This is a genomic window from Sphingobacterium bambusae (assembly GCF_033955345.1).
GTDB lineage: Bacteria > Bacteroidota > Bacteroidia > Sphingobacteriales > Sphingobacteriaceae > Sphingobacterium > Sphingobacterium bambusae.
In genome coordinates, this window is sequence record NZ_CP138332.1 from 1,844,443 (window position 1) to 2,305,815 (window position 461,373).

Below are 461,373 nucleotides of genomic sequence, written 5' to 3' on the forward strand. Positions count from 1 at the left end.
GTCCGTATGGATACGAATAAATGTATTTTGTGCATAGTCCATAATACCCGTAGCGATAGCAAAAGGTTCCATGGGAATGCTCAATCGATAGATAGCTATAGAAGTAATGATCATTTGGCCTTAAAAGTTAGATATGATGAATAAAGCTATAAAATTTATTTTAGTTTCTACAGGAATTCCCAATTTCCGTAACCTCCGTACGAAAAAACAGCAAACATACTACACGAAATACGCTTGACACCTAATTTTTTTTAACCAAGTACAACTATTTCAATCGGCCAAAACCATCAAATCCCAAATAAAAACAATAAATTAGCTCTGATCATTAACTTACAACATCTATGAAATATTACTTGCTTGCGCTGGTCATCAGCCAGTTTGCCTGGCTCACACCGAAGGCCCAAGAGAAGCCTACGCCATTAACTTGGCAGGATATCCCCGACTGGCGATACAACCGCACGAACGATGCTACGCCGAGCCCTGATAGTAAATGGCTGGCTTATATCTCCGGGCCTACGCAGGGCGACCTGACCTTAAACCTAAAAAGCACAACCAATAGCCAAATATATCAATATCCTATTGGCGGACAGAACAGTCCGATCGTATTTAATGAACACAGCAGCTACCTCGCTTTTTATAAATCGGCAGATTACAAAACGATAAAAGGTAACCAGAAAGCGAAAAAGCCAAGTCGCAGAAAACTGCAGCTGATTGCATTGAAGGACACGGCGTCCACCATCTTCGAAAACGTACAAAAGTTTGATTTTGCCAATGAGCATGGCGGCTGGATTGCCTTGCGTTTTGAATCGATCGTGCCCACAGCAAAGAATGACACGACGGGAAGAGGAAGCGACCTTTTACTTTACAACCTAGAAAATAAACAGAAATTCAATATTGGGAGTGTACACGATTATGCCTTTAATAAAAGCGGCACCTTACTCGCCTATAGCGTGGATGCTGCCGGCCAAAACGGGAATGGTGTATTCCTCCTCAACTTAGCAAGCGGATTGACGACACTGCTACAAAACGACGCTGCAACCTTCTCCAAGATCAATTGGAACAAAGAAGGGACTGCATTCTCCTTATTGAAATCTAAAAAAGATAAAGCTTACAAGACAGCAGTATACAGCTTGATTGGCGTAAAAAACGTGCTTGCGAAGACGCCCGAAGTCTACAGCTACACCGGTCTACAGGAACAGCAGATCACCGCCGGATATGGCATCAGCGAGAATAGTATACCTTATTGGAGCAAGGATCTTAGCCGTATCTTCTTTGGCATTGCCAAAATCGAAAAGACGAAGGTGGAGCCAGAAAAGACACAGGACGCGAAGGTGGATAGCCTTGCGCAAAAGGTGAAGACAGCAAGCTTGGCCGACAGCGCGCAGCGCATCACCGATTCTACAACGGTTAAGTTGGCTGCTAAAGCTCCACAAAAGCCTGCAACGAATAAAAAGGACTTAGAGAAGCCCGACATGACGATTTGGAACTGGCAAGATAAACGTCTGCAGTCATCGCAGCGCACGCAATTGGAGCGGGACAAGAGATTTAACATCATGAGCGTTTGGGAGGTAAACTCGAACAAATTCGTATCCCTTGCCGATAGCAACCTCCGCTCCATCAGCTTAGCTCCAAACCAAAAAATTGGTTATGGCCTGGATTTCTCTCCTTACGAATTTACTTCCAACTTGGATGGACAGCGCTTTGCTGATGTTTACATTGTCGATATCGCCTCTGGCGAACGTAAGCCTGCCATCGAGAAACTATACCTCAACGCCAGCTTCAGCAGTAGCTTTTCTCCCAATTCAACCCATTTGTTGTATTACAATGACGGCGATTATTATGTGTTGGATGTGAAGACATTAACAAAGACCAATATTACCAAAAACATCCCGACATCGTTTATCAGCGTTACTGACGACCACAATGTTTCCAAACCAGCGACAGGCACCTACGGCTGGACGCATGATGGCCGCTTTGTGCTATTGAAAGACAACTACGATCTCTGGAAGGTATCTTTTGATGGAAAATCACATAAACAATTAACCGATAATTGGAAAAGTAAAAAACTGCTGGCCACATCGTACAACAACATTTACCCCGACGATGAAGATATCGACCTGTCGAAAGACCAATATTTTGGCATAATCGATGATAACAACAAGCAAACAGGTATTGCTTTGCTACCGGCAAAAAGCGATAAGATGCAGATCCTGACCTTAGAGGACGCCTACATTAGTCCGTTAAACAAGGTAAAACATGCATCATCTTTCTTTTATAGCCGCCAAACGCCTACCGTTTCGCCCGAGCTTTACATGTCTACCGACAAGATGTTAACATCGCCGGTCAAGCTCGTTGCAGACAGTGCCAAACAGCTACTTTCTGCGGGCAGTAAACTGATTTCTTATATCAGCGATCATGGCGACACTTTACAAGCGGTTCTATATTTACCGGCTAACTATGTCGAGGGACAAACCTACCCGACCATCACGTACATCTACGAGCGCCTGACGAACGGCAAGAACAGCTATTCGCTCCCAGCCTACCCCGGTGGCGGCTTTAACCGCGCCATGTACACCAGCAATGGTTACGCCGTGCTGATGCCCGACATCAAGTACAAGCTAAACGATCCCGGTATGTCTACAGTGGCTTGTGTGGTGCCGGCTGTAAAGGCTGCAGTGGCAACAGGTATTGTCGACGAAAAGAATGTCGCCATTCATGGCCACTCTTGGGGCGGTTACCAAACGTCGTTCCTGATCACCCAAACGAATATCTTTAAGGCTGCGGTTGCTGGTGCGCCATTAACCAATATGATTTCCATGTATTCCCTGATCTACTGGAACTCGGGCTCGTCAAACCAAAGTATATTTGAGTCGAGCCAAGGACGCCTAACAACGGGATACTGGGACAACTGGGATGCCTATGCGCGCAACTCGCCTATTTTCCATATCAAAAACGTGCAAACACCGTTGATCATTATGCACAACGATAAGGATGGCGCGGTAGACTACACACAAGGAATTGAGTATTTCAATGGTCTGCGCCGTCTCAACAAACCGGTAGTCATGTTGACCTACAACGGCGAAAACCACGGCCTAGCCAAAGAAGTAAACCAAAAGGATTATGCTGTGCGCATGATGGAGTACTTTGACCATTACCTCAAAGGTAAAGAGGCGCCGGAATGGTGGTCAAAAGGTATTGACTTTATGGCACTTCCGAAACATTTGGAAGATCGCGCTTTTGAATAATCGAGAACATCAAACAATCAATAAGAACACAAAAAGGATTCATTGAGGATCCTTTTTGTGTTATATACGTGGCATTATCAGGCTTTTAACATGTCTAAACTACCAAACCTTAGCTCAATAAAAATTATTCGTTTATCACAGCTTGTTACAGAACGATGTTTCCTTGCTTAGAAAGATTTCAAACAAGAATACAATATCAACAAAAAAAAGCCTGTTATTTAGAAATAAACCAACAACGATCTATTTTTTTTATAAAATCAGTAACAAAATAACTTTTTTATTCATATATTAGCAACCTAATATTTTGAGGAGAAAATGATAAACGAAAGATTACCAGAACAAGGGCTGTATAACCCCGACTTTGAGCACGATGCCTGTGGAGTAGGTTTTGTAGCGCACATCAAAGGTCAAAAGTCGCACCAGCAGGTCAAAGATGCATTAACCATGTTAGAAAACATGGAGCATAGAGGTGCTTGTGGCTGTGATCCTGAGAGTGGTGATGGTGCTGGTATAATGATCCAGTTGCCGCATGAGTTTTTATGGGAGGAGTGTATTAATATCGGTATCCAACTGGAGGAGCCAGGATATTACGGCACAGGGATGGTATTTTTACCGAAGGAAGAAGAGCTCAACAGCATCTGTCGCGAGGCGATCATTGAAGCTACTGCGAGCCGAGGCATGAAGTTCTTAGGCTTTCGCGATGTTCCTGTAAGCCGCGAAGGCATTGGACCTACCGCCTTGAGTGCCGAGCCAGAAATCGTTCAGTTTTTTGTTTCCCGTCCTGATGGCGTCTCCACCACCGAGGACTTTGAACGCAAACTTTTCGTCCTAAGACGTTTTATCATTCAACTTGTTAAACAACATCAAGAGTATCCGTTGCCATTATATATTGCATCGCTTTCTTGTAAAACCATTATATACAAAGGTCAATTGACAACCTACCAAGTAGGTACCTACTATGATGACTTGAAAGATCCTCGTGTGGTATCCGCATTTGGCTTAGTACACTCGAGGTTCTCTACAAATACGTTTCCTTCTTGGTCATTGGCACAACCATTCCGCAATATTGCACATAATGGTGAGATTAACACCCTTACCGGTAATCTAAACTGGTTTTATGCAGGTGCTCGTGCGCTTTCTTCGCCTTACTTCAGCGAGGAAGAAATGCAGATCCTTTTACCTGTAGTGGACCGCGGACAATCTGACTCCGCATGTTTAGATAACGTTGTCGAGCTACTGTTGCATAGTGGTAGAAGTCTTCCACATGTAATGTTGATGCTTGTGCCTGAAGCATGGGATGGCAACACACAAATGGATCCGTTAAAAAGAGCTTTTTATGAATACCATGCAACTTTAATGGAGCCATGGGACGGTCCTGCTGCACTATGTTTCACGGATGGAAAAACTATTGGAGCTACTTTGGACCGCAACGGATTGCGTCCATTGCGTTTTGCAATCACCTCCGACGACCGTGTTATCGTAGCATCTGAAGCCGGTGCTTTACCTATCCCGGAAAGCCTTATCATCAAAAAAGGACGCCAGCAGCCGGGCAAGATTTTCGTGGTGGATATGGAGAAAGGCGAGATCCGTTCGGACGAAGAAGTGAAAGGCGAATTGATTCGTCAGCAACCCTACAGCGAGTGGTTAGACAACTACAAAATCCGCATGGATGAGTTGGAGGAGCCACGTGTGACCTATACCTACCTCAAAAAAGAATCGGTATTCAAATACCAACAGGCCTTCGGTTATTCGCGTGAAGACTTAGAAACAATATTAACCCCAATGGCCTTGACCGGCTACGAGCCGATTGGTTCTATGGGGACGGATGTGCCGTTGGCCATCCTATCCGATCAACCGCAGCACCTTTCCAGCTACTTTAAGCAGTTTTTCGCACAGGTAACCAACCCGCCAATCGACCCCATCCGGGAGCGTTTAGTGATGAGTTTGGCGACCTTCATTGGTAACGCGGGAAACATTCTAATCGAGGATAAAAAATTCTGTCACTGCGTAACGTTGGAGCATCCGATTTTGACATCGAGCGAATTGGAGAAACTACGTTCCATTGATACAGGTATTTTCCAAGCAAAAACACTACAGCTTTATTTCCAAGCCGATGGCAAAGCCGGGTCTTTAGAAGCAGGTTTAGAAAGACTATGTCGTTATGCGGATGATGCGGTACGTGACGGCTTCGAGGTAATCATCCTCTCCGATCGCGCTATCGACTCGCAACATGCGGCAATCCCATCCATTCTTGCGGTATCCGCCGTACATCATCACCTTATAAAAACAGGCAACCGCGGAGCGGTAGGCCTTGTGGTCGAAGCTGGCGATGTATGGGAAGTACATCACTTTGCTTGTCTTTTAGCTTTCGGTGCTACAGCCATCAATCCGTATATGGCCTTAGCTTCTATCCGTACGATGAAGGAGCTTGGACAGATCGAAACAGATTTGGTTTGGGACGATTTAAAGAAAAACTATGTGAAAGCCATCTGTGCGGGTCTATTGAAAATCTTCTCCAAGATGGGTATTTCGACCTTGCAATCTTACCACGGAGCACAGATCTTCGAAGTATTGGGTATCGACAAATCTGTCGTAGACGATTACTTCTGTGGTTCGGTATCCCGCATAGGCGGATTAAAGCTCGACGATATCGCAAAAGAATCCCTTTCCAAACACTGGAGAGCTTTTGGCGAGTCGCGCGTCGAGAAAAAACTGTTACCAGAAGGTGGTTTGTACCAATGGAAGCGCCGTGGCGAGGGACACCTTTGGAGCCCAGAAACCGTGCATCTTTTACAGAAGGCATGCCGTACAACCGACTACAACTCCTATAAACAATATGCATCCATTATCAACAACCAAAAAGAGCGTATGTTTACGTTACGTGGTTTATTGGATTTTGCAAAACATAGAACTCCGGTATCCATCGATGAGGTAGAACCGATCGAAAACATTATGAAGCGCTTCGCCACAGGTGCAATGTCTATGGGCTCCATCTCTACAGAAGCACACAGCACCCTAGCAATCGCGATGAACCGAATCGGCGCGAAGAGCAATACAGGTGAAGGAGGAGAAGATCCGGCGCGTTTCGAGCGCTTGGCAAACGGTGATTCGATGCGTTCAGCGATAAAACAGGTTGCATCGGCACGTTTTGGCGTAACTTCGCACTACCTTACCGAAGCCGACGAGATTCAGATCAAAATGGCGCAAGGTGCAAAACCGGGTGAAGGCGGGCAACTTCCAGGTCACAAGGTAAATGATTTTATCGCACGTTTGCGCCACGCAACACCGGGCGTGGGCTTAATATCGCCACCACCGCACCACGACATCTATTCTATCGAAGATTTAGCGCAGCTTATCTTCGACTTGAAGAATGCAAATCGTGCCGCGCGTATCAACGTAAAATTAGTTTCCAAAGCAGGTGTAGGTACTATCGCAGCCGGTGTTGCCAAAGCACATGCCGATGTGATCTTAATTGCTGGTTACGACGGCGGCACCGGAGCATCACCTATCAGTTCCATCAAGCATGCAGGTTTACCGTGGGAATTAGGCTTGGCCGAAGCTCACCAAACACTGGTACAAAACAAACTGCGTAGCCGTGTTGTGCTGCAGGCAGACGGACAGATGAAAACCGGCCGCGATATTGTCATTGCTACTTTATTGGGTGCAGAAGAATGGGGTGTGGCTACCGCAGCGTTGGTTGCCGGCGGATGTATCATGATGCGTAAATGCCACCTAAACACGTGCCCTGTAGGTGTTGCTACACAAGATCCAGAATTGCAAAAATTATTCTCGGGTAAACCGGAAGATATCGTGAACCTTTTCCGTTTCTTGGCAGAAGAGATCCGCGAAATTATGGCACAACTGGGCTTCCGCACCATCAACGAAATGGTGGGACGTGCGCAGTTCCTTAAAAAACGCGAAAATATTGACCATTGGAAAGCTTCAAAAATCGACTTCTCCAAAGTGCTTTATGTGGCGCGTAACGAACCATCTGAAAGCTTGTATAATACCCAAGAGCAAGATCACGGCATGAGCATGATCCTCGATTGGGGCTTATTGAAACAAGCCAAGTCGGCACTTGACACGAAGACGCCTGCCTTTGGTACGTTTAAGGTAAAAAATACAGACCGTACGATCGGCACCATGCTATCCAACGAGATATCCAAAATATACGGTGCTGATGGTTTACCGGACAACACGATTAACTTCAAATTTGAAGGGTCTGCGGGACAGTCCTTTGGTGCCTTCGGCGCAAAAGGTCTTTCTTTCGAACTGGAAGGCGAAGCTAATGACTACGTAGGAAAAGGACTTTCTGGTGCACAATTGGCGATCTACCCTACGAGCGACAGTCCATTGACAGCACACGACAACATCATTATTGGTAACGTGGCTTTGTATGGAGCTACTTCGGGTCATCTCTTCATCAACGGTATGGCTGGTGAACGCTTCGCCGTTCGAAATTCCGGAGCTACAGCTGTAGTAGAAGGTATAGGCGACCACGGTTGCGAGTACATGACAGGAGGAAGAGCCTTGATTTTAGGCCCTACAGGCCGAAACTTCGCGGCAGGGATGAGCGGCGGTATTGCTTGGATATACGATATTTCTGGCACTTTCCGCGACAACTGTAACCAAGAGATGGTCGATCTTGACCCACTGGATACGGAAGATGAAACTGCGATCATCGCGCTATTGAAACGTCATATCAACCTGACGAACAGTGAGCGCGCCAACTTCATCTTGCAAGATTGGGCAAATGAAAAGAGTAGATTTATCAAAGTATTCCCTAGAGAGTACAAAAATGTATTACGTAAAAAATTAGTGGAAGCTTAATATAGCGGAGGAAACAGAAATGGGCAAACCAACAGGATTTTTAGAATATGAAAGAACGCTTCCTCAGAAAGACACTGTAGAAAGCAGAAAACAAAATTATCAGGAATTTGTACACAGCTATTCCGATGATCAGTTAAATAATCAAGCCGCGCGCTGTATGAATTGCGGCATCCCTTTTTGCCACTCGGGATGCCCACTGGGGAATGTGATTCCCGAATTCAACGATGCGGTTTATGACGGGCGCTGGGAAGAGGCCTACAATATATTAGTATCGACAAACAACTTCCCGGAGTTTACCGGAAGGATATGTCCTGCGCCATGCGAAGCCGCCTGTGTGTTGGGTATCAACAAATCGCCCGTAGCCATCGAAGAAATTGAAAAGCACATCATTGAGATTGCTTTTAAGAACAACTTCGTAAAGCCAAACAAAAACTTCATCAAGACCGGTAAAAGTGTGGCCGTAATTGGCGGAGGTCCCGCAGGGCTAGCAGCAGCAGCACAATTGAACAAGGCAGGCCATGATGTCGTTCTCTATGAACGTGATGATAAAGTGGGCGGTTTGTTACGTTATGGTATTCCAGATTTCAAACTGGATAAGTCTATCATCGATCGTCGCGTAGCGGTCATGGAACAATCGGGTGTCGTATTTCGCACCAATGCAGAAGTCGGCGTAAATGTGCCTGCGAGTGAGTTACTGGCTTACGATGCTGTTGTGCTTGCTGGAGGTTCCACTATTCCGCGTAACCTTCCTATCCCAGGACGTGAATTAAAAGGTGTGCACTATGCCATGGAGTTCCTGAAACAACAAAACAAACGTGTGGGCAACTCGCCTATTGAGGTAGAGGAAATACATGCTGCAGGAAAAAATGTATTGGTAATTGGTGGTGGTGATACGGGATCCGACTGTGTCGGAACTTCCAACCGTCACGGTGCAAATAGCGTTACACAGTTTGAATTGATGCCACAGCCGCCTAAAGATCGAACCGTAGCGATGCCTTGGCCAACATACCCTATGCTACTGAAAACAACGACCTCTCATGAAGAAGGTTGTCAACGCCACTGGAGCGTGAGTACAAAAGCATTCTTGGGTGACGAAAAAGGTCACGTTCGTGCTGCCTTAGTCGTTGATTTGGAATGGGAAACGGACGCCTTTGGACGACCTACGAAATTCAAAGAGGTAGAGGGCTCTGAGCGCGAATTACCTTGTGAATTGGTTACATTGGCCATGGGCTTTTTGCACCCGCAACATGAAGGACTGTTGCAGCAACTGGGCGTTAAATTGAACGAACGAGGAAATGTAGATGCTTCCGAAACGGACTACAAGGCATCTGCGGATAAAGTTTTTGTCGCTGGCGATATGCGTCGTGGACAATCCCTAGTGGTTTGGGCGATCTCAGAAGGTCGTGAATGTGCGCGTAAAGTAGACGAGTTCCTGATGGGATACTCAGAACTGGAGCGCAAAGATAAAGCTGTCTCATACGCTTAATTTCATATACTTTAGTAAAAAGTGAGAAACCGGACTAGGTCCGGTTTTTTTTGTTTTTCACAGATTTACTTTCGCGATCGCGTTTTTTAAATTTTTAGTTTTTAATTTTTAATTTCAACTGATGCTTACCTGCTTCCAACTTAACGGCCGCAGTCTCCAGCACATTGCTTGGTGGATAGAATGTGGCCGAAGCATTAGCAGGGATAACGACATCATATACAATCGTTTTCTTACTTTTCTTCCAGCTGGATTTAATCTCTCCATAAGGCGAGGTATGCGTCACCGACGAATGTTCCAATCCTGCTGGGAAGATCGGTCGTAGCTGCACGTGTTTAAAGCCTGGCGCGGTTTCGTCTGGAACAATTCCACCGATAGATTTGAAAAACCAACCGCCAATTTCGCCAAACATCATGTGGTTGTCCGAAATATCGCGTGCTGCCTGTAGATCCCAATTTTCCAACAAGGTAGTCGCTCCATTTACAACCCACCAACCCCAAGAAGGATAAGTGTCTTGAACAGCGACTTTGTAGGCGGTTTCTCCATAGCCATTGTCCTTTAACGCATTGAGCAACGCTTTCGCCCCTAAGACTCCCACATCTAAATGAAAATTAGTAGCTTCCACACGCTTGTTTAGATTTTCGGCTACCTTTGCACGCATAGCATCGGGCACGACGCCCCAATATAAAGGGACGCTTAACTCGGTTTGTGAACCATCGGCATAGACGCCCGTTTCCTGATTAAGGAATTTTGCATTGATAGCGTCTTTGATCTTACCGCTTAACGACTCATACTTTTGTGCATCTTCGGTATAACCAAAAAGTTTCGCCGCCGCAGCCAATATACGGGCGTCGGTATAAAAATAAACCGACGAAGTAAGCTCCAAATTCGAATTTGTTTTTACAGGAACCCAATCGCCACGCCCAAAACTGGTCAACCCTGTTGGGCTGATACGATCGACGTAATCCACGTAACGTTTGATATTTTCATAACACTCCCGTAGCAGGTGACTATCCCCATAAAACATATAAGCCTGCCATGGAATAATAGCGATTGTACTTGTCCAATCTAGTCCATTCGCTGTACCATAGCCCCAACCACCGGTAGGGATAATATCAGGCAGCACACCGTTAGGCTGTTGTTCATCCCGATGGTCGGCCAACCATTTTTCGTAAACCGTGATACCATCAAAATTATAGAAAGCAGTCTCGATCGCCAAGTGCCCATCTCCGGTCCATCCGTTCTTCTCGCGCTGTGGACAATCGGTCGGATAGCCCATCAAATTTGATAGATAAGCGTTATTGGTTACGCGCCACAAATCATTGACCAGCTTGGAGGAAGTCTCTACTGTACCAACAGGAGCAACATCACTGTGCGTAAAATAGCTCGTGATATTTCGCTCATCCAGCGCTAAAGGAACCGAGCTGCTCACTTCGACATAACGGAAGCCCTTGTAATTAAACTTTGGCATAAAGACATCTTCTTTCTTACCGCTCAGGATCAAAATATCCGTTTGGAAAGGATCTTTCTCTTTGTCTCCACGATAGTACACATCAATGTTAGACATGTCTATACGTCCATCGGGCAACAAGCGTTCTCCATGTTTGATCTTGACCACTGTTCCCTCAGGTCCATTCACTTTAAACTCGCTTATCCCCGACATATTTTGTCCCATATCAAAAACATAGGTTTGGGGATCAATCCTTTTTGTAGAAATTGGCTTGTAAGCTCGCACACGCCTAATAGGAACAGTCTGTTGAGCAACGATGTTTGCTGAAGGAGCTGCACGATAACGTATTCCCTGCCATTTAGAATCATCGAAATTAGGTTTATCCCATCCCTCCTGTTCTAAACGAGCGTCATAGTGTTCTCCCGTGTAGATACTATTAGCGATAATCGGTCCGGATGATGTCTTCCAATCGCGTTCAGAGACAATAACTTCTTCGGTCCCGTCCGTATAATGCACGTGTAACTCTAAACAAAATGCCGGCCTTGCACGCCAAGGAGCGCGGTGAAAATCCCAAACGCCAATCGATTGATGGTTGTACCAACCATTACCCAAAACCACCCCCATGGCATTGCCGCCAGCTTGCAAGTGGCTAGTCACGTCGTGTACAACATATAAAGTCCGTCGATCAAAACGGGTATACATTGGATCCAAATGATGATCTCCAACTTTCTGTCCATTCAGAGATAATTCAAACAAGCCTGCCGCCGCCACGTACGCGCGTGCATACTTAACGGTCTTCTTAACTTGAAATTCTTTTCGGAAATAAGGTGCAGCTTTATGCTGTATGTCGTGCCCATCGCTAATCCAAGTACCTTTCCAACGGCCAGATCCCATCAATCCGGTTTCAAACGAGGCAACCGCAGAGGTGCTGGCCTTTCCGTCTTTATCCCATACAACAACTTGCCAAAAGTAACGCGTAGCGGGCGACAAGGATTTTCCACCATAGGTAACCAACGCATCCGGCTTAGACTGCTTCCCGGAATCCCATACGGTATTACCCCTTTTTTCCAGCAAGGCCAAGGAGTCGGTATGCACTAAAATCTGGTAGGCACTTTGTATAGCGCCTTGTCGATCATCTTGCATCATCCACATCAGACGAGGTTCTGCATTATCAATGCCAATGGGGTTTACGAGGTGTTCACATTTGAGTTGGATAGGTTTGCTCTGCGCCAATGCGCTAGAGTTCCACAGCAGTCCTGCCAAGCACGCAAGACTCCACATTACGTTGTTTTTCATCTTCGGGGTTTATGTTAGTTCACTTTGTTCCGTACAGACTCCATAAAACGACATATAGAAAAGGGCAACCCTCTTACTAATCCGTTTTAGCTACACATCACTAATGTAAGCAATCCACTGCTGATCGATCGAAAAAAAAAGAAATTATTAGGAATACAGTCGAAAAAAATTGGGCAGGTTAACGCAATTTACGATTGATTAAACGGCGCTCCTTATTTTCGATGTAGGTTTTAATGTAAGGATACACGAAAACTGCGCCCAATACAATCAGCGCGCCCACATAAAATCCCGCGCTCATGGTTTCTTTATGTCCAAAGATCAACACCGCTAAGATAATACCGTAAACCGGCTCCATGTTGGTTGTCAAGGCTACGGTAAAGGCGCTAAGCTCCTTCATCACCGCAACGCCTAAAACGTAGGCTATGGCCGTACACAGCACACCCAACAACAGCAGGTATGCCCAATCAGATCCCTGTAACCACATTTTCTCACTGAAATCCCCAGTGAACAGCATAATCAACGAGATCCATAAAAATGCACCCAGCATCTCATAAAAGGTAATGATAGTAGGACTTGTGTGCTTTACCATCCGTGCATTTAATATGGAGAATATACTAGCACAAATCGCACATGATAGTCCACATACGATTCCCCAAACATATTGAAATTCGAACGTAAAGATGAGGTATATACCAAACACGATAACCAGTCCGATTGCTACGTCAGCTTTGGATATCCTTTTCTTGTTGATGATGGGTTCGAGTATGGATGTAAACAAAGTGACGGACGATAAGGTCACCAAGGTTACCGAAACCGTGGAAATTTTTATGGCATGGAAAAAAAGCACCCAATGTAGGCCGACTACACCACCCACTGCAAGAAATTGCAGCAAACGCTCCTTTGTAACCTGTACCGATTTACCCACCAAGATAAAGTAGATAAATAAGGAAAGCGCAGCAATAAGCACCCTATACCACACCAAATGTAGCGCCGACACAGAGATGAGCCCACCTAGGATACCCGTAAATCCCCAAATCAATACGGTAAAATGTAAGATAAGGACGTTCTTGTTAATCGGAAATTGTTTCATGTTACTTGGGAGCCTTGTACTTCAACCAAAAGGCCAAGGTGAGGAATATGATATTTGGAATTAGAATTGCAATCAGCGGAGGCAACCCTCCCTTCAACGAAAACATGGTGGAGAACTGTACCAGCACTAGGAAGGTAAAACTTAGGGCTATACCTATCCCCAAGCTTAAGCCAATACCGCCGCGTACCTTTTTTGAAGAGAGCGACACGCCCATCAGCGTTAAGATAAATGCTGAAAAAGGACCAATATAGCGTTTATATTTCTCGAGCAATAAATCCGTCATCATTCCTGTTCCGCGCGTCTCTTCCTTGCTAATACGGTCATTCAGTTCATCGGTATCCATCGCCGTGAACACATTATCGTAAACTTCAAAATCCCGAGGCAACATATCCAGCGTAGTGTCACGACTCGTTCCTTTATCCATTTTCTCGCGTAATCCATCTATGGTACGCACCGTATAATCTTCGATCTTCCACTTCGTCGCAACAGAGTCCCAAGTGATACGCTCTGCTATCAACTTCTCGGTCAATTGGTCGCCATTAAATTTCTCCAAAGAAAACTTATAGCCTATGTTACGCCGTGTATCAAAGTTATCGATATAAACGTAGGTATTTGAGTCGATCTGCATATGCGTAGACATCGTCGATCCACTCACTTTCTGCGGCTTGACATATACATTTTCGAAATTGACTTTGATTTTATTGGTATATGGGATGATCCAGATATTGGACACCAAAGTAAAGGTAAAAATCAGCCCTGCTGAAATCATATAGGGCCGCAGGAAACGGTTGAAACTCATCCCGCCGCTTAAGATGGGTACCACTTCCGTCTGATCGGCCATTTTTGACGTAAAGAATATCACGGCAATAAAGTTGATGAGCGGCGTCAGCATATTTAGGAAGAAGGGAATACTGCCCAAGGCGTAATACTCCAAGAAAACCTTCGACATGGGCGCCTTGTTCTTCAAAAAATCATCTAACTTTTCCGAAACGTCAAAGACCACGATCACCACAATAAAAATACCCACCGTAAACACAAAGGTGCTTAGGTATTTTTTGATAATGTAGCGATCTATAATGTTCATTTTTAAAGTAAAAATTAAAAAGTAAAGAATGTTAAGGCGCTGCTATCTTTAGCTGATGCGCACATGTGGTGTTTGCCGCTAGCTCGAACCAGCATGAGTACGCAAGACCAACTACAAGCGTTGTCCCAACACTTTGACCATCTTTTCCTTCCAGTCATAAAACGATCCATCAATAATCTTCTCGCGTGCTTGATTGACCAACCAAAGGTAAAAATGCAAGTTGTGCAACGAGGCAATCTGTGCTCCCAAGATCTCTTGCGAACGAATCAAATGTCGGAGATAGGCCTTCGTATGGACCTGATCTACCAGAAGATCACTTTCCGCTTCAATAGGCGAAAAATCATCTTTCCATTTTTCATTCTTAATATTGATGATCCCCTGCTGGGTAAACAACATACCATTGCGCGCATTTCGTGTAGGCATAACACAATCAAACATGTCAATGCCCAGCGCTATATTCTCCAGAAGATTGATTGGTGTACCAACCCCCATAAGATAACGCGGTTTATCCTTCGGCAAAATATTTGTCACCACCTCGGTCATCGCGTACATTTCCTCCGCAGGCTCGCCCACAGACAGTCCACCTATCGCATTACCATCCCGATTGAAGGAAGCGATCACTTCGGCGGATTTTTCACGAAGATCTTTATATACGGAGCCTTGTACAATAGGAAACAATGTCTGCTCATAGCCATATAGCGGCGCTGTACTATCAAAACGATCGACACAACGTTTTAACCAACGATGCGTCATATCCAAAGACTTTCTAGCGTAGCTGTATTCGCAAGGATAGGGCGTACATTCGTCGAAAGCCATAATAATATCGGCTCCAATCACCCGCTGCGTATCCATCACATTCTCTGGGGTAAACAGGTGTTTTGATCCGTCAATGTGTGAACGAAAGGTTACACCTTCTTCACGAATCTTCCGTACCTCCGTCAACGAATACACCTGATAGCCTCCCGAATCGGTAAGAATGGGACCCTTCCAGTTGTTGAATTTATGCAAGCCACCTACTTTATGCAAAACATCGAGCCCCGGGCGAAGATACAAATGATAGGTATTGCCCAAGATAATCTGCGCCTGAATATCCTGCACCAATTCATGCTGATGAACGGCCTTTACCGTCCCGGCTGTGCCGACTGGCATAAAAATCGGTGTCTGAATATTCCCGTGTGCCGTCTCTAACAAACCTGCGCGTGCCCGAGATCCCTTATCTTCTGCCTGAAGCGTAAATTTCATATGCTTTTTTCCCTCTTACCCTGTGATAAAATCTCTGCAAAAATAGGATAAAAATTGGCAGGAAACGAGTGCCGTACAAAATCTTAATAAAACTTAACTATTTCTCCGTTGTATCTTATAAGAAGACCTTATCTTTGCTGTTCTGTATGCTACAATTCGAATACCTCATACCCTTCTTGCTTTATATTCCATTCGGAATATTAGCACTCTTGTTGATTATTCAGCTCTATTATATCTATGCTGTTTATGGAAAACTAGCGGCCTATAAAGTCGATTCGTTTCAGGAGAGTGCAAGTAAGCCGGCCTTGAGCGTGATTATCTGCGCGCACAATGAGCAAGAAAACCTAAAGGCTTTTCTGCCGCAGGTTCTGACCCAAGATTATGCCGATTTTGAAGTGGTGGTCGTGGACGATTGTTCCGATGATGACACCCCTTGGATCTTGAAAGACTTCGCTAAAAGCTATCCGGGCAAGATCAAAATCGTCGAGATAAAGGACTACATTCGTTTAAAAAACACGAAGAAGTTTGCGGTTACCATGGGTATTAAAGCTGCCAAGCATGAACACTTGGTATTTACCGATGCCGATTGTCAGCCGCAGAGTAAAAACTGGCTGGCGGAAGTAGCCGGCGCATTTACACCGGGGAAAGAAATTATTCTAGGTTATTCGCCCTATTTCAAGGAGGCCGGTTTTCTAAACAAACTGATTCGTTTTGAGACGGCACATACGGCAATGAGCTATCTATCCTATGCCCTTCGCGGCAATGCATACATGGGCGTAGGACGCAACCTAGCCTACACGAGGAGTCTATTCTTTAAAGGCAAGGGTTTTAACAAACATATGCATATCAAATCCGGAGACGATGACCTCTTCGTGAATCACAACGCTACAGCTGGCAATGTGCAGATTGTCCTGCATCCTGACGCGCAGGTTGCATCGGTACCGAAATCAAGCTGGAAAAGTTATTACAAGCAAAAGGCAAGACATTCGGGTGCATCAGTTTTGTATAAACCTGAACATAAACGTATGCTGGCAGTGCAGCTCGTTTCGGCTATGTTATTTTATCTAGTTTTAGGCCTGTGTATTGCGTTATATCCATCCCTTTGGTTTATTCCGCTTGCGGCCTACCTGATACGTTTATTCAGCCAGCTATTGATTTTTAACAACATTTATAACAAACTAGAGGTGCGCGGACTGCTTTGGTGGCTCCCATTCCTTGACGTATTTTATTATTTTTACATCTGTATTAACGGAGCTTTCAACCGCAACGCCAAACAGGGATCTTGGAAATAGTCCATTTACCCTAGTCAAACGGTGTACAAAGCATAAGAACGTTACCATAAACAATTACCTATGAACCCAACTGTCGACATCATCTATAGCTATTTCCCAAAACTATCTGAACAACAGAAAGCACAGTTTGCACAACTCGCAGAGGTCTATCCTTTTTGGAACGATCAGATAAACGTCGTGTCCCGAAAAGATATAGAAAGCCTGTACCTGCATCATGTGCTACACTCGCTAGGGATTGCTAAGTTCGTAACCGAATTTACGCCGGGCACGCGCATACTAGATGTGGGAACGGGAGGAGGCTTTCCCGGTATTCCGCTTGCTATTCTTTTTCCTGAAGTTCAGTTTCATTTGGTCGATTCCATAGGTAAAAAGATAAAGGTTGTACGCGAGGTTGCTGCGGCTTTGGGTCTTACAAATGTTGAGGCAGACCACATCCGAGCCGAACAACTGGACTATAAATATGACTTCGTTGTTTCTCGTGCGGTGACTCGATTGGCCGACTTCACCCCTTGGATACGCAACAAATTCGAGCGCAAAGATAAAAATGGTATTCCGAATGGTATTCTTTACCTAAAAGGAGGCGACCTGAAAGAAGAGATAAAAGAGGCCAAGTTAAAGGCCGAGCTGCACCCATTATCCAGCTACTTTAAAGAGGATTTTTTTGACACGAAATATGTCGTATACGTCCCGATGTAATCCAGAACGGTATCTTTATTCCTCCTTTAAAGAGGAATGCGGCGTTGTATGCGTCGGATATGAAAGGTCAAATCGCTCATGTATGATAGCAGCTGAATCCCGATAGTTTTTCAATTGCTCTAGCACATAAGCCACACGCTCGTAGTAGGAACATTGCGCTAAAAAATCTAGTGTAGGTTTACTGTAAAGATTGAATTTTGCAAGGGAATCCCCCTGCAATGTGGTATATTCAGCAATCAAAGGATCCCAAATTTCGTTAACGAGATCCTCCTCATATTCACGCTCAAATTGACGTTGCAATCGTCGAGAACCTTTTCCTCTGCGACTAAAATGGTTGTATACTTTTTGGATATTGACCCCTATACCGAGGCCGAACATGATCATGTTGTTATCATCCCCCAAAGAGTATATTTCTTTATGGTAGGCCTTCTTAGCTTCAAAATTGGCCAAAGCATCGCTCCTTTTATTAACTACAACTTCCTCAATCGCCAAGGTATCGCGGGTTATGCTGTCGTTATTTATAGTATCACGCAACAGAGGTTCTGCGTGTAAGATAAGCGGCCGTTGCGAAACGCTATAAGCGATTGACAAGCAAACTGTTGTCAGCACTATATTTATTTGGTTACGCGGCATAGCATAAATATAAAAAAGGAATCCGACAGCGGGTTAAGTTTAACTGATTTTAACTCGCTATACGGTAGCTAGCCAGCTCACGCTGATTTAGGTAATATCTTCTTTATCGGTGCCCCCTAGAAAAGTATTTATTTCCTCTCCGAGAAGATTGACCTCTTCATCCATCCCAAACATAGGGAGCTCTGTTTCTGGATTCAATTTGAGCCAAGTCGTCTCCGTATCCTTCATAATTTTCACATATTCCTGTCCATCTTTGAAGATGAGATAGGTACCGTCTTCTTCAGGAAATACTGCGTAGACGACTTCGCCGATCTCGATATCAAATGGTTCTTGTGCTCCTTCTAGTTTCATATATTAATTTTTAACCAAAGGTAGGACTTTTAAACAAAATTCTTATTTTTAGGATTCCAATTATGAACAAGCTGCAACAAATAGCACTCACCAAGATCAAAGGTGTTGGTCCGAAAACTGCCCGTAACTTACTGGCGTACTGCGGATCGGTGGATGCTATTTTCAACTCAAAAAAAAGAGAGCTGCTGCAGATCCCATCTATTGGACAAGCAACGGTAGAGGCCATCCTATCTAAAAATCACCTTTTGGAAGCCGAGAAAGAGCTTGGTTTTGTTGAAAAGCATGGCATAGACATGCTTTGGATCGAAGACGATAATTACCCCAAACGCTTATTGCATTGCGAAGATGCTCCTATGTTGTTGTATTACAAAGGTGCGGCCAATCTAAACCCGAAGCGTTGCGTAAGCATCGTGGGAACGAGAAACGCCACATCCTATGGCAAGCAATTGTGCGAGGATCTGGTAAGCGGCTTTCAAGACCAAGGCATACAGGTAGTAAGCGGTTTGGCCTACGGCATCGATGTGCACGCTCATCGGCAATCCCTAAAGCAGCATGTTTCCACCGTTGCGGTTCTCGGCCACGGCTTAGATATGATCTACCCCGCAGCACATCGAGAAATAGCATCCCGTATGTTGGAACAAGGGGGACTACTCACGGAGTTTCCGTCGGGAACCACGCCAGAGCGAAACAACTTCCCTTCACGCAACCGCATCATCGCAGGTCTAGCCGATGTTACTATCGTGGTGGAAGCCGCCCGAAAAGGTGGTGCATTGATTACGGCAGAAATAGCCAATAGTTACCATCGCGATGTGTGTGCTTTCCCCGGAAGAATAGATCAAGAGTACTCGGCCGGATGCAACTACCTGATCAAAACCAATCGGGCACATCTTATCCGAAATACGCAGGATCTATTTTACCTTATGGGATGGGAAGATAGTCGGAAGAAGGAGCGCACGATACAATTGCAGCTCATCCCTGCAGCCATGTCCGCAGATCAGGAAATGATATATCGCCTGATTCAAGAAAGACAACCTTATTACATAGACGACTTGGCACAGCAACTCGCCTGGCCAACGAGTAAGCTTGCAATGGTTCTGCTGGAAATGGAAATGAACAACCGGATCATTGCGCTGCCCGGCAAAATGTATAAACTTTTATAACCTCAATCTATAAACCTAAACACCCCATGCAAAACAAAAACAAAACGTTGTGGAAAGTTATCGGAGCATCCTCCTTAGGGACTTTGATCGAGTGGTACGATTTCTTCATTTTTGGAAGTCTTTCCATTGTGCTATCGACTAAATTCTTTCCAGCGGACAATCCCACAGCGGCATTTCTGTCGACGCTAGCTACATTCGCCGCAGGCTTTGTAGTACGTCCATTTGGTGCCCTTTTCTTTGGACGACTGGGCGACCTTATAGGCCGGAAATATACCTTCATGGTCACGCTGATGTTGATGGGTGGCGCTACGTTTCTCATTGGCTGCACGCCGAGCTATGAAAGTATAGGTTTCTTTGCGCCACTCATCGTATTGTTGCTTCGTCTCCTGCAAGGGCTCGCATTGGGCGGCGAATACGGTGGTGCTGCCACCTATGTCGCCGAGCATAGTCCAGAAGGACAGCGTGGCTATTGGACGTCTTGGATACAGACTACCGCTACCTTCGGCCTCTTTATTTCGCTCGTCGTTATTCTACTGACGCGCTTGCTATTGACCGAAGAACAATTTGACACCTGGGGATGGCGTGTACCTTTCGTCCTATCGATTTTTATGGTATATGTTTCCTACCTCATCCGCAAGAACATGGATGAATCTCCCGAATTTAAAAAAGCCAAATCAGAAGGAAAAACAGCCAAAAATCCGCTTAAGGAAAGTTTTGGCAATGTCTATAATCTAAAATTTGTTCTTCTCGCACTATTTGGCGCCGCCATGGGACAGGGCGTGGTATGGTATACGGGTCAGTTTTATTCGATGAGCTTCATGAAAACAGTAATGTTTGTAGACACCGACCAGGCCGACCTGATATTAGGCATCGCACTCTTACTCGGCACGCCCTTCTTCGTGGTTTTTGGAAAACTCAGCGATCAGCTTGGACGCAAGTGGGTGATGTTGGCCGGTATGTTACTTGCTGTGTGCACTTATCGTCCTATTTATGAGGCTATGTATCAATTGACGAACACCCAGACCAAAATAGAGCGGGAAGATCTCCGCAGCATCGACACTCATCCCGCTCAGCAACAAGAGGAGCATAAGCGCATTACCACGACGACTAAAACCTATACCGATGGCACACAAGTCACGCAAGTGGTAACGACTTTGCTTTCAGATGTCGGCAATCCCATTCTTAAAAATGGTATGCCGCAAGAGAGCAGTAAGACAACAGTACATCTACAGGGAAAAAACTATGCTTTATTGGTTGCATTGATCTTTATTCAGATCATCTATATTACACTAGTGTATGGGCCGATAGCTGCATTTCTGGTCGAGATATTCCCCGTTAAGATCAGATATACATCCATGTCTCTACCCTACCACATTGGAAATGGAATTTTCGGGGGTCTATTACCTGCAGTATCGACCTATCTTGCAAGTAACGCACATGCTCGAGGACAATCCGACTTCTATCTTTCCGGACTTTGGTATCCTATTGGCGTCGCTTCGGTATGCTTTGTAATAGGCGCCATCTATATATCTAAAACAATGACTGCTAACAAAATGGAATCTTAATCATGGAAAACCTCAAAAGAATATTAGGTGCGGTATGGATCGTGCTCGCCATCCTTACCGCCTACTTCTGTATCGTTCAATTTGGACTTCCGAAGTTACAAACCGGCCAGCAGGAAGACCTCGTGTTTGGCATCATCATTTTGTTTATCCTTACACCCATCATCAGTATAGGCTTAGCCATTTTCGGCTTTTTCGCGCTAAAAGGAGAATACCTCAAGGAGAAGATGTGATTTTTCCACACTGAATATCAACAGCCTAGCGGCTTATCGAGAAAAAATTTTCGATAAGTCCTTTTTTTTCCTACTTTTGTGGCGGGCAAGTCTCTTACGACCAGCTCCCAATGACTCCCCCAGGTTGGGAACAAAGCAAGGGTATTTGGTTGAGCGGTGCGATAGGAGTAGCTTGCCCTTTTTTATTTCTTTACATCCTGTAAGAGAAATTTCAAAAGGATATTTTCAACTGTTATTGCTCCACATTTTTTTCCGGCTCTCTTTGTGCAACTGAAAGGAAGAATACTTTTTCCTTGCTGTATTTCCCATCCGTAACTATAGGTTGCCGCTGCATTTAGCAAACACAAAACATTCGATTTTGGGAGCATACCGGAAACAGATTGAACCTCATTGGAAAGATTTTATTCGAACAACTATATTCGTCCGTATGTTTGTAATACACTCTTTGGATTTTTTGGGGTGCAAAGCTACAAGATTGCGGCTAGTAAAACTAGGATAATCGAGCCAAAATGCTACAAACCTCAAAAAAAATGCTTGGCTCATTTTTCCTACTTTTTAGCTTAAATCATGCATTTAAATAGGTTTAAAGGCCGATAAATGGCAATCTTGTTCGTTTGAAAAAAGTCTAGCACTTTTAACAGAAATGCTAGATGTTTTTATCGAAGTGCTAGATGTTTCGACAAAAGTGCTAGATGTTTTGACAAAAGTGCTAGCATGTCCAAAAGAAGTGCTAGACTTTCTGGAAGACATGCTAGGTGTTACGACCTACATGCTAGCATTTAGCAAAAAAAAGCTAGCACTTGCGAAGAAACAGCTAGACTTTAGAAAAGAAGTTCTAGGTGTTTTGCTCGAAGTCCTAGCATGTTTAACAGAATAGATAGCTCTTACAGTTTATTTGTTAGGTGTTCGCGCGCAATCTTAGGCAGCTCAAGAGAGAAAGCTACCATCTTTAACCTACAAGATTACTAAAAACCTGTTTACACACTTTAAGGGATACCGCCTTTACTGTTGGTAAAGGATCCCTTATTGCTGGTCAAGAACCCTTTGTCGCCCCCAAGAATTCTGCTTGATCCCTTTTTTTAGGATATTTTTCGTTTATTTGTAGTCCGAATTATCGAGAACTTATGAGTTGGTTTAAAAGAAACAAGGCAGGGATCAGTACTGCAACCGAAAATAAAAAGGAAGCTCCTGACGGCATGTGGAACAAATGTCCGAACTGTAAGAAGCCCCTATTGAACAGCGAACAGATTGAAAACAAGTACGTTTGCCAATATTGCGACTATCATATCCGAATCGGATCAGCGGCATATTTTTCCATTTTATTCGATGACAATCGTTTCACAGAGCTTTTCGAAAACCTCAGCTCTGGTGATCCACTTACCTTTGCCGATACAAAACCCTATCCCGTTCGTTTGGCCGATAGCCAAGCCAAAACCGGTCTAAAAGATGCTATCCGTTGCGGACACGGCAAGATGGAAGGCAAAGATGTGGTCATTGCCTGTATGGATTTCAACTTTATTGGTGGCTCCATGGGTTCCGTAGTAGGCGAGAAGATTGCGCGCTCTATTGATTACTGTTTGGAACATAAAATTCCATTTATGCTGATCTCCAAATCGGGTGGTGCACGCATGATGGAAGCGGCATTTTCATTAATGCAAATGGCCAAAACGTCTGCTAAACTAGCGCTGCTAGCTAAAGCGAAAATCCCTTATGTATGTCTTTTAACAGATCCTACAACGGGTGGTGTAACCGCCTCTTATGCGATGCTTGGAGACATTAATATTGCCGAGCCCGGGGCGCTTATCGGCTTCGCGGGTCCTCGTGTTATCAAAGAAACAATTAAAAAGGACCTTCCAAAAGGCTTTCAAACATCCGAATTCGTTTTGGAGCATGGCTTCCTCGACTTTATCGTCGACAGAAGGAACCTAAAAGCAAAGGTGGCCGCTTATCTACGTTTGGTATACGCCTAAGCGTAGCAAGTAACAATAAAATACAAAGGCTTCTTTCAAAAAGAGGCCTTTTGTATTTAAACGCCTCCCCGCAAACGTAAGAATGCCCATCGTTTTCGCTTCTGCAGATAATCTATATCTGCCTGATGCCGGTAGGCTTCACGTTCAAAGATGATGTGCAGATAAGCTTGTTGAATGTTTCTGTGGCGAAGGTATAAAACCAAAAATTCCAAAAAATACCAAATATAAAAAGGAAGAACGCCCAGTTCGAGCGCCTGCCGGATATGTATATTTTCGTGCTGCAGCAAAGTTTTATCTGCGGCACGGTCTGTGGAAATCACAAAAATAAAGGGAAAGACGGTTACCGCAACGGCACGGCCTGCGGAAAAAAAGTTAGTCCAAAATTTGCTAATTATGACTATGCCGTTCATCATTTTAAATTTAGAAATTTTTCTGTAACACATTCGATCATTGAAAAATTTTGAATATCAAACAGAGCTCGTATATTTGTTTAAGTAGAAAGTAAATTATGCCGTACAAAGAACGCGAAATAAACAAGTTATATTACACCATGGGAGAAGTGACCGCCATGTTCGGTGTAAATGCCTCTCAAATTCGGTTTTACGAACGTGAATTTGATATTCTGCAGCCCAAAAAAAATAAAAAAGGCAATCGTCTTTTCACACAAGAAGATATCTCCAACCTCAAGATCATCTACAGCTTGGTAAAGGATAAAGGTTATACATTGCAAGGTGCACGCGACTACCTGCGTTCCAACAAAAACGAAGTCAAGGAAAACCAACGTGTTGTCGACTCGCTGGAACGCTTAAAGAAATTTCTACTGGAGGTACGCGACAGTCTTTAGACTATCGACCTCCTAATTCTATTACTTCTAGGTTTTCTATCCTATCTTCTTGAATCTGAAACCGCATTAGTGTCCGCACCTTATGCCAGCCCTGTTTGCCGGCCGCGCCAGGATTTAAATGCAATAAATTCAATTTCGGATCGTACTGCACTTTTAGAATATGTGAATGTCCGCAGATAAACAATTTCGGCGGATCTAACATGATATCGGCTTTCACCTGCGGTGCATATCGTCCCGGATAACCGCCAATATGTGTCATCCATACATCAACCTGTTCGCAGGTAAAACGCTCGTGCTCTGGACAGGTCAAACGAATGTCCTTCCCGTCGATATTTCCCCACACCCCTTTGAATGGCTTAAAAGCTGCCAACGTATCCACAATCTCTATGGCTCCAAAATCGCCGGCATGCCATATCTCATCACAGGATTCGAAATACCGGAAAACGGCGTCATCTAAATAACCATGTGTATCGGATAGTAGTCCAATTTTTTTCATACTTAGAATGCTAAAAAATAAGGTTTCAACAGGTTCTTATATTCTTCCGTATGCTCAGCTCGTCGTTCGTAGATGATCAGCGTATCGTACCCCACCTCGCCAGTTCGCTTTCCAATTGCCAATAGGCTTCGGATCGGATCAGCATCGGGATAAGAGGAGATATTAATTATCCGTTGCAAGTAAAGGTTCCTCTTGGGCAACATCAATGCTACGACCTCTTCTGCCAGTCCTATAGGAAGAATACAATGAAATTCACCATGAACCGATAAATGAAGAGCCACGAAGTCCAACAACGCTTCAAAAAAAAGAAAATCGGCATGTTTCGCCAATTTCTTGCGAGGATCAGGATTATGCAGCGATTTTGTGTAAAATGGCGGATTTGAAACGATCAAATCATAGCTCACCTCGGGGTGGAAATCGCGAAAATCACTATTGATTGAGCGCAGTCGATCAGCAAAAATCGACTGGCGAAAGTTATAGGTAGCCTGTATGTAGGCTTCCTCGTCGATTTCCACAGCATCGACAAGAGCCTCGGGATGACGTTGGGCAAGCATCAGCGTAATAACCCCAGTGCCGCTGCCCACATCGAGGATCCGAGCAGCACCTTCTTGATAAGCCATGGCTCCTATGATGACGCCATCTGTGTTGATTTTCATCGCGCAATTTCCCTGATCAACCTCGAATTGCTTGAACCTAAAAATGGAACCCATATGCAAAGGTAAACTTATATTTTAGGCCTCCTAGCTATCTTCTCTTTTATAAGCGAATTAATTTTGCTATTATTGGTACAAGAATCACGTCATGGCTAAAATTTTAACTTTCCTCTTTTTACCCCTTTTCCTTTTCCCATCTATTTATGTGCAGGCAAATACAAAAAAAGCATCCTTACAGGATTGTGAAAAGATAGTTGCTGTAGCCTTGGACAAGCTGGTTCCTGCGCTGCAAAAAAATGATTACCAAAACTTGGAAAGTATATTGGGCACGATTCAAAGTGCTTGTGGTGAAAACGAATTTACACAGCGTATGCGTATTATACAGGCACTGATTGAGCGCAAAACTAGTGGAGCACTCATAGCCGACTACCTCTCCAAAAATTACCACGAAGTGCTGACGATGCGCTGGGATTATGCTGTTGAGAAAGAATACCGACGTATTTATGAAGAAAACAAAGCCGAATTTAACTACGTACCGCTCAACCATCCGATCGATTCCCTAATTAAGCTGAAGGCAAACGCCTTATTAAATTCCCCATCCTTTAACCTTACAGAACAAGAAGAAGATATCGCCCTGCTCTTTGCCGATCACTTGGACGAGTTTTATCAATCTTTTGAAAATGTGCAGCCAGCACCGCAACCTACCGCAACAGAAAAAGCCCGCTCCCAGCAGGATGCTAAACATCGATCTGGGGTGATCGTTTCCGCAGGGGCTGAATTTCCTATTACGGGCTCAGACCCTTTATTTAAAACCAATACCACCGTTGGCTTGCTCTATTCCTCAGGATTGTCTTCTCCTGTCTTTTTTGAAGGTGGTATAAAAATCAGAATTAATTCGAACGATAGGTCTTTTGACTACTTGCTATACGACGAGGCTGAACATGTCAATTCCAGTGCAAGTTTCAGTATAGGAGGTAATGTTGGCGTTAAATTGTTTGACAACGACAAATTTATTATCGCGCCTAAAGTAGGCTTGTATTACGACATTACAAATACCGGTTTAAGCGAAGTAAATTATTTTGACGACGAATATGGAGAGAGTACAAGCAGTGTTCAATACCACAATGTGCACACCATGCGAACCACCTTGGCGCTAAACCTAATGCGTCATATTATCGGTAAGAAATATATCGGTATCGAAGCAGCTTATCACTATATTCCTTACAATTGGGACAACAACCTGCTCACAAGCATCCAACCCAACTACGCTAGTTTGCAGCTATTTTTCCGCTTTTAGGAAACCGCAAAATTACACGCTGCTGCGTTGGTTGCGTACTATTTTTGTTCTGCTCCTCCCGTTAACTGTGAGGCTTTAGTTCTTCAATAGGCGCTGTATCTCGTCAAGTTTCATCAAGGCTTCTACTGGCGTGAGGGTATTCACATCCAAGTTGTTGAGCATATCGCGAATTTTTTCCAAAACAGGATCATCAATAGCGAACATCTGTAACTGGTAAGCCTGCTTTTGGATCTTACGCATACTATCTTTTATCTGTTCTCCACCGGTACGTTCCTGCTCCAGTCGTTTCAGGATTTCCCCTGCTCGACCGATCAATTTGGCCGGCATACCCGCCAATTTAGCCACATGTATACCGAAGCTATGCTCGGAACCACCTGGCACCAATTTGCGTAAAAAGATGACCTTATTGTTCAGTTCCTTCACCGTGACATTAAAATTTTTGATACGCGACATAGAGTTCGTCAATTCATTTAACTCGTGATAATGCGTAGCAAAAAGTGTTTTCGCCCTCGCGGTAGGATGATTATGTAAAAATTCGGCAATAGCCCACGCAATAGAGATACCATCATAGGTACTCGTGCCGCGACCAATTTCATCCAGTAGGATTAACGAACGATCGGAAAGATTATTCATGATGCTGGCAGTCTCGTTCATCTCCACCATAAAGGTCGACTCGCCCGAAGACAAGTTGTCGGAGGCTCCCACCCGCGTAAAAATTTTGTCGACTAAACCTATGGTCGCTTCTTTTGCCGGGACAAAGCAGCCTATCTGTGCCATGAGCACGATCAAGCCTGTCTGCCGCAACAAGGCCGACTTACCGGCCATGTTTGGACCGGTAATAATAATAATCTGCTGGCTCTCTGGATCCAGAAAAGTGTCGTTAGTGATATAATCCTCCCCGAGCGGCAAATTCTTTTCAATAACAGGATGGCGACCACCTTTGATGTCTAGCAATTTGTCCTCCGTGACCACAGGTTTGACATAAAAGTTTTTCTCGGCAATCCAAGCGAAGTTCAGCAGTACATCTAGCTTGGCAATAAGTTGCGCATTAAGCTGTATGGGCTTGATGTAGTTCGTGATATCCAAAAGCAGCTCGGCATATATCCGGCTTTCTATGGCTTGAATTTTCTCTTCGGCGCCTAGAATCTGCTCTTCATATTCCTTGAGCTCTTCGGTGATATATCGTTCCGCATTGACTAAGGTTTGTTTTCGTATCCATTCCGTGGGAACTTTATCCTTGTGTGTATTTGTTACCTCGAGGTAGTAGCCGAAGACATTGTTGAATGCAATCTTCAACGAGGGAATGCCAGTGGCTTCCGATTCTCGTCGCTGTATTTCCAACAGATAGTCTTTTCCGCCAAAGGCTACCTTGCGTAATTTATCCAAATCTGCATCGACACCATCCGCAATGACATTTCCCTTCAGGATCGACACCGGTGGTTCTGCCTGAAGCATGCCTTCCATCTTATCTCGGATAATCTGGCAAATATTCAGTTGTTCAGAGATAACACGCAAACTTTCCGAAGACGGGATATTAGTCAAGGTTTTCAGTTTTTCTACAGCATATAATGATCGCTTCAACTGTGTTATTTCACGTGGATTCGCTTTCTGCAAGCCTATTTTAGAAATAAGGCGTTCCAGATCGCCCACTTGTTTTATCTCTTTGATAAGTTCATCACGCAGATCACGATGTTCATAAAAATAGGAAACAACATCTAAGCGTTCGTTGATAGACTTCAAATCTTTGAGGGGCATCACCATCCACCTCTTCAACAAGCGAGCACCCATGGGGGAAGCCGTTTGATCCAAGACGTCGGAAAGGGTGGTCGCATTTTCGTTTGCCGAGCCGATCAATTCTAAATTACGGATGGTAAAGCGATCCAACCACATAAACCGGTCTTCCTCAATTCGAGCGATATGCGAGACATGCTGTAGATTACGATGCTCGGTTTCATTGAGGTAGTGCAAGGCTACTCCGGCAGCAAGCATCCCTAGTGGCATGCGCTCGATACCGAAACCTTTCATCGACCTCACTTCGAAATGCTTCAACAATGTTTCCGATGCGTAATCACCGGTATATGGCCATTCGTCCAGCGTATAAGTGTAATACTGGCTTCCAAATTGTTCTAAAAATGCTTTGTATTGTTTTTTTGCTAAGATGATCTCCGTAGGTTTAAAGCCCTGTAAAAGCTTATCTATATAACTTGCGCTGCCCTGTGCAACCAGAAATTCGCCCGTAGAGATGTCCAGAAAAGAAATGCCGTATTGACCTTTTTCTTCACAGATAGAGGCTAGATAGTTGTTGGACTTTTGTTGGACAATATTATCGTTGTACGATACGCCTGGCGTAACAAGTTCCGTTACCCCACGTTTGACGATTGTTTTTGTTTGCTTAGGATCTTCCAACTGATCACATATGGCAACCCTTTGGCCCGCGCGAACGAGTTTGGGCAAATAGGTCTCTAGAGAATGGTGCGGAAAACCGGCCAATGCGGTCTCGGATTCTGATCCATTGCCTCTTTTCGTTAATACTATACCCAAAATACCAGCAGCTTTAATCGCATCTTCTCCAAATGTCTCGTAAAAATCCCCCACTCTAAACAACAGCAAAGCGCCAGGGTACTTGGCCTTGATGGTATTATATTGCTGCATTAAAGGGGTTTGTTTTTTCTCTTTCGCCACTGGTAATTTATTTTTAGTGAGCCGTAAAAATAAGGTAAATGGCCCGATTTGACAAGACTTTTATAGATGGCAGCATGCTTTTGCGGCATCTCTCCTAAATGGTAGTTTCATCCCTTTATTTGATATCTCCAATAGGAATAACAGATGAATGTGCATCTCCTGAGCGGTCCACTAGGAGAATTTCAAAAAATCGCCTAGCTTTGCAGCACAATCCGTGGTCATGGCAATTAAGCGCTCTACAACAAAGAAAAAAAATACAAGAAAAAAAAGCAGTAAGGCATCCTGGAAGCAGAAGATCGGTATTTGGGCAGCCCGCATCGTCCTGTTGTTTTTTGGCTTCACGATCTTTTGGGTCTTGTTATTGACGATCATGAATCCGCCAGTCACATTCTTACAACTACAGCGTGGTTTTGAGCGGAAGGGTGCTGGCAAAGAATGGAAAATTGAAAAAGACTGGTTGAGTTACGATGAGCTATCTGATAATCTAAAACGAGCGGCTATTGCTGGTGAAGATGCGCATTTTTTGACACACAATGGTTTTGACACGAAGGCCATTCGCGAAGCTTTCGAAAAAAACCAAGCAGGCAAGAAATTGCGAGGCGGTAGCACCATCAGCCAGCAGGTCGCTAAAAATGTATTTTTATGGCCGGATCGCTCCTGGCTTCGAAAAGGTCTAGAAACCTATTTCACGGTATTGATCGAAGTATTTTGGAGCAAAAAGCGCATATTAGAAGTTTACCTAAACGTGATTGAGATGGGACAAGGTGTGTATGGCGCAGAGGCGGCGGCACAATATTATTTCCACAAATCGGCAAAAAGCCTCAGCAAAAAAGAAGCAGCCCTGATTATCGCTATTTTACCAAGTCCACAAAAATGGGATGCACGACGCCCTTCGGCCTACGTAAACCGTCGCGCAAACAGCATCGTGCGCTATATGAATTACTATAATATTCCAGAATAGTTAAAAGTCTTCTTTTGTAAAAAAGAAGACTTTTAAATCTGCGATTATCTTAGCAGGATATCAAACTCTGCCATATGCGTGTAATTGAAGTTTCCGTGCGAATTTATTGATTCAACACGAATGTATCGAGTAGATAGCGTACTGCCCAAGTTAACATAATTAGCCCCGGCATAACGCGGCAAACTGTAGGTTCCAGCCGTCAACCAATTTACACCGTCCGTGCTCGTCTGTAATCGAAATTGACTCAAAGCGCCGTTCAAACTACTACGATTGTAAACGACCAACGTATTAAACTGTTGAATCGTTTGGGCATCGATGACAAAATGATGCGGATGAAGCGTTTCTCTAGGGGACCAAGGCGTATGCCAGTTAGTACTGAGATTACCATCTAAAATATTGGTCACAGGTGACCCTGACTGATCACCTGAACTGGTTACCGTCCAAGATTGACGATTGGATAGTTCTGTACGAAAAACGGATTCCAAATTAGGCAATTGGTTATCGAACGAAAGCATGAAATGCTCCGTTTTACGAAGACCATTCGGAGCAATGAAATGTATCCGAAGTTGATAAATACCAGAACGATTTTGAAAATCACTTAAAGGGCATTCAATATATAAGCTATCATTGTTAATCGAATTTGCACCGAAAGTTATGGCATCATAATCGAGATTATTTCCATAGGGCTCCCGATCAAAATAAGCCGCTACATAATTAATGGCCTGCTGACTCTCAAAATTTCCAGATAGGACAATCTTGCCATCTACAACCGAACTGCGTAAGTTTTTCAAAGAAAAATTAAAATTTTGATGCCAGTCAGCGCGGTTGGTCCAGCTAAAGGTTTGTGAATTACTAAAAATTGCGGAACTCGTTTTTGTAATATATGTAGGATTTCTACCATAAGTTGAGTTTCCTGAGCCCATCAGTGCAGTTCCATGCGCCGCCGTTGCGGAAACGGTTCCGTAATTATGTGGGCCATTCAGCCCGTGTCCCAACTCATGAACCAGTCCGCCGATCCACTTTGTCGCCAAGTTACCGTATGTCCCCGACGTTCCTAAATATTTCGCGTCCATATGCGCATAATCTAACGCATAGCAATATCTTCCCGTTCCATAAAATGGCACACCTCCCGGATTCAGTGGATCGCCACTACGAGAAGGCAGAATAATCAAATAATGATCACTTTTTTTCTGCGTCGGATTTGCAGCGAAGTAGGCATCAACTTCCGTTTTAACTGCTCCCGAACCACCGCTATAGGGGTAAGTAGCTGCGCCGGATTCCCCCCTCACCGTAACGATATTGATCAAACTGTCGTTAACCAAATCCAAACCAAATGATCGACGGCCAAAACCTTCTCGCTCTAGGTTCTCCGCGAAAAATGACTGTGCATCGAGCAAGATACGACTTATTCGCTTTCTATAGTTCGCTACGCTATCATTATCGGTTGGAATAAAATAGACAACATTTAATTTGTAGGGGTTTTCCGCCCATTCGTTTGTTATTCCAGCAATCTCGTTTTCTGGAGATACATCTGTAAGGGTAAGTAATTGTTTTTGGCAACTCGCAACGAGCAGCAAGAGGCTAGTCCCAAGAAATAGGCTCAATGATAATTTTTTCATATATCTGTTAAATTTATAATAACTCGAACATATCAGAAAAAATTACATCCCTAGGGGCTAAATCTTAAATAATTAGGGGCAAAATTTTAAAACTTGTCATCATTTATAGATAGCGACCTCTACTTGTCCATCGGCAGTGATTTTACCACGGTACATCCCAGCAGTGTTAAAGGGCATAGCCACTTGTCCGTCTTTATTCAATACAATCATGCCACCATCGCCTCCTAGCGCCTCGATCTTGTCGACAACAGCTTGTGCTGCCTGCATTAGTGGAAGCTTTGTATATGCAACAATCGCAGCTACATCATAAGCGGCAACCGATCGGATAAAATACTCACCCCAACCGGTACAGGAGATGGCTACCTGATCGTTAGCGTAATTGCCGGCACCAATGATGGGCGAGTCACCAACTCGGCCATATTTCTTATTGGTCATTCCTCCTGTTGATGTACCGGCTGCCAAAGCGCCTTGTTGATCCAAGGCTACGCAGCCCACCGTACCGAACTTCTCATCTACATATTTCTTGTTGTTGCTCTGTTTATCATCATGATCCAAGGCTGTAGATTCTTTGTCTCTTTCTAAGATTTTCTGTAGTGCTTCCCAGCGGGGCTTTGTCCAAAAATATGAAGGATCAACCAATACTATTCCTTTCGATGAAGCGAACTCTTCGGCTCCTTTTCCCACCATCATTACATGCTCCGACTGCTCCATTACGGCTTTTGCCGCGGTGATGGGGTTTCTAATGCTGTGCACGCCTGCTACGGATCCAGCTTGCAGGGTTTTACCATTCATAATCGATGCATCCATTTCGTTTTCACCATGGTGGTTAAAAACCGCTCCTTTGCCGGCGTTAAACAAAGGAGAATCTTCCATAATTTGGATGGCCGCGCTTACCGCCTCCACGCTCGTCCCTCCTGTTTGCAGTACGCGATAGCCTTCTTTTAGGGATTTTGTCAATTCGGCAACATAAGCGCGCTCCAAAGAATCGTTCATATTCTTTTTCAAAATCGTGCCCGCTCCGCCATGTATGGCTAAGACATAACGTTTCGAATTAGATTGCTGGGCGAAGCTAAATAGCGATAGGCTCATCAACAACATACAGATGCGTAAAGTAAGGCTCATGTTCATCATGGGAAATTTTGTTCAGTGCGCCTCAAGGTACAGATTTATCGGGGAACAAAAAAGCCGGGCTGCGATAGCCCGGCTCCTAGTGTTTGTTGTTTAGATTTTTATACCTATTACTTACGTTCTACGTTGAGTACAGCTTGATCATTGCCCGCGGAGAGGTCAACCGTTAACACATAAGTAGCGCCATCAACCAACTGTCTGCCCGTTACAATACCCAAGTTACCGGGGTCTCGACCGTTAGATCCGTTTCCGACTAGAATAAGGTCGCTGCTCGTTGATAGCCCGTCGTTTTTAAACTCCCCGCCCCAACCCTTCTGATGGAAAAACTTGAAGTTGATGCTGTTTGTCGCGATCTGTTGGCCGGCAACCAAGGTTATACGATACTTCTTGCCACCTATAGGTGCCAAACATAAAGCCTTCTCGGTGGTCCACCCCACTTGGTTACCCAAGTTGGGTTTCCCCACACCTTCTCCAATAATCCATATGGCACCGGTACCGTCGGCGTTTAGTGTAGCTAAATTATCTCCCGTCATCGCTTCCACAATAAAGTAGTGACGATCAAAATCTGCGGTGACACGGTATTTACCTGGAGCCGCATTAAAACGGATCTGTCCATTTTCACGGATTATGAAATCCGTATCTAGCCACCAGTCGTCCAATGCCGGAAAATCGGTAAATATCATCTCCTGATTCGCGGTAAGTGTGAGATCCGCTGTATAGTGGTTATCATCAAGCATACGCATTTCTACGCCATTCAGCATATAACTTTGAAAAGGATCTGCTTGGTAAGTCAACGTGTTGAACGAAATACTGTACTCGCCCGGTGACAGGTAAGAAAACGGAATCTGCTGGGTGCTACCTTGCGTAACCGCTTCATTCTCCCATCCGAAATTCAAGACATTCCCATTCGCCCCAAATGCAGGCGCCTGAATGTAGCCCCTCACTTTTTGTGGCAGCTCTTTGGTGATGCTATACTGGTTGTTACCTACACGATCTAAGCGAATAGTTTCCGAATCTGCAATCAAATTCAGGTAAGGGAAATCAGGTCTCGACAGGGCGAGTTCTTTCATTTCTTCCACCTTAACCATACCCACATTTTCGAGTACAAAGCGCAGTTCTGCGGTTCCATTTGGGATATCTTTGTAGAAAGGAACAAAAATTTTCGCATTATAATTGCCGTAGCTTTTAGTCCGGATAATTTTTTCGGAAACTTTGTCGCCGCTGAAATACAGCTGAACTTTCAGTGTAGATAGCTCCGTCCCATCGTCCGCTACGGCCACGCGAAAGCTTAGGCTATCGCCGAAATATGCATTATCTGCAACCTCGTCCACCGTTAGGCTCGGGCTGCCTCCGCCCAATGGATAGCGGTATTCTTCTTTACAAGCCCAAACGGATGTCATGCCTAGGAACAGCATGATATAGTGTATTAACTTTTTCATTATTTCCAGGTATAAGAGACGACAGATTGTGCAGGAATATCATAACTAAAGTATTTACTACCGTCCGTAAATGTTATCCGCGTATTTTTCGTTTGCTCATTGGCCAACACCACAGCATAGCTATTATCAGGATTCTTGAATGCGGATAGTACTACGCCCTGCTCCGTAAAACCTTCGGTACCGATACGTACCGCCCCCGGCTTCACCACAGAAGAAAGGTGGCCGATAACAAAGTAATGGGAGTTTTTCGTGATGGTTTTATAGTCCGACATGTTGATATCCACGGCACCAAAACAGGTTTGACATCCACCTTCGCGATTGGGGCCACGCTCTGAATCTAGCATCAGGTTCCATACGATCACTGCACGGCTCCAATTATTTACCGTTCCTAAAGCCACCTCTTTCATATCCTCCAACAGGCGTCTGCCTAGATTTTGACCGGTATTCCACGTTCCGATAGAGGTTTCCGTAAAAATCAACTCTTTCTCGGGTGCTTTTCCGTGAATATCCAATAATTCCGCCTTATCGCCTCCGTAATTGTGGTATGCGGCACCCGCAAAGTAAGAGGCAGCTTTTGCATCTTCGTAAATCTTCACCGGATAATCGTCTTGGCTACTCATATTGTCATAGTTGTAGTTGTGGTCGAACGCATAAATCTTGGTACGCAGCCCCGCTTGTTGTAACTTTGGTCCCAGCGCATCACGCACGAAATCACGCTGTTCATTCCAGTACATGAACATTGAAGCTGAATTCCCCGCATTGAGCGGTTCATTCTGTGGTGTAACAGCATGAATAGCAATTCCCGCCGCTTGCATCGCTTGAATCCATTTTACAAAGTATGTCGCATAATCCTGATAAAATTTGGGATTTAGGTGCCCGCCTGTCCAGGAATCGTAGGGTGCTAGATTGGTTAAGTCGGCCACTTTCATCCATTTGGGTGCTGTCCATGGCGATCCCAATATTTTAATATTCGGATTTATCGCCAAGATTTCCTTCAAAATAGGAATCACGTATTTTGTTTCTTCCTCCTGTAATGCAAAATTAGCGATGCCTTCTTGATCATTGAGCGTGTATTCGCTCAGCGAGAAGTCGGAGCAACCAATAGCAATCCGGATATAGCTTTGCCCCATTCCATCGGTAACGCTAAATGTTTCTTGGAGAAACTTTGTACGATCCGCCTGTGTCATCTTTAACAAATTGTAGGCCGTCGATCCAGTGATTGCCGAACCAAAACCGTCCATTGTCTGGTAGCGCTGTTGTTCATTCAAACGAATAGTCCGCGGAGACATATTTGCCCCACTACCAAAGTCAACAAAGGACTTTTTAAACTGCTGCGTACGTGCGGCGGTAGTGGTGTAGATCGTCACATCACCTGTTTGTTTGCCCGGTGGCGGCTCCGGCACAGCCTCTGATTGGCCGCTAGAACCGCAGGCCATCACCATTAAACTGAATAAACTACTGAAGAGTATCGTTTTCTTTAAATTTTCCATTTGAATAAATTGGTTGTTAAGTGGACTAGTAGCCCAAGTTTTGCTTTAAGTTCGGATTTTGATCGAGGATGCTTTGTGGTATAGGCATACGGTACGAAAAGTTGGTAAACGGATACACCTGCGTACGGCGTCCACTATCTTTCGCATATACAGCATTCATGACAGGTTCTACCCTATCCAATCGCACCAGATCAAACCAGCGGTGCCCTTCAAAGGCCAGTTCTAGGCGTCGCTCTTTAAGAAGCGCGTCCAACAAGGCCGTGCGGTTGCCGCGGGTGGCGGATGACAATCTCGCTAATTTGGCTCTGACGCGTACCTGATCGATGATATCCGCTGCGGCATTAAGATCGCCGCCTTCCCGCTGTATCAAGGCTTCAGCTTTCAATAGCAAAATATCCGCGTAACGGTATTTGATGATGCTATTTACCGCTGAGCGAATTTTATACATAAACGGGTAGTTGCTTGCCGGGTAATAGTTGCTCCAACTTGTTTGGTAGTACACCACCGACTGCGCAAACCGCACTTCATCCCCTTCCTGTTGAAAGGTATTAATCAAGTCACGGGATGGTGTAACCCATTTAGCCCAGGTAAAATTAGAATTGTAGTTGGTGAGGTCGCGTCCAAACATCCAAGTAACCCAATTGCCATTTCCTGCAAAAAACTGACCTTCCAAGATAGATTCTTGTGTGTTTCGTTTTTTTGCATCCGTATTGTTATCGTTCATACCGAAGAGGTTGCTAAAATCTTCTTCCAATGCAAAGCCATCAGCGGCAAGTTCATCGGCATATTGGATAACCTTTCCGTAGTCACGCAACGGTTTCTCCGCATACACCTTTGCCAACACCGCGCGTGCCACCGATTTACTAAAGATAGTCTTGTTGGCCGTATTGTTGGACGGAGCATCGGGAATGGCTTCTAGTAAGTCTTTTTGTATCTGTTCATACACCTCCTTTTCGCTACTTTGCATCGGGAAGTAAGAGGGATAGACCTCCTCGATATTCTCCGAGGTAATATCTCTAGCTACCGTGGTGACCAAAGGCACATCGCCCCAAAGCCGAACCATATCGAAATACACCAATGCACGAAATATTTTCGCTTCCGCTTTGTATTGGCGACGTTCATTGGTTGTCAAGCTGTTGTCATTTACAGAATCGACATATTGCACCATTTTGTTGGCCAGTGCTACATCTTCCATATAGCGGCTCCAGTCGCGTGCAAGCACCGAATTTGATCCCTCAATCGAGTTGTTCTCGAATGGCAACACCTCAGCCCCCGTTGTGCCAGCATAGGCATTATCGGCATGCGCATCCCCAACCAGCAACAGGTCAAGATACCAATGCTCTTGTCTATTCCGTATCTGGTCGTACATGGCTTGACGATGACTGAGCACGGATGCTTTATCTTTAAAAGCTACATATTCACCGGCCTCATTGATCCCTTCCGTCACATCAGAGAATGAATCCAAGGGATCGCGTACAAGTGAACAACTCTGTAGGCAAGAAACAATTCCTACCCATACTATGCAATAATTAAAATATCTTTTCATGTTCATCAGATTACGGTTAAAACTCCAGATTTAATCCTACCACAAAAGAGCGATTCTGCGGGTATGTGCCCCAATCGATGCCCTGCACACTACCACTATTACCCCATTGGTTAACTTCAGGATCAAAACCTGTATATTTCGTAAAGGTCAACAAGTTGCTGGCCGATATAAAAGGCTGCAAACGGCGAATACCCACATTGGACAACCGTGCCGTCTTCACATCGTAAGACAAGGAAATATTCTTTACCCGCAGGAAGCTACCGTCTTCCACAAAGTAGCTAGAGTTTTTCAGGTCAAAACCTGCTTTCGGGATACTCGTCTGCTGCCCCGGTACACGCCAACGATCGAGCACGCGTATCGATTGATTTTTACCATCATACATTCCTTCAGTTTCCATCCGTGAAGCATTGTAGATATCATTACCATAAGATCCTTGCAAGAAAACACTGAGATTAAAACCCTTGTAGGACAAGTTATTCGTGAGGCCGAATATAAAGTCAGGATTAGGGTCGCCGATATAGGTCCTGTCTGACGAGGAAACGCGTCCATCGCCATTTACATCGCGGTAGCGGAGTTCGCCCGTCTCGGGATCCACGCCATCACTGATGTACCCAAAGAATCCACCTAGCGATCGGCCGGGCTCATTTCGAACGACATTATCGTCTACAAAATCAGATGTACGTGCGGTGCTGTAGATTCTTTGCAGTTCCAAATTCGTCAGTCGATTCCGATTGAAGGAAATATTAAAGTCCGTAGACCACAGAAATTCGCGCACTAGATTTTTACTACTCACATTCAGCTCGAGTCCTTTGTTAGTCATTACCCCTTCATTACGCATGATAGAACCCGATATGTTTGCTCCTGCTGGCACGGTTGCTGTCATGAGCATATCCGTCGTTTTTTTATGGTAATAGTCCAAGTTGACGGTCAGTCGGCTGGCAAATGCCGTAAAATCAACACCAATATTGCTTTGCGTTGTGGTTTCCCAACGTAGATCTCGTGTACGCAGATTTCCATTAATGGAGGTCACAGGCAATGCGTTTTCCTGCCCTGTTACAAACCAAGCAACCCGTGTAACATTGTACATCTGCAGGTAAGCATAGTCTGATAACCCGGATTGGTTTCCTGTTTGTCCCCACCCACCACGGATCTTCAGATCATTTATCCATGATACGTCCGACAAGAAGTCCTCCGAAGAAAGGCGCCACGCGGCAGAAACCGAGGGAAAAACACCCCAACGATAATCTGGGTGGAGCTTTGAAGAGCCATCACCACGCAAATTAGCGGTCACTAAATACTTTCCATCGAAATTGTATGATGCACGCCCAAATAAAGACATAATCGCCCAATCGGATGCACCGCTACCGGTACCTGTCCACGAAATCTTATTGGCTACATTTAACGTCTCAATCAGGTCATTCCTAAAATGCGAACCATTGATCCAGCTGTTGGTATAATCGGACGCCGTCCACGATGTTCCCCCCATAAGGTCGATACCGTGTCGCCCCCACTGCTTTTTATAGTTTAGCACATTGTCGAAGGTCAACACCGTATTCATATTACGGTTATCAGAAGCTTCGCCATATTGCGTCCTCCCCCAAGTTGTAGAAAGTGGATCCAAGAATGTAGTTGCCAAACCGTTCCGACGATCGAGCGCTAGCATGCTCTTAAATGTCAAATCAGGCGTAAAGGTTAGCATTGCGCTTCCTGAAGCGATCAAGCGATTTTCGCGTCCTTTGTTATTCTTCGTCCTTGCTATATTCTCCAATGGGCTGCTGATATTGACGCCGTAGAAGTCCGTATAATACTGTCCCGGAAAATCAGGATCCCAAATGGCGCCATAGGTCGGTGTGTTTATCGCGGACAGGACTACCCCACCACGATTCGCTCCATTTCCCGTATTGATGCCATTGCGGATATCATCGGTATACGCAATATTAGCGGTTACCTTCAGCCATTTGCGCACGTCGTTCTCGACGTTTGCGCGGAAGTTGTAGCGACGGTAAAACGAAGAATTAATAACCCCGGATTCATCGAGGTAGCCCCCCGACAGGAAATAGCGTAGTTTCTCTGTTCCGTCAGAGATAGAAAGCTGGTAATTCTGCATCAATCCTTTTGTGAAGGTTTCATCAAACCACTTTGTACGGTCAGGTAGTCCTTCTGGAAGACTTACCAAACCTATTTCATCTTGCAGCTCTTTGTATTGTGCTGCGTTGAGCGATTCCAATGTATTGGCGACACTGTTTTGTGTTAGTTGTCCATTGAGTGAGATTTTCGCATCGCCTGATTTACCCTGTTTTGTGGTAATCAAAACGACACCATTGGCTGCACGTGAGCCATAGATCGCCGCCGAAGAGGCGTCTTTCAATACCTGAATATCGGCCATGTCATTTGGCGACAGAAAATTGATATTATCCACAGGCACGCCGTCAACCACATAAAGCGGGTTGTTGCTGGCGTTGAATGAGGTTGTTCCGCGGATGCGGATGGAGGTTTCGCCGCCCGGCGCACCATTGGGCTGTATCACGGAAACACCGGCAGCCCTTCCTTGCAAAGCTTGTCCGGCAGACACAATGGGACGTTGGTTAAGATCTTCCAGCGACACACTGGAGATCGCGGTGGTCACATCCTTGCGTTTCACCGATCCATATCCAATCACGACAACATCCTCTAGGGCAGAGCTATTGGATTGCATCATGATGGCTATGCTTTCGCTTTGCACCGTTGCCGTAGCTGTTTCGTAGCCAATATAGGATATTGACAGTTCCGCTCCACGGGCCACATTTGCCAGTGTAAAATGACCATCCACATCGGTGGAGGTTACGTTGCTCGTTCCCTTCCAGGAAACTGTTGCCCCGACGATAGGCGCATTGGTTTGTCCATCTTTCACCGTCCCTCGTAAGGAAACGATTGTTTGTGCCCGCAAGGAAAAGACTTGCAGCAGCAAAAAAACGAAGAGAAAAATAGGACGCGTCATTCTTGTAGAAAATGCCATAGGTCTTATAATTTGATCTTTTTGTGGATTATAATTGTTCACCCCGAAGGGCTATGACAAAGTTAGTACGGTAGACGGGAAAAAGATTACCTAGAAAGCGTCGTCGACAGGAAAAGTAAACGGTATAACAAATTAAAAAACTGAAAATAAGCAAATTACATAATAAAGAGGAAAGACAAAAAGTAACCAGAATGATCGGTTAAAACGATCGAATATCGCCAATATCCCGGATTTTATCTTCAAATTCGTCTTTAGATCCAGCCACCTTACTGCGAACCTTCACCCGATAATTGTATACTGTGCGGAGGGAATACCGCAGAAAAGAAGCAATCTTGGTGGAATCGGTAATACCCAAACGGATCAAGGCAAAGATGCGTAGCTCGGTATTCAGCAGTTCACCTTCCTTCAGGCTGATGCGCTCATCGCTACGGAGCAATTGGTTAAAATCATCAATGAAGGAAGGGTACAAATTCAGAAAGATCACATCAAAATTACGGTACAGCTCATCGAGCTCATTCTTCACCACATCCTGCGACTTCAATATCTTATTGATGTCGTCGTATTGCTTTTGAGCGAAGCGTTTCAACAGCAGCTTACGCTGTTCGTCGATTTTATCGATGTAAGAAGAACAAATGTCAAAAAATTGGGCGATGTACTCCTCTTTAATATGGTTTGATTCCGAAAGGCTATTGTTAATGTGTAGCAGCTGATCGTTCAGCTTTTTAAGCTCTGCGTTTGCTTGATGCAGATCCGCTCGTGCTCGACGTAGTTTCTTGATTTGGGTATATAGAAAAAAGAGCGCGACGACCAAGAAAAGGGATAGCAAACTGATAACGATCAAATTTTGACGCAGTGCGCGCTTTTGCGCCAGTTCCTTTTCTTGGAAGGCGGTATTGATAATACCATAGAAAGAGGAGTTCTCGAGCGAGCGATAGCGTATGTTACAGAAGGCCGCATCGTTTATGGCTGCCTGAATAAATTGATAAGCTTTATCGATATCGCCCCTGTTATTATAACATTGTGCTAAGCTCTGTAGGGAGGCATTATCTTTAACTACGTGTTTAATATCTGATATGGCCGATAGTGAGAAATAGTACATCGCTTTATCCATATCATCTTTATTCTTGTACATCAAGCCCAGCAGATAGGCAATCAATCCCCGTTCGGGATACCGATCGTCCGTGCTGATGAGCAGCTGCTGCAAAATCTGCTCTGCTTCCGCTTCTCTATTGCGATACACATACTTAGTTGCCAAGGCTACGCGCTGCTGCAGGGACGTGTCGGGCAACAGCATCAACATAGAATCGCGGTAACGTTCGCTCAATTTAAAATATTGCTCATTATTGCTACTTTGTCCATAGTGGCTACTAAATGCGGTGTATGCTTCGAAGTAGGCAGGCAATAGCGCTGCCGGCAAGTTCGGTCGATCGACGGCTCGTAGCAATTTTTCGGCTTCGATAAACTTTCCCGTAGAAGAATAAAGACTAGCTAAGTAAAATGAAGCTTGACGAACAGCCATGGCATCGCCCCGCTGCTCCCCTAGCTGTTTGTAAAGCTGCGTATAGGTTATCGCGGAATCGACCTGATACTTACGGTAGGCAAGGATCAAATCTTTGACCAACTCTTGTTTGTCCGACAAAGAGCTTTCTTGCATCAACCGCGTTTTCAGTACGTTTATGCGTTCTAATTTTTGCTTTTCAAACTTATCCTTCGCAAGAAAGACCTGCGCAAGGGTTTGCGCGGTACTGTCTGTCCCTGTCATGGAGAAACATGGCAAGGCCAAAAAAACAACATAAATTAGGCTCCAATAAAAACGCATAGGTGTTGACTACTTAACTATTCTTTCTCTTCGTCGTCCCACCAATCTGTCTTGAGGTCGTCGATCTCGCGTCGATCTTTCTTGGTTGGTCTTCCGGTGCCACGATCTCGTTTAAGAACAGGCGCTTGGAAGACGGATTTGAAAGCATAAGTTTCCTCGACTGGTGTTTGGTCCTGATAAAACTGTACCGCGGTCTTCGCATCAACACGGCGCTCCAACAATCCAGTTACCAACACCACTTTACGCTCTGGTCCTTTTTGTATCGTATAGACGTCACCAATTTTGACGACAGCAGAAGCCTTTACATTCTGCCCATTAAGCTTGATGCGTCCTGCTTTGCAGGCCTCGGTGGCCAAACTTCTCGTTTTAAAGATTCGTATGGCCCATAAGTATTTGTCTATTCTCAGTTTCTCTTTCTCGGTTACAGCTCCCATAGCTACAAAATTACAGCAAATTAAAGTAATTTTAGAACGGTGAGTATTCTGATTCGCCAAAAATTTTTAATCTTTGTACTGAGGAAGATCGTCTGTTGTGTACAGGTAAACCGGGCTCTTCACTTTCAACGGTGGTCTTTCCATTGTTGAATTTTAACTTTTTAATTTTTACTTTTTAATTTGCAAAATGGAATTGGAATTACAGAAACTGCAGAAGCTTGTTGAAGACGCTTGGGAAGACAGAAAACTATTAGAATATAAAGAATACTTCGAAGCCATCAGTGTGGTTATCCAAAAATTGGACGAGGGCGAGCTTCGTGTTGCCGAGCCTATCGGTACACGCTGGCATGTAAACGACTGGATCAAGAAAGCCGTTATCCTGTACTTCCCTATCCGGGAAATGAAAGAAATTGACAATGGTCCGTTTGTGTATTTCGATAAAATGAAATTGAAAACGAACTACAAAGAATTGGGCGTTCGTGTTGTTCCTGGAGCAAGTGCACGCTACGGCGCATACCTTTCCAAAGGCGTAATCATGATGCCTTCTTACGTGAATATCGGTGCATATGTGGATGAAGGCACGATGGTAGATACTTGGGCAACTGTAGGTTCTTGTGCACAGATCGGGAAACATGTACACTTAAGTGGTGGTGTTGGTATCGGCGGTGTTCTTGAACCTGTGCAGGCTGCACCGGTGATCATCGAAGACAATGTCTTTGTCGGTTCTCGTGCCATTGTCGTGGAAGGTATCCGCGTAGAGACCGAAGCCGTTTTGGGCGCAAATGTGGTATTGACAGCATCGACAAAGATTATAGATGTTTCCGGGCCTGAGCCTGTAGAATACAAAGGCTATGTCCCTGCACGCTCGGTTGTTATTCCGGGATCATACACTAAGAAATTTGCAGCAGGAGAATACCAAGTTCCTTGTGCGCTAATCATCGGTCAACGTAAAGAATCGACGGACAAAAAAACGTCGCTGAACGATGCTTTACGCGACCACAACGTCGCTGTCTAATGCAACGCGCATTCGTCGATAGAGAAGATGTGAATAAAGCCCTCGATACGTTGAAAAACGGAGGGCTAATTCTTTATCCTACGGATACGATTTGGGGTATTGGTTGCGATGCTACCAATAAAGAAGCCGTTGAAAAGGTTTTCGCCTTAAAAGGCCGCGACAAAAGCAAAAGCTTGATCGTGCTGTTACACAACGACAATCAACTGGCTAGCTACGTTCAGGATATTCCGGAGGTAGCCTACGAACTGATTGAATATACAGAAAAGCCCCTAACGATCGTTTATTCGAAAGCAAAGAACTTAGCGGAGAACGCGCTTGCGGAAGATGGAAGCATAGGCATCCGTATTGTACGTCACCCTTTTTGCGAACAATTGTTACAGCGTTTTCGCAAGCCTATTATTTCAACGAGTGCGAATATTAGCGGTGCAAGTTCTCCAACATGTTTTGACGATATTTCGGAAGAGATTTTAAGCGGCGTAGATTACGTAGTAACATATGGTCAGCGAGAAAAAGGAGATGGAAAGTCGTCGACCGTGATGAAAATCGATCCGAGTGGAAAATTTGAGTTTTTACGTAAATAGATAAAACCATGAAAAAAATCATCGGTATGCTCATCTGCACATTTGTGGCATTGAACATGAGCTTTGCGCAACAGCAGATTACACCTGCTAAGAAAGGCGTGCAATACGGCAAAAAGATTGACGCTCAAAACGCCATTTCTGTTGCCGATCTGGAGAAAAAATTGCAGGCTAACGACAACTTCAACGGAAAAATAACGGGCGAAGTAGTAGAGGTTTGCAAAAAGAAAGGTTGTTTTTTAACGCTCAAACGCGCTGACGGCGAGTCCGTGATGGTTCGTTTTACAGATTATGGATATTTTGTTCCTGCCGACATTGTAGGCAAGAAAATAGCCGTTGAAGGTCGGGCAAAAATGAAAGAAACATCGGTAGAATGGTTACAGCACTACGCAGAGGACAAAGGCGCTTCAAAAGAAGAAATTGCTAAAATCACTAAACCGAAAACGGATATTAGCATCGTTGCGGATGGTGTTGTGGTTCTTTAATTCAGCGACCCCATAAAAATGTACAGAAAGGTTACTTCGTTAAAAAGTAACCTTTTTTTATGATCGAGAAGCGAGTTTGGGCGCAATACGCTTGCGCAACGTTAATTAACTTTCTCTCTCTTTTGTTTATCTTCGCCTTACATGATGCACTTACAGACCAAAGCGACACAATCGCTGAATATAGGCGGACAGCTCGTCAGCTTCGACCGTCCGCTGATTATGGGTATTTTGAATGTGACCCCCGATTCCTTTTTTGATGGAGGCCAGCATAATGACATTGCGCAGGCCATAGCCAAAGCAGAACAGCTTTTGGACGATGGTGTGGACATCTTGGATATCGGCGCCTATTCGTCGCGTCCTGGTGCGGCGTTAATTAGTTCGCAGGAAGAGATGGATAGAGCGTTACCGATTATCCGCTTATTACATCAACGGCACCCAAACGTCAAACTTTCTATTGATACGTTCCGTGCCGATGTGGCGGAGGAAGCGGTGAAAGCGGGCGCACATATCATCAATGATGTCTCTGGCGGTACCATAGATGAACGGATGTTCAGCACTGTAGCAGCTCTGCAGGTACCATACATTCTGATGCATATGCGCGGCTTACCCGAAAACATGCAGCAAATGACCGAATACGATGATATCGTGGTTGATGTAGCAACTTTTCTAGGCGAGAAGCTGAGCGAGCTACGAGCGCTGGGGGTGAAAGATATCATCCTAGACCCGGGCTTTGGCTTTGCCAAGACCATCGCACAGAACCACGAATTACTACATCGCGTTGATGAGCTACATTATTTCGGTCTACCCCTCTTGGGGGGCATCTCGCGAAAATCCATGATTTACAAAAAACTGCATATCAGCGCGCAGGAATCGTTGCCTGGAACCATAGCGCTCAACACCTTGCTGTTAAACAAAGGCGTGCAAATACTACGTGTACATGATGTGAAAGCAACCAAACAGGTCGTGGATTTATTATACTAAAAAAGGAAGCTTCGCTTCCTTTTTTAGTATTTATCAAGTATCTATCTTACCGAACTACCTGGTTTGATTGCAGATGTCGGATTAACGAAATCAAGTCTGCCATCGGCATCCTCGGCCATCAGTATCATCCCTTGGGAAGTAATACCTTTTATTTCTCTAGGTTCTAGATTGACCAAGATAGACACTTGTTTCCCTACAATATCTTCGGGTGCAAAGTACTCCGCAATACCAGATACCACTGTGCGTTGATCAATACCGGTATCAATTTTTAGCTTCAAGAGCTTCTTGGTCTTCGCGACTTTCTCCGCTTCGATAATCGTTCCTATACGGATATCCATTTTCAGAAAATCGTCGTACGTGATATTCGCTTTCGTTGGTTCCGCTTTCACGGCGGTTGCAGCATTCTGCGCTTTCGCATCAGCTAACTTCTGCAATTGGAATTCCACCTGTTCATCCGTTATTTTTTCGAAAAGGAGAACCGCTTCGGCCAAGGTATGCCCCTCAGGAACGATCGTTGTCGCACCTGCCTGATCCCAATCTTGTTCGGCAATATTCAACATAGCAAATAGCTTCGCTGCCGTGCGCGGTAAGAAAGGTTGTGCAAGCACCGCCAAATTGGCTACGATCTGTGTCGCTACGTAAAGTACTGTTTTTACGCGCTCCTGATCCTCTTTATACACTTTCCATGGCTCTTCATCGGCCAAATACTTGTTGCCCAAGCGCGCCGCATTCATAAAGTGGCTCAGCGCTTCACGGAAACGGTATTGTCCGATAGATTGCTCAATATCTTTCGGGAAGTTGGCCAACTCGGAAAGAACAGCTTGATCTTGTTCCGTCAACGCAGATCCTAGCGAAACTGTTCCGGCGAAATATTTATGCGAAAGCACCATAACGCGATTGACGAAATTGCCCAAGATAGCAACAAGCTCGTTGTTGACACGGGATTGGAAATCTTTCCAAGTGAATTCACTGTCTGATGTTTCCGGAAGAATAGAGCTTAACACATAGCGCAACTCATCCTGTTTCGACGGAAACTCTGCTAAATAATCATGCAGCCATACCGCATGGTTTCTCGATGTAGAAAGCTTATCGCCTTCCAAGTTCAAAAATTCGTTGGCAGGTACATTTTCCGGAAGGATATAATCACCATGTGCATGCAAGATCGCAGGGAAGATAATGCAGTGAAAAACGATGTTGTCTTTACCTATGAAATGGATCAAGGTAGATTCATCCGCTGGATCAGCTTGCTTTTTCCAGTAGGTCTCCCAATCTTTTCCATTATCCAAAGCCCATTGTTTTGTCGCCGAAATATAGCCTATCGGCGCATCCAACCATACATACAACTTCTTTCCTTTTGCTTCTTCTAATGGCACATCTACTCCCCAATCTAGGTCACGCGTCATGGAACGTGGCTGTAAACCCGATTTTAACCACGATTGGCACTGCCCAAATACGTTAGATTTCAATTCTTGACGCTTTCCTTCAATAAGCCATTCTTCCAACCAAGGTTGGTATTTGTCCAAGGGGAGATACCAATGCTTCGTCTCTTTCAAAATTGGTGTTTTGCCACTAAGAGTAGACTTGGGATTGATAAGGTCTGTAGGATTCAAGGAAGTGCCACATTTTTCACACTGGTCGCCGTAAGCGCCTTCATTATGGCAGTGTGGACAGGTACCTACGATATAACGATCAGCCAGAAACTGGCTAAACTCTTCATCATAATACTGCTCGGAAAACTTTTCTATAAATTCACCTTTTTCATAAAGGTTCAAGAAGAACTCTTGCGAAAGTTCATGGTGTACCTGCTCCGAAGTACGGTGATAGATATCAAAATCAATCCCAAACTCTTCAAAGCTTTCCTTAATCTGCTTATTGTATTTGTCGATAATTTCACGAGGCGTAACACCTTCTCTTTTTGCTTTGATAGTAATCGCGGCTCCGTGTTCGTCAGAACCACATACAAATACGACCTCTTTCTTATTTAAACGAAGGAAACGCACAAATATATCGGCGGGAATGTATGCACCGGCAAGGTGTCCAATATGTAAAGGCCCGTTTGCGTAAGGGAGAGCCGAAGTAATAGTAAACCGATTTTTGGATAAAATACTCAAGGTATAACGATTTTTAAATAACAATAACGACTAAAAAAGTAAACAAAAGACTTGTTTCTTTGACAAAGATAACTCAATTTGCGCTTAAAATAAGCGTATAGCATGAAAATACCTGAATTTCTCCAACCTGGCGATAAAGTCGCCATCGTGTGTCCGGCAAGCTACATCAAAAGCTCCATCGATGTAGCCGTAAAAGCTTTGCAGGATTGGGGATTGCAGGTAGATATTGGCGAAACGGTCACTACTCAGTACCATCAATTCGCTGGCAGCGACGAGCTACGCGCCGAGGATCTGCAACGCGCGTTGGACGACGACAACATCAAAGCCATCTTTGCCGCTCGGGGTGGCTACGGTACCGTGCGTATTATCGACCGCTTAGACTTCAGCAACTTCGAAAAAAAGCCAAAATGGATTATCGGTTTTAGCGATATTACCGTACTGCATAGCCATTTACAGCATAAGCTAGGCATCGCTAGTATCCATGGACAAATGCCAAAGTCTTTTGACAACAGTACCGCAGAAGCCTTAGCATCTCTAAGAAGAGCTATCTTTGGGGAATCCTTAGACTATCGTTATCAGCAATCCGAATTTCCTAATCGTTCTGGTGAAGGTTATGGACAACTGATTGGTGGAAATCTTGCAATTCTACACAGTATTCTCGCTTCAGTTTCCGACGGCACCTATGACAATAAGATATTGTTTATCGAAGATGTGGGCGAGTCGTACTACAATATTGATCGCATGCTATGGACCTTGAAGCGCGCAGGAAAGCTCGCTCGGCTACAGGGGTTGATTGTGGGGGGCTTTAGTAGCTTGAAAGACAGTGACCCTTCCTTCGGACAGCGCTTTGAGGAGATTATCCTAGACAAGGTAAAGGAATATAAATTTCCTGTATGTTTCGGCTATCCGGCAGGACATATCGAAGACAACCAAAGTTTAATTTTAGGAAAAACCATACAACTAAGCGTCAAAAACGAAGAAACTTCGTTAATATATCAAACTTTAAATCCATTATTCTAATTATCACTTTTTCGATAATCACAACGATTGTTAAAATCTAGCTTAACAAAAACATATCAAAGATTGAATAAATAAAAAAATTTCAACAATTAACCATTTTAAGCCAAATGTTTACCAAAAATATCCTTTAGGTTTAAAGAACGAATATTCTACGTAACTTAGCCTTATAAAACAAATTATGATATGGTTATGGAAATGGAATATCCAAACCCGCTTGACAAGAATAAGCCGATGACGAGTTTATCCAAAAAGGTCTATTTTCAACATACTCCTGAGGCTTTAGTCCAACAAGCACTAGATCTTGAGCAAGGGACACTAAATGATGCCGGCGCATTGTGTATCACAACGGGAAAATTTACAGGAAGATCGCCCAAAGACCGCTTTATCGTCAAAGACGAATCAACGGTAACTACTGTCGATTGGGGTGATGTGAATATTGCAATAGCTCCCGAAGTTTTTGACAGACTTTTGCAAAAGATGACTGCATTTGTAGAAGAGAAGGAACTGTGGGTTCGCGCTTGCTATGCGGGAGCAGATCCGCAATATCGCATTAATGTGACCGTGATTAATACCACGCCCTGGGCAAATTTATTTTGTCATCACCTATTTATTTCCCCGACCGAACAGGAATTGATAAATTATCAACAGGAATGGCTTATTTTTCAGATTCCAGAGTTTTTGGCGGATCCATTAGTAGATGGTACAAGACAAGAGAATTTTTCCATCATCAACTTTAGTGAGAAGATCATATTGATCGGTGGAACGGCATACACGGGCGAAATGAAAAAAGGCATTTTCTCGGTACTGAACTTTCTACTACCCCAACAAGATGTCTTACCGATGCATTGTTCCGCGAACGAGGGAAGCAACGGCGATGTAGCACTTTTCTTTGGACTTAGCGGAACGGGAAAGACCACACTATCGGCCGATCCTGAAAGAAAACTGATCGGTGACGACGAGCACGGTTGGTCACAGGAAACAATCTTTAACTTTGAAGGCGGTTGCTATGCAAAATGTATAGACCTCAGCGCTGACAAAGAACCTCAAATTTATGCTGCAATACGCTCAGGAAGCTTGCTAGAAAACACGCGTTTTTTTACAGGAACAAACAGAGTCGACTATAGTGATAGTACGATTACGGAAAACACCCGCGCGGCATATCCGATCATGTATATCAATGAAGCAAAGATGCCTGCTATTGGAAAAACACCTACTAATATTTTCTTTTTAACGTGCGATGCTTTTGGTGTGTTACCGCCGATTTCGAAATTGACAACTGCTCAAGCAATGTACCATTTTCTATCGGGCTACACGGCTAAAGTGGCAGGCACAGAAATAGGAATTAAGGAACCACAAACGACCTTCTCCGCCTGTTTCGGTCGCGTTTTTCTCCCCGCTAATCCCACAGCATATGCTACATTACTGGGTAAAAAGCTTGAAGAAAATCCTAATGTAAACGTTTGGCTGGTTAACACTGGATGGACGGGTGGCTCATACGGCGAGGGCAAACGAATTAGTTTAAGATATACACGGGCCTTGGTGAGCGCAGCAATACAAGAGCAACTTCGAGACGTGCCCTTCGTGCCACACCCATCCTTTTTGGTATTAGTCCCACAGTCTTGTCCGAATGTACCCGCATCCATACTTAACCCGCGCGACACCTGGTCAGACAAAGAAGCATACGACCGGCAATCGGATAAGTTAACAGGTCTATTTATGCAAAATTTTGAGGCTTTTCGGGAGCAGGCCAGTGAAGAAATAAGGCAGGCTTCCCCGAAATTTCTTCGGAAGATTAAATAAAACAGTAAAGGCTGTCCTTGCGGACAGCCTTTACTTTATAACTACAAAAACACCCGAGCGTGCCAACTATCTTTCAGCGGAACTTCCCACTTCTCATCCAGCTCGTTTACCAGCGTAAGCATATTGTTGAACACAATAGTGTCCGCATGAACAAGCCCATCTTTTACAAGGCTAGAAAAGGTATCTCGCCCTACTATATTAATGTTACCACTATTGGGATCGCGAAAAGCAATCTGCATACGATCAAACAAAGATATACCCAACTCCTGCTCAATTTTCTTCAAGAGATGGACAGATTTATCAATAGAGCAACCCGTCACCATCGCTTTTTCTTCGTCCACCATCAGCATTAAGAACAGGCCATATCGGATGCTGAAACTGCCGGCCAATTGATTGCCATGGGCGGTCCACTGTTCCACAAACTCCGATAGCACATCCTCTATGCGAGCAATCTCCTCGTCCTGCAGAAAACGATTGCTTTGGTAAATCCAGACTCTCTTCATAGCGTGTAAGATTAATGAACGTAATACGGCGAAATCATCAAATAAACAATAACTCCCGTAACTGCCACATACATCCACATCGGATAGGTGATGCGCGCTAATTTCTTATGCCGTTCATAAGCCCCTGCAATGCCTCTTACAAAGGTAAACAGTACAAAGGGAATAATAATGATGGACAAAAGGATATGCGTGATCAGGATAAAGAAGTAAAGGTATCGCAAAAAACCTTCGCCACCGTAGGGAGTCGAGTCAGAAGTCATGTGGTAGGCTACGTACATAACAAGGAATGCCAAAGAGCAAGCCATGCATACCTTCACCAAGTTCTCATGTAGTTTAACCTTACCTTTCTTAATTGCAGTGACCGCTGCAAATAGTAACACGGCTGTTAAGCCATTTATCGTCGCGTAAATTGGCGGTAAAAACGACAACGGTTGTACGTCGTAGCCCAACTTCTTTAAATTTACGCCAAATAAGACCGCTACTGCCAATGGTATAACTATGGACAGTGTGACGATCCATTTCTTATATTTTTTTTCTTCCTCCGTTATCATAAAACTATTTCTGCGCTATTTTAGCTGGCCTATTACGAATTTCCTCTACGACAAGCAACTTTACTTCGTCCTCCAACCTATCGACCTCTCCCTTTTGGCTTACGTCGTAAAATCCGCGTATCCTACGTTTTGAATCCAGCAAGACAAACTGATTGCTGATCAAAAAGCGTGTGGAATCAGCAGGATCCACCATGGCATCAATCAACAGTTGATCCTTGGCGTAAGAAAAAATATCGGATGAGGGGCCGAAGACGACTTTCCAATGCCCACGCTGCAAGCCCTTATAAGGCTTCACAAACGCCGCTAGGCTTTCTTGATTTTCCGATGGATCTACCGAGATAGAATAGAAATTAATAAGCGGATTTTCTTGAAATCGATCAGATAGTCCCTGCACGTTATCCATCATTAATTTGGAAAACGAACCGTCTTTTGAATAGCATAAATGCACGATATTTATCGTGGTATCCGATGCTGGGAAAGCGACTGTCTGTCCATCAAAATTGGTGAAGCTAAGTGCCGGTAGCGTATGGAAGATTGTATCTGGGTATTCCCTTCCCCAATTGCGTTTCATTTCGCCACTTAACTTCTTCTCGCCAAAAACGGGGAGAGAGACGTAATGATTGGATCCCAATCTATTAACGGCTATATATAAAAATCCTGGCACTAGTAGTATTAATGCCAGGAGAATTATTTTTGATTTACTTCCTTGAGTACGATTACTCATTGAGTTCTCTCAATTTATTAGTTGTTAGGAAACAAAGGGTGCGATTGCAAGTGGTGCAATAAATAATCGCCCTCGATCAATAACAAAACGATAAAATAAACAATAAATATAAATCCTATTGCACTACAAATAATAAAACCTGATTTCTCAAACTTCAAGTGCATGAAATAAGCGACGATATAATATGCTTTGACTAGTGTTAAAACAATGTAGACCGTATTCAACAGCATTCCTTTTTCGATAACGCCCCAGTGATGTACAAAGCCCAAGGCAATCAAAAATTCAAGTGCCGTTAGCGCTAAAAGGATAAAGAATACTTTCCAAATTCCTTTTTTATCCATGCCGCCATGGTCGTGGTGGTCGTGTGCTGCTATATTTTCGTGATGATGTGACATGTTCTATAAATAAATTATAATGCTGAAACCAATTAGATTAAGTAGAAGAAGGTGAATACGAATACCCAAACCAAATCCACAAAGTGCCAGTATAAACCAACTTTCTCCACCATCAAATACGTACCGCGATTTTCAAACGTATTGTTCAATGTCATACACAAAATAATGATATTCAAAAGAATACCTACAGACACGTGAAATCCGTGGAAACCAGTGATCGTAAAGAACAAGTTAGAGAACTGTAAGGCTGCAGTGTACGATATATCTTTGGAGAAATAAGGAGCTAAAGCCTGCGCTACAGCGTCACCTTCCAAGCCGGTAGCGGGGTTTCTTCCGAACCAAAAACCTTCATGGTGCAAATGTGTCCATTCGATCGCTTGACAACCTACGAAACAAAGACCGCCTAAAATAGTCCAAAGCATCCATTTAATAACTTCTTGCTTTTGGTTTCTATGGCCGGCATCCACTGCCAACACCATCGTTACCGATGACATAATAAGGATGAATGTCATGATACCTACGAAAACCAAGGGTTGACCATGCTCTACTATACCGGGTACAGATTGAAAAATCTTATCCGCATCAATCCAAGTGGGTTGCGCAAATTTTTGAGCGCCATAATAGAGTAAGAAGGCAGAGAATGTAAAAGCATCCGACACCAAGAAAAACCACATCATGATCTTTCCATACTCTAAGTTCCAAGGCGACTTACCACCGCTCCAAGGGCCGTCTTTTACCTTATCTAATTGCGATACAGTTGTTGTACTCATTTTTTACTATTATTGATTCAAAAGTAAGAAAACATAAATATAAATCCATAAAAGATCGAGAAAATGCCAAAATATAATGGCCAAATTCATGCGGAATTGGTTGTTAGGAAAAGGGATCGGTTTCAACGCTCCCAAAAAACAACGAACCAATACGATCAAGCCCGCAATAATATGTGCTAAGTGCATTCCCGTAAAAACATAAACAAAGGATTGCGAAGCATTATTATTTACAAAGTAAATGCCGCGTTCGGCAAACACAGACCAAGCGTGTAACTGAATGGCGAAAAACACCAATCCCAACGCAATGGTCAGCAATAAAAATAGACGCTGCTTAGCGAACTGCGAGGCTTTCACCGCACGATAAGCTAAATGCAAGGTCAAGCTACTCACAAGCAGCACAATGGTGCTATATGTGAATGCAACAGGCAATATCGTTTTTATACCCTTATCCACCCCACTTGCAGTGTAGACAACAAATCCACTCGATAAGGCTGCAAACATCATGAACATACCGATCATACCGAGCCAAAGGTTAAACTTCTTGGCCTTTCTGGATTGCAGTAATTCTTCCGTTTTATATTCTGTAGTATCCATTATTGAAAAGGAATAAAATCAAACAATAAGACTAATTGCGTCAAAGGCAAATAGAAAAACGATGTAAACATCACCTTCTTTGCCGTCGCATCCGTTCTTTGCATGGCATGTTGATAACCATAATAGGCAAACAACAAACCACCCAGCAGCGATACGGTTGTAAATATCCAACCGCTAAAACCGTAGTATAGTGGTAAGAAACCAACTGGGATCATCAGCACAGCAGAGATGAAGATCATCCAAGCTGTAGTGCCGTCTTTTTGCTTCGTCGGTAAAAGTCTAAAGCCTGCGTTTCTGTAGTCTTCATCCGCAACCCAAGCAATAGCCCAAAAATGTGGAAACTGCCAAAAGAACTGAATTAAAAACAATACCCAAGGCGTAATGACAATGGCTGCTTCACTAACCGCGGCATATTCAAATCCAAAGCCGGCGGACTTAAACGCAGCGTAATACCCGATTAACGGTGGTAAAGCACCGGGGAAAGCCCCAACAAAGACCGCTATTGGCGATTTTTGCTTCAAGGGCGTATATACAAAAGCGTAAAGAATGATCGAGAAGACAGACAGTAGCCCAGCTAAGAAATTCAAACGGACGAGCAGCAACGTGCCAAATATGCCCATAAAAACGCTCAACACCAATGCTTGTCCCGTCGTCATCCTACCTGTCGGTAAAGGACGATCAGCCGTGCGCTTCATCAATTTATCCAAATCACGTTCAATGATCTCATTAAAGCCATTTGCCGACCCGGTTACAAAAAAACCACCAATGGTCAGGATCAGCCAATTCAGCCAAATAATATCTCCCTGTTGCTTTGCGCCAATCAGAAACGAGATAGAGGCCGAAAAAACGACCGTTAAGGTCAGTCTAAGCTTTATTAATTTATTGAAATCAGAAATGAACTCCTTCATGAATACGTTATGCTAATACGTTGTTAAACCGCTGATACGGCGCCACAAATGTCCGCAACTTTGAACAAACTATCGTTTTAATTTTGTCATTAATAGCATCAAATAATACTGTGCTCCAAAAAACAAACTAGCGACCACCAAATGGGTTGTTTGCGCAAATGCAGGAACATCAAAACGTGCTAGTACAATTCCAGACATCATTTGAACGCCCACTAAAATGAGCACTATCCAAGCGTACTTACTTTGCAATGTCAATGAACTAAACTTATTCTTAACTAGAAAAAACAACAAAATTGTTAATCCCAGCGACGTGTAAGCCAACACACGGTGTATAAAATAAGGCTGCCCTAATTGAGCTACCCAATCTGTGCGCGCCAATCCACGGTCGTTCAAGTGATCTATCGTTTCTCGAACTTCTGTACCGAAAACGACTTGTACCACCGTCAACGCGAGGGTCAACATAGCGATCGCCTTTAAAGCACCAACTGCTTGACCACTCAAGATTGTTTTGTTTCTAAAGGTAGTTGCCTGATAAAACGTATATATACTAATCGCCACAATAAGTAATGCCAGCAGCATATGAACCGTAATAATCCAAGGCATAAGGTTCGTAGAAACAACAATCGATCCTAACCAAGCCTGCACAACAACTACAAAAACATTTAGAACGCTCCACCCTACAATAGATGGTTTTGTTTTTAAATAGGTAAAGGAGAAGATCGCTGCAAACAGCAAACAGAAACCGGCAGCTACGCCTACCAAGCGATTAACGTACTCGGTCCACGTTTTGGCAGCATTGAACGATTCATGCTTCAAGATAGATTCGTCGTGACGAATCTTGTCGGCCATCTGCGGATATCCGAAAAATTCGACGATTTTCGCAAATCGCTGATTTTTCTTGGCGCGTCCATCAATATATTGCTGTTCGTATCCTTCAGGAAGCTGTGTTACGTCGGTTGGCGGTACAATGCGGTTAAAGCATTTTGGCCAATCCGGGCAGCCCATCCCCGATCCTGTACTTCTCACAATTCCGCCTGCGGCAATCACTAAGAACAAAACAATGATCGTAATCCTGTTTGTTCTAATAAATCGTCTTTCTGCACGCGGATACATGGAATCCTCTTTCTACTACTTTACCTTATGTAAAAGAAGAGGTAGGTAAAACCTACCCTTCTATTATTTCTCTATTATTAGCCTTGTTCCACTCGTTTTGAATACGAACAGCCTCTTCGTTACCTTCAAAGTCGTGAGGTAAGTTCGAGCTCATCGTTTCCGAGAAAGGAACGTCCTGCGGAATAAAATCGGTATCGTGACCAGGCTTACTATAATCGTAAGGCCAACGGTATACGGTAGGAATTTCTCCAGGCCAGTTACCATGAATATGATCTACCGGAGTAGTCCACTCTAAGGTATTCGCATTCCAAGGGTTTTGTGTAGCTTTCTTACCTCTCCAAATCGAGCTAAAGAAGTTCCACAAGAATGCAACTTGTGCTAAACCTGCGATGATAGCAGCCCAAGTGATCAACATATTAACAGATACCCATTTCTCCATAAAAGGGAAAGCGGTAAATGCATAGTAACGACGAGGAACACCATCGATACCCATGAAGTGCATTGGGAAGAATACCAAGTATGCGCCGATGAAGGTTAACCAGAAATGGAAGTAGCCTAATTTGGTGTCCATCATACGACCGAACATTTTAGGATACCAATGGTAAACACCACAAAGCATACCAAAGATTGATGCAGACCCCATTACCAAGTGGAAGTGGGCAACAACAAAATACGTATCGTGCAAGTTGATATCCAAAGCAGCGTTACCAAGGTAAAGACCTGTTAAACCACCGGAAACGAAGAACGAAACCATACCGATTGCGAACATCATAGCTGGTGTGAAACGGATATTACCTCTCCATAGCGTAGCAATATAGTTGAATGCTTTTACCGCAGAAGGAACCGCGATAATCAACGTAGTAATCATAAATACACCGCCCAAGAATGGGTTCATACCCGTCACAAACATGTGGTGACCCCAAACGATAAATGAAAGAACTGTAATACCTACTAATGAGTACACCATGGCGTGGTAACCAAAGATTGGTTTACGCGAGTTTGTAGAGATAACTTCAGAAGTAAGACCTAGAGCAGGCATCACAACGATATATACCTCTGGGTGACCTAAGAACCAGAACAAGTGTTGAAACAAGATTGGAGAACCACCTTCATTAGGTAAAATCTGTCCTTGAACAACAAGATCTGATAGGTAGAAAGATGTACCAACTGTACGGTCGAAAAACAACAATACAACGGCAGATACAAGGACTGGGAACGATAGTAAACCTACAATCGCTGTCAAAAAGAAAGCCCAAATTGTCAAAGGCATCTTCCAAAGATCCATACCTTTCGTACGCATGTTCAACACGGTACTCACGTAGTTAACACCACCCAATACCTGCGATGCGATGAACAAAGTCATACTCACCAACCAAAGTGTCATACCTAAGCCTGAACCTGGGATCGAGGTTGGAACAGCGGATAGTGGCGGATAGATCGTCCATCCTGCTGCTGCGGGTCCACTTTCTACAAAGAAAGAAGCCACCATAATCACACAGGCTACGAAGAAGAACCAGTAAGATAACATGTTCATCAGCGGCGATGCCATATCTCGGGCACCAAGCTGGTAAGGGATCAATAGATTACTGAACGTTCCGGAAAGACCAGCGGTTAACACAAAGAAAACCATCATGGTACCGTGGATGGTCACCAATGATAAGAAAAACTCAGGCTTCATTCGTCCGCCCTCAGCCCATTTGCCCAAGAAAACTTCCAAGATTGGAAAATCTTTCTCCGGCCAAGCTAACTGGATACGGAATAAAATTGAAAGCAACATAGCGAAAACCGCCATCACGATACCAGTGATCAAAAACTGCTTCGCGATCATCTTATGATCCTGACTAAATATGTATTTAGTTAAGAAGGTTTCATGATGATGATCATGTGCATCATGATGAGCTGCGCCGTGCGATATAACTGTACTTGACATATTCTTTTAATAATTTCTTATTTCAATTAGTTTAATGAAGCCGTAGCAAGTTCGTTCGATACTTTCGCATCTACTGCTGTGAACTCTTTCTGCAAATCTTCAGTAAAATATTTGTTTTGCGTACTTAACCACTCTTTATACTCCTCTTCCGTTACCACAACCACTTTCTTCTGCATGTTAAAGTGACCAGATCCACAGATCTTGTTACATAACATCACGTAATCATACTTCGGATCGTTCATACGCTCACGCATCTCTTCTGTCGTTACGGTTGGCGTAAACTGGAAATAGTTAGTCATACCAGGTACCGCATTGATCTGCACACGGAAATCAGGGATGTAGAACGAGTGAATAATATCTTTAGAGATGATATGAAAACGAACAGACTTATTCACCGGAAGTACGATATCAGAAGCTTGGATATCATCCCACGCGCTTTTATCATTAAAATCGATACCGTATGAGTTTGTTGGCGTTGTCATTTTGTAGTTCCGTTTACCGATCACGCCATCAGCGCCAGGGTAACGTACCTGCCATTGGAACTGCTCACCTAAAACTTCCACCTGTAAAGCAGATTTCTGTAAATCTTCAGGAACATTGGTGATTGATCTCCATGTAAAGAAACCAAACAACACCAATACCGTCAACACAATAGCAGGAACAATTGTCCAGATCTTCTCGATAGTATCGTTGTGCGGATAGTAGTACGCTTTTGTTTTTGCCTGCATCCGGTAGATATACGGGAAGGTCAACAACAATAAGTGAACGAGAACCAACACGACCGTAATGATCACGGTGGTGACGATAAACATGGTATCAATTTTTTGTCCATGCTCGGTCACAGCATCGCGCCATGCCCAGCTTCCCCAAACCGCATAACCATAGTATACCATGGCCAAAAATGCAACCAAGAAAACGATGAACAAAACGGATTGAAGCGTATTATTTGCGAACGGATTGTATTTTCCGTTCATCTTACGCGTCAATTCGTAGATTGATAACACCTTACCGACAACAGCAACTACAGTACATACGAATAAAAACAACAGTATGTAGTAAGTCATGTTTTTGTAAACCTGTGGATCAATCTGTTTCTCAGGCTCTGGTGTTGTTGTAGCAGCGGCAGTTGTTGAGCTCGCTGTAGAACTTGCAGAAACCGAATCCGTAGCTGCAGGCGCAGCAGCAGCCGTGTCAGCAGCAGCCGATGTATCAGCCGTCACGGAAACGGAAGTATCTTGCGCTGTTGAATCTTGCTGAAGGGCAAAACTAGGTGTAGAGCATAACAACCCTACGGCTAGTAAGCATCCGAACACGGCCTTGAATCTGTTATTAATTTTGAATTTCATTTCTTATTAAGACGTTTAAACGTTTTATGCTATGACTAGAAACTATATTTGATGATGTAAACTCTCATCCATAAAAGGATGGTTCTTCGGCGCCAACGGATGTTTGCTGAATTTGCTCATCACCAAGAATGTAAATAACCCAACGAAGCCAATAGCTATTCCGATTTCAAGAGGACCAAATCCGCGGTGAGATTCTACCGTACCAGGCATGATCATGATGTAGTAATCCAACCAGTGGCCACATAAAAGTAGGATAGCTACAAACAACATCATACCTTGTTTACGTTTCGCGTCGCGGTCTACCAATAGCAATAAAGGCGCTACAAAGTTAATGATAATGCTTAACCAAAACCATGGTTTGTATTCTGGTTCCCATCTTTTGTAGAAATACACCGTTTCTTCTGGGATATTTGAATACCAGATCAACATGAACTGAGCGAACCATACGTACGTCCAGAAGATTGAAAATCCGAACATCAACTTACCTAAGTCGTGCAAGTGGTTTTCGTTAACCCATGATAAATAACCAGCTCTTTTCACCAAAATAGTGATCACAACGATGGTCGCAATACCACTTACCCACATTGCGGCAAAATTGTACCAGCCGAACATGGTGGAAAACCAGTGTGCTTCAAGCGACATGATGGTGTCAAAAGACCAAATTGGTGTTGTGAATCCGAAGATAACCAAGAAGATCGCTGAAAGTTTAAAGCTCTTTTTGTATGAATTCAAGCCGCCTTCTAAATCTTCTTTATAAGACAACTTGGTTAATATAAAAGCAAAGATACTATAAGATCCCATGAACAAGATCTGACGAATCAGAAAGCCAGGGACGTTCAGGAATGCAGATTTTCCAGCAACAAGCTTATCATAAGCAGGGCTTTCAGGATCAGTAAGTCCTTCTGCGTTCCAGTGATGGTAAAGATTATGTGATGTTAATCCGAAGCCAACGATAACCAATAAGATGATTGCGGCTATTGGTAACACACCTGCCATTGCTTGTGGAATACGGAGTAAACCCGCAGACCAACCAGACTGCGTAACCATCTGAAGCGCGACAAAGAAGGCACCAGCGGCACATACACAAGTGAAATAATAACCCATCAATAATAGGTTTGCGTATGTACGTTCAACCATAACATGGTCACTTGACATGAGGCCGAAAACAATGGCTATAACACCTACAGCAATCGCAACTATACTGGTTATCTTAGCGACACCAGCAAATTGAAATTTTTCGCTGAAATTATAATCGTGATGATGATTGTGAGTTCCCATTTATTATATTGATGTTAGATTATTTTTTTTGTAATTCGTGTACATACATGACCACCTGCCAACGTTCTTCTGGCGACAATTGGGAGGCATGAGACCCCATCGAGTTATGACCGTAGTAGATCGTGTGATAGATTTTACCATCTGTCAAATCACTCATCAATCCACCCCGAGAGGACGACGCAGCATCAGACTTTTGGTATGATGGTGGCGGCGGGAAAGTCTCCAAACCACGCGTACCACGTGAGTCGGTCACCGAACGCTCTTTCGTTATTGGTCCATCTCCCTTTCCTTCTTTACCATGACATACAGCACAGTAAGTGTGGAATAATGCATCACCTTTCGCAAGGTTCTCTTTTGTTATGGTCAACGGACTCGTCAGTTCGCGGCCAGCACGCTCGTACTCCTCTAGCGAGTTTGCAAACTCAAAGCGTTCGAACCCGATTGGGTTGGTGCCTGCCGGTGGTGTTTGAGCCGTAATTCCGTTTTTAAAATTTTCGTTTGGCTGATCCGGATTGAATGCAATCGGATCATACATATTTCTGGAGAATTCCCATCCCGTACTACGTGTCTTTCCGTCGCCGCAGCTGGAAATTACTGCAGCCAAAGCAAATGCAGCACATACAGATCCAAGAAAACTCTTCTTATTCATAGCTAACATATTTTCTTTCATTGTATTTAACCTCAACCGCGCCAGCATCTTTCAATAATGATTCAACCAAAGCGTGATCTGTATTTTCACGAGCATCAACCGCAATAATAAAACGATCATCCGACGCTCTCAAGTCCATCACACGAGGTGCACGACCTGGGAACAAGTGGTTGCGAAAGAAGAATGTAGCCACCATACCTAGGGCACATAATAAAATCGTTACCTCGAATGTTACCGGAACAAAGTTAGGCAATGGCAAGGAAGGCTTACCACCCACGTTCATTGGCCAATCATGCGCCATAGTGAAGTACAACAAGCTAAAACCCAAGCAGGTACCTAAAGCGCCGAAACAAAACGCTGCAATAGGTAAACGAGACGGTTTTACACCCAATTTAGCTTCTATTCCGTGAATAGGCATTGGCGTGAAACAATCATATATGCTGATATTCTTTGCTTGCAATTTCTCAATCCCGTGCATCATATCATCAGGATCAGCAAAACTACCTAATATATATTTTGTATTGCTCATTGCTATTATTTTTGTTTTAATGCGTTAATATCCTCTTGTGTAACGGTGTCGTACTTATCCAACGAGTTAGCAAAATGCTCAACCTGCTCGGCAGGGAATGCACCTTCTTGCGCCAACTTAGTTTTTTGTTGCAACGAAGCCGATTTCAATAATAACTTCACCTCTGCGATTGCAATACCTGGTAAGAAACGTAAGAACAACAAGAACAATGTGAAGAATAAACCAATCGAACCGACGAAGATACCAACGTCTGTCCAAGTTGGGTAGAACATTGCCCAAGATGAAGGCAAGTAATCGCGGTGTAATGAGGTCACGATAATTACGAAACGCTCAAACCACATCCCGATGTTCACGACGATTGATAGAATCCAAGAGATTGGAATACTAGTACGGATTTTCTTGAACCAGAAGAGCTGTGGAGAGATCACGTTACAGGTCATCATTGCCCAGTAAGCCCAAGCATAAGGACCAGCAACACGGTTTGCAAATGCATACATCTCATATTCAGAACCAGAATACCAAGCCACGAAAAGCTCTGTCAAGTATGCAATACCTACAATAGATCCTGTTGTCATGATGATCTTATTCATCGACTCGATGTGGAACATCGTGATGTAGTCCTCAAAATTCATCACTTTACGAAGGATTAACAACAGCGTCTGTACCATGGCGAAACCCGAGAAGATCGCACCCGCAACGAAGTATGGCGGGAAGATCGTGGTGTGCCAACCCGGAATTACCGAGGTTGCAAAGTCCATAGATACGATTGTGTGTACTGAAAGTACGAGTGGCGTAGAGATACCTGCAAGAATCAAAGAAACGATTTCAAAACGTTGCCATGTCTTTACAGAACCATTCCATCCAAACGATAGCACACCATATACCTTTTGTTTCAATCCCGTTGCACGGTCACGAACAGATGCGATATCCGGTAGAAGACCACAGTACCAAAACACCAAGGATACAGTAAAGTAAGTCGAGATCGCGAAGGCATCCCATACAAGGGGTGAGTTAAAGTTTACCCAAAGGGAACCAAATTGATTCGGAAGTGGAAAAATCCAGTAGGCCAACCAAGGACGTCCCATGTGGGCAACAACATACGTTGCGGCACAGATAACGGCGAAGATCGTCATCGCCTCTGCGGAACGGTTGATGGAGTTACGCCAGTTCTGGCGGAAAAGTAATAATACGGCTGAAATCAACGTTCCGGCGTGACCGATACCTACCCACCAAACGAAGTCGGTGATATCCCAAGCCCATCCTACTGTTTTATTCAGACCCCAAGCGCCGATACCCGTCCAAAAGGTGTATCCAACACTCACAACCCACAACATGGCGCCTAGAACAGCGACAGTGAAGCCTATCCACCATGCTTTGTTGGGTTTATTCTCAACCGGTAACAAGATGTCATCAGTCACTTTAGCATAAGTGATGTTCTTGCCGGTTATTAATGGTTCTCTTAATATTGATTCGTTATGCGATGACATAATTGCTTTATTTCAGATTACAATAAAATTACGCTTCAAATGAATTTCTAACTTTCGTCATGTAGCCAATGTTCGGTTGAACGTTGATCTCTTCCAAGACGTAGTAGATACGTTCGCTACGTAATGCTTTAGAAACTTCCGAGTTAGGATCGTTCGCATCACCGAAGATCATAGCATTTGCGCTACATACTCCAGAACATGCCAACTTGATATCACCATCTTTCAATGGACGACCTTCAATCTTCGCTTGAAGCTTACCTGCTTGAATACGTTGGATACACATAGAACATTTTTCCATTACCCCACGTGAACGTGTTGTTACATCAGGGTTCAATACCAATTGTGTAAACTCGTTGTTCAAGTAGTTGTCAAAACGTGAATCATTCCAGTAGTTGAACCAGTTGAAACGACGCACTTTATATGGACAGTTGTTTGCACAGTAACGCGTACCGAAACAACGGTTGTAGGCCATGTGGTTTAATCCTTCGGAAGAGTGAACCGTAGCCAATACCGGACATACCGTTTCACATGGAGCATGCTCACAGTGTTGACACATCATCGGCTGGTGAACAACTTTCACATTTTGGAAATCATTCAAGTTCGCGATATCATCTTCTTTCGTATAGTCTACACCATCTTCTTCAATCGTGTAATAGCGGTCAATACGCATCCAGTGCATCTCACGACGACGACGAACCTCATCACGACCTACTACCGGTATATTATTTTCGATATTACAAGCAACAATACAAGCACCACAACCAGTACAAGCGTTCAAATCGATAGCCATTACCCATTTGTGACCTGGCGACTCGAACTTGTTCCATAAATCGTATGATTTATGTGAATCTGCAAAGCGGCCAGACTCTGACGCTGGGTTTTTAAGGTATTTAGCAAATGTAGTCTCGCGGATGATATTTCTTCCTTCGATGGTATGGTGTGTTTGCGTTTGTGCCAGTTCGTAAGTACGCGATACTTTCGACAACTTCACTTTAGCCGTCGTTTGTGTTACGCCATTTTTAACCGTTGCAAACGGATAAGCATTGATACCAACGTTATTACCTGCTTTACCTACTTTCGTACGTCCATAACCAACGGCTACAGAAGCCGTTCCTAAGGCTTGTCCCGGTTGTGCCAAAACAGGAAGCTCTACCGAGTAGTTGTTTCCTTCCACCGTTACTACGCTGTTTTCACCCAAGCCTAAAGCTTCAATATCTTTTGGATTCAACGCAACATAGTTGTCCCAAGTAACTTTAGAAACCGGATCAGGCAATTCCTGTAAGAAGGCGTTATTTGCAAAACGACCGTCACGGATAGCTGCAGACTCATATAAAGCCAACTCAAAACCTTCGCCAGCTAAGGATTTAGCATATCCTTGGATATTTGCTGCTGCACCCTGCACGTTACCAGTAAACGCGTAAGCTTTTGCTGCCAATTTACCTTTGTATTCGAAACCTGTTTGTAACACATCTTTCCATTTCTTTGCGCTACCTGCTAAAATCTGTGTTTCCCACACATTTTTCACGAAGTCAAAGATGTTTACGATGTTTCCAGACCATATCAATAAGCTTTGTTCCGCTTGGCGGGTATTGAATACCGGATTGATCGTTGGTTGAACGATGGTGTAATAACCTTCTCTAGAAGACTCATCACCCCAAGATTCCAAGTAGTTGCTGGTTGGCGCAATAGCATTCAATTCAGAGGCCGTTTCATCTGCACGATCAGCAAAAGATAACGTGAAGTCGATTTTTGCCAAGGCATCTTTCACCACTTTCGTATCTGCATAATCATACAAAGGATTTGCGTTAAGGAACAACACCGCTCCTACCTTACCTGCTGCCGCATCTGCCAAGAACGTAGCAAATGCATCTTCCGAACCTTGATATTTTTTAGAGAAATTATCTAGATCGATAACGGTACCATAAGCGCCGATAGCCACGTTGATGGCGTTCGCTAGGATTTGAATATCGACGTTGTTAGCGCCCGCAACTACTACAGCTTGGCCTTTGTTTTTCAACAACTCCTGCGCAGCTAACTTAATGGCTGTTGCGGCACGTTGGTTACCTGCTAATGCTCCAGGTAATGACGACCCTGTAATTTCGTTGTATAAAGAAACCAATACAGCACCTTCTTCAGATGGCTTAACAGCAATACGAACGTCAGCGTTCGTACCGGTCATGCTCATACCCGCTTCAAACTGGATATGGCGAGACATCTTGCCACCTTCTAAGGATTTGTAGTTTCTGTTTTTGATGTAATCTTGTGTATGTTCTTCGCCATCTAACCAAGTACCTAAGAAATCGGCACCTATAGACAGGACAACCAACGCCTTCTCAAAATCGTAAGCAGGGATTACTGCTCTACCGAAGCTTTGCTCGTTGGCTTTGCGAATACCACTATATGATATTGCATCAACCTGAACCAAATTGGTTGTTGGGAAAGATTCTTTAAATTTAGCAATAGCTTGTAACGTAGATGGGCTGTTTACCGTTCTCGAAACAAGGGTGATTTGCTTGCCCGAGTTAGATGCTTTTACTAAGGCTTGTTTAACGGTTGTATCTAATTTGCTCCACTCTACATCTTTACCAGCAATCTGCGGATTCTGCAATTTATTAGTCATGTCATACAGATCCAAGACAGAAGAAACTGTCGCTGACTCTGTACCTTGCACTAAACCAACTGCATTAGGGTTTGCTTCTACCAAGATAGGACGTCCTTCACGTGTTCTGATCAAGACACTCTGCCCATTGAATGATGAAGCATAGTAATTAGGAATACCTGGGGTTATTTCTTCTGGTTTGATAACATAAGGCACTGCTTTATGAACCGGTGTACGGTTACATGCTGCCAATGTCACAGCTCCCAAACCGAATCCCAAAGCTTTCAAGAAGTCACGACGAGGTGTCTTTGTGCTCAATCCAGCTTCGTTCAATACATCTTCTACAGGAATAGGCTCGGCAAACTCACCTTTGCTTTTCTCTACGAAAGCAGGTGTTTGTTGCAATTCTTCCAAACCTTTCCAATATTTTTTGTTGCTATCCATTTAAGCTTTATATTAAAGATTGCGTATTTTCTTATTTAATTATTAATAGTGACACTTACCACACTCTAGTCCACCGATCATTGCGGCAGTCATCTTCTCCCCTTTCTTCAATTTTTCGTGCGCTTCGATCAATTGATCATAGTAAGCGTTATCTGTATTGACCTCAGTTGTTTTGTGACAGTCGATACACCACTTCATTGTTAAAGGAGAGTATTGGTAAATCTCTTCCATTGTTTCTACTGGACCGTGACAAGTTTGACATTCAACACCAGCAACAACAACGTGCTGTGAGTGATTGAAGTAAGCAAAGTCAGGCAAATTGTGAATTCTAACCCACTGGATAGGCTTCGGATTGTTCCCATACTCCCGTGTATCTGGATTGTAATCCAATGCTCTGTAGATCTTCGCAATCTCTGGAGAAAGTTCTCCGTCGTAATGATCAGATGCCGTTACGGTGTTGTGACAGTTCATACAAACGTTTGCCGAAGGTATAGAAGCATTTTTCGATTTGAAAGCACCACCGTGACAATATTGACACTCGATCTGGTTAACACCGGCGTGAATCTGGTGAGAGAACTTGATCGGTTGCACGGGCTCGTACCCTTGGTGAACACCTACATTCCATAATGTGTTCCAACCAGCAACAGCTAAGAAAGCAACCAGCATCAATACTGTAAAGCCAACTAGCTTCTTGTTTTTCACGAATGCCTGCGCAAACTTCGCAAAACGATTCTCCTCTACAGATTCGTTCCGAGCTTGTGCCGCCTCGATAGCCGCTTGGTTATTCGCGATAACTTTCTCTAGTGTGCGGATAACACGGTTTAAAACAATAATGATCACCACAGCCAACACCACGATAGCGATCAAACCAACAATCATGAAGGTGTTCGCGTCGTCTGTTTTAGCTGCACCAGCCTCAGCAGTTCCACCCGCAGGGGCTTCAGCAGCTTTAGCTTCCTCGTCTTTTACGTAGGCAATAATGTTTTTGATTTGGTCGTCGGATAAATCGGTGAAGGCAGTCATCACCAATTTATTGTTCTCTTCAAAAAGTTGAACAGCTGTAGGATCGCCAGCAGCCACCAAAGCTTGTGAATTCTTAATCCACTTCACCAACCATTCTTCATCATGTCGCTCGGTCATTCCAGCCAAAGCAGGTCCAACCACTTTCTTGGTCACACTGTGACAGGTTGTACATTTAGACTTGAAAAGCGTCTGACCCTCTTTAACGTCCTGCGCATGCGACATTGTAACGGCAAATAACAACATCAAACTAACTGACATCGTCTTCGCAAGTTTTCCCAATACGGATGAGATATTTCTCATATTTAGCACTTTATACTATTTATTTATGATATAAAACTTTTAAAATACGTCGTCTAAATGGTCTAAACCCTCCAAACAATGCACAAAAGTATAACTATTTAAGCAATCACTGACAATTTAATGACGCAAATTATCAATTTAAAACCATTCTAAATAACTCGCTAAATGGCACCGTAGACCGTGTTTTTGGGGTATAACTTATCGAAAATCGGGATGAAAAAAGAAGCCTTAGGGAGCAAAAATTCTTGACACACAGAAAACAAAGATTTTAACAATTTTCACGAACTTAGCCTTCATGCATACATACCCTTTTTACCTCGTCTTTTTTGCCTTCATTTGTCTGTCTTGCGGACAAACGGTAGGCTCACAATCCATGGAAGAAAAAAATACTATCTTTAAAACTATGAGTGATACGACCAAATACAACAAATTGACTGCTGAAGAGGAATATGTCATCGTCCACAAGGGCACAGAACGTCCGTTTACCGGTGAACTATTAGATAATAAAGCAGAAGGCACCTATTTGTGCAAGCGCTGTGATGCGCCGCTATACCTTTCGAAAGACAAGTTTGAATCGCATTGCGGATGGCCGAGTTTCGACGATGAAATTTCCGGCGCGGTTAAACATGAGACGGATGCCGATGGACGACGTGTGGAAATTCTTTGTGCTAAATGTGGGGCTCACCTCGGACATGTCTTTAAAGGCGAGCGGTTTACAGAGAAAAATACGCGACATTGTGTAAACTCGCTCTCCATGAAGTTCGTACCTACAAAGAAGTAGAGGACTCCCGAATGATCAGTTGGCAAGGAATTGTCAACTGTCTTACCTCTTTGAGCTTCCCTTCAATCTCTGCGATCAGTGTTTGAATAAGCTCGCGCGTCAATTGTTCGATATCCTGAGACACGACGCTGATCGATGGATCGTGCAGTTTGAAAAGCGTATGCTCATCAAAAGCCACCATTTTAGGCAACGTCGCTTTATGTTCCTTAAGCGCCTTTAAGCCGTTTACTGCCAAATAGTTTGTAGCAAAAAGCACGGCATCAAGCTTGTTATCCACCACAAAATCAATAATTTGCTCGTGCGATTCCTCTTCGGTGGTCTCCAAATTTAGCTTTTTGATAAAAGACTGCATCCGAAACTCGTCCATCGCTTCCATATAGCCATCTAATCGGTCGCGCATCTGTGTCTGATTGGAATAGAGCGATATGAGACCAATTCTTTTGTTGTTAGATTCGAGCAGGTGCTTTGTGGCCTCGTAGGAACCACGACGATTGTCCGACACCACATAGTTTGTTTCCACAGAAGGCACGAAACGGTCAAATAAAACCAATGGTATATTACTCTGTTTGATATGCGAAATGGTATCTTCCAATCCCTCCGAAGGGGTAATGATAAAACCATCAACCTGCCGATCCATAAACAATTGGATCAGCTCTTTTGCCTTATGCTCGTCATTATCCATACTACAGTAGATAATATGGTAACCGGTCTCGTAGGCGCGTCTTTCAATATGTTTAGCAACATTAGAGAAAAACGGATTAGCTATATCTTCCACTAAAAGCCCCAATATCTTCGTCTGTCCCGTACGTAAGCTTTTAGCTAGTTGATTGGGTTTGTAGCCTACTTTATTGACATAGTCCAGTACACGCTTTGTCAGCGCATCACTGATTCGCTTTTCTTTTGCCTTGTCATTCAATATAAAGGAAACAGTGGTAACGGAAATACCCAAAGCTTTTGCAATATCGCTAATCAGCACTCTTTTTTTCATAGATCGGTTTATGTATTTATAATTCGATTACCAATCTACTAAATATATTTAGCAAAATAGTGGATAGCGCTAAAAAAAATATTTTGCTAAAAGGTTTTATTAAGGTTGACACTTTTTTTTCGTATTATTATCCCCTTTAAACAACCGACAGAATGGCTACAGAGTCGGCATTCCGACATAAAAGGAATGAAAAGCCAAGCCATTTTACAGGTTTAGTGGATAATCGATCATGATAAAAAAACAATACATACCCTTTGGGCTGCTTGCTCTTGCCCTTGCTGCAAGCGCCACGTCAGCAACGGCTCAAAAGTTGAACAAACACGTCAATTTACTGATTGGAACGGGTGGGCATGGCCACACCTATCCAGGTGCAACCGTTCCTTTTTCTATGGTGCAATTAAGTCCGGACAATGGCAAAGGTGGCTGGGATTGGGTTAGCGGCTATCATATTTCTTCCGATAGTATTGCGGCATTTAGCCATATGCATTTAAGCGGCACCGGTATTGGCGACTGGCTCGATATCGCGGTTATGCCGATGCTCGCACCGGTAACATCGCCCAAACCAGATACGCGCGTGAAGTTTTCTCGCCAAGATGAAACGGCTCAGCCTGGGTACTACAATGTAAAACTCGAAAACGGCATTCAAGCAGAGCTAACGAGTACCGAGCGCGTCGGTTTTCATAAATACAGCTTCCCTGCAGGCACCGCGCAGCCAACCATACGACTAGATCTCGACCATACCTACAACTGGGATAAACCGCTCGAGACAGAAATACGGATCATCAACGACAGCACCTTAGTTGGGAAGCGATATTCACAAGGCTGGGCAAACCGCCAGCGTGTCTATTTTGCCTTACGCACAGCAAAACCGATTAAAGAAATCTTGTTTAACGGCGCAAAAACAACAAATTCGCAGCGAAGCACAGCGATTAGCAATGATGGAAAACAGGGCACTATGAAAGCCGTAAATGCCCAACTTGTCTTCGCGAAAAGCAATAACATTGAAGTCAAAGTTGCACTTTCCATGAGCAGCGAACAGAAAGCCTTGGCTGCACTTGCTGAAATCCCTAACTGGAACTTCGAAGGCGTCAGACAACAGGCCGATATGAAATGGGAAAATGAACTCGGAAAAATTAAGGTAGAAAGTAAGGACGAACGCCTAAAAACAATTTTCTATTCTGCACTATATCATACCGCCGTAGCGCCAACCTTATATTCCGATGTCGATGGTGCCTATAAAAATGCCAAAGGCGAGCAACATAGCATGGCCAATGGTGGGCAGCGCTATACCTTTTTCTCCATGTGGGATACTTTTCGTGCGTTAAAGCCGCTATTCACCATCACACAACCCCAGCGGTATACAGACATCCTTAATAGTCTACTGGCTTTCCATGATGAAAATGGGTTACTTCCCGTTTGGGATCTCAGCACTTTCGAAACCAACACGATGACGGGATACCATTCTGTTCCAGTACTGGCCGATGCTGTCTTGAAAGATTGGCCGGGCGTGGATGCCGAACGTGCCTATCAGGCTATGCGCAACAGCGCATTCCAAGAAATTCGCGAGGTTCCCGCGTACATCGAGTATGGCTATGTACCACAGGATGTCAACGGTGGCAGCGTCACCAAGACATTAGAATATGCATTTGACGACTATTGTATTGCACTCGTAGCAAAAAAACTAGGCAAAGAAGACGACTACCAACTATTCAGCAAACGCGCGAAGAGCTATATCAATCATTTTGACCCACAAACTGGCTTTATGCGCGCCAAATACAAGAATGGAAAATTTGTCGAGCCTTTCGATCCGTTTTACTCGGAGCACGACTTTGACAAAAGCCAATACATCGAAGGTAATGCTTGGCAACATTCTTTCTTTGTGCCACACGATGTGCGGGGCTTGGCAAAGTTATTCCCTAAGAAAAACGGCTTAAGCTTGATGCTGGATACGCTTTTCAAGGCACCTTCCCATATGACGGGCGAGAACCAATCGCCCGATGCCAGCGGCTTTATCGGGCAATATGCACATGGCAACGAGCCTAGTCACCACATTGCTTACATGTATGCCTATATCGGTGAAGCCTGGAAAACACAAGAAAAGATCCGCCATATCGTTGACTCCATGTACCACGACCGTCCTGATGGTTATGCCGGCAACGAAGATGCAGGTCAAATGAGCGCTTGGGCCGTCTGGTCTATGATGGGGCTATATCCGGCTTCGCCGGTTGGCGGCGAATATGTTTTCGGAAGCCCGAGCTTGGACAAGGCTAGTATCAGCATGCCCAACGGGAAAACGTTTACCATCGTAGCCCACAACAATAGCGCAAAGAATGTATACATCAAGTCGGCAAAACTAAACGGGAAAGCCTACAATAAAGTATACATCAACCATCAGGACATGTTGCTTGGTGGAAAACTCGTGTTTGAGATGTCGGATAAACCGAACAAAAAATTCGGCAAAAAGCGATCGAGCTGGCCGACATCCATGGAAAACTAACAATTATCCCGACAAAAAGGCAGACGCTATATTAGGTACAATTATTGAAGTATAACGAGCGAAGGAGAACTATAAATGACTGATTTTAGTAAATTGAACATTCAGGACTTGCCCGATAATGAAGGCAATAACCAAACTGATTTTTACGACAACTTTCGCGTAAAGTTAAATACTGTTGAACAATTCCCAAGCTTGTACACGTTCAAGTTTATCGTTAAAGCAGACGCAGAGAAGCTCGACGAAGTAAAAAGCATCTTCACACACCCAAGCACGAAGTTTGCGGAAAAAGAATCGTCCGGCGGAAAATACAAGTCCATTACGGTGGAAACTTTTGTTAATACTGCCGAAGATGTGATTGATTATTATAAAAACGTCTCGAAAATAGAGTCGGTGATTATGTTGTAGATAAAACAAGAAGCGCTATCAATATGACAGCGCTTTTTTTATGGGATAAAAAAAGCTGCACCATAAGGATGCAGCTTATAAATTATGATTTGCTAAACTTATGCTTTCGATGCGTCGTTTGCTTGTTTGTCTTGTTTTGGTTTATCTTCACGTGGAGGGCGAGGCAACAACACTTTACGAGAAAGTTTCATTTTACCTTGCTTATCGATATCCAATAATTTCACGCTAACCATATCGCCTTCTTTGAAAACGCCGTCCATCGTTTCTAAACGCGACCAGTCGATTTCGGAAATATGCAATAGACCATCTTTACCAGGCATAATCTCTACAAAAGCACCAAATGGCATGATCGATTTGACTTTACCTTCATAGATCTCGCCAATTTCTGGTTTCGCAACAATCGCCCGGATGCGAGAAACAGCAGCGTCAATAGATGCTTTGTTATCAGCAAACACCTGAACAATACCTTTTCCATCAACTTCCTCGATAGAGATAGTCGAACCGGTTTCACGCTGCATTTCTTGAATAATTTTACCACCTGGCCCGATAATCGCACCGATAAATTCTTTATCGATTGTTAACGAGATAATGCGTGGAGCATGTGGTTTGTAATCTTCACGAGGTGCATCAATTGTTTTCTTCATCTCGTTCAAGATGTGTAAACGTGCTTCTTTCGCTTGATCCAATGCTTGGGTTAATACTTCCCATTTCAAGCCATTGATCTTTAAGTCCATTTGACAAGCAACGATACCTTTTTCGGTACCGGTAACCTTAAAGTCCATATCACCCAAGTGATCCTCATCACCCAAAATATCCGATAAAATGGAGTATTTACCACTTTTCTCATCCGTGATCAAGCCCATTGCGATACCAGAAACAGGCGCTTTCAATTTCACACCAGCATCCAATAAAGCCAAGGTACCTGCACAAACGGTAGCCATAGATGAAGAACCGTTAGATTCTAAGATATCAGAAACAACACGGATCGTATACGGATTATCGGTTCCTTCAGGAAGTACCTGCTTCAAAGAACGCATAGCCAAGTTACCGTGACCAACTTCACGACGGCCAGGACCACGATTAGGTCTTACCTCACCTGTAGAGAACGCCGGGAAATTGTAATGTAGAATAAACTTATTGTAACCATGGATAAAAGCACCATCGATCATTTGCTCATCGTCTTTCGCACCTAAGGTTACCGAAGTCAACGATTGTGTTTCACCACGCGTAAATACGGCCGAGCCATGTGCCGCAGGCAAATAATCTACTTCAGACCAAATCGGACGTACCGTACGCACATCACGACCATCCAAACGAATACCTTCATCCAATACCAAGTTGCGAACAGCATCATACTGCACATCATGGTAATATTTTTTCGCCAAGAAAGTCGTTTCCTCATCGATCTCCTCACCTAATGTTTCGAAGAAAGCTTTTCCGATTTCCGAAAACTTCTCGGTACGCTCATGTTTTGTTGAACCTGATTTTGCAATCGCATATACCTGATCGTAAGTAGCAGCAAATACAGCGTCACGTAGCTCTAGGTTAGCTGGCTCATGATTGAATTCACGCTTCGCGTTAGAACCTACTAAATTAGCAAGCTCCACCTGTGCAGCTACTTGCTTTTTGATGGCATCATGTGCAAAAGCAATAGCTTCCACCATCTCGGCTTCTGAAATTTCTTTCGATTCACCTTCCACCATCACGATATCCTGTGCAGAACCCGCAACGATGTATTCCAAACTCGCTTGTTCCAATTGGGACAATGTTGGGTTGATGACCAACTGACCATCGACTTTAGCAACACGCACTTCGGAGATCGGCCCGTTGAAAGGGATATCCGAAACAGCCAATGCAGCCGATGCAGCCAAACCGGCTAAGGCATCAGGCATAATATCTTTATCGGCAGAGATCAAGGAAATCATCACTTGCGTATCTGCGTGATAGGTTTCTGGGAATAGCGGACGTAATGCTCTATCGACCAAACGGGAAATTAACACCTCATAATCCGACAAACGTGCTTCTCTACGCAAGAAACCACCTGGGATACGACCCGTTGAAGCATACTTCTCTTGGTAATCAACAGATAGTGGCAAGAAATCAACACCAGGTTTCGCTTCGCGCGCAGAAACCACTGTAGCCAACAACATCGTGTTGCCTTGCTTCAATACCACGGATCCGTCAGCTTGCTTTGCCAACTTACCTGTAGATAACTCGATCGGGGCTAATCCGTTGCCCAAGTCGATCGATACTTTTTTTTCGTTATAACTCATTTGTAATTCATTTCGACATCGGTTACATCTTTTTACCTATGTCATCTTATTTATAGACCTTTAAAAATCACACAAAGTTAAGTAAAATTTATACGTTATGCCGCAGCTTATAAAAAAACAATGCCGCCCCCTAAATAGCGGTGTGCATCGGCAACGTTAAAAGCCCTTAACATGCTTGAGCAGCATCTTCTACTCCGACCGGCACTGCAGAAAGTCAAACACCCAAACAACAAAAAAACCATCTACTTGTGGTAGATGGTTTTCTTTTTACTTCTAAAAGCTTATTTGATGATATCACGTAAACCTAATGCTTTGATAATAGCACGGTAACGGTTGATATCTTTTTTGTACAGATAAGCTAATAATGAACGACGCTTACCTACCAACATTTGTAGGGAACGTTGCGTGTTAAAATCTTTTCTGTTTTTTTTCAAATGCTCTGTTAAGTGAGCGATTCTTTTAGTGAATAAAGCTACTTGTCCTTCTGCAGAACCAGTGTTTGCTGCTGCACCTGCAAATTCTGCGAAGATATCAGCTTTGTACTCTTTACTTAAATACATCTCTTGAATAATATTAAAGCGTTAAAAATTTAATGAATTGCCTGCAAAGGTAGGGATTAAAAAGTCAAAATTAAAAATTAAAAAATAAAAATCTTGGCAAATCCCGAAAAGATCGCGAAACCAACCGCTACTATGTGATCCATATCTTAGGTACAAGCTTAAAGCCTCTAGCCCGCAATACGCATTACGCAATGCGCACTATTCCTCAATCACAACATGCTTGATGTTCTTGCGATCGTGTGTATACACAATATGTATCAGCCCTTTCGAATCCTGCATGATGGTAGGATAGCTAAACTCGCCCTTTTCCTGATCCTCTAGCTGCAGCACATCGGTCCAGTGCATACCGTCGGTCGATTTGGCCAAACGTAGTTTCGCACGTCCCTCCCACCAGTCCTTGCCGGGCAAGGCGGGGTTGTATACAATGTAGAAATGATTGCCTACGCGGATAGCATCCGTCCCGGAATTGGGATTGATTAAATCGGTTTTCTCTAGTGGAGACCAGCTTTTACCGCCATCGCTAGACCAAGCCGTTGCCACCACACCTTCCTTGCTACGGCAAAGTACCTGCAAGCGGCCATCGGCATGCTGCACAATACTAGGTTGAATCACATTCATCTTGGAATCGTGTGCTATGGGAAAAGCTTTCCAGGTCCGTTGTTGATCTTCGCTACGTTCCACGTGCGCCACCCATCGATCTTCATTGATTTCCACACTGGAGGGAGAAAGCACGCTGCCATCAGCCAACGCAATGGGCTTATTCTTGATAGGCCCTAAAATGCCCGATGGCAACTTCTTCGCTGCAGACCACGTTCTTCCGTCATCGCTAGATGTTTTCACCATACCCCACCACTCGCGCGGATTCGGTCCCACTTTATAATACAAATACAGGGTACGCTCATTCGGTGCACGAAAGAGCACCGGATTCCAGCAGGGCTGCTGTTCGGCATCGGTCAGGTTTCCATCGCCCCACACTTGCGGATCCGTCCACTTACCATTTTCATAACGCGCCCCCCAAATCCGCACATCGGCACTGCCTTCGTGCGATCCGGCAAACCAACTGGCCAGCAGCTGACCGTCTGCCGTCTCTTCGATCGTCGACGCATGGCATTGTGCAAAGAATTTGCCCGTCTCAAAAAGGAACTCCGTCCGCTTCACTACGATCTTGGATTCTTGCGCACGTAACACCTGAAGGTTATATGCACAAGCTAACAATAATACAATAAATCTCATCGAAACATCCCTTATTTACTATCCAACTGAATGACCGTTGCATAGTTCAACGTTGCCTGTGGTTTCTGCAGCGTTACCTGATTACCTTTTTGGCTCCATTTTACTTTCCCTTTAGCACCTAAAACACGTACCTGCTTTGCCGAAAATCCTTCAGGCACGGTAAACACGTAGGTCGATGGCGCGACATATTCTTCTTCTTTCGAAAGATGAAAAACATTCACCTGCTTGCCATCCTTACTTTTTGTGTAATAATAATCGCCTTCGTGGTAGGGCGCAACAGCACGTGTAGCAAACACGGCTGCTCCATTTGTATCCATCCAAGCGGAAAGCTCTTTCAATCGATCGTAGGCAGCCTGATCGAAATCGCCGTTAGGCCCGGGAGCAATGTTCAACAAATAGTTACCGCCACGCGAGATGATCTGCACCAAGGTCTCCACCAACTTCTTAGTCGGCTTGTATCGGTCGTTAGGTACATACGAAAATGAATCGCCCATCGTGATGCAGCTCTCCCAAGGAATGTCCAGCGGGTGTTCAGGAATCGCCTGCTCTGGCGTAACATAGTTTTCCCAGTTTCCGGGCACGGTTCGATCTACCACGATAATTCCCGGTTGGTTTTTACGAGCCATGCTGCCTATGCGATCCATATCGATATCCTGTTCTACCTTGATAGTTCGTTGCCATTCTACCGTAGGATCGATGGTTTTGAACGGACGAACCCATCCGCCATCCAGCCAAAGGATATCCACTTTGCCATAATTGGAGGTCAACTCATTGATCTGGTTAAAGGTAAACTGCTTATATTTCTCCCAACGTTCTGGGTATTTCTCCGGATCGTAGTTCACATTCCTATCTTTCGGCGGAAAATAAGGCCACCAGTAGTACTCGGTATGCCAATCAGGCTTCGAGAAATAAGCTCCTATCTTAAAACCTTCCTCCCGGAAACTCTTAAAAATCTCTTTGGTAACATCCGCCTTTGGATTACCTGAAAAAGGGGATTTCGACGAGGTAATCTTGTAGTCGGATTCCTTGGTATCGAACATCGCAAAGCCATCATGATGCTTCGTTGTAAATACCACATACTTCATACCCGCCGCTTTAGCTGCATCAGCCCACTTCTCGGGATTAAAATCTGTTGGATTAAACGTCTTTTGCAGATTTTCATAGTTTTGCACATACGCATTATAGGTCGCGCCATGCTCCGGCTTACGTTGCGTCCAGCCTTCGTCTTCCGGGCAAAGGCTCCAGCTTTCGACTATCCCCCATTGACTGTAGGTTCCCCAGTGCATAAAGAGCCCAAACTTCATATCTTGCCATTGTTCCAAGTTCTCGATTACCTTGGGATCTGTAGGCTTTTGGTAACCCGATGAGACATTATGGGCCTGTGAAAAAGCCGCACCAGCCGTAAAAGACAAGGCTACAGCTAAAACGTTTTTATAAATCGATCGCATGCGTATTGATTAAAATAGCTAATAATAAAAATGAATAGCCAATATACGGTTTATCGCCAAGAACAGCAAGTTGGAGGCATAGCAAAACCTCCACCTATATTTCGTTTTCGACATATTATTTTTAACAAATCATTGAAATAAAAAACAATTTTTATAAAATTGTGTTTCGTAATTAACAACTAACGGAAATGAGATAATTATGAAGAAACTATTTCAATTGACCAAATTAACAGCTGCAACATGCTTTTTTATTATACTCTATGGGTGCAATAAGCAGGACGTCCCATTGCAAACTGATGCACTATTCGAGCCATTCTCGCAGCAAGAATTATATTATTGGCACGAGGATGATAGAATTCTTATCTCCCAAGACCCAAGTCTGGTGCTTATTGAAATCGACGGGGCGACTTTGGAACAAGCACAGGATTACCTTCCCCTCAGTCAAACCAAAGGCATCCGCATAGGAGATAACAACAAGCTCCAATTGATTACGTCGACTGAAAATGCACTCAGCGTTTTTACTCGTCATACAACGAATAGCGGAAGACTCGCCTTCTACCCTGCAATAAAGACTGCTGGCAACGAAAGTACGGCTTTCATCACCAATAGAATTTCCGTGAAATTTCCAGATAACAGCGCTTCGACCGCCATAGATGCGATAGCACAAAAATATAATCTAACTTTTGTAAAAGAGACATTATATGCTGCACATATCTTCGAATCGAGCAACGCGAAGCAGGCCTTAAAAGCAGCAAATGCTATTTATGAAAACGAAGATGTTCTTTGGAGCGGTCCTGATTTCATTATGTTATTTAACAACAACTCTGTTCAACAAAATCCGCCCAAATAGAACTTTTAGCATGCAGTTAGCCATGAAAATAAACATACAGAACCTAACTCTACAGGAGTATAGATAACTTCAGAAGTTACACAATACTCCCAAGCAGATCACTCCTAATTTATTTTAAAAAAAGCTAATTAAACTACAACCTCACATCAAACCATTAATTAAAAAAATAAACATGAGAACACTAACCAAATTAATCAGGCTACTTAGCGCAGGAGCATTGATATCAATCTATTTATCAGGATGTAATAAAGAACTGCAAAATGCAACCAACGAGAACCATTTAAAAACTAACCTACCCCTCGAATTACTTTCTCAAGAAGAATCGTATTACTGGCATGGAAAAGACAAAATCTATTTTAAGCCTGATCACAAATTGGTATTAATTGAAATTGAGGGAGACCCATCTGAACTAGCAGACGAGTATCTTCCTCTTGATCAAACAATAGCGACAAGAATAGAAGGCAAAGATCGGCTACAAATTATCACCTCTAGTGAAAATGCAATCAAGTTATCAAGTCTCCAAACTAAAAACAACAAAAAATCTTCTTCCTATACGGCTATAAAAACCACACAAGGAGAAAGCACTGCTTTTATAACTAATAGAATTTCCATAAAGTTTCCAAAAAACAGCAGTATTATCGCAGTAAGTGATCTAGCAAGAAAATATGGTTTAATTCTAATAAAACAAACAATATATGGAGCATATATCTTCGAAATTCCGGATCCAGACAACACACTTCAAACAGCCAACACAATCCATGAGAATGAAAATGTTGTTTGGAGTAATCCCGATTTTATAACAATAATTAGAAAAAACACAGACACTTTGTATCCGCTACAATATTATTTAAATAACACGGGGCAAGGAGGAGGTACTTTTAATATTGACATCAATGCGCCTGAAGCATGGGCGATAACTACAGGTTGTAACAATGTCAGGGTTGCTGTAATTGACGATGGAATAGATCCACATGATGAATTTACCGGTCGTTTGTTGTCCGGATTTACCGCAGGCTCGAATAATACTTTGGGCATACCTCTCAGCCATTCATCGAAAGGACATGGGGTTAACTGTGCCGGTATTATCGGCGCTGCCCACAACAATGGAGAAGGGATTAAAGGGATAGCACCAAACTCACTACTCATTCCAATAAACATCTTTCCTTATGCACCAATAACAGGAAATTCAGCGGGCGCAGCTACATCATCCGATATTGCGACAGCTATACACTGGGCTTGGCATCCAAGCTTTGGAAACGCCGATGTTTTAAGTAATTCTTGGGGCGGGGGGAATCCTTCAACTGATATTACTTCAGAAATTAATAACGCAAGAACTTCTGGCCGTAGCGGTAAAGGTTCCGTCGTGGTATTTGCATCAGGAAACGGGGGAGCGTCTTCGGTAAGTTATCCAAGTAATGTAGCCGGCGTGATCGCTGTAGGTGCAATTGATAAGCAAGGCAATATTTGGAACTACAGCAATCGCGGCAGTCAACTAAGCTTAGTTGCACCAAGTGGCGCACTTAACAATACTGGAGATGTTGTGACCACAGATCGAATGGGGACTTGGGGATATAGTAGCGGAAACTTTTCGCATGTTTTCGGAGGAACTTCCGCAGCTTGTCCACAGGTGGCTGGCGTTGCTGCACTTATACTTTCTGTCAATCCTAATCTTACAGAAGCCCAAGTTAAGAATGTCTTACAAAACACCGCTACCGATATGGGAAGTTCGGGATTTGACAATACGTTTGGCTATGGAAGAGTAAATGCTCAAAACGCACTGCGATCAGTAAGCCCCACCATCACAGGTGTTGATCAATTCTGTAGCAGTGCCAACTATACGCTAACGAACCTTCCTTCTGGCGCAAGCGTTTCTTGGTCAGCAACGGGAGGTGCTACAGTATCATCCAGTGGCAATTCTTGCACCCTTAGTCGTGCGGGAACTACTAATATGCTTATAACGCTAACCGCAAACATTACAAGTGCTTGCGGAGCCTCGTTAAAGATCACAAAAAACATCGAATCTGGTGTTTTAAATGCACAGAATATTTCAATTTACACCTCCAGTACGAGTACAACAATGAGCCCATCAATCCCCATACACGTAGTGGCTGGATATTCAGGAATGGACAGATGCAATATCCTAGAAGTTCAATGGGAAGTTAGCCTGAATCATAACTTATCCAATGGAAATGTAGCATGTGACCCAGACAATGGTAGCAGCAAAAACATTTTCTTTCAATCTCGTGGAACCGCCACTATAAAAGCTAGACTGAGAAATAATTGTGGCTGGAGTGCATGGAGCTTACCAAGCTTTATAACTGTAAACTAATACTAGTTAAAAACGAGATAAAAAAAGAGACAATTTTACTAAAAGTTGTCTCTTTTATGTTTCACGCCCTACAACGGGCGATGTTCCAATACCCAAATCTTATTATACCAAGCTACATCAGCCGTACATGGGCGATCTTCATCAGCCGTAAGCTTCCTGATCTTGACAACAATTTGCTCCCCAGCTTTATACTCCACATCAAGATTAAGCAGACCAACGGGATCGATTTGCACCTCCTCAACGTTTAAGAATGGCTTAAGCCGAGTCTTATCGCTCGAACGGAATCTATATAAATAATTAGAGCACTTTACGTAATCACCCGTGGCTACGACAAGAAATTCATCATCTGCTAGACCTAGGCTATCTGCTTTTTCACAAGCCGATATAAAAAACATAATAAACAAGAAAAATAAAATTGCTAGTCTATACATAACACTGGTTTACAACATAAAACGCGGTAATAACCAAGCTCGCTACAAAGGCGAAATAAAAAAATAACTAAAGAAATAAAAGAGATTTGCATCTGGTTTAAACGCGCACAAAAAAGCCTGTATCGCAGGTGCGATACAGGCTTAGTAATTCTTAATTAGATACTTAATTCACGTCCCAAAATATTTTTGTATCGCGGGTATCTTTATCCTTAACAGCTTGATAATTTTGGTTATTGTAAGTTATTTCGCTGGATGGATACGTCAATCTAACCGGTGGATTTGCAGAACTAGCTAAATTAGCAGTCTGGAAAGTCAGCTGAGGATACCCAGTTCTTCTGTACTCAGCCCAGCCCTGCTGCGCTTGTAGGAAGCCAAAATGCAACCACTTTTGTGTATAGATCAGCGACAATTTATCTGTTGCACTACCTACATAACTCACCGTAGAGCTATTTACAAAATTGTTGATAATGGCATCAGTAGGCTTAACCTCCGTCTTAATACCAGTAGTATTTAAGTTATTTAAATAGTAATAGAAAGTTACCGATTGCTTCAACGCGGTCTCGTAAGCGGTCTGTGCAGACGCTGTATTTCCCCATCGCTGAAAAGCTTCTGCTTTCAAAAAGTTGACCTCAGAAGCGGAGATCACTATCCCAGGCAATGAAGGATTATCGAAGAACGTTGCTGAGTCCAGGATAGAGAATTTAGAAAATTCCGTTTCAAACTGATTCGTTGTGTACTCGATCGGCATGGCCTTGTACTCTGTATTCGGGATAAAAACACTATTAACCGTTTGCCCGAATTTATCATAAAATACGGGGATACGAGGATCATTAGCGGGCAACATCACATCGTTCAACATATGATCTGTTGCATAGTAATTAGCTCCCTCTAACAAAGCATCTCTGAGTGATCCGGTGTATGTGGTTAACGGGCGCAACAAGATGTCCGATGTCAAAGGAGAATAATTCGCTTGGTTATCTCCATCCACCAATGGATAAGTTGCAGGATTGTTTAGCAGTTCCATTATCGCTGCAGATGCAGTGGATTCGCTGTAATTGGAGATGCGCATCAGTAATCTCAGGCGCAGGGAATTAGCGTAACGTTGCCATTTCGCCATATTTCCACTATTTAATATATCCGCTTTTGAAAAACCAGCATTTTGCGCAGCGGTACCAAAGAATGATGATGCTTCAGCCAATCCACTAATAAAGGAATTATATAATTCAATCTGATCGTCGAATTTCCCCAACTGTATATTACTAGAACTAGGAAGACTCCCTGCCTCAGAAAACGGAATATCGCCGAAATTATCAACAAGCTTGGATGCTTCATCGTAGAGCACAACACGAGCAGCCTGCATAAAAACTTCGTTCGAAGATTTTTCTGTCTCATCCATGCCATTGTAAGCGACTTCCATCGCGCGGTAAATACCCAAGACACCTGGAGCATAAAAATCTCTCCAATAATCGTTAAGGTAGCCATCACTTTGCTGGTACATCGTGTTTGAAGGACCAAAGGATGCCGACTGCGTATATACAGCCGAATGCAATAGGATAAAGGTACGATAGTGCCAATATGACGGTCTTACGCGATCGTTATTTAGTAAATCGGCGAAGAAACCAGGTAAACTCTGTTGCGTCGATGCATCAGGATTCTGAAAAGCATCCTCTAGCTGGTTTTTGCAGGAACTGACAGTTAACGTTAACATCAGCACCAATGCATATATAATTTGCTTTCTCATTTTTTCTAATTATTAAAATTTGTCTAGAAGCTTGCGTTAATAGAAAATCCGAAACTTCGTGTTGCTGCAGAAGAACCGACATCAATTCCTTGACTGTACCATTGATTTCCGACAGGAGATTCAGGATCAAGATTTTCAAGCGTACGATAGAAGTAGAAAAGGTTACGACCGACCAAAGAGAATCTCAAGTTATTCAGCTTCAATCTTTCGCTCACGGTGTTAGGTAGACGATAGCTCACCGCTAGCTCACGCATCTTAATAAAGCTGTTATCAAACACAGATCCTTTTTCGTTCCAAGAGTCATAGCCCCAGTTAAAAGTGTTCAAATAGTAATCTGCAGCAGAGATGTTCACATCGTTTTTCTCACCCGTATTCACGTTGACGCCATCCAATGTGATCCCCCCTTCTCGATAGTCCAAAGTATTTTCGAATAAGCCTGCTCCTGTTTGATACTTAGTAGGCTGAGATACCATCTGCCCGCCGAAACGATAATCTATCGTGAAATCTAACGAATAATTTTTATAATTGAACGTATTCGTTAATCCACCTATCGCCTTAGGCAGGATATTACCGACTTTCTCGTACCTTGTCTTGTCTATGATGTAAAGACCATCATCCGAAATAAGTAGATTGCCATTTTCATCGGTAGCGCGTGGGTAAACATAGATGTCGCCCAATTTATCACCATTTTTAGCCACCACCCTTAGCGAACTCTGATCCGAGTCGTAGAAAACTAATTCTGACAATCCGGCAGGAAGTTCTTCAACGTAGGAAACGTTCTTAGAATAATTTAATCTTGTTGTCCAGCTGAAATTTTCCGTAGCTATCGGCGTTCCGCTCAATGAAATCTCCAAACCTCTGTTAGCCAACTTTCCTACGTTCACGATCTGTGCTGTTGCGCCAGCCGAATAAGCCGTGTTCAGGTTCAAAATTTGATTCTTAATTACGTTATCATAATAGCTGACATCAAGACCTAAGCGACTATTAAAGAATTTCAACTCTGCACCAATCTCGAATTCATACTTACGCTCTGGCAACAAGTTTAGATTTCCGTAATTAGATCCGTATGTTAAAGAAGGAACAGATCCATTAATGGTCTGTAAAGATGTTTGGTTATAAGCAACATTTGCTTGATAAATGCCAGCGTCGTTACCCACAATACCATAAGAAGCGCGTAATTTACCAAAATTAAATTTGTCGGAATTTATCTTGAAAGCTTCGCTAAAAACAAAACCTCCACTGACAGATCCATAGTTATAAACGTTATTTGGCGCAGGAAGCGTTGAAGCATACTCTCTTCTTAAGGTCCCTTCCAAAAATAAATAATTTCTGAAATCGAGATTCAACAAACCAAAGTAAGCATACTTCAACATCTCTTTACGGGCATTAGACGCAGAAAAAATTCCGTAGCTATTGTTCAAGCTAAACCAATTTTCCGTAACAAGTCCATTTGTCGTACCTGATGATTGATCATTGAATTTCTCTTTTCTCGACTGAAAACCGCCACTCACAGAGAAATTAAGATCCTCCGAAATGGAGTTAGAATAGGTTAACAATAGATCTCCGTATAGAATATTATAGATGCCTTTTGCCGTCGTAAATCCACCCGTACTGCTCGAAGAAGAGTTATATGCCGTGGGATATTCGTTGTAGCGCATATCTTCTGATTGCGCAGCCGTTACATCGTTACCAATTCTTCCCCGGAATTTTAGATTTTTGACCACATCCCAGTTCAACGTTGCACTGGTTAACAAACGGTCTTCACGCTCATCGTAGCTATTTTTATATTGATTCCAAAAAAGATCTAAAAGATTAGATCCACGCATATTGTATACAAAAGCTTCCGGACGAGCTGTAGATAATGTAGAATACTTGTACCCCTGAGAATTTTGGTATGCCGATTTCAACAAAGACATATCTTCACTGCGGTTGATAAATCCAGCGTAGCTTCCCAAAACCTGTCCCAATAAATATGTTCTGTTATGCGTATTGGTATTGATATAAGTCGCTACGATATCTGTGCTAATCTTGTCAGATAGTTTAACCGAAGAATTTAAGTTTAACGTGTTTTTGTTTTGCTTCGAACCAGGACTCGTGCTTTTATAATCCATACGAGTTGCACTCAAGCGATAGTTTATCTTATCTGTTTGATTAGAGATCCCTACATTGATATTCGAGTTGTACCCATTGTCAAAAATGTTCTTATAGTTATCCGGTTGTGCCTCGTATCTACGCGTAGAACCGTCCCACCACCTTACTTCTTCACCAGTGAATTTAGGCCCGAATGAACCATATGCACTGAAGTATGGTCTACGACCAGATGGAGAGTTTGGATCGGTTATCCATCCCTCCGCAGTTGCTCCAGCAGAAAGATTCGTTGCTTCGTCGTAACCAGGACCATAGATATTTTGAAATTTCGGAAGAAAAGCCGCTCGTTCTATAGATCCGTTATAACTGAAATCAACGCCTAAACCTCTATCTTTTGAACCTTTTTTTGTAGTGATGACGATAACACCGCTCGCAGCATCAGATCCATAAAGTGCACTCGCAGCCGATCCTTTCAAAATACTCATACTTTCAATATCTGCAGGATTCACATCGAGAAATCCATTACCACGGACACGTTGATCGTCCCAATAATTGTTATTATTTCTCCCGGTAGCGCCACCTTGCTGCTCATTACGGATGATTACACCATCAACAACCAACAGTGGTTGCCTATTGTAGTTGATAGAATTGATACCACGAATTTGGATATTCACGGCACTGGAAGCTCCACCTGGAGCCGCCATAACCGCAACCCCTGGCGCTTTACCATATAGCGCTGTAGCAACGTTTGTAGTACCCGCTTGCGTCAACTCTTTTGGCGTAATGTTGCTAACGGCATAACCTAATGCTTTCGCCTCACGTTTGATCCCTAACGCCGTGACGACGACTTCGTCTAGCGCACCTGCATCCTCCTTAAGGTTAACATTTAATCGATTTCCGCTCACAGTTAACTCCTGTGTTAAATAACCGACCATGGTAAAACGCAGTTTTGCACCTGCGCTAACTTGGATGGAGTAGTTTCCATCAACATCTGTTTGTGTGCCATTCGTTGAGCCCGGTACGGCTACCGTCACTCCTGGAAGAGCACCATTGGCGTCCGTTACTTTTCCGGTAACGGTCTGTTGCGCAAATAACGTCGTGATGCTAAAAAGCATCAACAGCGTTAAGCTGCACCATTGTTTGTAAACTCTGTTCATAGTTGTTGTATATTATTGTGTATTAGTTTCGGATGTACATGTATGGTTTGCTGCATCGCGATGCAGGCACTTGCAATAATCTGTGTATGGGGTAGTTTAGAAACCGAAATATCGGTCAATCGAGATAGACGAGGAATACAGTATTCTTGAATCGAGGAAAATAATGCAGGAAGAAGTCCATCGCCAAAGCCCACAGCTTTGCCGCTCACGATAATACGCTCGGGATTCATAATATGGATCAGCGTGGAAAGCCCCTTTCCTAACATGTGCATAATATGTTTAACAGCAACCAGAGCGACCTGATCACCTTGCCCGAAAGCGGAGATAACATCTTCCAAGACCAGCTCTCCCTTTGCTGCGACAAGAGCCTGCAGGCAAGACGCCTGCCCTTCGACAAGTGCATGGTTGATAGTCTCGAGCATGCTAACCAAAGAAGCCTCCACTTCTAGACAGCCCTTTTTGCCACAGGAACATAGCTTTTGGCTATTGGCAAGCGGAATATGACTAAACTCTCCGGCATAACCACTATGTCCTCTGTACAAATTGTTTCCAATGATCATTCCTAGCCCAACCCCCCAATTAAAGTTAATAACCAAAAGATCCGCGCATCCTTGCCCGTTGCCAAACTTATGCTCAGCAATAGCGATGGCACTGGAATCATTGGCTACCGATGTCGGATACCCTAACGAACGTTGCACATTTTCTTTGATCTTATGAAAGGGTGAGCTAGAGGGGAACGATTGGTTGATACCTTTTTCACTGTCGACAAAACCTGGCATGGTTACACCAACAATGCAATATTGTTTTTTTTCTTCCGGTAAATGCGACAGTTGTTCTTTCGTTTTCGCTATTATGCGAGCAAATGCTTCTTTATCGTGATAGATATCGGTATTGATCTTTTTTGTAGGGACTAGTTCGATATTTTTAGCATCCAATATGGCAATGGATGTATAAAACTGATCTATGGCTATAGCGACAATACTCGGCAAATGATTTTCACAGAGCGAATACCGCATAGCCCGTCGTCCTCCTGTAGAGGCGGCAAAACCGTCTTCAACCAACAATTGTTTAGCCAAGAGCTTATTCAATTCGCTGGTTACCTTCGGAATGCTTTTTCCTGTATATGCGCTTAATTCGGCGACCGATAAGCCGTCGGAATAATACAATTGCCTGATTAGTTCGTTTGTCAAATTCATTGCAGCTTAACAGCCTATCCATTTAGGTAGTCATCATAACTGGCCGTGAAAATAAAAAAAGATATTAAAAGAGCAAAGCTTTTTAAAAAAATTAATAAGTTAATGTTAATTTTTAAATTACATAAACAGCAACTACCTGTGTTAAAAGGCTATATCGACTATTAAATTTGAGACCAAGCTCAAGACTATGTAACAAAAAAGGGGGCTTACGCCCCCCTGAAAAACAAAACCTTCTAAATACTAATTAACATCCCACCAAACCTTTGTCGCCATCCACTGTAATGCATCTTTACCACCTGTTGCAGAAACGGTATTCGCTGCGTTATACTGAAACTCGTTATCGGCATAATTCAAACGGAAGTAATTTCCAAAAAGACCAACATATAAATTGTCTGAAACCGTAGAACGTGGCGTTCTATCCGTTTGCCGTTGTAGAGCCCAAGCTTCATAGGGTTGACGAAAATTATCGATCCAACGTTGCGCGTAAATCAAACGAAGTGCTGCATCAGTAGATAGCGCTGTTGTAAACGCGACCTTTGGATTGGCCGTTATCCACAATAACTCGGTGGCTGTCGGCAAAGCAGTAGGCTTATTGACAACCCATACCGGACTAGTGCGGGCCATGGTCGTCCAGAAATTAACCGAAGAACGCACACCACTTTCGTAATTTGCTTTCGCATCGACTAGGCTCGCTGCTCTTCCCAATCCTTTCACAGCCGCTTCGGCTTTTAAAAAGTAAACTTCAGCCGCAGTGATTAGCAAATCTGGGATATTTTTATCCCGTCCGAAATAAAAATTGAAATTTGAAATACCGTTACCAGTCCCCTTCATTGTCCAATCGGCATCTCGAATAGTGTAGTTATAAGGATCGCCTCCCTCTGTCACACTGACGTTCTGTTCCTTCGCCACCCACTGATCGTTGTAATTGGTTTCAAAGAAAATTTTTGCGCGTTGGTCAAAAATACCCGATCCATTTGTTGCATTGGAATTGCTCATCAAGTTCCAAGCAGTCGTTCCCATCCGTAGATAGCAATTGGCGCTGAAAGACCATTCTCTTGATTCTCCGGTATAGCTTTGCGCAGCGGGGCTAACGCCTACGTGTTCCATATCTTCCAAAAGTGGCAAGGCTAACGCTTCCTGCACATGTGTTGTGGCCAAAGCAGGCTCTATATCCTGCATACGCATCGCATAACGCAGGCGCAATGAATTTCCGAATTTCCGCCACATGGCAATATTATTCCCCAACAAAGTCTCGGAAGTACCTAAACTAACTTGTGTAGAAGCAGTTGACAACCCATTAACAGCTTCCTTCAGGTCATTCAATAATGCGATATAGATATCTTTTTGAGAATCGAACTTAACGGAATAATAGGCACTACCCTCGTTAGCGCGAGCAGCCTCCGAATAAGGCATATCACCAAAGATATCGGTCATTTTAAAAGTCTTGTAGGCTTTGATGATGGCCAACATACTTTTTACATTCGTAAGGGTCTCCGGATTAGGCGACTCATTTATTGTTTTTTCCAAAAATTTGATCGTAAACAGCGCCTCATAATAATCTTTCCACAAATCATTACTAGCGGCCTCCATACGATATCCAGAAGAACCAACGATAGTTCCTAATTGGGTTATTGGATAAATAAATGAATTGGCAATAGATTGTTCATTCCAAGTTAGCTCCAAACTGGAAAGCACCCCATTAAACAAGCTATTCACGTCGGCAGTTTGAGCTTCTTTCCAAGGCTTATTGACTTCCTCAAAATCTTTTGTGCACGAAGTCCCTGCAAGAAAAACAGTGCCAAAACACAGGGAGAAATATAGTATATTCTTTATTTTAAAACGTTTCATAATCTCTAAAATTAAAATGAAGTGCTTAAACTGAATCCGAACGAGCGTACGCCTGGTAAAGCACCAAACTCGATACCTTGTGCGTTTCCGATACCGTTGACGGCTTCAGGATTTAATTTATCAGGCAAGCTAGTATAAATGTAGAACAAGTCACGTCCAATCAAGGATGCATTTAGATTCTGTAAAAATTTGGTTTTCTGAACGAAGGCTTTTGGCAATTGATACGAAAGTCTTACTTCCCGAAGTTTGATCCACGAATTATCCATCACTGCAACGCTACGTGGCATATTAATATTTGACCAAGCAGCATAGGTTCCAGCATATTTCCACATATAATGTACGACATCCGTATTCGTAGTTCCATCGGCAAAAACACCGTCCATGATCACCCCATGATTGGCTGTTGTTCCATCAGGATAGGTATATGCCAATCCGCCACCGTTTCTTTCCAACAAAGTCTCTGGAGCCTGCCCATTTCCCATTGCAGTGGAATAGCTTCCACTCCAAATATCGCCGCCCCATTTGAAATCCATCAATCCATAAAGCGAGAAATTTTTATACCGCAACGTTGTTCCCAAACCACCGGTCATCTTCGGATTCGCATTTCCTATTGCCACCTGCTCAGATGTAGTCGCATAACGCGTGCCTGCCGGATTACCATTGCCATCAAGAACACGCTCAACTACACGTTTTCCATCACGGTACACAAAATCGTGTCCATAGATCGTACCATAGTTGTCGCCTACCTTTACCTTCATGGTTACGCCGTTTGCACCGAACATTTGATCCAAATAGTATTCATCAATACCGTCTGCTAAACTCACTAACCTATTTACGTTGTGTGCGCCATTCAGCGTAAGATCCCAAGAAAAATCTGGGGTCTGAACAACTGTTCCACGCAAGGTAAATTCAAACCCACGATTCAGCAACTCTCCCGTATTCGTACGAACCGTAGAGACACCGGAGGACGGAGCTACGTTCAAATCCAAAATCTGCGAAGTAGAGTTCACCTGATAGAAGGTGAAGTTCAACCCCAATCGGTTTTGTAAAAAACCTAAATCTGCTCCTAAATCGTAGGAATTAGAGCGCTGAGGTTTCAAAAGATCCAATGGCAACAAATTCGAGGTCAATGTTCTCGTTGCTGATCCACCAAAAAGAGCCGAATTATAGATATAGGTAGTTTGATAAGGTTTTGCTGGGCTCGCACTTCCAGCAAAGGCCAGACGCAATTTTCCATATTCAAACCAACTTGGTTTGCTGACCCACTTATTAGAGAACACATAACTTAAAGATGCAGCAGGGTAAGGATAGCTGTTCGTGCCGGACGGCAAAGTTGACGACCAGTCATTTCGCCCGGTCAATTCCAAGAACAAAATGTCATCGTAAGAGATGTTCGCTATAGCAAACAATGAATTTATTTTCTGTTCTGCTCTATCCTCTTCAGGCTGAAAATCTGCTGCGTTACCTTGTCTATTGATATTTTTTAAGAAGAATAGATATGGTACATTAAATGGACCATCATTCCATCCTTGAACCGCTCTATAATTTGTTTTCCATGCACTTCCACCTACGGAAAAGCTTCCGCTGAACTTTGAGTTCCATAGATTGTCTTTATGTGCAGTAGCCAAAAATTCCAAATTGCGATCGGTAGTCTTGTACATCTCGTGCCCATATTTTCCGTCTACGCCCAAGGCGTCGATAGGATAATTTTTCTTTTCCAACTCGTCAGATGAGAAGTTACCGGAGACACGCCCCATCACATTCAACCAATCGGTTAACTCTGCGTTTAATTTGATCGTACCCAAAAGCTGATCCCGATTCAATTGGGAATTGTTCATATAGGTATTCCAGTAGATATCCTTCCCGTAGCCACCGTAAGGATAACTTAAAGGGTAGGTATTGGTATTAAACAGGTTTTTACTTCCATCAGCATTCCGGTAGACATCTTGCTCAATATTTTGATAATCTCGCGACATACCATAGGTCATAAACTTGCCCCAAGCATTGTTATTATTACCCACGTCGGGTGAATTAAGACGATCGAAATTAATATAGCTAGCCGTCACGTCAGCGGTGACTTTCTTAGAAATCTTTACACTACTTCCAAAATTAAAGGTATTGTTACTAAAATTACTATTGGGCACAATGGCGGTATTATTCTGCCTTGTGTAGGATACACGGATGCTTCCCAACTCGTTGGCACCACTGAAGGCTACGTTATGAGTTTGTGTATTACCTGTACGATAAAACGACTGCAGGTTGTCCGGTTGAGGCGAGTATTTACGCGTGGTACCATCCCACCAAATAACGTCCTGCCCTTCCATTTTTGCTCCCCAAGAGGCACCTGTACCGTACCAACTGAAGTAATCCCACGTATTTTTACCACCTGGAACAGCACCTTGGCTATACCAACGTTGGTCAGACAGAACAGAACCTTGCCAAGGGTCGGCAATAGGATACCGCAAATTTCCAGAACCGTCCGTTGGTAATGTCGGCACGGCGGAGTACAAGGCTATCGCACCACCATAACCATACTCGTTCTGCATTTCCTGAAAGCGAAAAGGATCATTAGATCGGTAAGAAAAACTATAATCAATACCTAACCCATCTTTGACCTTACCTTTTTTTGTGGTAATCAAAATTACCCCATTACCACCGCGCGCCCCATATAATGCAGCCGCACTTGGTCCTTTTAAGACATTGACTTCTTCAATATCGTCTGGATTAATAAAATTCAATACCGAACCCCAGTCTTGGTAAGAGCCATCCACCTTGTTGATATCGTTCCCTCTACTGCCGATAGGATTATTGTCAACCGGCATTCCATCCACAACATACAGCGGCTGATTACTACCTGAAATCGATGTATTTCCCCGAATAACCACGCGCTGCGAACCACCTTCAACACCGTTCGGCACACTAATATTCAAACCAGATACTTTCCCCATCAGACCAGTAGCTAATGTAGGAGGCTGGGCTTGCGTAATATCTGCACCACCAACCTTCTGAACCGAATATCCGATCGACTTTGCCTCCCGTTTAATACCTAAGGCCGTCACGACAACTTCATCCAGCGAACCTTCCATTACCTTCAATAGCACATCCAACCTTGCACCTTGAACCGTAAACTCCTGAGCGATATAGCCCACTGTCGTGAAACGTAGTTTCTCGCCTTGGGAAGCCTGAATGCTGTACGCACCTTGCGCATCCGTCTGCGTGCTTCTAGTTGTACCTGGAACAACGACAGTAACACCTGCGAGCGCTCCGTTTGCATCTGTTACTCTCCCCGTAACAGATTGTTGTGCAAATAACGTGCTGATGCTGATCAACATCAACAGCGATAAAATGCAACCTTTTTTGTAAAGTTTGCTCATTTTCGATTAGTTTATTTGTGTAGTAATAATTTGGTCATTACGCGTCATCGCGACGGGTAGGTTTTGCTAATTTTCCTGATTAGTTGTTTGTATATAATTTTGTTGATGAATTATCGGTTATGCTACTAAATGGCTGTTTACAGCAGTGCGTACAGCAACTATTAAGTCAAATCATTTAAAAACTCGGTTAATAAGTATTGTAATCTCAACTTTTTTAAATTCAATATCTGTAGAGTAATCCAACAAACATTGCCATCCTTTTTACGCTGTCCTATCAGACAGTTGATTTTTAATCTTCTTCTTCCATTCCAATTGTTGTACCGCTATACAGGCAGACGCAAGAATCTGCACATCGGCCATGTTGGAAATTTCCAACTTTGTTTGACGGGCTAAGCGTGGAATACAATATTCTTGCACTGCCGACAGAATCTGCGGGACCAAAGCTTCTCCAAAAGCAGCCCCTCGGCCACTAACGATAATCTTTTGTGGGTTCAAGATATGGATCAACGTAGCAATACCCTTGCCGAGCATATGCGCAATCTTCTTGATCGCGCGTATTGTCAGCTGATCGCCTTTCTCATATGCAATGAGTAGATGCTCGAATTGAATCCCCTTCTCTTGGGAAAAAATATCTTCCAAATAAGAGCGTTCGCCATTGGCCAAGGCCTCCTGAATATCGTCAATTGCACAATGGAGAGATGCCTCCACCTCTAAACAGCCTTTCTTCCCGCAAGAGCATAATCTGCTTTCATCAGCGAGCGGAATATGACTAAACTCGCCTGCGAAACCACTATGACCACGAAACAAACCACCTTGAATGATCATGCCCAACCCTACTCCCCAGTTCAGATTAATCACTAGCGCATCTTCAACAGATTTGGCTGCTCCAAAATACTGCTCTGCAATCGCAATCGCCGAAGAGTCATTTTCGATGTAGGCGGGAAGATGGTAGCGTTTACGGATGTTATCGCGAAGTGCATAGAGCGGCGAAACAGGGCTATAAGAGTTATTCACCCCCGTCTGTGCATCGACAAACCCAGGCAACGTAATACCGATAGCGAGCACCGAGCGTTCGGAAAGACTCGCCAAGACATCATCAATCATGCTCAATAAAATAGCATAGACTTCCTCCTCGCGTTTCAATTCGATAGCACTTTTGTAGATCGTCGTGACTGGCTTATTTTCGATATCAAAAGCGCCTATGCTAACGGAATACTGATCGACCGCAACGGCTAGCAGACAACCATGCATAGCTGTACGCAATGCGAAATTCATCGCTCGCCGTCCGCCAGTAGAAGCGCGCAAGCCTACTTCTGTAATAAGCCCATCATCCATCAGCTCGTTCATCGAGCGAGTGATAAGAGGAATACTCTTCCCAATCCCATCGCTGACCTCCGCAATAGACTGTGTACCGTTAAAGTACAGATGCTTTAATATTGTTGATTTTAGGTTATCCACAATGCCCCGTGATTAGTTAGTTAAAGCAAATATATATTTGGGAAGAATATCTTCCAAATACTTTTTAAAAAAATTAAAAAGATGTAGCATATATATTACAATTAAACAAACCTATTTATTAAAAATATTATTGTCTTAAATAATCATCTTCACGTGTTATCGCGCATCAACGTTAGAAAAACATCGTCTACTTCAAAAATTTACTGTGTTATCTGTGAAATATTTAAAAAAAAAAAAGAGTTCAAAGTAGGTAAAAAAAATGTATCACTAAACATCTAAACAAATTGTACCTTTATGCTACACCTAAAATCAAACTGTCCATGGAGACTTTACAGGCCAAACAACGCTACTATTCATTGGATGTATTTCGCGGTGCCACCGTGGCACTCATGATACTGGTCAACAACCCTGGAAGCTGGGCGCATACCTTTGCACCGTTAAAGCATGCGCCTTGGCATGGCTGCACACCGACCGATTTGGTCTTTCCATTTTTTCTTTTTGCCGTTGGTAATGCCATGTCCTTTGTCATTCCGCGTTTACAGGCGGCCGGTGCATCCGTTTTCTGGAAAAAAGTTATTCGACGAACGGTATTGATCTTCGCCATCGGATTTTTCCTAAATTATTGGCCTTTTGTGCAATGGACAGGCGATAACCTAACTTGGCGCGAGTGGGTCAATACGGCCGATCCTGATAAAGGAATACGTATTATGGGCGTTCTGCAACGCATAGCCCTAGCCTACGGCTTTGCTTCCGTCCTAGCCTACTACCTTAAACCCAAAAATCTGATCTACATTTCCGCGGTTATTCTTCTTGGTTATTGGAGCCTAACGGTTTTTCTTGGCGGCGATGATCCCTATTCATTGGCAGGGTGGTTTGGTACCGACATCGATAAACAGCTTATCGGGCCGGCACATATGTACAAAGGTGAAGGTGTAGCCTTCGACCCCGAAGGGCTCGCTAGTACCATTCCAGCGATTGTGCAGGTCATCTTTGGCTATTTGACGGGTGTTTTCATTGCTCGACAAGGATCGGTGGACTGGCTATGGACAAAAGTACCATCCTCACAAGAGCCACATTTTAAGTTGCTCAGCGGTCTCTTTGTAACCGGATTTATCAGTTTGCTGCTCGCTTGGGCTTGGTCCTTAGGATTTCCCATCAACAAAAAGATATGGACCAGTTCTTATGTACTTTACACCATCGGGTTGGCCATGCTGACGATCGGAAGCATGATCTGGTTTATAGAGGTACAAGCTGTAAAAAATAAACTCACCAAATTCTTTGATGTTTTCGGCAAAAATCCACTTTTCATCTTCGTGCTCAGTGGGCTGCTCCCTCGATTCCTAAGCCTTTTCCGTATTCAAGACGGTACTTCCGAGGATGGATCCATCGTATACACGAGTGCGCTGAACTGGTATTATCAGCACATATGCGCAAAAATACCGGGCATTCCGGAGTGGGGCTCGCTAGCCTACGCATTAAGCTTCTTACTACTGATGTGGATTATTGGTTATGCATTAGATAAAAAGAAGATTTATATTAAAGTTTGATAATACCATCACGGCTAGGACAAAATCAGTCCTTTGAACATAGTAGCCCTAAGCCAAATAAAAAACCCTGTGCATGTTTTAACATACACAGGGCTTTCATCTTGAAAAATATCTTTTCTAAAAAGCGTAGTCCTTAGCCAATACAAACTCTCCAGTTAGCTTGGCATCATCCGAAGAACCGCCAAGCAACAACGTGAATTTACCTTTTTCGGTTTTCCATTGTTTGTCCAGCCCCCATAACTTGAGGTCTTCTTTAGTAAGCACAAAAGATAATTCTTTCGTTTCACCTTGCTTAATCGCCTGCCGTGTAAATTTCTTCAGTTGTTTCACCGGCGTCACGACGCTGCTCACCTCATCGATCGCATACAGCTGCACCACCTCTTCACCATCGCGGTTTCCCGTGTTCTTCACATCCACACGCACTGTGCAGGCAAAATCATCGACCTGCTCTGCAAGCGCTACCCGAAGGTTGCTATAGGTAAAGCTGGTGTAACTTAAGCCATAACCAAAAGCGTAGAGCGGCTTTGCATCAGACTCCACGTAATCGTGGTGTTTTGGCTTTGTATGGTTATAGTGCACAGGAAGCTGACCTACATAACGAGCAATGGAGATAGGCAATCTTCCCGCAGGGTTATAGTCGCCAAATAGCACATCAGCAATCGCCAAACCACCTTCCTGACCGGGATACCAAGCGTTCACGATAGCAGGCACATGTGCCGCTGCCCAGTTGAGGTTCAATGGTCGCCCCATAATAGTAACTAAAACCAACGGTTTACCGGTAGCCTGCAAAGCCTGTAATAATTTCAATTGGTCGCCCAAAAGATCCAAACTTGCGCGGTCAAATCCTTCGCCGCTTTCCATATCGCTAAGCGTACTAGCTCCACTATCCACGTTGGCTGCTCCGGTAGCTTGATAAGATGTCTTAAAATCTCGAGCACTGGATCCCCCTAAAACGAGTACGGTCACATCCGCTTCGGAGGCCGCCCGAACGGCAACTGCGATATCAGAAGCAGTGGTATCCCGAATCGCACAGCCTTTCACGTAATCCACTTGGGTATTTTTAGACACAGCAGCACGAATTCCGGCAAGCACCGTTTTCACTTTTTCTTCCGGCTGCGGCGCAGTGTAATCGCCCAATTGATTGTACATATTATCAGCATTCGGCCCAATTACGGCAATCCGCTTCAGCGATTTGCTCAACGGCAACAGCTGGTTGTCGTTCTTCAATAATACGACCGCCTCGCGAGCCACCTTGCGAGCAAGGTCCAGGTGCTCCTTCGTCCCTACCTTCTTATCGACAGCCTTTTCATCCACATACGGCCGATCAAAAAGACCTAAGGCAAATTTTTGATAAAGCACGCGTGCCACCGCGCGATCCAACGTCTGTTGATCTACACGACCCGTTTTCACCGCCTCCAACAGGTTCTGGTTGTAGCCAGATCCGCTTAGATCCACATCAAGGCCTGCGTTTAGGCTTTGTTGCGCCGCATCCACCGCATCGGTTGCGGTGCCATGTCCTCCATTAAGACCCGAAATACTCAACAAATCGGAAACCACAAAACCTTGAAATCCCCACTGTTTACGCAGGATATCATTCAACAGCCAAGGATTAGCCGAACAAGGAACGCCATCAATAGAATTGTAAGCTGTCATCACCGATGCTGCTCCAGCTTTCACCGCCTGTTCAAAAGGAGGCAGAAAGTACTGCAACAGCGCACGCTCGCCAACGCTCACACTACCACCATTGTGTCCTCCTTCGGGAACAGCATAGGCCACGAAATGCTTCAAGGTGGAAATAATCTTGTCTGCCTCCCCAATCTTTGTTCCCTGAAAACCGGTAACCATAGCCTTTCCCATTTGTCCTATCAGATAGGGATCCTCTCCATAAGTCTCCTCCGTTCGTGACCAACGCGGGTCGCGTGCTAGATCCAGCACAGGCCCATAACCGTTCTTACCGCCTACGGCGGATGTTTCACGTGCAATAGCACTGGCCATCGATTGGATCAAGGTCGGATTCCAAGTACTGGCCTGCCCAATAGCCGTTGGAAAAACCGTTGCTCCGATAGCCATGTGTCCATGTGGTGCTTCTTCGGATAGCAGCAATGGAATTCCTAAACGCGTACTATCCAGCATAAAACGTTGAATAGCATTGGTCGCTTGCGCCGCTTCCTTGGAACTCAATCCATTGGTCAAGGTCTTCTGGGTCCAAGGATCCGCGCGCAGTGTGGCCCACAGCAAACCGATATGCTGCTGCTTGACAACATCCTTCAGTTTTTGGCTGGCCCGAACGGTTTTCCCTGATTTCTCGTACATCTCCCAACCCAATAACTTGGAGAGCTGCCCCACTTTTTCTTCCACCGTCATACGGCCGAGCAAATCATCAACCCGATCTGTAATCGGTAGCTTACTATTCTTGTAGGGCAGCACCTGTGCCTGCCCTGTCAAGAATAAACCGGTCATCCCCCATATCAATAAGTACTTTATCTTCATGCTTTTCATATTCTTTTCATACAGATAACGAGCGTATACAGCTGCCATCTGCTGCTCTATGTTTATATTCTCGCCTCAGCTACTGTATCGATGTTGGCCTAGCCTCTTTTGCCACACCAAAAGTAGATGAAGGTGATGTGCCCATCTCAAACTCCAATGATCCACCTTGCATCAAATCAGCATAGCTGATGTAAGATTTCTCGTAAGGCTGCCCATTTAACTTCACAGACTGTATATACTTAGCTTCTTTGCTGTTGTTGTGCGCAATGATCGTCAATGATTTTCCGGCATCCAAAGCCAGCGTAACCTTATCAAAAAGCGGGCTACCAAAGATAAATGGCCCACCGGCTGGCGACACTTGGTAAAAACCTATAGCCGATAGCACATACCATGCAGACATTTGCCCAACATCTTCGTTACCCGATAACCCATCAACCTTGTCGGTATATAAGGTGGCCAATGTTTGACGCACCCGATCCGCTGCTTTCCAAGGTTGTCCAGCAAAAGGATACATGTAGATCACATGATGGCTAGGTTCATTACCATGCGCATACTGTCCAATCAAACCACTGATATCAGGAGATGCTTCCTCGCCCAAATCGCCCTCTACCACAAAAAGAGAATCCAATTTATTGATAAACCGCTCTTCGCTACCGAAAAGGCCTATAAAACCATTCACATCATGCGGCACCAACCAGGTATATTGCCAAGCATTTCCTTCGGTATAGTCATTAGCCAAGTGCGCGGAATGAAAGGGATCAAATTTGCCTGGTCTAAAGTTACCCTGCGAATCCTTCCCACGCAAAAATTGAATATCTTTATCGAAATAATGTTTGTAAGCTTGACTTCTTTCACTAAAGTAACGGTAGTCCTCTTCTGCACCACGCAACTTGGCTACCTGCGCTAGGCTCCAATCGGCAATGGCAAATTCCAATCCTTTAGCTACCGACTCTACCTTTTCCTTATCATAGGGCACAAAACCGTATTTCTTGTACGAGTCCAGTCCACGGTCATCTTTCATCGCCGAGGCCTTCATTGCTTCGTAAGCCAAATCTTTGTCAAAACCTTCTACACCTTTTAAATAAGCATCCGCAACCACAATAATCCCCGGATTACCGACCATACAATCGGTCTCGTTACCAACCAAGTGCCACACCGGCAATTTGCCTTGTTCTTGATAAATGCGTAACATCGTATTCACCATATCTGGCAAACGGTCGCGATGAATAATACTCATCAATGGGTGTGCTGCGCGATACGTATCCCACAATGAAAATGTCGTATAATTGTTTCCAGATGCCAAGCGATGCGGCTTGAAATCTGAGCCCATATAATCACCATTGACATCATTGAAGAGCGATGGTGCAATCATCGTATGATACAGTGCGGTATAGAAAATCTTGCGCGCAACGCTATCCTGAGTTTCCACCTTTACCTTTGCAAGTTCTTCATTCCAGGCTTGGTCAGCAGCTTTTCGCGTAGCATCAAAGTCCCAGCCGGCAAGCTCTTCCTGCATATTTAATTTAGCGTTGGCTACGCTAACCGGTGATACCGCCACTTTCACCAAGAGCAGCTGCTCGCCTTCATTTTTAGCGAAAGTTAGCTCCCCATAGGCACGTTTTACACGGATGCTATCGCCAGCCTGCACAGCCGTGCTATCGGCTAAACGAATCTTGACAACCGGTTGCGAAAAGGTGGCTGTGAAATAGATCTTTTGGTTTTTTGCCCAACCCATTGAGTAGCGGTATCCCGAGACTACCGAGTCGTTCTCCAAAACAATATGTCCTTCCTTCTCTCCTTCCCAACCAATACCTGCATCCAAATTGATCAACACTTTAGGTGTTTCCGCTTTGGGAAAGGTGTATTTATGAAAGCCCACGCGAGCAGTAGCCGTGAGTTCGGCATCCACATTGAAGCGATCCAAGTGTACGGCGTAAAAACCTGGACGCACAGTTTCCGTTTCTCGTTTAAAAAGAGAGTAAGCGCCCGTGCTTTCGTCAGCAGCAGTGCCGCGATCGAAACGTACATCGCCGGTGAAGGGTAAGAATACGATATCGCCTAAATCGCCAATACCGGTACCACTCAAATGTTGGTGCGAGAATCCCATAATAGTAGAATCGGAAATATGGTAACCCGACACCCAGTCCCAACCGGTAGAAATATTAGATGGCCCAAGCTGCACAGCGCCATAAGGCACGTTTGCGCCAACAAAAACGTGGCCATGTCCGCCGGTGCCGATGTATGGGTCAACATACTGTGTTAAGCTCTCCGATGTTGGAAGATCGGCGTTAACGCCGCACGCCGCCACGGCAAGGAACGGCGCTCCGAAAAAAGCGAGTTTCTTCACGAAACTTTTTACTACGATCATAAATACGAAACTATAGTGTTTGGATAAAAAATAGGCTAAAGCAAAGGAAAAATACCGAATATGAAGCTCCTTCGACAATGACCGCCCTAAATTAACGTTTTAGCAATTAAAACGGAGAATATACCTACATTTTTACAGAAAAAATCATCTTTCAATGCTTACTAGAAATTATTCGTCAAAATTAAAAACATATCAATAACTTAGTCCTGTCCAAGAAAATGCATTCTTTCTGCACAACAGCAGTCGATCTCTTAATCTGTGGGCAAAATAACCAACACAGCTAACATGAAAAATCGTTACAGGAAGCGTTCTGGCATTATGGTTGCCATTTTTTTACTATCAAGCCTCAGTTTATGGGCGCAAAGCAGCCGAACGGCTTGGTTCGAGGAAGCACGCTATGGCATGTTTATACATTGGGGGCTTTACAGCGCGGCTGAAGGACTATGGAAGGGAGAAAAGTTGCGCTATGGCAACAATTATGCAGAATGGATCCGCTACAGAAATCGCATTTCTAAAGAGGAATATGGCGAGCTAGCAAAACGCTTCGTATGGGATAAGATCAATCCGGAAGAATGGGTCATTGCCGCAAAAAAATCGGGCATGAAATATATCATCATGACCTCCAAACACCATGACGGCGTTGCCCTGTGGGATACACAGGTAGGCGACTACTCTCTCACAAAGCTATCGGGCAGCAACCGCGATATCATCAAAGAACTTGCGGACGCCTGCCGTAAACACGGATTGAAACTGGGCTTCTATTACTCGCATTGGATAGACTGGGAACATCCCTACGCTTGGGACCATAACCAAGAACTGACAGGCCATGTGACCGATGCCCAATTCGATCAGTATTGGCAGGAAAAAGCTATTCCGCAATTGCGCGAACTATTGACGAACTATGGCGATATTGCAGTGATGTGGTTCGACATGTGGATACCTTATCAAAATACGATATTCAAGAAAGAACAATTGGAGCAGGCAGCTTCCTTGATTCGCGAATTACAACCCAATTGCTTAATCAACTCCCGCTTAGGCTTGCCAAAGGATAGCAAATTTGTCGACTTTGAAACCTTGGGCGATAACCAATTTGGATCCAGCTATACCGAACACCCTTGGGAAACACCGGGCACCATTGCCCATTCTTGGGGATACAATGGGCAGGAGCACGAATGGAAATCTACAGGTCAGCTTTTCGAATCGCTCATAGGTAATGTCGCATTGAACGGTGATTTCACCCTAAACATCGGCCCGCGCGCCGACGGTTCTCTTCCTTACGAAAGCATCTCACGCTTGAACGACCTCGGTGCCTGGCTAAAGCAATATGGTGAGGCGATATATGGGAATACAGGGCTGAGGCTCGCTGCCAATCAACACGATTGGGGAAAGCTAACACGCAAGACGGTAGAAAACATTGTCTACCTTCATGTTTTTAACTGGCCCTTAGATCGCATCCTGCGTGTCACCGGGATCAACAGTATGCCGAAGAAAGTTGAGCTTTTGTCGAACAACCAAACGCAGACTTTGCCTTTCGAACAACAGGGACCTCTGCTACATATTACACTGCCCGACAGACAGGCAGATCACTTTGTTTCTGTTTTGCGGGTGGAATATCCATCCATTGATCTTGACGCTAATGTCGTTGCCGAATCTACTTTCGGTGGTTTTGGATTGACCGGAATCAACGCCAAAGAAACAAATAAGCTGAGCCATGCCCGCTATGATGGAAAACGCCCAGCCCACGTTAAAACAAGCGAAGCGGCAATCAGCTGGGACGTCTACTTTCCAGAAGCGGGTACCTACCGCGTAGACTTATCCTCACACAACCCCAATGAAGAAAATATCAGCATCACTGTGGCCTTAGGAAAACAACAGTTGGATGCCGTCGTCAAACCGAGCGGCAAGATTGTTGCCGAGCCCAATGAAAAGAACTATACCGACGAGTTTGTTGACCAAGCGCTCGGCGAGATGATCGTCGACAAACCAGGTAAATACACCCTAAAGTTTCAATCGCAAAGCCACAAAGCACTTTGGTTGAACCATATTTGGATCATCAAAAAATAGATCCTTGATTCTCTCCTGCCCAATCGCACCTTAGGCGATAGGGCAGGATTTTCCCCAGCCTCCCCGAGCCTTCAACAAAGCCGACTATTCTTAGAAACCAGCCAACCTCTCTTTAGTCAACAAAATAATTTTCTTAAAAAGATTTGCGACTTATGTAACAGAAGCATACCTTTGCGTTGTTTATACTAAATCTAAATAAGAACAAACCAATAAGGCGGCAACCTTGACCCTTGTTCTAGTGTAAAAACAACGGAAGTAACAGATGGACTCGACATAATAAAAACATCAGCGCCATAACGAACGGCAATTCGTATGGCGCCAACAAACTGATCCAACGGCAATTGGAACAGTCAACTTCACTACGCTAGTCGCGTAGCCTTCTTCTAACGCATGACCATTAAAAGATGAAACAAAATAGTACTTTTTTTATAATTCTTTGCATGCTGCTCTGTTTTTCCCAATCCATAGCACAGCAAACAGCCCAAACCTTTACAGCGCGCGTCCTAGCGAACGGACAAGCTGTAGCAGCGGCCACAGTACACATCGATGACCTCGCTGTACACAGCAACGACAACGGCATATTTACCTTTCAGGCTATTGCCGGATCCACCGTTAATATAGAGATATCAGCTATCGGAACCAAACGATTAAAACAAAAGTTCACCATTCCCCAACAAACCGGCGATCCGATAATTTTCATACTGGACAACAATGAAAACCAGATTGAGGAAGTCATGGTGCTTGGTAGAACCAAAGTGCAAGAAGTCAACAAACAAGCCTACAATGTTACCGCGCTAGATGCCACCAAATTACACAACACTACGTTGGATCTAGGCCATGCGCTAGACAGGATTTCCGGCGTACGTGTTCGGGAAAGTGGTGGTGTGGGATCTGACATGAACCTCACCTTAAATGGTTACACCGGCAAACAAATTAAGATATTTATCGACGGTATTCCCATGGAAGGCTTCGGGTCGTCCTTCCAGATCAACAATATTCCAATAAACTTGGCTGAACGTGTGGAGGTATATCGGGGCGTAGTGCCCGTGTGGCTAGGAGCGGATGCTATGGGAGGTGCAATTAATATCATTACCGGTAGTTCCAAGAGAAACTTCGTCGATGTATCCTATTCGTACGGATCCTTTAATACACATCGCACCACGCTCAATACGGGGTATACGACAAAGTCAGGTTTCACATTTCTGTTAAACGCTTACCAAAATTATTCTGACAACGACTACAGATTTACCATTGCGGACTACGGCCCGCGCGGAGAGGATATGCAATTTAATCGCTTTCACGACACCTACCACAACGAAACTGTTATTTTACAGGCAGGTGTGGTCGATAAAAAATTTGCAGACCAACTTTTAGTGGGAATCAACTTAGGCAAAAACTACAAAGAAGTGCAGACTGGTGCGAGGGTTGAGGCTGTATTTGGCTCTTGGTACCGCAAGGGAGACATCGTAATGCCTAGTTTAAAATATAGGAAACGTGATCTTTTTACGAAAGGGCTTACTGCTTCGATCAACGCAAATCTCAATCTAGGCCATGAGCAAAACATTGATACAGTGAACGTGAGATACGAGTGGTACGGCGTACCCATATATCGATCGGGCGTGGGGAGCGAAAATAGCCGTACATTATACAGGTTCAGTAACAACATTGGAGTTGCAAATGCGATGTTCAGCTATGACATCAACGAACATCATTCCTTGGTTCTAAATAATGTTTACAGCACCTTCAACAGACGGGGTTCGGATGAACTTTACCCAGAAAATGAGGCATATGAGCGCCCACGGAAATCGAGCAAGAATGTTACTGGCATTGATTACCGATACAATCACAATGGAAAATGGAGCGTCACTGCATTTTTCAAGAACTATTTCCAAAATCTACAATTCGCCTCTAGCTACAATCCTTCAGGAAATTGGGGTGATGTGGCCTATGTAAACAACCAGACAAACTATAACAAAATAGGCTATGGTGCAGCTGGAACCTACTTCTTATCGAGCAATCTTCAAGTTAAGGGTTCTTACGAAAACGCAAAAAGACTACCCGAAGCAGACGAAGTTTTTGGCGATGAAATAGTTCGATCAAGCAATCTTGAGCTCAAGCCAGAGACAAGTTATAACTATAACCTTGGAACGTCCTACATATTCTCTATTCAACGTGATCATCAATTTGCAATCGATGCCGGTTTGTTTTACAGAGACTCTAAAGACTTTATACGTGAAAAATTAGCACCAAATGAGGTTAAAACAGTATTGGAAAATCGCGCTAGCGTAACAAATCTGGGAATGGATACGGAGATTCGCTATTCTTATAAACGGATCTTCACGGCTGGTGCAAACCTATCCTACCACAACCTCCGAAACAACACAAAATATGAAGGCGAAAATTCCAATGTCAGTCCAACATACAGGGATCGCATTCCGAACAATCCCTACCTATACGGTAATGCGGACGCAACGTTATTCTTACATGATGTTGGCCGAAAAAACAACAACCTAAGCATCGGTTATAACCTACTCTATGTGGGCAAAGTATATCTGTTTTGGCCGAGCCAAGGTACAGCATCTACCAAACGTAATATCCCAAAACAGCTCATTCATGACATTAACGTGGTATATACCCTTGCAAATGGTAAATACAATGTCGGTGTGGAATGTAAAAATCTTACCGACGCCCTAGCCTACGACAACTTCAGTTTGCCAAAACCTTCAAGAGGTGTGTTTGTCAAACTACGTTATTTTCTATCAAGTCATTAATTCAACTTTACACATAAATTCTTATTAATTAGCATAGCCATGATCAAAAATTTCAAAAGCTTAGCCCTATTGTCAGCAACAGCGATAACCACAATGGTTGCCTGTTCCGATAGCAACACACCTACGCCAGAACCTGAAACGCCAGGTGAAGGCACCAATGTTAAATACGTTATTGCTGCTCATCCCACCAGCGCCGAAGCCGGCACGGCAGACTATTTATTGACAGCCGATGACCTCACCAAAGGAAGCATCACAACGAGAGGAAACGGTATTGAGCAAGACGGCAGTTACCGTTACTACGTGGCTAGCAAGAACAAATTCTTCAGTATGCTATACGGACAAGGAAACCCTGGAGCGGTAACATCTTACTTTTTAAATGGATTGGGTGAACTAACAAAATATTCTAATTTCGTCACCGAAACTGTTCAGGTATTTGCGCCCGTAAAAGATGAATTGGTGTTGATCAAAGTCCCTCGGTCGGGAAATGAAAATGCATTGTTATACCGTATTAATGCGGACAATCCACAAATTACTTCTGAAAAGGAATTAAACATCGTTAAACTAGCTGGTAACGGTGAGCGTGCGCACTTTACTTGGGCCACACAATTTGGTGATAAAGTATTAGCGCCATACATGAGTATTAAAGGTTGTTGTGGTGACACATTCGGAACAGCTTATCCGGACAGTACATGGGTAGCCGTTTTATCTTATCCTGATCTAACGCTAGAAAAAGTAATTAAAGATAACCGGACAAGCTACTTGGGAGGCTACTTTAAAAATGGTCTACTTGTTGACGAAAACGGTGATGCCTACGGCTTCTCTGGAGCATCTGTTGCTATAGGAGGAAATGTCGTATCCAAAAACCCTTCCGCTATAGTAAAAATCAAAAAAGGAACGACCGAGTTTGACAAAGATTACTTCTTTAACTTTGAAGCGAAAACAAATGGCTACAAAATCAACTCTGCGCGCTACATCGGAAAAGGTAAGTTCTTAGTTCAAACATACAGCGCTCCGAAGGCAATTACCGGCATAAATTTCTGCATTGTTGATGTCTACACACAAACTGTATCTTGGGTTACCGGATTACCAGAAAAGATTGCTAGCACGACTTCAAGTAACTACGGCGCACTTTCTGAAGATGGAAATAAAGCCTTCGTGGGCTTAACGTTGGAATCTGGTGATAGTTATGTATACATATTCGATGCCACAACACATACAGCAGTACAAGGGCTAAAAGTTGATAATGGTACAATCACAGGTATCCATAAATTAACTTACTAAACATTCATTATGCATAAGGCTCCGAACGTTCAGTTCAGAGCCTTATGCTTTTTATTTTTGCCTGCGGTTGCTTTACAGCGCCCGCACAAGTCAAAACCAAAATATTTCGAAGCCTAATAAAGCCTATTCACTAGTAAACCGCCTTTGTCTTCTCCTTAAGCCACGAGGCTTCTTCAGCCGTCAGCCGTGGTGCAAGTTGCTCAAACACCCAAGCATTGTATGCATTAAGCCAATCCAAGTGTCGTTTTTCCAATAGGGACGTATCGACCAAGTCGGTAGCAATATAGCATAGTGTCAAGGTTTCAAAATGCATGAACGTCCCAAATTGATTCGACTCCAACACCTTGCTTAACACTAAATTTTCGATACGGATGCCGTAGGATCCTTCCCGATAAAGCCCCGGTTCTATGGAGGTAATCATCCCTTCTTCAACTGGTATATCGACATTGGAAGGGTTGAAGGTATGAGGCCCTTCGTGCACATTCAGGAAAAAGCCAACACCATGTCCTGTACCATGTCCATAGTTACGGCCTGTTTCCCAAATTGGACGTCTCGTTATGGCATCAATTTGGTAGCCACGCGTGCCCTTAGGAAAAACCGCTTGTGAGCCTTCAATGGTTCCTTTAAGCACAATTGTATAATCCGCTTTTTCTTCTGCCGTAGCTTCACCAAGGGAAACCACTCGCGTAATGTCCGTCGTTCCGTCTTTATATTGCCCCCCTGAATCGACCAAAAGAAGCCCTTCTGCTCTTAGAGTTGCGTTACTCTCCTCCGTAGCCTTGTAGTGCGGCAAGGCACCATGTTCCAAATAGCCGGCAATGGTATCAAAAGAGATATCGACAAAATCCTTTCCTTCGGCACGGAACTCTTGCAGCTTTTCCGCAATGGAAATCTCCGTTAGATTTCCATGTGAAACATGCTCTTCCAGCCATTTGAAAAAACGTGTCATCGCGACCCCGTCTTTCAACATGGCCTCCCGCGTGTGGGCAATTTCCACCTCATTTTTCACCGCCTTGAGGTGCGTGGACGGATTGATATCTTCCACAATCTTAACTCCGTTCGGCACACTATCGTACATGGCAAAGCAAGTACGCTTTGGGTCTAGGAGGATACGCTGCGCATCTAGTGATCTTACCGCTGCGAATACGTCTTCATAGGGCTTCAGTATGATTCCAGCCTCGGCCAACCGCCCTTGCTCATCTTGATGGAGCTTCGCCGTATCAATAAAGAGCGTATTTCGTGTTTCTTCGATTAAGAAAAAGCCCAATACCACCGGGTTACATTTTACATCCGTTCCGCGAATGTTTAGCAGCCAAGCGAGGTCATCTAACGATGAAATCACATGCGCCGTCGCACGCTTATCCCGGAGTTTTCCCTTCACCCGTTCGATTTTGCTTACCGTGGATTCGCCCGTGGTCCGCTCGTCCAACAGATAAGCTGGTCCGTTGGGCAAGGCAGGTCGGTCTAACCAAACAGCCTCCAACAGGTCTACATGTCCATCGACAACAATATCCACGGCGCCCATTGCTTCTTCCACGGCTCTCGCCACGGCCAGAGATGCAGATTGTCCATCGAAGGCAACTTTGCTACCTGCTGGCAACACCTCCGCCAACCAAAACGCATACTCAGCGGCTCCCTGCACCTTCAGCTTTACCAATTCAAAGCCCGTGCCATCCAACTGATCGTTGGCCTGTACAAAGTAACGCGAGTCCGTCCACAGGCCTGCAAAGTCCTGCGTGATAGCCAAAGTACCCGCCGATCCGGTAAAACCGGAAGCCCATGCGATACCCTTGTAGCGCTCGGGTAAGTATTCACTGATGTGTGGATCCGAAGAAGGAATAATATAGGCGGCAATACCACGAGCATTCATTTCTGTCCGAATTGCCGTTAAGCGTTCTTTATGTGCCATGTCATTTTATACTAGTGCCTGCAAGTTAAAAAATATGTGATACACTTGGTAGTAGCCGCAAACATCGCTTCGTAATAATGACATAAAAAAGAAGCTTGACATGGCTACACTGCAAAAAGCAGGCTGCTTGACAAACCAAAATTCGATATGTTTGTCTAAAAGAATATGCGTATGATCAAAAATATACTTCCCACCTTACTACTGTGTATCGGTTTATGCTGCAATACCGGACTGCGAGGGCAAGCTACAAAAGAAAAAATAAGTGCGGCTTATCAAACATTTGCAAACAGCGGAAAGCTTACAAATGGCGTCGCTTCCTTCACAGTGTTGGATGGCAAAACGGGCGAAACTGTTTTCTCCAACAATCCTGTCATGGGTTTGCCCACGGCATCCACGCTAAAAGTCATCACCTCTATCACAGCACTAGACATCCTAGGACCGGCATACACCTATAAAACACAATTACGTTACACTGGCGATATCGATAGCTTAGGCGTGCTCCACGGCGACATCATTGTCCGCGGCAGTGGCGACCCAACTCTGGGAAGTGATCGTTATGCGCAGGCCAATAGCGAAACGTTGCTCAACAAATGGATCTACACCATCAAAAACGCCGGCATTAAGCAAATCCATGGACGTATTATCGGAGACGATCTACACTTTAATGGAAATGATGTACCGGGAGGATGGAATTGGACGGATATCGGAAATTACTATGGTGCCGGCATATCCGGCCTGAATTGGCGAGAGAACAAACTAAGCCTACAGTTTTCACCGGCAGGGGTGGGTCAGCCAGCAAGCCTTCGAAATAACAATATCGGGATGCCACAACTACAGTTTATCAATGAAGTCACCACGGGGGGGAATGGCTCGGGCGACAATGTTTATGCTTATTCCGCCCCATACAGCGACATTATCTATCTACGCGGAACCTATGGTAGAGACTTGAAGAAAGTAATCGAAATATCTATGCCCGACCCGGCACTTTACCTTGCGGAGGAACTCCGCCTTTCCCTAAACAACCAAGGCGTAATGGTTGATAGCGTTGCGACGAGCAGTAAGCGTCTTTTAAACCAAGGCGAGCGCCTATCGGCGGATAGCAAAACGTTAGACGAGCATACTTCTCCGTCCTTGAAAGATATTATTCACTGGTTTAATCAAAAAAGCATCAACCTCTATGGCGAAGCATTGCTGAAGAGCTTTGGTTTGTTGAGCGGCAACAAAGCCGAAACAGAACAGGCCGCTAAATTGCTTGCTAAATATTGGGAGCAGAAGCTAAAAATCCCAATCGGTGAGCTGAACATCAAAGATGGCTCTGGCCTATCCCCACAAAACAGGGTTACGAGCATGGCGATGGCTAAGATCATGCATTACGCCAAGAGTCGCCCTTGGTTTAGCGAATTTCAGAAAAGCCTGCCGACAATCAACAACATGAGCATGAAAAGCGGCACTATAGGTGGTGTGCTAGGCTACACGGGCTACCAAAGCAGTGCCTCGGGAAATAGTTTTACCTTCTCCCTGCTATTGAATAACTATAGTGGCAGCACCGCATCCATGAGGCAAGATATGTTTAAGCTATTGGATAATTTGAAATAAGCCCAAAAATTAGTTAATCCCATGCCTATGTTTTAGCTTTGTAGCCTGACATATAATTTTATTGTTAGTAAGGTTATAAGATGAAGTAAGGCTAACACTTCTCCTGATCTGTAAAAGTATCATCCTCAGGTAAAGTAGGCCTATTCAACTTTTAAGTTTTACTTTTAATTTTTTACTTAGAAAAATGAGTAGCAACAGAAAAAAAGACGCGTTGGATTACCATGCAATGGGAAGGCCCGGAAAAATTGCTGTCGTACCAACGAAACCACACAATTCGCAGAGAGATCTATCCTTGGCCTATTCACCGGGCGTTGCCGAGCCTTGTTTGGCTATCGCGGAGAATCCCGAGGATGCCTATAAATACACGTCCAAAGGAAATTTGGTAGCGGTTATCAGCAACGGTACTGCTGTATTAGGCTTGGGCGATATCGGTGCGCAAGCGGGTAAACCGGTGATGGAAGGTAAGGGTCTTTTATTCAAAATTTTCGCCGACATTGATGTATTCGACATCGAGTTGGACACCAAAAATGTCGATGAATTTGTCAATATCGTAAAAGCGCTGGAACCTACTTTCGGAGGTGTCAACCTGGAAGATATCAAGGCGCCCGAGTGTTTCGAAATCGAACGTCGTTTGAAAGAGGAAATGAATATTCCGGTTATGCACGACGACCAACACGGGACAGCTATTATCTCCGGAGCAGCCCTTATCAATGCCTGCGAGCTTATAGGTAAAGATATTAGCGACATCAAGATTGTGGTCAACGGAGCTGGTGCCGCGGCAATTTCCTGCACGGGCATGTATATCTCGGTTGGTGCGAAAAAAGAAAATATCATCATGCTTGATAGCAAAGGTGTGATCCGTAGTGACCGCGAGAACCTGGATAAAAGCAAAGCAGAATTTGCGACGGATCGTGATATCTACACGCTAGCCGATGCTGTTGCCGGTTCTGATGTATTTATCGGTCTTTCTGCAGCAGATGTGCTTACCCCAGCGATGCTCTTAACGATGAACCCGCGTCCTATCGTGTTAGCAATGGCCAACCCGAATCCGGAGATAGCCTATGATCTAGCTTTGGAAACTCGCGACGATGTTATCATGGGTACCGGTCGCTCCGACTATCCAAATCAGGTGAACAACGTTCTAGGCTTTCCGTACATCTTCCGTGGTGCCTTAGATGTACGCGCTACAGGAATCAACGAAGACATGAAAATTGCTGCTGTCAAAGCATTGGCCGCGCTAGCAAAACAACCGGTGCCCGAAGAGGTAAATCAGGCTTACGAAACCAGCAACCTCAAGTTCGGCCCTGATTACATCATTCCAAAGCCAACCGACCCACGTTTGATCACCGAAGTGTCTGTTGCGGTAGCAAAGGCAGCTATTGATTCGGGTGTAGCTAGAAAAGAAATCACCGATTGGGATAAATATAGAGACGAGTTGCGCAAGCGTTTAGGCAAAGACGATGGCATTATGCGTAACCTGACGACCAAAGCAAAGCAAAACCCGAAAAGAGTCGTATTCGCCGAGGCGGACAGCTACAAGACCCTTCGTGCAGCACAGATCGTAAAGGAAGAGAAAATAGCTTTCCCTATTCTTTTAGGTAACCGTGAGAAAATCGAAAGCCTCATTAGCGAGTATGATTTCGATCTTCGTGAGGTAGAGATTTTGGATCCGAAAGAGGAAATTGACTCGGAACGTTTCAAAAAATTTACCCAACATCTTTACAAAAGAAGACAGCGCCGCGGCATCTCGGAAAGTGACGCCAGTAAGTTGATGACTAACAGAAACTACTTCGCTGCATCCATGGTGCAATTTGGCGAAGCAGACACCCTTATCTCGGGCTTGACACGGAATTATGGTGCGACGATAAAACCTGCACTGCAGGTCATCGGTGCTAAACCGGGCAGCCGTGTAGCAGGTATGTATATGATGCTTACAGCAAAAGGACCTATTTTCTTTGGCGACACCACCGTTAATGAGGATCCCAATGCAGAAGAATTGGCGGAGATCACCTTGTTACTCGAAAATGCGATCAAACGCTTCAATATCAAGCCGCGCATCGCATTGTTGTCCTACTCCAACTTCGGCTCGAACGACGGCCGTATAGCTACTAAAGTTCGCGAAACAGCGAAAATCCTTCGGGAGAAGCATCCTGAAGTGATCGTCGACGGCGATATCCAAGCCAATTTTGCATTGAATAGTGAGCTATTGAAAGCCAATTTCCCGTTCAGCACATTAAATGGCGAAGCGGCGAATACGTTGGTATTCCCCAATTTGGAATCCGGTAATATCGCCTATAAGCTTTTGCAAGAAGTAGGCAATGCCGAAGCAGTTGGCCCCATCCTTTTAGGGATGAACAAACCCGTGCACGTTTTACAACTCGATAGCTCCGTTCGTGAAATCGTTAACATGGTAACCATTGCCGTAGTAGACGTACAGGAACATGAGAAGAGTGTTAACTAGTCGTTTTAAAAAGCATACAGTACGACCTTTGTAAGGCAAGGCATTCGCCATTCGCTACGAAGGATAAAATATGACCAAGCAATCTCGTATCAACAACATACGGATTGCTTGGTTATCCCTTTCTTGCAACAACACATGTTAAAGCGCTTTGATGCTTTTTGGGTTAACGACTTTTATGCACAGGGCGCCCTGTTTTATTTTTTACTTTTTAATTTTTACTTGTCTGATGTACGATTATTTTAGTGGAAAGCTCGTTTTTAAAGCACCAACCCATGTCATTTTGGATGTCGCGGGGATTGGCTACCATATCCATATTTCCTTGACCACCTATTCGCAAATCAAGGATCAGGAAAACTGCAAACTCTTTGTTTCCTTTCAAGTCAGAGAAGATGCGCACACCCTTTATGGTTTTGCGACCGAAGGTGAACGACAGTTGTTCAACCACCTCATATCGGTATCAGGCATCGGCCCCAATACAGGCCGCATGATGCTTTCTTCGATCTCACCGGAAGAAATACAGTCGGCTATTGTGAACGGACAGGTGCAGATTATACAAAAAATAAAAGGTATAGGCCCGAAGTCGGCACAACGCGTTATCCTCGAACTACAAGACAAGCTGAAAAAACAAGGTCCCGACGCATTAATGCCATTGCCAGTCGCTAGCCTTTCTATTCCGGAGGAAGCACTTACAGCATTAGTGATGTTAGGCTTCGCTAAACCACAGGCCGAAAAAGTATTGAACAGCTTAATAGCTATCGATGCGAGCCTAAGCGTAGAAGCCTTGATTAAAGCCGCGCTAAAACGTTTATAGGATTTTCATATAAATAAATATTAATCCAAAATATTCAACATTTTAATTTTATAATAAAATGTAATACAATTGGTTTTTTCCTAAAATTGGTAGATATTTGTATCTAATCATTGATTAACTGCTTATGAGAAACTAATCACTGATTATTTAACTTATTTGCTGTTACCTGTTGAAGAGACTAATCAATTTGGCATTGCTATGCCTAACCTGTATCCTATGTATTTGTTTTGCCTTACAGGCTCAACAGGTAGTGCCCGCCAATATCCAGTCAACAGATTCCTTGAAGCTCCCCTATCGCTTTAAAGATTCGCCCTTCATTCGTCTTCAGCAAACATACTACCCGTTCAATTTGCAATCTCCTTCCAATATCCAACGCGAGATAAGCTACGATACGGAATCCCGGCAATACATTATTCGTGAAAACTTGGGCAGCAAGATGTACCGCCCTCCGATGTACCTCTCCTTAGATGAATACAAGTCTTACGAATTTAAAAGGACACAGAAAAACTATTGGGAGGAACTTGCCGAGAAATCACTGATGGAAGAGCGAAAACGACGACTCATTCCTATCATTGAGGTGAGTAGCCCCACCTTTCAAAAAATATTCGGCGGAAATACCATAGAAATTACGCCCAGAGGAAGTGCAGAAATCATCTTTCGTGGTCAGCGTAACACGAACGAGAACCCTATGTTCAATGAAATACAGAGAAAGCAGTGGGGCTTTGACTTTGATCAAAACATCAACCTCAACCTCCAAGGTAAGATTGGCGAGCGTGTCAAACTGAATGCAAACTTCAACTCCCGCGCACAGTTCGATTTTGAAAACCAAATCCGATTCGACTATGTCGCCAAAGATGACGCCATCTTACGTCGGTTGGAAGTTGGAAATGTCAACATGGCCTTGAATAGTAGCTTAATACAAGGTTCCGAATCCCTCTTTGGTGTAAAAGCGCAATTGCTATTTGGAAAGCTTACGTTTACGGGAGTCGTCTCGCAACAACGTTCTCGCCAAAAAGAATTTACCATAACCAATGGTTCTCGCGATAGCAATATTGAGCTCAATCTTGACGACTATGAAGCCAATCAGCATTATTTCTTAAGCCAGTATTTTCGCGACAACTACAATCAGGCCTTGGCTCTCGCCCCGATTATCACGACTAATATCAATATTACACAGATCGAGGTATGGGTAAACAACAGATCCAACAGCTACGAAGAAGCGAGGGATGTGCTCGGTCTACTGGATTTGGGCGAATACAGCCCCTACAGCAGCAACATTACCCGAGGCAGCGCACGCAATCCCTCCACCGGCCTGCCCGGACAAAACAGCGGACAAGTGTCGAACAATCTGCTAAGCCAGCTTGGCGACAATGGACGGCTATCGAGCGGCAACTTTGTGCAGAGTTTCTTCGCCGCCACAGGGGGCACCGACAATTATGAAAAACTAACCTATGCCCGCAAATTACTGGAAGGCAAGGATTACTTTCTAAATGCGAAGCTAGGCTACATTTCCCTACTCTACCCACTCAACCAAGATCAAGTACTATCCGTTGCCTATCGCTACCTCCTCAATGGCGTCGAGTACCAAGTAGGGGAATTTAGCACCGATATCCCTGTGACACCATCCAATCCAACGATGTTGTACACCAAGCTTCTGAAAGCATCCACCTTGAAGACCAATCTGCCAACTTGGGATTTGATGATGAAAAATATTTACTCGCTAAACTCGTATAATATTTCCAATAACAACTTCTACCTACAGATCTATCGCAAAGAGGATGAAACGGGCACCGATCGGCCGTCTATGTTTGAAGGACAACGTACCCAAGGAAAGACATGGTTGCAGCTATTGAGCTTAGATCGACTAGATCAAGCGCAGGCAGCAAACCCCGACGGGCTCTTCGACTATATGGACGGCATCACTATAGATGCCAAACGCGGGAAGATCATTTTTCCTTTGGTGGAGCCATTCGGTGAAGACCTTGCTCGGCAATTTGCGCCGGGGGAAGATGTGCTCGCTGAAAAATATACGTATCCGGAGCTCTACAGTCAAACCAAGGTCGATGCCCAACAGAAATTCCCAAATAAAAACAGGTACTTCCTGCGCGGTCGCTATAGCTCCACTTCAGGCACCGAGTTTCAACTGGAAGGTTTCAACATACGCCCGGGATCGGTACGCGTTATGGCGGGTGGTATGCGCCTAGAAGAGGGACAAGACTTCTACATCAATTACGAGCTTAGCACCTTACGCATTCTCAATGAAGCCATGGTCATGGGTGGCACGCCAATCACCGTAACCATGGAAGATGATGCCATGTTTGGCATGCAGCAGAAAACGCTGCTCGGCGGTCGCTTCGACTATACGGTAAACGAAAAACTTCATGTCGGGGCCACCGTGATGAACCTCACCGAAAAACCGCTTACCGAAAAGGTCAATATTGGGCAGGAGCCTATGTCCAACACCATGATCGGCGCCGACATCAGCTATAACAGCCCCTCGCGCTGGTTAACGCGTATGGTCGACAAGCTGCCATTCCTCAGTACCCGCGAAGAATCGCAGGTCTCTTTCTACGGTGAATTTGCCCAACTTATCCCGGGGCATCCACGCGGCCTAAATACGGCCAACAGCCAAGCAGGAACCACCTATGTCGACGATTTTGAAAACAGCGTGTCCTTTATAGACATCTTGGGTAGAAATGCATGGCAACTATCCAGTACGCCGCGTATGTTTGCCGAGTCAAACCTCGTCAACGATCTACAATATGGGTACAATAGGGCCTTACTTGCCTATTACAACATTGACCCGGTATTCTACAATAATAGCTCCCTAACGCCAGCCAATATCAGCAATGCAGAGCGTTCCAACCACCGCGTTCGCGAAGTGCTGGAGCGCGAAATATTCCCCTACAAAGAGAGCCGAACCGGCGGAGCCATCTTTATCAACACCCTGAATCTAGCTTTCTACCCTACCGTGCGTGGCCCCTACAACTACAGCAGTACAGGAGTAAATAGCGATGGCAAGTTTACCAATCCGCTGGCCAAGTGGGGCGGCATATTCCGCAAACTCGACCAAACCGATTTCGAAGCGGAGAATATCGAATTTTTGGAAATGTGGATGATGGATCCCAGTTTAACCAACCCCGAGAAGACCGGCGGTGATATCTACTTTAACCTCGGGAATATTTCCGAGGATGTGTTAAAAGATGGACGCAAATCGTTGGAAAATGCCATTCCCCTAACGGCAGATCTATCACAAACTGATCAAACAAACTGGGGTTACGTGGTAAAAAACCAACCCGTGATTCAGGCTTTCGACAACAACAACACCAACCGATTGAAGCAAGATGTCGGTCTCGACGGCCTAAGTAATGCCGAAGAGAGCTCCTTTTTCGGTCAGTTTCTATCACAGATGCAGGGCCTACTTTCTGCTGAAGCATACAATCGATTACGCAATGACCCTTCTTCCGACGACTATCAATATTTTCGCTCCAATGCCTTCGACCAGCAAGCTGTGGGTATATTGGAACGCTATCAATATTACAATGGCATGGAGGGTAACTCCCGCACCAACGAACAGTCGCAACTTGATTTCGGCGTAGAGACCTCGGCCAATACCTTGTTGCCGGATGGCGAAGATCTCAACCGCGATAATACCATGAACGAGATTGACGAATATTATCAATATCGGCTATCTACACGCCCCGAGGATATGATCGTTGGGCAAAACTTTATTGTTGACGAAGTGATCTCGGATGTAAAGCTGGCTAATGGCAATACGGAAAGCGTCAAATGGTATAAGATACGTATCCCCATCACCGCCTATGAAAGCAAGCAAGGCGATGTGAACGACTTCAAGACGATCCGCTATGTGCGGATGTTCATGACCAACTATGCTGATACAGCAGTAATGCGTTTCGGACGGCTACAGTTTATCCGTGGGGAATGGAGAAGGTATAATAATGAGAACATGGCCAACAAGGTCATTAGTGATCCCAGCATGGGCGTAGTACCTTCTGACAACTCGGTATTCCATGTGGCCAATGTGAATATTGAAGAGAATGGAACACGTAGCCCCATTCCATATGTCGTGCCACCGGGCATCAACCGGCAGGTCGATTGGGGCAACAACAACTACAATGTGCAGCTCAACGAACAGGCGCTGAGCATCGATGTGCTAAACCTACGTGATGGCTATGGTCGCGGTGCGTACCGAACTGCCAGCCACGATTTTCGTCCCTATGGCAACTTGGAGATGTTTATTCACGCCGAAGGAGTCAATCTACAAGATGGAGACTTTAGGGCATTCATTCGTGTCGGTACCGACGATAAATACAACTATTACGAGTATGATATTCCACTAAAGATTACACCTTACGGTACCGCTTCCACCGATCTTATCTGGCCGCAGGAAAACCGCATGCTTGTTAAGATCGATAGACTGACGCAGGCAAAAATAGCACGCGATGCGGCTATGCGCAACGGTTCTCCTTGGCCACTAGATATACCTTTCGAATACTTCGATGGCGCCGCCAAGATCACCGTCGTCGGTACACCGGATATCGGAAAAGTGCGGTATTACATGCTGGGCGTAAAAAACCCGCTGCAGGGGAGCACTACGGCCAATCGTTTGGACGATGGTCGCGATCTGAGTGGCGAATTTTGGTTTAATGAGCTGCGCCTGACAGATTTTGACGACCGAGGGGGATGGGCAGCAACCGCACGCATGGACATCAAATTGGCCGACTTTGCCAATATATCCGTGAGCGGAACAAAAAGCACTATTGGCTTTGGCGCCATCTCGCAGGCCATGAACCAGCGTAAACGTACAGATGACCTCTTTGTGGATATCACCACCAACGCCGAATTCGGCCGTTTCTTTCATCCGCGCCACGGCATCACCATCCCTTTTTATTTCAACTACTCGCGGCAGGTAGCCACGCCAGAGTACGACCCCTACAATCCGGATATCGAACTTAACACCGCATTGGCAACCCTCTCGGCCAACCGCCGCGATTCGCTTCTACGATTGGTACAGGATCTGACTACACGAAAAGCTTTCAGCTTTATGAATGTACGCAAACTACGAACCAACAATGAACGGGCGGTGCGTATTTGGGATATTGAAAACATCAGTGCCTCCTACGCCTATACATCTTACCAGCACTACGACTACAATATCGCCAACTCCACACAACGCACCTACCGCGCAGCATTGGATTACAACTTCAGCAATCCGAATATCAAATTTCATGAGCCGTTCAAAAATATCGTCAAATCCAAGAACCTGTCTTTCATTCGAGATTTCAACTTCAATTTGCTGCCTACACTGATCAACTTCCGCTTGGATGTGAACCGTATTTACAACGAAAACACCATGCGCGACAATAGTTCGGATAACACCCTGCCTACCTACTACAATAAGAATTTCAACATGAACCGAATCTACGGCATCAGTTGGGATCTCACCAAGTCCTTGCGGTTGGACTTCAATGCAACGAACTACAGTATTATCGACGAGCCTGCAGGGCGAATCGATGGCATCAAGCAGGATACCATGTGGGCGAATTTCTGGAAAATGGGTCGAACCACAGACTACAACCACATGATGAACTTAACCTATACGCTCCCTTTAAACAAGATTCCCTACTTGGAATGGGTTAATATCATCACCCGTTACGGCACCCAGTTTAACTGGCAAAGTGAACCCTTACTAGCGATTCAAAATGACGCGATCAGCATTGGAAACAGTATACAAAACAACCGCACCATACAGATCAACCCCAATCTGAATTTTAGTAGCCTATACAATAAGTTTCGCTTTTTCCGGGAAAATATGCGTCGCGATGCAAAAGGACCGAAAGCCGTATTAGCCCAACTCCTGTCTTCCCTGCGTACAATAAATGGCGCCTACACGAAGAATGAAGGTCAATTCCTTCCCGGCTATACCCCCGGTACCAATATCCTCGGCTATGATTTCAATAGCAATGCTCCAGGTTGGGGCTTTATACTGGGCAGTCAATCGAATATCCTGAATCGAGCTATAGTCAATAGCTGGGTTTCTACAGACAGTCTACAAACGAGGATGTACACCAAGACCTACGCCGAAAACCTATCCTTAGTGGCCAACGTAGAGCCGTTCCGAGGACTTCGCATAGACTTTATTTTTAACAAGATAGACAACTACAATTACAGCGCCGCAACGCAGTTTACCAGCCAAGGCCTGCTGGAAAGTATTTCCCCCTATCGAACAGGAAATTACAGCATTACACAAATTGCGATCAGTTCCGCATTCCGCAACCATACCGAGTTATTTCAGCGCTTCGAAGAAAATAGAGTAATTATTTCTGCTCGCTTGGCAGCAGGCAATCCGAATGCGGTAGATTACCTGGATCCGGAAATGTTTACCGATGGCTACGGCAAGGCGCAGCAAGATGTTGTTGTCAATGCATTTTTGACGACCTACCTTGGCCACGATGTGAACGACAGCAAACTAAATAAAAAGCCCAGTATCCCGCTCCCCAATTGGCGTATTTCCTACAACCAATTGGCCAATTTACTCGGCATCACCGATGTCATCACCTCTATCGCGCTAACCCACGCCTACAGCTCGCTGTACTCCATTAGTGGCTACAATTCCGTCCTCCGTTATAAAGAAACCGATGGCATGCCTTCAGAAAGGGATGCCAACAACAACTTCCTGCCCGAATATCAGTACGATCAAGTGTCTATTCTCGATCAGTTCATTCCTTTGATCGGCCTCGACCTTCGCTTCGCCAACAACCTTTCGGGCACTTCCGAGCTACGGCGCATCCGAAACATGAACTTCTCCGTCACCAACGGGCAGATGTCCATGCTGACCGAGAACTCTTTCGTTTTGGGCGTTGGTTATCGAAAAATGGGCGTACAGCTCCCATTTGGTCTGTTCAGTGATAAGAAATGGAATGGCGATATCAACTTCCGACTGGATGTAGCCATCAACGATCGAAAGACCATTGTGTACCGGTCTGACCTTCAAGATGCGGAGATTTCCGCTGGTAACAAAAGTATCAGCTTCAATCCCACTTTGGACTATGTCATCAACCAACAGTACAATATACAGTTCTTCTACAATTCCAATGTGGTGCGTCCCTACACGTCGCAAAACTTTGCCACCTCCTATACCAACTTCGGTATCAACTTCCGCATTTTCTTCCAATAAGAGGATCAGGAATAAGTTAACCTGCAAATGACTGGTATGTCGGAGAAGTCATTTATCTTTGTGCCTCAACAGGAATTGATATGGCAGAGGACTTAACGATCGCAACCGGCACCAAAGAGCAACAATACCAATTGCTCAGCAAACAAATTGCCGCCTTAGTAATGGGTGAAGACGATATAATTGCCAATATGGCCAATATCGCCGCTGCACTAAAAGAGCAGTTCAACTTTTGGTGGGTGGGCTTCTATCTGGTGAAGGGTGAACAATTGGTCTTAGGTCCATTTCAAGGCCCAGTGGCCTGCACACGCATTGCTTATGGTAAGGGCGTTTGCGGAAGTTCTTGGGAGCGTCAGGAAACACTTATCATTCCCGATGTAGAGGCTTTTCCTGGGCATATTGCTTGCAGCTCCCTTTCGAAATCGGAGATCGTCGTCCCTGTATTTCATGAAGGACAATGTATTGCCGTATTAGATGTTGATAGCGAAAAATTGGATCATTTTGATCAGATCGACAAGCAATATTTGGAAGAAATCTGTACGTTTATTGTACAGGAAACCAACTAGGAAAGTACTTCTTTAATCTCGACATTCCAAATCTTCACAAGTTTATCGTCTCCAGCAGTGACTAACTGATTGCCGTGCCAAATTGCGGCGTTAATTGATAAACGATGTGCATCATAGCCTCGATCTAGGCTGACATTTTTAAGCAAGGCAAGCGAAGAGCTATTCCAAATCTTGATGGATTTATCACGGCTTACGGTCGCGAAAACCGGAAAGGTAGGGTGCAATAAAATACCATACACTGTAAACAAATGAGGCGTTAGCTCTTGTACTGTCGACAGATCTTTCTGTTCCAATTGATAGAGCTTCGCATCACGCCCGCCGGAAAATAAAAATAATTCGTTCGATGCCAATGAAGTGACGGGCATGTCATGTACCTTCCGTTTTGTAATCTCTTTAAAATCCGCTATATCATACAAATATATATAGCCGTCTTTATCACCAAAGGCAAGCTGGTTTTCGCCCTGAAAAGGCTCGATCGTACGAACAGTGGTTGGCGAAACCCGAAAACGGTAAAGCAATTCAAAATTGTCTATTGACCATACATAGGCCACACCTTCTTCTCCAATCGCGATAAGCTCACGTTTCTTCGTTAATGATCGAATAGCAAAGACGGCACCTTTCTCCGTTTTCATCTTGTGTAGCAATGTTTGTTGCTCGACATCCACACACCAAACCTCCCCATTACGCATACCGATCACCAAAATGGACGAACCGGGCAACAGATGAAGTGCATACACCGAGGAGGGAACAGAACAAAGAATACGTTTAAACTTACCGCTACCTAAATCCCATTCGACAACCCCCTTATCATTACCAGCGGTAAAAACGCGCGATGACTGCAAACCAGAACTGATCGCAAAAATAGGATTTTGATGCCCCGACAAGGTGGCAGATAGAGAAACGTCGACTACGTACATAATAAAAAAGTGCTACACAAATATACAGCACTTGATAAGTTTTTATGTCATTAAAAAGCTAAGACTATTGGTGTCTACCTTCTAAGTTCTTGGCTAAAGTTTGCAAATCCAATCCTTTTTCCCGGATCAAAACAAGCAAATGGAACAGCAAATCAGAGGATTCGTTGATAAAATCAACTTCGGTTTCCGCAAGAGCTGCTATAACCGTCTCTACCGCTTCCTCACCAACTTTTTGTGCGATCTTATTAACCCCTTTTGTGCGTAATCGATTCACATACGATTCCTCACTTGGATTGCTATACCGATCTTGGATGATCCGTTCCAATTGAAAAAGGAAATTTTGATTATATGCTGTTTGGAAGCAACTTCTTGATCCGGTATGGCAAGTCGGGCCAACGGGCGTAGCTTTTATCAATAAAGTATCTTGGTCACAATCAATATGTGTAGAAACAACATGCAGAAAGTTACCACTTTCTTCTCCCTTGGTCCATAAGCGATTTTTACTTCTTGAGTAAAACGTCACTTTTCCATCCTGCTGAGTTTTCGCCCAGGCTTCTTCATTCATATAGCCAAGCATCAATACCTCAAGGGTTTGATTATCTTGAACAATTACGGGAACTAAACCGTCTCCCTTTGCAAAATCTAGCATACTACAAAGTAAAAAATAAAAAGATAAAAGTAAACCCCGTTCACTTTATCACAACACTATCTAACGATGATCCCCTGTTCTTGCAACGTGCGCTTTAGATCAGGAATAAGGATCTCGCCATAGTGAAAAACCGATGCGGCCAAAGCAGCATCGACATTAGCCTCCTTAAAGGTATCAACAAAATGTTGCTGTGTACCCGCTCCGCCAGAAGCAATCAGCGGAATATGAATACGATCGTTAATCTGTTTCAGAAACACGTTATCGAATCCGTTTTTTGTACCATCGTGATCCATAGAAGTCAATAGGATTTCTCCGGCACCGCGATCTTCGGCTTCCAAAATCCAAGCATCTGTTTCGAAATCCGTCTTGTCGCGACCACCGCGCAAATAAACGAAATTACGACCATCGGTAAAACGCGTGTCTACCGCTACCACAACAAACTGCCGACCAAAAGACTTCGCCAAATCATTGATCAACTGCGGGTTTCGCACCGCAGCAGAATTGATCGATATCTTATCGGCGCCAGCATTTAGCAACAATTCAGCATCACGAAGCTCGTTAATACCGCCGCCAATAGTAAAAGGAATATTTACCTGACGAGCTACGGCCTTCACCAAATCCAGTGTGGTCTTACGCTTCTCATGCGTTGCCGTAATATCCAGAAACACCAATTCATCCGCACCCTGCTCCGAATACTGCCAAGCAAGTTCCACCGGATCACCGGCATCCCGCAGATCCACAAAATTCACCCCTTTTACCGTCCGTCCGTCTTTCACATCTAAACAGGGAATGATACGTTTGGCTAGCATATTAAAAGTTGATCAACGATTTTAGGTTCCAGTCCTTGATTTCCTCAATCGTGATCTTGTGCTCATAAATAGCCTTACCAACCACACAGGACTCCATACGTCCAAGGTCGGCCAATGCTTGAATATCTTTCATAGAGCTGATGCCACCCGAGCCGATCAATTTAATAATAGGCGAATGATCCAATAATTTTTGGTAAAGCTCTACACCGGCACCACCGAGTTTGCCATCTTTGCTGATGTCCGTACATAAAAAACGGAAGAAACCTAGTGCCAAGCACTTATCAATATATTCAATCAGTTTGATTGGCGAACTCTCCAACCAACCCGAATACTTGATCACTTCATCCAGCACATCAATGGCGATCACAATATGGTCCGCATATTTCACACGGCCTTCGTTCAGCTTACTAAGCTCTTCCAAAAATGTAGGGTTGGTGATGGCTTGTGTACCCACAATAACGCGAAAAACCCCGGCATCCACCAGCTCTTTCACTTTGTCAATACTGCGAACACCACCACCGTATTGTACTTTCATATCCGTTTTTTGGATAATCTCAAACAAATATTCCTGGTTGCTGAAGTCGCCTTTAGCACCATTTAAATCGATGATGTGTACAATCTCGGTACCGTTTGCATGGTATTTTTCGATCTGCTCTTCCAAGGAAATCTCGTAGGTCGTTACCTCGTCATAATTACCTTCTCTTAAACGGACAACCTTTTTGTCCAAAACATCAATTGCAGGAATGATATACATATTTAAGTAATAAGTTAAAATTCAAAAAAGTTAAAATACATAGGCTGCAGCCAAATAATTAAATTACAGCCTTTAAAGATATTAAAAACAAACCATATAACTATAGTTTGGCGAAATTTAAGAGCAACTGCTCGCCAGCTTTGCCCGACTTTTCGGGATGAAACTGCACCCCAAAAAAGTTATCCTTTTGCACGGCTGCCGAAAAAGCGATGCCGTACTGGCAAAGTGCGGCGGAATAGTTGGCATCAGCCTCGATAAAATAAGAATGTACAAAATAAAAGTAGCTGCCATCCGGCACCCCTTGAAATAAGACATTCGTTGCCGTAGCAGAAATACTGTTCCAGCCCATGTGAGGAACTTTCTCGCCTATACGTTCATCGAAATGTAAGGTTTTCAAGGGAATGATTCCTAACATATCGGCGTCTCCCTCTTCAGAAAAACTACTCAGCAATTGCATGCCCACACAAATTCCCAAAACCGGCTTCTTAAGCTGTACGATCTCGTCCACCAGCCCCGATTCGCGCAGTTTCTGCATCGCTGCTCCCGCATGTCCAACACCGGGTATGATGATACGCTCGAAGCCCGCGAAGTCTTCCACTTCGTTAATCATGCCATATGCAACGCCAACGCGATCTAAAGCCGCGGTTAGCGAAAATATGTTTCCGGCACCATAATTTACTATTCCTATCATTTTTATTCGTATTGGGAACCTGTATTCCAATTTCAGTTATCGGCCAAAGCTAAGCATCGTTATCCTTTAACGTATAATCGCCTGCTGTCCAACCCTTATAAATTATCCTACGGCTTTCGTATCGGTAAATTATAAAACCCCTTTGGTGCTTGGAAGCTGCATATTCTCGGCATCTCGGCGCACCGCTTTCTTAATAGATTTTGCAAAGGCTTTAAAAATAGCTTCGATCTTATGGTGCTCATTCTCGCCCTCTGCTTTGATGTTCAAATTGGATTTTGAGGCATCAGAGAACGATTTGAAGAAATGAAAGAACATCTCTGTTGGCATATCGCCGATTTTCTCTCTATTGAACGTCGCATCCCAAACAATCCAGTTCCGACCACCAAAATCGATGGCAACTTGCGCAAGGCAATCGTCCATAGGCAACGTGAAGGCGTAACGCTCAATACCACGCTTATCCCCCAATACCTGCAGAAAGATCTCGCCCAAAGCAATCCCCGTATCTTCAATGGTATGGTGCTCATCGATATGCAGGTCGCCTTTTGCTTTAACCGTCAAATCGATGGCTCCGTGTCGCGCAATTTGATCCAACATATGATCGAAGAACGGCAAGCCCGTGTCGATGCTTGCTTTGCCCGATCCATCGAGGTTTAGCGCGATATAAATATCCGTTTCATTCGTTTTACGGTGATGCACACCACTGCGTGTCCCTAGCTTTAAAAATTCGTAGATAGCTTTCCAATCGCCACTTTCCAGCGCAACAACATTCGTCTCATACACCAAGTTCTCCGTGCTGCCCAACGTATCATTATTGCGTAACCAGATCGCCTTTGCACCCAAGTTTTCGGCAAGCTTCACATCATTCAATCGATCACCAATGACAAACGATTCAGCGAGGTTATACTTTTCCGTATCGAAATAAGCCTGTAACATCCCGACACCAGGTTTACGCGTTAACGCATTTTCATGTGGGAAAGTGCGATCAATATGTTGGTCTGCAAAATGCACCCCTTCGGCAGCGAAGGTCTCAACGATAAATTCATGTACCGGCCAGAAGTTCGCTTCCGGATGGGAGTCTGTCCCAAGTCCATCCTGATTCGAAACAAGGACAAGCTCGAAATCCAATTCCTTGGCTATTCTCGGTAAGTATTGCAGCGCTCCAGGATAGAACTTTAGTTTTGCGAAGGAATCGATTTGCTCGTCCTCGGGCTCCAATATGAGGGTGCCATCGCGATCGATAAACAACACTCTTTTCACTATTTCAGGCATATTCAATGTTTCGTATTTTAAAAAACCACCGCCTTTTTTAGAGCAGTGGTCGCAGGTATTATTTCTTTACTAATCTTCAACAACACTATAAAAAGCCGCTATTGCCTTTAGCATCAGCGCATTTTCGGCGGGTGTACCTATGGTAAAACGCAAGCACCCTTCACACAGCTCCACCTTGGATCGATCCCGCACAATGATACCTAGATCCACCAAATACGTGTAGAGCGCTCGAGGCTCCTCCAACTTGACCAAAATAAAATTGGCATCCGAAGGTGTGATATGTTGTACTTGCGGCAGTTTGATCAATGCTTGCGTAAGGGCTTCACGCTCGGCGACGGTGCTTTTAATCCAATCGTTAACCTGCGCTACGCCCTGTAAGGCATCCAGCACAATTTCCTGTGTCGCTTGATTAATATTATATGGTGGTTTGATCTTATTGAACACGTTGATGATCTCTGGGCTGGCAAAAGCCATTCCTAAACGCAACGCGGCAAGCCCCCAAGCTTTTGACAAGGTCTGCAACACCACCAAATTAGGAAACTCCTGTAAATCCTTCGTAAATGAAGGCTGTTTCGAAAAGTTGATGTAAGCTTCGTCGATCACTACAACACCATCAAAATTAACAAGGATAGTCTCCATATCTTGTCGACGTATGCTGTTGCCTGTAGGATTGTTTGGAGAACAGATGAAAATCAACTTGGTATGTGCATCGATAGCAGCGGCAATACCGTCTAGATCCAACTGATAATCGGCCGTTAAATTGACTTTTTTGTAAGCCACGTTATTGATGTTTGCCGAAACTTCATACATCCCGTAGGTTGGTGGCACCAAGATCACGTTGTCGCGTGCAGGCTCACAGAAGGCACGAAACAAAATATCGATAGCCTCGTCACTACCATTACCTAGGAAAGTCTGCTCGGGCGGCACGCCTTTTATTTCATACAGTTTATCTTTCAGGCTATGCTGCAGGGGATCGGGATAACGATTATAGTTCTTGGAATACGGCGAGCCAAAGGCATTTTCGTTGGCATCCAACAATACCGATGCTTCGCCCTTAAATTCATCCCTTGCCGATGAATAAGGCACTAATTTCCTAATATTATCCCTCAATAGAGCGTCCAGGCTGAAAGACTCTTTCATAATTTTTTTGTTGAGCGTGTAAACTTAGAGAATTTGTTTTTGTCTACAAAATAATTGTGTAGCATAAGCTACGAATTCCTTGTTTGAGAACATTCCATGTAACTATTTTTGGAAAGTCGAATGATGCTCTACACAGGATGCTTACACGGGAAACCACTTTCCTTCTTCCGAAAGTGCCGTCCGTGGAAAAACAGTGCTGCTTTCCTCCAACAGCGGTTGCAAATCTTTGTAGCGCGCAGAGTAATGACCTAGCAACAACTTCTTTGCCCCCACGGTTTGTGCAACCTGCGCAGCCTCTAGGCTGGTGGTATGAAATGTCTCCTTGGCGCGATCTACCATATCGTGCAAAAAAGTAGACTCATGGTACAGCAGATCAACCGCTTGAATAGACTCGAAATAAGCCTCGTTCATCACCGTATCCGAGCAGTAGGCGTAACTGCGCGCCGCCGGTGGCGGAAAGGTCAACTCGGCAGCCTTGTATACCGTCCCGTTCTTATCGACACAGTCGATACCTCGTTTCAACAGTTTCAAGTAGGCTACAGGAACCTGCATTTGCTGCACCTTTTCCGTACGTAGCACGGCTGAGCGTTTCCCTTCGTCAAACCGAAATCCGGTACAGTCTATTCGATGCAACAAGGGAAAGCTGCTCACCTTCAAGGCCACGGTATCCAGAATCAACTCTGGCTGATGGGGATTCGTTGGATGAAAGACCAAGTTATAACGCAATTGGGTATCCGAATGCTTAAACTGAAGATCAATGATTTCTTTGAGTGCCGCTGGCCCATATAGATGGAGGTCCGCTTGCCGACCAACAAGATGTTGCGAAGAGAGCAATCCTATTAGGCCTAAATAATGATCGCCATGTAGATGGCTGATAAAAATATGATTGATTTTTGTACTTCGAATACCGTAGCGAAAAAGCTGCATCTGCGTCCCCTCCCCGCAATCGATTAAAAAAAGCTGTTCGTTGAAATTCAGAACTTGGGATGTCGGATGCCGACCGTACATAGGTGTTGCCGAGCTATTGCCCAATATCAAAACTTCAAATCTCGTCATCTTATTCGCCCCTCAAATCTAGTCTAATTTCATTGCCAAAGATCATATCCTCGGCATTGGAAACCGATTCAGCAACTTTAAAATACCCCTCCAAATTGGTAATCTTCAACAGATCGATCAGTTTCTTATTTAAACCCGTCAAGATAAACAAACCGCCTGACGCTTTGCAAAGGCGGCGCGCAAGCAAGCCCATACGGATACCGTCTTCATCCGCATCCTGCACTTGGCAAAGGTTCAACACAATATTTCGCTGCCCACCGGTATGACGCAACATAAATTCGCCCTTCAACTTGGCTGCCGCCTCGCCATTCAGAAAATCCGTTAATGGCTCGATAACAACATACCGCTCATGTTTGTCCACTGTAAACTTCATCGATAATTACTTTTTAATAAAAACATCACGCTGCCATAAGACAAACAGCGATAGAAAACTGCAAGGCCGCCCTCTTGACAGGAACGGCCTGCATTTATTTTAACACGATCTACTGGTTTAACCAATAGTCTGTAGCGCCTGGCGCACATTATTTTCTACGCGTGCCAGCACCTCGCCCGCCTCGGGATAGATAAATTTTTCACCAGCTATATGCTCGTAAAGTTCGATATAGCGCTCTGAGATCGATTGCACAATCTCGTCCGTCATCTCCGGCACATGCTGCCCGTCTTTGCCCTGAAATCCATTTTCGATCAACCACTGACGAACAAATTCCTTGGAAAGTTGACGCTGAGGCTTATCTTCCTGTTGGCGTTCTTCATAGCCTTCCGCATAGAAATACCGTGATGAATCAGGCGTATGGATTTCGTCCATCAAGCAAATTTCACCTTCACTTTTCCCAAATTCATACTTCGTATCCACCAAGATCAAGCCTCGTGCCTGCGCCATTTCTGCACCACGCTGATACAATGCGCGGGTGTACCCCTCCAACTGTACGTAGTCCTCCTCCGAAACAATACCTTGTGCGATGATAGCTTCGCGCGAGATATCCTCATCATGTCCCACAGCGGCTTTGGTAGTCGGTGTGATGATAGGCTCCGGCAACTTATCGTTTTCCTTCAGCCCCTCCGGCAAGATTACACCACAAAGCTCTCGCTCACCCTCACGGTAAGTGCGCCAAGCGTGCCCTGCCAAGTAACCGCGAATAACCATCTCTACTTTGAAAGGTTCGCACTTCTTTCCAATCGTTACGCTTGGATCAGGAACCGTCAACACCCAGTTTGGTAGGATATCGACCGTCGCTTCCAAAAACTTCGCCGCAATCTGGTTTAACACCTGCCCTTTATAGGGAATTGCCCTCGGCAACACCACATCAAATGCCGAAATACGGTCCGATGCGACCATCACCAAGTATTCATCCGCAATGGTATATACATCACGCACTTTCCCACGATAAAAGGCTGTTTGCCCTTCAAAATTAAAATTTGTTTCGTTTATTGCATTCATATTCAATTGTGCCAAGCACTCCTTCGTTATTTCTTAAATATCACCGTACGCTTCTAAGATACGTCTCACTAATTTATGCCGAACGACATCCGCCCCGCTCAGATGAATAATCTCAATCCCCGCAATGCTATCTAAGAGTTTTACGGCGGTAGCAAGCCCCGACTGCGTTTTCTTGGGCAAGTCAATCTGTGTCAAATCGCCCGTCACTATAAACTTCGCCGTTGGCCCCATACGCGTCAAGAACATCTTAAGCTGCATATCTGTAGCATTCTGCGCCTCGTCCAAAATAACAAAACAGTTATCTAATGTACGGCCACGCATGAAAGCAAGGGGAGCAACTTCGATAACGCGTCGTTCCAAATAATCCTTCAGCTTATCTGCGGGAATCATATCATCCAATGCATCGTAAAGTGGTCGCAAGTAGGGATCCACCTTTTCTTTAAGATCACCCGGCAAAAAGCCAAGGTTCTCTCCTGCCTCCACGGCCGGACGTGTCAGGATGATGCGTTTTATCTCTTTATTGCGCAGCGCGCGCACCGCTAACGCAACGGCAGTGTAGGTTTTTCCGGTTCCAGCAGGGCCAATGGCAAAGAGAATATCGTTCTTCACGATGCTGTCCACCATACGGCGTTGGTTGGCTGTCCGCGCACGAACGATCAATCCGTTGGGACCATACACAATAGGCTCTCCTCGAAAGCCCGTCGGCTCCGTGGGTTCCTTCTTCTCCGATCGCCCGGAATGTACGCCTACCAAGTCCTCCAGCTCATTTGAATTCAGCGATTGAAACTGCTCGATATGATCGAGGATACGCTGGAACACCTCCTTAAAACGCGCTTGTTCGGTTTCTTCGCCCAATACTTTAAGCTCATTCCCACGGGCTACCAAACGTAGCTTCGGAAAGCCTTTTTTCACCAGTTCAAAATGTTCGTTTTGGGCGCCCCATAACGTCATTAAATTGACGTCATCCAATTGTATCAATACTTCGTTCAAATTTATTCGGTTTTAAATTTCTGTAATAAATATAACTGTTTTCTACGGTAAACCTACAACAGTTCCGCTCAACTTTTTGTAATGTATTGGATTGAAACCTTTTAATACTTCAAAAGTACAAACTATTCTCATTTATTTGCGTGTAGCATCAAAAAATGGACAATTTACCCATTTAAAAAACTTTATTGCGCTTTCTTTTATTACTTTTGTAGTCCCTTTTTCGGCAGAAAGGAATACAGCATTTTTCTTTAACTTTTTAGTATCTTTAAGGGGTACACTATGGGAGTAATTACGCTAACAACAGATCTGGGACACCGCGACTTCTATCAAGCAGCCTTGAAAGGGAGCATTATATCGCAATTGCCCGATGTGCGTTTGGTAGATATCACACATGAGATCCCCTCTTTTGACATACAGCGTGCAGCAGTAGTATTACGTAATGCTTTCCATTACTTCCCCAAAGGGACTGTGCACCTCATCGGCATAGACACCGTATTTCAGGAAGGAGCACATTACACCATGATGAAATTTGATGACCACTTCTTTGTGGGTGCCGACAACGGTATTTTCAGCATCATTCTGGGCGACAAGCCAGCGCAAGAGCTCTTCGAGATTGACATTATGCAAGACCTGCGCTACCTACACTTCCCCCTTGCCGATATCCTCACCAAGGCAGCTTGCCATATCGCTAAAGGCGGCAAACTGGCTGAAATTGGACAACCTAAAGACAGCCCTCTTAAAAGGGTGATGATCCAACCTTTGGTTGATAATAATACCATTAAAGGGCACGTTTCCTATATAGATTCTTTTGGCAATGTGATCAGCAATATCAGCAAAGAGCTGTTCAACGATGTGCAACGCGGACGCGGCTTCAAATTACACTTCAAGCGCAACGAAACCATCAACCGATTAAGCTGGCACTACAACGAGGTGCCTGAAGGCGAGAAACTATGCCTATTCGGTATAAGCAATTTCTTGGAAATCGCAATTAACAAAGGGCATGCTAGCCGCTTGTTAGGGCTACACCAAGACGAAATCATTATGATTGAATTCCTAGACAAACAGCGTCGTTAATCCTTTTGTTCCGTCGGTGGTCAAAATGCTTTTGACAATGTTTTTCTCAAATCAACGAACATGAAAAAAATAACGTATCTGACCATCCTAATTTTTAGCTTTTCTATGCTATCGACAATGCTCTCAGCGCAAGTAACGGTGAGCAACGACTCTGTCAATTACGAGCAACAGCGACAGCGGGTGAACAAAATGTTGGAAGAACGTAGCCAGCGCTTCGGCGAATTTGACCTGAGCATACAGAAAAAGACGGGTATTTTTGGCATCTTCAAAACCAAAGGCGATATGCAGAAGTCCATCGACATCCTTAAACAGGTAGTCATCACGGACAACAACATCTTTATGGAAACCAAGCGCTTGCTAGACCTTAAAGACTATGAAAGCGATCGTCATGCCGCCCTAGCGAACGAATACGACAAACAGGTATCTGCCTATATGAAGACCATCACCAAGCTGCAGGACGAAAACGATAAGCTACGCGTGCAGCTGGAAAGCATGGACCAAAGCGACCAACAGAGCAATTTCTTCGTATATCTATTGGGCTCGGTCATCATTATCCTTTCGGTGCTTGTTGTGCAGCTTTTCCGGCGGCAGAAGTCCAAAATTTGACGCAATACTGATAAGCCTACTTAAAGAATACCGTACTTTTGTTTGCAAAATTGACGTACAAGGATGGCCAGAGCGCGATTGAATAGTGGTAATACCCAATCAGAAGACTTACCCAAACCCAAGCTAAACAAAGAGTTAATAAAAAAAGCTTTAAAGATCTTTTCTTACCTGCAACCCTACCGCGGTAAATTTATCTTGGGTATGCTGTTTCTCACCTTGTCCAGCTTAACCATGTTGACCTTTCCAGCGCTGCTGGGCGCCATGATCGATGCCGCTCAAGGCCGACAAACATACCCTTGGCTTCCTGCCGATGTTTTGCAAATTGGCGCCATATCCATGGTTATTTTGCTTTTTCAATCCATCGTCTCTTTTGGTCGGATACGCCTTTTTGTAGAAATCGCAGAGAAAGCGCTTGCCAACATCCGGAAGGACACCTACCACAAACTGATCACGCTCCCTATCGAATTTTTTGCCAACCGCCGCGTCGGCGAACTCAACAGTAGGCTTTCATCCGATTTAGCGCAAATACAAGATACGCTCACCACCACACTTGCAGAGGTTTTACGACAAACCATTAGTTTGGCTTTTGGGGTTTGTCTTTTGGTATTTGTCTCGCCGAAATTAGCTTTGATGAACCTGTGTATACTACCCATCATCGTTGTGACGGCCATGATATTCGGACGCTTCATACGCAATTTGTCGCGGCAAGCACAAGATCAACTCGCTGATTCCAATAGCATTGTGCAGGAAACCCTTTTGGGTATCAGCAATGTCAAAGCCTTTGTCAACGAATACTACGAAACTAGACGCTATGCCGGCAAACTGGATGCTGTCGTTAGCCTAGCCGTTAAGGGAGCTACCTATCGCGGTATGTTTGCCTCTTTTATTATCTTCTGCATCTTTGGCGCCGTTATCGCCGTGATCTGGTATGGTGCATCGCTGGTTTCCACGCATGAAATCACCGTGGGCGATCTCACGACCTATATACTCTATTCTATGTTTGTGGCAGGCTCCATGGGTAGCTTCCCAGAGCTTTACGCCAATATACAACGATCCTTGGGTGCCAGCGAGCGGGTTTTGGAAATTCTAGCCGAAGAGCAGGAAAACATAGCTATCTCTGAACACAACAAAGAGATCGAACATAAAATACACGGTGCGCTCCGATTCGAGCAGGTAGGCTTCAGTTATCCGTCACGCGCAGATAGCCCCATATTACGCAATGTGTCTTTTTCGGTGCAAGCCGGTCAGAAACTCGCATTGGTAGGGCCTAGCGGCACCGGCAAATCCACGATCGCCTCCCTCGTGTTGCAATTCTACAAAGCATCCACCGGCAATATTTCTTATGATGGCCGCGACAGTAGCCTTTTCTCCCTCACCGATATCCGTAACCAAGTAGCCATTGTACCACAAGATGTACTCCTATTCGCCGGCACAATCCGCGAAAACATCGGCTATGGAAGACTAGATGCCGATGCTGAAGATATCATCAACGCTGCAAAACGTGCCAATGCCCATGATTTCATCATGGCCTTTCCACAGGGTTATGACACGCTTGTTGGCGAACGTGGCGTTAAGCTATCTGGAGGACAACGTCAACGTATTGCCATTGCTCGTGCTTTATTAAAAGATCCGGCTATCCTCATTCTGGACGAGGCGACCTCCGCCCTAGACTCCGAGTCGGAACGTTTGGTTCAACTGGCTCTTGAAGAGCTCATGCGCGATCGAACTTCCATTATCATTGCCCATCGCCTAAGCACCATCAAAAATGCAGACCAAATTGTGGTCATTGAGAATGGGCAGGTATCCGAAATGGGGAATCATGAAACGCTTATGGAGAAAGGAAGTGGTCTATACCACCATTTATACTCGCTACAGTCTGCACGACAAACTATTAGTTAAAATTCTGTTAAAAATATTTTTAGTAAAACCTTTTTCAGGTTTCCGTGTTTTTCTATATAAAGAAGGTTATAGAAATTATAAAAAGAAGAATCATGGAAAAAAATAAGAATGGATTAGTTGCCTTTGCACTTTTAGGTTTGGCCGTAGGAACTGCTGCATATTATTTACTGGGTACCGAAGATGGAAAGCGCCAATTAGACCGTGCAAATGAAGGCGTTAAAAGCTTGACGAAATCAATCAAAGAGCTTTCTAAAAAAGAAGCTAAGCGTGCTGCGAAGTTGGCAAAATCAGCAAAAGCAGACCTCGAGAATTTAAAAGACAAAGCTAAAGAAGCCGGCAAACATGCCCTAGATTCGGCGTCACAAAAAGCGCAGCAATGGGCGAGCAAAGCATCTGACGCAGCACATAGTGCAAGCGACAAAGCGGACGAAGTGATTGCAGAAGCAAAAGCGGAAATCAACAAAGCCTAAAACGGCAAATTTGGAGATCAGCCCGTTTTCGACGCGAAGTATTCGTATCTTTGCTGGCGTCCATGAACACACTCCAACAAGTTAAAACGTTAGTCTATAAAGATATTGTTTTAGAATGGCGCTCCAAGTACGCCATCAATGGTATCTTATTATATGTGGTATCTACAGTTTTTGTCTGCTATCAAGCATTTAAATCTGTAGATACCCTTGTATGGAACGCCCTGTTCTGGATAATCCTACTCTTCGCCAGCATCAACGCCATTAGCCGAAGCTTTACCCAAGAGAGCCCTTACCGACAGCTTTATTATTATACAATCGTCAGTCCTTCGGCCATTATCCTGTCCAAGATTATATACAACAGTTTGGTTATGATCTTGCTTTCTACCATTGCCTATACCGTCTACTCCATCACGTTTAAGAATCCAATTGGCGATCCATTATTGTATGGCTTCACGGTCCTATTAGGTAGCATCAGCTTTGCTTCGGTATTTACCATGGTCTCTGGTATCAGCGCTAAGGCAGGCAACAATAGCACACTCATGGCTATCCTCAGCTTCCCCGTAATCATCCCCTTGTTGATCGTCCTGATAAAACTCTCTCAAAATGCCCTTACGGGCTTGGATCGCGCCATTAGTACCGGAGAAATCGTCGTCCTATTGGCAATTAATGTAATTACGATTACAATTTCTTTGTTGTTATTTCCTTACCTTTGGCGTGATTAATTTTTCAATTTTCAAACATGAGAAAATCTTGGTGGAAAATATTAGGACTAGTGATGGTTGCTTCCGCTATTGTGGCGGGATTGTTAGGGCCGGTTCCTGCTTTATTCCTTCTTCACGAAACAATTAGAAATGTGTACTTCCACGTTCCCATGTGGTTTGCCATGGTTACCCTGTACCTCATCTCGGTTATTTTCAGCATTAAATACCTTAATTCGGGAAAAGTTGAGCACGATTTAATGGCCGTGGAAGCCGTCAACACAGGCATTATGTTTTGCGCTATGGGTCTTTTTACGGGCATGCTATGGGCAAATATCACTTGGGGTGATGCTTGGCCAAATGACCCAAAGCTAAATGGCTCTGCGATTGCGACCCTGATGTATTTGGCCTACCTTGTACTACGCAATGCTTTGGAAGAAGAGCAAAAAAGAGCGAAGATCTCCGCCGTGTATAACATTTTTGCATTTCCAGTGATGATCGTTTTACTCTACATTTTACCCAAGTTGACGGACTCCCTACACCCAGGAAGTGGTGGCAACGGCACTTTCGGTGATTTGGACATGAACAATCAGATGCGTCCCGTGTTTTACACATCTGTGATCGGCTGGATCTTGATTGGCGTTTGGGTGTTTACCCTGCGCTATCGCCTACGTTTATTAGAAAACAAGAAGAATCAAATCGATTAATTAAAAATTCACCCTACAGTCAATAATCCAACTGACTCATAACAATAAAATGATGAAAAATAGCATTGCAGCCATTCTCCTTTTCTTATCAAGCAGCAACCTGTTTGCACAAGGGGATATTGAAATGGCGACAGGACTTCGCAGCTCAGGCAAGATATATGTCGTGGTGTTGGTTTTACTGACTATCTTCGCGGTGTTAGGCATCTCCCTGTTCCTGCTGGATCGCCGAATTAAAAAACTGGAAAAATAAACCCTCAAAATAACCGGATTCGTTATTCATGATCATCAACCAACATCGGAAATTTACCCCCATCAATATTGTGTCGGTATCGATTGTTGGCTTGGCGCTCTGCATGGGGGTGTTTCTCCATCTTCCCGAGCGAATCACACCGATTCTATTTGAACCGGCCATCAATAATTTAATTGGTGTCAAGCTAGGAGACAACCTGCGTCCCGGGGAGAATGTTTTCATCACCCTGCTCCTTACCCTGCTGCAGGCATTTTTCCTCAACAGGATCGTCAGCCACTTTAATTTCCTTGGCAAGCCGAATTTCCTAACGGCATTGCTATATATGACCTTGGTGAGCTTGTTTGCTCCTTTTTTGGTGCTATCACCGCCCTTGATCTGTAATTTTATTGCCATATGGATGTTGGGAAAGCTCTTCAACATCTACAAACAACAAGATGTTAAAGGCTTGATGTTTGACCTCGGCATGATCGTCGCCGCCGGAAGTCTTATTTACTTCCCATTTATGCTGATGATGATGCTGTTATGGATCAGTTTAGTCATTTTCCGACCTTTCAACTGGCGCGAGTGGGTCACTCCACTACTGGGGTTCAGCACCATCTACTTCCTGCTGGGTGTTATATACTATTGGCTGGGCCGCGTGAAGGAGTTTTACGCCATCTTCGAACCTTTGGCTTATCCCTTCCCTAGCGAACTTTCCTTGAATGTCTACGATTATTTGGTGATCGTACCTATCATCATCGCCCTGTTTTTCTTCCTTTTCGTACTAAAGGATCAATTTTTCAAAAGCGTGGTCCACCTGCGGAAAGCCTTTCAATTGCTGTTTTTTATGGTATTGATTACCCTCGTGTCGTTTTACCTCAATGAGCACATTACCATCAACCACTTTTTATTATGTGCTCCGCCCATAGCGATCTACTTGGCCTACTACTTCACCCATTCCAAATCGAAATGGCTTTACGAAAGCTTATACCTGATCATCATCATCACCATCCTTTACTTTCAGTTTTTCTAAGAAAAACAGCTAACCACCTATACATTAGATGATTAACCTTTTTTAACAAATTGAACTAACGGAATAATTAAAAATTAGATAGTTTTGTAACAAAATTTGACACAGCAATCATTTTAGCAACACGTCCAAAAATAGAGGGCCCAGCATTAAAAAGCCTAAAGATGAATAGTGGAAGCTGGATTTGCTATCATGCAACACATACATATTATATGCACAGAAATTTAATAGGAAGTTTTACTAAAATAGCGTTAAAGTTCGTTTTGGGCTTGGCCGTCTTTGCGGCACATAACGGCTACGCCCAGCAGTCCACCTCACACTCGCCCTACTCGCAGTTTGGTCTTGGGCAGATGCGGGAAGACCTCTTACCGCAAACGCGTGCTATGGGCGGGATATCCGCAGGTGTCCGCTTTTTAAATGGCCTTCCTACATTGAATATCGCGAATCCTGCATCCTACTCTGGGCTAAATAGAACCATCTTGGAAGCCGGTATGTACGGAAACTTTACCCAGCTATCAAAAAATCAAAGTACCGATCAAACGGCCGACTTTGCATTTGGCCACTTGGCGATTGCTGTCCCGCTCGCAAAGTATGGTGGACTCGCTTTTGGACTTATTCCTTTTTCTGATGTAGGTTACTCTTCCGCTTCATCACAGTCGATTGACACCTTAAATTACCAAACATCACTCTCTGGACAAGGAGGTATAAACAAAGCATTCGTAGGCTACGGCGTATCGCCGATCAAGGGTTTAAGCGTTGGTGCTAACGTGGGATTCCTTTTCGGAAACCTCTACGACATCACCAATGTACGTTTTCTAAACCAAGCTGATGCCTACCAAACGGAGCGTAGAGAAACCCGTAACATACGCGGCGCGACTTTAGACTACGGTGTGCAGTATAGCAAAGCGCTTGGCCGGAAATACAACCTTACCGTGGGCTATAGTGGAAGTCTAAACAACCAGATTACTGCCAAGCGAGATATGATGGTCACCATCTCGGAGAACAGCTTTGACGACGATTTCATTGCGCCGCCTTCGGATACCATTAGCTCACGCGCTTTGGGCAACAGCTCGCTTAGCCTTCCCCTGAAACATAACATTGGTTTCACCCTATCCAAAGGATACAATTGGATGGTCGGTGCAGACTTCAAGTATACCGATTGGTCCAACTTTGAGATGCCACAGAACCAAGCTCGACTTGGAAAAAGCTATGGTGTAGCAGTCGGTGGACAGATAAAACCGGATCCAACGTCTGTTCGCTATTGGAATCAAGTCGATTACCGACTGGGCTTCCGCTACAACAAGACACCGCTCGTTTATCGTAACCAAAACATCAACGATATGGCTGTAACCGTAGGTTTCGGATTCCCCCTACCGGAGACCAACTTTGGGCGTACCTTCTCACAGATCAACATCTCTGGAGAATTCGGGCAGCAAGGAACACTGAACAACAACCTAGTTAGAGAGCGCTATATCAATATCAACTTTGGATTTACAATCAACGACTCGTGGTTTATCCGCCGCAGCTTAGACTAATTATGCCTGCATCAGCAACAAAAATATCAATAAAGTTGCCCCTATTGCTATGTTTATGGCTAGGGGCAACCTTATTTTGGGCTTGTGAAAACGATCTACGCGATGTGGAGAAAATCGCCAATATACAGCAAGAAGAAAATGTGAACGTCTCCAAGGATGTAACCGTAACATACAGCGACTCCGCTGTCGTGAAGGCAGAACTTACGGCGCCCGAGCTTCGGGAATACCCCGACAGTATTGGCTTTTATGAATTTAAAAAAGGCACTTTAATCCGTTTCTTTGACGAAAAAGGAGTAGAAAGCCAACGTATCAAGTCCGATTACGCCAGCCAAAAACCCAAAGAAGGTCTTACGGAATTTCGACGAAACGTCGTTGTCACTATGGCGAATGGCTCGATTATCAAAAGTGAGGAATTATTTTTCGATGAAAAGAAAAATATCTACTACAATACCGTACCCATTACGTTTGACCTGAAGGATGGCCGCGGTAGCTTTCAGGCCACCAGCTTTGTATCCGATACCGATTTCAAGAAGATCGACGGTCAAAACATGACCGGCTACTATGTCCCAAGTAGCAATCAGCAGTTTCCGATGATGGGACGTTGAGGAAGCTCATAACAATTATTATCAAATTAAGTTTCTCTGCATCGTAATTTTTTATATTTTTTTTCATAAAAGTTGTATCTTGCGCCTTGTTTTTAATGAAGGTCAATTAAATAACTGAAACAAGCATTTACAAAATAAACACAGTATATAGACTATGGGATTAATGAGCTATTTGCGGAACCGAGCGGGGTTGGTAGTTACCATCATCGGTTTGGCAATTGTTGCGTTTTTATTAGGGGACGCCATCAATGTGGGTACTCCTTTTTGGGTAAAAAGTCAAAATCAAGTTGGTAGCGTAAACGGAGAGTCTATCGATTACCAGGCATTCAATGCGCAGGTGGATCAGACCACCGCCATGTACCAACAACAAATGGGCGGAGCTGCTTCACCGCAAATTCGTTCATACGCTGTTCAACAGGTATGGAATCAATTCGTATCACAGGAACTACTAAAACAAGAGATCGAGCGTTTAGGCCTTACTGTAGGCAAAGACGAATTGAACAGCTTGGTAACCGGAGCAAACCCTTCACCGCAGATTGTGCAGGCATTTACCAATCCGGAGACTGGTGTATTCGACAAAAATCAATTGAACACCTTCATCAGTCAAGTAAAATCGCAGGGAACGCCAGAAATGGTGCAACAGTGGGATATGTTGTTGGAGAATATCAGCAATGAACGCTTAAACCAAAAATACTCCAATCTACTGAGCAACAGTGTTTATGTAACATCCTTGGAAGCACAGGAAGAATATAATCAACGCAACAAACTGGCTAATTTCAAATATTTGATGTTGGATTATTCATCCGTAAAAGACGGTGAAATAAAATTGAGTGACTCCGATTTCAAGACTTACTATGATGCCCATAAGAACGGCTTTAAAAATCCAGAAGAAACCCGTTCTATCGAATACGTATTATTTGATGCTACACCTACGGCTAACGATACCGCCGCAGCAAAATCCAACATCGAGCAGTTGAAAGCTGAATTAATCGCTTCCAAAACAGACTCTTTGTTTGCAGCCGTTAATTCAGACACAAAACACCCTTTCACTTACATCCGCAAAGGACAGGTAAGCCCTGATTTGGATTCCGTTATCTTCAACGTTCCTGTAGGAACAACAGTAGGTCCATTCTTATCAAGTGGAGTATACGAAATTGCGAAAGTAGTAGATGCTAAATTTAGCCCAGATTCGGTAAAAGCATCGCACATCCTTTTAAACGCTACTGCAGAAGGTGGTGTTGACAAAGCAACAGCAAAAGCAGATTCTATCAAAGGTCTTATTCAAAAAGGAGAAAGCTTCGCCGCTTTGGCCGTACAGTTTAGTGTAGATCAAGGTAGTAAAGTAAATGGTGGCGAATTGGGAACCTTCCCTCGCGGACAAATGGTACCTGAATTTGATGAAGCCGTATTCTCCGGAAAACCAGGCGAAGTTGTTGTCGTAAACAGCCGTTTCGGTACACATATCATCAAAATCGAAAAACAGATTGGTAACTCCAAAATTGTCAAAGCAGCTATCGTTGACAAAGCAGTGAGCAGCGGCAAGGCAACCACAGATGCGGCCTACACCAAAGCTAACAATTTCTTTGCCGACGTAGACGGAAAGAACTTTGCAGAAATAGCCAGCAAGCAAGGCGCTAAACTACAAAAGGTAGACCGCGCTGTAGCGATGGACAATAACTTCAATGGTGCTGAAGTACCTAGAGAACTTATCCGTTGGGCATTTGAAGCTAAAAACGGTGCGGTTTCAGAAAAGATCTATGATACCGAACAACACTTCATCGTTGCGCGCATTGTTGATATACAGCCAAAAGGAACCCTTTCTTTAGATGCGGTAAAACCACAGATCGAAGCACAGGTAAGAAACGAAGTGAAGGCTAAAATGTTAACAGAGAAACTGAACAACGCGTTGAACGGTGCATCGAATATCGATCAAGCGGCACAGAAGCTAGGTAAATCGGCTGTCGCTGTAGAAAACATTGTATTGGCAAATCCAGTGCTTCCTGGCGTATCGCTTGAGCCTGCCGTAGTGGGTACCGCTTTCGGCTTACAACCAAACAAAGTTTCGAAATCGATAAAAGGTATGCAAGGTGTCTATGCTGTTCAGGTCAACGGATTTGTTAATCCTGCAGAACTAGTGGCAAGCGATATCGCTAGCCAAAAGAAACAAATGCAGACGGCAAAATCACAACGTGCTTGGTCGTCTATCTATCAAGCGCTTCAAAACAAAGCCGATATTGATGACAATCGCATTAGATTCTATTAAGATATAATCAGTAACTTTATAGCCGATCAAATCATGATCGGCTTTTTTATTTTGGTACATTATGGAGATTCAAGAAACGATTGTAAACAAAGTAGCACAAAGTGGCATCGTCACCGTTGATTTGGCGAATTACGCCCCACAGCAAGACATCCTGATCTATGACATCAAGGACAATTTGTTTCATGGTCTCATACTAAAAGAAAAAGATTTCCGCACCTTTATAAAAGAGCACAATTGGGAGCAGTATGCTGGAAAGCACGTTGGCATCATATGTTCCGCGGATGCTATTGTTCCTACTTGGGCCTACATGTTGTTGGCAAATAAATTGCAACCCTATGCCGAGTCGGTGCACTTTGGCGACAGAGAGCAGGTGCTCAACACCCTTTTCACGAGTGCCCTAGCTGGTATAGACTATGCAAACTATCAAGACGAACGTGTGGTGGTCAAAGGATGTGGCGACATTTACGTTCCAGAATCGGCCTTTGTTAAATTTACCGTAGAGCTCAGCAAGGTGGCCAAAAGCATTATGTACGGTGAGCCCTGTTCTACCGTTCCGGTTTTTAAAAGAAAAAGTTAAACCATTGGCACCCATTATTGTCAATCCTACTATGAAAAAGTTATACGCGGCATTTCTATTCCTTTTTGTTAGCATCAGTCTTATACAGGCGCAAACATTGCCTTACCTGCCCAACCCGACATACAAAGAAGGGGAAAAGCTGACCTACAAACTTCGCTACGGCATCATTTCCGCTGCTACCGGCACCTTGAAAGTAGAAAAGTCAAAGCTGCGCTTCAGCAATCCAAATACCTTCCATCTGTCGGCCTTTGGCCAAACATCGGGAGCCTTTTCGGTTTTCTACACCGTCAAAAATCAATACGACTCGTACATCGATGGTGATAACTACCTCCCTTACTTGTATACAGAAGATATACATGAAGGCAATTATACCCGTAAAGAATATGCAACCTTCGACCACAAGAACAAGAAGGTATCTGGCAAAAAGGGAACATTCAAAAGTCCAACAGCCCAATTTTTTGATTTGTTGTCGGCCTATTACTTTTCGCGCAACTTAGACCTATCTTCGCTCAAGAAAGGCGATTCGTTCAAGATCAGCTATTTCTTAAATGACGAGGTATCACAGTTGGGTGTCAAATACATTGGCGTCGAGAAAATAAAAACGTCCTTGGGAACTGTTGAATGTATTAAATTTAGCCCAGAAATTACGCCCGGACGTATTTTTAAGAAAGATAGCCAGTTGTTTCTATGGGTTACCAATGATGGCAACAGAATTCCGGTGAAGGCACAGGTAGAAATCCTAATAGGTTCCGTAACCATGGAATTGGTGCAAGCCAGTGGCTTAAAGCATAAACTGGGCGAGCGAGTAAGTTATTCAAAATAATAAAAAGGAAATGATTGAAGTAGGCCATGTGTTGGTACACGAAGACGTAATTAAGAATGACTTCGTTTGCAATTTGACGAAATGCAAAGGCATTTGTTGTATTGAGGGCGACGCCGGCGCACCGTTGCAAGCTCAGGAAACCGATATCCTGCGTGAGATATACCCAAAAGTAAAACCTTATATGACGCCTGCGGGCATCCAAGCCATCGAAGAGCAAGGCACGCATGTAGTGGATGCTGATGGCGATCTGACCACCACTTGCGTTGATGGCAACAAAGAATGTGCCTACGTCACTTGGGAGAATGGCATCACGAAATGCGCTATTGAAAAAGCTTATGAACTCGGAGAAATAGACTGGAAAAAGCCCATATCCTGTCACCTCTACCCTATTCGTACCACGCAGTACCCCGAATTTCAGGTGCTGCATTACGACCGCTGGCACATTTGTCACGATGCATGCACTTTCGGCAAGGAGCTAGGTGTACCTGTATATAAATTCCTGAAAGATCCTTTGATCCGTGAATACGGCGATCAATGGTACAAAGAATTGGAATTAGCTGTCGAAGCTTTATAATCTATTTCTTATATTTATTGCAGTTTTAACCGCTTAAAACATATGGTTATATAACCATTTTCCATGCTGAAATTAAAAGATATACAAACTCCAATAGCACAAGAGCTTAAACTTTTTGAGGGTCGATTTAAGGAATCGATGCGTAGCTCTGTCCCTCTTCTCAATCGTATCACCCAATATATCATCAAGCAAAAGGGGAAACAAATGCGCCCGATGTTTGTTTTCTTGTCAGCTGGACTATGTGGCGGCATCAATGACTCTACATACCGCGGAGCTTCGTTGGTTGAATTGCTCCATACAGCATCTTTAGTACACGATGATGTAGTGGACAATGCGAATGAACGCAGAGGCTTCTTTAGCGTTAATGCGCTATGGAAAAACAAGGTCGCAGTATTGATTGGCGACTTTCTTTTAGCAAAAGGGCTGCTGCTATCGGTGAGAAACGATGAGCATACCCTGTTAAAGATCGTCTCTGAAGCGGTAGAACAAATGAGCGAAGGGGAACTGCTACAAATTGAGAAAGCACGTAAATTGGACATACAGGAGGATATCTACTTCGAGATCATCCAAAAGAAAACGGCATCCTTGATTGCTTCCTGCTGTGCTTGCGGCGCCGCTTCAGCTGGAGTCGCGGACGACCAAGTGCAACTTTTGCGCAGCTTTGGTGAGAAAGTAGGTATTGCCTTCCAAATTAAAGACGACCTGTTTGACTTCGGTTTGGATGATGTGGGTAAGCCGGTAGGAAACGATATCAAGGAGAAAAAATTGACCCTACCGCTGATCTATGCACTTCGAAACACATCCGCTTCGGAAAAAAAACGTATCATCAATTTGGTGCGCAACCATAGTGAGAACAAGGAAAAGGTTGCGGAGGTGATTGCCTTTGTCCGCAGCAGCGGAGGCATGGATTATGCCACCGAAAAAATGCTGCAATACCAGTCCGAGGCTTTTGCTATATTGGAAACTTTTCCGCCAAGCGAATACCGATCGGCCCTGGAGCAACTAGTAAGATTCACAACAGAAAGAACTAAATAAAATACACGGATGAGCCACGAATTACTGTTTTTTGGAGGATTTATTATCTTCATCGTCCTGATGTTAGCCATCGATCTAGGCCTATTCTCAAAAAGTGATAAACCCATATCCTTGAAGTCGGCCGCGATCATGAGTGGCATTTGGGTTCTATTTGCCTTGGCATTCGGTTTAGTGCTCTACTATTGGGGCAACGAACTGCATAACGTGCATGATTTCGAAACGCTGCAAACTATTATTGCCAAGCATTACCACAATATCAGCCCTATAGCCAATGACCTAGCAGGAAGCATACAGCTGTACAACAAAACGCTGACCATTGAATACCTCACGGGCTACGTCGTTGAATATGCACTTTCCGTAGATAATATCTTTGTGATGGTGTTGTTGTTCTCCTCCTTCGGCATACCTGAGAAATATTACCACAAGGTATTGGTTTGGGGAATCATTGGTGCCATTCTCTTACGTTGTATTTTTATCTTCGTAGGTGCCGCCCTTATCGCCAAGTTTGGTTGGATACTCTACCTATTTGGAGCGTTTTTGGTATACACCGGTATAAGCATGTATATCAATAGAAATAAAGAGGAAGAAGTCGATCCACAAAACCATGCCGTGGTTAAATTTGCTTCCAAATATTTCAAGGTAACCCCTCGTCTTGATGGAGGCAAGTTCTTCCACATAGAAAATGGTGTGCGCTACATGACGCCACTGTTTCTCGTGCTGTTAGTCATCGAGTTTACCGATCTTATTTTTGCAGTAGACTCCATCCCCGCTATATTTTCCGTAACGAAAGACCCCTATATCGTTTTCTTTTCAAACATATTTGCCGTATTAGGTCTTCGTTCGATGTTCTTTTTGTTGGTCAATATCATCCACAAATTCCATTACCTAAAGGTTGGATTGGCTTTTTTGTTGATTTTTATTGGCGCAAAAATGCTTTTACATAGTTGGCTTGAAGAATTCGGCTTTCAAACGATACATTCCTTGATCATTATCATCTCGATACTCGTGATCAGCGTCGTAGCCTCGCTGATGTTTCCAAAAAAAGAGAATTTATCCTAATATCACAGAAAAAAGACTCCGATAGGGGTCTTTTTTCTGTGATACGAATTTTACAATGTACCGTTCGTGTAAAATCTTATAAAATGATAACTTCGTAAAATTTATCTTAACAATGAACTGGAATAAATCAATATTACTCGCAGCAGCTTTATTTTCGGCGGCTGTACAGGTCAATGCACAGGACAACATAATCAATGCATTGAAAAACAATGCAAGCGACAATAGCAAAGAAGGATTTAAATTTACCGAAGTGATCAACTTGGGTAATACCTCTATCAAAAATCAAGGATCATCTGGTACTTGCTGGTCATACTCAGGCAACTCGTTCTTGGAGTCGGAGATGATCCGTATGGGCAAACAACCTGTTGAAATATCGCAGATATTCACGGCACGTAATACGTACATCGAGAAAGCTAAAAACTTCGTTCGTTTACACGGCGATCAAGCACAAGGTGACGGTGGACAACTGCACGACGTATTAACGATATTCCGCCAGTATGGTGCAGTGCCACGCGAGGCCTACACGGGTCTTCAGGCAGACCAAAGCCTCAACAACTTCTCCGAAATGGGACCTTTGTTGCAAGGCATCACCGAGACGGTTGCAAAAAGTAGAAAGCCAAGCAGCACCTGGCTAAAAGCATTCACTGCTGCCATGGATGCCTACCTTGGTGAGGTACCGGAATCTTTCCAATATAAGGGCAAGAGCTACACGCCACGCACCTTCGCCGACCAAGTGGTGGGCATCAACCCCGATGACTATGTAGGCATCTCCTCCTTTGACGAGCATGCTTACTACAAACCGTTTGTTCTTCTTATCCCAGACAACTGGTCGTTTGAACGTTTCTACAATGTGCAGATCAACGATCTAACCGACATCATCGACAATGCCTTGAAAAATGGTTATACCGTAGCTTGGGCTACTGACGTATCGGAAAAAAGCTTCAGCTGGAAAAATGGCGTAGCTTATGTACCGGAAAAACCATTCGAAAAGATGAGCGAAGAAGAGCGCGCAAACATGTTCAATGGCCCGAAAGCTGAACCTGCAATTACGGCAGTACAACGTCAAGAAGCCTTCGACGACTATAGCACCACGGATGATCATGGTATGCACATCGTAGGTCTTGTGAAAGATCAAACGGGAAAAGAATACTATATCGTGAAAAACTCTTGGGGAGAATCCAATGACTATAAAGGATATATGTATGCAACAAAAGAGTATGTTCGTTATAAAACGATATCAATTTTGTTACACAAAAAAGCATTGACAAAAAATTTATCATCGAAATTAGGCCTTTAGGCTATCATTTCAATGGATATAGAAAATCCCAAGCTATATAGCTTGGGATTTTTTATGGAAATTTCGTAGCTTAATCTTCATTACAAATAGCACCCCTCAAAACAACAATTATGAAGAAGCTACTTTTCACCCTTCTTATTATTCCATTCTTGGCCGTTGCGCAAGAAAAAGGAATTTCCTTCGAACACCAAACAAATTGGGATAAGGTCAAAGCCAAGGCCAAAGCAGAGAACAAACATATTTTTGTGGACTGCTTTACAACCTGGTGCGGCCCTTGCAAATACATGTCATCCACCATATTTCCACAGGAAAAAGTGGGCGACTTCTTTAACGCTAACTTTGTTAATCTTAAGCTACAAATGGATCAAACCAAAGAGGATAGCGATGATGTGAAATCATGGTATCAAGAAGCCGATCGTTTTGCAAAAGACTACTCCGTCCAGGCTTATCCAACCTTTTTGATTTTCAGCCCGGAGGGCGAGCTCGTGCATCGTATTGTCGGTGGCGGCGAAGCGGATGATTTTATTGCCAAAGCACAGGCTGGGCTTGATCCAGAAACACAGTATGTGACCTTGGTCAAAAAATTTGAGCAAAATCCGCAGGATGCTGAATTGGCGAAGAAAACCGCGAAGGCAGCCATGAGCGCTTATGACCAAGATCTTGGCAAAAAAGCGACAGCGCGCTACATTGATCTTGTTGGCGGCCAAGGCTTATTAACGGCGGAAAACATCCAGTTTCTCAGCCAAGGTGCCACGTCTAGCACCTCGCCAGCATTTATCCTTATCAAAGAAAATAAGGAAAAGGTAGACGAACTATTGGGTGGGAAAGGCAGAGCAGCCAATGACATTTTAGCCGCTGTTTTAATCAACGAAATTGTTATTCCAGAGATACGCGACAAGGGTGATGACGTGGACTTTGCCACGCTAAAGACACGCCTCGAAAAAGAACATCCGTACGTGGATACGCGTGTTACATTCGGCAATATTAAAGCACAATATTTTTTCAGCAAAAAGAACTGGCCCGCCTTTAAGGATGCCGTAAATGATTTGTTTGCAATAAGCGACAGAAAGGTACCTGCTAGCACATTAAATTCCTTTGCATGGTCAGTTTTCGAAAATTGCGATGATGCAGCCTGCATTCAAGCGGCCCTAAACTGGAGCAAGCAATCGCTGGAAGGTAGTGAAGAACCTGCGTTTTTGGATACCTACGCCAACCTGCTCTACAAGTCGGGTGATAAAGAAAATGCCATAAAATATCAAGAGAAAGCCGTAGCAAAAGCTAGTGATAGTGAAAAAGAGAATTATGTAGCTACGCTAGATAAGATGAAAAAGGGCGAGCAGACTTGGTAAAAGAATAACGGGTGCTTTATCCTCTTGGATAAAGTACCCTCATCATATCGTGACTAAATCTTTGCCCTGATCCTGCTGAGGGTGACCTGTGAAATACCTAGATAGGAAGCGATATATCCCAGTTTGATCGTATTTATTAATAGCGGTGCACGCGCCATCAATTCCGCATAGCTCTCGGTCGCTGTTTTAAAAAGTTTGGACATCAGTCGGAACTCGATCTTCAAGGTCTCTATTTCCGCTAGCCTACGTCCCCAATTAGCAATTCCAATCGAGTTCGAAAAAAGCTTTTTCAGCTCCTTAGTATCGACTTTGTACAGTACCGATGGCTCCATAGTTTGGATGCTTTCATAGCCGGAGCGTTCATGCACGTAGCTATTCAGCGAGATAAGCGCATCACCCGGAAAGGCAAAATCCAAGATCACTTCTCGCTCATCCTTAAGATAAAAGATGCGGCAGGAACCCGATTGTATAAAGTAAATAAAACGACAATTCTTTCCGGCAGCAATTACCTCTGCTCCCTTATCGAAAGCGACCTCCTCGAACAGGCCGGCCAAACGCTCTTGATCGTCTTTCTGCAACGCCGATATCCGGTTGATGATGTCTAGGGTGTCCATTTCTTTAACGTCAATTCCCTCCCGTCCCATACCGCGTATGTACAATGGTTAATCCATTCGCCTAAATTGATGACCCGACAAGCTGAACACAGGCGGATATCATAGGGTACATGCCGATGTCCGAATATAAAATAGTCATAGTTGGCGTCCTTGAGCTGTTCTTTCGCATATTGCAGCAACCACTCCCGATCTTCCCCTAGAAACGTTTCTTCGCCGCCACTAGCGGCACGGCTATGCTGAGACCAGCGTTGCGCAATACCGATGCCCAAATTGGGGTGTAGTCGTGCAAATAGCCATTGGCACAGCTTGCTTCGGAAAAAGGATTTTAAAAACTTATATTTCGAATCTCCCGGTCCAAGACCATCACCATGGTGTATAAAGAAACGCTTCCCGTCACGCTCCAGCAAAAGCTCATCATCCACAATCCGCGCCCCTAGTTCTTTTTGTAGATAGCCAAACATCCACATATCATGGTTGCCTTTGAAAAAAGTAATCTGTATGCCTAGATCAGCCAGTTCGGCAAGCTTACCAAAGAAACGAACAAAGCCTTTGGGCACCACCGTTCCGTATTCAAACCAAAAATCGAATACATCACCTACCAAAAAAAGCTCCTTAGCATCGTGCTTGATGGCATCTAGCCAACCGACAATGCGCAACTCGCGCGCGCGTGATGTCGCTTCTGGAAGTACACCCAAATGGAAGTCTGATGCAAAATATATCTTATCTCTCATGCTGTAGGCTCAAAGCTATACAAATATTGACGTATAAACAAGCATCGTAGACGCACACGAAACCTTTCCTTTTCAGGTTAAAAGGGAGAAATGGGAAAGCTTCCGCGCTTGGTATTTGCGTTTCGGGGCACTTTTTGTAACTTGCATAGAAACACAGGCGCCACGCGCTTAAAAAAATAATCAGATTATGAATAGAAATTTGGGAATTATGCTTTTGGCACTCAGCTTAGGCGCCTGTCAACAGCAAAAAATTATTGAATCAAAGAACGATATCGTGTTAAAACCCTACCCGACAACCGAAAAAACAACACAGCAAGACAGCTACTTTGGAACGGCGGTAGACGATCCTTATCGCTGGTTGGAAGATGATTTATCTGACAAGACAAAGCAGTGGGTCGCGGCCGAAAACGAAGTCACTGACGACTACCTCTCCCAAATTCCTTTCCGGGAGAATATCCGGAAGCGATTGGAAGATCTATGGAACTACGAGAAAGAGACTGCCCCTTTCCAAGAGGGCGACTACATCTATTACTACAAGAACGATGGCTTGCAAAACCAATATGTTCTGTATCGCAAGAAAGGCGAGGATGGCAAAGAAGAGCTTTTTCTCGATCCCAATAAGTTCTCTGAAGATGGCACCACTTCGCTAGCCGGCATTTCCTTTAGCAAAGACGGATCGCTCGTCGCCTATCAGATTTCCGAAGGCGGATCAGATTGGCGCAAGGTCATCGTTCTTCAGGCCGCCGAGAATAAAGTCATCGGCGATACGCTAATTGATGTGAAATTTTCCGGACTTGCTTGGCAGGGCAACGAAGGCTTTTACTACAGCAGTTATGATAAGCCAAAGCAAGGATCGGCCCTATCGGCGATGACTGATCAGCATAAGCTGTATTTTCACCAATTAAACACCCCGCAGAAAGACGATAAACTAATCTTTGGTGGAGCCACTACCCCGCGGCGTTATATCGGCGCTAGCTTAACGGAAGACGAGCGTTTCCTTATTCTCTCGGCGGCCAACACCACGTCAGGAAATGAACTCTACATAAAAGATCTGTCCGTGCCCAACGCCGCTTTTGTTAGCGTAGTGGATAACATGGAAAAAAATCACTATATCATCGACAATGAGGGTACCAAGCTATTTATCTACACGGAACTCAATGCGCCGAATGGTAAGGTCGTCACGGCCGATTTCACAAAACCTACTTCGGCAAATTGGCAAGACCTTATCAAAGAAACCGACCAAGTGCTATCTCCTTCGACTGGTGGCGGCAAAATCTTCGCTAACTACCTAAAAGATGCCACTTCCCTCGTTAAACAGTATGATCGCAGTGGCAAGCTAGAGCGCGACATCGAACTTCCCGGTGTGGGTACCGCGGCAGGCTTTGGCGCGAAGTTTAAGGATAAAGATCTTTATTATTCTTTCACCAATTACGTAAACCCCGGCACGATCTACAAATATGATATTGCCAGTGGCAAATCGGAAGTTTATAAAACCTCTGCCATTAAGTTCGACCCTTCAAAGTACGAATCCAAGCAGGTATTCTACACATCGAAAGATGGCACAAAAGTACCGATGATCATCACCTACAAGAAGGGCATCAAACTCGATGGCAGCAATCCCACGATGTTATACGGTTATGGCGGCTTCAACGTTAGCCTTACCCCTTCATTCTCGACGAGCAACGTTATTCTACTAGAGCAAGGAGGCGTGTACGCGGTTGCGAATCTACGTGGAGGCGGCGAGTATGGCGAGAACTGGCACTTGGCGGGCACAAAGCTGAAGAAACAAAATGTGTTTGACGACTTTATTGCGGCGGCGGAGTACCTGATCCAAGAAAAATATACCTCGTCAGAAAAACTGGCGATCTCTGGCGGTTCCAATGGCGGGCTACTGGTGGGCGCTTCCATGACACAGCGTCCTGAATTGTTCAAAGTGGCTTTCCCAGCAGTAGGCGTACTCGATATGCTCCGTTACCATAAGTTTACTGCCGGTGCAGGATGGGCCTTTGATTACGGCACGGCTGATGACAACAAGGAAATGTTTGACTATTTATACAAATACTCGCCTTATCATGCCCTGAAACCGGAAACGGCTTATCCGGCCACGATGGTCACCACAGCCGATCATGACGACCGCGTAGTCCCAGCACACTCCTTTAAGTTTGCTGCGCGTCTTCAGGAATACAACAAAGGCAGCAATCCTGTTCTTATTCGTATTGATACCAAGGCAGGGCATGGCGCCGGAAAATCCACCGCTATGGTCATTGCTGAGCAAACCGACAAATGGGCGTTTATGTTCCAGAACATGAACTTGCCTTACGCTGAAATTAAGTAAGTACAATCTATAAGTACATGCTCCCGATGAAGAATAGTGCTCGTCGGGAGCATATATACTATCGCATAAATGCGCTTATTTATAGGTTAAAGATGATAGCTTTCTCTCTTGAACTGCCTACAATTGCGTACGAATACCTAACAAATAAACTGTAACAGCTATCTGTTTTGTTAAACATGCTGGGACTTCGAACAAAACACCTAGAACTTCTTTTCTAAAGCCTAGCTGTTTCTTCGCAAGTGCTAGCATAATTTTGTTAAACGCTAGCATGTAGATCGTAACACCTAGCATTTCTTCCAGAAAGTCTAGCACTTCTTTTGGACATGCTAGCATTTTTGTCAGAACACCTAGCACTTTTGTCAAAACAGCTAGCACTTTTAACAGAAATGCTAGCATTTCTGTTAAAAGTGCTAGACTTTTTTCAAACGAACAAGGCAGCCATTTATCGGCCTTTAAACCTATTTAAATGCATGTTTTAAGCTAAAAAGTAGATGAGCCAAGCATTTTTTTTGAGGTTTGTAGCATTTTGGCTCGATTATCCTAGTTTTACTAGTCGTAATCTTGTAGCTTTGCACCCCAAAAAAATCCTTGAAACGAAAAAAGGCACCTCTTGCGAAGTGCCTTTTTTGCGGTCTGGACGGGACTCGAACCCGCGACCCCATGCGTGACAGGCATGTATTCTAACCAGCTGAACTACCAGACCAAAGTCTTTAAAAGAATGATTTCCGTGGAAATTGTGCGGTCTGGACGGGACTCGAACCCGCGACCCCATGCGTGACAGGCATGTATTCTAACCAGCTGAACTACCAGACCAATTTCTTTTAAAGTGTATTGTAAAGAACGTTTTTGAAGCCCTTGCTTCCCTTGTTTTTGCGGTCTGGACGGGACTCGAACCCGCGACCCCATGCGTGACAGGCATGTATTCTAACCAGCTGAACTACCAGACCTAAACCCTTCTTCCGAGAAGGTGTGCAAATATAGTGTTTATTTCGATATCTGCTAAACTTTTTTAAAAAAAACTAGTCTACAGCGCCCTCTTTCATCTTTTCTGCGTTTTCCGCAAATTGCAAGGCATCGATAATCCCCTGAATATCACCATCCATAATAGCGGGCAGATTATACATGGTCAAGCCTATACGGTGCTCGGTAACGCGTCCTTGTGGATAGTTGTATGTACGCACTTTTGCCGAGCGGTCACCGGTTGATACCATCGTCTTCCGTTTGGCCGCAACATCGCCATGTTTCTTCTGTACTTCGAGTTCATACAGTTTATTCCGCAACATCTCCATCGCCAATTCGCGGTTGGCCAATTGCGAACGCTCTACCTGACATACAACGACAATTCCCGAAGGTTTATGCGTCAATTGTACTTTAGTTTCTACCTTGTTCACGTTTTGTCCACCGGCCCCCCCTGAGCGAGAGGTCTGCAGTTCGATATCCCCTGGGTTCAATTCCACATCGACTTCTTCTGCTTCGGGCAATACGGCTACTGAAGCAGCAGAGGTATGCACCCTTCCTTGGGTTTCCGTATCAGGAACACGTTGCACACGATGTACACCCGACTCATATTTCAGTTGCCCGTACGCATCCTCGCCAATCACCTTTAAGATAACCTCCTTATAGCCGCCAGATGTACCTTCCGTTACATCCATCACCTCATTACGCCAGCCTTTCGTTTCAAAATAACGTGTGTACATACGGTAAAGGTCTCCAGCAAATAATGCAGCCTCATCACCGCCTGTTCCACCACGAATCTCGATAATGGCATTTTTAGCATCCTCAGGATCCTTCGGAATAAGCATAAGTCGAATCTCTTCTTCTTTTTCTTCCTTTTGGGTATACAGGAGATCTTGCTCTTCCTTCGCCATTTCCCGTAATTCCTGATCCTTTTCATTCACCAGAATATCCTTGTTTGCATCCATGTTGCTCACGATATTCCTGTAAATATGATACTGCTCAACGATTTTCCCCAAGTCCTTGTATTCTTTATTCAACTTGGCAAAACGCTTCATATCGTTTATGGTTTCGGGGTTGCTCAATTCAGCTTCCACCTCTTCCCATCTTTCTTTTATGGCTTGTAGTTTCTCTAACATAATACGTATAGCTACCAAACAGGCATCATCTGCCTATCTTTGTAATAGCCACAAAAGTACGTAAAATTTTGGTATTAATGCGAGGAAACCGCTTTCAAGCCGATGATGGAAGCGATAAGCGTCACGATAAAAAACACGCGCCAAAAGTCCGCAGGTTCTTTAAAGACAATGATGCCCACTAAGACCGTTCCCACAGCACCAATACCCGTCCAAACGGCGTAGGCCGTGCCCAGGGGCAAGCTTTGGGTTGCATTCATAAGTAACAACATACTGACGACCAAGCAAAGGCCAAAACCGCCATACCAACCATACATTTCGGTTCCCGTAGTGGTCTTTGCTTTTCCCAAGCAAGAGGTAAATCCAACTTCAAATAGACCGGCGATAATTAAAATAATCCAATTCATAGCTTCCTTTTTTGATGCTAGCAAAGTTCGTCATTCCGCCGTTTCCTCCTTTTTACAAATGCTAAAAAAACGCCCCGGGAAATCCGAGGCGTTTTCATCAGGCATATATCGACCGTTAGTCGGCCAACACGGAAAATTCCGCTGCAGAGGCAAAATCTTGCCCATCTTGGGCGCTCAAGGCAGTAAACCGAATGAAACGCGCTTTTGTAGGCTTCGCCAGCATGATGGTTTTCAATTTACCATCACGATTAAACTCTCCTTCCGCCACCGTGTCACTCCAGTTTTTACCATCCGTGCTAAGCTGCAAACGATAGCCTTTTATGCGTCCGTTTGCTCCGTTTTGTCGAGGCAAATACGTAAAACCCTTCACTAGCTTAAGCTCACCCGCATCAAAATCTACCCAATGCGGATACTGTGCTACGGTTACCGAGTACATGGTATGCCAAATTGTCGATGGATCACCATCCACGAGATGTTCCGCATTTCCTTCTCCCCTTTCTTGGCTGGATGCCGAAAGCACTTGCATGCTAATGGTCTCTATCTTTGGAAAACGCAGACTAACTTTCGATTTCTCGTTATCGGCGTACCAAGCAGATACCTCCGCCGCATCACGTAACACAAATGGCGTAGTATATGGCTGTGCAGGTTTATTACCTACCTGTACCATCAAGCGGGAATCGCCCCGTTCGGAAGCAACCTGCACCTCACCTTTTTGGTCGCGCACGATGCGGATGGGCATATTCCCCGCTAAGGCAACTTTGGCCTGCAAGGCCTGGTTATGTTGCTGCAATGGCCGAATCAAAAAACCGAAACGCTGTGCAGAAGCCCTGACGCGATCCTGTTCCAATGGCGGTCCCTGTCCACAGCTGTTACCACCAAGGCCAGTCACATCCGCCAAAAGGTAGAGGTGCGTGCCGGAACTTTTAGGCAACTGATGCGTATGGGGCGCTAAAGTCATCTCTAACTCGCTCCAAGGCAAAGCCGAAGCAGCAAATTGATCCTTTGCAACAAAGAGCAGACCGCTGCCAGCGCTATTGGTCAATGCACACCAGCGTAAATCTTCCCTATTTCCGGTCGACTGTGGCTTAGGCCAAGGAAAATATTGCCCTTCGACCGTACTATCATAGCGTTGTATAAACTGCCCTGTTTTCCTGTCGGCATAGTTGTTTACCGGACCACGACCATAGTAGCTGTACTGCCCATAATCGGCAGGTATCTGCATAGCAAAACCTAGATGCGGAAGGATCAAGCTACTGTTGTTCGACGTGATGCTGCTCTGCAGCTCGATAGAACCATCCGGATAGACGGTCCAAATATAATTGCTGGTAAATTTAAAGTCGCTTTTATTAAAAGGCACATCTTGGTGCTCGTCCAAGGTATAGGTGCCCGAGCTTCCTCCGCGAATTGTCGCTCCATGTGCGGCCTGTGATTCCACCGTATAGGAAAGCACATAAGCGCCATCCGCTCGCGGATAAGCATTCGCTTGCAAGGCCCGGTGTTTCAACTGATGCAGTCCCTTTTCGAACCATTGCTGATAAGCCCAGTTATCATTGTCCAGTGGTGCACGTAGCGCATCCAAGCGCGGTCCTTCGCCATCGCGGATAAGAATATTACCGCCATAGACAAGCTGGTAGATGCTTCCCGTGGCATCGTCAAATTTCACCACAAAGTCCTTCCCTTTTAACACTTTTAACCCAGCTTCGCCGTTGATCTGTATGGCTTCCCCCTTTGCTACGCTTACTATAGATGGCCACATGTCGGCAGTTTTAACGAGCAGCTGCTCCTCCATCTGCACCTCGCCGGCTGCCGCCCAAGGCCGATCCTCTTTGAGTAGAAACTGCACTTTGACAAAATATTCTGATTGGGGATCAAGACTAGAAAAATCATACGGTATCGAAACTTGACGCCCCGTTCTTGCCGCTATGTTTGTCACATCGCCCTTAAACGTAGCCTTTCGCTCGATTTCGACACCATCTTTCCATAGCGACCACAGCACATCATAGTCGTCCAAACTGTTGAAATAGTTTTTATTGAATATTTCTACCGTTCCCATTTGCATATCTACCGCACGTACGGCTACATTCTGGTAAACTTTACGTACTTCAAAATAGGCCGGTTTGGGTGTCAAGTCAGAAAACACTAATCCATTCATCACAAAAGTACCGTCATTAGGCTTGTCCCCAAAATCACCACCATAGGCCACATACCGCTCACCCGTAGTCTTGTCATAGGCATACATCGATTGATCTATCCAGTCCCAAATAGCTCCTCCCATAAAGAAATTAGTCGATTCGATTGCTTCCCAATAGTCAATCAAGTTGCCGGTGGCATTACCCATGGAATGGGCATACTCCGAAATATGAAAGGGATACTTCAACCTGTACTTCCCTTTTACCGCCTCGCGCACCCAGTCGATGGACGGGTATTGGTTCGAGCCCATATCGACAATGCTATTATTGCGCTCGTACTGCACCGGACGAGAGACATCCACCTTCTTAATGGCTTCGTAGGCGGCCACAAAGTTCTTTCCAGGACCCGCCTCGTTACCCAAAGACCAAATCACGATGGCCGGATGGTTAATCGTCGCGTGTACCATCTCCAAGTTGCGCGCTACATGTGCATTTTTCCATTCCGGTGGGTGCGACAGTGAGGCTTCACCATAATAGTATTCATGGCTTTCTAGATTTGCTTCATCCTCCAAGTAGATACCATATTTGTCGCAGAGGTAATACCAATAGGGATCGTCGGGGTAATGCGAATTTCGAACATGGTTGATGTTAGCCCTTTTCATCAGCTTCACCTCCTCTTCCATCTGCTTGCGCGAGATAACTTTTCCCTTTTCGGGGTTTGTTTCGTGTCGGTTTACACCTTTTAGCTTTACCGGCTTTCCGTTTACGTAAAAATAACGGCCGGCAAGACCAAACTCATCCTGCTGCGCCGGGGTATCTTTGATTTCTACCTTACGGAAGCCTATATAACTGGACACCACATCGACCACTTTTCCTTTTCGATCCAGCAACTCGGCAATCAACGTATACCGATACGGATTTTCTGCAGACCATTTCTGTGGATTGTCTACTTTAAGGGCTTGGTCGACAACAGCGGTAGCTCCTTTTTGAACCGTCCCTATCGAGCGCCGCAAATTGATGGCGTCAACCTTCACACCTTCATCGCTATAAAGCTTATTGGCATATAAACTATACCGAATAGCGTAACCTGCCACATCCTGTCCAGCTTGGTTTGTTACTTCGGCCGTCACCTGTAAACTGGCCTGTTTGTATGCGCTATCGAGATCGGGAATGGCGACGAGATTACGAATCTGCACCTTAGGTTTGGCCGAGATAGATACAGTTCGAAAAATACCGGGAAGCCGAAACATATCCTGAGCCTCCAAGAAGGAAGCATCGGAATTGCGATATACCTCCACCGCAACAATATTCTCTCCTTTAGCCCGCAAATATTTGCTGATATTAAACGATGCGAGGTTTCTAGAATTTTTTGAAAACCCTACATATTTACCATTGATCCACAGATAGAAGAAAGAGTCTACTCCATCAAAGTTGATGTAAACCTCTTTGTCCTTCCAATCCGCAGGCACCGAGAAGCTACGACGATAGGACCCCACCTCATTCCGGTCTATATAGGTCGTCCAATGCTGAGGAGGTGTGCGCATCACGCCACCCCGCCAATCGTCTACCTTCACTTGGTGTTGAAAGATTACAGGCTGGTTCACATAGATTGGCACGCCATATTTCAAGGTACCATCCTTTTGAATACCAAGGATATTCCAGCTCATTGGCACGGGCACATCGTCCCAAGCTGCGGCATTAAAATCAGACCGATAAAAATCCTGAGGCCGTTCGGTGGGTGTTTTGGCCCAATGAAACTTCCACGTACCATCCAACGAGCGCCAATATTCGGAATACTCCGGCAACACGGCACGTGCCGACTCCACCTTCTTAAAAGAGAAATGATAGGCGTGCGGCAATTCTTTATTGAGGGATAATGCTTCGGGGGATTCCCATTCCTTTCCGGAAGGATGCGCCTGCTCCCCATAGGCAAATCCGGGAATAGAATCCACCGCAGGTCGGCTCTGTCCCAACAGCAGCAGTGGAAACATAAAAAACCAGACAATCTTGCAAGCAGAGGTTATGGTGTTAGTCATCATTATACGATATCGTTTTAACAAAAATTGGCATCCAAATGCAGAAAAGCAAGTCGAGATGATGCACTTTACAAGCAACTTGCGCTAAACAGCTGTTTATCTGGAAGTACAAACGATTGTGTAATTTTTTCCTATACACGATTTATGCTTGGGTGGGCAACGGATGACAGGCGCTAACACAAACATATGATCAATGAGTAGCACGCCTTAGCATGCTTCCGTTTATCCACAAAAAAAGGCGCATGACTGCGCCTTTTATCTTATTAAAACTAAAAATCAGGTTATGCTGATGCCGCTTCGGCGTCAACCGTGGAAAACTCATCGAATATCTCCGAGAAACCTTCGTAATCTTCATCACCGCTGGGCGTGAAGCTGCGAATGCCCTTTTCTTCCACATAAGCTTTCAATTCGGGATGAACCTCCCCATCAGGGAATACAGCGATATCCGTAAACGATAGGGCGCCTTTGTATAGGTCCACGTACGATCCGTCGCCATATGGAGCAGCTTCCTCGGCAGAAAGATCCACCTGAGCGGCCATCTCGCCGTATTTCGCACCCAAGGAGCCAAACTCTTCATTAGCATAAAGCGAGTACATCACTTTCGCATCTTTAAAAGCAGGATCATCCTTGTAAGTGGTCTTGAGATAAGCCGGTACCATGGCCGAGAACCAACCGTGGCAATGCACCACATCGGGTGACCATCCCAGCTTTTTCACCGTCTCCAGCGCTCCCTTGCAGAAAAACAACGATCGCTCGTTATTGTCTGCAAAAAACTCACCCTTCTCGTCACGAAAAACCTTTTTCCGCTGGAAATACTCTTCATTATCCAAAAAATAGACCTGCATCCGTGCAGCAGGTAATGAAGCCACTTTAATGATTAGCGGATTATCATTGTTATCCACCACGATGTTCATTCCCGACAACCTTATCACTTCGTGAAGACGATTTCTGCGCTCATTGATATTACCAAAACGGGGCATAAGAATCCGGATTTCAAATCCTTTTTCTTGCATAGCTTGCGGTAACTGGCGTGTAATTTCAGAAATTTTACTTAGTTCAAGGAAAGGCGACATCTCATGGGTTACAAACAATATTTTCGTTTTTGCCATCTCCAATTGTTTTTTTATTTATCGAATAGTAAAATCGGTACACAAAGGTACGAATATTTTGTGGATTTTACAATTAGTTAGTTTTCACAACTTTATATTTCGGATTTATTTATGCAATTTTACGCCCTTATTTAACGTTTTACGGTGAAAATATTTAAAACCAAAGAGGAACTCCAAACGCATTTGTGTGCGCATAGACAGGTGGACGGCAAGGTCGCCCTTGTTCCGACCATGGGCGCATTACACCAAGGCCATCTCGCCTTGATTCAGGAGGCACAGCAGGTAGCTCAGCTCGTGGTATGCAGCATTTTTGTCAATCCCACACAGTTTAACGACCCAAAAGACCTCGAGAAATATCCGCGTCCTATAGAAAACGACATAGCGTTGCTTAACGCAGCAGGATGCGACGTTCTTTTTATGCCTAGCGTGGAAGAGATGTATCCCGCAGATGATAAACCTTGGCATATTGACTTAGGTAACCTCGATAGTATCTGGGAAGGTGAAAAACGCCCCGGACATTTTCAGGGCGTCACGCAGATCGTCTACAAGCTCTTCAACTTGGTAGAACCCGATATCGCTTGCTTCGGACAGAAAGATTTTCAGCAGGTGATGGTTATCCAACGCTTGGTGGATAGCAAAAAAATGCCGATACGCATTTTGATCTGCCCAACCGTGCGCAGTGCGAAAGGATTGGCCTTGAGCTCAAGAAACAGCCGCCTCTCTGATGAAGGAAAGATCAAGGCTTTATGCCTTTACCAAGCATTATCCTACATCAAAGACCATATCGGACAGCAATCGGTAGCCGAGGTCAAAGAGGCCGCAAACAAAATCTTGATTGCCGCAGCAGAAGTGACGGTGGAATACCTTGCTATCTGTGAAAGTCGTAGCCTAGAAGAAGTTTCCACCGTAGAGCCGAGCAACAGCTACGTTGCGCTGGTTGTTGCCTGGATTGAAGGCGTTCGTCTGATCGATAACATGATCTTGAGTTAGACATATTCTGTAGTAGTATATGCTTACCCCTTGTTTATCAATAAAAAAACAGCCAAAAAGTGGCTGGGTACCTATCAAGCATGCTTGGCTGGGCTTTCTGACACGGAGCATACAGATTTTAGAAAAAAATAAGGTAATTTTGCAGCATGTTAATTGAAGTAATGAAGTCAAAGATTCACCGCGTTCGTGTAACGCAGGCTGAATTGAACTATGTGGGCAGTATCACGATAGATGAAGATTTGATGGATGCGGCAAACATCGTCGCCAATGAGAAAGTGCAGATTGTAAACAACAATAATGGAGCACGCCTAGAGACCTATGTCATTACCGGCGAGCGCGGCACAGGCACCATCTGCCTCAACGGCGCAGCAGCGCGCATGGTGCAAGTGGGCGATATCGTTATCATCATTTCCTATGCACATATGACACCCGAAGAGGCAAAATCGCATAAGCCGGGCTTAGTTTTCCCAGATGATAACAATAAATTAATTGTATAATATCAAAAGCATTCCCTAATTTTATAGCGCTATCGATTTGGTAGCGCTATTTTTTTTGATGCATAAATTGACAACCACATACCGTTCCCTCATCGCTTACCTCTTAAGCGCTTGGACGGTCGCTATTATTATCAGCGGCGTGGTGTTTATGCACAAAGAGATCACCTCTACCGGTGAGATCATCACCCACGTTCACCCCTACGACTTTACGAAAAAAGGACAGTCGCACCATCACGAGTCGGATGCGGAGATCCAATACTTAAACGTCGTTTTTGCAGGCGCTTTCCTTGCGCCCACTCTACAGGTCTTCGAAATGGCCATCACGCCGCGCCAGCTCCACATACACTTTGCAGAGCTTGTGGCCACAACGGTGTCCCAGTCGATCTTCCATTATGACCTGCGCGGACCGCCCTCGATTGCCTAACATTCCCTACACAAGTTTAAATTTAATTACATCTCATCTTGACGAATCTTGCCAAAAGGTACGTTGTTGTGTTTACTAGGGCTTTTCGCCCCGTTGAAAACTATCTAGCGCAGTGTCCCTTTTTGCAAAACTTGCCGGCATGCTTGGCTCCCGAAGCTGTTCTATCTTCGGCTGTTGGCCCATGCTGAACGCTTTCGTGAAGACGAACAACACATCATTTAAAGCATTTTCACATCTATATACATGATCAACATATACTACAGGCTTTTTGCCCTTGTTCTTTTCCTCTCACCTATCCTTTTATTTGCGCAGAACAACCTCAGCGGCACCGTCACCACAGCACAGGGAGAGCCCGTTATGCAGGCAACCGTGCTCGTCGAGGGCAGCAGCATTGCCGCGGCCACCGATAGCCAAGGAAAGTTCACCCTAATGAAAGTACCACAAGACAAATCGACCATAGTGATCCGTGCGGTAGGCTATCAAACCAGCAAAAAGGTATTAACAGCAGCACAGAAAAGCGTCCCTATCCTCATCCAGCTGCAGGAAGACAACTTAGCGATCAACGAAGTGGTGGTCAGCGCCACACGCTACGGTATCGACCGACGTGAAGCCCCCGTTGTTGTCAACGTGCTCGGCCCGAAACTTTTTAACGCGACGCAGTCTGTCGCCATGTCGGAAACATTGGCCTACCAGCCCGGTGTGCGCGTAGAGAACAACTGTCAAAACTGTGGCTTTTCCCAAGTGCGGCTAAACGGACTCGAAGGAGCCTATTCGCAGATACTTATCAACAGCCGCTCGGTATTCAGCGCTCTAAACAGCGTCTATGGCCTCGACCAAATCCCGACCAGCATGATCGACCGCATCGAAGTCGTGCGCAGTGGTGGATCAGCCCTATTTGGTGCCAACGCTATTGCCGGGACGATCAACATCATCACCAAAGATCCCGTGGAAAACGATTGGCAGATCAAATCCACCAACTCGCTTACCGGCGGAAGCTCCTGGGATAATACCCTCGACTTTAACACCTCTTTTGTGGAGGACGACCTCATGAATGGGGTTACGTTCTACGGTATGCACCGCGACCGCCAGCCTTGGGACGCCAACGGCGATGGATTTACCGAAATAACCAAGCTGCGCAACACAACCTTCGGTGCCAAGGCTTTCTTCAAGCCTTCGGAATTTGATAAAATAACCGTCGACATGAGCGTGCTCAACGAGTTCCGTCGCGGGGGCGACCGCCTCGATTTGGCGCCGCACTTCAGCGACATCACCGAGCAGATACAGACCAACTCCATCATTGGTGGCATCACCTATGACCATTACTCCAAAGATTGGAAACATAAGCTATCGCTCTACGCTTCGGCGCAAAAAAGCAAGCGCGATAGCTACTACGGTGGCCTTGGTGGCGCTCGTACGCATCAGGATAGTGTAGTTGCGGCCAACTCTTATGGCACAACCGACGACTTTGCTATGGTGGCCGGCGCACAGTACAACTACAACTTCGAGCGCGATGTGTTCACCGCAGGTGTAGAATACAATGGAAACCGTACCGAAGACCAAATTCCGGCCTACCAGCGCAGCATCGATCAACGTACGCATGCCGTAGGCACCTATGCACAGTATGAGTGGAAGCTGCTTGACCAACTGAAGGCCCTAATGGGTGCACGCTACGACTACACCTATGTGGACGGCACCTATCAACTGCTAAGCAACACGCGTCGCTCAGACCAAAGCTTTGGCACCTTGAGTCCACGCCTAACCATCTTATACGACATCACCGAGGCCTTGCAGTTTCGCGGTGGTTATGCGCGTGGCTTCCGCGCGCCTCAAGCCTTCAACGAGGATATGCACGTCACCTCTATCGGCGGACAGCAGGTATTTGTGTTGATGGGCGAAAACTTAGAAACAGAATATTCCAACGCCTATACCGGCTCGCTGAACTATACGCGTAATTTTGGCAACACGCAGGCCAGCCTATTGGTCGAGGGATTTTTCACCGATTTGCAAAATCCGTTCACCACGGTAATGACCTCCGAAGAGGCGGACATTATCTTACAGGAAATGCGCAATGGTAGCCGATCCAGCGTATATGGAAGTAATATCGAGCTAAGCGTCGCTCCATCCAGCGCACTGAGTATCCAGGCGGGAGGAACCATACAACGCGCCAAATACAGCGAAGAGCAACTCATCTTTGAAGGCGAGACCGATGCCGACGATATCCGCACGACACGCTATATGCGCACGCCCAACGTGTATGGGTATTTGAATACCAACATCAAAGCGACCAAGCAATTCGCCGTCGATGTGACGGGCGTATACACGGGTGGCATGCTTGTACCGCACTACCAAACGGATGGCCGCATGATCGTTAAGGATGCACCAGACTTCATGGAGCTCAACCTCCGCCTAGGCTACACCTTTGCCGTTAAGAAAAACTTCAATGTAGAAGTGTTCACTGGCGTGCAGAATATGTTCAACGCCTTCCAAAAAGATTTTGATACCGGCCCATTTCGGGATTCCGACTATGTATATGGACCTACTAAACCGCGCACCTACACGTTCGGCGTGAAGATAGGCCATTTCCATTAACAATAGGCAGCGATGAGGGATAGTAGCAATCATCCCTCATCGCCTCCTAAAAAACAGTACGACATGAAACGATACCTGATTACCCTCCTTGCCTTCTGCGTCAGCATGCAAACCTATGCCCAACATCGGGAGGCGGTCAAGTGGATCTCCTTTGAACAACTATCGGAAGCGTTACGTGTAGATCCAAAACCCGTGTTCCTGTTTTTCCATACCGACTGGTGCGTGTATTGCCGAAAGATGGACAGCGCGGTGTTCACGGATCCGAAAATCATACATACCCTCAACAACGACTATCACGCTGTTCGCTTTGATGCGGAAAGTGTAGACAGCCTGTCCTTCGACGGACAGATCCTGACCAACAAGCGCTCCAAGAAAAGAAGAGGAAGCTACCACGATATTGCCAAAATCTTGGCAGCACGCCATGGCGATTTTATATTCCCCACCACATTGATACTAAGCCCCGACTTCACGGTAAAGCAGCGCTATTTTGAATATTTGAGTCCTGAGAAACTGTCGAACGCCCTGCAATAGCTTTGCGAGGGTATAGTTTGTTTGAGGTTTTTGCAAAAAATATAGAAAATAAATTACTCCAATCAAAACGAAAACCTGAAACGAAACTATATTGTATATTTATCAATATAATTAACAAATCATTTTGTAAGCAATCAGCATGTAAAGACCACGTATATTTGTTTGCATATGTAACCCTATTTCGTATTTATGATCAAGCAACACATACTGATTCTTGCACTGATTCTAGCCTGTGGTTTTCGTGCCCACTCTCAAGAGAAGCTGCAGATCAACGTTGCATCCGGTATTTCCATACAGGATTTTAGTTGGTCCATAGCAGGCAATGCCGACGGAACAAACCCAAATATATTATCTGAATTAAAGTACCAGAATATTGTCGGTTTAGGCCTCAGCGTAAACGGAAATTATAAAATTCTTCCAAAGACAAGCGTTATTTTGACGATTGAAAACAGGCAAACCCTTAGCGGAACAGGCAGTGACATTGACTATCAACATGACAACCGAACAACTCCAACTTATGAACTACATTTTAACAGCTCCAAAGGAGGTATGCAGCATCTACAAACAGGACTCGCCTACAATCTCTATAAAAATCCTTTTGTAACAGTCGATGCAAACGTCTCTTACATAAATACCTCCCAAACTTTTTCCATGACCTCGTCATCGGTGCCAAATCTTGACACCTGGTACAGCACACGCCAACAGGGTGTACAAGTTGGCACATCCTTCCATACGCATCTAGGAAGCAAACTACAGGCATTAGCAACTTTATCCTACGCCCTTGTTGATTATACGGGAATAGGAAACTGGAACTTAATCCCTACGTTTGAACATCCCGTCAGTTTTATGCAAGAAAGCAACGGAGCTCATTATGGCGGCTCTGCAGGACTATCCACAAAAATATCCTCCCGGATTTCTTTCTATATAGCGGGAGGATATTTTGCACAACAAATAAATGCCGGAAGAGACCGAACTTTCTTACGAAACGGAGTAAGACAGGTAACGAGATTTAATGGAAGCCGAGCGGCATCCATCGGATCCAGTCTTGGACTACAGATTAACCTATAAAAGATATAATATCTAGTTTTACAAAAAACCGGTAAACGACAAGCTTGACGCAAAAATTGGTATTCATAGTTTACGGATTAAATATATTCGTCGATACATACCGAATTGCAAGTCTATCACCGACAGTAAAGCCGCTTCCCCAACTTCTGCCACAACTATTGCCATTAAAAATTGAAGACGGATCAGGATTTAAGGACGTATTATTTGTATTGGGAACTGTATATGCGCCGTAAGTGATTGGGCTACCATCACGATTAGTAATCGAAAAGAATTCACCTTCTCCATATTGTCTCCAATTGGTATGTCTTATGCCAATAGCATGGCCTATCTCGTGAGCAATCAGTGTTCTCCTTTGAGAAGCATTTAAGTTTCTCCACTGGAACAAGTTAATATTAACTGATTCTCCTACAACTAATTCAATAGTAGCTATACCCCAGTTCATTGTTGGCCATGAAGCAAATCCACAGATCGTACTAGATTCATTATATCCGCGAAAAACTAAGTCAGCTCCAGCTTCAGTGTAAACTCGTGTCATAGTAACGCGATTGGGCATGACGTTCCTTATTTCACTAATACCGCTTAGGACGTCTCTATGGTGAGTTAAGGAGTTCGCAATAAAGTAAGTAAACGAACGCAATAGATACCCTAACGCACCAATACTATTTGGTCGAATAACCGCCTGTCTAGGCTGCGTTTTAAAAAGCTCCGACCTTTTTAATAGAATATCTTCCTCGACAAAGATATCTTCTCCTTTAATAATCGCCGTCGCTGTATCAAAACCAAGTTTAATGAGAGCAGCTTTCACATTCGACAGGTCCTCTTGCTCCTTTGAGACGACTGCGAGATTTTCTTTTTTACAGGACTGGACAATAATTGCACATAGTAATCCAGCGATAAATAAAACTTTAAACTTCATAATACATATGTTTATATGGTAAAACAATGGTTAAATATAAACACATTTTGTTTCAAAAAATATTGATTAAAAACATTTTATACAGAAAAAAAATACTGCAGTAAATTCAAAACAAACAACTAAAAATCAGATTTTTAAACAAATAAAAAACTATATTCCAAATAAAAAATCTGATATAATTACAAATAACAAAATCGCTATAAATTTCCCGATAGTAAATTCACCAAAACATTTCTATCAAATAACTTCTAAGCTTCGTCACAACCAATAGTCGTTACATTTCATTTAAACTATCCATTAAAACTATTCATCATTTTTTTTATGTTTGCTGTAGCAAAACGGCAAACATATCGTTCTAACCACAAAATGTATTCAAATAATTTTATGAACATCCTACCTAAACTAGCAATTATCGTTACACTCGCTGTGGCAACTTTTTCATCTTGTTCAAAAAACAATGATCTAGATTACGAAAAAGCACTAGAAGAACAACGAATTCAAGACTCCATCAATAACGCTCGCATACAGAAACTACTGAAAGAACAAGCTCCGGCGATCAAAGCTTTTGCGGACGCGAATTTGGTGAATGCGAAACTGGATACGGCTACCGGTATATGGTACCAATTAGTTCAAGCTGGAGATGATGCATCCTATACCTATATGGTGATGAACAATTCACTCGTCGTCCCTAACATTACGGCCAAGTATAAAGGCACCTTACTTGACGGGACAGTTTTCGATCAATCACCGATTGATAAGGACTTTACCTCGTCTTTGCGTAATGTAATCGGCGCATGGCAATTGGCTTTCTTCCCTAAATCGATTAGTGTTAATGGAAATACCTACAAGGTGGGAGGTTTGACAACGAACGGATTAAAAAAAGGAGGTAAAATCAAGTTTGTTACCCCCTCTCCTTGGGCTTATGATGCGCAATCTATGGACAAAATTCCGGCCAATTCACCGCTATATTTTGAGCTCGACGTCGTTGATGTTAAATAAAAATAAATAATAAATCGTGCTGTTGTAGCATGCTAACAAAAAACAGCGTTATATTCAATTGAAAAAGACTAGAGATATTTATGAAAAATCTATTTAAACCATTAATCGCATTCGCTGTAGTTGCAACTACCTTCACGGCCTGCATGGACAAAGGTGACGACATTGACTATGAAGGTCAGGCTTTGGCTGAAGAGAGAAGATTCGATTCTGTATTAAATTCACAAAGAAACGCGATACAAGCCTATGTCGCAGCCGAATTTACGAACCCTGTGACAGATACTACATCTATAAATTTGCCAAGATTGGGCAAGAAGGTAACTCGTGGAATGTACTATGAGATATTATCTGCACCGTCTAACAATACGTATGAATACAAATACAGCGGTAGCGGATTTGTTGTCCCAACTGTAAAATTGAAATATTCCGTATCGACATTAAGCAAAACCGTTGTTCAAAGCGATGCTACAGGTGGAACTTACACATTGAACTACAATAATGCGGCATTCAGCTTCGTTTGGCTTTACTCATTTTACCCTTATTCAATTTCTTACAACGGCAATCAAGTAAAAATCGACCAATTGGGAGGACTTACAAAGGACGGACTGAAAACAGGAAGTAAGTTTCGCGTGATTTCTCCGTCAATTTGGACAGAGACCAACGCTTCATCATCGACTATCCCTGCAAACCAACCTTTGGTTTACGAATTTGAAGTAATTTCCATTGAGTAATAATATTATAAATACATTAACAAAAAGCTATCCTTAGAGATAGCTTTTTTTGTTGTCAATCAGTTTACATAATGCTCTCCTACTTCCCTTTAAACTTCGATTTCGTCAATATATCCTGTGCATCGGTATTGGCTAGCAACTGCGCTAAAGTAATTTCAGGGTTTCGCTCCATATATTGTCGCACAATTTGCCAGCCTAAATACGTTCCGAGCTTCGGTGCCGACTCATTATTTTCGCCGAGCTCGGCGGTGAACGGTCCTTCCGTGAAATAGCGCTGTATACGAAGATAATCCGTACTGTAGAGCAGATCTTCCTGCAGAAACCAAGCCCACACTTCCGGCTGATAAGCTTTGGCCCATTGCAACTGCGCATCGCTGTAGCCAATCTTAAGCGTATCTGCCGTATGGGGCAACATAGAGTCCAATGCCAAAAGCAATTTCCCTTCGTAAAGCATATGTTGCAGCGTATTTCTATCGGTTTCACCTTGTGGGATGAGCTCCTGTCGCAATACACTTTCCACAACACGGGGTGCGATGTATGCGGGAGCAAAGCGCTTGGAAAGATAGCGCGGAATAGTCTTCACCAAGGCAGGATAAAACTCCGAATCGGCGCCGAGAAACATATCGAGGCCGATGCCAATATACCCTTCCCCAATGGGTACCTGTACAGAAAAGCCCGAGAAAAAGGAGATAAAGCGCGGCACCGTGTAATTGGGAAAGTAATATTTTACGTACTTGAATGCTTGCGTGAGCTCTTTCTCCTGCTGTTTCATATCGGGGTATACCTTTGCGACAGCAGCTTTTAGCGCAAGGAAGTCTTTTTGCTGCACAATGTAAGCCAGATTCTTCTCTACGGTTTGTGGATCTCGCGGATCGCCTGCCTCCAGCATAAAGGGAACATAATCCGCATAAAAAGCACCATAGCTGGATGACCAGCGCGCATTTGCAGTAGCCAACTCTTCAGGCTCTACCTTACTCAAGGCCTGATCAAACCGTTCTATTTTAATATCTACGGGAATATGATCCACAGGAGGCAATTTCTTTTCCTGCCGACAGCCTGCGCTGCAGAGCAGCATAACAAACAGAGCGAACGGTATGATCTTTTTTGGCATCCTTGCTAATTTTTTGTGTTACGACAAAAGTAATTATTAATTTTACATATATAAATCCGTTAGCAATGACTCCATATTTCAAATTTTTATTTTTTCCCGTCCTTTTCTTCCTTTTCTCCGTTCATACTACGAAAGCACAGTATTACAGTTACGATAAGAACATCTCCTTGGGACTAACGTTTAGTCCGAACATGAGCTGGTTAAACTATCAAGATGGGGATAGTCGCGAGAGCAGCCCGAAAGTAGGCTACGCTTATGGTCTTGTAGCCGATCTGGGATTTGCCCGCAACTATTACTTCTCAACAGGACTACTGATCAACACACTGTACAGCCAGTCTACTGCCAACGGAAATGCAGACCTAGTGGAGGATAAAACGTATCGCCTACAATATGCAGAAGTGCCTTTAGCCATCAAGCTAAAGACCAATGTGGGAGGTGCCGCTCGTTTTTACGGACAATTCGGATTCACCGCAGGCGTTAAGGTTTCCGGAAAAGAGCGCGTAGAAACATCTACAGGCTATCGCGCTATCGATGGCGATGACATCTTTAGGCTCGGATTGTTGATCGGTGCTGGCGCCGAATGGAGGCTGACAAACAGCCTATCGGCCATGACCGGCTTATCGTACAATAATGGCTTTACCCGCACAATGAGAGATGGTAGCCCCAAGCTATCCTATTGCGCATTGAACATTGGCTTATTATTTTAAGGAACATTGACTTTACAAACGATGAAGATAGCATTAGCGCAATTAAACTACCATATTGGCAACTTTGCCGATAACAACAATAAAATAATCGACAGCATCGAACGCGCCAAGACAGATGGCGCTGATTTGATTGTATTTGCAGAACTTGCCGTGAGCGGTTACCCCGCCAAGGATCTACTACGCAACCAGCGCTTCTTGGATCAATGTGACGCAAGCCTACTGGAAATTGCCAAGGCCTGTCAGGGCATCAGCTGTGTAATTGGCGCGCCGGTGCGCAATACCGATCCAGAGGGCAAAGCCTTATACAATGCGGCGGTGCTTCTTGAAGATGGCGCAATCAAGTCTATCACCAAGAAAAGCCTACTGCCCGACTACGACGTGTTTGATGAATACCGTTATTTTGAACCCAGCGCCACTGTATCCTGTATAGATATCCGTGGCGAGAAGGTGGCACTAACGATCTGTGAAGATTTATGGGACGATGAGACCTCCAACAACTATGTTGGCGACCTGATGGCCGAGCTCCGCAAGGAAAACCCCACAGTGATCGTCAATATCGCGGCCTCTCCTTTCTCGTACGTACACTTCGAAAACAGACTGCAGGTATTAAAGCGAAACGTCATCAAGGCGGGTTGTCCGCTGGTATACGTCAATCAAATTGGTGCGCACACTGATATTATTTTTGATGGCCGCTCCCTGGCCTTGGATGGACACGGTGAGATCTTGGCCGAGCTCAAAGGCTTCAACGAGGATTATCGACTCGTCGACATAAAGGCGCTTGCCGAGAAAAAAGAACATCAAAAAGATGGAGAAATAGCCTTGATCTACGAAGCCTTATTGTTAGGGATACGTGATTACTTCCACAAATCGGGCTTCAAGAAAGCGGTATTGGGTCTATCCGGCGGAATAGACTCGGCCATTGTTGCGGCACTGGCCTGCGAAGCGCTTGGCGCTGAAAATGTAATGGCCATCTTGATGCCGTCCATCTACTCGAGCGATCACTCCCTGAAAGATGCCCTTGACTTGGTTAACAACACAGGCTGCGCACACCGCATCATCCCGATCAAGGATGTCGCATCGGCCTTTGACGTTACTCTCGCAGAGACATTTGCGGGCAAAGAAGCCGATCTCACCGAAGAGAATATCCAAGCACGCATCCGCGGCACGCTGCTGATGGCCTTCTCCAATAAGTTTGGCCACATTTTGCTCAATACGTCCAACAAGAGTGAAGCTGCTGTAGGCTACGGCACACTTTATGGTGATATGGCGGGATCACTCAGCGTTATTGGCGATGTCTATAAAACGCAGGCCTATGCCTTGGCCAACTATATCAACCGAGAGCGGGAAATTATTCCGACGAATACCTTGGTGAAACCACCCTCTGCCGAGCTGCGCCCCGGCCAACAGGATTCCGATTCGTTGCCTCCCTACGATATTTTGGACAGCGTGCTGTACCAGCTGATCGAGCTCGAAAAATCGGCATCAGAAGTCGTTCAATCGGGTTTTGATGACGCCTTGGTATCGCGTATTGCGAAACTGCTCAATAATGCAGAGTTTAAACGTTTTCAGGCGCCGCCTATTTTGCGTGTCAGCCCCAAAGCATTTGGCAATGGGCGGGTAATGCCTTTGGTTGCAAAATATACATTTTAACATTAAACCATTGGCAAGCAGCTCCGTCTAACATATATACAACGATATTTTATGAAAAAGTTAGGATATATTTTCGCACTCAGCTTATTCGTACTTTTGTCTTCCTGTGCATCAACGCAGTATAACACGACAAAAATGCAGACCCAAGATTTTGGGCAGTACAAAACCTACGGATGGCTTCCTCCGGTAGATTCCCTATCGAAGAATTATTTCAATAACGATATTGCAAGAGCCAATATCTTGAATACAGCAAACAAAGAACTGGAATCTTTGGGTTTAACTTATTCTAAAGACAACCCAGACGTACTATTTCGCTACATCCCCATCGTAAACAACAAAAGCCGTTTGGTTTACCATTCCAACGTAGGTTGGGGCGGCATGGGACCATGGGGTTGGGGCATGGGCTGGGGCTGGGGTATGGGCTGGGGAGGCGGCTACAGCTACCCGGTTGGTAGCGAGAAGTTCCGTTATGCACACCTTATCATCGAAGCCCTAGACAGACAGAGCAATGCGGTAGTGTGGCAGGCAAGAGGTTCTTTTGATACCAAACAGCCTGAACGCGCCATCAACAAGTTGCCTAAAGTTGTTAATGGTATCTTTAAGAATTTCCCCGTCAAGGCAAGACGCTAGTTCGGAGGAAGCTTCAATAGATACGAACACGTATAAAAAGATAAAAGGCGAAGCAATCTGATGCTATATGCATGTAGATTGCTTCGCCTTTTTTTATCTCGCTCCCTAAGATTCAGTGTTCTTAACGCCTCCCAAAATCAATAGTCTTCCGTTGTCCATTTCGCCAAATAATTTCCATGGATGCAGCATCGATTCCATCGGTTTTAACTTCACGGATGGGAAACAATTCCTTGTTAGTCCATTTCTCGCCCGATCGCTTCCACAGCATCAAACAGGCTAAATTTGTGCCTGCAGCGACCTCTTCCTGTACATTGATTACGCGGCTTTCCACGGCTTCAGGATGTAAGTTTTTGCAGGAAACCAGCTCCGGAGCATGCCATCCGAGCAAGGAAACAAACGCCAATTGATAAACACCATTATCCATAATGATCGCTTCTTGTCCCTTGTACCTTACCGTTTTCTGCTGTATCGTGTTGCCCGGCAACTGAGGCAAGGCATAGTGTCCTAAACGAATGACTTGGTTTTTATCTCCCGCAAAGCGATCGACCCGAAGGATGCCGTTTGCCAAGCAGAGGTCGGCTAGTTGCATTTTAACCGTCTCATCCGACGCTAGGACGGCATCCCGATAATATACCTCCTGCTCGTATTTCTTAAAATTGTACATACGCAACGACTCCCAACCTTTTGCCGTTTTGAACGTATAATTCATCGCAATCTCCCCCTGCTTACCATCTGCCTGCCAAGGAAAGGCGCTATTATAAGCCAGCTTATTATAGTTTTCTGTACCCTGGTAGTAGCCGGTCTGCTTACTGTTGCACCATGCCCGCAGTTCTGCTGCCCCAATTTGTTTGTAATCTGTTGTCAAGATATTCGAACCTTCGGCAAAGGTCAGGAATGGCTTTTCTTGCGTTATTTGCTTATCCCAAGCGCCATTATTCTCTGTGGCAGACCAAAACACATTATCTTGAGGCAGCAACAAGCCTAGAAAAAATTTACCCAACCAGTATACACTACCCCGACAGCTATACTCTTGCACTGCCGGATCAAAAGCACCATAAAAGCCTAGGGTAGGTACGCCTTCATCCAAAAATTCCGGATGTTGTAAGAACTGTAGTAGAGATCCTGAAGCAATACGGCGCATCCAGCCGTAGTTGATCGACTGATCTTGCAAGGTGCCCAATAATGGAAAGGTAACAGCGGCGCCCATGCGGTAGGAAATGCTGCGTCCCCACATAATCATTTTACCGTCTTCAGCAAACATATACGGGTAATAGTTAGCCATATCTCGTAGATGCGTGCGAAAATGCGCGGCATATTCCGGATAGATTTTATCGCCATAAAACATCGTCCATAGTGTCCCGTACATTTGGAAAGCCCACATGCTGTAGTAGTCGTAGTATGGACTATCCGTATACCATCCCGCACCACGGTAGTCTGCCAAACATTTTTCTAAAAGCGACTTTAGACGTTCTTGGTCAATGGCATAGCCCTTTTCGTTAAAGAAGCTCAAAATCATGATGTTGAAGAAGCGCCAGTTCATATCGATGGTAGGGCCATTGCCATAGCTCAGCATGGTTTTGGCCAGCGCATCTTTGGTTTGTTGATCTAGCGGATCCCATAGTACCTCTGGGGCGGCGGCCAAGGATACCGCAAGCCCCCCAAACTCCACCAACTTTTGGCTTGGCCCGCCCTTCGCCGGCAGCGGCTCTATATAGGTATCCGAGCTAGGATCCAACATACGTTTGAGCTGATGCCGGTAATAGGCGCCCAAATCGATGCCGGCAATCTGTATGCCCGGTTCCTCTCTTAACAAGGGGATTGCCACAAACAGCGTCCTGCAAAGTCCCTCCATCTTCTCTGTAGCGGTATGTTTACCATCGCGAGGATAACTGCGACCGGCTTGCTTAGGAAACTGCATGGGGCTGTCCATATGGGGCACATGGCGAAAAGCACCTTCCAAAAGATAGCGTGCAGCATCTTTCCAATGCTCGCGGGAGACCCCCGTTTCAGGACTGCGCTGGTAATCGGGATGCACGATCTGGAAAACATCAGCTGTCTGTTGTGCTCGCACAGACAGCAACAACAGCATAAGCATACTTGCTAAAGCGACGCGAAGTGCACAGGTATTTTTTAATACAAAGCGGAAATAAACCATAGTTACGACAAATAAAATTAAAACTTTGGCGTCCATTGTAACACCTGCACCATTGTAGGAGCAACATCCAAGAGGCCTTCACCATCCTTTTGGTCAGTTTGCTGAACGAACAGTGAAAGTTGCTTGCGGCTACGCCACAGCTCCGTGTCATAAGTCGGCTCCCAAGCGCCGAGTGTCTGCTCGGAGATATCGAATAGTTCATATTTCTTGGCTTCAATCCGGTTGAGTTTATATACAGACGCTCGGCTACCACGCTCTTTATCACGAAACAGCAAGCATATGGATGCCTTACTCCCTTTGCCCTTGACCAACAGCTGCGGACGGGAGATCGGAATCTCCTTGGTGCCGTGGCCACTAAGTGAGAACGGTACTGTACGGAAATCCAAGGATTTGAGCTTCCATTGGCCATCTACATAATACATGATCTTATATTGTGGAATCTTACTGTCGGCCGCACGCCAATAGCTGGCAATAAATGGATTTCCCGCTTCATCGGCCGACATACCGGTTTGGTTGATTAGTTCACTCTTCTCCGGGATACGCAACGCATACTCTGCAGTGGAAGCCGTAATGGGAAGAGCATAGCGCTCGCCGCTTGTCCGTTGCCAAGTCAAACCACCATCTTTAGAACAGGCATAGGCCATATCATGGTTGCTCGCCACATCTGGACTTTCCCGCCACACCCAAGAAATATGAATGGTGCCTTTATTGTCAATATATGCTTGCCAATACGCATTACGTTTTCCTTCGCCATTGATCAGGTTGGTATGCAAGCGTTTCCAAGCACGCTCACCCGTATCATAACTGTTGATCACCAAATTACCGGATCCCGATCCTCCATCGCGGTAGAAAAACAAAAGGTTGCCATTGGGCATACGGAAAAACTCCGGATAAGTGACGGCCTTCTCCTCCGTGCCGATCATCGGTTCTTCTGCCCCCAAGCTGAGGGTACCAGCTGCGGTAGATCGTGCATAGCGCAAACGCCCATTGTGATGATCCCAAGCCACATGTAGGAAGCCCGTACCATCAAGCATGATGCTGATGACGTTGTGTGCATCCTTTGCATTGCCCTGATAGTTCGTTTTCGCTAGCTGCCACTGCGTACTGCTCAACTTGCGTTTGCCCAGTATTACAAATCCATCCGTATCATAATAGGCAATGTACTGCAGGGAATCATTGCTCACCAATGAATTTTTGCGGAAGACCGCCGTGTTCACCGTATTTTTGGCCCAGCCTTCACCAACGTTCATGCTGCTGATTTGCTTGTGCTGAGCCTGCGTCGCAGAAATCGAGCAAAGCATCAAACCGATCGTCAGGGATAGTGCGGCATATTTCGTTCGTATGTTCATTTTCATTCTTTAATAACCTATACTGTAATCTTTTTTCGCATCGTCTCCAGACCATATCCGCTTGGCACTCCAAGGCAGTTCTTCCGCCGTCCAAAATGCGTCATCTGCGGAAAGCCCCAAGGGGAGAAATAGAACTGAACAGAGGTAAGGGCTGCCTTGATTGTTATAAAAATCACCCAAACCGGGCTGATCACCATAGAGACCGATAGTTAACCAACCGTCTTTGTAGGTAGACGGGCTTTGCATCGTCTTGCGCAACATCGCTGTTAAAGCACCCCGAACCTGTCCCACGGGCAACTCATCAGGCAGGCGTTTTTTCCAGGCCATGTCCGCCAAATGGTGGAAAGCGGCCCCGCGATAGATGATCGAACGTCCAGAGGGAGGAAAGCTGCCGTCGGCATTGATCAGGCGCTCCTGAATAATAGCATAGCGCTGATTACGTTTCTTTATCTTGCCAAACATGTCGTTATAGGCCTTTGTCTTTGTTTCTACGACATCCATAATGCCTCCCAAAAAAGGATGGATGACAAAACTGTTGTAGTAATCGTATGCATAATGCGGTCCATCCATATACATCCCATCCCCCACATACCATTGTTCCAGCTGCTGCAATGCGTAATCTACGCGCATGACATCCCAGTCATAACCAAATTTGGCTAAAAAAGCCTCATTCATGGCTGAAAAGAGGAGCCAGTTGGAAAAGACGGGTTTAAAGCGCCGCGTCGTACGAATAGCATCCGCCAAGCGATCTTTGGTGCTTTGGTCCAAGTTTTCCCACAACCAAGGGCAGCGCACCATCGCCGCGGCTATAAAAGAGGCATCCACCAACTGCTGCCCCCCCAGATCGAAGCGCATGAAATCACGGGCATTGCTGTCCAATGCATTTTTTAGCCCTTGGATGGTCCATGTCCTATATTGCTGCCGGAGCTTCTTTTCTTCCGCAGGGCCATCGTCCAGGGCCAACCAAGGAGATATGCCACACAGCACACGGCCGAGCACTTCAACATACTGAACCTGAATACGGTGCTCCCGATTATCCACATTTTTAGAGGTCACTTGCGGCATGCCTATGCGCAGGCTATCGTGTGCCAAGAGGCGAATCACCGGACGCGCCATACGGTCCATTTCGTGGATCCAGTAGGCACGGTCATTTTTTGCCTGTGCCTGAACGGTTATGGGCATCAATCCCACCATCCACAACAGTGTTATAAAAACCAACGTTACTTTCATGTCTATATTCGACTTTATCTTTAAGATAGGCTTCTCAAAAGAAATTCCATTTGAGAAAGCCTCCATATATCTACTTCTTGAGGTGGCGATACATCTCAACCCCTGCGAGAAGGAAAGCGCCTACACCAAAACTTGCCGTAGATTGCGCATCGACCACCTGCCCGGGGATGGCTTTCTCGCCAATGGGCTGCACATACCCCACCCGTCCATCAGGCTGCAGCGCCGCGTTGCTAAGGAAGCTCCAGCCTTTCCGGGCAGCTTGTTCGTACTCCTCTCCTTTAAAAAGGCCGTGGTTTATTCCCCATAGCAGGCCATAGGTAAAAAATGCGGTGCCACTCGCTTCTGGCCCCGGCGCATGTTGCGGATCGAGCATACTGCGCGTCCAATATCCGTCCGTTTGTTGACTAGTAACGATAGCTTTAGCCATCTCTTGGTAGCGCTTGATGTAGCTTGCGCGATCGGGGTGGTTCTTTGGCAAGTCTTGCAGGACCTTCGCTAAACCAGCAAATACCCATCCATCACCACGCGCCCAAAAATCTTTCTTGCCATGCGCACTCTTGTGCTTGGGATACACATACTTGGCATCCCGGTAATACAAAGCTTCTTCTTTGTCGTACATAATGCTATCTGCATACTGCAAGTAGCTGTGCAACTTCTCCAAATAGATCGGATCCTTGGTATGCTTGTATAGCTTGGTCATTACGGGCATCACCATGTACAATCCGTCGGCCCACCACCAATAGTCATTGTTGGGCGTATTCACTTGGTATTGCATAACCTCCAACACGCGGGCGATCTTATGAGGCTGAGGATCCAACTTGTACAGGTCCAAATAGGTTTGGAAACAGATTTGCCAGTCGCCAAACAACACGTAATCGTCGGTTTCACCGTAGCTATATTTCCAGTTTTTTTTATCGTCGGATTTTGCGCCCTTCCAATCGTTATGCTCGGCCCAAGCTGTGGAATAGGCCAAGTAGTTCTTCTCTTTGGTCAACTTGTAAAGCTCCATATTGCCGGTATGGTAAGCTGCCTGATCCCAAAATGACCATACTTGGGGTTTGTGCTCGGCTTGCCAATGCTTGTTGGCGCGATGGAGCTGCGCTAATACATCTTTTTTCTTAAAGGATTGTCCAAAGGCTACACTATAGGTGAGTAAGCAACACACAATTAGATTTACGTACATTTTTTATTCGGTTAAACGTTTATTTTATAAATGGCGGCTCATCGTCCACGATGAATACGGTCACGCTGATTGATGAAGAAGCATCCACCAGTGTAGACAGCGTATTACAAAAATAGGATTTCGCTAAAATCACGATGTTCAATTTCAGCTTATTTATTGTGTAAAAATGATTCAAATCCGCTTTTTTAGGTTAACAAACGTCGCTATATTAATAAATGTACAAAAAACATTTAAAAAATTTAGCCACATTCTATATCTTTATCCCGTCGGCTGCTATCGGTTGTTACAGACTCTTTATTGCGATCGACAAAACGAGCTAGATCGTTCAACGATTCGATTAGAACCAAAAGAGAGCATACTATTTTTCGCCTATGTCTTTACATAACATCCTTCTTGCATTTTGCATGGTCATTTTTAGCGGCCAACTTGTACAGGCACAAGTTCCAAAGCACCTGGAATATTTTGATTTGGCCGATGTGCGCCTACTCCCGAGTGCCTTTAAACGGGCCGAGACGACGGATAAAAACTATTTACTGACCATGGATGCCGATAGGCTATTGACACCATTCCTTCGTGAAGCGGGCTTGCCGACCAAGAAACCTAGCTACAGCAATTGGGAAAACACGGGACTTGATGGCCATATCGGAGGACATTACCTCTCCGCCCTCGCTTTGATGTATGCTTCCACAGGAGACACAATGATCAAGGAGCGCCTCGACTACATGATCAAAACACTGAAGCAATGCCAAGATGCTAATGCCGATGGATACATTGGTGGTGTGCCTGGCGGAAAAGGTATTTGGCAGGATATCCGGGCAGGCAAGATCAAAGCTGGAGGCTTTAGCCTAAACGACAAATGGGTGCCGCTTTACAACATCCACAAGACCTACGCCGGACTTCGGGACGCCTATTTGTTAGCTGGCGATACCACGGCGAAAAAGATGCTTATTAGCATGTCCGACTGGGCGATACGACTTGTTGAGCAGCTTTCAGAACAACAGATTCAGGATATGCTGCGCAGCGAGCATGGCGGTTTGAATGAAACTTTTGCGGACGTTGCCGCTATTACGCAAGATCCGAAATATATACGACTGGCACGCCAATTTAGTCATCAAAGCATATTGGATCCACTGCTGCGACAACAAGATAACTTAACCGGCATGCATGCCAATACACAGATTCCGAAGGTATTGGGCTTTAAACGCATAGCGGATGTAGCACAGGATAGCAGCTGGAATAATGCGGCACGTTACTTCTGGGACAATGTAGTAGAACATCGATCCATTGCTTTTGGAGGCAACAGTGTAAGCGAGCACTTCAATCCAATAGATGATTTTTCGAAAATGGTTCATAGTGTTGAAGGACCCGAAACCTGCAACACCTACAATATGCTTCGATTGACCAAGATGCTTTATCAAAGCAATCCACAGGGAAAATATTTGGATTACTACGAACGTGCGCTGTACAACCATATTCTCTCTACCCAGCATCCCGAACATGGCGGCTTTGTTTACTTCACGCAGATTCGTCCGGGGCACTACCGCGTGTATTCACAACCGCACAGCAGCATGTGGTGCTGCGTAGGCTCGGGCATGGAGAACCATGGCAAATATGGAGAAATGATCTATGCGCACAGTAAGAACGACTTATTTGTGAACCTTTTTATCCCCTCCCGTGTGCATTGGCAGGAAAAAGCTGTTGTGATAGAACAGGTCAATACATTTCCAGAGGAAGCATGGACGGAACTGCATATCGATCCGGCAAAAAAAACGACATTTACCTTGCGTATTCGTAAACCGCAATGGTTAACGGGCGAAGCTGTGGTTACTGTCAATAGCAAGCCTTATACATCGGATAAAAGCGACAGCACATGGATCAGCATCCGCCGTTCATGGAAGAAGGGAGACAAAGTTCGTATCGACCTGCCGATGGGTATCCATACGGAACAATTGCCAGATCATAGCAACTACTACAGTATCCTATACGGGCCGATTGTGTTGGCCGCACGGAGCAACAACGGCGACACGCCCGGCCTTCTAGCTGACGACAGCCGTATGGGCCATGTGGCACAGGGGCGTCAAATTCCCCTGAGCGAGCTGCCCGTATTAAGTAGCGAGCCTAGCGCCATACCGCAACTGGTCAACGCGCAAGTTGACAAGCCCCTGCACTTCACGCTTTCGGGTGTCTATCTAGGGCGGGAAGCAGTGCAGATGACCTTGGAGCCCTTCTACAAGATTCACGATAGCCGATACATCATGTACTGGCCGCAAGCCACCGCCACGGAATTGCACAATATGCAAGAAAAGCTCGCACGCGACGAACAAGAAACTTTAGCACTGGCCGCCAGAACCATGGATCGGGTGGTATGCGGCGAGCAACAGCCAGAATCAGATCATTTTATCAAAGAAGAGCAGACGACAGCAGGCGTCTTCGACGATGTGCGTTGGCGAGAAGCCAAAGGGTGGTTTAGCTACCAGCTGAAAAAAGAAAGCGACAAGCCCACACAACTCTATCTCAAATACCTCGCCGAGGGGCAGGATCGCATAACCCAGCTGCTGGTGAACGACGAGCTGATCGGCCAAGTAGAAGCTACAAATAGCGCAGGAGATGACAACGTGAGAACAGTCGTCTTTGATCTTCCTGACAGCTTCAAGGCCGCTAAAAATATCCAGGTGAAAATAGCCGCGAAGGGTTCGGTGCAAACACATAAAATACTGGAAGTACGTTTGCTAAAGCCATAGGAAATTAATACGCGAAAAGTAAAGCTGGAACTTGGTATCCGGCTTTTTTTGTATATTTAGAGGACTAATACTTTACCCAACGTGAACCGTGCGCTACTACTTTATTCCCTAACCATTTTCGTCTGTTTGCTTACGTCTCCTTTCGCTTGTGGACAAGAGATCGGCGTTACACCATTAAAGATCGAAAAAGAATTGCCCTCCTTAACGATCAATAGCACTTTCCAAGATCGAGATGGCTTTATATGGTTTGGTACCGCGCAGGGGCTTAGCCGCTTTGATGCGCATAATTTATTGAATTTTAAGCTCACTGAAGAAGAGGGAAGAATAGTCGATGATCAGAATATAACAGATATCGAGGAAGCAAAAAACCATCTATTGCTGGCGACAGGAAGCGGTCTTTACACGCTCAACAAACGGAGCTACAGCATTCAGCCATTTGCCAATAGCGTATTGAAAGACCGCCGCGTTACGGCCATGTTTGTGGACAAACAGTCCAACATCTGGATTGGGACGAACAATGCCGTCTTCGTGTTCCGATCCGACTTCAGTTTAATCAAAAAGTATACACACGATCCCAAGTTGAAACATTCTATCCCGGCGGGAACCACCAATATGTTTTACGAGGATCGTGAGGGCAACCTGTGGATGGGCATATGGTGTGCCGGACTGCACAAACTGGACAAAAAAGCAGACCGGTTTATCCCCTACCCAACCTTAGGGGGCCGCAACAATCCCTTTCGTATGTTTCAGGACGACCATGGCCAACGATGGATTGCAAGCTGGGGTGATGGCATGTATCTTTTTAATCCCCAGGATGGAAAAGACTGCTACCGCAGCGTGACCATAAAAAACAAACGAAGGGGCGAAGGCAATGAAGATCTTTGTTACAACATCCTGCAAGATCCACAGCGCAAATATATTTGGGTTTTGTCGTTCTCCGGCATTTCCACCTTCCGCTACACGAAAGACAACCAATTGGAAGCGCTGGATAACAGTGTGCTCTTCGATAATACCTCCAATATTTTCAACGACCTGTACCTCGATAGAACAGGCCTATTATGGCTTTCCATAGGCGGCAAAGGGGTATCTACCATTAGCTTTGACAAACCCCAGATTGAGAACCTAACCTTTGACAAGGTCAAGCCGCGCTACAGTATCCTGCCCAACCTAAATATGCTCTACAAAGATCGGTCTGGCGATCTATGGTTCAACTTAGAACGAATAGGCCTTGGAAAAATAGCAGCTAACACCGGCGAGATGACCACCTATAGCAATGCGCAGTTTAAAGACTTGATTTCTATCCGAGCGGTGACATCCGCCCTAGAAGTGGACAAGCAGCTATGGATAGGCTCCTCTTATGAACCCACCATCAATGTCTTCGACAAAACAGAGAAAAGCATCAGCCTGCGTAAAAAAATAGATCTCAAACAATGGTTTCCGCAAGCAGATGTTCCTTTATTCTTTTTTCAGGATAGTAGGCATGCCGTTTGGATTGCGACAGCAAATGGTGTGTTCGTAAAAAAAGCAGAGGAGCAGTCTTTTACGTTTATTCGCAGCCTGCAGGACTACATTGTGGGGATCAGCGAAGATTACGCAGGGTCTATCTGGGTAGCAACGAAAGGACAAGGCATCTATCAATTTCGACATGGGGAAATAGCAGCCCCCGCACTCCACTTAGGGAAGGAAACACAGGGAATCTTTACCGACCAAATTGAAACCATCGCGGCAGATAAAACAGGCAATCTATGGATCGGCACAAAAGATAGCCGTTTACTGCGTTATCATATTCAACAGCAACGCACCACGGAATTGGCAAATACCGGCTTATTCTCCAAAAACCAACTATTGGACATTGTTTGCCTCGACGACGTCGTGTGGCTATCGACTACCCGAAATATCTACAAGGTATCGCCCATTGACAACAGCATCTATGAGTACGCTGCCGATGATGGACTTGCGGTGAATATGTTTTCAAAAAGAGCGTATACGGTTGATGCGATAGGAAAAAGCGTTTATTTTGGCGGATACAACGGTGCCGTAGGTTTTAAGAAGACCGCATTCACGCCTCGGCAGCAAGCACAGATCGTTGTATCGGACGTTAAAGTGAACAATGTATCCAGTATCATTCATGCTGACAACAAGAAATTCAATCTCCATGCACGCACCCTAGTCCTAGAGCCGGAGGATCAAAATATAGAAATCAGTTTCTCGTCCATGGAATTTGCACATCCCGATAAAATCCGCTTTGCCTATAAATTGGAAGGCGTCGATCGGGATTGGGTGTATGCCCCTCGAGAGCGCCTCTTTGCGACCTACAATAATCTCGGAAAGGGCGACTATCGTTTTTTGGTGAAAGCAACGGATTTAAATAATAAATGGAATGCTGATGTGACGACCTTGGAGATCACAAAAAAACCAGCTTTCTATGAAAGTAACTTGGCCTACCTGCTCTATTTTTTGCTGTTGGCGGCACTACTGTATTTTCTGATCAGCTTCTCCCTGCATCGCTTAAAGTTGCGCAGTGACCTGCGTATTGCACAGATCGAGAAAAATAATGCTGATGAGCTTATACAAACAAAATTGAGCTATTTCACGAACATTACACATGATCTGCTGACACCACTTACCATCATCTCCTGCCTCATAGACGACGTACAGATCACCACGCAGAAAAACCTTTCGCAGTTTGAAAAGATGCGTTTCAACTTGCAGCGCTTAAAGCGGCTTTTGCAGCAGATATTGGACTTTAGACGTATAGAGAACAAACAAATGGAACTCCGCATTAGCGAGAGCAAATTGACACCTTTCTTTGAAGAGATGGGCTCCAGCTACTTTAGCCCGCTCGCCAAACGGAAGCATATTGATTTTCAAATTCAAGGAATGGCTAGCGACGAGGGCATGTATTTCGATATCGACAAATTGGACAAGATTGTTTTTAACCTGCTTTCCAATGCGTTCAAATATACACCAGAGGGCGGAAAAATATCGGTCTCCTATGATACCGAATGGAAAGGTGAAGTTCATTTCTTACGCATCAGCATACAAGACACTGGCATCGGTATTGCGCAGGATGAGATTGATAAGATCTTTATCCCCTTTTACACCAATAGGCACACGAAGCAGCAGGAAAGCAATGGCATCGGGCTCGCTTTGACCAAGGATTTGGTGCTGGCGCATCGCGGGCATATCAGCGTAGACAGTGTCATCGATAGGGGCAGTTGCTTCACCGTGCTGATCCCTGTAAACAAGGAAAGCTATACTGAAGCCGAACTGCAACATGCGCAACAGCTGCGTGAAGTGCCTTCTGAAATTACCGTGGCGGAAGGGCAGCACTTCCACCTTCCCGCGGATCTGCAAGCCGAAGCGCTTAACCTGCTACTCGTAGAAGACAACGAGGATCTACGCACCACGATAGCTAGCGTGCTGGGCAGAAACTACAATGTACACAGTGCTTCTCAGGGCCAAGAAGCATTGGCAATCCTACAGACAACAGACATCGATATTGTGGTGAGTGATATCATGATGCCCGTGATGGATGGACTTGAATTCTGCCGGACAATAAAGGCTAATGTGGACAGCAACCATATTCCCGTCATCTTATTGACCGCCAAAGCGAGCATGGACGATCGGATTGCCTGCTACGAAGCTGGCGCAGACGGCTATATCAGCAAGCCTTTTGAAATCAAGATTCTTGAGGCCCGAATCCACAGTTTCGTGATCAATAAAAGGGTGCGACAATCGGATTTTAAAACCAATCCGCAGATCAATATTTCCTCCTTGGACTATACCCCCGTTGATGAGCAATTTTTGACGAAAATGATTGCCCTCATTGAGGAAAATCTGGCCGATGAACGTTTTGATGTGTTGATCCTTGGAGACAAGCTAGGCTTATCAAAATCTACCTTGTACCGTAAAACGAAGGTTCTTCTAGACCTGTCGCCGAGCGAGCTCATCAAAAATATACGGCTAAAACGCGCCTGCCAGCTCATGGATCAAGACAAGTCTATCACGGTCAGTGAGGTAGCCTTTTCCACAGGCTTCGCCGATCCGCGTTATTTTTCCACCTGCTTTAAGGCTGCTTTTAGCATGACGCCAACAGCCTACCAGCGAAAGGCTGCAGAAGATATTGTCACGAGAGACTAGTGCTTGGAAGCCTACTTACCTTTGCCGTAATATGCCTCCAACCGATCGAGCTCGGCCAGCGTTAGGTGTATAACGGCAGCATGCTTGGGCGAGCTGAAGTTGACGGCTTTCATGACTCCTTCATTAAAGCGCCCTAGGTTGGTGAAAGTCTTGAAATCCGTTGTTTCACTAAAGCCAAAATTGTGTGGATTGATACCATAAATATCGTACATCAACACCCATCTTTCCTCCCCTATTCGCTTCCATACATTGGGAGCTTCGCAAGCAGTTGGTTCAGGATCGTAATAGGCATCATCATACTGATATCCCTCTTGCAGTTTGTTCGAAACAGCCTGTTTGATTCCCGGCGTACCATCGTGAGCAACATAAAACATATGAAAGGTATCTCCTACTTGGGTAATATCAGCATCGATAAAATTCTTGTTGAATTTGGGATACTGGAACAATTGCTTCGGTTCGGTTTCCAACCCGGTAAACGTATCATTGGCATAGGCGTAGTAGAGCCTATTCAGTCCATTCCCAAAACGCATGGTGAAATAAACCATGATCTTGTTTTTTTCCGCATCGAAGATAAGCTCCGGCGCCCACATACAGCCTACTTCCTCCCAGCCGGGGAAACTTTTATCCAATCGAACATTGGATCGCGTCCAATGGATAAGGTCTTTGGAACGCATAAATACCAGTCCACGGTTGTTGCCCCAGCCGTAGGTTTTTCCATCGCGCTCCCATTCGGTCGTGCGATAACCTTTTTTTGCTGCGAAAATATGCAGATCGGTCATGGCCATATAGAAATAACCGTCCGGACCACGCATCATATGAGGATCCCGGATTCCCTTTTGCTCTGCAATGCTATCGCCAGCAATCACTGGATTGCCCGCATTGATATCCGTAAAACGATAGCCGTCACGGCTGCTGGCAAAGTGTAGGCTATGCGTATCGTCCTTAAAATAGACCATTAGGTAGGCTGCTAGATCTGATTTGTCTTGCTGCGCATACAGGAACACGGGCATTAGGCCATAACAAAAAAACAGGAAAAGTAGCTTGTGCTTCATGGAAAAGAAATGTAAAATGGTTTAAAAATAAACAGAGACGTCGGGGACAACGTCTCTGCACAACCAAGCCCCCCAAAGGCTTAGCATGTTTATTTCACAGGTAATTTAATGACTGTAAACGAATAGGGTGCAAAGGTTTGCGTCAGGGATTTCCCCTTTAGCTTGATTCCTGCTTGCTGCGGCTTGATTTTCAGCGGTTCCTCTAGACTATTTGCAACGTCTAGATCGGCATTTGCCAAGGTAAGCTTGCTTCCTTCAGTTGCAATTTTACGTTTGGTATCGATCTGAAATGTCGCATCAATAGCTTTGCTGTTGTAGTTTACAAACTTGATAAGCAGCTCCTTGTTAACCTCATCGTAGACCGAAGAGGCATAAAGACTATCTTGACCAACAACGTTTTGCTGATTGCGCTTAATTGGAATAATGTCTGTACCCTTATTCAACGAATACAGCTTCTGCACTTGATAGCTCGGTGTACCGTAGACATTCAGGTTATCCACCCAAATTAGATCAGGCGACCATTGCCAACCGTCGACATGCCCAAAGAGTGGTGCATAGGATGCCATGGTGACCACATCGGCATTGCGTTCAAGACCGGTTAGGAAGGCAGCTTCCGAAAGGGCAGCCTCCCAAGTGCTACGTCCCGGACCATTCGGCCGCGTGGTATGGGATGCATACTCGCCGGCAAATATCTTAGCTCCATTTCTATCGTAATCATCGTAGCGCGCAGCGCCCGACAGAAACCAGGAAGGCGGACGGTAGTAATGCTCATCGATAATGTCGATCTGCATGCCGCGCAGCCGCTGATCCAAAAAGTCAAAACGCTCGCCTTCGGGATCGGTTCCCGAGCTGGCGATAATCGCTATCTCGGGATGCTTTTCGTTGAGCACCTTCTTGAATGCCGCGAGACGTTCGATATATTGTGGACCCCAATTTTCATTGCCGACGCCCAACATGCTGAGCTGGAAAGGCTCGGGGTGCCCCATGTCTGCCCGCAACTTACCCCAGGTGGTATTTGTAGCGCCATTGGCAAATTCAATCAAATCCAGCGCATCTTGGATATAGGTTTCCAACTCCTCCAAGGGAACCACCTCGCCTGTATTAAACTGGCAGGCCATACCACAGTTCAGAATAGGCACCGCTTTGGCGCCGATGTCTTCTGCCAACAGAAAGTATTCGTAGAAGCCCAAACCAAATGTTTGGAAGTAGTCGGGTGTCAGGCGATTCTTAAACTCCGTATTCCAACGGTTGATGATCAACTCGCGCTCCTCGATAGGACCTACCGTTTTTTTCCATTGAAATCGGTTTGCCAAATCGCGACCTTCGACGATACATCCACCGGGGAAGCGAATAAAACCGGGCTTCATATCGGCCAAGATCTGCACCATGTCTTTCCGCAGGCCTTTAGGCCTGTTTTTCCACGTCTCGGTAGGAAAGAGCGACAACATATCCAGTTCCGCACTACCCGCACCGTCGATCCATACGTTGAGCTTCGCTTTCGCGGTGGTCGATGCAGCCGTAAATTTTACGGAGGCACTTTGCCAATCCGGCTTATTATCTAGGGCAAGCGTTGCTTGTCCAATACGCGCATCATTTTCATCCAAAAGTTCAACGCGCAAGCTTAGTCCGGCAGTGTGCTGTTTGTATAAGAGCGAAAACTCATAGTCAGCACCTTGGCGAACGCCCATTCCACGAAACCCTTCATTTTGCAGGCCCATTTTTGAAGCGCTTTCCTTGGTAACTTTTAACGAACGAGCATTTCCCTTTCTTTTGACATCATTGACAATCAACAGGCTACCTTCAGCTGTGTTTTCCAACTTCTTCCAGCCCATCCACGGATTGTCAAACTCAAAAGAACGATTTTTGACCAGCTCGGCATAAATACCACCGTCGGCACCTAGATTAATATCTTCGAAGAAAACGCCCCACATATGTGGGGATATTTTTCCAGCAGGCTTGTCGAGCTGCACATCAAAGCGCAATGGTGCCTGTGCCCATAGGCCAGACGCACTTATCGCTAATGCTGCAGTCAACAAAAGTACTTTCTTCATCAGCTTCTTTTTAGCGGTTTACAAATCTATAAGCCGTTTTGGACGTATAGGTTTGTCCGGGCTTCAACAGCGTAGATTGGAACGTTGGCTGATTGGGTGCATCCGGAAAATGTTGCGTTTCCAAGCAGAGAGCCGAACGGAATGGATACACTTTTCCACCTTTACCTTTGGGATCTGTATCCGCCATAAAGTTACCACTGTAAAACTGTAAACCGGGTTCACTGGTAAAAATCTGCATCTCAATACCCGTTGTCGGCGCATACAGCGCCGCAACCTTTTGATAACCTTCTTTCTTGCTCAACTCAAAATTATGGTCGTAGCCTTTTCCGATTTTCAATTGCTTGTTATCTTCCTCAATACGTTCACCAATGCGGTGTGCCTCTCTAAAGTCGAAAGCAGTACCTTCAACCGGCAAACTCTTGCCTGTAGGAATCAGCGTTTCATCTACCTCAGTGATGGCATTGGCATCAATCTGTAGCTCGTGATCCAAGATGGTCGATGATCCCGCACCGTTCAGGTTGAAATAGGCGTGGTTGGTGAGGTTAAGCACCGTTTCTTTATCCGTGGTGGCTTGGTAATCAATTGCAAGCTCGCCGGCGCTATTCAAGAGGTAGGTTACTTTCATGGTCACCGTACCGGGATAGCCGGCTTCTTTATCTGGCGAAGTGTAGGCTAACGTAACCGAGCTATCCGAGCTGCTCTCGACATCCCATACTTTATTGTAGACCCCGTTTGTTCCACCGTGCAAGGAGTTTTTTCCATCATTCTTTTCCAAAGCATAGGTTTCACCGTTCAAAGAGAATGTAGCATCTCCAATACGGTTGCCGTAGCGGCCAACGATTGCACCATAGAAATTGCTCGCATGCTGCTTAAATTCATCTGCCGTATCATATCCTAAAATAATATCGACCGGCTTTCCTTCCTTATCAGCGACATTTAAGCTTACTAAACGCGCACCGTAATTCGTTAAAGTAGCGCTTAGCGAACCATTTTTCAAGGTATACAATTTTACTTCCTTTCCATCGATGGAAGCTGCGAAGCCGTTAGCAGCCGAATCCGTAGTCTCGGCTTGCTCGGCCTGCTTGGTTGTGCCTTGCTGACAGGCGTAAGTCAGCGAAGCACAAGCAAGTAGGGTAAAAAAGATCTTTCTGTTCATCCTATTAAAAGTTTATTTTGGTAGAGGTTAGCATTTAAGACCAAAAACGCACGTAAATCGCTGTTACCAATAATAAGGTAACCACGATCAAGGCCATAACCGAAGGTTCTACCTTGAACATCTTGCGATCCAGCTCGAAAGCTTTCGGATTTTCCTTTGGTCCGAATAAACTGACAGCAATCATCAACACCAACGTAAAGGCGAAGGCCAAGCCCATGCATATTTGGAATGGGATTTCATATACGCCGTGTTTATTGAGATAAGCGGTATAAATCCACGTCTCTGGTCCAAACACCTTTGTGGCAAACTCGTTGAAGAATACCGACAAGCCGAAACCCGTAATCAAACCGGTGATGGCAGCTGGCCCTGTCGTACGTTTCCAGAACATCCCCAATAGGAACATGGCAAACACACCCGGACTGATAAAGCCGGTATATTTTTGGATAAAGGTGAAACCACCAGCACCACCAATGCCCAACGTATCGTTCCAAGTAAACAATACCGAAACCAAGATCGAGATCACGATGGTAATCTTACCGACCCAAACCATCTTCGCTTCACTGGCTTCCTTACTGATATACTTTTTGTAGATATCCAAGGTAAAAATCGTTGCAATACTATTTGCCTTACCTGCTAGACCAGCAACGATAGCTGCCGTCAAGGCTGCCAAAGCAAGGCCCTTCATTCCATTAGGTAAGTAGCCTAAAATTGCGGAGTAAGCATTATCGGCATGGAAAACTCCACCCGGTGCCATCTCTTGCTGTAGCGCTCCATTTTTATACAATACGTAAGCAGCAATACCGGGCAACATGACGATGATTGGCATCAACAGTTTCAGCAAACCCGCGAAAAGGATTCCCGTACGAGCCGTCTTAAGATCAGCACCAAGTGCACGTTGGGTGATATACTGATTACATCCCCAGTAGTTCAAGTTCACGATCCAGATACCCGCTAGGTACATCCCGATACCGGGCAACATGAGGTACTTGTTGATATCCTCCTGTGAAGCGCCGGGCCCTGGTTTTTCAACAATCATCTTGAAGTGGTTCGGCGAATCTTCCATCAACTTGTTAAATCCAGCTAACACGTCTTTTCCTAAGCCAAAATGCTCACTCACAAGCGTAAGGGCCACATAGGTTGTCGCTACCCCACCGATGATGAGTACCACCACTTGAATAACATCCGTGAAACCAATAACGCGCATACCGCCCAAGGTAATAATAACGGCAAACACAGCGAGCGCAACCATAATCATGTGGAAGCTGTCGCCACCACCAGCCATGCTTGATATCGCAATAGCTCCTAGATAAAGGATAGACGTTAGGTTGACAAAAACATAAAGAAACAACCAGAACACAGCCATGATCAGACTTGTCGTCTCGTTATAGCGGTTGTTCAGGAACTGCGGCATCGTGAAAATCTTGTTCTTCAGATAGACCGGAATAAACCAAACGGCGACGATAATAAGGGCTACCGCGGCAATCAATTCATAGGCAGCGACGGCAATACCGACTTCAAAGCCATTACCGCTCATTCCAATAAATTGTTCGGCAGAGATGTTGGAAGCGATAAGCGATGCACCGATGGCCCACCACGTTAAAGATCCTTCGGCAAGAAAATAATCTTTACTGCTGCTCTGCGCACTCGTTTTCTTGCGATAAATCCAGTAACCGTATCCGGCTACAATAAAAAAGTAGATTACGAAAATAACGTAGTCTACGGTTGCAAATTTTTCCATGTTTTTGTGTACGGGTTTATAATGAAGGCTTTCCAAGGAAGAGCATGCGCTACGAACTTTGGAAAGCCTTTAGGTTTTATTTTTTTAGCAAATAATAGAGCTCATTCCAGCGAAGCTGATTTTCTAGGTTCGTGAGCGTTGTATTTTCATCGATCACAACATATTCCAAACCAGCGATACGTGCAAAGTCTTCAAGATACTCTGGCGATAGGCTCAAGCTATACGCCGTATGATGGGCACCACCCGCTAAGATCCAAGCACTACAACCGGTTTTCATGTCGGGAAGAGGCTTCCACAACACCCGAGCGACAGGCAATTTAGGCAACGCTTCTTCCACCGGAACACCTTCTACTTTGTTGACGATAAGACGGAAACGCGTGCCCATGTCCACTAGGGACGCATTAAGCGCTGCTCCACTAATACCGTTGAACACCAAACGGGCAGGATCAGCCTTTCCGCCGATGCCCAAAGGATGAACTTCCACGCTAGGTTTGTCGGCTGCAAGTGCTGCATCGACCTCCAGCATGTGAGAACCCAGCACCATGGCATTATTAGGGTCAAAGTTGTAGGTATAATCTTCCATGAAAGCCGTTGTGCCAGGAAGTCCTGCGCCCATCACTTTACATGCGCGTACCAACGCAGGCGTTTTCCAGTCACCTTCACCGGCAAAACCGTAACCGTCAGCCATTAGGCGTTGAACAGCCAAGCCCGGTAATTGAATCATACCGTGAAGATCTTCGAAGGTATCCGTGAAGCCTTTATAGTTTCCAGCTTCCAAGAACTTGCGCAGACCAATTTCTATTTTAGCGGCTTCGATCAAGCTCTGCCGTTGTTCGCCACCCTCCAACACGTTTGCCGCCAAAGTATAAGATGCCTCATACTCGGCTAGTAGCGCGTCGATCTCCGTTTCTGTGACCTCGTTGATAACGGCCACAAGATCGCCAATTGGGTACGTATTGACAGCGAATCCAAACTGACTCTCTGCAGAAACCTTATCGCCGTCTGTAACGGCAACGTAACGCATATTATCGCCGAAACGAACAAACTTAGCACCTTGCCAATCTTGCCATGCGGCAGCTGCACGTGCCCAAACATTGATGCGCTCGATCACTTCTTCATCTTGCCAATGGCCGGTAACGACCTTTCTGCCGATGTTTAGGCGGCTCACGATATGGCCAAATTCGCGGTCTCCATGCGCACTTTGGTTCAAGTTCATAAAGTCCATGTCGATGCTGCCCCAAGGGATATCGCGGTTGTATTGCGTATGCAGGTGCAACAATGGTTTCTGCAAGGCCTTCAATCCTCTGATCCACATCTTCGCTGGCGAGAAGGTATGCATCCAAGTGATTACCCCAACACAGTTACTGGCCGTGTTGGCTGCCACAATCGTGTTGTAGATTTCCTCTGTATTCTTCACGATTGGTTTGTAGGCCACCGTCACGGGAATCCCATTGTGCGCGGAAAGATACTGTGCGATCTCTTCAGCGTGTACAGCAACTTCACGTAGGGTTTCTTCACCATATAAATCTTGGCTTCCTGTAACAAACCAAACTTCTAAGCTTTTTAAATCAATGTTCATTTTAAAATACGTTTTATGTCGTTGAGCTAAAGGTTTTTTGTTTTCCACACCTCGTCTGCTCGATTTTTAAATATATTGTACTGAATTATTCCTGTCCGTAGTAAGCTTCTCCACCGTGTTTACGCTCGTAATGCTTTTTGATCAGGGCGTCTTTTAAACGTGGTGCCTGTGGATTGATTTGCTCGGTGAGGAGAGCCATTTGGGCGACGGTTTCGAGTACGGCACTATTGTATACCGACTTGATTCCTGTTTTTCCCCAAGCAAATGGAGCATGGTTGCCCACCAAAATCATCTCGACTTCTTTGTAATCCAATTTCTGTGCTTCGAAATGGTTGATGATCTGAAATCCCGTTTCATATTCGTAGTTTCCTAGGATCATCTCATCACTCATGGGCGGCGCACAAGGGATATCTGTAGTCAGGTGGTCTGCGTGGGTGGTGCCAAAAATAGGAATGTCGCGTTGGCTTTGCGCCCAAGCAGTGGCGTAGGTGGAATGCGTGTGGGTAATTCCGCCGATTCCTTCCCAGTGCTTATAGAGCACGGCATGCGTTTTTGTATCCGAGGAAGGGCGCAGTGTACCTTCCACAATTTTACCGTCGAAATCGACTATCACCATTTTGTCGGGTGTCAACTCATCATAAGGTACGCCGCTAGGTTTAATAGCAAAAACGCCTTTAGAACGATCTGCGACACTTACATTTCCGAAGGTAAACAACACCAAGCCTAATTGAGGCAATTGCATGTTGCAATGGTAAGCTTCGTCTTTTATTGATTGATACATGATATAAATTAAAAGTCAAAAGTTAAAAGTCAGTGCGATAACAGCGGATACCGCTTAAGCTTTATGGCTTTCTATAAAGCCGCCCACCTCTTTGTACCGCTGATAACGTAGGGCATAAATGTCCACCATCTCCGGACGAGGTTCGTAGGTTTTCTCAAATCCTTGACCCATTGCATGCATAGCATCTTCCACTTGCGGATAGATCCCCGCCACGGTAGCGGCAAACATTGCAGCGCCGATAGCACAAGTTTGCTCGGTCTTGTGGATACGGATAGGCATATTCATCACGTCAGCCATGGTTTGCATAATATAAGGCGACTTCTTTGCTACCCCACCTAAACCAATCAGTCCTTTGACCGGAATACCTTGCTCGACAAAGCGATCGGCAATACTTTTAGCACCGAAACAAGTTGCCTCCACGATCGCACGGAAAACACGTGGGGCATCAGTCCCCAAGTGCAAGCCCTGAATTGCTCCTTTCAACGTTTGATCCGCGTCCGGTGTGCGGCGTCCATTGAACCAATCTATAGCCAATTCCGACTGTACCGTTACCGGTAAAGCTTCTGCTTTTTTGCTTAGCTGCGGGATAAGTTGACTATCGATGATCGCTGTAATCTTAGCGACATCATCCTCCGCAATACCCTGTGCATCTGCCAACAAGTTCGCTACGGGCCACATCAAGATCTGCTTAAACCAAGCATAGGCATCACCAAAAGCCGATTGACCGGCTTCCATGCCTATCATGCCGGGAATAATAGAACCATCGACCTGTCCACAGATGCCTTTTACCAAGGTATCTGCCACTTCCTCTTTTGGCGCAACAAGCATGTCACAAGTGGAGGTTCCCATCACCTTACTTAAGTAGTAAGGTTCTATTTGTCCGCCCACAGCCCCCATATGGCAATCGAAAGCGCCTACGCCGATCAACACATCGGTGGATAAGCCCAACCGTTCGGCCCACTCAGGCGACAAGTTGCCCGCGGCCTCCGCCGAGGTAAAGGTTTCTGTAAATAGACGTTCGGTAATACCATCCAATAAAGGATCTAACGCACTAAAGAATGCATTGGGCGGTAAGCCTCCTTCGAAATCTGCCGACCATAAGGATTTGTGTCCTGCAGCACAAACCGACCGCTTGATATCTGCGGCCTTTGTGCCACCCGTCAGCAAGAAGGGGATATAATCACAGTGTTCTACCCAAGTATAAAGCGAGGCACGCACCTTTTCGTCTGCACGAAGGATATGGAGCAATTTTGCCCAAAACCATTCCGACGAATAAATGCCACCTACATATTGCAGGTAATCTACATCAAACTTTTTCGCATGTTCATTGATTTGCTTTGCCTCCAGTACCGCTGTATGGTCTTTCCAGAGTACAAACATCGCATTAGGATTTTCAGCAAACTCGTCCAATAAGGCCAAAGGAACACCCTTTTCGTTTACCGCGATTGGTGTCGATCCTGTTGTATCAACCGAAATGGCTTTCACATCTTTCGCTATCGTGGCTCCGCCCGCTTTGGACAAACAGTCCTTAATCGTCGATTCCAACCCTTCGATGTAATCGAGCGGGTGTTGACGAAATTGGCTGGACGAAGCATCACAGAAATCACCTTTTTTCCATCTAGGGTAGTAGAATACCGATGATGAAATTTCATCGCCATTAATTGCGTCCACCAGAACCGATCGAACAGAATCACTTCCATAGTCCACGCCGATCACATAAGATTTATTCATTATTTAAATACCTTTTGGTTTATAATACTGATTTATAATACGACTTAAAATCCAATAGCCTCTCGTTACTAAACCACCGATAGCGAGTGTTCTTAGATTATTAGTGTCAAATTAACATTTATTTTTTTATAAAAAGAAATTTTTGTTTAATTTTTCAGGAAATCCGTTTAGCAATTGGAATTGACGCGGTTGACGACGTAGCGCGGAAGCCCTGATAACACGGGGGCAAATATGTTTTTATACTTTAACGGATGAATCCTGACAAAAAAAATTTGTGTTTTCCACCTACTATTTTATAGCTTTGGGACACATACCGGATCATTGCTCATCCGCAAACTTAATGATGAAGAGAAATTAATATGGACTTTTACAAAGGTGAACCCAGCATTCTATTGGCGGTTGACTGCATTATCTTTGGGTTCAATGGTGAATCACTGGAATTGCTTTTGATAAAAAGGGGTATTGAACCAGAGCGCAACAAATGGAGTCTGATGGGCGGATTTGTACAGCCGACGGAGAGCCCCGAAGGAGCTGCCTCGCGTGTGCTAAAGGAACTCACAGGGTTAGAGAATGTGTATATGGATCACTGCGGTATATTCGGTGACCCCAAACGCGAAAGCCATGAACGTGTAGTCAGTATGGCTTATGTTGCGCTGATCGACACCCACAAATACGAGCATATCATCAGCGATCATTACGAAGCGAAATGGTTCCCATTGGATAAACACCCTGATTTGATCTTTGACCATGATCAAATGATCACTACCGCCAAACGGGCCTTACGAACAAAGGCCGCCCTCTATCCTATTTTATTCGAATTGCTGCCCGAAAAATTTACGATCCCACAGATCGCGTCGCTTTACGAATGTGTGTATAATATCGAATTGGATAAGCGAAATTTTAGCCGTAAGCTACTATCCTCCGACTTGATTATCAAACTGAAAGAAAAGGACAAGGAGAATTCTAAAAAAGGTGCATTTTATTACCGACTGAACACAGATATCTATAAAGAGAAGATTATGTCGTTCCTACGTTATCTCCCAAGTTGGTCGATGGAAAATGAATAAGATGCACTGCTTGGCATTTGCTGCCAAACAGTGCATCAAAACAGGTATTTCTATTTAGGGTATCCTGGATTTTGCACTAAATTTTCACCCTCCTTATTGTTAAGCTGAATCTCTGACAATGGGATAGGCAAGAGCGCATTATGATCTTGGAATCCGCTGGTAATCTTATTAGCTGGTCCTTGATCGGTATTTAAGGCCATACGTTCTTTCAGTTTACCCGTACGCACCAAGGTCATACGACGATTTTCCTCGGCAATAAGTTCTCTAGCGCGTTCATCCAAAATAAAATCAACAGTCATCTGCCCGGCATTAACCACACCAAGTAGTGCATTACCTGTACGTGTACGCGCATCTTTAAAGGCTCTGTTGCGCAGGATATTGATATCTGCTGCTGCACCCGCCGTATTGTTTTGACGGAGACGTGCTTCTGCGCGTAACAGGTAGGTTTCGCCAAAGCGCATCACCGGCCAGTCTTTCACCAAAGCATATCCAAAATCGTCCAAAGGATCATAACCTCCCCATTTGGTTGGGTATGGATACCACACCTCCAAGCTATCCGTCCGGAAAGGAATAACTTTATCGCCAGTGCGAATGGTTACATTACGCACGCCAGCATCCTTCGCAACACGGAAGCCGGCTGCATCAACGCCTATTTCCGCACTGAAATTGGGACGGTTATAATTTGTCGTTCTGCGGATATTATAATTACTGTTGCGGATATCGCCATCAAGGCCTCTCCACACCGTGTATTTCATAAAATTGCTTAAGCGCAAACGGCCATTTCCGCGACCGCCTAGCGAATCAGCATTGACCATTCCATCCCACTTATGGTACCCCGGTTGCCAGACCCGACGATGTTGTGGATTATCAATGGTTCCACCGTTAACTTCCCGATTAAACTCCAGTTCAAAGGTCCAGATAGCTTCCGTATTACCTTCCGATCGGCGCATATTTCCTTGGCGAAACATATCCCGGTAATAATCGCCTCCTTGTGCCAAGTAATCGCCATAACGCGCTTCAATTAACTTATATTTTGCGCCATCGATAATTGCTGAAGACATGACTTCCGATTTTGTAAAATAGCTTGCGTCGCGCACACCGACACGTAAAAAGGCTTCTGCCGCCAGCTGTCGAGCCATGTCTTTATTGATACGGCTTTGGGTTGTAGCACTGCCTACTTCCGGCAAATTAGCCACGGCGAAATCAAGATCCTGTTCGATAAGTGCATCAATCGTAGCAACTTCCGTGCGCTTGTAATTAAAGGTCGGCACAGTGATCGACTCGGTCAACAACGGAACTGCCCCCCAAAGCGTGACCAAGGTATTGTAAGCGTAAGCACGGAAAAAACGGGCTTCGGCAGCAGCCTTCGGATTCGCTTCTTCCGATGCCTTAATAATGGTATTGGCATTATTGATCAGCTGGTAACATTTGTTCCACATGTAGCTAACGCCAGCATTTTCGGAGTTCAGATCGGCATACTGGTAAAACGGATTTTCAACGCCTTGCGTAGAGCCTGCACTCGTAATATCCATACCGATCTGCCAACAGGACAAGAAGCCCTGCTGCCCACTGTATCCCCAAAGTTCAGCATATATATAGTGTAGACCGATCAACTGGTTTTCAATGGTTGATGGATCATTTGCTCCCGCGTCGTAATTAGAATATGGCTTTTCGTCTAAGAAACTGTCGCTGCACGAACTTGCTCCAACGGCTAGCAGCGCAAGAAGAGAGAATATTTTTGTGTGTTTATATATTGTCATGACTGTATATTAAAAGGTAAGATTTAAACCAACAACATAAGTGCGCACCATTGGATAATTTAATGCATCACCAACACCGTCTACGCTATTCCCACGCGGAACATCGCGTGCCTCTGGATCCCAGCCTAGCCAATTGGTCCATGTATATAAATTGCGTCCGCTAGCGTAGGCCGTTATGCCACCAATACCGATTCGGCTCGCCACTGTTTTAGGCAGATTATAGCTAAAGGTTACATCCTTTAAACGGGTAAAGCTCGCATTAGATGGAAATCCGTATCCGTATATATTCGACCGATTGCTTAAAGACCGCCATTCATTACTTTGGTTTTCTGGCGTCCAATAACCTAATGCTGCCGGTGTGCTACGTCGACCCATTTCATCAGAGGCACCGCCAATCTGTGGATTATTACGTAGCGCTCCCTGTGTGGTCGTGATAAAGACGTTTAGGCTAAAATCTTTGTAAGTAAATGTATTCGTTAAGCCGCCTGTCCACTTCGGCGCAGTTTGTCCCAGAATTCTACGGTCATCATTATTGATGATTCCATCGCCACTTAAGTCGGCTAGCTTCACAGCTCCTGCCTCGGCTTGCTCATCCCAACCTTTATTGACTCCAGCGGCGATCTCTGCTTCTTGCCAAATACCCACTTTCGTGTAATCGTAGATTACACCAACGGGATGCCCGATAAACCAACGGTTACCTAAATCATCTTTACCGTCACCGTAGATATCTACGATTTTGTTTTTGTTATGGGCGAAAACTACGGTCGTAGACCAAGTAAAGTTCTCTTTAGCAACATTTTTAGATGTCAAGGTCACATCAATACCCGTATTTTCGAGTTTCCCTAAATTGCTCCAGACCTTGTCAAAGCCAGTTAAACGCGGTAAGTTTTGGTCCATAAGCATATCTTGTGTATGCGTTTTATAAAATTCAACGGTACCTGTTAAACGGTTATTCCATAGACCAAAATCAACACCGGTATTGAAACCTGCGGTCTTTTCCCATCGTAGATCGCCATTTCCCATTCGTGTTCTTAAACGTATTGCCGCACTAGATAGACCGCCCATCGCCAATGGATTGGAATCCATCAAAGCTAAAGCCTGATAAACAGTAATTGCTTCGTTTCCAGAAACCCCATAAGAGATACGCCATTTTAAATTATTAATTACATTTTTGGTGTTTGCCATAAAGGATTCGTTGTGAATATTCCACGCCAAAGCTGCAGACGGGAAAGCCCCATATTTATAGTTGCTACCAAAAACGGAGGCTCCATCACGGCGAACCGTTAATGTAGCCATATAGCGGCTATCATAAACATAGTTTAATCTTCCCATTTGTGAAATACTACGGTACAAGTCAGCAAAAGAAGATACTTTCTGCGTAGAAGCGCTACCTAAATTTCCCCATCCTAGGGCGTCATTCGGAAAGACTTCGCCTGTCGCAATAGCTTCTTGATAATATTTGCTTTTCGACGCGTATAATCCTGTAAAGTCCAAATGATGCAAGCCAAAGTCCTTTGTATAGGTCAAGATATTTTCAATGGTATACGTCTGTGACTCCCTGTTGGTAATTCTGCCTAAACCAGCGAAATTATAGACTGACTCCCCTTCGTATTCGTTGGTACGCTTGGGCACAAAGGTATAACCTCCGTTAAACTTGTATTTCAAACCAGCTAAGGGCGACCAAATCTGACCGAAGTTCATTTCCACGTAGCCGTTCAATGTCACGTTAAACTCTCTTCTCTCTGGGTTTAACGTCGTCGGCAACAGTGGATTTGTCCATAATTGCTCGGAGTACATAGGAAACTGCGTAAGCGTACCGTCATCATTGAACATTTTTGCATATGGGCTCATGGCCGCGGCTTGCATCAAGTTGGCACGGCCGCCATCCCGATTGTGCGAAGCAATAAAGGCAGAGGTTCCCGCAGATAAGTATTTGGTGGCTGTAAAATCTGTATTCGCCCGGAAGGAGTAACGTTTATAATTATAGCCTTTTAGAATACCTTTTTGGTTTAGATAATCGGTCGATATAAAATAGCGTGCGTTCTCGCTCCCGCCAGATATGCCTACGTTATGGTTCTGTATGACACCCGTCTGCATCACCGCATCAAACCAGTCTGTCGTAGTTCCGTTGATATAATTATCGTATTCAAATTGATTGCGTACCGGACCTCCATTATACAACGCCGAATTGTTTATCCGTGCGTATTCCTGATAACGATTGAGCAATTCCTCTCCGGAAACCGGCTCCAATATGTGCGCAGCTTCTTCCACACCACCATAACCGCTATAGCGAATCGTAGGTTTACCCGTCGTTCCACGCTTTGTTGTGATCAAAATAACCCCATTAGATCCATTTACCCCGTAAATTGCCACTGCAGATGGATCTTTCAATACTTCTACCGATTCAATATCGTTGGGATTGATATCGTTGATGGATCCATCCGTTCGCGTTAATGGAATCCCATCGACCACGATATACGGACCGCTGCCGCCGCTCATCGAATTTTGTCCTCTAACTAATGTCGAGGGTGCGTCGCCTGGTACTGAAGACGCTTGGGAAATATTTACGTTGGATACTGATCCCTGAATCGCCTGCATCACGTTTGTCACTGGCAAACGAGACAAACGCTCTTTAGGCACCGAAGCAACGGAACCTGTAATATCGGAACGCTTTTGCGAGCCATATCCCACTACCACGAGCTCCTCCAGCATATTGTCGCTAGGGCTAAGTAATACATCGAGATTATTTGTCTGACCCACGGTGATTTCCTGCTCCGCATAGCCTACATAGGTAAACAGTAATACGGCACCACGGTTTACGTTGAGCGTAAATTTTCCGTCTGCAGCAGTCTGTGTACTTGCCGTTCCCCCTTTAACCACGACGGTCACGCCGCCCAGTGCGCTGCCATTTGTCACGTCCTTCACCTGTCCACTGATGGAGGCTTGCTGCGCGAAGCCCGGCAAAGCCGATAGCATCACACAGAAAAGCATTAGAAATGCTTTGAAAGTTGATTTTGTAATAATTTTTAGCATAGTTTGTTGGTTGTTGATTCTTGGTTAACATTTCATCTATCCCGTAGCAATTGCATAATTAGGCTGTCGATAGATCTCTTCCTTCTCTTTTTTTGTGTTTAATTTTGGTTCATACTGCTGTTTTTTGTTTGTTTAAAATGGTCATTAGCATGATACGTTAGGCATCGAAGGATCCCCTTGTACAATTCTATCTGGCAAAGGCCAAATGCAGTAAACGTTTTGTGCTAACTTCTTGGTTTATATTTTAGCTTGACGGCCTTGGCACGTCATTATCACAACAGCAAATATAGAGAGGGGGGTAGAATTCGATGTCTAATTTTGGTTCAAAATAGTCGAATATGGCTTCAAGGCCGATGATAACACTGATTATCAAGGCATTTTCTTGAAGCCTTCTTTGCTAATTTTCCAAGTACCATCCTTTGGAAAGCCGGGAAACTCTCCGGCCGAGTCGTCCCAACCTTCCAACATCATGGCAACAGCCGTAAGTAGACCGCCGTTACCGGGCAAGTAGATTCGCAATCGGTCATCCTGATAATTGTGCCCATTTTTCAGATACGTGTTTGTTTGAATATCCATAAAAAGAGCATCCAACGCTTTTTGAGGTAAATCTAGGCGTGCGGCATTCATGGCCGTCATCGGGAAATCCCATCCCCAGGTATCTTTCCAATGCCATTTTGACCATACGGTATCCCATGTATTTTTCATAATGGCTGTGTCCAGCTTGGTCGAATTGGGTACCATCCCCAACGCTCCTAAGACTGCAGGATGGTCTGTCATCCATTTCGGAAAGGTATAACTATCCGTAGCGGTTTCCGTAGCCAAATACACATTGTCTTGAACTGGTAAAGGAGCCAATTTATCGATTACCTCCTTCCATTTTTGAACAGGAGCCTCGCCCAAGCGTTCTTTCCACCGGAGCGCGGTGCGTAAAGCCCAGTCCCAATAGGCTAGCTCATATGTCGGATTTTTCGTTTCTGCCGCCTTAAACACCTCTTGTGCCGGAATAACACCCAGCCCCAAATTGTACCGGTCCTTTTTGTTGTCATAATAGGCATAGTCGGCCATAAAATCTGCCGTAGCAAACACTAGTTCCTTATATAGTTGCAAAATAGATGTATCAGCATGATGTCGATAGGCCAACTCGCTCATATAAATGATGTGAGGCTGTTGCCAAATAAGGAATGCCGCAACGGAAGAAGGACTTTCGTTACCCGCATGATCGGACATTTTTATCCAGCGCACGCCTTGATATCCTTGGCGCTCTGCCAATAGCTTTGCCTTATCGAAGGTTCGAAAGTAATACGCCAAGGTTTTCTCCATGATTTCCGGACGTCCCCATAGCGCATAGTGCACGCCGTGCCACCAATGCATCTCGGTGTGCGGCTTGCCATACCAACTGTTAAAGGTCAATCCCGTTTCCTGGGGAGGATTGCTTCCCGCACACTGCACCTTGGTAAGGTATTGCGACAGTACCACGCGCCGCTCCAACTCCTGTGCACGTGGATCGGTACTACCTGCAAAGTCTACCGCAGCACCGCTTTTCCAGTAGGCAGCCCAAGAAGCGGTACTCTCTTTTTCCGTCTGTTTATAACTTAGCTTGCTTTCATCGAATTCATTTTTAGCAGCAAAAGAACATATCAACTCAAAAGTATCTGATTGTGTATTCGGTGTAAACACGAAATGGTGTTTTCCCTTGTGTGCATAGTGCCCTGCTGTGGATTGAAACCGAGTAAAATAAGTGATCCCCGACAGGATATGTTCAATCAATGCCATCGTGCTATTTTGCACTAACAAGGCGGAATGATGTTTCGATTCTTCTTCATAATATACGGCTTCATCCAAAAATTTCCCCGTTGGATAAGGATATCGCAGGAAAACCTTGATTCGTCCCTCGGCAATTAAAGATGAAGAAACTTTTACCGCCAGTCGATCGGAACTCTGCCCAGCAACAGTCCACACCTCCACAGGCTGTCCTTCCACCTGAAATACACTATGTATTATCCCCGTCCATAAGTCAATGCTTTGTTCAATTCCTCGTATATCGCCTACCTTGGCCGTTTCTCCGTTTCTACGTTTGATCTCCAAGCCTACATTTCCAAGTTGCAAACGATGTGGATTAACACGGTAATATTCCGTCGCCTCCCGATGTCGATCACTTTCTTTGTGCTGTACGCTATATTTTGCCTGTCGGCCTTCTGCGTTAAAGTCGTAGGTCTTCAGCGTTTCCTCGAAGTTAAAGCCGCTTGTGTTTGGAAAACTATTCCATCCCCATTCAGATTGTGTGCCCAAGGGAACGCCATTGCGATAGTACACCGGAAAAGATTGCATACCAGTGGCATCGACCGTGTAGGCAAAAGCACCATTACCAACGGTCAAAGAAGCCAGCGTATCCATGCTATTATTGACAATATTGTGCCGTTGCACGACAGCCTTACGATTTATGTTAGAAGGCTGTTGCGCCCAACAGAAGGGACAAAGCAGCAGTAAAAGCCCAAAGATGATATTCTTTTTCATCGCATCTATTTGAACGTTGTCTATCGATAAATAGGTAAGCGTACTCTAGCATGACCGTACTTGGTCTAGGGGCGCTCGCCAACACAGAGGTTTTACCGATCATCAATCAAATGAAGTAATCGCTTTCCCGTTGATAACTACATTTTTGAGCGTTACCTGCTCGAGGTGATCTACTTTATAGGGCTCTTGAACACCATCAATACGGCAATTTATCATCGTAAAATTCGTTACTGGCGAAGACTCGTAGGCATTGGACAATACCGCATACTTACCGCCACCCTTTACGTTCAAGTTTTCCACCCATACATTGCGGATCGTCGGAATATGCTTGCCCGGCTTTTCATAGAACATATTGAACCGCACGGCGGCTTCCTTATATTGCCCTACTTCGGTATTATAGAAAAAGACATTCTCGATGACGCCTCCGCGGCTAGAGCTTGTCTTTATGCGCAGTGCTCTGTCCAGATTTGGACTATCCATCACGTTGTTTAGCGCGTAAATATTCCTTGCGCCGCCAGCGATCTCACTTCCGATCACGACACCTCCATGCCCATCTTTCATCATACAGTTTTCGATGATGTGGTTTTCGGCTGGACGACCAATATTCCGGCCATCTTCATCGCGTCCTGATTTGATTGCAATACAATCATCTCCGGTATCAAAATAACAATCTTTAATCCATACATTTTTGCAGGCTTCCGGGTCGCACCCGTCATTATTAGGACCATGGCTTACAATTTTCACACGTTCTATAAGCACATTCTCACACAAGACTGGGTTAAGGTTCCACATCGGCGAATTGATCATTTTCACATCGGCGATCCACACATTTTTACAATGGTAAGGCTGCACAAAGTTGGGTCGCAGGAAATGTCCATCGCCATATATTCGCTGCCTAGGGTCAAGCTCTTCCGCCATCTGCTGATGCAAGATTGCTCGGGCAGGCTTTTGCTCGCCGGGTCTATTCTCCTGCCACCCATATTGACGTGCTCCACACCAATACCACCAATGATCGTTATTAGCGTTTCCATCCAAAATGCCTTTTCCGGTAATCGCTATATTCTCTTCCTCATAGGCGTAGATGAAAGGTGAAAAATTCATACATTCCATACCTTCCCAACGGGTAAACACCATAGGATAATCGGAGCTATCGCGGCTAAATAAAATTGTTGCTCCTTCGCTAACATACAAATTAACATTACTTTTCAAGTAGATTGCTCCTGTCAAGAAAGTGCCTTTAGGCACGACCACGCGGCCGCCACCGTCTTTATTGCATTGGTCGATAGCTTTCCGAAAAGCTTCCGTGTTTATGGACGATCCATCTCCCTTTGCGCCAAAGGTCGAAATCAGGTAATCTTTTTTACGGAACTGGGGAGCAACAATCTGTTTCTTCAATGTTTTAATTTCAGCAAGCGGTTGGGAAGCCATAGTCCAATGTGCATCTTGCGCCATAGCGCAAAGGAGGCTTACATTTAAGAGGATACTGCCGATCAATTTCTTTATCATAGCGGTTTACATGTACTCGTTTACTTTAGCATTATAGGTTTACAACAACAAGATATCAAAAAGAGCTGTTATGTGTATCCTGCGCTATCCTGAAATTACAGCAGACTTCGGCAACGTATCATGAAAAACAGGCTACCCGCAAGTAACCTGTTTCAAAATTGTTGACATAGCGGACTAATAACCCGGATTTTGCATCGCTTGTTTTTCTGCACTATTCAACGGCCGACCTTCCGTTTGGATAGCATCTAAAAAGCCTTGCGGAATGGGTCTTAGGTAATGCTTGTTTTCCAGCGGATTGGCTTCGTTGCTAAAAATCTGGGCGCGTTTAACCAGTGTTTTTGTTCGCGATAAATCTTCCCAACGCATCAGTTCACCCATTAATTCGCGGGAGCGTTCATTCAGGATAAAGGCCAAAAATTTCTCTTGGTTCGATCCTGCAGCCAAAACGTCGTAGAATTGGTCGGTCGCATTAAAAATATCGGTTGCACTGCCGAGGGTCATCGCCGTTGCTGTGGCGGCTGTCGTCTCCGCCATGTTGTTGGACTCATAATAAGTATTGCTTTCCGAAAAAGACACGAAGGCCGTTGGCGGCACCACTTCGTTATTTTTATAAGCGATCCCGCCATCCACATAAGCCGATCGCACTTCGCCATCCTTATATGCTGCACGTGCACGTACCGCGTTAATATAAGGTATTGCCGCCTCATAATTGCCCTGTCGGCCTAAAGCCTCAGCCACGATAAGGTAGGTTTCCGCGACACGTGCCAAAATGCCATCGCGATTTCCAAATTGATTCGCCACCCCATTACGCGAACCATCCGCAAACTTCGACATGGTCAGGTAGCGACTTGCTTCGTAATTGCCATGATTACCTTTGTAGCTTTGGGCATTTCCGCTAAAGTAGCGCACAAACATATGGGGCGCACGACGTCGGATATTTTCTGCCGTATATCGGCTATCACCCGCATCATTAACGATATATTTTATAGAAACTTCACCTCCCTTAAATTTCGCTGTATTCACTAATTCGGGCGAAGGAGCGGTTGTCGCATCCCAAGTGGGCGCTGCTGCTGGTCGGTTACATAAATACTCGGTTTTAAATGTCTTCCAAAAACGGGAGTCGTTCACCCTATCGTACACATCCACAGCGTAATCGGAGGTACGAAGTCGCTGAAACTCGCGACCGCCGGGGATATCACGTTGCATACCTGCTAAATTTTGGTAAACAGATGGAAAATGTAAGTGCAATTGGTTCCCATAGCGACCGGCGGTAGCAACATTATCCGAAAACTGTGCTGCCAAAATGATTTCCGGAAGGCTTTCATTGGGGCCATCGGGTGTGGTAAAGTTCCAAAGATCACGGAAATTATCTGCTAGGTGATGTGGGCTTTCCTCGATGACCATACGACCATAGCGTATAGCCTGTTCCAAGTCGGCATCTCGGGTATCGCCATTCCAATCCGCGTAAAGTTCACTGGCCCGATATAGATATGCTTTTGCCAAGAAATGTGCCGCTGCCCACTTGGTCAATCGACCTCGCTGCGCTGGCGTTTCGGGAAGGAGCGAGAACGCTTGGCTAAGGTCAGCGATCACCTGTTCATAAACTTCCTTCGGGCTGCTTCGCTGAAACTCCAATTGCACCGTAAAGGCCGGTTCCAGTTGGATCGGTACGGCACCATACTGTTTAACCAATTTAAAGTAGTTAAAACCACGAATAAAATGGGCTTCGCCTAATCGGGTGTCTTTCGTTCCCTCATTGGTGTAGAATGTCGGGATATTCGCTAGAGCGATATTGGCAGAATTGATCGGCACATACATATTATCCCACACATCGGTTGCCTCAGCGGTGAAACTATTCAATGTAGAGCCGTAAGACCCCCACATTTCTTTCGTGCGGTCGCCACCGATCCAAAATTCATCCGTCCCATAATTTGTTGTAGCATAAGCCCACTCGTAATTAAAATGAAACTTTAATGTTTGATAGATGCCCGTTATGAGACCGTCCAAGCCTTCAGTCGTTTCATAATCAGCTGTATTCCTTGCTGTCAGAAGTTCCTCATCCAAGAAGCTCTTTTGGCACCCTTGGGATAAAGTGAAACTGATAGCCGCCAGTACCATATAGATAATTCTCTTGTTTACTAATTTCATCGCTAAAGATTTAAAAACCAACATTTAATCCAAACACAACGCCTCTGTTAAAAGTCGAGCCCCCAAGGTCTGGATCTATCCAATCAACCTTGGAATATAGCAACCCGGGGTTCATCGCTTGCGCGTATATCCGTAGACGAGAGAGCTTAAGACGCTCCGTCAGGTTCGTAGGTAAGGTGTAGCCTAAGGACACATTTCTTAATTTAATAAAGGTACCATCCTGATAATCCATGGAGCGCATGTAAGGGTCGCCACCGGCATTGTTATAATTTGGAGCCGGATATTCATTCGTCGGATTGCTCGGCGTCCAGTAATTCACCTCTCGCTGTGCAAATCGTCCTTGCAACGCTTCGGCTCCACCCCTCACCATAAATCCGCCACGGCCGTAGATAAAAAATGTCAAATCAATATTTCGATATGCAAAGGTATTGGCGAAACCAAAATTCCATGTTGGGGTGCTGTAGCCAACAATTTCGCGATCATTGGCATCGATAAAGTAGTCGCCGTTAGCATCTTTAACACGGATATCCCCTGGCCTAAAAACACTTCCATTCTCGGCAAAGCGAGCCATTTCGGCCAAATCTTCCGGTGTATCTTGCCAAATACCTACTTTAACAAAGTCAAAATACGCGCCCATCCGTTTGCCGATAAAACGTGCATTTGAAGGGTCATCAAATTTACCCTGTGCAAGTTCTTCCAGACGGTTTTCACTGTAGGTGAAACTAACCGTTGAATTCCACGAAAAATCGGTAGTCTCTACATTCACGGTATTTACCGTAATATCTATTCCCTTGTTGGAGGTCTGTCCTACATTGTCCCAAGTAGTGGTATAACCCAAGATGGTCGGTATGTTGCGTGGCAACAAGAGGTCTTTTGTTGTTGAAGTGTAGAAGTCCAGCGATCCACTGACGCGATTCTTAAACAATGCGAAATCTACTCCATAATTGATTTGCGACGTTTTCTCCCAACCTAATTCTTTGTTGGGCATGGGCAAGGGATCTCTAGTGGAGGGATCGGAAGGCACATAGCCCGGCTCTACCAAATCTCCCCAAGTGTAATAAAGAATCTGGAGCATCCCCAATGTCATGTAAGGATCGACCGCTGAATTTCCAGTCACCCCATACCCAATCCGGGCTTTTAACTGATTAATCCAAGTACTATTCTCCAAAAACTTTTCTTTATCCAATCGCCAGGCAACTGCTAAGGAAGGAAACGTATCCCATTGGTATCCTTTCGCCAAAACGGAAGAACCATCCCAACGCATGGACCCCGTAAAGAGATATTTACCATTGAAATCATAATTCAACCTAACCATATAAGAAGTCAACTGCTGTTCGATAAGGTTGGAGGAGAAGCCTTGTAGCGCATCGACCGAGTTCAACTGATACCATTTTTGGTAGTTCCAAGGTAAATTGACGGCCGTCATACTAGATGATTCCGTTCGATTGACGGTAGCAGTCTGTAGGAATGTAGCACCCACGTTATGCGCGCTCGCAAAAGTCTTGTTGTAGTACAATAAGTTATCCAATGTCCATGAAAATCGCATGTCTTGGTTAAGCTGCGCATAATTCGTAGAGCCCGGCTCCCCCGCTCCTCTGTTAACGGATTGCTCATCCATCCAGCGGCCATTGCGGTTGCTATAATAGTCAGGACCAAAGTTTACTTTATAGCGGAGTCCTTTAACCGGCTCAACTTCTGCATATATACTTCCGAAATTGCGAAATACCAGTCTTTCATTCACATTGAAGTTTGTTTCTAGGATAGGATTTTGGATGTTCACATCTCCACCGGGCAAGTTGATACGCTCACCATTAGCATCAAACGGCACAGCATAAGGTAGCATGGCTCGGGCAGCGAAGTACAGGTTGCCTGGCCCTGTGGCATTGGTTGTCGCATAGCCATAATTTTGGTCACCATAGGTACTGTTCAATACAGCCCCCATGCGAAACCAGTCTTTAGGTTTAATATCTATGCTAAGTTTGCCTGAGTAGCGCTGATAGTCCTGTCCGAGCTGTGTTCCATCCTGCTTAAGATATCCAAAAGATCCGTAAGCCTGCACTTTCTCGGTACCACCGCTAGATGACAAAATATGGTCATGAGTGACACCGGTTTTAGTTACGTAGCCCGTCCAATCAGTCGTTGGCACAAGGCTTCCATCCCAAGTACCATTTTGCCAACCCTTTAAGACGTTTGCCCAAGCAATGGGATCCTGTCCGAAGATGGTTTCATCGCTCGCCTGATCGGGTTGATCGGGGTACTGATCGATCCTGCGAAACGCGTCACGTCGGAAATCGATGTATTGTGCCGAATTCATCATCTCCGTCAAATCGTGCAAGTTTTCTATGGTTGATGTCCCAGAATAATCCAGCGTCATATGTCCGGTCTTCCCTCGTTTTGTAGTGATGATGATAACGCCATTTGCACCTCTAGAGCCGTAGATCGCCGTAGCGGAAGCATCTTTTAAGATATCCATGGTTTCGATATCCTTTGGATTTAAGAACTCGATGCCGCCAGAATTTAGGGGTACACCATCAACCACATATAGCGGCGAATTACTAGCCAAGATGGATCGCTCGCCGCGCACACGGACAGACCCTACCTCGCCAGGTCGTTCATTGGATGTAACATCTACACCTGCAGCACGACCTTGCAACGCCTGCAACGAATTGTTTACCGGCATGGCCGTAATCTCTTCACTACTGACGGTAGTAACCGATCCTGTCAAATCTGATTTTTTAACAACATTATATCCAACGACGACCACTTCCTCCACCACTTCACTTTCCGCCGCCAACAGGATCGCGATTTTGTTCCGATTAGCAATTCGCTGTTCCTGCGCGGTGAAACCTAACATCGTGAAGACCAAGGTTCCCTCTCCGGGAGCGCTGATCTGAAAAGCACCGTTGGCATCCGTTGTCGTAGCCACCGCTGTGCCTTTCAGCTTTACGGTCACGCCGGGTAGCGCACTTCCTTCAGCATCTTTTACGGTACCCGACACCAAACCTTGCGCTCGGGTGGAGAGCGCAAACATTAAAGTTAGGCACACGAGGAAAAGCTGCTTTCGAAAGGTCAGCATCCGGCCTACATCCATCATTTTTTTCATCTGCATTTTGTTTTGTAAAAATCCCTAAACACCTATATGGTTTTGAGCAAGGACTTAAATAAAATCTCACAAAGAAGAAATAAAATAAAGAAACCCGAACTATTCGACACACAACAGTTTATGCGAATTTTGATATGCAGCACATTCCTAAATTTCGACGATACGATTCATTTCATATCGAAGTAAACCTTAATAACGATAAAATGGCGGGTGTTGGCGGTTTATCTTTCTTCCCTAGCAAGTCTTTCTCAAAATACCTCCCTCAAAAAACTATAAGGGCAAGGTATGCAAAGCGGATAAGTGCAGCAACCTGCCGTATCCTGCGTACAGGAAAGTCAATAGGATTATTCAAGGCAAAAACAAGTATTTACCGCAAAAAAATAATACAAATACGGGGATTTAAGCCTGAAATTCCCCGCGTCAAATGGAGGGGCGAATATTGATATAAAAAGGGACCTCAAGCTGTTTGGTTTCCTTTGATTTAATAATTTGAGCAGCATACTTTCCCATCAGCTCAAAATCCGTCGAGATGGTGGTGATACCGTTTAAGATAAATTTTTTCAAAGGGGTCTCGTTGTAAGAGATGATACCAATATCCTTCCCTACTTGATAATTTTTAGCAATAGACTTTTCAAGGATGAGTACCAAATCATCTTCCGCAAGATTGATATAACATTCGCCCTTCTTTATCGGTTCTTTGGCGAGGCTGCCAACGAGTGTATGATCAAAAGCATATTGCTGGCAAAATTTATAAAAACCTTTAATAATCGCTTTTGGATAATCGCTATTATCGGGAAATATTAATTTGAGCGCTCTATATCGGGACAAAGGCTCCAGCGCTTTCTCCAGCGCCTCATAGATATCTTTTTCATAATTTTCGTACACCGCATCAATATGGCTCCCAAAGCCATCCACCATCTTGCCGAGTACGAGCAATTTATCCATAGGTATTAAGGAAAGTACCTCTGGAGCTTGGTCACGTCCTTCCTTGAAATGTGGGAAAATGACATATCGATCGTATTGTTTCGTCAGATTAAGCAAAAGAGTGCGCAGATGCGATATATCACTGTTGTAAACGAAAAGATCCAGCGAAGCCTCTTCTCCAAGTTCGCGTGCCAAGGCGTCGTAAACAATCTTCTTATGGGCACTGAGTTTATTGAGGAAGAGTGCTATTTTCTGTTTGTTCACCACATCGGACTTCGCAACGAAGTATCCTTTTCCTGGCGTGGAAGAGATAATATCCAAACTTTTCAGATGTTTGTACCCTTTTTCAACAGTATCACGTGAGATATCCAGATGCACGCTGAGCTCATTGATTGAGGGCAGAATGTCGCCTTGCCGAAGATGACTACGCTTGACGCCATCGATGACCGCATCAGCCAATTGAAGATACTTCGGCGTTGAGGAGAAGTCGCTAATCTGAATGCTATGAATGAATTCCTGATTGTTCATGGTTGCTTCATCTACGTGATGTGCTAAAGAAACGGTTTTTTGCATACAAATGCAATTCCTGTCTTCCAAGTTTTTTGACCAGCTTAAAATGACCTGCTGGGACGCATCAATACGCAAATAGCTTCACCGGTCCCTTCAGGCCACTATCCATTATTTTCCAACCACTTGCATCGAAGTTCTTGTAGTCGATATTGACAAAGTTTATTTCGTGATAATTTCGCCAAGACACCTTACGCTTATCTAAATCACGCACGCGGTTGGACATGAGATTTGCAACCTCTACTCGAATGATGTTATCCCCCTCCTGTAGAAGCGATCCAATCTCCAGTTGAAACGGATGCGCCCATAATATTCCCGCTTCTTTATTGTTCACAAACACCCGTGCACTTTCGCCTACCTCGCCAAGCGTCAGTAGATACGATTTATCCGGTCGCTTACGCAATTTTACCGTGGTTTCGTATTGAGCGATGCCCGAAAACCGATTGGCATCCTGATCATTCCATGTCGTCCAAAAAGCGAGTTTTTTCAATGTGCGAGATTTGGGTAACACCGGACCACCACTTAGGAAACTTACTTTCCACGGTTGGTTAAACAGTGGTAGTTCCTCCATCTTGTCGACGTACCGGTAAGCAGCTGCTTGCGTGGAATCATCGGATACGGCAACAATCCATGCATACCCAGATGGGATTTGTAAACGGACTTGGCCTCCCGCATTGGGTAGCACAGCTATTTTGCCGGTCTGAGGATCCAGCAAGGTATAGTTGCTACCAACAGCATTTAGGCGGAAAACATCATCAATTGTTTCCCCACTGTGGTTAACAAAATAGTAATACGTCTTCTCGTTGCCTACTCGGCGACTAAATTTCAACTTCGAACGCACCAACCGCTCCGGAAAAATATGCTCCGTTTCGAGTGCCGATTGGACATCTTCCGTCAGGTATATTTTGCCTTTACCATAAGCGGTATACTGGTTCTCTCCTTCCTCCGAAAATTTTAAGCGCGCACGGAGATCGTGCAATTGTTTCTGTCGCTGAGCTACATTATGCAAGCCGGGGACATCCTCCGGCAAGCCTTGAAATATAAGCGTGGCTCCTTCTTCGGCGAGTTCAAGCAATTTAGCGAAGGTATTTTCCGAAAAATATTGACTTTTTGGAACTACGATAGCCTTGTAAGGACGTGCATTCTTTGCGGTAAACAATTGTCTGTGATCCATTCTTGCTTGTTCTAGAATAGCGTCTGACACAAAATCAAAACAGTATCCCGATTGTTGCAGCCCCATACTTTGTTTATAAAAATCCGTTGGATGCAGCCAATGGTCGACGTGATGCACGCTAAGCGTCTTAAATGGCGCTTCGGTATCGTGCCATATGTCATAAATTGGCCAGTAGATCAAGAGTTCGTTATCCGCTTGTGTAGATTGTAGGATGGACTGCACCCGCGTCACGTACTGATTGAGCCCTGACATATGCGTCCACAGCGGGTTGTTACTCGTAAAATTTACTGACGCATAAAATAGCCAGCCTGGGAATGGTATATCGGCAGGCGAATAAGTGGTGCCGTGGTAGAAAACATGGTTCACCCCCGCCAAAAACAGCTGTTCAATCTCAGGCTTAGCCTGCGACAACGACGTTCTAAAATGCTCAGTAAGCCAAGTAAATGTTTCCGAGGAGGTATATTTTTTGCCATGGGTATTCGTCGCCGAAGAGGCAAACTTGAACATCATAGGGTCAGGGTCGACATTGCGGATATCTGCTGAATCTCGACGCAGTCGTGGAATATTGAAAAAACTGGAACCGAAGGTTTCACATTCAGCAATATCCGTGCTAGCGTACAGATCAATGAGGTTTCCTGGCGATCCGTGTGCTTGATTGCGAGACAATGCTCCTCGCTCCTGTGAAAAAGACGTAAAAGGAATCAAAAAATTAGTACGAAGAATCTCGCTTACTACGTCACGGTAATCCGATTTCACCCGTGCTTCCCGATCTTTATCGTTTCCCTTTCCGGAAAAATCAAGGAGATGATCTTCCAGTCTATAATTTTTTCGCTTCCGAAATTCATCCAGAAAACTATCGGTCCAATTTGCCCCATACACCTCGTAACTATCGTTAAAAAAAGAGCGTATAGGAATTTCCCTTGCTTGAAAAGCCTGCGTAAAGGATGTCAAATAATGCTCCACGGATGTCGCCCCGAGATGATCGAGTGTAAAACCTTCACCACCCGGTGCAGCGCGTTTCACCCGCTGCTTGGTGCGCCCAGAAAAGAGTGCCATCATACGCAGGTCTTCCGGCGCAGACCATTGTCCCGTTGTTTTTCCGATGAGCTGGTCTAAATTGATCTCTTCGCCATTTGCCTTGAAAGCGCGGAGCGCCTGCAGTTTTGCGAAAGTTTCCTTCTTTTCTTGTGGCCCCAACGGGAAGTTTAAAGTTTCACCTGTCTTCAACAGCACTTCATCCAAGAAGAATTTGCTGGCGGCATCTTGATCGGTGACCTGAGGGCCACCGAATGGCCATCCTGTACCTAGGTTCATATCGACGCCAAGGCCTAGATCAGCTGCTTTTTCGGTGGTAAATTCCAGCATGTCCATCCAAGAGTTGGATAAATAAGGGATGTACCGAGCTTCGTAACCCTTTGCGCCATAAATAGGAGTTACCTCGACTCCTCCAAAGCCGACCTCATCAAAGAGCTGTAGTTCACGTGCTATGTTGGTTTTATCCACAGCCGACCCCATCCACCACCAGCGGGTCCATGGTTTCATTTCTTTGGTGATGGAGGGCCATCCTTCCTGTGCAAATGTGGTATTCACCAACAACCCACAACATAGCAGCGTTAACCATCTTCTTTTCATCATGCGTTAATCTAAATGGAATACCGAAGGAAGGGGAGTTGATACTGGGGAAAAATCAGCATGGGTTTCCATTATATCCGCCATATATTTCCACCAGCGCTGCACCACTTCTGTCTTTCCAAGATCTTGTGAAGAGCTGCCGCTAAGACGCTGCACGGCGAATAAGGAATTGGATTCTTCGTCAAAAAAAATCGTGTAATCGGCGATACCATTTTCCTTGAGAAGCAACACCAGTTCTGGCCAGATAGCTGCATGTCGTTTTTCATATTCCGCGCGCATTCCCGGCTTCAATTTCATCTTAAAAGCAATTTTCTGCATTCTTATATTTTTTTATGAATATCTATCTCTATTATACTTAATGTACCCTTCGCATCTGCATCGTTACGCGCAACACCATCGTCCAGTTTCTTTCCCCCTACTTCGGCATGTTTGTTTTCAGCGGCGACATAGGAACCTCCCTTAAGCTGTATTTTAACGCGTCGGCCTCGCACTGTAGGAAATGATAACGTGCAGTAACCCAAAGTTGTCTCCGTATCGCCATCAAACACCAATTTATCGTCTACAAATACCTGTAAAGGATAGGATCGCGATCTAAAATTATTCAATTTTAAATCGATCTCGTCGATATCACCTATCTTTTCCAACTGATATTCGATCCAGGCGGTTTCCAATTTCCCGTCGTTCACCCAATCCGACAGCTCATTATCATCGCAGGAAGCCGCGGCCCTATCGGCGTTGGCACCCGCTTGAATCTTTGCGATAGCGCGTGTCTCGCGTGTTAACTTCAACTTAGGTTCATGAAGCCCTTTACCTCGATCAAGGTTGGATGGCAATCCTATTTTGGAAGACTTCAAGAACAGTCCCTCCTGCTCCTCCACAGGTGATACGGACCATTGCACTTGATCAGGGATCAATCCGTTTGCTTGCGCTTTCAGCTTAACCGCTCCCGCAACTCCGTATTTCGTCCGTAGCAGCACCCTATTCACACCACATTCTACAGGAATAGATTGCGCGAGGATATAGTTATTAGGTCCTTGTGCAATACCGCCCCGCCAATCCATAGGTCCATCGAAAGAAAAATCAACCATGTTCGTCGCAGTAGGGCAACGACGACCTTCCTTATCCAGTACCTCTACGTCAACAATCACCATATCGTTCCCATCCGCATAGAGTCCATTTTCACCATGCCGATAATGTAATTTTAGTTGATATGGTTCCCCTGCCGTACGTAATATCCGTTCATTCAGTAGTCTCCCTGTTGCGTCAAAAGAACGTGCTTTCAACTCTCCCTCCACAAAGTCGATTGCAGGAAAAACAAAAAGGAACTGTGCCGAACGCACCCCTTCGGCTTGCCGCACACCATTGACAAGAAGTTCCACCCGTTCGCCGGCACTGATCACCTGTACATCTTTTTTTGTGCCAACGGGATAATTCCAGTGCCCCACGATGTGCAGTCCTTTAGGATCGGGATCCACCCAACCATCCCACATCACCTGATGTGCGTAAAAGCCGTCCTTTGGCAGGCGCATGGCATCTACCTCGCCACTTCGGCGGTAGTTTTCCTGTCCACGGTAATGGGTGTTGGAATCAGAGAATATGATATTCAGCCCACCGGAACTTACCCGGCGGCCTGTCCCGGGCCTAACGCGCCAATATTCCCACCAGCGGCGTACCGTTTCCACGGCGTGTTGATCTTGGTTTCTGTTATAATCGCTCGCATCATTTCCCTTGTAGAGGGGGCCCTCTCCTTCTTTATGAAAAGGATAGCTATGCTCGTCCCAATATTTACGTAAGCCTTCGTCGCGCATATACTCCGTGGCTATCATAGGGTGTTTCGCGCTTTTATTGATATAGAGCATTTCGCCGCCATATTCGGCCAGCTTGCTATCCAACATCTCACGCGAGCCAATTGCTCTTCCTCCCTGCGGGTCGTATTGATCACGGATCTGCTTCATCTCGGCCATATGGGTTTCGGAGATCGATTCATTACCGCTTTCGTAAAACAGCACACTGGGGCTGTTACGGTAATAGATAATGGCGTCGCGTATAAGTTCCTTACGCAGCTCCCATCGTCGCCCTTCGACATCTTTCTCGGCATCGCCGGCAGGCAACATTTGCAGGAGTCCAACCCTATCGCAAGATTCTACATCTTGCCGCCACGGTGTTACGTGCATCCAGCGTACCAAGTTCGCATTGCTTTCCACCATCAGCTTATTGCTAAAATCACTGAGCCAAGGGGCAACAGCCAACCCTACTGCAGGCCATTCGTTGCTGGTGCGCTGTGCATACCCCTTCATCATTAAGACTTGGTCGTTTAAATAAACCATGCCTTGCTGAAAGGCAGTTTTGCGAAAGCCCGTCTTAGTATCGACCACATCAACGGTCTTTCCAGCCTGCTTGAGCGTGGATCGAACAGTGTATAGGTAGCCATATCCCCAGTTCCAAAAGTGCACATCACCTAATCTATCGGTGGCCTTAACGACCTTTGTGGCGCCTGCCGCTAGGTCAAACCCAGAAGAGAATGTCTTGACCAGACGATTGTCTGCATCAAATACTTCAACCAACAGCTCGCCTACCTTCTTTTCGGAGGTCTCGTTACGCAGCTCAGACTCCACATGGAGATCAAGGGTTTTCTTTTGAATATTGATATGGTTACCATATACATAGACCCCTTGCGTTCCCAAATTGGAATACAGCGGTAATGTTTGATAAAGCGCTTCCTTAACATGTATCCATACGTTTTTGGGGATGCCTCCATAGTTTGCGTTGAAGTTTTTATCATTCCATTGGTAGGTACTATTGCTTACCTTTTCCCGATAGTTCCAGCTGTTATCGGTGCGCACGGCCAGCACATTTTCAGCATCTTTGCGCAGGTGCGCAGAAATATCTAGCCCAAAGGCCATCACCCCATTTTCATGTCGTCCGATAAAATGACCATTGAGGAAAAACTCTGCCCCATGCCTAACGCCTTCAAACTCTAAAAACACCTTGTCCTTACGCAGCTCTTTGGGCAAAGTAAATTTCTTACGATACCACACTACGGCAGTACTATGCTCATGGATGGGCTTTGCGAATGCCTCCTCTTCGTTCCAAGCATGCGGCAAGGTTACCACTTTCCAATCGGTATCGTCGAAATCTGTCGTAGATGCTGCCGGCAGATCGCCAATATGTAGGCGCCACGCCGCATTGAAACTGTAGGTAGCATGTCCCTGTGCGTCGGCTAACAAAGCTTCTGCGCAGAGTAATAGGACAATCAGATATTTTGACATAGCTGACATGAGCTTAGTGAGGCTTATCTTCCAATAATTTGTACAACTCGGTTCCAGCAAGCAGAAAACATCCCAAACCATAGTCCTCAAAATCGGGCACCGTAGCAAAGCCTAGCGGCTGCCCATCCTTCGGTTCTTTACCTGTTCCTTGCACATAGCCCAAGAAACCCGAAGGGTGCACTGCTTCATTCAGCATCGCCTGCCAAGCCTTTTCTAAGGCTGGGCGATAGACCGATGCGTCTAAAATTCCTTGATTGATGCCCCAAGCCATGCCGTACACAAAAAGTGCAGTACCTGATACTTCGCGCCCACCGAAATTGGTCGGATCATGCAGACTTACATTCCAAAAACCATCCTGCCGCTGCGTTTTTAGTACGCCTTCCATCAGGTCTTTATAATCTTGTAAGTATAGCGCCCGGTGCTTCTCGTCTTCTGGGATAAGCGAAAGCACACGAACCAAGGCTGCAACGACCCAACCATTACCGCGCGACCAATAACAGTCTTCGCCATTAGGCTCCTGGTAAGGCGGTACAAAGTCGCGATCGCGCCACCATAGTTTGTCCTTCGCATTGTACAACCCGCCACCTTCTTCATTTTTAGCATAGCTGTACATACGGTACATGTAATCAAAATAGCGTGGATCATCAAACATCACTCCTAGCTTCGCGAAAACTGGCATGGCCATTTGAATGGCATCGATCCAGGTCCAATCATCAACTTTACCCGAATCCATTACAAAGTCTATATTCTTTTTAATTCCAAGAACTCTTTCCTCTTGCCTATCCAATTCATAGAGATCAAGATAAATCTGTCCACAAGCTTGATCATCTGCATTACGAGTTTCAAGCCCATTCCGCAAGCCCCATTGATGTTTGGTGCCCCAATCTACCGCATAGTCGTAATAACGTTTGTCGCGGTCAATACTATACAGAGCCATAAGGCCTTCGTAATAAACGGCTCTTGTCCATATATTGCTAGGGCGCCAACGCGTCGTGTAGATAGGCTTCCCTGTATCCGGCCACTTTGCCATGAAATAAGCGTTTGTAGAGCGCAAAACGTCTAACACTTGCTGTTTGCTCGTTGTAGCCTTGTCCTTCTTTTGCTGCACTTGCGCAGCGCATGCTGCCGATAATGCCGCAATAAATAACATCAAACCAAATGACAGTAATCTTCCTCTCTTCATATTATTTTAGATCATTGCTTCTTTTAGAATAACCGCCCGTCCTTTAGCTAAGGCGCGAGCTCCTTTAGGTTTACTGGATAAGTCACCGTTACGATAATACCACATCATATGCACATAGGCAACCTGTAGCATCCTGTAATGCCGCCTCTAGCCTGTCTACCCGCACTTTAAACAAGAACTCACGCGTGCATCGATGGCCTTCCTTGAAGCTATTTTTTTAAAAATTTACCTAGCCCAATATTTTTATTTTCGTTTAGATAATTTGCGATTAAACTAGCATTGCGTTCGGCACCCGCCTTGATCGTGTGCGTTGCATCTTTGGCGCCAAAGTACTTTTCAGCGACCAGCGCTCTCCCTTCTTTTTCATATTGGGCGATTACCAAATCCTGTAGGGGAATGAAAAATGCAGATGACTGCACGGCAGCCTCCTGCGCCCAAGTAGCATAATCAGATCGACGAACCTGATCACCTTCCCAAGCATTCCGTGGTATTGGAGAGCAAATGATGGCTTTAGCGCCCTTGTCTTGCACATTTTTCACAAACCTTCGTAAGTAGAAACCATAGCTGTAGACCATTTCCTTTTGCTTTAACAAGGGATTATTGACCTCTTGGTAGGTATCTCCATTTCCCTTAATTGTACCCCTGGCGCGCAATGTATCTACAATGGGACTAGAGTCGTTATGCCCAAACTGCATGATTACGTAATCGCCCGGCTTAACCTGATCTAATACCTGTTGCCAAAGTTTTGGATTATTGTAAAACGTTCTGCTACTCGTTCCACCCAAGGCCCGGTTTTCAACACGAATGGACGAGGTATCAAGGTGTTCGGCAATAAAGCTACCCCAGCCCCATTGTCCGTTGCTGCCATCACCCCTACCGTTTTTCACGGTAGAATCACCAATTACAAACAAGGTAGGTCGATCTCGCTTGATACTGAATGCACAAGTTATGATCAAGCATAGGGCGACCAGCATCTTGGTCATCAGATTTCTTTTTATATTCATTATTTAATATACTGAGTCAACGGATGTTTTAAGGTTTGTAGTCCCGCTATAACGGAGGAAGCATTTTCCATGGCGCCATCATGATTTGTATGTGTATGGTCGCCGGGGAAGTATTTTTTCTTAACGAGATCTGCACCTATTTGCTCGTACTTGAGCGCGGTAATCTCGTTGAGGTCGACGAAAGCGACCTGCTCCTCTTCCGCAATTTGCTTGGCCCAAAGTCCAAAATCTTTATTTGCTCTCTTCACATGTCCCGCCTCGTCCCATTGATTACGAGGGATCATGGACAAGACAACCGGAATCACACCTTTCTTTTTCGCAGCCCTTACAAAGCGGCGCAGGTTCTCTCCATATGTTCGTACCACTTCCTGCTTACCATCTCCCCAATCCAACAGCAAGGAATCCTTTCCTATGCCGCGAAGAACGCCTCGATAACCTTGTTTAGTGGTATCGGGGGCGCTACCTTCATTATGCCCAAATTGGATGAACAGATAGTCGCCAGGCATCAACAAAGCATCTACACGATCCCAACGGCCTTCTTTTTGGAACGTACGTGTACTTCTTCCGGCCATGGCATGATTGGCCACGGCGATACGTGTGGTATCCAAAAATTCGGGCAATAGGCTTCCCCATCCCCAATACTGTTCGTTATTGTTACGAACCGTCGAGTCGCCAATTAAATAGATCGTTGGCTTGCGCTGCACCGTAAACGATAGCATGATTACGGCAAGTACTATTGTCACTATTACTTTTCTCATTGTTTGTTCATTACATATACGTTCTCTATCAGTTCCTATCCATATCGGCATAAAGAACCGCATCACGGTCACAGGAAAGCAGGCTTCCATCCCATTTCAATTCCGCCATTTGAATACTGCTTCGACGTTGTTCGTAGGTGTCTTTTCCCTGATTTTCCGGTGTTCTGCCGGGATGGGTAAAATAATAGATATAGGCCCTATCCTTCTCGACCACCACATCAGCATGCCCGCCGATAACTTGATCATCCTGCCCTTTTCCCGCTGTTGCCAAAATTAGCTCCGGTTGCTTCGTCCAATTCAACAGATCTGCAGAGTGATAGACCGCCAAGCCTTTCCATGTGTCCACGATCATCCAATATTTTCCTTTCCAAGCAAAAACTTTGGGCCCTTCGCCACGTGTAGCCAGTGCTTTTCCTTTATCTTCCCAGTGAAATAGATCTTTGCTATCGGCATAATACACCGATTTCCCATCTTTCTCATTGTTATACCACAATCGAAATCCGCCGCTGGGCAATGCCAAGACACAGGCATCGATTACTTTATCGGAAGACAGGGCTAAGGTAGACTGGTAAGACCAACGCATGAGGTCTTTGCTCGTAAAATGCGCTATACTTCGCGGATGCTGCCAATCTTCAAATACCCCGGGCACTATTGTCAAGTACATATGATAAAGACCTTTGTGGAAAAACACGTCCGGTGCCCACAGTGTTGGCGTGCTATGTGGCGCATCGAAGGCCGCATGACCTTCATAGTTCCAGTTCACCCCATCGGCCGAGCTAGCCACAGCAATGGAGGTGCCGTGCACCCAAGTTACGGCAGACAGTCCCTCCGACTTTGCTCGTCGATTGGTGTACAGCATAAACCATTTTTTCTTCTTAGCATGCCAAATCACGACTGGATCGGCGGCACCATCTTCCACCGGATCGCGGAACAACGGTTTTGCAACTTTGGTTTGTGACGCTCGCTCAGGATGTACGATGTCGACTTGCGGAGGCGATGGTTTATCCATGCCCGTCCCGAGGTAGTAGCCCGTATGTGGTGGCTGGTTGTAAGCAACATTTTGCCAAGCGATACTTAATCGGTATTGGGGATCGTGCATCAACGTATAAAGCCTGTGTTCTGTCGGGATTGTCGTGCTGTAAATACGCAACGACTGATTGTCATCGGCTCGGAGAATAAGTTCTTCGCGCCAATCGCCCAGTATATCGGCACTCAAATTGGGTGTACTTTTTGTACCGTTGATGGACGAAGCACCTTCCGCTCGAAAAATAACACCTTCTTTATACTTTTCTATATAGTTGCTATTCAACAGTTCTCGGCTAAGGTCAGCGTCCCACCAGATCAAGAAGTTTGCTGATCTGGGTGCAGAGCCAACTTCATTGCCTTTCATGTCATACAACGATTTAGATCCCAACCACCACATATACGCCCCTTTATGCTCGGGGTCTATATTCGCAGCAACACCGCGAGGTACATCTTGATCGATCGCTCCCTTAAAAAGAATATCTCCCGTTCGGGCGTCGCGCAAGGCTGCCCCAATACCTTTGCGACCACCTTTAAGCTCATGGATTCCAAACACCTCAAGTCCGGGCCTGTCGGGATCTAGGTCCGAAACGTGCAGCGCATCGCCATGCCCCAGTCCAGTGCTGTATAGTCCGGTACCGTCATCGTCGATAGTTATGGCACCAAAAATTATCTCGTCTTTCCCATCCTGATCCACGTCAGCAACCGAGAGATTATGGTAGCCTTGGCCTGAGTAAGGATGTTGCCTCTTCTCGGTATCAAACACCCATCGTAACTGCAGTTTTTTATCTTTAAAATCCCAAGCAGCAAGGGCGGTCCGTTCGTAATAGCCACGTGTCATGATCACGGATGGATGTTTTCCGTCCAAATAGGCAACGGCTGCCAAAAAACGGTCTGAACGGTTGGCGTTGGTATCACCCCAGCTGCGCAGATCACCCCGCATGGGTAGGTAATCTACGGTGCTGATTGCTGCACCAGTCAAGCCGTCGAAGACCGTTAAAAACTCGGGCCCCTCCAGTATTCGGCCGAATGTTCGCGACCGCGCGACAGTATCACGCCAGTCAGCCTTTGCGTCACCTATCACATTGCCCATCCCATCCTTTGTACCATCTGCCGTTTTACAAACCAGCTCTGCACGGCCATCTCCATCTAAATCGTAGAGCATAAACTGTGTGTAGTGTGCGCCCTCTCGAACATTTTTACCCAAATTAATTTCCCAAAGCATGGTACCGTCTAATTTGTACGCCTGAAAGATCGGCTCATCGGTAATCCCGTTATGGGCATTGTCATGTGCCCTACCCGTTTGGTGAATCACAATTTCATAAGCACCATCGCCATCCAGATCAGCAACAGAAGCGTCGCCAGGCGTGTAGCCACTAGGTGTGTGCAAAGGAATCTCCAAATATGGTTGAATGGGATCCTTGGCTTGCATCTTCACTGTCGCCAACAGGATCTCCTTACCTTTTATCAGTTTCATCAGCGTGTACTGAACATCTTTCTTGTGATCCACGCCGCTGTCCTGAAAATTTGTTCCTTGAAGCAGAGGTTTGTCGGCGAGTTTCACCATGGGCTCGCCCGGATACTGCCTATACAGGACAAATGCTGTTTCATAATCATCGCTCGCCAATAGGCGCCAGCTTAGAAAGCTGGATGTCTCTGAGGTTTTTAAGGCGATCAATCCACGATCAAGAAACTCGACCTGCCGTTGTGCCTGTGCCGTCCATGCCAGCATAAGGAGCGAGAAAAACAGGATGGCCGAAAAAGCGTTATGACGCGCGAAGGTCAGGAGGCAAACGTTTGTTTTCATCGTCAGTATTATTTTTTTACAACGGCTTTACCATTCACTTGCACCTTGTTCAACTGGAAATCTGCGATGTATTCCTGCTGTATTTGAGCGCGTTTGGATGCATTTACGGTCATGTTATCAAATGTAAAGTTGGAGAGCTTATATTGATCAGACTTGTCAACGTCGAATAGGATATCGCAATCCAAGGTGATATTCTTCAAGGTAATATGTCGTGCATACGACAACTTGATGTCTTTCTCGCCTTTCAGATCAAAAAACTGCGTCCAAGGCTTAACAAACAGCAGGCTGTTGGCGTTGCCGGTTATATTTTCAATCAAGATATGCGCATACTCCTGCGGGGTGTCCGGCCGCATTTTTAGCTGCAATAATTTCTTGGCTTTGTCCAAGGTGTTATTTCGGAAGATAACATTATAGCTGTGGATGGATTCACTGCCGCAGGTCAACGCACTATGACAAAAGCCGAATGCGCAATCTTCGATGATGATATTGGAATTTGCACCGTTATTGGGATCTTTATCCGCACGCGGCCCTTTGCCTCCTTTAAGTGCTATGGCATCGTCGTTTACCGAAAGGTAACAATTTTTGATCAATACATTCTTGCAGACATCAAGATCTATGGCATCCGAGCTAGGCGCTTTCACCGGCTTTTCCGGCGCGGTAATCCGTAAGTTCAACAGCTTCAGATTCTCTACCTTATAATAGTGCGAGGTCCAAAATGGTGAATTTTTCATATGTATACCCGATATCTGCACGTTTTTGCTATTGGAAACATACAGTACTCGCGGCCGCATTTCATCCATATTGGTGCAGTTTGGATTAAATGCTCGGCGTAGCCAAAAAGCCTTCCAATAGCGTAGCCCATTCCCATCCAAGGTTCCTTTTCCGGACACGGTAAATCCGTCCACCTTATCGGCATTGACCAAGGCCGAAAAATATTTTAGCGTTTGTCCTTCCATCCGTGTTAGTTGTAGCGCAAAATCAGCAATATCATCACTACCCTTTAACACCGCACCTTCTTCGAGGTGCAAATGTGTCTTCGCCTTAAAAAATAGAGATCCACTAAGGAAAGTACCGCGCGGGATAACCACAACGCCACCACCAGCTTGATAGGCCTTATCAATCACGGCTTGGATTTTCTCGGTTTGCAGGATGGTACTATCTTGCACAATGTCAAAATCGGTGATCCGGTAAGACTTTCCTAAAGCCTGCAGCGTGGTGGTCTCCGCATTTTTGAACCAAGGCGAGACCACAGTTCCGTCTGGAAATAGATCCTGAGCTTTGACGTGTCCGTAAAAACAGATACATAGCAACATTGAAGTTAATATAGCGATTTTACTTTTTTTCATTATTCCTTTAATTGATGGTGTACAAGACAACATGTTGGTTTATTCTAGCCCTTAGGTTAGCACAAGAGCTAAATGGATGTTACATGCTTGCTAAGCTATCAAGTAAGTCAATTAAAGGCAACCTGTAGTGTCCTGTAGTCACTAGCACATTCTAGTTTTTGGGCATCTATCCGCTTCGCCAAGCGATTTTAATGCGTTTGTAAAAACTTCGTGATGAGCTCTGATAGGTTCTTGTTTTGCTTTTGTTAAGATCGACTACATTCCTACCTGCACCATCCTGTATCGGGAGATTCGCGGAGGGCCACTTTAATCCTTATTTTAGCTTCTGTTCGAAGCTATCGCTTCGAGCGATTGAAGCACCGTATAAACCATTTACCATGTCATACATCAGAATATTTGTCATTATCTTATGCATGAGCTCACTCAGCAGATCAGTGCAAGCGCAAGAACAAAGTCTAAAACAGGAACGCATCAAGGTCGATGCTCCTTTTCAGATGCCCGAAATCAGCATTCCGAATTTCGATCAGGCACCACGATTCAATATTATCGATTTCGGGGCCGTGGAAGGTAATAAAGAACGGATATCCGAGGCTATTGCGCAGGCGATTACCGCAGCCAATAAACAGGGTGGGACAGTGCTGGTTCCGGCGGGGACATGGATCACCAAGCGCATACATTTAAAAAGCAACGTCAATCTTCATCTCGCCAAAGGAGCGACACTACTTTTTTCCGGTCTACCGGAGGATTATTTGCCGGCAGTATGGAGCAGCTGGGAAGGGTTGGAATGCTATAACTACTCGCCATTGATTTACGCCTTTGAAGCAAAAAATGTCGCCATTAGCGGCGAAGGGGAACTCCGTGCAGAGATGGATACCTGGAAAAAGTGGTTCCCTAGACCGCAAGCACACATGGAAAGTATTAAACGCTTATACAATTGGGCGCAGGACGAGCTTCCCGTTGCGCAGCGCAATATGGTGAACGACACCTCCAACCTACGTCCGCAGTTTATACAGTTCAATCGCTGCGAGCATGTGCTGATCGAAGGCATCAAGATTCGCAACAGCCCATTTTGGACGGTACATCTCTATTTGTCGAAAGACATCGTTGTCCGTCACATCGACGTCTATGCACATGGGCACAACAATGATGGCATCGATCCGGAAATGAGTCAAAACATCTTGGTGGAGAATTGCATTTTCGATCAAGGCGATGATGCCATCGCTATAAAATCGGGAAGAAACCCGGAGGGATGGCGTTTAAAAATACCTTCTAAAAATATAGTCATCCGACAGTGCGAGGTACGTGCCGGCCATCAATTGGTTGCCATAGGCAGCGAGCTCTCTGGTGGAATAGAAAATGTATACGTAACGGACTGCCAAGTCACCCCAGAGGCGAAACTCATGCATCTTGTTTTTATAAAAACCAATGAACGTATGGGCGGATATGTCAAAGGGGTCTATTTCTCCAATATTCAGGCGCACAACCTACAGGACGGAATATTGGGCATCGATACCGACGTATTGTACCAATGGCGCACACTCGTTCCCACACGCTTAAAAAAGTTGACGCCCATTCAAAATATCAATTTAGCAGATATTCAAGCTAGCAAGGCAAAATTCATTGCTAAAATAAGCGGAAATGCAGATTTACCGGTAACCGATGTGTCATTGAAAAATGTACGTCTAAGCAACGTCGAAGAAGAGCCTATTCAAAATAAACATGTCAAAAACTTTCGCTACCTCGAATAACAAAAACAGCCCTTCATAAACATGAGGGGCTGAATCTTGACTAACCTAATATGAAAAAACTCCAAAATAGCAGAACAATAGGCTGATTGACAGGACGTAGGTATAGAAATTCTAGGTTTCATCCCTCCATTATATTCCAATTTCTGGAATAGCTTTATTTGGTATCACAGCGCAGGACAAGTATAGCTGATTATTTTAGGATGGGCAACCTGCACCATCCTGCGTCGTCATCGTCGAGCGTACTCGCTAGGTGGAAAGCCAAATTTGGCCTTAAAATTTTTCCTAAAATATTCCGGATCACTGAATCCGACCATGTAGGCAACCTCACTCACATTGAATTTCTTTTCCCGCAACAGCTGTTGCGCCCGCTTGAGGCGCACCTCCTTTATTAAATCGGCCATGCTATATCCTGTTAAGGCTTTCATTTTACGATATAGCTGGGCACGGCTCAACCCTATGGATTGGCAAACGCTGTCTATCTTTAAATTGGAGTCCGACAGGTTCTCTTCCACATAAGCCAATATCTTTTGTAGCAAGGCCTCGTCTGGTGAAGGCATATCGATCGGCGAAGGCTCGAGGGCGATTTGCTGCTTAAACTTATCCTGCATGCGAAACAGCGCCAACAGCTGGTTCCGTACCTTTAGCGCCAGTACAGGAAGATGGAAAGGTTTCACCATATAGTCATCGGCTCCCGTTTCCAGTCCTTCTATTTCAAATTCTACAAGCGTGCGAGCGGTTAACAGTATAATCGGAATATGGCACATCAAGATATCTGCTTTTACCTGTCGCGTAAACGAGATTCCATCAACCTTAGGCATCATCACGTCGCTGATAATTAAATCGGGCATCTGTTTTCTTGCGATCAGTAAACCATCCTGACCATTCGCCGCTTCCAAGATGTGATAGTCTTGCCGGAAGAAATTGGCCAAGTACCTGCGCATTTCCTCATTGTCTTCCACCAGCAAAAGTGTGCATCGACGGGGTAATACTGTACGTGTGGCGTCCCCGTCAACAGGCTTTGCTGTTGTTTGCTCCACAGAAAAATGTGGCGCATCGCTTTCTTCTTGTCCTACGCGGTCAATAGCTAACACGCCATCTCCAAGCGGTAAAAACAAGCGAAATACCGTTAGCTTATAACGCTCCGTGTACGGCCTACTTTCCACGGTCAACCTCCCACCATGCATTTCTACCAAAGATTTGCTATAGGTAAGTCCCAAACCGGAGCCACCAGCCACGGCGGATTTCCCTTGCAGAAAAGGTTTGAAGATACGATCCATATCCTCGGCAGATATGCCAGCGCCGTTATCGATAAATGCAATAACAAGCTGTTCCTCGATCTGGCGCACACGCACCTTAATCATTCCTCCTGCCGGCGTGAATTTTAACGCATTGGACAACAAGTTGTAGCATACTTTTTCGAGCTTATCTGCATCGATCGATAGCAGAGGAATATCCCCTTCACAGGACAACTTCAGTCGAACTTTCTTCTGCTTGGCCTCTTGTGCGAAAGAGTTGACAACATGCTCAACCAATAGCGTGACATCAGCCAGCTCGAGGTGTAAACGCTCGTGCCCCGTCTCAAACCGCCGGATATCCAACAGTTGATTGACGGTTTTTAGCAAGCGATTTCCATTATTTTCCATCGTCTGCAATTGCTCTTGTACTTGACCATTTTCTTTGCCCCAACCTTTCAGCTGTTCTATCGGTGAAAGAATAAGCGAAAGCGGCGTTTTTATCTCGTGGGAAATATTGGTAAAAAACTGAACCTTACTTTCGTGCAGTTCACGCTCTTTCTCATGCAATATCGCCTCATAGGCGAGCTTTGACTTCAATTTAGTATACCGACGGATCGCGTAGTAAAAAAGATAAAGCAGCAGCATGAAAACAAGGGCATACACCACATAGGCAGCTTTACTTGCCCATATAGGCGGTGCTACAGCAATAGCTAGCGTAGTGGGCGATTCCATCCATATGCCATCGCTGTTGGAGGCCTTCACCTTAAAGACATAATCCCCGGCATTAAGGTTAGAATAGGTTGCAACACGTTTACTCGCATCAGTATATATCCAGTCCTTGTCAAAGCCTTCCAACATGTACGCATATTTGTTTCCTGCCGGGTTTGCATAGTGTAAGGCTGCAAATTCCAAACTGATGCTTTTATCTTCATGTCGAAGGTCTAGTGAAGAACTCAAGTAGAGCGGTTTAGTAAGCACCACACGGTCATTCACCCGCTGATTTACTTCCACAGGCTGGTTTAGGATTCGCAACTCGGTGAGCAGCACTTTCGGAGGATTGTTATTGGTACGAATACTATCGGGAGAGAAATAACTTACCCCTTTGTTGCCTCCAAAATAAAGCCTATTCGCAAACTTGCTTTTATGGATCGCCCCTTCAGCAAATTCATTGCTTTGCAATCCATCCTGTTTTGAAAAAGTACGAATAGCAAAGGTTTTGCGATCTACTCTGGAGATCCCCTGTTTATGGCTGAGCCACACAAAACCTTTGTCATCCTCGGTGATACCCGCAATGGTACCTTTAGGCCAAAGGTCAGTCTGTTGCGAGAGATGCTTGATGTATCCGGTTTCTGGATCGTAATAATCTAAGCCATTCCCTGTTCCAATCCACACGCGATGGTCACTGTCCTCAAAAATATTGTAAATTCGGCTATCGCTAAGCGACGAAGCTCCTGTGCCCTGCTGCAGCTGTTTAAGCAGCGTCAATCCGTTAGCGTCTTTCTTTAAAATGGCGATACCTCCACCTTCCGTTCCCGCCCAAAGCTGTTCTTTACTATCTTCATAAAGATACCAAACATGTTCATGCGGAAGTAGACCCTGCACCGGAAAATGTACCATCGTATCCCTCGCTCTGTCGTATCTGAAAATGCCATTCCATGTGCCCAGCCATACATCACCCAATCGATCTTCTACAAAAGAGAACACGGCGATGTTGTCAAGCGATGGAATATCGATCCGGTTGATCTGGTCGGTCTTTGGATCATACCGATCGAGCCCTTTCTGCGTACCGATCCAAACCAAGCCCTTAGAATCGCAGAATATCCGCTTAACATAATTGCTTTTTATGCTGTGTAGATTGCTTGCATCGTGCTGAAAATGTCTGTAGGTTCCGTCTTTGGCGAGCACACTAATCCCTTTACTTCGGGTTCCAACCCAAAGGTTGCCCTTATTATCCTCGCCAATGGCTCGAATGGTATTTTCCAATAGGGAGTTTTTACGTTCTGGATGATGGTACATGTAGTGGAATGGTGTCGCATCCAAATAGCTCCGATTTATTCCATTACTGTACGTCCCTAACCAAAGAACATGTTCGTCATCCAAAAAAAGATCACTAACGTAGGCGTCATTGATAGACCATGGATTTTCGGAGTCCACCGTGTACACCTTTTGTTTAGCTGTTAATACATGCTCTTCCACCAAGGTCGTTTTGTCATTGTCCAAGAACCAGCGGCTATTGTTGTAGGTGTAGCTAACTTGCAATCGATGGTCACGTCTATTGATTTTGCCAGCTATTTCCCGAGGTATGGCCTTATTGGCAATTCGATCAAAATCGTCTGTCTCATAATTGTATCGACAGACAAAATTTTCGTCAAAGGTCGATATCCATATATCCCCTTTACTGTCTTTCAAAACATTATGAATACGGTTATTGACGATACTTTTAGGGTTGGAAGGTTCGTATCGATACACGCGAATACGGTAACCATCGTATCGACAAAGACCTGACCAGCTCCCAAACCACATAAAGCCATACTTATCTTTTGCTATGCCATGTATCGTACTATGGGGCAAACCGTTCTCGGAAGTGATATGGTCGAATTTCAGCCGTAGAAACTGTGCCTGACCGACAGCTGGGTACAGCAGCAGCAAGCAGCAAGTCAACATCAAGTAGAAATTTCGTAGTCTGTTTTCCCCGGTTAGCATGTACGCAGAAATTGATCGTGCTAAATGTAGACAAAAAGATCGAAAGATCGGGTTTTAGCGACCAAAAATGCGTTTTTCTATATCCAGAGGCAACATGATTCAATTTTAGGGGATGAATGAACTGATTTTATGGGACAGTTTAGCAACACAGACACTAGCTTTGAAAAGCTGTCTTTCCTATCGTGTTAGACATCGGGGTCAGCCCCAAATGAGGAAGCTAGTCAAATTACCTTCGTTAAACCTATTTGCAATTGTATGGAAACTTTAGTTTTTACGTCAAGCACACGTGCGACCAACAGTTTTGATTTGATCAAATCGATAAAAATAAATGACTTCTCGTCTACACCCAAGTACGTTCAACTTGCGGATGCGATTGTGGAAGCGATCAAAAATAAAATTGTGCAGGTCGGAGAGGCCTTGCCCTCCATTAACGACCTCAGTTATCATCTGCAAATTGCTCGCGATACCGTAGAAAAAGGGTATCGAAAATTACGACTCGAGGAAATTATAGCGTCTTCTCCTGGGAAGGGTTACTTTGTTGCTAAGGAGCAGGTCTTTCGGCTGCGCATCGCTGTCTTTCTCAACAAATTGAGTGCCCACAAAAAAATTGTTTATGATGCCCTCGCCAGTGAGCTGGGCGATCAGGCATCGTTGGATCTCTTTGTTTACAATAGCGACATTACGCATCTGCGTAACCTATTGCAGGGACTAGCACAGCCCTACGATCACTACGTGGTGTTTCCTTACTTCAAGGAAGGGAAGGATAAGGCGGCGGAAGTGCTCTCCAGCATCCCCACCGATAAGCTGCTCTTGCTGGGACGTGAAGTGGAAGGGTTGAACGGTGATTTTCCGGTGGTATGCGAAAACTATGAACGGGATATATACGAAGCCTTGGAGAGCATCCGAGAGCCCCTTTCTAAATACAACCTGCTGAAACTCGTTTTCCCCGACCATAGCGACTATCCCAAAGCCATCATCAAGGGATTCTACAAGTTTTGCCAAGAGTATGCCTTTGAGCACCTTTTGGTTGACCATGCTGGACGCGAGCATATCAAAAAAGGAACCTGCTACATTAACCTTGCCGAAGATGATCTTGTCTATCTGCTCGACAAAATCAGCGCCAAGAACTTGGCCATCGGCGAAGATGTGGGCATTATATCGTATAATGAGACGCCTTTAAAGAAATTTATCTTAAATGGTATCACTACGCTATCCACAGATTTCAAACTGATGGGAGAATATGCGGCGGCCTGTATTATGAATAATCTAAAAACTAGACTAGAAGTCCCCTTTTACACGGTACTTCGCGCTTCCGTTTGATGGAAACAGCATGCTACAAGGGGATAACATATCCACAGGATACGTCAGGATGCGGCTTATCCTGCGAATGTGTAGTTTAGCAAACTTATAAATCGATACCTCAAAACCTATGAATCTATATCGTCTATGCCTGCTTATCATCTTTTTAGGAGGATACGTCAGCCCTAGCCTAGCACAAGTTAGCAAACAGGTCCAATATCTTTCCGGGACGGACAATGAACATACCGTGGAATGGGATTTTTGGGTTACCGGCGGCAGAAAAGCAGGTAAATGGGATAAGATTGCCGTTCCCTCCCATTGGGAGCTGCAGGGATTTGGCGCCTACAACTACGGGAGGGACTATGTTACCTATGGAAAAAACTTTCAATTTCATGATGAAAAAGGCATCTACCGCCACAGCTTTCAGGTTCCTAAGAGCTGGAAAGGAAAGCGAATAGCGATTGTATTTGAGGGCTCGATGACTGATACGGAGGTAAAGATCAATGGGCAATTGGCCGGCGAAAAGCATCAGGGATCTTTCTACCGATTCAGTTACGATATCAGCGATAAGATTCTTGTAGGCAAGGATAACCAATTGGAAGTAACGGTATCCAAAATGTCGGATGACAAAACAGTGAACAATGCTGAGCGTTTGGCAGACTATTGGATCTTGGGCGGTATTTATAGACCTGTTTACTTGGAGGCCACACCAACGGCGCACATCAGCTGGACAGCTATAGACGCGAAAGCCAACGGCAGCTTCCGCAGCCAGGTTTACCTATCGGGAATAAGTCAGCCGGGCACGCTACATGTTGATTTGAAAGACAAAACGGGCAAGACCGTAGCGACAAAAACAGTATCCGTGGCGGCGGGCGACACGGTAAAATCTATGGAGCTGCAGGTCGATCAACCACAGCTGTGGACTGCAGAAACGCCAGACCGGTATGAGGCGCAGTTTACGCTCCGCAGCAAGTCTACCTCTCCCTACCTACACCACGAGCGCTTTGGATTCAGAACCATAGAGGTGCGAAAAGAAGATGGCATTTACGTCAACGGTGCCAAAGTTAAAATGAAAGGCGTAAATAGGCACGTGTGGTGGCCCGAGACAGGTCGATCGGTGAACAGAAAGTTAGACCTGCAAGATGTAAAGCTGATCAAGGAAATGAACATGAACGCTGTCCGCTGTTCACATTATCCGCCGGATCAGTCGTTTCTAGAAATCTGTGATTCACTAGGTCTTTATGTTTTAGATGAGTTGGCGGGTTGGCAAAAAGCCTATGGAACATCCGTAGGGAAAAAATTGGTAAAAGAGATGGTTATTCGTGACGTCAACCATCCGTCCATTATCCTTTGGAGCAACGGCAACGAAGGTGGGCATAATAAAGAATTGGTGGATGAGTACCGCAAATACGATCTATCGGATCGGACAGTTATCCATGCACACCACCGCCCAGGCAATGAAATCAATGGTATCGACTGTAACCACTATGAAGATTACTATTCGACAAAAAAAATCCTAGAAGGACCTAATATTTATATGCCTACGGAATTTCTGCATGCGCAGGATGATGGGGGCGCAGCCGCAGGTTTAGCAGATATTTGGGAACTGCACTGGAATGCCAAGCTGGGCGCTGGTGGCTTTATTTGGGACTTTGCAGATGAAGGTATAGTACGGACGGACTTCAACAATACCATCGATGTGAACAAAGTAAACGCTCCGGATGGAATTCTAGGGCCACACCGAGAGAAAGAAGGTAGTTTCTTTGCCATTCGCGAGATATTTTCGCCTGTACATATCAAGATGAAAAGTTTAGCGCCAGATTTTGACGGCCGTATTCCTTTAGAGAACCGGTATCACCACACCAATCTACAGGCTTGTCAATTTACCTACAAACTGGTCAATTACCAACGTCCTTATGCCAACTTCGCAGGTATCGACAGCGCGCAAAGCCAAGTGATAATTAGTCCGGATATCGCACCAACAGCGAAAGGTCAGCTCCATCTAAACCTACCCCAAGATTGGAAAAACTATGACGCCCTGTTGCTAACAGCGATTGATCAACATGGGGAAGACATCTATACTTGGTCTTGGCGGATTAAATCAAACGCAAGCATTCTCGCAGATGTACTACCTTTACAAACCGCAACAACAGTAGATTTGCAAGAGGATTCGGCAAATTACATGCTAAAAGCAAATGGCATCAGCGCATTTATTTCTAAAAAAACCGGTCTTTTAGCCGAGTTGGCCAATGATTACAGCATGAAGCTATCCTTTCAAAACGGCCCCGTGCTGGTGGATGGGTCAGCCACTTTAAAGTCATCCAAGCTGTATAGTGATGGCAATAAAAGAGGCATAGCATTCTTCTACGAGGGAAGCCTAGATTCTGTCCGCTGGACAATGCACCCCGACGGATGGCTACAGCTGGAGTATGCCTATCAAAGTAAGGGCAATGTGCCTTTTGCTGGTGTAAGCTTCGATTTTCCGGAGAACTATGCGATCAGCGTGAAATGGCTCGGCAATGGACCATACCGCGTGTGGAAAAATAGATTGCAAGGTGTTACGCGCAACACTTGGGAAAATATGTACAACGATTCCAAAGCAGGAATTGGCCCATGGACCTTTCCAGAATTTAAAGGTTATTTTTCCGATGTCAGCTGGATGCAGTTCAATACTACACAGGGAAAATTTCTAGTAGCGACCGCGCAAGAGGATCTGTTTGTTCGCCTATTTGACTTTTATGGAATATCTGGGCCTAAAGGATACCCTGCGCTACCGACGGGCAATATTTCATTCTTAGATGCCATACCGCCGATAGGCACTAAGCTAGCGATGGGAATCAATAGCAAAGCAGCCGTAAACGGCCCTGCGGGCGAATTGACGGCACTGAACAGAACGATATCAAGAACATTGTATTTCTACTTTGGCTTACCGAAGGGAGAGAAAGAAAATACACAATTTATCATGCCTAAAGTGAACGTGTTAACCGACTAGTTGGTACCGACACTGCGCAAGACTCTTAGTTTAGTTAGTTTATGTCTTGGGATGGTGGCCGCCAGGCACACCATCCTTTGTCTTTTATAAGCATCGCGTGCGCAAATCGGCAATCGATACCATATGGCGTTACTTCAAAATTTCCGCCAAAAATAGCAAGGTATGTTGCCAAGCACGGTCAGCCATCAACTTATTGTATTCGGGTGATGCAGGATCAGTAAACGTATGCCCGGAGTTGGCATAGGTGATGAGCTGCCAATCTGCTTTCCCTTCCTTCAGTTCGGTTGTTAGCGCTTCCAAAATAGCCGGCGTTACCCCTTTATCTTCCGCAGGGTTTTCCACCAATATTTTTGCTCTTATAGGTGTATTGGGTCTCGCTTGATCTTTAGCCAATCCACCATGGATAGACACCACACCTTTGACAGGAAAATTTCCACGTGCAGCTTCCAATGCGCCCGTTCCACCAAAACAATAACCGATCACAGCAAGGTTATCGGCATCTGCACCAGCCTTCTTCAGCTCTTCCAACGCGAGTTGGATCCGATGTTGGTAAGCTGCGTAATCGGTTTTGTATTTGCCGGCGATCTTTCCTGCGGCAGCGTTATCTTTTGGCGTATTTCCTTCGCCATAAATATCAGCGATGAAAGCGATATACCCTTCTTTCTCTAAAGCGATAGCTGCGTCCTTGGCCTCCTGATCGATACCTTTCCAAGCCGGTAGAATGAGGACTCCGGGCCTACTAGCTCCTTTTGTCGCTGTTACCAATCCATGTAGTTTTTGTGTTCCATCGTTGTATGACACCGATTTTAACGCTTGTGCCGAAACACCCGCCCCCATCCCTAAGAGGCATGCTATAATGAGAATCTTGTACATATATAATAATCTATTACCTAAGGGTAGTAACGTCCGTTTGCTGGGATTGTTTTGTGGCATGTAATTTTTCAAGCGACATAGCGGCTTTCGCAGGCAAGACCCGTTATTCCAGTACGCGATAGACAATGGATTTACCGTCCAAGTTTGTTTTCTCAATAATGCCATATTCGCTAAGCACCCGAAGGGTACTGTAGGTCGTTGCCCAAGAGACAGGCTTAACGGATCTTAGATGCATCCAAAATGCCCCTACATCCCGAATACATTTGGCGTCACACACAGCCTCGACAATCCAAATACGTTTTTGGCTTATTTTCAGCCCTTTTTCCCGCATCCTTGCTAAGATATCTTTTTCCATATGGGTTAACTCATGTATACAAAGGGAGGTATGATCGATCATGCCTCCCCTTTGGATAGTTTACAAACTAATTCTTGTCACAATATCGCCATCCGGATCATTTGATGGCTTTGGTGTCTCGCCTTTCTTAGGCCGACCTCCTCCTTTCGCTTTGTTGCTTACAAAAGCATTTCCCGCCGGATCAACGACCACCGTATTGGGGAGTGATCCCGTTTGTATTTGCTGTACAACACTATAGTCAGCAGCGTTAATAACGGTTACCGTTCCTGCGCCGCGGTTGGCGACAAACACGCGATCTTTAACGGAACTGTAGCTAATGCCTAGAGCACCTTCTCCTGCCGGAATTGTCTGCAAGAGCTTACCACTATTAGCATCCAGTACGGTCACGTTAGCCGATCCTTGGTGAGCAACAAAGAGGTGGTTTCTTTTGACATCGAGCGCAAGATTAATCGCCCGCTCGCCGCCTGTTGCAAAACTGTCGATCACCGCATCATTCTTCAAATCATAACGTAGCACTTTATTTTTAACGATGCCATACAAACGATTTTTGCCGGGATCTATCGCGAGTCCAGTGGCGCCTGCAACTCCAGAAAGCATATGGCTAAAGGTATTGGTCTTTCCGTTGATAGCCCAAATGCCAGCTTTCACATCAGAAACGTAGATCATATTACGACCTTCGTCCACCAGCACCTCACGCGTATGGCCACCTTCTTGTCCATTCGTAATGGTTGCAAGTGTTTTTTTGCTTTTAATGTCTATGGCTATAACAGCACCTGCTCGTGTTCCTGTTCCATACAACGTTTGCGTTTTCTCGTTAATGCCAAGACCAAAGGCTCCAGACTCCAAGGAGATGCTGTCTGTTACCTGCAGACTATTTGGATCGAGCTGGAAGATCGTGGGCTTCTCGGCATTTCCGCGTGTTGTAGCCACATAAACCGCATTATTTTTGCTGTTGAACACCAGCTCATAAACGCCGTCGCCAATCTTAGTAGATTTTTTAACCGTCTGCGCATTTCCTGTTATTGCTACTCCGCAGGTGAGCGCTAAGGCTATGCTGTATATATATTTTATATTCATATCAATTTATCGTTTCTGTTTAAATCCGGATTACTTTTACTGCAAATTGCTTTGAGGGGATAGACGTGCCAATCCTTGTATGGCGCTCATGCCGGTGACGGTAATTCCTTTTTTTGCTGTAGCGGTCTTAGGGTCGATCACGTAGACCGCTGGTTGCGCGTTGCTAGCAGTGATCCCCAAATAGGCTTTCCCATCCGATGTAAAAGGCCAACCGATACCATCAATCTCGCTAGCAGCAGGGATACCTGTTCTGATCCACGTAAATTTTTTCGTGCTCATCTGTACGATAGCGTATTGGCTAGCCGGTTGCTGCCCACCAGCCACGCCCACTTCATTGTACATCTCCAATAAGAAATAGTCTTCAGCAACATGCCATACACGTTTGAAGCGGTAGCCTTGCGAAGCGGTTTCGATGTCGAAGTAGTAGTTTGCATCGAACGCATCCGAGCCTTTCGAAATCAATAGCGCTCCAGCCTTCTTTGTGGTGGCCGCTGCATGGGATCCGGAAAACACATAGGTGTTCCCCGTTTCGTCATTGGCGATGTGGGAGTAACGTGCCGAGCGGAAAGTACCTGTAGAATAGCTCAAACGGCTGTCGCGGTAAATAGCTTTGACATTTAGGTTTTCATCCAGCTTTGCTGCATAAACGCTATCGACGCTTGCCGTTTGCCCCGTCGGAGCCGAGAGCATAACGCCCACAAGAAACTCTTTGTTTCCAGCATCCACAACACCCGTCAGCTCTGCCGTCCGGTTGCCGATAAAGTTTTCCGTAACCACGGACTTCTCGATAATCTGGTTACTGTTTTCGGTGTCGATGTAGTAATAAATCACCCCTGTTTTTGTGCCACCGTCCACGTTAAGGGTTCGCCCGCTTCGAGATGCAACCAAGTATTTATCAAAGGCACCGATTGTCGTGAACCCAACAGGCAAGACGAAATCACCATTGGTACGCAAAACACCGCTATTATTCAGCTGGTATACTACGCCTGGCGAAGGATTTCCTTGCTGATAATTTAAGGACATGACGGCAGTCGTTCCGTTGTATACAAAACGATTGCCTGTGGTGGTGGATTCGATGGCAGATCTTGTATCAACGATGGTATCTTTTTCTAAATCGTCCACCACAAAGGTGTATGAAGCTTCGTCCGTTTGAGCCGATATAAAGTAACGATCTGTCGATCCATTGTTTCCGGTATCAGGTGTACCGTTATCTTTACTGCAACCTACAGTGGCCAATAAGGCAAGGCTTAGTACCCAAGCATTATTCTTTAAATTATTCATTTTTCTTTATTTTGTGATTAATTATTTTCTTTTGAGCAGGTAGTAGCGAAATTTCACGTAAAATGCACGTCCGGGTTTCATCAGACTGAAATTGTCGTAAAGCTCTGCATTTGTAAAATTTTTGGCTTCCAAAGTGAAATTGTAACGGCCGTTTTGCATACTGTAGGTCGTCGTGAAATCGTGTGATAATTGCTCTGGAACGGTTAGCTTTGTTCCGCCCACGCTTTCCCATTTTAGGAAAAACTCATGTACATAGTTAAGGGTATAGTTTAAATTAAGCACGTTCTCTTTAGCTCCGAGGCCATGTATGTAATATGCGGCATCGGCATTACCAAACAAGTAAGGGATGTTGGGCATACGGTCGTTATATTGACCGCTGAGAGCGGTGCCTGTCGCACTGCGCAACATCTCTTTGTTACGCATATCCTGATAGGTGAATACACCACCGAGCATCAACTTATTGCGGTAGTAGTAGCGTGCTTCCACATCCACACCGACATTCCGTACTTTACCATGGTTCACATTCATGATCCCACCAAATCTCGCCAAATCCATCCGGCGGATGAAGTCCCTCGTATCCCGGTAAAAACCGCTTAGGTCAAGATAAAGCGTACTGTTATCGGCCAATGCCCTATTTAGCGTAGCGCCTAAATTATAGTTCATAGAATTCTCGGCGCGTAAGGAAGCATTTCCAGCTTCGGCGATCTCGTCACCAAAAAGTTCATTATCGGTAGGCAAACGATAGGTACGTTCTATCGATGCTTTAAACTGGTAATCTTTCAAGAAATAGGTTCCTGCAACCCCATAGCCAGAGGTATTGTAACTTTCACTACGTTCTTGATAGTCGGGATGTGCTTCATCTCCAGCATTAAATGGCCCAATTACTTTCTGGTAATAATTTTTACCGAATACATTTAAGTTCCAGTTTCGGCTGTGCCTATAGCGATAAGAGAGTCCAAGCACATTTTTCAGACTAAGTCTGCGCATACGATCGAGCTCCGTCATCTCATCGAGCGGCAAGTTGGAGTCCGCTTTACGTTGCGAGCCCGAATGTACATCGTTTATGGCTACGCTATGCTTTTCATCAATACGGTAGTTGATGCTCAAGGTAGATGAGTAGATGGAATTGCGATAGTCAGCGAGAGAGTTCACTCCTGCAGACTCGCCCTGTGTTGGCGATGGTGTAGCTTCGCCTGCCCAGTTATAGCGGTAAGAAGCCGTGTCAACATTGTGCCGCTGACTATATGTATAGTTTCCGGTTAACCGCACGGTAAGCCCTTCTGTAAACAGATTCCGCTTATAGTATTCTAATGATGGGATAAGGGAATTGCCATTGTTTTCGCGTGCACCATATACCCATTCGATGTTAGAAGGAGCGGTCTGAATCTCATCCTTCTCCTGGCTCCACGTCATCCCCACAAAAAACCGGTCGGCCCAAGGGCGATTTACCCAACCGATCTTCCCAACGACACCCTCGTTTCTATAGGCATCGTGAAACCGCCTGAACCATCGCTCCTCGGGTTCGAAACTCAAGCCGTTCAGCAATCTCGCTTTTACCCTATAGTCATTATCGGAATAGTTTTGATAAGCATTGACCTGAAAAGAAAAACCTTTGGCTGTGGTATGCCCTAAAATAACGTTGGTGCGATACGTGTTGAACGAGCCATATGAGTAAGATGCATCCAAAAAGGAGTTCGTCGTTTGGTTGGTCACAATATTAATGACACCACCTATAGCGTCAGCGCCAAATTCGATGGGCACTACGCCTTTATACACCTCAATTCGTTCGGCTAGGGAAACGGGTATGTTATTCAGTTGGAAAGAAGATCCCGAAGTCTGCAACGGCACCCCGTCCATAAAGATTTTTACATGCCTTCCCGTAAAACCGTTCAAGGAAATATTGACGTCAGAGCCTACACCACCTGACTCGCGCACACGGACACCCGAGGCCTTGCCAAGCAGTTGCGCAAGATTTAACGTGGAGTTGTACTGCGATTTCGCATCCAGCGCAATGACATTGAAGGGCGTTTCCCGCACCTCCTGAATGGCCGACTTCCCTTCCACCACCACCTGTTCGATAGCGGTATTTGGATCTCTGGATAAGGTGAATTGATGACGCTTTACCTCGCCACTAGCTAAAGAAAACGAGATCTTCTGGGCGACATACCCCAAGGCGCTTCCTATCACTTCGTAATTACCCGCATCGACAAGTAATACAAAATGTCCATCCCGATCGGCCTGTGTACTATAGCCCGTGTTGGGAATATATACGGTAGCACCGGATAAAGCACTGCCCTCACTATTTCGAATGTAGCCTATAATTTTGGCCGACTCTCGGTGTTGTGCAAAGGCGGAAAACAAAGAAAAAAAGAAAACATAAAAAACGACTGCACTTAATTTTAACATCGTCCACCTAAAGTTTACATACATTTTAAAATTGCTATTGGTATTTAGATTAATTATAAACAACTTTGCAAATGTATTCGGTTTTCTTTTTATCGGATAGCGAAAAAAAGGACTAAAATTAGCGAAATTAGGTATGCATATTTACTCTCGAATTGTCGACGTCGACAAAGAACTCTGCAACATTGTCGTTCCCGACGCCTATCAGGATGATGTACCTGTCAGCCGCTACGAGATCCATTTCAACGACCCAAATTACGTGGGTTTCAGCGTGCAGGCGATACACACCGCTGGACTGCACATTCAGGATACGAAAATTACCGCCTATAAGACGGTGGCCGATGAATTTTTCACGACGGGGCAACATGTGCGTTTCTTTTTCTATCTGAAAGGAAATACCAATGTAGAAAATGGAGCAGGCAACCAAAATTACAACCACGATGTGGGTATGTTGCAGCGCAATTTTTTGGATGATTCTGGCGGCGGCGGCATTGTGCACATCCATGAAAATGATGAGACTATGCATGTGATTATCAAAATGTCTCGCGATTTTTACATCCATCTTCTACAAGGCGAAAATTGGATCGGAGATGATAGCTTTCATCAATACATCCTATCTGGCGAACCCGAAAACCGTCCCAACCAAACCTTCTACATAGATCTAAAAATGCTGCGTATTTTACAAGATATCCTAGCCGGTGCTGACATGGAAAATAACGCTTACCATTTTTTAAAATTAAAATTGCGGGAACTTCTTTTTAGCATACATCAACTTACCAACTTTGGACCTTCCATACCCGGAAAAGATAGCACGATATCTTCTTTAGACAACTTGGAAAAGATTCGCGCGTATTTAAGCTTACATTTGGACAACCCACCAAGTCTAGTCGAACTTTCGAGGAAATTTATGATCAATGAAAAAAAATTAAAGCAAGATTTCAAACGTACCTATGGCAGTACGATCTATGCATTCGTAATACAAGCGCGCATGGAGAAGGCAAAAAAGTTACTTATGGAAGATCATAATGTAAATGAGCTTGCGGTATTGTTGGGCTACCAAAGTGTATCTCATTTTATTAAGGTTTTTAAAAGCTACCATGGCTACACCCCAAAAGAAGCACTTAAACAGTTTAAGGCTATCTCGATGAATACTGGCAAACGCCTGCCATTTCTCACGAGCTCATCGCTCTTTTTTCCCTTTCTTTACGAGCAACTCTTGCTGCTGTAAAAATCGTCTTGATCCTGCATGCGCCTTTTCCAGCTCATGCACCTAGTCTACGTAACCAATTTCATCTACCCGGACGTAGTAGTCGTCACTGCCGAAACGCGTTCCGTCTTTCTTGTACCACAGGCCTTGCTCGCCACTGACTTCAACCGTGACCTTATATTTTCCTTTGGGTAAGCTTGGACTAACAAATCGTATTCCATCATCGGATACCTTACTGTAGAAGTCCACCATCACCTGGTGTAAAACTCGATCTTTTTTATCCGCAATAACGATCCGGCCGTAGCCACCATGACGATCGGATGTTCCTTTGATGTAAAACCTTCCTCCTTTGAACAGGAATTCAATCTTCTCGCCTCTGCGATTGGAAACAAAAGGCTTTCGGGCAGGTATGGAATTAGAACGCTGACTGATGACGCGGCTCTCATTGGCCAGTGGATCCCAACTAGGTAAGTAGCTAGGGATCTGTAACCGCTCGCTGATAGTTTCTAGCGGTAGCCATACCTGCGTAGCTGCCTGCCCTTGCTTGGGGTATGACCATCGATCACCCATATACATCAATACCGTATCCTGCTGTTGTACAATTGGGAATACAAAACTACATTGCGAATTGTAGGTCAATGATCCTGCTGGGCAAAACAGTCCCTGTTTCTTCCAAGGACCAGCAATGGAACTTGCCGTATGGTAGTGGTTATCGTTTCGTTCCCAGCTTGTCAGACTCGAGCTTAAAAGATAGTAGACGCCCTCTTTCTTGAACATCGCGGGCGACTCACCCACGCCGGAAATTTGCGAAGCCACCTTTTCCTCGGCCTCCTTATAATCTGCGCTCAAACGGTATATATCGCCATGATGTACCAATAAATAACCTTGGCCATCATGATCTTGAAATGTACCCATATCCCATTTCTTGATAGGCTTACCTTGATACAGTAAAGGTCCTTGAAAGCTATATTCTCCGTTGATGGTTTTACTGACGGCATAGCCGATATAAGGATCTTTATACTGCAGGTCGTCGCAATGCATCAGCATGATATATTCCCCGGATTGTGGACAGCGCATTACCTTTGCCCGCTCCCCTATTCGGCCGGGCCCAAGTAGCCCCTCCTCTTGCTTGGGAAGCGCCAATCGTTCAAACTTCCAATGTACCAAGTCGGATGACGAGTAACAGCTGAAACCTATAAAGTGGTTTGTGCTATCGGTTTTAAACTCTCCGAAAAGGTAATATTTACCTTCCTCCTCCACAACACATGCCCCGTGGGCATTCACAATCTGCCCTTGATCATCAAACCAAGGCACGCCATTTACTAAGGCTCGATGAGGTTCCTGCGCAAAAACACTTGTCATATGCAATGCGAGCCCTAAAAAAAAGATAAAATAGTACGACTTCATAACTGTAATGTCTGCTGGACCGCTTTTTATTTTTCTTTCAACGGAAAGCGAAACACCGTTACGGAATACGGCTTCAGTATCCATTGCTTCTGTTCCAAAAACTCCGCATGTAGCTGTTCATGCACAGGAAGAACATTCCTTGCTGCCAACTCTCCGCTAAGTGTAGATTTTTCGATCGTCCCTTTGGCCAAGGTAAAGCCTGACAGATCAACGCTTGCCTGAACCTCCACCGGCAACACATTTACAGCCTTCACGATCAAGCTATTGGAGAGGCTATCCTCCAGCACGGAAAAACTAATACGCTTGCGTACGCCTTCGTTCGTCTGATCGATCTGTACAGATGTAGGTATGTAGGCGCTGCCCGTATTTACCCCAAATAGCTGTTGCACGTAATAGGATGGAGAGATTCAAGTCCGTGTTGGAGAAATAAATCAAATCCGGACGCCACTGTGTAAACCCTTCTTTAGCCAACAATGGCGCGTAGGAGGTCATCTTCACGATATCTGCATTTCTTTCCAAGGCTGTCAAATAGATCGCTTCAGCCAAAGCCACCTCGAGGTTGCTCGCCCTTCCGTCCACATGTGCTGCATACTCGCCAAGATAAACCTGCGATTTCGAACGATCGTACTTATCGTAAAAATCTTGATTGTGAATGAACCAGCCAGGCGTTTGATAATAGTGCTCGTCCATCACCGGAACCTGCAGCTTATCCGCGATTTCCCAGCCTTCTACATAATCCGTTCCTTCGAAAAAAGGCCCTGCCGTACCAATTACCTGTATATTGGGATATTTCGCACGAACGGCTTCATAAATCATGGTGAACCGTTCTTCAAATACATCGGAGATCAAATCTTCATTGCCCACACCAATAAACCGCAAATTAAAAGGTTCCGGATGTCCCGCTGCAGCACGCAGTTTGCCCCATTTGGAATTTTTATCGCCGTTGGCCCACTCAATTAAATCCAGCACCTCTTGCACATATTCATCCATATCTTCTAGGGGGATACCACATTGCTGCCCACCCAAGGGATGTCCATGGGCATGCGAATTTTGACAGGGCACACCTGCTGCTACCACCGGTATTGGTGCGGCGCCAATATCTTCACAAAACTGAAAATATTCATAATAGCCCAATCCCGCCGTTTGATGGTAACCCCACATGTTGCGTTGTGGGACACGCGCCTCAAGCGGGCCAATGGTCTTCGACCATTGGTAGATATTCTCTATCCCATCACCATGCGCCAAACATCCGCCAGGAAAGCGAACGAAACGCGGATTTAAATCAGCAATAGCCTCTGCTAAATCTCGTCGAAGACCGTTCTTACGCCCCCGAAAGGTATCCTGAGGAAAGAGCGATACCATATCCAATGCCATCCTGTTTCCATTTTCAACAGACAGCTCAAGATGCGCCGACGGGTCAGTAGATACTGCTGTGAGTGTCAATCCATATTTTTGCCAGCCTTTACCTTTCACCTTTAATTTTCCCGTTGCAAGTGTTTGACCATTTGCCGCGCGAAGAATCACCTTTATTGTGGCGGCGCTGCCCGCTTCGCTGCGACAAAAGAACGATAGGTCATAGCAGGCATCTTTTTGTATCGCAATGCCGTCAAATCCGGCATTCGATAATGTGCCGCTACCTTCAATCGTTGCATAATGCGGATTGTTAGGATGTATGGGTTGCACACTGTCGATCTGGAAACGTAAGTCGCCGCTCGTAGACCAACTTTTGCTGGCATTCCAGGTTGTATCACGTCCTAGTTTATCACTAATTTGGTATTCAAAATCTCTATTTTGCAGCAACTCCGCATATAGTCCACCATCTGCGGCATAATTGAGATCTTCAAAAAATACACCAACCAACATATCTGTAATGTCCTTGCCTTCTTGCGGGTTAGGTTTCACCGAAACGTTGACCGTTGAGAGATCTGCAAAACGTTGTTCATCATCGATACTGCGTTCGGACCACAAGCCTGCGCGAAAAGTCGCCAGTTCGTGTGCATCTAACAATTTCCTTAATAACGGCCAAGCCACTTTCAGCACGCTACCCCGAACCTTTTCATCGTTCAGTACAACTTCAATCCTCTGTTTTTTTAGTTGCTCCAGCTCTTGTAACGTAGGCCGTTGCATGTCGGCGAGCGTCGGATAATAGGTTTGCCTTCCCCAATGGACAAAGTCTGCCGTGGCCGTATAGGCATAAGGTCCTTTAGGATCTCCATTTAAGCTCCATACACAGGACCATTCTCCCTTATTGTTCTTCCATAGTACAGGGTCAATCATGCGCTTTTCACTACCCCAACGGCCGTAATCCGATTTAACGAAAGCGATCTTGCTGTGTAATACGGTCCATTGTTTTGCGTCTAGACTCCAAGCATAGCAAAGCCCATCCCTGCCTTCATTTTTAGCCTTCGCGTAGAGCAATAGGTAAACGGAGTCTGGCTCGGCAACTGTCGCAGCATGAACGACAGTCCCCATGCTACAGAAAGACAACAGAATAAAGTAAATAACTACAATACGATTGTTCATCTTTATGGTTTTTCAGATAAGGCCCGCTCGTTCTTTGTAAAAAGCTTTGACTCGCTTATCGATCATCTCTATTAATTATGAATATAGCTACCGTTGCCATCACGAAGCTAGAACTGGACCGAGCTATCGTTGATAACATATTTCTTTGTGTTCAACAAGGCATAGACTTCAGCTGCGGCCAACAGAACAGGGCCGTAACCATGTGCCGCAAATTTGTTGACGGGACGGTAGTAGTAAAATGCGGGATCGAAGCCCATGCCGGTTCCCACACAGGTGCCTTCTACCTGCCCATCGGCATTGATCTTGGTGTGCACAGCATTCCAAGCCTGTAATACCATTGGTCCATAGGCCTTAGCATCCAACCATCCAGCATTAATTCCGTGGGCGATGCAGTAAGCATAAATGGCCGTGGCCGATGTCTCCAAATAGGAATCGTTCTTATCCAACAGTTGATGCCAAAAGCCGGTACCATGTTGTAGCGGAGCCAATCCTGCGACATGCTTTTTAAACTGCTCCAGTAAGGCCGCTCGTGCGGGATGTTGCTCCGGCAGCACTTGGAGGAGTTCCACTTTCGTCAGCAAAGCCCATCCATTAGCTCTAGCCCAATGGAAAGCCGGATGCGGGTCCATATCCTGAACCCAGCCGTGCCTATACAGCCCCTTTTCTTTGACAAACATCTTGTCCGTAAACAACCAAAATTGTTTAATAGCTTCTTCGGTATATTTTGCGTCGCCCGTTAGCTGCCCCATTTGCGCCAACGCCGGCAAGCTCATGTACAGATCGTCCAACCACAAAGTATTGGGTTGCGGCCTATTGCGTGCCAAGGTACCATCTTTAAGGCGAAATTCCTTGTTCACGATATAATTGATGTAGTTGTCGATAACGGCCTTAGCTTCCCGTTTGAGCAGTCCGGCCTGCTGCACCTTAATCAGCGCGGCACACATCGCTCCGGCATCATCAAGAGCCTCGGGGTGGATAACGGAATGCAACGGAGACCGATAGCCGGGGTTCTCCGCTTCTAATGCCCTAAACTTAGGTAAAGCATCGAGTATAAAGTCCATACGGCTGCTGCTGTAAGCGGCATACTTTGCATCTTTAGTTACTTCCGTTGCACGAAGCATAGCGCCATAGGTTACTCCCCATTCGTAGCTCACCAAGCGAAAATCACCTTTCCTGAAGATAGTTGCGGTATCGATCTGTTCGACATCGCGTAATTCCTCGCCTGTGCCTTTGTTCTCCAGTATGGCAGGTGTTACCCGTTGCAAGTAGCCATAAACCTTATCCATATCTAGCTTAATACTATCTATCGTTGTCTCGCCATAGCGCACCGGATAGTCGGGTTTCAGTAAATGCAGGGGTGCATTGGCATCATTTGTTTCGACAGTATCGGTGTTTTTGACGTTTTGCGCTGGCTGGCAACCGTATAGGGCTAACAAGGTCAGCGAAAAAATAGAAATTCTTTTCATGTTAAATAAGTTTACTTCCTGTATGCACTGCTGCGTGGTTAGGCTTACTAATATACATGCAAAACGACAAAAAACCGTTATGGGGTGTCATGGGGTAGATATATAAGAAGAGCAGGTTGGAGCGAACCCAAACCTGCTCTTTATTACTTTAAAAGCATCACTTTTTCCGAACAGCCTATTTACAGCAAACGGATGCCATTTTTTGCAAAGTGGTAACTGATGGATATCTCATGTGATCCATTACGCATACCACCGATACTGGTACTGGCCATTCCAAACTGGTAGCCATAGCCCACACGTAACGCATTACTTACGGTAAACGAAGCGAGAAACCCTAAATCCTTAGTCGTGGCATAGTTGGCTCCAATACCAAACTTTCGGTTTAAAAAAGCGGTCGCGGAAAAATTGCCCAACAGCTTGTTGTTATCCATCCGAGCAAGCCACGCGCTAGTTTTTACGTGAAAACCGGGATCCACCTCAAAAAGGTAGGCAGCGATAGCCGCATAGTTTTCGCGGAAAACGGCCACTTGCTTGAACTGCTCGCCACCAATTCGAGGCAACGAAAGTCCCACATAAAAATGTTCGGGTCGATAATACATAAATGAAAGGCCAACGGTACCTACTTTTTCATCAATATCTTGCCGTAAAGAAGGGTCACTCTCCTCTAGACGGGAGAACCGTACATTGTATAAGCGCATACCTAAATTTATGGCACCCGATAGGTAATCGTTTTCGGAAAGGCGAATGGCATGTCCGTAGAAAGCATTGACCTCTGTGTAGCGTTCTGGACCTATCTTATCATATAAAACATTCAGGCCCACCGAAGAGCGTTCGTTTTTAGTTTTCACATGGCCGCCCATCAGTACGGTCGTTGGTGCGCCCTCCATATTCACCCACTGTTTGCGTCCGACGCTGTAAATCTTGCCCTGATCGGCACTTAACGTGTAGGCCTGGTTAATTTGGTCAGGATGCTGTACATAATGCAGGTAGGATCCTATCTGCTGTTGCGCCTGCACACGCGCACTTGCAAAAATCAAGGCGAAGATGCCTACTATACATCCGCTATATAATATATATCTATTCATGTTATCGCTTTAAATAAAACCAACCATTTTGATGCATCTTTTTGCCATCCTGCATCCATTCAAGTTTGAGAAAATAGGTTCCATCATTCAACAGTTGTCCGGATGAATTTCGACCATCGAATACCCTATCTGCATTGTTGTAATTGTCCATGCGGAATAGAAGTTGTCCCTGTCTATTGAATACTTGCACATTATTTTCGGGGTAACGTTCTATCTCTCGAATGACCAATACATCATGTTCACCGTCGCCATTTGGGGTCAGCACTTTAACGATATCCATCGCCGGCAGCGCCAACACAAGCAATTCCTGACGAACATCTGCTGCAGCCTCCCACAATTGGTTTCCTGCCTGCGAGGCCACGACGCCCACTTTTCCTTCTTGGTGTGCTTCGACGGCATCGCCCTGCACCGCTGCTATTGCCGGATTCTCCGACCGCAACGTAATAGGGAGTCCAGATGCGCTTTTAGCGACCACTTCATAGGGCTTATCGCCAACGGTCAATGTCGGCAACGGATCAAAAGATATGGTCTGTATTCCTTTGGTTACGGTTAGTGTTTTAACGATAGGTGCGGCTTCTTCCCATGCGATGTTACCAGCCTGTTGCGCGGTGATATTGGCGGTTCCCACACCAACAAACTTAAGGCGCTGGTTGTCCACTTCAACTACCGCAGGGTTATCGGAAATATAAGTTATCCTGAGCCCCGATGTGGCTACCGCAGCGGGAACTATTTCGCCTACATCAAAGGTTTTATCTTCCATATCCGGAAACACAATCTCCTGTGGTTTCCGCTCTAGTGCTACAACCGCCACATTCGGTGCCGTTTGCGCGGCCATACCCTCGCCAAGATAGAAGCCCGGGTGAGGAGGTTGATTGTAGGCGGTGTTCTGCCAAGCAATAGCCGACCGATATTGTGGATCATGCATGAGGGTATACAAACGGTGTGTCGTAGGTATAGCTGTTGAAAACACCATCAGCCTTTTACTGTCTTCAGAGCGGTAGATAACCTCTTCGCGCCAATCTCCTAAAATATCAGCACTTAGGCCGGGCGTTGCTTTAGTACTGTTGTTGGACACGGCGCCCTGATTGCCGAATGTGGCCAGTCTTTTTACAGCATTCGTGTTCCAGTCCCATTTATCGATATTCGTACCATCAAGCAATTCACGTAGTAGATCGCCATCCCACCAAATGCCGAAATTCATCGATCCCGGACGTGCTGGCGTAATCTGTTGTCCGCTGACATTATACAGACCGCCTACCGCAGACCACATCTCGTAACCGGGGTATCTTGGATCGATATCTGCTGCCATGGCGCGACCTATATCTCGGGTCGCGGGAATACCAAATAAGGTTTCACCCGTTGTACCATCCACTAAGGTTACAGCAAGATCTTTGTAAGAAGTCGGTGATTCATGGGGCATCCAAACCAATTGTTTGTCTCTATTGGGATCCATTTTACTGACATGCAAGGCATCACCATGCCCCCTCCCTGTCACATAAAGCCCGCGGCCATTATCATTCACGGCACTCGCTCCATTAATAATCTCATCTTTACCGTCATTGTCCAAATCAGCAACGGACATCTGGTGGTTACCTTGGCCGGCATAGGCTTCATTGCCTCGCTTATTGCTATCGAATACCCAACGACTTGTTAATTTGCCATCGCGCCAGTCCCAAGCCGCCCGCACCATTCGGGTATAGTAACCACGTCCGAAAACCATGCTGGGGCGTTCGCCGTCTAGATAAGCTACCGCAGCGACAAATCGATCTACGCGGTTGCCATAACCATCTCCCCAATCAGCTACACGTCCCCGCTCAGGAATATAATCTACTGTTGCCAACGCTTTACCGGTCAACCCCTCGAAGACGGTTAAATATTCCGGGCCTGACAAGATAAATCCATTCGGTTCTCTCCAGTCGGCATTGGCATCGCCAATCACTGTTCCTTGTCCATCAACAGTACCATCCGAGGTGCGTAGTGCTACCTCTGCTTTTCCATCGCCATCGAAATCGTAGACCAAAAATTGCGTATAATGCGCTCCTGCACGGATATTCTTTCCAAGATTTAATCGCCAGAGTTTTGTTCCATCCAGCTTATATGCATCAATGTAAACGATACCACGTTGACCGGCCAAATTGTCCCCACTTAGGGTCGGCTCCCATTTTACCACCACTTCATATTCACCATCGCCATCGAGATCGCCCACACTTAAATCATTCGCCGTATGGGTGTAAGCCGTTCCGTCTTGAGCAACACCTGTTGGAGGAATATCCATCGGGATGGATAAAAATCCTTGTGCCCAAACATCCACCGCCTTTGATGGCTCTTTTTCTTCGCCGTCTTGCACCGGTACCACGATATACTTACCATTTTCCTCGGTTACATCTTGATAATTGGTACTTCCGACAATAGGCTCTTCATTCAACTTGATATCATTTCTGTACACGTTGAAACCCAGATTCACGGGTTCACTCCCCAGCAATCGCCAACTTATAAACACCCGATTATTCGATGGCCGTACCGCAACAACGCCTCGATCTAAGGATTCTACCCAACGCGGCGTCGTGACTACTTCATCAGGACCAGGTTCCGGCTCAGGTTCAGGTTCTTCTTCCGTGACCACCAAATGATAGCGCTGTATGGTGGGAAGCGATATTCCCGCAGCATTATTTTTTAGATAGGCCGCATAAGGCTTATTATCTGCTCCCGCAGCTATGGTCAATCGGGAGGTACCATCATCCAAGCCTGTCGTTGTTTCATTTCTTGCTAACTCCCGAAAGGATGTGCCATCTTTCTGCAAGTAAAAAGCACGCGCTTGTGCACCTTCCATAAAACCCAGAAGAACACCCGCACTAGCATCACGATCTATGTTGAAATCCGTTGTTGCCGTATTGGACAAACGTCCGAATGAGGCCCATTGTATGGTGGAAATTGGGCTATGTATCACCGTTGCACGGCTTCCATCACCAGCGTTCATAAAGCCGATATAAAGATGATCGTTGGCGATGGTCATCTGTGGATGGCGTGCTCCCGAACCATTACTAACCTCAATGCTCTGCCAAGCATTGTTCTTAAAATAACGAATCGCCGCATTACCTGTGGTGCTATTCCAGGCTGCCATACTCATAAACCCTATGTAGGGCACATTTTCGCCGTCGAAAGCAATCGATACCGAAGATGCGATATCGTTACTTGCAGGCCCCGCTCCAACAACTTCCCAAACGCCATTTACATAGCGCTGCACCATCGGCACATTGTCGCCTCGTGCTTCTACATACACGATATAGGGAATATCATCCTTATCAAAAGCTAAGGCATGATTGCGTGATTGCGCCAATTGGCTCACCGGATTGATCAAGCTTCGCGTACCAACGCGAGGATTTCCAGCAGCTGTTCCCATAGGAAGCCAACTGTTGCTGGAAGCATCGTAATACTTGATGGCCAAATAATGATTTGTCTGCGCCCCAGACCCCGTACCGTCAGCATAGGTCACGTAAATTTTTCCTTTTTTGTCCGACCAAATTCTAGAATAGCTGTTGGCAGTGGTTGTCACAAAAGCGCCAACCTGTTCCCAACTACCGGTAGCAACCATCCGCTTCACCAAGAGTCCATCACTCGTGGCAAATACCGCGTAGGTTTCTCCATTGACCGTCGTCGTTACCCCGGGATATGTGGAGGCAATTGCTGAAAGTTGCGATTCTGTTCCAAGGAGTTCCCAAGTATTGGGCGGATAGGTTACTTTCGGCAAAATATACCGCTGTACGACAGGAGTACTGATTTCAGCTAAATTTGGCTTTAAGTAGATAATATAAGGATTTCTATCTCCTCCCGCTATCAAACCTAAGCGAGACGCATTTTGATCAACTCCCGTCGCTGTCGCATTTTGGGCAAGTTCAACAAAAGCATTGCTCCCTTTTGAAAGATGAAACACACGCGCCAACGTACCCTCCATATATCCTAGGAAAAGGTTGCCCGCATCATCAACATCCACATTAAAATCACTGGTTGCAGCATCAGAAAGACGACCAAAGGAGGCCCAATCTCCAGCTGATACCGGCCGATATACGACCGTAGCGCGACTCCCATCCGCCGCATTCATAAAAGCGATATAGAGGACATCATTGGCAATGCTCATCTGCGGATGGCGTGCGCTACCTCCGTTAGTCACTTCCAAACTTTGCCAAGCGTTATCTTTGAAATATCGAACAGCAACGGTTCCCGTGGTGCTGTTCCATGCTGTCATACCCAAATAGCTGATGTAGGGTACGTTAGCCGAATCAAAAGCGATGGAAACCGATGAGGCAATGGACGTACTCGCCGCTCCCGAGCCAACGAGTTCCCAAGCACCGTTAACATAACGCTTTACCATAGGGACGTTGTCTCCTCGAGCTTCCACGTAGACGATGTAAGGAATATTGTTCCGATCAAAGGTCATGGCATGGTTACGGGACTCGACGAGCTGACTCACAGGGTTGATCACACTACGTACACCAATACGAGGACTACCAGCCTCGCTGCCCATGGCTATCCAACTGTTGGACGAAGGGTCGTAGTACTTGATGGCGAGATAGTGATTGGTTTGTGCTCCCGATCCGGTACCATCCGCATAGGTTACGTAGATTTTACCCGACCTATCTGCCCAAATGCGGGAGTAAGTGGTTGCTGTTGTAGCAACCACATCACCTACCTGCTCCCAGCTATTGCTACCGAGCATACGCTTTACCACGAGTCCATCGGCGTTTCTAAAAACAGCGTAAGGTACTGTCGTCTCACCAGATTTTACAGTCGTGATCTCTGGATGTGTAGATACCGTAGCAGATAATTCGGATGCGGTCCCTAGCAGTTCCCATACATTTTCATTCGTTTCACTATCACGCACGATTCCCAAATCTTTCAGCCCTTGATATACAATTTCTGCCGTAGCAGTGGCTCCTTCTCGATTGGTATGTAGGTTGTCTTGTGGGAAAAACGCCTGTACGGCATCGCTCCCCATGAAATCATAAAGGTCGGCAACACGGTTGTTTAGATCTAGAAAATCCACAGTTTCCGATTCAGCTATCTGTCTAGCCCATAAGCCATAATCTTCCAACGATCGAACGGTGAATCCTTCTACAAAACTATTTCTGGGTACAGGCGATAGCACAACAGGCTTTACCCCCTTAGCCTTGGCCTGCTGCACGAAATATCGGAGATACCATCCATAGGAGTGTACGACCTCTTGCTTACCATCGGGATTAGTGACATTTTGAATATTGTCACCCGTACCACGCAGGCTGGCTTTTCCATCGCCAGTAACGCTTCCGCCATCATTGTGTCCAAACTGCATCAGCAATACATCGCCGGCAGAGAGGCCTGCCAACACTTGGTCGAAGGCTCCACTGGCATAAAATGTACGGCTACTATGCCCTGCAATAGCCTGATTATCAAAATCGACCTGACCGTTAGCATGCTGTTCTTTTAGGGCAGTTCCCCAGCCCCACAAGACTCCATCTGGTCGTTCTTCGTGCCCACTTCTTACAGTAGAATCGCCAATCAAAACGATACGCGTTTTGTTCATGATGATAAACCCAACAGAAAGCGCGGCAACAAAAGAAATCATTCCTAACAAAAGAAATCGCTTCATAATTTAGTTTTTTGTTACTAGTATTTAATATGGTTAACCCTTAAATAGCTTTGCCGTGGCACAAGGCCGAGACAAATTCGAATAAGCGGCTTGCGCTGCTGGAAAATCCGGTAGCTTTTCCAGCAGTGCCTTTGATGCTTTGATTCTTAGAAATCTACTATTGCTCCCAACGAAACGGGAGATACCAATTTTCAGGTTGCAATAATTTGCTACGGATGGCTGCGGCATTTGCCACCCCATCCTTACTTAGCTTTTGGTAAACCTTATCGGCCAAAAATGTAGGATCTTGGCGTCGTCTCGCGATGCGCACTAGGTCTTCCCACCGGCTCCCTTCGAAGGCCTGTTCCAATGCAGCTTCTTCGATCAAATAATTTTCAATAAACAATAAGCTGTCCGCAGGGTTGTCAATAGTGCGGTTACGTAGATATGCCCTTCCACGAATACCTTCATTACGATGCCAAGTACTGCGGTAATTTGGCACATTGCCCATTCGTGCGTCAAAATCATAGGGCCATGGAAGATGCGTTTGCATCACATCGGTTTTATCGCTTTGTGTCGGATCGTCATAATTGCTGCGTAGCCCATTGTTCAACAACGCTAGAGCCAGTTTATGCTTTGCATCTCGGTTTGCGGCTTCCGCAAAGCGTAAATGTAGTTTCGCGGTGCGGTATAAGAACCACTTGCCATTACGGCTAAATTCGTCAATAGGTATCAGGCTAGCTATATCCGTGTACTCATCGGTATATTTAGTGACGACTGGGCGACTATTTACATTGGAAACAGACAGTATTTTCCTACCGTCATAAGGCACCCCATTCCATTGTTCCTGTTGATCCCATAGATCCAAGACTTCCTGACTAGGTTTCAAGAGGTATGACCCACCCTGAATCGCAAAGTAGCGGATAAATGGATTTGCCTGTCCGAAGTTACTTGCAAAAGGCATAGTCCATACCCATTCCGAATTCCACAAGCCATCCTGCGAGCGCGAGAAAATCGATCTCCAGCCCAAGCTTTTGCTGTTCACGAATGTTCGAATATCTTGCTCCCTGTTTCGGGCATAGCCCACAGATAAATCGTTATTGTCTGTGACGGAGCGTTCCTTAAGCTTGAAATAGTCAAACCGCCATGTATCATTCCCCATATTATCGTAATACGTCATTACCCTTTTGTACGCATCGGCGGCCTTCAGATAATCGTTGCTCCATAGGTAAAGATCTCCCATCAAAGCATACTTATTAACAAAGAATCGCTCCAACGAAAATCCATCAACAGCAAGTCGTAACGACTCATCATCTGGATACACGCCTTTAAAAGGCAGGGTTTCCATATCACGAATTAAATTCGTCAACAGCTGTTCGAATGAAATGATGGGATACTTGTTGTCATCAAGTACGTCGTTCATATTTTCCAATGGATCGGTTACGTAGGGAACTTGACCAAAGTGAATACCCAATTGCAGGTATACCCAAGTACGCACCCCCATGATATCGGAATAGCGCCTATTGTATTGATCAACATCCATTTTGTTTTCGGCGCGCATCAGGTCAAAATTGGATAACACATCGTTGCAGGCCAAAATAACCTCGTAAAATTTACGGGGGTTAATATAGGGATTGTTGGTACTCATTGCGGTCACATCATTCGCATTGATTTCATGCAAGTAGGGATCGGCTTGCGGCGTTACCGTTAAGAGATCAGCACGCAACTCGTTCAATAACACATGCTGCTCGGCCAGTCCGAGGAATTTACCATATACACCGATAACCGCTGCATCGGCATCAAAGATATTGCGATACATTTGCTCTTTCAGCAAAACCTCTTTCGGCTCTACGTCAAGAAACTTGGAGCAGGATGTGCTTCCCAACATAGTTAAAGCCAAGCACAGGCTATATAAGATCGTTCGTTTCATATACATTCTATTTTCTTTATCCTCGACAGTACCGCCACACAGTTCCTTTCGGCGTGCTGCATATCGGTGAAGCTGCCCATTACTTATTAAAAACCTGCACGCACTCCTACTTGAAATGTTCGGTATTGGGGCGCTAAGCCGATATCTACTCCTTGATTAAAAATGGAACCACTGGAACTGAATTCCGGGTCATAACCTAAGTATTTTGAAAGCGTGAACAGGTTATTCGCACTGAGATAAACCTGCACCGATTTTAGTACCGCTTTATTCAGTGGCAAACGATAGCTCACACTTACCGTACGCAGCCTGAGGTACGATCCATCTTCTATCCAACGATCTGAAAATGCAGCATTCCCCATCGGGTCACCCCAATTGGCACGTGGAATATTGGTCTGTTGCCCCTCCTCTTTCCAACGATTCATCACGGCGGCACTTTGGTTATCGTAATTGCTAAGTGCCTCGCTGTTTCTGCGCACCGCGTTATACAGGTCATTGCCTAGAGAGTAGGTAAACAGCGTATTGAAAGACCAGTTTTTGTAATTTAATGCGGTGGTAAAGGCACCAAACCATGCTGGATTAGGATTTCCGATGATCACACGATCTTGGTCATCGATGATGTTGTCGCCATTCTGATCAACGTAGTGCACATCTCCAGCTTGAAAAGGCACCAAAGTTCCATCAGACAATTGCCTATTTAATCCAGCAGAAGCGGCTTCTTGTGATGTCGTGTAGATGCCATTTGTTTGCAAGCCGTAGAATTGGTTTGCTGCAGCACCCACTTGGGTAATCATTTGCCCGCCATAGTACGATGTTTCAAATGAACCATCGGGCAATGCTGTAACCTTATTTTTGTATTTGGACAACTGTACACCTAAGTCGAGCGTGGTATGTTTCGTTTGCAGTACTCGACCATTGATGCCTAGTTCGATACCTGTATTGCGCATCGATCCTCCATTCAAGAAGACCACATCAATCCCTGAATGTGCCTGTAAGCTTTGATAGGTCACCATATCCTTAAATTGGTTTTGATAGACGTCCAAAGAAACGTTGACACGTTCCTGCGCAAAGGAGAGATCAGCACCAAAGTTGGTTTTCAGAGCGCGCTCCCATTGCAACTGCGGATTGCCGATATTACCACGAATCAAGCCTTGCACACCAAGTAGATTTTGCGAGAGGTAGTAGGATTTGGCGGCGTAATCACCAATATCATCATTTCCACTCCACCCGAATGATCCGCGTAACTTCAGCAGGTCTATCGTCGATGATGTAAAGAAATTCTCGGCAGAGACAATCCATGCTGCATGAGCTGCCGAATTAAAAGCAAAGGCATGTTGTCCAAATTTCAACATATTATGCTGTGGATCTGAACCAAACCGAGATGATCCATCTATAGCGACATCCCAAGACAACAAATAGCGATCTTTATAGCTGTAATTGTTAGTCAGGTAAAGGTTCATCCAGTTCCAATTTCCGAATCCACCGCGTATCTGCCGCAAAAGATTACTCCCTGATCCTACATTGACATAGTCGTCGTTAGCCGTATTGAATCCTAGACCATAGTCGTACTCTGCTTTATTAGATTGCACGCGAATCCCGAGACGGGAATGCAATTGATGATGCCGCCCAAATTTATTTTTGGCATCTAGGTATGTGTCGTTAAAGAGATTAAACATGCGTCGCACCTCGGCACCAGATTGGTTACTTACCTCGGCAATGGGTAGATTTTCCGCATATACGCCAATCTCCGGCAGGAAGAAATTCTCCCGTCCCTTGTCATACACCAACCCAGCAATACTTTTCACGCTGTATCGATCATTAAAAACAAAATTAAAATGGATGTTCCCGATAAAACGATAGCTTGTATTGCTTCCAATTGTATTTTCGCTGACCAATACCGCAGGATTCGTTTGATTGAAAATATCAACATCAGCCAATCGCGGCGAAAAACTACCATCATCACCAAAGACATTGGTAAACAGCATAGGCGATTTAACCAAGGCTGTCGACAAGGGGCTGGAGAACGATTGGATTCCTTGGTCGCGCAGATTTTGTTGATTGTAGTAAAACGAAAGGTTGGACTGCATGGAAAACTTCTTGGATAACTGCAAGTCGCCATTCAAACGCATGGAATACTTCGTAATTTCATCATGCAATAAAATCCCTTGGTCGTTGATGTAGCCTGTGGACAGTGAATATTTGGCGATGTTGTCTCCCCCCGTTACCTTCAGGTAATAGTTTTGCGAAATGCTATGGTCGAAAACAACGGATTGCCAATCGGTGTCGTTGTTGTAGCTGTAATAATCCGCGGTATTCATCGTCGCAGCGAAATATGGCTTAGCCGCAATTTCCGCTGACGATAATCCCTGTGTACTTAAAATTTCAGAGAGGTAAGATCGGTACGCATTACCCTTCATGAGCGGCAATGCTTTTGGACGTTGGTTGAAACTACTGAAAGCGCCGAAGTTAATACGGGTAGCTAATTCATTGGCATGCGAGGTCGTAATAAAGATAACACCATTGCTGCCTTTCGTTCCGTACTGCGACGAACCGTCCTTCAATACCGTAATATTATCAATATCGCGGAGGTCGATGTTTGCCAAACCAGACTCAAAATGGTTTTTTATGAGCTGATGACTGTAGTCATTATCTTCATAAAGCATACCGTCAACGACGAGCAAGGGCTGCGAGGTTCCATAAAAGGAGTTGATACCACGCAAGGTAATGTTAGCACCGGCGTTTGTCGTACCAGATCGGCGGACGGCATTTAATCCCGCGACCTTTCCTTGCAAAACAGACGCCGCATTCTCCCTGATGGTGCTGCTCCACTGATATTTCCTTAGGTCTACGACCTCTATGGCCGCTGCGGTGGACAGCTTGTTTGTCTCTTGGTTAAATTGGATCGCCGTGCGCAATGAAGGGTTATAGTCGGCTTCGTATAAGACAATATCAATCTGCTCCTGTTCTTCTTTCGAAAACACGATTTTATCTTGGTATCCGGCATACTGTACTAATATTTTGACATTGCGGGAGGGAGCTTTTAAGGTGAACGTACCATCATTTTCTGTAATAGCGACGGAGACACCTTCAATGCTTACATTGGCACCCGCGACGGGTTGCCCAGTGGATGCAAAACGAACACCCCCTTTAATTTCAATCTCCTGTACTTCACGTCGATATATTTCGTGTGAGAATACAACACCCGATTCCGCCAACACCCTTTGAGTGGGTAGTAACGTCATCAAGGCAAATCCTCCAATAAATACTTTCTGTATCAACTGCATGTTCTAATTGGTTTAGTTTTGTTTTACTTTAGGTACCAACCTTATATAATCCAAGACAAGTGTATTCGTTCCGTTAGCGGTGGTTGCTGCGCCCGTGAGTTGAGCCCAAGCCTGCTGCAACTGCGCAAGTTCAAACTCCCCTAAATACACTTCGTTATAGTTTCGCAGCTCCACGTTCGTATATGGAAAGCTACGAAGCTCGGGAAACTGGCTCTGTCCCTGCTCGTCCAAGACAGCCATGCCTAGAATAGACAAGCGTTGTTGGAACACATTGGCCTGAATATCATTGACAGCGCGCCAATACACATCATAGCTGGTGCTTAACAAATGAGGTAGTCTGTAATTTACCGACAAGAGCGACACGCCATGGTTTTGGATCATCACATCTTTAAAAATTTGACCTAAAGGATCCTTTTTCTCCCGCACAAAAGTGGAATTGCCTACGGAGGCACTGATATTGGACCACTGCTCTCCTTCAATTTTCAAATCCAGTAGCTTGTTTTGAAGAGGTAAGTTCGGGGCGCGCAACACATGTACGAATCCGTTGCTCAACGGAATGGTTTCCACGATATCCGCTTTATTAACGGGAATGGTAACGCCAGAAATGCTCGTTACTTCGGCAGGCAAATCTGTACTACTGTAGGCCTGCGCGACGAGCAAATCGCGAACAATATGGTAGCGGCTAATCTGTAGGGACGAATCGGCCTGATTTCTATAGTTAACGTACGGCAAGAATCCATTTACTTCGCTGTCGAAGATTTCATTCTCCAAAACGAAATATGTAAAACGATCTTTTTCCACACGCACGTCACCAAGGTTCTGCAGAAATTCATTGTTGAGCAATGAATCTCCTGGATCATCGGGCGAGGCGGTGGGTAGCAAGTTGTATGTGCTCAAACTTTCCACAAACAGGTTTTGGCTATAGGTGGTGTTTTGGCTAATGTATTCCCACAAATTCAGTTGCGGCATTAGCGGACCATCAATGAGATGGTAAATACCATCGCTGCTTCCTTTATTTGGGTTTACAAAACCCACGCCTCCCACGCGCGAGTTTACCAAATCCACAATCTTTCCACTTAACATCGTCAGCTGTACGGTGTCACTACTGCTGTTCAAGCGGTAGGTGGAAACCGCAATATGGTTTTGCACAAAGCGGCGAAGCGCCGTGGCATCAGCCTTTAGATTCGTAACCAAGGATTGAATCGTTTCATTGCGCGGCACAAACACGGTGTAGGCAATCTTTCCGTCCAAGTTGTTATCCAGCCCAGAAGATTTCAACAAATCCATAAACAGGGTTGCATTTTCTTCCTTATTCAATCGCTCCAAGAGACTTTGGTTGACATCTGTCAGACCTTCGGCAATGTGTTCATCCCAAGGATCGGAGCATTGCACCAGTCCAAAAGTCAAGAAAACAAAAGCCAGTATAGGTATTATGCTATTTTTCATCAGTATCTATTTAGTATCTTCAACATCCCTTACGGATACACCGCCTCACCATTTACATCAAACATCGGATAGATCTGCTCCATATCCACCGGTATAAAGTGTACCATATCCAACAGGAAACTTGATGCGTTACCATTGCCCAAGCCAACAAGCTTCAGGGTTTGTCGATCCGTCACGTCCACGTCCACAATGCCTAGCATCTTACAATTGTGCACATTGGAACTCGACGAGGCAGTCACTCGCTTATAACCAAGTGCTTCCAATTCCCTTGCAGCAAGCGTCGTATTTCTGTATTCTCCTTGATTGAGCTGTCTTGAAAGTTTGTTGTTATTGAAGTAAACATCCATAAGGTTACCCGAGCCATTCGAATTCTGTATCGTCCGGAAGCTCAACCATACCCTATATCGTCCTCGCACGATGACCGGTGTTTTGAACTCTATGGACGTCACCGTAGCGGTATTCGTGCGCAATTGAAAGGATAAATAATCGCCATTGACCGATCCTGCACTGCTACCACCGCCAATGGAATAGTCTACCCAGCCTGAGCCCTCCCATTTGATATCCTTAAAGAATCCATTATAGGTGCGTAGCCCAAGTCTTTTATAGACACCCGCCATCCGAATTTCCGGTTGATCTGCAGGATCCCAATATACCGGAAAGGGAAAGCGCTGCTTGATGTAAATATTATCTTTCAAATAGTGTAACACACCGTTTCTTGCCGTATTATCACTAATTCCTCGGTCTACTTCTGCCCCCAGCTCGATGTTTCCCAACCACTCCTCTTCATTGATTAATACACGCTCTCTGTCAACCTTAACGAGAATAATCTCGTTGTTTACTTTGGTCGTGTGCGACGACTGCAACATCAAATCAGAGACATACTTCAATTCAGGCACAATATGGTAGGCCATATGCATGTAGAGGCTATCCGTCGGGTTCTTTGGATCTGACGTGTTCTGGTAACGTTCTTTCAGATCATCCAAACTTTGGATGCCGCGCTGTGCGAACACCGTATTAGAAATGGCTAACACCGAATAGTACTGATCGGTCTGCACACTGTTCAACAGTACATCTAGTCCAGTAGCTTGAAGGGCTTCCGCAAAAAGGCTCAATTGCGCATTAGCAAGTACCTCTTCCATGACGGTGCGCGTAATAGGCGTAAACACCTTATCAACACCGTGTACCCAGCCGTTTCCTGTTCGTTGATTGGGCAGAATAATCACCGATTCTTTGTTTAGTAAAATCTCCGAATGCCCATCAACATTGCGCACGGATGTGGTGATGAACATACCGCCCACCGCATTCTTTGTGATCTTACCATCGCGAAAGTTGCTCGTCGAAATCGTGTCGGTCACGATATGCTGGTTCACCAATAACTTCACTTCTTCATCGCTTAAATCGGCAACCGTACTTTTCCCCAAAGAGCCCATATAGGTGCTCATCGCCGCGTTATTAGGCGCAAACACGGTATACGTTCCCCAGGCATCAAGGTAAGAAGCCGTACCGGCCTTCTTTATGGCTTCATAAAACAAGGTATAGTCGGTCGAGTTTTTTAAAAAAGTAGCAATGTTTGGGGTTTCATCGGTGGTTTCGGTGAATCCTTCCTTTACGCAGGCTCCTTGCATCAGTATGATGCAGAGGCCGAGTGTCCAATAGACAAACTGTTGAATATATCGTCTTTTCATAACCGTCAATTAATTGGTATAAAATGGATTTTGTATCAATGCCTTATTCATTTGCAGCTCCGTGAAATAGATAGGTAGATAATGGCTATTCGGATCTCTATATTTACCCAGCATGGACTGTTGCCTATCGACGGGGGCGTATTCGGTGACCATATTGGTAATAAAATCCAAGCGCGCATAATTGTCTCGGCGAGCAAATCGTAACACATCAAACCAACGCTTACCTTCATAGGCAAACTCCCGAGCTCTTTCTTCCAATAGAAACGTCGTAATAGATTCCGGATCAGAGGGACTAGGGTTAAGATCGTTAAACGACAAGGCATTGGCCCGCTCACGGATTTCATAAATCAAGTCCAAAGCCTCCTGTCCACGGCTCAATTCATTCAATGCTTCCGCTTTCATCAGCAATACATCGGCGTAGCGATAGACCATCCAGTGGGTATAGGACTCTTCCAAAGTTTTACGCAACTCCCTATTGATCCCTTGATACTTATAGATTTGCCCACTCGACGCGTCCAAGGATCCGCGATCGCCGCGAACATCAAAATTCTCGGGATTGGATTCGTCAATCATATAAAGGGATTCATAAACATTGTTTCCTACCAAATAGGTTGGATTTTGCCGAAACAACACGTGAAAGGGGTTCAATTGCTGCCGGTCGTATTGCAGCTCAAAAATACCTTCAACAGAATTTCCTTCCGCGAACAGCGTATTCAACCAAGTGGATGCCGCACCTGGCACCAATTGGAATTTTCCAGATTGGATAATGACATCACAAGCCGCCAAAGCCTTTTCGTAGTCATTTTGCCAGAGGTACACATCGGCCAGTAGGGCATTAACTGTATTCTTTGTGATCTTTCCTTTGTCCATAGCCACCGATCCACCGAATGTTTCTTTCACCATTCCGCCAGCGCGTGTGAGGTCGGCAACTACCGCTTCAAAAACCTGTGCTTGGGTAGATTTCGGAATCATCAAATTATCATCATCAGATTGGGTGAAGGTAAGCTTCAATGGCACGTCGCCCCAGATCCGAGCCAAATAAAAATTCATCCATGCACGAATGGTCAAGGCTTCGCCGATGTAAGCATCTAGATCTTCCTGCGAGAAGGTAGGATCCATCTCTTTCGCTTTTGGAGCGTTGTCAATCACATTATTGCAAAGGTTAATAATACGGTAGTATTCGCCCCAATTGGTTAGCGTATTAGCAGACATGAGATTGGCAAAGCGATACTCATCCAATACCTGTGTGGTGAAGGCAGAAAGCTCCACCATATTGGTGCGGATCTCTCCGTGCATAAATAAGGAACTAACCAAGTTACCGGAAGTTAACGAAATATAGAGCCCATTTACGGCCGATCGAACATGCTCCTTTGTTTGCCAAAAATCTTGCTCCACCAAGCCGTCTTGCGGTTTAAGATCGAGCCACTTCGTGCAGGAACTAGACAAGGAACCTAATGCAAGCAGGAAAATGCTAATATGTATATGAAGTTTTTTCATTGCTTTAGTTATGTATGGTTAAAATCGAGTAGATAGTCCGAAGGTGAAACGCATGGTGGGTGGTGTTCGGGAATTGTCCCAAGCCACACCAAATATTCCCGACTGCATATTGATCTCTGGATCTTGCCCGAGGTAGTTGGTCCAAGTGAAGAAGTTTTCGCCCGTTACGTACATGCGCAGGTCACTCATGCCTAGGCGATCGATCAAGGCCTTTCCGAAAGAATAGCTTACGGTTGCTGATCGAAAACGTATAAACGAGGCATCCTGCACATAACGATCGGATCCCAACCAGTTGTAACCCGCTCCCATCAATGCACGCGGCATATCGGTCACGTCGCCTTCTTTTCGCCAACGGCTCAACACGGCGGTAGATTGGTTGTCGTAATTTGTCATTTTTGTGGTATGCATCATCGCGCCGTTTACTACATCATATCCTACGCGGAAGTTGAAAAACAAGTTGATGCGCAGTCTATTTTTGATGTTGATCGAAGGGCCAAATCCTCCAGTAAATCGAGGGTTTGAATTTCCGAGATAAACAATATCGCGTTCGTCGATGCTTCCATCATTATTGATATCGGCATACTTCGCATCCCCTGCCTGAAATACGTAATCGGTGGAAGGATAGTTGAAGCGCATGTAAACAGGCTCGCCATCGGGACCAAAAATCTGGTTGCCATCCACGTCGCGCGCGATAGTCTCCTCCGTAGTTGCGTAAACGCCCAAAAATCGATATCCATAAAATGATCCTATCGGATTGTTCATTTGTAGGATACGCTTAAACTCACCGTTCACGGTACCACGTCCCGATTCGTTCACTAAAAATTCCGGAATTTCACGGATGACATTCATGTTACGGGCAATGTTGAATGCAAAATCAATCGTCAAGTCTTTCGTGCGGTAGGGCGTAGCGTTCAATCCTACCTCCCAACCTTGGTTATCCATGGTTCCGGAGTTCAGCCATATGCTGTTGTAACCGCTGATGTTTGGAACACCCAGATTTTCGAATAACATATCTACCGTGCGATTTCTGTAGACGTCCACATCTAGCCTCACTTTGCGATCCCAAACTTCAATGTTGAAGCCGACATTTTGCCCTTTGACGGTTTCCCATTTCAGATTTCTCAACTCCATGTTGGCCGGAAACACACCCGTTTCACCGAGGTAGGTTGTTTCGTTATTGATGATGTTGCTATAAAAAAGGTAGTCTGCGCGTGGGGCGCGACCCGATTGACCGTAGCTGGCCCGTAAACTCAGTTCATTGATGAAAGGGATATTCTCCATAAATCGCTCACCGGAAACGCGCCAACGGGTCGATACGGAAGGGAAATAGCCAAAACGATTGTTCGCGCCGAACTTGGAATTAGCATCCATCCGAAGCCCTGCATTGATAATGTATTTATCATTGAGCTTATATTGGGTGCTAAATAGACCTCCAATGGCACGCGATTCGCCTAGACCTGCACGTAGCGCCAGCTCATTGTTCTGTGTACGGCCGGGATTGGATGGATCCGTCAACAAGGTAGATGCCGTGTTGGATATCATCGACTCGTAATTCAACCCACGCGCATCATCCGTTTGCCAAGACAACAGCATCTGCAGATTATGCTTTTCGGTATTCACCGGGAAGTAAATCAAGTTAGACTTGGTCTGCAAACGAAAAGAATCATAATCGGATTCGCCGGCTCTGTTCACCACCGTCTCCGTGAAAGGACGCCCTGTTGCCAGTTGCGGCAAGAAGCTGTTTACCCGCGTGTTATTGATATCAAACATAACCTGAAAGTCAGAGATCAACTTATTGGGTATGATATCATATTTGAGGTTAAAAACGGGCGTGATACGTTCCCCACCATGCTTATTTGTTGCATATTCGGCCATCGCTGCCGGATTGTAGGTTCCAGGATAAGCACCTTGGATATTCCTTTCTGGCGAGAAGTAGACGGGCATAATATTGCCATAATTATCGTATTCATAGAGGCTCATGTTGGGCATCTTGATATAGGCCGTGCCGCGAATATTATCTTGGTTATCGTTGGAATTGACGTAATTCCTGTCCGTTACGGTATGTGTATAGGCGATGTCGGTACGAAAGCGTATACGATCGGAAATTTCGTAATCGAGATTCAATCGGGCCGAGATCCGCTGCAGGGCTGTACCCACGGTTACGCCACGTTGTCCTAGGTAAGCGACCGATGAGTAATAGCGCGCTTTTTCGCCTCCTCCTTGAATGGAAAAGGTGTGATCGTTAGACAGTCCGGTTTGCGTGATGGCGTCAATCCAATCGGTATTTTGGCTGTAGTTGTTGTAATAATACACATCTCCCGGATCGTATTGAAACTCCCTCGAGAGCAGCGTATTCAGCGGCGTTCCCGTACGATTCATATACATCTCAGGAATCAATTGTGAATATTGATTTCCGTTCAATAAAGGAATAGCGCTGGGCAAGTTGGACATCGATCCGCGGAAAGAGTAATTAATCGTCGGCTTAGACATGGTGCCACGCTTGGTCGTGATTAAAAGGACGCCATTTGATGCTCGTGATCCCCACACTGCCGTTGCTGCAGCATCTTTCAATACCGTAATCGTTTCGATATCTGCCGGTGCGATATTCAACAATTGGGCATAACCGTCTTCATCCGCTGTCCCGAAATTGAAATCGCCGGGAATACTGGTTTCATAGGGCATTCCATCCACAACAATCAGCGGTTCTGCATTCCCACTCAGGGAAGATGTACCGCGAATACGGATAGACATTCCCGATCCCGGGTCACCGGAATTGGCAGAAATATCAACACCGGGCAGGCGGCCCTGTAAAGCTTCATCAATGGAGCTAGATTGCAATTCTTGAAGTAACTTGGCGTTGATCGATGCTGTCGCTGTTGTCAAATCGCGTGCAGAAATATTGAGCAGCCCCGTGTTGGTTGGTGCTTGTTGTGCCGTAATTGATACTTCTTCGATCTGATTGTCGTTTGAAATCAAGGACACCTGCAGCTGTGTTTGCTTATTGATGGGCAAGGTTCGCGCGTGATAGCCGATATAGGATATATTCAGTCTATTGGTATTGCTTTTTAAGCTTATTGCATAATTCCCCTCCATATCCGTGGTCACGGCAGTCAAGGTTCTGTTATCCGCACCCCACTCCGCAACGGTCGCTCCCACAATGGGTTCCTTGCTTTTGGAATCCACAACCTTTCCACGTAAAACCGTCTGCGCCAGCGCGGGCTCTATCCCGAACCATAGACATAGCACGATCAAAGAAAAGATATATGTCGACTGCGATTTCATAAGTATATAATTCATTTTCTTTAGGTTCTTGGTTTAGTTTAGATATCCATTAAGTTCATGGAGAACGATACGGTTACTGATATAAAGGTTGGTATTGTTTACCGCGGATACTGTCTTGCCGGAAGCATCTGTAAAACGAAGGTTATTGACGGCATTCGCGATACCTACGATAACCGACTGATCGCTGGCATCCTTCAACAAACTAATTCCTGAAATAACGTCTTGGTTTCCATCTGGAGCGACATTGATATTAGTAAGGATATGATGCTGGAGAAAACGTTCAACTTTTGTTCTATCTACCAAATCTGTCGGAGCTGTGTTGCTCGGCAATACACCAGCGTCAACAGCCTGTTGAATAGCTGCATTGTTTGGCATCAGAATCGTATAGGATGAACCGGCAGCGATACCGTTAATCGTTAAATCAGCAGCTCTATATAAGGTCGAGTTGACGAGATAATCGCGGAAGCGGCTGGTTTGCGTATTAGCATTGGCCACACGGTTGACCGCCTGTCCGGCAGTTTCAGCAGAGAATTCCAAAAGGTTATCCACATAATAGATACGACCATTGTTTCCGAATTTGGCCGAACCGGTTATATGAACGGATTGCCCTAAAAATTCATTTCCTGCAGCATACATATTGCCATTTTGCCATTTGATAAATTCTCCCGGAATAATTTTGTCGCCGGTTTGTATGTAGCCACTGCTATTTTCAATATTCGCCAACTCATCGTTAGGCGTCTCGACAATGTGGGTGTAGAGTATCCGTTGAAGACGTGGTTCGGTAATCGCATGCCCGATAACATTATTGTTTCTATCGCGCCAGCTCCACTCGTTTATTCGCTCGTTATAAGCGTAGCCCAACTGTTGCAAAAGCCTATCGGAAAACAGAAATACCGTAAACTGTTGATTTGGGTTAGTGATGATACGCTTATATTCTTTGTTCAACAGCATCAACATCAACGAATAATCAGGATCTAGGATAATATGCTTGTAAACGGTGCTGAATAGGTTGGATTCCTGCACTTTGCTTGTTCCATAAAAGAAACCATTACTCAACATCTTTTTATCGACGATATCCTGCTGCACGAAAGTAGCGGGCTCTTCATGCACGTTAAACTTAAGCGAAAACTGGCTTGGCCAAACGGCATTACGCCACAACAACGTGTTGACAAAATCGGCTAGTACCGTCTTCGGAACATTATTTAAGGTCTTGTAGTGCTCCAACAGAATCGTGCGAACCCAAGGTATAAGGACGTCATTTTTTGGAATGAACAAGGTGAAAGCATCCTGCTGCCCGTCGTTGTCCTCCTCTTTTAGATAGTTTTCATTATTTAAAGAAAAGGTCAATAAGGGATCATAAACTTTTACATACACCTGCGCAACCTCTCCGGTACGATATTCGTAGGTTTTACTAGCCGCTGCATTTGGTGCATAGGTAACAAAGAACTGGTTTAAGATAGAATCCCTAAAGAAGCTATAATCATCATGCTCGGCCAAATAGCGATCTAAACTTGGTTGTGGCAATGTAACGGCATCCACTTCGTGTATCACGCCGTTCTCGGCGATGATGTCGGCCTTTAACACCTTTGCTCCCATAAAGTTAAAATCAGCCCAAGTAACATTGGGGTGAAAGAAACTATAGTCTGCCGCTGTCAGGTTGTTCATCGACGCATACTTCTGGTGGAAATAGGTGACGTATTTGTTGTTGTTATCACCATCGATGTAATAGGGCGTTCCAAATGTCACCGAAACATTATTGCGGTTTGAGGCGGTCACGATCAGCTCCTGCTCAACGCCATTGATGCGCACTTTTTGTTTTTGAAAGCCTTCATAGTAGGCTGTTCGGCGACGAAAGCCTAAGCCTTCAACCCAACCCAAATTACTTTGATAATCGGCAATATGATTGGTTTGAAAGGCGTTATACACGAGCGCATAGCGTACAATCTGCGCAGCGACTTCCTCGGGAACTTGCTCTACCGTACCATAACCTTCTTGCGTTAGAAAACGGTTGACGGCTTCATCATTTGGCGCAAATATGGTCCAATAGCCTGCCTGATCCAACGTTTCCTTATAGCTTGCTTTCTCGATTAATCGGCGAAACAAAGAAAACCTACCTTCTTCTTCCAATCGTGTATAGATCGGCGATTCCAAATTTTCCGGGCGGTTATAAAAATTATCAAATGCATCTTTTCTACAGCCTACGCATAAGACGATAAACAAAACCCAATAAAAGGTTACTTTGTAAACACGCATAAATTAGCTTTATAGGTTTATAATTATTTTATATTCACGTATATATTGGTCAGTCGCTTGCGCTAAAAACATATTCTATTGCCCAAAAGGACAAGATTAGTTGCTATTTTCTATAATAGAGGTAACACGCATTGTGTAAACCCTTATGGTTGAAGATAACGGAGAATATGTCGGTGCGCTAATGGTTCCTTTATAAAACCGGTGACTGCTACTTACTCTTCAAAATTTAACTTCTCTGGTCTAAATTGTATCGTTATAATTCAAATATATCAGCTGTTGCAGGGAGTCGCAACCTGTGGCATCCTGCCAATATCTTACAAAAGATAAGTGAACATGCTATAATTTAAGCAGTCATGGATTAGAGCTACAACAATGGCATCTGCTAAAAGCATTTATCTAATTGTTAAATACAGCATGTTTTTTTACTTCGAATTTGCGCCGTTACCATCCTGTTGCAACCTGCCTGTAGCTCTTCCTATATTTTTCAAATAAAAAAAGCGAGCTTTCTTCATCAGATTGCTCGCTTTTTGCTAGTTACCATCGGGTTTTAGCCGACTGTTTTTTAAACCGGGAGGCCAATGCCATGTGGTAAAATCATCCGGTAGGGATGGATCGTAACTTTCGAAATCGATAATGTGAGCTTGGAGATCAAGCCTGTCCTGTTTGATACCCTGTAAAACCATCTTAGCTATTTGATAGGCGCCATAGGTATTGAAATGCGTATTATCCTGCAAGGGTTCAGGCTGTTCGGAGAAGGTATTGGCTGCATAATGTACAAACGCACGCTTAGAGTTCTCTACGCCCAAGCGCTGGTAAAAGGCACGGGTCATCCTGTTCAAATCAATTAGCGGAACGTCTAGCTCCGCGGCGACTTGGCGTGCTGCCGCTGGATATTCGCCTAGGGTATATAACAAATTACCGTCCGCATCAAATGCTCGTCGCGCGGTGGAAGTAACGATAACAGGAATTCCCCCTTTTTTCCGAAACTCCTTTACGAATAGACGTAAACGCTCGGCGTAACCATGGAACGCTCCTGCTTTTTCGCCCTGCTCCTTTTGATCGTTATGACCAAATTCGATAAACAGGTAATCACCTGGTTGGCTGACGGATAATATCTTGGCCAATCTATTAGAAGATAAAAAGGAACTGAGCGCTAGCCCCGATTCGGCATGGTTGGCGATGGCAACCTGTTGATCGAAGAAACGAGGGATCATTTGCCCCCAAGATGCCCAAGGCTCATCTTCCTGATTGACGACTGTGGAATTACCGGCCAAAAATACAGTGGTGATAGTAGAAACTGCTTCGATCCGTATATAGTCAATACGTGTGGTACGTTGGAATTCTAAGGTCAGCTTATCATCCCAGTCCAACTTCGCCGCCTCGCGTGGCTTTTTCAGTTTCACAGACTCCCCATTATGGATTAAGGGGCTCTTGATATGAACGATAAAGCTGGTCGCTATTTTCTTTCCCGCAGGAACGATCTGATCCTCCACATGCAAGCGCCGCGACTCCGACCGTATCGTGCTGTGATAAGCGGTGTCCTTATCACCATGGTAACCCACGGTGACCCGATAATTGCCTTCGGGCACATTGACCGAGAAGTAAAACGGTTTGTTGCTAGCAAGCGACGCTTGCTTACTCCCCTTTTCAATCCGTATATCGTTTTCGGTTCCAAATTCGAAACCATAACCGATGGAAGAAGAGAAGGCTTGAGGCTTCGTTATAAGGACATCATCCTTCGCATACTTCTTACCAAAGGAAAAATTACGGATAAGTTGTTGAGCGAATAGTGCTTGCCCTATAGGAAACATCAAGAGAAAAAACAGAAAGCATGTCCGGTAGCGGTAGTGGGAAGTAAATCTCCCTGCACAAATGCTTACGATATTGCAGAACAATGGATACATAATTGGAAAAAATTGAAAATAGAGAAAATGTAGCAAGGTGGCAACCTGCTCTTTCCTGCTGAATCACATGAACAAAAAGCGTTGATTTTCGTAGGGTTTATGTACGGTAAAGAACAATGAATTTACTAACTTTGTGAAAAATTATCGAATACAATGGCAACAAACAGAACTTTTACCATGATCAAGCCAGATGCTGTAGCAAATGGCCATATCGGAGCAATCTTGAATGATATTATCGCAGGCGGTTTCAAGATCGTAGCAATGAAATACATCCAGCTGACAGCTGAATCGGCAGGTAATTTCTACGCGGTACACAAGGAAAGACCTTTCTATGCTGACTTGGTATCATTTATGACTTCTGGACCTATCGTGGCAGCGATTTTAGAAAAAGATAATGCGGTAGAAGACTTCCGTACGTTGATTGGAGCTACTGATCCTAAGAAAGCAGAAGAAGGAACAATTCGCAACAAATATGCAGAATCTATTGAGGCTAATGCCGTACACGGGTCTGACTCGGACGAAAATGCAGAAATCGAAGGTAACTTCTACTTCTCTCAATTCGAGCGTTTCTAGCATCTAGCAAATAGCCTGAACAATAAAGGTCGGAAGAAATTCCGACCTTTATTGTTCAGGAAAACAGACGCACTATCCCCGCTACTCTTAGAATCCTCGTTTTCCAAGGTATTCATTTTCTTTCTTCGTCATCAGCTCCTTGTCTTCCTTTTTCTTATCGTGGAAACCACAAAGGTGAAGCACACCATGGATAATAACACGATGTAATTCGTCGCGTTCAGAAACGGCAAACTTTGCGGCGTTCTCTGTGGTTCTTTCAACCGATATAAAAATGTCTCCAGCGATAACATCCTCCTGCTCGGAGGAATCGAAGGTCACAATATCGGTGTAGGTGTCATGATCCAAATATTCCTTATTTATTTCCAGCAGATAAGCGTCAGAGCATAAAATAAAATTGAGTTCGCCAATTCGTTTGAAGCCCTCTGCCTTGATCGTTTCGCCGATCCATTGGCGAAGTTTCTGCTTATCTTTTAATGGGTACGCAATGTCTTCGTTGAAGAACAAAATATCTTTCAATGCCATCAGTTAAAATTTAGTTTCCATAAAAGTCTGTAGGATAATGGTTGCTGATACGGTATCCAGCAGTCCCTTTTCCTGACGCTTGCTTTTCTTTTTGCCGCTTTGCGCAATAACGCCTGCTGCCATTTTAGAGGTAAAGCGCTCATCGACTTCGACCACTTGTATACCCGGAAATGTCTTGCGAAGTTTGCGGACAAAACCAGTCACATGCTGCGCCGATTCTGAAGCCGACCCATCCATTTGTAGGGGTTTGCCTACCACAAAAGTCTCCACCTGCTCGGTAGCGAGATATGCGGATAGAAAATCCCAAATCTTTTCCGGGTGCACCGTTGTCAATGCCGTTGCAATAATCTGCAACGGGTCTGTCACGGCAATACCGATCCTTTTGGTACCATAATCAAATGCCATTATGCGCATAGCAGGAGTTCTTTTGGTACAAAAATACGATTCCGAATGCAGCATGCGGCTACGGGAAGCAAATAAAAAATCTATATATTTGATAGATTAAAAAAAAGCAATGAAATATACCCTTTATTTGGTTTTACTTTTGCTGGGCACGAAACTGAGCTTCGGACAAAGTTACCAGCAACACATTGAGGATTTTAGAAAGCAACAACTAACGAGCTTGTCTCAACAAGCTAAAGGCCCTATTGCCCAGCATAACCTCCAATTTTTGGCGTACTACCAGCCCGATGAATCATTCAAAGTACAGGCTACGGTGGAGAATCTCTACAATGAACCTAGCTTCCGTATGCCCACATCAGATGGCACAAGCAAGGAGTTCAAGCGCTTCGCATGGGTACATTTTACATTAAAAGGCCAACAATTCAGCTTGCCTATTTACGAAAATGTCAGCCTGTTTCAGTCAAATGTACAGTCATCCTATCTATTTTTTCCTATATTAGATAAAACGACCGGCGAAGCGACGTATGAAAGTGGGCGCTATATCGATGTAAAGAAGCAAGATATCGTTGACGGCAAATTGACCATTGATTTTAACAAGGCGTATAATCCGTACTGCGCTTACAGTTCGGGATACCGATGTCCACAGCCCCCAAAAGAGAATTACCTAGCAATCGCTATCGAAGCCGGCGAAAAAAAATACACAGGACCCAAAAATCAACGCGAACAGGACAGTAGCATGGCGAAGAATTTCACAGATAAAGAAAAGAAGCTGATAACGGCGGGCAAAGCCAACGAAAAGATGTATGTTTTACAGACGACAGTGAAACGTGATTCCCTTATTTTGCGTACACAGTCTGATGATATCAAACATGACGACCCCAGCTTACCGCTCCTGATGTCAAGGATGTTGGCCACCGTGCACGATCCGTCCCATCCGGGAGTAGGCATTGCCGCACCACAAGTCGGTGTAAACAAAAACCTAATATGGGTGCAACGCTTTGACAAGACGGCGCAGCCTTTCGAAGTGTATATCAATCCTAAAATAATCTGGCGGTCAAAGCTTTTACGTAAGGGCGCTGAAGGATGCTTATCCATTCCCGATCGTAAAGAAGACGTCATCCGGAATTATAGCATCAAATTGCAATATGTGGACAGGAAAAGTGGAAAAACCGTTGAAGAACTCGTCGAGGGATTCTCCGCAGTGATTTTCCAACATGAGGTAGATCATCTCTATGGAATCCTCTACCCTGATCGGTTAGAAGAGCAGCAAACAAAAGAAAATGTTCTACTCAATGAGCATATTCAATTTTATTCGGAGAAAGGAAGTATTGTTCCATAGTCATAAAACAGAAAAAGAGCCGCTTGGCTCTTTTTCTGTTTTAACGCGCTACGACATTTATCTCGTACAGTTTATCCCATTGTTTTCCGGTCACCAATAGCCTTTTGTTAACGCTATCGTAGGCAATACCGTTTAACTCTTTGTCGGTTTGTGATGCATGACTGTGTAAACCCATCAGATTAAGTTGTCCCTCAATAGCTCCACTGTTCGGATCAATAATGACAATGATATCTTTCCCATAGACATTTGCATAAACCTTACCATCGATAAATTCCAATTCATTTAAGGAATCCTGCGGTCCTTCGCTCCCATATACAGCAACCATCCCTATCTCTTGAAAGCTTGTTGGATCTATAAAATATAGCTTGTTCGACCCATCTGATTTGATAAGGCGAGTTCCATCGTAGCAAAGCCCCCAACCTTCCTTACTATTCTGATAGGAAAAAGAAGAAACTTGCTCGAAAGAAGTCTTATTCAAAACGAAGCCTTCATTGTTCAACCAAGTGAGCATAATAATGTTGCTGCCGACAATGGTCATGCCTTCCCCAAAATAGTCTTGTCCGTTGGCGCTCTTTCCTACGAATTCCTTTTTTTGCAATACTTCGCCTGTCTTCAGGTTCACGCGGCGAATCGATGATATCAGCTGGTTTCCCGCACCTGTTGATTCATACAATACACCATTATTATACTCCAATCCTTGGGTAAACGCCTCGGTATCGTGCGGATACTCGTTAATTTTCTCAAAGGTATATTGCCGTGGAGACTCTGGCACAATAGTAACGTTGCTGTAAGCAACATCTTCCTTGCCAGCTTTGTAGACCTTTGCCACTAAATTTCGAGCCCCTAGACCGATGGATTCAGTGTCCAAGGTTACCATGGAAGTATCTTGTTTGCGGTCAATTACCTCTCCGTCTATTGCGTATACAACAGAATCAATCGTGGTATCCGGGAAATGCATGCGTACGGCAACCTTTTGCCCAAGCACAATAGTTTCTCCAGATTTCGGAGACAAAAATTCGAATTTACCCTGCTGGGATTTACACCCCGCGAACAACAAGGTGCCTATTGCGATTACACTTGCAAGCTGATTTATTTTCATGTTTTATCTAATTACTCCAAAAAGCATCTTTAATTACTTCAATATGGTTCTTTTGCCCTAAATATACGGAAACGATGTCAAAACGAATCTCTCCTTCATGTTCCGAAACATACAGATAGGCATCTGCTGCTCGGATTAATAATTGCTGTTTTCTATGGTCTACGAAGGTATCTGGCTCACCAAATAGCGTAGATGTTCGTGCTTTGACTTCCACGAAAACCAGGGTATCGCCATCCTTCGCTATAATATCGATTTCACAATACTTATCCCGCCAGTTGGTCGTAACAATAACGTATCCTTGACTCTTCAGGAAATCGGCGGCCATTGCTTCGCCCCTTTTACCGTCTTCTAAGTGTTTCGCCATATCCTATTTCACTATAATGTTGCCTAGAAATGTGCCCAACAGTTTTTCTGCTTCCTTCAGCTTTTGGTATTTGGAGAGCAAGATTTCCATATCTTCCGGCGTCGGTCCGGCTTTAAGCTCCTCCCGGATCTTGAACATCTCGCGTTCTACTTTGCGCTTCTTAATCCGGTAGACCGCTTGAATCGTCAATTCTTTCAGATGCTCGCGCTCTAGACTGACATATATCTTCCGTTTGTCGTCGTTCCAGTTGGGGCTCAGTTCATAAGGAGTAGAAACACAGGTAATGGCCAAATCTTGCACGTCCTTATCCTCATGCGAGAAGAAAAACTTGGCTTCAGGAATTTCGAAATCCTCTGCCTTTTTTTTGAAGACATCGACGATAAATGCGCTAGGTTTATCTTCAAAGCTGATATCATCAAGAGCATTCAGTAATAGTGGTGCCACGGGCACGTCACCATCACCCTCCCAAGTAGCAAGCTCAGCACCATAGTTCAGCAATATGCGCACAATCTCACGCTCCTGTAAAATCTCCGCCGTAATCACCTGCGGGCTCTCTACCGGAGGGAGGCCAATCTCCGATCGCTCCTGTTCTGTTAAGAAGAAATCTGCCGGCGGCATATCAAAAGGAGGCATATCCCCAGACGGAGCTTGCTTTGGCTGCGCCTGTTCCTTCCGCTCCTGCGTTTTCGCTTTCTGCAAGCGCATCTTATTGAGCTCGGTCAATAATACACGCTCTTCAATCTCCAATAAACGGGAACATTGCTGGAGGAATACGGAAACTTTAATTTCATCAGGTATAAGCGCGATACTCTGTACCACCTCGCGAATGACCTCTGCTCGCTTAATGGGGTCGCCTCCCGTATCCTTTAACAGGATATTGGTTTTGTAAAAGATAAAATCTTCTTGGTGCTTATCGATATACTCCTTGAAAGCCGAGGAACCGAAGGTTTGCACATACGAATCGGGGTCATTCCCATCAGGAAAAAGAAGCACCTTCACATTCAGTCCTTCTTCCAAAAGCATATCTGTTCCGCGCAACGATGCTTTAATCCCCGCCGCATCGCCATCATATAGAATAACGACATTTTTCGTAAAGCGGGCGATCAGTTTAATCTGTCCTGTCGTTAGGGAGGTCCCTGAGGAGGAGACTACATTTTCGACGCCTGCTTGATGCATAGATATGACATCGGCATATCCTTCCACCAAATAACAGGTATCGTTATCCATAATGGCTTTCTTCGCGAAATTTAAGCCGTATAGCACATCCGACTTATGGTATATTTCGCTTTCCGGCGAATTCACATACTTCGGCACGGATTTCTCCGTCTTCAAGGTTCGCCCACCGAAGCCTATAATACGCCCCGTAAGGTTGTGGATAGGAAAGATTACCCGCCCGCGAAAACGATCGTAAACACTGCCATCATCTCGCTCTATGGATAGGCCGATCTCCTTGAGATAGTCCTTGTGAAATCCTGCGGCCACAGCGGCATCTGAAAGAACAGTCCATTGGTCCGGCGAATAGCCCAAATCAAACTTTTTGATGATCTCTTCCCGATATCCACGCTCCTTAAAGTAGGATAGCCCGATAGATTGTCCTACTTCTGTAGTCCATAGTTGCTCTTTGAAATACTTTCCAGCCCAACCGCTCAAGACATACAAGCTTTCACGCTTATCTTGTGCTGCCAATTGTGCTGGCGAACGTTGTACCTCCTCAATTGGGATACTGTATTTGTCTGCTAGGTACCGAATAGCCTCTGGATAGGAGTACTTCTCGAGTTCCATCACAAACTTGAGTGAATCCCCCCCCACACCACAGCCAAAGCATTTATAAATCCCTTTGGCAACGGACACATGGAAAGAGGGCGTCTTTTCATTGTGAAACGGGCAATTACCAATCAGAGAGGTACCACGCTTCTTTAAGTCCACAAAATCACCAACGACCTCCTCAATGCGCGCCGTATCCAATACCTTCTCTATCGTCTCTTTTGTAATCATGAGCTACTACTTAACCCTCTCCGAAATACTATTGTATGAAATCACCTATTAAATTAAAAGCAAGTTACACAGATCGTCAGTAAAATGCAACACTGTATTAGCTTAACTCAAGTAGCTATTAGGAGGGATAATGGTATAAGGGGCGATAGAAATTTCGCTTTCCAACACGCTATTTGCACCTATTTCCACTCCTTCGCCAATCAATACATTCGCCCCGATGTGCACATTGGCTCCAATATTCACAAAATCTTCGATGATGCTATTACTATGTATAACAGCCCCAGCATCGATCAGTACCTGTCGTCCCACTTGTACGTCTGGCATCAACACCGCTTTCGCAAAAACCACCGTACCCGATTCTATTTCAGCATGTGCTGATACCGTAGCATCCGGATGAACCAATACGGGAAAATCGCGTGCACCTAAGTCTTGGAATGTTCGTTGACGTAGCCCTGCATTTCGAATCGCTAACACATATGCCGATGTAGGATCGTACTGATGGTTGAGTTCTACCGTATAATCCAATACGGTATCCAACAGCAGCGATTTATCAATACAGCCTTTTATATCTATTCCCAACCGTTCGATCAGATCAATTGTCATCTTCGCCTGTGCCGTTGCACCGTAAACATATATAGCCATAGCAACAAAGGTAGCAAACAAACCGAATTCCGCACAGCAGACACACTGCGAACAACATCTTAAAAAGGTAAAAATTCAAAAAAAACTAGAGGCGCCTTTAGGTTCCCGAAGGACTTGTCAACAAAGCGCAAGCCTTCTTTAGCCTACCGTACTCCAGCTTCGGAAAACAACACAATAAAGTCCAAGATCAACGAGCTTTCCTCCAACCTCGGTAAGGCAACGATGGCTATCAAAATAATTTCCTTATCCATCAATATCTGGTCAACAGTCATCAACGTCTCCTTACCAAACATCAGTGTTCCATTCTACAACATCAGTAAAGCTTTGTAGAACATCAATCTTGATGCCTTAAAGATCAATGTTACATTGTTGAACATCAACGTCGATCCGCCGCAGATCAACCAACGAATGCTACGTAGCATTCGTTAGCCGACAATGCAATTAACTATAACAACACCCACCTTCCCCAAACAAAAGGTTGTCACAAACATTTTGTAAGATTGCTAAGAGATGCTGAAGAACGCCAACGGCGCACAGTCGTCTGTTTTCCCGACATTGAAGCACGTCTTTGTCCGTTTGATGCACAAATGAATAACTGATGTCTATGAAGGTGCAATAAAGACATCCGTCAAACAAAACCTGATGCTACGCAAGCAGATTCTGTTGTTCTCCGATACGGAAAAAACACCTGCGGAAGAGAACCGAACATCTTACAACAGGAAGAAAACAGGTGAAGAAGAGTTTCTGAAGCCCATCAAAGGAAAGTATTCACTTGCCGATAAGCGAATGCTACGTAGCATTCGCAGCTTGGGGAATGCCAAAAAGTGTATCGCAGACTCCCTGAAGGCCGTTTTGTTAATTGGAAGTAGTGCGTATTGGGTAATACTTAATGCGTGTTTCCAGCTGGTTAGAAAACAGAAGAGGTTGTCCAAAAAGCAACTACCTTTCGTCATTGCGAGAAGGAGGAACGACTGCGAAGCAATCTTAGAAAATAAAATGCAGATTGGTTTCCTACGGAGCTGCCTCCCTCGTTCGTCATACTTCCTCTCAATGACGCATGTTTTGATCAATTATCTTTTTGGACAGGAGCCTCGTTTAAAGTTATCCGTCAGTAGCCGGACTACTCTCCCATCCGCCAGCTGGCGGACAATATCTCGGTAGTGCGTAATGCGTATTGAGTAATGCGAACTAGATGGCGTGTAAAACACAAAAACAAAAGGCCCCTCCAGTTTCCTGAAGGGGCCTCGTTTAAAATTATCCGTCAGTAGCCGGACTACACTCCCATCCGCCAGCTGGCGGACAATATCTTGGTAGTGCGTAATGCGTATAGGGTAATGCGAAATTAGATGGCGTGTAAAACACAAAAGCCCCTCCAGTTTCCTGAAGGGGCCTCGTTTAAAATTAGGCGCCGACCTACTCTCCCACCTGTTACGGCAATACCATCGGCTCTGGCGGGCTTGACTTCTCTGTTCGGAATGGGAAGAGGTAGACACCGCCGATATAGGCACCTGAATATCTTTGCAAAGTAAAAAGTCAAAATTCAAAAGTAAAAAACCTTACAGCATTTTTTAATTTTTATCTTTTAATTTTTAATTGCATAATGACATGCATTGAAAGAAAGAAAAAGAAGGAAGACAACAACGTTCTACCGGCGTGGAAAGCTTCGGGCTATTAGTATCACTCGGCTTTGGTCTCTCAACCTTTACACCTATGACCTATCAACGTTGTCATCTACAACGACCCTATGAGGAAGTCTCATCTCGTGGCTAGTTTCGCACTTAGATGCTTTCAGCGCTTATCTATTCCGGACGTAGCTACCCTGCCGTACACCTGGCGGCATAACAGGTTCACCAGCGGTCCGTCCAACCCGGTCCTCTCGTACTAAGGTCAGATCCACTCAAACTTCCAGCGCCCACAACAGATAGGGACCGAACTGTCTCGCGACGTTCTGAACCCAGCTCGCGTGCCACTTTAATGGGCGAACAGCCCAACCCTTGGGACCTTCTCCAGCCCCAGGATGTGACGAGCCGACATCGAGGTGCCAAACCTCCCCGTCGATATGAGCTCTTGGGGGAGATCAGCCTGTTATCCCCAGCGTACCTTTTATCCTTTGAGCGATGGCCCTTCCATACAGAACCACCGGATCACTATGTCCGTCTTTCGACCCTGGTCGACTTGTTGGTCTCACAGTCAAGCAAGCTTATGCCATTGCACTCCACGTACGGTTACCAAGCGTACTGAGCTTACCTTTGAAAGCCTCCGTTACCTTTTTGGAGGCGACCACCCCAGTCAAACTACCCACCAAACAATGTCCTCGACATGATCGAGTTAGAAACCGAATACAGAAAGGGCGGTATTTCAAGGTTGATTCCACGGATCCTAGCGAACCCGCTTCAACATCTCCCGCCTATCCTACACATCCTGTACCCAATTTCAATGTTAAGCTATAGTGAAGGTGCATGGGGTCTTTCCGTCCCGTTGCGGGTAACCGGCGTCTTCACCGATACCACAATTTCACCGAGCTCATGGCTGAGACAGCGCCCAGATCGTTACACCATTCGTGCAGGTCGGAACTTACCCGACAAGGAATTTCGCTACCTTAGGACCGTTATAGTTACGGCCGCCGTTTACTGGGGCTTCGATTCAATGCTTCTCTTGCGATGACATCCCCTCTTAACCTTCCAGCACCGGGCAGGTGTCAGGCCTTATACTTCATCTTTCGATTTCGCAAAGCCATATGTTTTTGCTAAACAGTCGCCTGGGCCTTTTCACTGCGGCTGCTCTTGCGAGACAGCGCCCCTTCTCCCGAAGTTACAGGGCCATTTTGCCGAGTTCCTTAGCCATGATTCACTCGAGCACCTTAGGATTCTCTCCTCGACCACCTGTGTCGGTTTACGGTACGGGTTTTTATAACCTGAAGCTTAGCGGGTTTTCTTGGAAGTCTGATTACCTGCACTATCCACGCTCCCGAAGGTTTGCGGTACTATCATGTTTCAGCACAGTCTGCGGATTTGCCTACAGTCTGTATACCTACGCACTTTAACGAACTATTCCGTCAGTTCGCGGCAGTGTCACTACTCCGTCACCACATCGCAGTTATAAAAAGTACGGGAATATTAACCCGTTGTCCATCGGCTTGCTCCCTTCGGATGCGCCTTAGGCCCCGACTAACCCTGATCCGATTAGCGTTGATCAGGAAACCTTAGTCTTTCGGTGGGCGGGTTTCTCACCCGCCTTATCGTTACTTATGCCTACATTTGCTTTTCTATAAAGTCCACCATCAGTCACCTGACGGATTCACCCCTCATAGAATGCTCCCCTACCAGATGTAGCTTGTGCTACAAATCCATAGCTTCGGTAATACACTTGATGCCCGTTTATTATCCACGCCCGGCCGCTCGACTAGTGAGCTGTTACGCACTCTTTAAATGAATGGCTGCTTCCAAGCCAACATCCTAGCTGTCTGGGCAACCGGACCTCGTTAGTTCAACTTAGCGTATATTTGGGGACCTTAGCTGATGGTCTGGGTTCTTTCCCTCTCGGCCTTGGACCTTAGCACCCAAAGCCTCACTGCCGGCCATATCTATGTAGCATTCGGAGTTCGTCTGGATTTGGTAGGATTTGACTCCCCCGCACCCAATCGGTAGCTCTACCTCTACTAGACTCTATGCCGACGCTGTTCCTAAAAACATTTCGGGGAGTACGAGCTATTTCCCAGTTTGATTGGCCTTTCACCCCTACCCTCAGGTCATCCGGAAACTTTTCAACGTTTATCGGTTCGGTCCTCCATTACGTGTTACCGCAACTTCAACCTGCCCAAGGGTAGATCACAAGGTTTCGCGTCTACCTCACCTGACTATGCGCCCTATTCAGACTCGCTTTCGCTTCGGCTGCGTCCCTGAAGGACTTAACCTTGCCAGATAAGAGTAACTCGTAGGCTCATTATGCAAAAGGCACGCCGTCACAGAATAAATCCGCTCCGACCGCTTGTAAGCACACGGTTTCAGGTTCTTTTCACTCCCCTGTTCGGGGTTCTTTTCATCTTTCCCTCACGGTACTGGTCCACTATCGGTCTCTCAGGAGTATTTAGCCTTGCCAGATGGTGCTGGCCGATTCCCACAGGATTTCTCCGGTCCCGCGGTACTCAGGATACCACTAGCGTCGTTCCGCTTACGTGTACGGGGCTATCACCCATATTGCCCGGCTTCCCATCCGGTTCCACTTCGCTCGACGAATCACATCTCGTGGTCCTACAACCCCGCTATTGCCGTAACAATAGCGGTTTGGGCTCTTTCCCGTTCGCTCGCCACTACTTGGGAAATCATTATTATTTTCTCCTCCTACGCTTACTTAGATGTTTCAGTTCGGCGCGTTCGCGTATTATACAACATACCTTCAGTATGTTAGGTTGCCCCATTCGGAAATCCACGGATCAAGTCACATTTGCTGATCCCCGTGGCTTATCGCAGCTTATCACGTCCTTCATCGCCTCTGAGAGCCTAGACATCCCCCGTGTGCCCTTTGTTACTTTCTTCGCTCATATACCCCTTTTGCTAGGTATATGGCTGCCTTTGTTCTACAAATCAAACAACTCGTGCTTGACTTTCAAACCATTGTTGTCTTCTCTTGTGTTTTCTTTCTTTCAATATGTCAAAGAACGGATTCGAAGTAAAAATTAAAAAGTAAAAATTAAAAAAACTGTACAGCTTTTGACTTTTAAATTTTGACTTTTTACTTTGAAATGTGGAGAATAACGGATTCGAACCGTTGACCCCCTGCGTGCAAGGCAGGTGCTCTAGCCAGCTGAGCTAATTCCCCTTTTTTGTAGTGGGTAATGGGTAGTGCGTAGTGCGATTTCAATGTCGCCATAAAAATTCGCGGTACGCAATACGCTATACGCATTACTTTCCGTAGTCCCGAGCAGATTTGAACTGCTGACCCCTACATTATCAGTGTAGTGCTCTAACCAACTGAGCTACGGGACTAGCTTATCTTTCTCATCTTCTCTCGGTATCCACGTCCTCTCGGGGTGGGCACTTTCTTCTTTTCTTAGATGTTAGTAGGTAGATATTAGTACTTAGACAGGGTCTATATACTACATACTATCTACTAAATACTTTTTAACGATCATGATGTGGCGCAACGAGTGTCAATTAGGACACTCTAGAAAGGAGGTATTCCAGCCGCACCTTCCGGTACGGCTACCTTGTTACGACTTAGCCCCAATTATCGGTTTTGCCCTAACACGCTCCTTGCGGTTACATGCTTTAGGCACCCCCAACTTTCATGGCTTGACGGGCGGTGTGTACAAGGCCCGGGAACGTATTCACCGCGTCATTGCTGATACGCGATTACTAGCGAATCCAACTTCACGGGGTCGAGTTGCAGACCCCGATCCGAACTGTGAATGGCTTTTAGAGATTGGCATCACATTGCTGTGTAGCTGCCCGTTGTACCATCCATTGTAGCACGTGTGTAGCCCCGGACGTAAGGGCCATGATGACTTGACGTCGTCCCCGCCTTCCTCACCGTTTGCACGGGCAGTCTGTTTAGAGTCCCCACCTTAAATGCTGGCAACTAAACATAGGGGTTGCGCTCGTTGCGGGACTTAACCCAACACCTCACGGCACGAGCTGACGACAGCCATGCAGCACCTAGTTTCCTGTCCCGAAGGACTGATCTATCTCTAGATCATTCAGTAACTTTCAAGCCCGGGTAAGGTTCCTCGCGTATCATCGAATTAAACCACATGCTCCTCCGCTTGTGCGGGCCCCCGTCAATTCCTTTGAGTTTCACCCTTGCGGGCGTACTCCCCAGGTGGATGACTTAACGCTTTCGCTTGGACGCTAACGGTATATCGCTAACATCGAGTCATCATCGTTTAGGGCGTGGACTACCAGGGTATCTAATCCTGTTCGATCCCCACGCTTTCGTGCATCAGCGTCAATCACCGCTTAGATAGCTGCCTTCGCAATCGGAGTTCTGAGACATATCTATGCATTTCACCGCTACTTGTCTCATTCCGCCATCTTCAACGGCATTCAAGTTCTTCAGTATCAAGAGCACTGCGACAGTTGAGCTGCCGTCTTTCACTCCTGACTTAAAAAACCGCCTACGCACCCTTTAAACCCAATAAATCCGGATAACGCTCGGATCCTCCGTATTACCGCGGCTGCTGGCACGGAGTTAGCCGATCCTTATTCTTCGAGTACGTTCAGCTATCTACACGTAGATAGGTTTATTCCTCGACAAAAGCAGTTTACAACCCATAGGGCAGTCGTCCTGCACGCGGCATGGCTGGTTCAGGCTTCCGCCCATTGACCAATATTCCTTACTGCTGCCTCCCGTAGGAGTCTGGTCCGTGTCTCAGTACCAGTGTGGGGGATTCTCCTCTCAGAGCCCCTAGACATCGTCGCCTTGGTGAGCCGTTACCTCACCAACTAGCTAATGTCACGCGAGCCCATCCATATCCTATAAATATTTAACAGCTTCTCCATGCGAAGGTGCTGTCTCATGCGGTCTTAATCCGGATTTCTCCGGGCTATCCCCCTGATATGGGTAGGTTGCTCACGCGTTACGCACCCGTGCGCCACTCTCACTATCTTCGAGCAAGCTCTCCGATAGATCCCGTCCGACTTGCATGTATTAGGCCTGCCGCTAGCGTTCATCCTGAGCCAGGATCAAACTCTCCATTGTAATAATGAATTGTTCGATACCAAGCTATTTACTAATAAATAACCGGAATCGTTTTTGTTGTATCTTACGATCCGTAATTGACAGGTTGATTTTTTGTTATTGTATAACTTTCATCTTCCGACTACTCGTTACGCTACATGATCATCTTTCTTAAAGAACTTTTCTCGCCGCCGCGTCGCGCTTTGGCTTTTTATATATCGTGGCATCGCTGCACGAACTATCTTGTTTGTTTCCCTCCTTCTCGTTGGGACTGCAAAGGTAGAAGAATTTTTCGGTTTCGCAAAATAAAGTTGAACTTTTTTTTCGACGCTCTTTCAGGCTTTCTAACCGTGGAAACGCCCTTCGTTAAAGGCTTTTTCCATCTTCTGTTTTTCGCTTTTCAATCGTCCCTCCCTTGCGGAGTGGTGCAAAGATAGAAACTTTGGCATATATCTTGCAAATTATTCCAGCTTATTTCTTTCGGACAGCACACAAGATGCTGGAATACTGCGCAATATTTTTGAAGAAAAGCGATAACTAAAGCTTAAACCCTGCCTTTATATGCGAACATGTCCGATTTTCCTTCTCAAACTATTTCGATCTTACATTGGGCAACAAGCCCGTCACGATACCAATCAATGGAAGATAAGCGCATACTTGGAATACATAGGCGATACTTGTTTTGTCGGCAAGATACCCTAATGATGCCGATCCGATCCCACCCATTCCGAAGGCAAAACCAAAAAACAAGCCAGCAATAGTTCCCACCTTACCGGGAACCAAGTCCGTTGCATAAACCAATATTGCAGAAAATGCGGAGGAAATGATCAAACCAATAAGCATGGCAAGCCCCACCGTAGCTATCAAACCTACATGAGGCAGTAAGAGCGTAAACGGCGCAGCACCAAGGATAGAAATCCAAATAATCAACTTTCGACCGTAACGATCACCCAAAGGGCCTCCCAATATAGTACCTACCGCAACTGCCGCAAGAAATGCGAACAAACAAATCTGCGACTGCTGAACACCTAAATCAAATTTATCGATCAAATAAAAGGTGAAGTAACTACTCATGGATGCCATGTAGAAATATTTCGAAAAAATAAGGATCAACAAGATGACAATAGAGAAAATTACCCTACCCTTTGTTAGCCCGGGAGCATAAACAGAAGAGGCGGGCGGAGCGGGACGGCGTTTCCGTTCGGCCAAGTTTTCTTTGTACCATCGACCGACAATGGTTAAGACAACGATGCCCAAAACGGCAAAGAAGGCAAACCATCGAATATTAACCTGACCATAGGGTATAACGATCAAGGCCGCCAAAAGTGGACCGATAGCACTTCCTGCATTCCCTCCGACCTGAAAGATAGACTGTGCCAGCCCCTTACGTCCGCCAGAAGCTAATTGCGCTACACGGGATGCCTCTGGATGAAAAATCGACGAGCCTACGCCTATCAACGCAACGGAAGCCAAAATAAAGATGAAATTGCTGGCAACAGATAAAAGGAGCAATCCCAACAAGGTGAATCCCATCCCGATGGCCAGCGACTGCGGATTAGGTCTTCTATCTGTGTAATTCCCAACAAATGGTTGTAGAATGGAAGCTGACAGCTGAAAAACAAGCGTGATCAACCCAATCTGTGTAAAGCTGAGATTAAAATTCTCCTTTAACATCGGATATACCGAGGGAATAACTGATTGCATGAGGTCATTCAATAAATGACCGAAGCTAATAGCAAATAAAATACTGTAAACAGTATTTCTTATAATCGGCTCTGCCGATGGATGTAGTGCTTTCATAATAATGGATTAAACGGCTTCAATAATTTCGTGAAGAACAGCGCAAGCCTGCGAAACATCTTGGCTTTGAATGGCAAGAAACAGCTCCTCATGCGATTGCTGCGTTTCGACAAAGACAGTTGTGTCGACATACATTTGCTTGAAGGCAGAAACGATATGCTTAGACGAAGCTCTATACAGCTCGCTTAGAATGGAATTTCCACAAGCATCAGCTATAGCTTGATGAAAAGCAATGTCGGCCTCAATACATGCGACTAGGGCATTTGCGTCGGCTTCGATCTTACGTTTTTCCAAAGCTTGCGCTATCTTTGAGAGATCATTATCGCTACGCTGTTGGGCTGCCTTTTCTGCTATACGCACTTCCAACAACTGCCTCACCTCCAACAAATCTGTTAAAGCGGCTTGCTCAAAAGCTGCACCGAGGTTCTCCCTTCCCTCGCAATCAACGACAAATGTTCCGACCCCCTGCTGCACGTCGAGATACCCTTGATTAGCCAAAATTCGTACAGCTTCTCGCACACTGGAACGCCCCACGCCAAACATTTTCATTAACGCAGGCTCTATGGGCAGCTGACTATGCAGCGCCAATTCACCGGATTTTATTTTAGCTCGGATACGTTCTGCTACCTCTTCCGCTAGTGATGTTTTCTTAATCATGATTTAATTCATCTGATGATATGATGATACGGCAAAGATAAAAGAAAGTATCTGCCGAACAAGTAGCTTATGTAAAAATTTTCCTAAAGAATTTGGTGAGACTCTTTAATCGTGTTCATCACGAAAATACTCTTGGTTTGCCCAATACCGTCAATTTCTGATAAACGATTAACAAAAAAATCATGAAAATCGTCCATGCTGGAAGAAATAATCTTCAACATGAAGTCAAAGTCGCCGCTGATATTATAGAACTCTATCACTTCAGGGAGTTGAGCAACTTCCTGAATAAACTTTCCTGCCGTTTTCTTATTGTGTACGCTCAGCGCAATCATGCATAGCACGGTTAGCCCCTTGTTTACCTGCTTTTTGTCGAGTATAGCTACATATTCCTTAATAGCGCCTGTCCGCTCCAGACGTTTAATACGCTCATGGGTTGGTGTGGGGCTGAGGTGTATATGTGCAGCAACTTCTCGCACGCTTAGCTTGGCATTTTGTTGAAGCAGTCGCAAAATTTCTAAATCCTTGCTGTCCGCTGCGAGCAAGGCACCTTTATACTGTTCTTCTTCCATCATAAAAAAACGCAATAAATAGAACAAATAATCAATTACAAGACATATAAAGAACAAATGTTCTAAAAATAAATTAAAAAATAAAACAAATGATTTCTGCGCGTAGATTCGCAAAAAATGAGACCTGCATGAACGATAGACGAAACACGATTCTAGTATTGGCATCTATAGGCACTTTTGTAGAAGCCTTGGATATCGCCATCATTAACCTGACGATCCCTGCGATACAAAGACAGTTCTTGATAGACCACGATACCGTACAATGGCTACAGACACTTTATGTATTGTTTTTCGGAGGCTTTCTTATTATTGGCGGGAAACTTAGTGATCAAATCGGTTGCCGCAAGGTGTTTCTAATCGGGGGAACGGTCTTTTTATTGGCATCATTTGCAGCTGGTATATCGCCCAACTTCCCTGTCTTAGCAATTGCACGTGCTGCACAAGGCCTTGGCGCGGCATTATTGATGCCTGCGTCGCTAGCCACGGTGACCCATACGTTTGTTGAGCCGGCGGAACGAAGTCGTGCAATCGGGATATTCAGTTCCTTTGCAGCAATAGGGTCCGGCAGTGGTCTTTCCGTTGGCGGCCTCATCAGCACCTATTGGAGCTGGCACTGGGTATTTTTAATCAATGTTCCTATCTTGGCCGTCACATTGTTGCTTGCCCTTACATATTTTCCAAAAGAACGGCCTAGTGCTACAACAAAAAATAGCGACATGCTTTCCGGCATACTACTGGTCATAGGCTTACTTTTTTTAACTTTCGGCATACACGACCTCGCGCATTTCCAGCAGCGTCCTTATTTTGTTACGGCTTGTTTCGCTAGTGCATTCCTGTTGTTAACACTTTTTGTCCAGCGTTTGCGAACGGCCAAACAGCCTCTTATTTCTTTAGATCTTTTCCGGCACCGATCATTGGTCATTTCCAACTTATCTTTCTTTATGTTAGGTGCCTTGTTCATCGGATTTCTGCTCTTGGTGTCGCTTATGCTACAAGACGACATGGGCTACAGCTCGGCTTCCGCTGGACTTCTCCTGGTTCCCTTCAGTGTCCTATCGGCACTGATTGCTAAATTTTTGATACCGACACTCAGCAAAAAGTTAGCTCCCGCCAAGCTGGGTATCTTAGGGATGTGCTGTATGTTCTGCGGATTGAGCTTACTGCTTATTGCTATCTATACCTATCATCCCTTGGCGCTGGTGCTATGTGGAGCGGCCTGCATCTCCGGAATTGGTATGACCATCTGCTTTACCAGCCTATCTATTCTAGGCGTCAAAGATGTAAGGCCTCAACATTACGGTATGGCATCTAGCTTGACCAGCACCAGTTATTTTTTGGGAGCCGGCATTGGATTATCGTTCGTATCCTTTTTAGGACAATGGTTTCCGAGTAGTCTTGCCGTTGGCCCCATCGGTCTAATCGTGCTCATCTGCTACGCCCTTTTTGCCATAGTATTACTTGTACACCTAGCCTACGTTGATAAACGTATCCTTGCAAAAACATTACAGAGAGCGAACGTGTAAGCCGCGCACATTTCCTTATTTTTACCCCAAGAATACAGCTTATAGATATGACAAAATTAAACGGAAAAACGGCGTTGATCACCGGCGGTGGACGAGGTCTAGGTAAAGCCACCGCTATCGCGCTAGCCAAGGAGGGCGTTAACATTGCCATCAGTGGGCGCAATGAGGAACAACTCAAAAGTACTGTAGCTGAACTACAGGCATTTGGCATTACAGCTACTTATGCCATATTCAACGTTGGAAACCAAGCAGAGGTGAATGCCGGCATTAGCCAGATCAATCAGACATTTCCACAGATCGATATTTTGATAAATAATGCCGGGATAGCTGCATTTGGAAGCGTAGAGGACATGCCAAGCAAAACATGGGAAGATATTATTCAAACCAATGTGCTGGGCCTTTACTATGTTGCCAAAGCGATGGTTCCCATTATGAAAGCACAAGGGCAGGGCGACATCATTAATATAGCGTCTACTGCTGGGCTTAAAGGAAGTGCTAACTCATCGGCTTACAGCGCCTCCAAATCAGCGGTCATAGGCTTTTCGGAATCTTTGATGTACGAAATGAGGAAAGAGAACATCCGCGTAACAACACTTACTCCAAGCACCATCGCAACAGACATGACCATGGTAGATTTGAAAATTACCGATGGAAATCCAGACAAGATCTTGCAACCGGAAGATTTCGCGGAGCTAATTGTAGATGTGCTGCAATTCAACAGGCGTGCGCTATTGGCCAACGCCTCTATATTTTCAAGCAACCCTTAAATTCATTACAAAAAACACAACATAAACACCTCTATATTGTAGTTTTGGCACATATTTTGCTAATTACAATGTTCATAATTTAGGTTAATAATTGGTTTGGAAGTCCCAAAGCCGCCCGGCTTTGGGCTTCTTTTTATCTTGATTATGAGGTTTTAGGCAATTTTAGCATACCTAAATTTTTCTTACAAAACAAGATTAATTAACATGATGAACCGATATCTCAAACTGTTGCTGTGTATACTTGTCCATGGATATTCTCTGGCTGTGCTTGCCCAACGCCGTCCGAACATCATTCTTGTATTGGCAGACGATCTAGGCTATTCAGATATTGGCTGCTATGGCAACCCTTCCATTGCTACGCCTTTTTTGGACACTATGGCTCGGGAAGGTGTACGGGCCACGCATTATGTCGTGACCAATCCCACGTGTACGCCTTCACGTGCTGGACTACTCACGGGACGGTACCCCACACGTTACAAGCTGAGTGATCCCATTGGCCCTGGAGCAAAGGTCGGACTCCCACAGACTGAAATAACGATTGCAGAAATTTTGAAGAACCAAGGCTACCACACCGGCTTGATTGGCAAGTGGCATCTAGGCGACCAGGCTAAATTTCATCCAAATACACAAGGTTTCGATTACTTCTATGGCATGCTGTACAGCCATGACTACCGCTCCCCTTATGTACGAACAGATACCACGATAAAGATATTTCGTAACAAAGAAGCCGTAGTTACACGCCCAGCGGATTCCTTACTTGGAGAGATGTACCATGCCGAGGCTATGAAATTCATCGATCAGCAAGACGAGGCTTCTCCCTTCTTCCTCTACTATGCCCACAATATGCCTCACCTACCCGTTGCAGAAGCTTTTCGAAAAAAGAAAGATCTAGAGGAACATCCCGCTGGCCCATTAGGCACGGTGTTGGAAGAGCTGGATATGCGCTTGGCACTACTGTGGAAGCATTTGGAAGCAAAAGGGCTTGCAGAAAATACGATCTTTATTTTCAGCAGTGATAATGGTCCTTGGATTGAATACCCTGTACGCATGTCGGGGGATGGAAAAACAAAAAACTGGCACGTCGGTACTGCTGGAATGTTTCGCGGATCAAAAGCGCAAACCTACGAAGGAGGTATTCGCGTACCACTGATTGTATATGGTCCAAATTGGGTCGGAAAGGGAAAAACGATACGTAGCGCTGTGAGCAATTTGGACATCCTCCCAACTATAGCCGCTTGGACAGGTGCCTCTTCGCAGCAAACACTCGATGGTCAATCTATTGCGGATCTCTTAAGAGGCTCAACCCCCGATCGAGGCTATACACATCGACCAATATATATCGTCAACCATGGGCTCTTGGAGGCCGTAAAAAATGGAGACTGGAAATACCGAGAGCTGAAGGCTGGCGTCAACAACAACTCAGGCAAAGCTTACCCGGCTGCATATGAACTCTTTAATGTCGCTGCCGATCCCAGTGAACGCACGAACGTTATCGACGAATATCCGGAAAAAGCGCGTGCGATGAAAGCTTTATTCGATAGCTTTGACGGCCATATCAACTGACATTTCGCACTCAAAAGACACCGCCAAGAAAGATAAAAAAGGAAAAGGGGCTTTTGAGAAATTTGTTCCCAAAAGCGCCCTTCTCACGACTAAACTACTTAGCTACATCGACACTGTACAACTTGCTATGTATATTTTTGAGGGTAGCCTCGGGAATTTTGATCACTTTCCTATCGTAAGTCATGAGCCCGTTTGTTTCTACCTCTACGTCCGTCGTTTGTGTATAGACGCCTGCGGACAACCCAAGGGGAACCAAGCTCGCTAGATTGGAAATAACCTCTTCATAGCGTTTTTGTAATTCCTCTTTGTTTTTAAAGGATTGATAGCCCCAATTGTCTTTTTGTTGCCATGTATGTCCTTCCACAGGAAGCCCCAGTCCACCAAATTCGCCCAAAGCCAGAACAAACTTATCGCCAAAAATAGCTGGATCGGGCATAGCAGCATCTGGGTAGTTGTGGATGTCCAAGATATTTCCCGTGTACGCAAAATTTCCCCCACTCGCACTATTCACCAAACGTGATGGATCATACTGCATAGTCCATTCCGTGATTTCTTTGGTTTTGAACTGCCCCCAAGCTTCGTTAAAAGGAACCCAGATGACGATACTTGGGAAGTTGTGCAATACATCCATAATGCTCTTCCACTCCTTCTTGTAGATCGCTTCGGATGCTGCGCTACGTTCTTTGTCATGCTTTCCGTTTGAAATTTTACCGGGTTGCATATCCCAAACATTACCTCCAAGATCGCCGCTAGGCATATCTTGCCAAACGAGTATACCCAAGCTGTCGCAGTGACGGTACCATCGCGCTGGTTCTACCTTGATGTGCTTCCGTATCATATTAAAGCCCATCTCTTTGGTTTTCACGATATCGAATTTCAAGGCTTCATCCGAGGGAGCGGTATGCAGACCGTCAGGCCACCATCCTTGATCCAACGGGCCATAATGGAACACAAATTTATCGTTTAGGAACATCCGTTGAACACCTTTCGCATCTTTACCGACGCTGATCTTACGCATGGCAAAATAGCTATCTGCTTGGTCAACAACCTTGCCCTTACGCACGATCTTCACCTGTAGATCATATAATTTAGGACTATCAGGGCTCCACAGTTGTGGATTTGCAATTTTAAGATCAGCTTCCGTACCCACAGCGACAGATGTCTCCGCAATTTTTTTCCCTTGATCGTATGCCTCCACGTGCAGCAAATCTCCAGCTTGTGCCGCGTCAACCTGCGCAGATACCTTCAATGATGATGCATCCACATGAGGTGTCTGCTTTGTTTTGACGATGTAGGTCTGCGGAACGCTTTCCAACCATACGGTCTGCCAAATGCCGGTCACGGGTGTATACCAAATACCATGCGGATTGTTGATCTGCTTTCCTCGAGGTTGAGGGCCATCGCTCGTTGGATCCCATACGCGGATACTGAGCGCTTGCTTGCCTCCTTTTTTAAGAGCCGAAGTAATATCAAACGAGAAGGGATCAAATCCTCCTTCGTGCTGGCCGATATGTTGGCCATTCAGATATACATCACACTGCCAATCTACAGCTCCAAAATGTAAAAGCACTTTTCCTTTCTGCAGTTTCTTATCGACCGTAATATCATTATGATACCACAGTGCCTGATCCTTACTGACACTTTTACCAACACCAGACAAGGCAGACTCCACTGCAAACGGCACCAAAATATCGCCATCCCACGTTGAAGGTACATTGGTCTCTTCTTTACTTGCGATTTTGTACTTCCAGAGACCGTTCAGATTTTGCCAGTTCCCGCTACGCTTCAACTGTGGTCTCGGGTATTCCGGATGGGGCTTTGACGCATCTAGCTTCTCTCCCCAAGGGGTTAAAATCTTGTCTCCAGCAGGCTTCCACTGTTGTGCAAAGCTCAGGGAAAACGACGTGGCAATCACACATGCCAGGGCCATTGTTCTTTTCATCATTTTAGTTTGTTTTCTCTTTATATATTATTCTATTCTTTTACTCTCCGGTCGGGACGCAGCAGCAGAGGGTTCAGCGTCTAAAGCAGCCTTTAACTTTATAAAGGCAGGGTGATCAGGACGCCAAATATTGACGGTCTCTAGCAGCCCATTTTGATAATCATACAGCTCATAGGCAACAGGAGCATCACCCTGTAATGGCTCCCATGCAATCAAACGGTAGCGTTTATCACGAACCGCTCGACCAAGCTTTCCATCGCGTGGAAAACAGTGATATACATATTCTTTTGTGCTTGTCGTTTCATTCTTCAAAAAAGAGACAAAACTTTTCCCATCTAAGGGCTGTTGTGTCGTCTTGATAGGAATTTCACACAGCTCGGCCAAGGTTGGGTAGATATCCACCGTTTCTACCAATGTCTGTGTCTTCACCTGTCTTGACATCGCCGGCAGGTGCAACAGCAGTGGTATGCGATTTGCTAGCTCGTGGTTTACATGTTTCGTCCACATCCCCATCTCGCCCAACAGGTAGCCGTGATCGCCCCAGAGCACCACAATCGTATTGTCATCCAGCCCCGTATCATGCAGCTGCTGGAGTACTTTTCCAATTTGCGCATCGACATAACTTACGCCAGCATAATATCCGTGGATAAGCTTCCGCGTTACACTATCCGGAAAAGGGTCGCTCTCGGCCGACGAGGGAATTCCGAGATATTGCACAATTTCACCATCACGCTTATTCGCATAGGGTAATGATCCTTCGGGATTGACTTGTGAAGTAGGCATAGGCAATTCCTTCGGATCATATAAATCCCAATATTTTTGGGGTACAGAAAAAGGCAAATGAGGTCGAGCAAAACCCACTGCCAAGAAAAAAGGTTGATCTTGTCCCTTAAGCTCCGAAAGACGCTCGGCAGCAAGCTGTGCAACCCGGCCGTCGGCATAGGTTTCATCAGGAACATCCAAGCATTCCCAAGGTATTCCTTTACGTAAAGCATTGGCGTCGGTCCAAGATTTGTTGGCAAAGAGCGCTTCTTCCCTTGTTTGTCCCTTGGTTGATTTGTCCGCATACTCTATCACCAAATCGTGCGCATGTGGCACGCTCCAGGACTGTGTATCGTTATAGGTATTGTGGCCCACGTGAAACACCTTTCCGATCGCGGCGGTGTAATAACCGTTCTCCTTGAAATGTTCGGGCAAGGTTGTAGCCTTCGGATAGAAATCGCGAAAAGCTCGCCCAAAGTCATAAAGTCCTGTCGAGGTGGAGCGTGATCCCAATAACAGATTATAGCGTGATGCCACACATACGGCCTGATTGGCATATGCACGTTCAAAAACATAAGCCTGCTGGGCAAATTCATCAATCTGTGGGCTTTTGGCGAATTGATCGCCATAGACACCCAAGGCAGGACGTAGATCATCGACCAAGATGAATAACACATTGAGCTGTCTAGGTTTACTTATTTCCGTCGTAGGATTCAATTTATCCAATGGATAGCTAACGGAAAACCCTGTGGGGTCTGCCGTTCCGTCGGTCATGGGTGCCCGAAAAACCGGAACAGCAGGTTCTTGGGCAACCGCCCATCCCCAACAAAGAAACAGCAGCAAACACAAACTGATGTTTAACATCTTCATACCACTACTTAATTTTTTCAATTTGACTATCATATACCGCCTCTGTAATTCCATTAATTTTTAGCCCTACCCGTGCAAAAATAGCGCTGGAGGAAGATAGTTCATCCGCAATATCGAAGCGCAAAGTAACTTGGCCATCGACCATTGACGTGGATGCTTCCCTCGCTATAAAGTGCCCCAAATCCACAAACTGCGTATCGTTGATCAACAGATTTATTTCTTCGAGCGTTTTCGATGCATCCAATTGCGCAACACGACATGTGGCTACAAGTTCCGTTCCTTGCAACTCATATTGTATGTCGGAAAGTGCGAAATAAGGTTGTACAGGGAAATCAACCTGCGCCTGTCCGCTTATGTTTACAACGAGTGTATCGGATGTATGTGCCCAAGGCCCATTTCCGGACACGGTGACCAATTTATAGGTTCCATTGAACAGGGATGATGAAAACGAACCATCTTGTGTCACGAAAACATCGATCGGTGTTTTGAGCGGAAAGCCGTCTTGCCACAGTTGCAAACGAACAGATTCATTCGACCCACGTACACCGACCGGATTACCATTGTAGGTAACCCTTCCCGTAAGCCTTGCTTCTGGGGCATCGTAGTTATCTAAACCGCATGCCGACAATAAGGAGCAAAACGCAACAACGAGGATTATATATATTCGTATTCTTTTCATGACTTTATTGGTAAGGGTTTCTAACTAGTTTCGGATTTCTATCAATCCATCCTTGATCAACAAAATTGTAGTAATTCTGGTAGCGGAAGTAGCGCGGGTACATTGTGTGGCTTGCTTTCCTCTTTTCAAAGACCCATTTGTTGTGGTTGGCAGTACCAGGAGCATAGATCTTATACGGAAACAGCACGTAATGCGTGGCTGTGGGCGATTCCTGTCCGCTCCATAAGGTATGAGCGATACGCCAACGCTTTACATCCCAATAGCGATGGTTTTCAAAAGCGAACTCCACACGGCGCTCGCGGATGATGTCCTGCAAGGTCACTTGTGTTAGCGGCTGAATGCCCGCTCGCTCCCGAATCTCGTTTACGTATCCCGCTATCTCAACCTGCGTCTTGTTCAACTCCAAAGCCGCTTCTGCAGCAATCATCAAAAACTCCGCATAACGAAACCGGACGAACCACATGTCACTACCTCTACCGCGGGTGGATGCATCCCTATTCTCTTCGACAAACTTCCTAATATTAAACCCTGTTTTATTTACATATTGATCATTAGAAGTTGTTGGTCCATCTTGTCCGGTTACCACACCATAGGGCGCTTCGACAGCACCCGGAACACCTGTCCGATCACGCCATTGCCCCCCCTCCATATAGCGAATGCCTGCTTGGTAAGTAATGGTTGTTCCTCCGAAATCTGCACCGGAGTAGATCACGGTGCCGTACAAGCGTGGGTCTTTGCCTGCAAAGACATCCGATGGATTATCATAATACAGATACTCCCCCGATGCATCCCTGAGCTTCAATGCGCCATTTCTATTATCGATGTACTCAAAATCCTCCACTAGATTTAATATCGGTGTCACGATATTCGCATCGATATCACCCCGAACTGAAGATGCAATAACATTATTCGTAAAACCATGCGTTTGCCCGGGATAGATATAATCTCTTGCCCAAATAACTTCTCCACTAGCTTTGCTGCTCACGGCTTCATAAAAATTCTTTCCTTTATCGGGATTGACATTATGGAGCGCATAAGGGCTAGTATTGACAATCTCCAAAGCTGCTTGATAGGCCGTCTCATAAAAACCAGCTGCTTCGGAAGAAGGAATACCGACTTCGCCGCCACTCGTTTGCACATCTGGCGTATTGACATTGTATTTGGCGATAGAAGCTGCATATAAAGCCGCACGTGCTTTCAGGGCGAGCGCCACCCACTTGTTGGCGCGCGCTGCATTGGTGTTCTTATCCGCACTCAATATGGCTGCTACGGCTGTACATTCATCAATAATGTATTCATAGGAAGCCTGCTCAGTCGATCTAGCGATCTGAATTGCGGCCGGATCCATACCGGGGGCGTAGTCAAAAATATCATCGCCGACCAATGGAACCCCACCTAGGCCTTTTACCATCGTAAAATAAACCCATGCCCGAATAAAACGGGCTTCTGCGATATACCTGCTTTTCACCTCTTCGCTCAGGGTGGAACCATTGATGCCTTTGATAAATTCGTTGATATTCCTAATTAGGGGATAGTCGTAGACACGCCATAAGTCGTCTCCATAATTCTGCATATTATTGGGGCCGCCAGATGAGTAAGCTGCTTCATCCAACAGGCCAAAGGAGCCCGGATCTCCCAATTGCTGCCCCCAGTCCATACGTCCGTAAAAATTAGCCAATACGGCTAAAATTAGTTTTTCATCGGCATAGATATCTTCTTCGGGTAATATAGATTGTGATTCGCGATCTAAAAAATTGGAACAACCTGCGGTAATGGCCATCGTCACAAGCAACAGGATATGTATAAAAAACTTGTTCATGGTTAAAAAGTTACGGTTAAACCTAGATTGACTACTTTATTTGTGGGATACTGAATACCGGATTCCGCTGTGAGTTCAGGATCAATCTTCATTTCACCCAGATTGTCGATGCTGAATAGGTTCTGCATCATCGAATAAACCCGTAAATTCTTTAAGCCCCATCGTCCCGTCAGGCTGGATGGTAAGGTATAGCCCACTTGAAGATTTCGGAGTTTAAGATAGGTGATGTTCATCAACCAAAAATCGCTGTGCCAATAGTTGCTATGCCCCTGATTACCGCGGATAAGCGTTGGAAATCTGCCGGGTATAAGCTCACTATTCGGATCCGTGATATCGCTGAGCATCCATTGATTTTCCATGTAGTATGCGGCGTTATTACCTCCATCATGGAAAGGCAGCATACCTTCTGAATTCGCGCGATAAGAGGCGAAAGACGCCCCGGTCAAATCCATAGCTATATCAAAACCTTTATATTGCACACCGAGATTAAACGCAAAATTCAAGTAGGGAAGTCCGCCTTGACGATACCCAATTGGACGTTCGTCTAAACTATTGATAACGCCGTCACCGTTGACATCCTCATACTTGATATCACCAGGGCGAAGGGTTGTATTCCCTTGACGATCATTATCCACTTTATAGTTTTCAATCTCTTCCCAACTTTGAAATTGCCCGACTGCATGCAACCCCCAGTTTAGAAAGGCATATCGATTGGTAATCGTATTGCGGTATTCATTCCATGCATTACCAAACCGTGGCTTATATTGTAATCCGTCAAGCTGTCGCGCATAGGTAAAATTTCCTCCTACAAAATAGTTAACATGGCCAACTTGGCTTCGCCAAGTTATACCTCCGTCCACCCCGCGGTGCATATCCGAGTTTAAATTTTCATAGGGCAAGCTAAACCCAGCTTCTGCAGGGATCAGTAAGTCCTCGCGTGATGCAGGTAGATCGGTACGCTTACGATTAAAGTAGTCTAACGTTCCGGACAGCTTTCCTCCCAGCAGGGTAAAATCGATCCCCACATCGAAGCTATTTGCACGAATCCAAGATAGATTCGTGACGGGAAGGCCACGCGACTGCGCCCCCACGACATACTGCCCATTGATGGTAGCGCCTCCCTGATCATAGGTATATCCCGGAACAAAGCCAAAGGCGTAATAAGCCCAATCGTCTAAATTATCATCGCCTAAGACCCCATAGGAGGCTCTCAGCTTGAGGTCCTGAAACGTTCGGCCAATGAAAGAGTCCTTAATAAAATCTTCCTGTGTTACTCGCCATCCTGCAGATACCGACGGAAATAGCCCCCAACGGCTTCCGGGAGGGAATTTCCAAGAACCATCGTACCTTCCTGCTACCTCTAAAAGGTACTTACCAGCATAATCGTAATTTACTCTTGCTGCAAAGCCCGCACGCGCCTGCGTATCAATCCCTTTATCATCAAAATCATCAATGGTTTGAAAATACAGTAAGCTCAACTTATTGGATGCTGGACGGTCATGTATCCAAAAACCGGGTTCATCCCTCGCTATGGCTTCTGCTGCCAAGACGGCATTCAGGTTGTGCCTACCAAAGGTTTTCGCATAATTCAAGGTAGCCTGATAGCTCAATTCCTCGACCATACGAACATCTCGTTCACGCCAAGGATTATCCATTGAAAATACAACGGGATAGGTGTCTGTATCCTCGTCGTAGTCATACAGTTTATACGTAAATTCTTGATTGTCCATCCATTTATTGGCGAGATAGTACCCCACCAATCCGCGTAATTTCAGGTCTTTCGTTAGTGCATATTCCGCATTGAAGTTGAGTTGCATCACGCGCCAAGTCTCTTTATATTCGCCAGATAAATCGTAATTTAACATACCAAAATTGGCCTCCGTATTTGCTGCCGTACGAGCTGGGTATAAAGGATTATCGTTTGCAAAGGGTCGAGCAGTTGGCAAGTTACGATAGATGGCAAACAGTGCCTGCCACGTATCATCCTGACCGGGTACGCCAGGCTGCCTCCTTTTTTCTATTCGTCCATTTAAGTTCCCCCCGATCTTCAACCGATCAGAAACGTTTGCTTCTAGATTCAGCTGTACATTGGTTCTATTAAAGCCTCCATAATTGCGAATAATAGACTGTTGATCCAAATGTCCTGCGCTGAGGTAGTAGTTTATCTTCTCTGACCCACCACTAGCCGCTCCAGAAATATACTTTTGAGGACTTGTTTGCAAGATATAGTCGTACCAATCGAAGGGACGGTAGCCCTTTTCGGTTCCCTGTTCCCACTTAGCAAGATCGTCCAAAGAAAACTGCGGATTTTCCACGCCTAGTATAGCATCGGACTGTATATAACTTTTGATGTAGGTGGAAGCGCTTGCCGGCTCGGGGAAACGAAACATGTTTTGCCATCCATAGTAACTGTTGATACTAAACTGGTTTTGATCCCCGCGCGAACCTTTCTTTGTCGTCACCACGACCACACCATTGGCCGCGCGCACACCATAGATTGCGGCAGAAGCATCCTTTAAAACGGATATGGATTCGATATCATTGAAATCCAAATTATTAAATTGTCCAGCATCTTTCTGTACACCATCAATAACGTATAGGGGATTTCCCATATTCCGAATATTGATATTGGTCGACGCTCCTGGTCGACCATCGGGCATTCGGCTATTTACGCCGGCGATTTTCCCGACCAACGCACCGGAAGTCGTCGTAGCAACCGATCGCGAAAGATCTTTCGAGCCAACGGTAGAAATAGCACCCGTTACCGACTCTTTCTTCTGTGTGCCATAGCCGACAACCACCACTTCTTCCAAATTGGAATCGTCCGGCTCTAACGTCACCTCCAAAAGCCCCGTACCGATGCCGACTTCTTTAGCCACATAACCTACAGATCGCAAACTAACGGCAGTCTCTCCAGCAGGTAGGTTCAGCATAAATTTTCCTTCTTGATCCGTGGTCGTACCTAAAGAAGGATCGGACTTGGACTGCACAGTAACACCTTGTAACGGATTGCCTTTATCATCTCTAACGATCCCGTTCAGCACCTGTTGTTGCAACAACAAATGTCCATAATCAACGGTGGGCAATGCCACGGCATCAGCAGGCACAAATGCACTTACCAAGCAGCAAAGCAGCATATAGGTGAAGCGCAACGATTGTATCGGATTGATTGTCATGGATAGTTTTGGGTTTATGTTTATAATCGTACAAACCAAAGTTAGCCTCCCATTTCGGAAAAAGATTTTCAAATCATATCAATTTATCGACAATTCGTCTCATTATCAGCTAACCAAAACCCTATTTTTATCCAAGGTTATGTATACCACCACTTGGAAGGTCTTATACACCTATCCGCGGTTATTTCGTCTCCACGGGTCCGACAGTTGGTCCTTTCACCTGCAAACGACCATCTTCCGTTACTTCCAACGGATCTATGAATACTAGCCTTTGATCGCCCGTTTCTGTGGTTCGTCCATGGTAGACGCAAAGACGCCGGCCATCTTTGGTTATCAATACACTGTTGTGCCCTGTTCCAGAGACAACACCACCCTTATCGGTATTTTTTTGCAGAACAGGGTTGAAAGCTGATTTTTTGAATGGGCCCAATGGTTGGGTCGCTGTCGCATAGCCCACAGCATAGTTTTCTCCTGCAAAATGGTTCGCGGAGTACATCATGTAGTAGAGCCCTTTATGTTTAAACAGGTAAGATCCTTCAGTCCATCGACGGTTTACCTCGCCCGATGTCACGGAACGGCTTTCCCACTCCGCTTGTTGATCATCCATCGCCAACGGTGGCCGCAACAAGAGTTCGGGTTCACCGATTACGCCAGAAAAATCAGGTTTCAGCGCTATGCCATATACCCAGCTTTCCTCAATTTCCTTATATAGTCCTTTATCCTTCGCCCAAGTTGCTATCTCCGATTGAACAGGGTGCTTGTAGCAACAGCGCGAATAATAAAGGTAACATGTGCCATCTTCAGCAAAATAGACGTTGGCATCGATAATGGGATAGCCCGGATCAAAAAGCGGCTTACCTGTCATATCTTCAAAGGGCCCGGTAGGCTTATCGGCCACGGCCACCCCGATACGATAATTTTCCAATTCATTTTTTGGATTATCCTTCCAATGTGCGCTGTAAAAAAGATAGTACTTTCCTTGATGTGCATAAACCTCGGGCGCCCAAAAATCTTTTGTGCCCCAGCCTTTTGCCTGCTGCGAGGAATATACTACTCCCTGCTTCTTCCAATGGCTCAAATCTGGAGATGAATACACTACAAAACCATGCTCCGTACCACCTGTTCCATAGAGATAATATTGATCCGATGTTTTGTCATACAGGATGTAGGGATCCCCTAGGGGAATATCTAAGGGATTATCCGTTTGTGTGGCCTGCCCACAAGCAATCATCGTTTGCAGTACTGCCACAAACCATGTCAATATCAAGTTGTATTTCATCGTTTACGTTTAAATTGAGGCATTTTCTTCTCGTCAAGGTTGGGTGTATTAGCTTCAAACTTGGGCCATCCATCCTTCCAAACTAGGCGATCCAGCATCAGCACGCGGCGGCTGGCACCTGACTTCACCTTGTCATTATCTTTTAGTATAGCATGGTAGAGCAACCAATATTGGCCATCATCATCGGTGATAATTTTTGCGTGATGGCCTGGCCCGGCAATGGTATCATTGCCCTTTAACAATAAAGTTCCATTTCCGCGTTGGGTGATGGGTTTTCCTGACCGATCGAGATATGGTCCGTTCAATGTCTTGGACCGGGCTGTCAAAACTTTGTACTGGCTATTTGCTCCTTCACAGCAGCTTCCTTTGGATCCGAAGAAATAGTAATAGCCATCACGCTTGTGCAACATGGCAGCCTCCCAGTCCCCCGCGGCAAGCTGAATTTTGGTTGCTGCTGGCATAGCTTTGGTCGCATCGGCCGAAAGTCCAATCATGTGAATACCTTGGTTAATCCCTTCGCCAAAACTTCCCCAAATGAGATAGTTCTTGCCCGATTCTTCAAAAAAGGAAGGATCGATGGAGTTGGGCACCTCCATCTCTTTTGACGTAAAGAGCTTACCCTGATCGACAAAAGGCCCTTTCGGCGTTGAAGCGATGGCTAGCCCGATCCCCGGATCGGCATCACCCCATAAGGAATAGGAGTAGTATAAGTAATATTTACCTTGGATGAAATTGATATCTGGAGCCCATAATCCGCCATTTTTTTTCCAATTCGGCTTCTTTGTAAATACCTCGCCGATATATTCCCAGTTTACCAAGTCTTTAGATTCCAAAATGGGCATCAGCCTACTCCCTTTTCCGTCTCCCCAGTCGTCTTGTGTTCCATAGGCATAAAACAAGCCGCTTGCCTGATCACGGATAACGGTCGGATCGGCTAAAATCGGTTCGAATACCGGATTTCTATACATAGATACCGTGTCCTCAACAGAAAAGCGTGACCGGGCGATTCCCGAAACACAACCCCATAAAGAGGGACTGATCAGTAGTACTAAAAATAATGGAAAAACAGGAAATCGAGGACGGTTATCTCCTCGCCCCAGCAAACTTAGGTTTGTTTTCATTCACCAAATTTGTAAAATGATTTTGGCAAAGCATTGCTTATTTATTTCAATAAATCACTAATTTGTCTCAAAATAACAAGCATAAACCTTATCCATCCATGCAGAAACGATTATTACTCTTTGTCGGCATCCTCTTGATCGTGCTCGTCGGGCGTGGACAAAGCTACTATTTCAATCATTTTGGGGTTGATGATGGGCTATCCAACAATGCTATTCTTTGTAGTGTACAAGACAAAAGCGGATTTTTATGGTTTGGTACGAAGGATGGGCTAAATCGTTTTGATGGATATAATTTCAAGCAGTTTTATAGCGATACGGACAGCAATACCGGCTTAGGCAGCAATTTTATCCATAGCCTGATGGTAGATCGGAACAACCACATTTGGGTAGGTACCGATCAAGGAATTTATATATACAATCCTTATTTGGAGTTGTTTTCCGCATTTAAAGGCGAGAATAAAGGGGAGATACTGCAGATAGAGGAAGATCGATCTGGGAATGTATGGTTTATCTCCAACAATCGTCTTTTCTGCTTCCAACCTACAAATGGGCAATTGAAACAACAGACAGATGTCGGAGAACAAGTGGTTTCGGCCTTTGGGTTTGATAAGCATGATAACGTGTGGGTTGGCGGCAACCAATCGCTAAAAAACTTAAAAACGGGCGCTAGCTTTATCCTTCCTATTGCACATGCTGCCGCACAATGGATAGAGAAGATCTATCGCGACGATCGGGAGCAATTTTGGATAGCGACTTCAAAACACGGGCTGTACACCCTCGACCCTGCCAATGGCAGCATCAAACACCGGTTGCCATCTATTGACGGCAGCCCCCTGTTCGTTCGCGACATACAACAAGCTGATCCTGCAACCTTTTGGATAGCGACAGAAAGCGGTGTCATCGTATACAACAGTCACAATGGACAACACAATTTACTCCGCCAGCAGGCTGATCACCCTTGGGGACTGTCTGACAATGCGGTGTATACCATCTGCAAAGATCATCAGGGAGGAATATGGGTAGGCACCTTTTTTGGCGGGCTCAATTATTATCATCGGCAGCACAATATTTTCCATAAAATTTTCCCTCGCTTTCTAGTGAGTTCGATTCAGGGACATGCTGTTCGGGAAATTACACAGGACAGGCGTAACCAGTTATGGATAGGCACAGAAGATAATGGCCTCTATGCTTGGGATAAGAACAAAAATGTATTCCACCGCTTTAACACAACAAACGGACTATCGCATACCAATATACATGGTTTGGCCTTAGTGGGCGACAGCCTTTTAGTAGGCACATTTGATCGCGGCCTCGATGTAATTGACACCCGAAGTGATAGGTTGATCAAACATTTTGACACGCAGAACAGTGCAGGTTTAAGCAATAACTTTATCTACCAAATATACCGCACAAAAAGAGGCCGCGTCCTACTGGCAACAGCACGGGGGCTAACTGAATTTTTCCCGGGAGAAGATCGATTCCAACTGATCAGAGAAGCGCCCGACTATATATTTTACACCTCGATCTTCGAAGATTCAAAAGAGAATATATGGCTAGCAACTTGGCGAGACGGTCTATACCATATCAACCGTGAAACAGGGCATACCAAGGTTTATCTCCATCATAAAGAGGATTCAACGAGTCTAAATAGCAATCGTGTCAATCGTATTTTTCAGGATAGTTTCGGACATCTCTGGATTGCAACGGAAAATGGATTGGCTCTATGGACCACAGAGGGACAGCATTTACGCCGATTCACCAAGGCCGATGGCCTGCCCAGCAACCTCATCTTGGCCATGCAGGAAGACAATGTCCACAACCTGTGGATATCGACCACTCGTGGTTTGGTAAGAATGCACCTTCCTGACTTTCGTCTGCATGTCTACGACAAGGAATCTGGGCTTCTGGATCTACAGTTTAACTACAACTCGACATTTAAGGATCCGACTGGACAACTCTATTTCGGCTCATCTTCGGGTCTTATTCAATTCCATCCGGACAGCCTCTTTGAAAATAGCGCTAGCAAAGTACCCAGTCCGCTCTACATCACCCGCATACAGGCGCTACAGCGCGACCTCCGCGTTGGCGGAACTGGTCCTGCCATCGACTCGTCTGTTACCTACCTTAATCATATCCACCTAGAACACGACGAGTCGACCATCAGCATTGATTTTGCTGCGCTACATTTTTCCTCTTCCCAATCAACGTCATACATGTATATGTTGGAAGGATTCGACAAAGATTGGATCTTTCTACGCAACAGCCACACGGCACATTTCACTAAAATTCCCCCGGGTAACTACACCTTTCGGGTAAAAGCAGTGGATGCAAACGGAGAAGCGCTATCTGAGGAAAAAAAATTACACATACGGGTTTCGCCTCCCATCTGGGCGACGATACCTGCGCTGATCACCTACGTCCTCATGGGCGGCTTTCTTCTCTATTACATCCTCCGTTCTTACGACCGGAAAATAAAGGAAAAAAATCGGCGTCGACTGGAGGTGATCAAGAGCCATCGCGAACGCGCACTGTTCAAAACAAAAATGGACTTCTTCGCACGCATAGCCCATGAAATCAAAACGCCACTAACGTTAATCAAAGCACCGTTGGAACGTATTATGCATAGTGAACATGAAGATCCCAAAACAGGGAGGCTACTGCAAACCATGCAACAGAATACTGAAAAGCTGGTTACACTTACCAACCAACTCTTGGATTTTAGGCAAATAGAAAGCAGCGAATATAACTTGAAGTTGGGATGGCAAAGCATAAATCATCTGCTTACGGAACGTCTACAAGAGTTTCAGCCTGTCTTCAACCAACAGGAGTTAAGGCTTAGCTATCATTGCAATGAAGTTATTGATGCCCTTGTGGATGTCGATATCTTGGCGAAGATACTCGACAACCTTTTGACCAATGCAAGCAAGTATGCCGAACAGCAAATCATCGTGCTCTTAAATCTAGTCGATCAGGGCAGCTCTTTCTGTATAACAATTAAAAATGACGGGCGACTGCTTTCAAAATCGGAAATAGATCATATCTTCAAACCCTTCCATCGTGCGTCAGAGCATTATCAAATAGAGGGCTCCGGATTAGGATTGGCGCTAGCCCATTCCTTTGCGGAACTGCATCGGGGTGAGTTATTTTATTTAGATAACTCCGAAAATTTAAATATATTCGTAATTAAGATACCGATACGAGGAACCTATGGCTAACGAAAATCAACTGAAGCCCACCATTTTGGTAGCTGATGACCACCAAGAAATTCTTGATTTTATCGCGGACGATCTCAGCGAGTACTATTACGTTTTGAAAGCGGCGGATGGTGAGCAAGCATTAGCCTGCTTGGAAAACCATCCGGTAGATCTCATTGTGAGCGACGTGATGATGCCCAAGATTGACGGTTATGAATTATGTACACGCCTAAAAGAGAACCTTCATTTCAGCCATATCCCTTTTATTATGTTGACGGCGAAGAATAGCCTGCAATCAAAGATCGAGGGATTGGAATACGGCGCAGACGCCTACATAGAAAAACCGTTTTCTCCTACTTTCTTACAAGCACAGATTACCAGCTTATTGCGAAACAGACAGCATGTCCGCGCGCACTACAACCACTCGCCGAGTAGCCATATTCAGAGCAGCGCACTCAATAAATCTGATCGCGTATTTTTGGAAAAGCTAAACTTGCTGATTTTAGACAACGTCACAGAACAATCCCTTTGTGTCGATCTGTTAGCAGACAGAATGAATATGAGTCGTCCTACATTGTACCGAAAAATAAAGGCTTTATCTGACCTCTCCCCAAACGAACTCATTAATGTGACACGTCTAAAAAAGGCCGCCGAATACTTGAACGAAGGCCAATACAAAGTGTACGAAATTTCTAGCTTGGTCGGTTTCAGCTCCTCCTCCCATTTTATACGCAACTTCCAAAAACAGTTCGGCATCAGCCCAAAGGAGTGGAGCGAACAGCGAAGACAATCGTCTTAATAAACGTTAGGTAAATGCGTCGTTCTTCTTGTAGAAAGTTGGGTATAAACTTGTCCGTACTAGGCTAACTTACTATTTTTGTTAAAATCAAACTAGAAGTCTCGCTATCTTATGGAAGCAATCATTGCATACTTTTCGCACATAAATCCCGTACTTGCTGCATTTTATGCTTCTATTTTCACCTGGCTTGTCACCGCACTAGGTGCTTCTTTCGTTTTTTTCTTCAAAACGATGAACCGCAATTTTCTAGATGCGATGTTGGGGTTCACCGGAGGAGTAATGGTAGCAGCCAGTATATGGAGTCTTTTGATTCCGGCCATAGACATGAGCGAAGGCGAAGGTTTTTTCCAGGTTCTTCCAAGCATCATCGGATTTCTACTGGGTGCCGGCTTTCTATTTGCGCTGGATAAAGTACTTCCCCACTTTCACGTGAATTTCAAACAGGTTGAAGGAGTAAAATCGCCCTGGCAAAAAACCACATTACTCGTTTTGGCCATCACCTTACACAATATTCCTGAAGGGTTGGCTGTTGGGGTTTTATTTGGCGCCGTGGCCGCGGGTGTGCCGGATGCCAGTATCGGAGGAGCGGTAGCTCTTGCCATGGGTATAGGTCTACAGAATTTCCCAGAGGGCATCGCTGTGTCTATGCCACTGCGCGGAATGGGTGTGTCTCGCCGTAAGAGTTTTTACTACGGACAGCTGTCGGCTATCGTAGAGCCCATGGCCGCAGTATTAGGAGCCCTCGCTGTTGGATTTTTCACCCCGATCTTGCCGTATGCCCTTGCTTTTGCTGCTGGAGCGATGATCTTCGTTGTTGTTGAAGAAGTTATTCCCGAAGCCCAACAGAACAAAAATTCCGATTTAGCTACCTTGGGCTTCATTGGTGGATTCATTGTAATGATGACTTTGGATGTTGTGTTGGGTTAGCCCGAAAATCAATAGTGAACGATAAGATAAAAAAAACCTGAAGCGGAGAACTTCAGGTTTTTTTCTACTAACCAATTATTAACTAACCTAATTTATGAAAAAAATTACTCTATTGTTATCTATAAAACGAGGGTGTATTAGGTTTAGTGTTTCAGGCATTCGCCTTTAACATATTTTAACGAAGCAACTTCAATTGTGCATAGTCAGTAGGCTATCTTTTTCAATATCTACAACATGCAGCATCTCTCTTAAAATATGGTTGAACACGCGAACGCTCTCATACTTAAGCTATATCAACAACGATATAGCCTGAAAGATGCTAATATCTAGAAATTAGCTTATCAAATGATATAGTTGCAAGACCACGATAGCTAGCAATACCAGCACTAACCAAAATAGCTTCAACGTAACAGGCACGGTGTTGATTGATTTAAATAACTTATATAGCATAATCTCTTTTACTCTTCTCTATTGGATATCTCTGTTACTTTTGTTTTGCCAAAAGGATACTTTCACCAAAAGATAGCACGTGCAAATGTATAATATTAAATACTATTTTTCAAAAAATATTGAAAGAACACAGTGTGATGAATGGAGTAATTGAAGCTTTATCAAAATGCCTGCCCATTAGCCCTCGGACGGGAGTCAGAGAACTTCTGGGCATTCATTTGATAACTAAACAACATATATGAAAAAAGCAGGCTGACTAACACAGCCCTCTACTTTCCAAAAGAAAATTCCCAGATCTGAAAGATTGAACAATCCAAAACGCACGTATACTCCCCAACTGCTTTGTGAGCAGCAAATAACCTCCATAAAACGGGATTGAAGCCTGCGCATTACACAAACGGCTACAAAGTCTATAAAGATAGTATTTAATTATGAAAATGCAAATATAACTGTATTATTTTTAGGATATTTAACATCTATTGCGTGATTTATTATAATTGTTTAAACAAATATAGTGGTCGCATATATAGGTGGGGGTGACATTTCACTTATCTTTTACTAGCTTTGTAGCTATATGAAACTTCTAATATTCGACCTAGACGGCACGTTGATCGATACGTTGCAGGACTTAGCAAATTGCTGCAACTACGCGCTTGAGTTGCATGGTTTTCCTTCCCACGAGACATCTGCGTATAAATATTTTGTAGGGAACGGCATACACACGTTAATAGAACGTGCCCTTCCAGAAAGCCAAAGGCAGGCAGCTATCATCGAAAAAGTTAAGACGGATTTTGTCCTGTACTACGAGCAACATGCTCAGGATCATACCAAACCGTATATTGGTATCCCGGAATTGCTTGCGGCGTTAAAAGAGAAGGGTTATTTACTTAGTGTCGCATCTAACAAATATCACGAAGCAACGGTTCCGCTGGTAAAGCACTACTTCCCAAATATCAGTTTCGACTTAATTTTAGGGCATCGTACAGGCCGAGCAGCGAAACCCGACCCTGATATCGTCATCGACACATTAAACACGCTATCCGTCGCCTCCGACAACTGCTTTTATGTGGGCGATTCATCGGTAGATATGATAACAGCTGTTCGAGCAGGCGTTAAAGCCATCGGGGTCACTTGGGGATTTCGTATGGAAGAGGAACTACGAGAAAATGGAGCAGATTACATTGTACATGAGCCATTCCAACTATTAAAAATTATCTAAAAACGTCATTATATTCTCCAAAAAAGACAAAACAACTGAAAAAGTCAAAATTTTGTCAACTAAGGTCTACAATTTTAGTTAAGATGCTTGATTAGACAGAAAAAATAACGACATTTGTATCATCATAATTTAGGTTTATAATTGGTTAGCTAAAGGTTTTCATTCTCCCCGTTTGAAAACCTTTTATTTTTTTATAAACAAAAAAATACGGGAAAAAGATCCCGTATTCTCAACCAATTTACATTATATTCAACAAACTATTTTTCTATACTTTGTAATATTGCTCCCAGCCTTTACGTGGAGGTGGGCCAACCAACAAGGCTTGTGCGAATTTATCGTTAACCACTTCCTTTTTCACGGGATCAAAAGCAAGCTTCGCATTGAGCCGTTGAGCGATGACGCCTAAGCAGAATACTTGACTTAGCGGACCAGCGATAGCAAATGTAGAGCGCGTTTTCTCCTCACCTTTACACGCCTTTAAGAAATTCGCAAAGTGATTGGAAGGAGTCTGTGGCACTTGGGGTAATTTGCTTGCCATTTCTTTTGCCTTCTCCTCTGGGATAATCTGTAGCGTGCTAGCGTGCGAACCGCCTTTGAAGGTTAAATCCTTTCCATAGATTATTTTTCCGGGATTAAGCTTTGCCGGCTCTATTTTACCGGTGCTTGGTGGCGGAATATTCGGGTCGAGGCCGGAAACGCCATAACCTTCCGGAATCGGAGGAAGATTATCCAAACCATCATACCAATTGATATCTAAAGCAGGCATTTTCTTGCGTGCCGCAAATCGGAATTTTAGCGTAGACGACATTGGAAAAAAGAAAGAATTATGCCCATCCAACGAAACAGCTTCTACAGCGGTAGGTAAGCCCAAGTCTAGAAACTCATGTGCCGTATCCAAAATATGTGCTCCCCAATCACCTAAAGCCCCCATACCAAAATCAAACCAGCAACGCCACTGTCCGTTAATAAAATCCTTATTATAATCGTGGCCTAGGGTTTGCATTTGCCATAGTTCCCAATCCAACGTATCTGGAATCGTTTCTGCCGCGGGGAACCCTTTTATATTGGTATCCCAGCTATGCCAACGTCTTGGCATATTCATATGCGCGTCAATACGAGTAACGTCTTTGATAATCCCGGCATCTTTCCAAGCCTTAAACTGGAAGTAGTTTGCTTCGGAGTGTCCTTGATTTCCCATTTGGGTAACCACCTTTGGAAACTTCTTAGCTTTCTGCATCATCAGCTCCACTTCACCGAATGTTTGCGCCATCGGTTTTTCTACATACACATGTTTACCGAGATCCATAGCCATCATGGTAATAGCAAAATGGGCAAAATCCGGCGTGCCAACGGTCACCGCATCGATTTGGTTCCCCATTTCGTCAAACATCTTTCTGAAATCTTGGTAACGAGGCACATTAGGGAACATCGCAATCAACTCTTGCGTTTGCTTTGCACCCATATCGACATCACATAAAGCAACGATATTACATAAGCCTGTTTTATACAGCTCTTTAATGATCTCTCCGCCACGATTACCAATGCCTATACCTGCTAGGTTAACGCGTTCATTGGCTCCCGCTAATTTCACCTGTCCGAGTAAGCTATTAGACAGCAACATGGCACCGCCGGCCATCGCCGTACGGCTGATGAAGCTACGACGTGATAGATAATGATTCATTTTCTCCATTTTAATGATGCCCTATTTTACTTTCTTCACCTTAATACTGCGGAACGACACTTCATCGCCATGATCCTGCAACAGAATATGTCCGGTGCTTGCCTCACCAAATTTATCCCAATCTTTATACTTGCTGATTGCGACGATATCCTTAAACGCTTGTGAACCGCGCTGGTAGGAAAGCATTTTCACACCATTAAGGTAGTGGGTCACCTGATTATCCGCTGTAACGACAACCCTTCCACGGTTCCATTGCCCGATAGGGCGCCGTGCGCGGGCATTACGATCTGAGGTAATCAAATCATATAGCGAAGCCAAGGTACGGTTTCCATCTCTACCCAATTTCGCATCGGGATGTTTTTCATCGTCCAACACTTGGTATTCCAACCCAATAGCCGAACCAGATGTCTTCTCTTTCAGCGTCACAAAATACTTCACCCCACTGTTTGCCCCTGGTGTTAGCTTAAATTCAAAAGAAAGGTCAAATACTGCATATTGATCTTTAGTGATGATATCCCCTCCGTTGGTAGACTCGCCTCCATCCGAGCGCAACACTTTAATTTCTCCATTTTTAATTTGCCAACCTTTACTCGGGAATGCGTCACCACGCACGCTACGCCAACCATCCGAACTACTGCCGTTAAACAATAATTTATAGCCGGCTTTCTTTTCTGCGGAATTGAGGTCATTGGGTTTAAGATTGACCACATACACATCTTTAGGAAAAGCTTGGGGCTTTAGGTTTTCCGTTTGGATACGGATATTTTTAAAGTACACTTTCTTGCCATCTTGGGCATCAGCTATGCTGTGAACCTGAAGACCGATAAAACCACTGGCATCAATAGTATCCACCACATAGGCAACAGGAACACCGTTGATCCAAGTACGCAGCTCATCACCAATGGCCTCGATACGCAGGTGGTTGAACGCATCTGCTTTATAAGCTGTTTTCGCCTGTTCATTCAGATCCAAGGGATAAAGCCAATCTCGGCGGGCCTCATCATAAATACCGCCACTCCATGCTCTTGCCGAAGGATCAATCTCGACCTGCCGACCATAGACGCGCCCGCGCCCATTGTTTGCCGAAGCATCGATATGACTACGTGTTTGGACGCCAGAATTGGTTTGGTTGCCTTCTAGCTTGATATCCAGTTCTAAGATAAAATCACCATATTCTTTTTCGGTAATCAGGAATGAATTCGGGGTTCCCTTGGTCATGGTACCTACGATTGCGCCATCTTCTACGGTGTAAGGAGCTTTACCTCCAACCGACTTCCAGCCTTGTAGGCTTTTGCCATCAAAGAGATCTTTCCAGCCTTTTTTTGAACTGGCGGACTGCGCTTGGCTATTGCTCGGTAAACAAAATAATAGGAGCATACCACAGGCAGGCAGTAATCTTCTGAACGAATTAACGTAGTTCATTATCATGAATATTTAGTTTGATGTGTTTATAAAAATCGTTAGCCCCCCGCTCCTCAACAGCCATACATCCTTTTTTCAAGCAAGAAAAAATCTATAATGGTTTATAATTATGCGTTTGCTATCGGTACAAGTATATTAATTATTTACTAGCAACGCGAGTAAAAAACATGTTATCTACGAAAACGTTTTAGCCCGTTTCTATAAAAAAAACGCGCAAATAGATGATTTGCGCGCTTGTACAATCTCTCGAAAGAGCGTTGCTATGCCCGATAATAACGCAGCTCGATAATATTATTCGGAATGGGAAGACTATTCCATTCTTTATGGATTACCAAGGCCGCTCCAATAGCTGTCGCTTGAGCCATCGAGGCGGCATAGACCTCCATGTCTTTAAAGCTTCTCGCCAATAGATTCATAAAAATACTGTTCTTACTAAATCCTCCATCCACGAAAATACGTTTTACGGACTTATGAGATAGCGTAAGCCTAGTAGACGCCACCTGCGCAGACACTAAATAAACCATCAGTGCGTGATAGGCCTCTTCATAATTGGCAAAAGCTGCTAAATCTAATGTACCGAATGCGTCCAAATTAACGGGGATGTCCTGACCTTCGATTAAATGGTCTACAGTAGGCCAATCGATCTCTACATTTTTAAAACGTGCAGTCGTAACATTGAAATGTTCCGCAATACGTTTTGTCTGCAGCTCATGTTCATAGCCAGCAAACAATCGCGAGGCCTTCACAGGCGTCCCAGCGTAAGTCATATAAAAAAGACAATCTTTTTCAAGCTCTTCCTTCGTAAGCACTTCCTCGTTAAAAGGGTTCAGGGAAATACACCAAGTTCCTGTAGAAATCAAAATGAAAGGCTCATGAAAGTTGAGCAGATAGGGAATCAATGCTGAAGAACTATCGTGCAGCCCCACACCTACTTTGTAGGTGCTTCCTGGGAAAGCGGCAGAGAAAACCTCGTCGCCTCGAACAATCGGTGCCAGTTTTTCTGCTATGCCCGTATCGCTTACCCACTGGTGATAGCGATTATGTTCAAAATCCCATAATGCGGTGTGGCAACCGATACTGGTCATATCCGTATACATCTGCCCCGACACCAAGAAGCTCAAATACTGAGGCAAATGAACAGCAAATTTCACCTGCTGAAAGACATCCGGCTGTTGCTGTTGTATACGATAAACCTGCAGGCCAGAGTTCAGGCTGCCTAGAGCAGGCGATGCGGTCTGCAAAGAAAATTCCGCGACGCCCCCATAAGCTTCATGCAGAGCACGCTCCAAATCTCTCGGATAATCTTTGAGGTAATTATAGAGCGGTGTCAAAGGACGACCGCTCTCATTTAGATAGACAAAACTTGCTCCGTAAGATGTAAAATTTATGGCTTTAATATCAAATTCATCGCGACGGAAGACTTCATGCAGGGAGTCGAAAACGGATAGCCGTAGGCTTTCCAAGTTTTCACAGGCATCCCCATCTTCATCCTCCGTTTCCAAAAACCGGGCTGAACGCTCAAAAACGATCTTATAGTGCTCGTCAAACAAAAAAAGTTTCTTGTTTGTCTTTCCTACATCGAAAACGGCGACAACCGGTATGCGTGCTTTCCCCATAAATGAAATACTATAATCCTGTCGCTACTGACTGCGCACCACGCTCTTCAACCAGCTTATTTCTAACATCCAATTCATTGAACAACGCTACAGGGTTCAAGGCCGCCCCACGACGTAGACGTGCTTCTGCGACAATGGCACGCACGTCTGTCCGGTAGGCATGTTGTAAAATCTCCTGCGCGGCAACCACGTCATTGTTTTGTTGCGCAGCCTTCAAAGCCGTACGATCGACCAACAGTGCTTGCGCGTAAGCGATCTTTATAGCATCAACAGATTGCAACAAATCAACCAGTGGGTCTTTCAAATTGTGGGATGCATCGATCATCCATCCCAAACTTGTTGCATGATCGATACCTCGTGCATCCATCCCGTCAACCAGTTCGTTGAAGATCAAAAATAGCTGATAGGGCTTAACACTTCCCGCTGTTAAATCGTCATCAGCATATTTACTATCGTTGAAGTGGAAGCCCGCCAATTTGCCCTCCATCAACAATAATGAAACGATCTGCTCAATGTTAGCATTTGGCAAATGGTGACCCAAATCCACTAAGGTGTAGGCTTTATCCCCCAATTTATTGGCCAGCAGTAGCGATTGTCCCCAGTCGGCAATCGTTGTCGAGTAGAAATTAGGTTCAAATGCTTTGTATTCCACAAATAGCTTCCAATCTTCGGGCAGATGCGCGTAGATCTCTTTCAAGCTTTCCAGCGTATTCTGAAATGCCTCGCGAAAGTTCAACTGTCCTGGAAAGGAAGATCCATCAGCCAACCATACCGTTAGCGCTTTCGAGCCCAAGGCAATACCGTGGTTGATCACCTCGATATTGTGGTCGACAGCTTGCTTACGCACCTTTGGATCAACGTGATGTAAGGATCCAAATTTATAACTGTACTCCTGCCCAGGCTGATCTTGGAAGGTATTGGAATTCACGGCATCAAATGCCAATCCGTAAGATGCTGCCAACTCCTTAATTTTTTCAGCATCTTGGGGAATGTCCCATGGAATATGTAAGGAAATCGCTCCGCTAGACTGGTTCAAGGCATGCAATAAGCCTACGTCTTCAATTTTCTGCTCCAAATTGCCCGGTTCCCCTTTTCCTGAAAAGCGACCGAAGCGCGTCCCACCAGTGCCCAAGGCCCAGCTTGGTATAGCGATTTGAAATTTCTCTAGCTTTGAAATAACTTCTTCAACATCGGCAATATCTTCTGCAATAAAGGCGAAAGCGCGTTCGTGTTTAGCTTTGAGTCCTTCGTTATGTTTTTCTATATGTCTTTTATCTATTCTCATCTGAAAAAAGTAAAAATTAAAAATTAAAAAATGACACGTTAGACGTGACAAGTTTTCGGATAGCATTGCATCAGCGCAACGATATCTTTTAAAAAATGTTTAGCGTACAAAGGCCATGGCGACACCACCGTCCACGTTCAACACGTTTCCGGTAGACTTGCTTAAGTTGCCTCCTACGAAGGTAAAGCAAGCATTCGCAATATCATCTGGCAAGATGATCTGATTTAATAGTGTACGTTTTGCATAATAGGCTGGCAATTCCGCTACCGTTATGCCATAGGCTTTTGCACGGCCTTCTGCCCAGCCACCAGCCCAGATATTACTATCGGAGATCACCGCATCAGGGTTAACCACATTGACACGTACACCAGCGGCTCCTAATTCAGCAGCATTCAAGCGGCTTAAGTGCAGTTGTGCCGCTTTAGCACTACCATAGCCGGCATTGTTAGGTCCGCTTACCAAAGCATTCTTACTAACGATATTCACCACATCACCACCAACGGCCTGCGCCTTCAACACTTTAGTGGCAGCCTGCGTAACCAAGAACTGTCCTTTCACCAAGACGTTATATAACAAGTCCCAGTCTTTTTGGGTGTGATCTTCAATGGTTTTGGAGATGGACAAACCAGCATTATTAACAATAATATCTACGCCTCCAAAGGCCAATGCCGCTTTCTTAAGCGCTTCTTCGATCTGTTCTTGATTGGTTACATCCAGCTCTGCTGTGGTTACAGCATCCTTGCCAAACACGTCTATAAATTCCTGCTCAGCGCCTGCAAGACGCTCGGCATTCATGTCGTTCAACACGACTACGGCCCCCTCGTTTGCAAATCTCTTGGCAATAGCTTTACCTATTCCACCAGCACTACCCGTCACCAATGCAATCTTACCCGACAAAGGCTTTGGCTTCGGCATACGTTGAAGCTTAGCCTCTTCCAACAACCAGTATTCAATATTAAATGCTTCCTGGCGAGGTAAGGACGTGTATTCACTCACCGCCTCCGAGCCTTTCATCACGTTGATGGCATTGATATAAAACTCTGCGGCAACACGCGTTGTCTGCTTATCTTTTGCAAACGCAAACATCCCTACCCCCGGATACAGGATGATTACCGGATTACGATCGCGGATAGCCGGACTGTTCTCATGTTTGCATGTCTCGTAATACTCGGTGTACATCGCCCGGTAGTCTTCAAACAATGGCGCTAACTGCGCTTTTACAGCTTCCACATCGCTCAAGTCGGCAGCTTTATCCAAGTTCAGGACAAGTGGTTGAATCTTCGTGCGCAAGAAGTGATCCGGGCAGCTTGTTCCCAAAGGAGCAAGACGTTCCAAATCATTGGAGTTGATATACTCTAATACCTTCTCATCATCCGTGAAATGGCCAATCATGTGGCGTTCGCTGGAACAGAAACCACGTAGTATCGGCGCCAATTTTGCAGCCTGTTCTTTTCGTTCCTCTGCAGGTAGGCTTTCCACCTTTTGTCCTCCAAAAACAGGTCTACTCTTTCCGTAGTTCTGCTCTAAATACTCTGCGCAGGCTTCAATAACATCTAAGGAGTTTACATAGCTTTCATAAGCGGTATCTCCCCAGGTAAACAAACCGTGCGAACCGAGCATAATACCACGGATTCCCGGATTTTCCTCCAAGCAAGCGCGTAGTTGCAGACCAAGATCAAATCCCGGCTTCTGCCATTCCACCCACCCTATTTGCCCATTGAAAAGCTCTTGCGTGATCTTCTTACCATCTTTTGCCGCAGCGATGGCGATAGCAGCATCGGGATGCAGGTGATCGATATGTGCAAAGGGAAGGAACCCGTGAAGCGGCGTGTCGATCGATGGCGCCTTCGACGCCAAATCGAAGATACAATGGTTGAACAACTCGACCATTTCGTCTTCGTGCTCAATACCGCGGTAGACTTTCTCGAGATTACGCAAACGCTCAACATACAATGCTGCCAGTCCCGATTTTTTCAACGTACCGATATCTCCTCCCGATCCTTTGATCCACATCACCTCCACTTCTTCTCCCGTCAAAGGGTCTTTATCTATTAGCTTACAGGACGTATTTCCGCCACCATAATTTGTAATTCTTAAGTCTGATCCCAATAGATTGGAACGATATAACAATAAAGCAACTTCATCTCCTTCAAGAGATTTCGCTTTGGCATCATCCCACAAGTAGTTTACGTGTTTATATTCTTTCACGATTCAAAATTTTTATGTGTACTATTCTAATGTTTTTGCAAATCCAACTATACAGATGGAAAGGATAATGGTCACGATACCAGCGACGATCGACGTGTAGGTCGACTTATTAACGCCCTTCCATTCTTTCAAAATAACTCCCCATGCATTGGAGATCAAGATAATAAAGGCCATGTGCAGTATCCATGAACTGGCACCATTGCCCAAACGGCTTTCGCCCATGCCATAGAAGAAAAACTGCAGATACCAGGTTGTTCCGCCCAACGCACAGAGCAATAAATTCTTGCCCAGCGGAGCCGATGACTTCCCATAGTCTGAAAATGTTTTATTCTTGGTCAACAGATAAAGACACCATATGACATTGGTGGTGAACCCTCCCCACAAGATCACGATATACGTGACATTGTTTTGGTAAAGAAACTCGCCCTGATTAGGATTTGCGGCTTTCCAAAGTTCATTCGCTACATCGGCCATCGGCTTACCCGCTTCGATACCGAAATTGAAACAAGCACTAAGAACGCCCGACACGATGGCCACGGCAATACCGATACCGAAATTAAAATCGGACTTTGTTTCGGCAGATAGACTAGCCAAGCTCTTTTCTTTCAGCATACCGGCGCGACCACAGAGGTAGATCCCAAGCACACAGACCAAGAGCCCTACCAGCACACAACGCCCGGCATTAGTGGTCAAGAAATAGTCTATACCTTGTTTACCTACTGTTTCGTTAAAGAAGTAGTAGATCGCCGGCATCAACGAACCAAACACCATACTTAAACCCAAGATCACACTGCTTCCCAAAGACACCCCTAGGTAGCGAACGCCCAAGCCGTATGTCAATCCTCCGATTCCCCAAAGTAACCCAAACAGATAGGTATAACCGAGGGTTGACGTACCTGATTCACGAATGATATCCACGAAATTCGGGATGGTTATGTAAGCCGCAATTGGCGGCACGATGATCCAAGAAAACAATCCTCCCAAGATCCACATAGCCTCCCACGACCATCCCTTAACCTTTTTGTAAGGTACATAAAAGCTCCCCGACGCAAAACCTCCAATAAAGTGGAATATAACTCCCGCTAATGCATTCATAAATTATGTTTTAAAATAAGATAGATTCATATTGATGCTCCAAGATAAAATGAAAAATGGGTAAAACTGTTATGCACTGTCATGCTAACACCTTTTACCCTTTTCGCCCAGATTTACATATGCTTTCTACATTTGTTGCTCGAGTAAGTTGACCACATCTTTCTTACGTTCGATGGGCAGTACCTGCAAATCCATCAGCTTTCCGTTGCGCAACACCCCGCTTACGGTGGTTTGCTGACCAGCATGCAACTTAAAATCTACATCCCATTCTTTGGGCCACGCAGGGAACAATAGAATTTGACCTTCCACAGTTTGTAACAGCATTTCCTGTAAACCGATCATCCCCGATCCGCCCCAGTTATGATCGGGAACCCAATCAAATCCCGGCCCCCAAAATGTCGGAAAGCGGCGGTCGGCATTGCCTAGTTTTAACAAGGTCAACCGCTTGGCTTCTTCTGTCAAACCAAGGCGAGCGGCAAAGATATTATCCTGCTTCCAGCCCACATGGCTTCTGAACTTCTGCACATCCGGATCATGCCAATAGGCGTTTTGCGCTACGTCGATATCCGGCAAGCCTACCCCATATATCCCCCAAGGGAATACTGGATACAACTGCGGAGATTCCGTGTTATTTACCCGAGCCCACACTTGGGCGGGCGCTAGCATCTTCTTTCCATCCAATGTTCGGGTAGGCAATGGCGGAATCTTCGCTAAGAAAGTTTTAAAATAAGCACGTTGGGTAGTATCCAGCACTTGATCGGGCAGCAGCAGCAACCGACTGGTCACTTGCCGCAGGGCTGCTATTGTGGTCGACGCGTTGTAAGCCATCTTATAGGTCTCTGCCGATGATCCTGGATAAAAAACGAGATGACCATCCTGATCCAGCACTTTGCTTCCGCGTTGTCGCGCGCGATATTGATAATGCTCATCAAAAAAACGGATGCAGCTTTCGACAAAAGGCAGGTAGCCTTTGATCGACTGGCCTCCGTAGTTATGGGTTTCAAGCATCATCATACAAAACTCCAGTACCGTATCCCACTGATACTCCAACCAAGCATTATATTCCAATCCCGGATCATAATCTTTGGGGCGTTTCCAGTTGTATTCTGCCGGATTGGGTAGTCCAAAGTTTTCCAACTGTTCGGTAAAACTTGCCCCGGCATGTCCCCAGTAGACCTTGGATCGCCACTCTGCATTACGCTGTATGCGCTGGTAAAACTTAAACTGCGACGCCATCATGTCTAGGTCTCCACTTTTGAGCATCGGCCAATATACCAGTCGCTGGTTTTGCGCGGTATGCGTTCCGCCGCCCCAATTTCTAAAGTCTGGCGTAAATGTAAAGCTGCTGTCTACTCCTGAAGGGTCGTAGGTAAAGAGGCCACCGTTAAACTTCGTGGGGTATTCGCCGTAGGCATTGCAGGCCAACATGTAGCGAAAAAGCTGATAGTTTCTCCCGATCTGCCATGCTGCATCTGCTGTATCCTTGGCTGACGGATGGATGGCGATGTAGCTGCGCGACCAAAAATTTGACCACCATTTTTCGGCCTTTTGTTTCACTTCAGGCAACGCGCTCCATTTTGTAGTCTGTTGTTCAACATACTTTTTCCAGTCGCTCAGCTCAGCAGCTTGGCGTACCAACAAAGTCGCCTGCAGCCGATGTGTCGTGGCTGCCTTTTGGCTTTTTAAGCGCCAGCCCATAAAGTCGGTATCCAGATAACGTCCATGGTGATAGCCATCGAACAGCATATGCTGCCCCTGCAAGATACCTCCCGATATGAGGGGGTAGAGCGGATTGAGTAGCGAGTCTTTCACCGATTCCAGCTTTTGCTGTCCAACGACGATATCAAAAGCTGTTTCCGGTTTGTTTTGGTGAAAGAACAGCAGGCCGTTGGGTATTGCAGAGATGCTGTCCCGATGCGTTACCACCGGTTTCGGCGGCGCCCATTTCCACGAGTTGGCATTGTTTTCCTTTTTTTGCGGATAAAGATCTTTGTAGCGCCAATTTTCATAGGTTGCTACGAGCTCCACCTTCTTATCGGCTTTTATCTCTACATGCACATTGGGTGCGTGCACATCCACCCAAAGGAGCAATTCGGCTTTTACACCATTGCTCTGCCCGGCAATAGCTACTTGCCCCTTTTCCAACAGCAGTTCCTGCCGGAACGCTACGCCTTCAAATGGATTTGGCGACATGTTCAAACGCACACGTCCCAGTTTCAGTAACGTATTATTCTCGTCAAAAGCGCCACTCTTTCCCAGATAAAACAGGACATCACCATTTTCCACCCACACATTCAGGCCGATATCGCCAGCACCTACGGGCATCGACTCGGATGAATTTTTACTTGGGCTGGTCCACAGCACGTGGTAGCCCTTCCAATCAAACGACTGCGCCTGGAGCTGCTGCAAAGACCATAAAAGAATAAGGAAGGTGATAAACGTACTTTTTCGATTCATATCCATGTTATCCCTTGATCTACCAATCGTCGGTTCGGAACGAACCTACGGGCAATCCGTTTACGCCAAATATTTCCCCTACGACAAAATCCCGAAAGGCATATCGTACTGCAACAGGATGTGGAACACGCGGTGATGACGCGACAATCGTCTTCCCCTGTATGTTTGCCGTCGCTGGGTAAAAAACTTTATTATCACCTGCGATTTCCAGCGTCGTAATTTCTTTACCAAAAGCGGTAAGCCCCAAGGGCGCATCTTGGAAACGCAATGTCGCCGTACTTCCATCAATGGAGAGGCTATCGAAGCTTGGGCTACGGTAAGCGACGGCTTCCAAGCCATAGCTTCCACCCAATGCCAATAAAGCAAGCCGTTCGCCACCCTCCTTTTTACGTGCTGGGTGAATACAATTTTCTTCCCCCAAATCCAATGTCACGGCCATGCCGCTATGTGGAATATGTTTTAAAGATTTTCGCTGTGCATCGCGCAGATATGCGGAGTTATACTTGCCTCCCAATAAAAATGGCGGCAGTGAAGCATAATCAAAGGGTGCTATTTGCGTAAAATAAAAGGGAAGTTGACCATCATTCCACAGCTTCCTGTACTGCGTTACCATGCGCGGAAATAAAACTTCGTACGCCTCAGGACGTTCGTAATTGGATTCTCCCTGATACCAGATGATGCCTTTTATCCCGAAACCGATCAAGGGATGAATCATGCCGTTATAGAGCATAGTGGGCACTCGATTCTTATCTTTCAATCCTTCTTCTTGCTGCGGGATCTTGATGTCCTGTTGATCAGCGAGCCACGCGGCATCCATCCAAGCTTCCACATTAGAGCCTCCATAACTGCTCACGATAAGCCCCACCGGAACCTTCAACTGCTGGCGCAGCCTTTTGCCAAAGAAATAAGCGGTTGCGCTAAAGTTTGCCACAGTCGATGGACTTGCGACTTTCCATCGTGAGGGTTTACTATCGGCTGAGGGTTTCAATTGTGGATTTCGCGGAACGGTATATAAGCGCAACTGCTGATCTTCGCTATCCAAAATTGCTTCGGTACTTCCCATAATGGGCTGCGCAGGATATCCTTTCATCGGCATTTCCATGTTCGATTGCCCAGCACACAACCAAACTTCGCCCAGCCAGACATCGGCCAGCGAGATGTTTTCATCCGCTGAAATTTGTATTGCATAAGGACCGCCAGCTTTGGCCGTCTGTACCTCTTGACGCCAACTGCCATCTTTATCGGCTTTTGCCTGATAGGTCTTATTATCCCAAGAGGTTCGTACCTTCACTAGGGACAAGGGCTTTGCCCAGCCCCATATAGGCACATTTTTTTGCTGCTGTAAAACCATCCCATCGGTAAAAATCGCCGCGAGGCGAACTTCAGCTTTCAAGGACACTGCTGCAAGGAGCAACAGCAAGGTGAGGATTTTTTTCACGCGAAACAGTTTAAAATTTTCAGATCTAACCTTAGCTTATCGGGCAGGCAGCCAAACCGACATATCACCAAACTCCCGATTACCCCAAGCAAAATACGGAATAAGCCGTACAGATACGGCTTTCTTTTCGTCCTTGGAAAGCGTACGATACAGGCTATTCCATTGTCCAGCTTCGTCTGTATATGCCTTTCCTTCCAAGAAGACCAAATCTTGTCCCAACACGGCATCATGAACCGGCTCGAACCGTTCGGCTGTCTTGATTTTTAATGCAAAAAGATCTTGTTCATTAGCCACATCTGCTTGTTCTAAACAGTAGACCACAGGACCGCGTTTTACAGCAACCTGATTCCGTGTTTCCTCCACCAATGGGTTCGCCTCCATAAATTCCACCTCCATCGGCAGGTGGATACGAATACGATCGCCTTTCTTTACCCCCCCTGCGAGCTGTGCATAGCCCTTATCTACCTTGAAATCTACCTTTTTATTATTGAGATGAATTTCTGCTTGGGATGCCCATCCGGGGATACGAAATTTCAGTTGGTAGTCGCGAGGTACTTCTTCTACGACAAAAGTAGCGTCGCCATCCCAAGGATAATTAGACTCCTGTTTGATCTTGATGGCCTTCGCGTTAAACTTGGTATCCAACACATTGCCCCCATAAAGGTTTACCCAAACGGTATTTTCCGACAGGCCGTACGCGTAGTTTGCTACCTCGGCTATCGTACGCACCACATTGGGTGGGCAGCAATTGGAGAGTGCAATGTAGGGCACACGCTTCTTGGACCAGCGTTGCTGAAAAGGCAGCGCATGGGAGAAACTGAGCGGATTGGTGTATAAAAATTTATCGCCATCCAAGCTTATTCCGGATAGCACCGAATTATAGAGGGCCAACTCCAACACATCCATATATTTGGCATCGCCCGTCAAGTTGGTCATGCGCCAGTTCCACAGCATGTTGCCAATATTGGCGCATGTTTCGTTATGCGCCGTCAGATTGGGCAGTTGGTAATCTCTGCCAAAGGCTTGATGTATCTTTTGTACTTGGGTTGGGTCATATGATGTGCCATCGGGCGATGTCCCGTCATACAACGAACCAAGACCACCGGTGATGTACATTTTATGTTGCACAACATCGTCCCATATGTTAAGAAGTCGATTACTCAGCGTCGTATCTTGCAATTCGGCACACAGATCGGCTACGCCGGCATACAGGTAGCTAGCGCGTACGGCATGCCCCATCGCCTTATTTTGCTGGCGGAATGGGATGCGATCTTGGTTATCATCCGTACCATCTTCGATCTCGCCTTTGATGTCTACCAAGTGTTTGGCCAGCTCCAGGTATTTCGGTTCTTTGGTCGTCCGGTAGAGCTCGACCGTGCCCATGTAGTGCGAAGGGCATATCGCATTACGCGCCAAGGTAGGGTTCGATTTTTTATAGAATCCATACAGGTAGTCGGCCGCCTTGATGGCGATATCCAACAGGTTACGTTGCCCGGTAACGCGGTAGTGAATACATCCGGCTGTCATCAAATGCCCGATGTTGTAGGATTCAAAGCTCAAGCGATCCTGAAACTCGATGTTCGTTCCCGCATTACGCTGATCGATCGTTGCTTTCGTATAGATATAGCCATCGGCACGCTGCGCCTTGGCAATGACCGGGATCACCTGATCGATCATCTGCAAGAGCTTCTTATCTTTAGTCTGTGCATAGAGTGCGCAAACGGCTTCCAGCGTTTTGTAAAAATCGCCATCATGGAAGGAAGGGCCTTTGTGCTCGCCTTGTTCAAGTCCAGCGGCGATTTCAAAATTCCGATAAGCGTGGCTGATATCGGCCCTAGTGTACACTTCCCACAGATTGGGCACCATATGCTCGTAGCATGTTGCCGTCCGATCGGCCCAAAATCCTTTTGTCCAAGTTACATCGCCCATATCCACAGCCTTCTGTAGCGCAAATGGGCTAGAACTCGTGTTGGTTATCGCACGCTCCTGCGCGGACAGTCCCTTGCTTAAACAGAGCAGCGCAAGGCCTATACCGTATATTTTTTTATTGATCATTTTTTATCCTTCCCTGTAAAAAATCTATTTTTCCCCTTTTTCAAACCAAAGCAACTGCACATCTCCTGCTAATCCCGCCGGTTGCAACGCTTTCAGAAATTTTGGCGTCGCCGTCGTCTGTATCATCTTCTGCTCGGCCTTGCCACTTTCTTCATAGCCAAATCGATTGCCCCAAGTATGATAAACGTTTATTTCCAATAGATTTTCACCTTTTTTCAATTCGTCCGTGACATCTATTTCATAAGGCTTTGCCCAGATCACACCCACTTCCTTTCCATTTAGGAACACTTCGGCCATCCCTTCCACATCGGCTAAGCGAAGTACTGTCCGCTTACTTTTCAATTTATTGGCCTGTTTAAAGCGTAAGGTATAGCTCCCTTTGCCTGCATGGTAGCGCAGGGTTTCTTCTTCCGAATCGGTCCAAAATGCAGGAACTTCTTGCTCCATTGTTTTCGCTTCCTGGCCTTCGAGCTGCATTGTCCACTTGCCCTTTAAAGTTTCGGCCCGTTGTTCTTTCCAAACCGGCAGATCTAGCTGTTTGTCGCTCAAGAGTATAAACAACGATTGATGAGGAGCAAAATTTACGGAAACGCCGATACGGCCATCATCATTTCTTGTTTCTACAGCACGTATTTTATCAATCACCGCATCATACAAGTAAATATGGGATGCTTTTCTACGGAAAGAAAGCGCTACTTCACGTGCTACACTATCCTGATTGCTCAGGAAATAGCTGTCTACACCGTCCACATGTCGGTGGTTCCAAGCGATCGTCTCGTTCTTCTTACTATCGATAATCAGATCTTCTGCAATACCCAGTGCCTTAAAGTCGCTACCTTCATAAGCGCCCAGATAGATCTTTCCCTTCCCCAGGCTTTTGACCTGCAAACCATGATCTGTATGCATCCCATCAAATAAGCGGCCCAATAGCGTATGAAAAGCAGCTGAATCCTGTGCTGTAACAATTCCATTTAGTTTGCTAGGCTTGGTTTGGAACAAGATCGTCGCTCCAGCTTCCGCCAAATCGGCAAACTTGGACAGCACGGCCAGTGAGCTCGCTTCCGGGTTAGGATTCAACAGGTGCTTGTCCGGCACGACCAATAGCTTGTAGGCGATATGGTCTGAAAACTGGACTGCACCATCAACCACTTTTGCGCCCTGTAGCAATGCATGTGGATTAAACGAATCATAGGCATATCCGCGCAGCGGATCTACCCAATCTACCGGATTGTACATATTGGCGGAAGTAGTCACCGCAGCAATTTTTTGTAAAGGTTGTCCTTCGTTGGCCAGTTTCTGCGCCGTGCGTGCAACACGATCTGCACCGATGATCCCGGGCAACACGTCTACCAATCGATCGGGCAAGAGTGCCCGCCGAGGCACTTCTTCGCCGATAAATACCGCCACATCACGCACCGGCTTCCCTTGTTGGAGCAACTGGTGGCTGCGAATAGCGTAGTTTACCCAGGCTTTGCCCGGCTTCCACCATAGCTGATCGCGCTGGAAGTAAGTGCCCACACCGTCCAACGTCATACCGGGCTTGCGATCCCTCCAGGGGTTGTGCACATACACATGGTACGCTAAATTATTCACGCCCAAGGTATAATTTAGATCCTGCACAGGCTTCAATAGTCGTGGGTGTTCGTCCCATTGCATCCGGATCTGTGTAAACGCTTCGGACATCACGACATTCTTGCCGTAGATATGTGCCCCGGATACCGCATCCAATACATCGTTGGGTTTATCATGCGACGGGCTTCTGAACCAAAATTCGCCCATGGTGCGATCGGTTAAACTAAAGTGCGAAAGGCCATCACTGGTCATAACGGGCGCGGTTGTTTCCGCCGTAAGTTCCACACCATATTTATCAGACATCTTCCGTAAGGTTGCAAAACCTTTGTCGAGCAAGAGGGCTGCAATGGTTTCGCGGTAGTCGTGCAAAAATGCTTCGGAGGCCTCCACACTGTTCACGACATAGCCCGCCAGCACGGGCAAATAGTCCTGCAAGGCGTAACCGTTTCGCTTTTGAAATTCTTCAGGCATGCGTTTCGTCCAGTTTTGACTTCCCGATTCCCAGGAATCAATATGAAAGACCGTCAGTACGTCCTTGGATAAACCGGGTTCGACGGCTTGCTTTGCCTTTCCATACCACTGTTCAAACTGGAAGGCCACAATATCGGCATCCAATTTATCGCATTCCAATCCCTTTCCCGCACCAGCGGTTTCATTTTTGTGTCCGGTACTGGTATGCCCTACGCGAAGTATTTTCCACAATCCATTTGGCAGATCCAGTTCCACTTCGCCACTGGCGGATGGTGCAGGAAGTACACGAATATCTTGTGCCTGAATGATGTTTTCGTTCTGGATATCGGCAGGCGATGTTGGTAGCGAAACGCGCCATATCTCGCCCGTTTTTCCTTCAAACTGATTTATTTTTGCTTCTTCAAAGAGCGTGATGCCTAACAGCTTCAATGAAGGCTTCCACTTGCCGATATCCAGATCTTCTGCTCCTGGCTGCGATCCGCTGGGATCGTACACGAAACGGTAGAATTTTGACTTGGTTTGTGGCAAGGTGTGCGTAACGCCATTGTCCCAATCGAGCCAACCCATCCGGGGGGATTGTAGCTGTGTCAGTAGTTTGAAGTCTTTACCATCATCGCTCACCAAAACTTGTAAGCGGTTTGCTTGGTAATTCGATGCGTTCCACTCGATCTTGAGGGTGTTTGCTACAAAAGGTTCGTCAAACTCATATTGTATCCAGCCTGGTTGGGAGCTTGCAAAATGTTGCTTGTTTCCTTTCTTGGCCAAGCGTTGCAGATCTTCGCCATAGCTGTTGCTCACCTTGGGCACACTCGTCTCGCTACTTTTGTACCACTGTCGCTGCGCAATGGCGTATAACGCGATATCCTCATAATAGCCTTCATTACGTTGGGGCTGCGGCAGCTTGATACGAAGCTTGGATTTTCCGTTGATCGACAAAACCGTATCTGCGGATACAATCTTTTGCATAGATTTTTCTGCTGTTATCCAAGGCCCACCTGCGGTGGCAAAACCATCGTTGGGAAACATGGCGATCTTGATATTGTACTTCTTTGCCTCGGCGACAATATGGCGGAACATCTCCCACCACTGGGGCGTTAAGGTTTCGGTTGCCGGCTCGAACAAGGGCGGATCGGTCTTTCCTTTGATGGGCGTAAAGTAGGCCCCTGCAATATTATTTGCGGCCATAGCCTGCAAATCCGCAGTAATGCCTTCTTTGGAGTAGCTGGCGTGCATAAAATACCAAACGACCCAAGGTTTTGCCTGTTGATAGGACTGCTCGTCCAAGGCGATCAGTGAGGCCGGAATCCCTTTGATCTGCGCGTTAAGCGCCGATATGCAGCACAGCAGGCCTCCGAGTATATAACTTTTTATCTTCATTCGTGAGACTTACTTTTTGCTTACTTCAAATGGTTTCAAACGGAAAGAATACTGGTAATCTTTAGCCGGAATCTGATATTTCTCCAAGGGCTGCGACACATCTGTCCAAGTATCATTTCCTCCGATTCCCATTTGCAGGTAATCAATGTTTAAGGTGATGCGGCTCTCTTTCTTCAACTTGTACCAGTGTTTTGTTTGGCTGATCTGCGTCTGCGAAAAAGGCCATGCACTCATTTGCAAGGGTTGTTTACCCGTTACCATAAGACCAAACTTTTTGTTGTGCAAGCTAAACCAACGCACGTCCATGCGGTTCCCGTTTTCCTGCGGATACAGATAGGGCTCCATAAAATCGTCAATGTTGCTACTGTAAACACCTAAATCAAAACCATAGGCTCTATCGGCATAGTTTTCCATTGCCCCTAATCCGTAATATTGGATACTATCAAACTGCGGATTAATACCTAGCTGCATTCCAACTTTTGGAATGTTGGGCAGTTGCGCTGTGGTATGCAAGCGATAATCAACGCCGACAGTTCCGTCCTTATAGATCGTATAGCGCACATTTAGCTGAGCGGAATCGCCAGACAAACTGTAACGGCTTTCCAAGCTAATGCTGTCGGCACTTTCCTTCACCACGATATCGTTGAACACAACGGTATTGTACCAATACTTCAGTTTCAACTGTGGCTTCCAACCACGGCGGTCATTGTCTGTTGCTGGACGTGTAAAATTGGGTAACAAGTCCCCGTTTACAATCGTCTCGTTTTTATAAACAAGTTGCATCAATGCGCCAGATTTTTTGCTTAACGTCGCCTCGAAATCTTGCCCTAACACGCGATAAGAACTATCTTGTTGTTGCAGCTGTAAAGCTTTGCCTTTACTCTTGGTTACTGTCGGCCAACCTTGCACTTCCTGCCAGCGGAGCTGGCTAGAGGAAACGACAAAACCTTTTGCCGCCCAAGCGGCATCCTCTTTTAACCGAAATTGCACATCCAACTGGTATTCTTTATCCGATACCCGTTTTAATGGAATATGCGGGAGCAGATCCATTTCTAGGCTATCGCCAGCAGCGACATTGATGGGCGGTAGGTTGATCTCCCGCAAGACGCGGCCATTCTCTTGGAGCAGCAATACTGCTTGATAATGATCCAAGTTCAATACGCTGGAGCGGTTTTTTATCTTAATCCGTGCGTTCTGCGGTTCGAGTAAAGTCACCTCGGCGGCTTGGTAGATGCGTTTATTTTCGTACATGGCTGCTTTGGGTCTGTTCCAGGCATCGACGATGCCGTTCAAACTGAAAGCTCCATTGTGTATCTTTTCACCAAAATCGCCACCATAGGCCAGTACTTTCCCATAAACGGAATCTTTACGAGCGAGTGCCTGGTCTTTGTAATCCCAGATAAAGCCCCCGATGAGCCGTGGGTGTGCACGGAAGATATCCCAAAAGTCCTTGATGTTTCCCGTGGAGTTTCCCATAGAATGGGAGTATTCGACAAACAGAATCGGTCGGTGGTCGCCATTTTGCTGATTCAGCAAAAGTTCCGGCGTGAATACACCCGGGTAAAAACGCGATACGATATCCACGTAATACTGATCTTTACTATTCTGTAGGCGATGGGAATGATCATTGGATTTTGGATAACGCGGATCAGACGGATCGATATAGCCCGGCAATTGATGACTACCCATGCCCGGCTCGTAGTGTACCGGACGGGTGATATCAAAATCATGGATCCAAGCTGCCATGGCCGCGGTGGTAGGGCCACGTCCTGACTCATTGCCCAATGACCAGATCACGATCGATGGGTGGTTCTTATCGCGTTCCAGCATACGCGTCACACGCTCCATATGTGCGGCAAGCCACAGCGGATCATTCATTAGTTTACCCCCAAGGCCATGTGTTTCCAGATTGGCCTCATCCATCACCATCAGTCCATAACGGTCGCACAGCTCGTAGATGTACGGATCATTGGGATAATGTGAGGTGCGGATGGCGTTGAAATTAAACTGTTTGATCTGCCGGATGTCGGCTTCCATATCTTCACGCGTCAAAGCCTTGCCCCGCTCAGGGTGATGGTCATGCCGGTTTACGCCATAGAGATAGGTTTCTTTACCATTGATCAGCAGCTTTCCATTTTTTGGGGAGAAGGCGATATCGCGGAAACCTACGGCACAGCTCTTCGCTTCCAAGAGCTTATTGTTCTTATCGTAGAGGCTCAGCACCAAGGTGTACAGGTTCGGATCTTCGGTCGACCATTTCTTTGGATTTGAAATCGTGGTTTCCAGTAGACCGAATTTCACGTTATCCAATCGGGGATAGATCTCGTTAAAGATCTGATCGGCGTCCTTTTGGAGATCGTCCTTTAGGATCGGCTTATTGGTGGCATCATAGAGTTGCGCTTTGACGACAAAGCCGCGGATGCTATCTCCGGAGAAGTTATCGATCTTCGGGCGTAAAGAAAAAATGGCATCTTGCTGGTTTTCATCCAGTTTCGCCTGCCAATGGAAATCAGCGATACGCACCTTAGGCTCGGCCATGAGAAACACCTCTCGGTGTATGCCGCTCATGCGCCAATGATCCTGATCTTCAAGATAAGAAGCGTCGCTCCAGCGGATCACCTGTACCGATATCCGGTTCTTACCGCCATGCAGATAGGGTGTTACGTTAAATTCTGAAGGCAGGCAGGAATCTTCGGCATAGCCGACGTATTTATCATTCACCCACAGATGATAGGCCGAGATCACACCGCCGAAATGCAAAGTGACATTCATTCCATCCCAATTCTTGGGCAGTTCGAAACTGCGCTGATAAGATCCTACAGCATTGTAGTCTGTCGGTATTCTCGGCGGATCGATGGGCTGAAAAGGATAAACCGCCGATCGGTAAATCGGAATATCGTAGCCCTTCATTTCCCAATTGGAGGGCACCTGAATTTTGTCCCAGCCCTTGACTTCCTGCAAATGGAAGTCTTTAGGCGCATCGGCAGGTTTGAAGACAAATTTAAAATCCCATTCGCCATTAAGGAACAGGAGCCTATCGTTGTTCGCTCGATCGTTTTTGAGCGCTGCCTCTACCGATGCATAGGAATAGGCGGTGGCACGAGCAGGATCACGGTTGATGGAGGTAATCATGGGGTTTTCCCACGCAGAAGCTATTTTGCCGTCAGGTACCGGCGGAATAACGGCCGGTTTTCCATCCACTGTTTGCGCCTGAACAAAGGAGCTGCTGCAAAACAGGCTCAGCGCTATCGTCAAACAACCGTATACCTTACGCCTCATAATCCACTTCATAAGTCGTATCTTTCTTCAGCTCGATGCTATACTGATCTTTCCCGGTATTTACCACTGTCCCTTGCTTACAACGTGGGACAACTTTGCTCTTCAGCTGTAGCGTACCCACGCCAATGGGGGACTTAACCGTTATCTTTTTCTTGGACACAGCAAGTTCTATTTCACCGGCTGGTGTCGGTACTTTCCCTTCCATCCATTCCAAGGAAGCCAAGTAAGGATTGATGGTATACTTTTCGTAACCTGCGGCCGTAGGCTCCACGCCCAAATAATATTTCCCCAATAGGTATATCGGGCTAGCGCCCCAGGAGTGGCAAAGACTTTTTCCAAATTCGCGTCCATACATCGCATAATGCTCTGCGCCTTTTTTGTCGGGATTGTACTCTTCCCAAAAGGTCGTTGCTCCCAGTTTTAACATCCCACCCCAATAGTTTTTCATTTCCTTCATCACATAATCCTTCTCTCCGAGCGCACAAAGTGCTTCCAGCTCATAGTAGCGCATGTAGGGTGTCATGATCTTTTGAATGGCATCGTTCAACAATACCTTATCCTTTACCGCTGTCCGCTGCGCCGCAGAAAGGTAATCGAAAAATATCGCAAACATATTGGTGTAGCGCGTTACATTATCCGTTTGCTTACCATCGATCCGGCTATGGGCAAATGCACCTTTTTGTTCATTCCAGTAATAGTCGAAGATCTTGGTTTTTAATTGTGTTGCTTCTTTCGTGTAGCGTTGCTGATCCTGCTGTTGTCCAACTAGGTCCGCACACAGTGCCATGGTTTCCAAGCTGCGGCATAGCAGCAACTGTTCAAAACTCACTTCGCCCTGCTTGCTGAGTCCATCGGCCCAATCAATAAACACCCAGTCGCCCGAAAGCCCTTGCATCAAGCCGTCGCTATTGCGGCGATCTAGGCAAAACTGCATCAGCGACTTCATGCGCGGGTAGATACTCGCAATAAACTCTTTGTCGCCGGTATACTGGTAATAGTCGTAGATACTCAAAAACCAATAAAACGTGTAGTCCATAATGGTGTTGATATGGCTCACAGTAGGTTCTTTACCGCGTAGCGCCAAAATGGTTCGCTTGACGGTTTCCGAGTCAAAGCCCAAGTAGTAATTCATGGCGTAAGACTGGTAAGCATCGCCACTCCATATCCAACGGTCGCGCTTGATACCATCAATGTAAAACTCACGTGAGGTAAGCTCCATCGTATATTTGGCCACATTCCAGATTTTGTTCAACTCTTCATCCGAGCTCTTGAAGGCGCCGCGATCTTCCACCGGCAAAAATTCGTATTCCATGGAAGCTCCATTAAATGCTGCAGTTCCTTGCGGTTCGATGTACACATAGCGAAAAGCCTTTGACAGGGCAAGCGTGCTATCTTTGGCAACTTGCTTATCAAGCTCGATGATATCCAGCGTTTCGCAGGTAGCTGTTGCTAGCGCTTCTTCTTTAGATTCGCCATAATAGATGGCCAACTTACCGCTTCCTTTCAACTGATGCAAGCTTAGAAAACCAAAGGTATTCTTGCCAAAGTCGATCAGCGTTCCCTTTCCGTGCTTACTACTCGCTACCGCCTTTTCCGTACGCGTGGGCAGTCTAAATTTCGAAGGCAACTGTGCGACGTTGTTAAAGTTCCAATAACCAGCTTTTACATAGGTCGTCCCCGATTGATCGGATGCTTTACCTGTTTCATCAATCCATTCCTTATCTTCGTAGGTCACTAGCCAGTCTTTATCTGTATTAACTGCCTTGCCAGAAACATACAAAGCGGGCACTTGCGCCTGGTTATAAACCTTGACATTTATTTTTTGCTTGCCCTTGCCCAATTTTAACGTCTTCGGCATGCCGGGCAACATCTTTCCATTCAGCTTTACATTGTACTTGCCTTCGGCATGAATGGTAATCTCCTCTTCTTGCTGTAGGTTAAACTCTTTATGAAATTCAACGAGTACATAATGACTATCCATTTTCCAGAAAGGTGGAAAAAAAGTACCTCGTTCGGTCCGCCGATTCTGCATATCATTGCTGAGCCACACTTCAAAATCGCCCGGATACCAAATCCAGGTACCGCTTTGCTGCGCAAATAAAAAGATGGCGGTAAACACAAAACCGATGGTTAAGATTAGTTTTTTCATTCCGATGTATTGTTTGTCATGGGTAGGTGCGTGATCACGGTTTCACTTTTGAACGATGAACATATGTATTGTCTCAGTTAGCAGTCCTATTTGCTTATCGATTTATGCACGGTACCAACTACAAACATACCGTAAAAGCCTATTTTGTATTTATGATATTTTCTCTAGCTATTATAAAATATTGCCATACTCTGCAAACAAAGCAAAAAAGGGGTTAGTTGGCTAGGATAAACAGTCTTCATAAAACAGGATAGGGAGTTTGCTAGCGTCACTAACAAACTCCCTATTTTTAAAAAGATAATATCTGCGAATATCAGATCCTACTACCATCTTCCTTGCTAATGAAAGAACAGGTTGAAGCTGATCATCACAACGAAAAGGATACACCAAGCCCATTTCACGGCAGGGCGTCATTGCAAAATGGGGCTATGTTTGGTTGTTTATGTTTTTTAATCCCAGAGGGATTAGATATTTATAGCCATCGGGGTTAAATTGATGTACGACCCCGGATGGGGTCGAATATCTATTATTGTTGTGTTTCTATAAAGATATGACCCCGCTGGGGTCAAAATATGTGGTTGCAAAATAAAACCGATTTTCCATACAACACAAAAGACTGCAAACAACACTTTTGCAAGCTTTTGTAAGTTTTGACTTCAAGTCTAGTAGCCCTATTCGGAGTTACTACCGAGAATGTACAGCTGCACTCGGCTTTGATCCGCGCAGTGCATACCACAGGATGACGGCATAACAGACCAGCGGCACGATATATCCGACCTGTGTATTGTCTTTGGCCATATCGATAATACCTCCCGTCAGAAACGGGAATATGGCACCGCCAACGATAGACATGATCAGCCATGACGAGGCCTGTTTGGTGTCTTTTCCCAGTCCCGTAATACCCAAAGAAAAGATCGTTGGAAACATAATGGACATAAAAAATCCCAATCCACCTAGTGCATACAAAACGACCATGCCCGAACCAAAGATGGCCACCGCAGCCAAAAAAATGGATATGCATGCATACAGGGAAAGCAGCCGGCTCGCTGTGGTGTAACGTAACAGAAAAGTTCCCACAAAACGCCCCGCCATAAATAGCAAGCCATATACACCCAAGTAATAACCGGCGGTTTTCTCATCCACACCCGCACCTTGCTGCGCCATCCGGATAAAGAAGCTGGTTACACAAACCTGAGCGCCGACATAGAAAAATTGTGCCACAACGGCAAAAGCGAGATGACGGTGCTTAAGCGCTGAAAAAAAGCCTGTTTTCTGTCCCGTACCACTTTCTTCTTCTTTTATTTCTGGCAGTTTAACGAATACGAAGATCAGCGCAATCAACAGCAGTACCGCACCTAGAATAAGATAGGGCAACTTCACGGAAGAGGCTTCTTCTGCGAGGTAGCTGATGCGCGCTGTTTCCGTCATGGCATCCATCTGCTCTGCTGAATAGCTTCGGCCGGATAGGATAAACACCGTTCCGATTATTGGCGCTATCATAGCTGCCAAACCGTTGAACGAGGCCGCTAGGTTTAACCGATGTGTGGCCGAACTTGCCGGGCCTAAAACGGCCGCGTAAGGATTGGCGGCGGTTTCCAAAACAGCCAGCCCACAGCCGATGATAAACAGCGCGATGAGAAATAGTTCATACATCCGCATGTTTGCCGCGGGTATGAAAAGAAAAGCACCAAGCGAAAAGGCAAGCAAACCAATAATAATGGATGCTTTATATCCCCATTTTCGCAACAGAAAGCCAGCAGGAAGCGCCATCACAAAGTAAGCGAAGAACACGGAGGTATCCACCAGTGCAGATTGGCTATTGTCCAGCTCGCAGGCTTTCTTTAAATGTGGGATGAGGACGCCGTTCAAATTATGTGCTATTCCCCACAGGAAAAACAGGCAGACCACCAGTATAAACGGAAAAAGGTAGTTTTTCGATGAATGATGATCAACGCTTGCGGGTTCATTCGTATTGATGTGCATAGGAATATGATAATGCTTAAAATGTGTTAGGAAACTACTTCTTTGCGTTTCGCCAATAAAATATGGTCAGCCACGAGCACCACTTCGCCGTGTTGGTTGATTATTTCCACATGCTCCACCACGGTTCCAAAAGCCGGATTTTTAGCATCGGATTTTTCGGAAATGGTGACCTCTGCATGGATGGTATCACCGATGAATACAGGCTTGACGAAACGTAGGCGATCATAGCCTTTGGAAAACGCTTCCGGGTTAATAACCGAGGCCGTGAGGCCTATACCTATCGCGAATATCATGGTGCCATGCGCGATACGTTGTCCAAAGGGTTGTGTTTTGCACCATTCGGCATCCATATGGTGCGGAAAGAAGTCGCCGGTATGGCCGGCATGAACCACAAAGTCGGTTTCCGTTATGGTGCGCCCCAAGGTGACGCGTTTATCTGTCAAGCTGTAATCTTCAAAAAAAATAGATTCAAAATGCATGTCTTTTAAATTAAAAAGTAAAAATCAAAAAGTTAAAAGTCAAAATTGACGTGGTGTGTGAAGTCTGAAAAATGATCACACGATATCGTCAATTTTTTCGCCACCTGCGGCACTGCTTTTATAGGCTGCTTCAACAACGGCCATCGTGTAGATGACATCTTCGACTGCGGCCGGCAATACGTCGATTTCACCAATTTTAAAGCGCATTAAGCTCCCCATGCTTCCAATAAAAGCATCGGGAAACCAAGAGCCTTCGATCGGATAATCGGTCCACTTATATTCACCTTCCAACGATTTGATGCAGTAAGAAAACTGATCGGGAACGCCATGTGGATAATCCATCAATAAGCCCATTTTAGCTTTGATAGCGCCTTTTGTTCCTTCCCATTTGATGAAACTTTCTTGATGGTCGGGTCCGAAATCGTGATCATGGTTGGTGTTTACAACGGCGTGCATCGTATCGCCGTAATCTAACAACAGGGTGGTGCGGCTAGAGGATAATTCCTTAGCCGGATGCTTCAATGTTTTGGCATAGACACTTTTGGGATTCCCTAAAAAGGATCGGATCAAATCGATATAGTGTACGCTATGGTATAAAATTTCAAGCCGTGGATGTACCATGACATGCGGAAATAATTCCCAGGGCGTGTGTAAGGTAACGCGAACTTCCATATCGTACAGTTCACCGATATGCCCTTGTTCGATCAGCCAACGCGCGGCATTGACAAAAGGCGCTTGACGAAGTTGGCAATTGATCGCGGCCACGAGTTTCTTTCGCTTACAAACGGCTAAAATAGCTTCGCTGTCTGCATAGTAATCACCCATTGGTTTTTGGATCAGCACGGCAGCACCATCCGGCAATGCTTCTAGGGTTTCTAGAAACTGGTTGGGCATAATGGTGATGTCGTAGACGGTATTTGCCGGTGCCTGTGCGACAGCCTCCGCTACCGTATCAAACACGTGGGGAATAGCAAAGTCTTCCGCCAATGCCTCCGCCTTTGCTTTGGTGCGGTTCACTATACCATAAACGTGAAAGCCTGCTTTTTTATAGGCGGGCAAATGGGCATCCTTAACAATACCTCCTGCTCCGATTATCACAATCGGCGACATCGTCTTCGGTAAGACTGCTTTATAGGGAATAGTTATCATGTTAATAGATTTATCTTCGTTTGTGCTTCTTCTAAGAGTTTTACACTGGGGCGTTCTGTCTGTACAGCCAGGTTCACCATCTCATCGATGATATGCGCAATTGCCGGCCAGTTGGCCAAACGGGGCAAGGTTCGAGCGGTTTCATGCAATGGCCCCAGCTTTGAATAAAAACCGATCCGCTCGTTCACCTCCGCGTCAAACCAGGTACTGTAGCGGCATCCGACGCCGCCAGCCAAGGTTAGGCTTTTATCGTTCTGTGCAGAAACCGCATAGCGTAAGAAATCGTAAGCCAAGTTCTTATGCCGGCTACCTTCCGCAAGGGTGTACAGCCAGTAAACATTCAACGATGGCGGCATTATTCCTTCCTCCGCGGGAATGGCTGCAATGTCGACCTTACCGCGTACCGAGGAATGCGTATCAATATGTGCCCAGGAAGCAAAGCCAAACCAGTTGACCATCATGGCGACTTCTCCTCGTGCAAAAGCCTCTCCGGCCTGTACGGATTCGTAGGAAAGCGATTGTGGATGTAGGGCATTTCCACGCTTGAACAAATTTCGATAGAAATCCAGCGCTGGGATAGCCGCAGCTTGTTGAAGCTGAATTGTTCCGTCGGTAGCTTGGAGTTCACCTCCGCGCGACCACAGCTGCAAACAAAAGTCAAACACTGCATTATGCCCATCGGGATAGCCCGCAAAGACCGTCCCATAAAGATTTTCATCAGGCCGACTAAAAAATTCCGCAACCTGCAGAAATTCATCCCAATCCTTGGGTACGGTAAGCTCCAAACCATATTGTGCAAGAAAACGCTGCTGTTCGACCGCTGATTCAAAAAGATCTTTACGGATCACCAAACATTCTGGGCCGTCGTGAAAAGGAAGTCCATATAACGTGCTATCGAAAGTCTGCATACCCATTAAGCTTGGCGACCAAGCTGTTAGGCCGCCCTCTGGTGGGGCTGCCGCTAGAAAACTGTTTAGTTCGCATACTCCGTTTTTCTGATAAGCCTCTGCCAACCAGTCTGTGTTCAGGTGAGCAAGATCCCATTCACCATTTTGGAGGCCGTTGTGCGCGAACATGATGCTGTAGAGCTCTTCCAGATCCATCGACACAAACTCCATTTCCACATCGTTGAAACCTGCCGCCTGATAGGCTTTCCAGCACGCTTCCAAATGACGCTCGAACGGCTCAAACTTGCGAACAGCAAAACGTAATTTAACCATATAGTTCCTGTTTAATCTTTTCTGTATGTTCGCCCAAAGCCGGAGATCCTTTCCGTGCTGTTAAGCGCTCGCCATCAATACGAATCGGGCAACGTGTGGTATCATAGGTAAATCCATCCCCCATAACTACGCGTTGTAGCATCTCCAAAACTTTAAATCCTTCGTGTTGGGTTAACCGATCCCAGTTCAACACATCAGCGCACCAAATATCGGCCGCCTCCAATATGTTCAACCAAAAGAGCGTTGGCTGCGTCGCAAGGTGCCTAGCCAATATTGCCTTGATGGCAGTGCGTTCCTGAAAAGCCTGCTCACCATCTTTAAAATCTGCCAAGGCGGGGCAATCCAGTAGCTTAGCTAAAAAAGGAATGGACCCCATGGCTAGCGCGAGAAAACCATCAGCCGTTTTATAGATTCCATAGGGAGCGGCCAAATAGGCGTGCGCGTTACTTACTTCGGTGCGCTGTGGCAAATGCTTCCCATCCCGAAAATAAGTGGTTACTGTTTCAAACTGTATGTCCACGGCCGAGTCTAGCATGCTAATTTGAACATGTGCGCCTATGTTTTGCACCGCACGACGGTATAAACAGGCTAGAATAGCGCTGGCTAGATTCATACCGGCGAACATGTCCACGATGGAAAGCCCCATCGGCACTGGGCCGTTGGGCGCGTCGCCGCTCAGCCAGGTCATGCCTGTCAACGATTGCAGCAAGAGGTCTTGTCCTGGCTTTTTTGCCCAAGGACCTACCTTTCCATAACCCGATATCTCGCCGTAGATCACAGTAGGGTTGATTTCGCGCACACTAGCATAATCAAACCCTAATCGCTCCATCACGCCAGGTCTGAAATTATGCATAACGACATCGGCTTTCGCTACCAAATCACGAATGACCGCCCGGTCGCTTTCATCTTTCAGGTCTAAAGCGATGCTTTCTTTATTCCTGTTTATGGCATGAAAGACGGTGGAAGTGCCGTTCAAAATCGTATCGGAGGTGTACATCTGCCTACATATATCTCCGCTAATCGGCTTTTCTATTTTGATTACCCGCGCACCTAAATCGGCCAAGCGTAAACTGGCTAGGGGCCCCGAAAGAAATTGGCTAAAGTCTACTATGGTAAAATCTGCTAGTGGTAACATATTACGGTCTTAGGTAGTCTGCATTTATTTGTTCATTATCCTGTCCCACACGCGGTGCTGGCTTACTAGAGAACAGGTATTTCCCATCGATATTGTACACGCTGCGTGTTGTTTTCAGGCTGCTGCCATCTTGCAAGGCAATGCCTTGCAACATTTGTGCATCGCCAAACCCTTGCGCATCAAAAAACGCGTGATAGTCGTTCACTTGCGCACACCAAATCCCCTGTGCCTCTAGTTTCTCCTCCCAGACTTTTGCGGCGCCCTTCAGCAATTCCCTACCGAGGGTTTGCATAATCAGATCTCTGTATTTAAACCAAGTCGAACGATCTATGTATGGTGCTGGCGGCAAACCCAGCGCAGCGGCAATCTTAGGCAGATCGCCCATAGCCAGGGCAAGGTAGCCTTCGGCAGTCTTGTAAACGCCATACGGAGCACTCAGATAAGCATGACCGCCGCCTCGCGTTTCGGCACGTTGCGGCAGTTGACCTCCATCATTAAAATAAGTGGTCAACACTTCAAATTGCATATCCAATGCTGATTCCAATAAACTTACCTCGACCAATACGCTTTTTTTTGTGCGTGACCGCTTTAGAAGAGCGGCCAATATCCCCTGCGTCAGGTGCGTTGCGCAATACATATCGATCACAGCCAATCCAAAGGGAACTGGATTATCAGCAGCACTGCCTGACAACCAAGTTAAACCGGAAACTGATTGTACCAAAAGATCTTGACCGGGCTTTTTAGCCCAAGGCCCCTCATCGCCGTATCCCGTGACCGTTGCGTAGATGATCGAAGGATTGAGCTGCTGTACGGCTTTATAGTCCAAGCCTATCTTCTCCATCACACCGGGCCGGAAGTTATGCGTTATGATATCTGCCTTTTTGATCAGCACCCGAAGGATTGCCAGATCGGCTTCACTTTTCAAATCGGCTGCATAGGATTCCTTATTTCGATTGATCGTATGAAAGACCAAACTGCTTTGATCGACAAAAATATTTTTGATAGCGATCTGACGACCAGCTTCGCCCACGAGCGGACGCTCGATTTTGATCACGCGGGCACCCAAATCGGCTAAGCGTAAGCCTGCCGTAGGAGCAGCCATAAACTGGGCGAACTCCAACACGACTAATCCTTCCAGTGGCCTATTATCCATGTTTCTCGTCCATTAACCGTGACTGCCTATACATTTCATTGAGCTGCTCTAGTACCGCTTGCTCATTACCCCCATTTTTTAAGTAATCCACGACGACATCACCAGCATGATCTTGAAAATGCATGTGCCCGAAATAACGTGGTCTTAAAAAAGCACGCTCCAAGGTGGGCAACGTATTCAAAAAGAAGTTGGATGTGCGTCGGTTGACTTCCACATCTTGCCAAGCTTTTAGATGACCCGGTTGTCCGCCATTATCCACATACAGCGTAGCCTGCACTCGCGGGCTACCCACAAATTGCGCGTAGTCCATCGCCACGTCAACATAAGCACTGCGCGCAGAAACCGCCAAACCTGCACCACCTAATGTGCTGATCATTGATTTCTGATCGTGAAGCGTTACCAGATCGTGAAAATGCAATAGCTTGCGTGCATAGCCATTCCGCGCATAGTTCGAATAGCCATAGGCAAAAGGGCAGTAAGCTATCTCATCGTTATTGACCATATCCTCAAACACCATGAACGGATTTTTCTTGTAAAAGCGATTGTCCACGCGATCGGCCAATGCCTTAAACAGGCTTAAGGCTTGCTTGCCGATAAACGGACTGATGACCTCTTCTTCTTTCTCGCAAGGCGCTTCGCCTAAGGAGCAGCAAAACATATAGAAGCTCATCAATACGTCTATTGGCAGGAGAGAAAATGCAACACGACCTTGATCGGCCAGTGCCAAAACATCATCAAACGTATGTGGCAGTGCCAGCCCAAGCGCAGACAAAAGATCTGGACGGCTGGCGGCAACCGGCGTGGCAGCGTCTATCGGCAATGCCCATTGTTTATTTTCGAAGTTGTAGCTGACATAAGACTTGCCAACACTGTTCAAGTGCTGATCTTCTAGATACGTACGATCCAGATAATCGTCAAACGGAACGATAACTTTCTTGGCGGCAGCGTGCCCGGTCCAAGGGTGGTCGATAACCAGCAAGTCGTATTCGGCGGCAAGCTGTTCAATAGATTTATCTGCAAATTCCTGAAGGGTACGCTTTTTCCAAATGATTTCCACATCGGGATGCAGCTCCTCATAACGTTGTGCTGTCGCTACCATCGGCAGTAAGCCGCGGCTATGCCCCCAGGTGATGCCCTTTAATTGAATTTTTTGTGCCATATGTTTTTGAGGTATATAGATTGTATGTTAATGTATTATTTAAAGAACAGGTATAAGCCAATCATCACGACAAAAAGAATACCCCAAGCCCATTTCACGGCAGGGCGCGGTTGTTCAATCGTCAGCCGGTAGGCCATTTCATTTTGCTTCTCGAATTCCGATTTGCCCACTAGCAAGGAGATAACGATCCCTAGGGTCAGCAGTGCGACAAACAGGTAAAAAGAGAGCATCAGGTAATGCGGCCAAAAGCTATAGCTGTTCTTCGGAAATACCCAAAGGTAGAGTATACCTGTCCCGAGGCTCAGTACAGCACCAAACGTCAACAACGTGTTTACCGCTGCCCTGTTGGTCCTTCTCCATAGCACGGCTAATAGAAAAATCACGGCCAAAGGTGGTGCGATAAAACCCAAAATAGATTGGAAAACGTCAAACAGATTGAGTCCTTTGATCTGATCGATGGCCAGAGCAACAAGCACCGAAGCCAAACAGCCTACGATAATGGTATAACGACCTGTCTGCGTAATGGCACGGTTGTCCGCCGTCGGGTTGATATGCTCTAGGTAGATATCCATGGTAAACACCGTGCTCAACGAATTTAGTGACGAACCTATTGTTCCCACGAGCACCGCTATCAGTACCACGATCACCAAACCGTTCAAACCTGTCGGGAATAAATTCGTGACCATCGTCATATAAGCCAGTGAAGGATCTTCCACCCCTGGAAACAGGATATAGCAGATCACACCGGTGAGGATAAACAAGGGCAAGGAAAGGATTTTGAGCCAAGCGATAAAGTTCACGCCAAGCTGCCCTTGTTTCAGATCTTTTGCGCCCAACACCGATTGCACCATAGCTTGATCGGTACAAAAGAATGCAATGGCTGCCACCGGATAGCCCAACGCAATAGCATACCAAGGATAGTCGGGATCGCTGGCTGGACGGATCAAGGACCAATAGCCTTCTGGTGTATTGGCGATCAGGCCATCAAAACCGCCGATCTTGGCCAAGCCTAGCCCGGTAAGCAAGGCGGAAACGACAATCAGCAGGATCATTTGAAAGATATTGATCTTGGCTACCGTGCGCAACCCACCAGTGTAGGCAAAAAGACCGGCCAAAGCGACCAACACGGTGACGGATTGCCACATCGGAATACCTAAAATTTGACGCACCAAAAATCCACCGGCAAACAGGCCGAGGGAAAGCCAAGATATCAACATTTTGACTAGGGAATACCAAGCCAAGATAGTTTGTGTGTTTGGTCCAAAGCGCTTCCCCATAAACTCCGGCAACGTGCGTACGCCAGAAGCAATGTAACGCGGGGCGAAGACTACAGCTAGCAGAAATAAAAACACGAACGCATACCAATCAAAATTGACCGCTACGATACCAGTCGTGTAGCCCACCGTGGCAAAGGCAAGCAACATAGAAGGCCCTACATTTGTAGCCCACATATTGAATCCAATGCTGTACCAGCTCAATGACTTTCCGGCCAGAAAGTGTTCGGCACCTTCGGCACGCCTGCGCGAAGAAAAAAGACCAATGGCCAGCAAAGCAAGCAGGTAAACGATCACGATACCATAATCGACGACCGTTAGTTTATCGAGCATATTATTCATGATCGGTTACAGATTTACGCCATATTTTTCGAGCAGCTCTTTCGGGCGAACCGGCTTTCCGCTGCGCAAGGATTCATCCATAGCTTGTAAAAGTGCAATAGTTCCGATGCCTTCTTTCATATCAGGAAAAGCTTCCGTATTGCTACGAATGGCTTGAGCAAAATATTCCAGGTAGTTTTGGTATTCGCCTGCATGATGACTTTTACCCTCAAAGCGAAAGTAATGTTTCAGCTTATGCTCCCAGGTCAACATTCGTTCTTCACCGGTTTTATCGGTGATCGCATAACGCAGATCCATATAATCCGCTTGGTTACAGCCTTCCGTCCCGCGCAGAATACAGCTCATTTCGCTGTCGCGCGTCACCGGCTGCACCGGACCGGTATAAGCGCCACTCACCCGCGCTATACGACCATCTTCTGCCTTAAAAATAAAATGCATAGTGTCCGCATTTTGCAGACCGCCTTTTTGGCCATTGGCACTCAACATCCCGTAACCCATGACTTCCTCAATATTGGGTAGATACCAGCGTATAAAATCTACGGGGTGGCTCAATCCGCCATATAGCCATTTGAAAGAGGACTGCAAGGACCAAGGTTTATCTAGAAACCAACGATGGTCTGCATGGTAGTAGCCTTCTATGGTGATCAGCTCGCCGATCAATCCGGCTTCATAATCCTGACGTTGCTTTTTCATAGGTTCAAAAAAACGAGAGCTTTGTCCTACGAAAACGCGCTTACCTTTCTCTTTAGCGAGCGCCAGCAATTCGTTGGCATCCGCAAGGTTATCGATAAATGGCTTGGTACAGACGACATGCTTTCCATGCTCCAAGGCCAAGCGGATGTGCGTGGCATGTAGATGGTCGGGCGTGTAGATGGCTATTGCTTCGATTTCTTGATTTTGTAACATATCCTCATACTGATTGGTATAGTTATGAAAGTCGAACTCTTTCATGCGCTTACGCCCCAGCTCTTCGTTGAGATCACAAATCTGTACCAATTCAATATGTGCACTCTGTAGCGCGGCCGACATGGTGCTACGCCCTTCACCCAGACCTAAAATGCCTAGTCTTAATTTTTCTGTTTGCATGATTATTTCTTATAAAAAATCCAAGTTTCGTTTGCTGCCGTTCCCTCAATCCCCTGTTGATAGCTGCCCATCAGTTTGTTCCATTCATCCACGCGTGGATTATCCTTTGCCGTTAAGGGATCTATCTCTTCAAATTTTTTGCCTTTCGGAAAGGAGATGTACAGCATCAATTGGCGATCGTTGCGGTAGAGCAATACTTCCTCAAAGCCAGCTTGACAGAAGCCCTTGGCCACTTCGGGCCACTGCTGATATTGTTCTTCATGTGCTTTCAGGTAGGCTTCCTGTTTCGCTTTATCGTCTACGAGTTGCGCGGTTAACAGCACATAATCCGTTTCTTTTGCGGCCTCGCCAACAGCGCAACGTGTCCTATCGAAGCTGTAAAATAGGCTGTTGAAAACCTTATACTCCACCTCGGGATAATTGGCCAACCAAGCGCCAGCCAGCTTTTTCCCCAGCTCGTCGGTGGTTTGCAGCAAGGTGTAATCCTTCCAACGGAATACCTTCGTGGCGTCCGCTCCCTGACGCACAAAAAATGCCTCCACATCTTCTTTCTTCACCAGTTGCTTCGGATCATAAATCTGAAAGAACACCGGCTTGGTAAAAGGGATATACGCATTGAATACTGCATGGGCTGCTATCGGATGCTTCGATTTATGGAGGTGCTGATAGGCTGGTTGTAGACCCGCCTCGCTTACCAATTGCGGCTCTACCTGCGGGCCGTTATTTTTCCAATCCACGCTAGGTCCATTTGCATTTTGCAAGATTTTGTTGGAAGGAAACCAGTTGTCGGACACGGTCATGTAGGCTGACCCCTCATCGGTGTAGAGGTAAAACCAATGATCAGGAATATGCGCATAGGGCGAGACATAGATACTGTCGATCACGTTATACTGAATCTTCGTTCCGGGCTGTGCCGATAAGGTATAGATGCCCGCCACATCGTACATGAAACGACCATACCGCGTGATGCGGTTGTGTTGCACACGATTATTTTTCATGCTGTTCACCGTCGGTGTCCAGCCCCAACCAAGGCTGATGCCGCTGTAGGGTAGATCAAGCAATTCGTTATGCACGATCTGTACATTGCGCACAAAGCCAGCACCAATGCCCACCGTTCCCCAGTCTTCGTTGCCCACCGCTTGCACAACGTTATTGGCGACGTAGGTACCATCCGTTAGCCGCCGCTGATCGCTCGCGATCAAGGGCAAGTGAGCTTCCATTTCTTCATCGGAGAAGGTTCCAAGCAGCAGGCCCGAGCCCGCGATGTCCTGAAAGAGGTTGCCCTGCACGGTGTCTTGAAAGTTCCCTTCCTGATAATCCAGGCCGGTGGATGCCAGATGTTGGAAGACACAATTTACAAGGCTTGTGTTCCGTGTGTTTTTGAATAGTACAGCCGCTGCCGGCCGCCCCAGCCAAGCTTGATTTTCCAATCCTTTCTTATCCGGTGTGCCGGGTTTTTGTAATTTGTAGGCATCCACGAAATACATGCCTGCCTGCAAAGCTACATGCCCCCGTGTATGTGGGCGCAGCCAGGTGCTGTGCTGAAATTGCAAGCCATTAATCTCAAGATGCGCAACCGGCTGTTCCAAAGTGCCGTTTACCTGAACGAGGGTTTCCAAATGAGGCACGACCACCGTCGCCGTTTGCATATCTTCGCCCTCCCGGGGATAGTAGTACAACTTATGGCTATCTTCGTCCAAAAACCATTCGCCGGGTTGATCTAAAAACTGTAGTGCATTGACCAATCGGAAGGCAGAATTGCCATGTTCTTTGGATAGCCAAGGCTTTGGCCAAGGATGCTCATTCTGTAATTGTCGCTCTGGCTCGTGAAACGAAAGGACAATGCTGTCGCGAAAGACTTTCGCATCTTGAACGCGTAATTGGGCGATGGCCCACCATTGGTGGATAAAAAACTCCATGCCAGGCTGTACGTTGAATTGTGGGAATACATTGGGTATAGTGGCCGTTCCCTTATTAAAATCCCAATTTACTATCCGCGGTAGTTCTTTGTCGTTATGGCTTTCTGCGCGCACAGCCTTTTTATCATTTACCCACATTTGCCGAAAGGCAAAATAGCGACCGGCCAAATGCGGAGCATCAGCGACAAACAGCTTTTTACTTATGTCCGCGGCTATGACCGATAACTTGCCTGCAGGCTTCCACCCATGTACTGATAGACCACCGGAAAACACCGCGCTTTTGCCCAACGCTTTGATCCGCGTGGGGCTATCGGCTGTGCCGCTATCCTCTGGCCGGATCAAGATGGTTTGCGATGGCTTATACAGCCCATCGCCTACCCAAATGGTGATGCCGCCCACCATGCGCGGATCGTGCAATCGACGCCACTCCCGTGCCTCACGTAATGCAGCCTCGAGACTGCCGAATGGTTTCTCTCGGCTACCATCAGCATATTCAACCGCGCTTGCCGCGACATACATATCGCCTGCCTTTACCCTTTCAAAAAACACAAATAGGCCGATCAATGCGACCAGCAGCAGCTTTGTTTTAGTATCCATCATTCTGTCCAAATTCTCCCGGATTTGTTATTGCATCTAAAAATTGTTGCGGTATAGGCCGATTGACATGGTACGGCTGTACCAAGGTGATATCGGGATTATACTGCTGTACATAATTGTATAACTTACCCGTACGTTTGAGATCAAACCAACGGATATGTTCACCACAGAGCTCACGCCCTCGCTCCTCCAAAATAAAATCGATATCCAAATCATCCTGCACGATAGCCATCTCCGCTTCCCTACCTGGTTGAGCAGCACGCCGACGCAATACATTAATCAGCTCTGTAGCACGAGCTTTGTTGCCGCCAGCACGCATCGCCTCCGCTTCTGCCGCAATCAGGTACATCTCGGCTAATCGCATCACGATCACATCCTTTGAACCCACCTGCGAGCCTGCTTCAGGCAAATTGGGATCATCATATTTCTTGAGCGCTGGAAAGTGTACATTGAAACGCGCATTACTGCTCACCCGAGCACCGTTGTAGGTATCATCGATATCCACCAAAGCATACGGTAGATTGCGTTTCTCTGTGTCCACCTTTTTCTTGGTAAACCACAGCGCCAAATCACCGCGGGACAATGAAGATCCCACCAAACTAGTGGGCTTTTCGAAAGCCGCTAGATCATCGGCCGTCCAGCTATATTGATTGACATTGAGGTAATATTTTTCACGGAACCAGTCTTCGTACCGGCGATCGATATCTTCGTTGTACAACTCCAGCAGATGGCGCGTTGGCATAAAGCACATGCCGCCGGAGTTGGAATTACGGTCGGCACCATATGCCAAATCGCGTACCATACCCGCTTTAGCCGAATACTTGGCCTTAAACCAAATATGTAACCGATTGGGATTGTTGGGTTGAGGATTCAGCGAGTTTACCGTGGAATGGGTGATGGTAAACAAAGCCTCCCGATTGTTCTTGTTGTTTGCCGGCAGAAAGACTTCTTCCGGGGTTTCATACAACGATGTCTGTAAGGCTGCTTGGTTATTGATCACATATTGCGCCGCTTCCGAAGCCAGGCTATAGTATCGGTCTTTTTCAGTCTGCGCAGTTTCATAGGCCACACGGGTAAGCGCCAATCTCGCTTTTAGTCCATAAGCCGCCTTTAAGGTTGCGCGGCCGATGTCGGCGGCCGGAATAGGTGTGACCGGCAGATTGGCAATAGCGACATCTAAATCGGTCAGCATAAGGTCGTAGAAAGCCTGTTCTGGCGAACGCTCGGCCGTAAGTACCGCCGTTTTGGTTTCTGTCGTTCTTAAGTCTACACCTCCATACTGCTCTACGAGGTGCCAATAGGCATATGCCCGCAAAAAAGACAGCTCGCCCAAGCGAGATCGCTTCTCTTCTTCATTCGCAAAAGGTATCGCTTCAATACGTTCCAGTCCGGCATTACAATAGTTTACAATTTCATATAATCTGTTCCACGTATTACGTATCTGCCCCACCGTCGAATTGAGCCCATCGTACTTGGTCATCTGCCTACCGTATCCGGAATTGGCAATATTTATCCACAGATCGGTACCACCTTCGGTCAACATCAACATATCCTCACGCCCGTAAAATTGAGCCCCATAATACACGTAAGCCGAATTGACCAATGCATTGATTCCGTCTTCGGTAGAAAAAACCACATCGGCCGTTGTTCCTCCCGGATTATATTCATCTAAACTGCAGGCATTGAACATACTGACCAAGCCCATTCCTACTATATATTTTAAAATACATTTCATGGTTTAAAAATCTAGGTTAACACCAAAAACAAACTGCCGCAACAGCGGGCTTTTCGCCGAGCCACCGCGTTCCGCATCGTAGTTCTGCACCAAATCGCTCTTAGCCCAAGAAAACAGGTTGTTACCCGTCAGGTAGAAGCGAACAGTATTCATTTTCCACTTGTCTAGCATTTCCTTGGGCACCCTATAACCAAGTGTCACTGTTTTCAGCTTGACGTACGATCCGTCGACATAGCTGTAGGTTTGATAGCCCAGGTAATTGTAGAAATTGGTCATGCTGGGTTGTGGAAAATCGTTACTGGGATTTTCAGGCGTCCAATAGTTGAGGTAAGCAGCCTGATTTCCCCGTCCTTGCGGATCAAAAGCACCCGTGAGCTCGTAATCCATCATTTGCCCCCATCGGGCAATGGCATAGACGTTCAGGTCAAAGTTTTTATAGGAAAAGGTATTGTTAAAACCCAATGTCCAGCGCGGCGAGGTGGTACCAATGTAGGTCACATCGTTCACATCATCAATAACGAAATCGCCGTTTAGATCCGCGAGTTTGATATCTCCCGGTTTAAAGGACTGTGTTTTCTCGCTGTCCTTGAAGTATCGCGCAGCTTCTTCGGCTTCGTTTGCCTGCCAAATCCCCAATCTTTTGAACGTATAAAAAGACTGCAGCGGTCGGCCGATCAATAAAGATTCTGTTTCACGAGTTGTCGTACCGATGATGTCTCGACCATCGATAAGATCAACGATTTTCTCACGGTTGGTTCCGAATGTAAAGTCCGTGCTCCACTGAAATGCACCCGTTAGGTTCTTTGTATTCAAAATAATCTCCAGTCCGCGATTGTTGCTACTGCCGATGTTCTGATAGATCTGAAACGGCGTATTATTGCCCGATCCCATTGATGTGGGCAAGGTGCGGGGCAGCAAAATATCGGTTGTTTTGGTGTCATAGAAGTCCGCTGTAAGGTTGACGCGGCTGTTGAAAAACTGTGCGTCCAATCCGAGATTCCAAGATGCTGAACGTTCCCAGCCAAGATCTTCATTACCTATCAAGGTATTATACACATAATAAACAAATCCTTGGTCTTGAAAAGCCGCGTTGGTATGTCCCGTTACGCCCGACTGCGTTCCATACTCGCTAATACCCGAATTTCCGGTTTGCCCGTAGGTAGCCCGAATTTTCAAATCGTTCACCGGTTTCCAGTTGAACCAGTTTTCATCACTCACCCGCCAGCCTGCAGCTACGGAAGGGAAAGATGCCCATTTGTTTTCCTTCGACAGACGAGAGGCACCATCCCATCGGTTGGAAACGGTTAATAGATAACGTCCTTGGTAGGAGTAATTTGCTCGAAGGGCATAGGAAAGCGTTTGGCTTTGAATATATCCCGAGCGAATCACATAGGAATCTTTATCATTTGCACCGATATTATGCCACAATTGTTGCGGAACCAACTGTCCAGTTCCTTCCATGTAAGAGGTATTTAATTTCGATTGTGTCCACGATGTCAATGCCGTCAGCCCGATACTGTGTTTCCCCAGTTCAGCATTGTAGTTGATAATATTATCCCAGTTTATAAAACTTCTGTTTTCGCTCGCTATACTCGCCAAGGAATTAGGAAACTCCCCAGCCCGATCGATAGCGCTTTCGCTCTCAAAATCTTTATTATTGTGGTAAGAAAGGTTTACGCCGAGGTTAGATCGAAAAGAGAAACCAGCAAACGGCCTAATCTCTGCAAAACCATTGGTAATGATATTGGTGTTGGCGATCCGGTGCTGCGCCGTGAATTCGTTCGCTTCATCAGCTAATGGGCTTACCTTTCCCTCTCTGCCCAACGGCCAAAGGACAATCGCTCCTTGCTCGTCGTAAGGCAGCCCTAAGGGCACATTGGTCGCTGCGCGCCATAAAACAATGTCCGCACGCTCGTTTCCATCATAGTGCGTAATCTGCGACGAAGTACCAACTTTCACCATAGATCCCAAATTCTGATCAACATTGAGGCGTAGATTGAACTTATCGAGCGCATCATTTTTGAAAGAACCTAACTCGCGGTAGTATCCGCCGGAAAGCAGTCCTTTGGTACTCGCATTGCCGCCGCTAATAGAAAGCTGATGGTTTTGTACAATACCCGTATGAAAGACTTCCTCTTTCCAATTGACCCATTGATTTTGCTGTAGCGCAGCCCATTCACCTACGGTAAAGAGCGTTTGGTCATCGTCTGGACTACTCCATTGACCAGCTGTCTTTGCCGCTTCGCGGCGTAAGGCAATATAATCGTCGCCCGTCCGCATTTCGGGATACTGCGCCCAGCCATTAGCGCCCACATAAGCATTGTAATTCACCACAGGACGTCCCTCTCGCCCTCGCTTTGTGGTAACGATGATAACACCATTCGCACCTTGCGAACCGTAGATTGCGGTAGATGAAGCATCTTTTAACACCTCCATGGAAGCGATATCCTGTGGGTGTATATCGCTGATATTTCCACCTTGCATGCCATCAATAATCACCAAAGGACTATTGGCACCCGGAGCCGTAGACAGGGATCTTTTTCCACGGATGGTGAGGTTCACGCCAGAGGTCGCACTTCCCGATGAACGGGTGATATCCAGTCCCGGGACTTGCCCCTGTATGGACTCCAACGCATTTGAGGCCGGAGAGCGCACAATATCCTCGGGTTTAACGGAAGTGACTGACCCCGTAAGGTCTCTCTTCTTTACCGTACCAAATCCGATGACAACCACCTCATCCAATGCCTGATCGTCGCGCTGTAGTACGATGTCTAGGGCTTGCCCTGCCTGCGCGTCTACTGTCTGCTCTTTATAGCCGACCGCAGAAAAAGACAGTTGCCCTCGCGCGCTGTTGAGGCGTAGGGTAAACATCCCTTGCTCATCTGTGGCTGCCGATACCACAGCATTGACGAGGGAAACCGTTACACCGGCGATGGGCTGTCCATTCTCGTCGGATACCTTCCCTTTAATTTCCTGTTGCTGCTGCATACCCCACAGCGGAAGCGCTGTCCGAGCAGAGTCAGCTGCCGAGGCGACAGGCTGCAATCCCAGTAACAGCACCCAGGCTCCCCATGCGCCGGAGTGGCGCAGGTTCAGCTGGGGAAATCCAAAGGATTTCTGTTTTACTCTTTTTACCATCATAGATGTAAGATTTATAGGTGTTAGCTTATTTTGGTTTATTTATTTTTTTCTAAAGGGACGGTAATGTCTCCAAGTTTAGATTTTATCAGCAATGTCTTTGTTGTTGCCGCGTCCCCCACGCGAACAATAGCCAATGCCTTTCCTTTAAATGTTTTTCGAGCCGGATTGCTGAGCCCGCGCAAATCTGCCTGAAAACCATTATCCGTGCCCAAGATTTCAACGCCTGCGCTGCCTTGGAAAGAGATTTCGATGTCCTCATGCAGCACAGCTTCCCCCTTTTCGTCGATAAGCTCTACTTCGACGAAATAGAGATCTCGGGCATCACCTGTTTTAAAATCATCATGGGTGATGCGTGTCTTTAGTTTAGCCGCCGCACCTGCGGTACGCTTCACCGCCTCCTGCACCGCCCGCCCGTTTTTATACTTCACCACCTTGATTTCACCTGCGACAAATGGCACCTTCCACGCGGCATGCAAACGATCATCCGTTTTGGATGATTTTCCTAGGCTTTTGCCGTTCAGGAAAAGCTCCACCTCATCAGCGTTATTATAGTAGGCCCATACGTCGACTATATCGCCCGATTTCCAGTTCCAATGCGGCAGCAGGTGCAGCACATCTTTATCTGTCCATTCCGATTGGTACATGTAATACACATCTTTCGGGAAACCCGCCAGATCCACGATGCCGTAGTAGGAACTACGCGCTGGGTAGGGGTAAGGTACCGGTTCTCCCAAATAGTCAAACCCTGTCCATACGAAAATACCGGCGAGGAAATCACGTTTCTTCACTTCCAGCCAAGCGCGCTCGTGAGACGTTCCCCAATAGGCGGCGACATTGTCATAGGCCGAGACCGTGAAATCGGCGTTGCCATTGGTCACAAACTTATCTTTGCTGGATGCTGGCCAAAACTGAATCGTGTCATGCAATGCATCGTACACGCCACGTGTTTGTAGGCCTGATGTCGTTTCCGACGCGATCAAAGGCACGTTTTTAAATTCCTTTGGCAGTTTGTCGTAATCCTCAAACTTGTAGTTGAAACCCAGCACATCAAGCGCTTCGGCCTGCGCGATGAAGTTTTTCACATAATTGGTTTCGGTCAATGCGGCGGTTACTGGACGTGTATTGTCCAGCGCCTTGACGAAATTGGCCATCTCTTTGGTCAACACCGTACCGGTGCTGTCAAACTGCTCCCGGATTTCGTTACCGATACTCCACATGAATACCGATGGGTGATTACGATCGCGTTTTACAAATGCAGCTAAATCCGTAAGATGGTGTTCTTTAAAATCTTGGCTATAGTCAAACTTGTTTTTCTTCTTTTGCCACATATCAAAGGCCTCATTGTAGACCAATATCCCCAGCTCATCGCACAGATCGAGCACTTCTGTGGCTGGCGGATTATGTGCGGTGCGAATGGCATTGACACCCATCGCTTTCATCATGAGTAGCTGGCGCTTGGCCGCCGATTTATTAAAGGCTGCACCGAGCGCACCGAGGTCGTGGTGCAGGCATACGCCCAAGATCTTGAGCGGCTTTCCATTTAGGGAAAAGCCTCTTTCTACATCGAAAGCGATGCTGCGGATTCCGACACGTTGTGTCTGCGCATTAAGCTCGTTGCCCTGCATATCGCGCACTAGCATGTGCAAACTATACAATTCTGGCGAATCCACATCCCATAATTGGGGCTTATCAAGCGTCAAGGTGTGATCTATTTTATCCGTTCGAAGGTCTACTTTACCGGTAGCCACAGGTTTTCCCGTTGCGTCCAGTAAACGTAGCTCAACTTGCAATTTTTTGTTGCCCGGGTTATGCACCTGCGACTGTATGCGAACTGTTGCCTTTTTAGCAGAAACAGTAGGCGTGCTGACAAAGGTTTCTTCGGAAAAAAAATGGGTTTGCTGTTGATAACGTAAATAAACATCCCGGTAGATACCAGAACCGGAGTACCAGCGTGAATTAGGCTGTTGACTATTGTCTACCCGTACAGCGATAACGTTCGTCTTCCCGCCATAGTAGAGATAGGGCGATAAATCATGGGAGAACGAAAGGTAACCATTGGTGTGCTTGCCTAGGTATTGTCCGTTTATCCACACTTCGGTATAACGATAAGCGCCACCAAAATGTATGCTGATGTGTTGCCCTTTGTCTTTTGTCGCTACTTGAAAGCTTTTACGGTACCAGCCCACGCCACCCGGCAATGCGCCGCCCGCATTGCCTGCCGGAAATTGCGACCCAAAATCGGAAAGAATACTCCAATCGTGCGGAAGGCTCACCTGCTTCCATTTGCTATCGTTGTAGGCCTCGCGGCGAAACTGTAATTCATCGGCAAGGCTGAAACTCCAGCCCTCGTTAAAGCTTATCTGCCGCTGGTTTTGCCCAAAAGATGCTGTCGACAGCAAAAAGAAAAGAAAAACATATAAAATTCGAGTCATAATCATAGTCATCAATTGCTAAACCTAATTCTTGAATTGCAGCTTGCTCTTGCCTAGATCGTTGGACGTAGCGAGGGCTATACCGCGGTTTCCTGCGCTATCCACCGCACAGTAATAGTGATAAACAGTGCCTTTATGCTTCAGCACAAAGGATTTATGAGCATACTGCTTATCGAAGCTTTCGGAAGATTCCACGAGGTTTTCTCCTTCCCAATCGGTCCAGTGAATTAAGTCTTTCGATGCCGCAAAGCGGTTGAACCCGCCGTTTCGATCTTTCCAAAATGCGCCAAAGTAGAACATCACCCAAGTACCATTGATCTGCTGAATCATTGGGTCTCCGGTGATGCCCACAGGGTGATGTACTACAGGATCTTTGCCGTAGCGTGTCCAATGGGTCATATCGTCGGAGACGGCCATCCCGATACGCTCATACCAACGGGTAGGCTTGTTATTAGCCAATGAATCGCCAACCGCATTGTAATACATGATAAAGCGGTGGCCAGTGTGCCGTTCCGGATCTTCGATGACATAGCTTTTAAAGAGCTTATGCCTATTTTCCCACCAACGCACGTCGGTATCGGTATCTCCTAAAACAGGTTCATTCAGCCGTTGCCATTCCATCGGTTTGGTTGGCTTTTTGGTGTTAAAGGCCATGCCTATCGACAAAGGTTCAGGCTCGTAGCCAGCTGTCGAGCCCCCGAAATAGGACATCCAATATTTTCTGTTGAAGCGGTGCAGCTTATAACTTCCGCCCCACTCGGTATCAATCAGGGCATTGTAACCCGCCCGTTGCTTTGCGTCCCACTTTCCATCATCTTGCTTTGACATTTGCTTTCCTAGGGTTTTCCAAGTCAATAAATCGCTACTTTCAGCCAACCAGGTTTCATACCCCTGTCCATCAAACACGATATAGGTCATATACCATGTTTTACCGTCTTTGTAAATACTGGGGCAGTCCATAAGATCTGTCTTCTTACCGGGCGTCAAAACAAGTCCGTATTTATGGGGAGTCTTTACTTCCTGATAGATGGCCTGCATCTCTTCCTGCGACACTGTAGTTGTTTGCGCGCTGGACAACCTAGCGACGGCCAACAAGCCAAGGAGTATTAATGTGTTCTTCATCTTATTTTCTTTTTACTTCTTTCTTGGTAGAAAGTGCTGTGTTGACGACCTGATAGACACCAGATCCCAAGCTGAGCTCCAGCCCTTCGGGCGTCTTCTTGGACTTAAACTGTTCTATGGGCAACCCGTTGACGGTGTATGCGACATCGGCGGGCAATACGATTGTACAAAAGCTGTTTACCGGAATGGCCAACTGATAATCATTGCCGCTTCGATGTACCGAAATCTTTCCATATGGGCTTTCGAAATCCAAGTCGCACTGTGCCACGCGATCCAGTAGCCGTGGTGCTATGCGTATATGCTTGTAAGCAATTGAAGTTGGCTCTTGCCCCAGTCCGCCTAAGCCGGTATGAAACCATTCCATCAAGTGCCCCAGCATAAAATGGTTGTTGGAGACATTGGGCAGCGCGGCCCACGATTCGGTGAGCGCCGTAGCACCCTTACGTATTTGGTAACCATAGCCCGGCCGTGTATCATCATGGTGCATCGCGAAAATCAGGTCGTCGCGCTGCTGTTGCTGAAGTACTTGGAGCAGATAGCGGTGTCCAATATCACCCGCGGTAAAAGCCGTATCCCGCTTCGCGATATCGGCTACGAGGTTCTCAAAAACCGGCACAACCTGATTACTATCGACCAAACCGCTGTACAAGGGCATCGCCAAGGAGGTCTGGCTGCCAGAACCATAATTTGCCGAATCCGCATGGAAGAAAGCTTGCTGAAAAGCGTCATACACCTTGGTTTTCAACGAATCGTACAGCAACTTACCTTCCTCATCGCCCACTATTGTCGCTATGTTTGCCAAAGCCTTTAAATCATCGTAGTAGATGGCCGTGGCCGTAATTCCGGCAGGCGTTAACTGAGACACTCCCGGCCGTTCTGGCCCGAGGTCATACCAGTCGCCTAAACCTTGATAGAGGATGTTTCCCTTGGCCTTGGATTGTAGGTATGTGATGTAGCGCTTCATCATGGGATAATTTTCCGTAAGGAAGGTCTTATCGCCATACCATTGGTAGGCATACCAAGCAAGCAGTATCGCACTCGATCCCCATTCGGGCGAGTCCCGAAACATGTCACCTCCCCAGTCAAACTGTACATATTCCGGTGCAATTTCAGGTATCAAGCCATCTTCGGTCTGTGAGAAACGCATGTCGCGCAGCGATTTCTTGAACAGACGTGCCACGTCATAATTATACTGTACGGATGGCCCCATGAGGTGCAACTGTTCCAGCCAGCCTAATTTCTCGCGGTGTGGGCAGTCGGTAAACACGCTTACCATGTTGCTCTTAATAGCCCAATCGATCAACCGATGAATTTGGTTGAACAAGCTATCGGAACTGCGGAAAGTCCCGATCTGCCGAGCGCTATTCCGAATATGCTGCGCCTTGGCCTCTAGAATCTGGATGCTATTCGGCGCTTTCGATCGTTTTTGCAGCTGTGCGTAGCGAAAGCCATAATAGGTGAAACGCGGATGCCAGGTTACCTCGCCCTCTGCACCAAAGATATACTGGAAGTAATAGGGACTGCCCGAATGTTTTTGATTGGGTAGGCCATTTTCGTTTAACAACTCGGCGGGATAAACCCTAACGGTATCTCCGGGCTTACCTTTCATCGTCAAGGCAATAACACCTGAGGCATTTTGTCCGAAATCATAAACCTCATTTCGCCCGTCAGATCCATTTGCGAGCTTCTTCCCGATAAACTCCTGCATCACGCGGATGGGATCTGTTTCCTGTGCCGTAAGCGCTGGTCCATTCACAGGAAGTGCATTTTTCCAGGTCCGATCGTCGTATGTTGGCGAGCTCCACGAAGAGGGTAATACCGATGCGTCGTAATCTTCGCCACCATACATACTCGAAAACGTAATTGGCGAAGAGGCTACTTTCCAACTTTCATCGCTCACGATGGTTTCTTGCCGGCCATCGTCATAGGTATTGACGATTTTCATTTTCAGTTTTGGCAGGCCGAAGGCTACTTTATGCTTCTGAAAGCGCCCCTTGATCGGTGGAATATAGTAAAAGCCATTGCCCAGCAATACGGCCAAGGTATTGTTCCCTTTTTTCCATTGCGGGGTAAGGTCGTACACCACGTAGTAAGCTTCTTTGTCATATTTCGTCCATCCAGGTTGCAGCAAGGCATCATCGACTGGCTTGCCGTTCAGCAATAGCTCATAATGGCCCAGTCCGGAGATGTAGGCCATGGACGATTTTAGTTTACGATTGAGGCGCACATTTTTTCGAAAAACAGGCAGGTCGTAAGTCTTATCGATACGCAGTTTACTGGAGCTGAGTGGCAGCGGATTGATCAGCGAATCGGGCAAAATTTCCTTCGTAATCCATTTTGCTGCGCCCCAGTCTGAAGGCTGCACCAATCCCGTGTGAAAAGATTGCACCGCACTAGCCGCAGTATTCCCTTGGTTGTCTCGAACATGCAGACGAACGTAATAGGTACTACCTGCGGCCAATGCAGCTCCTGCATAGGGTATATGCAGGGATTGGGCTGAGGTAATCCATCCGGAATCCCACAGCAACTTACTCCCCCCGGAGATACGACGCTGTCTACTGACTTCTATTTTGTAGGTTTGCTGTTGTACATCGTGCCCATCGCTTAAGAGCTGCCAACTGAAAGTCGGCGCAAGGGTATTGATCCCCAGCGGGTTTTCTCTTCCGGCTATCAAGACCTTATGCACACTTAGTTTTGTACTGGCGGCGTAGGCGTGCAGCAACAGCACATTAAATAGTGTCATAAAGACAATAATATTTTTGTTCCGCAGGATGCCCATTTTCGCTATTTTCAAACTCGTTCTCATGCGTTTACTTTTTGGTTATTAAGGTCACGTTTTTTTGTTCCAGCCCTACAACGCCTATACTATCCACCTCCAGCTCTTCACAAATAAATTTGCTATCGTTAATGAGAATATTTTGCGCATCTCTCAGGGAAAGATAGCGTGTACCGCGTCCAAAGATGCGATCGAAGCGGACGCCCTCCAGCGGAGACTCGGGGATACCCTCGACTTTGATGCAGTCGCTGGATGATCCGATGTATATATTTTTCAGTTCGATGCTGGAGAAATGGGGTGTCAATATATTTTTCTCGACCTTGAAATCCCGGCTCGCCTGCTGGCCCACATGCAAGGCTTGTCCCAGCATATCCCAGCGCAAAGCGGAGTGCTGCACATCCATCCGGATATTTTCGAAGCGGATTTTTTCACCGCCGCCCCCACGAGGTCTTCGCGTTTTAAAACGAATGCCCACATCCGTGCCGGTAAACACACAATCGTGTACGTAAACCTTCTTGACCATCCCTGCTGTTTCGCTGCCGATGGTGAAGCCGCCATGTCCCTCTGCCGAAAGACAATAGCGCACGACAATATTCTCTGACGGTCGGTTTACGCGCAAGCCATCATATCCGCGGCCCGCCTTTATGGCGATGCAGTCATCGCCCGTGTGCAACGTGCAATATTCCACCAATACATCTTTGGAAGATTCAATGTCTATACCATCGCCACGTTGTATGCCTACCGATTGTATCGTCAAGCCGCGAATCACCACACGCTCACAATAAGTAGGTACCACATTCCAAAATGCAGAACGCTCCAAATGCAGTCCTTCGATCCATACATCTTGACAGTTTATCGGAGCGATCAAGGCCGGCGGAAAGATAAAGTCCGCCGTCTTACCATCGTAAATCCGATTTTCGACCGGCGTTTTGCTATCTACAATATTTTCGATGACATCATGTGTCATTGTTTTCTCGCGCACCGTTCCTGCTCCAGGACCTATCAGCTTTCCGCTTCCAGTAATCGCAATATTTTTAGCGCCATTCGCGTAAATACAAGCGCCCAAACTATACAGCTCCACGCCTTCGTTGCGCGTGAAGACCACGGGTAGAAAATCTGCTATTTCTGAATTGAACTCTAACACAGCCCCCTTTTCGACATGAAGATTGATGTTGCTCTTCAACTGTATTCGTCCCGAGCGATGATGACCGGCTTGAAGCAGGAGGATGCCTCCGCCGGCCTGCGCTAAGCGGTCTATCTTCTGCTGGATGTCTTGCTCGCCCGCCACGACTGTATCCCGTCTATCGGGAAATGTGGGCCGAGCGAAGTCCTGCATAAAAAATGGCGAATGCACCGGCTCAATAGCTATAGGAAGCTGATCTGCTCCCACCTGATCCGCTTTGCGCAGGCTACCATCCAGCTGCCTTTCCAACGGAACTGATTTACATCCGTAGAATAGCGCTAGCAACAGCAAGAAACATATAGCATGGACGATCCTCATTGAAAAATACGTTTCATGTAACGCGTATTCGCGCCAAAATTTTCTTTTACCATCCGGGGCGAGAGACTGGCATCACGCGACCGTTCGATGACAAGCCAGCCCTTCCAACCCATCTTATCCAAGGTTTGTTTTACCTGTGGCATATTCAAGCGCTTATTATTTTCCAACCATACCCCATCTTCATCGGTGCAATGAATTTGGCAGATGCGCTTTCTACCTAGAATTTTCAATTCACTGATCAAATCACGACCTTCTTTCAAGGGGTTGGAAAAGTTGAAGTAGATTTGGATATGCTTCGAGCCGATATCTTTCAGCAGCGCAACTTCACCCTGCGCATCGAGAGCCGTTTCGATCCCTACAATCACACCAGCCTTCTTAGCCATCTCGCCCACGACCTTCAAACGCTCGACAATGGCGGGACGCAATTCGGGATGTTTACGCAAATCTCCTTGGATGCCCAATGGAAGAAAGGCAACCTTCACGCCCATTTGTTGACAAGTTGTCAAACAGTCACCAACCATTTGCTTATAGGTAGGCCTAGTCGCAAAGGACTGCGCATAGAAGCCCGTCATGGCCAAGGAGCAGATCTCTACGCCTGTTTCTTTAGATTTATTTAAAAATTCTTCGCGGGTGGCAGGATCAGACAGCTTGCTTTCAAACGTATCACGGTTGCCAAGCCCACCCATATCGACTTCCAAACCATCTGCATCGATCTCTTTGCTGAGCTCAAAAGCACTGAGCTTCTGCCGCTTCAAGATCATTAAGTCTATCACGGCTACTTTATAGCGTTGTTTGGGAGCCTGCTGTCCCCATAAATTTGTCGAGAACAGTAAGCCCCCACTAATCCATAAACTCTGTTGTATAAAACGTCTTCTGCGGTGATCCATATCCTATTTTCCTTTAAACAGTTTTTCCAATTCTTCATAATCTATCAAGGCATTTGCGGGCAGCTTTTCCCCTTTATCCCCGAAGCTATAAAGCGCTTCTTTCTTTTCTATCGTAACGGTAGACTCATCATACTCCCCATCTTTCTTCTTCAGCACGTCGGCATTCAATTGGAAATAACGCGCCACAAAATCATAGACCGGCTTCCGCTTGGAGTAGCCGAAATCATGACCTTCCTCAGGCAGGTGTACGTTGGCCACATCGGCGCTCTTTCCGTAATAACCGTAGATTGTTTGCAAGTAGGCGAAATCGTGCTCGGGCATATGCGCTGTCCAATCTTTTCCATCGGATATCACCAACTGTGGCCGTGGAGCAGCCATGGCCGCTATTTCGACATTGTTGGTACCACCGCCACTGCTGTGGATGGGCAGGCCACTTTCACAGGGACAACCACCATAGAAATAAGAAGAAAGGGAAACGACAGGGATACTCAACGTAATTCTATCATCTAATGCCGTCATCAAGACCGTGTGGCTTCCCCCGCCCGAACCGCCACAGATAGCCACCCGTTGGTTATCTATTCCCTGGCCCGCTAACATATAATCCAATATGCGAATCGCGCCAAGCGTCTGCACGGTCATGGACAAACTCTTCCGGTGGTCCTCGGACTTAAATTGCAACAGCGATTCGCCCCAGGCAAAGAGGTCATAACTCACCGACACAGCCCCCATCTTGGCCAGCATAGCACAGCGAACCTGCGCATCCTTGCGATAGCGATGATCGGCCCAGTGTCCGTCTGGACTTAAAACTAGTGCGCTACTCTTTTTTGGCTTTGATGGCCTGTAGATGGAGCCATTGACGTAGACACCGGGAAGAATTTCCAGTGCAAAATTCTGAACCGTATAACCCGTAAATTCCCTCTTTTTGGACAAAATGGCCTTCGAATCCGGCGATGCCGGCAATGGCGACAGTTTTAGGGCCGTAAACAACTCTGGGCGAATGGCCGCTTTCCTTTTCTCCCAGCTTGCCCTATCGTGATATTGTGCAGCCAGTTGGTCTAAATAATCCCAACCGTCTTTCACCTCCCAACGGTAGTATTCGTATTCCTTGAGTTTATATTTCTTCTCGCCTTCCTTATTGACCTTCAGATCGAGCGGGGCTAATACATTTTTTAAGGTTTCATCCACATCAGGACGAAAACGCCAACGGGCATAGTTCAGGTATTTCCCCGCAACCTGCTCTTCTTGGTATTTAATCGTAATACCATAATGCTGCTCGAGCAATCCCAACACTTCTTTTAGTGGTTTGCGGTATTGATCGTCCGAACTCTGCGCCCTGCTTTGCATAAACAAAACATTTAATATCGCGGCTATGAATAACGTTCTAAACATGGTCTATGCCTCCTTTCTTGGCTAATTTGCGGTTTGCCCGCCAACCGTGAAAGTACAGGTTGGGGTCTAGATCGGGCTTTGGATAAAATAGACTGGCAAAGTAGCCGATGAAAATCACGATGAGATGGCTGTAAACACCCAACATCAATTTGTTGTGCGTGAAGTTGAAGCTGCCCAGATCAAGCAAGATCATTTTCTGCCCACCGATTTCAATCTCGGTGCTGGTCAAAAAAGCATACGCAGTAAAGAGGATACAGACAAAAATAGCGATATTCACCCCCTGTGCATTTGCGCGCTTGGAGAACACACCGAGCAGGAAAATACCGACAATCCCTCCCGAAAAGATAGCGTACAACGTGAAGATGACCCCCAAGATACTTTCGCTACCGAGCTCGACATAGATAAATCCGATGCCCATCGAGATCAATCCCGCTACAGCTACCATTGAACGGCTTGCTTTCAGATACTCGTTGTCTACACGATTGGGGCGTAATTTTTTATAGTAATCTTCAATGCCCACGGCCGCTAAAGAATTTAAATCGGCACTCAAACTACAGATGGCCGCCGAAACCATGGCTGCCAAAATAAAACCGACCACGCCGACAGGGAGCTGGCTCATGATGAAATACGGGAAAACGCTATTCGGGCCGATTCCTTCGGGGAGCGGTTGCTGCTGGTAGTAGACGAAGAGCGCTGTTCCGATAAACATAAATAAGGACCATACCGGTACGGTGAGCAAAATCCCCATCAAAGAAGCGCGAATAGCCGATTTATCCGACCGAGCTGTGAGATAACGCTGAATCACGGTTTGATCTGTTCCATACTTCTGTATGGCGTAGAACATCCCGTTGATGGCCATCACCACGAAGGTAAGCCTTGTAAAATCGAGGTCATATGGGCCAAAACCGGTTCGACCGTTTTCGGAGGCCACACGCCATACTTCAGGCAAGCCGCCCTGCACCGAGAAAATAATGACCAAAAGGCAAAGAATGCCACTGGCGAACAGCATAAAACCTTGAAATACGTCGAGCCATATCACGGCTTCAATTCCTCCCAAAAGATTAACGGTTACAATAATCAATCCGACAACGATGATAATCCAATAGGTATGTATATCGGTCATGCTGGACAAGGCCACTGCAAGCAGGTAAAGTACCGTGCCCATGCCCGAAAATTGTCGCAGCACGAATGCTATTGAACTGTAATAACGCGCAAAATTTCCGAAACGTTTTTCAAAATATTCATAGGTGCTTAACCCAATAACCTTGCGGTACAGCGGCACGATAAACCATACCGTGCCCAAAAGCACGATAGGAACCATGAGCCCCTGCACTAATAGTATCCAATTGTGCGCATAGCCTTCTGCTGGGTAGCCCAGAAAGGTGACACTGCTGATAAGGGTGGCCAGGAGTGACATGCCGATTGCCCAAGACGGCACACGTCCTTTTGCGGAGAAGTAAGCTTCGGTAGATTTTTGATTTTTGGCATATTTGAGCCCGAAATACAGGGTGACCAGCAAGACTGCCACAATAATACCATAATCAAAAACACTTAAAATAGGTTTATTCATCATTCATTCGGTTTACGTTGTTGGGCCAAAAGCCCATAATTCTTCTGTCCAAGGATAGCTACCGGGCTTCATGGTGATCGCCAGTTCCTGCTGCGGAACGTGGCTACGGATCAGCCCGGGTGCGTATTCCTTTTGGGGCAAAAGAACGTTAATTTGTAGTGCTTCCAGCACCGCGTTTGCAGTTGCTCCACCCTCTATAATCAGCTCCTTGGGCATATCCTCCCCTTTTAGCATGCCCACCACCATCGCCATGCTCTTGCGGATAACATCCGCTTTTGCGACAACGCCCGGTAATACGGCAAAGACAGCGACTTGATTCTTCTTAAGCAGGGCGAGCAGTTTCTTGGCGACTTCCCATTCGCCACCTGTCTTCTGCCAATATATTATATTTTCTTGCGCTAACGCGTTTATTCGTGTAACACTTTGCTCATGATTGGACCCGCAAACATAAAGCACCGGTCTTTGACGTGCAAAGGCTGGTTCTGCCACTATTGACGCGCCGGTATTACGCTTCCGCAATAAAGCCTCAAAAAAGGCTGCCGCCCCAGCGCATAATGCCTCGTGGGGAATGTTTGATGCCCATTCGTGCAGCGCTTCCCAGTTATCAACTGCTGGGAGCACGCGTTGACGATCTGGTGTCCAATCCGCCGCTTTAGGCACGATTGTCCAAGTCTCTCCCCCCACGACATCCAACAGCTTGCTTGAGCGCACCGGAAACTCCGGATCTTGCGCGAAAGCAGTCTGGGCAATAGGTTTGCCGGCAATCCAATACTCCTCACTACGCACCACCCGGTTCAGGTTTAGATTTACCGGACAGAAGAACTGATAGGCTGGTTTAAACAGCGCACGAAAAAAGGACAATTCCTCCTGGATGTGTCCGCGCAGGGCAGAATCGAACTTTAGGTAGACCCAATCCCAGTTTTGGGTACTTGCGGCGGGGAACAAACGGGCCAAATGGGCAAGCGCCTCATCGATCTTGAGCGATCTGGAATTGCTATTGAGCACCAGCACGTCGGAGCTCGTCGGATCTTCCAACTGCTGCACAATCTGGCTGGAAAGACCATACCGCAGGGCGATGCCTGCAATTTCGGCAGCTCCGGTCAGATCATCTGCAATCACCAATATCGATCCCATTACGCTTTGTTTTATTTGTTCAATGCCAATTGTACGGCCGATTCTATTGCTAAAATCATCGCATCTGGACTAGCCACACCTTTACCCGCAATTTCGAAAGCTGTACCATGATCTACCGAGGTGCGGATAATAGGTAGCCCCATCGTGATGTTTACCCCTTTGACGCTGTCCATCTGCTTTTTCTCGGCATTCCATTTAAATCCTGTCAGTTTGAAGGGGATGTGTCCTTGGTCATGATACATCGCCACAATGCCGCCATAGTGGCCGGTAGCTGCCTTGGAAAAAAGCGTATCCGCTGGCACGGGCCCATCGACATCAAAGCCCCTTTCCCGGGCTTCGAGCACTGCTGGTAAGATTTCCTCGTCATCTTCCGTCCCGAACAATCCGGAGTCCCCGGCATGGGGGTTCAAACCGGCAATACCGATCTTCAAGTTACTTTCGCCCAAGCTGATCAAGCCCTGTTGAAGCAGATCAACGACCTCTAGGATACGTTCTTTCTTCACCAGATCACAGGCTTGCCGCAAGGATACATGGGTGGATACATGGATCACTTTCATATTATCTTCGACCAGCAGCATGGCATATTTCTTGGTGCCGGTATAGTGCGCGTAGATTTCGGTGTGCCCCGCAAAATGATGCCCCGCTTCGTTGATAGATTTCTTATTGATCGGACCGGTTACGGTCGCATCGATGCTGCCCGCCAGTGCTAGTTCGATTACTTTGGTCACGGACTCGAAGGAAGCTGCGCCGGCTTCTGCGGAAATCTCGCCGAAGGTTACTTTCGACAGGTCTGTATTTTTAAGATCAAATACATCGGCTGTTCCACTAGAAAACTGAGCATCAGCAACTTTATCGATCCGGTGGATGGTCAATGGTATTTGCAATTGTTCCGCGATCTGTTCAAATACCGCTGCATCGCCCACCAAAATGGGGCTACAAATATCTTGCACACGGCTGTCCAACAAAGCCTTTAGTGCGATTTCAGGGCCTATACTGGCCGGATCGCCCATTGTTATACCGATAATAGGTTTATACATGATTTACCAGATTCAGTTTTATATTTTCTTTCGTAACTAGTGCTTGAAAGGCATCAATGAGGGCATATTCCTCTTGGCTGCTCAGTGTATGCAAAGGCGGCATCATAAAGGGTTCACACAATCCCAACTGTTTCATTAGTACTTTTAGCCCCCACAATGATTCACCTAATGATTTATTGGCTTGATAGAGCGCTCCAATATCGTCCGACTGCTTTTGCAAGCGATCTGCTAGCGCCGTATCTTGCTGTTCGACGGCCCTGCACATGTCTGTATAGATCGCTGGAGCAAAATTTCCGGAGCTTGGGATAATGCCATCACTACCATGCAACAAAGCGTAGGCACATGCACCCGCCCAGCCCATGTAATGTTTAAAATCCGTGCGATCCTTCCATAAGTGCAGGGATTGATCAAGACGTTCCATACTGCGTTCAGAATCTTTCACCGCTACGATCTTAGGGTGATAACTCAACCGATCAAGCAGGTCAAGCGGGATAGACATATGTGTTGTTGCCGGAATATTATAGACGATCAGGTTATTCGGGATAGCCTCGGCCAGATCAAGGAAATATTTTTCCATTTGTACCTCGGACAGCTTGTAATAGGTCGGCAGTGTAGCTGCTACAGCTGCCACACCTAGGCTATGTGCCGAATGGGCAAAGGCAATAGAGTCTTCCAAGATATTGGACGATATGCCTACGTATAGTTTACTTTCTATAGGTTTGTGCGCGACGGCTACCTGCAGATATTCTTCCTTAAAAGCGTTGGATAAGGAAGCAGACTCACCCGTTGTTCCTAATATAAATGGAATTGCTCCATTGGCATAGAGGTAAGCGAATATGCGCGCCACGGCATCTTGATCCAGACTTAGGTCTTCTTTCAAGGGCGCAACGACCGGAACGATCGCTTCTTTGTTTTTCAATTCTTCTTTCATGTTAATAGGCCGCATTAAATAGGTTTATAGCATCCGGCAGAGTGACTTCTCGCGGATTATTGATTAGTAGTCTTGTTATCTTGAGGGCATCTTCAGCCATCTGTGGAATAGCTTCTTTCGGAATATCCACATCCCGCAAACGTGCTGGTATACCACATGCTTCGATAAGCTCACGTACCTTGGCAATACCGGCCTTGGCGGTTTCTTCATCGCTATCTTGCCGGGAACAACCCAACGCAATAGCGACCTCGGCATATTTCTTAGGCGCAGCGCTGTAGTTGAACTCCATCACATAAGGCAATAGCAGCGCATTGGAAAGTCCATGTGGCAAGTGAAACATACTGCCTAAAGGATAGGATAACGCGTGCACCGCAGCGGTATTGACAGGTCCTAAACAGAATCCACCCAACATGCTTCCCATAGCCACTTCGCTCCTCGCCTGCTCATTTTTCCCGTTTCTCACCGCCTCGACCAAGTTAGCCGCGATAAGACGCATACCTTCGAAGGCATACATATCAATAAAAGGCTGTGAAAATTTATTGGTGTAGGCTTCCAGGCAGTGTGTTAACGCATCAAGGCCCGTTGCCGCTGTGATGGCAGGCGGCACACCGAGCGTCAGCAATGGATCGACATACACCGCATCAGGCACCAAAAATGGGCTGATAATGCCTTTCTTCTGATTATCATCATCCACCAAAATGGCATTTGGAGAAACCTCGCTTCCTGTTCCGGCCGTACTTGGGGCGCAGATCAGGCGGACGGATCTTCCTTGTAACAGCCCATTACCCACAATTTCTTCCAGCGATTGGCTGCCACTCAGCTGTGCTGCAACGAGCTTGGCGACATCCAAGACGCTGCCTCCTCCAATACCGATGACGGTATCAGCCTGCACGGGTCTATATTGCTCCAAAATATTTTTAAAATCAGCGAATGAAGGCTCCTGCTCGATGGTTGTATCGACGAGCAGCTCGACACCTTTTCCTTCTAGATGGGCAAAAAAATCGGCCAAGGATTCCAGCAAAGGTTTGATGGTCATAATGATGACCGTTTTGCTACCCTGCGCAACCACATCTTCTGCAAGCTGAGCTAGCACTCCATTTCCAAAAACGAGCTTCCCCGGAAAATTAATCTTTAACATACGCGCTGCTGACATTGTTTATTTTTCGTGTTATTATTCTTCTTCGGCTTTGTAGGTTTCCAAGCTAGGCAAGCTGTAGCCCTTCACTTTTGGCCAAATACCATTTTTTATCTTTCTTCGCTTCAGTTTGCTGGGGTCTACCACCACGTGCTTCATTTTTTGCCTTCTCCAGGTATAGACAAAGTGAAGCATGCCGTCCTGCGTCTGGATAACGGCAGGATACGAATATTGACTGATCGGCGAATCTTCCAAGATCAATACGGCATCCCAATTTTTACCGTCTTTCGATACCGCAACATTCAATGGTGTGCGTGCTCCCTTTGGATTATCTTTCGGTGGCAGTACGTGGTTGTACACCAGTACATGTGTACCGTTTTTCATGGTTACAGCATCCGTGCCCGAGTTGTTGTTTGGAAGGCTGATTTTCTTTAACGGCGACCAAGTTTCTCCATTGTCTGTCGACCAAGATTCAACAAGGGCCCAGTTACGGCTACGTGCCAGTATTTGTAATGTGCCGTTACCATGATCCAGAATACTCGGTTGTATGGCGTTCAGGTTGTCTTCCCCCCGTGCTATCGGCCCTACCTTTCGCCAGGTTTTACCAAAGTCGGGGCTGATTTCGAAATGAATATTCCAGCCATTTCCTTCGGTGCTGGTCGGCGCTATTAAATTACCATTCGCTAGTAACACAGGCTTATTCTTGACTGGGCCAATGTAACCTTCGAGAAGCTTTTCTGCGGCAGACCAGGTTTTGCCACCATCGTGCGAACGCTTGATCATTCCCCACCATTCCGAAGGCTTAGGGCCGATTTTATAAAATAGCAGAAGCTCGCCCCCGGGCACTTGATACAGCACCGGATTCCAGGTAGGCAACCTACTGCCATCTTCCTGCACACCGTCGGCGGCAGAAACCGGAGGTGTCCAAGCTCCGTTTTCAAATCGACAGGTATAGATTTCTACATCGGGATGCCGCTCGCGCGTGCCCCCGAAAAAAGCATAGACCAATCCGTTGGGCGTTTCGGCCAGTGTGGCGGAGTGGCAGGACGGAAAAGCTGCTTTCTCATAGATAAATTCATCCTTGACAATCCCTTTTCGCCATTTGTAAAGCGCATTCTCCTGTGCTGCCCCCATCAGGGACAACAACAAAAGAAGAACCGTCGCTATTCGTTTATCCATTATCATATCCTATTGTTTGATCTTGAATTCGTATTCGCCAGAGCCGATCTCGAGCAAGACCTGGTCTTTTTCTGTTTCTAAATAGTGGATGCCCTCAACCTTGTCCAGCTTCTTGCCACGTTCTGTGATAGCGTCCAATGCCGCTGTGGGCATAGATACACGTGCGCTGCTGTTTGCCGGAATATGTATCTTCCACAAAAGCTGTTTCTTGTCTCTTTTCCAAGAAGAGCGGATCAAGCCGTGCAAGCTTTCATAGCTTGCATCGACATGCTGTAGACCTTCCACAAAGCTTGGATTCATCACAATCGACTCGAACGCATGATCTCCCGATTTAATCCCGGCCAAATTTTCGTAATACCAGATCAACAGATCGCCCAGCATCATCACGTGGTTCTGCGAATTCATCTTAGGATGTGCCGTATTGCCGTTCCAAAGCTCCCAAATGGTGGTCGCTCCGTTGTCGATCATGTATCCCCAAGAAGGGTATGTTTTTTTTGTTGCCAATGTATAGGCTAGATCTGCCCTGCCCATTTCGGTGAGCGTACGCATGATCCACTGCGTACCGACCACGCCCGTACTGAGGTGTCCCTTATTTTCCTGCGCTATAATCTCCACAATGCGCGCCGCTAGCCGATCCTTGTTTTCTTCTTCTACAAGTTGAAAATACATCGCCAAGAGATTATCGGTCAAACTGTTGCTACCATAATATCCAGCGGCATTGTAAAAGCGCTTATTGAAATCTTTCTTCAACTGCATAGCCTGCGCAGCATATTCGACAGTATCCTGCGCCTGATTCGTCAACACACTAAACCGTTGCATGGTATGCAACAGATGATAATAGAACGCCGAAGAAATTAAAGCACTGGGATATTTCTTATCGGCGATTTTGCCTCGTCCCTCTTCGATACTGGCTGGCGGAAAGCACCAATCGCCATAGCTATCCTTGGTGAGGATACCGTCCTTGTCGGTGTACCGCAAACGCATGTAGGCCATCCATTTCTTCATGGCTGGATAATGTTTTTCCAAAACACGGACATCTCCATTCTGCTGGTAGAGCATATCCGCAATAAAGAGGTATGTACCGGGCCAACTGATATTATCGCTGTAATAGCGCCAAAACGCCGGTGCTACATCCGGGATGGCTCCATCCTCCTTTTGTGACAAGCGGATGTCCTCGAGCCATTTCTCGTAGAGCAGCGTATTATCAAAAAGAAAACTTTCCCCATAGGCACTCGTCGGTCGATCGCCCAGCCAAGGCTGCCGTTCATTGCGTTGCGGGCAATCTACTGGAATACCCTTGTAATTGGATGCAATGCCCCACCAGGCATTTTGGTGAATTTTATTCAATAGCGCGTTGGAGGAATGGAAAGTGCCGATACTGGCCATCTCATCATACACAAAACGGCCCACGAAATCCTGCTTTTGCAGATCGCCGGGATAGCCATCTATTTCCACATAACGGAATCCATGGTAGGTAAAACGCGGTTCCCACTCTTCCTGATCACCGCCTTTAAGAATATACAGATCCGTCGCTTTGGCATCACGCAGATTTTCGGTGAAGAGCTCTCCATCATCCTGGAGCGACTCGGCGAAGCGTAACCGAATGGCCGTGCCCGCAATACCTTTCACCCGCATCTTTACCCAACCCGAGAAATTCTGGCCGAAATCCAAGATATACCGACCTGTTCCCTTCTTGCTTATCGCTACAGGAGCAATGTCCTGCATCACTTTCATATCACGATTAAGCTGGGCTTCATAGCGCCCCCCAGGCTCTTGCACGTAATCGGCTTTCATCCATGTTGCATCGTCAAATCCGGCATTTGCCCATCCCAACATTTCCTTACGAGCGTCATAGCTTTCTCCATCATACTCATTGTTTGCCGTGATAGGGCCGCCAGCAGTGCCCTTCCAGCTATCATCGGTCTTGACCACCTCTGTGCTCCCGTCCAAATAGGTAAGCATAAGCTGCATCTGCATTTTGGGAAAGCCGAAGGTCTTAACCTTGTAAGGCTTTGCCTGCCGCATGGCATAAAAACGGCCGTTGCCCAATATAACACCTATAGCCTGCGGTCCTTCTTGGATCAGGGCGGTGACATCATGCACATGGTATTTGATATTTTCTGTATAGTCGGTCGGCGATGGCGCAAGCACTTGGTTGCCCACTTTTTTGCCATTGATGTAAAGTTCATATAGACCCAGCCCCATAATATAGGCCGTTGCTTCTTTCAGGGGTTTACGCAGGGTGAACTCCTTTCTAAAGTAACGTGCCGAGAGCTGTCCGGAATCTTTGTTGTCGGAGGGAAAATATTTATCGAAACCAATCCAACGCCCCAGCCAGTCTTTATAGTACAACAGGCCCATGCGCCAAGATGCAGGAACTGACCAAGAAGATTCGCCCTTATTGGTGTACACCTTTACTTTCCAAAATACCGCTTCGCGGGATGAAAGTCCTTTGCCGGCATAATAGGCACTGATGCTATTGGACGACTTCGTTAGGCCCGAGTCCCAAAGATCACCCACATTTTGGTTTAGCTTTTCCAAGGATGAAGCGACAAGAATGTGGTATGCAGTTTGTTTTACGGCCCTTTCGGATGCTTCGATTTTCCAGCTCAAGCGAGGCTGTTGTTTATCGATGGTCTGTGGATTATCGAGCAATTCGCAACGCAGATCGCGCACATGCGTACTAGCCCGCAGATCAACAAGGATCAGGGTACAGACAAGGATTAACAGATATTTCAGCACATTCATCTTTATTCGCTTTGCGGTCTACTGCCCAGAAAAATCAAAATACAGTTGCATATGTAATGCCCGTATGGGCTCTTTCTCGAAATCGTAGTACACATGCTTCATGCCCATAGGGCCTGTGGTCTCCGGCTTTTGTGTTTTTGTACCAATGGCCGAGATACCGTTCATAAAGGAGATATCACCCGAAGGGAAGGTTGGTTCCATATTTTTCCAATCGGTATCCTGTTGTTCCTTTGGAGTGTACAAGCGTAAAAAGACATCCTCCCGGTCGGTAAAAACACGAAATGATTGTGATTTCAGCTTAAATGTCGCCCAGTACATATTGGCGTGGTATCCTTTAAATTCAGGATATTCGAAAGGCACTTCGCCGGTCGCAACATCGTTGTAGGCTTTTTCCCATATACCGAAACGGTTACCCTTTATTCTGTTTTTCCATACTCGGTATGGACCCATCCCCATGTATTCCACGCCTTCGATTTCCTTTTCAGGCAGATCAAAATTTACCCCCACAAAACGGGTGAAGTAGCTTTCCGGAAAATACTGCACGTGCATTTTCAACTGGCCGGAAGGATAGATTGTCCATTGCAGGGTATTGTAGCTTTCTTTTTTATCAAAAGCCGATTCGATGATCAAGGTATCGGCGAGACGACGCATGCTGAACGACTTGTAGTTGTTTACCGCTTCCTGCAATACGGGGCCTTTGCCAAAAGGAATCAATCCTTTTCCGTTTTTCACTTCCTCTAACAGGCCGGTCGTCTTATCAAATCGATAGTGGATGCCGCCAGCCTGTACCAAAAAGGCATCTGCGGTCTCCTGCGCTTCCACTTTATCACCAGCGGTTTTCAGCTTCGTCGCCGCAATGCGGCTGGGCAGGCTTATCGGAAAGCTCCAGGTGAATATTTCCTTGCCATTGCTATCGTTGGCCTTGATGTACAGCGCATCGTAGCTGTGCCAATCTGCCGGCAGATCAACCTTTAGTATCCCCTTGGCATAGGGTGCAATATTTGGAGAAGCCATAGTGCCAGTTTTTGAACTCGCCGAAGTTCCTTCCAGCTTGCTTAGTTCATAGCTAAAGCTACAGTTTGCAGTATTGGTAAAGGCATAGCGGTTTTCAATCGTGAATTCGCCGTTAAAAGCAGCAGTCATTTCCCTTTTTTCGAAGAAGATGGGACTCCACACCTCTTTTATGGTGTAAAAACTTCCTTCCCGTTCATAATGAGGACCAACGATGCCATCGGCTCCTCGATTGCCATCAGTATCCAATATACCGCCCTTATCGGTGCGTTTTATACCCTGATCCTGGAAGTCCCACAGGAAGCCTCCTGCCGACAGAGGATTGGCCCACATAGCTTTCCAATAATCTTCAATGCCTGCACCATGTCCGCCATCATACATACCATGCAGAAATTCGGTAGGCATCACGATATTATGACCATGGTCATACGTACCGATACCGTAATTGTACTCGCGGTAGTGGGTCGTTTCGAACCCTCCATATACGGCCCAAGGATAGATAAGCGGTCGTTTCTGTATGTCCTGTTCAAAGAATGTCGCATCCAGCTCTGGGTTATGCCCACCTTCATTGCCATTTGCCCAAAAGATAATGGAGGGATTGTTTTCGGACACGCGGATCATCTCTTTCAGCAATTTCGTGCCCGTTGGCGTATCGTAATGCCCATGCCAGCCCCCCAATTCATTCATCACATATAGTCCAAGCGAGTCACAAACGTCCAAAAAATGGCTATCGGGCGGATAGTGCGCCATACGGACGGCATTCATATTCATCTCTTTCATCAGCAATACATCGTGGACACTTAATGCTTTGCTCGTTGTACGTCCCGATTCTGGATGAAAGGAATGTCTGTTTACGCCTTTAAATTTTATTTTCTGCCCATTGATGTATACGCCGTCACGTTGGCGTACCTCAATCGTCCGGAAACCTACCTGTTGATGGATACGGTGCTGTTCTTTTCCTTTTTGCGAGAGGATCACCTCTGCTTTGTATAGATTGGGAAATTCGGCCGACCAAAGTGCTGGCTTTTCAAACGTCCCTTCGACCCAGGTTTCCGCTCCTTGCACGGCTTGGTGTATGGGCTTACCAAAGGCTTTGCCCTCGGCATCGTAAAGCTGCACGGCTACTGCATCGGCTGTTCCTTTCGTGTGTAGCTTCATGCGCAGTGATCCATCGGCTTTGGCATCGACCGATAGGCGTTCGATGTGGTTCTTCGGCAGAATCTCCAAAAATACGGGTCTGAAAATACCGCCGAACACCCAAAAATCGCCTTCGCGTTCAGCCGCATTGACGGATTTATTGGCTGAATGTTTAGCGACCTCTACTTCGAGCAGATTCTCCTTGCCCCACTGTAGAAACTTGGAAATATCGTAGGAAAAGGTGTAGAAAGCGCCTTGATGTGGCGTGCCCACCAATTTACCGTTTACCTTCACCTGCGCATCGGTCATGACTCCTTCGAAAACCAGATTTACCTGTTTGTCCTTCCAACGGCGATCCACGGTGAAACGATGTCTGTAGCTTCCGATCTCTTTCCCCTTATCCGCCTCTTTATTGAAACCATAATTGTATTTTCCGAAGCCTTGGAGCTCCCAGTTGGACGGAACGGGAATCGTGGTCCATTCACCGGCCTTCATGCCTTCGGACACTTTAAAATCCCACAGGATGCCATCATCTTTCCCTTTTCCGGACAGGTATTGCTTTACCGATTCCTGGGCCATCGTGCGGCCAGCAAAGGTAAGGAGTAGGCTGTACAGGAAAATACGGGTATAAAACTTCATATGCGGCATGCTTTATTTTATTTTAAGATTCTTATAAGGGTTATCTGTTCGAAAGGGCAGTGCCGGTATGCCCGCGGCATTCTGCAAATTGGGCTGGGCTGCTTCGTCCCAGGCGAAGCGAACCTGCTTGATCTTTTCGTTTGCGGGATGCACAAGCTCAATGGTTTTGCCTACAATCCGTGCTGAAGCGGCAACATATTGTCCATCGGCTGTCGCCACTTCGAACCCCACAATCGGCTTACCATCGGCTACCCGCAATCCATCGGCATGCTTGAAATGAACGACGGCCTTGTGGTTTCTATACTGCACTTTGGCCAGTTCAGGCCCATCTGCGGTAACCGGTAGGTGATAGGTCTTGCGGAGCGCTTGTGCTGCAAAACGCGCGCCTACGTCCCATTTATCGGTAGGGTGTAGATCTTTTACATCATCAACCAGATCCGTGGTCACAATACGTCCCGTATGCGGCAACTGCAACAAAAGATCCTGTGCTTCGCGAAACTCGGGCAAGACTGTACGCGCCATACGCTCTTTCCCTTTCTCGTCCAAGGAGTATTGAAAGGGCGCTATCTGGGTAAAATAGACGGGGAGCTTATCCTCGTTCCAGAGCTTACGCCAGCTTTTGATCAGCGTCTTGAATTTATAGGCATAGTCGATATTTTCTTTTAGAAACACATTGGTTTCTCCCTGATACCAGAGCAATCCCTTGAGCGTATAGGGTGCGAGGGGAGCGATCATCGATTCGAAAAACTTGCCTGGGTCGCCACCGACCTTCTTACCGCTAAAATAAGGTTCTTGTTGAAAGGCTTCTTCGGCTATCCAGGGTTCAATACGGCTACCGCTTACAGCGGAAGAAATAATGCCCACCGGCACGCCAAGCTTCTCTTGCAGCATTTTGGCAAAAAAATAGCCTGGAGCAGAGAACTGCCGCAGTGCGGAATCCTGTGCGATGCTCCATCCAGCATAGCTGCTATCGGGCTTCGCCAAAAACTTGTGTCGCACCAAAAACAAGCGGATATTGGGATTATTGGCCTGCTTGACGGCATTTTTCGGAAAATTATCGCGCTGTCCATCCTGCGGTAGTTTTTCCAACTTACGCATTTGGAACTCCATGTTGGATTGCCCCGAACAGAGCCATACCTCGCCGATCAACACATCGTTTAGCAGGATGGTATTATCCCCGCGAATTTCCAAAGTTTGCCCTTGGGCATTGGCCTTCATGGGCGACAGCATCAGCTTCCATTTTCCTTCGGCATCGGCTTGGCATTTTTTCGTCTGTCCGTTGAAACGCACCGTCACCTGTTCACCGGGGCGAGCTGTTCCAAAAATGGCCACGGGTTGTTGCTGTTGCAACACCATGTGATTTGCAAATATATTGGGAAGCACGACCGACGCATGTGCCGATAACGCGATCCAAAACATTCCTATTGCGAGGGCCAATCCTTTCATCAGTTCAATTTTTCAGCTTGCAACGAGGAGATACCATAAGCGGCTTCGGTAACCGAAGTTCCGGCATCCTTCACATCATAATCTTGATCGGTAGGGGTATCGGCATTTGGATAACGTCGTACTTCGCCTGTACGAAACGATACCTTGTTGATGTTTGCCACGGGCTGAAAGAACAGCTTCGTGCCTTTATCCTGTCCATTGATAGCCAGTTGGAAAGAGCGCGTAGACACGTCCGCGATGAGCGTAATCTGGTATTGCTCACCTGCTTTATAGGACTGCACGCCTGCATTTCTATAGCCGGCTTTATTTTTTATCTGCCCGTCTTTGTCGAAGATCAGGCGACAGGCTGCCTGCCCCCTATCATCGGTCAGCTCGATCTCCAACAGGCCATGATCCGCCTGCTTGGGCGATATGCTAAATGTTATCTTCGTTTTCTTGGCCGATTGGATCACACGATCGGCCTTTGCATAGTCAAAAGGGTCTTTATCGCGCAGCAGCAGCTCTTTGCCCTCAACGGTTGCACTGGCCCAAAGCGGGCTATAAATATTCCAACGGCTGTAGGCTTCCGCCGCATTCGTTACAAAATCGTCATTTACATTTTTTTCTACACTAGAAACAACAGGAACAGGGACTTTTGCGACCCACATATCCTCTTTGTTCATGCTGTAGGTAATCCACATATCGCTGCCTGGAGTCGTACCATTTCCTTCCTGGATGCCGCGCACATACTGCGGGCCATAGGATTTGTAATTTCCGCCATAGCGCATGGTGCTGATCTCTCCATTTACCAACAGTAGATCGGTGTAACGCAGACCGTCCGCACTGGTAGAGATGGCTAGCGGCCAACGAAATTCGGACGGATTGTATACCGTTACATATTTATTGTCGCTGGTTTTCTGTCCCCATATCTTGGCATTGCTGTTGACAAAACCGGGCGCGCGCAATGGGGTATAATCCCAAGTCTTTCCATTGTCTTTACTGACGGATGTTAGGGCGTGTTTCCACAAACCAACCACGCGACCATCTGGAAGGTGATAGTAGGCAAATGCTTTGATCGGACGGTGGTAGGGCACTAAAGGATCGTTCCGGTCGGCCTCTTCTACCCACTGCTGCATCATCAGCGGATTTTCCATCAGCTCTTTGCAGGCCGCGACAAAGGCTTTATCCTTACTTTTGGAGTAGAAGGGATATTGTGCGAGCTTCTGGTTGAACGAACTGTTGAAGCGTATAAAATAAATTGGCCCGAAAGAGCCATCTTTATTGATCTCGCGGACAACGCGGCCGATACCATTTCCGTCATTGGGGTCGTCCTTTGCATCCAGGGCCACGCCATAGTAGCCAATTGTCAACAATTTACCGTTCTTAGCGGTATAAAAGCCCATGCGTTGGTGCATAATGGCGTGTAGATTTTTGCCCGCTTTATCGGTACGCTCCGGCTTGGTAAAACCTTCTGGAACGAGGTAAGGCGGAAAGAGTTCCTGCGGCTGAGACCAATCGTAGCCGTTCTTGGAAGTCAATAGCAGCGTCTTCCCTTCGGCGATATGTTCGCCAATGGGGTTGCTCAAAAACTGTAGGTAGTAGGTATTGTTCCAATAGGCCAAAAATGGCTGGTGGTTGTAGGTAAAACCATGCCCTCCGGCCAGTGCCGGAAACTCGCGGTTGGCACGGAAAACCTGTATATTGTGCGTCCCCACGGCTGGCGTCAGCTGTCCATGATGGTAGTCCACGTTGGACAATGTTTCCCCCACATATTTTACTGTATCCTGCGCCATCACTGTTGATGAGGCACCAAACATCAGCAAAGCAATTATTTTCGATTTCACTACTAGTCCTTTCCTTTTAACAATCTTTTCAGGTCCTTTTTCGACGCTTTAAAGATCGTTCCATGTTTATGTCCTTCAGGTACAACGATCTTTTCGTTTACCTTTTCAAAATGTTTAAAATCGGTAGTTGCCACGGCCTCATAGCTTTTGCTGCCATAGGAATCAAAATAGATCAACCACTGGCCGCCTACTTTCACTACGCTTGGCCCTTCTGTCAGGTAATCAGAGAATGGCGTGGATACCTGTTCAAAAGGTCCGAGGGCGTTGTCAGCAAAGGCAACTTTCAAATTTCTGTTTGGCCGTGTGTTATCTTTCAAGACCAACACATAGCCATCCCGATCTTTTTTAACGATCACCGCATCGATAATACTAAATCCCGGATCAGCAAAGAGCTTCGTTGGTGTAAAGTTGTTGAAGTCCTTCGTGGTGGTGTAATACATCCGCTGATTGTTGTCTTCGGCCTCCGCTCCTTTTGGGAAACGATGCGGAATGGTCGACGCCCAGATAATGACATAACGATCTTCCTGCTCGTCATAAAAGAGCTCAGGGGCCCAAACATTTACGGTGGAAGGCTCATGCTCCATCACGGGGATGATCTTTTCGTCTTCCCAGTGTATAAGATCCTTTGATCGCGCATAGCCAATCCCGCTGTCGCCTTTCCAGGCGATGGTCCATACCAAATGGTAAACACCTTTTTTATCGCGCAACATGGAGGGGTCACGCATGATTTTCTGTGTGCCCAAAGTTGGCTTTAAAAACACGCCCGGCACTTCCTCCCAATGATAGGCATCTTTGCTATACAGGTAACGAAGGCCTTCGTTGGCCGGTTCACGAAAGGACGTGAACAGGTAAACATCCCTTTGGCAGGATGCCAAGAGGGATGTTACTAACACAAAAACTAAAGCCTTTATTAAAAATTTCATTATATACTATCTAATATCAGCACCCAATCGTTGCCATCTTTCTGCTGGCCTTCGGGCTTAAAGCGCTGCACGCCTTGGTTATCAAACTTGCCGATAGCCTTTGTTTCTCCGTTACGAGGATTGAACCAAGAAGCTTCGACTTTATCGCCTTTGATTTTACCCATATTCACCGCGATTTCCCGCCCGTTGTAGGTATAGATAAAGGCATAGTCATCCGTACGCGTGGCCAACAAATTATCGTATTTGTCTCCCGCTTCGGCGATGATGCTCTGATCGGGAACACGCTCAAAGTAATGTCCGCGGGAGAGCATAAGATCTTTCAGGTATTTCATTTGCGATGCCCCGGGCGCTTGTAATGCCGCCGTCCACAACTCCTTGGAGCCATAGGCAGTGCTAGTGTCCGTTGCCGCATGCATCTGCATCACCGAGTTTTGTCCATACGTGTAGCCGAAAGCGCCCGCGAAGACCGACCAATAGCCGTATCGGCGCACATCGTCGGCTGTCCAACGAGGCTCTTTGATATCGTGTAGGCCTTGTGGAATACCTTCATAGGAAGGTTCGCCATCGATGGTAGGTTTTACGGGGCTACGCTTCCAGTCGGCCTGCATAAACTTCCAGTTATCTTCGCCGTAATGTTTAACCTCATTAGCCGAGGTATCTTGATCGTAGCGTCGGTGACCGGACTGCACCATGTTGAAATCCAACCAAGACGCATCGTGAAACCAATCGGATGAAGCAGTGCGGCCACGAGGGTGATAGGTCATCAGGTGATTGGCATCAATGGATTTGATGGTTTTACCGATTTCCTGCCATACGGCAATCGAGTCGGAACCTTTGATATCGCCCCCATTTAGCCAGATAATATTTTTTTTGTCCTTCCAGCGCTCGGCGAGAAAACGGGCGTACACTTTTGCCTGCTCCGGCGATACCTTTCCATCTTTTACCGGGGATCCCCATACCGGAACAAGGGCCATGTACAAGCCTTTGTCGGCAGCATTATCGATGATGTAATCGATATGATCCCAATAATCATATTCTTCGGCCACATCGGGATTGCTTCCCGCAGTGACCAACGGGCGTGCGATATCTTTATTGATGATAGATGAATCGCCGTAGACGTTGACAGAAGGAACAGTATGCAGTACCATCGCCTGAATTACATTAAAGCCCTTGTTCTTACGATCTTCTAAATACACTTCTGCTTCGTCACGATTTAACTTATTGAATAAAAGCCATCCGGTATCACCAAGCCAAAAGAAAGGATCTCCTTCTTCGGTCGCGAGGTAGCGGCCATTTTCTGAGATCTTCAACCCCGTGAGTTCTTGTTTTTCTTGTTTTGCCGTGCAAGAAAACAGTGCGCCGGCCAAAAGAATCGGTACCAGTTTTTTACTCATCATCATGTTTTATTTTTTTTTGATCCAAAGGATCTCTGTTGCGTTTTTATAATTGTTCACCGTCACCATCTTTCCTGTTTTTAAGGCTTCTTTTTGGAGCACCTTACCTGTTTTTGGGTCGATATGCAGTAGGTTGTATGCACCTTTCAAGCTGGATAAATCAACCTCTGTACCCTTGGCGTTAGTGCTATACAGGATAATGCCCGATTGTCCCTTTAACAGCCAAGTGCCCTGCCCTAGTGCGGGAGTCATCGTTGCGGCTGCCTCGTAAAATCCGGGCGCTTCTACCTTTGGCAAGTTGGCCATAGAGCCACCCGCCATAAAGACAGCCCAAGCCATTTCCGGATAATTGTCGCCGTGGTAAAGCACGCCCTTTTCAGGATATTTCGTACGGTATTCACTCACCGCACGGTATACCTGCTCAGCGGATGTTTTCTTGGGTTTTAGTAATCGTGCATGCTGGCGCGGCGCTAGATTTTGTCCACCTTGCGGCGCATATACCGATCCGTCGGCTTGATAATGCCAGTAGCGGATATCGATAAGCTGAATTTCTTTTGCGCGTTTGGGATCGGCTAAGATCGCATCTTGCACATCTTTGGTTGTGCTCAAGGCGATGATAGGGCTCTTGCCGGTTTCTTTCTTCCATTCGGCAATGACATCGATCCAAAACTCCACGAAATGCAGCGGTCCGGTATATTCGGCACTGATCATCTGGATGACGCCCGTATTGTCCTTAAAATTCTCCAAACACTGGCGGATGTAGGCCCGATGTAGCGCTCGACGAACCGGATGGTTTATATCATAAAACTGCTCGGCCATGAAAATACGTTTATCACCTGCGTAAGGGACAGGCTCGGGAAAACCTACTTCATTGATGTTATTTGCGGTACGCCAAGGAAAGTCGGCATAGTGCGCACCAGCTTCAATAATATTATGTTGAAAATAATTCTGGTGAATCAACACCAACCCCTTCTGATCGGCAATATCTGCAAATTGCTTCAACCTGTTCCAATAGAATTTGTTATACTTCGTCAGGTCGTATTTTGATAGTCCATCGTAAGCCGCTCCCTGTCCACTCCTTGCAAAAGGCAATTCGTAAAACGGTGGCCAAACTTCGCCATCCATACGGCGGATGCGTTCATGGTCATCACGACGGCGATCATACCACAGTCCATAGTTATGATCGATGCTTAAGGTGTGGTTAGCCAACATGCTATCTGCCGTTACTTTGAGATCATCCGTTAAACCCAGCCCTTCTTCACCGGGAACAAAGCGTGTGATATGGGCCTTAGATTTTTCTACCCCATGCGGACGAGCACTACCGTTCCACCATTGAATATCTGATTTCTTTCCGACCAACACTTCGTCACCACGTACCAACCAACCGTGGCGCAAGGCCATCGCTTCAGCATATGCTGGAGCGATTTTCTTTACCATCGGCAATTGATCAACGGTTTTCAGTCCTTGAACTTCGTCCCGCAATTGCTGGCGCGCATCGGCCTGCGCAATAAAGTCTTTCAGTTGTAAAGACGGTTGCGCTGCCTGCTTGGTCTGCTCCATCGCTACTTCTACCGCAGGACTGCTCGAGGCTTCGCTAAGCACGGGTAGTAACACCGTCCTATCTTTGGCGGCAGCCCCTAATCGCTCTTCCAGCTGCGCATAATATAAGCTCCGCGGTTTGATATGTTCATTGGATTGATCCCAAAAGCCATCTCCCTGAAACTGCGCCCACACGCCGAAAGCCCAGTTTTGGGCGGTTGGTGGCTGAAAGCATTCTACCAAAGCGGCGCTACATTGCCAAAAAACGCTGTTTGCTGCTGTCCAGCCTGATCCCTGTCCATCTTGTCCACGGTTTTTGAAACTAAGTGCCTGTGCGTCGATATCGATGACATCAAAGAGTGTTCCTGATGACCAACTATCAATCGCTCCGCTAAAACTATAGGGCTCGATCGCTTGGCATTGCACAAAAGCGTTTGGACCAGCTGCGAGATAGCCCACAGCAAAATCATGATAGCCCTGCTCGGCATAGAGTCGCTGAAACAGCGTCTGCTGCCCTTTGGTATAAAATGTATAGCGTCGCTGCCCTCCGATTTCGGACACCGGGGCAAGCGATAAACAATCTTCGACGGTTACTTTACTGGCTGTAGGCAAGACATAAACCGCCGATCCTGCAAAATGCTTAAACTGTATCCTACGCACCCATACATTGGAGGCGTTCTCTACGGTTATCCCCATCCAGCGGTGATCTTCATCCTTCGCATTGGAGGCATCAAACGCAGAAACGAGATTCATGTTTTCTATCCCGATCTGTTCTAGGCATCCCGTCCAATTATACTGTTGAACAGTAGATATTCCAAAGGACTGGTCTAACGCCGTTGTTAATGGCGCATCGATCCGTAATTTATTACCTTCAATAGCGGTGATTTTACGTTGCCACATCAGCTCCCGCTGCCCCGGCTTCCAGCCCAATGAAGTAATGCCTCCACCGAAATGGTCTGTACCGAGGGCTTTAATCCATTCCTCGGTTGATGGACGCACGATTGCGATGGCATCTCCCACCTTATAGCCCGAAGCATTAGCGACCGTAAATGCCATCGCATTAACAGAAACGTAAGCATCGGTGATGCTTTGTTTTTGGCCATACTGTCTATTGTCTTTTCCCTGCACCTGTATAAGCGTCTCACGCGATACACCACCACCATAGAGCGTAGTTCCAACGTTGCCAAATCCCGCCCCACGGAGCACAACACCAGAAGTATGTAGTTTCAATGAACCTCCTAAGTGGTATGTTCCCGCCTCCAGCAACACCGCTCCGCGAAATCCATTTTTATCTAAGGGCAACTGCGCTACATAATCAATTGCACGCTGTATGCGGAGTGTAGCATCACCATCTTTCCGTGGCACAAATATCTTGGCGGACACTAGCGGGATAGCTTGCTCTCCGCCCATATAGCCGGCATAAGAATAATCGGGAATACGATTTCCTTTTTCGTCAGACGTGTAGGTTAACGTATTATTTTTTTGCACGCTGATCGGCGAGAGTTGCTTCTGCGCATATCCTGCAAGACATGCGCCGAAAACAACCAGAAAAACGGAGACCCTTTTTCTAACACACAAACTACTATATACAAAAAAATTCTTCAACGTAAAAGCGAATTAATAAGGCTTATAAAGCTAAAAATAAACAGATTACCCAGCGTATTCTTTGTTGATTTCAAGGAAAACAATCAGGATATATTATCTTTATTGCTATTACAAACATAGCTAAAAACGTATGCAGATGGTTGTATTATTTTCTCCAGCTATTGTATCATTTTAGCGGGTGGACGCATGCAATTGGGGAGAAATGCAGATAGGGATAACAGTATCGTATAAGATTATAGTTAGATCGCCATTGAACAACAGTGATAAAAAAAACGAGACGCTCTTCTACGATGCGTCTCGGTTTGTATTTCCAAATACTATTGTTGGTAATCGAATGTGCCCATTCCTCCCGAATAATCGAGCCAACCCTTCGTCTGTTGTAAGTAGGAATTGTTTCCTAAAACTGTGGCGGTAAGTCCGGATATATAATAGTTCGGACGGAAAAGAATAGTTACAGGAGCATTGTTTACCCTATCCCACTCTTGATCCAGTGGCGCTCTTGTGAAATAAGTTCGGTAAACATCCTTAAGTTTCGCTATCTCCGTTGTGAAGTTTGCGGCATCAGGGTCGATTAGAATATTCCGCAATGCCGGAGTTAATGGATCACGAGCAAAGGTTTTGGATTGCCAGTAATATCCCGTTCTTTTTGTGCCGTTGATAGGTGCCAAGCCAAGCTTCTGCACGGAATTTCCGGACTCTTGCAGATTATCATAAAGCATCCACCGGTGCACATCCCAAAAACGTTTACCCTCATATGCTAATTCTATACGGCGTTCGTACAAACAAGCTTCTATAGCCGCGTATTTTGTCGTCAAGGTGCCTAGGCCATAATTGTTTGCCGTTGGAATCCCTACACGCTGGCGCACCTTACCGATATAAGCAGCGGCGTTGTTAGGATCACCCTTGGCTGCGTAACACTCAGCTATGTTTAGCAACAACTCGGCATACCTGTACTCAAAGATATCTGTTCCAGAAAAAGCAAAATTGACACTATCTGCGGCTGGGTTGGACATCTTACGCACCAAAGCGGGACTGTTAACTTGGTTGTTGCCAAAAAAAGTTCCATTGTTCGCTGTTGCATTTGCTTTCCATCTGTAGAACCAGGTAGATTTGTTGTCATTCCCTTTGATTCCCCATTTCGAGCCTGAGAACGCAAAAGTGCGGTAGAAGCGAGGCTCCCTATTTTCAAAAAAGAACGTATCCACGTAGTTTGTAACGCTGGGGCGACTTCCATCAGCCATTGGAAACAAATCAAGCATTTCTTTTGTCGCCGCGATGCCGCCGCCACCGCGATAGGAAGCGGGACGTACGGAGTTTTCCCAGTTGTTGTTATAGCCCACAGAACTTGTCGGAGTAGTTGACAGTAAGAATACCATTAATGCTTCTGAATTAAATGCGTTGTCAGCTCTGAAGGTCATCTCTGCCCAATCTTTCGCATTGCTACCAAATAAACCGTACCCCGCGGCGGATAATTTCGTTTCAGCATCAAGACCAGCATCCAAAGCTCTTTGCCATTTTTGGCTACCAGAATTATCCCAGTCTTTATTGTACAAGGGACTCGCAGCGGTGAGTAACACGCGGCTTTTCATCGCTAAAGCGCCAGCTGCAGTAAGTCTACCATAATTAGCGGCATCCCAACGCATAGGTAAGAGTAGAGCTGCAGAATCCAAATCGCTTACAATTAAATCGAAACACTCTGCAGCTGTTGCCCTAGGCTGTCTGATTGTCTCATCGGTACCACTATTCTGCTGTACGGTGGTAACAAGTGGTACCCCTCCATACACGCGCACCAAGTCAAAATATTGCAAGGCTCGCAAAAAATACATCTGACCCTTTGCTGCTGTACGGAAAGATTCAGAGAGTCCCGGGCCAGATTGATCAATTCGCTGAATTAAAAATGTTGCAAATCGAATACGGGTGTAGGGGTTGTTTTGCACGTTGGCAGCAACTGGGTTTCCGAAATAACCATCAGCTTGCGATGCCAGCTGGAGATTTGTTGTCGGGTTGGTGTAGCTGGTTACAGTACCGCCAATTTCCTCGGTCATCCGTGCTCTATTATCGTTATACAAACCGACAATTGATTGCTGGGGATTCCTATAATTTACAAAGTAATAGTTGTACAGCCGATCGATGTACCAACCGGTTTGAAGTTCGGTCTCGAAAATACTGTCATCGTATTTCTCAAAACTTTTCATCTCTTCCAAAAAATCGGTTTTACAGCCGGCTGCTATAGCCAGTGTCAAGGCTGCAAAAAATAATATTTTCTTTCTCATGGTGATCTTCTTTTAATGTAATAAACCTTCGGGTTACAAGCCCAAATTAACGCCTAAAGACCAAGTTCTCAAGGTTGGATAGCCCACATTTGGAGCATCATACATGTTGCGGAACTTTTTAGGATATGGATTATAAAAATCCCATAAATTGTTTCCGGAGATGAATAGTCTTGCGTTATTCAACTTAGCCTTTACTACCCATTCTTTTGGCAAGGTGTATCCCACGCTCAAGCTACGCACGAACATGCGGAATGTAGGTAGCATAAAAAAGTCTGAGTTTCTTCCAGCAAATTGATCAAAGTAAGCTAAATTAGGATAGGCACCGTCTGGATTGGTAACTTCATCGTACATATCTGTTAGATAAAGCGGCTGCGACCAAAGCATGTGCGTACTGCTTGTCCCCTGTTTGATGTAGTCCAAATAATTTACGCCGCCCCAGCTGGTAGAAATCTGCGCTTGTAAGGAAATACCTTTGTATCCAGCATTAAGGTTTGTTGTGATACCGTAAGTTAGATCCGACTTTCTTAGGATATCCAAATCTTGACCAGTTCCTTTTTCGATAGCGCCGTTCGGGCGTCCGTATGTTTTACTATCGGCGTCCAAAGCACCACGGACATCCTCATACACCAACATACCTTTTCTCATCTGTGATTTGTCTGTGATATCGAAAAACCGAGGTGCTGCACCATCGACTCCAGAATTTGCAGCATTCTCTGTCAGGTAAGCCCAATATTTGTCAATATCCTCATCTGTGCGCAACATACCGTCTCCACTTGATGTATTTTTCCATGTGCGGTAGCCATAAACTGCGTTGTTGAAACCGGTGTTACCCACAGCACGTCGGGTTTCCATCTCTGATGGATAATCGAATGGTCTATCGAAGTATCGGGTTGTTTTGTAATTCCCCATACCAAAGTTCATACCTATGGAATAGTTGAACTCATTCACATTACTTCTCCAAGTCACGGATACCTCTCCGCCCCATGCTTTAACACCCGCATAATTTTGTTCTGCAAAAGCGCCACCTACAGAGATAGGAACATTCAATGCGCCTGCCATATCAGTCAACATGTCGGAAGTAGTATTATAATAGCCATCAAGGGTCACATTTAATTGAGATTTAACGAAAGACATGTCTAGACCAAGGTTTCGTTGAATGGTACGATCCCAGCGAAGGTCTCTGTTCGGATCGGGATCTGGCGTGATACCTGTTACATACTGACCGCCATTGCTACCGAAGCCCATTCCCTTATCAGTTGCTGCGGAATATAACCTTGCCCATCGCCAAGGTTTGACGTTGCTATTTCCTGTGATTCCCAAAGATCCCCTAATTTTAAAATAGTTCATCCAGGTGACGTTATCCGCAAACCAATCCTCATCGGACACAACCCATCCTGCGGAAACACTAGGGAAGAATCCCCAATAGTTTTCAGGAGCAAAATTCGTGGATGCATCAGAACGGAATACAAATTGCAAAAGATATTTGCTCTTGTAGTTGTAGTTAACACGACCCAAATAAGATAGTGTACCGCTTACTGTCCGATAGGTAATGGTATTGGATGTATTAAGTGTACCGGCAGATATAGAGGTACCATTGTAAACTCCACGTGTGGGATTATCGTAAATCTGGTAGCGATCTTCCCAGTTGGCGGTAGTCTTTTCTACACTAAACATTGCTCCGATATTGTGATCGCCAAACTTTTGATCATAGTTGGCAAAAAAGTTCAGCTGATCATTTTTAGAGGTTGTATTATCATATGTCACACGAGAGCTGGCGTTATTGATGACCGGCGGATCCCATACCGTGGTAGGTCCATACAAGTGGTTTCCGGGCGTGTTGGAATTCGTGGAGCGTGATAGTAACAGAGGTATCATCACTTGTTCGGTATTACTAGCCGCCTGGGTAATGCCATAATTTAGTTTGAATGATAGTCCTTTCACGAAAGGCACATCATACTGTAGCGAAAAGTTCGCATTGTAGTTGAAATCTTTGTTGGTCGTTTTTGACCCGTTATTCAATAGCTCATAGTAGTTCCAGTTGGTCACCGAGTTATTACCACGCACATTTCCCAATCTGTTTGGTCCTAATGCGGGTGACACGTACTGATCGACCCCGTCAATATTGTAAATCCAAGGAATGTACTTGGGCATGTGCAACAGAATATTGTAATCGTTTTGCTCCCCACCGATACCATACGAACCGTCGTTGATATTGATTTTGGTAAATGACTTCTCTGTATTGGTATTTGCTGCGGCTATCGTAGCTCCCAAGCGGAAGTTGCTGGCGAGCTTCACCTCGGAGCCAGCGCGGAACGTCCAGCGTTGAAAGTCCTGAGCTCCCAGATTTGGGCTCTGCGTGTAAAAAGACGCTCCAGTGAAGTATGTCGCTCTTTCCGACCCACCACTAAAATCTAGTGAATGCTGCATAGCATTCGCTGATCGCCAATCGTTGCCCAACCAATCATAATTCAACGAATCCATGCGTGTCAACTCGGCATCTGAATAATAGAAATTATCATTCCAACCCAGCGCGCGTCCAAAACTATTAGCAAAATCTCCATATTGGCGGGCGTTCATCACTTTCCCATGACTTACAGCATCGTTTGTCTGGAATTTACCGCTATAGGAAATACGTGGAGGGCCAACCTGTCCTCTTTTTGTCTTTACAACAATGGCTCCCTGTGATGCGCGAGAACCGTAGATTGCAGCACTGGCATCCCGCAACACCGTCATACTTTCGATCTCCGAGACGTCCAACATGTTAAACCTTTCGAGTGACGGCTGTCCGGTTTGAGGATCCACTTGAATCACGTCATCGATGATAATCAGCGGTGTTGTTCCCCCACCGTCTTTTCCCCAATTGAATTGCTGCCGAATGCTCAAACTTGCCATAGCTCCTGGCCGGGTGCTACCTCCAGAAACATTCAATCCCGGTATTTGTCCACGCAACGCTTCAGAAACGGAAGCAACGGGTAAGTCTGCTAGCTGCTTCATATCTACGGAAACAATCGATCCAGTAACCTCTTTGGCACGTTGCGCACCATAGCCTACAACGACTACCTCATCCAGCGCATCTAACGATTCTAGCTTAACAGTAATGGTAGATAGACCTGCAACATTAACCTCCTGCACTTTATATCCCACGTAGCTAACGATAATTATGCTATTTTGCTCAGGCACATTTATGTTAAAAACGCCATCCTCACCGGACTTGACACCGGCCTTGGATCCTTTAACGAGAATAGTTGCGCCTACTACAGGCTTTCCATCCTGATCCAGCACTTTACCGCTGATTCCTACAAATTTTACAGCATGTACAGCCGCCTTGTTCGCCAACTTGGATGCTAACAACGTTGTCGGAGCCAATGCGATCAAAGGACAGAGCAAACGGAAAGTATTCCGCAGCAGCCCCTTTTTAATAAAAGCTTGATAATTCATTGGTTTTAAATTGTGTTTATAAAATAGGTTCAAAATATTGGATAACCAAACTTCCCACGAGGCTATCCGTCTTTATGCTTTATTGTTTTTTCTACTGGTTATTGATGTGTTGTCGTCGGTGTAATGGTATTGACTTTGTCAATATGATACATACTTCATTCGATGCTGTATCTTTCTAAAAAACGACCTTTGCTTTCTTACGATTCTTTTAATTGGTTAGTCTTAAAAAAATAAATGCAAAACACATGTTCAATACGGTCTATTTTGTATCCCCGCGTGCAGGAGCAAAACAGCGTGTATCTATCACTATCACAAAGAAAAAGAAATCCAAAAAGATATTATTATAGTCCATTGCCTATTTACTATAAAATATTAGCATAACACAACATTACTGTTACAAAACAAGATGTTAGGTGTTGGGGGCTCCCTTGCGTTGTTGTCACAATCATTAAATAGATCACTTGGCTTTACCCGATGAGAATCGGCGAAAAGGTCACAAAAAAGAGGCTGTTGTCCTGACAGCCTCTACTAACCAATTAAACAAAGTAAGCCTTAATATGAGAATTACTGGGGCTTGACTGTCTTTAGCGGAACTACGCTATTCAAAAAATTTTCGATGTGCGCGTACCCTGTATTACTGATTACCGAAGCATCCTTTGGATTGTTCGGGTCTAGTCCTACCTTTCGTTCATAATCATCTGGAAGACCATCGTTATCAGAATCTTTATATGGTTTCCCTTTATAAACCGGATAACCGCCCACCTGCCGGATATCAGTGATGATACCTTGCTTATAGGAATCTGCGGGCAGTCGGCGCTTTACGTAAGGTGAGGTTGCAATTACTTCTTTACTTTCTTTGTAAAATACTTTTCCCGTTTTCACCTGCCTAACGATACGTTGATCTACCGCATCACGCTTGGGCAAGGTTGCCCCCACATTATCTAGTACATAGGTATATGACTGTTCGGCGGTCATAATCTTGCCAAAAGCAGCAAGAGGAAATGGTTTATCCACCCTAATTTTCGCCAACACGGCTGGATCTGCATCGGGTTGTACCCCTCCATCCCAATTATCTTTTGTAACCTTGGCATTGCCTTCGATCACATTCCCTCCTACAAATGCTTTCCCAAAGGTATTCGCAAATTCTTTGTCACGCCCAGATTCCGGCTTCAGAATGCGGTATGAGATAGGTTCACCCACCGGCGTTATCGGTCCCGGCTTGTAATAATTATTGATAAAATTATAGAAAGAGCGATGATCGCCGCCATCCGCTGTACGATTCCACCAGTTCCACACCACATTATTGACGAAACCAAAGTCGCCATACATACCTACCGAAGGGTTTCGACTGATATTTGAAGCCCAAAGGTTGCGCATAAAGGTGCTGTTCAACCCGCCGATCGTACTTCCAAAGGCATGGTTATAGGTATCTAAAGCTTCCGAAAAGATCGAATTTTGGATGGTGATATTTACTGTCGGCAATTTCAGGTTCTGTCCTTCACGATCGTACACATGTCGATACATGGACATATTTTCATCCAATCCCCAGCTAGCGGAAACATGGTCGATGATAATATTGCCCACACCATTGCCGCCCAAGGCATCATCGCGGCGAGTTACATCTGTCGTTCCGCGACGAAAACGCATAAAGCGCACGATCACATCGTGTGTGTCGATCAGGAAGGATTCGCCGGCAACACAGACCCCATCGCCGGGAGCCGTTTGTCCGGCAATCGTGATATATGGAGCCTGTATGGTGATAGGTGTTTCCAATTGGATAATACCGGCTACGTTAAACACAACGATCCGTGCACCACCGCTTTCGCAAGCTTCGCGCAGTGTTCCAGGGCCGTTGTCGGCCAGACTGGTAACCACCATTACACGGCCACCACGCCCACCTGTGGTGTAGGCTCCGCCGCCTTCAGCTCCCGGAAATGCGGGGATTGTTGCTTGTGGCAAATCTTCTGGTTTGGCGGCGTCCGGAAGATAAGGTTTACCTTCTGCTTTCATAACTGCCTGTGCTTTTTCCCAAGCTTTATCCGCGCGGAGCTGTTCCAATTTTTCGCGTTGTGCAGCTATCGCTTTGAGCGAGTCGGGAACAACTGGATATTGTGCATGTGCCCACATAGGCAGGGTACATACCAAAGCAATGAAGGTATTTCTTAAGGATAAACGCATCTCGGTCTATTTTGAAGTCAGTTCATTTAAATAGATTTCGATGTTTGCATAGCCCGATTCCGTAATTTTGGCCGAGTCACTAGCGTCTTTAGGGTTTAAGCCCATCTTGATTTCTGCCTCATCGGGAATGCCGTCGTTATCCGTGTCTTTATAGGTTTTGCCCTTGTACACAGGATATCCACCTACCTGCGCAATATCGGTGATGATACCTACTTTGTAAGAATCCTTCGGCAGGCGACGGTGTTCAAAATCCTTCTCCGGCAAGGTTACATTTTTTAAGGGTGTTGGTTTTCCGTCACGCACCTCTTTGACGATACGCAAATCGACGGGGTCACGCTTCGGTAGCGTTGCTCCTGCATTTTCCAAAACGTAGTCGTATGACTGTTCCGCACTCATGATATTAAACTCCGCATGTGGAAATGGCTTTGCCGCCTTCATGGCCGCAAAATAGGGCGTAGCTTCCTCGAAGGTCATGCCATTGCCTGCTTTGTTTTCCAGCTGCACACCTCCGTTCCAATTGTCCGTTGTTACTTGCTCGTTTCCTTCCACAATGTTCCCCGACACATAGGCACGTCCAAAAACCACGTATGGCAGCTTGCTCCGGCCAGATTCAGGCTTCAAGATACGGTAGCTGATGGGCTGTCCTGCTGGTGTAGCGGGCCCTGGCTTAAAGTAATTGTTAAAGATGTTGTAGGTCGCTTGATAATCACCACCGTCTATGGCCCGATGCACCCAGTTGTAAATCACGTTATTGGCAAAGTTGAAAATTCCATTCCATCCAATAGATGGATTTCTAGCGGCGTTATTAGCCCATAGGTTACGCATGAACGTACAGTTTTCGCCACCAAGGGTACTACCAAAGGCATGGTTCCACGTATCTAGCGCTTCAGAAAAGATAGAGTTTTGAATCGTGATGTTAACCGTCCCGCGCTTTTCTTCTTGCTTACCTGTACTGTCATTATACATATGCCGATACATTGACATATTTTCGTCCAAGCCCCAACTGGCAGATACGTGGTCGATCATAATATTGCCCACCGGATTGCCGCCGATCGCATCATCGCGCCGACCAACGTAGGTTTCGCCACGGCGGAACCGCATATGACGGATAAGTACATCATGCGTATTGATCCATACCGATTCGCCGGCGACACAGACACCATCGCCAGGAGCTGACTGACCAGCTATGGTGATGTAGGGCGCGCGGATGATCAACGGAGTTTTTAAGCGTATAATCCCAGCCACGTTGAACACGATAATACGTGGCCCTCCTTGCTCGCAAGCTTCCCGCAGTGATCCCGGTCCGTTATCTTCCAAACTTGTGACGACGATAACCTTACCTCCGCGGCCACCAAAACTGTATTTACCGCCTCCCTCTGCACCAGGAAATGCAGGAATCTCTGCCTGCGGCAGATCGGTAGGACGACCAGCCCAAGGAATATAAGGCTTTCCTTGCTTTGCATAAGCTTCTATAACGGGCAACGCTTTTCCCCAAGCATCATCAGACTGCTTTGTCGCACGCTTCATCATTTCCTCGGATGCTTTCTTAACGTCTTCCGGAATCTTGGGGTACTGCGCTTTCACCGTTTGTAGCGTCAACAAACTTATCCCTATCAGCAGACCTGATATCAACTTCTTATTCATATCGTAAATTTTATGAAACCTGTAGGCTTATATCCTATAATCATTACATTAGCAACTCAAAGCTAGCAAGATAAACATTGGCTTACTTATATTATTTTCACTTAATACTATAGCATGTTATCTTAACCTGTAACAAAACTATTGCCTAATTTCCATACATCAAATTTTCAACGAAAACTACCGCTTACAGCGCAATTTTCAGCGACATAGGGGTGCAATTACAGCAAAATACAGGTTAAAACGGATAAATAGACCATAGAATAATAATAAACCGCCATTTTGCATATATGCAATGACTCATCGTTCAAGAACGGTGAGTCATTGCAATAAAACAACATCATGTTGTCGCCTAACAATTTAGCATTGTATGCATACATTATCTCATTGCAGATAAGCAAAAAACTGTTGAAGCAATACTATAACACATTGTAGTCATACAGTAGTCCATTGTTTACAAACGACAACGTATTGTTTATAAACAATGGAGCATTGTTCATAAACAATACACCATTGTTTTCCTACAACACGCCATTGTTTTGCTACAATGGTTCATTGTTCATTGACGACAAGGCATCGCTCTTATGCAATAATCCATTGTTTTTCTGCACAGACGTTTTGTAGAAATAATTTGACGCATTGAAGGGAATCTCCTTGATAGTAATTGAGAGCGGCGGAACATTGATCTTCCTGTATACAATTTCTATCATCAATGCACAAATATAGCCCGACAAAACACGAGGTAACATTTGACATGTTACCTCGTTGTTTACCGCTGATACTTGAGCGTATTAAAGCAAGGGATCAAAGTTGCCAACACCATTTAGACTGTTCCAACCTTTCGTTTGTTCTAAGTAGGGAGATGCATCCAAAATCGTTTGGTGTATCCCGAAATAATAATACTCAGGGTACCATTTAAATGTCCAGCGTGGAGAGGCATTGGTACGATCCAAATCATCTTTCACACTGACGACAAAATGATTGTCGTACAGGTAATCCAGGTACTGCTCGTAGGTGGTGATTCCCGCGGGATAGGATGTCGTATTACGATCGGCGACAGGTGCGCTTCCATTTGCGAGCAGCAGAGGGTCTCCGGCTCCAAAATATTCACCGTTACTTGTTTTCACTTTTATCGTATAGCCTGTACGTCGTGTCCCGTTCAACACCGGAATACCCAAACGCGTATTCATACCTGTAGCATCATCAAACAACATCCAACGTCTTAAATCATAAAAGCGCTTTCCCTCATAGGCGAACTCGATTTTACGTTCGTTTAACACGGCTTTAAAAAGCTGATCTCTGCTGCCGGCCACATTGCCCAGTCCATAAGAACCGTCATTGTTCTCCAAGCCGGCACGCTCGCGAATAGATACGATTCCCTGCAAGCCTTCGCTTAAGCGACCAATACCGATGGCACTTTCAGCCAGGTTAAGCAACACTTCCGCAAAGCGCATCTCCATGAAATCGGTTCCACTCTCTTCGAAATTATTGATATTATTACTTGCTGCGATATTGGAAGATTTACAGATATAGATGCCGCTGGCATTTGCACCTTTTGTTTCCGTAGAGGTATAGGCCGTGCTCGCGTTGCTATCTTTTTTCCATGCGTAAGTCCATACCTTAAAGTTAGGATTTGCGCCATAGGGCCAGATGGCACCATTATAAGCGAATGATTTATAGAAGCGAGGATCTCGGTTTTTATAGAATTTATTGGGGTCATAGCTGTAGGCGGAAGTATTGTCGTCTATGGCCTTGCCATCTCTCATCGGGAAAGATTCTACAATCTGCCGAGTTGGTGAAACTGAACCCGCACCATTTATTTCTCGAGGACGTATAGCCTGTTCCCAACCGCTATTTTTTGTAAAATTACCTCCTTTGGCAACGTTGTTAAACCCAAATACGATCACCGCTTCTGCATTGTCGACTTCCTTAAACCACATCCTTCCCCAAGCATCTCCATTAGCTAGGTTACCTTCTTTAAACAATCCAAAACCATTTTGTTCCAGTAGTTTTTTTGCTTCTACGTTAGCATCATAAGCTAGCTGCCATCGTGACGCATCGTCATTGGGGTTAAACTGTGGGCTTGCCCATGTTAGCATAACCCGTCCTCGCAAAGCAGCCGCTGCTCCACTGGTAATCCGCCCCCAGTTAGCGCCGTCCCACCTTCCGGGCAGCAACGCTATTGCCTGATCGATATCTGCATTGATCTGCGCAATGGTCTCCGAACTTGTGCTTCTTGGAATTGAATTTTCTTCATTATTCCCTACCGCCGGATTCTGTGCCTCCAATACGATAGGTACTCCTCCATATAAGCGCATTAGCTCAAAATATTGCCAGGCACGCCAAAAATACAATTGTCCCTTAAGCGGATTTTTAACATCATCGGCCAAGCCATATTTTTCTACCTCCGTTAAAAACATGTTAATCTGCCGTAATCGCGTCCAAGTATTATTGCTGATGTTCGTTCCCATCCGCTGGCCAAAATATTTGTTAGCGTGGTTGTTTATATTGGATATTAATGGCCATTCCTTGTTGAAATCTGTCTCTCCGGCCAATTCGTCCGAAGTTTGTGCGAAGATAGTACTATAGGAACCGTTGTCGGAGGCTGTCTGCGTTGCCATAAATCCGGTTCCGTTATTGGCTGGAAGGAAAAGACCATAAACATAATCCACATAGGCTTGTGCCAATACCGGATCCTTGAACACATCCTCGTTCACCCCAGTTAAATCGCGTTTGTCTTCGAGAAAATCTGCCGTACAGGAACTTGCTAAAAGAGCGGCGGTTAATATGATAGTAATATATATGTACTTTTTCATTTGTCTATTCCGTTATAACATTTCATTTATAGGGTTAAGTTCAAGCCAAAAGAAACCGTGCGAAGGTTAGGAAAGGCGTCCCAAGCGGTGCCATACGTGTCTTTATAGGAAAAGGCGCTATACAGACCAAAGGGATTTAAGGCACTAACATATACGCGAGCATTCGAAACTTTCATCCTATCGACCAGTGACTTAGGCAAGGAATAGTTTAAATTCATACTGGTGACGCGCATACGAAAAGCACTAACGCGCCAAAACTCTGAACTCACGTTGTAGATATTTTCCCAATTGGGATTCGGCATGGTACCCGTGGGGTTGATTTCAGGGTCATAGATATCTCCCCATATTTCCGGCAGATTATTGTATACGCGCGTGATGTCGTTATTCAACTTTTTTCTCTCCGTCGAACCGATCTCGGCATATCCGCCAAAATCACCACCAATAACAGTCTCAAATCCTACATTCTTATATCCCGCCCTAAGCGTGATACCAAATCGGTAAAGATTGTTTTGTTTATGGCTGAGCTGTACTTGATCATTTTGATCTATTATACCGTCCGGCGCGGCAAACGTTCCATCTGCTTGTAATGGTCCACGTACGTCGCGATAATAAAGCATCCCCGGCTTAAGATCACCGACGTTAGTTCCGAAGACCGACTTAATATCGTATTCGCTAACGTATGCATCTATATCATCTTGGGTCTTAAACATCCCCAAATAGTCATACCCCCACATGCCCACATCCTCCGATCCACCATTACTTGGATTCCAAGGGTATTTCTCATAAACAGGGTCGTAATCAATGTGCTTTATCTTTAAATCTGACCAAGCGAAACGCGTGTTGATTCCATAATCAAAATCTTGTCCTATTTTATCGGACCAACCTAAAGAAATCTCATATCCAAAAGTATTTACGCGTGCATAATTTTCAGGTGCCATAGAGCCCCCTACCGAGACGGGAGTATTGCCTACACGCTCCAAAAGAATATTATAAGCTTTGTTGTAAAACCCGTCAATGGTTGCTGACAAGCGGTTGTTAAGAAATCGAGCATCAATCCCTATATTATTCTTAAATTCATCACTCCAAGTGGCATCACGATTCGGTGATCGATCCATTTTCATACCTGTATTCGCATTCCCATTACCACCGAAAACAGGTCCTTTACCAACCTCATATGTGAATCTTTGGCGCCAAGCCCAGATAGGGAATTGGTCATTTCCCATCAACCCGGCAGAATACCTCAGCTTCAAATAATCAATACCTTTTACTTTAAAAAAATTCTCTTCGCTGATGACCCAGCCTGCCGAAGCAGAATAAAATTTCCCCCAATAATTCTCGGGAGCAAATTTATTCGAGGCATCCGTACGGAATAAAAACTCAAACAAATACCGTTCATCATAACGATAATTCAGACGGCCGATATAGCCTAATGATCCTGATTCGTACGCAAATGTTCTACCGTCGACAGCACCAAAGGCCGTACCAAATTGTCCGTTGGTGGTTTCGATAGGATCAGCCTTCCACACATCTTCCTGCTGGCCATCGGCATCCCCACGTTCTACGGAGAAAAGGCCACTAAAGTTATGTTTGCCGATCTGCTTGTCATAGGTCAGGAAAAAGTTATATTGTGTATTGGTTCCGTTTTCATTGGAAAAATAAAGTCGGTTTCCATTGCTAACGGTGAGCGCGGTAGGGTTGGTCGCGCCTTCATAAATATGACCGTTCGATCCCAAACGGGAAAACTCATACAACTGGTAGCGTGTCCCGATCTGACTACCACGAGAGCTACGCATATTACGTGTGTACGTTGCCCTTGCTTTCAGTCCTTCCACAAATGGAACCTCATATTCCGCTGCAAGATTCACCGTAAAGAACTTCGTTCCGGTTTGCGCCAAGTTATTCAGTCGTTGAATTTCATAGTAATGATAGGCAGACAAATCATTGGTACGACCGGGAAGTTTCACCGGCAGGCCATCGATATAGGCTGGTACATATGGAGATGCTAAGAGTAGATTTTTGTAATCGTCTTCCGGACCTTCTCCAGATACCTTATTAAACGTTCGATCAAGTTGATCCTGATTCCCGGACAACTGTAGCGAGACCTTTAGGTTGGATGCCACTTTAACGTCCGTTCCGGCGCGAAAGTTCCACTTGTCGTAATCCAAAGTTCCTAAATTTCCGTTTTGCTTTTGGTAGGAAACTCCTGCAAAGTAGGTTGCGCGCTCCGCTCCGCCGCTGAGATTCAATGTATGTCTCGTGTTGTATGCTGATTTCCATGCGTCATCCAACCAATCGTGGTTGATCGTTTGAAAATGATCAAGTTCATCCTGACTAAAAACACGGTTCCTATACTCTGTGGAAAGCGGATCAAAATCGGTACCATTTGGACCATTCATAATATTGAAGTATTGTCCGAACTGATAAGCATTCATCATTTTGGTTCGATACACTTCATCCGTGATACCATAAAATCCATTATAATTAATTTTTGGGGCTCCTACTTTCCCGCGCTTTGTTGTAACTAACACCACGCCATTAGCGCCGCGAACACCATAAACAGCGGTAGCACCATCTTTTATAAGGGAGATGCTCTCAATTTCCGAAGGATCCAAGTTATCAAACTGTGTCGATTCAGGATTATTCTTTTCATCTACCTGAATCATACCATCGATCACATACAGTGGCGCGCCAGTTCCAGCATCTTTACCATAGATCACAGGTTTCCTAATCTGCAACGTAGCTTTAGATCCAGGTCTTGCCGAGCCCCCATTGACCTGCAAACCTACTAGACGCGAAGCCAGTGCTGTTCCCAAGTTGGTAGCTGGAATATCCTCGATCGCCGCTATGTCCACAGTTTCCACCGCCCCGGTAAGATGCGCTTTCTTCTGCGTACCGTAGCCCACCACGACTACTTCATCAATCGCTTCTGCAGGTTCGAGCTTGATATCTAAATTTGTTCGGTTGTTGATCGCGACCTCTTGGGTCTTAAATCCTATAAAACTAACGACAAGCGTTTCACTTCCCGGAGGAGCGTTTAAACGGAAAACACCAGTTTCATCGGACTGGGTACTGGTATTCGTGCCTTTTATTGTGATCGTAGCTCCAATAACCGGTTTACCCGCAGCATCCAAAACCCGCCCCGTTATATTGACAAATCGCCCTGAAATGGATGAGATGCTGACAGCATGCTTCGCAGCTAGCAAATTTCCTGATGGCAACAGGAGAATGATGGGACAAAGAAGCCCCAAACTCCGCCGAAGAAGTCTGCTGTTAAAAATTAAATTAGCATTCATGGTTACTCTCTTATAAAAATAGGTTTACAGCTTATAATGATTGTCACTTACTTTCAGTTCGCCCGTTTACGCAAAAAAGAAAGAATCCGCTAGACGCAGCCAGCGAATTCTTCCAGTTTTACTACTTACTTCCCAGCATGTTTGTTTGCCTTTCGCTCTTCCCATCGCTTACCCTCTTCTTTGAGATCATAGCCTTGAGAAGATAGGTAATTATTTATTCGGCCTTTGAACTTACCGAATACTTGGTGCTTTTCTCTTGATCCTGGTTGATCCATGGCCAGCTCTCGTGCTTCGGTTAAATAGCTCAAGATTTTGTCTTTCTGCTCCGAATTCAATGTGGGGATCATGTCTTGGTAAGCGCCATAAGTGAGCGGCAACACCCCATAAGTCATGCCGTCTTTAATCTTTTCGATCTGCTGCTCACTCGCCAATGGAAGAAGTTTTTTCAAAAATTGCTTGTGCAGCTTCTGCAGCACCAGGTCCTCTTTTTCTTCCAACTTACTGCGTTTGTTATCCAACGTTTCTTTTTGCCCAGCATATTTTGTTTTCAGCGCTTTAATCTTCTCTTCACGTGCCTCATGGTGGCTATTCAGGTTATCATACTGTTGTACAATAACGCCACGTGTTTTATAATAGATTGTGGAATCAGACATCCCCAATTGGGCGACAATCTTATCCGAACGCTCCGTAATGACCTGCAGGTATTTGTCTCTTTCGGATTGTGCGAAAGTAAATTGCAGCATGCATAACATCAGCAAGGCCAAGCCTAATTTTATTGTTGTTTTCATTTTACAAATGGTTGCTTTGTGATTTATAATGGTAACGTTTACGCGATACCGATTCCTCTTCTCTCTGCGTAATCATTTTACAATTACGACCTTATGTCAACAATGTAGAACATTTGTCCTGCGCAACGTTCTTTGTTGTACTTTTATACGAAACAGCACTAGAAGCTATAAAAAGCTGTATCTGATGATAAAAACAGTAAACACAAGTCGCGGATGGTCTTATCCATCTATAATTGACAATTCAAATTAACGTAATATTAATTCTTTAATAATACATCGAATTATCTATTTATTATAAAATATTATCATCAATAATACAAAAATTGAAAGCCTGATAGCTAGCCTGATATGTCGTCATTCAATTAGGAATAATAGCTAAACACCGAAAAAACGCAATTTCCGATAAGTTTGTACAACCAATAGTATAACAGTTGAAAAATCACCGCACAAAAAAACAAGTGACAATCTATGAAAAAAGGCTAAGAAGAACGTATCTCCTAAAACATCAGACAGAAAGGAGAGGCGAGAACTATGTAACATTATCCATTCATTATAATATATTACCATTCATTTGGAATAAAAAACAGTATATTAGCGAACCGTTATAAAATTGTAAACCCTTTGCTAAATAAACCTTTCGAAGACTATGAAACCGTTGTACAGAAAACTTCCTGCAAAACTGGAAAGTTCCTTTTCCGCGAGACATGACGTTATGCCCAACTTTGGGAATGTATGGCATTACCATGAAGAACTCGAGTTGCATTATACTATTCGGGGGGAAGGCGTACGATTTATCGGGGACAATATCAGCAGCTTTGCACCTGGCGAGATCATTTTAGTGGGCGAGAAGCTATCGCATGCTTGGCGCTGTAGGGACGAATATTACGAGAACAATCCGGAATACAATATTGAAGCGATTGTATTACAGTTTCTACCCGACTGCATGGGCAAACAACTCTTGCAGCTGCCCGAATCTTACCTACTTCCCAAACTTTTCGAAAAAGCAAAAAGCGGTTTAATCGTCAAAGGCGAAACAAAAAATAGGGTCGCCGAGCTGATGCACCATTGTGTTGAGGAAACAGGATTTGGCAAAGTAATCGCCTTACTACAAATTTTACAGGTGATTGCTGAAAGTGATGAATGTGAGACCATCGTCAAAACTCAAACCACCTTCCACCAATCCAATGAGGCAGACAATATTCGTTTAAACAATATCTTCAACCACACGCACGCCCACTACAAAGAAGACATCACGCTGGAGGATGTTGCGAATATAGCCAACCTTAGTATTACTTCCTTTTGTCGGTATTTTAAAACGATGACCCGAAAGACCTACTACGATTTTTTGGTCGAGATTCGCATCAGCCACGCCTGTCGGCTATTGGTGGAAAACAAATTACCTACCGAAGTAATCTGCTTTGAATGTGGCTTCAACAATGTCTCCAACTTTTATCGACATTTCAAAAAAGTGATGGGCCTTACACCCCTAGAGTACAAAAAGCGTTATTTAAGCAGAAATTAACAATGGCAAAGAATTTTATTGCACTTCCAGCCCATCAATATATATTCCTTTAGCGTCTATGCCGCGAACAATAACACGGTAGGTTCCAGCATTGATCATTGACCCCGTAGTCGTATTCACGTAGTTCCATTTTCCTGCACGCGTAGCATCCAGCTGTAATGGTTCCGGTTTCTTCAATACCGCTCCATCTAAGGTCTGCAATTCCAGCGTTGCCGATTTCGACTGCTGAAGGGCATTGTGATACTTTAAAGTCAGGGAATAAATGTCGGCAACCCCTACTTTAATTTCAAACTCTACCGAACCATCATTATCGGTAAACTGCAAACGTTCCTGCTTCAGAAAATCGACCTTTGCCATTCCAGCAAAAGTAGTTGCGACATTTGCCTTATAGGTATCGGATTTTTTGAGATCGTAGGCAGGCTGCAAGCCGCTTTGCTCCTGAACGGCAAAAAGCTGTGCCTGTGCCGTTGGTGGATGATAAAGTTCATCGCCTTGTAGCACCTTCCGATATACATGAAACCGTTCTCCTTCATTGTTCAGCACGGAATCTCCGGTTAGCTCCATGCTATCTATCTTGTTTTTTGTAATGGCGTATACGTAAGCCGGCTTTTTAAACGACAGCTGTAGATTTTGGTCGTCGGATTGCACAAAATCAGCAGCGTACAAAAAGCTGGGCAAATAGTGGAAGGAGAGTTTTGCTTCCTGATCGTACACCTGCCCAATATCCATCCAAGTACCTAGATACGCCACTTTTCCTTTTTGAATGTAGTCTCGGGCTTTTATGACCTCCATTTTCGGTGCTGTAGCTTTGTTGATGCTGGACACCGCGATAGCCTGAATAATAGCCTGTCCCGATGCAACTTTTGGAAAACTGATCTCTAGCTTTCCATCCACTGCCTCCACGGTGTACACACGCTTCATAGCACGGTCATGCCCCACCTCCTTCCAGATATCGATATCTTTCGCTACCGTTTTACCATTGACTGCCACATCAAAAAGCCGCATCCCGGTAGCATTATCATTTGTTCCGGCACCAAGCCAAGGCTCGGCGAAATATAGTTCTACCCTATATTGACCGTCAAGCAGTTTAAAATGGTAGCGCAGTTGATCTAAACCGTAACGAAAAGTCTGAAACAAAGGCCAGTCTGCGGTGCCTTTTATCGGATCAAATGTACGACGCTGGCTGGCGAAGGTTGATGATATGCCATAGCTATCCGCCCAAGAAGTAGAACCAAAAGACGTAGTCTGTGCATATACCTGATCAGCCAGCCAACGCTGCCCAAAGCTATCTGTATATTCTGGACCGCCACAATTCACGCGGTAGAGATATTCCACAGCAGCGTCAGGCTTCAATAGTGACGAGCCGCGATCGATCAGTTTTTCAAAATTGGGACTCTGCGGCAAGTTCTGGAGAACGATAGTGTCACGCGCAACAACTTTCCCTCCGTTCTTCCCCGTTACATACAGCACATTGTATCGAACCGGAACTCCATTAAATTCAAATGGCTTGCCGAAACCCGGATTTTTCTGCGTGCCCAGCGACTCGCCGTCGACATCATTAAATAGCTCCACTTCCTCGCAATTTGAATAGATACGAATTCCATCTTTCAACCCTGGTTTCAGCCATCGATTGGGCCAAGTATGCGATGCAATATGCACCATCGGCCGAGAACTATCGCCATAGTGCGCTCTATACATATAGTAGGCGTCTGTAGGCTCGCCCCAAGGAGTTAACAGCCCCTTATAGTTGACAGGACCAATTTTGTCGATGTCGCGATAGCCTTCACCCCCCTGCACCCGGCCCGGATTATCATGGGAGTTCCAAAGCCAAAGGTAGTGGCCAATGCTTTCCTGTTTCACCGAATCGGCCAAGCGCAATTTGGTTTCCAAGATTTCAGTGAAGCGATCTTCGCTATATACCGAATGATTGGGCAGATAGGGAGCTTCGGTATGCAGCTCTAAAGTCCGCCAAGCGCCATACTCCCCCACCAAAAGCTGTTTTTTCAGGTCTTCGCCGTAGGTATGGTGATCGCCTCCGTAAGTACCGGTCCAGTTTTGTGGCACATCCCAATCGGTTCCATCGCCTCCATTACAGGTGGTTACCAAACGCTGCACAGAAGCAGTAGGGTCCAATTTGCGGATGATGTCCATGCACTCGCGCGCAAAATCTGCCGGTAGCGTACTTTCGTTTTCTATACCCCACAAGAAAACTGATGGACTGTTGCGTCGTTCTTTGACCCAATCGCGCAGAAGCTGCTTAAAATTTTCGCGAAATGCAGGTGTATCAAACCAAATATGTGCTGCCATCTGCGTCCATAGCAAGATACCATGCTCGTCCCAAAATTTCTGGTAACGTAGGTTATGCGGTTGGTGCGCATCTCGAAAAGAATTAAAACCCATGGCCTTCATGTCTTTTACCCTTGCCAATATTTCCGCCTCGCTGAAGGCATGGGAATTGCCCAACTTATGTTCATACTCTGCAATACCGTGTATAAAAACAGGCTTTCCGTTTACTAAAAGTTGGTTGCTCCCAAGCGGCTTAAGCCCTTTTGGCCAGCGCACCGTACGTATACCGTATGGCGTTCGCTCGCTATCCAAGAGGTTGTTTCCTTCCTGAAGTCTAGTCTCCACGGTGTACAGGTAAGCGTTTTGCGGCTCCCATAGCGTAGGATTGTCGACGGTCATTGCCGACAGGCGAATTTCTTTGGTCGTAGATGGAGCAATACGCACCTGATCGACGGAGCTGCCGACACGCTTGCCATGGACATCCAAGAGATAAGTGACCACTTTGATATTACGCTCGCGCGTGGATGTATTCTGGATTTCGATCTGCTGTTGTATAGTTGCTTTACTCGCATCAGCGGTCTCATCATTCCAATAGTGCACACCAAAGGGTGCGATGTTCAGTTCATTCTTAACAATTAAACTAACCGGGCGAAATATACCCATGGGCTGTGAACCTTCCGAGAAACCTCGCTCGGTAGAGCAGCCGCCATCCACCCAAGGTAGGTCTTGAATGCCCTCCGGATGATCAGCTCGTACCGCAACGATATTCTTTCTCCCATCTGTGTAAAGAGCCTTGGTAACGTCTAGCGTAAAAGTCGTTCGGCCTCCCGCGTGGTAACCTATACGCTGCCCATTCAACCAAACGGTGGCATAAGATCCGACCCCTTCAAAAAACAAATAGAAACGTTTACCTTTCTTCGAGTCCTTCCATGTAAATGATTTTCTATACCAAGCATATCCATGCAGATTGCCGTGCAATTGCCGACGATAACCGGCGTAGCTATCCCAATTGTGCGGTACATCAACACGCTTCCAGCCAGCCATTTCTTTATAATCGACCTTTTCAAATCCTTTATAGCGTAAGGTATCCTGTTCATCCATTGCCGTAAGCCATTCACTATCTAGTGATAGAGAGCGACGTAGCTCTTGCGCAACAACAACAGATAAAAAGCTCCAAAGCAAGCAAGAAACAACAACAAGCTTACGTATCATTACAACAGGTTAAGATCAGCATCAAAAGTATAGGTTTTATTCTTTTTCGTTTCCAATGTTATGGTCTTGCCACGGTATCGCAGTCTTAAAGGCTGGCCAGAATTGGATTTTACCGTCAGTGCTTGCAGTGTTTTTTCTTTCCATTGCATATCGATTTCAAAATTACCGCGAGCTTTAAAGCCCTGCACCTCCCCTTCGGAAAGCGCAGCAGGCAAGGCTGGCAAGATGTCTATATAGTGAACATGGCTCTGCAACAACATTTCTCCAATACCAGCTGCTCCACCAAAATTACCATCGATCTGGAACGGTGGATGCGCGTCAAAGAGATTGGGATATGAGCCTCCGGCTTTATCCGCCGGACGCAGTAACATTTTCACCATAGCATAGGTATGCTCGGCATCTTGGAGTCTTGCCCAAAAGTTGATTTTCCAAGCCAAGCTCCAGCCTGTACCGTCGTCGCCACGCATCTGCAACGATTTTCTTGCTGCCTCCATCATCCTTGGTGTATCGTCGGCATTAATCTCCCTACCGGGATGCAATCCCCACAGGTGCGATACATGGCGATGTTTATTTTCCGGATCATCCAGATCTTCCATCCACTCTTGCAATTGTCCATAACGACCAATTTGATTCGGCGCAATCTGCGGTAACAACTGCTGAATAGAATCGCGCAGCGGCTTATCTTTACCCAACAAATCCGACGATTGTAGAAATACAGAAAATAGCGCGCGAATAATCTGGTGATCCATCGTGGGACCTTTTACCAAGCCACCATTTTCCGGCGAGTTGGAAGGGCTACTCACCACCCATCCCGATTGGGGATCTTTCACGAGGACGTCTTTGAAAAAAAGCGTCGATCCCTTAATGATATCGTAATAATCGGCAATAAATTGCGGGTCTTGATTGTAGAGGTAATGCTCCCAAAGATGCGTGACCAACCAAGCGCCACCTGTAGGCCATATACCATGGTTGGCATTGTTGATAGGTGCGGTGCCGCGCCAAATATCCGTGTTGTGGTGCAACACCCAACCGCGTGCGCCATAATAGGCTTGCGCGGTCTCTTTACCCGACAAGGACAATTCACGGATCATGGCGAAGAGCGGCTGGTGAAGCTCGCTCAGATTGAGCATCTCCGTTGGCCAGTAATTCATTTCCAAATTGATATTGGTGGTGTATTTACTTCCCCAAGAAGGTTCCAGCAAGTGATTCCAGATGCCCTGCAGATTTGCCGGCTGGGTGCCCGCTCTGGACGCCGCAATCTGTAGGTAACGGCCATATTGAACATATAAGGCCACCAAAGCCGGATCTGGCGAAGTAACAAAACGTTTTAAGCGTTCATCGGTCGGTATACTATCCGCAGGCTGCCCGCCAAAATCTAGGGCAAATCGGTTGAATAAGGCTTTATAATCTCGTTCGTGACGCGACAGCAGTCGCTTGAACGATTTCTTTCGCACCTGCTTGTGCTTTTTTGTTAGTTTTTGAAGAAAGTTCGCATCGGTTTGTTGAGCATGCTTGAAATTAGTCCCTGCACTCAAGTAAAGGGTAGCCTGATTGGCTTGCTCAACTTCCAACCAACCATCTTTTTCGCGAATCGATCCTCCATCGAGTTTGATCGTCAAAAAGGATATGCCTTCTAGTACTCCATTCTTGACCTTGACCTGCATGCCCAATGTCTGTTTATCTACCTTCCAAATACGGTAGCCTGGATGCTTCGCGCTCATGCTGACAGAAAAAGAAAGTTGCTTCGGTTGATCAGCGCTTAAGGCAATGACAATCGCACGGTCTGGATAACTGGCCATATACGTCCGTTTGAAAGAAACTCCTCCTTGTGTATAACGAACTTCAGCAAGCCCTCGATCTAAAGAAAGGTTACGCTGGTAATTGGTGACATCCGCGGTAGGGAAACGAAACAATAGGGATCCAAAAGGCTGATAAGTCGCTTGATAACTCCCTACTTTAGGCACATCGGCATCCTGCACCCAATATTTCCACTGTCCGACAATGGAAATAAATTTCCCCTTCGCGCTGCGCAGACCAATTTCCTGCTTTGGATCCTTATAGCCCGATATCCCTCCTTTTCCGCTCAGGTTGATGACCTGAATGGCCAAGACATTGCTCCCTAATCGTAGCTGTTCTTTTGGGATGCGATATAGTCGCTTTTCTTGATCACCAGCGGTATGCCCCAGCAGCTGTCCATTGAAAAAGGTATAATCTTCTTCCCGCACTTTGTTCAAGTCCAACAGCCAATCGTCCTGTAGATCCTGCTCGTCGAGCTCGACTGTCTTACGAAACCAAACTGCACCATCCACGCCTTCCAGACCTATATCTTCCCAGCCTTCGTAGGCAGGCACCTGTATCGATTTCCACGCGTCATCAGCATAGAGGTAGCTTGCCGGACCATCCTGCTTACCCCTCTCTACCGCTACATGCGCCAACCAAGCGGCAGGATTTTCGGAAGCACTTTTGACTCCCATAAACTCCTTTTGGGCCAAGGCTTCCGCCTTTCGCTGTTGCCCGGTATCGAGCAGTTTACGGATACTATCTAAATATTGATGCGCGCCGGCCTTGTTATAATCTCGCGGTTCGCCCGTCCACAGCGTTTCCTCGTTAAATTGAACCTCTTCCTGCACAATACCTCCGTAAATCATGGCACCAAGCTGGCCGTTGCCGATAGGCAGTGCCTCTTCCCACCGTTGTGCAGGCTGCTTATACCACAAGCGCTGCTGCGCTTGTGTAAACAAGCCCCAACACAGAAAGATAAACCACAAGAATAACCGCATGGGAACCATCGCCTTTTATTTTTTTGCTTCTATATTATTGCTCATAACCGCAGCGCCTAAGTCGCCTGTAGCTATCTGTTTTACCTGACTAAAATTATTGCTATGCACAAAAACATCCGCATTTTGCTGCCCCACAAGCTCCAGAAAAACATTGGTACCAGCCATAGGATAATTTTGTTGAATATTTACGCCCTTTACATCCTCCAATAAGAGAAGTGGGCGATCAGCTAGGGGCGTAAAGTTTTGGATAGCCCGAACTTCGAGCAGTGCCACATTCTTTGCTTTGATAAAAGGTTCGCTAGCGACATCAACCTGTACATTATTGAAGGTTATCTTTTCCGCATTTTCTAGGGAGAAACCGGCCTTTGCCTGCATATTGATATTGTTGAAACTCACGTTTGTTATAGGCATTTCTGCCAAGCCTCGCAAAAGGCCTACCCGATTGGTAGAACCGGTCATATCGCTGATATAGATATTTTTAAACTGCGGTGTACGCTCACTGACGGGCTCTACTTCCGTTTTCGCATATTGCATGTCCATCACGATAGCTTGGTCGCGGATATTGCGCATCACAATATTGCTGACACGGATATTTTCGACGATACCACCACGTCCGCGTGCAGTTTTCAACCTAATCCCCCGATCGGTGCCATCGAAAACACAATTGGAAATAACAATGTTCTTCACGCCTCCCGACATCTCGCTGCCTATCACAACGCCTCCGTGCCCACGTAGCATCGTACAATTGGTGATGGTATAATTTTCCGCAGGGATATTCACCAATCTTCCCGAACGATCTTTACCCGATTTTATAGTGATACAGTCGTCGCCAACGCTGATGTGGCAATTGGCTATACGCACATTGCTGCACGATTCAGGGTTGATCCCGTCCGTATTCGGTGATGGCGGGTTGTCTATTGTGACTCCATCCACCGTCACGTTATCACAATACTGCGGATTGATGGTCCAAAAAGGTGAATTTTGAATCTTGATATCTTTGATCTGTATATTCTTACAATTCAAAAACTGGATGAACGGAGGGCGCAAAAAGCCTCGCTCTATCCAGCCCGGAAGATCTGGCGCCAATACATTTGGATTTAGCCGTTTAAACTCCTTTTGCCACTTACTATCTTCTGTCTGCTTCTTTACCTCGATTTCGGAGTAGCCCCACCACTTCTTCCCATGTCCGTCAATAATTCCACGGCCTACAATAGCGATATTCTCCAACCCATTTCCGTAGAACAAAGGCGAAAAGTTTGTTACTGCCGTACCTTCCCATCGCGACTCCACCATGGGCAAATAGTCATCAAAATTATCGCTGAAGTGTAGCTCGGCACCCGCATCGATAAATAGCGTGATGTTACTCTTAAAATGAATGGGACCGGTAATGTATTTCCCAGCAGGAAAATAGACCGTGCCACCGCCTTTTGCTGCCGCAGCGTCAATTGCTTTAGCGATTGCCTTAGTATTGGTGCCTGTACTATCATTTTTCCCACCATATTTCAGTACGTTGTAATACGACTGTGCCTTGCCGAACGGCATCAGCACAGCCACAAATACGAAGAGGGCAAAAATTCCTTTTTTCATCATTTCAATTTTACTTTTAGCGATTTTAATGTGTTTGATTTAGCAACTAGCTTGCCATCGGCATATACCCGGAACCCTTTTCCCTTTCCGTAGCGGTCTCCTTTTTTATCCCAAAAAATACTCACCGTTTTCTCTTTGTAAGCAATATCCTGCAAAGCGAAATAATCCCATTCCCCATCTGGAATAAGCGGCTTCAACATAAAACTATTGTCTAGCGCAGGCTTGAAACCAACTAAATCCTGAATAACTGCATCCGCAAAGGTGGAGTGGTTATAAAATTTGCTGCGCGGATGATCTCCTTTCAGCCACTCACCATTCTGCTCATCCTGATATTCGCCGATATAGGGCTTTCCGTTCATAACGTGCGCTTTTGCATACTGCTGTATTTCGTGGTAGAAGTCACTTTTGCTTAGGTTTCCTTTATGTTTTGCGGATGAAAGCACATTGGCCATAGCCCGCAGGGTCTGCGAGGTGGCGAATGGCCAGATGGCACCGTCCCATTCGCAACTATGTCCTGTACCACGCGTGCGGAAGGTAGGCTCCCGGCGCTCGGCCGTGGTATGTCCCCAAGGTGCTCTAAAACCAGCCGTATCGATCGCCTGATTCCAAGCGACCGCGTAGCTAGCCTTATCGGGAACAACCCCAAAATACCAAGGGATAAAGCCTATTGCTTCGCGTGCAGGATGCAGGCCATCTTTTTCTAATCGTGTCTTAAAGAATTGATCATCCTTGTCCCACAAGGAGTCCAGCAGCTGCTGCTGGATCAACTGCGCTTTTTTGGTATATTTTCCTTGTAGATCTTTACGGTTAGCCATAGCCGCTATACTAGCAATCGCCTTTGCATTGCCATACATATAACTATTTATTGTAGGGCGCATATTCTCCACTTTCCTACCGCCCGATACGGATTCTTCCATTCCATCTTTGACATCATGCTGCCAAAAAAGTCCATTAGGCAATTGCCGTTCCTTTTCCCAAACCGCATAATCTTTATCCAGCTCATCCAACCTTGACAGGAGGTAATCCTTATCTCCCGACACTTGGTAGTAGGCCAGCAGGGCATCGGCAAGCCAAGAGCTAAACTGATGGAAACGTGGCTTCGACTGCCCTTCATCAGCATGGTAGAACCAAAAATCCGTATACGCTTTCAGAAAGTCGCTATTTTTCAACCACCGACCTTCATAGAGGTGATGTCCCAAGGCGCAACTGATGGAATTATATTTACCGGCATGCTTCACGGGCTCGATAAACTCGGTAACAATCGTTCCCTCGGGCGTACTTTTTATATGTTTGCGAAAGGACCACCAACGGAAGTAATATATCTTTTCGATTGCTGCATCTGGACAGTCAAACAAGGGGATATTATCTTTCATCCAAGCGGCCGACGAATCATTGGAAACAAGGTTGATCACCGCTTCGTTATCATCCCGATTGAACTGCTCCACATAGCCCTCCAATTTGGCATCGAGATCCGTTTGCGCCCATCCTAAAAAGGGCATCAACCCCATTACTAGTACCAAAAACTTTATGCTCATCCTATCTCCGTCCTTACAACTTGATTTCACCATAATAACCAAATAAATCATCCATGTCATCTCCACGGTTGTCCACATCCGCATTGTAGGGATGCTGCAATTCCGTATCACTTACAAAACCCAAAATAATGGCTTCGCCTTTTGGGAGTTTCAACTCCTGCTTACCTGCCGCAAACGAATAGCTGTGCACATCGATCATCGGCATATATTGTATTCTTAACGCATTACTTACTTTGGTATCTACCTGCCCATGGTCGTTCGCCGTAGCGTCAATCTCCAAAACCGGCTTCGCTGCAAAAACCTTATCCGTGCTATTGAAGTAGCCAACGAGGACTTTCACCGGTGCTTTAGCTTCAAAGCGGAGGCTTGTACCCTCTTGTTTCTGTTTTCCGGCATCGATCATCACCGCTTGTAAACCTTCAAACTCTTCGGGCAGGTGCGTTACAACCAGTTCTTGGTCTGTATATAGGTTTACTCCTTTCTTTAAACGAACCAAACGGGTGCCCTCGGGAAGCTGCACGGAAGCGACTTCCAGCGGTTGCCGCTTTTGTTCCGCAGCTCCACCACTCTTGGAAAGGGAATCTATCGACTTCTTAAAGTTAGCGAGTTCTGCTTCATAAACAGGTAACATTTCCGTCCAATGTTTAAATGTGGCATCCACGCCTCGCATTGGAATTTTACGCTGCTTGGTTTGCATACTATTGGCATACAGATAGCTATCTGCGGTCAATTTAGCGAGCTGCCTATATGCCTCTACGCTACGTTCCAAATCGGGCAGCGCCAACTGGAGCGATTCCACATCTTTGGTATATTTAAACTGCAGCACCTGCACGGCGGCTTTGACCTTGTAACTATAGTGTCTGGCCAGAGCCTCATGGATGTAGATATCGTTCTTCAAGCGTTTGAGTTCTGCCTCTTGCGGACCAGCGACCTCCAAGGAAGCGATTCGCTTGACGGCTTTTTCGGCATGCTTGACGATCTCCTCGGCTACCAGTATCGGTGTCTCGCCGATGTGCGGCTCTCCCTTAAATTTCTTTTCCGCGTAATCGATGATCATCTCCCCTTCCGGCGCTTCCGATTCATATAGCAAGGTAAACAAGCCGTAACGATAGGGATTGATGAGTTGCGTCATCAACATCCCCAAGGAAGATGTCTGCCTGTTACCATCCGTGATCCCAAAGCGCCTTAATATTTTTGGCGATATCTCGCCTACTTCATTTAACGCATCCAATATGGCGGCAGCCTTCTGCTCGGTCGTTCCATACCGGTTGGCCAGCGTGGCTATCCAGTACGTGGAATCTTCATCCTTGTTTCGCGATGCTTGCCACGCGTAGCGTGCCCACGCTTTATACCACATCCAGTCTCTATCCACCTGCAGTAGACGTTCATCAACTTTATCTGCTGTATAGGGCCAGTCCCAATAGGAGGCTTGCGGATAGATATGTATTCCATTCGACAAATGCACTTCGTGCATAGCTTTGACAGACTGCTGAATAAAATCGGGGGCACTGTAACGAAATGGCTCTAGGTTAGCTAGAATATGTACGTTTTGAATATGCACTGTACCTATCTTTCCCAACTGCTGATGTAGTTCAGCCCATTTACCACGTGGCGTGTAGGTGGTCAATGCTTCACCGTTGTACTTGGCCATCGTGTACAGGTTTTGATAGATAGGTAGCGCCTCCTTCATCACGGCAGGAGCATCAGTGTCGTGTGCGCGTAAAATAACGGGCGGCTCGATGACACTGTTGATAGCCTGAAGACCGTCTTTCACGCCCGGTAAAATGGTTTTTGTAAACCAATTGATATCGTCTTGACCTACACCTTCCATCGCCTCGCCCAAGGTGATCAACAGACCAACATTTGGATATTTAGCCACGAAAGCTGCGATGGATTTGCGGGTATAGTCTTCTATCAGCGGCGTGATAACACGATTGCGTTCCTGCGTTTTCAGGCCATGCCGATCGGCAAATGGCTTGGGAAGGATGATATTGTAAAACATCTGTATAACCCATATGCCACGTTTGCTGGCCTCTGCGGTCAAAAATTGGTAGATTTCTTCATTTTTAGCGAAGGTCGCATCGTCAACCTCCAAGGCGTAAGGATAGTCTTTTAATTTAACCAACGAAGAAAAAGGGTGTCCATTCCACAGGTATAATGTGTTATATCGATTCTCAACGAGCATATCGAGATACTTTACCCAAAGATCTTTATCGTAGAACCAGGGAAAAAGCTCTTCGGTGTAGGGATACTCATACACATCTCTGCCCGGTAAATATTCCGTTTTCTGCATCCCTATACAGGTACCTCGGAGCACCATTTCTGGAGCGTCCAAGAGTGCTATATGTTGTTTTTCGTATGCCGCCTGATGCACCATTTCTTCACAGCCGTAGAGCAGCCCTGTCTCGTCGTTACCGACGATAACCAAAGGTGATCGGCTATCTTTCCGGTAAATAACAAAAGATTCTTTGGCCGTCAAGGAATCCAAAAGATTCCTTGGTATCCATCGATCCCATCCAAAAGAACCTTTAACACCCACCAAGACGTCGCTTTTCTTCAATTTAAGCCGCGAGTCAATTTTTTCTTTTTTTGTTTGCGCTCCCAAATGATTGATAAGCCGATCTAACGCAAATGTAAAGCGCTCATTGTTCGTTACCCCCTCTTGTTGATACAGCACCCTAATGGGCTGTGCCAAGGCGCTCGCCATACCGACAAGTAGACATAAAAACAATAACAAAGCGAACTTCCTACAAAGACGAAACATAAACTCTTATTAATACGACGTGTACAGAGAGGAGTTCTTACCAATTGGAATAGCTTGTTAGCGCCCGTTGAATCACGTCCAACGAATCCTCTCCTTCAATGGATCTTTCAAAAGAACGACTTTATTCTTGGTCTTTACTCTGTATAATTATCTACTTTTTACAACATGTTATCATCGCTGGTAAAAACAGCTAAAAAACGACCAATTTCCTTTCAAAAGACCCCTTTGAGCAGGCTTTTCACCCAACAAAAAACACATTAAAACCAGTAAATCCTTGCAATTATGTTATTTATTTTCCAACTTTAGCCCATTCTGGTCGAACAATAATTTTAAAATTATAGTGTTATTGTATCATACGAAACATTATATTAATCACATTGAATTTATGTTAAAACGATTTCTATTAGTCACCATTACAGCCTGTTCCTTATCTGTCTTTGGGCAGACAAAGCCTATGTTACCTTATGCGATACAAAAAGGCTCGCTTAGTGAACAGTTTTTGAATTTGAGCAACCTCTCAAAATCGCAGAATGCTGACTTTAAGATCATTCGCAAAACGAACCTGGAAATTGTGCGTAAGAACGTACTGGACTCCATTTCTGTGTATCAAAAGGAAATTGCGGAACTTAAGGCGAATTCATCATCTTCCGTAACAACCGTGAAAAACTTAAAAGATTCGGTAACCACCTTGGATACCCAATTAAAAGCAGAACAACAGAAAACGGATAGCATTGCTTTTGTAGGCATAGACTTTGCAAAAGGAACCTACCACACCATGGTGTGGGCCATCATCATTGTTCTGGGCATTGCGTTTCTTGCTACGCTAGCTTCCTTTAGAAAGGCGAAGGTGGACACCAATGAGCACAAGAAAACCACGGAGGAGTTGCAGGACGAATTGCAAACCTTGCGAAAAAAATCCATGGAGAAAGAGCAATTGTTGAAGCGACAGCTTTTGGACGAACAAATGAAACGGAATTCCTAAAACCGATCATAAAAAAAAGACGTTTGCTCAGCAAACGTCTTTTTTTTATTTTGATTGCAGAGGTTGTTCAAGTAGACCTCCTTTTTCGCTATCTACAACGAGCTTGGCCTTATTCGGATTACCTTTTACGATCCAGCGCACCCGCACTTCCCGCATTCCTTCAATATTGGGCACTTCGATCTGTTCAGGCTTGTATCGCTGCTCCGTGGTGACGTTGAAATCCTTATCCAGCACACGTAAGCCGGTGACGACATCTACGCCCTCTAGCCGGATATGGTCGGGACGTTCGATCTTATAGTTCAAATCATGATCAGAATGTGTGGGAATGATACGACTATTCCAAACCGTCGCGTTGACTTCAAACAGATTCCCTCCGAGCGGCTTAACATCTGTTTCCAAAACTTCCAGCTTGGGCGTATGATGAGCGTGGTAAATGGTGAAAGCGGCATTTCGGTGCGCATCTTCCAACAGCAAGAATCCCGGATGGTTTCTCGTATAGTTTTTCTTTGCTCCACCGATTTCTATTTTCCCAAACTGGGGGTGATCGTATTCCTTCCATGGCACATAGGCGTCTCCAAAAAGTAGAAGTTTATCAAATTCATAATACTCGTCGCTCTGGCGTAAACCTTGCCCCGCTTTTTCGTTGAACAGCTTATATGTCGTCATCAATTCGTTGGAAAATGTAAAAACACCGCGTGCAAGAGCTATAAAATCTATCTCCCCACCAAAGACGGTATATAGGTCTTTATGAATAACGATATAGTTGTAGCCGGGAAGCATGCGTTCGCCCACCTTGCCCAGCGCATCATACACCTGCACATCTGCCCGCGAATAATATTTCTCGTCCTGCGCCGCTCCGGGCCCGCGCAGAATCATCCCGCCATAGTTGTGGTAGGACTGCGCGCCAGCGATATTCTTATGTGCATAAAAGAAAGCCTTTACCGCCTGCGTCTCGGGAAGGGTGCCTGGATAATACAAGGCGCCATTTTGCACATAATTGGGCTGCCAGTTCCATCCCCAATCCCGGTTAGGATCGTAAGTTCCGGTAATATCTTCGTTCACCAAGCCATCACCATCGTTGTCAATACCTTCAAATCCGAGCAGCTCATAGTCGCCTACCTCGCCAGCCTTTACAACAACCATCCGATTAGGATTGTCAGGATCCACCTTATAGCGGCCAGTTTTTGACTTTCTGCGCATCATGACGATATGCCCATCGCCATCCAGATCATCATAGAGATCTTCCGCTACAGCTCCATCGCCATCGTTATCAAACGGCCGCCTTCCGGTACGGGAGGAATGCATGGTATTGGGTTCATGTATAAAATAATCCCGAGAATCGGGGTTGATCGTTGGCGCAATATAAAACACCTTGTCCTGCAGCAATTCCTTAATGAAGGGCACACTGTGGAAGTTTTCAGCGAGATACCAAGCGGTATACATCGCAATCTCCGATCCTTGCAATTCATTGGCGTGGATGTTACCGTCTATCCACATTCCGGGTTTACGCGCAACATTACCCTTGGAAAAATCAGAGATTGTCAACACGAACATATCCCTTCCTTCATAGGACTTTCCGATGGATTCATACTTCACCAACTGCGGATACGCTTTCTGCAGGTCTTGGCAAAACTGGGCAATCTGCTTATTGTCGTGGTAGCGGCTCCAGTTCATAGCCACCTTTGGGTTTGATGGCGACCCGATCGCTCGCAATCCAGCAATTTCTACAGCCTCCTTTTCGCCTTTTTGCTGTGCATACACAAAATTAGATCCGCAGAAGAATGTAGCCAATACTATATATATAAGTCTCATGATGTTCAAAGTTATAGGTTTACGTTAATGGTTTGCTCGCCTGCAGTAGGGCATCCTGCAGTTATCTCTACGCCACCTTTCCCTTGAATAAGCCAAGAAAACTGTTGCGAAGAACCGCCTTGTAGTGTAGGATATAGTTGTAAGCGCTTGCCGCTTAAAAATTTCTGATTTTTCTGCAATGTACATACAGCTTTCATTTTGGATACATGTTTGATCTTATCTGCAATCTCGGGGTAGGTCGATAGCATGCCTGTATTCACCACACGGATGTCTACCCGAAAGATGTTGTCTCCCAAGGGCGTGACCACAGGCGGTTCAAATTCGAGCCTTGCCATATTGTTCAACAAGGATAGCACAAATTCAGTATGCGCATCCGTTGCACTTTGTAGAAACACCTTCGGAGGATTGTTTCTAAAGATATCCACCACTCCGCCAACCTCAACTTCTTGCTCTGGGAAATCAGGATGCTTGATTTTGGTCCAAGGCAATAGGGCTCCTGTCACATTATTCGTGGTAGCCCATTGTAAAAATTGATCATTGCCGTTTTTAGATGCAGCACTGGCTTTTGTCTTCGTGGAGTCCTGCAGCGAAGGCCACCACACTGGCGTTGCAAAGCTATACTTCCCATGATGATAGTAAGCCGTATTGGAAAAATCGCCACCTTGTGCAGCAAGCTTTGGCGCAGCCCCCAAGGCTGAGGTGGCTCGGTTGTAGATACTGCTCACAAATTTGGATACCTCGACGTCCTTGGCCGACCATGACCCAATGATGCGTTCGCCCGCTTTCCGCGGATCGAATGTCTCGGGCTCGGACAGGTTATTACCAAGGCCAAAATGCAATACGGCCGCAATTTGTGGATGATCGAATATAAAGTCGACAATGGCGCGGGTTTCCGGTTCAGAAGCCGCATAATCGCCACTTTCTACTGTAAATGGTCTGTAGTCAAAGGTGAAATTTCGATTGATATTTACTCCCCCGTCACCATCCTCGGCAAAGAGACCATCTTGATCTACATCTCGCCCTTCTGCATACAGGTCGTATATTCCCTGCTGCCCTTTGCCGCGATCAGCCTCGACCAGGTAATCCGGATGTCCACTATCGGGCAGATATTTCCCACTGACACGACGCACACGCATTTGAGAGATAATACCATCACCGTTCAAGTCTTGCGCCGGGTCTTCGTTCAAGCGACCATCGCGATCGTTGTCAATGACGCGCGCATTTCCCGACAGCCATATTTGCGATGCGGTGTTACGCTTGTAGGCATCTGGATTTAAAATGGGAACAATCCAAATGGAGCGTTCGCGGAGCACAGCGGCTAACGAATCTTTCGGCAGATTCAATATGTTTTTAGCCAGTTCCACGGCACTCAGAATTCCCGCGGGGTGTTTGCCATCAATTCCTGCAACCACAAGCAAGGTGGGTTTTGCAGCTTGGCCGGCTTGAATCTTGATCAGCGGAATAGCTTCGCCTCCAAAGCTCTTTCCAATGCTGGCGGCTCCTGCTCCTGAACGCGTGGAAATGTCTCGAATCTCAGCAGTAAGCTGGCTGTAAGTGGGATAATTGAGCTGGCTCCAGGCAGCAAAGGGGAGCATCGCAAGAAAAACGAATAGGCCTATCTTCATAAAAACCGGTGTAGAATGTTGTCAATTAGTAAATTGAAACTAAACTAAGCATTACAAACCAAAAGTCATATGAAACCAAAGTAACATTTCGATAATAATCGACGGTACAATCGGCTTTGTGAAGAAAAGAAGCCACCATAGATCGACGCTTGTTTCATAAATTCTAAGCCCCTTGAAAACAGACGTGAGCTATACGTATTTACGCCCTCTTCAGGGATCGATCTCGCTAAGAAAAAATACGGTTGGGAAAGTTTGCAGGATAAAAATAAAATTATTATCACTAAGCGTTTTGCTTTTAAATAGATATAGCTTATTTTTGCCTTCCAAAATCCGGGTGTGAAAATCATCTGTTTTAAATTGATTAATAATTATTTAGTCCCTATAATATGCCCAATATTGGTAAAATAGCGCAGATTATCGGCCCCGTAGTTGATGTCAACTTCGCCGACAATGAGAATCTTCCTAAGATTTATGATGCCTTGTACATTGAGAAAGACAATGGTCAACGCATCGTATTAGAAGTGCAACAACACTTAGGTGAGGATCGTGTTCGTACCATCGCCATGGATGCGACAGAAGGTTTGGTTCGTGGAATGAAAGTTGTTGACACGGGAGCACCGATCAAAATGCCTGTTGGTGAAGAGATCAAAGGTCGCGTATTCAACGTAGTAGGTGATGCTATTGATGGTATCCAGAATTTGGATAAATCTAATGGCCGTCCTATCCACAACGTGCCACCAAGATTTGACGAGCTATCTACCGAAAGCGAAGTATTATTTACAGGTATTAAAGTAATCGACTTACTAGAGCCTTATGCTAAAGGTGGTAAAATTGGTTTGTTCGGTGGAGCTGGTGTGGGTAAAACCGTATTGATCCAAGAGCTTATCAACAACATCGCCAAAGGACACGGTGGTCTATCTGTATTTGCTGGTGTGGGCGAACGTACACGTGAGGGTAATGACCTATTACGCGAGATGTTGGAGTCAGGCATTATCAAATATGGCGACCATTTCATGGAAGGCATGGAAAAAGGAGAATGGCCTCTAGATCAAGTAGACAACGAATTGATGAAAGAGTCGAAGTGTACATTTGTTTTCGGACAGATGAACGAGCCTCCAGGGGCACGTGCTCGTGTTGCGCTTTCTGGTCTTACAGTAGCGGAGTACTTCCGCGATGGTGATGGCCAAGGTCAAGGTCGTGACGTTCTTTTCTTTATCGATAACATCTTCCGTTTTACACAAGCTGGTTCTGAAGTATCCGCGCTATTAGGCCGTATGCCTTCAGCGGTAGGTTACCAACCAACACTTGCGACGGAGATGGGTTTAATGCAAGAGCGTATCACATCGACTAAAAACGGATCCATTACATCTGTACAAGCGGTATATGTTCCTGCCGATGACTTAACTGACCCGGCACCAGCGACAACGTTCGCTCACTTGGATGCAACAACGGTATTGTCACGTAAAATCTCTGAGCTAGGTATCTACCCTGCGGTAGATCCATTGGATTCTACATCTAGAATCTTATCACCAGCGGTATTGGGCGACGAGCACTACAATACAGCGCAACGTGTGAAAGAAATCTTACAACGTTATAAAGAACTACAAGATATCATCGCCATCTTAGGTATGGACGAATTATCGGAAGAAGATAAGCTAACGGTTCACCGCGCTCGTCGTGTACAACGTTTCTTATCTCAACCTTTCCACGTAGCGGAGCAATTTACAGGTCTTAAAGGTGTACTTGTTGACATCAAAGATACCATCAAAGGCTTCAACATGATTATCGACGGTGAAGTAGATGAGTATCCTGAAGCAGCGTTCAACTTGGTAGGTGGCATCGAAGATGCGATCGAGAAAGGCAAGAAACTATTGGCAGAAGCAGTTTAATAGTACAGAGTATAGCGTATTGAGTAGTGAGATATGATCATGACTCAATACGCATTACGCAATACACAATACATCACTAAATGAAATTAACAATCATTACTCCAGATAAATTAGCATACGAAGGTGAAGTCACTGCGGTGACCGTCCCTGGAAGTGCCGGTTCTTTTCAAATTTTAAAGGATCACGCTCCTATTGTGTCTACTTTAGAGGATGGCAAAGTCATTATTCAAGGAAACGAAGGCCAAATTATTCTGGTCATTAACGGTGGAGTTGTGGAAGCCAAGGAAAATAACATCACAGTATTAGCAGAAGGAATCGTTGAAGAATAAGTAAAAGATACAAAGATGAAAAGCCCTTAAGACTTCCAAGTTTTAAGGGCTTTTTTATTGATGTTGTATTGGTTGGTGTCGTGATCTCCCTACTGAATTTCGCTGCGAAAAATAGGGCAGTTTAGGTAGGCTTCAACTACGGCATTTTTAAAACTTTCTCCAACAATTTGAACATTTTAAGCAGAATTCGAGCATTATCAACGGAAATTAGAAAAACAAAAAAACATACTCATTCTAATTTTAGTCTACTCGATGAAAAATAAAATTTTATATGAGTATTAGTAGACAGAATTAAAAAACATAAAAAATAAAAATTCAAAATATTAAACTTTTTCAAAATAATCTGTTTTGCTATTGTAAAGAATTTCGAATAGAACTAACTTAACCAAAGTGAAATTCGTCTGCGCAAAATCTTGGGGAAGGAAGACATTTCGTAACAGACAAAAATCAACATGAATATGCAGTATTACAATCAAGACACGTACATCTATTTGAACGGAGATTTTGTGAAGGCTTCGGAAGCAGGAGCTGATCTCTTCGGGCAATCCCTTCATTATGGCTATGGCGCATTTGAAGGCCTACGGGCGTACAACACTCACCATGGGATACGCATATTCAAAGCTGAAGAACATTTTGACCGTCTACAACAATCTTGCGAGGCTATACACCTGCCCTATACATGGAGCACGCAGCAATTGATGGATGCTACTTATGAGTTGTTGGAGAAAAACAACTTACGAGCGGCCTATATACGTCCATTGGTTTTCTCGGGTCCCAACATGCACCTGACGGCAGCAACAACGGCCAACATTATGATAGCTGCTTGGGAATGGGGACCTTACCTCGGTCAGAACCTACTACGTGTTTGCACATCAACCGTCGAGCGGCCCAACCCAAAATCCTTCCCAGTAGAAGCAAAAGTCTCTGGACAGTATGTAAATGCTATTCTAGCGAGTAATGAAGCTATAAAACGCGGATTTGACGAGGCCCTATTATTAGATCAGGATGGATTTGTAGCGCAGGCATCAAGCGAAAACTTATTTATAGAAAAAGATTTTAAATTATACACCCCACCTTTGGATCAGGTGTTCCCAGGTATTACACGCCAAACCGTGATCGAGCTCTGCAAGGAGCTCCATATTGATGTTGTTGAGAAAAAACTGAGCATTCAAGATGTTCTAGAAGCTGATAGCGCTTTCTTAAGCGGAACAGCATCAGAAATCATCGGCATCAAAGAAGTTAACGGCGTTACATACAAAGAGGACTGGGAGCATACCATCGGTGCATCTATCCAAAGAAAATACAAAAAATTAGTTTTAGAAGAAGAGAATTATGAAGTCATCATCTGACCAGGAAAACGCATTGAACAAATACAGTCGCATCTTTACCCAAGATGAAACGCAACCCGCTGCCAAAGCCATGCTGTATGGCATCGGGCTGACAGATGCGGACATGGAAAAGGCGCAGGTAGGCATAGCAAGTATGGGCTATGATGGAAACACCTGCAACATGCACTTGAACGACCTTGCACAGGTCGTCAAAAAAGGTGTGTGGGGGAATGGTCTGGTTGGACTTACTTTCGGAACAATAGGTGTGAGTGACGGGATGAGCAACGGTACCGACGGTATGCGGTACTCTTTGGTTTCTCGCGATGTCATTGCCGATAGTATAGAGACTATCTGCGGTGGGCAATATTATGATGGCTTGATCGCCATCCCAGGATGTGACAAAAACATGCCAGGCGCCGTCATGGCTATGGGCAGATTGGACAGACCGGCCATCATGGTCTACGGTGGAACCATCGCACCGGGACACTATAAAGGGCAAGAATTGAACATTGTCTCGGCTTTCGAAGCGCTGGGTCAACGCCTTTGCGGCAACCTATCCGACGAAGATTATGAAGGTATCATCAAGCATACCTGTCCTGGCGCTGGTGCCTGCGGTGGTATGTATACCGCAAACACTATGGCAGCAGCCATCGAGGCTCTAGGCATGAGCTTGCCCTACTCTTCCTCAAACCCTGCCGAATCCGAAGACAAGAAAACCGAATGCACCGATGCCGGTAAATACATCCGTGTATTGTTGGAGAAAGATATTAAGCCGTCCGATATTATGACTCGCAAAGCGTTCGAAAATGCGCTACGCACCATTATTATATTGGGAGGAAGCACAAATGCGGTGCTACACTTTATTGCTATTGGAAAGTCTGTGGGCGTCGACATCTCGCAAGACGATTTCCAACGTATGTCGGACATAACCCCGGTATTGGCCGACTTTAAGCCTTCCGGAAAATATCTGATGCAGGATTTGCACCAGTATGGTGGCACGCCTGCGGTGATGCGGTATTTATTGGACGAAGGCTTATTGCACGGCGACTGCCTCACGGTAACAGGCAAGACTGTGGCAGAAAACTTGGCAGACGTCAAATCTATTATCGATTACAACCAACCTATCGTCAAGCCTTTAAGCAACCCTATCAAAGCGACAGGCCACTTACAGATTTTGTACGGAAACCTCGCAGAGAAAGGATCGGTCGCTAAGATCTCCGGAAAAGAAGGCGAAAAATTCACAGGCCCTGCACGCGTTTTCGATGGTGAACATGAACTAGTTGAAGGAATCTCAACGGGACGCATAAAACCAGGCGACGTCGTCGTTATCAAGAACTCGGGACCCAAAGGCGCTCCAGGTATGCCAGAAATGTTGAAACCCACTTCCCTCATCATCGGTGCAGGTTTAGGAAATTCGGTGGCTTTGATCACCGACGGTCGCTTCTCTGGCGGAACACACGGATTTGTGGTGGGCCACATCACTCCAGAAGCGTATTCTGGCGGTCTGATCGGTCTTGTGGAAGATGATGACGTCATTGAGATTGATGCGGTGAACAACTCGTTAAACCTTGATGTGAGCGATGCCGTTATTGCCGAAAGACGTGCTAAGTGGACACAACCGGCATTAAAGGTTAGCAAAGGTGTATTGTACAAATATGCAAAAACCGTTGCCGATGCTTCAGAAGGCTGCGTGACAGATTTATAGAAATTAAAAAGGGAAAAAATTAAAAATTAACATGGTAGAATGTCAACCAGTTTTTTGACTTTTTACTTTTGACTTAAAAACGATGAGTACACTGGAAAAAACGGAAACTATGCCTCAGCAGGAAACAGAAGCGAAAACCCAATTGAGTGGTTCGCAGGCGGTCCTAGAGGCATTGATCCACGAAGGCGTAGATACCATATTTGGTTATCCAGGTGGTGCGATTATGCCAATTTATGATGCGTTGTATGACTACAATGAAAAACTAACGCATATCCTCGTGCGCCATGAGCAAGGTGGAATCCACGCAGCTCAAGGCTATGCACGTACTTCTGGCCGTGTGGGCGTCGCATTTGCGACGAGTGGACCTGGCGCAACAAATTTGGTCACCGGCCTTGCCGATGCCATGATTGACAGCAATCCAATCGTCTGCGTTACGGGACAAGTGTTTGCTTCGCTGTTGGGAACAGATGCCTTCCAAGAGACGGACATCATCAACATCACCACGCCGGTTACGAAATGGAACTACCAAGTGACGGATGCAACCGAAATTCCTAGTGTACTGGCAAAGGCTTTTTATATCGCACAGACCGGCAGACCGGGACCTGTGTTGATCGATATTACTAAAAGTGCACAGCTGCAGCTATTTGACTACGAAGGTTACAACAAGTGTGACCATATCCGTAGCTACAGACCAAAACCGATTGTCCGCAAAGAATATATCGAGCAAGCGGCAGCTTTGATCAACGAAGCGAAAAAACCGTTCGTTATCTTCGGACAAGGCGTTATCCTTGGACAGGCGGAGCAAGATTTCAAAAATTTCATTGAAAAAGGAGGCTTCCCTGCAGCAACCACGGTAATGGGATTAAGTGCATTGGAAACCAGCCATCCGCAACATGTAGGTATGCTCGGTATGCACGGCAACTACGCCCCTAATGTGATGACCAACGAATGTGATGTGCTCATCGCGGTAGGCATGCGTTTCGACGACCGTGTTACCGGTAGACTGGATAAATATGCGAAACAAGCGAAGGTTATCCACCTGGATATCGACCCCGCCGAAATCGACAAAAATGTAAAAACTACAGTTCCTGTTTGGGGTGACTGCAAAGAAACACTCCCCTTACTCACCGAACTTCTACAGCCGCGTGACCACAGTGCATGGCTAGCACAATTCCGGGAGTTGGAAAAAGAGGAAATCAAAGAGGTTATCCACAATGAATTGAACCCAACAACGGAAGTCATGACCATGGGCGAAGTCATTCGCGTATTGAATGAACTCAGTGGTGGCGATGCCATTATTGTGACCGATGTCGGTCAACACCAGATGGTCGCCTGTCGTTATGCACAATTCAACAGTTCGAAGTCTAATGTCACCTCCGGCGGATTAGGCACTATGGGCTTTGGTCTTCCAGCAGCCATTGGCGCTTGGTATGGTGCACCTCATCGCGATGTCGTCGCCATCATCGGCGATGGAGGCATACAAATGACCATTCAGGAACTTGGTACGATTATGCAGTTTGGCGCAAAGGTGAAGATCTTGATCCTGAACAACGAGTTTTTAGGTATGGTGAGACAGTGGCAACAACTGTTCCACGACAAACGCTATTCTTTTGTCAACATCACCAGTCCCGACTTTGTTGCTGTAGCCAAAGGCTATTACATCGATGGCAACAAAATCTCGGATCGCAAAGATCTATATAACGCCTTAAAAACCATGTTGGATCATGATGGGGCCTATCTATTGGAAGTAATGGTCGGGAAAGAAAACAATGTATTCCCTATGGTTGCACAAGGAACAAGCGTATCGGAAATCCGCCTGAAGTAAAAAGTAAAAATTAAAAAATAAAAAAAGTATGGCGACGTCAATCGACATCAAGCACAGGGCTTATGAGTTTGCAAAACAAGTCATACTTTTTACCAGCGAGCAACAATACAGTAAAGTTTACACGTCGATGATTGATCAACTTATAAGAAGTGCATCATCGATCGGAGCAAATCTTGTGGAGGGATACGCTGGATCGTCAAAAAACGATTTTATTAAGTTTTATACTATAGCGTTGAAATCGGCAAATGAAACCAAGTATTGGATTTGTTTATTACGAGATACGATACTGCAAGAACAAAAGGAAAAGCTAAATAATTTATTGAGAGAAGCCGACGAATTGTCAAAGATAGTCGCGACAATCATCATCAAAACGAAGAGCAACGATTAGATTTTTTAATTTTTCTCTTTTTAATTTTTAATTTGGAAATGGAAAAACAAGAATATACCATCACCTTATACACGGAGAATTCTATCGGGATGATAGGTCGTATCTCCGGTATTTTTTCCAGAAGGAAAATCAACATCGAGAGTTTAAATACTTCTCCTTCTGAGGTAGAAAACATACATCGTTTCACCATATTGATCACCGAATCGGAGGAGGTGGTCCGTAAACTTTGTCGTCAAATTGAAAAGCAAGTTGAAGTACTTAAAGCATACTATAACACCGACGAAGAGTTGATTTGGCAAGAGCAGGCGCTTTATAAAGTGCCCACAGATGTGATTGCAGAAAAAGCTCCTGTGGAGCGCTTACTACGTGAATACGGCGCTTCAGCAGTTGTGATCCGTAACGATTACACGGTATTCGAAACCGCTGGACATCGTGAGGAGATCGATAAACTAACGGCTGAACTAACCAAGTACAGATTGATCGAGTTTGTGCGGGGTGCGCGTATTGCGATCATCAAAGACAGCGCTGGCTTTCACTCGAAGCTAAAACAGTTCGAACGCGAAGAGCCCGCTCCTGAAGTGGTGGAAAATGAATTTTTGGATCAGGCTGACAAAGTCTTTACAATGTAATTGACCATGGATAACGTTTTTAATTTCATCATCGATGCACGTAAGGCATTCATCGAACTGATCGACAGCCTATCAATCGAGGAGCTGAACGAGATTCCTGCAGGATTCAACAACAATATCATTTGGAACTTCGGCCATATCGTCGTCAGTACACAAGGGCTTTGCTACTTGCGGACAGGCATACAATCTGATACTTCATCGGTAAAATACCTAAGCGCCTACGCTAAAGGTACAAAACCAAGCTATACCGTAGATGCAGAAGAAGTGGCTGACTTACGCGCATTGGCTTTGTCGACTATTCAACAAATCCATGCCGACTATGACAAAGGCGTATTTGCGGCGATTACCCCTTTCGAAACATCAACCTACAAAACCAGCCTGAACAGTATTGAAGAGGTCCTGATTACAACAGCTGGACACGACAATCTGCATTTTGGCTATGCGCTGGCGCAGCGTCGAGCATTATCAAAGTAACAATCAACCTTAAAAAACAAAAAAAATTAATAATAAAACAATGGCAAATTATTTCAACACATTACCTCTTAGAGAACAACTAGAACAGTTGAGTCATGCAGAATTTATGGAAACCGCTGAGTTTGCAGATGGCGTAAACGCTTTAAAAGGTAAAAAAATCGTAATTGTAGGTGCAGGCGCACAAGGGTTGAACCAAGGTTTAAACCTCAGAGATAGCGGTCTTGATATCTCCTACGCACTACGTAAAGAAGCTATTGAACAAAAAAGAGATTCTTGGAAGAATGCTACGGACAACAACTTTACTGTAGGAACATATGATGAGTTGATTCCAACAGCAGACCTTGTGATCAATTTAACACCAGACAAACAACATACGTCTGTTATCAATGCGGTAATGCCTTTGATGAAACAAGGCGCAGCGCTATCTTACTCGCACGGATTCAACATCGTAGAAGAGGGTATGCAAATCCGCAAGGACATTACCGTTTTGATGGTTGCACCAAAATGTCCAGGATCTGAAGTTCGCGCAGAATATTTGAGAGGCTTCGGCGTACCCACACTAATCGCGGTACACCCAGAAAACGATCCAGAAGGAAAAGGATGGGCTTATGCAAAAGCGTACTGTGTAGGAACAGGCGGACATCATGCTGGTGTATTGAAGTCGTCGTTCGTAGCCGAAGTAAAATCAGATTTAATGGGTGAGCAGACCATCCTTTGTGGACTTTTGCAGACAGGTTCGATCCTATCGTTCGACAAAATGGTAGAAAAAGGCATCGACGCGGGCTACGCTTCGAAACTGGTACAATATGGTGTTGAAGTAATCACCGAAGCCTTAAAACATGGTGGTGTAAGCGGCATGCTTGATCGTTTGTCTAACCCAGCGAAAATTAAAGCATTCCAAATTTCCGAAGAACTGAAAGACATTATGCGTCCGTTGTTCCAAAAACACCAAGACGACATCATGTCGGGTGAATTTAGCAAAACCATGATGGAAGATTGGGCAAACGGCGATGTAAACCTATTGAAATGGAGAGCGGAGACCGGCGAAACGGCATTCGAAAAAACACCTGCAGGCGATGTTAAAATCGGTGAGCAAGAATATTTTGACAACTATGTTCTTATGGTTGCTTTCGTAAGAGCAGGGGTAGAATTGGCTTTTGAAACGATGGTAGAGGCAGGTATCAAACCAGAGTCGGCTTACTATGAATCGCTGCACGAAACACCGTTGATCGCCAACACAATTGCACGTAAGAAATTGTTCGAAATGAACCGCGTGATTTCCGATACGGCAGAGTATGGTTGTTACCTATTTGACCAAGCATGTAAGCCTTTGTTGGCCGACTTTATGAAAAAGGTAGATACCGACCTTGTGGGCAAAAACTATAACGAAGGAAAAGACGGATCGGTAGATAATGTACAATTGGTACAGGTAAATGAAATCTTACGCAGTCATCCTGTAGAGGTGGTGGGTGTAAAATTGCGCAAAGCGATGACCGCAATGAAAGCCATTAAAACTGTCTAATAATTTCGTAAATTAGACGACCAAAAAAAGGGGCAAAACCTTGTTAACAAAACTTTGCCCCTTTTTACTAAAGCCTTCCTGAAATCGCTGAATCAGGCAGCAGGAACTATCGATTTACGATATTTCTAACACACAAACATACTTTTCAGCACTATTAGAGAAAGAGAAAATGGGAAAAACATTAGTAGAGAAGATTTGGGATGCACATGTCGTGAAGCGCGAAGAAGGCTTCCCCGACATCCTGTATATCGACACACATTTAATTCATGAGGTGACTTCCCCACAGGCCTTCGATGGTTTAAGGAAACGCGGTCTACCCGTGTTGCGCCCGGCGCAAACTGTAGCTACTGCAGACCACAACGTACCTACCTTGAACCAGCATCTTCCGATCAAAGAAGAGTTATCACGCTATCAAGTGGACATGCTGACAAAAAACACCAAAGAATTTGGTGTAGAACTCTATGGTTTGGGGCACCCTTATCAAGGTATTGTACATGTTATCGGTCCTGAACTCGGAATCACCCAACCCGGAAAAACAATGGTGTGTGGCGATAGTCATACCTCTACGCATGGCGCCTTTGGAGCCATCGCCTTTGGTATAGGAACATCACAGGTTGAACAAGTCTTCGCTACACAATGCCTGTTACAGCAGAAACCTAAAACCATGAAAATAGAGGTCAATGGTGAATTGGCAGCTGGTGTAGGTGCTAAAGATATTATCCTGTACATTATCGCTAAAATATCCGCAGCTGGAGGGACCGGATACTTTGTGGAGTACGCAGGATCCGCCATACGCTCTTTAAGTATGGAAGGTCGTATGACCATCTGTAATATGAGTATCGAAATGGGAGCAAGAGGTGGATTAATCGCTCCGGATCAAACCACATTTGATTACGTGGAAGGGCGCCAATTCGCTCCGAAAGGTGAAGAGTGGGATAAAGCATTAGCCTATTGGAAAACCCTGTATTCCGATGATGATGCAGAATTCGACGCCGTTCTTACTTATGATGCAGCAGATATCCAACCGATGATTACCTACGGTACAAACCCGGGTATGGGAATTGGCATTACAGAAAATATACCGACAACGGTATCACAACCGGAAAGCGAACGTCCATCTTATCAAAAAGCGATCGACTACATGGGCTTCCATGATGGTGAATCGGTTTTAGGAAAAGCGGTGGATTATGTTTTTATCGGCAGCTGTACCAATTCACGTATCGAGGATCTTCGCGAAGTTGCAGCCTTCGTACAAGGAAAACAAAAAGCAGAGAACGTCGAGGTATGGATCGTTCCAGGTTCCAAGCAGGTAGAGGCACAAGCCAAGGAAGAGGGCATTGACAAGATTTTTGAACAAGCAGGTTTTGCCTTACGCGAGCCCGGTTGTTCAGCATGCTTGGGCATGAATGAAGATAAAATTCCAGCTGGAAAATACTGCGTATCCACTTCAAATAGAAATTTTGAAGGCCGTCAAGGTCCAAATGCACGTACCATGTTGGCTAGTCCTTTGACAGCTGCTGCAGCGGCCGTAACGGGTAAAATTGTTGACATCAGACAATTGATTTAAGAGGTGGAAGATAACGCAAATACATACGTTATCATTTCCTTAGGAAGGTAAAAAACACAGGGACTTTGTATTTTTTTACTTTTTAATTTTTACTTTTTACTTTTCAAAATGAAGAAATTTGAAAAATTAACATCTCAAGTGGTTCCACTACCTATTGAGAATATAGATACCGATCAAATTATCCCTGCGCGTTTCTTGAAAGCAACGACAAGGGATGGTTTTGGCGATAATTTATTCCGCGACTGGCGCTACGATGCAGACAACCAGCCGAAGGCCGATTTTGTGATGAACAACCCTACCTTCTCCGGCAAAGTTTTGGTAGCTGGTAAAAACTTCGGTTGTGGTTCAAGTCGCGAACATGCCGCTTGGGCTATTCAAGATTACGGCTTTGATGTTGTAATCAGCTCTTTCTTTGCCGATATTTTTAAAGGTAACGCATTAAACAACGGTGTATTACCGATTCAAGTACCTGAAGAGTTTCTACAGAAAATCTTCAGCGTGGTTTTTGCAGACCCAACAAGTGCGGTTAGCGTAGACTTGGAGGCTCAAACGGTAACGATCGATGAAACGGGCGATAGCTACTCTTTTGAGATCAATCCTTATAAAAAATCATGCTTGATCAATGGCTATGACGACATTGATTTCATCTTGAGCCATAAAGCGGAAATCGAAGTATTTGAACAAAACAGATAATGTCAAACCCCGTCGTCCATATCGCCAATTTAAATTTGCACTACGCGGCAACGGCCGTGCTATGCGATTTAAATTGGCGTGTATATTCGGGAGAACACTGGATCATTGCCGGAAAAAGTGGTTCAGGAAAATCGTCCTTGGCCAAAGCCATGGTAAAATTGGAAAAATCTTCCGGTGAGGCGAGCTTTCATTTTGATCCGGAAAACAGCATGCCTCCCCTAGCCTATTACGTTGCCAATTGGTACCAATTTGCGAACCTCGAAGGTGACCGTAATTTTTATTATCAGCAACGTTACAACAAGCAACAGCAAAACGATACCCTTACAGTTTATGCTGATCTGCTGCATTTCGGACAAAAACACCAGTTGGATTTCCACGATGCAGAGCCTATTTTGTTGGCCCTAGGCTTCGAAAATTGTCGGCAAACACAGCTGATCGAGCTTTCCAGCGGCGAGCACAAAAAATTGCAACTAGTGCAAGCATTATGGCTAAGTCCACAACTACTTATCCTTGATGAACCTTATACCGGCCTAGATAAGCGTTCCCGTGCCCGTCTTAATACGATGTTGGACGAGATGGCTAATGCCGGGAGTACATTGATCCTGATCACAAACGATCGGGACATTCCTTCCTCGATCAACCGTTTTGCACAAATCGAAAATGGTCAGTTAAATGCCGTTGCCGATTTCAACGATATTAAGCAAGATGAGGAAAGACAACGAAAACCCTTTCCTTATTTTCTGCAAAAGGCACCGGTGGTCGATAGCGACACCATGATTTCGTTACATAACGTATCCGTGCGCTATGGCGAGAAAGAAGTGCTTAAAAACATCAGTTGGAAAGTAAAGGTCGGCGAAAAATGGTTGTTACAAGGACCTAACGGCTCGGGAAAATCTACGCTACTGAGTCTTTTAAATGGCGATCATCCACAGGCGTATGCCAATGACATCGCTCTATTCGGTAAAAAACGTGGGTCGGGAGAAAGCATTTGGGATATCAAGCAGAAAATTGGTATCATATCGCCAGAACTGCATTGGTATTTTGATAAAAACGCTACGGTTTGGCATGCCATAGCATCCGGTTTTTACGACAGCATAGGCTGGTTTTTACAGGTCAAATACGAAGAGAAAAAACAAATCGAGCAGCTCTTAGACTTCTTCGATCTGTTGGAGGATAAGGATAAATTGTTGCATACCCTTCCGTTGGGGAAACAACGGTTGGCGTTACTTGCGCGGACGATCATCAAAAATCCACAGTTACTGATCTTGGATGAACCCTGCCAAGGTCTAGACAGATCACAGACAGCACATTTCAATGCTGTTTTGGATGAACTTAGCAGCTACGGCAAAACATTGATCTATGTAGGGCATTACGAGTCACAACTACCCAGCTGTCTGGACAACAGGTTGGTGCTCGAAAAAGGCGAAGTCGTTATTTTAGAGTATGCGTAATTAAATGACGATTAGCGCCGGTAGGGCTGCATACCTACGGCAATGATTTAAACATTAAATAAATAGAAATTAAGTAAATAAGATAGGTCAAGTAAAAGGGTAAAGCCAGTTTTTACTTTTCAAGTTAAGCAAAATGAAGAAAAATATTTTAATTATACCCGGCGACGGCATTGGACAGGAAGTCACCACTTGGGGCAAGCAGGTTTTAGAGACCGTAGCACAGCATTATGGCCACGAATTTAGCTTCGACGAAGCAATTATGGGGCATACTGCCATCGAGGCTACCGGAAATCCACTGCCTGATGAAACCTTGGAAAAAGCAAAGGCTTCGGATGCCATACTTTTCGGAGCTATAGGGCATGCGAAATATGACAATGATCCATCGGCAAAGGTAAGACCAGAACAAGGCTTGTTGAAAATCCGCAAAGAATTGGGACTTTATGCGAACCTAAGACCTATTCTTCTTTTCGACGAACTTTTGGATGCTTCCAGCCTCAAGCCTGAAGTGTTACGTGGAACCGATATTTTATTCTTCAGAGAGCTAACAGGTGATGTCTATTTTGGCGAGAAAAAACGAAACGAAGATAACACCTTCGCTTCCGATTTAATGAACTATCACCGCTATGAGGTAGAACGCATTACGCGCAAAGCTTATGATGCAGCGAGAACACGTAATAAACGTTTATGCTCGGTAGATAAAGCCAATGTATTGGAAACCTCCAGACTTTGGAGAGAGGTGGTTCAAGAGATTGCGAAAGAGTATCCGGATGTGGAAACGGAACATATGTTTATCGATAATGCAGCAATGCAGCTGGTAAAAAACCCTAAAAAATTCGATGTGGTATTGACGGCCAATCTCTTCGGCGATATCCTCACTGATGAAGCTTCGCAGATTGCCGGTTCGATGGGTATGCTTGCCTCGGCATCTATTGGTGATGGCACCGGATTTTTTGAACCAATACACGGGTCGGCACATGATATCGCCGGCCAAAACAAAGCGAATCCACTAGCATCTATCCTGTCGGCGGCTTTGATGTTGGATATTGCTTTCGGTTTGCAAGACGAAGCCAAAGCGGTAACAACTGCGGTAGCGGAAACGTTAAAGGCCGGTTGGAGAACAGGCGATATCGCCAATGCGGAAACAGCTCCCGATAAGATCTTGGGAACCAATGAAATGGGCGCAAAAGTATTGTCGTTTTTCAAGAAATAATCATATAAAACAATGAAAGTCAGCCGCTCTATATAATTATATTACTGAGGTAACACTAATGTACACAGCACAGGTTTTTGACTTTTTAATTTTAACTTTTTAATTTAACAGTTATGCTACACGATCCGAATCACTTATATATTTTCGACACCACGCTTCGCGATGGCGAGCAAGTACCAGGATGTCAGTTAACAACACCGGAGAAAATCGAAATTGCAAAAGATCTGGAATCACTGGGTGTAGATATTATCGAGGCAGGTTTCCCAGTATCGAGCCCGGGAGACTTTCAATCGGTCGTAGAACTTTCCAAAGCCGTAGACAACGTCATTATATGCGCGCTGACAAGAGCAAACAATAACGATATTGATGTTGCTGCCGAAGCGCTCAAATTTGCAAAACGCCCACGTATTCACACCGGTATTGGTGCGTCCGATATGCACATCAAATATAAATTCAACTCTACACGGGAGGATATTTTAGCACGTGCGGTTGCCGCGGTGAAACATGCCAAATCCTATGTGGAAGACGTAGAATTTTATGCGGAAGACGCCGGTCGTGCTGATCTCGCTTACCTAGCACAGATGGTGGAAGCCGTTATCGCCGCCGGTGCAACCGTTGTCAATATTCCGGACACCAATGGCTATTGCCTACCGGATCAATATGGTGCAAAAATCAACTACTTGAAAGAGCATGTCAGCAATATTGATCAGGCCATTATTTCGGCACACTGTCACAATGATTTGGGCTTGGCAACAGCAAACTCTATTGCTGCTGTGCAGAATGGTGCCCGTCAGGTAGAGTGTACGATAAACGGTATCGGCGAACGTGCCGGAAACACTTCCTTGGAGGAAGTTGCTATGATCTTGAAAGTACATCAGCAGCAGTTTCCCGGATTAACGTCCAATATTAACAGTAGGCTGTTCACGGCAATCTCCCAAAAGGTAAGCTCCATGATGCGTATGCCTGTGCAACCAAATAAGGCAATTGTTGGAAAAAATGCCTTCGCGCACAGCTCGGGAATCCATCAGGATGGTTTCTTAAAGCATCGCGAAAACTATGAGATTATCCGTCCGGAAGATGTAGGCTTGGATGAAGCGGGTATTATCTTAACAGCTCGTTCTGGTCGCCACGCCTTAAAGCATCACTTAGAGCGTTTAGGTTATCAATTAGATAAAGACGAACTTGCGGTAACGTACGAGAAATTTTTGGTCGTTGCCGATGCCAAGAAAGATCTTTGTGATGACGATCTTAAAGCATTAATGCAATCCTAAACAAAAATTATAAAAAGAGCTACGGGGTAGCTCTTTTTATAATTTCATATGAAGCAAAAGCACGAAAACAATATCGGTAAGGACTTCCTAATCGGTAAACGTTTTTGACTTTTTTATTTTTGACCTTTGACTTTCTATCCGCTATGGATTTATCAACCCTTTCTCTAGACTCGCAACAGGCGGCAGAACGCATCAAAGATGTTGTCAACCGTACGCCTTTGCAATATAATTTACATCTTTCCGAGAAATATGGAGCAGAGGTGTATCTGAAAAGAGAAGACCTACAAGTCGTACGTTCGTACAAGCTTCGCGGAGCCTATAACAAAATTGTCAGCCTTTCTGAAGAAGAGCGAAATAAAGGTGTCACCTGCGCCAGCGCTGGCAACCATGCACAGGGCGTTGCCTTGTCTTGTAAAAAACTGGGTATTAAAGGCGTGATCTTCATGCCCGGTCCTACGCCACGTCAAAAAATAACGCAAACGGAGATGTGGGGAAATGGCCAAATCGAAATCGTGTTAACCGGCGATACGTTTGACGATTGCCAAAAAGCAGCTTTAGACTATACTAAAGAGCACGGCATGACCTTTATCCCACCTTTCGATGACCTGAAAGTCATCGAAGGCCAAGGAACGGTAGCCGTCGAGATTTTAGAAGATCTACCCGACTTAGATGCGATCTTCATCCCTATCGGCGGTGGTGGTCTATCATCAGGCGTGAGCTATCACATGAAAAAACATGCGCCAGCAGTCAAGCTTTATGGCGTAGAACCGGAAGGGGCGCCTTCCATGCTGGCCGCTTTGGAAAACCAAGGTCCTATTGAGTTGGATCAAATCAACAAATTCGTGGATGGCGCTGCGGTAAAGAAGGTAGGATCACAGACCTACCAAATCAGTAGCCAATTGTTGGATAGCGTAAAACCTATCCCCGAAGGAAAGATTTGCACAACCATCCTTCAACTGTACAACAAAGATGCAATTGTGGCTGAGCCGGCCGGAGCATTATCCATTGCGGCCTTGGAGTTTCATAAGGAAGAGATAAAAGGAAAAAAGGTGGTGTGTATCGTCTCCGGTGGAAACAATGACATCGACCGTATGAGTGAGATCAAGGAAATGTCGCTCTTGTACGAAGGCTTTAAACACTATTTTATCGTTCGCTTCCCGCAACGTCCTGGCGCCCTAAGGTTACTGGTTACGGAAGTCCTCGGACCTAAAGATGATATCACAAGATTTGAATACATCAAAAAAACAGAACGAGAACGTGGCCCCGCTTTGATTGGTATCGAGCTCAATGACCCGAAAGATTATACCAGCTTTATCGAAAGATTAAAAGCTTATAAATTCGACTTTATCGAAATCAATAAGGACCAGACACTTTTCGAGTATTTGGTGTAACATACAGATCTCTACATAAAAAGGGTCGAAAGCTGATAAACTTTCGACCCTTTTTTATATCCTGTTGTACAGAATTACTCTTTCTTCTTCAACAAATTCTTTTCTATAGGCTTGTTGATAACTCCCAGTTTCCGTCCCGCCGAAGACGTCGAAGAGCCGCTGTTCCGTGAAATCGACGAGCGATTTACATTCGTCGAGGTGGCTCCTGAAAGGCTGATTGCTCGCGCAATCATACTTTCTGTCGGGTCTGCAAAGTTCTTCGATATGTTATCCGGCACATTAGATACGTTCACTGTTAAGCCATCCCAATAATCTGTAGCACCTTCGCTATTAAGCGTCTTGAACGAAGTTGCCCATAAGGAGATAGTTGACATAATCTCCTGCTCGAAGAAGCCGACAGGCTTACCATAGGTACGATTCGTCTCTGCGATAAGCACAACATCCATGTATGGCTTCAGTACGTTGATCAACAGCTCTGACGCGGAGGCCGTTTCCTCGGTAACCAAAAAGTAAACTTTTTGATATTCCGGATTGCTGTTCTGACCGAAATTCACCGGTGTAAAATCATACCCGTTTGAGGCTCTTTCGGTATAGGGTTGAAAGTTGGCATTTACTTGATAAGTAAACATAGGTTTACCCGATGCAGACGGCCCCACAATCTTATTCGCCAAGTAGCGCGCTGTACTTACGTATCCGCCCGTGTTGTAGCGCATATCAACAATAAGCTCTTGAACTCCTGCAGTAGCAAATTCCCGAAATATACGTTCGAAATCTTGGTAAGTTTGGTTGTTACCCGTCACCTCTTCAAACGAAGAAAAGGCAAAATATCCTATTTTTGTGGAATAGTTGTAGATAGTATCTGCCAAAATAGGATTTATGTTGTAGGTCTCGTAGCTCAATGTGTAATCTTTATCCACATCGTTTACAGTGCGCATTTTCAAACGTAAACTGTTCGCGGCGATGGCCGTATTTAGCTTCGTTTGAAAATTATTAAATGCCGCCGTCTCCACAAAACAGCTTCCACTTTGGTTACAGCTGTAAGCTGCCGTAACGTCTGTATCATCGTTGATAGCTAAAAGCATAGAGCCGCGCGTAATACCCGCTTTCTGGGCTGGCGACCCTCCCTCTACAAAGTAGAGCACAGGAGCAGCCAAGGTCTCCGAAATAATGCGCCATCCAAAATACATACCATAGCCATCATTGGTATCCATGCGTAATCCATTGCTGCTTCGCTGTTGACTCCCCGAACCATTATCTTGGATAAACGAAAACCGGTCTATACTTCCGTTATAACCGGCGTAAAAGGGCGTAAGTGCTTTTAATGCGCTCAGCACATCCTCATTGCTACTATAGGCCGCTGTAAAGGTTCTAAGGACGGTGTTATCGGGCACATATTCTGTCCACAGTGATTGTTGATTGTAGTAGTAATAAATACTATCACGTATCAATTGTTCCTTCGTATCCTCGGGTTCGGGAGGTTCGGGAGTTGGTTCCACCTCCTTTTTACAGCCCACCACGAGGCCAAGGCATATTAACAAAAGCAAATATTTCCAAGTTTTCATATAGCGGTATTTAGCCAAATATACACGAATATACGAGGAAATCTCAGCCAATGGATTTATGCCCTAAAATTTAACACATTTTAAAGTTAATTAACGCCAAACAATGTGAAACGGCAATTGTTTAATCTCGTAAACGTAAATAGTAAGCATATGAAAGCAGCAAGTATTTTATTTTTTCTGACGATGATAACTTTCGTCAGTTTTGGGCAAACAGATAAAAGCAAAAGAGCAAGCCCGCCCGACAGTGTTAAGATAACGACGCAGGACGGTATCCAGATAGCGATACAGTATAGTAAACCCTCTTTAAAAGGCAGACAGCTAGGGGTAGATATTGCACCCGTAGGGAAAGTATGGCGTACAGGCGCTAACGAAGCGACGACTATTGCCTTTGACAAGAATGTCACGATAGAAGGTAAAGCGCTAGTGGCTGGCAAATACAGTCTATACAGCATTCCTGGTGAACAGCAAACAACGCTTATTTTCAATAAGGTGTGGAACCAGTGGGGAACAAAGTATGACGAAAGCCAAGATGCGTTACGCGTGGATGTTTCTAATGCCGCCGCAAGCGCTAGTCAAGAACAATTTACCATCACCGCTGCCCCTACAGGCATCGTGACGCTAACTTGGGGCGAGCATGCTATTCCTTTTCAGGTGAAAGCCGGCAAATAAAAAAAGGTTAAAAAAAACGGGCTTTGCGAATAACAGAGCCCGTTTTTTTAGATGTCTAGGGTCTATTTATTTTTCAGATATTTTTCTAAAAACTGATCCTGCTCCCATAAGGTATGTAGGATATTCGCTTCCGATGTGTAGCCATGCGCTTCAAATGGGAGAAGCACCATCCGCACGGGTGCCCCGAGGTTCTTGAGCGCTTGGAAGTAACGTTCCGTTTGTAGGGTGAAAGTACCCGGATTGTTATCGGCAGCACCATGAATCAACAACATCGGTGTTTTCATCTTATCAGCATGCATGAACGGCGACATATTATTATATACTTCCGGTACATCCCAATAGTTGCGCTGCTCCCGTTGAAAACCGAATGGTGTCAATGTACGGTTGTAAGCGCCGGAGCGTGCTATACCCACAGCAAATAAATTAGAATGCGTCAATAGGTTAGCTGTCATAAATGCACCGTATGAATGTCCACCAACTCCAACCTTGCTACGATCAATATACCCCAACTTATCCACCGCATCGATTGCAGCTTCTCCATTGGCAACGAGTTGCTCAATAAAGGTGTCGTTAGGTTCTTCATTCCCTTCGCCAATGATCGGGAAAGCGGCATCGTCTAGCACAGCATAACCTTTATTAACCCAATACACAAATGATCCGTAGGAAGGGTACGTAAAGGTGTATGGATTGGCCGTACTTTGTCCAGCCGTGTTCTTATCCTTATACTCCGTTGGGTAGGCCCAAATCAACAAAGGCAATTTCTCCTTCTTATTTTTATCGTAACCTGCGGGTAGGTACAGTGTTCCTGAAAGATCCACACCATCCTTCCGTTTGTAGTGGATCACTTCTTTTTGAACGCCGGCCAAGGATTTAAATGGATTTTCCAATTGTGTTAGCGCAGAGATCTTTCCGCTGCGTATGCTGCGCACATAGTAATTCGGGTAATCTGTTGGGGATTGTATAGAAACCAAGATGTCTCCTTTCTTCACATCCAGAATTCGGCTTATACTTTCTTTTTTTCCTTCCAGCTTCGACGTATAAAGACGCTTCTTCTTGAGCGAGGCCAGATCCAATTCATCGACAAACGGGAACTGCCCCTCCTTGGTATAGCCGTCTCCTACCCAATAGCTTTTATTATTCGCAACAAACATCACATAAGCCCCCCATTGATTCTTGGTTGTATAGACATTTCCCGGATCACTATATACATCCTGCGAATTTCGCGTAGAAATGATCTTAGACGCCTTAGTCGTCGGGTTCAATAATAGCGTTGTTTCATTCCGCGTATCGTACCATTGCGTATAAACCAAGGCATGGTTATCATCGCCCCACAAAATGCCGGCATACCGATCGGCGAGTTTAATCAATGATGTGGCGGCATCGGTAAATGGCGCGTCCCAAGAAAAGATTTCGTCTCTATATTCCACTTTCTTTGCCGCATCACCTCCATCCAATGCTTCCACATATACTAACGATGATGGCTTATCGCTCCGCCAGTTTAAACTTCTCTTCCCTGTGCGAGTAGATGAAAATCCCTTAGGCAACACCTCGACCAACGGCGTTTCATTAACGGTTTTAACCGTCTGTTTCGTTTCCACATCAAATACAATGGTCTGTTGTGGAAAGTTGTAATAAGGCACAACATAAGAAAAAGGCCGTTTCACCGTCGTAAGCAATAAGTATTTTCCATCCGGTGAAAAAGAACGTTGGCTGTAGATCTCCGCATCCCGCACTTTAGTTTGCTTACCTTCAAGATCGACGGCATATAACGCCGATTGGGTCAATGTTTCGAAATTGCTTTCATCTTGCGGGGTTTTCAACAAATCTTGGTAGGTGCGCAACTGCGACACTTGGCCTCCACTAGTGGAAACAATAGGACCTTTAGGTAGATCCTTACTGCTATCTATCCAGGCAGCACGGTTTGTGGGCAGCGTACTTATCAGCAATCGTCTTCCATCCTTATACCATTGAATAGGGCTCCCCAAGCTTGCATTCAGCACACCTTCGGTTAATCGTCGTGCTTGTGCGGTGAGCAGATCCAAAACCCACAACTCCACACCAGTAGCCGTAGTGTGTGTAAAGGCTACGTTTTTAGAGTCCGGCGAGAACAGCATATGCGCTATCCGCGCATCGGTAGGAAGACCCTGCACCTGCACTTCTTCGGAACCGTCAAACTTCTTGATTTTTATATTGTTCAAGTAACTCGTCGCACTCGCCATATTAGTTTGCGGATTCACCCGCAGTCCACCCAACCGTACCTCTGGCGCATTCAACTCATCCAAACTCTTATAGGTTGCTCGGTAAGAGAACACGATCCAACGCTCATCCGGACTAATCGTCACCGCCGGTGGTCGCTGGTAATCTGCGAGCTCCAAAATCTCTGTCGACGGCTTTTGATAGGTGATATTCTCCTGTGCATACACATAGGAGCAGAAAGAAATAAATAGTAGGGAACATATACGCTTCATAGTATTTGGATTTCGAGGCAAGTTAGAAAATAATTATGGGAGCACTTTGATGTTAACACAATTGTTATCAAACGGAGTAAAGTACGTAAAGGCTCCGCAAATACCGTTAAAGTTAAGTCAAAAAAACGGCGGTTTTATACTTGAAAGGTTTGTTAAAAATACGGTATATTTTACAGGGAATTTTGCCAATAATTTCTGTTTTAAAGTTTTCAACATTCTTTGCAGAAACTGTATACCAGCATTTTATAAGAAAAAACAAGCAGGGAACCGCATTTATTCCTTCCTTTTCACAGACATGTGGAAAAGTATCGTTAACGAGCCCAAGTAAAATGTTGGATATTTGTTTCACTCTAAATGCAAGTCTGCTTTCGAGTCTCGTGTTTTAAACTTCTAGGCTGTCGTACGGACATCCGACACATAAACTTAACAACAACATGGCAAGAATCATTAAATTCGAAAAAAATGACTGTGCTCCATGCGCACAAGTGTCAGCTTACTTAGATAACAAAGGTATCACATACGAAACAATAAATCCTTTTGACCAACCTGATTTGGCAGCAAAATTCCGTATCAGAACAGTACCAACCGTGCTTGTGTTGGACAATGAGGAAGTACAACAACGTATCATCGGGTTTAAACCTGAAGAACTGGCGCAAATCGCCTTATAAAAGTCCTTTATCCCGACACCGAAAATCGAGCGAGCAATGGTCCATTTATATTACGATTCAAAAACTGGAAACGTACAACGTTTTATCAACAAGGTGATTCAAATCACTGGTTGGCAGGCCCACAAAATTGAGGAAGACCTCAATGTGCGGGAAGCAGGACACTTGGTAACCTTTACAACCAAGCTAGGCTGTGTACCTGACAAAACGCAATCGTTTATGGATAGCTATGCCAGCAAGATTTTTTCGGTAACGTCTAGCGGAAATAGAAATTGGGGCAAGAACTTCGGACTTGCTGCAGACAAGATTTCTGAAGATTACGACGTACCATTGGCCATGAAATTCGAACTTTCGGGAACCATGGAGGACATCAATCAATTTATTGACATTATTAAACACCAATACAATGATAGCAAACGAGGTAGCCAAAAATTGGATATTGCTTAACAATGAAATCATGATTAAGCATGATGACGAGTACAGCTTACATAAAGACAAAGAAGCTGTGCGCGCCTATTTCCTGGAATACGTGAATAAAAACACGGTTTTCTTTTACACGCTAAAAGAAAAGATCGACTATTTAATAGAAAACAACTATTACATCAATTTCTACGAGTCCTTTACATTCGAAGAGATTGAAAAGGTGTTTAACTTCGTTCACGCGAAAAAATTCCGTTTCCAATCCTTTATGGCGGCTTTTAAATTTTTCCAAAGTTACGCCTTGCGTGATGACTCTGGAGAAAAATTCTTAGAACGCTACGAAGACCGTGTGGTGGCGGTTGCTCTTTTCCTAGCACGTAAAGAAGGTGTACAAAAAGCTATCGAGTACGCCGAGATCATGATCAATCAAGAATATCAACCTGCTACCCCGACATTCTTGAACGCTGGTAAGAAACGTTCTGGAGAGTTGGTATCTTGCTTTTTAGATGAGATTGGTGACAACCTTAACGGTATTGGATATGCTGTAGATTCTGCCATGAAGCTTTCTTCTATCGGGGGAGGTGTATCGTTCAATATTTCTAAAATACGTGCTCGCGGCGAAGCGATCAAAGGTGTAGAAGGCCGCGCGGGCGGAGTTCTTCCGATCATGAAGATCATGGAGGATACCTTCTCGTATGCCAATCAATTGGGCCAACGCCCTGGTGCCGGTGCCGTATACCTTAATATCTTCCATTCAGATATCGAAGAATTTTTGGATTGTAAAAAAATCAATGTCGATGAGAAAGTGCGCATTAAGTCTCTTTCCATCGGTATCATCGTGCCCGATAAGTTTATGGAACTTGCGGAAAAAGACGAGGCTTGTTACCTCATCTACCCACACACGGTTATGCAAGAATATGGTCAATATCTGGATGAATTGGATATGGACAAGATGTACGATGAATTGATCACCAATCCGAATGTCAAGAAAAAGAGAATCAACGCACGCCACCTATTGGTTCGTATTGCACAAACGCAAAAAGAATCGGGCTATCCATACATCTTTTTCAAAGAAAACACCAACAAGGCACATGCCTTGAATGGTTTGGGTAAAGTGAAATTCTCCAATCTGTGTACCGAAATCATGCAGGTTTCTGAAGTATCGGACATCAATATTTATGGGCAGGAAGACACCATCCGTTACGGTATTTCCTGTAATTTGGGTTCGTTGAATATCGCTACAGTGATGGACAACAAACGCATCAAAGAGACTGTAAAAACGGCGATGCGAACCTTGACCGTGGTAACAGACGTGACCAACATCGATATGGTACCCTCCATTGCAAAAGCAAACAGGGAGCTACACTCGGTTGGTCTTGGGGCTATGAACCTACACGGTTTCTTAGCGAAAAGCTTCATCATGTATGAATCTACAGAGGCATTGGATTTTGCCAACACCTTCTTCATGATGATGAATTACTATTCGCTAGAAGCATCTATGGAAATTGCCAAAGAAAGAGGCAAAACGTTCACAGGCTTTGAAAAATCTGCCTACGCAGACGGTTCATATTTTGATCGTTATACAGAACGTGAATACCAACCAACGACCGATAAGGTAAAAGAACTTTTTGAAGGTATCAACATCCCGACAAGCCAAGACTGGGAAAACCTGAAAGCACAGATTAAAGAGCACGGTATTTACCATGCTTACCGTTTAGCCATTGCGCCAAATCAGTCCACATCCTACATCATGAATGCTACGGCTTCTGTTATGCCTGTCGTGGATATTATTGAAGTACGCGAATATGGTGATAGTACAACCTATTATCCAATGCCTTATTTGACGAACGACAACTACTTCTACTTCAAGTCGGCTTACGATATGGATCAGTTTAAAGTATTGAAATTGATTTCCGTAATACAGCGTCACATTGATCAAGGGGTATCCACCATCCTGCATACCAATTCCAAAGATTCTACACGTGATTTAGCTAAATATTACATTTATGCGCACAAAATAGGATTGAAATCATTGTACTACACTCGTACACGGAAATCTACCGTAGAAGAATGTATTTCTTGTTCAGCATAGAACATAGGCATAAAAACGAAATAGTAAACGAATAACGTCAAGCATAAACGTTACGAAGGTAACACACGAGAAGGAGAAACCGATAACAGCAATTATCTACGTTTCTCCTTCCGTTTCTTCCCCGAGAACAAGTGTTGTGCGACTCCAAAAAACGAATAAGCATGAGCAAACAATTTACCGCCGTAAACTGGAATACACCAGATAACGATTACGTTCTGATGTTCTGGGAACAGAATATCAAACAATTTTGGATCGATACCGAATATATACCATCCAAAGATATTGACAGCTGGAAAGGCTTAAGCTGGGACATGAAAGAATGCTACAAAAAGGCATTGGGAGGTTTAACCCTATTGGATACGCTACAAAGCCATACGGGAATGCCAAAAATCATCGATCATATCAGTTCTCTACAGAATAAGGCGGTGTTATCGTATATGTGTATGATGGAAGCTATCCACGCAAAATCATATTCCACGATCTTTACTACCGTATCCACCACCAACGAGATCAACGATGTATTTGGCTGGGTAAAGGAAAACAAATTCTTGCAATACAAGGCGGCGACCATTGACAAATACTACCGCGCAATCGATAAAGAGAGCGTAACCGACGAAGAACTGTTCATGGCCTTAGCCGGATCGGTATTATTGGAGTCTTTCCTATTCTATTCGGGCTTCTTCCTGCCATTATGGTTATGCGGACAGGGACAAATGGTGGCTTCGGCAGATATCATCAAGAAAATCGTTGCGGATGAGTCTATCCACGGAGTATTCGTTGGCTTGATCGCTCAAGAGGTATACAGCCGCCTACCAAATAAAGAGGAAGTGAAAGCTCGTTTCTTAAACCTGTTGAACGATCTTTACGAAAATGAATTGAAATACACCGAAGAGCTATATACAGTTGTTGGTTTGACTGCTGAAGTAAAAGAATATGTGCGTTACAATGGAAACAAAGCCTTGATGAACCTAGGCTTTGACCCAATCTTTGAAGTAAAGCAGGTTAACCCTATTGTGTTGAACGGCTTGAATACCGAAACAACACAACACGACTTTTTCTCGAAAAAATCAACCAACTACGAGAAAGCTATGGAAATCGTTCATTTAAAAGACGACGATTTCAAGATGGAAGTTGCTATTGAGATTTAACTAATATTTTTTGTATAAAATATAAAAGGCTCCGCAAAAAACGGAGCCTTTATCGTTTTCACAATATCTAGATAGCTGTAGCCAAACAGAATTGAAGACGACTTGTGTTCTTAAAACAAAACAAGTAAGTCATGCCCTGATATACTATACCCCATCGTCCACCTCAATTTAGCGCTTACTCTTACTGCCGAAAATAACAGCGATGCTCCTGCTTTATGCCCGCGGCAAGCTAACAAGTTTATATATTAAGTCGTTGGCAACACAAAAAATTAGCTATCTAAGCATACCTCATCGCAAAAAGGAAGACGCAGCAATCTACATGTTACCATGATAGGAGATTGCTGCGTCTTGGTTTCTTTTTCTTACTATGAAGAAAAAATATTGGGTATTTTAAATATCCAGCTAGTAATCGATCTAAGGCGCTTGATAACCTTCGTTTTGGGTAAGTTTCGGATTACGCTGTAATTCATCCATAGAAATTGGGTATACCAGATCGGTTGGTTTAAAAATTGCCCCAGAACCATTTGACGCGCCAACTAATGTTTGAAAAGTAACCTGTCCTTTTACCGTTGCTGAAATATTTGGGAACATGCCGGTCCGCAAACAATCGTCCCACATTTTAAATTCCAACGGCAGTTCGCGTAGGCGTTCTTTCCACACTTCTTGTACGAATTGATCCACCGACAAGCCTTGCAATTGCGCGGTGATCTGTGCTACCGTTTCACCTGTTGTGCTCGCGCGCGCTCTCACTTCAGCCAAATGGCCTGCTGCAGTTGCAACTCCAGTTGCTCTAGCTTTTACTTCCGCCGCGATCAACAAAGCTTCCGCATAACGATAAATATTACGATCTTTCGTCGAACGACCGGTATTTAATAATGCTTCTTCTTCTACAAATGCCCATACCCCCGCAACAGTACCCCCATTCCACGTTTTGTCATTCTGTGGATTAGTATACGACCAATGGTAGTACTGATTAGGCTTAATACGCAAATCATCTTCTTCATATATATTCAAAAAACGATTGGTTGGACCGTAAACACGCTCAAAGATTGTATACTTATCGAAGATAGCGTTAGCTGAGGCTGTAAAACCATACGTTGGCCATGAGCCACCAGGATTAATCACCGCATCAAACTCCATAGCATATATGGTTTCGTCCAATAGATCCGAAGTACGCAATTTATTAAAGGCACTATTTTCCGCTAGGTCGGTATTCGGGGTTAATGTGTGACCCGACTGAAGGACAATATCAATGTAAGGTACTGCTTCGTCAAATTTGTTTTGCTGCAGGTATACATTAGCCAAAGCCATTGCCGCTACATTTTTGTTCACACGACGTCCACTACTATTAAAGATTCCTGCAGGCAAGGTTTCCACCGCAGCAATTAAATCGGACTCAATTACTTCATAAACTTCTTCCGGGGAGCTGCGCGGCAAAAAGAAATCTTGATCTAAGCTTGCGTACTGATCAGTAGACAAAGGTAAACCCCCAAACATTTTTACCATAAAAAAGTAGTTGAAAGCCCGGAAGAATTTAGCCTCCCCAATTAATGTCGCTTTCGCATCATCAGGCATTGCGATGTTAGGAATATTCTTGATCGCACTATTGGCTATATTAATAGCTTGAAAAGCAGTACGCCAAATTTCATTTATTCTGTTTGAAACGATGCGCGTATTTTGCTGTCTTGTTAGCAAACGAGAATACTGATTGATCTGCTCTTGCCCTTCATAGCTATTTTCAAAATAGCCCGTCAACATGACTGGAATTGATGCAAACGGCCCTTGGTATGCACCGTTAGCATTTCCATAAAAAGTTGGTGCACCCAAACGGTACAACATATTGACGTTTTCTTGCGCTTGCCCCTGCGTTTTGTAGTAGTCGGCTTCACCAACGTCAGTTCTTGGATTTTCGTCTAAAAAATCTTTACAGGAACTCATGCACAACGTAGTTGATAAACTAAGTCCTAATATGATATATTTAAAATTCATCTGTCTTAAGTATTAAATGGTTAATTACAACGTTAGATTCAAACCGAAAGTGAATGTCTTTGCTCGCGGATAAGAGAAGAACGTCACATTTTGACCGAATTTATTTCCATCACCGGTAGACGTACTTTCAGGATCATATCCTTTAAAGTCTTTGGAAGTGATTAACCATGGGTTATTCGCACTAGCATAAACACGCAATCCAGAGATACCCAAACGTTCTGCCCATGATGAGTCGAACGAATAACCTAGCTGAATCAGGTTAAAACGTAGGAATGAACCATCCACGATCCAAGAAGAATCGATACGCGTATCCTGACCAGCGTGACCACCATTAGTCAAGAAAATAGCTTGTTGCATTGTGTTTGGATTCGATGGACTATAAGCATCCGTCAAAATTTCGCTCAAACCATTGGTGATACCAAAACGATCGTAAGTAGAGTGATAGAATTGTTGTAAAGTCTCGACACCATAGACAACCTGCATATCAACCGTCATATCAAAATTCTTATAGTTGAATGTATTGATAAAACTTCCTGACCAATCTGGAATCCCTTTACCCAAGATTTCCTGATTTGCCGAGCGCTTTGGTCTACCTATTTGTTCCCTGGTAATGTCGCCATTCTCAAAATCTGCCTCGGTATATATACCCTCGCGACGGTATCCATAGAAACTATTTAAGTTTTCTCCAACACGAATAACACTGTTTGGACCAGATACAAAGCTATTTTGAAGAATATCTGCGTTATTGTTTGCCAATTGAACGACACGATTCTGGTTGTAGTTCATATTGATCGTAGATGTCCATTGGAAATTTTCATTACGAATGGGTGCTCCGCTGATCATAATATCAAATCCTTTGTTGTTTACCGCACCAATATTCTGTGTTACGAACTCAAATCCAGATGCATTTGGAAGTGGCGCTTGCAAAAGCAAATCTGTCGTTCTCCGATTGTAGTAGGAGATATCAAAGTTCAAACGATTTTGAAACAACGCTAATTCGAAACCACCATCGATCGTTGTTGTTTTCTCCCACTTCAAGTCGTCATTACGTAAATTACCTAAGTAAGATGTTGACACACGCGTACCGCCTAACAGTTGCGTATTGTTAATGGCTCTACCAATGGATTGATAAGGTGCAATTTCGGAGTTACCGGTGATACCAATGCTACTGCGTAATTTCAGATTGTTTAACCAAGAGACATCTGCTAAGAATGATTCCTTAGATGCGACCCAAGCCAAACCCATAGATGGGAAGAAGCCGAACTTGTTATTCGCACCGAAGCGAGACGAACCATCATAACGACCTGTAACCGTAGCCGAATATTTATCATTTAATGTGTAGGCAGCACGCATAAAGTAAGAATTCATACCCCAACGTTCGTAAGCAGATTGTGGTGCCTGCGGTAAAGAACCAGCCGCCATATTATTCCATTTAAAGAAATCGTTAGTAAAGCCTTCTGTACGATTCATACTAAATTCGCGCTCCCGCCCTTGCCAAGATAAACCAGCTACCGCATTAATACGATGATTGTTAAATTGCTTATTGTAGCTCAAATAGGTTTCTTGTTGCCAGTAGAAGATATCTTCGTTTTCAATCTGTGCCCAACCGTTTGGACGAGAAATATTGTGTAGCAATACGGAAGAATAGCCACGGTACTGTCTCCTTTGCTTATCTACACCATATTGGGTTTTCAAATCTAGGCCATCAGCCAAATGGAAAGTCAACGCTGCATTACCAAAAATTTGCGTATTGGCGCGCATTCTTTCTTGTAGATCTAAGATAGCAACTGGATTGGACATCCCTTCGAAGCCTAGAACACCATTGACTGTTGATGAACCAGAAAAACTATATTGTCCGTCTGGCTGATAAACCGGCAACCAAGGCAACATCTCGATCATCGTACGACGTGCCTCTTGCCCACCGCCATCTTCTGGTGTAAAACGGCCGTAAGTATGGTTCGCCGTTAAGTTTATACTTGTAGAAAGCCAATCTTTCACTTTCGAATCGTAAGCCAATTTACCGTTCACACGCTTGTTGTAGGTGTTATTCACGACCCCTTGCTGATCGGTATAATTAATGAAAGCACCCACAGAAGATTTTTCATCACCTTGTTGGATATTAAGCTGATGATTTTGAGAAACAACAGTGCGAGTTGCTTCCCTTTGCCAATCGGTATTATACAATGGATTACCATTGGAATCGAAATAGTTTGGATCATTAAACCAATCTTTACGATCCAAAGACCAATTGTATTTATCAGGCATATAACGGTTTTCATTTTCCAAACCTATCATAAATGCTTGTACCCACTCTTCTGCATTCAAGAGATCCATATAGCGTTGTGGAGAACTCACACTGGCCGATCCTTGGTAGCTAATAGATCTCGTGCCGTCTTTATTCCCCCGCTTTGTCGTCACAAGGATGACGCCATTCGCACCGCGAGCACCATAGATGGCCGCAGATGAAGCGTCTTTCAATACTTCCATACGCTCGATATCATTCGGATTTACTAGGTGAAAATTTTCCATCACCACGCCATCCACTACATAAAGCGGGCTGGAAGAAGAGTTGATCGAAGCCGTACCACGGATTACTACGCGGTTTGCATACGCACCGGGCTGGCTAGAGTTGGAATATACATTCACACCAGCAGCCTGTCCGCGTAGGTTGTCCAAAGCACTAAAGCTTTGATTCTTGATCATATCCTGTCCCTTCACCATAGAAATGGAACCGGTTACATCCGATTTACGCATGGTTCCATAACCCACGACGACAACGTCATCCAGCAGTTCACTGTTGGAAGTCAATGGAAAGTTTAGGTCTCCCGTACCCACGGGCAATTCCAGCGTTTGATAACCTACAAACGAGGTTGTCACCATTTGTCCAACACTTGCTTGCAAGCTGTAATTCCCCTGTTCGTCAGTTTGTGTAGCAACATCAGTGCCCTTCACCGCAACGGTCACACCCGCAATCGGCTTTCCGGTTGTTGCATCCGTAACACGTCCGCGAACAGTTTGCTGTTTGACAAGACTTAAGGAAGGCTTCATGTTGATTGATTTAGCATTGGCTTGAACATGACCATAGCTGGTCGCCAATACGGCCAAAGAGAGAACCCATAGTTTTCCCTTGGACGGCTTTAATTTGTCAATGTTCCGCATAAAATTAATGTTTATACAATGTAGTTTAGCTTACGATTTACTAATTGGGCGTTCGTCAATAGACATACCTTGAACAGGCAGGAAAAAGACAAACAGGTTTAAATCAGTATAACGTTAACACTAATTAACACATTTACTTCCGAACAAAAAAGCATTTACCAAACTTTATTACTCATTTTAAACCTTTTAGCAGTTATGCTAAAACGATATTAGCACCCCGTTAAACCTCTTCAGATAGCCTGTTAGAGTGAATAATAACAAAACTTGCATTCGAATATACCCTGCGATAAATATCTATTTGCTAAAAATACCGTAACAAAAAAGCTCGATCCAATGATCGAGCTTTTCTGGCAATAGAAGGAATCGCTGTTCTCTTACTTAGATATTTCCCTTCTTCATTTCCTTGATCGCATAATCTACAGACCTTGCAGAGAAAGCCATGTACGTGAGTGATGGATTCTGTGTCGAGGTCGAGGTCATACTGGCACCATCCGTCACAAAAACGTTTGGCACTGTATGCATTTGATTCCATTTGTTGAGCACCGACGTTTTCGGGTCATTCCCCATACGCGCGCCACCCATCTCGTGGATATCCAACCCTGGTGCTTGCCAACGATCGTCTCGACGAATGTTCGTAAATCCAGCCTCAACGAACATCTCTTCCAAGGTATCGAGATAGTCTTTCTTCATTTTGGCATCATTATCATCATAATCGATAGCGATTTTCAACAAAGGCACACCCCAATCATCCTGCTGTTTTGTGTCTAGCGCCACGTAGTTGGAAGCTTTCGGAATCGTTTCCCCCATCATATGCGAGCTGACACCCCAGTTACCAAGTTTTGGGTTCAATAGGGAATTTTTTAAATCTTCGCCCAAACCGCTACGGTCCGAATTTGCCGATCGATAAGCGCCAAACCCTGCAGCATAACCTCGTAGGTAATCTGTTTCCTGTTTATGCAAATTGCGAAAACGCGGGATATATCCTCCACCAGCGGGATTACGACCATCGGTTTTGAAGTCTAATAGCCCTTCATATTCGGCATACATCCGTGCGCTATAATTGTGGAAAGCGACATACTTACCCAAGGTTTCGCTATCGTTACCCAATCCATTTGGAAAACGGTTGGAGCGCGAGTTAAGCAGGATCAAGTTGGTGTTAATTGCTGCTGCATTCACAAAGATCAACTTGGCATAGAAGTCCATTTCTTCCTTTGTGTTCCTATCAATGACCTTCACCCCAATGGCACGTCCCTTCTGCTCATCATAAAGGATGGAATGTACAACGGAATCGGGGCGTAAAGTCATATTTCCGGTCTTTGCCGCCCATGGCAAGGTGGAAGCATTGGAGCTAAAGTATCCACCAAATGGACATCCACGCTGGCAAAGCGTACGGCTTTGACATTGGGTACGCCCTTGCTGAATATGAATCGGTTCAGGCTTGGAGATGTGCGCACAGCGTGCTGAAATAACTTTACGCGCTGGATATTTAGCTTCAATTTTCTGTTTGAAGTACTTTTCAACTACATTTAGCGGATAACTCGGCAGAAACTCACCGTCGGGCAACTCCGGCAGTCCATCACGGTCGCCGGCAATACCGGCAAAACGCTCCACATAGTCATACCAAGGCTTTAAATCCGCATAGCGAATCGGCCAGTCCACGGCAAAACCATCACGTAAAGGGCCTTCAAAATCGAAGTCTGACCAACGCTGCGTTTGGCGTGCCCACAAAAGTGATTTGCCCCCGACCTGATACCCGCGAATCCAATCAAATGGTTTCTCTTGAACATAGGGATGCTCTTTGTCTTTCACAAAAAAATGCGCTGCATCTTCATGAAAGGCATAACAACGGTTCACGATAGGATTCTCCTGCTGAACGGCATAAGGCATCTCACCTCGATGTTCAAACTCCCAAGGATACATATTTGTCGTTGGGTAATCTTTCACATGCTGCACATCACGACCGCGCTCTAGCACCAACGTCTTTAATCCACGCTCGCTCAGCTCTTTGGCTGACCAACCACCACTTATACCCGAACCAATAACGATCGCATCATAGGTGCGTTCCTTCTCCGAATCAATATTTAGATTTGCCATGCTTAACCCTTCACTTTTACCGCTCCATTATATCGTCCTGGAACCAATTCATAAATCAATTTATTCTTCATCACATACTCCGAGTTCAGGTAGCCCTGAATAGTACGTTGTTTTGCAATCTTGGCGAAAACATCTTCCGCGCCCAGCTGCTGCAAATAGGCGAGTACCTCTACTGCCGGCTTACCAGACAGCTTTTTTGCGTCCTTCAGTCCCTTTAAAAATTGATCCTGCTCTTCGGGGCTGTGGCAATCATCCAACATCTTCATCACAAATAAATGTAATTTGAGTGTTTTGGCACCCGGACTATCCGTCTCGGGAATGATCGCTTCGACGATTTCAGCAAGAAGGGCCTCATCTGATGCACTCATCTTGATATGCTGGAGTGCAATGGATGCACTGCCATCCGTCGAACAAGACGTGGCAATCATCATCCCTCCTGCCAATACAAACAACTGCTTGATGGCTGATCTTCTATCCATAACGTTGGTGTAATTAAAGTGCCTAATTTAGTAATAATTATATTATTTTGATCTGCTAAAACGATTACAGCAAAATTTTATCTACGTCAACCAAACTTTCTACGACATAGGTTGCCGTCTGTAATTTCGCGCGCTCCGCGGCGAACCGAGACGCCGCGATACTGCGTAATCCAGCGTCTTGTGCAGCCCGCAGTCCCGTAGCGGTATCTTCCACAGCCACCAATTTTTCCGCCGGGATTTCCATCTTTTCGATAGCCAATAAATACGGCTCTGGATTTGGCTTCGCATGAACCACCTTCTCCCGCGTCACAAAAAACTCAAAAAAATCCAGCAAGCCGTGGTGTCCCAACACCGTATCTACGGTTGTTTGATAACTGGAAGTTACCAAACCAATCCGCTGGCCCGCGGCACGTAAATTCTCCAAAATCTCCTTGGCAAAAGGCATTAAAGAAATCGTGCGCATATCCGCGCGCGCATAAGCGGCTCTCGTTTCTTTCCACATAAATTCTTCCGTGGTCTCTATTCCCCAGTTCTGCTTCAAGAAATGTATGTTTCGCACCAATGTATGCCCAGCAAAAAGCGTCAGCCAGTCTTCAAAGGTTATTGTCAAATCAAAATTCGCCGCCAATATTGGTTGCCAACTGCTAAAGTAAAAATGTTCAGAATCGATTAATGTTCCATCAAGATCAAAAAGTACGCCTTCTATATGTTTCATTGCATAAATGTAATAGTAATTCACCAAACAATAAAGCCCATCTGCCGCTGGCCATCTTCTCCGATATGCCAGCAAGCAAAGCATGTGCGCAGTTCCTTGTAAATGCCTCTGTATTTTATTAAGTTTGTTAAACAACAAAAGTGAGACTATTTTCACAAATCGTGCCTCACAAATAGATAACAGAGAACAAATATCAGGCTACGAAGAACGGCCTAATGACATAGCTATTAAACAATGAAAGTAATTGCAGTAGGAAGAAACTATATAGACCACGCGAAGGAATTAAACAATCCAGTGCCAACGACACCTGTGATTTTTATGAAACCTGATACCGCGATACTCAAAGACAACAAAGACTTTTACTATCCCGAGTTTTCAAAAGACGTACATTACGAGGTAGAAGTCGTGATCCGCATTTGTAATGAAGGTAAACATGTATCGCCAAAATTCGCACATAAGTATTACGATGCCATTGGTCTTGGTATCGATTTCACTGCACGAGATATACAGGCCCAGCATAAGGAAAAAGGGCTTCCTTGGGAACTGGCCAAGGCTTTCGACCACTCTGCCGTAATCAGCCCTTTATTACCCAAGGAAGATTTTCCGGACATGAAACAAATCGCGTTTTCCATGCTCAAAAATGGTGAAACCGTGCAGTCAGGCAATACGCATGATATGATTTTTGATTTTGAAACATTAATTGTGTTTATCTCTAAGTATATCACCCTACGCAAAGGCGACCTCATTTACACGGGAACACCTGTAGGTGTTGGCCCTATTGCTATTGGCGACAAATTTGAGGGACGGATTGGCGATCAAACGATGTTCACCTGTAACATTAAGTAAAACTAACCGTCCTAAAAGAGCGATTAAGAAGGTTATCAAAAAACAAGAAAAGCGGATGAAGAACTACGGAATTTTACTGATTTATTTAGGTATGGCTTTGAGCGGTTGGGCACAGAACGATCAGATCATTACCGCACGAACCTATCCTCAGGGCTATTTTAGAAACCCGTTAGATATCCCGATGGATGCTTCTGGCACCTTTGGGGAGCTCCGCTCCACACACTTTCATGCTGGCGATGATTATCGTACCCAACAGCGGATTGGGCTTCCCCTTCATGCCGCAGCAGATGGTTTTGTATCACGTGTAAGGGTACAGATAGGCGGAGGTGGAAACTCGGTATACATCGACCATCCAAACGGCTACACCACCGTGTATCTGCATATGGATCGATTCAATGATGCGTTAACGAATATCATCCGCGCAGAACAATATAAACAAAAACGCTTCGATGTGGATGTTACCGTAGCTCCAGAACAAGTGAAACTAAGCAAGGGACAGGTTATTGGCCATGCAGGAAACACCGGAGGTTCGGCTGGGCCACACCTACATTTCGAGATTCGCGACAGCAAAACACAGCACCCGCTCAATCCACAGTTATTTGGACTTCGTTTCAACGACCGCTTTAACCCTACCATCAATAGCATCCTTGTTTACGATTTGAATGACGAGCTTTTTAATGAACACACGCCACGTAGACCTTTTCCCGCACGTGCCACACAAAATGGGCGCTACGGCTTGAACGCGGGCAATCCAATTTTGGTATCGGGCAAATTCGGACTCGGTATCAGCGCTATCGATAGACACCGCGCCGGTGGATTCCAAAACGGCGTGTACTCCATTGAGCTTTTTCTTGACGGCAAAGCGATTTCGACGGTACTATTTGAAGAGTTGGATTTCAACACATCTCGCGCTATACATGCTTATATCGATTATCCATATTGGAAGAGCAGCAAAGCCAAGGTGCAAAAGAGCTTCAAAGATCCCGGAAACCCGATAGAAATTTTCCATATCCTTGAAAACCGAGGTGTTATCAACCTGCCGGACAACGAGCTACACGAAGTGAAATATGTAGTAAAGGATGTGCAAGGAAATTGTAGCGAACTAAACTTCCAAGTTAAAAACAATGTCAACGCATCCCCAACCGTTGCAAAACGACATGGCCTGCAACTGTTCCAATGGGACAAAGAGAATACTTTTGAGCGCGATGATATACAAGTACAGATGCCCAAAGGCGTCCTTTATGACAACTTAGATTTTGAATACACTAATACTGCGCGGCCTACAGGTGGCTATTCGTTGACGCATCGTGTACATAATGGATTTATCCCATTATTCTCCACCTTTACACTACGTATTAAACCTACAAATCTTCCCGAACATTTGCAGCAGAAAGCGCTGATTGCCTCTGTGGAAAACGGATCCGAAGGAGGCAAATTCGAGAACGGATGGGTCACGGTCAATACGCGCAGTTTCGGCCGTTTTTATGTGGCCGTGGATACTGTCGCTCCAACCATTGTACCTAGAAATTTCAGCAATGGTAAGAACGTCGCTGCCCAGTCCAAGATCGATTTTACGATCAGCGACAACTTCTCGGGCATACAGTCTTTTAACGCGTATATAGACGATCAGTGGGTACTGATGGAGTACGACTCTAAAAACAGACACCTATGGCACCGCTTTGATACCGCTCTCAGCAAGGGTAGCCACCGATTTAAATTGGTCGTTACCGATTGGAAAGATAATGAGAAGACTTACGAAGCATCATTTACGAAATAATCAACATCAAACAGTAGAAAAGATCTGCACATTTCATCGTGCAGTACGATCAAAAAAGATAAATCAACTATTATGGCAGAATTAAATGTCGGCGACAAAGCGCCCGCGATCCAAGCGAAAAACCAAAAAGGAGAAACAGTGAGCTTATCGTCTTTTCTTGGAAAAAAGGTTATCCTCTATTTCTATCCCAAAGACAATACGCCCGGCTGTACAACGGAAGCCTGTAATTTCCGCGACAATTACCAATCTTTGGTAGACGAGGGATTTGAAGTCATCGGCGTTAGCATTGATAGCGAACAATCGCATCAAAAATTTATCAGCAAATTTGAGCTTCCTTTCAATCTCTTAGCAGATGAAGACCAAAAAATAGTCAACGACTATGGGGTATGGGTAGAGAAAAATATGTACGGCAAAAAATATATGGGCACTGCGCGCACGACCTTCATCATCGATGAAGAAGGTACTATTGCACATGTTATAAAAAAAGTGGATAACAAAAATGCCAGTCAGCAGGTACGCGACTTATACAAAAGCTAAACAAACCACCATAGGTCGCCAAATACTGGAGGTCAGGTACACATATCTAATTACTAATTTTTATATTTGCCTCTTATGAGCAAGCAAACAGACGATTTTTTTAAAAATATAATAGGACACGCCAAGGAATACGGTTTCGTGTTTCCTTCAAGTGAAATATACGATGGCTTGAGTGCCGTTTATGATTACGGACAACTGGGCTCCGAATTAAAAAATAATTTGAAGACCTACTGGTGGAAGTCCATGGTGCAGTTACATGAAAATATTGTGGGTATCGACGCTGCAATTTTCATGCACCCTACCACTTGGAAAGCTTCCGGACACGTTGATGGATTCAACGATCCTATGATCGATAATAAAGACTCCAAAAAACGTTACCGAGCCGATCAACTTATAGAAGATAAGATCGATCGCTACGAAAAAGACGGAAAAACAGATAAGGCGGCACAGCTTCAACAGGATCTTGACGCTGCGCTCAATGCAGACGACTTGGCGCTTCTAAAAACTATTATTGAGGAGCACAACATCGTTTGTCCTATATCAGGCACCAAAAACTGGACCGATGTACGTCAGTTCAACTTGATGTTTGCGACACAAATGGGAGCCATGGCCGATGGTGCGGAGCAGGTTTATTTACGTCCTGAGACTGCACAGGGTATTTTTGTAAACTTCCTGAACGTACAAAAAACAGGCCGTATGAAGATTCCTTTCGGGATCGCGCAAATTGGAAAAGCATTTCGCAATGAAGTAATCGCCCGTCAGTTTATCATGCGTATGCGAGAATTCGAGCAAATGGAAATGCAATTTTTTGTACGTCCTGGATCCGAATTAGAATGGTATGCGAAGTGGAAGGAAACTCGTCTAAAATGGCATTTAGCCCTAGGATCTGATCCAGCAAAATACCGCTACCACGATCACGCGAAATTAGCTCACTATGCCAACGCTGCTGTGGATATCGAGTTTGAATTTCCTTTTGGTTTTAAAGAAGTAGAAGGTATACATTCACGTACGGACTTTGACTTGAAACAACATCAAGCATTTTCGAAGAAGAAAATGCAGTATTTTGATCCAGAAATCAATCAAAATTATATTCCATACGTTATCGAAACGTCAATCGGATTAGATCGTTTGTTCCTCACCGTATTAGCTAACTCGCTCGTCGAAGAAGATCTTTCAACGGATGAAAAACAAGATTCACGTGTCGTGCTCAAATTTCACCCTGCCATTGCACCGGTCAAAGCAGCGATCTTGCCACTGACCAAAAAAGACGGCTTACCAGAAAAAGCGCGCGAAATCATGGCCAAGTTGAAGTTCGATTTCAACATCCAGTACGATGAAAAAGATGCGATCGGAAAACGTTACCGCCGCCAAGATGCGATCGGAACACCTTTCTGTATCACCGTCGATTACCAAACGCTAGAGGACAATACGGTTACCATCCGTCACCGAGATAGCATGGAGCAAGAGCGCGTTCCCGCAGCCGAACTCGATAAAATCATCGGTAGTTTGGTAAGTTGGACCAATCTATTGGAAAAATTAGTTTAAAAAATTGGACGTCCTGCTTGTTGCCCACCCGGCGGCGATAAACAGGACGTCACTTTTTAAAAACACCTTTTACAAGGTGTGCTGTTCGCCCGCAGCTTCTTTACTATCAAAAATCAATTATATGCTGTCCATCCCATTCATCTTTCAATACGATTGAAAAAGAAGATGTCTCTCCAGCGGCTTCCAGTAATCGTCCTCGAAACAGCAATTGTACATTATTCGGAATAGCACTGTTCACCTCAAAACTGCGCAACAGCGTATTTGCCTCATCATAAACCTGCACACGATAGCCTACAGCTAGAGGCTGCAATACATTACCCAGAAATTGATTGAAAGCAATAGTTTTATTAGTAGAGGAGAATGATGGCACAATCAATATCTCAGACTGATCTAATATAGGATTGACCAACGTTACATTGAAAGGAGCATAAAATTCCGGATTATGGGTTCTACCGATCTCAATACGAGCAACATGGCTTAAATCGATATCGTCCGTAAATTCAAACTTAATTTCGCTAAAATAACGTTTGAGGGCTATTTCGCGCTCCATATGTCCCGTCACAGTAAAGGTATCCAGCTTACCGAAAATCTGTGCCTCGTGGTTTGCAAAACGATTGCCCATATAAAATGAGGAGAATATCGTCGATGTTGGCAAAATAAGCGATTCGCTGGATTCGTTGGTGACGAAAGAAGCGATGTATTGTCCGGCTGGTAGCGATAATGAGAAATCAGCTAAGCTTTTTGCCAAGAAATCATAAACACCTGAATGGATTAAATCTTTACTCAGCGCATCAAAAACATGGTAGTGCAACGTTTTCAGGCTCGTATTTTGTACTGTTCCTCGACCGCCCACGAGACGAATATTATCCAGCTTAGTGACCCCTGTGGATTCACGGTAGTCGCTTGCTTCGCCACGAAATCCAGCTTTTGGAGTGAGTTTAATAAACAAATCCCTTTGCAGGTCTAAGCTGATATCCAGCAAGGAGAACACGAATGTATTTTTTGTCTGTGCCGTATTCGTATTATTAAACTGGTTTTCGTCAGAAATCAGGGTATATTGCTGCCCATTTTGCGAATAGGATAAAGAAAAAGATTTAGGCCCGGTGCCAGATGAGCCGATATCCAACCCAAAATCTTTTACATAAGCAACACCGGAAAGCGGAATTTTTAGCACAATTTCGTTTGCGCCCGTGATGGTTAGTCCAAACCCTGGTGTATAGCTTTCAAAACTCCAGCCTGTTGCGAAGGAAACCGGAACCAGCCCCCCGTTGTACGTCAATGTGGCTCCACTACCCGTGTAAATGTCGGGCTCCAACGTCCCTTGGTTGAAAGACCAAAAATAGAGATAGCCTTCTTCCACAGCATTCGTGCTGCTCAAGGAAGTTGCGCCCGTAAGTCGCGGCAACTGCGCACGTTGACTTGTGTTGAATTCGCGGATAGCCTGATCAAATTCCTTGAATCTGACCGCTACCGTATAGCTTTCCTTTACATCATCCTC

At 45.3% G+C, this 461,373-nt stretch carries 305 protein-coding genes, 5 tRNA genes, 3 rRNA genes and 1 other RNA gene (2 of these 314 cut by a window edge); 107 read left to right on the forward strand and 207 right to left on the reverse strand.

The window, feature by feature from the left end; translation table 11 throughout:
- Window positions 1–114, reverse strand: partial view of a mandelate racemase/muconate lactonizing enzyme family protein gene (locus SCB77_RS07945; protein ID WP_320185895.1) — the beginning only. 984 nt of this gene lie to the left of the window's left edge; 114 of the gene's 1,098 nt are visible here — the first part of the coding sequence; its start codon is at window positions 112–114; its stop codon lies beyond the left edge, outside the window.
- A 227-nt stretch (window positions 115–341) separates the two neighbouring features.
- Here SCB77_RS07945 and SCB77_RS07950 point away from each other — a divergent pair, with 227 nt between their 5' ends.
- From SCB77_RS07950 to SCB77_RS07960, 3 genes are all read left to right on the forward strand, one after another.
- Window positions 342–3,245 carry a S9 family peptidase gene (locus SCB77_RS07950; RefSeq protein ID WP_320185896.1) on the forward strand — a complete coding sequence of 968 codons (2,904 nt, stop codon included), beginning with the start codon at window positions 342–344 and terminating at the stop codon, window positions 3,243–3,245.
- A 315-nt stretch (window positions 3,246–3,560) separates the two neighbouring features.
- A complete protein-coding gene (gltB, locus tag SCB77_RS07955; RefSeq protein WP_320185897.1) occupies window positions 3,561–8,075 on the forward strand; it encodes a glutamate synthase large subunit in 4,515 nt (1,504 codons plus the stop codon).
- 19 nt (window positions 8,076–8,094) lie between these two features.
- Window positions 8,095–9,561, forward strand: a complete 1,467-nt coding sequence (locus SCB77_RS07960; RefSeq protein WP_320185898.1) for a glutamate synthase subunit beta — start codon at window positions 8,095–8,097, stop codon at window positions 9,559–9,561.
- A 94-nt stretch (window positions 9,562–9,655) separates the two neighbouring features.
- On the opposite strand, the gene SCB77_RS07965 is transcribed toward SCB77_RS07960, so the two are convergent.
- From SCB77_RS07965 to tgt, 4 genes are all read right to left on the reverse strand, one after another.
- Window positions 9,656–12,304, reverse strand: coding sequence for an alpha-L-rhamnosidase (locus SCB77_RS07965; RefSeq protein WP_320185899.1), 2,649 nt, complete (start codon window positions 12,302–12,304; stop codon window positions 9,656–9,658).
- Between the two features lie 178 nt (window positions 12,305–12,482).
- A complete protein-coding gene (locus SCB77_RS07970; protein ID WP_320185900.1) occupies window positions 12,483–13,394 on the reverse strand; it encodes a DMT family transporter in 912 nt (303 codons plus the stop codon).
- Between the two features lies 1 nt (window position 13,395).
- Entirely contained in the window at window positions 13,396–14,478 is a 1,083-nt protein-coding gene (locus tag SCB77_RS07975) for an LptF/LptG family permease (RefSeq protein ID WP_320185901.1), read from the reverse strand.
- A gap of 111 nt (window positions 14,479–14,589) precedes the next feature.
- On the reverse strand, window positions 14,590–15,720 hold the full coding sequence (gene tgt / locus SCB77_RS07980; RefSeq protein WP_320185902.1) for a tRNA guanosine(34) transglycosylase Tgt: 1,131 nt from the start codon (window positions 15,718–15,720) through the stop codon (window positions 14,590–14,592).
- Window positions 15,721–15,866: 146 nt separating this feature from the next.
- Between tgt and SCB77_RS07985 the strand changes: the two genes are divergently transcribed.
- Window positions 15,867–17,012, forward strand: a complete 1,146-nt coding sequence (locus SCB77_RS07985) for a glycosyltransferase (protein ID WP_320185903.1) — start codon at window positions 15,867–15,869, stop codon at window positions 17,010–17,012.
- Between the two features lie 60 nt (window positions 17,013–17,072).
- On the forward strand, window positions 17,073–17,708 hold the full coding sequence (gene rsmG, locus SCB77_RS07990; protein ID WP_320185904.1) for a 16S rRNA (guanine(527)-N(7))-methyltransferase RsmG: 636 nt from the start codon (window positions 17,073–17,075) through the stop codon (window positions 17,706–17,708).
- Between the two features lie 15 nt (window positions 17,709–17,723).
- On the opposite strand, the gene SCB77_RS07995 is transcribed toward rsmG, so the two are convergent.
- Window positions 17,724–18,242: a hypothetical protein gene (locus tag SCB77_RS07995; RefSeq protein ID WP_320185905.1), complete on the reverse strand. Its 519-nt coding sequence runs from the start codon at window positions 18,240–18,242 to the stop codon at window positions 17,724–17,726.
- 186 nt (window positions 18,243–18,428) lie between these two features.
- On the reverse strand, window positions 18,429–18,692 hold the full coding sequence (locus SCB77_RS08000; protein WP_320185906.1) for a hypothetical protein: 264 nt from the start codon (window positions 18,690–18,692) through the stop codon (window positions 18,429–18,431).
- 62 nt (window positions 18,693–18,754) lie between these two features.
- Here SCB77_RS08000 and dprA point away from each other — a divergent pair, with 62 nt between their 5' ends.
- The 6 genes from dprA to accD all read left to right on the forward strand — a co-directional run bounded on the left by dprA (window position 18,755) and on the right by accD (window position 23,617).
- Window positions 18,755–19,852 (forward strand): DNA-processing protein DprA, encoded by a 1,098-nt coding sequence (gene dprA, locus SCB77_RS08005; RefSeq protein WP_320185907.1) that lies wholly within the window; start codon window positions 18,755–18,757, stop codon window positions 19,850–19,852.
- A 26-nt stretch (window positions 19,853–19,878) separates the two neighbouring features.
- Entirely contained in the window at window positions 19,879–21,417 is a 1,539-nt protein-coding gene (locus tag SCB77_RS08010; RefSeq protein WP_320185908.1) for an MFS transporter, read from the forward strand.
- A gap of 2 nt (window positions 21,418–21,419) precedes the next feature.
- Entirely contained in the window at window positions 21,420–21,647 is a 228-nt protein-coding gene (locus SCB77_RS08015) for a DUF6814 family protein (protein ID WP_320185909.1), read from the forward strand.
- Between the two features lie 83 nt (window positions 21,648–21,730).
- An RNA gene (gene ffs / locus SCB77_RS08020) (signal recognition particle sRNA small type) lies at window positions 21,731–21,828 on the forward strand.
- A 462-nt stretch (window positions 21,829–22,290) separates the two neighbouring features.
- Window positions 22,291–22,524, forward strand: coding sequence for a hypothetical protein (locus SCB77_RS08025; protein ID WP_320185910.1), 234 nt, complete (start codon window positions 22,291–22,293; stop codon window positions 22,522–22,524).
- Window positions 22,525–22,771: 247 nt separating this feature from the next.
- Window positions 22,772–23,617: an acetyl-CoA carboxylase, carboxyltransferase subunit beta gene (accD, locus tag SCB77_RS08030; protein WP_320185911.1), complete on the forward strand. Its 846-nt coding sequence runs from the start codon at window positions 22,772–22,774 to the stop codon at window positions 23,615–23,617.
- Window positions 23,618–23,673: 56 nt separating this feature from the next.
- On the opposite strand, the gene SCB77_RS08035 is transcribed toward accD, so the two are convergent.
- Window positions 23,674–24,030 (reverse strand): hypothetical protein, encoded by a 357-nt coding sequence (locus tag SCB77_RS08035; RefSeq protein ID WP_320185912.1) that lies wholly within the window; start codon window positions 24,028–24,030, stop codon window positions 23,674–23,676.
- 95 nt (window positions 24,031–24,125) lie between these two features.
- On the opposite strand from SCB77_RS08035, the gene SCB77_RS08040 reads away from it, so the two are divergent.
- Window positions 24,126–24,461 carry a MerR family transcriptional regulator gene (locus tag SCB77_RS08040; protein ID WP_320185913.1) on the forward strand — a complete coding sequence of 112 codons (336 nt, stop codon included), beginning with the start codon at window positions 24,126–24,128 and terminating at the stop codon, window positions 24,459–24,461.
- A 1-nt stretch (window position 24,462) separates the two neighbouring features.
- On the opposite strand, the gene SCB77_RS08045 is transcribed toward SCB77_RS08040, so the two are convergent.
- Entirely contained in the window at window positions 24,463–24,957 is a 495-nt protein-coding gene (locus SCB77_RS08045; protein WP_320185914.1) for a metallophosphoesterase family protein, read from the reverse strand.
- A gap of 2 nt (window positions 24,958–24,959) precedes the next feature.
- Window positions 24,960–25,613 carry a tRNA1(Val) (adenine(37)-N6)-methyltransferase gene (locus SCB77_RS08050; RefSeq protein ID WP_320185915.1) on the reverse strand — a complete coding sequence of 218 codons (654 nt, stop codon included), beginning with the start codon at window positions 25,611–25,613 and terminating at the stop codon, window positions 24,960–24,962.
- A 145-nt stretch (window positions 25,614–25,758) separates the two neighbouring features.
- On the opposite strand from SCB77_RS08050, the gene SCB77_RS08055 reads away from it, so the two are divergent.
- Window positions 25,759–26,907, forward strand: a complete 1,149-nt coding sequence (locus SCB77_RS08055; RefSeq protein ID WP_320185916.1) for a hypothetical protein — start codon at window positions 25,759–25,761, stop codon at window positions 26,905–26,907.
- 75 nt (window positions 26,908–26,982) lie between these two features.
- Here the strand turns inward: SCB77_RS08055 and mutS are convergent, their stop codons facing one another.
- Window positions 26,983–29,559, reverse strand: a complete 2,577-nt coding sequence (mutS, locus tag SCB77_RS08060; protein ID WP_320185917.1) for a DNA mismatch repair protein MutS — start codon at window positions 29,557–29,559, stop codon at window positions 26,983–26,985.
- A 250-nt stretch (window positions 29,560–29,809) separates the two neighbouring features.
- Between mutS and mtgA the strand changes: the two genes are divergently transcribed.
- On the forward strand, window positions 29,810–30,550 hold the full coding sequence (mtgA, locus tag SCB77_RS08065) for a monofunctional biosynthetic peptidoglycan transglycosylase (RefSeq protein WP_320185918.1): 741 nt from the start codon (window positions 29,810–29,812) through the stop codon (window positions 30,548–30,550).
- 44 nt (window positions 30,551–30,594) lie between these two features.
- On the opposite strand, the gene SCB77_RS08070 is transcribed toward mtgA, so the two are convergent.
- From SCB77_RS08070 to SCB77_RS08105, 8 genes are all read right to left on the reverse strand, one after another.
- Entirely contained in the window at window positions 30,595–32,169 is a 1,575-nt protein-coding gene (locus tag SCB77_RS08070) for a discoidin domain-containing protein (protein WP_320185919.1), read from the reverse strand.
- Window positions 32,170–32,268: 99 nt separating this feature from the next.
- Window positions 32,269–33,291, reverse strand: coding sequence for an isoaspartyl peptidase/L-asparaginase family protein (locus tag SCB77_RS08075; protein WP_320185920.1), 1,023 nt, complete (start codon window positions 33,289–33,291; stop codon window positions 32,269–32,271).
- Between the two features lie 116 nt (window positions 33,292–33,407).
- Window positions 33,408–34,736: a DUF5125 domain-containing protein gene (locus tag SCB77_RS08080; RefSeq protein ID WP_320185921.1), complete on the reverse strand. Its 1,329-nt coding sequence runs from the start codon at window positions 34,734–34,736 to the stop codon at window positions 33,408–33,410.
- The gene (locus tag SCB77_RS08085) at window positions 34,736–36,226 is read right to left on the reverse strand and encodes a glycoside hydrolase family 30 protein (RefSeq protein WP_320185922.1); all 1,491 of its coding nucleotides are present in this window, start codon (window positions 36,224–36,226) and stop codon (window positions 34,736–34,738) included. The genes SCB77_RS08080 and SCB77_RS08085 overlap by 1 nt, the downstream gene beginning before the upstream one ends.
- 25 nt (window positions 36,227–36,251) lie before the next feature.
- On the reverse strand, window positions 36,252–37,778 hold the full coding sequence (locus SCB77_RS08090) for a RagB/SusD family nutrient uptake outer membrane protein (protein WP_320185923.1): 1,527 nt from the start codon (window positions 37,776–37,778) through the stop codon (window positions 36,252–36,254).
- 10 nt (window positions 37,779–37,788) lie between these two features.
- Window positions 37,789–40,767 carry a SusC/RagA family TonB-linked outer membrane protein gene (locus SCB77_RS08095; RefSeq protein ID WP_320185924.1) on the reverse strand — a complete coding sequence of 993 codons (2,979 nt, stop codon included), beginning with the start codon at window positions 40,765–40,767 and terminating at the stop codon, window positions 37,789–37,791.
- Window positions 40,768–40,966: 199 nt separating this feature from the next.
- The gene (locus SCB77_RS08100; protein ID WP_320185925.1) at window positions 40,967–42,529 is read right to left on the reverse strand and encodes a DUF6377 domain-containing protein; all 1,563 of its coding nucleotides are present in this window, start codon (window positions 42,527–42,529) and stop codon (window positions 40,967–40,969) included.
- Between the two features lie 74 nt (window positions 42,530–42,603).
- Window positions 42,604–43,020, reverse strand: coding sequence for an RNA-binding S4 domain-containing protein (locus tag SCB77_RS08105; RefSeq protein WP_320185926.1), 417 nt, complete (start codon window positions 43,018–43,020; stop codon window positions 42,604–42,606).
- A 187-nt stretch (window positions 43,021–43,207) separates the two neighbouring features.
- Between SCB77_RS08105 and SCB77_RS08110 the strand changes: the two genes are divergently transcribed.
- The 4 genes from SCB77_RS08110 (at window position 43,208) to folP (ending at window position 46,079) form a co-directional block, all read left to right on the forward strand.
- Entirely contained in the window at window positions 43,208–44,035 is an 828-nt protein-coding gene (locus tag SCB77_RS08110; RefSeq protein WP_320185927.1) for a 2,3,4,5-tetrahydropyridine-2,6-dicarboxylate N-succinyltransferase, read from the forward strand.
- The gene (locus SCB77_RS08115) at window positions 44,035–44,616 is read left to right on the forward strand and encodes an L-threonylcarbamoyladenylate synthase (RefSeq protein ID WP_320185928.1); all 582 of its coding nucleotides are present in this window, start codon (window positions 44,035–44,037) and stop codon (window positions 44,614–44,616) included. Before SCB77_RS08110 ends, SCB77_RS08115 begins: the two co-directional genes overlap by 1 nt.
- An 8-nt stretch (window positions 44,617–44,624) precedes the next feature.
- Complete coding sequence (locus tag SCB77_RS08120) at window positions 44,625–45,098, forward strand: DUF4920 domain-containing protein (protein ID WP_320185929.1); 474 nt, start codon at window positions 44,625–44,627, stop codon at window positions 45,096–45,098.
- A 141-nt stretch (window positions 45,099–45,239) separates the two neighbouring features.
- Entirely contained in the window at window positions 45,240–46,079 is an 840-nt protein-coding gene (gene folP / locus SCB77_RS08125) for a dihydropteroate synthase (protein ID WP_320185930.1), read from the forward strand.
- A 41-nt stretch (window positions 46,080–46,120) separates the two neighbouring features.
- On the opposite strand, the gene metG is transcribed toward folP, so the two are convergent.
- A complete protein-coding gene (gene metG, locus SCB77_RS08130; RefSeq protein ID WP_320185931.1) occupies window positions 46,121–48,190 on the reverse strand; it encodes a methionine--tRNA ligase in 2,070 nt (689 codons plus the stop codon).
- A 102-nt stretch (window positions 48,191–48,292) separates the two neighbouring features.
- On the opposite strand from metG, the gene SCB77_RS08135 reads away from it, so the two are divergent.
- Entirely contained in the window at window positions 48,293–49,210 is a 918-nt protein-coding gene (locus SCB77_RS08135) for a S66 peptidase family protein (RefSeq protein WP_320185932.1), read from the forward strand.
- A 183-nt stretch (window positions 49,211–49,393) separates the two neighbouring features.
- Window positions 49,394–51,010, forward strand: a complete 1,617-nt coding sequence (gene pckA / locus SCB77_RS08140; RefSeq protein WP_320185933.1) for a phosphoenolpyruvate carboxykinase (ATP) — start codon at window positions 49,394–49,396, stop codon at window positions 51,008–51,010.
- A 41-nt stretch (window positions 51,011–51,051) separates the two neighbouring features.
- On the opposite strand, the gene SCB77_RS08145 is transcribed toward pckA, so the two are convergent.
- The 16 genes from SCB77_RS08145 to SCB77_RS08220 all read right to left on the reverse strand — a co-directional run bounded on the left by SCB77_RS08145 (window position 51,052) and on the right by SCB77_RS08220 (window position 68,153).
- Complete coding sequence (locus SCB77_RS08145; RefSeq protein ID WP_320185934.1) at window positions 51,052–51,513, reverse strand: ABC transporter ATPase; 462 nt, start codon at window positions 51,511–51,513, stop codon at window positions 51,052–51,054.
- Between the two features lie 11 nt (window positions 51,514–51,524).
- The gene (locus SCB77_RS08150; protein WP_320185935.1) at window positions 51,525–52,064 is read right to left on the reverse strand and encodes a DUF420 domain-containing protein; all 540 of its coding nucleotides are present in this window, start codon (window positions 52,062–52,064) and stop codon (window positions 51,525–51,527) included.
- A gap of 4 nt (window positions 52,065–52,068) precedes the next feature.
- Window positions 52,069–52,728, reverse strand: coding sequence for an SCO family protein (locus tag SCB77_RS08155; RefSeq protein ID WP_320185936.1), 660 nt, complete (start codon window positions 52,726–52,728; stop codon window positions 52,069–52,071).
- Window positions 52,729–52,805: 77 nt separating this feature from the next.
- Window positions 52,806–53,183, reverse strand: a complete 378-nt coding sequence (locus SCB77_RS08160) for a cytochrome C oxidase subunit IV family protein (protein WP_320185937.1) — start codon at window positions 53,181–53,183, stop codon at window positions 52,806–52,808.
- Window positions 53,184–53,215: 32 nt separating this feature from the next.
- The gene (locus SCB77_RS08165) at window positions 53,216–53,953 is read right to left on the reverse strand and encodes a cytochrome c oxidase subunit 3 (RefSeq protein ID WP_320185938.1); all 738 of its coding nucleotides are present in this window, start codon (window positions 53,951–53,953) and stop codon (window positions 53,216–53,218) included.
- 9 nt (window positions 53,954–53,962) lie between these two features.
- Window positions 53,963–54,547: a cytochrome c oxidase subunit 3 gene (locus tag SCB77_RS08170; RefSeq protein ID WP_320185939.1), complete on the reverse strand. Its 585-nt coding sequence runs from the start codon at window positions 54,545–54,547 to the stop codon at window positions 53,963–53,965.
- Window positions 54,547–55,455, reverse strand: coding sequence for a heme o synthase (gene cyoE / locus SCB77_RS08175; RefSeq protein WP_320185940.1), 909 nt, complete (start codon window positions 55,453–55,455; stop codon window positions 54,547–54,549). Before cyoE ends, SCB77_RS08170 begins: the two co-directional genes overlap by 1 nt.
- Before the next feature lie 69 nt (window positions 55,456–55,524).
- Window positions 55,525–56,568, reverse strand: coding sequence for a COX15/CtaA family protein (locus tag SCB77_RS08180; protein WP_320185941.1), 1,044 nt, complete (start codon window positions 56,566–56,568; stop codon window positions 55,525–55,527).
- Window positions 56,569–56,620: 52 nt separating this feature from the next.
- Complete coding sequence (locus SCB77_RS08185) at window positions 56,621–58,498, reverse strand: cytochrome c oxidase subunit I (RefSeq protein ID WP_320185942.1); 1,878 nt, start codon at window positions 58,496–58,498, stop codon at window positions 56,621–56,623.
- Window positions 58,499–58,524: 26 nt separating this feature from the next.
- Window positions 58,525–59,844 carry a cytochrome c oxidase subunit II gene (locus SCB77_RS08190; RefSeq protein WP_320185943.1) on the reverse strand — a complete coding sequence of 440 codons (1,320 nt, stop codon included), beginning with the start codon at window positions 59,842–59,844 and terminating at the stop codon, window positions 58,525–58,527.
- Window positions 59,845–59,886: 42 nt separating this feature from the next.
- Entirely contained in the window at window positions 59,887–61,122 is a 1,236-nt protein-coding gene (locus SCB77_RS08195; RefSeq protein WP_320185944.1) for a quinol:cytochrome C oxidoreductase, read from the reverse strand.
- Window positions 61,123–61,141: 19 nt separating this feature from the next.
- The gene (locus SCB77_RS08200) at window positions 61,142–61,792 is read right to left on the reverse strand and encodes a c-type cytochrome (RefSeq protein ID WP_320186613.1); all 651 of its coding nucleotides are present in this window, start codon (window positions 61,790–61,792) and stop codon (window positions 61,142–61,144) included.
- A complete protein-coding gene (locus SCB77_RS08205) occupies window positions 61,764–62,300 on the reverse strand; it encodes a DUF3341 domain-containing protein (protein WP_320185945.1) in 537 nt (178 codons plus the stop codon). The genes SCB77_RS08200 and SCB77_RS08205 overlap by 29 nt, the downstream gene beginning before the upstream one ends.
- Window positions 62,301–62,305: 5 nt before the next feature.
- Entirely contained in the window at window positions 62,306–63,787 is a 1,482-nt protein-coding gene (nrfD, locus tag SCB77_RS08210; RefSeq protein ID WP_320185946.1) for an NrfD/PsrC family molybdoenzyme membrane anchor subunit, read from the reverse strand.
- Window positions 63,788–63,815: 28 nt separating this feature from the next.
- Window positions 63,816–66,830 carry a TAT-variant-translocated molybdopterin oxidoreductase gene (locus SCB77_RS08215; RefSeq protein ID WP_320185947.1) on the reverse strand — a complete coding sequence of 1,005 codons (3,015 nt, stop codon included), beginning with the start codon at window positions 66,828–66,830 and terminating at the stop codon, window positions 63,816–63,818.
- A 42-nt stretch (window positions 66,831–66,872) separates the two neighbouring features.
- The gene (locus SCB77_RS08220) at window positions 66,873–68,153 is read right to left on the reverse strand and encodes a cytochrome c3 family protein (RefSeq protein WP_320185948.1); all 1,281 of its coding nucleotides are present in this window, start codon (window positions 68,151–68,153) and stop codon (window positions 66,873–66,875) included.
- A 403-nt stretch (window positions 68,154–68,556) separates the two neighbouring features.
- On the opposite strand from SCB77_RS08220, the gene SCB77_RS08225 reads away from it, so the two are divergent.
- Entirely contained in the window at window positions 68,557–68,934 is a 378-nt protein-coding gene (locus SCB77_RS08225) for a methionine-R-sulfoxide reductase (RefSeq protein ID WP_380936115.1), read from the forward strand.
- Here SCB77_RS08225 and SCB77_RS08230 read toward each other — a convergent pair.
- The gene (locus SCB77_RS08230) at window positions 68,921–69,922 is read right to left on the reverse strand and encodes a LacI family DNA-binding transcriptional regulator (protein WP_320185950.1); all 1,002 of its coding nucleotides are present in this window, start codon (window positions 69,920–69,922) and stop codon (window positions 68,921–68,923) included. The two genes, SCB77_RS08225 and SCB77_RS08230, sit on opposite strands and share 14 nt — an antisense overlap.
- A gap of 229 nt (window positions 69,923–70,151) precedes the next feature.
- Between SCB77_RS08230 and SCB77_RS08235 the strand changes: the two genes are divergently transcribed.
- Together SCB77_RS08235 and SCB77_RS08240 are read left to right on the forward strand one after the other, a co-directional pair.
- Entirely contained in the window at window positions 70,152–72,419 is a 2,268-nt protein-coding gene (locus SCB77_RS08235) for a GH92 family glycosyl hydrolase (RefSeq protein WP_320185951.1), read from the forward strand.
- Window positions 72,420–72,494: 75 nt separating this feature from the next.
- Complete coding sequence (locus tag SCB77_RS08240) at window positions 72,495–72,824, forward strand: DUF493 domain-containing protein (RefSeq protein ID WP_320185952.1); 330 nt, start codon at window positions 72,495–72,497, stop codon at window positions 72,822–72,824.
- Window positions 72,825–72,922: 98 nt separating this feature from the next.
- On the opposite strand, the gene pnp is transcribed toward SCB77_RS08240, so the two are convergent.
- The 4 genes from pnp to SCB77_RS08260 form a co-directional block, all read right to left on the reverse strand.
- Entirely contained in the window at window positions 72,923–75,097 is a 2,175-nt protein-coding gene (pnp, locus tag SCB77_RS08245) for a polyribonucleotide nucleotidyltransferase (RefSeq protein WP_320185953.1), read from the reverse strand.
- Window positions 75,098–75,378: 281 nt separating this feature from the next.
- Complete coding sequence (gene rpsO, locus SCB77_RS08250; protein WP_189625276.1) at window positions 75,379–75,657, reverse strand: 30S ribosomal protein S15; 279 nt, start codon at window positions 75,655–75,657, stop codon at window positions 75,379–75,381.
- Window positions 75,658–75,855: 198 nt separating this feature from the next.
- The gene (locus SCB77_RS08255) at window positions 75,856–76,890 is read right to left on the reverse strand and encodes a sialidase family protein (RefSeq protein WP_320185954.1); all 1,035 of its coding nucleotides are present in this window, start codon (window positions 76,888–76,890) and stop codon (window positions 75,856–75,858) included.
- 11 nt (window positions 76,891–76,901) lie between these two features.
- On the reverse strand, window positions 76,902–78,338 hold the full coding sequence (locus SCB77_RS08260) for an alpha-L-fucosidase (protein ID WP_320185955.1): 1,437 nt from the start codon (window positions 78,336–78,338) through the stop codon (window positions 76,902–76,904).
- A 199-nt stretch (window positions 78,339–78,537) separates the two neighbouring features.
- Between SCB77_RS08260 and SCB77_RS08265 the strand changes: the two genes are divergently transcribed.
- The gene (locus SCB77_RS08265) at window positions 78,538–79,188 is read left to right on the forward strand and encodes a hypothetical protein (protein WP_320185956.1); all 651 of its coding nucleotides are present in this window, start codon (window positions 78,538–78,540) and stop codon (window positions 79,186–79,188) included.
- A 172-nt stretch (window positions 79,189–79,360) separates the two neighbouring features.
- A complete protein-coding gene (locus SCB77_RS08270) occupies window positions 79,361–81,517 on the forward strand; it encodes a S8 family peptidase (protein WP_320185957.1) in 2,157 nt (718 codons plus the stop codon).
- A gap of 68 nt (window positions 81,518–81,585) precedes the next feature.
- Here SCB77_RS08270 and SCB77_RS08275 read toward each other — a convergent pair whose 3' ends face one another.
- From SCB77_RS08275 to SCB77_RS08305, 7 genes are all read right to left on the reverse strand, one after another.
- On the reverse strand, window positions 81,586–81,948 hold the full coding sequence (locus SCB77_RS08275; protein ID WP_320185958.1) for a hypothetical protein: 363 nt from the start codon (window positions 81,946–81,948) through the stop codon (window positions 81,586–81,588).
- A 163-nt stretch (window positions 81,949–82,111) separates the two neighbouring features.
- Complete coding sequence (locus tag SCB77_RS08280; RefSeq protein WP_320185959.1) at window positions 82,112–83,689, reverse strand: SusD/RagB family nutrient-binding outer membrane lipoprotein; 1,578 nt, start codon at window positions 83,687–83,689, stop codon at window positions 82,112–82,114.
- A 23-nt stretch (window positions 83,690–83,712) separates the two neighbouring features.
- A complete protein-coding gene (locus tag SCB77_RS08285) occupies window positions 83,713–86,934 on the reverse strand; it encodes a SusC/RagA family TonB-linked outer membrane protein (RefSeq protein WP_320185960.1) in 3,222 nt (1,073 codons plus the stop codon).
- The gene (locus SCB77_RS08290) at window positions 86,931–88,130 is read right to left on the reverse strand and encodes an ROK family protein (RefSeq protein ID WP_320185961.1); all 1,200 of its coding nucleotides are present in this window, start codon (window positions 88,128–88,130) and stop codon (window positions 86,931–86,933) included. Before SCB77_RS08290 ends, SCB77_RS08285 begins: the two co-directional genes overlap by 4 nt.
- Before the next feature lie 240 nt (window positions 88,131–88,370).
- Window positions 88,371–89,978, reverse strand: a complete 1,608-nt coding sequence (locus SCB77_RS08295) for a SusD/RagB family nutrient-binding outer membrane lipoprotein (RefSeq protein ID WP_320185962.1) — start codon at window positions 89,976–89,978, stop codon at window positions 88,371–88,373.
- 11 nt (window positions 89,979–89,989) lie between these two features.
- Entirely contained in the window at window positions 89,990–93,352 is a 3,363-nt protein-coding gene (locus SCB77_RS08300) for a SusC/RagA family TonB-linked outer membrane protein (RefSeq protein ID WP_320185963.1), read from the reverse strand.
- 261 nt (window positions 93,353–93,613) lie between these two features.
- Window positions 93,614–94,810 (reverse strand): ROK family transcriptional regulator, encoded by a 1,197-nt coding sequence (locus SCB77_RS08305; protein ID WP_320185964.1) that lies wholly within the window; start codon window positions 94,808–94,810, stop codon window positions 93,614–93,616.
- A gap of 320 nt (window positions 94,811–95,130) precedes the next feature.
- Here SCB77_RS08305 and SCB77_RS08310 point away from each other — a divergent pair, with 320 nt between their 5' ends.
- Window positions 95,131–96,357, forward strand: a complete 1,227-nt coding sequence (locus SCB77_RS08310; RefSeq protein ID WP_320185965.1) for an acyltransferase family protein — start codon at window positions 95,131–95,133, stop codon at window positions 96,355–96,357.
- 117 nt (window positions 96,358–96,474) lie between these two features.
- Here SCB77_RS08310 and SCB77_RS08315 read toward each other — a convergent pair whose 3' ends face one another.
- Window positions 96,475–98,847 (reverse strand): glycoside hydrolase family 3 N-terminal domain-containing protein, encoded by a 2,373-nt coding sequence (locus tag SCB77_RS08315; protein ID WP_320185966.1) that lies wholly within the window; start codon window positions 98,845–98,847, stop codon window positions 96,475–96,477.
- Between the two features lie 79 nt (window positions 98,848–98,926).
- A complete protein-coding gene (locus tag SCB77_RS08320) occupies window positions 98,927–101,215 on the reverse strand; it encodes a GH92 family glycosyl hydrolase (protein ID WP_320185967.1) in 2,289 nt (762 codons plus the stop codon).
- Window positions 101,216–101,500: 285 nt separating this feature from the next.
- On the opposite strand from SCB77_RS08320, the gene SCB77_RS08325 reads away from it, so the two are divergent.
- The 3 genes from SCB77_RS08325 (at window position 101,501) to SCB77_RS08335 (ending at window position 107,331) form a co-directional block, all read left to right on the forward strand.
- Window positions 101,501–103,279 carry an alpha-L-fucosidase gene (locus SCB77_RS08325; RefSeq protein WP_320185968.1) on the forward strand — a complete coding sequence of 593 codons (1,779 nt, stop codon included), beginning with the start codon at window positions 101,501–101,503 and terminating at the stop codon, window positions 103,277–103,279.
- A 404-nt stretch (window positions 103,280–103,683) separates the two neighbouring features.
- Window positions 103,684–106,050, forward strand: coding sequence for a TonB-dependent receptor (locus SCB77_RS08330; protein ID WP_320185969.1), 2,367 nt, complete (start codon window positions 103,684–103,686; stop codon window positions 106,048–106,050).
- A 39-nt stretch (window positions 106,051–106,089) separates the two neighbouring features.
- Window positions 106,090–107,331, forward strand: coding sequence for a DUF4374 domain-containing protein (locus tag SCB77_RS08335; RefSeq protein WP_320185970.1), 1,242 nt, complete (start codon window positions 106,090–106,092; stop codon window positions 107,329–107,331).
- A gap of 130 nt (window positions 107,332–107,461) precedes the next feature.
- On the opposite strand, the gene SCB77_RS08340 is transcribed toward SCB77_RS08335, so the two are convergent.
- A complete protein-coding gene (locus SCB77_RS08340) occupies window positions 107,462–109,240 on the reverse strand; it encodes an aminopeptidase P family protein (RefSeq protein ID WP_320185971.1) in 1,779 nt (592 codons plus the stop codon).
- Window positions 109,241–109,411: 171 nt separating this feature from the next.
- Here SCB77_RS08340 and dacB point away from each other — a divergent pair, with 171 nt between their 5' ends.
- The 5 genes from dacB (at window position 109,412) to SCB77_RS08365 (ending at window position 121,869) form a co-directional block, all read left to right on the forward strand.
- The gene (gene dacB / locus SCB77_RS08345; protein ID WP_320185972.1) at window positions 109,412–110,836 is read left to right on the forward strand and encodes a D-alanyl-D-alanine carboxypeptidase/D-alanyl-D-alanine endopeptidase; all 1,425 of its coding nucleotides are present in this window, start codon (window positions 109,412–109,414) and stop codon (window positions 110,834–110,836) included.
- A 184-nt stretch (window positions 110,837–111,020) separates the two neighbouring features.
- Window positions 111,021–113,297 carry an NADP-dependent malic enzyme gene (locus SCB77_RS08350; RefSeq protein ID WP_320185973.1) on the forward strand — a complete coding sequence of 759 codons (2,277 nt, stop codon included), beginning with the start codon at window positions 111,021–111,023 and terminating at the stop codon, window positions 113,295–113,297.
- Window positions 113,298–113,523: 226 nt separating this feature from the next.
- Window positions 113,524–114,108, forward strand: a complete 585-nt coding sequence (gene ruvA, locus SCB77_RS08355) for a Holliday junction branch migration protein RuvA (protein ID WP_320185974.1) — start codon at window positions 113,524–113,526, stop codon at window positions 114,106–114,108.
- Window positions 114,109–114,277: 169 nt separating this feature from the next.
- Entirely contained in the window at window positions 114,278–121,306 is a 7,029-nt protein-coding gene (sov, locus tag SCB77_RS08360; RefSeq protein WP_320185975.1) for a T9SS outer membrane translocon Sov/SprA, read from the forward strand.
- Between the two features lie 80 nt (window positions 121,307–121,386).
- Entirely contained in the window at window positions 121,387–121,869 is a 483-nt protein-coding gene (locus SCB77_RS08365) for a GAF domain-containing protein (RefSeq protein WP_320185976.1), read from the forward strand.
- Here the strand turns inward: SCB77_RS08365 and SCB77_RS08370 are convergent.
- The 11 genes from SCB77_RS08370 to SCB77_RS08420 all read right to left on the reverse strand — a co-directional run bounded on the left by SCB77_RS08370 (window position 121,866) and on the right by SCB77_RS08420 (window position 131,582).
- On the reverse strand, window positions 121,866–122,786 hold the full coding sequence (locus SCB77_RS08370) for a WD40 repeat domain-containing protein (RefSeq protein WP_320185977.1): 921 nt from the start codon (window positions 122,784–122,786) through the stop codon (window positions 121,866–121,868). The two genes, SCB77_RS08365 and SCB77_RS08370, sit on opposite strands and share 4 nt — an antisense overlap.
- A 64-nt stretch (window positions 122,787–122,850) precedes the next feature.
- On the reverse strand, window positions 122,851–123,435 hold the full coding sequence (gene hisIE / locus SCB77_RS08375) for a bifunctional phosphoribosyl-AMP cyclohydrolase/phosphoribosyl-ATP diphosphatase HisIE (RefSeq protein ID WP_320185978.1): 585 nt from the start codon (window positions 123,433–123,435) through the stop codon (window positions 122,851–122,853).
- Window positions 123,436–123,491: 56 nt separating this feature from the next.
- Window positions 123,492–124,244 (reverse strand): imidazole glycerol phosphate synthase subunit HisF, encoded by a 753-nt coding sequence (gene hisF / locus SCB77_RS08380; protein WP_320185979.1) that lies wholly within the window; start codon window positions 124,242–124,244, stop codon window positions 123,492–123,494.
- A 1-nt stretch (window position 124,245) separates the two neighbouring features.
- Complete coding sequence (locus SCB77_RS08385) at window positions 124,246–124,998, reverse strand: 1-(5-phosphoribosyl)-5-[(5-phosphoribosylamino)methylideneamino]imidazole-4-carboxamide isomerase (protein ID WP_320185980.1); 753 nt, start codon at window positions 124,996–124,998, stop codon at window positions 124,246–124,248.
- A gap of 100 nt (window positions 124,999–125,098) precedes the next feature.
- Window positions 125,099–125,689, reverse strand: a complete 591-nt coding sequence (gene hisH / locus SCB77_RS08390; protein WP_320185981.1) for an imidazole glycerol phosphate synthase subunit HisH — start codon at window positions 125,687–125,689, stop codon at window positions 125,099–125,101.
- Window positions 125,690–125,818: 129 nt separating this feature from the next.
- Window positions 125,819–126,958 (reverse strand): bifunctional histidinol-phosphatase/imidazoleglycerol-phosphate dehydratase HisB, encoded by a 1,140-nt coding sequence (hisB, locus tag SCB77_RS08395; RefSeq protein ID WP_320185982.1) that lies wholly within the window; start codon window positions 126,956–126,958, stop codon window positions 125,819–125,821.
- A gap of 69 nt (window positions 126,959–127,027) precedes the next feature.
- Window positions 127,028–128,098 (reverse strand): histidinol-phosphate transaminase, encoded by a 1,071-nt coding sequence (gene hisC / locus SCB77_RS08400; RefSeq protein ID WP_320185983.1) that lies wholly within the window; start codon window positions 128,096–128,098, stop codon window positions 127,028–127,030.
- Window positions 128,099–128,239: 141 nt separating this feature from the next.
- Window positions 128,240–129,154: a ribonuclease Z gene (locus SCB77_RS08405; protein WP_320185984.1), complete on the reverse strand. Its 915-nt coding sequence runs from the start codon at window positions 129,152–129,154 to the stop codon at window positions 128,240–128,242.
- A gap of 1 nt (window position 129,155) precedes the next feature.
- Window positions 129,156–129,527: an STAS domain-containing protein gene (locus SCB77_RS08410; RefSeq protein ID WP_320185985.1), complete on the reverse strand. Its 372-nt coding sequence runs from the start codon at window positions 129,525–129,527 to the stop codon at window positions 129,156–129,158.
- Between the two features lie 117 nt (window positions 129,528–129,644).
- Entirely contained in the window at window positions 129,645–130,592 is a 948-nt protein-coding gene (locus SCB77_RS08415) for a phosphoribosylaminoimidazolesuccinocarboxamide synthase (protein WP_320185986.1), read from the reverse strand.
- 33 nt (window positions 130,593–130,625) lie between these two features.
- Entirely contained in the window at window positions 130,626–131,582 is a 957-nt protein-coding gene (locus SCB77_RS08420; protein ID WP_320185987.1) for a PhoH family protein, read from the reverse strand.
- A 279-nt stretch (window positions 131,583–131,861) separates the two neighbouring features.
- On the opposite strand from SCB77_RS08420, the gene SCB77_RS08425 reads away from it, so the two are divergent.
- The 18 genes from SCB77_RS08425 (at window position 131,862) to SCB77_RS08510 (ending at window position 149,412) form a co-directional block, all read left to right on the forward strand.
- Window positions 131,862–132,656: an SAM hydrolase/SAM-dependent halogenase family protein gene (locus SCB77_RS08425; protein WP_320185988.1), complete on the forward strand. Its 795-nt coding sequence runs from the start codon at window positions 131,862–131,864 to the stop codon at window positions 132,654–132,656.
- A 60-nt stretch (window positions 132,657–132,716) separates the two neighbouring features.
- Complete coding sequence (locus SCB77_RS08430; RefSeq protein WP_320185989.1) at window positions 132,717–133,262, forward strand: hypothetical protein; 546 nt, start codon at window positions 132,717–132,719, stop codon at window positions 133,260–133,262.
- A gap of 63 nt (window positions 133,263–133,325) precedes the next feature.
- Window positions 133,326–135,161 (forward strand): ABC transporter ATP-binding protein, encoded by a 1,836-nt coding sequence (locus SCB77_RS08435; RefSeq protein ID WP_320185990.1) that lies wholly within the window; start codon window positions 133,326–133,328, stop codon window positions 135,159–135,161.
- Window positions 135,162–135,205: 44 nt separating this feature from the next.
- The gene (locus tag SCB77_RS08440) at window positions 135,206–135,631 is read left to right on the forward strand and encodes a hypothetical protein (RefSeq protein ID WP_320185991.1); all 426 of its coding nucleotides are present in this window, start codon (window positions 135,206–135,208) and stop codon (window positions 135,629–135,631) included.
- Window positions 135,632–135,693: 62 nt separating this feature from the next.
- Complete coding sequence (locus SCB77_RS08445) at window positions 135,694–136,353, forward strand: heme exporter protein CcmB (protein WP_320185992.1); 660 nt, start codon at window positions 135,694–135,696, stop codon at window positions 136,351–136,353.
- A gap of 17 nt (window positions 136,354–136,370) precedes the next feature.
- Window positions 136,371–137,036 (forward strand): cytochrome c biogenesis protein, encoded by a 666-nt coding sequence (locus tag SCB77_RS08450; protein ID WP_320185993.1) that lies wholly within the window; start codon window positions 136,371–136,373, stop codon window positions 137,034–137,036.
- A 49-nt stretch (window positions 137,037–137,085) separates the two neighbouring features.
- Window positions 137,086–137,286: a CcmD family protein gene (locus tag SCB77_RS08455; protein ID WP_320185994.1), complete on the forward strand. Its 201-nt coding sequence runs from the start codon at window positions 137,086–137,088 to the stop codon at window positions 137,284–137,286.
- Window positions 137,287–137,314: 28 nt separating this feature from the next.
- Window positions 137,315–138,298, forward strand: a complete 984-nt coding sequence (locus tag SCB77_RS08460) for a DUF6427 family protein (protein WP_320185995.1) — start codon at window positions 137,315–137,317, stop codon at window positions 138,296–138,298.
- Window positions 138,299–138,507: 209 nt separating this feature from the next.
- A complete protein-coding gene (locus SCB77_RS08465) occupies window positions 138,508–139,830 on the forward strand; it encodes a hypothetical protein (protein WP_320185996.1) in 1,323 nt (440 codons plus the stop codon).
- Window positions 139,831–139,832: 2 nt separating this feature from the next.
- On the forward strand, window positions 139,833–140,435 hold the full coding sequence (gene lptC / locus SCB77_RS08470) for an LPS export ABC transporter periplasmic protein LptC (protein WP_320185997.1): 603 nt from the start codon (window positions 139,833–139,835) through the stop codon (window positions 140,433–140,435).
- 163 nt (window positions 140,436–140,598) lie between these two features.
- A complete protein-coding gene (locus SCB77_RS08475; RefSeq protein ID WP_320185998.1) occupies window positions 140,599–142,698 on the forward strand; it encodes a peptidylprolyl isomerase in 2,100 nt (699 codons plus the stop codon).
- A 61-nt stretch (window positions 142,699–142,759) separates the two neighbouring features.
- The gene (locus SCB77_RS08480) at window positions 142,760–143,275 is read left to right on the forward strand and encodes a DUF2480 family protein (protein WP_320185999.1); all 516 of its coding nucleotides are present in this window, start codon (window positions 142,760–142,762) and stop codon (window positions 143,273–143,275) included.
- A gap of 31 nt (window positions 143,276–143,306) precedes the next feature.
- The gene (locus SCB77_RS08485; protein WP_320186000.1) at window positions 143,307–144,098 is read left to right on the forward strand and encodes a DUF3108 domain-containing protein; all 792 of its coding nucleotides are present in this window, start codon (window positions 143,307–143,309) and stop codon (window positions 144,096–144,098) included.
- 10 nt (window positions 144,099–144,108) lie between these two features.
- A complete protein-coding gene (locus SCB77_RS08490; RefSeq protein WP_320186001.1) occupies window positions 144,109–144,672 on the forward strand; it encodes a DUF3109 family protein in 564 nt (187 codons plus the stop codon).
- 63 nt (window positions 144,673–144,735) lie between these two features.
- The gene (locus SCB77_RS08495) at window positions 144,736–145,707 is read left to right on the forward strand and encodes a polyprenyl synthetase family protein (RefSeq protein WP_320186002.1); all 972 of its coding nucleotides are present in this window, start codon (window positions 144,736–144,738) and stop codon (window positions 145,705–145,707) included.
- A 9-nt stretch (window positions 145,708–145,716) separates the two neighbouring features.
- Window positions 145,717–146,766, forward strand: coding sequence for a TerC family protein (locus SCB77_RS08500; RefSeq protein ID WP_320186003.1), 1,050 nt, complete (start codon window positions 145,717–145,719; stop codon window positions 146,764–146,766).
- Between the two features lie 112 nt (window positions 146,767–146,878).
- The gene (locus SCB77_RS08505) at window positions 146,879–148,063 is read left to right on the forward strand and encodes a C1 family peptidase (RefSeq protein WP_320186004.1); all 1,185 of its coding nucleotides are present in this window, start codon (window positions 146,879–146,881) and stop codon (window positions 148,061–148,063) included.
- 110 nt (window positions 148,064–148,173) lie between these two features.
- Window positions 148,174–149,412, forward strand: a complete 1,239-nt coding sequence (locus tag SCB77_RS08510; protein WP_320186005.1) for a thioredoxin family protein — start codon at window positions 148,174–148,176, stop codon at window positions 149,410–149,412.
- A 53-nt stretch (window positions 149,413–149,465) separates the two neighbouring features.
- Here SCB77_RS08510 and SCB77_RS08515 read toward each other — a convergent pair whose 3' ends face one another.
- Together SCB77_RS08515 and SCB77_RS08520 are read right to left on the reverse strand one after the other, a co-directional pair.
- Window positions 149,466–150,026 carry a Crp/Fnr family transcriptional regulator gene (locus SCB77_RS08515; RefSeq protein ID WP_320186006.1) on the reverse strand — a complete coding sequence of 187 codons (561 nt, stop codon included), beginning with the start codon at window positions 150,024–150,026 and terminating at the stop codon, window positions 149,466–149,468.
- A complete protein-coding gene (locus SCB77_RS08520; RefSeq protein WP_320186007.1) occupies window positions 150,014–150,757 on the reverse strand; it encodes a UDP-2,3-diacylglucosamine diphosphatase in 744 nt (247 codons plus the stop codon). Before SCB77_RS08520 ends, SCB77_RS08515 begins: the two co-directional genes overlap by 13 nt.
- A 187-nt stretch (window positions 150,758–150,944) precedes the next feature.
- On the opposite strand from SCB77_RS08520, the gene SCB77_RS08525 reads away from it, so the two are divergent.
- Complete coding sequence (locus tag SCB77_RS08525; protein WP_320186008.1) at window positions 150,945–153,092, forward strand: prolyl oligopeptidase family serine peptidase; 2,148 nt, start codon at window positions 150,945–150,947, stop codon at window positions 153,090–153,092.
- Window positions 153,093–153,209: 117 nt separating this feature from the next.
- Here SCB77_RS08525 and SCB77_RS08530 read toward each other — a convergent pair whose 3' ends face one another.
- The 8 genes from SCB77_RS08530 to SCB77_RS08565 form a co-directional block, all read right to left on the reverse strand.
- Window positions 153,210–153,488, reverse strand: coding sequence for a hypothetical protein (locus tag SCB77_RS08530; protein WP_320186009.1), 279 nt, complete (start codon window positions 153,486–153,488; stop codon window positions 153,210–153,212).
- A gap of 233 nt (window positions 153,489–153,721) precedes the next feature.
- Window positions 153,722–153,795: transfer RNA gene (locus tag SCB77_RS08535), tRNA-Asp, on the reverse strand.
- 36 nt (window positions 153,796–153,831) lie between these two features.
- Window positions 153,832–153,905, reverse strand: a tRNA-Asp gene (locus SCB77_RS08540).
- 60 nt (window positions 153,906–153,965) lie between these two features.
- A tRNA-Asp gene (locus tag SCB77_RS08545) sits at window positions 153,966–154,039 on the reverse strand.
- Window positions 154,040–154,111: 72 nt separating this feature from the next.
- Complete coding sequence (prfA, locus tag SCB77_RS08550) at window positions 154,112–155,185, reverse strand: peptide chain release factor 1 (RefSeq protein ID WP_320186010.1); 1,074 nt, start codon at window positions 155,183–155,185, stop codon at window positions 154,112–154,114.
- Between the two features lie 74 nt (window positions 155,186–155,259).
- On the reverse strand, window positions 155,260–155,589 hold the full coding sequence (locus SCB77_RS08555) for a DMT family transporter (RefSeq protein ID WP_320186011.1): 330 nt from the start codon (window positions 155,587–155,589) through the stop codon (window positions 155,260–155,262).
- 115 nt (window positions 155,590–155,704) lie between these two features.
- Complete coding sequence (locus SCB77_RS08560; protein WP_320186012.1) at window positions 155,705–159,757, reverse strand: glycoside hydrolase family 2 TIM barrel-domain containing protein; 4,053 nt, start codon at window positions 159,755–159,757, stop codon at window positions 155,705–155,707.
- A 278-nt stretch (window positions 159,758–160,035) separates the two neighbouring features.
- Window positions 160,036–160,863 (reverse strand): glycogen/starch synthase, encoded by an 828-nt coding sequence (locus SCB77_RS08565; protein WP_320186013.1) that lies wholly within the window; start codon window positions 160,861–160,863, stop codon window positions 160,036–160,038.
- A gap of 144 nt (window positions 160,864–161,007) precedes the next feature.
- Between SCB77_RS08565 and panC the strand changes: the two genes are divergently transcribed.
- The 6 genes from panC (at window position 161,008) to SCB77_RS08595 (ending at window position 166,962) form a co-directional block, all read left to right on the forward strand.
- Entirely contained in the window at window positions 161,008–161,853 is an 846-nt protein-coding gene (gene panC, locus SCB77_RS08570; RefSeq protein ID WP_320186014.1) for a pantoate--beta-alanine ligase, read from the forward strand.
- Window positions 161,854–161,999: 146 nt separating this feature from the next.
- Window positions 162,000–162,350 (forward strand): aspartate 1-decarboxylase, encoded by a 351-nt coding sequence (gene panD / locus SCB77_RS08575; RefSeq protein WP_320186015.1) that lies wholly within the window; start codon window positions 162,000–162,002, stop codon window positions 162,348–162,350.
- A gap of 58 nt (window positions 162,351–162,408) precedes the next feature.
- Window positions 162,409–162,774 (forward strand): hypothetical protein, encoded by a 366-nt coding sequence (locus SCB77_RS08580; RefSeq protein ID WP_320186016.1) that lies wholly within the window; start codon window positions 162,409–162,411, stop codon window positions 162,772–162,774.
- A gap of 243 nt (window positions 162,775–163,017) precedes the next feature.
- Window positions 163,018–165,363: a TonB-dependent receptor gene (locus SCB77_RS08585; RefSeq protein ID WP_320186017.1), complete on the forward strand. Its 2,346-nt coding sequence runs from the start codon at window positions 163,018–163,020 to the stop codon at window positions 165,361–165,363.
- Between the two features lie 63 nt (window positions 165,364–165,426).
- Window positions 165,427–165,894, forward strand: coding sequence for a thioredoxin family protein (locus tag SCB77_RS08590; protein ID WP_320186018.1), 468 nt, complete (start codon window positions 165,427–165,429; stop codon window positions 165,892–165,894).
- A gap of 189 nt (window positions 165,895–166,083) precedes the next feature.
- Complete coding sequence (locus tag SCB77_RS08595; protein ID WP_320186019.1) at window positions 166,084–166,962, forward strand: hypothetical protein; 879 nt, start codon at window positions 166,084–166,086, stop codon at window positions 166,960–166,962.
- A gap of 70 nt (window positions 166,963–167,032) precedes the next feature.
- Here SCB77_RS08595 and SCB77_RS08600 read toward each other — a convergent pair whose 3' ends face one another.
- On the reverse strand, window positions 167,033–167,878 hold the full coding sequence (locus tag SCB77_RS08600; RefSeq protein WP_320186020.1) for a M57 family metalloprotease: 846 nt from the start codon (window positions 167,876–167,878) through the stop codon (window positions 167,033–167,035).
- 384 nt (window positions 167,879–168,262) lie between these two features.
- On the opposite strand from SCB77_RS08600, the gene SCB77_RS08605 reads away from it, so the two are divergent.
- The gene (locus SCB77_RS08605; RefSeq protein WP_320186021.1) at window positions 168,263–168,877 is read left to right on the forward strand and encodes an FKBP-type peptidyl-prolyl cis-trans isomerase; all 615 of its coding nucleotides are present in this window, start codon (window positions 168,263–168,265) and stop codon (window positions 168,875–168,877) included.
- 80 nt (window positions 168,878–168,957) lie between these two features.
- A complete protein-coding gene (locus tag SCB77_RS08610; protein WP_320186022.1) occupies window positions 168,958–169,605 on the forward strand; it encodes an FKBP-type peptidyl-prolyl cis-trans isomerase in 648 nt (215 codons plus the stop codon).
- A gap of 79 nt (window positions 169,606–169,684) precedes the next feature.
- On the opposite strand, the gene gldB is transcribed toward SCB77_RS08610, so the two are convergent.
- The gene (gene gldB, locus SCB77_RS08615; protein ID WP_320186023.1) at window positions 169,685–170,716 is read right to left on the reverse strand and encodes a gliding motility lipoprotein GldB; all 1,032 of its coding nucleotides are present in this window, start codon (window positions 170,714–170,716) and stop codon (window positions 169,685–169,687) included.
- 65 nt (window positions 170,717–170,781) lie between these two features.
- Between gldB and SCB77_RS08620 the strand changes: the two genes are divergently transcribed.
- From SCB77_RS08620 to SCB77_RS08630, 3 genes are read left to right on the forward strand one after another with little or no spacing between them, the layout of a single operon-like run.
- The gene (locus tag SCB77_RS08620; protein ID WP_320186024.1) at window positions 170,782–171,423 is read left to right on the forward strand and encodes a porin family protein; all 642 of its coding nucleotides are present in this window, start codon (window positions 170,782–170,784) and stop codon (window positions 171,421–171,423) included.
- A 21-nt stretch (window positions 171,424–171,444) separates the two neighbouring features.
- Window positions 171,445–173,073, forward strand: coding sequence for an NAD+ synthase (locus SCB77_RS08625; protein WP_320186025.1), 1,629 nt, complete (start codon window positions 171,445–171,447; stop codon window positions 173,071–173,073).
- Window positions 173,074–173,124: 51 nt separating this feature from the next.
- Entirely contained in the window at window positions 173,125–173,703 is a 579-nt protein-coding gene (locus SCB77_RS08630; RefSeq protein ID WP_320186026.1) for a DUF4136 domain-containing protein, read from the forward strand.
- Window positions 173,704–173,824: 121 nt separating this feature from the next.
- Here SCB77_RS08630 and SCB77_RS08635 read toward each other — a convergent pair whose 3' ends face one another.
- The 4 genes from SCB77_RS08635 to SCB77_RS08650 are packed head-to-tail and all read right to left on the reverse strand — an operon-like array spanning window position 173,825 to window position 179,620.
- Window positions 173,825–175,858: a DUF2264 domain-containing protein gene (locus tag SCB77_RS08635; protein WP_320186027.1), complete on the reverse strand. Its 2,034-nt coding sequence runs from the start codon at window positions 175,856–175,858 to the stop codon at window positions 173,825–173,827.
- A gap of 17 nt (window positions 175,859–175,875) precedes the next feature.
- Entirely contained in the window at window positions 175,876–177,207 is a 1,332-nt protein-coding gene (locus tag SCB77_RS08640; protein ID WP_320186028.1) for a BNR repeat-containing protein, read from the reverse strand.
- 9 nt (window positions 177,208–177,216) lie between these two features.
- Window positions 177,217–178,503 (reverse strand): DUF2264 domain-containing protein, encoded by a 1,287-nt coding sequence (locus SCB77_RS08645; protein WP_320186029.1) that lies wholly within the window; start codon window positions 178,501–178,503, stop codon window positions 177,217–177,219.
- Between the two features lie 4 nt (window positions 178,504–178,507).
- Window positions 178,508–179,620, reverse strand: coding sequence for a glycoside hydrolase family 88/105 protein (locus tag SCB77_RS08650; protein ID WP_320186030.1), 1,113 nt, complete (start codon window positions 179,618–179,620; stop codon window positions 178,508–178,510).
- Window positions 179,621–179,991: 371 nt separating this feature from the next.
- On the opposite strand from SCB77_RS08650, the gene SCB77_RS08655 reads away from it, so the two are divergent.
- Both SCB77_RS08655 and SCB77_RS08660 read left to right on the forward strand, forming a co-directional pair.
- Window positions 179,992–182,361, forward strand: a complete 2,370-nt coding sequence (locus tag SCB77_RS08655; RefSeq protein ID WP_320186031.1) for a glycoside hydrolase family 127 protein — start codon at window positions 179,992–179,994, stop codon at window positions 182,359–182,361.
- 81 nt (window positions 182,362–182,442) lie between these two features.
- Window positions 182,443–186,504: a hybrid sensor histidine kinase/response regulator transcription factor gene (locus tag SCB77_RS08660; RefSeq protein ID WP_320186032.1), complete on the forward strand. Its 4,062-nt coding sequence runs from the start codon at window positions 182,443–182,445 to the stop codon at window positions 186,502–186,504.
- A gap of 11 nt (window positions 186,505–186,515) precedes the next feature.
- Here SCB77_RS08660 and SCB77_RS08665 read toward each other — a convergent pair whose 3' ends face one another.
- The 7 genes from SCB77_RS08665 to SCB77_RS08695 form a co-directional block, all read right to left on the reverse strand.
- A complete protein-coding gene (locus SCB77_RS08665) occupies window positions 186,516–187,556 on the reverse strand; it encodes a glycoside hydrolase family 43 protein (RefSeq protein WP_320186033.1) in 1,041 nt (346 codons plus the stop codon).
- Between the two features lie 89 nt (window positions 187,557–187,645).
- On the reverse strand, window positions 187,646–189,607 hold the full coding sequence (locus SCB77_RS08670; RefSeq protein ID WP_320186034.1) for an alpha-L-arabinofuranosidase C-terminal domain-containing protein: 1,962 nt from the start codon (window positions 189,605–189,607) through the stop codon (window positions 187,646–187,648).
- A gap of 10 nt (window positions 189,608–189,617) precedes the next feature.
- Window positions 189,618–190,763: an aldose epimerase family protein gene (locus SCB77_RS08675; RefSeq protein ID WP_320186035.1), complete on the reverse strand. Its 1,146-nt coding sequence runs from the start codon at window positions 190,761–190,763 to the stop codon at window positions 189,618–189,620.
- 34 nt (window positions 190,764–190,797) lie between these two features.
- Window positions 190,798–192,501: a sodium:solute symporter family transporter gene (locus tag SCB77_RS08680; RefSeq protein ID WP_320186036.1), complete on the reverse strand. Its 1,704-nt coding sequence runs from the start codon at window positions 192,499–192,501 to the stop codon at window positions 190,798–190,800.
- 76 nt (window positions 192,502–192,577) lie between these two features.
- Window positions 192,578–194,080, reverse strand: a complete 1,503-nt coding sequence (araA, locus tag SCB77_RS08685; RefSeq protein ID WP_320186037.1) for an L-arabinose isomerase — start codon at window positions 194,078–194,080, stop codon at window positions 192,578–192,580.
- Window positions 194,081–194,165: 85 nt separating this feature from the next.
- Window positions 194,166–194,861, reverse strand: coding sequence for an L-ribulose-5-phosphate 4-epimerase (locus tag SCB77_RS08690; RefSeq protein ID WP_320186038.1), 696 nt, complete (start codon window positions 194,859–194,861; stop codon window positions 194,166–194,168).
- Between the two features lie 54 nt (window positions 194,862–194,915).
- A complete protein-coding gene (locus SCB77_RS08695) occupies window positions 194,916–196,592 on the reverse strand; it encodes a ribulokinase (protein ID WP_320186039.1) in 1,677 nt (558 codons plus the stop codon).
- A 359-nt stretch (window positions 196,593–196,951) separates the two neighbouring features.
- Between SCB77_RS08695 and SCB77_RS08700 the strand changes: the two genes are divergently transcribed.
- On the forward strand, window positions 196,952–197,659 hold the full coding sequence (locus SCB77_RS08700) for an NUDIX hydrolase (protein ID WP_320186040.1): 708 nt from the start codon (window positions 196,952–196,954) through the stop codon (window positions 197,657–197,659).
- Window positions 197,660–197,709: 50 nt separating this feature from the next.
- Here SCB77_RS08700 and SCB77_RS08705 read toward each other — a convergent pair whose 3' ends face one another.
- The 15 genes from SCB77_RS08705 to SCB77_RS08775 form a co-directional block, all read right to left on the reverse strand.
- The gene (locus tag SCB77_RS08705) at window positions 197,710–199,419 is read right to left on the reverse strand and encodes a RagB/SusD family nutrient uptake outer membrane protein (RefSeq protein ID WP_320186041.1); all 1,710 of its coding nucleotides are present in this window, start codon (window positions 199,417–199,419) and stop codon (window positions 197,710–197,712) included.
- Window positions 199,420–199,428: 9 nt separating this feature from the next.
- Window positions 199,429–202,452, reverse strand: a complete 3,024-nt coding sequence (locus SCB77_RS08710) for a SusC/RagA family TonB-linked outer membrane protein (protein ID WP_320186042.1) — start codon at window positions 202,450–202,452, stop codon at window positions 199,429–199,431.
- 369 nt (window positions 202,453–202,821) lie between these two features.
- A complete protein-coding gene (locus tag SCB77_RS08715; protein WP_320186043.1) occupies window positions 202,822–204,966 on the reverse strand; it encodes a hypothetical protein in 2,145 nt (714 codons plus the stop codon).
- A 102-nt stretch (window positions 204,967–205,068) separates the two neighbouring features.
- Entirely contained in the window at window positions 205,069–206,472 is a 1,404-nt protein-coding gene (locus SCB77_RS08720) for a glycoside hydrolase family 28 protein (RefSeq protein WP_320186044.1), read from the reverse strand.
- Window positions 206,473–206,646: 174 nt separating this feature from the next.
- Window positions 206,647–208,620 (reverse strand): RagB/SusD family nutrient uptake outer membrane protein, encoded by a 1,974-nt coding sequence (locus tag SCB77_RS08725; protein ID WP_320186045.1) that lies wholly within the window; start codon window positions 208,618–208,620, stop codon window positions 206,647–206,649.
- A 10-nt stretch (window positions 208,621–208,630) separates the two neighbouring features.
- The gene (locus SCB77_RS08730; RefSeq protein WP_320186046.1) at window positions 208,631–211,723 is read right to left on the reverse strand and encodes a SusC/RagA family TonB-linked outer membrane protein; all 3,093 of its coding nucleotides are present in this window, start codon (window positions 211,721–211,723) and stop codon (window positions 208,631–208,633) included.
- Between the two features lie 420 nt (window positions 211,724–212,143).
- Entirely contained in the window at window positions 212,144–213,220 is a 1,077-nt protein-coding gene (locus SCB77_RS08735) for a GntR family transcriptional regulator (protein WP_320186047.1), read from the reverse strand.
- A gap of 61 nt (window positions 213,221–213,281) precedes the next feature.
- Complete coding sequence (locus SCB77_RS08740) at window positions 213,282–216,023, reverse strand: glycosyl hydrolase (RefSeq protein ID WP_320186048.1); 2,742 nt, start codon at window positions 216,021–216,023, stop codon at window positions 213,282–213,284.
- A 3-nt stretch (window positions 216,024–216,026) separates the two neighbouring features.
- Entirely contained in the window at window positions 216,027–216,338 is a 312-nt protein-coding gene (gene rhaM, locus SCB77_RS08745) for an L-rhamnose mutarotase (RefSeq protein WP_320186049.1), read from the reverse strand.
- A gap of 2 nt (window positions 216,339–216,340) precedes the next feature.
- Window positions 216,341–219,289: a sugar-binding domain-containing protein gene (locus SCB77_RS08750; protein ID WP_320186050.1), complete on the reverse strand. Its 2,949-nt coding sequence runs from the start codon at window positions 219,287–219,289 to the stop codon at window positions 216,341–216,343.
- A gap of 13 nt (window positions 219,290–219,302) precedes the next feature.
- Window positions 219,303–220,472 carry a glycoside hydrolase family 88/105 protein gene (locus tag SCB77_RS08755; protein ID WP_320186051.1) on the reverse strand — a complete coding sequence of 390 codons (1,170 nt, stop codon included), beginning with the start codon at window positions 220,470–220,472 and terminating at the stop codon, window positions 219,303–219,305.
- A 209-nt stretch (window positions 220,473–220,681) separates the two neighbouring features.
- Window positions 220,682–221,476, reverse strand: a complete 795-nt coding sequence (locus SCB77_RS08760; RefSeq protein WP_320186052.1) for a rhamnogalacturonan acetylesterase — start codon at window positions 221,474–221,476, stop codon at window positions 220,682–220,684.
- The gene (locus tag SCB77_RS08765; RefSeq protein WP_320186053.1) at window positions 221,476–222,234 is read right to left on the reverse strand and encodes a rhamnogalacturonan acetylesterase; all 759 of its coding nucleotides are present in this window, start codon (window positions 222,232–222,234) and stop codon (window positions 221,476–221,478) included. Before SCB77_RS08765 ends, SCB77_RS08760 begins: the two co-directional genes overlap by 1 nt.
- Before the next feature lie 28 nt (window positions 222,235–222,262).
- Window positions 222,263–225,064 carry a rhamnogalacturonan lyase family protein gene (locus SCB77_RS08770; RefSeq protein ID WP_320186054.1) on the reverse strand — a complete coding sequence of 934 codons (2,802 nt, stop codon included), beginning with the start codon at window positions 225,062–225,064 and terminating at the stop codon, window positions 222,263–222,265.
- 8 nt (window positions 225,065–225,072) lie between these two features.
- Window positions 225,073–226,410: a rhamnogalacturonidase gene (locus tag SCB77_RS08775; RefSeq protein ID WP_320186055.1), complete on the reverse strand. Its 1,338-nt coding sequence runs from the start codon at window positions 226,408–226,410 to the stop codon at window positions 225,073–225,075.
- Window positions 226,411–226,787: 377 nt separating this feature from the next.
- On the opposite strand from SCB77_RS08775, the gene SCB77_RS08780 reads away from it, so the two are divergent.
- Complete coding sequence (locus SCB77_RS08780) at window positions 226,788–228,158, forward strand: glycoside hydrolase family 28 protein (RefSeq protein WP_320186056.1); 1,371 nt, start codon at window positions 226,788–226,790, stop codon at window positions 228,156–228,158.
- Window positions 228,159–228,385: 227 nt separating this feature from the next.
- Here SCB77_RS08780 and SCB77_RS08785 read toward each other — a convergent pair whose 3' ends face one another.
- Entirely contained in the window at window positions 228,386–232,057 is a 3,672-nt protein-coding gene (locus SCB77_RS08785) for a two-component regulator propeller domain-containing protein (RefSeq protein ID WP_320186057.1), read from the reverse strand.
- A 294-nt stretch (window positions 232,058–232,351) separates the two neighbouring features.
- Here SCB77_RS08785 and SCB77_RS08790 point away from each other — a divergent pair, with 294 nt between their 5' ends.
- Both SCB77_RS08790 and SCB77_RS08795 read left to right on the forward strand, forming a co-directional pair.
- The gene (locus SCB77_RS08790; protein ID WP_320186058.1) at window positions 232,352–233,416 is read left to right on the forward strand and encodes a GntR family transcriptional regulator; all 1,065 of its coding nucleotides are present in this window, start codon (window positions 232,352–232,354) and stop codon (window positions 233,414–233,416) included.
- A gap of 109 nt (window positions 233,417–233,525) precedes the next feature.
- Window positions 233,526–236,387 (forward strand): glycoside hydrolase family 2 TIM barrel-domain containing protein, encoded by a 2,862-nt coding sequence (locus tag SCB77_RS08795; protein WP_320186059.1) that lies wholly within the window; start codon window positions 233,526–233,528, stop codon window positions 236,385–236,387.
- Between the two features lie 129 nt (window positions 236,388–236,516).
- Here SCB77_RS08795 and SCB77_RS08800 read toward each other — a convergent pair whose 3' ends face one another.
- The 5 genes from SCB77_RS08800 to SCB77_RS08820 all read right to left on the reverse strand — a co-directional run bounded on the left by SCB77_RS08800 (window position 236,517) and on the right by SCB77_RS08820 (window position 242,379).
- Complete coding sequence (locus SCB77_RS08800; protein WP_320186060.1) at window positions 236,517–237,260, reverse strand: dienelactone hydrolase family protein; 744 nt, start codon at window positions 237,258–237,260, stop codon at window positions 236,517–236,519.
- A gap of 103 nt (window positions 237,261–237,363) precedes the next feature.
- Window positions 237,364–237,615, reverse strand: coding sequence for a transcriptional repressor (locus SCB77_RS08805; protein ID WP_320186061.1), 252 nt, complete (start codon window positions 237,613–237,615; stop codon window positions 237,364–237,366).
- 60 nt (window positions 237,616–237,675) lie between these two features.
- Window positions 237,676–238,692, reverse strand: a complete 1,017-nt coding sequence (locus tag SCB77_RS08810) for a YncE family protein (RefSeq protein ID WP_320186062.1) — start codon at window positions 238,690–238,692, stop codon at window positions 237,676–237,678.
- 36 nt (window positions 238,693–238,728) lie between these two features.
- Complete coding sequence (locus tag SCB77_RS08815) at window positions 238,729–239,973, reverse strand: DUF4374 domain-containing protein (protein ID WP_320186063.1); 1,245 nt, start codon at window positions 239,971–239,973, stop codon at window positions 238,729–238,731.
- A gap of 21 nt (window positions 239,974–239,994) precedes the next feature.
- Window positions 239,995–242,379, reverse strand: a complete 2,385-nt coding sequence (locus SCB77_RS08820) for a TonB-dependent receptor (RefSeq protein ID WP_320186064.1) — start codon at window positions 242,377–242,379, stop codon at window positions 239,995–239,997.
- Window positions 242,380–242,512: 133 nt separating this feature from the next.
- Here SCB77_RS08820 and SCB77_RS08825 point away from each other — a divergent pair, with 133 nt between their 5' ends.
- The gene (locus tag SCB77_RS08825; protein ID WP_320186065.1) at window positions 242,513–243,604 is read left to right on the forward strand and encodes a helix-turn-helix domain-containing protein; all 1,092 of its coding nucleotides are present in this window, start codon (window positions 242,513–242,515) and stop codon (window positions 243,602–243,604) included.
- A 42-nt stretch (window positions 243,605–243,646) separates the two neighbouring features.
- Here the strand turns inward: SCB77_RS08825 and SCB77_RS08830 are convergent, their stop codons facing one another.
- The 14 genes from SCB77_RS08830 to SCB77_RS08895 all read right to left on the reverse strand — a co-directional run bounded on the left by SCB77_RS08830 (window position 243,647) and on the right by SCB77_RS08895 (window position 272,851).
- A complete protein-coding gene (locus SCB77_RS08830) occupies window positions 243,647–244,945 on the reverse strand; it encodes a family 43 glycosylhydrolase (protein ID WP_320186066.1) in 1,299 nt (432 codons plus the stop codon).
- Between the two features lie 71 nt (window positions 244,946–245,016).
- Window positions 245,017–245,379, reverse strand: coding sequence for a hypothetical protein (locus tag SCB77_RS08835; protein ID WP_320186067.1), 363 nt, complete (start codon window positions 245,377–245,379; stop codon window positions 245,017–245,019).
- Entirely contained in the window at window positions 245,285–247,513 is a 2,229-nt protein-coding gene (locus SCB77_RS08840) for an alpha-L-arabinofuranosidase C-terminal domain-containing protein (RefSeq protein WP_320186068.1), read from the reverse strand. The genes SCB77_RS08835 and SCB77_RS08840 overlap by 95 nt, the downstream gene beginning before the upstream one ends.
- 107 nt (window positions 247,514–247,620) lie before the next feature.
- Window positions 247,621–248,979, reverse strand: coding sequence for a glycoside hydrolase family 88/105 protein (locus SCB77_RS08845; RefSeq protein ID WP_320186069.1), 1,359 nt, complete (start codon window positions 248,977–248,979; stop codon window positions 247,621–247,623).
- Window positions 248,980–249,158: 179 nt separating this feature from the next.
- Window positions 249,159–250,064, reverse strand: coding sequence for a PorP/SprF family type IX secretion system membrane protein (locus tag SCB77_RS08850; RefSeq protein WP_320186070.1), 906 nt, complete (start codon window positions 250,062–250,064; stop codon window positions 249,159–249,161).
- Window position 250,065: 1 nt separating this feature from the next.
- A complete protein-coding gene (locus SCB77_RS08855) occupies window positions 250,066–255,687 on the reverse strand; it encodes a rhamnogalacturonan lyase family protein (RefSeq protein ID WP_320186071.1) in 5,622 nt (1,873 codons plus the stop codon).
- 157 nt (window positions 255,688–255,844) lie between these two features.
- Window positions 255,845–257,596, reverse strand: coding sequence for a RagB/SusD family nutrient uptake outer membrane protein (locus SCB77_RS08860; RefSeq protein WP_320186072.1), 1,752 nt, complete (start codon window positions 257,594–257,596; stop codon window positions 255,845–255,847).
- Between the two features lie 86 nt (window positions 257,597–257,682).
- Window positions 257,683–260,877, reverse strand: a complete 3,195-nt coding sequence (locus SCB77_RS08865; RefSeq protein ID WP_320186073.1) for a SusC/RagA family TonB-linked outer membrane protein — start codon at window positions 260,875–260,877, stop codon at window positions 257,683–257,685.
- Window positions 260,878–260,889: 12 nt separating this feature from the next.
- The gene (locus tag SCB77_RS08870) at window positions 260,890–262,323 is read right to left on the reverse strand and encodes a fasciclin domain-containing protein (protein WP_320186074.1); all 1,434 of its coding nucleotides are present in this window, start codon (window positions 262,321–262,323) and stop codon (window positions 260,890–260,892) included.
- Window positions 262,324–262,352: 29 nt separating this feature from the next.
- The gene (locus SCB77_RS08875; protein WP_320186075.1) at window positions 262,353–264,008 is read right to left on the reverse strand and encodes a fasciclin domain-containing protein; all 1,656 of its coding nucleotides are present in this window, start codon (window positions 264,006–264,008) and stop codon (window positions 262,353–262,355) included.
- Window positions 264,009–264,017: 9 nt separating this feature from the next.
- The gene (locus SCB77_RS08880; protein ID WP_320186076.1) at window positions 264,018–265,505 is read right to left on the reverse strand and encodes a RagB/SusD family nutrient uptake outer membrane protein; all 1,488 of its coding nucleotides are present in this window, start codon (window positions 265,503–265,505) and stop codon (window positions 264,018–264,020) included.
- Between the two features lie 18 nt (window positions 265,506–265,523).
- On the reverse strand, window positions 265,524–268,802 hold the full coding sequence (locus SCB77_RS08885) for a SusC/RagA family TonB-linked outer membrane protein (protein ID WP_320186077.1): 3,279 nt from the start codon (window positions 268,800–268,802) through the stop codon (window positions 265,524–265,526).
- An 18-nt stretch (window positions 268,803–268,820) separates the two neighbouring features.
- A complete protein-coding gene (locus SCB77_RS08890; protein ID WP_320186078.1) occupies window positions 268,821–271,040 on the reverse strand; it encodes a fasciclin domain-containing protein in 2,220 nt (739 codons plus the stop codon).
- 530 nt (window positions 271,041–271,570) lie between these two features.
- Window positions 271,571–272,851 (reverse strand): rhamnogalacturonan acetylesterase, encoded by a 1,281-nt coding sequence (locus SCB77_RS08895; protein WP_320186079.1) that lies wholly within the window; start codon window positions 272,849–272,851, stop codon window positions 271,571–271,573.
- A gap of 246 nt (window positions 272,852–273,097) precedes the next feature.
- Between SCB77_RS08895 and SCB77_RS08900 the strand changes: the two genes are divergently transcribed.
- Window positions 273,098–273,517 (forward strand): nucleoside-diphosphate kinase, encoded by a 420-nt coding sequence (locus SCB77_RS08900; protein WP_320186080.1) that lies wholly within the window; start codon window positions 273,098–273,100, stop codon window positions 273,515–273,517.
- 87 nt (window positions 273,518–273,604) lie between these two features.
- Here SCB77_RS08900 and ybeY read toward each other — a convergent pair whose 3' ends face one another.
- Together ybeY and ruvX are read right to left on the reverse strand one after the other, a co-directional pair.
- Window positions 273,605–274,039: an rRNA maturation RNase YbeY gene (gene ybeY / locus SCB77_RS08905; protein ID WP_320186081.1), complete on the reverse strand. Its 435-nt coding sequence runs from the start codon at window positions 274,037–274,039 to the stop codon at window positions 273,605–273,607.
- Between the two features lie 3 nt (window positions 274,040–274,042).
- Window positions 274,043–274,453, reverse strand: coding sequence for a Holliday junction resolvase RuvX (gene ruvX / locus SCB77_RS08910; RefSeq protein ID WP_320186082.1), 411 nt, complete (start codon window positions 274,451–274,453; stop codon window positions 274,043–274,045).
- 100 nt (window positions 274,454–274,553) lie between these two features.
- Between ruvX and def the strand changes: the two genes are divergently transcribed.
- Complete coding sequence (gene def / locus SCB77_RS08915) at window positions 274,554–275,780, forward strand: peptide deformylase (RefSeq protein ID WP_320186083.1); 1,227 nt, start codon at window positions 274,554–274,556, stop codon at window positions 275,778–275,780.
- A gap of 40 nt (window positions 275,781–275,820) precedes the next feature.
- Here the strand turns inward: def and SCB77_RS08920 are convergent, their stop codons facing one another.
- The 5 genes from SCB77_RS08920 to SCB77_RS08940 form a co-directional block, all read right to left on the reverse strand.
- The gene (locus tag SCB77_RS08920) at window positions 275,821–276,879 is read right to left on the reverse strand and encodes a glutaminyl-peptide cyclotransferase (protein WP_320186084.1); all 1,059 of its coding nucleotides are present in this window, start codon (window positions 276,877–276,879) and stop codon (window positions 275,821–275,823) included.
- A 7-nt stretch (window positions 276,880–276,886) separates the two neighbouring features.
- A complete protein-coding gene (locus SCB77_RS08925; RefSeq protein ID WP_320186085.1) occupies window positions 276,887–277,243 on the reverse strand; it encodes a YraN family protein in 357 nt (118 codons plus the stop codon).
- Window positions 277,244–277,246: 3 nt separating this feature from the next.
- Window positions 277,247–279,238 (reverse strand): DNA primase, encoded by a 1,992-nt coding sequence (dnaG, locus tag SCB77_RS08930; RefSeq protein ID WP_320186086.1) that lies wholly within the window; start codon window positions 279,236–279,238, stop codon window positions 277,247–277,249.
- Window positions 279,239–279,340: 102 nt separating this feature from the next.
- Complete coding sequence (locus SCB77_RS08935; protein ID WP_320186087.1) at window positions 279,341–279,880, reverse strand: LbetaH domain-containing protein; 540 nt, start codon at window positions 279,878–279,880, stop codon at window positions 279,341–279,343.
- Between the two features lie 143 nt (window positions 279,881–280,023).
- Complete coding sequence (locus SCB77_RS08940) at window positions 280,024–280,173, reverse strand: hypothetical protein (RefSeq protein ID WP_320186088.1); 150 nt, start codon at window positions 280,171–280,173, stop codon at window positions 280,024–280,026.
- Window positions 280,174–280,522: 349 nt separating this feature from the next.
- On the opposite strand from SCB77_RS08940, the gene SCB77_RS08945 reads away from it, so the two are divergent.
- Window positions 280,523–281,041 carry a hypothetical protein gene (locus SCB77_RS08945; RefSeq protein WP_320186089.1) on the forward strand — a complete coding sequence of 173 codons (519 nt, stop codon included), beginning with the start codon at window positions 280,523–280,525 and terminating at the stop codon, window positions 281,039–281,041.
- A gap of 239 nt (window positions 281,042–281,280) precedes the next feature.
- Here the strand turns inward: SCB77_RS08945 and rrf are convergent.
- The 8 genes from rrf to SCB77_RS08985 all read right to left on the reverse strand — a co-directional run bounded on the left by rrf (window position 281,281) and on the right by SCB77_RS08985 (window position 289,584).
- Window positions 281,281–281,392, reverse strand: a 5S ribosomal RNA gene (gene rrf / locus SCB77_RS08950).
- A gap of 139 nt (window positions 281,393–281,531) precedes the next feature.
- A 23S ribosomal RNA gene (locus SCB77_RS08955) occupies window positions 281,532–284,415 on the reverse strand.
- A 209-nt stretch (window positions 284,416–284,624) separates the two neighbouring features.
- A tRNA-Ala gene (locus SCB77_RS08960) sits at window positions 284,625–284,698 on the reverse strand.
- Window positions 284,699–284,791: 93 nt separating this feature from the next.
- Window positions 284,792–284,865 (reverse strand) — tRNA-Ile (locus tag SCB77_RS08965).
- 182 nt (window positions 284,866–285,047) lie between these two features.
- Window positions 285,048–286,576: ribosomal RNA gene (locus tag SCB77_RS08970) — 16S ribosomal RNA — on the reverse strand.
- The 16S, 23S and 5S rRNA genes sit together here with 2 tRNA genes alongside, the layout of an rRNA operon.
- Before the next feature lie 570 nt (window positions 286,577–287,146).
- Entirely contained in the window at window positions 287,147–288,355 is a 1,209-nt protein-coding gene (locus tag SCB77_RS08975) for an MFS transporter (protein WP_320186090.1), read from the reverse strand.
- Between the two features lie 9 nt (window positions 288,356–288,364).
- The gene (locus SCB77_RS08980; RefSeq protein ID WP_320186091.1) at window positions 288,365–289,012 is read right to left on the reverse strand and encodes a FadR/GntR family transcriptional regulator; all 648 of its coding nucleotides are present in this window, start codon (window positions 289,010–289,012) and stop codon (window positions 288,365–288,367) included.
- A gap of 83 nt (window positions 289,013–289,095) precedes the next feature.
- A complete protein-coding gene (locus SCB77_RS08985) occupies window positions 289,096–289,584 on the reverse strand; it encodes an Lrp/AsnC family transcriptional regulator (protein ID WP_320186092.1) in 489 nt (162 codons plus the stop codon).
- Window positions 289,585–289,709: 125 nt separating this feature from the next.
- Between SCB77_RS08985 and SCB77_RS08990 the strand changes: the two genes are divergently transcribed.
- The 3 genes from SCB77_RS08990 (at window position 289,710) to SCB77_RS09000 (ending at window position 293,434) form a co-directional block, all read left to right on the forward strand.
- Window positions 289,710–291,104: an MFS transporter gene (locus SCB77_RS08990; RefSeq protein WP_320186093.1), complete on the forward strand. Its 1,395-nt coding sequence runs from the start codon at window positions 289,710–289,712 to the stop codon at window positions 291,102–291,104.
- 47 nt (window positions 291,105–291,151) lie between these two features.
- Window positions 291,152–291,871 (forward strand): 3-ketoacyl-ACP reductase, encoded by a 720-nt coding sequence (locus tag SCB77_RS08995; protein WP_320186094.1) that lies wholly within the window; start codon window positions 291,152–291,154, stop codon window positions 291,869–291,871.
- 204 nt (window positions 291,872–292,075) lie between these two features.
- Window positions 292,076–293,434, forward strand: coding sequence for a sulfatase-like hydrolase/transferase (locus tag SCB77_RS09000; RefSeq protein WP_320186095.1), 1,359 nt, complete (start codon window positions 292,076–292,078; stop codon window positions 293,432–293,434).
- 94 nt (window positions 293,435–293,528) lie between these two features.
- On the opposite strand, the gene SCB77_RS09005 is transcribed toward SCB77_RS09000, so the two are convergent.
- The 7 genes from SCB77_RS09005 to SCB77_RS09035 all read right to left on the reverse strand — a co-directional run bounded on the left by SCB77_RS09005 (window position 293,529) and on the right by SCB77_RS09035 (window position 305,082).
- Entirely contained in the window at window positions 293,529–295,379 is a 1,851-nt protein-coding gene (locus SCB77_RS09005; RefSeq protein WP_320186096.1) for a glycoside hydrolase family 2 protein, read from the reverse strand.
- A gap of 24 nt (window positions 295,380–295,403) precedes the next feature.
- Window positions 295,404–297,008, reverse strand: a complete 1,605-nt coding sequence (locus SCB77_RS09010; RefSeq protein WP_320186097.1) for a sulfatase — start codon at window positions 297,006–297,008, stop codon at window positions 295,404–295,406.
- 4 nt (window positions 297,009–297,012) lie between these two features.
- Complete coding sequence (locus tag SCB77_RS09015; RefSeq protein ID WP_320186098.1) at window positions 297,013–297,687, reverse strand: DUF3823 domain-containing protein; 675 nt, start codon at window positions 297,685–297,687, stop codon at window positions 297,013–297,015.
- A gap of 4 nt (window positions 297,688–297,691) precedes the next feature.
- Window positions 297,692–299,506, reverse strand: coding sequence for a RagB/SusD family nutrient uptake outer membrane protein (locus SCB77_RS09020; RefSeq protein WP_320186099.1), 1,815 nt, complete (start codon window positions 299,504–299,506; stop codon window positions 297,692–297,694).
- Between the two features lie 2 nt (window positions 299,507–299,508).
- A complete protein-coding gene (locus SCB77_RS09025; protein ID WP_320186100.1) occupies window positions 299,509–302,682 on the reverse strand; it encodes a SusC/RagA family TonB-linked outer membrane protein in 3,174 nt (1,057 codons plus the stop codon).
- A 181-nt stretch (window positions 302,683–302,863) separates the two neighbouring features.
- Window positions 302,864–303,961 (reverse strand): glycoside hydrolase family 43 protein, encoded by a 1,098-nt coding sequence (locus SCB77_RS09030; protein WP_320186101.1) that lies wholly within the window; start codon window positions 303,959–303,961, stop codon window positions 302,864–302,866.
- Window positions 303,958–305,082, reverse strand: coding sequence for a family 43 glycosylhydrolase (locus SCB77_RS09035; RefSeq protein ID WP_320186102.1), 1,125 nt, complete (start codon window positions 305,080–305,082; stop codon window positions 303,958–303,960). Before SCB77_RS09035 ends, SCB77_RS09030 begins: the two co-directional genes overlap by 4 nt.
- Before the next feature lie 98 nt (window positions 305,083–305,180).
- Here SCB77_RS09035 and SCB77_RS09040 point away from each other — a divergent pair, with 98 nt between their 5' ends.
- The 4 genes from SCB77_RS09040 to SCB77_RS09055 all read left to right on the forward strand — a co-directional run bounded on the left by SCB77_RS09040 (window position 305,181) and on the right by SCB77_RS09055 (window position 311,671).
- Entirely contained in the window at window positions 305,181–308,297 is a 3,117-nt protein-coding gene (locus SCB77_RS09040) for a ligand-binding sensor domain-containing protein (RefSeq protein ID WP_320186103.1), read from the forward strand.
- Window positions 308,290–309,075 carry a response regulator transcription factor gene (locus SCB77_RS09045; RefSeq protein ID WP_320186104.1) on the forward strand — a complete coding sequence of 262 codons (786 nt, stop codon included), beginning with the start codon at window positions 308,290–308,292 and terminating at the stop codon, window positions 309,073–309,075. The genes SCB77_RS09040 and SCB77_RS09045 overlap by 8 nt, the downstream gene beginning before the upstream one ends.
- A gap of 111 nt (window positions 309,076–309,186) precedes the next feature.
- The gene (locus SCB77_RS09050) at window positions 309,187–310,002 is read left to right on the forward strand and encodes a ZIP family metal transporter (protein ID WP_320186105.1); all 816 of its coding nucleotides are present in this window, start codon (window positions 309,187–309,189) and stop codon (window positions 310,000–310,002) included.
- Window positions 310,003–311,026: 1,024 nt separating this feature from the next.
- Window positions 311,027–311,671: an HAD family hydrolase gene (locus SCB77_RS09055; protein ID WP_320186106.1), complete on the forward strand. Its 645-nt coding sequence runs from the start codon at window positions 311,027–311,029 to the stop codon at window positions 311,669–311,671.
- 265 nt (window positions 311,672–311,936) lie between these two features.
- On the opposite strand, the gene SCB77_RS09060 is transcribed toward SCB77_RS09055, so the two are convergent.
- The 50 genes from SCB77_RS09060 to SCB77_RS09305 all read right to left on the reverse strand — a co-directional run bounded on the left by SCB77_RS09060 (window position 311,937) and on the right by SCB77_RS09305 (window position 401,933).
- Window positions 311,937–313,352: a Gfo/Idh/MocA family oxidoreductase gene (locus tag SCB77_RS09060; protein ID WP_320186107.1), complete on the reverse strand. Its 1,416-nt coding sequence runs from the start codon at window positions 313,350–313,352 to the stop codon at window positions 311,937–311,939.
- Between the two features lie 21 nt (window positions 313,353–313,373).
- Window positions 313,374–314,780 carry a 3-keto-disaccharide hydrolase gene (locus SCB77_RS09065; RefSeq protein ID WP_380935923.1) on the reverse strand — a complete coding sequence of 469 codons (1,407 nt, stop codon included), beginning with the start codon at window positions 314,778–314,780 and terminating at the stop codon, window positions 313,374–313,376.
- 254 nt (window positions 314,781–315,034) lie between these two features.
- The gene (locus SCB77_RS09070; protein WP_320186109.1) at window positions 315,035–316,390 is read right to left on the reverse strand and encodes an FGGY-family carbohydrate kinase; all 1,356 of its coding nucleotides are present in this window, start codon (window positions 316,388–316,390) and stop codon (window positions 315,035–315,037) included.
- 10 nt (window positions 316,391–316,400) lie between these two features.
- On the reverse strand, window positions 316,401–317,675 hold the full coding sequence (locus SCB77_RS09075) for a TIM barrel protein (RefSeq protein WP_320186110.1): 1,275 nt from the start codon (window positions 317,673–317,675) through the stop codon (window positions 316,401–316,403).
- A 99-nt stretch (window positions 317,676–317,774) separates the two neighbouring features.
- Window positions 317,775–319,883, reverse strand: coding sequence for a bifunctional aldolase/short-chain dehydrogenase (locus tag SCB77_RS09080; protein ID WP_320186111.1), 2,109 nt, complete (start codon window positions 319,881–319,883; stop codon window positions 317,775–317,777).
- Between the two features lie 21 nt (window positions 319,884–319,904).
- Window positions 319,905–320,978, reverse strand: a complete 1,074-nt coding sequence (rhaT, locus tag SCB77_RS09085) for an L-rhamnose/proton symporter RhaT (RefSeq protein ID WP_320186112.1) — start codon at window positions 320,976–320,978, stop codon at window positions 319,905–319,907.
- Window positions 320,979–321,104: 126 nt separating this feature from the next.
- Window positions 321,105–323,435 carry a DUF5703 domain-containing protein gene (locus tag SCB77_RS09090; protein ID WP_320186113.1) on the reverse strand — a complete coding sequence of 777 codons (2,331 nt, stop codon included), beginning with the start codon at window positions 323,433–323,435 and terminating at the stop codon, window positions 321,105–321,107.
- 19 nt (window positions 323,436–323,454) lie between these two features.
- Window positions 323,455–324,873 (reverse strand): sialate O-acetylesterase, encoded by a 1,419-nt coding sequence (locus SCB77_RS09095; protein WP_320186114.1) that lies wholly within the window; start codon window positions 324,871–324,873, stop codon window positions 323,455–323,457.
- Between the two features lie 36 nt (window positions 324,874–324,909).
- Complete coding sequence (locus tag SCB77_RS09100) at window positions 324,910–326,928, reverse strand: aceric acid hydrolase (RefSeq protein ID WP_320186115.1); 2,019 nt, start codon at window positions 326,926–326,928, stop codon at window positions 324,910–324,912.
- A gap of 24 nt (window positions 326,929–326,952) precedes the next feature.
- On the reverse strand, window positions 326,953–330,348 hold the full coding sequence (locus SCB77_RS09105; RefSeq protein WP_320186116.1) for a glycosyl hydrolase: 3,396 nt from the start codon (window positions 330,346–330,348) through the stop codon (window positions 326,953–326,955).
- Window positions 330,349–330,357: 9 nt separating this feature from the next.
- Window positions 330,358–333,639, reverse strand: a complete 3,282-nt coding sequence (locus tag SCB77_RS09110) for a glycoside hydrolase family 2 TIM barrel-domain containing protein (RefSeq protein WP_320186117.1) — start codon at window positions 333,637–333,639, stop codon at window positions 330,358–330,360.
- Window positions 333,617–335,776, reverse strand: a complete 2,160-nt coding sequence (locus SCB77_RS09115; protein ID WP_320186118.1) for an alpha-L-rhamnosidase-related protein — start codon at window positions 335,774–335,776, stop codon at window positions 333,617–333,619. Before SCB77_RS09115 ends, SCB77_RS09110 begins: the two co-directional genes overlap by 23 nt.
- Before the next feature lie 684 nt (window positions 335,777–336,460).
- Window positions 336,461–337,759 carry an L-fucose:H+ symporter permease gene (gene fucP / locus SCB77_RS09120; RefSeq protein WP_320186119.1) on the reverse strand — a complete coding sequence of 433 codons (1,299 nt, stop codon included), beginning with the start codon at window positions 337,757–337,759 and terminating at the stop codon, window positions 336,461–336,463.
- 26 nt (window positions 337,760–337,785) lie between these two features.
- Window positions 337,786–338,238 (reverse strand): MaoC/PaaZ C-terminal domain-containing protein, encoded by a 453-nt coding sequence (locus tag SCB77_RS09125; protein WP_320186120.1) that lies wholly within the window; start codon window positions 338,236–338,238, stop codon window positions 337,786–337,788.
- 75 nt (window positions 338,239–338,313) lie between these two features.
- Window positions 338,314–339,387, reverse strand: coding sequence for a Gfo/Idh/MocA family protein (locus SCB77_RS09130; protein ID WP_320186121.1), 1,074 nt, complete (start codon window positions 339,385–339,387; stop codon window positions 338,314–338,316).
- Window positions 339,384–340,607, reverse strand: coding sequence for an extracellular solute-binding protein (locus tag SCB77_RS09135; RefSeq protein WP_320186122.1), 1,224 nt, complete (start codon window positions 340,605–340,607; stop codon window positions 339,384–339,386). Before SCB77_RS09135 ends, SCB77_RS09130 begins: the two co-directional genes overlap by 4 nt.
- Entirely contained in the window at window positions 340,600–341,742 is a 1,143-nt protein-coding gene (locus SCB77_RS09140; protein ID WP_320186123.1) for a CaiB/BaiF CoA transferase family protein, read from the reverse strand. Before SCB77_RS09140 ends, SCB77_RS09135 begins: the two co-directional genes overlap by 8 nt.
- Window position 341,743: 1 nt before the next feature.
- A complete protein-coding gene (locus tag SCB77_RS09145; RefSeq protein WP_320186124.1) occupies window positions 341,744–342,895 on the reverse strand; it encodes a CaiB/BaiF CoA transferase family protein in 1,152 nt (383 codons plus the stop codon).
- Entirely contained in the window at window positions 342,888–344,054 is a 1,167-nt protein-coding gene (locus SCB77_RS09150) for an ABC transporter substrate-binding protein (protein ID WP_320186125.1), read from the reverse strand. Before SCB77_RS09150 ends, SCB77_RS09145 begins: the two co-directional genes overlap by 8 nt.
- Before the next feature lie 35 nt (window positions 344,055–344,089).
- Window positions 344,090–345,670, reverse strand: a complete 1,581-nt coding sequence (locus SCB77_RS09155) for a sodium:solute symporter family transporter (protein ID WP_320186126.1) — start codon at window positions 345,668–345,670, stop codon at window positions 344,090–344,092.
- Window positions 345,671–345,676: 6 nt separating this feature from the next.
- Entirely contained in the window at window positions 345,677–346,756 is a 1,080-nt protein-coding gene (locus SCB77_RS09160; protein WP_320186127.1) for a Gfo/Idh/MocA family protein, read from the reverse strand.
- Between the two features lie 2 nt (window positions 346,757–346,758).
- Complete coding sequence (locus tag SCB77_RS09165) at window positions 346,759–349,275, reverse strand: L-rhamnose mutarotase (RefSeq protein ID WP_320186128.1); 2,517 nt, start codon at window positions 349,273–349,275, stop codon at window positions 346,759–346,761.
- The gene (locus tag SCB77_RS09170) at window positions 349,262–351,007 is read right to left on the reverse strand and encodes a RagB/SusD family nutrient uptake outer membrane protein (RefSeq protein ID WP_320186129.1); all 1,746 of its coding nucleotides are present in this window, start codon (window positions 351,005–351,007) and stop codon (window positions 349,262–349,264) included. Before SCB77_RS09170 ends, SCB77_RS09165 begins: the two co-directional genes overlap by 14 nt.
- A gap of 3 nt (window positions 351,008–351,010) precedes the next feature.
- Window positions 351,011–354,148, reverse strand: coding sequence for a SusC/RagA family TonB-linked outer membrane protein (locus SCB77_RS09175; RefSeq protein WP_320186130.1), 3,138 nt, complete (start codon window positions 354,146–354,148; stop codon window positions 351,011–351,013).
- Between the two features lie 35 nt (window positions 354,149–354,183).
- Window positions 354,184–356,580: a glycoside hydrolase family 2 TIM barrel-domain containing protein gene (locus SCB77_RS09180; protein ID WP_320186131.1), complete on the reverse strand. Its 2,397-nt coding sequence runs from the start codon at window positions 356,578–356,580 to the stop codon at window positions 354,184–354,186.
- A 24-nt stretch (window positions 356,581–356,604) separates the two neighbouring features.
- On the reverse strand, window positions 356,605–357,702 hold the full coding sequence (locus SCB77_RS09185; protein WP_320186132.1) for a glycoside hydrolase family protein: 1,098 nt from the start codon (window positions 357,700–357,702) through the stop codon (window positions 356,605–356,607).
- 1 nt (window position 357,703) lies between these two features.
- Window positions 357,704–360,508 carry a family 78 glycoside hydrolase catalytic domain gene (locus SCB77_RS09190; RefSeq protein ID WP_320186133.1) on the reverse strand — a complete coding sequence of 935 codons (2,805 nt, stop codon included), beginning with the start codon at window positions 360,506–360,508 and terminating at the stop codon, window positions 357,704–357,706.
- A gap of 4 nt (window positions 360,509–360,512) precedes the next feature.
- On the reverse strand, window positions 360,513–361,979 hold the full coding sequence (locus SCB77_RS09195; RefSeq protein ID WP_320186134.1) for a glycoside hydrolase family 28 protein: 1,467 nt from the start codon (window positions 361,977–361,979) through the stop codon (window positions 360,513–360,515).
- The gene (locus SCB77_RS09200; RefSeq protein ID WP_320186135.1) at window positions 361,976–362,866 is read right to left on the reverse strand and encodes a sugar phosphate isomerase/epimerase family protein; all 891 of its coding nucleotides are present in this window, start codon (window positions 362,864–362,866) and stop codon (window positions 361,976–361,978) included. Before SCB77_RS09200 ends, SCB77_RS09195 begins: the two co-directional genes overlap by 4 nt.
- A 3-nt stretch (window positions 362,867–362,869) precedes the next feature.
- Entirely contained in the window at window positions 362,870–364,255 is a 1,386-nt protein-coding gene (locus SCB77_RS09205) for an alpha/beta hydrolase family protein (RefSeq protein ID WP_320186136.1), read from the reverse strand.
- Window positions 364,248–365,828 carry a sodium:solute symporter gene (locus SCB77_RS09210; protein ID WP_320186137.1) on the reverse strand — a complete coding sequence of 527 codons (1,581 nt, stop codon included), beginning with the start codon at window positions 365,826–365,828 and terminating at the stop codon, window positions 364,248–364,250. The genes SCB77_RS09205 and SCB77_RS09210 overlap by 8 nt, the downstream gene beginning before the upstream one ends.
- Before the next feature lie 9 nt (window positions 365,829–365,837).
- Window positions 365,838–366,959: a four-carbon acid sugar kinase family protein gene (locus tag SCB77_RS09215; protein ID WP_320186138.1), complete on the reverse strand. Its 1,122-nt coding sequence runs from the start codon at window positions 366,957–366,959 to the stop codon at window positions 365,838–365,840.
- Window positions 366,960–366,970: 11 nt separating this feature from the next.
- Window positions 366,971–367,996 (reverse strand): 4-hydroxythreonine-4-phosphate dehydrogenase PdxA, encoded by a 1,026-nt coding sequence (gene pdxA / locus SCB77_RS09220; RefSeq protein ID WP_320186139.1) that lies wholly within the window; start codon window positions 367,994–367,996, stop codon window positions 366,971–366,973.
- The gene (locus SCB77_RS09225; protein WP_320186140.1) at window positions 367,989–368,927 is read right to left on the reverse strand and encodes a dihydrodipicolinate synthase family protein; all 939 of its coding nucleotides are present in this window, start codon (window positions 368,925–368,927) and stop codon (window positions 367,989–367,991) included. Before SCB77_RS09225 ends, pdxA begins: the two co-directional genes overlap by 8 nt.
- A gap of 1 nt (window position 368,928) precedes the next feature.
- Window positions 368,929–370,080 (reverse strand): iron-containing alcohol dehydrogenase, encoded by a 1,152-nt coding sequence (locus tag SCB77_RS09230; protein ID WP_320186141.1) that lies wholly within the window; start codon window positions 370,078–370,080, stop codon window positions 368,929–368,931.
- An 18-nt stretch (window positions 370,081–370,098) separates the two neighbouring features.
- The gene (locus SCB77_RS09235) at window positions 370,099–371,241 is read right to left on the reverse strand and encodes a sialidase family protein (RefSeq protein ID WP_320186142.1); all 1,143 of its coding nucleotides are present in this window, start codon (window positions 371,239–371,241) and stop codon (window positions 370,099–370,101) included.
- A gap of 9 nt (window positions 371,242–371,250) precedes the next feature.
- Window positions 371,251–373,989 carry an alpha-L-rhamnosidase gene (locus SCB77_RS09240; protein WP_320186143.1) on the reverse strand — a complete coding sequence of 913 codons (2,739 nt, stop codon included), beginning with the start codon at window positions 373,987–373,989 and terminating at the stop codon, window positions 371,251–371,253.
- A gap of 18 nt (window positions 373,990–374,007) precedes the next feature.
- Window positions 374,008–376,776, reverse strand: coding sequence for a glycoside hydrolase family 2 TIM barrel-domain containing protein (locus tag SCB77_RS09245; protein WP_320186144.1), 2,769 nt, complete (start codon window positions 376,774–376,776; stop codon window positions 374,008–374,010).
- A gap of 12 nt (window positions 376,777–376,788) precedes the next feature.
- Complete coding sequence (locus SCB77_RS09250; RefSeq protein WP_320186145.1) at window positions 376,789–378,222, reverse strand: sialate O-acetylesterase; 1,434 nt, start codon at window positions 378,220–378,222, stop codon at window positions 376,789–376,791.
- Entirely contained in the window at window positions 378,222–380,045 is a 1,824-nt protein-coding gene (locus SCB77_RS09255) for a sialidase family protein (protein ID WP_320186146.1), read from the reverse strand. The genes SCB77_RS09250 and SCB77_RS09255 overlap by 1 nt, the downstream gene beginning before the upstream one ends.
- 2 nt (window positions 380,046–380,047) lie before the next feature.
- A complete protein-coding gene (locus SCB77_RS09260) occupies window positions 380,048–380,968 on the reverse strand; it encodes a glycoside hydrolase family 43 protein (protein WP_320186147.1) in 921 nt (306 codons plus the stop codon).
- Window positions 380,968–382,368: a glycoside hydrolase family 140 protein gene (locus SCB77_RS09265; RefSeq protein WP_320186148.1), complete on the reverse strand. Its 1,401-nt coding sequence runs from the start codon at window positions 382,366–382,368 to the stop codon at window positions 380,968–380,970. Before SCB77_RS09265 ends, SCB77_RS09260 begins: the two co-directional genes overlap by 1 nt.
- A gap of 3 nt (window positions 382,369–382,371) precedes the next feature.
- Window positions 382,372–385,389, reverse strand: a complete 3,018-nt coding sequence (locus SCB77_RS09270) for a DUF6298 domain-containing protein (RefSeq protein ID WP_320186149.1) — start codon at window positions 385,387–385,389, stop codon at window positions 382,372–382,374.
- A 434-nt stretch (window positions 385,390–385,823) separates the two neighbouring features.
- Window positions 385,824–387,779 carry a RagB/SusD family nutrient uptake outer membrane protein gene (locus SCB77_RS09275; RefSeq protein ID WP_320186150.1) on the reverse strand — a complete coding sequence of 652 codons (1,956 nt, stop codon included), beginning with the start codon at window positions 387,777–387,779 and terminating at the stop codon, window positions 385,824–385,826.
- Window positions 387,780–387,812: 33 nt separating this feature from the next.
- On the reverse strand, window positions 387,813–391,217 hold the full coding sequence (locus SCB77_RS09280) for a SusC/RagA family TonB-linked outer membrane protein (protein ID WP_320186151.1): 3,405 nt from the start codon (window positions 391,215–391,217) through the stop codon (window positions 387,813–387,815).
- A 564-nt stretch (window positions 391,218–391,781) separates the two neighbouring features.
- Window positions 391,782–393,395 (reverse strand): polysaccharide lyase, encoded by a 1,614-nt coding sequence (locus tag SCB77_RS09285; RefSeq protein WP_320186152.1) that lies wholly within the window; start codon window positions 393,393–393,395, stop codon window positions 391,782–391,784.
- Window positions 393,396–393,401: 6 nt separating this feature from the next.
- On the reverse strand, window positions 393,402–395,039 hold the full coding sequence (locus tag SCB77_RS09290; protein WP_320186153.1) for a polysaccharide lyase: 1,638 nt from the start codon (window positions 395,037–395,039) through the stop codon (window positions 393,402–393,404).
- Between the two features lie 788 nt (window positions 395,040–395,827).
- The gene (locus tag SCB77_RS09295) at window positions 395,828–397,852 is read right to left on the reverse strand and encodes a RagB/SusD family nutrient uptake outer membrane protein (RefSeq protein WP_320186154.1); all 2,025 of its coding nucleotides are present in this window, start codon (window positions 397,850–397,852) and stop codon (window positions 395,828–395,830) included.
- Window positions 397,853–397,878: 26 nt separating this feature from the next.
- The gene (locus tag SCB77_RS09300) at window positions 397,879–401,145 is read right to left on the reverse strand and encodes a SusC/RagA family TonB-linked outer membrane protein (RefSeq protein WP_320186155.1); all 3,267 of its coding nucleotides are present in this window, start codon (window positions 401,143–401,145) and stop codon (window positions 397,879–397,881) included.
- Window positions 401,146–401,270: 125 nt separating this feature from the next.
- Window positions 401,271–401,933 (reverse strand): DUF3826 domain-containing protein, encoded by a 663-nt coding sequence (locus SCB77_RS09305; RefSeq protein ID WP_320186156.1) that lies wholly within the window; start codon window positions 401,931–401,933, stop codon window positions 401,271–401,273.
- 646 nt (window positions 401,934–402,579) lie between these two features.
- Between SCB77_RS09305 and SCB77_RS09310 the strand changes: the two genes are divergently transcribed.
- Entirely contained in the window at window positions 402,580–403,455 is an 876-nt protein-coding gene (locus SCB77_RS09310; protein WP_320186157.1) for an AraC family transcriptional regulator, read from the forward strand.
- 15 nt (window positions 403,456–403,470) lie between these two features.
- On the opposite strand, the gene SCB77_RS09315 is transcribed toward SCB77_RS09310, so the two are convergent.
- The 5 genes from SCB77_RS09315 to SCB77_RS09335 are packed head-to-tail and all read right to left on the reverse strand — an operon-like array spanning window position 403,471 to window position 415,562.
- A complete protein-coding gene (locus SCB77_RS09315) occupies window positions 403,471–406,953 on the reverse strand; it encodes a malectin domain-containing carbohydrate-binding protein (protein WP_320186158.1) in 3,483 nt (1,160 codons plus the stop codon).
- Complete coding sequence (locus SCB77_RS09320) at window positions 406,953–409,733, reverse strand: glycoside hydrolase family 95 protein (protein WP_320186159.1); 2,781 nt, start codon at window positions 409,731–409,733, stop codon at window positions 406,953–406,955. Before SCB77_RS09320 ends, SCB77_RS09315 begins: the two co-directional genes overlap by 1 nt.
- Before the next feature lie 15 nt (window positions 409,734–409,748).
- The gene (locus SCB77_RS09325; RefSeq protein WP_320186160.1) at window positions 409,749–411,323 is read right to left on the reverse strand and encodes a glycoside hydrolase family 28 protein; all 1,575 of its coding nucleotides are present in this window, start codon (window positions 411,321–411,323) and stop codon (window positions 409,749–409,751) included.
- Complete coding sequence (locus tag SCB77_RS09330) at window positions 411,320–412,855, reverse strand: MGH1-like glycoside hydrolase domain-containing protein (protein WP_320186161.1); 1,536 nt, start codon at window positions 412,853–412,855, stop codon at window positions 411,320–411,322. Before SCB77_RS09330 ends, SCB77_RS09325 begins: the two co-directional genes overlap by 4 nt.
- Window positions 412,856–412,868: 13 nt before the next feature.
- Complete coding sequence (locus SCB77_RS09335; RefSeq protein WP_320186162.1) at window positions 412,869–415,562, reverse strand: alpha-d-galacturonidase; 2,694 nt, start codon at window positions 415,560–415,562, stop codon at window positions 412,869–412,871.
- Between the two features lie 442 nt (window positions 415,563–416,004).
- Between SCB77_RS09335 and SCB77_RS09340 the strand changes: the two genes are divergently transcribed.
- On the forward strand, window positions 416,005–416,601 hold the full coding sequence (locus tag SCB77_RS09340) for a hypothetical protein (protein ID WP_320186163.1): 597 nt from the start codon (window positions 416,005–416,007) through the stop codon (window positions 416,599–416,601).
- A gap of 45 nt (window positions 416,602–416,646) precedes the next feature.
- Here the strand turns inward: SCB77_RS09340 and SCB77_RS09345 are convergent, their stop codons facing one another.
- On the reverse strand, window positions 416,647–418,413 hold the full coding sequence (locus SCB77_RS09345; protein ID WP_320186164.1) for a M14 family metallopeptidase: 1,767 nt from the start codon (window positions 418,411–418,413) through the stop codon (window positions 416,647–416,649).
- A gap of 11 nt (window positions 418,414–418,424) precedes the next feature.
- Window positions 418,425–420,038 carry a M14 family metallopeptidase gene (locus SCB77_RS09350; RefSeq protein WP_320186165.1) on the reverse strand — a complete coding sequence of 538 codons (1,614 nt, stop codon included), beginning with the start codon at window positions 420,036–420,038 and terminating at the stop codon, window positions 418,425–418,427.
- Between the two features lie 386 nt (window positions 420,039–420,424).
- Here SCB77_RS09350 and atpD point away from each other — a divergent pair, with 386 nt between their 5' ends.
- From atpD to ilvA, 15 genes are all read left to right on the forward strand, one after another.
- Window positions 420,425–421,927, forward strand: a complete 1,503-nt coding sequence (atpD, locus tag SCB77_RS09355; protein WP_320186166.1) for a F0F1 ATP synthase subunit beta — start codon at window positions 420,425–420,427, stop codon at window positions 421,925–421,927.
- A gap of 80 nt (window positions 421,928–422,007) precedes the next feature.
- The gene (atpC, locus tag SCB77_RS09360) at window positions 422,008–422,256 is read left to right on the forward strand and encodes an ATP synthase F1 subunit epsilon (RefSeq protein ID WP_320186167.1); all 249 of its coding nucleotides are present in this window, start codon (window positions 422,008–422,010) and stop codon (window positions 422,254–422,256) included.
- A 458-nt stretch (window positions 422,257–422,714) separates the two neighbouring features.
- Entirely contained in the window at window positions 422,715–423,605 is an 891-nt protein-coding gene (locus SCB77_RS09365) for a branched-chain amino acid transaminase (protein ID WP_320186168.1), read from the forward strand.
- Entirely contained in the window at window positions 423,589–425,289 is a 1,701-nt protein-coding gene (ilvD, locus tag SCB77_RS09370; protein WP_320186169.1) for a dihydroxy-acid dehydratase, read from the forward strand. Before SCB77_RS09365 ends, ilvD begins: the two co-directional genes overlap by 17 nt.
- 82 nt (window positions 425,290–425,371) lie before the next feature.
- A complete protein-coding gene (gene ilvB / locus SCB77_RS09375; protein WP_320186170.1) occupies window positions 425,372–427,114 on the forward strand; it encodes a biosynthetic-type acetolactate synthase large subunit in 1,743 nt (580 codons plus the stop codon).
- Between the two features lie 28 nt (window positions 427,115–427,142).
- Entirely contained in the window at window positions 427,143–427,502 is a 360-nt protein-coding gene (locus SCB77_RS09380; protein WP_320186171.1) for a four helix bundle protein, read from the forward strand.
- 38 nt (window positions 427,503–427,540) lie between these two features.
- Complete coding sequence (gene ilvN / locus SCB77_RS09385; RefSeq protein ID WP_320186172.1) at window positions 427,541–428,131, forward strand: acetolactate synthase small subunit; 591 nt, start codon at window positions 427,541–427,543, stop codon at window positions 428,129–428,131.
- A gap of 6 nt (window positions 428,132–428,137) precedes the next feature.
- Window positions 428,138–428,605: a DinB family protein gene (locus SCB77_RS09390; RefSeq protein WP_320186173.1), complete on the forward strand. Its 468-nt coding sequence runs from the start codon at window positions 428,138–428,140 to the stop codon at window positions 428,603–428,605.
- Window positions 428,606–428,645: 40 nt separating this feature from the next.
- Window positions 428,646–430,127, forward strand: coding sequence for a ketol-acid reductoisomerase (gene ilvC / locus SCB77_RS09395; RefSeq protein WP_320186174.1), 1,482 nt, complete (start codon window positions 428,646–428,648; stop codon window positions 430,125–430,127).
- 169 nt (window positions 430,128–430,296) lie between these two features.
- A complete protein-coding gene (gene leuC, locus SCB77_RS09400; RefSeq protein ID WP_320186175.1) occupies window positions 430,297–431,694 on the forward strand; it encodes a 3-isopropylmalate dehydratase large subunit in 1,398 nt (465 codons plus the stop codon).
- Between the two features lie 108 nt (window positions 431,695–431,802).
- Window positions 431,803–432,387: a 3-isopropylmalate dehydratase small subunit gene (gene leuD / locus SCB77_RS09405; protein WP_320186176.1), complete on the forward strand. Its 585-nt coding sequence runs from the start codon at window positions 431,803–431,805 to the stop codon at window positions 432,385–432,387.
- Window positions 432,387–433,838, forward strand: a complete 1,452-nt coding sequence (locus SCB77_RS09410) for an ATP-binding cassette domain-containing protein (protein ID WP_320186177.1) — start codon at window positions 432,387–432,389, stop codon at window positions 433,836–433,838. The genes leuD and SCB77_RS09410 overlap by 1 nt, the downstream gene beginning before the upstream one ends.
- Before the next feature lie 133 nt (window positions 433,839–433,971).
- Entirely contained in the window at window positions 433,972–435,048 is a 1,077-nt protein-coding gene (gene leuB, locus SCB77_RS09415; RefSeq protein ID WP_320186178.1) for a 3-isopropylmalate dehydrogenase, read from the forward strand.
- Between the two features lie 113 nt (window positions 435,049–435,161).
- Window positions 435,162–436,319 carry a 2-isopropylmalate synthase gene (locus SCB77_RS09420; RefSeq protein ID WP_320186179.1) on the forward strand — a complete coding sequence of 386 codons (1,158 nt, stop codon included), beginning with the start codon at window positions 435,162–435,164 and terminating at the stop codon, window positions 436,317–436,319.
- Between the two features lie 143 nt (window positions 436,320–436,462).
- Window positions 436,463–437,710, forward strand: coding sequence for a threonine ammonia-lyase IlvA (ilvA, locus tag SCB77_RS09425; protein ID WP_320186180.1), 1,248 nt, complete (start codon window positions 436,463–436,465; stop codon window positions 437,708–437,710).
- A gap of 74 nt (window positions 437,711–437,784) precedes the next feature.
- Here ilvA and SCB77_RS09430 read toward each other — a convergent pair whose 3' ends face one another.
- Window positions 437,785–439,272: a S41 family peptidase gene (locus SCB77_RS09430; RefSeq protein ID WP_320186181.1), complete on the reverse strand. Its 1,488-nt coding sequence runs from the start codon at window positions 439,270–439,272 to the stop codon at window positions 437,785–437,787.
- 150 nt (window positions 439,273–439,422) lie between these two features.
- Between SCB77_RS09430 and SCB77_RS09435 the strand changes: the two genes are divergently transcribed.
- On the forward strand, window positions 439,423–439,941 hold the full coding sequence (locus SCB77_RS09435; protein WP_320186182.1) for a DUF2911 domain-containing protein: 519 nt from the start codon (window positions 439,423–439,425) through the stop codon (window positions 439,939–439,941).
- Between the two features lie 62 nt (window positions 439,942–440,003).
- Here SCB77_RS09435 and SCB77_RS09440 read toward each other — a convergent pair whose 3' ends face one another.
- Window positions 440,004–442,409 (reverse strand): S9 family peptidase, encoded by a 2,406-nt coding sequence (locus SCB77_RS09440; RefSeq protein ID WP_320186183.1) that lies wholly within the window; start codon window positions 442,407–442,409, stop codon window positions 440,004–440,006.
- Between the two features lie 434 nt (window positions 442,410–442,843).
- Here SCB77_RS09440 and SCB77_RS09445 point away from each other — a divergent pair, with 434 nt between their 5' ends.
- The 4 genes from SCB77_RS09445 to nrdF all read left to right on the forward strand — a co-directional run bounded on the left by SCB77_RS09445 (window position 442,844) and on the right by nrdF (window position 446,734).
- Window positions 442,844–443,077, forward strand: coding sequence for a thioredoxin family protein (locus tag SCB77_RS09445; protein ID WP_320186184.1), 234 nt, complete (start codon window positions 442,844–442,846; stop codon window positions 443,075–443,077).
- Between the two features lie 36 nt (window positions 443,078–443,113).
- Window positions 443,114–443,521, forward strand: a complete 408-nt coding sequence (nrdI, locus tag SCB77_RS09450; protein WP_320186185.1) for a class Ib ribonucleoside-diphosphate reductase assembly flavoprotein NrdI — start codon at window positions 443,114–443,116, stop codon at window positions 443,519–443,521.
- 10 nt (window positions 443,522–443,531) lie between these two features.
- A complete protein-coding gene (gene nrdE, locus SCB77_RS09455) occupies window positions 443,532–445,586 on the forward strand; it encodes a class 1b ribonucleoside-diphosphate reductase subunit alpha (RefSeq protein WP_320186186.1) in 2,055 nt (684 codons plus the stop codon).
- A gap of 161 nt (window positions 445,587–445,747) precedes the next feature.
- The gene (nrdF, locus tag SCB77_RS09460) at window positions 445,748–446,734 is read left to right on the forward strand and encodes a class 1b ribonucleoside-diphosphate reductase subunit beta (protein ID WP_320186187.1); all 987 of its coding nucleotides are present in this window, start codon (window positions 445,748–445,750) and stop codon (window positions 446,732–446,734) included.
- Between the two features lie 414 nt (window positions 446,735–447,148).
- Here the strand turns inward: nrdF and SCB77_RS09465 are convergent, their stop codons facing one another.
- The 5 genes from SCB77_RS09465 to SCB77_RS09485 all read right to left on the reverse strand — a co-directional run bounded on the left by SCB77_RS09465 (window position 447,149) and on the right by SCB77_RS09485 (window position 455,170).
- Window positions 447,149–448,723, reverse strand: coding sequence for a RagB/SusD family nutrient uptake outer membrane protein (locus SCB77_RS09465; protein ID WP_320186188.1), 1,575 nt, complete (start codon window positions 448,721–448,723; stop codon window positions 447,149–447,151).
- Window positions 448,724–448,747: 24 nt separating this feature from the next.
- Entirely contained in the window at window positions 448,748–451,882 is a 3,135-nt protein-coding gene (locus SCB77_RS09470; RefSeq protein ID WP_320186189.1) for a SusC/RagA family TonB-linked outer membrane protein, read from the reverse strand.
- A gap of 378 nt (window positions 451,883–452,260) precedes the next feature.
- The gene (locus SCB77_RS09475) at window positions 452,261–453,976 is read right to left on the reverse strand and encodes a GMC family oxidoreductase (RefSeq protein ID WP_320186190.1); all 1,716 of its coding nucleotides are present in this window, start codon (window positions 453,974–453,976) and stop codon (window positions 452,261–452,263) included.
- 2 nt (window positions 453,977–453,978) lie between these two features.
- The gene (locus SCB77_RS09480) at window positions 453,979–454,455 is read right to left on the reverse strand and encodes a gluconate 2-dehydrogenase subunit 3 family protein (protein ID WP_320186191.1); all 477 of its coding nucleotides are present in this window, start codon (window positions 454,453–454,455) and stop codon (window positions 453,979–453,981) included.
- Between the two features lie 64 nt (window positions 454,456–454,519).
- The gene (locus SCB77_RS09485; protein ID WP_320186192.1) at window positions 454,520–455,170 is read right to left on the reverse strand and encodes an HAD family hydrolase; all 651 of its coding nucleotides are present in this window, start codon (window positions 455,168–455,170) and stop codon (window positions 454,520–454,522) included.
- A gap of 234 nt (window positions 455,171–455,404) precedes the next feature.
- Here SCB77_RS09485 and SCB77_RS09490 point away from each other — a divergent pair, with 234 nt between their 5' ends.
- From SCB77_RS09490 to SCB77_RS09505, 4 genes are all read left to right on the forward strand, one after another.
- The gene (locus tag SCB77_RS09490; protein WP_320186193.1) at window positions 455,405–456,016 is read left to right on the forward strand and encodes a fumarylacetoacetate hydrolase family protein; all 612 of its coding nucleotides are present in this window, start codon (window positions 455,405–455,407) and stop codon (window positions 456,014–456,016) included.
- A gap of 55 nt (window positions 456,017–456,071) precedes the next feature.
- Window positions 456,072–457,793, forward strand: a complete 1,722-nt coding sequence (locus SCB77_RS09495) for a M23 family metallopeptidase (protein WP_320186194.1) — start codon at window positions 456,072–456,074, stop codon at window positions 457,791–457,793.
- Between the two features lie 72 nt (window positions 457,794–457,865).
- Complete coding sequence (bcp, locus tag SCB77_RS09500) at window positions 457,866–458,330, forward strand: thioredoxin-dependent thiol peroxidase (RefSeq protein ID WP_320186195.1); 465 nt, start codon at window positions 457,866–457,868, stop codon at window positions 458,328–458,330.
- A 75-nt stretch (window positions 458,331–458,405) separates the two neighbouring features.
- Window positions 458,406–459,875 carry a glycine--tRNA ligase gene (locus SCB77_RS09505; protein ID WP_320186196.1) on the forward strand — a complete coding sequence of 490 codons (1,470 nt, stop codon included), beginning with the start codon at window positions 458,406–458,408 and terminating at the stop codon, window positions 459,873–459,875.
- Window positions 459,876–459,981: 106 nt separating this feature from the next.
- Here SCB77_RS09505 and SCB77_RS09510 read toward each other — a convergent pair whose 3' ends face one another.
- A protein-coding gene (locus tag SCB77_RS09510; protein WP_320186197.1) for a hypothetical protein crosses the window boundary here: on the reverse strand, window positions 459,982–461,373 show its 3' portion. The gene runs 87 nt beyond the window's last position; the window shows 1,392 of its 1,479 coding nt (coding positions 88–1,479); its start codon lies off the right edge, out of view; it ends in the stop codon at window positions 459,982–459,984.

Coding starts and splice junctions, on each gene's coding strand:
- SCB77_RS09190 (WP_320186133.1), bottom strand. CDS start 360,508: ATGAGAACGAGTTTGAAAATAGCGAAAATGGGCATCCTGCGGAACAAA.
- SCB77_RS08485 (WP_320186000.1), top strand. CDS start 143,307: ATGAAAAAGTTATACGCGGCATTTCTATTCCTTTTTGTTAGCATCAGT.
- SCB77_RS08715 (WP_320186043.1), bottom strand. CDS start 204,966: ATGAAAAAGAATATCATCTTTGGGCTTTTACTGCTGCTTTGTCCCTTC.
- SCB77_RS07960 (WP_320185898.1), top strand. CDS start 8,095: ATGGGCAAACCAACAGGATTTTTAGAATATGAAAGAACGCTTCCTCAG.
- SCB77_RS09250 (WP_320186145.1), bottom strand. CDS start 378,222: ATGAAAGGATTGGCCCTCGCAATAGGAATGTTTTGGATCGCGTTATCG.
- SCB77_RS09505 (WP_320186196.1), top strand. CDS start 458,406: ATGAGCAAGCAAACAGACGATTTTTTTAAAAATATAATAGGACACGCC.
- SCB77_RS08945 (WP_320186089.1), top strand. CDS start 280,523: ATGCTACGCAAGCAGATTCTGTTGTTCTCCGATACGGAAAAAACACCT.
- SCB77_RS08105 (WP_320185926.1), bottom strand. CDS start 43,020: ATGGGAGCTGTAACCGAGAAAGAGAAACTGAGAATAGACAAATACTTA.
- SCB77_RS08370 (WP_320185977.1), bottom strand. CDS start 122,786: ATGTACGTAGTCGACGTTTCTCTATCTGCCACCTTGTCGGGGCATCAA.
- SCB77_RS08900 (WP_320186080.1), top strand. CDS start 273,098: ATGGCAACAAACAGAACTTTTACCATGATCAAGCCAGATGCTGTAGCA.
- SCB77_RS09055 (WP_320186106.1), top strand. CDS start 311,027: ATGAAACTTCTAATATTCGACCTAGACGGCACGTTGATCGATACGTTG.
- SCB77_RS08310 (WP_320185965.1), top strand. CDS start 95,131: ATGGAGACTTTACAGGCCAAACAACGCTACTATTCATTGGATGTATTT.
- SCB77_RS08735 (WP_320186047.1), bottom strand. CDS start 213,220: ATGCAAAAAACCGTTTCTTTAGCACATCACGTAGATGAAGCAACCATG.
- SCB77_RS08865 (WP_320186073.1), bottom strand. CDS start 260,877: ATGCAGTTGATACAGAAAGTATTTATTGGAGGATTTGCCTTGATGACG.
- SCB77_RS07970 (WP_320185900.1), bottom strand. CDS start 13,394: ATGAAACAATTTCCGATTAACAAGAACGTCCTTATCTTACATTTTACC.
- SCB77_RS08990 (WP_320186093.1), top strand. CDS start 289,710: ATGAACGATAGACGAAACACGATTCTAGTATTGGCATCTATAGGCACT.
- SCB77_RS08640 (WP_320186028.1), bottom strand. CDS start 177,207: ATGAACATACGAACGAAATATGCCGCACTATCCCTGACGATCGGTTTG.
- SCB77_RS08670 (WP_320186034.1), bottom strand. CDS start 189,607: ATGAAGAAAGTACTTTTGTTGACTGCAGCATTAGCGATAAGTGCGTCT.
- prfA (WP_320186010.1), bottom strand. CDS start 155,185: ATGTTAGAGAAACTACAAGCCATAAAAGAAAGATGGGAAGAGGTGGAA.
- SCB77_RS08110 (WP_320185927.1), top strand. CDS start 43,208: ATGGAATTGGAATTACAGAAACTGCAGAAGCTTGTTGAAGACGCTTGG.
- SCB77_RS08040 (WP_320185913.1), top strand. CDS start 24,126: ATGCCGTACAAAGAACGCGAAATAAACAAGTTATATTACACCATGGGA.
- hisIE (WP_320185978.1), bottom strand. CDS start 123,435: ATGCTAGATTTTGCAAAGGGAGACGGTTTAGTTCCCGTAATTGTTCAA.
- SCB77_RS09420 (WP_320186179.1), top strand. CDS start 435,162: ATGCTACACGATCCGAATCACTTATATATTTTCGACACCACGCTTCGC.
- SCB77_RS09260 (WP_320186147.1), bottom strand. CDS start 380,968: ATGAAATTTTTAATAAAGGCTTTAGTTTTTGTGTTAGTAACATCCCTC.
- SCB77_RS07975 (WP_320185901.1), bottom strand. CDS start 14,478: ATGAACATTATAGATCGCTACATTATCAAAAAATACCTAAGCACCTTT.
- SCB77_RS09130 (WP_320186121.1), bottom strand. CDS start 339,387: ATGATAACTATTCCCTATAAAGCAGTCTTACCGAAGACGATGTCGCCG.
- SCB77_RS09075 (WP_320186110.1), bottom strand. CDS start 317,675: ATGAGAATAGATAAAAGACATATAGAAAAACATAACGAAGGACTCAAA.
- SCB77_RS08095 (WP_320185924.1), bottom strand. CDS start 40,767: ATGGCATTTTCTACAAGAATGACGCGTCCTATTTTTCTCTTCGTTTTT.
- SCB77_RS08875 (WP_320186075.1), bottom strand. CDS start 264,008: ATGAAAAGACGATATATTCAACAGTTTGTCTATTGGACACTCGGCCTC.
- SCB77_RS09140 (WP_320186123.1), bottom strand. CDS start 341,742: ATGTTACCACTAGCAGATTTTACCATAGTAGACTTTAGCCAATTTCTT.
- SCB77_RS08495 (WP_320186002.1), top strand. CDS start 144,736: ATGCTGAAATTAAAAGATATACAAACTCCAATAGCACAAGAGCTTAAA.
- SCB77_RS08475 (WP_320185998.1), top strand. CDS start 140,599: ATGAGCTATTTGCGGAACCGAGCGGGGTTGGTAGTTACCATCATCGGT.
- SCB77_RS08195 (WP_320185944.1), bottom strand. CDS start 61,122: ATGGGAACTCACAATCATCATCACGATTATAATTTCAGCGAAAAATTT.
- SCB77_RS08055 (WP_320185916.1), top strand. CDS start 25,759: ATGGCTAAAATTTTAACTTTCCTCTTTTTACCCCTTTTCCTTTTCCCA.
- SCB77_RS09180 (WP_320186131.1), bottom strand. CDS start 356,580: ATGACTCGAATTTTATATGTTTTTCTTTTCTTTTTGCTGTCGACAGCA.
- rhaM (WP_320186049.1), bottom strand. CDS start 216,338: ATGCAGAAAATTGCTTTTAAGATGAAATTGAAGCCGGGAATGCGCGCG.
- SCB77_RS08235 (WP_320185951.1), top strand. CDS start 70,152: ATGATAAAAAAACAATACATACCCTTTGGGCTGCTTGCTCTTGCCCTT.
- SCB77_RS09435 (WP_320186182.1), top strand. CDS start 439,423: ATGAAAGCAGCAAGTATTTTATTTTTTCTGACGATGATAACTTTCGTC.
- SCB77_RS08855 (WP_320186071.1), bottom strand. CDS start 255,687: ATGAAGCGATTTCTTTTGTTAGGAATGATTTCTTTTGTTGCCGCGCTT.
- SCB77_RS08350 (WP_320185973.1), top strand. CDS start 111,021: ATGAGTAGCAACAGAAAAAAAGACGCGTTGGATTACCATGCAATGGGA.
- hisH (WP_320185981.1), bottom strand. CDS start 125,689: ATGATAGGAATAGTAAATTATGGTGCCGGAAACATATTTTCGCTAACC.
- folP (WP_320185930.1), top strand. CDS start 45,240: ATGATGCACTTACAGACCAAAGCGACACAATCGCTGAATATAGGCGGA.
- SCB77_RS08710 (WP_320186042.1), bottom strand. CDS start 202,452: ATGCTAAAAATTATTACAAAATCAACTTTCAAAGCATTTCTAATGCTT.
- cyoE (WP_320185940.1), bottom strand. CDS start 55,455: ATGAAGGAGTTCATTTCTGATTTCAATAAATTAATAAAGCTTAGACTG.
- SCB77_RS08010 (WP_320185908.1), top strand. CDS start 19,879: ATGCAAAACAAAAACAAAACGTTGTGGAAAGTTATCGGAGCATCCTCC.
- accD (WP_320185911.1), top strand. CDS start 22,772: ATGAGTTGGTTTAAAAGAAACAAGGCAGGGATCAGTACTGCAACCGAA.
- SCB77_RS09310 (WP_320186157.1), top strand. CDS start 402,580: ATGAAACCGTTGTACAGAAAACTTCCTGCAAAACTGGAAAGTTCCTTT.
- SCB77_RS08090 (WP_320185923.1), bottom strand. CDS start 37,778: ATGAACATGAAAAGATATTTTAATTATTGCATAGTATGGGTAGGAATT.
- SCB77_RS09475 (WP_320186190.1), bottom strand. CDS start 453,976: ATGGCAAATCTAAATATTGATTCGGAGAAGGAACGCACCTATGATGCG.
- SCB77_RS08145 (WP_320185934.1), bottom strand. CDS start 51,513: ATGAAGAGAGTCTGGATTTACCAAAGCAATCGTTTTCTGCAGGACGAG.
- SCB77_RS08635 (WP_320186027.1), bottom strand. CDS start 175,858: ATGGTTTATTTCCGCTTTGTATTAAAAAATACCTGTGCACTTCGCGTC.
- SCB77_RS08445 (WP_320185992.1), top strand. CDS start 135,694: ATGAACACACTCCAACAAGTTAAAACGTTAGTCTATAAAGATATTGTT.
- SCB77_RS09200 (WP_320186135.1), bottom strand. CDS start 362,866: ATGGATCACCGCAGAAGACGTTTTATACAACAGAGTTTATGGATTAGT.
- SCB77_RS08365 (WP_320185976.1), top strand. CDS start 121,387: ATGGCAGAGGACTTAACGATCGCAACCGGCACCAAAGAGCAACAATAC.
- SCB77_RS09050 (WP_320186105.1), top strand. CDS start 309,187: ATGGAAGCAATCATTGCATACTTTTCGCACATAAATCCCGTACTTGCT.
- SCB77_RS08075 (WP_320185920.1), bottom strand. CDS start 33,291: ATGAGCCTTACTTTACGCATCTGTATGTTGTTGATGAGCCTATCGCTA.
- SCB77_RS09465 (WP_320186188.1), bottom strand. CDS start 448,723: ATGAATTTTAAATATATCATATTAGGACTTAGTTTATCAACTACGTTG.
- mtgA (WP_320185918.1), top strand. CDS start 29,810: ATGGCAATTAAGCGCTCTACAACAAAGAAAAAAAATACAAGAAAAAAA.
- SCB77_RS08765 (WP_320186053.1), bottom strand. CDS start 222,234: ATGAGAAAAGTAATAGTGACAATAGTACTTGCCGTAATCATGCTATCG.
- SCB77_RS08230 (WP_320185950.1), bottom strand. CDS start 69,922: ATGAAAAAAAGAGTGCTGATTAGCGATATTGCAAAAGCTTTGGGTATT.
- SCB77_RS08415 (WP_320185986.1), bottom strand. CDS start 130,592: ATGAATGCAATAAACGAAACAAATTTTAATTTTGAAGGGCAAACAGCC.
- SCB77_RS08650 (WP_320186030.1), bottom strand. CDS start 179,620: ATGTACGTAAATCTAATTGTGTGTTGCTTACTCACCTATAGTGTAGCC.
- dacB (WP_320185972.1), top strand. CDS start 109,412: ATGATCAAAAATATACTTCCCACCTTACTACTGTGTATCGGTTTATGC.
- SCB77_RS08180 (WP_320185941.1), bottom strand. CDS start 56,568: ATGTATCCGCGTGCAGAAAGACGATTTATTAGAACAAACAGGATTACG.
- nrdF (WP_320186187.1), top strand. CDS start 445,748: ATGAGCAAACAATTTACCGCCGTAAACTGGAATACACCAGATAACGAT.
- SCB77_RS08300 (WP_320185963.1), bottom strand. CDS start 93,352: ATGAGCAAACTTTACAAAAAAGGTTGCATTTTATCGCTGTTGATGTTG.
- SCB77_RS08085 (WP_320185922.1), bottom strand. CDS start 36,226: ATGGAAAATTTAAAGAAAACGATACTCTTCAGTAGTTTATTCAGTTTA.
- SCB77_RS08760 (WP_320186052.1), bottom strand. CDS start 221,476: ATGAATATAAAAAGAAATCTGATGACCAAGATGCTGGTCGCCCTATGC.
- SCB77_RS09015 (WP_320186098.1), bottom strand. CDS start 297,687: ATGAAAAGAATACGAATATATATAATCCTCGTTGTTGCGTTTTGCTCC.
- SCB77_RS09175 (WP_320186130.1), bottom strand. CDS start 354,148: ATGATGGTAAAAAGAGTAAAACAGAAATCCTTTGGATTTCCCCAGCTG.
- SCB77_RS08840 (WP_320186068.1), bottom strand. CDS start 247,513: ATGAACAATCGTATTGTAGTTATTTACTTTATTCTGTTGTCTTTCTGT.
- SCB77_RS09195 (WP_320186134.1), bottom strand. CDS start 361,979: ATGAGGATCGTCCATGCTATATGTTTCTTGCTGTTGCTAGCGCTATTC.
- nrdE (WP_320186186.1), top strand. CDS start 443,532: ATGATTAAGCATGATGACGAGTACAGCTTACATAAAGACAAAGAAGCT.
- SCB77_RS08725 (WP_320186045.1), bottom strand. CDS start 208,620: ATGAAATTAGTAAACAAGAGAATTATCTATATGGTACTGGCGGCTATC.
- SCB77_RS08860 (WP_320186072.1), bottom strand. CDS start 257,596: ATGAAACGAACGATCTTATATAGCCTGTGCTTGGCTTTAACTATGTTG.
- SCB77_RS09295 (WP_320186154.1), bottom strand. CDS start 397,852: ATGAAAAAGTACATATATATTACTATCATATTAACCGCCGCTCTTTTA.
- SCB77_RS09410 (WP_320186177.1), top strand. CDS start 432,387: ATGTCAAACCCCGTCGTCCATATCGCCAATTTAAATTTGCACTACGCG.
- SCB77_RS08695 (WP_320186039.1), bottom strand. CDS start 196,592: ATGAATAAATCTTATGTGATCGGCGTGGACTATGGAAGTGATTCTGTT.
- SCB77_RS08620 (WP_320186024.1), top strand. CDS start 170,782: ATGACTCCATATTTCAAATTTTTATTTTTTCCCGTCCTTTTCTTCCTT.
- SCB77_RS08225 (WP_380936115.1), top strand. CDS start 68,557: ATGAGTGATACGACCAAATACAACAAATTGACTGCTGAAGAGGAATAT.
- SCB77_RS08975 (WP_320186090.1), bottom strand. CDS start 288,355: ATGAAAGCACTACATCCATCGGCAGAGCCGATTATAAGAAATACTGTT.
- SCB77_RS09275 (WP_320186150.1), bottom strand. CDS start 387,779: ATGAGAAAGAAAATATTATTTTTTGCAGCCTTGACACTGGCTATAGCA.
- SCB77_RS08525 (WP_320186008.1), top strand. CDS start 150,945: ATGAATAGAAATTTGGGAATTATGCTTTTGGCACTCAGCTTAGGCGCC.
- SCB77_RS09245 (WP_320186144.1), bottom strand. CDS start 376,776: ATGAAGTTTTATACCCGTATTTTCCTGTACAGCCTACTCCTTACCTTT.
- SCB77_RS08505 (WP_320186004.1), top strand. CDS start 146,879: ATGAACTGGAATAAATCAATATTACTCGCAGCAGCTTTATTTTCGGCG.
- atpD (WP_320186166.1), top strand. CDS start 420,425: ATGCCCAATATTGGTAAAATAGCGCAGATTATCGGCCCCGTAGTTGAT.
- SCB77_RS09345 (WP_320186164.1), bottom strand. CDS start 418,413: ATGAGACTTATATATATAGTATTGGCTACATTCTTCTGCGGATCTAAT.
- SCB77_RS09240 (WP_320186143.1), bottom strand. CDS start 373,989: ATGAATGTGCTGAAATATCTGTTAATCCTTGTCTGTACCCTGATCCTT.
- SCB77_RS09010 (WP_320186097.1), bottom strand. CDS start 297,008: ATGAAGATGTTAAACATCAGTTTGTGTTTGCTGCTGTTTCTTTGTTGG.
- SCB77_RS08850 (WP_320186070.1), bottom strand. CDS start 250,064: ATGAATAGATATATATTATATAGCGGATGTATAGTAGGCATCTTCGCC.
- SCB77_RS08240 (WP_320185952.1), top strand. CDS start 72,495: ATGACTGATTTTAGTAAATTGAACATTCAGGACTTGCCCGATAATGAA.
- SCB77_RS09165 (WP_320186128.1), bottom strand. CDS start 349,275: ATGATGGATACTAAAACAAAGCTGCTGCTGGTCGCATTGATCGGCCTA.
- SCB77_RS08580 (WP_320186016.1), top strand. CDS start 162,409: ATGCATAAATTGACAACCACATACCGTTCCCTCATCGCTTACCTCTTA.
- SCB77_RS09320 (WP_320186159.1), bottom strand. CDS start 409,733: ATGCGGTTATTCTTGTGGTTTATCTTTCTGTGTTGGGGCTTGTTTACA.
- hisF (WP_320185979.1), bottom strand. CDS start 124,244: ATGCTAGCCAAACGTATCATTCCCTGTTTAGATGTGAAAGACGGACGG.
- SCB77_RS09020 (WP_320186099.1), bottom strand. CDS start 299,506: ATGAACAAGTTTTTTATACATATCCTGTTGCTTGTGACGATGGCCATT.
- SCB77_RS09380 (WP_320186171.1), top strand. CDS start 427,143: ATGGCGACGTCAATCGACATCAAGCACAGGGCTTATGAGTTTGCAAAA.
- SCB77_RS08500 (WP_320186003.1), top strand. CDS start 145,717: ATGAGCCACGAATTACTGTTTTTTGGAGGATTTATTATCTTCATCGTC.
- pnp (WP_320185953.1), bottom strand. CDS start 75,097: ATGAGTTATAACGAAAAAAAAGTATCGATCGACTTGGGCAACGGATTA.
- SCB77_RS08520 (WP_320186007.1), bottom strand. CDS start 150,757: ATGAGAGATAAGATATATTTTGCATCAGACTTCCATTTGGGTGTACTT.
- SCB77_RS09280 (WP_320186151.1), bottom strand. CDS start 391,217: ATGAATTATCAAGCTTTTATTAAAAAGGGGCTGCTGCGGAATACTTTC.
- SCB77_RS08515 (WP_320186006.1), bottom strand. CDS start 150,026: ATGGACACCCTAGACATCATCAACCGGATATCGGCGTTGCAGAAAGAC.
- SCB77_RS08890 (WP_320186078.1), bottom strand. CDS start 271,040: ATGCGTGTTTACAAAGTAACCTTTTATTGGGTTTTGTTTATCGTCTTA.
- SCB77_RS08755 (WP_320186051.1), bottom strand. CDS start 220,472: ATGAAGAGAGGAAGATTACTGTCATTTGGTTTGATGTTATTTATTGCG.
- hisC (WP_320185983.1), bottom strand. CDS start 128,098: ATGAAAGAGTCTTTCAGCCTGGACGCTCTATTGAGGGATAATATTAGG.
- ilvA (WP_320186180.1), top strand. CDS start 436,463: ATGGATTTATCAACCCTTTCTCTAGACTCGCAACAGGCGGCAGAACGC.
- SCB77_RS08590 (WP_320186018.1), top strand. CDS start 165,427: ATGAAACGATACCTGATTACCCTCCTTGCCTTCTGCGTCAGCATGCAA.
- SCB77_RS08845 (WP_320186069.1), bottom strand. CDS start 248,979: ATGAAAAGAATTTCTATTTTTTCGCTGACCTTGTTAGCCCTATACGGT.
- SCB77_RS09335 (WP_320186162.1), bottom strand. CDS start 415,562: ATGGCGAGCGCCTTGGCACAGCCCATTAGGGTGCTGTATCAACAAGAG.
- SCB77_RS08340 (WP_320185971.1), bottom strand. CDS start 109,240: ATGGCACATAAAGAACGCTTAACGGCAATTCGGACAGAAATGAATGCT.
- SCB77_RS07985 (WP_320185903.1), top strand. CDS start 15,867: ATGCTACAATTCGAATACCTCATACCCTTCTTGCTTTATATTCCATTC.
- SCB77_RS08045 (WP_320185914.1), bottom strand. CDS start 24,957: ATGAAAAAAATTGGACTACTATCCGATACACATGGTTATTTAGATGAC.
- SCB77_RS08115 (WP_320185928.1), top strand. CDS start 44,035: ATGCAACGCGCATTCGTCGATAGAGAAGATGTGAATAAAGCCCTCGAT.
- lptC (WP_320185997.1), top strand. CDS start 139,833: ATGCCTGCATCAGCAACAAAAATATCAATAAAGTTGCCCCTATTGCTA.
- SCB77_RS09040 (WP_320186103.1), top strand. CDS start 305,181: ATGCAGAAACGATTATTACTCTTTGTCGGCATCCTCTTGATCGTGCTC.
- SCB77_RS08920 (WP_320186084.1), bottom strand. CDS start 276,879: ATGAAAATAAATCAGCTTGCAAGTGTAATCGCAATAGGCACCTTGTTG.
- SCB77_RS08690 (WP_320186038.1), bottom strand. CDS start 194,861: ATGTATCAATCAATAAAAGACGAAGCTTACCATTGCAACATGCAATTG.
- SCB77_RS08015 (WP_320185909.1), top strand. CDS start 21,420: ATGGAAAACCTCAAAAGAATATTAGGTGCGGTATGGATCGTGCTCGCC.
- SCB77_RS08805 (WP_320186061.1), bottom strand. CDS start 237,615: ATGGAAAAAGATATCTTAGCAAGGATGCGGGAAAAAGGGCTGAAAATA.
- SCB77_RS08980 (WP_320186091.1), bottom strand. CDS start 289,012: ATGATTAAGAAAACATCACTAGCGGAAGAGGTAGCAGAACGTATCCGA.
- SCB77_RS08625 (WP_320186025.1), top strand. CDS start 171,445: ATGAAGATAGCATTAGCGCAATTAAACTACCATATTGGCAACTTTGCC.
- SCB77_RS09470 (WP_320186189.1), bottom strand. CDS start 451,882: ATGCGGAACATTGACAAATTAAAGCCGTCCAAGGGAAAACTATGGGTT.
- SCB77_RS09125 (WP_320186120.1), bottom strand. CDS start 338,238: ATGCATTTTGAATCTATTTTTTTTGAAGATTACAGCTTGACAGATAAA.
- SCB77_RS09155 (WP_320186126.1), bottom strand. CDS start 345,670: ATGAATAATATGCTCGATAAACTAACGGTCGTCGATTATGGTATCGTG.
- def (WP_320186083.1), top strand. CDS start 274,554: ATGAAATATACCCTTTATTTGGTTTTACTTTTGCTGGGCACGAAACTG.
- SCB77_RS09145 (WP_320186124.1), bottom strand. CDS start 342,895: ATGGATAATAGGCCACTGGAAGGATTAGTCGTGTTGGAGTTCGCCCAG.
- SCB77_RS09235 (WP_320186142.1), bottom strand. CDS start 371,241: ATGGATAAACGAATAGCGACGGTTCTTCTTTTGTTGTTGTCCCTGATG.
- SCB77_RS07950 (WP_320185896.1), top strand. CDS start 342: ATGAAATATTACTTGCTTGCGCTGGTCATCAGCCAGTTTGCCTGGCTC.
- ilvD (WP_320186169.1), top strand. CDS start 423,589: ATGAAGTCATCATCTGACCAGGAAAACGCATTGAACAAATACAGTCGC.
- SCB77_RS08320 (WP_320185967.1), bottom strand. CDS start 101,215: ATGATCGTAGTAAAAAGTTTCGTGAAGAAACTCGCTTTTTTCGGAGCG.
- SCB77_RS08510 (WP_320186005.1), top strand. CDS start 148,174: ATGAAGAAGCTACTTTTCACCCTTCTTATTATTCCATTCTTGGCCGTT.
- SCB77_RS08770 (WP_320186054.1), bottom strand. CDS start 225,064: ATGAAAACAAACGTTTGCCTCCTGACCTTCGCGCGTCATAACGCTTTT.
- SCB77_RS08585 (WP_320186017.1), top strand. CDS start 163,018: ATGATCAACATATACTACAGGCTTTTTGCCCTTGTTCTTTTCCTCTCA.
- SCB77_RS08185 (WP_320185942.1), bottom strand. CDS start 58,498: ATGTCAAGTACAGTTATATCGCACGGCGCAGCTCATCATGATGCACAT.
- SCB77_RS08940 (WP_320186088.1), bottom strand. CDS start 280,173: ATGTTTGGTAAGGAGACGTTGATGACTGTTGACCAGATATTGATGGAT.
- SCB77_RS09365 (WP_320186168.1), top strand. CDS start 422,715: ATGCAGTATTACAATCAAGACACGTACATCTATTTGAACGGAGATTTT.
- SCB77_RS09005 (WP_320186096.1), bottom strand. CDS start 295,379: ATGATGAAAAGAACAATGGCCCTGGCATGTGTGATTGCCACGTCGTTT.
- SCB77_RS08780 (WP_320186056.1), top strand. CDS start 226,788: ATGTCATACATCAGAATATTTGTCATTATCTTATGCATGAGCTCACTC.
- SCB77_RS08630 (WP_320186026.1), top strand. CDS start 173,125: ATGAAAAAGTTAGGATATATTTTCGCACTCAGCTTATTCGTACTTTTG.
- SCB77_RS08925 (WP_320186085.1), bottom strand. CDS start 277,243: ATGGCGAAACACTTAGAAGACGGTAAAAGGGGCGAAGCAATGGCCGCC.
- SCB77_RS08935 (WP_320186087.1), bottom strand. CDS start 279,880: ATGGCTATATATGTTTACGGTGCAACGGCACAGGCGAAGATGACAATT.
- SCB77_RS09300 (WP_320186155.1), bottom strand. CDS start 401,145: ATGAATGCTAATTTAATTTTTAACAGCAGACTTCTTCGGCGGAGTTTG.
- SCB77_RS09225 (WP_320186140.1), bottom strand. CDS start 368,927: ATGAAAGAAGAATTGAAAAACAAAGAAGCGATCGTTCCGGTCGTTGCG.
- SCB77_RS08790 (WP_320186058.1), top strand. CDS start 232,352: ATGGAAACTTTAGTTTTTACGTCAAGCACACGTGCGACCAACAGTTTT.
- SCB77_RS08455 (WP_320185994.1), top strand. CDS start 137,086: ATGATGAAAAATAGCATTGCAGCCATTCTCCTTTTCTTATCAAGCAGC.
- SCB77_RS09115 (WP_320186118.1), bottom strand. CDS start 335,776: ATGAAAAAACTAATCTTAACCATCGGTTTTGTGTTTACCGCCATCTTT.
- SCB77_RS09325 (WP_320186160.1), bottom strand. CDS start 411,323: ATGATGAAAAAAGGAATTTTTGCCCTCTTCGTATTTGTGGCTGTGCTG.
- SCB77_RS08100 (WP_320185925.1), bottom strand. CDS start 42,529: ATGACAGGGACAGACAGTACCGCGCAAACCCTTGCGCAGGTCTTTCTT.
- SCB77_RS08265 (WP_320185956.1), top strand. CDS start 78,538: ATGAAGAAACTATTTCAATTGACCAAATTAACAGCTGCAACATGCTTT.
- bcp (WP_320186195.1), top strand. CDS start 457,866: ATGGCAGAATTAAATGTCGGCGACAAAGCGCCCGCGATCCAAGCGAAA.
- SCB77_RS08450 (WP_320185993.1), top strand. CDS start 136,371: ATGAGAAAATCTTGGTGGAAAATATTAGGACTAGTGATGGTTGCTTCC.
- pckA (WP_320185933.1), top strand. CDS start 49,394: ATGGTTATGGAAATGGAATATCCAAACCCGCTTGACAAGAATAAGCCG.
- fucP (WP_320186119.1), bottom strand. CDS start 337,759: ATGCACATCAATACGAATGAACCCGCAAGCGTTGATCATCATTCATCG.
- ruvA (WP_320185974.1), top strand. CDS start 113,524: ATGTACGATTATTTTAGTGGAAAGCTCGTTTTTAAAGCACCAACCCAT.
- SCB77_RS08870 (WP_320186074.1), bottom strand. CDS start 262,323: ATGAAAAATAGCATAATACCTATACTGGCTTTTGTTTTCTTGACTTTT.
- rsmG (WP_320185904.1), top strand. CDS start 17,073: ATGAACCCAACTGTCGACATCATCTATAGCTATTTCCCAAAACTATCT.
- SCB77_RS08410 (WP_320185985.1), bottom strand. CDS start 129,527: ATGAAGTTTACAGTGGACAAACATGAGCGGTATGTTGTTATCGAGCCA.
- SCB77_RS08565 (WP_320186013.1), bottom strand. CDS start 160,863: ATGGCAAAAACGAAAATATTGTTTGTAACCCATGAGATGTCGCCTTTC.
- SCB77_RS08800 (WP_320186060.1), bottom strand. CDS start 237,260: ATGTACAAGATTCTCATTATAGCATGCCTCTTAGGGATGGGGGCGGGT.
- SCB77_RS09210 (WP_320186137.1), bottom strand. CDS start 365,828: ATGATGAATAAACCTATTTTAAGTGTTTTTGATTATGGTATTATTGTG.
- SCB77_RS08655 (WP_320186031.1), top strand. CDS start 179,992: ATGTCTTTACATAACATCCTTCTTGCATTTTGCATGGTCATTTTTAGC.
- SCB77_RS09485 (WP_320186192.1), bottom strand. CDS start 455,170: ATGAAACATATAGAAGGCGTACTTTTTGATCTTGATGGAACATTAATC.
- SCB77_RS09105 (WP_320186116.1), bottom strand. CDS start 330,348: ATGAAGATAAAAAGTTATATACTCGGAGGCCTGCTGTGCTGCATATCG.
- SCB77_RS08220 (WP_320185948.1), bottom strand. CDS start 68,153: ATGAGAAATATCTCATCCGTATTGGGAAAACTTGCGAAGACGATGTCA.
- SCB77_RS08595 (WP_320186019.1), top strand. CDS start 166,084: ATGATCAAGCAACACATACTGATTCTTGCACTGATTCTAGCCTGTGGT.
- SCB77_RS08750 (WP_320186050.1), bottom strand. CDS start 219,289: ATGTCAAAATATCTGATTGTCCTATTACTCTGCGCAGAAGCTTTGTTA.
- SCB77_RS08080 (WP_320185921.1), bottom strand. CDS start 34,736: ATGAAAAAGTTAATACACTATATCATGCTGTTCCTAGGCATGACATCC.
- SCB77_RS08560 (WP_320186012.1), bottom strand. CDS start 159,757: ATGATGACTAACACCATAACCTCTGCTTGCAAGATTGTCTGGTTTTTT.
- SCB77_RS09205 (WP_320186136.1), bottom strand. CDS start 364,255: ATGTTTAGAACGTTATTCATAGCCGCGATATTAAATGTTTTGTTTATG.
- SCB77_RS08120 (WP_320185929.1), top strand. CDS start 44,625: ATGAAAAAAATCATCGGTATGCTCATCTGCACATTTGTGGCATTGAAC.
- SCB77_RS08480 (WP_320185999.1), top strand. CDS start 142,760: ATGGAGATTCAAGAAACGATTGTAAACAAAGTAGCACAAAGTGGCATC.
- SCB77_RS09185 (WP_320186132.1), bottom strand. CDS start 357,702: ATGAAGAACACATTAATACTCCTTGGCTTGTTGGCCGTCGCTAGGTTG.
- SCB77_RS09030 (WP_320186101.1), bottom strand. CDS start 303,961: ATGAAATACAACTTGATATTGACATGGTTTGTGGCAGTACTGCAAACG.
- SCB77_RS08665 (WP_320186033.1), bottom strand. CDS start 187,556: ATGAAGCACAAGCTACTTTTCCTGTTTTTTTGTTATGGCCTAATGCCC.
- SCB77_RS08325 (WP_320185968.1), top strand. CDS start 101,501: ATGAAAAATCGTTACAGGAAGCGTTCTGGCATTATGGTTGCCATTTTT.
- SCB77_RS08215 (WP_320185947.1), bottom strand. CDS start 66,830: ATGGATAGCAACAAAAAATATTGGAAAGGTTTGGAAGAATTGCAACAA.
- SCB77_RS08680 (WP_320186036.1), bottom strand. CDS start 192,501: ATGGAAAAATTTGCAACCGTAGACTACGTTATTTTCGTAATCTACTTT.
- ilvC (WP_320186174.1), top strand. CDS start 428,646: ATGGCAAATTATTTCAACACATTACCTCTTAGAGAACAACTAGAACAG.
- SCB77_RS08465 (WP_320185996.1), top strand. CDS start 138,508: ATGCACAGAAATTTAATAGGAAGTTTTACTAAAATAGCGTTAAAGTTC.
- gltB (WP_320185897.1), top strand. CDS start 3,561: ATGATAAACGAAAGATTACCAGAACAAGGGCTGTATAACCCCGACTTT.
- ruvX (WP_320186082.1), bottom strand. CDS start 274,453: ATGCGCATAATGGCATTTGATTATGGTACCAAAAGGATCGGTATTGCC.
- SCB77_RS09315 (WP_320186158.1), bottom strand. CDS start 406,953: ATGATACGTAAGCTTGTTGTTGTTTCTTGCTTGCTTTGGAGCTTTTTA.
- SCB77_RS08275 (WP_320185958.1), bottom strand. CDS start 81,948: ATGTATAGACTAGCAATTTTATTTTTCTTGTTTATTATGTTTTTTATA.
- SCB77_RS09045 (WP_320186104.1), top strand. CDS start 308,290: ATGGCTAACGAAAATCAACTGAAGCCCACCATTTTGGTAGCTGATGAC.
- dprA (WP_320185907.1), top strand. CDS start 18,755: ATGAACAAGCTGCAACAAATAGCACTCACCAAGATCAAAGGTGTTGGT.
- SCB77_RS08785 (WP_320186057.1), bottom strand. CDS start 232,057: ATGTTGACTTGCTGCTTGCTGCTGCTGTACCCAGCTGTCGGTCAGGCA.
- SCB77_RS08335 (WP_320185970.1), top strand. CDS start 106,090: ATGATCAAAAATTTCAAAAGCTTAGCCCTATTGTCAGCAACAGCGATA.
- SCB77_RS08170 (WP_320185939.1), bottom strand. CDS start 54,547: ATGGATACTACAGAATATAAAACGGAAGAATTACTGCAATCCAGAAAG.
- SCB77_RS08700 (WP_320186040.1), top strand. CDS start 196,952: ATGGACTTTTACAAAGGTGAACCCAGCATTCTATTGGCGGTTGACTGC.
- SCB77_RS08435 (WP_320185990.1), top strand. CDS start 133,326: ATGGCCAGAGCGCGATTGAATAGTGGTAATACCCAATCAGAAGACTTA.
- SCB77_RS09390 (WP_320186173.1), top strand. CDS start 428,138: ATGGATAACGTTTTTAATTTCATCATCGATGCACGTAAGGCATTCATC.
- SCB77_RS08280 (WP_320185959.1), bottom strand. CDS start 83,689: ATGAGAAAGCAAATTATATATGCATTGGTGCTGATGTTAACGTTAACT.
- SCB77_RS08730 (WP_320186046.1), bottom strand. CDS start 211,723: ATGAAAAAAATGATGGATGTAGGCCGGATGCTGACCTTTCGAAAGCAG.
- SCB77_RS09230 (WP_320186141.1), bottom strand. CDS start 370,080: ATGTCAGCAGCGCGTATGTTAAAGATTAATTTTCCGGGGAAGCTCGTT.
- SCB77_RS08610 (WP_320186022.1), top strand. CDS start 168,958: ATGAAAAATCTATTTAAACCATTAATCGCATTCGCTGTAGTTGCAACT.
- SCB77_RS08600 (WP_320186020.1), bottom strand. CDS start 167,878: ATGAAGTTTAAAGTTTTATTTATCGCTGGATTACTATGTGCAATTATT.
- SCB77_RS08740 (WP_320186048.1), bottom strand. CDS start 216,023: ATGATGAAAAGAAGATGGTTAACGCTGCTATGTTGTGGGTTGTTGGTG.
- SCB77_RS09170 (WP_320186129.1), bottom strand. CDS start 351,007: ATGAAATGTATTTTAAAATATATAGTAGGAATGGGCTTGGTCAGTATG.
- SCB77_RS08050 (WP_320185915.1), bottom strand. CDS start 25,613: ATGAAAATCAACACAGATGGCGTCATCATAGGAGCCATGGCTTATCAA.
- hisB (WP_320185982.1), bottom strand. CDS start 126,958: ATGCCTGAAATAGTGAAAAGAGTGTTGTTTATCGATCGCGATGGCACC.
- SCB77_RS08135 (WP_320185932.1), top strand. CDS start 48,293: ATGAAAATACCTGAATTTCTCCAACCTGGCGATAAAGTCGCCATCGTG.
- leuB (WP_320186178.1), top strand. CDS start 433,972: ATGAAGAAAAATATTTTAATTATACCCGGCGACGGCATTGGACAGGAA.
- SCB77_RS08430 (WP_320185989.1), top strand. CDS start 132,717: ATGAAAAAAATAACGTATCTGACCATCCTAATTTTTAGCTTTTCTATG.
- SCB77_RS09100 (WP_320186115.1), bottom strand. CDS start 326,928: ATGATCAATAAAAAAATATACGGTATAGGCCTTGCGCTGCTCTGTTTA.
- SCB77_RS08675 (WP_320186035.1), bottom strand. CDS start 190,763: ATGAACAGAAAGATCTTTTTTACCCTACTTGCTTGTGCTTCGCTGACT.
- SCB77_RS09265 (WP_320186148.1), bottom strand. CDS start 382,368: ATGATGATGAGTAAAAAACTGGTACCGATTCTTTTGGCCGGCGCACTG.
- SCB77_RS09340 (WP_320186163.1), top strand. CDS start 416,005: ATGTTAAAACGATTTCTATTAGTCACCATTACAGCCTGTTCCTTATCT.
- ilvN (WP_320186172.1), top strand. CDS start 427,541: ATGGAAAAACAAGAATATACCATCACCTTATACACGGAGAATTCTATC.
- SCB77_RS09060 (WP_320186107.1), bottom strand. CDS start 313,352: ATGAATCATTATCTATCACGTCGTAGCTTCATCAGCCGTACGGCGATG.
- araA (WP_320186037.1), bottom strand. CDS start 194,080: ATGAACATTGATTTAAAAAGCTTAGAAGTTTGGTTTGTTACAGGAAGC.
- SCB77_RS09490 (WP_320186193.1), top strand. CDS start 455,405: ATGAAAGTAATTGCAGTAGGAAGAAACTATATAGACCACGCGAAGGAA.
- SCB77_RS08795 (WP_320186059.1), top strand. CDS start 233,526: ATGAATCTATATCGTCTATGCCTGCTTATCATCTTTTTAGGAGGATAC.
- SCB77_RS09350 (WP_320186165.1), bottom strand. CDS start 420,038: ATGAAGATAGGCCTATTCGTTTTTCTTGCGATGCTCCCCTTTGCTGCC.
- SCB77_RS08160 (WP_320185937.1), bottom strand. CDS start 53,183: ATGTCACATCATCACGAAAATATAGCAGCACACGACCACCACGACCAT.
- SCB77_RS08820 (WP_320186064.1), bottom strand. CDS start 242,379: ATGTTAAAATTAAGTGCAGTCGTTTTTTATGTTTTCTTTTTTTCTTTG.
- SCB77_RS08995 (WP_320186094.1), top strand. CDS start 291,152: ATGACAAAATTAAACGGAAAAACGGCGTTGATCACCGGCGGTGGACGA.
- SCB77_RS08810 (WP_320186062.1), bottom strand. CDS start 238,692: ATGAATATAAAATATATATACAGCATAGCCTTAGCGCTCACCTGCGGA.
- SCB77_RS08190 (WP_320185943.1), bottom strand. CDS start 59,844: ATGAAATTCAAAATTAATAACAGATTCAAGGCCGTGTTCGGATGCTTA.
- SCB77_RS08070 (WP_320185919.1), bottom strand. CDS start 32,169: ATGAAAAAATTATCATTGAGCCTATTTCTTGGGACTAGCCTCTTGCTG.
- SCB77_RS08605 (WP_320186021.1), top strand. CDS start 168,263: ATGAACATCCTACCTAAACTAGCAATTATCGTTACACTCGCTGTGGCA.
- SCB77_RS08205 (WP_320185945.1), bottom strand. CDS start 62,300: ATGAGCAATACAAAATATATATTAGGTAGTTTTGCTGATCCTGATGAT.
- ybeY (WP_320186081.1), bottom strand. CDS start 274,039: ATGGCATTGAAAGATATTTTGTTCTTCAACGAAGACATTGCGTACCCA.
- SCB77_RS08880 (WP_320186076.1), bottom strand. CDS start 265,505: ATGAAAAAACTTCATATACATATTAGCATTTTCCTGCTTGCATTAGGT.
- rhaT (WP_320186112.1), bottom strand. CDS start 320,978: ATGAATGCATTAGCGGGAGTTATATTCCACTTTATTGGAGGTTTTGCG.
- SCB77_RS09285 (WP_320186152.1), bottom strand. CDS start 393,395: ATGCGTTTATCCTTAAGAAATACCTTCATTGCTTTGGTATGTACCCTG.
- SCB77_RS08530 (WP_320186009.1), bottom strand. CDS start 153,488: ATGCTAGCATTTCTGTTAAAAGTGCTAGCTGTTTTGACAAAAGTGCTA.
- SCB77_RS09110 (WP_320186117.1), bottom strand. CDS start 333,639: ATGAAGTGGATTATGAGGCGTAAGGTATACGGTTGTTTGACGATAGCG.
- SCB77_RS08000 (WP_320185906.1), bottom strand. CDS start 18,692: ATGAAACTAGAAGGAGCACAAGAACCATTTGATATCGAGATCGGCGAA.
- SCB77_RS09215 (WP_320186138.1), bottom strand. CDS start 366,959: ATGGGATCGATATTGGTGATTGCAGATGATCTGACCGGAGCTGCCGAA.
- SCB77_RS08490 (WP_320186001.1), top strand. CDS start 144,109: ATGATTGAAGTAGGCCATGTGTTGGTACACGAAGACGTAATTAAGAAT.
- SCB77_RS08720 (WP_320186044.1), bottom strand. CDS start 206,472: ATGATAAAGAAATTGATCGGCAGTATCCTCTTAAATGTAAGCCTCCTT.
- SCB77_RS08200 (WP_320186613.1), bottom strand. CDS start 61,792: ATGAAAGAAAATATGTTAGCTATGAATAAGAAGAGTTTTCTTGGATCT.
- SCB77_RS09480 (WP_320186191.1), bottom strand. CDS start 454,455: ATGGATAGAAGATCAGCCATCAAGCAGTTGTTTGTATTGGCAGGAGGG.
- SCB77_RS09070 (WP_320186109.1), bottom strand. CDS start 316,390: ATGGGGAAAGCACGCATACCGGTTGTCGCCGTTTTCGATGTAGGAAAG.
- leuC (WP_320186175.1), top strand. CDS start 430,297: ATGGGAAAAACATTAGTAGAGAAGATTTGGGATGCACATGTCGTGAAG.
- SCB77_RS08285 (WP_320185960.1), bottom strand. CDS start 86,934: ATGAACAGAGTTTACAAACAATGGTGCAGCTTAACGCTGTTGATGCTT.
- pdxA (WP_320186139.1), bottom strand. CDS start 367,996: ATGTATAAACCTATTATCGGTATAACAATGGGCGATCCGGCCAGTATA.
- SCB77_RS08895 (WP_320186079.1), bottom strand. CDS start 272,851: ATGTTTCCTATAGGGCAAGCACTATTCGCTCAACAACTTATCCGTAAT.
- nrdI (WP_320186185.1), top strand. CDS start 443,114: ATGGTCCATTTATATTACGATTCAAAAACTGGAAACGTACAACGTTTT.
- SCB77_RS09065 (WP_380935923.1), bottom strand. CDS start 314,780: ATGATAATGAACTACGTTAATTCGTTCAGAAGATTACTGCCTGCCTGT.
- SCB77_RS09090 (WP_320186113.1), bottom strand. CDS start 323,435: ATGAATCGAAAAAGTACGTTTATCACCTTCCTTATTCTTTTATGGTCT.
- SCB77_RS08385 (WP_320185980.1), bottom strand. CDS start 124,998: ATGTATATCATTCCTGCAATTGATGTTTTGGACAAAAAGGTTGTCCGT.
- SCB77_RS09330 (WP_320186161.1), bottom strand. CDS start 412,855: ATGAGCATAAAGTTTTTGGTACTAGTAATGGGGTTGATGCCCTTTTTA.
- SCB77_RS08460 (WP_320185995.1), top strand. CDS start 137,315: ATGATCATCAACCAACATCGGAAATTTACCCCCATCAATATTGTGTCG.
- tgt (WP_320185902.1), bottom strand. CDS start 15,720: ATGAAATTTACGCTTCAGGCAGAAGATAAGGGATCTCGGGCACGCGCA.
- SCB77_RS08425 (WP_320185988.1), top strand. CDS start 131,862: ATGGGAGTAATTACGCTAACAACAGATCTGGGACACCGCGACTTCTAT.
- SCB77_RS08705 (WP_320186041.1), bottom strand. CDS start 199,419: ATGACAATATATAAACACACAAAAATATTCTCTCTTCTTGCGCTGCTA.
- SCB77_RS08290 (WP_320185961.1), bottom strand. CDS start 88,130: ATGAATTTGACAAACGAACTAATCAGGCAATTGTATTATTCCGACGGC.
- rpsO (WP_189625276.1), bottom strand. CDS start 75,657: ATGTATTTAAGTAAAGAGTACAAAGCTGATATCTTCGCAGAATTTGCA.
- SCB77_RS08985 (WP_320186092.1), bottom strand. CDS start 289,584: ATGATGGAAGAAGAACAGTATAAAGGTGCCTTGCTCGCAGCGGACAGC.
- SCB77_RS08815 (WP_320186063.1), bottom strand. CDS start 239,973: ATGAATAATTTAAAGAATAATGCTTGGGTACTAAGCCTTGCCTTATTG.
- SCB77_RS09290 (WP_320186153.1), bottom strand. CDS start 395,039: ATGAATAAGAAGTTGATATCAGGTCTGCTGATAGGGATAAGTTTGTTG.
- SCB77_RS09430 (WP_320186181.1), bottom strand. CDS start 439,272: ATGAAAACTTGGAAATATTTGCTTTTGTTAATATGCCTTGGCCTCGTG.
- SCB77_RS08825 (WP_320186065.1), top strand. CDS start 242,513: ATGCATATTTACTCTCGAATTGTCGACGTCGACAAAGAACTCTGCAAC.
- dnaG (WP_320186086.1), bottom strand. CDS start 279,238: ATGATTACAAAAGAGACGATAGAGAAGGTATTGGATACGGCGCGCATT.
- SCB77_RS08270 (WP_320185957.1), top strand. CDS start 79,361: ATGAGAACACTAACCAAATTAATCAGGCTACTTAGCGCAGGAGCATTG.
- SCB77_RS09035 (WP_320186102.1), bottom strand. CDS start 305,082: ATGAAAACAAACCTAAGTTTGCTGGGGCGAGGAGATAACCGTCCTCGA.
- SCB77_RS09445 (WP_320186184.1), top strand. CDS start 442,844: ATGGCAAGAATCATTAAATTCGAAAAAAATGACTGTGCTCCATGCGCA.
- mutS (WP_320185917.1), bottom strand. CDS start 29,559: ATGCAGCAATATAATACCATCAAGGCCAAGTACCCTGGCGCTTTGCTG.
- SCB77_RS09440 (WP_320186183.1), bottom strand. CDS start 442,409: ATGAAGCGTATATGTTCCCTACTATTTATTTCTTTCTGCTCCTATGTG.
- SCB77_RS08150 (WP_320185935.1), bottom strand. CDS start 52,064: ATGATAACGGAGGAAGAAAAAAAATATAAGAAATGGATCGTCACACTG.
- SCB77_RS08330 (WP_320185969.1), top strand. CDS start 103,684: ATGAAACAAAATAGTACTTTTTTTATAATTCTTTGCATGCTGCTCTGT.
- SCB77_RS08035 (WP_320185912.1), bottom strand. CDS start 24,030: ATGATGAACGGCATAGTCATAATTAGCAAATTTTGGACTAACTTTTTT.
- SCB77_RS09150 (WP_320186125.1), bottom strand. CDS start 344,054: ATGGCACAAAAAATTCAATTAAAGGGCATCACCTGGGGGCATAGCCGC.
- SCB77_RS08315 (WP_320185966.1), bottom strand. CDS start 98,847: ATGAAGATAAAGTACTTATTGATATGGGGGATGACCGGTTTATTCTTG.
- gldB (WP_320186023.1), bottom strand. CDS start 170,716: ATGCCAAAAAAGATCATACCGTTCGCTCTGTTTGTTATGCTGCTCTGC.
- SCB77_RS07965 (WP_320185899.1), bottom strand. CDS start 12,304: ATGAAAAACAACGTAATGTGGAGTCTTGCGTGCTTGGCAGGACTGCTG.
- SCB77_RS09305 (WP_320186156.1), bottom strand. CDS start 401,933: ATGAAAACAACAATAAAATTAGGCTTGGCCTTGCTGATGTTATGCATG.
- atpC (WP_320186167.1), top strand. CDS start 422,008: ATGAAATTAACAATCATTACTCCAGATAAATTAGCATACGAAGGTGAA.
- SCB77_RS08405 (WP_320185984.1), bottom strand. CDS start 129,154: ATGACGAGATTTGAAGTTTTGATATTGGGCAATAGCTCGGCAACACCT.
- SCB77_RS09495 (WP_320186194.1), top strand. CDS start 456,072: ATGAAGAACTACGGAATTTTACTGATTTATTTAGGTATGGCTTTGAGC.
- SCB77_RS09000 (WP_320186095.1), top strand. CDS start 292,076: ATGATGAACCGATATCTCAAACTGTTGCTGTGTATACTTGTCCATGGA.
- ilvB (WP_320186170.1), top strand. CDS start 425,372: ATGAGTACACTGGAAAAAACGGAAACTATGCCTCAGCAGGAAACAGAA.
- SCB77_RS08555 (WP_320186011.1), bottom strand. CDS start 155,589: ATGAATTGGATTATTTTAATTATCGCCGGTCTATTTGAAGTTGGATTT.
- SCB77_RS08295 (WP_320185962.1), bottom strand. CDS start 89,978: ATGAAACGTTTTAAAATAAAGAATATACTATATTTCTCCCTGTGTTTT.
- SCB77_RS09135 (WP_320186122.1), bottom strand. CDS start 340,607: ATGGTTAAATTACGTTTTGCTGTTCGCAAGTTTGAGCCGTTCGAGCGT.
- SCB77_RS09025 (WP_320186100.1), bottom strand. CDS start 302,682: ATGACAATCAATCCGATACAATCGTTGCGCTTCACCTATATGCTGCTT.
- SCB77_RS08885 (WP_320186077.1), bottom strand. CDS start 268,802: ATGAATTATATACTTATGAAATCGCAGTCGACATATATCTTTTCTTTG.
- SCB77_RS08255 (WP_320185954.1), bottom strand. CDS start 76,890: ATGAGATTTATTGTATTATTGTTAGCTTGTGCATATAACCTTCAGGTG.
- SCB77_RS08025 (WP_320185910.1), top strand. CDS start 22,291: ATGCTAGATGTTTTTATCGAAGTGCTAGATGTTTCGACAAAAGTGCTA.
- panD (WP_320186015.1), top strand. CDS start 162,000: ATGTTAATTGAAGTAATGAAGTCAAAGATTCACCGCGTTCGTGTAACG.
- SCB77_RS08645 (WP_320186029.1), bottom strand. CDS start 178,503: ATGGAGGCTTTCTCAAATGGAATTTCTTTTGAGAAGCCTATCTTAAAG.
- leuD (WP_320186176.1), top strand. CDS start 431,803: ATGAAGAAATTTGAAAAATTAACATCTCAAGTGGTTCCACTACCTATT.
- SCB77_RS08775 (WP_320186055.1), bottom strand. CDS start 226,410: ATGAAAAAAAGTAAAATCGCTATATTAACTTCAATGTTGCTATGTATC.
- SCB77_RS08260 (WP_320185955.1), bottom strand. CDS start 78,338: ATGCGATCGATTTATAAAAACGTTTTAGCTGTAGCCTTGTCTTTTACG.
- SCB77_RS09160 (WP_320186127.1), bottom strand. CDS start 346,756: ATGCAAACAGAAAAATTAAGACTAGGCATTTTAGGTCTGGGTGAAGGG.
- nrfD (WP_320185946.1), bottom strand. CDS start 63,787: ATGTCATCGCATAACGAATCAATATTAAGAGAACCATTAATAACCGGC.
- SCB77_RS08165 (WP_320185938.1), bottom strand. CDS start 53,953: ATGAGTACAACAACTGTATCGCAATTAGATAAGGTAAAAGACGGCCCT.
- SCB77_RS08830 (WP_320186066.1), bottom strand. CDS start 244,945: ATGACAAGTGTTTTTGCGCAGGAACCTCATCGAGCCTTAGTAAATGGC.